General features: G+C 62.4%; 426 protein-coding genes, 3 tRNA genes and 23 pseudogenes (2 of these 452 cut by a window edge). 196 read left to right on the forward strand and 256 right to left on the reverse strand.

Features of this window, described 5'->3' with window-relative positions; genetic code table 11:
• Positions 1–194, reverse strand: the beginning of a protein-coding gene (locus NKH23_RS05870) for a styrene oxide isomerase (RefSeq protein WP_352910738.1). Its footprint begins 262 nt before the window's first position; 194 of the gene's 456 nt are visible here — the first part of the coding sequence; its start codon is at positions 192–194; the stop codon falls past the left edge of the window.
• Between the two features lie 138 nt (positions 195–332).
• A complete protein-coding gene (locus NKH23_RS05875) occupies positions 333–1,307 on the reverse strand; it encodes an alpha/beta fold hydrolase (protein ID WP_352910741.1) in 975 nt (324 codons plus the stop codon).
• A gap of 471 nt (positions 1,308–1,778) precedes the next feature.
• Between NKH23_RS05875 and NKH23_RS05880 the strand changes: the two genes are divergently transcribed.
• Positions 1,779–2,243 carry an Hsp20 family protein gene (locus tag NKH23_RS05880; protein ID WP_023675381.1) on the forward strand — a complete coding sequence of 155 codons (465 nt, stop codon included), beginning with the start codon at positions 1,779–1,781 and terminating at the stop codon, positions 2,241–2,243.
• 94 nt (positions 2,244–2,337) lie between these two features.
• On the opposite strand, the gene NKH23_RS05885 is transcribed toward NKH23_RS05880, so the two are convergent.
• Positions 2,338–3,390, reverse strand: coding sequence for a threonine aldolase family protein (locus tag NKH23_RS05885; protein ID WP_352713545.1), 1,053 nt, complete (start codon positions 3,388–3,390; stop codon positions 2,338–2,340).
• A gap of 476 nt (positions 3,391–3,866) precedes the next feature.
• On the opposite strand from NKH23_RS05885, the gene gltB reads away from it, so the two are divergent.
• Positions 3,867–8,597, forward strand: a complete 4,731-nt coding sequence (gene gltB / locus NKH23_RS05890) for a glutamate synthase large subunit (protein WP_352713543.1) — start codon at positions 3,867–3,869, stop codon at positions 8,595–8,597.
• 143 nt (positions 8,598–8,740) lie between these two features.
• A complete protein-coding gene (locus tag NKH23_RS05895; protein ID WP_353025100.1) occupies positions 8,741–10,195 on the forward strand; it encodes a glutamate synthase subunit beta in 1,455 nt (484 codons plus the stop codon).
• 22 nt (positions 10,196–10,217) lie between these two features.
• Here NKH23_RS05895 and NKH23_RS05900 read toward each other — a convergent pair whose 3' ends face one another.
• Positions 10,218–11,465: an SGNH/GDSL hydrolase family protein gene (locus NKH23_RS05900; protein WP_352910750.1), complete on the reverse strand. Its 1,248-nt coding sequence runs from the start codon at positions 11,463–11,465 to the stop codon at positions 10,218–10,220.
• A gap of 26 nt (positions 11,466–11,491) precedes the next feature.
• Positions 11,492–12,718 carry a lytic murein transglycosylase gene (locus tag NKH23_RS05905; RefSeq protein ID WP_352910752.1) on the reverse strand — a complete coding sequence of 409 codons (1,227 nt, stop codon included), beginning with the start codon at positions 12,716–12,718 and terminating at the stop codon, positions 11,492–11,494.
• Positions 12,719–12,925: 207 nt separating this feature from the next.
• Between NKH23_RS05905 and galU the strand changes: the two genes are divergently transcribed.
• Positions 12,926–13,831, forward strand: a complete 906-nt coding sequence (gene galU / locus NKH23_RS05910; RefSeq protein WP_352713532.1) for a UTP--glucose-1-phosphate uridylyltransferase GalU — start codon at positions 12,926–12,928, stop codon at positions 13,829–13,831.
• 131 nt (positions 13,832–13,962) lie between these two features.
• On the opposite strand, the gene NKH23_RS05915 is transcribed toward galU, so the two are convergent.
• Positions 13,963–15,702: an outer membrane beta-barrel protein gene (locus NKH23_RS05915; RefSeq protein ID WP_502909097.1), complete on the reverse strand. Its 1,740-nt coding sequence runs from the start codon at positions 15,700–15,702 to the stop codon at positions 13,963–13,965.
• Between the two features lie 177 nt (positions 15,703–15,879).
• On the opposite strand from NKH23_RS05915, the gene NKH23_RS05920 reads away from it, so the two are divergent.
• Positions 15,880–16,881, forward strand: a complete 1,002-nt coding sequence (locus NKH23_RS05920) for a KpsF/GutQ family sugar-phosphate isomerase (protein ID WP_292664673.1) — start codon at positions 15,880–15,882, stop codon at positions 16,879–16,881.
• Positions 16,882–16,888: 7 nt separating this feature from the next.
• Here NKH23_RS05920 and NKH23_RS05925 read toward each other — a convergent pair whose 3' ends face one another.
• The 8 genes from NKH23_RS05925 to NKH23_RS05960 all read right to left on the reverse strand — a co-directional run bounded on the left by NKH23_RS05925 (position 16,889) and on the right by NKH23_RS05960 (position 26,435).
• On the reverse strand, positions 16,889–17,353 hold the full coding sequence (locus tag NKH23_RS05925; RefSeq protein WP_352454064.1) for an NfeD family protein: 465 nt from the start codon (positions 17,351–17,353) through the stop codon (positions 16,889–16,891).
• A gap of 10 nt (positions 17,354–17,363) precedes the next feature.
• Entirely contained in the window at positions 17,364–18,314 is a 951-nt protein-coding gene (locus NKH23_RS05930; protein WP_352713527.1) for an SPFH domain-containing protein, read from the reverse strand.
• A gap of 130 nt (positions 18,315–18,444) precedes the next feature.
• The gene (gene hemH / locus NKH23_RS05935) at positions 18,445–19,509 is read right to left on the reverse strand and encodes a ferrochelatase (protein WP_352665513.1); all 1,065 of its coding nucleotides are present in this window, start codon (positions 19,507–19,509) and stop codon (positions 18,445–18,447) included.
• Between the two features lie 150 nt (positions 19,510–19,659).
• Positions 19,660–21,771, reverse strand: a complete 2,112-nt coding sequence (locus tag NKH23_RS05940) for a 5'-nucleotidase C-terminal domain-containing protein (RefSeq protein ID WP_352665512.1) — start codon at positions 21,769–21,771, stop codon at positions 19,660–19,662.
• A gap of 189 nt (positions 21,772–21,960) precedes the next feature.
• Entirely contained in the window at positions 21,961–22,335 is a 375-nt protein-coding gene (gene omp10 / locus NKH23_RS05945; protein WP_352665656.1) for an outer membrane lipoprotein Omp10, read from the reverse strand.
• Positions 22,336–22,420: 85 nt separating this feature from the next.
• Entirely contained in the window at positions 22,421–23,866 is a 1,446-nt protein-coding gene (locus NKH23_RS05950) for a homospermidine synthase (protein ID WP_352465847.1), read from the reverse strand.
• Between the two features lie 122 nt (positions 23,867–23,988).
• Complete coding sequence (locus tag NKH23_RS05955; RefSeq protein ID WP_352910756.1) at positions 23,989–25,227, reverse strand: hypothetical protein; 1,239 nt, start codon at positions 25,225–25,227, stop codon at positions 23,989–23,991.
• Between the two features lie 158 nt (positions 25,228–25,385).
• Positions 25,386–26,435: a LacI family DNA-binding transcriptional regulator gene (locus NKH23_RS05960; protein ID WP_352910758.1), complete on the reverse strand. Its 1,050-nt coding sequence runs from the start codon at positions 26,433–26,435 to the stop codon at positions 25,386–25,388.
• 194 nt (positions 26,436–26,629) lie between these two features.
• Here NKH23_RS05960 and NKH23_RS05965 point away from each other — a divergent pair, with 194 nt between their 5' ends.
• Together NKH23_RS05965 and NKH23_RS05970 are read left to right on the forward strand one after the other, a co-directional pair.
• The gene (locus NKH23_RS05965) at positions 26,630–26,956 is read left to right on the forward strand and encodes a MoaF-related domain-containing protein (protein WP_352713521.1); all 327 of its coding nucleotides are present in this window, start codon (positions 26,630–26,632) and stop codon (positions 26,954–26,956) included.
• A gap of 169 nt (positions 26,957–27,125) precedes the next feature.
• Positions 27,126–27,413: a hypothetical protein gene (locus NKH23_RS05970; RefSeq protein WP_352910765.1), complete on the forward strand. Its 288-nt coding sequence runs from the start codon at positions 27,126–27,128 to the stop codon at positions 27,411–27,413.
• A gap of 98 nt (positions 27,414–27,511) precedes the next feature.
• Here NKH23_RS05970 and NKH23_RS05975 read toward each other — a convergent pair whose 3' ends face one another.
• The 6 genes from NKH23_RS05975 to NKH23_RS06000 all read right to left on the reverse strand — a co-directional run bounded on the left by NKH23_RS05975 (position 27,512) and on the right by NKH23_RS06000 (position 33,702).
• The gene (locus tag NKH23_RS05975) at positions 27,512–28,450 is read right to left on the reverse strand and encodes a heme-dependent oxidative N-demethylase family protein (protein ID WP_352912626.1); all 939 of its coding nucleotides are present in this window, start codon (positions 28,448–28,450) and stop codon (positions 27,512–27,514) included.
• The gene (locus NKH23_RS05980) at positions 28,447–28,734 is read right to left on the reverse strand and encodes a YciI family protein (RefSeq protein WP_352912625.1); all 288 of its coding nucleotides are present in this window, start codon (positions 28,732–28,734) and stop codon (positions 28,447–28,449) included. Before NKH23_RS05980 ends, NKH23_RS05975 begins: the two co-directional genes overlap by 4 nt.
• Before the next feature lie 17 nt (positions 28,735–28,751).
• Positions 28,752–29,414, reverse strand: a complete 663-nt coding sequence (locus NKH23_RS05985) for an aminotransferase class IV family protein (RefSeq protein ID WP_352713511.1) — start codon at positions 29,412–29,414, stop codon at positions 28,752–28,754.
• Positions 29,363–30,514 carry an aminodeoxychorismate synthase component I gene (locus NKH23_RS05990; protein WP_352713510.1) on the reverse strand — a complete coding sequence of 384 codons (1,152 nt, stop codon included), beginning with the start codon at positions 30,512–30,514 and terminating at the stop codon, positions 29,363–29,365. The genes NKH23_RS05985 and NKH23_RS05990 overlap by 52 nt, the downstream gene beginning before the upstream one ends.
• A gap of 157 nt (positions 30,515–30,671) precedes the next feature.
• On the reverse strand, positions 30,672–31,475 hold the full coding sequence (locus NKH23_RS05995; protein WP_353025113.1) for a helix-hairpin-helix domain-containing protein: 804 nt from the start codon (positions 31,473–31,475) through the stop codon (positions 30,672–30,674).
• A 391-nt stretch (positions 31,476–31,866) separates the two neighbouring features.
• The gene (locus NKH23_RS06000) at positions 31,867–33,702 is read right to left on the reverse strand and encodes a M3 family oligoendopeptidase (RefSeq protein WP_352912622.1); all 1,836 of its coding nucleotides are present in this window, start codon (positions 33,700–33,702) and stop codon (positions 31,867–31,869) included.
• A 153-nt stretch (positions 33,703–33,855) separates the two neighbouring features.
• On the opposite strand from NKH23_RS06000, the gene NKH23_RS06005 reads away from it, so the two are divergent.
• The 3 genes from NKH23_RS06005 to NKH23_RS06015 all read left to right on the forward strand — a co-directional run bounded on the left by NKH23_RS06005 (position 33,856) and on the right by NKH23_RS06015 (position 37,805).
• Positions 33,856–35,433 (forward strand): sigma-54-dependent transcriptional regulator, encoded by a 1,578-nt coding sequence (locus tag NKH23_RS06005; protein ID WP_353034351.1) that lies wholly within the window; start codon positions 33,856–33,858, stop codon positions 35,431–35,433.
• A 360-nt stretch (positions 35,434–35,793) separates the two neighbouring features.
• The gene (locus NKH23_RS06010; RefSeq protein WP_352713501.1) at positions 35,794–37,647 is read left to right on the forward strand and encodes a peptidoglycan L,D-endopeptidase MepK; all 1,854 of its coding nucleotides are present in this window, start codon (positions 35,794–35,796) and stop codon (positions 37,645–37,647) included.
• Positions 37,648–37,731: 84 nt separating this feature from the next.
• Positions 37,732–37,805 (forward strand) — tRNA-Gln (locus NKH23_RS06015).
• Between the two features lie 58 nt (positions 37,806–37,863).
• On the opposite strand, the gene NKH23_RS06020 is transcribed toward NKH23_RS06015, so the two are convergent.
• Entirely contained in the window at positions 37,864–38,502 is a 639-nt protein-coding gene (locus tag NKH23_RS06020; RefSeq protein ID WP_352912620.1) for a 2-dehydro-3-deoxy-phosphogluconate aldolase, read from the reverse strand.
• 169 nt (positions 38,503–38,671) lie between these two features.
• Here NKH23_RS06020 and trhO point away from each other — a divergent pair, with 169 nt between their 5' ends.
• Positions 38,672–39,592, forward strand: coding sequence for an oxygen-dependent tRNA uridine(34) hydroxylase TrhO (gene trhO / locus NKH23_RS06025; protein ID WP_502908332.1), 921 nt, complete (start codon positions 38,672–38,674; stop codon positions 39,590–39,592).
• Between the two features lie 2 nt (positions 39,593–39,594).
• Here trhO and NKH23_RS06030 read toward each other — a convergent pair whose 3' ends face one another.
• On the reverse strand, positions 39,595–39,954 hold the full coding sequence (locus tag NKH23_RS06030; RefSeq protein WP_352912619.1) for a YybH family protein: 360 nt from the start codon (positions 39,952–39,954) through the stop codon (positions 39,595–39,597).
• 278 nt (positions 39,955–40,232) lie between these two features.
• Here NKH23_RS06030 and NKH23_RS06035 point away from each other — a divergent pair, with 278 nt between their 5' ends.
• Complete coding sequence (locus tag NKH23_RS06035) at positions 40,233–40,979, forward strand: tellurite resistance TerB family protein (protein WP_352488764.1); 747 nt, start codon at positions 40,233–40,235, stop codon at positions 40,977–40,979.
• A gap of 223 nt (positions 40,980–41,202) precedes the next feature.
• Positions 41,203–41,958: an SDR family oxidoreductase gene (locus NKH23_RS06040; protein ID WP_352912618.1), complete on the forward strand. Its 756-nt coding sequence runs from the start codon at positions 41,203–41,205 to the stop codon at positions 41,956–41,958.
• A 33-nt stretch (positions 41,959–41,991) separates the two neighbouring features.
• On the opposite strand, the pseudogene NKH23_RS06045 reads toward NKH23_RS06040, so the two are convergent.
• Positions 41,992–42,360, reverse strand: a pseudogene (locus NKH23_RS06045) (YciI family protein); the annotation flags it as partial.
• Between the two features lie 30 nt (positions 42,361–42,390).
• Positions 42,391–43,575 (reverse strand): pyridoxal phosphate-dependent aminotransferase, encoded by a 1,185-nt coding sequence (locus NKH23_RS06050; protein ID WP_352713487.1) that lies wholly within the window; start codon positions 43,573–43,575, stop codon positions 42,391–42,393.
• An 83-nt stretch (positions 43,576–43,658) separates the two neighbouring features.
• On the opposite strand from NKH23_RS06050, the gene NKH23_RS06055 reads away from it, so the two are divergent.
• The 4 genes from NKH23_RS06055 (at position 43,659) to denD (ending at position 46,591) form a co-directional block, all read left to right on the forward strand.
• Positions 43,659–44,345 carry a GNAT family N-acetyltransferase gene (locus tag NKH23_RS06055; protein ID WP_352713485.1) on the forward strand — a complete coding sequence of 229 codons (687 nt, stop codon included), beginning with the start codon at positions 43,659–43,661 and terminating at the stop codon, positions 44,343–44,345.
• Positions 44,346–44,359: 14 nt separating this feature from the next.
• Positions 44,360–45,343: a cation diffusion facilitator family transporter gene (locus NKH23_RS06060; protein WP_353034354.1), complete on the forward strand. Its 984-nt coding sequence runs from the start codon at positions 44,360–44,362 to the stop codon at positions 45,341–45,343.
• A gap of 62 nt (positions 45,344–45,405) precedes the next feature.
• Positions 45,406–45,612 carry a hypothetical protein gene (locus tag NKH23_RS06065; protein ID WP_031211377.1) on the forward strand — a complete coding sequence of 69 codons (207 nt, stop codon included), beginning with the start codon at positions 45,406–45,408 and terminating at the stop codon, positions 45,610–45,612.
• Position 45,613: 1 nt separating this feature from the next.
• Positions 45,614–46,591 (forward strand): D-erythronate dehydrogenase, encoded by a 978-nt coding sequence (gene denD / locus NKH23_RS06070; protein ID WP_352912616.1) that lies wholly within the window; start codon positions 45,614–45,616, stop codon positions 46,589–46,591.
• 25 nt (positions 46,592–46,616) lie between these two features.
• Here denD and NKH23_RS06075 read toward each other — a convergent pair whose 3' ends face one another.
• From NKH23_RS06075 to NKH23_RS06090, 4 genes are all read right to left on the reverse strand, one after another.
• Positions 46,617–47,723 carry a nickel/cobalt transporter gene (locus NKH23_RS06075; protein WP_502908333.1) on the reverse strand — a complete coding sequence of 369 codons (1,107 nt, stop codon included), beginning with the start codon at positions 47,721–47,723 and terminating at the stop codon, positions 46,617–46,619.
• Positions 47,724–47,728: 5 nt separating this feature from the next.
• Positions 47,729–48,397 carry a DUF1007 family protein gene (locus NKH23_RS06080; protein ID WP_352713476.1) on the reverse strand — a complete coding sequence of 223 codons (669 nt, stop codon included), beginning with the start codon at positions 48,395–48,397 and terminating at the stop codon, positions 47,729–47,731.
• 86 nt (positions 48,398–48,483) lie between these two features.
• The gene (locus tag NKH23_RS06085; protein WP_352713474.1) at positions 48,484–49,383 is read right to left on the reverse strand and encodes a LysR family transcriptional regulator; all 900 of its coding nucleotides are present in this window, start codon (positions 49,381–49,383) and stop codon (positions 48,484–48,486) included.
• A 1-nt stretch (position 49,384) separates the two neighbouring features.
• Positions 49,385–50,584, reverse strand: coding sequence for an amidase (locus NKH23_RS06090; RefSeq protein WP_352912614.1), 1,200 nt, complete (start codon positions 50,582–50,584; stop codon positions 49,385–49,387).
• A 563-nt stretch (positions 50,585–51,147) separates the two neighbouring features.
• Here NKH23_RS06090 and odc2 point away from each other — a divergent pair.
• On the forward strand, positions 51,148–52,281 hold the full coding sequence (gene odc2, locus NKH23_RS06095; RefSeq protein WP_352576081.1) for an ornithine/lysine decarboxylase: 1,134 nt from the start codon (positions 51,148–51,150) through the stop codon (positions 52,279–52,281).
• 154 nt (positions 52,282–52,435) lie between these two features.
• Positions 52,436–53,110, forward strand: a complete 675-nt coding sequence (locus NKH23_RS06100; RefSeq protein WP_352713467.1) for a GNAT family N-acetyltransferase — start codon at positions 52,436–52,438, stop codon at positions 53,108–53,110.
• 50 nt (positions 53,111–53,160) lie between these two features.
• Here the strand turns inward: NKH23_RS06100 and NKH23_RS06105 are convergent, their stop codons facing one another.
• A complete protein-coding gene (locus NKH23_RS06105) occupies positions 53,161–53,445 on the reverse strand; it encodes an SCP2 sterol-binding domain-containing protein (protein WP_352664381.1) in 285 nt (94 codons plus the stop codon).
• A 262-nt stretch (positions 53,446–53,707) separates the two neighbouring features.
• Between NKH23_RS06105 and NKH23_RS06110 the strand changes: the two genes are divergently transcribed.
• Positions 53,708–55,489 (forward strand): chloride channel protein, encoded by a 1,782-nt coding sequence (locus tag NKH23_RS06110; RefSeq protein WP_352912613.1) that lies wholly within the window; start codon positions 53,708–53,710, stop codon positions 55,487–55,489.
• Positions 55,490–55,745: 256 nt separating this feature from the next.
• On the forward strand, positions 55,746–56,858 hold the full coding sequence (locus NKH23_RS06115) for a TauD/TfdA family dioxygenase (RefSeq protein ID WP_352713461.1): 1,113 nt from the start codon (positions 55,746–55,748) through the stop codon (positions 56,856–56,858).
• Between the two features lie 558 nt (positions 56,859–57,416).
• Here NKH23_RS06115 and NKH23_RS06120 read toward each other — a convergent pair.
• The 3 genes from NKH23_RS06120 to NKH23_RS06130 all read right to left on the reverse strand — a co-directional run bounded on the left by NKH23_RS06120 (position 57,417) and on the right by NKH23_RS06130 (position 62,499).
• Positions 57,417–60,620: an efflux RND transporter permease subunit gene (locus tag NKH23_RS06120; RefSeq protein ID WP_353034357.1), complete on the reverse strand. Its 3,204-nt coding sequence runs from the start codon at positions 60,618–60,620 to the stop codon at positions 57,417–57,419.
• The gene (locus NKH23_RS06125; RefSeq protein ID WP_352714567.1) at positions 60,617–61,747 is read right to left on the reverse strand and encodes an efflux RND transporter periplasmic adaptor subunit; all 1,131 of its coding nucleotides are present in this window, start codon (positions 61,745–61,747) and stop codon (positions 60,617–60,619) included. The genes NKH23_RS06120 and NKH23_RS06125 overlap by 4 nt, the downstream gene beginning before the upstream one ends.
• Before the next feature lie 341 nt (positions 61,748–62,088).
• Entirely contained in the window at positions 62,089–62,499 is a 411-nt protein-coding gene (locus NKH23_RS06130) for a DUF1194 domain-containing protein (protein ID WP_352713455.1), read from the reverse strand.
• A gap of 282 nt (positions 62,500–62,781) precedes the next feature.
• On the opposite strand from NKH23_RS06130, the gene NKH23_RS06135 reads away from it, so the two are divergent.
• From NKH23_RS06135 to NKH23_RS06150, 4 genes and pseudogenes are all read left to right on the forward strand, one after another.
• Positions 62,782–63,441, forward strand: a complete 660-nt coding sequence (locus NKH23_RS06135) for a L,D-transpeptidase (protein ID WP_352713452.1) — start codon at positions 62,782–62,784, stop codon at positions 63,439–63,441.
• 10 nt (positions 63,442–63,451) lie between these two features.
• Positions 63,452–63,964, forward strand: a complete 513-nt coding sequence (locus tag NKH23_RS06140) for an OmpA family protein (RefSeq protein ID WP_352664401.1) — start codon at positions 63,452–63,454, stop codon at positions 63,962–63,964.
• A gap of 121 nt (positions 63,965–64,085) precedes the next feature.
• A pseudogene (locus NKH23_RS06145) lies at positions 64,086–64,199 on the forward strand (Lrp/AsnC family transcriptional regulator); the annotation flags it as partial.
• Positions 64,200–64,243: 44 nt separating this feature from the next.
• Positions 64,244–64,420: pseudogene (locus NKH23_RS06150) on the forward strand (hypothetical protein); the annotation flags it as partial.
• A gap of 54 nt (positions 64,421–64,474) precedes the next feature.
• Here the strand turns inward: NKH23_RS06150 and NKH23_RS06155 are convergent.
• Complete coding sequence (locus NKH23_RS06155) at positions 64,475–64,972, reverse strand: GNAT family N-acetyltransferase (RefSeq protein WP_352713449.1); 498 nt, start codon at positions 64,970–64,972, stop codon at positions 64,475–64,477.
• Positions 64,973–65,180: 208 nt separating this feature from the next.
• On the opposite strand from NKH23_RS06155, the gene NKH23_RS06160 reads away from it, so the two are divergent.
• Complete coding sequence (locus tag NKH23_RS06160; protein ID WP_352448190.1) at positions 65,181–65,579, forward strand: GFA family protein; 399 nt, start codon at positions 65,181–65,183, stop codon at positions 65,577–65,579.
• 89 nt (positions 65,580–65,668) lie between these two features.
• On the opposite strand, the gene NKH23_RS06165 is transcribed toward NKH23_RS06160, so the two are convergent.
• The 7 genes from NKH23_RS06165 to NKH23_RS06195 form a co-directional block, all read right to left on the reverse strand.
• A complete protein-coding gene (locus NKH23_RS06165; protein ID WP_352713446.1) occupies positions 65,669–66,232 on the reverse strand; it encodes a GNAT family N-acetyltransferase in 564 nt (187 codons plus the stop codon).
• 204 nt (positions 66,233–66,436) lie between these two features.
• Positions 66,437–66,682, reverse strand: coding sequence for a MoaD/ThiS family protein (locus NKH23_RS06170; RefSeq protein ID WP_352713444.1), 246 nt, complete (start codon positions 66,680–66,682; stop codon positions 66,437–66,439).
• Positions 66,682–68,946: a xanthine dehydrogenase family protein molybdopterin-binding subunit gene (locus NKH23_RS06175; protein ID WP_352713442.1), complete on the reverse strand. Its 2,265-nt coding sequence runs from the start codon at positions 68,944–68,946 to the stop codon at positions 66,682–66,684. The genes NKH23_RS06170 and NKH23_RS06175 overlap by 1 nt, the downstream gene beginning before the upstream one ends.
• 2 nt (positions 68,947–68,948) lie before the next feature.
• Positions 68,949–69,425, reverse strand: coding sequence for a (2Fe-2S)-binding protein (locus NKH23_RS06180; protein WP_352713439.1), 477 nt, complete (start codon positions 69,423–69,425; stop codon positions 68,949–68,951).
• A complete protein-coding gene (locus NKH23_RS06185) occupies positions 69,425–70,285 on the reverse strand; it encodes an FAD binding domain-containing protein (protein WP_352713436.1) in 861 nt (286 codons plus the stop codon). Before NKH23_RS06185 ends, NKH23_RS06180 begins: the two co-directional genes overlap by 1 nt.
• A gap of 137 nt (positions 70,286–70,422) precedes the next feature.
• On the reverse strand, positions 70,423–72,066 hold the full coding sequence (locus NKH23_RS06190) for an MFS transporter (RefSeq protein ID WP_352713432.1): 1,644 nt from the start codon (positions 72,064–72,066) through the stop codon (positions 70,423–70,425).
• A 237-nt stretch (positions 72,067–72,303) separates the two neighbouring features.
• A complete protein-coding gene (locus tag NKH23_RS06195; RefSeq protein ID WP_352713429.1) occupies positions 72,304–73,335 on the reverse strand; it encodes a histone deacetylase family protein in 1,032 nt (343 codons plus the stop codon).
• 141 nt (positions 73,336–73,476) lie between these two features.
• On the opposite strand from NKH23_RS06195, the gene NKH23_RS06200 reads away from it, so the two are divergent.
• The 16 genes from NKH23_RS06200 to amaB all read left to right on the forward strand — a co-directional run bounded on the left by NKH23_RS06200 (position 73,477) and on the right by amaB (position 97,233).
• Entirely contained in the window at positions 73,477–75,144 is a 1,668-nt protein-coding gene (locus NKH23_RS06200; RefSeq protein ID WP_352713426.1) for an amidohydrolase, read from the forward strand.
• Between the two features lie 139 nt (positions 75,145–75,283).
• Positions 75,284–76,384, forward strand: coding sequence for an ABC transporter ATP-binding protein (locus NKH23_RS06205; protein ID WP_352714565.1), 1,101 nt, complete (start codon positions 75,284–75,286; stop codon positions 76,382–76,384).
• Positions 76,384–77,313 carry an ABC transporter permease gene (locus NKH23_RS06210; RefSeq protein ID WP_352713423.1) on the forward strand — a complete coding sequence of 310 codons (930 nt, stop codon included), beginning with the start codon at positions 76,384–76,386 and terminating at the stop codon, positions 77,311–77,313. The genes NKH23_RS06205 and NKH23_RS06210 overlap by 1 nt, the downstream gene beginning before the upstream one ends.
• On the forward strand, positions 77,306–78,118 hold the full coding sequence (locus tag NKH23_RS06215; protein WP_352713421.1) for an ABC transporter permease: 813 nt from the start codon (positions 77,306–77,308) through the stop codon (positions 78,116–78,118). Before NKH23_RS06210 ends, NKH23_RS06215 begins: the two co-directional genes overlap by 8 nt.
• A 42-nt stretch (positions 78,119–78,160) precedes the next feature.
• Positions 78,161–79,189, forward strand: coding sequence for an extracellular solute-binding protein (locus tag NKH23_RS06220; RefSeq protein WP_352713418.1), 1,029 nt, complete (start codon positions 78,161–78,163; stop codon positions 79,187–79,189).
• 62 nt (positions 79,190–79,251) lie between these two features.
• Complete coding sequence (locus tag NKH23_RS06225) at positions 79,252–80,448, forward strand: serine hydrolase domain-containing protein (RefSeq protein ID WP_352713417.1); 1,197 nt, start codon at positions 79,252–79,254, stop codon at positions 80,446–80,448.
• Between the two features lie 26 nt (positions 80,449–80,474).
• The gene (locus NKH23_RS06230; RefSeq protein WP_353034359.1) at positions 80,475–81,656 is read left to right on the forward strand and encodes a serine hydrolase domain-containing protein; all 1,182 of its coding nucleotides are present in this window, start codon (positions 80,475–80,477) and stop codon (positions 81,654–81,656) included.
• 120 nt (positions 81,657–81,776) lie between these two features.
• On the forward strand, positions 81,777–84,089 hold the full coding sequence (locus NKH23_RS06235) for a Tex family protein (RefSeq protein ID WP_352912611.1): 2,313 nt from the start codon (positions 81,777–81,779) through the stop codon (positions 84,087–84,089).
• Between the two features lie 239 nt (positions 84,090–84,328).
• Complete coding sequence (locus NKH23_RS06240) at positions 84,329–85,519, forward strand: acyl-CoA dehydrogenase (protein WP_352664437.1); 1,191 nt, start codon at positions 84,329–84,331, stop codon at positions 85,517–85,519.
• 380 nt (positions 85,520–85,899) lie between these two features.
• Positions 85,900–89,271 carry a transglutaminase family protein gene (locus NKH23_RS06245; RefSeq protein ID WP_352912610.1) on the forward strand — a complete coding sequence of 1,124 codons (3,372 nt, stop codon included), beginning with the start codon at positions 85,900–85,902 and terminating at the stop codon, positions 89,269–89,271.
• A gap of 6 nt (positions 89,272–89,277) precedes the next feature.
• Positions 89,278–91,689, forward strand: coding sequence for a circularly permuted type 2 ATP-grasp protein (locus tag NKH23_RS06250; RefSeq protein WP_352713410.1), 2,412 nt, complete (start codon positions 89,278–89,280; stop codon positions 91,687–91,689).
• A 7-nt stretch (positions 91,690–91,696) separates the two neighbouring features.
• The gene (locus NKH23_RS06255) at positions 91,697–92,581 is read left to right on the forward strand and encodes a transglutaminase family protein (RefSeq protein WP_352448166.1); all 885 of its coding nucleotides are present in this window, start codon (positions 91,697–91,699) and stop codon (positions 92,579–92,581) included.
• 118 nt (positions 92,582–92,699) lie between these two features.
• Positions 92,700–93,818, forward strand: coding sequence for a DNA topoisomerase IB (locus NKH23_RS06260; protein ID WP_352713408.1), 1,119 nt, complete (start codon positions 92,700–92,702; stop codon positions 93,816–93,818).
• Positions 93,819–93,903: 85 nt separating this feature from the next.
• Positions 93,904–94,278 (forward strand): YciI family protein, encoded by a 375-nt coding sequence (locus NKH23_RS06265; RefSeq protein ID WP_292663532.1) that lies wholly within the window; start codon positions 93,904–93,906, stop codon positions 94,276–94,278.
• On the forward strand, positions 94,275–95,537 hold the full coding sequence (locus tag NKH23_RS06270; protein ID WP_352713407.1) for an RNA polymerase sigma factor: 1,263 nt from the start codon (positions 94,275–94,277) through the stop codon (positions 95,535–95,537). Before NKH23_RS06265 ends, NKH23_RS06270 begins: the two co-directional genes overlap by 4 nt.
• A 184-nt stretch (positions 95,538–95,721) precedes the next feature.
• Positions 95,722–97,233: an L-piperidine-6-carboxylate dehydrogenase gene (gene amaB, locus NKH23_RS06275; RefSeq protein WP_352912608.1), complete on the forward strand. Its 1,512-nt coding sequence runs from the start codon at positions 95,722–95,724 to the stop codon at positions 97,231–97,233.
• 59 nt (positions 97,234–97,292) lie between these two features.
• Here amaB and NKH23_RS06280 read toward each other — a convergent pair whose 3' ends face one another.
• Positions 97,293–98,156 (reverse strand): hypothetical protein, encoded by an 864-nt coding sequence (locus tag NKH23_RS06280; protein ID WP_353015134.1) that lies wholly within the window; start codon positions 98,154–98,156, stop codon positions 97,293–97,295.
• A gap of 721 nt (positions 98,157–98,877) precedes the next feature.
• Here NKH23_RS06280 and NKH23_RS06285 point away from each other — a divergent pair.
• Positions 98,878–99,690: a nucleotidyltransferase family protein gene (locus NKH23_RS06285; protein WP_352713400.1), complete on the forward strand. Its 813-nt coding sequence runs from the start codon at positions 98,878–98,880 to the stop codon at positions 99,688–99,690.
• On the forward strand, positions 99,683–100,435 hold the full coding sequence (locus tag NKH23_RS06290; RefSeq protein WP_352713397.1) for a metallophosphoesterase family protein: 753 nt from the start codon (positions 99,683–99,685) through the stop codon (positions 100,433–100,435). Before NKH23_RS06285 ends, NKH23_RS06290 begins: the two co-directional genes overlap by 8 nt.
• Here NKH23_RS06290 and NKH23_RS06295 read toward each other — a convergent pair.
• The 3 genes from NKH23_RS06295 to NKH23_RS06305 all read right to left on the reverse strand — a co-directional run bounded on the left by NKH23_RS06295 (position 100,432) and on the right by NKH23_RS06305 (position 103,274).
• Positions 100,432–100,602, reverse strand: a complete 171-nt coding sequence (locus NKH23_RS06295; RefSeq protein ID WP_352713396.1) for a hypothetical protein — start codon at positions 100,600–100,602, stop codon at positions 100,432–100,434. The two genes, NKH23_RS06290 and NKH23_RS06295, sit on opposite strands and share 4 nt — an antisense overlap.
• A 93-nt stretch (positions 100,603–100,695) precedes the next feature.
• Positions 100,696–102,309: a DHA2 family efflux MFS transporter permease subunit gene (locus NKH23_RS06300; protein ID WP_352713393.1), complete on the reverse strand. Its 1,614-nt coding sequence runs from the start codon at positions 102,307–102,309 to the stop codon at positions 100,696–100,698.
• Entirely contained in the window at positions 102,306–103,274 is a 969-nt protein-coding gene (locus tag NKH23_RS06305) for an HlyD family secretion protein (protein WP_352713391.1), read from the reverse strand. The genes NKH23_RS06300 and NKH23_RS06305 overlap by 4 nt, the downstream gene beginning before the upstream one ends.
• 476 nt (positions 103,275–103,750) lie before the next feature.
• On the opposite strand from NKH23_RS06305, the gene NKH23_RS06310 reads away from it, so the two are divergent.
• Positions 103,751–104,182 carry a hypothetical protein gene (locus NKH23_RS06310; protein WP_352465792.1) on the forward strand — a complete coding sequence of 144 codons (432 nt, stop codon included), beginning with the start codon at positions 103,751–103,753 and terminating at the stop codon, positions 104,180–104,182.
• 286 nt (positions 104,183–104,468) lie between these two features.
• Here the strand turns inward: NKH23_RS06310 and NKH23_RS06315 are convergent, their stop codons facing one another.
• The 3 genes from NKH23_RS06315 to NKH23_RS06325 form a co-directional block, all read right to left on the reverse strand.
• Complete coding sequence (locus NKH23_RS06315) at positions 104,469–105,659, reverse strand: NADH-quinone oxidoreductase subunit D (protein ID WP_353034362.1); 1,191 nt, start codon at positions 105,657–105,659, stop codon at positions 104,469–104,471.
• A gap of 66 nt (positions 105,660–105,725) precedes the next feature.
• The gene (locus tag NKH23_RS06320) at positions 105,726–106,151 is read right to left on the reverse strand and encodes a hypothetical protein (RefSeq protein WP_292663156.1); all 426 of its coding nucleotides are present in this window, start codon (positions 106,149–106,151) and stop codon (positions 105,726–105,728) included.
• 150 nt (positions 106,152–106,301) lie between these two features.
• Entirely contained in the window at positions 106,302–106,976 is a 675-nt protein-coding gene (locus tag NKH23_RS06325; RefSeq protein ID WP_352713386.1) for a DUF2161 domain-containing phosphodiesterase, read from the reverse strand.
• Between the two features lie 331 nt (positions 106,977–107,307).
• On the opposite strand from NKH23_RS06325, the gene NKH23_RS06330 reads away from it, so the two are divergent.
• The 7 genes from NKH23_RS06330 (at position 107,308) to apnL (ending at position 115,650) form a co-directional block, all read left to right on the forward strand.
• Positions 107,308–108,135 carry a phosphogluconate dehydrogenase C-terminal domain-containing protein gene (locus NKH23_RS06330; RefSeq protein WP_352713384.1) on the forward strand — a complete coding sequence of 276 codons (828 nt, stop codon included), beginning with the start codon at positions 107,308–107,310 and terminating at the stop codon, positions 108,133–108,135.
• A 264-nt stretch (positions 108,136–108,399) separates the two neighbouring features.
• Positions 108,400–109,341 carry a D-ribose ABC transporter substrate-binding protein gene (locus NKH23_RS06335; RefSeq protein WP_352466724.1) on the forward strand — a complete coding sequence of 314 codons (942 nt, stop codon included), beginning with the start codon at positions 108,400–108,402 and terminating at the stop codon, positions 109,339–109,341.
• A gap of 113 nt (positions 109,342–109,454) precedes the next feature.
• The gene (locus NKH23_RS06340; RefSeq protein ID WP_352713382.1) at positions 109,455–110,108 is read left to right on the forward strand and encodes a DUF2291 family protein; all 654 of its coding nucleotides are present in this window, start codon (positions 109,455–109,457) and stop codon (positions 110,106–110,108) included.
• Positions 110,105–111,649: a sugar ABC transporter ATP-binding protein gene (locus NKH23_RS06345; protein WP_292663146.1), complete on the forward strand. Its 1,545-nt coding sequence runs from the start codon at positions 110,105–110,107 to the stop codon at positions 111,647–111,649. Before NKH23_RS06340 ends, NKH23_RS06345 begins: the two co-directional genes overlap by 4 nt.
• Positions 111,646–112,710: an ABC transporter permease gene (locus NKH23_RS06350; RefSeq protein WP_352713379.1), complete on the forward strand. Its 1,065-nt coding sequence runs from the start codon at positions 111,646–111,648 to the stop codon at positions 112,708–112,710. Before NKH23_RS06345 ends, NKH23_RS06350 begins: the two co-directional genes overlap by 4 nt.
• Before the next feature lies 1 nt (position 112,711).
• On the forward strand, positions 112,712–113,746 hold the full coding sequence (locus tag NKH23_RS06355) for a Gfo/Idh/MocA family protein (RefSeq protein WP_352713376.1): 1,035 nt from the start codon (positions 112,712–112,714) through the stop codon (positions 113,744–113,746).
• Entirely contained in the window at positions 113,743–115,650 is a 1,908-nt protein-coding gene (gene apnL, locus NKH23_RS06360; protein ID WP_352713374.1) for a D-apionate lactonase, read from the forward strand. The genes NKH23_RS06355 and apnL overlap by 4 nt, the downstream gene beginning before the upstream one ends.
• A gap of 77 nt (positions 115,651–115,727) precedes the next feature.
• On the opposite strand, the gene NKH23_RS06365 is transcribed toward apnL, so the two are convergent.
• Both NKH23_RS06365 and NKH23_RS06370 read right to left on the reverse strand, forming a co-directional pair.
• Positions 115,728–116,696, reverse strand: a complete 969-nt coding sequence (locus NKH23_RS06365) for a GlxA family transcriptional regulator (protein ID WP_352713371.1) — start codon at positions 116,694–116,696, stop codon at positions 115,728–115,730.
• A gap of 309 nt (positions 116,697–117,005) precedes the next feature.
• Positions 117,006–117,719 carry a transcriptional regulator NanR gene (locus NKH23_RS06370; RefSeq protein ID WP_352713369.1) on the reverse strand — a complete coding sequence of 238 codons (714 nt, stop codon included), beginning with the start codon at positions 117,717–117,719 and terminating at the stop codon, positions 117,006–117,008.
• A 183-nt stretch (positions 117,720–117,902) separates the two neighbouring features.
• Here NKH23_RS06370 and oiaX point away from each other — a divergent pair, with 183 nt between their 5' ends.
• Both oiaX and NKH23_RS06380 read left to right on the forward strand, forming a co-directional pair.
• Positions 117,903–119,165, forward strand: a complete 1,263-nt coding sequence (gene oiaX, locus NKH23_RS06375; protein ID WP_352713366.1) for a 3-oxo-isoapionate-4-phosphate decarboxylase OiaX — start codon at positions 117,903–117,905, stop codon at positions 119,163–119,165.
• Between the two features lie 4 nt (positions 119,166–119,169).
• Complete coding sequence (locus tag NKH23_RS06380) at positions 119,170–120,504, forward strand: four-carbon acid sugar kinase family protein (RefSeq protein ID WP_352912604.1); 1,335 nt, start codon at positions 119,170–119,172, stop codon at positions 120,502–120,504.
• A 114-nt stretch (positions 120,505–120,618) separates the two neighbouring features.
• Here the strand turns inward: NKH23_RS06380 and NKH23_RS06385 are convergent, their stop codons facing one another.
• The gene (locus NKH23_RS06385; RefSeq protein WP_352713361.1) at positions 120,619–121,122 is read right to left on the reverse strand and encodes a hypothetical protein; all 504 of its coding nucleotides are present in this window, start codon (positions 121,120–121,122) and stop codon (positions 120,619–120,621) included.
• A 280-nt stretch (positions 121,123–121,402) separates the two neighbouring features.
• On the opposite strand from NKH23_RS06385, the gene NKH23_RS06390 reads away from it, so the two are divergent.
• From NKH23_RS06390 to NKH23_RS06400, 3 genes are all read left to right on the forward strand, one after another.
• Positions 121,403–122,920 carry a S10 family peptidase gene (locus NKH23_RS06390; RefSeq protein ID WP_352912603.1) on the forward strand — a complete coding sequence of 506 codons (1,518 nt, stop codon included), beginning with the start codon at positions 121,403–121,405 and terminating at the stop codon, positions 122,918–122,920.
• A gap of 280 nt (positions 122,921–123,200) precedes the next feature.
• On the forward strand, positions 123,201–124,511 hold the full coding sequence (locus NKH23_RS06395) for a sensor histidine kinase (RefSeq protein WP_352912632.1): 1,311 nt from the start codon (positions 123,201–123,203) through the stop codon (positions 124,509–124,511).
• Positions 124,508–125,182 carry a LuxR C-terminal-related transcriptional regulator gene (locus tag NKH23_RS06400; RefSeq protein WP_352713353.1) on the forward strand — a complete coding sequence of 225 codons (675 nt, stop codon included), beginning with the start codon at positions 124,508–124,510 and terminating at the stop codon, positions 125,180–125,182. Before NKH23_RS06395 ends, NKH23_RS06400 begins: the two co-directional genes overlap by 4 nt.
• Positions 125,183–125,221: 39 nt before the next feature.
• On the opposite strand, the gene NKH23_RS06405 is transcribed toward NKH23_RS06400, so the two are convergent.
• Positions 125,222–125,689, reverse strand: coding sequence for a hypothetical protein (locus NKH23_RS06405; RefSeq protein ID WP_352912602.1), 468 nt, complete (start codon positions 125,687–125,689; stop codon positions 125,222–125,224).
• A gap of 901 nt (positions 125,690–126,590) precedes the next feature.
• Between NKH23_RS06405 and NKH23_RS06410 the strand changes: the two genes are divergently transcribed.
• The 5 genes from NKH23_RS06410 (at position 126,591) to NKH23_RS06430 (ending at position 132,031) form a co-directional block, all read left to right on the forward strand.
• On the forward strand, positions 126,591–127,595 hold the full coding sequence (locus NKH23_RS06410) for a LacI family DNA-binding transcriptional regulator (RefSeq protein ID WP_352912601.1): 1,005 nt from the start codon (positions 126,591–126,593) through the stop codon (positions 127,593–127,595).
• 73 nt (positions 127,596–127,668) lie between these two features.
• Positions 127,669–129,021, forward strand: coding sequence for an ABC transporter substrate-binding protein (locus NKH23_RS06415; RefSeq protein WP_352912600.1), 1,353 nt, complete (start codon positions 127,669–127,671; stop codon positions 129,019–129,021).
• A 27-nt stretch (positions 129,022–129,048) separates the two neighbouring features.
• Entirely contained in the window at positions 129,049–129,975 is a 927-nt protein-coding gene (locus NKH23_RS06420) for a carbohydrate ABC transporter permease (protein ID WP_352912599.1), read from the forward strand.
• Positions 129,968–130,810 (forward strand): carbohydrate ABC transporter permease, encoded by an 843-nt coding sequence (locus tag NKH23_RS06425; RefSeq protein ID WP_352912598.1) that lies wholly within the window; start codon positions 129,968–129,970, stop codon positions 130,808–130,810. Before NKH23_RS06420 ends, NKH23_RS06425 begins: the two co-directional genes overlap by 8 nt.
• A gap of 24 nt (positions 130,811–130,834) precedes the next feature.
• On the forward strand, positions 130,835–132,031 hold the full coding sequence (locus NKH23_RS06430) for a glycoside hydrolase family 172 protein (RefSeq protein WP_353025134.1): 1,197 nt from the start codon (positions 130,835–130,837) through the stop codon (positions 132,029–132,031).
• Positions 132,032–132,107: 76 nt separating this feature from the next.
• Here the strand turns inward: NKH23_RS06430 and NKH23_RS06435 are convergent, their stop codons facing one another.
• Positions 132,108–132,533, reverse strand: a complete 426-nt coding sequence (locus tag NKH23_RS06435) for a VOC family protein (protein ID WP_352912596.1) — start codon at positions 132,531–132,533, stop codon at positions 132,108–132,110.
• A 184-nt stretch (positions 132,534–132,717) separates the two neighbouring features.
• Here NKH23_RS06435 and NKH23_RS06440 point away from each other — a divergent pair, with 184 nt between their 5' ends.
• A complete protein-coding gene (locus NKH23_RS06440; protein WP_353034365.1) occupies positions 132,718–133,158 on the forward strand; it encodes a DUF2267 domain-containing protein in 441 nt (146 codons plus the stop codon).
• Positions 133,159–133,391: 233 nt separating this feature from the next.
• Here NKH23_RS06440 and NKH23_RS06445 read toward each other — a convergent pair whose 3' ends face one another.
• The 9 genes from NKH23_RS06445 to NKH23_RS06485 all read right to left on the reverse strand — a co-directional run bounded on the left by NKH23_RS06445 (position 133,392) and on the right by NKH23_RS06485 (position 141,748).
• Positions 133,392–134,474 (reverse strand): NAD(P)-binding domain-containing protein, encoded by a 1,083-nt coding sequence (locus NKH23_RS06445; RefSeq protein ID WP_353034367.1) that lies wholly within the window; start codon positions 134,472–134,474, stop codon positions 133,392–133,394.
• Complete coding sequence (locus NKH23_RS06450; protein ID WP_352912593.1) at positions 134,471–134,635, reverse strand: NAD(P)-binding protein; 165 nt, start codon at positions 134,633–134,635, stop codon at positions 134,471–134,473. Before NKH23_RS06450 ends, NKH23_RS06445 begins: the two co-directional genes overlap by 4 nt.
• 223 nt (positions 134,636–134,858) lie before the next feature.
• Positions 134,859–135,671 (reverse strand): SDR family NAD(P)-dependent oxidoreductase, encoded by an 813-nt coding sequence (locus NKH23_RS06455; protein WP_352713345.1) that lies wholly within the window; start codon positions 135,669–135,671, stop codon positions 134,859–134,861.
• The gene (locus NKH23_RS06460; RefSeq protein ID WP_352466742.1) at positions 135,668–136,669 is read right to left on the reverse strand and encodes a sugar phosphate isomerase/epimerase family protein; all 1,002 of its coding nucleotides are present in this window, start codon (positions 136,667–136,669) and stop codon (positions 135,668–135,670) included. The genes NKH23_RS06455 and NKH23_RS06460 overlap by 4 nt, the downstream gene beginning before the upstream one ends.
• 37 nt (positions 136,670–136,706) lie before the next feature.
• Positions 136,707–137,480: an SDR family NAD(P)-dependent oxidoreductase gene (locus tag NKH23_RS06465; RefSeq protein ID WP_352466743.1), complete on the reverse strand. Its 774-nt coding sequence runs from the start codon at positions 137,478–137,480 to the stop codon at positions 136,707–136,709.
• 3 nt (positions 137,481–137,483) lie between these two features.
• The gene (locus NKH23_RS06470) at positions 137,484–138,581 is read right to left on the reverse strand and encodes an ABC transporter ATP-binding protein (protein WP_352466744.1); all 1,098 of its coding nucleotides are present in this window, start codon (positions 138,579–138,581) and stop codon (positions 137,484–137,486) included.
• Positions 138,582–138,591: 10 nt separating this feature from the next.
• Positions 138,592–139,494 carry a carbohydrate ABC transporter permease gene (locus NKH23_RS06475; protein WP_352912592.1) on the reverse strand — a complete coding sequence of 301 codons (903 nt, stop codon included), beginning with the start codon at positions 139,492–139,494 and terminating at the stop codon, positions 138,592–138,594.
• Positions 139,487–140,425, reverse strand: a complete 939-nt coding sequence (locus tag NKH23_RS06480) for a carbohydrate ABC transporter permease (protein WP_352466746.1) — start codon at positions 140,423–140,425, stop codon at positions 139,487–139,489. The genes NKH23_RS06475 and NKH23_RS06480 overlap by 8 nt, the downstream gene beginning before the upstream one ends.
• 57 nt (positions 140,426–140,482) lie before the next feature.
• Positions 140,483–141,748, reverse strand: coding sequence for an ABC transporter substrate-binding protein (locus NKH23_RS06485; RefSeq protein ID WP_352466747.1), 1,266 nt, complete (start codon positions 141,746–141,748; stop codon positions 140,483–140,485).
• Between the two features lie 143 nt (positions 141,749–141,891).
• Here NKH23_RS06485 and NKH23_RS06490 point away from each other — a divergent pair.
• Together NKH23_RS06490 and NKH23_RS06495 are read left to right on the forward strand one after the other, a co-directional pair.
• Positions 141,892–142,065 (forward strand): annotated as a pseudogene (locus tag NKH23_RS06490) (ArsR family transcriptional regulator); the annotation flags it as partial.
• 3 nt (positions 142,066–142,068) lie between these two features.
• On the forward strand, positions 142,069–143,088 hold the full coding sequence (locus tag NKH23_RS06495) for an ROK family protein (RefSeq protein ID WP_353025139.1): 1,020 nt from the start codon (positions 142,069–142,071) through the stop codon (positions 143,086–143,088).
• A gap of 68 nt (positions 143,089–143,156) precedes the next feature.
• Here NKH23_RS06495 and NKH23_RS06500 read toward each other — a convergent pair whose 3' ends face one another.
• A complete protein-coding gene (locus NKH23_RS06500) occupies positions 143,157–144,116 on the reverse strand; it encodes a DMT family transporter (protein WP_352466839.1) in 960 nt (319 codons plus the stop codon).
• A 402-nt stretch (positions 144,117–144,518) separates the two neighbouring features.
• Between NKH23_RS06500 and NKH23_RS06505 the strand changes: the two genes are divergently transcribed.
• Positions 144,519–145,850, forward strand: a complete 1,332-nt coding sequence (locus tag NKH23_RS06505) for a PQQ-dependent sugar dehydrogenase (protein WP_352466749.1) — start codon at positions 144,519–144,521, stop codon at positions 145,848–145,850.
• Positions 145,851–145,935: 85 nt separating this feature from the next.
• Positions 145,936–146,223 (forward strand): annotated as a pseudogene (locus NKH23_RS34540) (hypothetical protein); the annotation flags it as partial.
• On the opposite strand, the gene NKH23_RS06515 reads toward NKH23_RS34540, so the two are convergent.
• The 3 genes from NKH23_RS06515 to NKH23_RS06525 form a co-directional block, all read right to left on the reverse strand.
• Positions 146,207–146,464 carry a hypothetical protein gene (locus NKH23_RS06515; RefSeq protein ID WP_352466750.1) on the reverse strand — a complete coding sequence of 86 codons (258 nt, stop codon included), beginning with the start codon at positions 146,462–146,464 and terminating at the stop codon, positions 146,207–146,209. The pseudogene NKH23_RS34540 and the gene NKH23_RS06515 overlap by 17 nt on opposite strands.
• A gap of 117 nt (positions 146,465–146,581) precedes the next feature.
• Positions 146,582–146,983 carry a hypothetical protein gene (locus tag NKH23_RS34545; protein ID WP_502912325.1) on the reverse strand — a complete coding sequence of 134 codons (402 nt, stop codon included), beginning with the start codon at positions 146,981–146,983 and terminating at the stop codon, positions 146,582–146,584.
• Positions 146,984–147,389: 406 nt separating this feature from the next.
• On the reverse strand, positions 147,390–147,647 hold the full coding sequence (locus tag NKH23_RS06525; RefSeq protein ID WP_352466751.1) for a hypothetical protein: 258 nt from the start codon (positions 147,645–147,647) through the stop codon (positions 147,390–147,392).
• A gap of 248 nt (positions 147,648–147,895) precedes the next feature.
• Here NKH23_RS06525 and NKH23_RS06530 point away from each other — a divergent pair.
• Together NKH23_RS06530 and glnQ are read left to right on the forward strand one after the other, a co-directional pair.
• Positions 147,896–148,234 (forward strand): annotated as a pseudogene (locus tag NKH23_RS06530) (DUF1612 domain-containing protein); the annotation flags it as partial.
• A 40-nt stretch (positions 148,235–148,274) separates the two neighbouring features.
• Positions 148,275–148,415 (forward strand): annotated as a pseudogene (glnQ, locus tag NKH23_RS06535) (glutamine ABC transporter ATP-binding protein GlnQ); the annotation flags it as partial.
• A gap of 491 nt (positions 148,416–148,906) precedes the next feature.
• Here the strand turns inward: glnQ and NKH23_RS06540 are convergent.
• The 8 genes and pseudogenes from NKH23_RS06540 to NKH23_RS06580 form a co-directional block, all read right to left on the reverse strand.
• The gene (locus NKH23_RS06540) at positions 148,907–149,611 is read right to left on the reverse strand and encodes a GntR family transcriptional regulator (RefSeq protein ID WP_023722328.1); all 705 of its coding nucleotides are present in this window, start codon (positions 149,609–149,611) and stop codon (positions 148,907–148,909) included.
• 102 nt (positions 149,612–149,713) lie between these two features.
• A complete protein-coding gene (locus tag NKH23_RS06545; RefSeq protein ID WP_023722329.1) occupies positions 149,714–150,454 on the reverse strand; it encodes an aspartate/glutamate racemase family protein in 741 nt (246 codons plus the stop codon).
• Positions 150,455–150,462: 8 nt separating this feature from the next.
• Complete coding sequence (locus NKH23_RS06550; protein ID WP_352466752.1) at positions 150,463–151,185, reverse strand: ABC transporter ATP-binding protein; 723 nt, start codon at positions 151,183–151,185, stop codon at positions 150,463–150,465.
• Positions 151,186–151,187: 2 nt separating this feature from the next.
• Complete coding sequence (locus NKH23_RS06555; protein WP_352912590.1) at positions 151,188–151,967, reverse strand: ABC transporter ATP-binding protein; 780 nt, start codon at positions 151,965–151,967, stop codon at positions 151,188–151,190.
• Between the two features lie 4 nt (positions 151,968–151,971).
• Positions 151,972–152,946, reverse strand: a complete 975-nt coding sequence (locus tag NKH23_RS06560; protein ID WP_292659991.1) for a branched-chain amino acid ABC transporter permease — start codon at positions 152,944–152,946, stop codon at positions 151,972–151,974.
• Positions 152,947–152,951: 5 nt separating this feature from the next.
• Positions 152,952–153,818, reverse strand: a complete 867-nt coding sequence (locus NKH23_RS06565) for a branched-chain amino acid ABC transporter permease (protein ID WP_352912589.1) — start codon at positions 153,816–153,818, stop codon at positions 152,952–152,954.
• Positions 153,819–153,894: 76 nt separating this feature from the next.
• Positions 153,895–155,097 (reverse strand): ABC transporter substrate-binding protein, encoded by a 1,203-nt coding sequence (locus NKH23_RS06570; protein WP_352912588.1) that lies wholly within the window; start codon positions 155,095–155,097, stop codon positions 153,895–153,897.
• A 602-nt stretch (positions 155,098–155,699) separates the two neighbouring features.
• Positions 155,700–155,999 (reverse strand): annotated as a pseudogene (locus NKH23_RS06580) (diacylglycerol kinase); the annotation flags it as partial.
• A 663-nt stretch (positions 156,000–156,662) separates the two neighbouring features.
• On the opposite strand from NKH23_RS06580, the gene NKH23_RS06585 reads away from it, so the two are divergent.
• The 9 genes and pseudogenes from NKH23_RS06585 to NKH23_RS06625 all read left to right on the forward strand — a co-directional run bounded on the left by NKH23_RS06585 (position 156,663) and on the right by NKH23_RS06625 (position 164,632).
• Positions 156,663–157,337 (forward strand): protein-L-isoaspartate(D-aspartate) O-methyltransferase, encoded by a 675-nt coding sequence (locus tag NKH23_RS06585; RefSeq protein WP_352979064.1) that lies wholly within the window; start codon positions 156,663–156,665, stop codon positions 157,335–157,337.
• A 668-nt stretch (positions 157,338–158,005) separates the two neighbouring features.
• A pseudogene (locus tag NKH23_RS06590) lies at positions 158,006–158,130 on the forward strand (IS6 family transposase); the annotation flags it as partial.
• 303 nt (positions 158,131–158,433) lie between these two features.
• On the forward strand, positions 158,434–158,871 hold the full coding sequence (locus NKH23_RS06595) for a hypothetical protein (RefSeq protein ID WP_292659986.1): 438 nt from the start codon (positions 158,434–158,436) through the stop codon (positions 158,869–158,871).
• A 633-nt stretch (positions 158,872–159,504) separates the two neighbouring features.
• Positions 159,505–159,819 (forward strand): co-chaperone GroES, encoded by a 315-nt coding sequence (locus NKH23_RS06600; protein ID WP_352466759.1) that lies wholly within the window; start codon positions 159,505–159,507, stop codon positions 159,817–159,819.
• A gap of 50 nt (positions 159,820–159,869) precedes the next feature.
• A complete protein-coding gene (groL, locus tag NKH23_RS06605) occupies positions 159,870–161,513 on the forward strand; it encodes a chaperonin GroEL (protein WP_353034370.1) in 1,644 nt (547 codons plus the stop codon).
• Positions 161,514–161,555: 42 nt separating this feature from the next.
• A pseudogene (locus tag NKH23_RS06610) lies at positions 161,556–161,630 on the forward strand (NADH-quinone oxidoreductase subunit D-related protein); the annotation flags it as partial.
• Between the two features lie 49 nt (positions 161,631–161,679).
• Complete coding sequence (locus NKH23_RS06615) at positions 161,680–162,045, forward strand: 4a-hydroxytetrahydrobiopterin dehydratase (RefSeq protein WP_352912585.1); 366 nt, start codon at positions 161,680–161,682, stop codon at positions 162,043–162,045.
• Between the two features lie 775 nt (positions 162,046–162,820).
• A complete protein-coding gene (locus NKH23_RS34550) occupies positions 162,821–162,976 on the forward strand; it encodes a hypothetical protein (RefSeq protein WP_502908371.1) in 156 nt (51 codons plus the stop codon).
• A 441-nt stretch (positions 162,977–163,417) separates the two neighbouring features.
• The gene (locus tag NKH23_RS06625; RefSeq protein WP_352912584.1) at positions 163,418–164,632 is read left to right on the forward strand and encodes an NAD-dependent formate dehydrogenase; all 1,215 of its coding nucleotides are present in this window, start codon (positions 163,418–163,420) and stop codon (positions 164,630–164,632) included.
• A gap of 837 nt (positions 164,633–165,469) precedes the next feature.
• On the opposite strand, the gene NKH23_RS06630 is transcribed toward NKH23_RS06625, so the two are convergent.
• Positions 165,470–165,655, reverse strand: coding sequence for a hypothetical protein (locus NKH23_RS06630; protein ID WP_111549063.1), 186 nt, complete (start codon positions 165,653–165,655; stop codon positions 165,470–165,472).
• A gap of 96 nt (positions 165,656–165,751) precedes the next feature.
• On the opposite strand from NKH23_RS06630, the gene NKH23_RS06635 reads away from it, so the two are divergent.
• Positions 165,752–166,255 carry a site-specific integrase gene (locus NKH23_RS06635; protein WP_502912326.1) on the forward strand — a complete coding sequence of 168 codons (504 nt, stop codon included), beginning with the start codon at positions 165,752–165,754 and terminating at the stop codon, positions 166,253–166,255.
• Between the two features lie 229 nt (positions 166,256–166,484).
• Here the strand turns inward: NKH23_RS06635 and NKH23_RS06640 are convergent, their stop codons facing one another.
• On the reverse strand, positions 166,485–166,721 hold the full coding sequence (locus NKH23_RS06640) for a hypothetical protein (RefSeq protein ID WP_352912583.1): 237 nt from the start codon (positions 166,719–166,721) through the stop codon (positions 166,485–166,487).
• Between the two features lie 719 nt (positions 166,722–167,440).
• On the opposite strand from NKH23_RS06640, the gene NKH23_RS06645 reads away from it, so the two are divergent.
• The 3 genes from NKH23_RS06645 (at position 167,441) to NKH23_RS06655 (ending at position 171,646) form a co-directional block, all read left to right on the forward strand.
• A complete protein-coding gene (locus tag NKH23_RS06645) occupies positions 167,441–168,523 on the forward strand; it encodes a substrate-binding domain-containing protein (protein ID WP_352912582.1) in 1,083 nt (360 codons plus the stop codon).
• An 83-nt stretch (positions 168,524–168,606) separates the two neighbouring features.
• A complete protein-coding gene (locus tag NKH23_RS06650) occupies positions 168,607–170,862 on the forward strand; it encodes an ABC transporter permease (RefSeq protein WP_352912581.1) in 2,256 nt (751 codons plus the stop codon).
• The gene (locus tag NKH23_RS06655) at positions 170,855–171,646 is read left to right on the forward strand and encodes an ATP-binding cassette domain-containing protein (protein ID WP_353034372.1); all 792 of its coding nucleotides are present in this window, start codon (positions 170,855–170,857) and stop codon (positions 171,644–171,646) included. The genes NKH23_RS06650 and NKH23_RS06655 overlap by 8 nt, the downstream gene beginning before the upstream one ends.
• Before the next feature lie 473 nt (positions 171,647–172,119).
• On the opposite strand, the pseudogene NKH23_RS06660 reads toward NKH23_RS06655, so the two are convergent.
• Positions 172,120–172,350 (reverse strand): annotated as a pseudogene (locus NKH23_RS06660) (amidohydrolase family protein); the annotation flags it as partial.
• A 431-nt stretch (positions 172,351–172,781) separates the two neighbouring features.
• Positions 172,782–173,204, reverse strand: a complete 423-nt coding sequence (locus NKH23_RS06665; protein ID WP_125007292.1) for a CBS domain-containing protein — start codon at positions 173,202–173,204, stop codon at positions 172,782–172,784.
• Between the two features lie 192 nt (positions 173,205–173,396).
• Between NKH23_RS06665 and NKH23_RS06670 the strand changes: the two are divergent.
• The 3 genes and pseudogenes from NKH23_RS06670 to NKH23_RS06680 all read left to right on the forward strand — a co-directional run.
• Positions 173,397–173,525 (forward strand): annotated as a pseudogene (locus tag NKH23_RS06670) (NAD-binding protein); the annotation flags it as partial.
• Positions 173,526–173,709: 184 nt separating this feature from the next.
• A complete protein-coding gene (locus tag NKH23_RS06675) occupies positions 173,710–174,171 on the forward strand; it encodes a phasin (protein ID WP_352912577.1) in 462 nt (153 codons plus the stop codon).
• A gap of 537 nt (positions 174,172–174,708) precedes the next feature.
• Complete coding sequence (locus NKH23_RS06680; protein WP_353034539.1) at positions 174,709–176,337, forward strand: recombinase family protein; 1,629 nt, start codon at positions 174,709–174,711, stop codon at positions 176,335–176,337.
• Here the strand turns inward: NKH23_RS06680 and NKH23_RS06685 are convergent.
• Positions 176,294–176,370, reverse strand: a tRNA-Met gene (locus tag NKH23_RS06685). The two genes, NKH23_RS06680 and NKH23_RS06685, sit on opposite strands and share 44 nt — an antisense overlap.
• A gap of 236 nt (positions 176,371–176,606) precedes the next feature.
• Between NKH23_RS06685 and NKH23_RS06690 the strand changes: the two genes are divergently transcribed.
• Complete coding sequence (locus NKH23_RS06690) at positions 176,607–177,566, forward strand: Gfo/Idh/MocA family protein (protein WP_352466761.1); 960 nt, start codon at positions 176,607–176,609, stop codon at positions 177,564–177,566.
• 13 nt (positions 177,567–177,579) lie between these two features.
• Here the strand turns inward: NKH23_RS06690 and mnmA are convergent, their stop codons facing one another.
• Complete coding sequence (gene mnmA, locus NKH23_RS06695; protein ID WP_352912576.1) at positions 177,580–178,770, reverse strand: tRNA 2-thiouridine(34) synthase MnmA; 1,191 nt, start codon at positions 178,768–178,770, stop codon at positions 177,580–177,582.
• Between the two features lie 261 nt (positions 178,771–179,031).
• On the opposite strand from mnmA, the gene sciP reads away from it, so the two are divergent.
• Entirely contained in the window at positions 179,032–179,307 is a 276-nt protein-coding gene (gene sciP, locus NKH23_RS06700; protein ID WP_023679563.1) for a CtrA inhibitor SciP, read from the forward strand.
• A 57-nt stretch (positions 179,308–179,364) separates the two neighbouring features.
• On the opposite strand, the gene NKH23_RS06705 is transcribed toward sciP, so the two are convergent.
• Complete coding sequence (locus tag NKH23_RS06705; RefSeq protein WP_353034375.1) at positions 179,365–180,291, reverse strand: NADP-dependent oxidoreductase; 927 nt, start codon at positions 180,289–180,291, stop codon at positions 179,365–179,367.
• A 91-nt stretch (positions 180,292–180,382) separates the two neighbouring features.
• Between NKH23_RS06705 and NKH23_RS06710 the strand changes: the two genes are divergently transcribed.
• Complete coding sequence (locus NKH23_RS06710; protein ID WP_352466764.1) at positions 180,383–180,778, forward strand: winged helix-turn-helix transcriptional regulator; 396 nt, start codon at positions 180,383–180,385, stop codon at positions 180,776–180,778.
• A 62-nt stretch (positions 180,779–180,840) separates the two neighbouring features.
• Here the strand turns inward: NKH23_RS06710 and NKH23_RS06715 are convergent, their stop codons facing one another.
• Positions 180,841–181,218, reverse strand: coding sequence for a flagellar export protein FliJ (locus tag NKH23_RS06715; protein ID WP_023719275.1), 378 nt, complete (start codon positions 181,216–181,218; stop codon positions 180,841–180,843).
• Between the two features lie 450 nt (positions 181,219–181,668).
• Between NKH23_RS06715 and ctrA the strand changes: the two genes are divergently transcribed.
• Entirely contained in the window at positions 181,669–182,364 is a 696-nt protein-coding gene (gene ctrA / locus NKH23_RS06720) for a response regulator transcription factor CtrA (RefSeq protein WP_006203583.1), read from the forward strand.
• Positions 182,365–182,469: 105 nt separating this feature from the next.
• Here the strand turns inward: ctrA and NKH23_RS06725 are convergent, their stop codons facing one another.
• Positions 182,470–182,838, reverse strand: a complete 369-nt coding sequence (locus NKH23_RS06725; protein ID WP_352466765.1) for a response regulator — start codon at positions 182,836–182,838, stop codon at positions 182,470–182,472.
• Positions 182,839–183,076: 238 nt separating this feature from the next.
• Positions 183,077–183,706 carry a histidine phosphotransferase ChpT gene (gene chpT, locus NKH23_RS06730; protein WP_023679558.1) on the reverse strand — a complete coding sequence of 210 codons (630 nt, stop codon included), beginning with the start codon at positions 183,704–183,706 and terminating at the stop codon, positions 183,077–183,079.
• A gap of 384 nt (positions 183,707–184,090) precedes the next feature.
• On the opposite strand from chpT, the gene NKH23_RS06735 reads away from it, so the two are divergent.
• Both NKH23_RS06735 and NKH23_RS06740 read left to right on the forward strand, forming a co-directional pair.
• A complete protein-coding gene (locus tag NKH23_RS06735) occupies positions 184,091–184,627 on the forward strand; it encodes a DUF1134 domain-containing protein (RefSeq protein ID WP_292660010.1) in 537 nt (178 codons plus the stop codon).
• 147 nt (positions 184,628–184,774) lie between these two features.
• Complete coding sequence (locus NKH23_RS06740) at positions 184,775–185,938, forward strand: coiled-coil domain-containing protein (RefSeq protein ID WP_352912574.1); 1,164 nt, start codon at positions 184,775–184,777, stop codon at positions 185,936–185,938.
• Positions 185,939–186,073: 135 nt separating this feature from the next.
• Here the strand turns inward: NKH23_RS06740 and NKH23_RS06745 are convergent, their stop codons facing one another.
• A complete protein-coding gene (locus NKH23_RS06745; RefSeq protein ID WP_352912573.1) occupies positions 186,074–186,871 on the reverse strand; it encodes a TrmH family RNA methyltransferase in 798 nt (265 codons plus the stop codon).
• 315 nt (positions 186,872–187,186) lie between these two features.
• Here NKH23_RS06745 and NKH23_RS06750 point away from each other — a divergent pair, with 315 nt between their 5' ends.
• The gene (locus NKH23_RS06750) at positions 187,187–188,191 is read left to right on the forward strand and encodes a L,D-transpeptidase (protein ID WP_352912572.1); all 1,005 of its coding nucleotides are present in this window, start codon (positions 187,187–187,189) and stop codon (positions 188,189–188,191) included.
• A gap of 55 nt (positions 188,192–188,246) precedes the next feature.
• Here NKH23_RS06750 and NKH23_RS06755 read toward each other — a convergent pair whose 3' ends face one another.
• The 4 genes from NKH23_RS06755 to NKH23_RS06770 form a co-directional block, all read right to left on the reverse strand.
• Positions 188,247–188,585: an ArsR/SmtB family transcription factor gene (locus tag NKH23_RS06755; protein WP_352466769.1), complete on the reverse strand. Its 339-nt coding sequence runs from the start codon at positions 188,583–188,585 to the stop codon at positions 188,247–188,249.
• A 173-nt stretch (positions 188,586–188,758) separates the two neighbouring features.
• Positions 188,759–189,565, reverse strand: a complete 807-nt coding sequence (locus NKH23_RS06760; protein ID WP_352912571.1) for a HugZ family pyridoxamine 5'-phosphate oxidase — start codon at positions 189,563–189,565, stop codon at positions 188,759–188,761.
• Positions 189,537–190,298, reverse strand: coding sequence for a 3-hydroxyacyl-CoA dehydrogenase (locus NKH23_RS06765; protein WP_352912570.1), 762 nt, complete (start codon positions 190,296–190,298; stop codon positions 189,537–189,539). Before NKH23_RS06765 ends, NKH23_RS06760 begins: the two co-directional genes overlap by 29 nt.
• A gap of 63 nt (positions 190,299–190,361) precedes the next feature.
• A complete protein-coding gene (locus tag NKH23_RS06770) occupies positions 190,362–190,898 on the reverse strand; it encodes a GNAT family N-acetyltransferase (protein ID WP_352912569.1) in 537 nt (178 codons plus the stop codon).
• Positions 190,899–191,180: 282 nt separating this feature from the next.
• Between NKH23_RS06770 and NKH23_RS06775 the strand changes: the two genes are divergently transcribed.
• Positions 191,181–192,170: a glutathione S-transferase family protein gene (locus tag NKH23_RS06775; RefSeq protein ID WP_352912568.1), complete on the forward strand. Its 990-nt coding sequence runs from the start codon at positions 191,181–191,183 to the stop codon at positions 192,168–192,170.
• Between the two features lies 1 nt (position 192,171).
• On the opposite strand, the gene NKH23_RS06780 is transcribed toward NKH23_RS06775, so the two are convergent.
• Positions 192,172–192,672, reverse strand: a complete 501-nt coding sequence (locus NKH23_RS06780) for an NUDIX domain-containing protein (protein ID WP_352912567.1) — start codon at positions 192,670–192,672, stop codon at positions 192,172–192,174.
• 53 nt (positions 192,673–192,725) lie between these two features.
• Between NKH23_RS06780 and NKH23_RS06785 the strand changes: the two genes are divergently transcribed.
• Entirely contained in the window at positions 192,726–193,670 is a 945-nt protein-coding gene (locus tag NKH23_RS06785; protein WP_352912630.1) for a metallophosphoesterase family protein, read from the forward strand.
• Between the two features lie 76 nt (positions 193,671–193,746).
• On the opposite strand, the gene NKH23_RS06790 is transcribed toward NKH23_RS06785, so the two are convergent.
• The 4 genes from NKH23_RS06790 to leuA form a co-directional block, all read right to left on the reverse strand.
• The gene (locus NKH23_RS06790) at positions 193,747–194,364 is read right to left on the reverse strand and encodes a hypothetical protein (RefSeq protein ID WP_254819130.1); all 618 of its coding nucleotides are present in this window, start codon (positions 194,362–194,364) and stop codon (positions 193,747–193,749) included.
• Between the two features lie 134 nt (positions 194,365–194,498).
• Positions 194,499–195,302 carry an alpha/beta fold hydrolase gene (locus tag NKH23_RS06795; protein WP_353034378.1) on the reverse strand — a complete coding sequence of 268 codons (804 nt, stop codon included), beginning with the start codon at positions 195,300–195,302 and terminating at the stop codon, positions 194,499–194,501.
• A 229-nt stretch (positions 195,303–195,531) separates the two neighbouring features.
• Positions 195,532–197,322: a tetratricopeptide repeat protein gene (locus NKH23_RS06800; protein ID WP_352912565.1), complete on the reverse strand. Its 1,791-nt coding sequence runs from the start codon at positions 197,320–197,322 to the stop codon at positions 195,532–195,534.
• Positions 197,323–197,465: 143 nt separating this feature from the next.
• Positions 197,466–199,202: a 2-isopropylmalate synthase gene (gene leuA, locus NKH23_RS06805; RefSeq protein WP_352912564.1), complete on the reverse strand. Its 1,737-nt coding sequence runs from the start codon at positions 199,200–199,202 to the stop codon at positions 197,466–197,468.
• A gap of 772 nt (positions 199,203–199,974) precedes the next feature.
• Between leuA and NKH23_RS06810 the strand changes: the two genes are divergently transcribed.
• Genes NKH23_RS06810 through NKH23_RS06820 form a run of 3 tightly spaced genes read left to right on the forward strand, consistent with a single transcriptional unit; the run spans position 199,975 to position 202,255 of the window.
• Positions 199,975–201,141: an ATP-grasp domain-containing protein gene (locus NKH23_RS06810; protein ID WP_352912563.1), complete on the forward strand. Its 1,167-nt coding sequence runs from the start codon at positions 199,975–199,977 to the stop codon at positions 201,139–201,141.
• A gap of 4 nt (positions 201,142–201,145) precedes the next feature.
• Positions 201,146–201,922 (forward strand): esterase family protein, encoded by a 777-nt coding sequence (locus NKH23_RS06815; RefSeq protein ID WP_352713280.1) that lies wholly within the window; start codon positions 201,146–201,148, stop codon positions 201,920–201,922.
• 18 nt (positions 201,923–201,940) lie between these two features.
• On the forward strand, positions 201,941–202,255 hold the full coding sequence (locus tag NKH23_RS06820; protein WP_352713278.1) for a nuclear transport factor 2 family protein: 315 nt from the start codon (positions 201,941–201,943) through the stop codon (positions 202,253–202,255).
• 19 nt (positions 202,256–202,274) lie between these two features.
• On the opposite strand, the gene NKH23_RS06825 is transcribed toward NKH23_RS06820, so the two are convergent.
• From NKH23_RS06825 to NKH23_RS06840, 4 genes are all read right to left on the reverse strand, one after another.
• Entirely contained in the window at positions 202,275–203,363 is a 1,089-nt protein-coding gene (locus NKH23_RS06825) for an AbrB family transcriptional regulator (RefSeq protein WP_352713275.1), read from the reverse strand.
• Positions 203,364–203,633: 270 nt separating this feature from the next.
• Positions 203,634–203,942, reverse strand: a complete 309-nt coding sequence (locus NKH23_RS06830) for a putative quinol monooxygenase (RefSeq protein WP_352713272.1) — start codon at positions 203,940–203,942, stop codon at positions 203,634–203,636.
• Between the two features lie 49 nt (positions 203,943–203,991).
• Positions 203,992–204,789, reverse strand: a complete 798-nt coding sequence (locus NKH23_RS06835) for an SDR family NAD(P)-dependent oxidoreductase (RefSeq protein WP_352912562.1) — start codon at positions 204,787–204,789, stop codon at positions 203,992–203,994.
• 71 nt (positions 204,790–204,860) lie between these two features.
• Positions 204,861–205,319, reverse strand: a complete 459-nt coding sequence (locus NKH23_RS06840; RefSeq protein WP_352713267.1) for a DsrE family protein — start codon at positions 205,317–205,319, stop codon at positions 204,861–204,863.
• 102 nt (positions 205,320–205,421) lie between these two features.
• Here NKH23_RS06840 and NKH23_RS06845 point away from each other — a divergent pair, with 102 nt between their 5' ends.
• Together NKH23_RS06845 and NKH23_RS06850 are read left to right on the forward strand one after the other, a co-directional pair.
• The gene (locus tag NKH23_RS06845) at positions 205,422–206,522 is read left to right on the forward strand and encodes a hypothetical protein (RefSeq protein ID WP_352713264.1); all 1,101 of its coding nucleotides are present in this window, start codon (positions 205,422–205,424) and stop codon (positions 206,520–206,522) included.
• A 57-nt stretch (positions 206,523–206,579) separates the two neighbouring features.
• Complete coding sequence (locus NKH23_RS06850; protein ID WP_352713261.1) at positions 206,580–206,825, forward strand: antitoxin; 246 nt, start codon at positions 206,580–206,582, stop codon at positions 206,823–206,825.
• Positions 206,826–207,210: 385 nt separating this feature from the next.
• On the opposite strand, the gene NKH23_RS06855 is transcribed toward NKH23_RS06850, so the two are convergent.
• The 5 genes from NKH23_RS06855 to NKH23_RS06875 form a co-directional block, all read right to left on the reverse strand.
• Positions 207,211–208,140: a cation diffusion facilitator family transporter gene (locus NKH23_RS06855; RefSeq protein WP_352713258.1), complete on the reverse strand. Its 930-nt coding sequence runs from the start codon at positions 208,138–208,140 to the stop codon at positions 207,211–207,213.
• A gap of 32 nt (positions 208,141–208,172) precedes the next feature.
• Positions 208,173–210,362 carry an anthranilate synthase gene (locus tag NKH23_RS06860; protein WP_352713255.1) on the reverse strand — a complete coding sequence of 730 codons (2,190 nt, stop codon included), beginning with the start codon at positions 210,360–210,362 and terminating at the stop codon, positions 208,173–208,175.
• Positions 210,363–210,588: 226 nt separating this feature from the next.
• Positions 210,589–211,638, reverse strand: coding sequence for a M14 family metallopeptidase (locus NKH23_RS06865; protein WP_352912561.1), 1,050 nt, complete (start codon positions 211,636–211,638; stop codon positions 210,589–210,591).
• A 101-nt stretch (positions 211,639–211,739) separates the two neighbouring features.
• The gene (locus NKH23_RS06870; RefSeq protein WP_352912560.1) at positions 211,740–213,116 is read right to left on the reverse strand and encodes an FAD-containing oxidoreductase; all 1,377 of its coding nucleotides are present in this window, start codon (positions 213,114–213,116) and stop codon (positions 211,740–211,742) included.
• Positions 213,113–213,574, reverse strand: a complete 462-nt coding sequence (locus tag NKH23_RS06875; protein ID WP_352912559.1) for a DUF4126 domain-containing protein — start codon at positions 213,572–213,574, stop codon at positions 213,113–213,115. Before NKH23_RS06875 ends, NKH23_RS06870 begins: the two co-directional genes overlap by 4 nt.
• Before the next feature lie 146 nt (positions 213,575–213,720).
• Here NKH23_RS06875 and NKH23_RS06880 point away from each other — a divergent pair, with 146 nt between their 5' ends.
• Positions 213,721–214,278 carry a sugar O-acetyltransferase gene (locus NKH23_RS06880; protein WP_352978776.1) on the forward strand — a complete coding sequence of 186 codons (558 nt, stop codon included), beginning with the start codon at positions 213,721–213,723 and terminating at the stop codon, positions 214,276–214,278.
• A gap of 56 nt (positions 214,279–214,334) precedes the next feature.
• Here the strand turns inward: NKH23_RS06880 and NKH23_RS06885 are convergent, their stop codons facing one another.
• The 3 genes from NKH23_RS06885 to NKH23_RS06895 all read right to left on the reverse strand — a co-directional run bounded on the left by NKH23_RS06885 (position 214,335) and on the right by NKH23_RS06895 (position 216,678).
• Positions 214,335–214,844, reverse strand: a complete 510-nt coding sequence (locus NKH23_RS06885; protein WP_352466798.1) for an RES family NAD+ phosphorylase — start codon at positions 214,842–214,844, stop codon at positions 214,335–214,337.
• Positions 214,841–215,326 carry a type II RES/Xre toxin-antitoxin system antitoxin gene (gene parS / locus NKH23_RS06890; RefSeq protein WP_352912558.1) on the reverse strand — a complete coding sequence of 162 codons (486 nt, stop codon included), beginning with the start codon at positions 215,324–215,326 and terminating at the stop codon, positions 214,841–214,843. Before parS ends, NKH23_RS06885 begins: the two co-directional genes overlap by 4 nt.
• Before the next feature lie 362 nt (positions 215,327–215,688).
• The gene (locus NKH23_RS06895; RefSeq protein ID WP_352912557.1) at positions 215,689–216,678 is read right to left on the reverse strand and encodes a helix-turn-helix domain-containing protein; all 990 of its coding nucleotides are present in this window, start codon (positions 216,676–216,678) and stop codon (positions 215,689–215,691) included.
• A 146-nt stretch (positions 216,679–216,824) separates the two neighbouring features.
• Here NKH23_RS06895 and NKH23_RS06900 point away from each other — a divergent pair, with 146 nt between their 5' ends.
• Positions 216,825–217,472: a cysteine hydrolase family protein gene (locus NKH23_RS06900; RefSeq protein WP_352912556.1), complete on the forward strand. Its 648-nt coding sequence runs from the start codon at positions 216,825–216,827 to the stop codon at positions 217,470–217,472.
• 77 nt (positions 217,473–217,549) lie between these two features.
• Here NKH23_RS06900 and NKH23_RS06905 read toward each other — a convergent pair whose 3' ends face one another.
• The 9 genes from NKH23_RS06905 to NKH23_RS06945 form a co-directional block, all read right to left on the reverse strand.
• Positions 217,550–219,229: a formate--tetrahydrofolate ligase gene (locus NKH23_RS06905; RefSeq protein ID WP_352466802.1), complete on the reverse strand. Its 1,680-nt coding sequence runs from the start codon at positions 219,227–219,229 to the stop codon at positions 217,550–217,552.
• A 306-nt stretch (positions 219,230–219,535) separates the two neighbouring features.
• The gene (locus NKH23_RS06910; protein WP_352978778.1) at positions 219,536–220,660 is read right to left on the reverse strand and encodes a DUF2333 family protein; all 1,125 of its coding nucleotides are present in this window, start codon (positions 220,658–220,660) and stop codon (positions 219,536–219,538) included.
• 15 nt (positions 220,661–220,675) lie between these two features.
• Positions 220,676–221,974, reverse strand: a complete 1,299-nt coding sequence (locus tag NKH23_RS06915) for a DUF6638 family protein (RefSeq protein WP_352912554.1) — start codon at positions 221,972–221,974, stop codon at positions 220,676–220,678.
• Positions 221,975–222,041: 67 nt separating this feature from the next.
• The gene (locus tag NKH23_RS06920; protein ID WP_352714560.1) at positions 222,042–222,452 is read right to left on the reverse strand and encodes an endonuclease domain-containing protein; all 411 of its coding nucleotides are present in this window, start codon (positions 222,450–222,452) and stop codon (positions 222,042–222,044) included.
• Between the two features lie 63 nt (positions 222,453–222,515).
• Positions 222,516–224,426, reverse strand: coding sequence for an AAA family ATPase (locus NKH23_RS06925; protein WP_352912553.1), 1,911 nt, complete (start codon positions 224,424–224,426; stop codon positions 222,516–222,518).
• 24 nt (positions 224,427–224,450) lie between these two features.
• Positions 224,451–225,596 carry a hypothetical protein gene (locus NKH23_RS06930; protein WP_352912552.1) on the reverse strand — a complete coding sequence of 382 codons (1,146 nt, stop codon included), beginning with the start codon at positions 225,594–225,596 and terminating at the stop codon, positions 224,451–224,453.
• Between the two features lie 35 nt (positions 225,597–225,631).
• The gene (locus NKH23_RS06935; protein WP_292660727.1) at positions 225,632–226,720 is read right to left on the reverse strand and encodes a hypothetical protein; all 1,089 of its coding nucleotides are present in this window, start codon (positions 226,718–226,720) and stop codon (positions 225,632–225,634) included.
• A 216-nt stretch (positions 226,721–226,936) separates the two neighbouring features.
• A complete protein-coding gene (locus NKH23_RS06940) occupies positions 226,937–227,326 on the reverse strand; it encodes a c-type cytochrome (protein WP_352978781.1) in 390 nt (129 codons plus the stop codon).
• Positions 227,327–227,452: 126 nt separating this feature from the next.
• Positions 227,453–228,064, reverse strand: coding sequence for a thymidine kinase (locus NKH23_RS06945; RefSeq protein WP_352713219.1), 612 nt, complete (start codon positions 228,062–228,064; stop codon positions 227,453–227,455).
• Positions 228,065–228,300: 236 nt separating this feature from the next.
• On the opposite strand from NKH23_RS06945, the gene choX reads away from it, so the two are divergent.
• From choX to choV, 3 genes are all read left to right on the forward strand, one after another.
• Positions 228,301–229,236, forward strand: coding sequence for a choline ABC transporter substrate-binding protein (gene choX, locus NKH23_RS06950; protein WP_352978785.1), 936 nt, complete (start codon positions 228,301–228,303; stop codon positions 229,234–229,236).
• A 116-nt stretch (positions 229,237–229,352) separates the two neighbouring features.
• Positions 229,353–230,207, forward strand: a complete 855-nt coding sequence (choW, locus tag NKH23_RS06955) for a choline ABC transporter permease subunit (RefSeq protein ID WP_352978787.1) — start codon at positions 229,353–229,355, stop codon at positions 230,205–230,207.
• Entirely contained in the window at positions 230,204–231,385 is a 1,182-nt protein-coding gene (gene choV, locus NKH23_RS06960; RefSeq protein ID WP_352978789.1) for a choline ABC transporter ATP-binding protein, read from the forward strand. The genes choW and choV overlap by 4 nt, the downstream gene beginning before the upstream one ends.
• A 109-nt stretch (positions 231,386–231,494) precedes the next feature.
• On the opposite strand, the gene NKH23_RS06965 is transcribed toward choV, so the two are convergent.
• A complete protein-coding gene (locus NKH23_RS06965) occupies positions 231,495–232,904 on the reverse strand; it encodes an ATP-binding protein (RefSeq protein WP_352978791.1) in 1,410 nt (469 codons plus the stop codon).
• Positions 232,901–233,617, reverse strand: coding sequence for a response regulator (locus tag NKH23_RS06970; RefSeq protein WP_352466812.1), 717 nt, complete (start codon positions 233,615–233,617; stop codon positions 232,901–232,903). Before NKH23_RS06970 ends, NKH23_RS06965 begins: the two co-directional genes overlap by 4 nt.
• A gap of 237 nt (positions 233,618–233,854) precedes the next feature.
• On the opposite strand from NKH23_RS06970, the gene NKH23_RS06975 reads away from it, so the two are divergent.
• The 3 genes from NKH23_RS06975 to clpS all read left to right on the forward strand — a co-directional run bounded on the left by NKH23_RS06975 (position 233,855) and on the right by clpS (position 235,013).
• Positions 233,855–234,199: a hypothetical protein gene (locus tag NKH23_RS06975; protein ID WP_292665026.1), complete on the forward strand. Its 345-nt coding sequence runs from the start codon at positions 233,855–233,857 to the stop codon at positions 234,197–234,199.
• Between the two features lie 36 nt (positions 234,200–234,235).
• Positions 234,236–234,451, forward strand: coding sequence for a hypothetical protein (locus NKH23_RS06980; protein WP_352713203.1), 216 nt, complete (start codon positions 234,236–234,238; stop codon positions 234,449–234,451).
• A gap of 256 nt (positions 234,452–234,707) precedes the next feature.
• Entirely contained in the window at positions 234,708–235,013 is a 306-nt protein-coding gene (gene clpS, locus NKH23_RS06985) for an ATP-dependent Clp protease adapter ClpS (protein ID WP_023679498.1), read from the forward strand.
• Positions 235,014–235,178: 165 nt separating this feature from the next.
• On the opposite strand, the gene NKH23_RS06990 is transcribed toward clpS, so the two are convergent.
• From NKH23_RS06990 to NKH23_RS07005, 4 genes are read right to left on the reverse strand one after another with little or no spacing between them, the layout of a single operon-like run.
• Positions 235,179–237,266 carry a hypothetical protein gene (locus NKH23_RS06990; RefSeq protein ID WP_352713201.1) on the reverse strand — a complete coding sequence of 696 codons (2,088 nt, stop codon included), beginning with the start codon at positions 237,264–237,266 and terminating at the stop codon, positions 235,179–235,181.
• A 3-nt stretch (positions 237,267–237,269) separates the two neighbouring features.
• The gene (locus tag NKH23_RS06995) at positions 237,270–240,092 is read right to left on the reverse strand and encodes a DUF4159 domain-containing protein (protein WP_352978794.1); all 2,823 of its coding nucleotides are present in this window, start codon (positions 240,090–240,092) and stop codon (positions 237,270–237,272) included.
• Complete coding sequence (locus NKH23_RS07000) at positions 240,089–241,003, reverse strand: DUF58 domain-containing protein (protein WP_352912544.1); 915 nt, start codon at positions 241,001–241,003, stop codon at positions 240,089–240,091. The genes NKH23_RS06995 and NKH23_RS07000 overlap by 4 nt, the downstream gene beginning before the upstream one ends.
• Positions 241,003–242,007: an AAA family ATPase gene (locus NKH23_RS07005; protein ID WP_292662167.1), complete on the reverse strand. Its 1,005-nt coding sequence runs from the start codon at positions 242,005–242,007 to the stop codon at positions 241,003–241,005. The genes NKH23_RS07000 and NKH23_RS07005 overlap by 1 nt, the downstream gene beginning before the upstream one ends.
• 145 nt (positions 242,008–242,152) lie before the next feature.
• Between NKH23_RS07005 and NKH23_RS07010 the strand changes: the two genes are divergently transcribed.
• The 3 genes from NKH23_RS07010 to NKH23_RS07020 are packed head-to-tail and all read left to right on the forward strand — an operon-like array spanning position 242,153 to position 244,693.
• The gene (locus NKH23_RS07010) at positions 242,153–242,782 is read left to right on the forward strand and encodes a DUF1285 domain-containing protein (RefSeq protein ID WP_352714559.1); all 630 of its coding nucleotides are present in this window, start codon (positions 242,153–242,155) and stop codon (positions 242,780–242,782) included.
• A gap of 13 nt (positions 242,783–242,795) precedes the next feature.
• On the forward strand, positions 242,796–243,428 hold the full coding sequence (locus tag NKH23_RS07015) for a CoA pyrophosphatase (protein ID WP_352713193.1): 633 nt from the start codon (positions 242,796–242,798) through the stop codon (positions 243,426–243,428).
• Positions 243,425–244,693, forward strand: a complete 1,269-nt coding sequence (locus tag NKH23_RS07020; RefSeq protein ID WP_353034381.1) for a CCA tRNA nucleotidyltransferase — start codon at positions 243,425–243,427, stop codon at positions 244,691–244,693. The genes NKH23_RS07015 and NKH23_RS07020 overlap by 4 nt, the downstream gene beginning before the upstream one ends.
• Positions 244,694–244,696: 3 nt before the next feature.
• Here NKH23_RS07020 and NKH23_RS07025 read toward each other — a convergent pair whose 3' ends face one another.
• The 3 genes from NKH23_RS07025 to hemF form a co-directional block, all read right to left on the reverse strand.
• Positions 244,697–244,882, reverse strand: a complete 186-nt coding sequence (locus tag NKH23_RS07025) for a DUF1059 domain-containing protein (RefSeq protein WP_292662162.1) — start codon at positions 244,880–244,882, stop codon at positions 244,697–244,699.
• A gap of 283 nt (positions 244,883–245,165) precedes the next feature.
• Complete coding sequence (locus NKH23_RS07030) at positions 245,166–245,426, reverse strand: DUF1344 domain-containing protein (protein WP_023679489.1); 261 nt, start codon at positions 245,424–245,426, stop codon at positions 245,166–245,168.
• A gap of 258 nt (positions 245,427–245,684) precedes the next feature.
• On the reverse strand, positions 245,685–246,599 hold the full coding sequence (gene hemF, locus NKH23_RS07035) for an oxygen-dependent coproporphyrinogen oxidase (RefSeq protein ID WP_352912542.1): 915 nt from the start codon (positions 246,597–246,599) through the stop codon (positions 245,685–245,687).
• A 105-nt stretch (positions 246,600–246,704) separates the two neighbouring features.
• Between hemF and NKH23_RS07040 the strand changes: the two genes are divergently transcribed.
• Positions 246,705–246,962 carry a hypothetical protein gene (locus tag NKH23_RS07040; protein ID WP_023679487.1) on the forward strand — a complete coding sequence of 86 codons (258 nt, stop codon included), beginning with the start codon at positions 246,705–246,707 and terminating at the stop codon, positions 246,960–246,962.
• Here NKH23_RS07040 and soxR read toward each other — a convergent pair.
• On the reverse strand, positions 246,959–247,405 hold the full coding sequence (gene soxR / locus NKH23_RS07045; protein WP_352466819.1) for a redox-sensitive transcriptional activator SoxR: 447 nt from the start codon (positions 247,403–247,405) through the stop codon (positions 246,959–246,961). The genes NKH23_RS07040 and soxR overlap by 4 nt on opposite strands.
• Positions 247,406–247,575: 170 nt before the next feature.
• Positions 247,576–248,034, reverse strand: a complete 459-nt coding sequence (locus NKH23_RS07050) for a tRNA (cytidine(34)-2'-O)-methyltransferase (RefSeq protein ID WP_352912541.1) — start codon at positions 248,032–248,034, stop codon at positions 247,576–247,578.
• A gap of 283 nt (positions 248,035–248,317) precedes the next feature.
• On the opposite strand from NKH23_RS07050, the gene NKH23_RS07055 reads away from it, so the two are divergent.
• From NKH23_RS07055 to NKH23_RS07070, 4 genes are read left to right on the forward strand one after another with little or no spacing between them, the layout of a single operon-like run.
• Positions 248,318–248,860 (forward strand): hypothetical protein, encoded by a 543-nt coding sequence (locus tag NKH23_RS07055; RefSeq protein WP_352912540.1) that lies wholly within the window; start codon positions 248,318–248,320, stop codon positions 248,858–248,860.
• 26 nt (positions 248,861–248,886) lie between these two features.
• Complete coding sequence (locus NKH23_RS07060; RefSeq protein ID WP_352912539.1) at positions 248,887–250,776, forward strand: ABC transporter ATP-binding protein; 1,890 nt, start codon at positions 248,887–248,889, stop codon at positions 250,774–250,776.
• Positions 250,773–252,656 carry an ABC transporter ATP-binding protein gene (locus NKH23_RS07065; RefSeq protein ID WP_352912538.1) on the forward strand — a complete coding sequence of 628 codons (1,884 nt, stop codon included), beginning with the start codon at positions 250,773–250,775 and terminating at the stop codon, positions 252,654–252,656. Before NKH23_RS07060 ends, NKH23_RS07065 begins: the two co-directional genes overlap by 4 nt.
• 22 nt (positions 252,657–252,678) lie before the next feature.
• Positions 252,679–252,993, forward strand: a complete 315-nt coding sequence (locus tag NKH23_RS07070) for a DUF6665 family protein (RefSeq protein WP_352466824.1) — start codon at positions 252,679–252,681, stop codon at positions 252,991–252,993.
• A 28-nt stretch (positions 252,994–253,021) separates the two neighbouring features.
• Here NKH23_RS07070 and NKH23_RS07075 read toward each other — a convergent pair whose 3' ends face one another.
• Positions 253,022–253,378: a cupin domain-containing protein gene (locus NKH23_RS07075; RefSeq protein ID WP_352638465.1), complete on the reverse strand. Its 357-nt coding sequence runs from the start codon at positions 253,376–253,378 to the stop codon at positions 253,022–253,024.
• A 281-nt stretch (positions 253,379–253,659) separates the two neighbouring features.
• Between NKH23_RS07075 and petA the strand changes: the two genes are divergently transcribed.
• From petA to NKH23_RS07095, 4 genes are all read left to right on the forward strand, one after another.
• Positions 253,660–254,220 (forward strand): ubiquinol-cytochrome c reductase iron-sulfur subunit, encoded by a 561-nt coding sequence (gene petA / locus NKH23_RS07080; RefSeq protein ID WP_352912537.1) that lies wholly within the window; start codon positions 253,660–253,662, stop codon positions 254,218–254,220.
• A gap of 16 nt (positions 254,221–254,236) precedes the next feature.
• Complete coding sequence (locus tag NKH23_RS07085) at positions 254,237–255,538, forward strand: cytochrome b (RefSeq protein ID WP_352488993.1); 1,302 nt, start codon at positions 254,237–254,239, stop codon at positions 255,536–255,538.
• Positions 255,539–255,627: 89 nt separating this feature from the next.
• Positions 255,628–256,500, forward strand: a complete 873-nt coding sequence (locus NKH23_RS07090; RefSeq protein WP_292662132.1) for a cytochrome c1 — start codon at positions 255,628–255,630, stop codon at positions 256,498–256,500.
• A 212-nt stretch (positions 256,501–256,712) separates the two neighbouring features.
• A complete protein-coding gene (locus tag NKH23_RS07095) occupies positions 256,713–257,258 on the forward strand; it encodes an adenine phosphoribosyltransferase (RefSeq protein ID WP_254819181.1) in 546 nt (181 codons plus the stop codon).
• A 47-nt stretch (positions 257,259–257,305) separates the two neighbouring features.
• Here NKH23_RS07095 and NKH23_RS07100 read toward each other — a convergent pair whose 3' ends face one another.
• From NKH23_RS07100 to NKH23_RS07130, 7 genes are all read right to left on the reverse strand, one after another.
• Positions 257,306–257,776: a MaoC family dehydratase gene (locus tag NKH23_RS07100; RefSeq protein ID WP_352912535.1), complete on the reverse strand. Its 471-nt coding sequence runs from the start codon at positions 257,774–257,776 to the stop codon at positions 257,306–257,308.
• The gene (locus tag NKH23_RS07105) at positions 257,773–258,234 is read right to left on the reverse strand and encodes a MaoC family dehydratase (RefSeq protein ID WP_352466830.1); all 462 of its coding nucleotides are present in this window, start codon (positions 258,232–258,234) and stop codon (positions 257,773–257,775) included. Before NKH23_RS07105 ends, NKH23_RS07100 begins: the two co-directional genes overlap by 4 nt.
• A gap of 135 nt (positions 258,235–258,369) precedes the next feature.
• Positions 258,370–259,344 carry a magnesium/cobalt transporter CorA gene (gene corA, locus NKH23_RS07110; protein ID WP_352912534.1) on the reverse strand — a complete coding sequence of 325 codons (975 nt, stop codon included), beginning with the start codon at positions 259,342–259,344 and terminating at the stop codon, positions 258,370–258,372.
• A gap of 216 nt (positions 259,345–259,560) precedes the next feature.
• Entirely contained in the window at positions 259,561–260,664 is a 1,104-nt protein-coding gene (ychF, locus tag NKH23_RS07115) for a redox-regulated ATPase YchF (protein ID WP_352912533.1), read from the reverse strand.
• Between the two features lie 77 nt (positions 260,665–260,741).
• A complete protein-coding gene (locus NKH23_RS07120; RefSeq protein WP_352978802.1) occupies positions 260,742–261,305 on the reverse strand; it encodes a hypothetical protein in 564 nt (187 codons plus the stop codon).
• A gap of 3 nt (positions 261,306–261,308) precedes the next feature.
• Entirely contained in the window at positions 261,309–262,034 is a 726-nt protein-coding gene (pth, locus tag NKH23_RS07125) for an aminoacyl-tRNA hydrolase (RefSeq protein ID WP_352912531.1), read from the reverse strand.
• A 25-nt stretch (positions 262,035–262,059) separates the two neighbouring features.
• A complete protein-coding gene (locus tag NKH23_RS07130) occupies positions 262,060–262,704 on the reverse strand; it encodes a 50S ribosomal protein L25/general stress protein Ctc (protein ID WP_352912530.1) in 645 nt (214 codons plus the stop codon).
• Between the two features lie 224 nt (positions 262,705–262,928).
• Between NKH23_RS07130 and NKH23_RS07135 the strand changes: the two are divergent.
• Positions 262,929–263,015 (forward strand): annotated as a pseudogene (locus tag NKH23_RS07135) (alpha/beta fold hydrolase); the annotation flags it as partial.
• A 59-nt stretch (positions 263,016–263,074) separates the two neighbouring features.
• Here the strand turns inward: NKH23_RS07135 and NKH23_RS07140 are convergent.
• A pseudogene (locus NKH23_RS07140) lies at positions 263,075–263,823 on the reverse strand (SDR family oxidoreductase).
• Between the two features lie 205 nt (positions 263,824–264,028).
• Complete coding sequence (locus tag NKH23_RS07145; RefSeq protein WP_352978805.1) at positions 264,029–265,273, reverse strand: MFS transporter; 1,245 nt, start codon at positions 265,271–265,273, stop codon at positions 264,029–264,031.
• A gap of 129 nt (positions 265,274–265,402) precedes the next feature.
• Between NKH23_RS07145 and NKH23_RS07150 the strand changes: the two genes are divergently transcribed.
• Complete coding sequence (locus NKH23_RS07150; protein WP_352912528.1) at positions 265,403–266,284, forward strand: AraC family transcriptional regulator; 882 nt, start codon at positions 265,403–265,405, stop codon at positions 266,282–266,284.
• A 101-nt stretch (positions 266,285–266,385) separates the two neighbouring features.
• On the opposite strand, the gene NKH23_RS07155 is transcribed toward NKH23_RS07150, so the two are convergent.
• From NKH23_RS07155 to lgt, 6 genes are all read right to left on the reverse strand, one after another.
• Entirely contained in the window at positions 266,386–267,321 is a 936-nt protein-coding gene (locus tag NKH23_RS07155; protein WP_254819191.1) for a ribose-phosphate pyrophosphokinase, read from the reverse strand.
• A 252-nt stretch (positions 267,322–267,573) separates the two neighbouring features.
• Positions 267,574–268,194 (reverse strand): hypothetical protein, encoded by a 621-nt coding sequence (locus tag NKH23_RS07160; RefSeq protein WP_352713143.1) that lies wholly within the window; start codon positions 268,192–268,194, stop codon positions 267,574–267,576.
• Positions 268,195–268,248: 54 nt separating this feature from the next.
• Positions 268,249–269,400 carry a M24 family metallopeptidase gene (locus NKH23_RS07165; protein ID WP_023678425.1) on the reverse strand — a complete coding sequence of 384 codons (1,152 nt, stop codon included), beginning with the start codon at positions 269,398–269,400 and terminating at the stop codon, positions 268,249–268,251.
• Entirely contained in the window at positions 269,400–270,188 is a 789-nt protein-coding gene (gene pgeF / locus NKH23_RS07170; protein WP_352713141.1) for a peptidoglycan editing factor PgeF, read from the reverse strand. The genes NKH23_RS07165 and pgeF overlap by 1 nt, the downstream gene beginning before the upstream one ends.
• 185 nt (positions 270,189–270,373) lie before the next feature.
• On the reverse strand, positions 270,374–271,462 hold the full coding sequence (locus tag NKH23_RS07175) for a class I SAM-dependent methyltransferase (protein WP_352912527.1): 1,089 nt from the start codon (positions 271,460–271,462) through the stop codon (positions 270,374–270,376).
• Positions 271,459–272,310, reverse strand: a complete 852-nt coding sequence (gene lgt / locus NKH23_RS07180; protein ID WP_352713138.1) for a prolipoprotein diacylglyceryl transferase — start codon at positions 272,308–272,310, stop codon at positions 271,459–271,461. Before lgt ends, NKH23_RS07175 begins: the two co-directional genes overlap by 4 nt.
• Before the next feature lie 130 nt (positions 272,311–272,440).
• Between lgt and NKH23_RS07185 the strand changes: the two genes are divergently transcribed.
• The 3 genes from NKH23_RS07185 to NKH23_RS07195 all read left to right on the forward strand — a co-directional run bounded on the left by NKH23_RS07185 (position 272,441) and on the right by NKH23_RS07195 (position 273,940).
• Entirely contained in the window at positions 272,441–272,743 is a 303-nt protein-coding gene (locus tag NKH23_RS07185) for an accessory factor UbiK family protein (protein WP_352469177.1), read from the forward strand.
• 330 nt (positions 272,744–273,073) lie between these two features.
• Entirely contained in the window at positions 273,074–273,574 is a 501-nt protein-coding gene (locus NKH23_RS07190; protein WP_023678420.1) for a type III secretion system chaperone family protein, read from the forward strand.
• A 6-nt stretch (positions 273,575–273,580) separates the two neighbouring features.
• The gene (locus tag NKH23_RS07195) at positions 273,581–273,940 is read left to right on the forward strand and encodes a tRNA-binding protein (RefSeq protein WP_353034384.1); all 360 of its coding nucleotides are present in this window, start codon (positions 273,581–273,583) and stop codon (positions 273,938–273,940) included.
• A gap of 12 nt (positions 273,941–273,952) precedes the next feature.
• On the opposite strand, the gene NKH23_RS07200 is transcribed toward NKH23_RS07195, so the two are convergent.
• From NKH23_RS07200 to NKH23_RS07215, 4 genes are all read right to left on the reverse strand, one after another.
• Positions 273,953–274,975, reverse strand: a complete 1,023-nt coding sequence (locus NKH23_RS07200) for a glycosyltransferase family 4 protein (protein WP_352713134.1) — start codon at positions 274,973–274,975, stop codon at positions 273,953–273,955.
• Positions 274,976–275,181: 206 nt separating this feature from the next.
• Entirely contained in the window at positions 275,182–276,597 is a 1,416-nt protein-coding gene (locus NKH23_RS07205) for an ATP-binding protein (protein WP_353034386.1), read from the reverse strand.
• A gap of 51 nt (positions 276,598–276,648) precedes the next feature.
• Positions 276,649–277,368 (reverse strand): response regulator, encoded by a 720-nt coding sequence (locus NKH23_RS07210; protein ID WP_023678415.1) that lies wholly within the window; start codon positions 277,366–277,368, stop codon positions 276,649–276,651.
• Positions 277,355–277,882, reverse strand: coding sequence for a MarR family winged helix-turn-helix transcriptional regulator (locus tag NKH23_RS07215; RefSeq protein WP_023719182.1), 528 nt, complete (start codon positions 277,880–277,882; stop codon positions 277,355–277,357). The genes NKH23_RS07210 and NKH23_RS07215 overlap by 14 nt, the downstream gene beginning before the upstream one ends.
• Positions 277,883–278,131: 249 nt before the next feature.
• Here NKH23_RS07215 and NKH23_RS07220 point away from each other — a divergent pair, with 249 nt between their 5' ends.
• The 3 genes from NKH23_RS07220 to NKH23_RS07230 all read left to right on the forward strand — a co-directional run bounded on the left by NKH23_RS07220 (position 278,132) and on the right by NKH23_RS07230 (position 280,301).
• Positions 278,132–279,025 (forward strand): branched-chain amino acid aminotransferase, encoded by an 894-nt coding sequence (locus tag NKH23_RS07220; protein WP_352912525.1) that lies wholly within the window; start codon positions 278,132–278,134, stop codon positions 279,023–279,025.
• A 145-nt stretch (positions 279,026–279,170) separates the two neighbouring features.
• Positions 279,171–279,482: a hypothetical protein gene (locus NKH23_RS07225; RefSeq protein ID WP_352912524.1), complete on the forward strand. Its 312-nt coding sequence runs from the start codon at positions 279,171–279,173 to the stop codon at positions 279,480–279,482.
• A gap of 177 nt (positions 279,483–279,659) precedes the next feature.
• Entirely contained in the window at positions 279,660–280,301 is a 642-nt protein-coding gene (locus NKH23_RS07230; RefSeq protein WP_352912523.1) for an MBL fold metallo-hydrolase, read from the forward strand.
• A gap of 70 nt (positions 280,302–280,371) precedes the next feature.
• On the opposite strand, the gene NKH23_RS07235 is transcribed toward NKH23_RS07230, so the two are convergent.
• The 3 genes from NKH23_RS07235 to NKH23_RS07245 form a co-directional block, all read right to left on the reverse strand.
• Complete coding sequence (locus NKH23_RS07235; protein ID WP_353034388.1) at positions 280,372–280,782, reverse strand: BA14K family protein; 411 nt, start codon at positions 280,780–280,782, stop codon at positions 280,372–280,374.
• A 193-nt stretch (positions 280,783–280,975) separates the two neighbouring features.
• On the reverse strand, positions 280,976–281,188 hold the full coding sequence (locus NKH23_RS07240; RefSeq protein ID WP_006202521.1) for a cold-shock protein: 213 nt from the start codon (positions 281,186–281,188) through the stop codon (positions 280,976–280,978).
• Positions 281,189–281,416: 228 nt separating this feature from the next.
• On the reverse strand, positions 281,417–281,629 hold the full coding sequence (locus tag NKH23_RS07245; protein WP_006202520.1) for a cold-shock protein: 213 nt from the start codon (positions 281,627–281,629) through the stop codon (positions 281,417–281,419).
• Positions 281,630–282,118: 489 nt separating this feature from the next.
• Here NKH23_RS07245 and NKH23_RS07250 point away from each other — a divergent pair, with 489 nt between their 5' ends.
• The gene (locus NKH23_RS07250) at positions 282,119–282,517 is read left to right on the forward strand and encodes a Kazal-type serine protease inhibitor family protein (protein ID WP_352912522.1); all 399 of its coding nucleotides are present in this window, start codon (positions 282,119–282,121) and stop codon (positions 282,515–282,517) included.
• Positions 282,518–282,527: 10 nt separating this feature from the next.
• On the opposite strand, the gene NKH23_RS07255 is transcribed toward NKH23_RS07250, so the two are convergent.
• The 4 genes from NKH23_RS07255 to NKH23_RS07270 are packed head-to-tail and all read right to left on the reverse strand — an operon-like array spanning position 282,528 to position 283,472.
• Positions 282,528–282,752: a hypothetical protein gene (locus NKH23_RS07255; RefSeq protein WP_292661267.1), complete on the reverse strand. Its 225-nt coding sequence runs from the start codon at positions 282,750–282,752 to the stop codon at positions 282,528–282,530.
• Between the two features lie 35 nt (positions 282,753–282,787).
• Positions 282,788–282,925 (reverse strand): hypothetical protein, encoded by a 138-nt coding sequence (locus NKH23_RS07260; RefSeq protein ID WP_023719175.1) that lies wholly within the window; start codon positions 282,923–282,925, stop codon positions 282,788–282,790.
• 38 nt (positions 282,926–282,963) lie between these two features.
• Positions 282,964–283,209 carry a hypothetical protein gene (locus NKH23_RS07265; RefSeq protein WP_292661264.1) on the reverse strand — a complete coding sequence of 82 codons (246 nt, stop codon included), beginning with the start codon at positions 283,207–283,209 and terminating at the stop codon, positions 282,964–282,966.
• The gene (locus NKH23_RS07270; RefSeq protein WP_352713118.1) at positions 283,206–283,472 is read right to left on the reverse strand and encodes a hypothetical protein; all 267 of its coding nucleotides are present in this window, start codon (positions 283,470–283,472) and stop codon (positions 283,206–283,208) included. Before NKH23_RS07270 ends, NKH23_RS07265 begins: the two co-directional genes overlap by 4 nt.
• Before the next feature lie 366 nt (positions 283,473–283,838).
• On the opposite strand from NKH23_RS07270, the gene NKH23_RS07275 reads away from it, so the two are divergent.
• From NKH23_RS07275 to NKH23_RS07285, 3 genes are all read left to right on the forward strand, one after another.
• Positions 283,839–284,021, forward strand: a complete 183-nt coding sequence (locus tag NKH23_RS07275) for a hypothetical protein (protein WP_352664703.1) — start codon at positions 283,839–283,841, stop codon at positions 284,019–284,021.
• 10 nt (positions 284,022–284,031) lie between these two features.
• Positions 284,032–284,298 carry a DUF1488 family protein gene (locus NKH23_RS07280; RefSeq protein WP_352713115.1) on the forward strand — a complete coding sequence of 89 codons (267 nt, stop codon included), beginning with the start codon at positions 284,032–284,034 and terminating at the stop codon, positions 284,296–284,298.
• A 183-nt stretch (positions 284,299–284,481) separates the two neighbouring features.
• Positions 284,482–286,116, forward strand: coding sequence for a tetratricopeptide repeat-containing sulfotransferase family protein (locus NKH23_RS07285; RefSeq protein ID WP_353034390.1), 1,635 nt, complete (start codon positions 284,482–284,484; stop codon positions 286,114–286,116).
• 116 nt (positions 286,117–286,232) lie between these two features.
• On the opposite strand, the gene NKH23_RS07290 is transcribed toward NKH23_RS07285, so the two are convergent.
• From NKH23_RS07290 to NKH23_RS07330, 9 genes and pseudogenes are all read right to left on the reverse strand, one after another.
• The gene (locus tag NKH23_RS07290; RefSeq protein ID WP_352713111.1) at positions 286,233–286,586 is read right to left on the reverse strand and encodes a DUF1428 domain-containing protein; all 354 of its coding nucleotides are present in this window, start codon (positions 286,584–286,586) and stop codon (positions 286,233–286,235) included.
• Between the two features lie 57 nt (positions 286,587–286,643).
• On the reverse strand, positions 286,644–287,072 hold the full coding sequence (locus NKH23_RS07295; RefSeq protein WP_352713109.1) for a VOC family protein: 429 nt from the start codon (positions 287,070–287,072) through the stop codon (positions 286,644–286,646).
• A gap of 143 nt (positions 287,073–287,215) precedes the next feature.
• Positions 287,216–287,389, reverse strand: a complete 174-nt coding sequence (locus NKH23_RS07300; protein ID WP_023719167.1) for a hypothetical protein — start codon at positions 287,387–287,389, stop codon at positions 287,216–287,218.
• Positions 287,390–287,601: 212 nt separating this feature from the next.
• Complete coding sequence (locus tag NKH23_RS07305; RefSeq protein ID WP_353034392.1) at positions 287,602–287,877, reverse strand: nuclear transport factor 2 family protein; 276 nt, start codon at positions 287,875–287,877, stop codon at positions 287,602–287,604.
• A gap of 211 nt (positions 287,878–288,088) precedes the next feature.
• Positions 288,089–289,619, reverse strand: a pseudogene (locus NKH23_RS07310) (ABC-F family ATP-binding cassette domain-containing protein).
• Positions 289,620–289,917: 298 nt separating this feature from the next.
• On the reverse strand, positions 289,918–290,478 hold the full coding sequence (locus NKH23_RS07315) for a hypothetical protein (protein ID WP_353034394.1): 561 nt from the start codon (positions 290,476–290,478) through the stop codon (positions 289,918–289,920).
• Positions 290,479–290,507: 29 nt separating this feature from the next.
• Positions 290,508–290,984 carry a hypothetical protein gene (locus tag NKH23_RS07320; RefSeq protein WP_353034396.1) on the reverse strand — a complete coding sequence of 159 codons (477 nt, stop codon included), beginning with the start codon at positions 290,982–290,984 and terminating at the stop codon, positions 290,508–290,510.
• 62 nt (positions 290,985–291,046) lie between these two features.
• On the reverse strand, positions 291,047–294,355 hold the full coding sequence (gene uvrB / locus NKH23_RS07325) for an excinuclease ABC subunit UvrB (RefSeq protein WP_352978442.1): 3,309 nt from the start codon (positions 294,353–294,355) through the stop codon (positions 291,047–291,049).
• 113 nt (positions 294,356–294,468) lie between these two features.
• On the reverse strand, positions 294,469–295,716 hold the full coding sequence (locus NKH23_RS07330) for a hypothetical protein (RefSeq protein WP_352713101.1): 1,248 nt from the start codon (positions 295,714–295,716) through the stop codon (positions 294,469–294,471).
• 143 nt (positions 295,717–295,859) lie between these two features.
• Between NKH23_RS07330 and NKH23_RS07335 the strand changes: the two genes are divergently transcribed.
• Together NKH23_RS07335 and NKH23_RS07340 are read left to right on the forward strand one after the other, a co-directional pair.
• A complete protein-coding gene (locus NKH23_RS07335; RefSeq protein ID WP_352978444.1) occupies positions 295,860–296,900 on the forward strand; it encodes a CapA family protein in 1,041 nt (346 codons plus the stop codon).
• 72 nt (positions 296,901–296,972) lie between these two features.
• Positions 296,973–297,944: a hypothetical protein gene (locus NKH23_RS07340; RefSeq protein WP_352713099.1), complete on the forward strand. Its 972-nt coding sequence runs from the start codon at positions 296,973–296,975 to the stop codon at positions 297,942–297,944.
• A 13-nt stretch (positions 297,945–297,957) separates the two neighbouring features.
• Here NKH23_RS07340 and NKH23_RS07345 read toward each other — a convergent pair whose 3' ends face one another.
• Positions 297,958–298,452, reverse strand: coding sequence for a YegJ family protein (locus tag NKH23_RS07345; RefSeq protein WP_352978446.1), 495 nt, complete (start codon positions 298,450–298,452; stop codon positions 297,958–297,960).
• A gap of 192 nt (positions 298,453–298,644) precedes the next feature.
• Here NKH23_RS07345 and NKH23_RS07350 point away from each other — a divergent pair, with 192 nt between their 5' ends.
• Positions 298,645–300,267, forward strand: a complete 1,623-nt coding sequence (locus NKH23_RS07350) for an FAD-binding oxidoreductase (RefSeq protein WP_353025759.1) — start codon at positions 298,645–298,647, stop codon at positions 300,265–300,267.
• A 7-nt stretch (positions 300,268–300,274) separates the two neighbouring features.
• Here the strand turns inward: NKH23_RS07350 and NKH23_RS07355 are convergent, their stop codons facing one another.
• From NKH23_RS07355 to NKH23_RS07365, 3 genes are all read right to left on the reverse strand, one after another.
• Positions 300,275–300,790, reverse strand: coding sequence for a hypothetical protein (locus tag NKH23_RS07355; protein WP_352713092.1), 516 nt, complete (start codon positions 300,788–300,790; stop codon positions 300,275–300,277).
• Between the two features lie 158 nt (positions 300,791–300,948).
• On the reverse strand, positions 300,949–302,079 hold the full coding sequence (locus NKH23_RS07360) for a hypothetical protein (protein WP_352713090.1): 1,131 nt from the start codon (positions 302,077–302,079) through the stop codon (positions 300,949–300,951).
• A 6-nt stretch (positions 302,080–302,085) separates the two neighbouring features.
• Entirely contained in the window at positions 302,086–302,520 is a 435-nt protein-coding gene (locus NKH23_RS07365; protein ID WP_023719157.1) for a DUF4383 domain-containing protein, read from the reverse strand.
• A 739-nt stretch (positions 302,521–303,259) separates the two neighbouring features.
• On the opposite strand from NKH23_RS07365, the gene NKH23_RS07370 reads away from it, so the two are divergent.
• Positions 303,260–304,198, forward strand: coding sequence for a diacylglycerol/lipid kinase family protein (locus NKH23_RS07370; protein WP_352912514.1), 939 nt, complete (start codon positions 303,260–303,262; stop codon positions 304,196–304,198).
• A gap of 99 nt (positions 304,199–304,297) precedes the next feature.
• Here NKH23_RS07370 and NKH23_RS07375 read toward each other — a convergent pair whose 3' ends face one another.
• Positions 304,298–305,509: a mandelate racemase/muconate lactonizing enzyme family protein gene (locus tag NKH23_RS07375; protein WP_353034398.1), complete on the reverse strand. Its 1,212-nt coding sequence runs from the start codon at positions 305,507–305,509 to the stop codon at positions 304,298–304,300.
• Positions 305,506–307,122, reverse strand: a complete 1,617-nt coding sequence (locus tag NKH23_RS07380) for a GMC family oxidoreductase (RefSeq protein WP_352978451.1) — start codon at positions 307,120–307,122, stop codon at positions 305,506–305,508. The genes NKH23_RS07375 and NKH23_RS07380 overlap by 4 nt, the downstream gene beginning before the upstream one ends.
• 295 nt (positions 307,123–307,417) lie before the next feature.
• Between NKH23_RS07380 and NKH23_RS07385 the strand changes: the two genes are divergently transcribed.
• Entirely contained in the window at positions 307,418–308,098 is a 681-nt protein-coding gene (locus NKH23_RS07385; protein ID WP_352912511.1) for a hypothetical protein, read from the forward strand.
• Between the two features lie 234 nt (positions 308,099–308,332).
• Here NKH23_RS07385 and NKH23_RS07390 read toward each other — a convergent pair whose 3' ends face one another.
• Positions 308,333–308,707, reverse strand: coding sequence for a GNAT family N-acetyltransferase (locus NKH23_RS07390; protein ID WP_352912510.1), 375 nt, complete (start codon positions 308,705–308,707; stop codon positions 308,333–308,335).
• 126 nt (positions 308,708–308,833) lie between these two features.
• A complete protein-coding gene (locus NKH23_RS07395) occupies positions 308,834–309,625 on the reverse strand; it encodes an alpha/beta fold hydrolase (protein ID WP_353034400.1) in 792 nt (263 codons plus the stop codon).
• Between the two features lie 106 nt (positions 309,626–309,731).
• Here NKH23_RS07395 and NKH23_RS07400 point away from each other — a divergent pair, with 106 nt between their 5' ends.
• Positions 309,732–310,658: a LysR family transcriptional regulator gene (locus NKH23_RS07400; protein ID WP_352912508.1), complete on the forward strand. Its 927-nt coding sequence runs from the start codon at positions 309,732–309,734 to the stop codon at positions 310,656–310,658.
• 36 nt (positions 310,659–310,694) lie between these two features.
• Here NKH23_RS07400 and NKH23_RS07405 read toward each other — a convergent pair whose 3' ends face one another.
• Positions 310,695–311,066: a hypothetical protein gene (locus NKH23_RS07405; protein ID WP_352912507.1), complete on the reverse strand. Its 372-nt coding sequence runs from the start codon at positions 311,064–311,066 to the stop codon at positions 310,695–310,697.
• On the opposite strand from NKH23_RS07405, the gene NKH23_RS07410 reads away from it, so the two are divergent.
• The 3 genes from NKH23_RS07410 (at position 311,065) to NKH23_RS07420 (ending at position 312,902) form a co-directional block, all read left to right on the forward strand.
• On the forward strand, positions 311,065–311,895 hold the full coding sequence (locus NKH23_RS07410; RefSeq protein WP_352912506.1) for an MBL fold metallo-hydrolase: 831 nt from the start codon (positions 311,065–311,067) through the stop codon (positions 311,893–311,895). The two genes, NKH23_RS07405 and NKH23_RS07410, sit on opposite strands and share 2 nt — an antisense overlap.
• A 148-nt stretch (positions 311,896–312,043) precedes the next feature.
• Positions 312,044–312,439, forward strand: a complete 396-nt coding sequence (locus NKH23_RS07415; protein WP_023678380.1) for an acyl-CoA thioesterase — start codon at positions 312,044–312,046, stop codon at positions 312,437–312,439.
• 142 nt (positions 312,440–312,581) lie between these two features.
• Positions 312,582–312,902 carry a hypothetical protein gene (locus tag NKH23_RS07420; RefSeq protein ID WP_023719143.1) on the forward strand — a complete coding sequence of 107 codons (321 nt, stop codon included), beginning with the start codon at positions 312,582–312,584 and terminating at the stop codon, positions 312,900–312,902.
• Positions 312,903–312,952: 50 nt separating this feature from the next.
• Here the strand turns inward: NKH23_RS07420 and NKH23_RS07425 are convergent, their stop codons facing one another.
• Positions 312,953–313,321 carry a winged helix-turn-helix transcriptional regulator gene (locus tag NKH23_RS07425; protein WP_023678378.1) on the reverse strand — a complete coding sequence of 123 codons (369 nt, stop codon included), beginning with the start codon at positions 313,319–313,321 and terminating at the stop codon, positions 312,953–312,955.
• A 91-nt stretch (positions 313,322–313,412) separates the two neighbouring features.
• Here NKH23_RS07425 and NKH23_RS07430 point away from each other — a divergent pair, with 91 nt between their 5' ends.
• Positions 313,413–314,018 (forward strand): NADPH-dependent FMN reductase, encoded by a 606-nt coding sequence (locus NKH23_RS07430; protein WP_352978456.1) that lies wholly within the window; start codon positions 313,413–313,415, stop codon positions 314,016–314,018.
• Positions 314,019–314,089: 71 nt separating this feature from the next.
• On the opposite strand, the gene NKH23_RS07435 is transcribed toward NKH23_RS07430, so the two are convergent.
• Positions 314,090–314,482, reverse strand: coding sequence for a winged helix-turn-helix transcriptional regulator (locus NKH23_RS07435; RefSeq protein ID WP_352713058.1), 393 nt, complete (start codon positions 314,480–314,482; stop codon positions 314,090–314,092).
• Positions 314,483–314,580: 98 nt separating this feature from the next.
• Here NKH23_RS07435 and NKH23_RS07440 point away from each other — a divergent pair, with 98 nt between their 5' ends.
• On the forward strand, positions 314,581–315,561 hold the full coding sequence (locus tag NKH23_RS07440; RefSeq protein WP_353025754.1) for a quinone oxidoreductase family protein: 981 nt from the start codon (positions 314,581–314,583) through the stop codon (positions 315,559–315,561).
• A 49-nt stretch (positions 315,562–315,610) separates the two neighbouring features.
• Here NKH23_RS07440 and NKH23_RS07445 read toward each other — a convergent pair.
• The 7 genes and pseudogenes from NKH23_RS07445 to NKH23_RS07475 all read right to left on the reverse strand — a co-directional run bounded on the left by NKH23_RS07445 (position 315,611) and on the right by NKH23_RS07475 (position 319,197).
• Positions 315,611–316,339: pseudogene (locus NKH23_RS07445) on the reverse strand (HAD family acid phosphatase).
• A gap of 60 nt (positions 316,340–316,399) precedes the next feature.
• Positions 316,400–316,660 (reverse strand): hypothetical protein, encoded by a 261-nt coding sequence (locus tag NKH23_RS07450; RefSeq protein ID WP_352978460.1) that lies wholly within the window; start codon positions 316,658–316,660, stop codon positions 316,400–316,402.
• Positions 316,653–316,856 (reverse strand): annotated as a pseudogene (locus NKH23_RS07455) (IS1 family transposase); the annotation flags it as partial. The gene NKH23_RS07450 and the pseudogene NKH23_RS07455, both read right to left, overlap by 8 nt.
• A gap of 186 nt (positions 316,857–317,042) precedes the next feature.
• A complete protein-coding gene (locus tag NKH23_RS07460) occupies positions 317,043–317,477 on the reverse strand; it encodes an FKBP-type peptidyl-prolyl cis-trans isomerase (protein WP_292658115.1) in 435 nt (144 codons plus the stop codon).
• A 212-nt stretch (positions 317,478–317,689) separates the two neighbouring features.
• Positions 317,690–318,418, reverse strand: a complete 729-nt coding sequence (locus NKH23_RS07465; RefSeq protein WP_352978462.1) for an SDR family oxidoreductase — start codon at positions 318,416–318,418, stop codon at positions 317,690–317,692.
• Positions 318,419–318,454: 36 nt separating this feature from the next.
• The gene (locus tag NKH23_RS07470; protein WP_352978464.1) at positions 318,455–318,940 is read right to left on the reverse strand and encodes a VOC family protein; all 486 of its coding nucleotides are present in this window, start codon (positions 318,938–318,940) and stop codon (positions 318,455–318,457) included.
• 71 nt (positions 318,941–319,011) lie between these two features.
• The gene (locus tag NKH23_RS07475) at positions 319,012–319,197 is read right to left on the reverse strand and encodes a DUF1127 domain-containing protein (protein WP_352978466.1); all 186 of its coding nucleotides are present in this window, start codon (positions 319,195–319,197) and stop codon (positions 319,012–319,014) included.
• Positions 319,198–319,401: 204 nt separating this feature from the next.
• Between NKH23_RS07475 and NKH23_RS07480 the strand changes: the two genes are divergently transcribed.
• Positions 319,402–320,295 carry a transcriptional regulator GcvA gene (locus NKH23_RS07480; protein ID WP_352978467.1) on the forward strand — a complete coding sequence of 298 codons (894 nt, stop codon included), beginning with the start codon at positions 319,402–319,404 and terminating at the stop codon, positions 320,293–320,295.
• Between the two features lie 49 nt (positions 320,296–320,344).
• Here the strand turns inward: NKH23_RS07480 and NKH23_RS07485 are convergent, their stop codons facing one another.
• From NKH23_RS07485 to NKH23_RS07500, 4 genes are all read right to left on the reverse strand, one after another.
• Entirely contained in the window at positions 320,345–321,088 is a 744-nt protein-coding gene (locus NKH23_RS07485) for a class I SAM-dependent methyltransferase (RefSeq protein WP_353034541.1), read from the reverse strand.
• Positions 321,089–321,243: 155 nt separating this feature from the next.
• Positions 321,244–321,717 carry a VOC family protein gene (locus tag NKH23_RS07490; RefSeq protein ID WP_352978530.1) on the reverse strand — a complete coding sequence of 158 codons (474 nt, stop codon included), beginning with the start codon at positions 321,715–321,717 and terminating at the stop codon, positions 321,244–321,246.
• Positions 321,718–322,013: 296 nt separating this feature from the next.
• Positions 322,014–324,011, reverse strand: a complete 1,998-nt coding sequence (locus NKH23_RS07495; protein ID WP_353034402.1) for an ABC transporter ATP-binding protein/permease — start codon at positions 324,009–324,011, stop codon at positions 322,014–322,016.
• Positions 324,012–324,218: 207 nt separating this feature from the next.
• Positions 324,219–324,938, reverse strand: a complete 720-nt coding sequence (locus tag NKH23_RS07500; RefSeq protein ID WP_352978469.1) for a cysteine hydrolase family protein — start codon at positions 324,936–324,938, stop codon at positions 324,219–324,221.
• A gap of 354 nt (positions 324,939–325,292) precedes the next feature.
• Between NKH23_RS07500 and NKH23_RS07505 the strand changes: the two genes are divergently transcribed.
• Positions 325,293–325,583, forward strand: coding sequence for a hypothetical protein (locus tag NKH23_RS07505; protein ID WP_352912498.1), 291 nt, complete (start codon positions 325,293–325,295; stop codon positions 325,581–325,583).
• A gap of 52 nt (positions 325,584–325,635) precedes the next feature.
• Here NKH23_RS07505 and NKH23_RS07510 read toward each other — a convergent pair whose 3' ends face one another.
• Positions 325,636–325,929 carry a hypothetical protein gene (locus NKH23_RS07510; protein WP_352912497.1) on the reverse strand — a complete coding sequence of 98 codons (294 nt, stop codon included), beginning with the start codon at positions 325,927–325,929 and terminating at the stop codon, positions 325,636–325,638.
• 216 nt (positions 325,930–326,145) lie between these two features.
• On the opposite strand from NKH23_RS07510, the gene arr reads away from it, so the two are divergent.
• Complete coding sequence (arr, locus tag NKH23_RS07515; protein ID WP_502912327.1) at positions 326,146–326,553, forward strand: NAD(+)--rifampin ADP-ribosyltransferase; 408 nt, start codon at positions 326,146–326,148, stop codon at positions 326,551–326,553.
• Positions 326,554–326,685: 132 nt separating this feature from the next.
• Here the strand turns inward: arr and NKH23_RS07520 are convergent, their stop codons facing one another.
• The 3 genes from NKH23_RS07520 to NKH23_RS07530 all read right to left on the reverse strand — a co-directional run bounded on the left by NKH23_RS07520 (position 326,686) and on the right by NKH23_RS07530 (position 329,812).
• The gene (locus NKH23_RS07520; RefSeq protein ID WP_352468471.1) at positions 326,686–327,423 is read right to left on the reverse strand and encodes a class I SAM-dependent DNA methyltransferase; all 738 of its coding nucleotides are present in this window, start codon (positions 327,421–327,423) and stop codon (positions 326,686–326,688) included.
• A gap of 76 nt (positions 327,424–327,499) precedes the next feature.
• On the reverse strand, positions 327,500–328,810 hold the full coding sequence (locus NKH23_RS07525) for a hemolysin family protein (protein WP_352912495.1): 1,311 nt from the start codon (positions 328,808–328,810) through the stop codon (positions 327,500–327,502).
• A gap of 87 nt (positions 328,811–328,897) precedes the next feature.
• Complete coding sequence (locus NKH23_RS07530) at positions 328,898–329,812, reverse strand: LysR family transcriptional regulator (protein WP_352912494.1); 915 nt, start codon at positions 329,810–329,812, stop codon at positions 328,898–328,900.
• Between the two features lie 127 nt (positions 329,813–329,939).
• Here NKH23_RS07530 and NKH23_RS07535 point away from each other — a divergent pair, with 127 nt between their 5' ends.
• On the forward strand, positions 329,940–330,959 hold the full coding sequence (locus NKH23_RS07535; RefSeq protein ID WP_353034405.1) for a zinc-dependent alcohol dehydrogenase family protein: 1,020 nt from the start codon (positions 329,940–329,942) through the stop codon (positions 330,957–330,959).
• A gap of 48 nt (positions 330,960–331,007) precedes the next feature.
• Here the strand turns inward: NKH23_RS07535 and NKH23_RS07540 are convergent, their stop codons facing one another.
• The 4 genes from NKH23_RS07540 to NKH23_RS07555 form a co-directional block, all read right to left on the reverse strand.
• Positions 331,008–331,715, reverse strand: a complete 708-nt coding sequence (locus NKH23_RS07540) for an LssY C-terminal domain-containing protein (protein WP_353025748.1) — start codon at positions 331,713–331,715, stop codon at positions 331,008–331,010.
• A gap of 66 nt (positions 331,716–331,781) precedes the next feature.
• A complete protein-coding gene (locus NKH23_RS07545) occupies positions 331,782–332,636 on the reverse strand; it encodes an extensin-like domain-containing protein (protein ID WP_353034407.1) in 855 nt (284 codons plus the stop codon).
• A 117-nt stretch (positions 332,637–332,753) separates the two neighbouring features.
• Positions 332,754–333,713, reverse strand: coding sequence for an extensin-like domain-containing protein (locus NKH23_RS07550; RefSeq protein ID WP_352912489.1), 960 nt, complete (start codon positions 333,711–333,713; stop codon positions 332,754–332,756).
• 112 nt (positions 333,714–333,825) lie between these two features.
• The gene (locus NKH23_RS07555; protein WP_292658164.1) at positions 333,826–334,251 is read right to left on the reverse strand and encodes a DUF3775 domain-containing protein; all 426 of its coding nucleotides are present in this window, start codon (positions 334,249–334,251) and stop codon (positions 333,826–333,828) included.
• A gap of 237 nt (positions 334,252–334,488) precedes the next feature.
• Between NKH23_RS07555 and NKH23_RS07560 the strand changes: the two genes are divergently transcribed.
• Together NKH23_RS07560 and greA are read left to right on the forward strand one after the other, a co-directional pair.
• Positions 334,489–335,049, forward strand: coding sequence for a tetratricopeptide repeat protein (locus tag NKH23_RS07560; RefSeq protein ID WP_352912488.1), 561 nt, complete (start codon positions 334,489–334,491; stop codon positions 335,047–335,049).
• 317 nt (positions 335,050–335,366) lie between these two features.
• Complete coding sequence (greA, locus tag NKH23_RS07565; RefSeq protein ID WP_023719113.1) at positions 335,367–335,840, forward strand: transcription elongation factor GreA; 474 nt, start codon at positions 335,367–335,369, stop codon at positions 335,838–335,840.
• A 138-nt stretch (positions 335,841–335,978) separates the two neighbouring features.
• Here the strand turns inward: greA and waaC are convergent, their stop codons facing one another.
• Genes waaC through rfaD form a run of 3 tightly spaced genes read right to left on the reverse strand, consistent with a single transcriptional unit; the run spans position 335,979 to position 338,874 of the window.
• Positions 335,979–336,947, reverse strand: a complete 969-nt coding sequence (gene waaC / locus NKH23_RS07570; protein WP_353034409.1) for a lipopolysaccharide heptosyltransferase I — start codon at positions 336,945–336,947, stop codon at positions 335,979–335,981.
• A complete protein-coding gene (gene waaF / locus NKH23_RS07575) occupies positions 336,944–337,951 on the reverse strand; it encodes a lipopolysaccharide heptosyltransferase II (RefSeq protein ID WP_353034411.1) in 1,008 nt (335 codons plus the stop codon). Before waaF ends, waaC begins: the two co-directional genes overlap by 4 nt.
• Positions 337,924–338,874 (reverse strand): ADP-glyceromanno-heptose 6-epimerase, encoded by a 951-nt coding sequence (gene rfaD / locus NKH23_RS07580; protein ID WP_352713018.1) that lies wholly within the window; start codon positions 338,872–338,874, stop codon positions 337,924–337,926. Before rfaD ends, waaF begins: the two co-directional genes overlap by 28 nt.
• A 175-nt stretch (positions 338,875–339,049) precedes the next feature.
• On the opposite strand from rfaD, the gene NKH23_RS07585 reads away from it, so the two are divergent.
• From NKH23_RS07585 to NKH23_RS07595, 3 genes are all read left to right on the forward strand, one after another.
• Positions 339,050–339,682 (forward strand): LysE family translocator, encoded by a 633-nt coding sequence (locus NKH23_RS07585; protein WP_352713016.1) that lies wholly within the window; start codon positions 339,050–339,052, stop codon positions 339,680–339,682.
• Between the two features lie 139 nt (positions 339,683–339,821).
• A complete protein-coding gene (gene rfaE1, locus NKH23_RS07590; protein ID WP_352713013.1) occupies positions 339,822–341,300 on the forward strand; it encodes a D-glycero-beta-D-manno-heptose-7-phosphate kinase in 1,479 nt (492 codons plus the stop codon).
• A gap of 7 nt (positions 341,301–341,307) precedes the next feature.
• On the forward strand, positions 341,308–341,883 hold the full coding sequence (locus NKH23_RS07595; RefSeq protein ID WP_352713011.1) for a D-sedoheptulose-7-phosphate isomerase: 576 nt from the start codon (positions 341,308–341,310) through the stop codon (positions 341,881–341,883).
• Positions 341,884–342,098: 215 nt separating this feature from the next.
• Here the strand turns inward: NKH23_RS07595 and NKH23_RS07600 are convergent, their stop codons facing one another.
• Positions 342,099–342,575, reverse strand: a complete 477-nt coding sequence (locus NKH23_RS07600) for an Lrp/AsnC family transcriptional regulator (protein ID WP_352469300.1) — start codon at positions 342,573–342,575, stop codon at positions 342,099–342,101.
• A 267-nt stretch (positions 342,576–342,842) separates the two neighbouring features.
• Here NKH23_RS07600 and trxB point away from each other — a divergent pair, with 267 nt between their 5' ends.
• Both trxB and NKH23_RS07610 read left to right on the forward strand, forming a co-directional pair.
• Positions 342,843–343,817: a thioredoxin-disulfide reductase gene (gene trxB, locus NKH23_RS07605; RefSeq protein ID WP_352713006.1), complete on the forward strand. Its 975-nt coding sequence runs from the start codon at positions 342,843–342,845 to the stop codon at positions 343,815–343,817.
• A gap of 97 nt (positions 343,818–343,914) precedes the next feature.
• Positions 343,915–344,811, forward strand: coding sequence for a LysR family transcriptional regulator (locus NKH23_RS07610; RefSeq protein ID WP_352713003.1), 897 nt, complete (start codon positions 343,915–343,917; stop codon positions 344,809–344,811).
• Between the two features lie 269 nt (positions 344,812–345,080).
• Here the strand turns inward: NKH23_RS07610 and NKH23_RS07615 are convergent, their stop codons facing one another.
• Positions 345,081–345,722, reverse strand: a complete 642-nt coding sequence (locus NKH23_RS07615; RefSeq protein ID WP_352912486.1) for a TetR/AcrR family transcriptional regulator — start codon at positions 345,720–345,722, stop codon at positions 345,081–345,083.
• Positions 345,723–345,843: 121 nt separating this feature from the next.
• On the opposite strand from NKH23_RS07615, the gene NKH23_RS07620 reads away from it, so the two are divergent.
• A complete protein-coding gene (locus NKH23_RS07620) occupies positions 345,844–346,596 on the forward strand; it encodes an SDR family oxidoreductase (protein ID WP_352713000.1) in 753 nt (250 codons plus the stop codon).
• Between the two features lie 19 nt (positions 346,597–346,615).
• Here NKH23_RS07620 and NKH23_RS07625 read toward each other — a convergent pair whose 3' ends face one another.
• From NKH23_RS07625 to NKH23_RS07635, 3 genes are all read right to left on the reverse strand, one after another.
• Positions 346,616–347,113: a methyltransferase family protein gene (locus NKH23_RS07625; RefSeq protein ID WP_352712997.1), complete on the reverse strand. Its 498-nt coding sequence runs from the start codon at positions 347,111–347,113 to the stop codon at positions 346,616–346,618.
• 910 nt (positions 347,114–348,023) lie between these two features.
• Complete coding sequence (locus NKH23_RS07630) at positions 348,024–350,075, reverse strand: elongation factor G (protein WP_352912485.1); 2,052 nt, start codon at positions 350,073–350,075, stop codon at positions 348,024–348,026.
• Between the two features lie 166 nt (positions 350,076–350,241).
• Complete coding sequence (locus NKH23_RS07635) at positions 350,242–351,108, reverse strand: alpha/beta fold hydrolase (protein WP_352912484.1); 867 nt, start codon at positions 351,106–351,108, stop codon at positions 350,242–350,244.
• 146 nt (positions 351,109–351,254) lie between these two features.
• On the opposite strand from NKH23_RS07635, the gene NKH23_RS07640 reads away from it, so the two are divergent.
• Positions 351,255–351,851 (forward strand): methyltransferase family protein, encoded by a 597-nt coding sequence (locus tag NKH23_RS07640; RefSeq protein ID WP_352912483.1) that lies wholly within the window; start codon positions 351,255–351,257, stop codon positions 351,849–351,851.
• A 29-nt stretch (positions 351,852–351,880) separates the two neighbouring features.
• Positions 351,881–352,276, forward strand: a complete 396-nt coding sequence (locus NKH23_RS07645) for a (R)-mandelonitrile lyase (protein ID WP_352712989.1) — start codon at positions 351,881–351,883, stop codon at positions 352,274–352,276.
• A gap of 6 nt (positions 352,277–352,282) precedes the next feature.
• Here the strand turns inward: NKH23_RS07645 and NKH23_RS07650 are convergent, their stop codons facing one another.
• Complete coding sequence (locus NKH23_RS07650; RefSeq protein WP_352912482.1) at positions 352,283–353,485, reverse strand: pyridoxal phosphate-dependent aminotransferase; 1,203 nt, start codon at positions 353,483–353,485, stop codon at positions 352,283–352,285.
• A 203-nt stretch (positions 353,486–353,688) separates the two neighbouring features.
• On the opposite strand from NKH23_RS07650, the gene NKH23_RS07655 reads away from it, so the two are divergent.
• The 3 genes from NKH23_RS07655 to NKH23_RS07665 all read left to right on the forward strand — a co-directional run bounded on the left by NKH23_RS07655 (position 353,689) and on the right by NKH23_RS07665 (position 356,311).
• The gene (locus tag NKH23_RS07655; protein ID WP_352912481.1) at positions 353,689–354,582 is read left to right on the forward strand and encodes an EAL domain-containing protein; all 894 of its coding nucleotides are present in this window, start codon (positions 353,689–353,691) and stop codon (positions 354,580–354,582) included.
• Positions 354,579–355,433, forward strand: coding sequence for an EAL domain-containing protein (locus tag NKH23_RS07660; protein ID WP_352912480.1), 855 nt, complete (start codon positions 354,579–354,581; stop codon positions 355,431–355,433). The genes NKH23_RS07655 and NKH23_RS07660 overlap by 4 nt, the downstream gene beginning before the upstream one ends.
• Before the next feature lie 269 nt (positions 355,434–355,702).
• A complete protein-coding gene (locus NKH23_RS07665) occupies positions 355,703–356,311 on the forward strand; it encodes a glutathione S-transferase family protein (protein ID WP_352912479.1) in 609 nt (202 codons plus the stop codon).
• 113 nt (positions 356,312–356,424) lie between these two features.
• Here NKH23_RS07665 and NKH23_RS07670 read toward each other — a convergent pair whose 3' ends face one another.
• The 3 genes from NKH23_RS07670 to NKH23_RS07680 form a co-directional block, all read right to left on the reverse strand.
• On the reverse strand, positions 356,425–356,679 hold the full coding sequence (locus NKH23_RS07670) for a type II toxin-antitoxin system RelE family toxin (RefSeq protein ID WP_352683820.1): 255 nt from the start codon (positions 356,677–356,679) through the stop codon (positions 356,425–356,427).
• Positions 356,676–356,876 carry a hypothetical protein gene (locus NKH23_RS07675; RefSeq protein WP_352637184.1) on the reverse strand — a complete coding sequence of 67 codons (201 nt, stop codon included), beginning with the start codon at positions 356,874–356,876 and terminating at the stop codon, positions 356,676–356,678. The genes NKH23_RS07670 and NKH23_RS07675 overlap by 4 nt, the downstream gene beginning before the upstream one ends.
• Positions 356,877–357,153: 277 nt before the next feature.
• Positions 357,154–357,366 (reverse strand): cold-shock protein, encoded by a 213-nt coding sequence (locus NKH23_RS07680; protein WP_023678332.1) that lies wholly within the window; start codon positions 357,364–357,366, stop codon positions 357,154–357,156.
• 299 nt (positions 357,367–357,665) lie between these two features.
• On the opposite strand from NKH23_RS07680, the gene NKH23_RS07685 reads away from it, so the two are divergent.
• Positions 357,666–357,992, forward strand: a complete 327-nt coding sequence (locus NKH23_RS07685; protein WP_023719370.1) for a hypothetical protein — start codon at positions 357,666–357,668, stop codon at positions 357,990–357,992.
• A 51-nt stretch (positions 357,993–358,043) separates the two neighbouring features.
• Here the strand turns inward: NKH23_RS07685 and NKH23_RS07690 are convergent, their stop codons facing one another.
• Entirely contained in the window at positions 358,044–358,613 is a 570-nt protein-coding gene (locus NKH23_RS07690; RefSeq protein WP_352912477.1) for a methylated-DNA--[protein]-cysteine S-methyltransferase, read from the reverse strand.
• 207 nt (positions 358,614–358,820) lie between these two features.
• Here NKH23_RS07690 and NKH23_RS07695 point away from each other — a divergent pair, with 207 nt between their 5' ends.
• From NKH23_RS07695 to NKH23_RS07720, 6 genes are all read left to right on the forward strand, one after another.
• Positions 358,821–359,591, forward strand: coding sequence for a transglycosylase SLT domain-containing protein (locus NKH23_RS07695; RefSeq protein ID WP_352912476.1), 771 nt, complete (start codon positions 358,821–358,823; stop codon positions 359,589–359,591).
• Entirely contained in the window at positions 359,584–360,072 is a 489-nt protein-coding gene (locus tag NKH23_RS07700) for a GNAT family N-acetyltransferase (RefSeq protein ID WP_352912475.1), read from the forward strand. Before NKH23_RS07695 ends, NKH23_RS07700 begins: the two co-directional genes overlap by 8 nt.
• 346 nt (positions 360,073–360,418) lie before the next feature.
• Positions 360,419–360,802 carry a DUF6152 family protein gene (locus tag NKH23_RS07705; protein WP_352912474.1) on the forward strand — a complete coding sequence of 128 codons (384 nt, stop codon included), beginning with the start codon at positions 360,419–360,421 and terminating at the stop codon, positions 360,800–360,802.
• Positions 360,803–361,267, forward strand: coding sequence for a DUF6644 family protein (locus NKH23_RS07710; protein WP_352912473.1), 465 nt, complete (start codon positions 360,803–360,805; stop codon positions 361,265–361,267).
• Positions 361,268–361,317: 50 nt separating this feature from the next.
• Complete coding sequence (locus NKH23_RS07715) at positions 361,318–361,941, forward strand: hypothetical protein (protein ID WP_352912472.1); 624 nt, start codon at positions 361,318–361,320, stop codon at positions 361,939–361,941.
• A gap of 219 nt (positions 361,942–362,160) precedes the next feature.
• On the forward strand, positions 362,161–363,009 hold the full coding sequence (locus NKH23_RS07720; RefSeq protein WP_352912471.1) for a hypothetical protein: 849 nt from the start codon (positions 362,161–362,163) through the stop codon (positions 363,007–363,009).
• Positions 363,010–363,087: 78 nt separating this feature from the next.
• Here NKH23_RS07720 and carB read toward each other — a convergent pair whose 3' ends face one another.
• Both carB and NKH23_RS07730 read right to left on the reverse strand, forming a co-directional pair.
• Entirely contained in the window at positions 363,088–366,591 is a 3,504-nt protein-coding gene (gene carB, locus NKH23_RS07725) for a carbamoyl-phosphate synthase large subunit (RefSeq protein ID WP_352912470.1), read from the reverse strand.
• Between the two features lie 305 nt (positions 366,592–366,896).
• Complete coding sequence (locus NKH23_RS07730) at positions 366,897–367,742, reverse strand: SH3 domain-containing protein (RefSeq protein ID WP_352978485.1); 846 nt, start codon at positions 367,740–367,742, stop codon at positions 366,897–366,899.
• Between the two features lie 280 nt (positions 367,743–368,022).
• On the opposite strand from NKH23_RS07730, the gene NKH23_RS07735 reads away from it, so the two are divergent.
• A complete protein-coding gene (locus NKH23_RS07735) occupies positions 368,023–370,434 on the forward strand; it encodes a DNA/RNA non-specific endonuclease (RefSeq protein WP_353034419.1) in 2,412 nt (803 codons plus the stop codon).
• A 68-nt stretch (positions 370,435–370,502) separates the two neighbouring features.
• Here the strand turns inward: NKH23_RS07735 and NKH23_RS07740 are convergent, their stop codons facing one another.
• Positions 370,503–371,249 carry a metallophosphoesterase family protein gene (locus NKH23_RS07740; protein WP_352720888.1) on the reverse strand — a complete coding sequence of 249 codons (747 nt, stop codon included), beginning with the start codon at positions 371,247–371,249 and terminating at the stop codon, positions 370,503–370,505.
• Between the two features lie 239 nt (positions 371,250–371,488).
• The gene (locus NKH23_RS07745) at positions 371,489–371,845 is read right to left on the reverse strand and encodes an ArsR/SmtB family transcription factor (RefSeq protein ID WP_023719360.1); all 357 of its coding nucleotides are present in this window, start codon (positions 371,843–371,845) and stop codon (positions 371,489–371,491) included.
• Between the two features lie 193 nt (positions 371,846–372,038).
• Between NKH23_RS07745 and NKH23_RS07750 the strand changes: the two genes are divergently transcribed.
• Positions 372,039–373,217: an MFS transporter gene (locus NKH23_RS07750; RefSeq protein WP_254820339.1), complete on the forward strand. Its 1,179-nt coding sequence runs from the start codon at positions 372,039–372,041 to the stop codon at positions 373,215–373,217.
• A 167-nt stretch (positions 373,218–373,384) separates the two neighbouring features.
• On the opposite strand, the gene NKH23_RS07755 is transcribed toward NKH23_RS07750, so the two are convergent.
• Positions 373,385–373,984: a LysE family translocator gene (locus NKH23_RS07755; RefSeq protein ID WP_352720886.1), complete on the reverse strand. Its 600-nt coding sequence runs from the start codon at positions 373,982–373,984 to the stop codon at positions 373,385–373,387.
• Between the two features lie 53 nt (positions 373,985–374,037).
• On the opposite strand from NKH23_RS07755, the pseudogene NKH23_RS07760 reads away from it, so the two are divergent.
• A pseudogene (locus NKH23_RS07760) lies at positions 374,038–374,941 on the forward strand (LysR family transcriptional regulator).
• Positions 374,942–374,995: 54 nt separating this feature from the next.
• Here the strand turns inward: NKH23_RS07760 and NKH23_RS07765 are convergent.
• Entirely contained in the window at positions 374,996–375,649 is a 654-nt protein-coding gene (locus NKH23_RS07765) for a dihydrofolate reductase family protein (RefSeq protein WP_353034421.1), read from the reverse strand.
• A gap of 154 nt (positions 375,650–375,803) precedes the next feature.
• Complete coding sequence (locus NKH23_RS07770; RefSeq protein ID WP_352855082.1) at positions 375,804–377,171, reverse strand: Nramp family divalent metal transporter; 1,368 nt, start codon at positions 377,169–377,171, stop codon at positions 375,804–375,806.
• Positions 377,172–377,407: 236 nt separating this feature from the next.
• On the opposite strand from NKH23_RS07770, the gene mntR reads away from it, so the two are divergent.
• Positions 377,408–377,863 (forward strand): manganese-binding transcriptional regulator MntR, encoded by a 456-nt coding sequence (mntR, locus tag NKH23_RS07775; RefSeq protein ID WP_023678308.1) that lies wholly within the window; start codon positions 377,408–377,410, stop codon positions 377,861–377,863.
• A 34-nt stretch (positions 377,864–377,897) separates the two neighbouring features.
• Here mntR and NKH23_RS07780 read toward each other — a convergent pair whose 3' ends face one another.
• The gene (locus NKH23_RS07780) at positions 377,898–379,946 is read right to left on the reverse strand and encodes a hypothetical protein (protein WP_352720880.1); all 2,049 of its coding nucleotides are present in this window, start codon (positions 379,944–379,946) and stop codon (positions 377,898–377,900) included.
• Between the two features lie 207 nt (positions 379,947–380,153).
• Here NKH23_RS07780 and ypfJ point away from each other — a divergent pair, with 207 nt between their 5' ends.
• Entirely contained in the window at positions 380,154–381,074 is a 921-nt protein-coding gene (gene ypfJ, locus NKH23_RS07785; RefSeq protein ID WP_353034423.1) for a KPN_02809 family neutral zinc metallopeptidase, read from the forward strand.
• 151 nt (positions 381,075–381,225) lie between these two features.
• Positions 381,226–382,494, forward strand: a complete 1,269-nt coding sequence (locus NKH23_RS07790) for a TCR/Tet family MFS transporter (protein ID WP_352915496.1) — start codon at positions 381,226–381,228, stop codon at positions 382,492–382,494.
• A 55-nt stretch (positions 382,495–382,549) separates the two neighbouring features.
• Here the strand turns inward: NKH23_RS07790 and carA are convergent, their stop codons facing one another.
• Positions 382,550–383,767 carry a glutamine-hydrolyzing carbamoyl-phosphate synthase small subunit gene (gene carA / locus NKH23_RS07795; protein ID WP_352915493.1) on the reverse strand — a complete coding sequence of 406 codons (1,218 nt, stop codon included), beginning with the start codon at positions 383,765–383,767 and terminating at the stop codon, positions 382,550–382,552.
• A gap of 321 nt (positions 383,768–384,088) precedes the next feature.
• Between carA and NKH23_RS07800 the strand changes: the two genes are divergently transcribed.
• Complete coding sequence (locus NKH23_RS07800) at positions 384,089–384,538, forward strand: GatB/YqeY domain-containing protein (protein ID WP_023678304.1); 450 nt, start codon at positions 384,089–384,091, stop codon at positions 384,536–384,538.
• A 64-nt stretch (positions 384,539–384,602) separates the two neighbouring features.
• On the forward strand, positions 384,603–385,160 hold the full coding sequence (locus NKH23_RS07805) for a GNAT family N-acetyltransferase (RefSeq protein ID WP_352720874.1): 558 nt from the start codon (positions 384,603–384,605) through the stop codon (positions 385,158–385,160).
• Positions 385,161–385,162: 2 nt separating this feature from the next.
• Here the strand turns inward: NKH23_RS07805 and NKH23_RS07810 are convergent, their stop codons facing one another.
• From NKH23_RS07810 to NKH23_RS07820, 3 genes are all read right to left on the reverse strand, one after another.
• Positions 385,163–386,344, reverse strand: a complete 1,182-nt coding sequence (locus NKH23_RS07810) for an MFS transporter (protein ID WP_353034426.1) — start codon at positions 386,342–386,344, stop codon at positions 385,163–385,165.
• A 128-nt stretch (positions 386,345–386,472) separates the two neighbouring features.
• The gene (locus tag NKH23_RS07815) at positions 386,473–386,682 is read right to left on the reverse strand and encodes a DUF2061 domain-containing protein (protein ID WP_023678301.1); all 210 of its coding nucleotides are present in this window, start codon (positions 386,680–386,682) and stop codon (positions 386,473–386,475) included.
• A 132-nt stretch (positions 386,683–386,814) separates the two neighbouring features.
• Complete coding sequence (locus NKH23_RS07820; RefSeq protein WP_352915488.1) at positions 386,815–388,479, reverse strand: Na/Pi cotransporter family protein; 1,665 nt, start codon at positions 388,477–388,479, stop codon at positions 386,815–386,817.
• A 377-nt stretch (positions 388,480–388,856) separates the two neighbouring features.
• Here NKH23_RS07820 and NKH23_RS07825 point away from each other — a divergent pair.
• The 8 genes and pseudogenes from NKH23_RS07825 to NKH23_RS07860 all read left to right on the forward strand — a co-directional run bounded on the left by NKH23_RS07825 (position 388,857) and on the right by NKH23_RS07860 (position 396,881).
• A pseudogene (locus NKH23_RS07825) lies at positions 388,857–389,244 on the forward strand (RcnB family protein).
• Positions 389,245–389,400: 156 nt separating this feature from the next.
• The gene (gene dnaG / locus NKH23_RS07830; RefSeq protein WP_352915486.1) at positions 389,401–391,377 is read left to right on the forward strand and encodes a DNA primase; all 1,977 of its coding nucleotides are present in this window, start codon (positions 389,401–389,403) and stop codon (positions 391,375–391,377) included.
• A 374-nt stretch (positions 391,378–391,751) separates the two neighbouring features.
• Positions 391,752–393,773: an RNA polymerase sigma factor RpoD gene (rpoD, locus tag NKH23_RS07835; RefSeq protein WP_023719339.1), complete on the forward strand. Its 2,022-nt coding sequence runs from the start codon at positions 391,752–391,754 to the stop codon at positions 393,771–393,773.
• A gap of 10 nt (positions 393,774–393,783) precedes the next feature.
• Entirely contained in the window at positions 393,784–394,359 is a 576-nt protein-coding gene (locus NKH23_RS07840; protein ID WP_352915483.1) for a hypothetical protein, read from the forward strand.
• A gap of 235 nt (positions 394,360–394,594) precedes the next feature.
• On the forward strand, positions 394,595–394,888 hold the full coding sequence (locus NKH23_RS07845; protein ID WP_352720864.1) for a GYD domain-containing protein: 294 nt from the start codon (positions 394,595–394,597) through the stop codon (positions 394,886–394,888).
• Positions 394,889–394,991: 103 nt separating this feature from the next.
• On the forward strand, positions 394,992–395,372 hold the full coding sequence (locus tag NKH23_RS07850; protein ID WP_352915519.1) for a thiol-disulfide oxidoreductase DCC family protein: 381 nt from the start codon (positions 394,992–394,994) through the stop codon (positions 395,370–395,372).
• A gap of 425 nt (positions 395,373–395,797) precedes the next feature.
• Positions 395,798–396,478: a PadR family transcriptional regulator gene (locus NKH23_RS07855; RefSeq protein ID WP_352915480.1), complete on the forward strand. Its 681-nt coding sequence runs from the start codon at positions 395,798–395,800 to the stop codon at positions 396,476–396,478.
• 112 nt (positions 396,479–396,590) lie between these two features.
• The gene (locus tag NKH23_RS07860; RefSeq protein WP_023678291.1) at positions 396,591–396,881 is read left to right on the forward strand and encodes an HlyU family transcriptional regulator; all 291 of its coding nucleotides are present in this window, start codon (positions 396,591–396,593) and stop codon (positions 396,879–396,881) included.
• 8 nt (positions 396,882–396,889) lie between these two features.
• Here the strand turns inward: NKH23_RS07860 and NKH23_RS07865 are convergent, their stop codons facing one another.
• From NKH23_RS07865 to NKH23_RS07875, 3 genes are all read right to left on the reverse strand, one after another.
• On the reverse strand, positions 396,890–399,466 hold the full coding sequence (locus NKH23_RS07865) for a polynucleotide kinase-phosphatase (RefSeq protein WP_352978498.1): 2,577 nt from the start codon (positions 399,464–399,466) through the stop codon (positions 396,890–396,892).
• Complete coding sequence (locus NKH23_RS07870; RefSeq protein WP_353016878.1) at positions 399,463–400,842, reverse strand: 3' terminal RNA ribose 2'-O-methyltransferase Hen1; 1,380 nt, start codon at positions 400,840–400,842, stop codon at positions 399,463–399,465. Before NKH23_RS07870 ends, NKH23_RS07865 begins: the two co-directional genes overlap by 4 nt.
• A 130-nt stretch (positions 400,843–400,972) precedes the next feature.
• Entirely contained in the window at positions 400,973–401,617 is a 645-nt protein-coding gene (locus tag NKH23_RS07875) for an FMN-dependent NADH-azoreductase (RefSeq protein ID WP_352466683.1), read from the reverse strand.
• Positions 401,618–401,726: 109 nt separating this feature from the next.
• Here NKH23_RS07875 and NKH23_RS07880 point away from each other — a divergent pair, with 109 nt between their 5' ends.
• Positions 401,727–402,683: a LysR family transcriptional regulator gene (locus tag NKH23_RS07880; protein ID WP_352720857.1), complete on the forward strand. Its 957-nt coding sequence runs from the start codon at positions 401,727–401,729 to the stop codon at positions 402,681–402,683.
• Here NKH23_RS07880 and NKH23_RS07885 read toward each other — a convergent pair.
• Positions 402,616–403,242, reverse strand: a complete 627-nt coding sequence (locus tag NKH23_RS07885) for a TetR/AcrR family transcriptional regulator (RefSeq protein ID WP_352720855.1) — start codon at positions 403,240–403,242, stop codon at positions 402,616–402,618. The two genes, NKH23_RS07880 and NKH23_RS07885, sit on opposite strands and share 68 nt — an antisense overlap.
• A gap of 66 nt (positions 403,243–403,308) precedes the next feature.
• Here NKH23_RS07885 and NKH23_RS07890 point away from each other — a divergent pair, with 66 nt between their 5' ends.
• Positions 403,309–403,734 (forward strand): VOC family protein, encoded by a 426-nt coding sequence (locus NKH23_RS07890; protein ID WP_353034430.1) that lies wholly within the window; start codon positions 403,309–403,311, stop codon positions 403,732–403,734.
• On the opposite strand, the gene NKH23_RS07895 is transcribed toward NKH23_RS07890, so the two are convergent.
• Positions 403,731–404,681: a S1C family serine protease gene (locus NKH23_RS07895; protein ID WP_352915468.1), complete on the reverse strand. Its 951-nt coding sequence runs from the start codon at positions 404,679–404,681 to the stop codon at positions 403,731–403,733. The two genes, NKH23_RS07890 and NKH23_RS07895, sit on opposite strands and share 4 nt — an antisense overlap.
• Before the next feature lie 176 nt (positions 404,682–404,857).
• On the opposite strand from NKH23_RS07895, the gene NKH23_RS07900 reads away from it, so the two are divergent.
• From NKH23_RS07900 to NKH23_RS07910, 3 genes are all read left to right on the forward strand, one after another.
• Complete coding sequence (locus NKH23_RS07900) at positions 404,858–405,727, forward strand: S1C family serine protease (RefSeq protein ID WP_352915465.1); 870 nt, start codon at positions 404,858–404,860, stop codon at positions 405,725–405,727.
• A 7-nt stretch (positions 405,728–405,734) separates the two neighbouring features.
• The gene (locus NKH23_RS07905) at positions 405,735–406,370 is read left to right on the forward strand and encodes a helix-turn-helix transcriptional regulator (RefSeq protein WP_352978502.1); all 636 of its coding nucleotides are present in this window, start codon (positions 405,735–405,737) and stop codon (positions 406,368–406,370) included.
• A 114-nt stretch (positions 406,371–406,484) separates the two neighbouring features.
• Positions 406,485–407,351, forward strand: coding sequence for an SDR family oxidoreductase (locus tag NKH23_RS07910; RefSeq protein ID WP_352978504.1), 867 nt, complete (start codon positions 406,485–406,487; stop codon positions 407,349–407,351).
• Between the two features lie 83 nt (positions 407,352–407,434).
• On the opposite strand, the gene NKH23_RS07915 is transcribed toward NKH23_RS07910, so the two are convergent.
• Together NKH23_RS07915 and NKH23_RS07920 are read right to left on the reverse strand one after the other, a co-directional pair.
• Positions 407,435–407,950, reverse strand: coding sequence for a TIGR00645 family protein (locus NKH23_RS07915; protein WP_352915456.1), 516 nt, complete (start codon positions 407,948–407,950; stop codon positions 407,435–407,437).
• Positions 407,951–408,189: 239 nt separating this feature from the next.
• A complete protein-coding gene (locus tag NKH23_RS07920; protein ID WP_502912328.1) occupies positions 408,190–410,355 on the reverse strand; it encodes an OmpA family protein in 2,166 nt (721 codons plus the stop codon).
• 235 nt (positions 410,356–410,590) lie between these two features.
• On the opposite strand from NKH23_RS07920, the gene NKH23_RS07930 reads away from it, so the two are divergent.
• Positions 410,591–411,037, forward strand: a complete 447-nt coding sequence (locus tag NKH23_RS07930; protein ID WP_352915516.1) for a YcgN family cysteine cluster protein — start codon at positions 410,591–410,593, stop codon at positions 411,035–411,037.
• A 226-nt stretch (positions 411,038–411,263) separates the two neighbouring features.
• A complete protein-coding gene (locus NKH23_RS07935) occupies positions 411,264–411,623 on the forward strand; it encodes a hypothetical protein (protein WP_023678277.1) in 360 nt (119 codons plus the stop codon).
• A 131-nt stretch (positions 411,624–411,754) separates the two neighbouring features.
• Here NKH23_RS07935 and NKH23_RS07940 read toward each other — a convergent pair whose 3' ends face one another.
• Positions 411,755–412,465 carry an SIMPL domain-containing protein gene (locus NKH23_RS07940; protein WP_023719319.1) on the reverse strand — a complete coding sequence of 237 codons (711 nt, stop codon included), beginning with the start codon at positions 412,463–412,465 and terminating at the stop codon, positions 411,755–411,757.
• Between the two features lie 183 nt (positions 412,466–412,648).
• On the opposite strand from NKH23_RS07940, the gene NKH23_RS07945 reads away from it, so the two are divergent.
• Positions 412,649–412,724: transfer RNA gene (locus NKH23_RS07945), tRNA-Ile, on the forward strand.
• A 21-nt stretch (positions 412,725–412,745) separates the two neighbouring features.
• On the opposite strand, the gene NKH23_RS07950 is transcribed toward NKH23_RS07945, so the two are convergent.
• From NKH23_RS07950 to NKH23_RS07965, 4 genes are all read right to left on the reverse strand, one after another.
• Entirely contained in the window at positions 412,746–413,963 is a 1,218-nt protein-coding gene (locus tag NKH23_RS07950) for a tyrosine-type recombinase/integrase (protein WP_353034436.1), read from the reverse strand.
• A 670-nt stretch (positions 413,964–414,633) separates the two neighbouring features.
• A complete protein-coding gene (locus NKH23_RS07955; protein WP_352548197.1) occupies positions 414,634–415,947 on the reverse strand; it encodes an HlyD family type I secretion periplasmic adaptor subunit in 1,314 nt (437 codons plus the stop codon).
• Positions 415,922–417,691 carry a type I secretion system permease/ATPase gene (locus NKH23_RS07960; RefSeq protein ID WP_353034544.1) on the reverse strand — a complete coding sequence of 590 codons (1,770 nt, stop codon included), beginning with the start codon at positions 417,689–417,691 and terminating at the stop codon, positions 415,922–415,924. Before NKH23_RS07960 ends, NKH23_RS07955 begins: the two co-directional genes overlap by 26 nt.
• Positions 417,692–418,087: 396 nt before the next feature.
• Positions 418,088–418,879, reverse strand: coding sequence for a calcium-binding protein (locus NKH23_RS07965; RefSeq protein WP_352450736.1), 792 nt, complete (start codon positions 418,877–418,879; stop codon positions 418,088–418,090).
• Between the two features lie 436 nt (positions 418,880–419,315).
• Between NKH23_RS07965 and NKH23_RS07970 the strand changes: the two are divergent.
• Positions 419,316–419,696: pseudogene (locus NKH23_RS07970) on the forward strand (transposase domain-containing protein); the annotation flags it as partial.
• A gap of 77 nt (positions 419,697–419,773) precedes the next feature.
• Here the strand turns inward: NKH23_RS07970 and NKH23_RS07975 are convergent.
• The 9 genes and pseudogenes from NKH23_RS07975 to NKH23_RS08015 all read right to left on the reverse strand — a co-directional run.
• Positions 419,774–420,040: pseudogene (locus tag NKH23_RS07975) on the reverse strand (hypothetical protein); the annotation flags it as partial.
• 31 nt (positions 420,041–420,071) lie between these two features.
• Entirely contained in the window at positions 420,072–421,022 is a 951-nt protein-coding gene (locus NKH23_RS07980; protein ID WP_352671260.1) for a LysR family transcriptional regulator, read from the reverse strand.
• Between the two features lie 67 nt (positions 421,023–421,089).
• Positions 421,090–421,878: an ABC transporter permease gene (locus NKH23_RS07985; RefSeq protein WP_352450738.1), complete on the reverse strand. Its 789-nt coding sequence runs from the start codon at positions 421,876–421,878 to the stop codon at positions 421,090–421,092.
• 3 nt (positions 421,879–421,881) lie between these two features.
• Positions 421,882–422,793 (reverse strand): nodulation factor ABC transporter ATP-binding protein NodI, encoded by a 912-nt coding sequence (nodI, locus tag NKH23_RS07990; RefSeq protein WP_352457037.1) that lies wholly within the window; start codon positions 422,791–422,793, stop codon positions 421,882–421,884.
• Positions 422,794–422,848: 55 nt separating this feature from the next.
• A pseudogene (locus NKH23_RS07995) lies at positions 422,849–423,082 on the reverse strand (carbamoyltransferase N-terminal domain-containing protein); the annotation flags it as partial.
• Between the two features lie 35 nt (positions 423,083–423,117).
• Entirely contained in the window at positions 423,118–423,714 is a 597-nt protein-coding gene (gene nodS, locus NKH23_RS08000; protein WP_352450799.1) for a nodulation methyltransferase NodS, read from the reverse strand.
• An 80-nt stretch (positions 423,715–423,794) separates the two neighbouring features.
• Positions 423,795–425,120, reverse strand: coding sequence for a chitooligosaccharide synthase NodC (gene nodC / locus NKH23_RS08005; protein WP_352457036.1), 1,326 nt, complete (start codon positions 425,118–425,120; stop codon positions 423,795–423,797).
• Positions 425,121–425,134: 14 nt separating this feature from the next.
• The gene (gene nodB, locus NKH23_RS08010; protein ID WP_352457035.1) at positions 425,135–425,794 is read right to left on the reverse strand and encodes a chitooligosaccharide deacetylase NodB; all 660 of its coding nucleotides are present in this window, start codon (positions 425,792–425,794) and stop codon (positions 425,135–425,137) included.
• Complete coding sequence (locus NKH23_RS08015; protein ID WP_353034440.1) at positions 425,791–426,384, reverse strand: NodA family N-acyltransferase; 594 nt, start codon at positions 426,382–426,384, stop codon at positions 425,791–425,793. The genes nodB and NKH23_RS08015 overlap by 4 nt, the downstream gene beginning before the upstream one ends.
• 269 nt (positions 426,385–426,653) lie before the next feature.
• Between NKH23_RS08015 and NKH23_RS08020 the strand changes: the two genes are divergently transcribed.
• Positions 426,654–427,583, forward strand: a complete 930-nt coding sequence (locus NKH23_RS08020; protein WP_353034442.1) for a LysR family transcriptional regulator — start codon at positions 426,654–426,656, stop codon at positions 427,581–427,583.
• 116 nt (positions 427,584–427,699) lie between these two features.
• Here the strand turns inward: NKH23_RS08020 and NKH23_RS34555 are convergent.
• From NKH23_RS34555 to NKH23_RS08030, 3 genes and pseudogenes are all read right to left on the reverse strand, one after another.
• Positions 427,700–427,937 (reverse strand): annotated as a pseudogene (locus tag NKH23_RS34555) (IS1634 family transposase); the annotation flags it as partial.
• 445 nt (positions 427,938–428,382) lie between these two features.
• On the reverse strand, positions 428,383–429,414 hold the full coding sequence (locus NKH23_RS08025; RefSeq protein WP_352542066.1) for a LacI family DNA-binding transcriptional regulator: 1,032 nt from the start codon (positions 429,412–429,414) through the stop codon (positions 428,383–428,385).
• Positions 429,415–429,716: 302 nt separating this feature from the next.
• Positions 429,717–431,045 (reverse strand): dicarboxylate/amino acid:cation symporter, encoded by a 1,329-nt coding sequence (locus NKH23_RS08030; protein WP_023678259.1) that lies wholly within the window; start codon positions 431,043–431,045, stop codon positions 429,717–429,719.
• A 998-nt stretch (positions 431,046–432,043) separates the two neighbouring features.
• On the opposite strand from NKH23_RS08030, the gene nifA (NKH23_RS08035) reads away from it, so the two are divergent.
• From nifA (NKH23_RS08035) to NKH23_RS08045, 3 genes are all read left to right on the forward strand, one after another.
• Entirely contained in the window at positions 432,044–433,816 is a 1,773-nt protein-coding gene (gene nifA / locus NKH23_RS08035; protein ID WP_352548207.1) for a nif-specific transcriptional activator NifA, read from the forward strand.
• 234 nt (positions 433,817–434,050) lie between these two features.
• Positions 434,051–435,190: a histidinol-phosphate transaminase gene (hisC, locus tag NKH23_RS08040; protein WP_352548209.1), complete on the forward strand. Its 1,140-nt coding sequence runs from the start codon at positions 434,051–434,053 to the stop codon at positions 435,188–435,190.
• A gap of 90 nt (positions 435,191–435,280) precedes the next feature.
• Positions 435,281–436,321: an LLM class flavin-dependent oxidoreductase gene (locus tag NKH23_RS08045; RefSeq protein ID WP_353034444.1), complete on the forward strand. Its 1,041-nt coding sequence runs from the start codon at positions 435,281–435,283 to the stop codon at positions 436,319–436,321.
• A gap of 245 nt (positions 436,322–436,566) precedes the next feature.
• On the opposite strand, the gene NKH23_RS08050 is transcribed toward NKH23_RS08045, so the two are convergent.
• The 16 genes from NKH23_RS08050 to nifS all read right to left on the reverse strand — a co-directional run bounded on the left by NKH23_RS08050 (position 436,567) and on the right by nifS (position 452,818).
• Positions 436,567–436,770: a hypothetical protein gene (locus tag NKH23_RS08050; protein ID WP_352457028.1), complete on the reverse strand. Its 204-nt coding sequence runs from the start codon at positions 436,768–436,770 to the stop codon at positions 436,567–436,569.
• A gap of 159 nt (positions 436,771–436,929) precedes the next feature.
• Complete coding sequence (locus tag NKH23_RS08055; protein ID WP_352548211.1) at positions 436,930–438,822, reverse strand: ABC transporter ATP-binding protein; 1,893 nt, start codon at positions 438,820–438,822, stop codon at positions 436,930–436,932.
• Positions 438,822–440,690, reverse strand: a complete 1,869-nt coding sequence (locus NKH23_RS08060) for an ABC transporter ATP-binding protein (RefSeq protein ID WP_352548213.1) — start codon at positions 440,688–440,690, stop codon at positions 438,822–438,824. The genes NKH23_RS08055 and NKH23_RS08060 overlap by 1 nt, the downstream gene beginning before the upstream one ends.
• Before the next feature lie 73 nt (positions 440,691–440,763).
• Positions 440,764–441,669, reverse strand: a complete 906-nt coding sequence (locus NKH23_RS08065) for an SIR2 family NAD-dependent protein deacylase (RefSeq protein WP_353034447.1) — start codon at positions 441,667–441,669, stop codon at positions 440,764–440,766.
• A 38-nt stretch (positions 441,670–441,707) separates the two neighbouring features.
• Positions 441,708–441,920: a putative nitrogen fixation protein NifT gene (gene nifT / locus NKH23_RS08070; RefSeq protein WP_023678250.1), complete on the reverse strand. Its 213-nt coding sequence runs from the start codon at positions 441,918–441,920 to the stop codon at positions 441,708–441,710.
• Positions 441,917–442,237 (reverse strand): nitrogen fixation protein NifZ, encoded by a 321-nt coding sequence (locus tag NKH23_RS08075; RefSeq protein WP_352491475.1) that lies wholly within the window; start codon positions 442,235–442,237, stop codon positions 441,917–441,919. Before NKH23_RS08075 ends, nifT begins: the two co-directional genes overlap by 4 nt.
• A gap of 99 nt (positions 442,238–442,336) precedes the next feature.
• Entirely contained in the window at positions 442,337–442,531 is a 195-nt protein-coding gene (locus NKH23_RS08080; protein WP_023678248.1) for a 4Fe-4S dicluster domain-containing protein, read from the reverse strand.
• 32 nt (positions 442,532–442,563) lie between these two features.
• On the reverse strand, positions 442,564–444,042 hold the full coding sequence (gene nifB / locus NKH23_RS08085; protein ID WP_353034449.1) for a nitrogenase cofactor biosynthesis protein NifB: 1,479 nt from the start codon (positions 444,040–444,042) through the stop codon (positions 442,564–442,566).
• Positions 444,043–444,280: 238 nt separating this feature from the next.
• Positions 444,281–446,044, reverse strand: coding sequence for a nif-specific transcriptional activator NifA (gene nifA / locus NKH23_RS08090; RefSeq protein ID WP_353034451.1), 1,764 nt, complete (start codon positions 446,042–446,044; stop codon positions 444,281–444,283).
• A 182-nt stretch (positions 446,045–446,226) separates the two neighbouring features.
• A complete protein-coding gene (locus NKH23_RS08095) occupies positions 446,227–446,526 on the reverse strand; it encodes a ferredoxin family protein (protein ID WP_352480510.1) in 300 nt (99 codons plus the stop codon).
• 11 nt (positions 446,527–446,537) lie between these two features.
• Positions 446,538–447,845, reverse strand: coding sequence for an FAD-binding protein (locus tag NKH23_RS08100; RefSeq protein WP_353034548.1), 1,308 nt, complete (start codon positions 447,843–447,845; stop codon positions 446,538–446,540).
• Between the two features lie 9 nt (positions 447,846–447,854).
• Positions 447,855–448,964, reverse strand: coding sequence for an electron transfer flavoprotein subunit alpha/FixB family protein (locus NKH23_RS08105; RefSeq protein ID WP_353034453.1), 1,110 nt, complete (start codon positions 448,962–448,964; stop codon positions 447,855–447,857).
• An 18-nt stretch (positions 448,965–448,982) separates the two neighbouring features.
• Positions 448,983–449,834, reverse strand: a complete 852-nt coding sequence (locus NKH23_RS08110) for an electron transfer flavoprotein subunit beta/FixA family protein (protein WP_352466656.1) — start codon at positions 449,832–449,834, stop codon at positions 448,983–448,985.
• Between the two features lie 187 nt (positions 449,835–450,021).
• Positions 450,022–450,402 carry a nitrogenase stabilizing/protective protein NifW gene (gene nifW, locus NKH23_RS08115; RefSeq protein ID WP_353034455.1) on the reverse strand — a complete coding sequence of 127 codons (381 nt, stop codon included), beginning with the start codon at positions 450,400–450,402 and terminating at the stop codon, positions 450,022–450,024.
• A complete protein-coding gene (gene nifV, locus NKH23_RS08120; RefSeq protein ID WP_353034457.1) occupies positions 450,399–451,604 on the reverse strand; it encodes a homocitrate synthase in 1,206 nt (401 codons plus the stop codon). The genes nifW and nifV overlap by 4 nt, the downstream gene beginning before the upstream one ends.
• The gene (nifS, locus tag NKH23_RS08125) at positions 451,601–452,818 is read right to left on the reverse strand and encodes a cysteine desulfurase NifS (protein WP_353034459.1); all 1,218 of its coding nucleotides are present in this window, start codon (positions 452,816–452,818) and stop codon (positions 451,601–451,603) included. The genes nifV and nifS overlap by 4 nt, the downstream gene beginning before the upstream one ends.
• Here nifS and NKH23_RS08130 point away from each other — a divergent pair.
• Positions 452,817–452,943 carry the start of a hypothetical protein gene (locus tag NKH23_RS08130; protein WP_353034461.1) on the forward strand. 245 nt of this gene lie beyond the right edge of the window, so only the first 127 of its 372 coding nucleotides appear in the window; its start codon is at positions 452,817–452,819; its stop codon lies beyond the right edge, outside the window. The two genes, nifS and NKH23_RS08130, sit on opposite strands and share 2 nt — an antisense overlap.

Raw genomic sequence — 452,943 nt, forward strand, 5'->3', positions numbered from 1 at the left:
TTGAGCCTAGACCATGTGAGGCCTAGCGCCAGCAAAAGAACGCCCTCCAAGGCGCTGAGCGTGTGCGCGGACAGTCCGAGCCGCGGTGCGGCGAGGTACGGTATTGCAAACCCCTCGAATGACGAAAACAGCAGCAGCGCGACGCCAATCTGCAGCCGATGCCCCTGACGTGACAGCGTGTTCGATGCGTTCATGGTCGTTTTTCTCCCGGCGAATGACCTCCAACCTCTTTGGCAGCAACCTAGCGCGCGATGCCTGAACGGGAATAAGGGGGCGAGCTGTGCCGGGCAAGCGACCCGCGCAGGCTTTATTGCCGGGCGCCGGCGAAGCGGTCAAACAGCGTCGCCGGTTCCTGGGATGAAGGCATCGAATGCCGCAAGCAGTTGCTCGCGATAGAGGTCGGCTTCCTGCAGGATCTCATGGCGGGCGCCGTCGATCATCACTAGCGAGCCGACGCGCAGACGCCTCGCATAGGCCTCGACTGCCCTGGTCGAGACGACCTGGTCGGCGCCGGCGGCGATCATCAGCAAGGGCACCTGGATCTTGGCCATGAAATCCGGGTTGCTGACGATCAAGGACGCCTCCGTGGCCGCCTTCAGCCAGCGGATCGTCGGTCCGCCAAGCGCCAGCTGCGGACAGGTTTCGTAGATCAGCGTGTTGCGCCGATAGCGCGCCGGATCGCTGGTCAGCTTGTTCATGGCGAAGGGCACTGATTCCTTGGGCCGCGGCCCCCATGCGGCATAGAGCCGGCCAAGGCCGAGAAGGCAGAACAGCGAAGAGATGCGGCGGACGGTTTTTACCGAAACCGGGAGGTCCGGCACGGTGAAGAACGGTGCGATCAGCACCATGCGGCGCACGCGGTTCGCCATTGCGGGCGCGGCGAGCAGCGCAATCACCGCGCCGGCCGAGTGGGCCAGTATGTAGTAGGGCCCTCGGCAATCGGGCAGCACGATCTCCTCGAAGAACTGCTCCAGATCGCCGGTGTAGTCGAAGAAGCTCCGGACGAAGCCGCGCTGTCGGTCGCCGATCAGCCGGTCGGAAGCGCCCTGGCCGCGCCAGTCGAGGGTTGCCACGCCAAAGCCCCGGTCGGCAAGGTTGCGAATGGTCTCGAAATACTTCTCGATGCACTCGTTGCGGCCGGTCAGGACGACGACGGTGCCCTTCATCGGGCGGGCAACCGCGGCAAACAGCCCATAGCGGATCTTCTTGCCGTCGCGCGTGGTGAAGAAGCCGCCGGCCGCGTTTTCCGGCAGCGGATTGCCCGGAGTTTCGTGGAAGAGAGGGGGCTGGTGGAAAAGATCGGTCATACGGTGTTTGGTTGGTGTCGGTGCCGACGGGCGCAAATCAGGCATAAACGCCCATGCGCCAAAAGCAAAGGAATTCGGGACGTCGGGGAGGTCGATCCAGGCAGCGAACAAGAAAGGCCGGAAGCAGCCGTGGGCGTGCTTCCGGCCTCTGTCGACCGGGAGGAAGGGACGTTACACCCGGTTCGGCCTCGTCGTGTCGCCTTTTCCGGCGACCTGTTCGTGATCTCGAGAACAGTTTTAATGCCGCCTGGCTGAACGCTCGCCGAAGCCACGGTTCATCTGCCGTTCATCGGCATCGGGACGTGGGCCGGGACCGGTCCCGTTCGGACGCGGGAAATCTTGAAATGCCGTCGTCCGCTTCCCAAATTTGTCATGCGGCCGCCAATGTCGGGGCCGCTGGCCCATCCGGAACGCCGTCACGGGTTTCGCACCGGCCATACGCAACCTTGTTGCTCAACAGGAGAACACACCATGCGTCACGTTGATTTTTCCCCGCTCTACCGTTCGACCGTCGGTTTTGACCGGCTGTTCACCATGCTCGATTCGCTTGCGCAGCCGGAAGGCCAGACGTACCCGCCTTACAACATCGAGCGTACGGGCGAGGATGCCTATCGCATCTCGATGGCTGTGGCCGGCTTCTCGGAAGATGAGATTTCGATCGAAGCTCACCGCAATGTGCTGACCGTCAAGGGTGAGCGCAAGGAGGAAGGCAATGGCGAAGGCTCCGAACTGCTCTATCGCGGTATCGCCAGCCGAGCCTTCGAGCGCCGCTTCCAGCTTGCCGATCACGTCGAGGTTGTCGGCGCCGCGCTGAAGAACGGCCTGCTCTTCGTCGACCTCAAGCGCAACATCCCCGAAGAGCTGAAGCCGCGCAAGATCGCGATCACCTCGGCTCCGGCCAAGGCCAAGCAGATCGAGGCCAAGACTGCCGCCTAAGCCAGGCAGCTAAACTCTCCCGGGATGCCAACTCCCCGGGAAGAAAGGGCGGTGCAGCAATGCGCCGCTCTTTTTTGCTGGTGGGCAAGGCTTGCTATCCGGCGAGCAGGTAGCCGAAACGGTCGACCTCGTCGGCCGTGGTCGCGAAGCTGGTGACGAAGCGATAGAGCGCTTCGTCCTCGCCAATATGGCCGTCGTAGCCGAGCGGCCTGTGCCAGTCGTGGAAGGCCGCGCCTGCCGCTTGCATTCTTTCGGCGTCGGCCTTTTTCATGACCGCGAAGACCTCGTTCGCCTGCGGCAGCCAGGCCAGCCGGGCCGAAGGGGAATCTTCTATCGCCGCGGCAAGCCGTGCCGCCATCGCATTGGCGTGCCGTGCCGTGTCGAGCCATAGCCCACCCCTGAAATAGGCATCGAATTGCGCGGCGATGAAGCGCGATTTCGAGAACAGCTGGGCCGCGCGCTTGCGCAAAAAGGCCAATTCCTTGGCTCGCTCGAGGTCGAACAGCACGATCGCCTCGGCGCACCAACAGCCATTCTTGGTGCCGCCGAAGGAGAGGATGTCGACACCGTGCTTCCAGGTCATTTCGGCCGGCGTCGTTTCCAGCGCGACGAGCGCATTGGCAAAGCGGGCCCCGTCCATGTGCAGCGGCAATCCCCGCTGCTTTGCGATCGCCGAAATCCTGGCGATTTCGTTCAGCGTGTAGACGGTGCCAACCTCGGTCGACTGCGTGATCGAAACCGCCATCGGCCGCCCGGAATGGACGTTTTCGGGTGCGAAACGGTCCACCGCACGTTCCAGATTGCCGGCATCGATCTTGCCGAGTGCGCCTTCGACTGTATAAAGCCGCGAACCGCCGGTGAAATATTCCGGTGCACCGCATTCGTCCTCGATGACGTGCGATTCGCGATGGCAGAAGGAAATGCCGCCTGGCTTGTTATAGGCAGTCAGCGACAGCGAATTGGCAGCGGTGCCGGTGGCGAGGAAAAACACCGCGACTTCGCATTCGAAGATTTCATTGAAGCGCTGGTAAACTGCCTTGTCGAGGAAGCCGTCGCCATACGCGGTGGAGAAGCCGTCGGCATGGGCCGAGAGGCCGGCAGCGATACGGGGATGGGCGCCTGCCCAATTGTCGGAAGCGAAAATCATGCGTCTGCCTATGCTGGGGAAAATCGGTGCGAGCTTGGCCGCTTTCGCACGCCGGCCGCAAGTGGCAGATGCAGAAAATCCGCTAAAGCCAGCGAAAGCCTGACCGTAGACGCAGCGACGGAAGGTTACGCTGTGACCGCGTTCCGCGCAATTTTCTGTCGCGAAAGCTTCAAGAATTTTGTGAATCGGTCTTGTGTGCATCCAAAATTTCTGTCATAAAAATTTAGGACAGTAGTGCTGTCTTATTTTGTCGCACAAAACTGGCCGCATTGGCATATGATTGCGCCTCTGCGGCAATTGCCGCGAGCGATAGCTAGACAGCCTGGCTCTGGCCTGTACGAATACCATATGCGAACCATGCGGAAAGCCGCACGGTCGGCAAGAATTTCGCAAGACGTGCCGCAAGATTGAAAGGGGAGCCACGCGCTTCCCGACGGAAACCAGCGCCCGAAGGGGACGGAACGGAGGACAGGACGATGATGGACATGACGCCATCTGCGACGAAGGCCGCGCAGACGAAAGCGGCAGCCGTCAAAAATCCGTCCCTGACCAATATTGGGCGAACCAGCACCGGCTATGCCGCGCACGGCCTCTACGATCCGCGCAACGAGCATGATGCCTGCGGCGTCGGCTTCATCGTCAACATGAAGGGCGTAAAGTCGCACCAGATTGTCGAGGACGGCCTTGCCGTGCTCGAAAACCTGACGCATCGCGGCGCCGTCGGCGCCGATCCGCTGATGGGCGACGGCGCCGGCGTGCTGGTGCAACTGCCGGACCGTTTCTTCCGCGAGGAGATGGCCAAGCAAGGGGTCGAACTGCCGAAGCCTGGCCACTACGCCGTCGGCCATGTATTCATGCCGCGCGACCCGGAGCTGCAGGCGCATATCGAAGGCATCATCGCCGAGGTTGCGCAGCTCGAAGGCCAGCCGCTGCTCGGTTTTCGCGACGTGCCGGTCGATAATTCGTCGCTGTCCAAGGCGCCCGACATCGCCGCTTCCGAGCCGGTGCACCGGCAGGTGTTCCTGGGCCGCGGCGCCGAGATCGAGAACGACGACGATTACGAGCGGCGGCTCTACATCCTGCGCAAGGTCATTTCCGGCCGTATCCACGAGGAGACCAAAGGCGTCGACAACGGCTTCTATGTCGTCTCGATGTCGTCGCGGACCATCGTCTACAAGGGCATGTTCCTGGCCTATCAGGTCGGCGCCTACTACAAGGACCTCACCGACCCGCGTTTCGAGACGGCGCTGATCCTGGTCCACCAGCGCTTCTCGACCAACACGTTCCCGTCGTGGAAGCTGGCGCATCCCTACCGCATGGTCGCCCACAATGGCGAGATCAACACGCTGCGCGGCAACGTCAACTGGATGGCGGCACGGCAGGCCTCGGTCGATTCCGAACTGTTCGGCAACGACATCTCGAAGCTATGGCCGATCTCCTATGAAGGGCAGTCGGACACCGCCTGCTTCGACAATGCGCTCGAATTCTTGACGCAGGGCGGCTATTCGCTCGCCCATGCCATGATGATGCTGATCCCGGAAGCCTGGGCCGGCAACAAGCTGATGGGTCAGGACCGCAAGGCCTTCTACGAGTATCACGCAGCCCTGATGGAGCCGTGGGACGGGCCGGCGGCGGTTGCCTTCACCGACGGCCGCCAGATCGGCGCCACGCTCGATCGCAATGGGCTGCGGCCGGCGCGCTACATCGTCACCGACGACGACCGCGTCATTATGGCCTCGGAAGCCGGCGTGCTGCCGGTGCCAGAGGAAAGGATCGTCAAGAAGTGGCGGCTGCAGCCCGGCCGCATGCTGCTGATCGACCTGGACAAGGGCCGCATCGTTTCCGACGAGGAGATCAAGTCGGAGATTGCGACCAGGCACCCGTACAAGAGCTGGCTCGCCAACACCCAGCTCATCCTCGAGGATCTGAACCCGGTCGAGCCGCGCGCCCTGCGCAGGGATGTCTCACTGCTCGACCGCCAGCAGGCGTTCGGCTACACCCAGGAAGACACCAAGCTGTTGATGTCGCCGATGGCGACCACCGGGCAGGAGGCGGTCGGCTCGATGGGCACCGACACGCCGATATCGGCAATGTCGGACAGATCGAAGCTGCTCTACACCTATTTCAAGCAGAACTTCGCACAGGTCACCAACCCGCCGATCGACCCGATTCGCGAGGAACTGGTGATGAGCCTCGTCTCCTTCATCGGGCCGCGGCCCAACATCTTTGATCTTGTCGGCACTTCGCGCCGCAAGCGGCTCGAAGTGCGCCAGCCGATCCTGACCAATGGCGATCTGGAGAAGCTGCGCTCGGTCGGTCACACCGAGGACCGTTTCGACACCAAGACGATCGACATCACCTATGCTTCGAATGAAGGCGCGGCCGGCATGCTGGGCGCCATCGACCGGCTGTGCGAGCGCGCCGAGGCGGCGGTCGCCGGCGGCTACAACATCATCATCCTGTCGGACCGTCAGCTCGGGCCGGACCGCATCGCCATTCCGGCGCTGCTGGCAACGGCGGCCGTGCATCATCATTTGATCCGGAAGGGATTGCGCACCTCGGTTGGGCTCGTCGTGGAATCCGGCGAGCCGCGCGAGGTGCATCATTTCTGCTGTCTCGCCGGCTACGGCGCCGAGGCGATCAATCCCTATCTCGCTTTCGACACGCTGCTCGATATGCACAAGCGTGGCGAATTGCCGGCGGAGGTCGATGCCTACGAGGTCGTCTCCCGCTACATCAAGTCAATCGGCAAGGGCATCCTCAAGGTGATGTCCAAGATGGGCATCTCCACCTACCAGTCCTATTGCGGTGCGCAGATCTTTGATGCCATCGGGCTGAAGTCGGACTTCGTGCAGAAGTACTTCACCGGCACGGCGACGCTGATCGAAGGCGTCGGGCTGGACGAGATCGCCGCCGAAACGGTCAGCCGCCACACCGACGGCTTCGGCAACGACCCGGTGCTGCGCAACAGCCTCGAGGTCGGCGGCGAATACATGTTCCGCATGCGCGGCGAGGCCCACATCTGGTCGCCCGACGCAGTGGCGACCTTGCAGCACGCCGTGCGCCAAGGCTCGTGGGAAACGTTCAAGGACTATTCCGCCCAGATCGACAGCGAGACGGCACAGGCGCAGACCATTCGCGGCCTGTTCAAGATCAGGCTGGCGCAAGAGACCGGGCGCAAGAAGGTCAAGCTCGACGAGGTGATGCCGGCCGCCGATATCGTCAAGCGCTTCTCGACCGGGGCGATGTCCTTCGGCTCGATCTCAAGGGAAGCGCACACGACACTGGCGCGCGCCATGAACGCCATCGGCGGCAAGTCGAACACCGGCGAGGGCGGCGAAGAGGCCGACCGCTATCTGCCACTGCCGGGCGGCGGGAAGAACCCCGAACGCTCGGCGATCAAGCAGGTCGCTTCGGGCCGCTTTGGCGTCACGGCGGAATATCTGGTCAATTCCGACATGATGCAGATCAAGGTCGCGCAAGGGGCGAAGCCCGGCGAGGGCGGCCAGCTGCCGGGCCACAAGGTCGATGCGACCATAGCCAAGGTCAGGCATTCGACGCCGGGCGTCGGCCTGATCTCGCCGCCGCCGCATCATGACATCTATTCGATCGAGGATCTGGCGCAGCTCATCTACGATCTGAAGAACGTCAATCCGGCGGCCGATGTATCGGTCAAGCTGGTCTCGGAAGTCGGCGTCGGCACAGTTGCGGCCGGCGTTGCCAAGGCGCGTGCCGACCACATCACCATATCAGGCTATGACGGCGGCACCGGCGCCTCGCCGCTGACCTCGCTCAAGCATGCCGGCAGCCCGTGGGAGATGGGCCTTGCCGAGACGCACCAGACGCTGGTGCTCAACGGTCTCAGGTCGCGCGTCGCGCTGCAGGTCGATGGCGGCCTGCGCACCGGGCGTGACGTCATCATCGGCGCACTGCTCGGCGCCGACGAGTTCGGCTTCTCGACCGCGCCGTTGATCGCGGCCGGCTGCATCATGATGCGCAAGTGCCATCTCAACACCTGCCCGGTCGGCGTCGCGACACAGGACCCGGTGCTGCGCAAGCGCTTCAAGGGCACGCCCGAGCACGTCATCAACTTCTTCTTCTATGTGGCGGAAGAGGTGCGGGCGCTGCTTGCCGAGATGGGCCATACCCATCTCGACCAGATCATCGGCGACACCGACCTTCTGGAAAAGCGCGAGCTGATCCAGCACTGGAAGGCGCGCGGGCTCGACTTCAGCAAGATGTTCTACAAGCCTGATGCGCCGCACGAGGCGGTGCACTGGACCGAGCGGCAGAAGCATCCGATCGACGACGTGCTCGACCGCAAGCTGATCGAACTGGCAAAGCCGGCGCTCGAAGCCAGGCAGCCGGTCAGTATCGAACTGCCGATCCGCAACGTCGACCGTTCGACGGGCGCCATGCTGTCGGGCGAGGTGGCAAAGCGCTTCAAGCACAAGGGCCTGCGCGAGGACACGATCTCGGTGAAGCTCACCGGCACGGCCGGCCAGTCCTTTGGCGCCTTCCTGGCGCGCGGCGTCTCGTTCGAACTGGTGGGCGCTGCCAACGACTATGTCGGCAAGGGCCTGTCGGGCGGCCGCATCGTCATTCGCCCGCCGGAGAACACGAAAATCGTTGCTGCCGAGTCCATTATTGTCGGCAATACCGTGCTCTACGGCGCAACCGAGGGCGAGGCCTATTTCTGCGGCGTCGCCGGCGAGCGTTTTGCCGTGCGCAATTCGGGTGTCGCCGCCGTCGTTGAAGGCGTCGGCGACCATGGTTGCGAATACATGACCGGCGGTATCGTCGTCGTCATCGGCCAGACCGGCCGCAACTTCGCCGCCGGCATGTCGGGCGGCGTCGCCTATGTGCTCGACGAGGCGGGCGATTTCGCCGAGCGCTGCAACATGGCGATGGTCGAGCTGGAGCCGGTTCCGGAAGAGGACGACCTTATGGAAAAGCTGCTCCACCATGGCGGCGATCTCGACCACAAGGGCCGTGTCGACGTATCCGGCGATATGACCAGCCACGACGAGGAGCGGCTCTACCAGCTGATCTCCAACCACGTCCACTACACTGGCTCGGTACGAGGTCGCGAAATCCTCGACGACTGGACAACTTTCCGGCCGAAATTCCGGAAGATCATGCCGGTCGAGTACCGCCGCGCGCTGATCGAGATGGAACGGATGCGCATGAACGTGGCGGCGGAATAGATTTGGAAATTGCCGGGAGGCCATGCGTCCCGGCAACCATCTTCATCAACAATCCTGACCTCGGACTGAAGGTTGCCACGGCTGCCTTATGAGGTTAACGGGTGCGTCGCCAGGCGTGCCTTCCAGACAGCAGGGACTGGACTATGGGCAAGGTAACAGGGTTTCTCGAGATCGACCGGCAGGTGCACAAGTACCAGCCGGCTTCCGACCGCATCCGGCATTTCCGCGAGTTCACGCTGCCGATGTCGGACAAGGAGGTCGAGAAGCAGGCCGCGCGCTGTATGGATTGCGGCATTCCGTATTGCCATGGACCGACCGGCTGCCCGATCCACAATCAGATCCCGGACTGGAACGACCTCGTCTACAATGGCGACTGGGACAACGCGATCCGCAACCTGCATTCGACGAACAATTTTCCGGAATTCACCGGCCGCATCTGTCCGGCACCTTGCGAGGAAGCCTGCACGCTGAATCTCGAGGACATTCCGGTCGCCATCAAGACGATCGAGCAGGCGATTGCCGACAAGGCCTATGAAACCGGCCATATCCGGCCCTATCCGCCGGAACGGAAGACCGGCAAGCGCGTCGCGGTCATCGGCTCGGGGCCGGCGGGAATGGCCGCTGCCCAGCAACTCGGTCGTGCCGGCCATGACGTTCACGTCTATGAGCGCGAGAGCCGGCCGGGCGGGCTGATGCGCTACGGCATCCCCGATTTCAAGATCGAGAAGCATTATATCGACCGGCGCATCGAGCAGATGCAGGGCGAAGGTGTCAGCTTCCATTGTGGCGTCAATGTCGGCGTCGACAAGCCGGTCGCCGAACTGCTCGCCGAATATGACGCGGTCCTCTATTGCGGCGGTTCCGAAACACCGCGTCCGGCCAACATCCCGGGCGATGATCTCGACGGCGTGCACGACGCCATGCCCTATTTGGTGCAGCAGAACAAGCGCATAGGCGGCGAGCCGATCCAGTCGGTCGCATGGCCGTCCCGCCCAATCGTCGCCGGCGGCCAGCATGTCGTCGTCGTCGGCGGCGGCGACACTGCCTCCGACTGCGTCGGCACTGCCTTCCGCCAGGGCGCGGTGCGCGTCACCCAGCTCGACATCCGGCCGCAGCCGCCGGAAAAGGAAGACAAGCTGTCGGTCTGGCCCTACTGGGCGACCAAGATGCGCACCTCGTCCTCGCAGGCCGAAGGCGCCGAGCGCGAATTCCAGGTGGCGACGCTCGAATTCATCGGCGAAGACGGCCAGCTGACCGGGGTCAAATGCTGCGAGGTCGACGAAAAGCGCAAGCCGATCGCCGGCACCGAATTCGTTATCCGCGCCGATCTCGCGTTCATCGCCATCGGCTTTGCCGGGCCAGCCGCTCGAGGGCCGGTGTCGGAGCTCGACGGGCAGATGACGATCGTCACCGACAGCCGCCGTTCGAAGAATGTCGAGGCCAATGATCGGGATTACAGGACCAGCGTCGAAAGGCTCTATGCGGCGGGCGACGTGCGGCGCGGCCAGTCGCTGGTCGTCTGGGCGATCCGCGAGGGCCGCCAGGCGGCGCGCGCCATCGACGAGGCGCTGATGGGATCGAGCGTGCTGCCGCGTTGAGTCCGTTCCGAAGAGGTTCTGCTTACTGCCGGATCGCCGTCGTCGTGTCGGATGCGGCCGCCGTCGCAGGCTGTGTCTTCGGCGGCCAGGAGAAATCGTCGGCACGGCCCGGTGAGGCGTCGGGCGCCTTGCCCTCGACGATCAGCCTTTCGCCCGGCAAATTCTTGTCAGCTTTTGCCGGCGGGGCGGCGCCGAGAAGTTCCGAACCGCCGTCCAGCGCCGGATCGCTGAGCAGCATCGGCACGGTGCGATCGACCGCTATCGGTGCGGCAGCAGGTGCCGGCGCCTCGACGGGAGCGCCGGCCGGGGCAGAAGCTGTCATCACGCTTCCCGGCGCGGCCAGCCCAAGGATCTTCATCAGCGGCTTTTCGGTATAGAAGGCGAGCTTGCGCTTGCCGGCCTTCGACATGTTGATGCCGTCGTCGGAGCGCAGGCGCACCGATTGGCCGTTGATGTCCGGACCGCTGGTGATGAAGGCGCCGTTCTCGTCGACGAACCCGTCCCAGACGTCGACGAATTCGCCGCCGTGGCTTTCGGCGGACGAGCGGAATATGTCGTTGAAGGCCAGCATGTCGGAGGTCATCTTCGAGACCCGGATGGCCGGCATGCCGACCCACAGATACGGCACCTTGGTTGCGGCGATGGCCTTGCCGAACGCATCGGTCCGGCGCTCGTATTCCTTGGTCCAGTTTTCGGATCGCGGCTGCTCGCGCACATCGCCGACGCGCATCTGCTGTCGGTCGTTGGATCCGAGCATGACGACGACGGCTGCCGGTTTTTCGGCAGCGATCAGCGACTTGACCTGTTCTGGCCAGTTGTAGACATCGTCACGCACGAAGCCGGACGATCCGTTGGCACGGACGACGATCCTGACGCCGGTGTTCTCGGCAAAGGCGGCGTCGAGCCCCTCAGCCAGCCCAGACGCCATGAAATCGCCGACCACCAGAACGACGCGTGCATCCGGCGCCTTCTCGGCCACCGGGGTTGTCGGTTCGGCCGGCGGCGGCCGGCGACCGGACCGGGGCTTCCTCAGCTTGGGTCTGGGCTTTGTTCTCTGGAATTCTCTCTGGAATTCGGGCGGCGGCTGCTCAAACCGCTCGCTTCTGCGCGGAAACAACAGGTCGCGCAGCGACCAGCCACGACTTTCCGGCTCCTGCGCCATGGCCGAGGTATGAAAGGCACTGGCGGCGCCGACTGCCAGAACGGCGATCGCCAGAACGAGGATCGGCACGCGACGAACGATTAACCGGATGCGCGCAGCCGAAACCAATCACCCTCTCCATCCCGTAACCGGCTCTAGTTCTGCCTGAGCCATTTGAGCACTTCCTTGCTCGGATACCCGTCCTGGGTCAAGCCGGCCTTTGCCTGGAAGGCCATGATGGCGGTTTTCGATCCGTCACCGATCTTGCCGTCGAACTTGCCGTCGTAATAGCCGTGCTCGGAAAGTCGCTTCTGAAGCTCCTGCCTTTCCTCGAAGGAGAGCCTGGTAAACGGGCGCTTCCAGTCCTGCACAAGCCCGCCATAGCCGGCGATTTCGTCGGCAAGAAGGCCCACGGCGAGCGCATATTTGTCGGCATTGTTGTAACGCTTGATGACCGAGAAATTCTTGATCATCAGGAAGGCTGGCCCGCCGCGGCCGCCGGGCAGCTTCAACGTCGCCTTGTCCGCACCGTTCTTGAACGGCTTGCCGTTGGCACGGGTGACGCCCAGCGCCTGCCATTGCGACAGCGATTTCGAGCCCCCAGGCAGCTTCTTGCCGTCCGGAATGCTGACCTCATAACCCCAAGTCTTGCCTGCCTGCCAGCCGTTCTTCCGCAGCAAATTGGCGGCTGTCGCCAGTGCGTCGGGAATCGAATTCCAGATGTCGCGCTTGCCGTTGCCGTCCATATCGACCGCATAGGACAGGTAGCTGGTGGGGATGAACTGGGTATGGCCCATCGCGCCGGCCCATGAGCCGCTGAGATGGCTTTCGTCGATGTCGCCGGTCTGCAGGATCTTCAGCGCGGCGATCAACTGGGTGCGGGCAAATTTCGCGCGCTTCGGGTCTGCATAACCAAGCGTCGCCAGCGAGCGCACGACACTGCGCATGATATCATCGCGCTTGAGCGTTTCGCCGTAGTTCGATTCCATCGACCAGATGGCCAGCAGGATGTAGCGGTCGACGCCGTATCTTGCCTCGATCCTGTCCAGCCAAGGCTTCCATTTCCTTGCCATCTGCTGGCCGACGGCGACCGACTGGTCATGGACGCGGTTGTCGAAATAATCCCAGGCGGGCGCGGTGAATTCGGGTTGAGTACGGGCCTTTTCCAGCACCACCGGGTCAGCGTCGTTGATGCCCTTGAATGCCTGGTCGTAGACGGAGCCGGAAACGCCGCTCGCCACGGCGGTAGCACGGAAGCTGGCGACCCATTGGCGGAAGCCGGCATCGGCAAAAGCCGGCCCGCTGGGCATGAGCAAGGCAAGCGAGAGGCTGGCGGCCGTCAGGACGCTGGTGAAGCGCCTTGCGGCGTTGCGAACGGACATCTTTTCCTCCTTCTTCATCTCAGGAAGACTATTCATCGCCGAACCCGGTTAGCATTTGGTTTACCATAGGTGCCGTCCGGGGTGAAAAGATGCGTCAATGCTTTACCAACTGAGATTTCTGACCCGCCGTTCAGTAATCCTCGATTTCGGCATGAAAATGTCTCGAATCGGGATTGCCGAACAGGCATGCAAATGGATAATTGGCACATGAAGAGAGTTCGCAAGGCAGTGTTCCCGGTTGCCGGTCTCGGCACGCGCTTTCTCCCCGCTACCAAGGCCATTCCCAAGGAAATGCTGACGGTCGTCGACAGGCCGGTCATCCAGTATGTGGTCGATGAGGCCCGCGATGCGGGGATCGAGCATTTCATCTTCGTGACCGGCCGCAACAAGGCGGTCATCGAGGATCACTTCGATGTCCAGTTCGAGCTCTACGACACGCTTGCGCAGCGCGGCAAGGACGACCAGCTCGCCCGCCTGCAGCGGCTGCAGCCGGCGCCGGGGCAGACCAGCTTCACCCGCCAGCAGGTACCGCTCGGCCTTGGTCACGCCGTCTGGTGCGCGCGCGAGCTTGTCGGCGACGAGCCCTTTGCGCTGCTGTTACCCGACATGATCATGCAGTCGGAAAAAAGCTGCATGAAGGACATGGTCGAGCTTTACGCCGAGACCGGCAACAACATCGTCGCCGTGCAGGAATGCGATCCGGCCGAGGCGCACAAATACGGCATTGTCGGCCGCGGCGAGGACGCGCATCACGGTTTCCGCATCACCGGCATGGTGGAAAAGCCGAAGACCGGCACGGCGCAGTCGAACCTCTACATCAACGGGCGCTACATCCTGCAGCCGGAGATATTCAAGATACTCGAAGGTCAGGAAAAAGGCGCCGGCAACGAGATCCAGCTCACCGATGCAATGCTGAAGCTGCAGAAGCAACAGCCCTTCTACGGCTACCACTACCGCGGGCGGACGTTCGACTGCGGCTCGCCCGAAGGCTTCGTCGAGGCCAACGTTGCCTTCGCACTGTGGCGCAGCGACATGAATGCCAGCATGGCCGGTGTCATTCGCACGCTTCTGGACGAACTCGCGCCGTCAGAACGCCGCGGCGTAGCCTTGTAGTTTTCAACACCGGCTGCCGCAGACCGGCTAAAGCGCGCCGCGTTCGACCGACCTCATGCGACGCGCATTAGGTTCTTGTTTTATGAATGTCGTTATCGCAAAACCGCTGCACACTTTTGCGCGACATGCGTTTAGCGCTGCAACTTCAAGCCGACGAAGATACTGTTGGCCGTGTAGTCGCGCCCAACCAGGTTGCTGGTCAGTTTTTCAGTCCTGGCGCGGGTGGTGAGCCCGGTGTAGCGGTTCAGCCACCACGTCAGCCCAGCCTCGGCGCTCAGCGTCAAATCATGATCGTCGGAGCCGGTATAGTCGCGCCATTCAAGGCCGAGTGCGGCATTTCCGGTCAGGTTGGCGCGGATTTGCCGCTCGCCCGTGAGGCTGCCGGAATAGAGCATGTCGCCGCTTTCGCCCGCGTTCGTCGTGTTCTCGGCGGTCGTCTGTGCGGTGAGCCCGATCGTGGTGCCGCGTTCCGGCGACCATTTGAGATCGGCATTGACCGTCGCGCCCGAAATCGCCGGCAGGGCGTCGTCGTCGATGGCTTCGCGCAGCCAGCCGACCGAGAACTCGCCGCTAAGCTTTTCGCGGAGATCGAGCTCGACGCCGGCCCGCGCGCCAAGCCTGGTCGAGGAGCGCTGGAAACCGTTTGGATCGACTCGCAAATCATAAGCGCGCCGGCCGATCTCGATTTCGGTGAACGGGGTGATGGCAGGCGAGATCTCGTAACCGGTGCGCAAAATGGCCGTGTAGAGCGTCGAGTCGCGGCCCTTCTGCGACAGCGATCCGCCCGACGAAAGCTTGGCGTCGCCAAAGATGTCGTGCTCGACCGCGCCGGTCAGCGCGAAGCGCATCTTGCCGGCATCCTTCTCGACGGCGAGACTGCCGTTCACGGTCTGGCGCACTGGCTGCCCAACGGCACCGACGATGGCGTCCGGCGACGAGGCTGATTCGGGCACGGCCTCATAGCCCAGCTTGGCGATGGCGCGCAGATCATTGTCGAGATCGATGTTGAGCGTGCCGTCGACGCGGCCTTGCGCCTCGTGAATGTCATAGCCGGACAAGGTTTCGCGGAAGATGCCATAGCCCTCAACCGTCGCCGAATTCTCCCGCCAATCGGAGACGGCGTTGAAGCGTAGCGTCGTTTCCGACAGCAATGCCGGCTTGCCGAGGCTGCTCGAATCGGCGTTTGTCGAAGACGTCAGGCCTTGCTCGAGCGTCGGCCGGATCACGAAGGAGCCGAGCTCGATGCCTGTGGCGGCGAACGGATCGTCCTCGTTCTTTTTGTTCTGGCCTTCGATGGCTTCGGTGCGCTCGGCGCCGGGGTCGAGCTTGAGCCTCTCGGCGGAATCGACGGTGACGGCACGGCGGTTGACCGTATCCTGCTCGTCTATGGCAGCTGTATCGGTGTCATCGGTCGTCGCCGCGCCTGCAGTCGCGGTTCCCTTGCTCTTCGTACTGTCCGCGGTCTCGTCTTCGGCGTTGGCCGCATTGGTGGCGCGTTGCGTTGCGCTTGGCCGCCGTCGCGGCGGCGGAGCAGGGTTGTCGGGAAATGGGTCGCCGCTGGCCTCTGGCGGATCGAAAGTGCCGCCGGTTGTGGCCGCTTCGCCCGTGCCGTCGTCAGGCAAGGCCCCCGGACTGGCCGGACGATAGGTAGGCAGCGGCGTATTGTCGTTGGCGGTTGCAGCAGCCTGCGCGGCCTGGGTTCCAGCCATGCTCGATTGCCTGATCTTGTACTGCTGGTCGTCCAGGATTGTCGATTCCGAAACCTCGCCGCGCAGCTCGGTTTCCTGGGCGCAAAGCAGCGCCGGCCGCGACAACGCAAGGACACTGGTTGCCAGCAGCAAAGCGCAGATCGCCTTGCCCTTTCGTCCCATTTTGCTTTGAGGCTGAAACCCGGACATCGGCACCACTGCTTGCGCGGCGCACGCGCGCCATACTTACGAAACCGTAAATGGGGATGGTTAACGGAGCGTTGAGGGATGGGCCGTCAAGGTGTTCGGGGCGGCAATTCCGTTGGACAGGCGCGCGCCGAAGCGCTAATCGCATCGTCCATGGACGTGAAATCCCCAGACAGGAAGCGGCACGACGGGCAGGCCGCGATTGCCTCGGCGCTGAGAACGGTGGCGACGGAGCAGGCCGGCGTCGCGGCACTGGCAGACGCTCTCGAAAACGGGCTGGCCGAGCCGTTCGCACGGGCCGTCGACATGGTGTCGCAGATCGATGGCCGCGTCATCGTCACCGGGGTCGGCAAAAGCGGCCATATCGGCTCGAAGATCGCCGCGACGCTCGCCTCGACCGGCACGCCGGCCTTCTTCGTCCACCCTGCCGAAGCCAATCACGGCGACCTCGGCATGATCGCCAGGAACGACGCTATCGTCGCCCTGTCGTGGTCGGGGGAAAGCCTCGAGCTCAAAGGCATCATCGCCTATTCGAGGCGCTTCTCGATCCCGCTGGTCGCGGTCACTGCGGGCGAAAAATCGGCTCTGGCGCGCGCAGCGGACGTGGTGCTTCTGCTGCCGCGAGCCCCGGAAGCCTGTCCGCACGGCCTTGCGCCGACGACCTCGACGCTGCTGCAAATGGTGATGGGCGATGCGCTGGCCATCGCGCTGCTCGAGGCACGCGGCTTCACCCCGGACCATTTCCGCACGTTCCATCCCGGCGGCCAGCTCGGAGCCAACCTGACGCAGATCCGCGAGATCATGCATGTCGGCGACAGGCTGCCGCTGGTGTCGTCAGGTACCGGCATGCGCGAAGCGATCCTGGAATTGTCGCGCAAGGGGTTTGGCTGCGTGGCGGTGACTGGCGCGGACGGCAAGCTGATCGGCATCATCACCGACGGTGACATCAGGCGCCATATCGGCAGCGATCTCCTGGCGATGAGCGTCGATCAGGTGATGACCAGAGAGCCAAAAATGGCCGCGCCCGACACGCTTGTTGCGACGGCGCTGCAGACGATCAACGACTCGGCCATCACCAGCCTAATGGTGGTCGAAGGCAGGCGGCCGATCGGGCTCGTCCATCTGCACGACCTGCTGCGCATCGGTGCTGCCTAGCGGGCTTCTAGACCGCCTCGACCGTCAGTTCCAGGTCGGTATCAGCGGCGCCCGTCACGCGCACCTGCGTGCCGGCCGGCAGGTCAGGGCCGGAGACGCGCCACAACGTGTCGCCCAGCTTGATGCGGCCGCGCCCGTCCTTGATCGGCTCGGCAAGGGTCGCCGTCCGGCCGACCATCTGTGCGCCGCGACGGTTGAGCAGCGGCTGGTCGGTTTCATCATGGCGCCCGCCCACCAGCCGCTTGCCGACATAGGCCGAGACCAGCGACAGCGCGAGGAAGGCGAGGACCTGGACCTGCCAGGTCCAGAAACCGGCATCCCAGATGAGAAGTGAGACGACGCCGATCAACAGCGCGGCAATGCCGATCCACAGCATGAAAATACCCGGCGCGATAACCTCCATAACCAGCAGGACGAAGCCGAGGACCATCCAGCTCCACGGGCCGAGTTCGGAAACAATGCGGTCGAGCATGGCGGCGGCCTCAGGTTTCGCTCGGGCGAACCACCGGCGGGCGGGCGGCCTGTCGTGCGGCGCCGGCGGTGCCTTCGCTCCGGAAAACCTCCTTGGCGATTTCGCCAATGCCGCCGAGCGTGCCGATCAGCGATGAGGCCTCTATCGGCATCAGAACGAGCTTGCTGTTTGTCGCCGAGCCGATCTTGGTCAGCGCTTCGGTGTATTTCAGCGCGACGAAGTAGTTGAGCGCCTGCACGTCGCCCTTGGAGATCGCCTCCGACACCACCTGCGTGGCGCGTGCTTCAGCCTCGGCCGAGCGCTCGCGCGCCTCGGCGTCGCGGAAGGCGGCTTCCTTGCGGCCCTCGGCCTCCAGAATCTGCGATTGCTTGAGGCCTTCGGCGGCGAGGATCTGGGCGCGCTTATTGCGCTCGGCCATCATCTGGCGGCCCATCGATTCGACGAGATTGGCCGGTGGGTTGATGTCCTTGATCTCGACACGAGTAATCTTGATGCCCCAGGGATGCGCCGCCTCGTCAACGACCCGCAGCAGGCGCTCGTTGATGGCGTCGCGGTTCGACAAAAGTTCGTCGAGGTCCATCGAGCCCATCACGGTGCGGATGTTGGTCATCGTGAGATTGAGAATCGCATTCTGCAGGCCGGAGACCTGGTAGGCGGCCTGCGCCGCGTTGAGCACCTGATAGAAGGCGATACCATCGACGGCAACGGTGGCATTGTCGCGGGTGATGATCTCCTGCGTCGGAACGTCGAGAACCTGCTCCATCATGTTCATCTTGGCGCCGACACGGTCGACGAAAGGCACGATCAGATTTAGGCCTGGGTTCAATGTCCTGGTGTAACGGCCAAAGCGTTCGACGGTATAATTATAGCCTTGCGGAATTGTCCGGATGCCCTTGAAAAGCACCAGGACGACAAGGGCGACAAGAACAAGAAGCGCGATATCAAAACCACTGAAACCCATTTGGCTCTCCCCTCAAAAGCCGGCCATGTTGGACATTCCACGCGGCCGACTTGACCAAACACTTAAGTGTGTTTCAGCAACGTTACAATCAGGTGATCACGGATTGCAGGTGCATGGACGGGTGATCTGTTCAGGCCCAGCCGGACAACTCGCGCCGCACCATCGCCTCGATCACCGCCATGCCCTCGGCACTGTCGTTGAGGCAAGGGATGTGTGCGAACTTTTCACCGCCGGCATGGTGGAAGGTCTCGGCCGCTTCCCTGCCGATTTCGTCCAGCGTCTCGATGCAGTCGACGGAAAATCCCGGATTGACGATGGCGATCGATTTCACGCCTTCGCGCCCTAGTCTTTCGACCGTCTTGTCGGTGTAGGGCTGCAGCCATTCCTGCGCGCCGAAGCGCGACTGAAAGGTTGTGATCAGCTTCTTTTCATCCCAGCCGAGCTTTTCGCGCAGCAGCCGCGTCGTCTCGAGGCAATGGGCTTGGTAGGGGTCGCCCTTGTCGGAATAGGGTTTCGGAATGCCGTGATAGGAAGCGATGACAATTTCCGGTTCGAAGTCGAGGCTCGCCAGATGCTTTTCGATCGAACGGGCGAGCGCCTCGATATAGGCCGGCTCGTTGTAATAGGGCGGCACGCTGCGAATGGCCGGGGCGCGGCGCATCTTCATCAGCGCGCGAAACAGTTGGTCGTTGGCAGTCGCAGTCGTCGTCGCCGAATATTGCGGATAGAGCGGGAAAGACAGGACGCGGTCGCAGCCTTGCTCGACCAGTCTGTTGGCCACGCTCTCGGTCGAAGGGTTGCCGTAGCGCATCGCCCAGTCGACGACGACGTTGGGTAAATCGCCGAGCGCAAGCCCGAGCTTCTCGGCCTGGGCACGGGTGTAGGTTCGCAGCGGCGACTCGTTGCGCTCCCGGTTCCATATCCTGGCATAGTTGGCGCCCGATTTCTTCGGCCGGGTGGTGAGGACCACGCCATAGAGGATCGGATACCAGATCGCCTTGTTGAGCTCGATGACGCGCGGATCGGACAGGAACTCCCGGAGGTAGCGCCACATCGGCTTGAAGCCGGTGCCGTCCGGGGTGCCGAGATTGATCAGCATGACACCGACCTTGCCGGTCCTGACCAGAGGGCGCCCTGCCGACGGCGAGGCGGTGGTCCTCTCGGCTTTGATTTCAGCAGGGCTGGCACGCGTCATGAGGTTCTCCAACACCGCGAACCAACGGTGCCGCGGCGAAAGTAGCGATGCCGCGCCGGTTTTCAAATGCAGCGTCTGGCCGCACCTTATCCCAGAAATGCAGCACCCGCCCGGTTTGCCGGGCGGGTGCATTGCGTTCATGCGGCCGGATTACTTCGAGGCCGCCGGGATAGTCAAGGTTGCGCCGACCGGCAGCCGGCGTGGCTCGTAGGCTTTGTTGGCATCGTAGATCATTTTCCATTTGGTGCCGTCGCCATAGGCCTTCACCGCGAGATCCCAATAGGTATCGCCGGCGACGATTACATGGCTGCTTTCGGCTGGTGCCGTCGCAGCCGGCTCGGCAGGTTTTGCCGGCTCACTTGGGGCTGGCTGACTCGGGGCAGGCGCTGTCTCGGCGGGCTTGGCCGGTTCGGCCGGAGCAGGGGTCGCCGGAGCCGGTGTGGCCGGAGCCGCAGGTGCCGCCGGCTGGGCCGGCTCGGCGGGTGCGGGTGTTGCCGGCGCGGTTTCCGCCGGGACGGCCGGCGGCGTTTTGGAAATGTCGCCGGAGCCGGCCGGCATTTCGGGCATTGCCGGCTCAGCAGGCTTTATCGGCGCTGCCTCAGCAGGTTTTGGCGGTTCGGCCGGGTTGGCAGGTTCTGCGGTCGGGGCTCCGGTCGCGGCGATCTCGGTGATGCGGCCATCGAGCTTCGGCGTATAGGGCCGGTGCGCGCCGAGGTAATCGGCAACGACCTGTTCCAGCCCCGGGCCGTAATCATAGGCGTTCTTGGCCTTCTCGGCGAACACCTTGTAGCCGTCGCCGCCCTGGCGGACATAGTTGTTGGTGGCGACCAGGTAGTCCTTCTCCGGTTTGATCGGCGTCCAGGCGCCGCCTTCCATCACCTCGACCGATTTGACGCGTCCGTTAGGCGGCGCCGATTTGTCGAACGCATATTTCAGGCCGGCAACCTGCGGGAAGCGCCCGGCGCCGTCCTCGACCTGGCTGAGGCCGCTTTCGAGGCCGGCAACCAGATCCTTACCGGAGATCTGGAAGGTCGCCAGCGTGTTCTGAAACGGCAGGACGGTGAGAACCTCGCCCATGGTGACGGTGCCCTGGTCGATCGAGGCGCGCAAGCCGCCACCATTCGAGATGACGATCTCTACACCCTGGCCCTTGACCCGGTCGAGGACGGCGTCGGAGACCAGATTGCCCATCTCGCATTCGCGGGCGCGGCAGTTTTCGCGGCTGCCGTCGATCGCCTTGGTGGTCTCGGCGACTTCCTTGTTCTTCAAAGCCTCGATCGGCGCGCCGAGTTCCTTGATACGGGCAAGCACGGCGGGGTCGGGAATGATCGATTTGTCGAGATGGATAGGATCGCCGCTGGCCTCCTTGACGACGCCGTTGTCGTCGAACACGACCTTGAACTCGCCGAGATATTTCGAATAGGACGCCGCCTGCACGACCGGCACTTTGTAGCCGTCCGGATTGTCGACCATCGTCGGATAAGGGCCTTCCGCCTTGGGGTCGGTGTTGGAAAGCAGCGAATGGCTGTGGCCGCCGACCACCACGTCGACGCCCGGGATCTTGGCGATCACGTCGCGCTCGCGCTTGTAGCCGATATGGGTGACCGCGATGATTTTGTTGACGCCCTCTCCCTTCAGTTTCTCGACCTCAGCGGTGATCGACTTGACGTCGTCTTCAATGGCGATGTTCGGGCCAGGGGAGGCAAGCTCCGGCGTGTCGTTGGTGACCGCGCCGACGATGCCGATCTTCTGGCCGCCGACCTCGACCACGATCGACGGCTTGACGCGGTCGCCGAGCTTGGATTGCGCATTGGCCTTCACGTTGGCGCCGAGCACCGGAAACTGGATCATGTCGAGAAACGGCGCCAGCGCCGACTCGCCATCGTCGAACTCATGGTTGCCGACCACCTCGGCATCGAATTTCATCTGGTTGAGGAATTCGCCTTCGGTCTTACCCTTGTAGGTCGTGTAGAAGAGCGAGCCCTGGAAATTGTCGCCGGCGCTGAGCAGCAGCACGTTCTGGCCTTGCAGCTTCTTGCGCTCCTGGGCGATCGCGGTGACCAGGCGGCCGGCGCCGCCGACGCATTCGCCCTTGGTCTCCTCCTCGGCCGAGCAGGTCGATTCATACTTGTTGTTGCTCTCGATGCGGCTGTGCCAGTCGTTGATGTGCAGGATGTTCAGCGTGTAGTCGGCAAAGGATACCCCTGCCGACAGGCCAAGCGCCGATGCCGACAGCGCGGCGATGGCAGCGATCTTCTTCATTCTCGTCTCCCGGATAACTGGACCAGACGCGTTTAACGCTCTTGTTTGACTGGGATGTAACAGCCCTCTCGGGCCATGTTCACATCGCGTTTCAGTCGATGCAAGCGGAAATCGGCATCAGCTTTGCCGGCGCAAGAAGACGGCGGCTTGAAGCCGCCGCCCTTTGCAAAGTCAAGTCGGAATCGAATTTCAGGTGCGCCTGGTCAGCACAAAATTCTGCCCGCTCGCGCTGGTGCAATTGAGCTGGCTGGTGGAGACCATCAAGCAGTTGAAGCTGATCGGCGTCTGGCGGATCAGCGAAGTGCCATGGATCTCGACTGAGGTGCCGCCGGTCATGGTGTAGCTGCCATCGGCAAGCTTCTGGCCGGTATCGGTGGCGACGGTCGCGAAGCTGCCGCCCCTGAAGGTGGACAAGCCCGTGCCCTGCGCGTCGATCCAGGAGCCTTCGACCCCTTTGGCCGTGATCACCGGCGGCTCGCCTGGGCCGGTGGTGGTGCAGGCCGCCAACGTGACGGCAGCGGCTGCGGCAACGCCAGCCGAAAGCAACCTTTGCACAATCGTCATCATCAAATTCCTCTCCTCGGTCCGCCCTCTTCAATCGCCCGATTTCCGGGCGATTGCAAGCTGGCGGAGTGTCGAGGCAACGCTGCTATCGAACGAGGATGTTGCGGAATTGCCACGGGTCTTTGGTGTCGAGGTCCTCGGAAAACAGACCAGGCCGATTGTCGAGCGGTGTCCAGTCCGTATAATAGCTCCTGACCGGCCCGAGATATGGGTTCTGCACGTCGAGGCAGCGCTTGTAATCCATCTCGTCGGCTTCGACGATGCCGGCCTCGGGATTTTCCAGCGCCCAGACCATGCCGGCCAGCACCGCCGACGTGACCTGCATGCCGGTGGCGTTCTGGTAGGGCGCCAGCTTGCGCGCCTCGGCCAGCGACAGCTGCGAGCCATACCAGTAGGCGTTCTTGGCGTGGCCGTAGAGCAGCACGCCGAGTTCGTCGATGCCATCGACCAGTTCGTTTTCGTCGAGCACGTGATGCACGGGCTGAGCCTCGCCGGCGGCACCGAACATCTCGTGTAGTGACAGCACGGCGTCGTTGCAGGGATGATAGGCGTAATGGCAGGTCGGCCGGTACTGCACCTTGCCCTTCTTGCTGTGCAAAGTGAAGAAATCGGCAATCGAAATCGCCTCATTATGCGTCACCAGGAAGCCGTATTGCGGACCGGACGTCGGGCACCATGTGCGCACGCGCGTGTTGGCGCCGGGCTGCTCCAGAAAGATTGCGGCCTTCGAGCCGTTCTTGTGCTTTTTGGCGTTCTTCGGCATCCACGTCTCATGCGTGCCCCAACCGAGCTCGGCCGGCTGCAGGCCTTCCGAAATGAAGCCTTCGACCGACCAGGTGTTCCAGAACACGTTCATCGGCTTGGGTTTCTTGGTGCGCTGGGTGTCGCGCTCGGCGATATGGATGCCCTTGACGCCGGCCTTCTTCATCAGCCTGGCCCAACCTTCGCGATCGTGCTGCGCGGGTTCCGAGAAGTCGAGGCCAAGATCTGTGGCGAGGTTGACCAGTGCCTGCTTGACGAACCACGAGACCATGCCGGGATTGGCGCCGCAGCACGAGATCGCCGTGGTGCCGCCCGGGTTCTTTGCGATTTCAGTACGCACCGTCTCGCGCAGCGCATAGTTGGTGCGTGAGGCATTGTCGGCCTTTTCGTCGAAATAGAAGCCGAGCCAGGGCTCGACCACCGTGTCGACGTAGAGGACGCCAAGCTTGCGGCAGAGCTTCATCAGCTCGAGCGAGGAAGTGTCGACCGACAGGTTGACGCAAAAGCCCTGGCCGCCGCCATTGGTCAAAAGCGGTGTCAGCAGCTTCTTGTAGTTCTTTTTGGTCACCGCATCCTGCATGAAGGTGATGCCGCGCTCGTCGAGCAATTTGCGGTCGGTGTCGCGCGGGTCGATGACCGTCATGCGCGACTTGTCGAATTTGAAATGGCGCTCGATCAGCGGCAGCGTTCCCCGTCCGATCGAGCCGAAGCCGATCATCACGACAGGGCCGGTGATCTCACCGTAAACGGGCCAGTTTTCATTCGCCATTTATCGATTACTCCCTCAAAAAACGCTTCGGAACAGCGGCTTGGCCGCGGCGCGACAAACCATAGATCATTGTCACAATAAAGCGAAAAGCGGACGGCCGGCCTCACGCCGCGCCATCCCGGCTACGGCTCGACCAGTCTTGCGAATTCAGGCTTGAAGAGGTCACGTGCCTCGGCGACCGGCAGTTCCAGCAGATCGTCGGCGCAGGCCTGGATGGCATGCGGCAGGGTCTGGAGCCCGAAAACCAGAACCTGCTTGTCACCCTGACGCCAAAGGCTGACCGCCAGATATTCGCCGATGAGATCGTCCATGCCGCATTCGGCTTCGTGATCGATATCGGTCTGATCGGTCGGTTTCTTGCGCCGTTGCTTGACCAAGGAGGCGAGGGAAGGACCGGGCTTGCCATCCACCGTATCCAAGAAAATGTCCTGAAGCCCGAGCAGGACGCCGCGGCGCACATCCATGATGTAGGCGTCCGAATAGTTGGTCGGATGCGCTCCGCCGCAGAAGATGCTGCCGGACTCCCGCCAGCTCATCAGCCGCGGCGTCAGCGAGGTCAATTCGAATGTGCTGTCCTCATAGCCGCCGAGTGTGCCGCCGTCCGCACCCTCAATCGACCCGCCTTCGTTGAAGCCGGCATATTGCGCCGCCACGCAGCCCAGTGCGCCGATGTTTGCGCGCCAGTGCCTGTCTTGCAGCAGAGCATTCGCGGCCTCGATTGGAACGTCGCCGAACAGTTCGACAATGCGCGGCGTGGCAAATTTGGTGCGGGGGTCGACGACATAGCGGTAGGTTGCGTCCGGCCAACCAGTCGTCTTGCCGTTATCGAGCCGAGTGTCCATCCGCAGATAGTCATAAGGGGACGTTTCCATGGTGAGCGGCGTGTCATTGCCGAAGAACTTCATGAAGCTGAAATCGTAGAGATCGAGCGGGCTGCTGGGCTCGTTCTCGGTCACCTGCCGACTTGCGACCCGTTCCAATCTGAGCGGCAGCGCCTTCTTTCCGTTCCAGCTGCCTTCAAGGGTTTTGCCGTTACTCGATGAGGCCAGGCGCCAGACGGCGGCAATCGGCGCGGCCTTTCCGTTATCGCAATTGTCGGCGCCGCATGCCTCCTCCTCGGCCAGTTCGAACTTGCTGCCCTTTTGAGACCGGGCCTGCAGCGGGATGTCGACGCCCTTCGAGCGGTAGAAATAACGGCCGGCCAGCGGGCCGCCGGCGGCCGCGGGGTCGCCGGCGAATTCGACGACGATATCGCTCTTTCCAAGCTTGCCGGCATACGTCACCGGCTCCGCCTCGGCTGCTGTCAACAGTCCCAGGATCGCGGCCATGAACGTGACCGGCCTGCCAAGATGCTGGATCATTGTTCCCCCAAGCCACAAGTTACAGTTGTCTTCCGCCGGCAGTCACGGTCGGCTGTCAGGCCCTTATAGTCAAGTTGTGCCTCGTCCAGTGCCAGACGCTGCTCAGAGAAAAGACGCTGCGAGCGCCGCCCCTGGTGCGGATGGCGCGCCCGCCCGTTTCAGCGGATTTTTGCCCTCGGCGCGGCTGTGGAGGCTCGAACCACCAGTTCTACCGGCAGAACGACCTGGCGGGGGGCTTCATTGTCAAGAACCATTCGGGCGGCAAGCCTGCCTTTTCCGATCACGTCCTGTGCGACAGTGGTCATCGGAGGCGTGGTGCGTGCGGATTCGGCGGTGCCATCGAAGCCGACGACCGATACGTGGCCCGGCACGTCTATGCCGCGGCGAACCGCCTCGTCCAATATCGTGATCGCCTGCCAATCCGACATTGTCAGGATCGCGGTTGCTTCAGGTGCTCTGTCGAACACTACTGCTCCGGCAGATGGCTCGCCTGGGATCGTCTCGATGATCGGGACATCGTCGATCGACAAATTCGCCTCCGCCAAACCCTGTTTGAAACCGTCGAGCCTTTCATCGTCGAGCGGGAAGCCGGCCAGAAGCGGGCGGGTTGCCTGTCCGGGCATGTGGACAATCGGCGGGCCGGGAGTCCGGCGCACCGAAAGGATGGCAAAATGCCGGTGCCCCAGCCCGGTCAAATGCCGGACAGCAGCAACCGCTCCACTCCTGCCGTCGATCTTTATCGAATTGATGCCGGGACCTGCGTCGCTTTCGAGAATGACGAAGGGCAGACGCCGTCTCTGTACCGAAGTTATGAGACCAATGTCGGCGCTGTGACCAAGGATAAAGCCGTCAACCAGGGCATCGCGGATGCTGGCGAAGCGCGTATTGACGGTGCCGTTTACAAGGCTGAGCGTCGTTCCAGCCTCGTCGCAGGCGAGCGAAACGCCGAGCACCAGCTCGCGGCCGTAAGGGCTTCTCATCACTTCGGAGATGGCGTAGGCGCCAGGCGGCATGAACCCGATGGCATTGAACTTGCCGTCCCGCAGCAATCGTCCTTTCGGATCGGGGCCGCCAAACCCGAGCGCTCGCGCGGCCGCTTCGACGCGCTCGCGCAATTCAGGCCTAACCAGCTCCGGCCGGTTGAAGACGTTGGAGACAGTCCCCCGGGAAACTCCGGCAGCCTTGCCGACATCGGCTAGGGTGGGCATTGGCGATTCACTCGTTTTCCCTGAGATAGACCATTTTTTGGAGCGCTCCAAGAATTTTATTGACTCAAAACCGAAATAGAGGGATCGTATTCCTTGGAGCGCTCCAAGGGCACCTATTCGGAATATTTCTGCGACTGCGATACCGAGAATCGTCAAATGGCGTGGTCGCAGCGGCCATGCCCAAGGAGAGGATGATGGCAGCAACCGATGCTTTTCCAGCCTCGCTCGTAGGCAAGACTTTCGACTGCGTTTTCGGCCCCTTCGTACCGCGGCTGACATTTCTCTCGCCGCAGGAATTGCATATCCAGGCGTCGATCGGGACCACCGAAATCGACGAGGTGGTCAACGTCGGCCTGACCAGCGTGCGCCCGAATCTCGTGCTCGCGAGCTGGACGGAGCAGAGCGGCAACTTCATTGTGCAGTTGCAGGATCACGAGAACGGGATCGTCCATAATTATGCGCGGCTGGCCGATGGGCAGCTCTTCTGTGCCCAGGGCGCCATTCAAGCCGTTCCGGCGTGAGGGAGGAAATGCGATGGAACTCGCTTACGACGGTCATCTGCTTGCCCGAATTCTGCTGAGCGTCGCGACCGTGGGCTAGGGTGTGGTGACGATCAAAGCCGACTTGAACGCCACCCACGCGACCAATCCGTTGTGGACCCCCCACGCCCGGTTTCACGTCGTCTGGTAGGTGCTGAGCTACACCGGAGTGGCGCTGATTGCGCTCGGGCTTATCTGGATCAAGGGGCAACTCGAGGCCGAGCGGCTCTATCTCGCGGGGGGACTGGCCGCGGCCATGTATGGAGCGTTCTTCGTGGCCATGCTCTCGCGGCCGATCTATGGCGGAGTGCTTTACGACGAGAACGGCTATCCACCATTCCGGCCGCCGTTTGGACCGGCGGGCTGGCGGTGGGACGTCAACGTCACCGTCTTTACCGCGATGTCCGCGATCCTGCTGCTGGGCCTGGCTGCGATTTAGGGCAATTCCAGGAAAGGTGTGAAACGGTTTTCCGTCCGGAATTGCGCAAGAACAAAGAGGTAGAGCGGTTCGGCGTTTCCGTGAAACGATGAACTGCTCTAGGACAGCGCCAGCGCCCTGAGCCACGCGACCAGGCGGTCACGGTCGGCGGTCATCCCCTTGTAGTCGAGCTGTGCCTCGTCCAGCGCCAGAAGTTGTTCGGCCAAGGACACTGCGAGTGACGCGCGGTCGCGGTGGCGCTCCAGCACGGCGAGCGGGTCGAGATGGATACGGATGGTGAAGAGTACGTCGCCCGAAACGGGGAGCTTTCTCAGCGTCTGCCGCTCGACGCGGATAAAGGCGTGGGCGTCGATGTCGCCGTCCGGGAATCTCGACGGGCGACTGCTGGCGCGGTCGATGCGTTCGAGGTTCGAGAGCGGATGGTAGAGCGCGTCGCCCGCCTGGATCGACCAGTTATAGCGTTCGACGGCTTGGCCCTGGAGGCCGTCGAACATGCGGTTGATGAGATCGGCCGGGCGTGTGCCCGGACCGAAACCCGGTACCGGCGCGTGGATCTGCTGCAGCGGCTTGCCGAATTTTTCGATCAGCGACCATGACGAGGGGAAGCAGAGCGAGCCGGCCGCCAGACGCCAGCCGCTCTCGTCGCGGCGCATCAGGATCAAATCCTCCTGGACGAGTAACGAGGCCGCGACAAGCGGCGCATCGCTGAAAGAAGCTGCGGTTCCTGGGCCTTCGAGATTGTCGGTGCCGCCGATCACCTCGATCGCGTTGTCGGTACGCCTGTGGGTCTCAGGAAAGTTCGCCGCCAGATGCGCGCCGAGCAGATCGAGCACTTCGCGCTGAGCGTCGCGCGTGGCTTGCTCCTCGACAAAAACCTTGTCGGGAATTTCCGCGTAAAGCCGGCGTTTCTCGGCAAGATAGGGCAGCAGATATTCGTCGACCTCGATCCATCTATCGAGATTGAGCGGCTTCAGCCCGATGGTGAACAGTTTCGACGAGCCGTCATAGGGTGTGTGGGTCGGTGGGCGGAAACTCATGCTTCTTTGTAGACTTCCAGTGCGGCAGCGGCCATTCTCGCCGTGAATTCGGTGATTTCGTAATCGGCGGCGCCTGCCTTGGCGAAGGGATCGTCCGCCAGCCTGGCATCGAGCACCTCGCGTGGACCGTGCGCGATGATGATGCCGCCGGTCCTCGGCCGCTTCGGCCCGGAGGCGACAAAAATGCCTTCCGCATAACAGGCCTTCAGCCACTCGATGTGCGCTTGCTGCAGGCGGTCGATCTCGGCCAGCGGCACCTTGTAGTTCAGCGAAACCACGAACATTGTTGTCTCCCGATGCTTCAGCCCAGCCGCGCCGGGATCAATCCGCGCAGCGAGTTGCCGACGAACAGCGCCTTGGCCGATTTCAGTTCGTTCCACGTGTAGACCGCTTCGCCGGCGCGGCCTTGATCCAGCAGTTCACCGCGCAGGACGCCAGGCAGCAGGCCGCAATCGAGCCGCGGCGTGGCCAGCACGCCGTCGCCGAAATCGGCAAAGACATTGGTGATCGTGCCCTCGCAGATTTCGCCGCGCTCATTGGCGAGCAGCACCTCGTCGGCGCAGCTGGCAAGATATTCGGCGCGGGCGCGCGTATAGGTTTGTCGGCGGCTGGTCTTGTGACGCAGCAGCATGTCGCTCGAATCAAGCCGCACCCGCGCCAGCTGCAGTGTCCAGACCTTGTCTGCGGCGAGCGGCTCGTAGGGCTGCACCGAAACCGCGACTTCGCCCTTGCGCGACAGGACGAGGCGGGTGCGCATCGCGATCTGTTGGTGGCCAACCGCATTCATCAGCGCTTCGCCGACCCTTTGCGGATCGCAGGCGAAACCGAGTTCGCTTGCCGAGCCGTAAAGCCGCGCGAGATGGCGGTCGAAGCGGAGGAAACCCGAGCCGGGCTCCCAGCGCATTGTTTCGATCAGTTCGAAATCGGTAGTGTTCCCGTCGCGAAACGGGCTTTCAGCAGACACTCCTGGTACTCCTCTTCGGTCGTCGAATCGAAGACGACGCCACCGCCGACGTTGTAGACCGCCTCGCCATTGGCAAAGAGCGAGATGGTGCGGATCGCCACCGAAAAGCGCATCCGGCCGCCGGGCGCGATCCAGCCTATGGCGCCGCAATAGACATCGCGCGGGCCACCTTCCAGCTCGCGCAGGATCTCCATGGCGCGGATCTTCGGCGCGCCGGTGATCGAGCCGCAGGGGAACAGCGCGGCGAAAATCTGGCGGATGGTGAGGCCGGACAAGAGTTTCGCCCGTACGCGGCTCACCATCTGGTGGACGGTCGGGTAGCTCTCGATGCGGAAAAGCTCCGGCACATCGAGCGTGCCAACCTCGCTGATTAGTGAAATGTCGTTGCGCAGGAGATCGACAATCATCCGGTTCTCGGCCTGGTTCTTCTCGTCGTTGCGCAAGAACGCTTTCAGGCGATCGTCCTCCGCCTTGGTGGCGCCGCGCGGCGCGGTGCCTTTCATCGGATGTGTCTCGATCATGCCTTCCGCGTCGACCTCGAAGAACAGTTCCGGCGAACGCGACAAGACGATCGGATCGCCGAGCGCGACCAGCGCCCCGTACTTTACCGGCTGGCGTTCGGTTAGCGCGTTGAAGGCGACCAGTGGATCGCCCGACCATTGCGCGTGGACAGGAAAGGTCAGATTGCCCTGGTAGCAGTCGCCCTTGCGGATGTGGTCATGCAGCCTGGCAAAGCGTTTGGCGTAGTCGTCCGAAGACCAGGCTGCCTTGGCGTCAAAAATCGGGCCGTTGCTAGCCGGCAGATCGCCTGGCGCGACCGTCTCTTCGACCGGCGCGTTGAACACGCCGACGCAGAAAAGCGGGGCGCGGCGGCCGGCCGGCAGCAGCGGAACGAGCTTGGGTTCGAGCAGGTAACCGGCCTCGTAGGAGAAATAGCCGGCCAGCCATTTGCCGCCGTCATGTGCGGCCTGCACTGCTTCCAGGGCCGGCAAAAAGTCCGCCTCGCAATGCGCTGCGATTATCTCGGCCGGCCGGTCGAAAACGAGCTGACGCGCGGTCTCGTCGTTCCGGAAGATTGCAAAGGGCAGGGGCAGGGACATAAGGCTCGGATGCTGCGGTCACCAGCGATCGATCTATATGGGGGCTCGACCGTGCGCAATCGAGGGAACGGCGTCTCAAGACGCAAAGGCGCGGGGGGCAAAAACAAAAGCGGCGCCAGAGGGCGCCGCCTTGTTCCAGATGCCGTCTTGCCATGGATCAGGTATTGCTGGCTTCTCCCGCGGTCGGGAAGCGGCGCGCAAATTCCTTCTCGTCACCGGCGGCAAGCAGTTTCGCCTGCTCGATCCAGCGTTCACGTTCGATGCGGCCGTCGAAATTCAATGTCGCCTCGATCCGCTTGACATCGTCGGGCGTCCAGGCGGCGATCTGGGCATAGGTCGTGACCCCAAGCCCTTTGAGCAGCCGCTCGTTGGTCGGGCCGATGCCGATCAGGCGACGCAGATCGTTGGCTTTGCCCGCCGCTGCGGTCGTTGAGTTGCCGGTCGCGGCTTTCTTTGCCGCTGGTGCGGCCTTGCTTGCCACCGGCGCAGCCTTGCTTGCCGCTGGCGCGGCCCTGGGCGCGGCGCTTGCTTTCGATGCAGGCGGTTTCGGCGTTGCCGTTTTCGCGGCACTTGCGCGTGGCGCAGTCGCGGCCTTCGCCGTTACAGATTTTTTCGGCGCCGGTTTGGCTGGTGCGGATGTCGACATCAGGGTTGACGGCGCCTGCATCGCGGCTTTGGTCGCGCCGGTCTTGGCGGCTGGCGCCTTGGCTGTTGCCGCGGTTGGCGCCTTGGCGGCCGGCGCCTCGCCTAGCCGCCGCTCGAGGTCGGCGCGGGCGCGGCCGCATGCATCCAACTCACCGGTCAGACGGTCGCTATCGGCCCGCAATCTGTCACGTTCGCTGCGCGTGCGGTCGAGATCGCCGCGCAAACTGTCGAGCTCGCCACGCAGGCGTCCCCAAATGAACCAGCCAACCAACACACCTACCAGGAACGCCAGGAGCATGTAGAAAAAAGTGCCCATTGTCTTTCTCTCTCCAGTCCGATCCGTCCGCCCTGGCCTGTGGGGCCATGACCTCGGCGAAGGACCATTCGATGGTGGTTCCGCAATCTGCAGAACAGCCGGCTTCGATCGAGCTGTCGGCGACCGGTTTGCCCCTGGCCAACAACCGTTGTCGCATCCGCCGACGCGACATGACCGGTCGGGATTTTCCGACCGGATCCATACGTGCCCGGCTGAGCTTGAGGGCGGACGCTATCATACAGCTTACGGGAATCTAACGGAAAACTTCCATGGAAAGTTATTTAAGAACAAATATCCAAGACAAGAATAGAACCATCGCCAATATGCATTGCAGCTAAACTGTTCTGGAAAACCCGGTCATCCGGTGTTGCGCATCACCCAGTGTTGCGCATCAATTGTCCAATGCTTCCAGCTCGTCGATCAGTCCGCTGATCACGCCAAGCCCGATCTGCCAGAAGGCAGGGTCGGCCGCGTCGAGGCCGAACGGCGCCAGAAGCTCGGAATGATGCTTGGTGCCGCCGGCGCGCAGCATGGCAAAATATTTGTCCTGAAAGCCGCGCTCGGCATTCTGGTAGACCGCGTAGAGCGAGTTCACCAGGCAATCGCCGAATGCATAGGCATAGACGTAAAAAGGCGAGTGGATGAAGTGCGGGATATAGGTCCAGAAAACCTCGTACCCGTCGCGCAGCTTGATCGCCGGCCCGAGGCTTTCCGCCTGCACTTCAAGCCAGAACTGGCCGAGCTTGTCGGAGGTCAATTCGCCGCTCTTGCGCTCGGCATGCACCTTGCGCTCGAACTCGTAGAAGGCGACCTGGCGCACGACCGTGTTGATCATGTCCTCGACCTTCTGGGCGAGCATGGCCTTGCGTTCGCGCTTGTCGGTGGTCCGCTCGAGCAGCGAGCGGAAGGTCAGCATTTCGCCGAACACCGATGCGGTTTCGGCCAGCGTCAGCGGCGTCGACGCCATCAAGGCGCCCTGGCCGCCGGCCAGCACTTGGTGCACGCCGTGGCCGAGCTCGTGCGCCAGCGTCATCACGTCGCGCGGCTTGCCCATGTAGTTGAGCAGCACATAGGGATGCGCCGACGGCACGGTCGGATGCGCGAAGGCACCAGGCGACTTGCCGGGTCTAACCGGTGCATCGATCCAGTTGCGGTCGAAGAAAGTTCTGGCGATCTCCGCCATGTCGGGCGAAAAGCGCTGGTAGGCGGAAAGCACGGTGTTCTTGGCCTCGTCCCAGCCGATGACCGCCTGCGGGGTCTCCGGCAGGGGCGCATTGCGGTCCCAGTGGTTCATCACCTCCATGCCGAGCCAGCGCGCCTTCATCGCATAATAGCGATGCGACAGGCGCGGATAGGCGTCGCGAACCGCGGCGGCGAGTGCATCCACCACGCTGCGTTCGACGCGGTTGGCGAGATGGCGGGAATCGGCAATGTCCTCGAAGCCGCGCCAGCGGTCAGAAATCTCCTTGTCCTTGGCCAGCGTGTTGGTGACCAGCGTAAAGACGCGCAAATTCTTGCGAAAGGTTGCGGCCAGCGCCTCGGATGCCCGGCGGCGCACCTCGCCGTCGGCATCCTGAAGGCGATTGAGTGCCGGCTCCAGCGTCAACTCCTCGCCGTCGACGTCGAAGCGCAAATCGGTCATCGTCTCGTCGAACAGGCGGTTCCAGGCCCCGCGCCCGGTGATCGATTTTTCATGGAAGAGCTGCTCGATGCGGTCTTCGAGCTGATAGGGCTTGTCCTTGCGCAGATCGAGCACCCAGGGCCGGTAATGGGCGAAGGCCGGATCGGCGGCGAGTGCGGTTTCGATCGCGCTATCGTCGATGAGGTTCAGCTCGAGCGCGAAAAACAGCAGGTGCGCGCTGGCATCGGTCATCTTTTCCTGGATGTCGCCATAGAGCTTGGCGCGCTGCGGATCCGACGTGTTGCCGGCATAGACAAGCCCCGCATAGGAGACGATGCGGCCGATCAGCTCCTCCAGCGCTTCATAGGCCTGAAGCGCCTCGCCCAGCCTGCCGGCGCTTCCACGCCCGGCCTCGGCGGCGAGCGTGCCTTTCCAACGGCTTTCAAAGGCGATGGCATCCGCGGCGGCCTTGGCGATGTCGCGCTTCAACTCGGGCGCTTCCATGCCCGAATAGAGATCGGCCAGATTCCATTCCGGAAGATCGCCAAGCTCCGCCACGCCCTGACCGGGCGCCGCCGCCAGCTTTCGAGCAAAAACCATGCGCATTGCCGATCCTTCCAGACACAAAAATTCGAGGAAACGAGAAGCCGGTCAAATCCTAAGGAATTCATTCACCGGGTTTTTTGAAAGCTTATTTAGAACCCTGTGCCAAGATGATCCATAGGGCGCATTCTCGGGCGGGGCACGGTCGGATCAGTCATGGCAGCTTCCATACTCATAGTCGATGACGATCCCGTGCAGCGCAGGCTGCTCGAGGCGGCGGTGACGAAATTCGGCCACACGGCGATCGTCGCCGATGGCGGCGAGGCCGGTCTCGATCTCGTCGACGGGCCCAATGCGCGCGACGTGTCGGTGGTCATCCTCGACCTGATGATGCCCGGCCTCGACGGCATCGGCGTGCTGAAGGCGATGCGCGAGCGCGGCATCCACATTCCTGTCATCGTGCAGACCGCGCAGGGCGGCATCGAAACCGTCGTTTCGGCAATGCGTCACGGCGCCTTCGACTTCGTCGTCAAGCCGGCCTCTCCCGACAGGCTGCAGGCGTCGATCGGCAACGCCCTCAAGGTCGAAGCGCTCGAAGGCGAAGTGAAGCGCTCGTCACGGCAGCGCGGCGGCCATCTGACGTTCAAGGACATGATCACCCACAGTCCAGCGATGGATCGGGTGATCCGGCTCGGCCGCAAGGCTGCGGCCTCCAACATTCCGATCCTGATCGAAGGTGAATCCGGCGTCGGCAAGGAACTGGTGGCGCGCGCCATCCAGGGCAGCGGCGACCGCCGCTCGAAACCCTTCGTCACCGTCAATTGCGGCGCCATCCCCGACAATCTGGTCGAATCGATCCTGTTCGGACACGAGAAGGGCTCGTTCACCGGCGCCACCGAAAAACATACCGGCAAGTTCGTCGAAGCGCACACCGGCACGCTGTTCCTTGACGAAATCGGCGACCTGCCGCTCGACGTGCAGGTCAAGCTGTTGCGCGCCGTGCAGGACGGCGAAGTCGATCCGGTTGGCGGGCGCTCGACCGTCAGGGTCGACATCAGGCTGATTTCGGCAACCCATCGCAACCTGCTGCAACAGGTCAAGGACGGCAAGTTCCGCGAGGACCTGTTCTATCGGCTGAACGTCTATCCGATCTTCGTGCCGCCATTGCGCGACCGTCGCGACGACATCCCCTATCTGGTCGAGCACTTCATGGAGAAGGTGGCGCCCACCGATCCGCGCCACCGTCTGCGAGGCATCTCGGCTGCGGCGCTTGCCATGCTGCAGGCCTACGACTGGCCGGGCAACATAAGGCAGCTCGAAAACGCCGTCTACCGGGCTTCGGTGCTCGCCGACGGCGACATGCTGACCGAAGAAGAATTCCCGCAGATCCGGGCGCAGGTCGAGGGCACGGTCAATCTCGATGCGGGTATCGCCTTGCCAGCTTCAGGGGGGCCAGCTCCAGGGGGGGCAGCTCCAGGGTGGCCAGCTTCCGGATTGGCTTCGGGCAGCCAGCCGCGCGACAGCATACCGGCCGCCGGCGGCATCGCAGCCGCCGAGCCCGATGCGCCGGCCAGGCCTCGTTTCGGCACGCTGCGGGCGCTCGACGATCGCGGCAATGTGCGTGCGCTGGCCGACGTCGAGCTCGAAATGATCAAGCTCGCCATCGACCACTACAACGGCCAGATGAGCGAAGTCGCCCGCCGCCTCGGCATCGGCCGGTCGACGCTCTACCGCAAGCTCAAGGAATACGGCATCGACCCGGAAACCGGCCGGGTCGAACGGCTCGCTTCCTGAGCCACAGGGCCAAGCGGGTTCTCATCCGGGCATCCATTCGAAGCAAGCACGCCTCGAAACGAGGTATTCGCCGCAGTGTTCACGTATTAAGGCGGACGGTAACAGATCGTGTTTCGAGCTAGCGCCAAAACATGATCTAAACCAGCGGTTTACCAAGATATCCTGCGCAATATTTTTGGCGGGATATCGCCACCGTGTTACCGCATTTCGGCTTCAATAAGCGATGATTAACCATTAGGATCGATATTCGGATGCACACACCACGCATCCGTTTGGTCAAATCCGGGGACAAAACGGCAGCCTGCAAGGCCTTTTGATTTGAACAGAATCGAACGACACAAAAACGGGCGGCATTATCACATGAGCGTCTGGCCGAGATGGCTGGCAGCGGTGATTGTTGCCGTCGGGTTCCTTGCAGCGGCGGCAACCGGCGCCAGCGCCGAGACACGCTCGCTGAAACTCTATCATCTCCACACGCATGAAAAGGCGGAGATCGTCTACAAGCGCAATGGCCGCTACGACCAGGCGGGATTGCGAAAGATCAACATCATCCTGCGCGACTGGCGTCGCAACGAGCCGACCAAGATGGATCCGCGCCTGCTGGACCTGGTCTGGGAAGCGTATCGGGAGAGCGGCGCCACCGATTATATCCAGGTCGTGTGCGGTTATCGTTCGCCGTCGACGAATTCGATGCTGCGCAGCCGCAGCAGGGGCGTCGCCGAGAAGAGCCAGCACATGCTCGGCAGGGCGATGGATTTCTACGTTCCTGGCGTCCCATTGAAGAAGCTGCGTGACATTGGCCTCAGGATGCAGGGCGGCGGCGTCGGCTACTATCCCAGCTCCGGCTCGCCCTTCGTGCATATGGATGTCGGCAACGTGCGCCACTGGCCCGGCATCAGCCGCCAGGAACTGGCGCGCGTGTTCCCCAACGGCAAGACGCTGCATGTACCGAGCGACGGCAAGCCGCTGCCTGGTTATCAACAGGCGCTCGCCTCCTACAAGGCCCGCAAGGGCGCCGGCGCGCCGGCCATCGAACTGGCCAGCGCAAGCGGCGGTGGCAAAAAATCCCGCGGCTTCCTGGCAGCCTTCTTCGGCGGCGGCGACGACGAGGCGGACGACAGCGCCGATGTGGCGATGGCCGAGCCAGCGCCAAAGCCCCGTAACGTGAAGCCGGCGCCGTCCGCCAAGAGCAGCAACCTGCCTGGCATTGCCATCGTGGCGCCTCAGGACGCCAAGCGCGCCGAGATTCCGGAAGCCGCCGATGCTCCGGCGCCTGCGCCTGAACCGGAGAACGACACGCCGGAGACGATCATCGCGGCATTGCCGGCGCGCAGCATTCCGCTGCCGGATTTTGCTCCGCGTCCGAAGACCGAAGTCGGCGCCCAGCCGCCTGAAAACGTTCCGTTCGGCGTGGCGGATGCGGCTGGATCGACCGAACAGGCGGTGGCGACCGCGCAAGCGCCGGCAAGCATGGCGCCTGAAAACGTTCCGTTCGGCATGGCAGACCCGTCTGCTGCGGCCGGCCCGGTGCAGGTCGCGGCCAACACCATTCCCGTGCCGAGCTGGCGGCCCGATCATTCGCTGCCGGCCGATCTTTCGCAGGCGGGTCTTGCACCGCAGGACAAGCAAGTGTTGCTGGCGCTGGCGAGTGCGGCCGAGCGGAGCAACACCGCCACCGACGCATTCTCGGTATTGCCGTCGGCGCGGCCAGACAGCTCCCAGCCCGACGAGGTCAAGGCCGTTCTGGAACGGGTCAGCGCGACCGACGAATACAAGGTCGCGTCGCTTTCCGAGCAAGCATCGGTGTTCGAGGAACCGGCGAACGACGACGGGGCATCGAGCGACGGGGCATCGCCGCGCGAGGCCATCGTTGCCCGCCCGGCCGGCTCCGATCCGGCGGCCGTCATCGGTGCGGGCGTGAAGACCACACGCAAGGAGCCCAGGGCCACTGCCCGCGACCTGAAACCCGGCCCCAAGCCGGTGGTGGTCGCCGCCGCGCCGCAGGCTGCCCGCTGGGCGCTGCACAGCGGTGAGTATGTCGCAACCGTTTCAGATGCGACAACGGCGCCGCGCTACGCCTACGACTTCGTCCGTACGGCACCGAGCGAGGTCTATACCGTGGGCTTCCAGCCGGGCAACGAAATGGCCGACGCCAACCGCTTCACCGGCAAGGCCGTCAAGTTCATGTCGGTAGCCCGCTTCAAGACAGAGTAGGCCGCGCTGGGCATCCCGCGCGGCTGCCTCCACCGCCGGCACTGGCTTCCTTCGTCCCGGGATGCTAACCACTGGTCAGCATTCTCCCGCTTCGTCTAATGGTAGGACAGCGCCCTTTGAAGGCGTGAATCGTGGTTCGAGCCCATGAGCGGGAACCAGCCGGCGAACCAGATCGGCTGCAGGCCAGATCGGCAGCGGCTTTTCATACAGAAGGTGCTAGCGCCCGAGCTTGCTTGCGGCGCGCGCCAAGGCTTCGATCTCGTCCCATTTGCCGGCCTTGACCAGATCGTCCGGCGCCACCCAGGAACCGCCGACGCAGATGACGTTGGGCAGGCTGAGGTAGTCGGCGGCATTCTTGCCGGTGATACCGCCGGTCGGGCAGAATTTCACGTCGGCAAGCGGCGAGGCGAAAGCCTTGAGCGAGCCGATGCCGCCCGACTGTTCGGCCGGGAAGAATTTCAGAAAGCGCAGGCCGGCTTCGCGCGCGGCCATGACCTCTCCCGGCGTGATGGCGCCGGGCAGCAACGGCACGTCGCTGTCCCTGGCTGCCGCGAGAAGCTCGCGGGTGATGCCTGGGCTGACGATGAACTTCGAACCGGCGGCCGCCGCCTCGCCGAACTGGCGGGCGTCCAGGATGGTGCCGGCGCCGACGACGGCGTCTTCGACCTCGCCCGCCACCCGGCGGATCGCCTCCAGAGCGTCGGCGGTGCGCAGCGTGATTTCGATCGCCGCCAGGCCGCCGCGGGCCAGCGCCCGGGCCAGCGGCACCGCGTCGGCGGGATTGGCGATCTTCAGCACCGGTATGACCGGCTGGCCGTTGAGGAGCGACAGGAGCTTTTCGGTCGTGCTGGGCATTCGTCGTCTCTCCTCTGTTGATCAAGTCGACCGGTTAGCAGAAGGCGGTTTTTCTGTCCACGAAACGCGGCGTGTCGCGATGTCACGCGTGGTGTCGAAACGCACCCGCGGTAAGACCGCTCCCGGCTCTGCCTTGATCCGGCTGTCGTGAGCGTTTAGTGGCTTGGTGATGACACTGCCCAGCCAAGCCTTCCGCGTTGCCGCGCTTTACCGCTTCGCCCGGCTCGACACCTTCGAGGTGCTGCGAGCGCCGCTCGCCGCCTTCTGCTGCGCACGCGGCATCAAAGGCACGCTGCTGTTGGCGCGTGAGGGCATCAACGGCACGGTCGCCGGCAGTGAATCGGCAATCGCCGCGCTCATCGATCATCTCGAATCCATCGACGGTCTCGCCGGCCTCGAGATCAAATACAGCAACGCCGCAACGATGCCGTTCCACCGCATGAAGGTGCGGTTGAAGCGCGAGATCGTCACCATGGGCGTGGAGAATATCGATCCGGCGGCAGGTGCAGGCACCTATGTTGCGCCAGCTGACTGGAACGCACTGATCTCGGATACAGGCACCATCGTCATCGACACGCGTAACGCCTACGAGGTGTCGCTCGGCACCTTCAAGGGCGCTGTCGATCCCACCACCACCAGCTTCCGCGAATTCCCGGCCTGGGTCGAGCAGCATCGGCATGAGCTCGAGGGGCGCAAGGTCGCCATGTTCTGCACCGGCGGCATACGCTGCGAGAAGGCGACGGCCTACGTGAAGTCGCTCGGCTTCGAGGATGTGTTCCACCTCAAGGGCGGCATTCTGAAATATCTCGAGGACGTGCCCGCCGAACAGAGCCTCTGGCAAGGCGAATGCTTCGTCTTCGACGAGCGCGTTTCGGTGTCGCACGGGCTGCTCGAAGGCGAGGCCGAACTCTGCCGCGCCTGCCGGCATCCGCTGGCGGCAGAAGACCGGCTGTCGCCGAAATATGCCACCGGCGTTTCATGCCCGCATTGCTTCGATGCCCGCTCGGACGAAGATCGCTCCCGTTATGCCGAGCGCCAGCGCCAGGTCGAGCTGGCGCAAGCACGCGGCGACCGCCACATCGGAAGTTAGCTTCAAGCAACAGAGAAGCGATCGATGACCCACAGCCATGTCCCGTCGTTCCGCCGGCGCGCGACCTCGGTAGTGATCGTGCCGTCGGGAAGCCGGGTCGAGGTGAGCGCCAGGTCGCCACTGATGACAGCCGGACGCTGATCTCCGGATTGAAATTTTCGGCCGGTTGCGGTGATCTCCGCGAACAGCGTTCGGATGGCTTCGCGGCCGAACGTTAGTTGTTCGCCACCGCTGTCGATGACTGCATGCGGCTCAAAAAGCGCCGCCATGCCGTCAATGTCTCCGACCCACTGCCGCGAAATCAGCAGGCGCTCCAGCTCCTGGGGATCGCGTGCCGGCTGGCGGTCTGTCTCATCGGTCATGCCAGGCTCCTCTCAAGCGACATGCCGCGACATTAGTCGAAGTCGGGGGCGGTTTCGACACGTCCAATGTCCAGAGCGCCGCGTGTTTTTTTGGGCGCGGAAGGAGGCTGCAGCACTGTGATTTCCGCGTGAAATCCCAGCAGATGCCGGTGCGAGGTCATGCGTGGCAGCGGGCAAAAGGATGTACGCCGTCATTGTAATGTCAAACTGCGGGACCTAGGTCTTCGACGTGCAAACCTGCCCGCGCACCTTCGGCCGGGCCAATTCTGGAGGCATAGATGTTCGATCCCAAGAAGCTCCTCGACGATCTGCTCGGCTCGCAGGTTCCCGGTACCGGATCGACTGTCCGCGACAAGGCCGGGCAGGCGGTGCAGATGGCCAAGGACAATCCGCTTGCCGCCGGTGCGCTGGCCGCGGTGCTGCTCGGAACCGGCCCGGGCCGTCAGGTTACCGGTGCGGCGGTGAAGCTTGGTGGGTTGGCTGCGATCGGCGGCCTCGCCTACAAGGCCTACCAGAACTACAAGAACGGCAACGCGCCAGCCGAGACACAAGCTGCCGGCGAACCGGAATTGCTGCCGCCGCCGGCTGATACCGCCTTCCATCCGTCGCAAGCGCCGCAGGGCGAAGACGAATTCACGCTGACGCTGGTCAGGGCGATGATCTCGGCGGCGAAGGCCGACGGCCACGTCGATGACGAAGAGCGGCAGAAGATCGCCGGCAAGCTCAGCCTCGCCGGCGTCGGCGCCGAAGCGGAGAAATTCCTGATGTCGGAACTGGAGGCACCGCTCGATCTGGATGTGCTGATCGCCGGCGCCAAGACCGATGCGCAAAAGCTGGAACTCTACACCGCCTCGCGTCTTGCCATCGATCCGGACACGCGGGCCGAACGCGGCTATCTCGACCTGCTTGCCGGCCGTCTCGGCCTGCCGGACGCGCTGGTCGATCATGTCGAGGCGACGGTGACGGCGGCGAAGGTGCCGGCAGCGGGCAGCACGGCCAAGCCGGTCGCAGGCTCGCGCTGGTAGCTTGAAGGTTGGGCGGCGGAGACCCGGTGCGCCATTGGCGTTAGCTTCTCGTTAATCCGGTGAGCGCATGATTCAGGCAGTCGGATCGGCTTTCCTCCTCCCAAGCCCGGTTCGGATCAGGGGCGGTCGCCAATGGCCGCCCTTTTTGTGAGCACAGGCTTTGGGCCGGCTTGCCATGGTTCCCGTCATTTGCGATGGCTCATCCCTTTCAGGGAGTACAGCCATGACCGACTATAAAACCGCCATCGTCACCGGCGCCGGCACGGGCATCGGCAAGAGCGTCGCCACGGCGCTGCTCAAGACCGGCTGGAACACGGTCTTCTGCGGCCGCCGCAAGCCGGTGCTGGAGGAGGCGATTGCCGCCGCCGGGCCGACGCAGGCCAAGGCATTGGCCTTCGCCTGCGACATCAGCAAGGCCGATCAGGTCGACGATCTGTTCGAGACGGTGGCTGCGGCTTTCGGGCGCGTCGACCTGCTCTTCAACAATGCCGGCACGAGCTACAAATCGACATTGATCGACGATATCCCGGTCGAGGTGTGGAACGACATCGTCGGGGTCAATCTCACCGGCTCGTTTCTGTGTGCTCGCGCCGCCTTCGGCGCCATGCGCAGGCAGCAGCCGATGGGCGGCCGCATCATCAACAACGGCTCGGTATCGGCCTATGCGCCACGGCCGGGCTCGGTGCCCTATACGGCGACCAAGCACGCCATCATCGGACTGACCAAGACGCTGGCGCTGGACGGCAGGCCCTTCGACATTGCTTGCGGTCAGATCGACATCGGCAACGCACTGACCGACATGGCGCAAGCGATGACGGTCGGCGTGCCGCAAGCCAACGGCACCATTGCCGCCGAAGCGGTGATGGATGTCGAGCGCGTCGCCGACGCCGTCCTCCATATGGCCAGCCTGCCGCTCGACGCCAACGTGCTGTTCATGACCGTGATGGCGACCAAGATGCCGTTTGTCGGGCGAGGCTAAATTAGTCTCACCCGGTCCTAAATCAGGGTCGCGTGACCGGAAGCGGCACGCCGGAAGATAGAGCGAAATCGGACGGATTTCGTAGACCGCGGTCGGATTGACGCGGCGAAGGTCGCGCGCAATGTCGACAGCGGCGTCACGGTTGGCGCAGTCGACGACATAGAGCCCCAGCAATTGTTCCTTGGTCTCGGCGAAGGGTCCGTCGACAACCATTCCGGTGCCTGGCCCGCGCAAGGTACAGGCGTCTTGTGTCGCGCCGAGCCGCGCCGCCGGCCCAAGGGTGCCTTGCCGGTACAGCCGATCGTTGATCTGGAGAAGATCGGTCATCAGCGCCGCATCCTGCTCCGGCGTCAGCGCCGTAATCGCTTCTTCCTCGTGATAGGCAAGAATGGCATAGAACATCTGGCGTCTCCTTGCGTCGGTCGTGCGTCCTCACTTCGCCAGGAACGCCTCGATCCGCTCCAGCGCGCGCAGGATGTTCTCCTCGGAATTGGCGTAGGACAGCCTGACATAGCCTTCGCCGAGAATGCCGAAATCGGGGCCGCCGATTAGCGCCACGCCGGCATCCTCGAGCAGCGCCGAGGCGAGCTTCTTGGCCTTCCAGCCGGTTTTTGAAACATTGGGGAAGGCATAGAAAGCACCTTTCGGCGTGATGCAGGAAACGCCGGGCAAGGCATTCAACCCCTCGACCACGACCTTCCTGCGGCGGTCGAAGGCGCGCATCATCCTGTCGACGTCGTCCTGCGGGCCGTCGATGGCGGCTATGCCGGCATACTGGCTCGGCGCGTTGACGCAGGACCAGCAATTGACCGCCAGCTTGCGCACCTTGTCGTAGAGATGCGCGCCCTTGTCGCCGTTCGGCCAGATCGACCAGCCCATGCGCCAGCCGGTCATCGCCCAGGTCTTCGACCAGCCGTTGAGGACGATCAGCCGGTCACGGATCTCGGGGAAGGCGAGCAGCGAACAATGTGTCTCGCCGTCATAGGTCATCACGTCGTAGATCTCGTCGGAGAGGATGGCCACGTCCGGGTGCGCTTCCAGCCCTTTGACCAGCTTCTCGATCTCGGTTCGCGGCGTGACGCCGCCGGTCGGATTGGCGGGCGAGTTGAGGATCAGCAGCCTGGTCCTCGGGGTGATCAGCGCCAAGGTCTCCGCAGCCGAAAAGGCAAAGCCGTTCTCCTCGCGCATCGGCACCGGGATGGGGGCAGCGCCAGTGAACTCGATCATCGAGCGGTAGATCGGAAAGCCGGGATCGGGATAGAGAATTTCAGCACCCGGCTCGCCGAACATCAGGATGGCCGCGAACATGGTCGGCTTGCCGCCGGGCAGGATCATCACCGCTTCGGGCGAGACTTCGACGCCGGTAGTGGCCAGCGTGCGGCGTACCACCGCTTCGCGCGTCGCCAGCAGGCCGTTGGCCGGCGTATAGCCGTGATGGCCGTCGCGTAGCGCCTTGATCGCGGCCTCGACGATATGCTGCGGCGTCTTGAAGTCGGGCTGGCCGATGCCGAGATTGACGATGTCGCGGCCCTGATGGGCAAGTGCAGTGGCACGCGCCAGCACCGCGAACGCATTTTCCTCGCCGAGGCGGTCGAAGGCCGAAATCGTGTGGAGCATTTTTCCCGTCCGTGTGGTTCTTTCAGCGAGCGTGCGTTTTTGTGAGCGTCCGCCCGCAAAAGTCAAACGGATTGGAGTTTTCGGTGTCGGAAAATCTCGAGAATTGGCAACCGCGCCCGCGGCCTGGACGCAAGGTGCTGGAAGGGCGCACTGTCAGGCTGGAGCCGCTCAACGCCGAAAAGCACGGCGACGGCCTGTTCGAGGCCTCGTCGGTGGCCGATGCCGGCGATCGCTTCGCCTGGCTGTTCGACTACCCGCCCCAGACCCGCGCCGATTTCCAGCCGTGGCTGGACAAGGTCGAAGCCAGCGAGGACCCGCTGTTCTTTACCGTCATTGACAAGGCCAGCGGCAAGGTCGCCGGGCGCCAGACGCTGATGCGCATCGACGCCACCTACGGCGTCATCGAGATCGGCAACATCTATTGGGGCCCGCTGATCTCGCGAAAGCCGGCGGCGACGGAAGCGCAGTTCCTGTTCATGAAGTACGTCTTCGACGAGCTTGGCTACCGCCGTTACGAATGGAAATGCAACAATCGCAACGAGCCGTCGAAGCGCGCGGCGGAACGTTTCGGCTTCAAGTTCGAGGGCATTTTCCGTCAACATCTTGTGGTCAAGGGCGAAAACCGCGATACCGCGTGGTATTCGATCATCGACAAGGAGTGGCCTGATCTGCGCAGAGCCTATGAGGCGTGGCTCGATCCGGCCAATTTCGACGGCGATGGCCAGCAGAGGCGGCGGCTCGAGGATATTCGCGCCGAGTTCGGCGCCTAGCAAGGGCTCATAGAATGGCGCATATCCACAACCACGCTTCGCAAGGGCATGACGACAGCCATGGCGCAGGTCATGTGCACGGCTCGACCGACAAGAAGCGCGTGCTGATCGCTGCTTGCCTGACCGCCGGCTTCATGGTTGCGGAGACGCTGGGCGCCATCTTCACCGGCTCACTGGCGCTGCTGGCGGAGGCCGGCCATATGCTTGCCGATTGCGTCGCGCTCGGCCTTGCCTGGTATGCCTTTCATCTTGCGAGCCGGCCGGCGACCGTGCGCCTCACCTACGGCTTCGGCCGGGTCAAGACGCTGGTCGCCTACACCAACGGCATCGCCATCTTCGCAATCGCGCTGTGGATCGTCTACGAGGCTTGGGGCCGCTTGCAAGCGCCGGTTCCGGTGCTCGGCGGGCCGATGCTGGTCGTGGCGATCGCCGGCCTGCTGGTCAATCTCGGCTCGTTCTACGTGCTGCATGGCGGCGACCGCGGCAGCCTGAACATGCGCGGTGCCATGCTGCACGTACTCGGCGACCTGCTCGGCTCGGCGGCGGCGATCGTCGCGGCGCTGGTGATCCTGGCGACGGGCTGGACGCCCATCGATCCGATTCTGTCGATCCTGGTCTCGCTGCTGATCCTGTCCACGGCCTGGTCGCTGATGCGCGAGGCTGCCCACGTCCTGCTCGAGGGCGTGCCTGCGAGCCTCGACCGCGACCTGATCGCGAGGGACATCGAAGGCTCGGTCAAGGGCGTGCGCGAGGTGCATCACATGCATGTCTGGTCGCTCGACGGCTCCAGCAACATGGCGACATTGCATGCCTGCCTCAATGACGGCGTCGATGCGCATATGGCGGTCAGCGCGATCAAGAAGCGGCTTGCGGCGGAACATGGCATAGCCCATGCCACGGTCGAACCGGAATTCGGCCAATGTGCCGATAGCCATGAGCATGATGACGAGCACGAGCATGCGCATGATACGGCACAACACCGTCGCCACTATCACTGACTTCGGGAGTTCTGGGCATTGGCAACGATCGACATGAACTCCCGCTACTCTCGGGCCGCATAATGGACCGCGACACCCGCAATGCGGCGATCGGCGCCGCCTGGATTTTGCTGCTGTTCGGCATCGCTGCTTATTATCTTCCAACCGTGATGCTGGCTGTCGGCAAGGTCTCGACGGTGCTTGCCGGCGTCGTCGCCGCGATCTTCATGGTGGCAATCTTCGTCGTGTTCTGGCTGCGTAGCCGCAGCCAGCGCAAAAAGGGAAAGTGACATGCGCATTCTGATTACCGGCGCGGCAGGCATGGTCGGCCGCAAGCTCATCGCCAGGCTGGCCAAGGACGGGACGCTCGGCGGCCGCAAGATCGCCGCGCTCGACCTTCACGACATCGTGCCGCCGCAGGCGCCGGTCCTCGAAGGCGTCAGCATCAGCGTCCACACCAGCGACCTCGCAGCGCCCGGGGCGACGGCAAATCTGGTCGCGCCGCGCCCTGACGTGATCTTCCATCTCGCCGGCGTGGTGTCGGGTGAGGCGGAGGCCAATTTCGATCTCGGCTACCGCGTCAATCTCGACGGCACAAGGGCGCTGTTCGATGCCATCCGCTTAGCCGCCTATACGCCACGCGTCGTCTTCACCTCGTCGATCGCCGTGTTCGGAGCACCGTTTCCCGACATCATTCCGGACGAGTTCCACCCGACGCCCTTGACCTCATACGGCACGCAGAAGCTGATCGGCGAGGCGCTGCTTGCCGACTATACGCGCCGCGGTTTCTTCGACGGCATCGGCATCAGGCTGCCGACCATCTGCGTCAGGCCGGGAAAGCCGAACAAGGCGGCCTCAGGGTTCTTCTCCGGCATCATCCGCGAACCGCTGAGCGGCCATGAAGCCATCCTGCCGGTGCCGCGCTCGGTCGTCCACACACACGCCAGCCCGCGTTCGGCGGTGAATTTCCTGATCCATGCGGCTCAGATCGACGGTGCCGCCGTCGGCCCGCGCCGCAACCTGACGATGCCGGGCGTCGCCGTCAGTGTCGGCGAGCAGATCGAAGCGCTGGAACGCGTCGCCGGCGCCAAGGCGGTGAAACCGATCCGCGAGGCGCCCGACGAGACGATCTGGGCGATCGTCAAGGGCTGGCCGACACGCTTCGAGGCGCGGCGCTCGAGGGAGCTTGGCTTTGCCGCTGAAACGAGCTTCGACGACATCATCCGCGTCCATATCGAGGATGAGTTGGGTGGCAAGATCCCTAGTTAACGCGCCCTGATCGGACGCAACGAGGTCAGGCGCCAGTCAGGCTGGCCGAAAGCAGCAGCAGGCCGAACAGGAAGACGAAGGCGGCGCCGCCAATCTCGACGAAGGAGTGGATGCGGTTGCCCATGCGGCCGTCGCCGGCGAAATACACCGCCCAGTTCTTGGCGGTCACCGCAAGCGTCGCCAGGGCCGAGACGGTGATTGCGGTGCCGAGCGCCATGGCCAGCACCGACAGGATGCCGCCGAACCACAGCCCATTCAGCAAGGCGAAGCTCAGCACGATCAGTGCGCCGGAACAGGGGCGGATACCGACGGCAGCCACCGCCGACCAGGCCGTGCGCCAATCGAAGCGATCGCCGGAAAGCAGCGCCGGGTCGGGCGCGTGCGAATGCCCGCAGGTCTCGCAGACCTCGCCCGCGGCATGGCTGTGGTGACCGTGTGCGGCATGGGCGTGGTGGTGGTCGTGGGCATGAAGCGCATGGGAATGTGCCGCATGGGCATGCGCGGAATGTGAATGGCCGGCATGTGAATGGCCGGCGTGGGCAGCCGAGAGGCTGTAGCCGGGATTTGCCCCGAACAGGCGAAGGATTGCCGGGCCGGCCTTGCGCCACAGCAGCCAGGCGCCGAACAGAGTGACGAAGACATAGCTCATGATTTCGAGGAACCATGCCGCGTCGGTCATCGAGACAGAAGTGCCGCGCAGCACGAAATAGGCCACCAGCATCACCACGATCGCGGTCAGCGCCTGCAGCAGGGCCGAGACGAAGGACAACATGATACCGCGCCGGAGCGCCACTTCATTGGCCACCATGTAGGACGAGATCACCGCCTTGCCGTGACCGGGGCCGGCGGCGTGGAAAATGCCATAGGCAAAGGACAGGCCGATGAGCAGCCACAACTTGCTGCCGTCCTGGCGCATCGCCTTCATCGCGCCGGCAAGCGCATGATAGAATTCCTGCTGGCGCAGATTGATCCACATCAGGATGTGGGCGAACGGGCCGGTGGCGGTTGGAGCCATGCCGTCATTGGTGCCGATGCCGAGTGAGCTCTGGGCGTGGGCGGAGCCGAGAAAGTGCGTCATCACAAAGGCGACGGCCAGAAGACCGAATGCCAAACGCAGGGACGGTTTGGTCACTGGATCTATCCTTCCGGCTGACAGGTCAGTTCAAGCTTGGTGGCAAAGATCTTGCTCATGTCGGTGCCTGTCGGATCGTTGAAGAACGCGTCGGTCAGGGTCTTCTGGTTCTGGGCGATCGCCTCATCCGGATTCGGGCGGACAACCTTGCTGGTGCAGGTCGGCGGCAATCCATCGACCTGCAGATGGGCATCCTCGGTGAAATCGATGGCGGTGTAGAAGGTCGGGTCGTAGACGCCGATATCTATCTTGCCGCTCAGTTTGATCGGCACCTTCGGTTCGGATTCAAACAGGATGATCAACTGGTCATTGTCGAAATTGGCCATCAAATGCGGCGGCGGGGTCATTGCCACGTCCTTGCCGTCGACGGTGACGAGCTGGAAATAGTTGAATTCGGCAAGCGAGGCATGGACGGTGTCGGCAACATCCTTCAACTCCTTGTCGTCGAGTTTCAGGTCGGAATTCTTGTCGAACTCCATCATCACTGTGCTCGAAAACAAATCGTCGAAGCGCCAGACATGGCGCAATGCCTTCACAGTTTGGTGATCCGGGCTAAGGACCACTTCGAGGCGGGCCTCGGCAAAGACGTGGGGATGCACCTCAGCCGGTCCGACGGCGGCAAACGTCGCGGTCAAGGCCGAAGCCAGCATCATTGCTTGCTGTTTCAGGTGCATTCTCGGTCGCGATTCAATCGGCTTCGGTGAATTGCCGACAGTTACCAGAAAGCGGGCGAAAATGGGACCGCAACGCGGCTGAAAGCTCATGCGTTGTCCAGCGTCTTGAACCACTGCACCAGGAAGTCGACGAAAACGCGAACCTTTGCAGGCAGATAGCGCCGGTGCGGATAGACGGCGAAGATGCCGCCGCCGGGCAGGATGCGGTCATCCAGCGCAGTCACCAGCCTGCCGTTTTCAATGTCGGGCGCGGCGATGAAATCCGGCAGGATGGAAAATCCCAATCCAGCCACGGCAGCGGCCCTTGCCGCCATCGGGCTGTTGACCTCGATCGGGCCGGAAACCGAAACGCTCACCGTATCGCCGCTGTCGCCCTTGAACGGCCAGTTGGTGAGCCAGCGGCCATTGGTGTCGATGATGCAAGGCACGCGGGCAAGGTCTTGCGCCCTGACCGGCATGCCGTGCTTGGCGATCAGTTCGGGAGACGCGCAAAGCCGTACCGAAAATGGCGCCAGACGCCTGGCGATCAGCGAGGAATTTTCCAGCCGCGAAATGCGCACCGCCAGATCGAAACCCTCCTCGACCAGATCGACGAAACGGTCGTCGAGATGGATGTCGAGGACGATATCGGGGTGCTGCTTGGCGAAGTCGATCAGCGACTGGCCGATCGGCGCGTCGGCAAAGGTACGTGGCGCCGACAGCTTGATCCTGCCGCGCACGTCGCCGGAGGATTCACGCACGGCATCGGCCAGGCTGTCGACCTCGCGCACGATCTCCGAGGCGCGCCGGTAATAGGTGTGGCCGGCCTCGGTCAGGGAGAACTGCCTGGTCGTCCGATTGAGCAGCAGCGCGCCGAGCTCGTCCTCCAACTCGCGCACATATTTCGACAATAGCGCCTTCGAGCGGCCGATCTTGCGCGCCGCCGCCGAAAAGCCTTCGGCCTCGACCACGTCGATGAAGGCGCGCATGCGGGTCAGCGTATCCATGTCATGCGCCTCCTTGGTGGGCTGAAAGGATGCGGGCGGCCAGCGCAATCAACTGCCGGTCGCTGTTCTTCGGGCCGAGCAGCGAAAGACCGAACGGCGCCCCGCCGGTCTTGCCGAGCGGCAGCGTGATTTGCGGAAAACCGGACAGGCCGGAAAGGCATAGCAGTCTCAGCGCGCGCTCGCGATAGGTCTGCAAATCGTCGAATGATGCGGCCTTAAGCGGCGCGGCACCCGGAACAGTCGGAAGCACAAGAACGCCGTCATCGCCAAGCAGGCCGGCAAGCTCGAGTCGAAACGAAACGCGACGTTCCGTTTCGCGATGCGCGGTTGCCACGTCGATTGTCGCGCCGTGCTCGAAACGCTCCTTGACCCCGGGTCCCAGCATGCGGTCGCCGCCGGCGATCCAGGCGCCGTGATTTTGCCAGGCTTCATAGCCCTGCAGCTTGCGGAAGCACCAATAGAGATCGTCGGTCGAATGCGACAGCGGGCCGACGCTGCGCGGCGCGCCCAGCACCGACGAGACACTGCGGAGCATGGCGCGATATTCGTCGGCCTCGTGCGGGCCGAGCACAAGGCCGTCCAGCGCAGCGAGGGTGACGGGGCGTGCCAGTTCGTGGGAATGCGGATCATCGCCGAGCAGCACCGTGCCGACCTTTTCGTAGATGACGATGTCGCTTGCGAACCAGCCGAACGTGTCCAGCGAAGGGGCCAGCGGCATGGTGCCGTCGAGCGGGATGCGGCCATGCGTCGTCCTGAGGCCGACCAGGCCGCAGAAGCTTGCCGGCGCACGGATCGAGCCGCCGGTGTCGGAGCCGGTGGCGATATCGGCAAGCCCGCCGGCAACCGCCGCGGCAGAACCCGAGGATGAGCCGCCGGTGACCCGGTCGGGCGCCGCCGGATTGACCGGCGACGGGAAATGCGCGTTCAGCCCCAGCAGGGAAAACGCCAGCTCATCGGTCTGCGTCTTGCCGACGAAGCGCGCGCCCGAATCAAGCAGCGCCTGGACGGCCGGCGCGGTCGCCATGGCCGGCGAAGCCTCCCGGTATCTCTGCGGATTGCCGCAGCCGGTGCGGTAGCCGGCGACGTCGAAGATATCCTTGACGGCAAGCCGCAAGCCGGCAAGCGGGCCGGATTTCGTATCGGCTACAGGGGTTTGATCAAGGTCGAGCAAAGCGTTCAGCGGGCCACGAGTGCCTGTCATGCGTTCGATATCCGGATGTGCTTGCCGCAGCATTGTTCTTCTGGTTGCCGCAGCATTGTTCGATGCCACAAATTTTACAACCTGCCATACGATTTTTATTGATTGTGAAATCTTTCGATCTTATATCGCGCTTGCCCAAAGTCGCACGTGCCTGTGGGTGTCCGCCGATCCTCGAATGGTGAGGGCAATCGGTAAGGTAACTGGAGCCAACCCCTCCAGTCGGTTTAGCGGCCAACCGCCAACCGAGGACACCTTGAAGCAACGACGGTGCGGGCCTTTCTGGTGTTCTGCCGGTCGTCCAAAGACCGGGGTTACTGAAGAGGCACACCTTCATTGCCGGCAGTGCGGACGGGTCTCCCATCCAAGCCAAGGCAGACAAAGCGAACCGAGGCCGGGCAAGGCCAAGGTTCACCGCCGCGAGACGGCGCTTCATGGTTCCGGGGTCTCCACCGGCTGGTTCCATGGATTTCCGTCCCGCCTTTGTCCACCGCGTGTTCGCGAGGCCGAGAGCCCGCGTCCGCAAGCCTTTGTGCGCGCCGAAAGGCGCTGATGGAGAGACCCCGATGGCTACCCAGCGCATCCTTGACTTTCTCGCCACCCGACGTCCGAACGGCCCGTGCCTTGTCGTCGACCTCGATGTCGTGCGCGACAATTTCCGCGCCTTCGAGAAGGCGCTTCCCGATTCCAAGATCTACTATGCGGTGAAAGCAAACCCGGCGCCGGAAATCCTGCGCCTGCTTGCTGCGATGGGCTCGTCCTTCGACACCGCTTCCGTTGCCGAAGTCGAGATGGCGATGGACGCCGGTGCGCCAGCGGACCGCATCTCCTTCGGCAACACCATCAAGAAGGAGCGCGACATCCAGCGTGCCTACCAGCTCGGCATCAAGCTGTTTGCGGTGGACTGCGTCGAGGAGGTCGAGAAGATCGCCCGCGTCGCTCCCGGCGCTCGCGTGTTCTGCCGCGTCCTGACCGACGGCGAGGGCGCCGAATGGCCGCTGTCGCGCAAGTTCGGCTGTGTGCCGGCGATGGCGGTCGACGTGCTGCGCCATGCCAAGGCGCTCGGCCTCGACGCCTATGGCGTGTCGTTCCATGTCGGCTCGCAGCAGACCGACCTGACCGCCTGGGACCGCGCGCTCGCCGACGCCAAGAAGGTGTTCGCGACGCTGGCCGACGAAGGCATCGTGCTGAAGATGGTCAATATGGGCGGCGGCTTCCCGACCCGCTATCTCAGGGATGTGCCGGTGGCGCAGGCCTATGGCCAGGCGATCTTCTCGGCGCTCAGGAAGCATTTCGGCAACGCCATCCCCGAGACGATCATCGAGCCGGGCCGCGGCATGGTCGGCAATGCCGGCGTCATCAAGTCGGAGGTCGTGCTGATCTCGAAGAAGGCCGACAACGACAATGTGCGCTGGGTGTTCCTCGACATCGGCAAGTTCGGCGGTCTCGCCGAGACCATGGACGAGGCGATCCGCTATCCGATCGTCACCGCGCATGACGGCAGCGAGACCGCGCCTTGCGTACTCGCCGGCCCGACCTGCGATTCGGCCGACGTGATGTACGAAAAGACGCCGTATCCGCTGCCCTTGTCGCTGACCATCGGCGACGAGGTGCTGATCGAGGGCACCGGCGCCTACACGACGACCTACGCCTCGGTCGCCTTCAACGGCTTCGAGCCTCTCCGATCCTACGTGATCTGACGGTTCGAAAGAACCGGTCAGATCATCCGAGGTGGGCGCCTGTCGCCCGCCCGGGCTCGCCTGTGGAACAATCCGCTCGTGAAGGATCGCGGAAATGGACGTTTTGGATTTCATTGTTGAAGGCGCCGCGGGAATCTCCCCCCTCGAGGGGGAGATGGCCACGAAGTGGCCAGAGGGGGTCGCCGCGCGTGAAGCGCCGACGTTCTTGGCCTACGATAGGGTGTCGCGTCAGGACGTGCCGACCTCCTCTGTCGCCTGTGGCGACATCTCCCCCTCGAGGGGGGAGATTGCCGGCGCTTTTGTCATCACTGCCGAAACCGCCGCCGACGCCGGCGCGCGCGAGGCTTTGCTCGATCGCGCCATGGGGCCGAAGCGCCGGAAAAAGTCGTCGGAAAAGCTGCGGCGCGGCCGCCGGCCTTCGGAGGGCCTGGCCTTTGTCGCGCGCGATGCGTCGGGCACTGTTGCCGGCACCGTGCGGCTGTGGGACGTGGTGCTGGGCGAGGGCGGCAAGGCAGCGCTGCTGCTCGGCCCGCTTGCGGTCGACCCGGCGTTCAAGAATGCAGGCATCGGCTCGGCGCTTATGCGCCATGCGGTCACTGAGGCCGAGCGGCTTGGCCATGCGGCGATCCTGCTGGTCGGCGACGCGCCCTATTACGAGCGCTTCGGGTTTTCGGCCGCAAAGACCGGCTCGCTGGCCATGCCGGGGCCTTACGAGCGGCACCGTCTGCTGGTGCGGGAACTGGTTGTCGGCGCGCTCGACGGCGCGCAAGGCACGCTGAAGGCGGCCGGGCGCAAACTGAAGGCGCAGAGACTGCCGCTCGCTGCCTGATGGTTCGAAACAAGCCGCCGATCGCGGCGGCTTGTTTCGCCTTAACTGGATCAGCCGATCAACTGGCTGAGCGCCATGGCGACTGTCATGTCGCCTTCGACCTTTATCTTGCCGGACATGAAGGCCATGGTCGGGTTGAGATCGCCTGATATCAGCGAGTCCAAATCGTCGAGTGACAGCTTTATGGTGCAATCGGCCGGCGCATCGGTGGTCGAGACATCGGCGCCGTCGATGACGATGACGCCGTCGCTGCCGGTGTCGAATTTCACGGAGCGATCGAACCCGGCACTCGCCACGCGCGACCTGATGTTGTCGGCAATCTCCTGAACGCTCATGGCGGTTCTCCTCGTCTGGTTGCGTTTGTCGCGCGCCGGCGCTCCGACCTGGCCGAAGCCGCTTGCCTGGTTTTACAGCCACGGCCGCCGGCGCATATAGCTTCGGGTTGACGTTTACGTCAACGCAGTTCCCCGAGCCGAAGATGGGCTTTATCGCCGCAGCATCACGCGGGCATGACACCTCGGCGGCCGGCATTGTTGCCATGCGAAGCCGCCGGGCGTATCAGGCACCACTCCCCTTTGATGTCGGCGAGCCGCCCTGGTGCTTTCCAGAAACGAACCGCAAGTCTATGCCCGCCGGTTGCGCGCGGTGCTGATCCGATCGATCCCGCTGCTCGAGGCGCGCGGCATCGCCGTCGTCATTCTGGCGGCTTTGGTCGGGGTGATGGCGGGTGCGCTGGTCACCGGCATGAGCGGACTGGTGCAGGTCCTGCATGGGCTTATGTTCGGCGTTCAGCCCGGCGGTCGGCTTTCAGCGATGTTTTCGCTGCAAAGGCCGGAGCAGGCGCTGATACCGGCGATCGGCGGCATCCTGCTCGGGCTGACGGTGATCTGGCTGAGAAAGCGGAAGTTCCGCACGCCGGTCGATCCGATCGAAGCCAACGCGCTTTATGGCGGCCGCATGTCGCTCACCGACACCTTCATCATCGCCGGGCAGACGATGATCTCGAGCGGCTTCGGCGCTTCGGTCGGGCTCGAGGCCGGCTATACGCAGGTGGGTTCGGGCCTGGCGTCGCGGCTGGCGCGCTTGTTCAGGCTGCGCCGCAACGATGTCCGCATCCTCGTCGGCTGCGGTGCCGCCGGCGCGATCGCCGCCGCCTTCGACGCGCCGCTGACCGGCGCCTTCTACGGTTTCGAGCTGGTCATCGGCATCTATTCGGTCGCCAATGTCGCGCCGGTGATGGCCGCCGCGATCTCGGCCTCGCTGACCGCCGAGGTGTTTGGCGGCGTGCCGTTTCCGCTGGAGCTCGCCGGCCTGCCGCAGCTCACCGTCAGCCAGTATTTGCCGTTCATGCTGCTCGGGCTTCTGGGCGGTGGTGCTTCCATCGCCATCATGCATCTGGTGAGCCTGATCGAGCGCCTCTTTGCCAGGCTGTCGATCGACGCCTCGCTGCGCCCCGCCATCGGCGGCGTGATGGTCGGGCTGCTGGGGCTGGTCACGCCGCAAGTCCTGTCCAGCGGCCATGGCGCGCTGCACCGCGAATTCGCGATGAATTACGGGCTGGCCGTAGTGGCCAGCGTCTTCGTGCTGAAGCTGGCGGCGTCGGCGATCTCGCTCGGCTCCGGCTTCCGTGGCGGCCTGTTCTTTGCCTCGCTGTTCCTCGGCGCGCTGCTCGGCAAGATGTTTGCCGGCGCGATGGCATTCGTCTCGCCGGCGACCGGCATCGATCCCGCCGTCGCCGCCGTCGTCGGCATGACCTCGCTCGCCGTCGGCGTCGTCGGCGGCCCGTTGACGATGACCTTCCTGGCGCTGGAATCGACCCGCGACCTGACGCTGACCGGCGTGGTGCTGGCCGCCTCGCTCATGGCGGCGATCCTGGTGCGCGAAACGTTCGGCTATTCCTTCTCGACATGGCGCTTTCACCTGCGCGGCGAAACCATCCGCAGCGCCCATGACGTCGGCTGGATGCGCAGCCTGACTGTCGGCTCGATGATGCGAAAGGATGTCCGCACCATCGACGCCTCGACGACGCTTGCGGAATTCCGCAAGCAGGTGCCGCTCGGTGCCTCGCAGCGCGTCATCGCGGTCGACGCCGACCTGCATTATCTCGGCGTGCTGATCGTCGCCGAACTGCACAGCCATTTGTCGGATGACGAGATGCCGGTGCTGTCCTTCGCCAAATTCAGAGATGCGGTGCTGGTGCCGAGCATGAACGTGCAGTCGGCGGCCGAGACCTTCCAGCGCGCCGGCGCCGAGGAATTGGCGGTGGTCGAGGATTTCACCGACCGCAAGGTGGTCGGTTTGCTGACCGAAGGCCATCTGATGCGGCGCTATGCCGAAGAACTCGACAAGGCGCGGCGCGATCTGTCGGGCGAGGGGTAGCCGAGAGGGGATGGCGATCCCGCTGCATTTAGCTGGACACCGCCGGCGAATGATCGCTACCATCGCGGTGGCTTTGAACCAGATTTCATCTGGAGCCAGATTCCGCCTGGAGATGGCGTGCTCGAAGAACCGAACAGAAATCCCGGATCCCATCGCTATGGAAAGCCGAGCTTGTGGTGGCCACCACCGTTGGGTTGATGGCCTGCGGGCCTGATCCAACCTGAAAATCAAATTCTGTGTTCAGAGAGACATCATCATGAATACCCTGCTTTCCGTGGAGGCCCGGGAGACCGCGCTTGCCGTGACTTTCGTGTCGGGCGAAACAGTCTGCTATCCCTGGCTTTGGCTAAAGGACAATGCGCCATCGGCGTTTCACCCGCAGACCGAAGAACGAACTTTCGATCTGACCAGCGTAGACCCCTCGCTCAGACCCATCAGCGTGCGGAACAGGGGCAGCGCTGTGGGCATTGTCTGGCAGAACGACCAGGCTGAGGAGGAATTCCCGAGCCAGTTCTTTGAGTCCTACCGTCCCGGCAGAAAGCGGGACGATCCGGCCGACATCGCTCCGAAACTCTGGGACGCCTCGGTCGATCTTGAAACCATACCGCGTCACGCCGCCGGAGACATCTTGCAAAGCGATGACGATCTGCTCGCTTGGCTGAGGGCAACGGCTGCATACGGGCTCTCCATCGTCGATGGGCTTGACGATGATCCCGACGCGGGGCGGCGTGCGGCCGAGCGGATTGGTTTCCTGCGCCAGACAAATTTTGGCGCGATGTTCGAAGTCGTGTCGATGCCGAACCCGAACAATCTGGCCTATACGCCGGTCGCCTTGCCGCTACACACCGATCTCGCCAACCAGGAGGTGCCGCCCGGCTACCAGTTCCTGCATTGTATCGCAAACGACGCTGAGGGTGGTGGATCGATCTTGGCCGACGGGTTTGCGGTCGTCGCCGCGCTACAGGCGGAAGATCCGGAAGCCTACCGCCTGTTGTGCGAGGTCGAGATCCCCTATCGTTTTCACGATGAAAACTACGATTTGCGGGGCAGGTTTCCCGTGATTGTAACTCGACGCAACGGGGAAGTGACGGAGTTGCGGTTCAACGCCCATCTTGTCGATGTCATCGACCTTCCCTCCGAGCTATGCGCGCCCTTTTATGGGGCTTATCGCAAGCTGATGATGATGATCCGCGGGCCGCGTTTCCAGATAGCCTACCGCCTGAAGGCCGGCGAAATGGCGGTCTTCGACAATCGCCGGGTGTTGCATGGCCGCCAATCGTTCAACCCGAACACCGGGCGGCGACATCTGCGCGGATGCTATGTCGATCGTGGTGAGTTCCAGAGCCGGATTCGCGTCCTCTCGCGATAGCGGCATGCACCGAAAGAGCATCGACTTGCCGAAGATCGCATTCGGCAGGGTTCGTTAGTAGGTCAGTCAAGACATAGCCCTTATTAGCCGGAGGCACTTTGGCGCAATCGGCGGTGCTGTCGTTCGCCAATTTGAACGAATCGCTGCTGGTGCCGAACGTGCAATCGGCGGCAGAGACCTTCCAGTGCCGGCGCCGAGGGGATTCGCGGTGGTCGAGGATTTCACAGATCGCAAGGACGTCGGGCTGTTGACCGAAGGTCATCTGATGCGCCGCTATGCCGAAGAACTCGACAAGGCGCGGCGCGATCTGTCGGGCGAAGGGTAGGGCGGGGGAGAGCCAACGTTTGGATACGAGCCCGACGTTGACCTTCGCACACCGAATCCTGAATGGCTGCTTTGCGCCTCATTTCGGTCGTAGAGATCAGCTTCGCCGCGTCCTGAAAGCAGACATCGCAAGCGAGGACTCCGGAGGCCGCGGTTGTCGCGCAGATCGTGGCCGTTACGCGCCGCCGATTTTCTGGAGTGATAAGCCGCGCCCGACGCGGCGAATTCGTTACCCTACTCGGCGGCCGTCTCCGATGGCGCCTCTGCCGGCTCCGAAGGCTCGGCCTCGGCACGGGGCTTGCGCCGTGAAAACAGCGACCTGAGCGTGACGTAGAACACCGGCGTCAGGAACAGGCCGACGAAGGTGACGCCGAGCATGCCGGAGAACACCGCGGTGCCGAGCGACTGGCGCATTTCTGCGCCCGGGCCAGTTGCGATCACCAGCGGCACGACGCCGAGGATGAACGAGAAAGCGGTCATCAGGATCGGCCGCAGCCTGAGCCGGCAGGCTTCGACGGCAGCCTCGGCGGCCGACAGGCCGCGTTCCTGCGCCTGGCGCGCGAATTCGACGATCAGGATCGCGTTCTTGGCGGCAAGCCCGATCAGCACGATGAGGCCGATCTGCACGAGGATGTTGTTGTCCAGCCCTCGGAAAGACACGCCGAGCAACGCCGCGAGCACGCCGAGCGGCACCACCAGCACAATGGCGAACGGCAGCACCCAGCTTTCATATTGCGCCGCCAGCGCCAGGAACACGAACAGCACCGACAGTCCGAAGATATAGACAGCGGCATTGCCGGTGTTGCGCTCCTGATAGGCGAGCTCGGTCCATTCATAGGAGGTACCGGCCGGCAGCGTCTTTGTCGTGATCCCTTCCATCAATGCCAGCGCGTCGCCCGTGGAAACGCCGGGCGCGGCGTTGCCCTGCAGCGGCACCGAGACGTACATGTTGTAGCGCTGGACCAGCGCCGGGCCGGTGACGTCGCGGATCTCGATCAACGTGCCGAGCGGAACCAGCGCGCCGGTCGCCGAGCGCACCTTCAGTTTCAAGATGTCGGCGCGATCGAGGCGGAACGCCTGGTCGGCCTGCGCCCGCACCTGGTAGACGCGCCCGAAAGCGTTGAAGTCGTTGACGTAGGCGGTGCCCAAATTGATCGACAGCGTCTCGAAGATGTTGGGGATCGGCACGTTCAGGATGCGCGCCTTGTCGCGATCGATCGCCAGGAAGAATTGCGGGCTCGACGCGGAGAACGTGGTGAACACGCCCGTCAGCCCCGGCGTCTTGTTGGCCTTGCCGGCGATTTCGTTGGCAAGCGCCAGGATCTGCCGCATGTCGGCGCTGTTGCGCTCCTGGATCTGCAGCTTGAAGCCGCCGGCATTGCCGACGCCGCGGATCGGCGGCGGCGGCAGTGCGATAATGAAGGCTTCCTTGATGCTTTGCAGGCTGCCGAACAGATTGCCGATGACCTGGGTCGCCGACTGGCCGGCTTTCAGTCGCTCGTCAAAGGGCTTGAACCTGGCGAAGATCACGCCCGCGTTGCTGGCGTTGGTGAAGGTCGCGCCGGAGAAGCCGGCGAAGGCGACTGCGTAGTCGACGCCTGGCGTTTTCTGGATGATCTGCGACGCCTGCTGGATGACCGCATCGGTCCTCGACAGCGAGGCGCCGTCCGGCAACTGGACGACGACGATCGCATAGCCCTGGTCGAGCGACGGAATGAAACCGCGCGGCACCGCCTGCACCATGTAGACCGTGGCGTAGATGAGGGCCGCGAAAACGGCCAGCATGGCGGCGATCGTTATCCACGAGCCGACCAGCACGCGGATGATGCTCGAATACCAGTGGGCGACCCTGTCGAAGCCGCGATTGAAGCCGTCGGCGAGCGCGCGTCCGAACCGCGCCAGGAAAAAGCGCGGCGGCGCCGCCGCGGCGTGGTGCGGCTTGAACAGCAGTGCGGCCAGCGCCGGCGAAAGCGTCAGCGAATTGAATGCCGAGATCGCCGTCGACACCGCGATGGTGATCGCAAACTGCAGGTAGAACTGCCCAGAAATGCCGGGGATGAAGGCTGTCGGTACGAACACGGCTATCAGCACCAGCGAGATCGCGATGACCGCCGTTCCGACTTCGTCCATGGTCAGGTGCGACGCCGGATTGGGCGCCAGCCCTCTGGCGATATTGCGCTCGACGTTCTCGACCACGACGATCGCATCGTCGACGACGATGCCGATCGCCAGAACGAGGCCGAACAGCGTCAGCATGTTGAGCGAGAAGCCGGCGGCGTAAAGCACCGCCAGCGTGCCGATCAGCGACACGGGGATCGCCACGATCGGCACGATCGCCATGCGCCACGATTGCAGGAAGACGATGATGACGATGATGACCAGCAGCATCGCCTCGAGGATTGTCTTGTAGACCTCCTGGATCGACTCGGCGACGAACTCGGTCGGATTGTAGACGATGTCGTAGCTCAACCCCTTCGGGAAGTCGCGGGAAAGCTCCTTCATCTTGTCCTGAATCTCCGCGGCTGCGGCGAGCGCATTGGTGCCCGGCCGCTGGAAGATGGCGAGCGCCACCGCCGGTTTGCCGTTGAGATAGGAGTTGGTGACGTAATCCTTGGCGCCGAGCTCGATGCGCGCCACGTCCTGCAGCGAGATCAGGCGGCCGTCGTCGGTCGATTTGACGATCACGTATCGGAAGTCGCGTGCGTCGTTGAAGCGGCCTTGCGTGGTGACCGTGTACTGGAACGCCATGCCAGTGCTGGTCGGCGGCGCGCCGATCGAGCCACCCGACACCTGGACGTTTTGGTCGCGCAACGCCTGCACCACATCGCCCGAGGTCATCCCCAGGGCGGACAGTTTTTCCGGATCGAGCCAGATGCGCAGCGAATATTCGCGTTCGCCGAAGATGATGAGGTCGCCGACGCCGTCGAGTCTGAGCAGTATGTCGCGCACCCGCGAGCGGGCGTAGTTCGAGACGTAAAGCTGGTCGTAGGTATTGTCGGGCGACAGCATGTGCACGACCATCATCAGGTCGGGCGAGCTCTTGGTGGTGGTGATGCCGACGCGGCGGACTTCTTCGGGCAGGCGCGGCTCGGCGACCGACACGCGGTTCTGCACCAGCACCTGCGCCTGGTCGAGATCGGTGCCCAGCTTGAAGGTGATGGTCAGCGCCATCGCCCCGTCGCCCGACGAATAGGACGACATGTAGAGCATCCCCTCGACGCCGTTGATCTCCTGCTCGATCGGCGTTGCCACCGTCGCTGCAACCGTCTCGGCGTCGGCGCCCGGATACTGCGCGCGAACGACGATGGTCGGCGGCGCGATCTCGGGATATTGCGCGACCGGCAGCTGGGTATAAGCAATCCCGCCGAGGACCAGCAGGACGATCGAAACGACCGATGCGAAGATCGGACGGTCGACGAAGAAATGTGCGAACCTCATTGCTGCAACTCGGCGGTCTCGGCCTTGGGCGGCAATGTCACCATCTCGACCTTCACCTTGGTGCCGGGCCTGGCGTGCATCAGCCCGTTGACGATGATCGTCTCGTCGCCGGTCAGGCCCCCGCGGATCACCCGGTAGCCGTCGAGAAGCGGGCCGGTGCGCACGGGCTTCGCCGACACCATCCCGGCCTCATCCACCAGGAACACGATGCGGCGATCCTGATCGGCGCCGATCGCCTCGTCGGGCACCAGCACGCCGCTATGCGGCAGCGACCCCGGCACGTTGATGCGCCCGAACATGCCTGGCTGGAGAATGCCGTCGGCGTTGGGAAACCTTGCACGCACCCGCATGGTGCCGGTCGCGTTGTCGATCCGGTTCTCGGCAAAATCGAGCTTGCCTTTGAATACCGCCTCCGCGCGGTCGGCGACGCGAACCACCACCTCGAGCCCGCCGGCGCCTTCCTGCATGCTGCCGCCACGCTCCTTCGCGTCGCGGGCGTAGCTGAAATACAGGCGCTCATCGACGTCGAAATAGAAGTCGATCGGATCGCGCGTAACGATGGTCGTCAGCAAGGTGGTATCCGGCTGCACGAGGTTGCCGACCGACACCAGCCGGCGGTCGATGCGGCCGGACAAGGGCGCCTTGATCTCGGTGAATTCCATGTTCAGGCTGGCCGTCGTCAGCGCAGCCGTCGCGCCCTGCATCTGCGCCTGCGCCGAAAGGTATTCCCGCCGGCGGTCGTCGACCGTCGCGGTTGAGATATTGCCGGTCTTGGCGAGTTCGTCGGCGCGATCCAGCTGCATCTTGGAGAATTCGAGCAGACTCTTGGCGACGTCCACTTGCGATTTGGCGGCATCATAAGCCGCCTGGTACGGACGCTGGTCAATGGTGAAGAGCAGGTCGCCCTTGTTGACCAGTGCGCCGTCCTGGAAGCTGACCTTGTCCAGATAGCCGCTGACGCGCGAACGGATGGCGACCTGGTCGACGGATTCGAAGCGCCCGACGAACTCGTCGTCTTCGACGATTTCACGGACCACCGGCTTGGCCGCCGTCACCTCGGGAAGCTGCTGGTCCTGCGCAAACGCAGTGCTGCTGAAAGCCATGCCGAGCAGGAATGCCGCCGACATGGCGGCGCGGGCAAGCCAGCCGGCCGATCGACGGGGTCGCCCGCCCGCGTCGCGATGCAATTGCCCATTCTCTGGGGTGTCCATTTGCGTCCTCGCTCGCTGGACCGGAGGTCGGTTGATCCGCTTCTACGCTCAGGCTTCTCGTCGAGATCAGAGCATTGCAGTGTTGTGCATGGCAACATGATCATTTTCCATGTGGGCTGAAATGTCCACCCTGTGGCTGCCCTGCCACCGGGCTAAAGTCAGTCGCGAATTAAGGGATTCAGGATTCCTTTGATGGACGGCTTATGATTCATATTGCTCGAAGGAGACCGATATGGGCATTACCACGCCGGCCGGATTCAAATGGACTGCAACACTGCGGCATCGAGCAGTGCGTTGACATATCCCTCCCGCTGCAGCCGTTGTTCCGTCTCGCTCATTGAAGACGATACATCGACACAAAGAACCAGTTCGAGATCCACCGAGGAAACCTGCTCCGCCGTGGCCGACAGCGACGTTGTCAGGCTCACCGCCAGAGGGAATAGCACGCCTCGTGCCCGTTCGGGTTTTCTCCGACCAGCGAAGCGTGGAATGAAGGACATCATCTCGGCGCGTCCATCCGGTTGGTCAAACGGGAGGATGCTGCGGCGGCAATTGCACTCGGCGTCAGCCGCGAAACCGCGCGCACCCAGCTCAAAGAGGTATTCGCCAAAACCAACACATACCGTCAAGCGGAACTCGCCACGCTCGTCACCCGCCTTCGGCCACACGCATGATGACCGATTGGTAGGAGCGTATCACGGCCGGAAGCGTCAAGAGGCAGGTGCTGGCGCAAGGCGGCCAACGCGGCGCCGCAGTTGTTTTCAGGCAACGGCAAGTAACGTCGTTGCGGCCAAGATGGGGCGCCAGCGGAATGGCACCTTCTGGCTAGTTCGTCCCAGAACCGGACCGTTCGTTCCCGGCGGACTGAAGCACCGCAGCATTTTCCACTTTGAGGCGAAATAATTCTCAACTATGGTCCGCCAGGCTTTAGGCATGGGGGAATATTGCCGATGGTTTTATCACGCAGGGGTGTCGTGCTTGGCGGCCTGGCGCTGGTCGCGGTGGGTGCAACCAGCAATATTGCTCAAGCCGCGGCGGCAAAATCCTTTTTCGCCGGTACCGCCAGCGACAACAATTTTGTCTATCGCAAGACCAACTTCGCCAAGATCGACAAGAGATGGCATCGCCAGATCGTCAAGTATTTCAGCAGCGAGCCGGTCGGCACCGTCGTGGTCGATACGCGCCACCACTTCCTCTACGTCATCATGGAAAACAAGACCGCCATCCGCTACGGCGTCGGCGTCGGCAAGGAGGGCTTCAAATGGTACGGCCGCGCGACGATCGACCGCCGCGCGCTGTGGCCGGATTGGGTCCCGCCCCCCGAAATGCGTAAGCGCAGGCCGGAACTACCGCCCATGATCGCAGGCGGCGCGTCCAACAATCCGCTCGGGCCGCGCGCGCTCTATCTGCACCGCGACGGCGCCGACACCGGCTACCGCCTGCATGGCACGCTGGAGCCATGGAGCATCGGCACCGACGCTTCCAGCGGCTGCATCCGCATGTTCCCGGAAGACATCATCGACCTCTACCAGCGCTGCCCGATCGGCACCGCGGTGCAGGTCCTGCCGCACATCGCCGACCAGGCGCCCGCTTCCACCACTGTCGAATGATTGGCGCCTCATGAACCGCATGATTGAAAACACGCGCCGGCTGCTCGCCGCCGGCCTGCTGGTGTTGGTCGCATCCTGCTCGACCAGCAACACGCTGGCCCCTTCCACGCCCGACGTCACCAACACCGAGGTTGCCGGCTTCCAGAACGTGCAGCCGGGCAGCGAGGAGGATTTTATCCTCAATGTCGGCCGCCGCACCTATTTCACGCAAGGTTCGGCCGCGCTCGATTCTGTCGCCAAGGCCACCCTCGACACCCAGATCGCCTGGTTAGCAAAGCATCCGCGCTGGCTGCTCAAGCTGCAGGGTTTCGCCGACGATCCCGGCGCAAGTGAAACGGCGCTGTCGCAGCAGCGCGCCGATGCGGTGATGGACTACCTCGCCGCCGGCGGCATAGACCGCAACCGCATGTGGGCCAAGGGCTACGGCAAGGACAGGCTCGTCCGCGAGTGCCCCGACACCGCCTGCAGGTCGCAGAACCGCCGCGTTGTGTCTAATTTGCGCGATGTGCGGGACGAGCCGTAGGGGGCCGCTGTTTTGCTTGTCACCAAATCAGAGTCTCGCACCCGACGGCGGCATGGCTGCTTTGCGTCTCATCTCGGACATTGAGACCAGCATCGCTGTGCGCTCAGAACGGACCCTCGCGATGGAAGAGTTCGATGCGCTGTGCGAGCGCCTGTTCCGAGACCGAAGCAACGTCGCGCGATACCACACGATGTTCGTGATCCGAACGGCCAAAGAAGTGACCGCAATTCCACTGTGGTGTTCGGGTTGCGATAGACCTGCTAGGCCGATTACGCATGCGCCGACTACTTCGCAACGAGACGCTGGAAGTTCGGTTTCAAATGCCCTCGATGCGGAGGCAATCGCGCCTCGCGCCTGGCCAAGCCTCGCTCCGGAAGTTGTCGAAAGGGGCTTCCTTCGCCACGTTCCAATCGGCTCAAAGCTGACCGGAAGCCGTCGGAAAACATCCGAAGTTAACTAGCAGGATCAAGGCGTTCAAACATACTGTCGTCCGGGATGCGCCAGCATCCGTCATTGACCGTCAAGCATCACAGCCATGCATATGGCGTCGACATAGCGACCATCAATGCAAACGCTACGCCTGAGGACACCTTCCGTAACGAAACTAGTTTTTTCATACAGCGTTATGGCCCGGCTGTTATCGGCGTGCACCGAGAGTTCAATGCGAACGAAGTTTTCTTGCCGAGCTTTTTCTAATGCGGCGGTGATGAGGCGACGGCCCAATCCCTGTCCACGAAAACCGGGTATGATTCCCATCGCTAAACTTCCGCGATGAGCGTGGGATGGAAAGAAATGGCGGGTGATGTCGCACCATCCCACAACACGGTTTCCTTCCGTCGCCGCGATATGCGGGTTTCGCTGCTTAATCATATTCAAGACGAAATCGCGTGTCTCGGGAAGCGGGAACGCTTGAAGCATGGTCAGGTATTTTCTCTCCCGCGCGACAACGTCGAGAGCCGCATGGAAACTCTCAATGTGCTCTACGGCTGTATTGACAATCTCAGCCACATTTCCTCCCGAGGTTCTCCAGTATTCCAAAGTCTTTGCCGAAGATTGCCTGATCCGCCAGCGCCCGCAGCTTGGAGGCAACGCCTCGCGCACGCGAGGACGATCGCCGGCGCCGAATGTCGGAACTGGGCGCCAGCTCGGCGCATTTCGTGGCGCCTCCCTCACGCCCAGGCATGAAGCTGTCCTTGTTGACTCAAGAAGTATTTGCATGCGTGGTCATTGCTTATGTGGCGCTATTGCTTTTGAAGTCGATGGCCCGGCACAGGCCTGCGTGGTCTGTCATTGTGAAAGTTGTCGGCGGCAATGTTCTGCGCCGATGACCTCCTATATTGGCGTCTTGAACGGTCAATGGCGATGGCTGGGCAAGCTACCGAAGGTATTCAACTCTTCTCCCGGTGTGGAAAGAACATTTTGCGATCACTGTGGCACGCCGCTGTCCTTCCGCTCAAAGAACATGTCTGATGTCATGCATTTTTTTGCGGCAGCGATGGAGGAGCCAGAAAAATTTGCACCTACGCTGCATGTCGCTTTTGAGGAGAAGCTCCCTTGGTTGAAACTCGCCGACAACCTGCCGACCCGTTTTGGGCCTGACTATACGAAAGACTAGGATCTGCTCGCATCGAGACAAACGGTGGAAGCTGCGGACAGCATGCGGAAGCGAGATGATGACCCCTCCGTTCCAACGGTGATCGAACATTATCGATCGCGGCTGCTCTCGACCTGCTTGAGCGGCAGCAGGTAGGCGATGATCTTCTGATCGCCGAGAGCTGGATCAAAACCAATAATGTCGGATGCAAAAAGGTCGTGGGCGGGGCGTCTCTCGAAGCCAAGGCTCTCATACAGCTTGCATGCAGACGTCATGAACAAGGCGGTGTGAAGCGCAAGGCCGCCTGAGCCCTGCAGACGCGCTTGCAAGACGCACCATTCGCAAAGCGCGCGGCCATATCCGCGGCCCCGTGCCGAGGGAGCAACCGCGAGGGTCCTGAGGCCTGCCAGCCCGGGCGGCCAGCCCATGCCGTCAAAGGCGGCATCGGCGTAGTAGGTGACCGTCCCGACGAGCCGTCCCTCGGCTTCGAGCACCGCGACGCTAGCCTTCGTCCATCGCCCCGCGACATCCCGTGCATCGTTCACGTAGGGCTCGAAGATGTGTGGCGCCAGAACGGGCCGTAACGATGCGAAAGCGTCGGAGACGAGCCCGCCAATTTCATCCAGTTCCTGACGGCTTGCCAGGCGGACGCGTGGCTTGGATGCGATCTGCATGCGGGCCCTCACTGCACCATTTATCTGGACCATATGTAGGGCATTGCATGTCCCTTCGGTTGGCCGGAGTCGCCCGGCTTCGTCCGTCGGCCGCAACCGGAACAGTCGGCTGCCACAATAGCGAAAAATTGCTGCCAAGCCAGCTACGGGCGGGCTCGAGGTTGGCTGCACGAGGCCGTTTCGCGGCTTGAGGTCGAGCCCAAATTATCCCCCGGCAAGACGCGGCAGCAGGAATATCTCCGCCCCTTCCGGCAATTCCTTCGACCAGGTGTCGCGATAGATCGTCCCATCGATGGCGACGGCGATGCCGCGATCGATGTAGGGCTCGAGGCCGGGATACTGTTCAGCCAGTTTCCTGAACAGCTCCCGAATATCCTTCGCCTCGATCTCGACCTTGCTCTTGCCTCCGGCGATCGCGGCGAGCGATCCCCAGAGCGTTACTTCGACCATCAGCCTTCCCGTTCTGCCTCGAGCGCCGCCAGGATGCGCGGCGGCGACATCGGGATGTGCGTCATGCGCACTCCGACCGCGTTCGACACCGCATTGGCGATCGCCGCCAGCGGCGGCACGATCGAGGTCTCGCCGACACCGCGCACCCCGTAGGGATGGTTAGGGTTGGGGATCTCGAGGATCTGTGTGTCGATCATCGGCAGGTCCGAGCAGACCGGGATCCGGTAGTCCAGGAAGCCGGGGTTCTGCAACCGCCCGTCCTTGCCGTAGATATACTCCTCGTTGAGCGCCCAGCCGATGCCTTGCGCGGCACCCCCCTGATACTGCCCCTCGACATAGGTCGGATGCACCGCCTTGCCGGCGTCCTGAACGACGGTGTAGCGCAGCACCCTGGTGGAGCCGGTCTCGGGATCCACCTCGATATCGCAGATATGGGTGGCGAAGGAGACGCCGGCGCCGTCGGCGACGAGCTCACTGTGGCCTGCGATGGGTCCGCCCGTCTTTCCGGAAGCGGCCGCGATCTCCTTCAGCGACAGCGGCGAAAGGTTGCCGTGCGTCGCGCCTTTGGCAATCGCGTGACCCTCTTCCCAGACCACATCGTCGACGGGTATGTCCCACATCTGCGCGGCGCGCTGCCTGAGGACCTTGATGGCGTTGCGTGCCGCCGAGATCGTCGCCATCGAAGACGAGAAGGTGCCGCGGCTGCCGTCCGTCATGTCGTTGTAGCCGAGGCTGGACGTATCGGCGACCACCGCCTTGACTTGCTCATAGGGGATACCGAGCTCCTCCGCCGCGACCAGCGAAAGCGAGGCGCGCGAACCACCCACATCCACGGTTCCGACGGCGAGCGAGACCGAACCGTCCATGCCGATGTTGAGGTCCGTGCAGGTCTGGCCACCGAAATTGAACCAGAAGCCGCAGGCCATTCCGCGGCCCTGATTCTTGCCGAGCGGCGCCTTCATGTGCGGGTGGTTCTTCACCGCCTCCAGAGTCGGGCCGATGCCGATCGGGCCATATACCGGGCCGTAGGATGATCTGGTGCCTTCCTGCGCCGCGTTCCTGATCCGGAATTCGACCGGGTCCATGCCGATTTCCTTGGCCAGTTCGTCGACCGCGCTTTCCACCGCAAACGCCGCCATCGGAGCCGACGGCGCGCGATAGGCCGCGGTCTTGGGCCGGTTGACCAGCACTTCGTAGCCGACCGTCTTGACGTTCTCGAGCTTGTAGCAGGCAAAGGCGGTCATGGCGCCGATCTCGGCCCACATGCCGGCATAGGGGCCGCAGCTATAGCGCAGCGTCGCCTCGGCCGCCGTGATCGTGCCGTCCTTGCGGGCGCCGATCCTGACATCGATCGAGGTGGCGCTGGTCGGGCCGGAGGCGCGGAACACCTCGTCGCGCGTCATGACCAGCTTGACCGGCCGCCCGGCCTTGCGTGACAGCGCCAGTGCCACCGGCTCGGCCCAGACATGGGTCTTGCCGCCGAAACCGCCGCCGATCTCCGACGAGGTGACGCGCAGCTTCGAGGCTTCCATGCCAAGCAGTTGGGCGCAGTGTTGGCGGTAGACAAAATGGCCTTGCGTGCAGACCCACAGGTCGGCGGTGCCGTCCGAGCTGACATTGGCCACGCAGGCATGCGGCTCGATGTAACCCTGGTGTGTCTGCTCGGTCTTGAAGGAGCGTTCGACGACGAAATCGGCCTGGCCGAAACCTTCATGGATGTCGCCATGGCCATACTGGGTGCGCTTGGTGACATTGGAAGGCTTGACGGGCTTCTCCTCGAGGCCCTCGGTGAAGATGGCGTCGTTGACCAGGGGTGCGGAGTGCTTCATCGCCTCGTCGACGTCGGTGACATGCGGCAGCACCTCGTAGTCGACCTCGATCAGCTTCAGTGCCTGTCTCGCCGTGCGGGCATCGACCGCCGCGACCGCGGCCACGGCATGGCCGTCATAGAGCGCTTTCTTGCGCGCCATGCAGTTGTCGAGGATGTCGTACATGGCGGCATCGCCGTCGGTGAGGTCGGGCAGGTCGGCCGCGGTGATCACGGCCTTGACGCCGGCGAGCTTCTCCGCCTTCGACGTGTCGATCTTCCTGATCGTGGCATGCGCATGAGGGCTTCTGAGAACGCGCCCGACCAGTTGCCCGGCCATGTTGAAGTCGGCGCCATAGCGTGCGCGGCCCGTCACCTTGTCGACGCCGTCGGGACGGATAGGACGCGTGCCGACAGAGGTGAAATTGCGTCCGGAGTAACGCGGATCGAAATTCATCGTCAGGCTCCCTTCATCACGCTGGCGGCGTCCTGAACGGCACGCACGATCTTGTCATAGCCGGTGCAGCGGCAGAGGTTCCCGGCAAGGCCGAAGCGGATCTCCTCCTCGGTCGGATCGGGGTTCTTGGCCAAAAGGTCCTTGGCCGCCATGAGGAAGCCCGGCGTGCAGATGCCGCATTGAAGTGCGGCGTGCTCCAGGAATTTCTGCTGCAGCGGATGCAGCCTGTCGCCACGCGCCATGCCCTCGATGGTCTCGACGTGCCGACCCTCGGCCTCCGCGCCGAGCACCAGGCACGAGCACACCAGCCGATCGTCGAGGATGATGCTGCAGGCGCCGCAGTCGCCGGTGCCGCAGCCTTCCTTAGCACCCGTCAGCCCCAGGCGATCGCGCAGCACATCAAGCAGCGTTTCGTCCGGCTGGCAAAGGAACTCGACATTGTCGCCGTTGATTGTCGTTGATACTGCCACACCAGCCATCATTTGCCTCCTGCGCGCGCATAGGCGGTCGTGGCGGCCCGCTTGGCCAGCACACCCGCAACTTTCCGTCTGAATTCGATAGTGCCCCGCTTGTCGTCGATCGGACGGCAGGCCCCCGAGCAGACCTTGGCGAGCCTCTCCAGCGTGGCTTCGTCCAGCTTGGAGCCGATGAGAACCTCGGCGGCCTCCTCGACCAGAATCACCGTCGGCGCCACGGCGCCTAGCGCCAGGCGGGCGGATTTGACGCGACCTTGCTCGTCGAGCGTCAGGTTCACGCCGGCGCTTACCACCGCGATGTCCATCTCCGTGCGCGGAATGAAACGCAGATAGGCATCGCCCGAACGCGGCAGACGTTTGTCGAGCAGGATTGCCTCGATGATCTCGCCCTTGGCCAGCGACGTCTTGCCCGGCCCAGTCGGTACCGCTTCCACGGCAATCGTGCGCCTGGTTCCCGGGCCGACGACCACCGCCTTGGCGCCAGCGGCCACCAGCGCCGGCACGCTGTCCGCGGCCGGCGAGGCGTTGCACAGATTGCCGACGATGGTGCAGCGTCCCTGCACCTGCTTCGAGCCGATCAGGTTCGCAGCTTCGACGACGCCGGGCCATGCGTTCTTCAGGGCCTTGCTCTCGCCCAGCACTGCGCAGGGGACCGCCGCGCCGATGCTGAAGCCCTCGGCTGTTTCCCTGATCTCGCCAAGCCCGTCGATCGCCTTGATGTCGACGATCAGGTCGGGTTCGATAAAGCCGCCTTTCATTCTCACCAAGAGGTCGCTGCCTCCGGCGAGGATGGCGGCCGTGCCGGCTGAACCGGCCAACAGCCCGGCGGCGTCTTCAATTGAAAGCGGACGTATGTAACGCATCGTCTCCCCTTAGTGGTCATAGTCACATCAACTGATATAAACCGTCTCTACGCAATGGCCATCCCGTTCGTGCATTCGCGGATTGGGCCAGGCGGCGCAATTTCATTTGCTCGACCAACTGGACGTCCCGCTGGCCACTAATGCTCGATCGGTCCTTTCGGCATCACCAGCGCCGTGCCTGCTGTCGTCGGGCGCTCGATCATACGGCGGACGCGGGGTGGCTCGTTGCCGCTGTGCAGCGCCCTTATGCGCTCGCCGATGACGGCGTCGGCGTAGGTGGCGCGCCTGTTGTGGCGGATGTATTCGACCCAGGTCGGCGTGTGGTAGTGCTCGATCCATATCGACGGATTTTCGAGATCGCGCGCCAAGGTCCAGTTGCGGGCGCCGTCACGCCGGCGAACGCGGCCGCGCTCGGCCATGGTGGCGAGGAATTCCGGCACGTCCTCGTTACGGATGACATATTCGATCATGATGGCGATGGGGCCGCTGCGTGGCTTGAGATCAAGCGCCAGATGCGGTTCCTGGAAACGGTTAAGCGGATCGAGGTTAAGCACCGCCTGCTGCGGCAGCGGCAGCAGCAGGCCGATGGCGCCTCCCGCCAGCATCGCGACGCTGGCCGCCATCAGGGCGACTTCGGCGCCATGCGCGTCGGCAACGACACCCCAGACCCAGCTGCCGAGCGCGATGCCGCCGAAGGTCGCGGTCTGGTAGACCGACAACACGCGGCCGACCACCCAGCGCGGCGTCGACATCTGCACGGTGACGTTGAAATGCGACAGCGCAGTCACCCAGCAGGCGCCGCCGACCAGCAGGCCGAGCGACGTCTGCCAGGCATGATTGCTGACGGCGGCGTTGAAGGCGCAGACGGCGAAACCGGCAAATGCCATGCGCACCATGGTTTCGCTGGACAGCAGCTGCCGCAGCCTGACGCTGGTCAGCGCGCCGCCGACGGCGCCGATGCCGAAGGCGCCGAGCATGATGCCGTAGCTCAAGGCATCGCCCTTGACGACGTCACGCGCGACCAGGGGAAGCAGCGCCAGGACCGCGCCGGCGCTGAAGCCGAAAGCCGAGCTCCTGACCAGCACCTTGCCGATATTGGGCGACATGGCGACGTAGCGCAGGCCGGCGCCCATTGCGGCGCCCAGCGTCTCGCGCGGCAAGGTCGATGCCGGCAGTTCCGGCCTCCAGCGGGCCAGCACGACGATGAGGCCGACATAGCTCAGCGTGTTGACGGCAAAGGCCGCGGCGGCGCCTGCGGCGGCAACGATGATGCCGCCGATCGCCGGGCCGACGCTGCGTGTCAGGTTGAACCCCATCGAGTTGAGAGCGATCGCCGCCGGCACCTTGGTGCGAGGCACCATGTCGCCGACCGAAGCCTGCCAGGACGGACTGTTGAGCGCGGTGCCGCTGTCGATCAGAAAGGTGAAGGCGAGCAGCGTCCACGGCGTCATCAGGTCGAGATAGGTGAAGACGGTCAGAAGTGCCGAGACGGCGAGCATGAAGATCTGCGCGATCAGCATGATTTTGCGACGGTTGAAGCTGTCGGCGATGGCGCCGGCCAGCAGCGCGAAGAGCATGATCGGCAAGGTGGTCGAGGCCTGGACCAATGCGACCTGGTAGGACGAGGTGGCGATCGTCGTCATCATCCAGGCGGCGCCGACGCCCTGGATCAGGCCACCGAAATTGGAGACGAGGCTGGCGGACCACACCGCCCGGAAGATGCCGTGCCGGAACGGCGCCAGCGCCGAGGCGCTTTCGCTTTCCGGTATGTCGTCGTTCATAAATGCTTTCCCGGGCTCAAACGCGTTTGTTCTTCCGATGAATCGGCCCCTCAAGCCATGGATTCAAAAAATAGAACATCATGTCGCAAAGGGCGAACGCATTCTGGAAAAACATCATGGTCCAACAACAAGATAGCGGACCGGCCAGCGCGTGCCGCTGCAGGCGGAGCGGTCGGTCAGGCCGGCGGCACCGCTTGCCGAGCGCTGCCATGTAATTGGCAGGCACCGGCAGCACTTCTAGCGGTCCTCGAAGCCGGTCAGCACGCCGACGGCGTTGATGCCGATCTCCTCGACGGCGTAGCCGCCTTCCATGACGAACAGCGTCGGCAGGCCGAGCCTGGCGATGCGGCGGCCGATCCTGGGATAGTCGCCCGTTTTCAGCTTGAACTGGCTGATCGGATCCTTCTCGAACGTGTCGACGCCGAGTGAAACCACGACGACGTCAGGAGCATAAGCCGAAAGCCTCGTGCAAGCGTCCTCAAGTGAGGCGTTCCACACGTCCCAGCCGGTGCCGAAGGGCATCGGGTAATTGTCGTTGAAGCCTTCGCCGTCGCCCTCGCCGCGTTCGTCGGCATGGCCGAGGAAGAACGGATATTCGGTCATCGGATCGCCATGCAGGTTCAGCACCTGAACGTCGCCGCGGCGGTAGAAGATCTCCTGGGTACCGTTGCCGTGGTGATAATCGACGTCGAGGATCGAAACGCGCCCGGCGCCATGGTCGCGGAACCATTGCGCGGCGACGGCGGCGTTGTTGATGAAGCAATAGCCGCCCATGAAAGCTGCACCGGCATGGTGCCCCGGCGGGCGGCAGAGCGCGAAGGCGGACGGCTCACCGGCCTTGACCAGCGCGGCGGCGGTCAGCGCGACGTCATAGGACGACTTGATCGCGTCCCATGTGCCTTTGACGAACGTCGCGCCGCCGTCGAAGGAGTAGAAGCCGAGCAGCGCGTCGATGCCTTTCGGGCGCACGTCGCCGCGCAGGCCGCGCGTCGGCCAGGTGAAGGGAATGGCCGAACCGCTGCGGCCCGACGCTTCCCAGAGCGGCCACACGGTCGGCAGGAAATCGATGTAGTCGCTGGCATGCACCTTCCTGGCGGCGGCGAGGTCGTGGATTTCCGGCGGCAGGATCGGACCGAGCTTCTCGCTCTCCACCCGCGCCCTGATGAACTCGGCGCGCGAAGGTTTTTCAAATGCCGGCACGATGGCGCCGGCGATCAATTCGACATTGCCGGAATGGCCGGCATGGAGAGGCGAAAAAACAGTCTTCATGAAATTGTTCCGTGGTGAGACGCGGCGACCCTAACCGTCCTGCACTGCCTTTCACAAGGCGCTGGGCCAACCAGCCATGGCTTGCTGGCACGGTAGCCGGTCGTCTAGCCTGCCGGCAGCGCAACCGAACCGCGGGTAATCATGAGTTCAAATGCCGACCTAATCGTCACCAATGCCCGTGTGCTGACCATGGACGAAGGCAATCCGACGGCCGAGGCGGTGGCGGTAAAGGACGGCAACATCCTGGCGGTTGGCGATCGTCGGACGATCGAGGCGCTGAAAGGGCCGGCCACGAAGATTATCGATGCGCAAGGCGGTTCGGTGGTGCCGGGCTTCATCGAAGCGCATATGCATCTTTTCGGCGGCGCGGCCGAGCTCGACAATCTGCACCTTCAGGGCGTGCATGGCTTCGATGCGCTGAGCGACGCGATCCGCGCCTATGCGGCAGCACGGCCGAACGCCAAATTGCTGCTTGGGGCCGGCGTCGACTACACCATCCTTTCGAAGGAAGAGCCGGTCACCCGCCATCATCTCGATCGCATCATCGCCGACCGGCCGTTCGCGATGTCGGCTTCCGATCACCACACGATGTGGGCCAACACCAAGGCGCTTGAGCTGGCTGGCATCCTGCACGGCAAGCAACTCGGCCCCGGCAATGAGATCGTGATGGGCGCCGACGGGCTCGCGGCGGGCGAATTGCGCGAGGGCGAGGCGTTCGGGCCGATCCTCGAGCTTTCCGGGCAGAACCGCGTGCGGCTCGGCCTTGCGACAGGCGGCGAGCCCGAGCCGTACCCTTCCGCCGCCGAAGTCGCGGCCGATCGTGACCTGATGCATCGCGGGTTGGAATGGTGCGCCCGCCACGGCATCACCTCGATCCAGAACATGGACGGCAATCTTTACCAGCTCGAGCTGCTAGCCGGGCTGGAACAGGAAGGGCGGCTGCTCTGCCGCACCAAGATACCTTTTCATTTCAAGAACTTCATGACGCTCGACAGGCTGGAAAAGGCATCGAGCATGGCCAACTCCTACCAATCGGAATGGCTGTCGTCCGGCATGGTCAAGATGTTTTACGACGGCGTGCTGGAAGGCTGGACCGCGGTCATGGTCGACGACTATGCCGACCGGCCGGGCTGGCGCGGTGAGCCGCTGTTTACGCCGGAGCATCTCGCCGAGGTGGCGGTGGAGGCCGACCGGCGCGGGCTGCAGGTCGCGGTGCATTCGATCGGCGACGGCGCGGTGCGCGCGGTCCTCGATGGGTACGAGGCGGCGCAGCGGAAGAACGGCAAACGCGACAGCCGGCACCGGGTCGAGCACATCGAGGTCACCACTGCCGCCGACGTGCCGCGCTTCGCCGAACTCGGCGTCATCGCCTCGATGCAGCCGCCGCACCCGCCCGGCGCCATGGACTTCCCGTTGGAGCCGACGCTTTCGCGCATCGGTCGCAAAAGATGGCCGCTGAGCTATGCCTGGCGGACGCTGAAGCAGGCGGGCGCGCATGTCGTCTTCGCTTCCGACTGGCCGGTGTCGCGGATCGACCCGATCCTGGGCATTCAGGCGGCGATGCTGCGCAAACCTTGGGCAGACGGCATTCCCGACCAGAGCTTCTCGCTGTTGGAAGCGCTTGCGGGCTATACGGTCGAAGGCGCTTATGCCGAATTCATGGAGCACCGCAAGGGCCGGCTGAAACCAGGCTATCTGGCCGATCTGGTGGTGCTGTCGGCCGATATCGAGGCAGCTGAACCGGGTTTGTTACACAAGGTGCATCCGGTCAGCACCATTTGCGGCGGCAAGATCACTTATCAGGTTTAATGGTGGCGCTGACTATGGCACGGGGCTTGCGTTCTGAACCGAGATTCAGATGCATGGTTGCCAAGCCGACCGGCATATGCTGACAATCGAATGGGAACTGGATCCGCCAACAAGAGCGGACATAACAATGGGGAAGTGCGTGCCGGATCAGCCGGGTAAGAGTGCAATCGAAGTCCGCGGCGTCCGCAAGGTATTCGGTACCGGGGATGTACAAGTCGCAGCTCTCGACACGGTTTCGGTGTCGATCCGCGAGAACGAGTTCTTCACGCTGCTGGGGCCGTCCGGTTGCGGAAAGACGACGCTGCTTCGGCTGATTGCCGGCTTCGATTTCCCCAGCGAAGGCGAAATCCTGCTGCACGGCCAGGACATCGCGCCGCTGCCGCCGTTCAAGCGGCCAGTCAACACCGTCTTCCAGTCCTATGCGCTGTTCCCGCACATGACGGTGGCCGAGAATATCGGCTTCGGCCTGGAGATGCTGGGCAAACCGAAAGCCGAAATCAAGGCACGCGTTGCCGAGATGCTGAAGCTGGTCAAGATGGAGGCGCTGAGTGCCCGCCGCACCAGCCAGATCTCCGGCGGCCAGCAGCAGCGCGTGGCACTGGCGCGCGCGCTGGCGCCACAGCCGAAAGTGCTGTTGCTCGACGAGCCGCTGTCGGCGCTCGACTACAAGCTGCGCAAGGAAATGCAGATCGAACTGAAACGGCTGCAGCACCAGACCGGCATCACCTTCATCTTCGTCACCCATGACCAGGAAGAAGCGCTGACCATGTCCGACCGCATCGCCGTGATGTCGGCCGGCAAGATCCTGCAGGTCGGCACGCCGCGCGATATTTACGACCGGCCGGCCGAGCGCTTCGTCGCCGACTTCATTGGCGAAACCAATTTCCTCAAGGGCACTGTCGTGTCGAAGAAATCCGGCATCGCAATGGTGAAGATCGCGTCCGAAGCTACGGTGGCGGCGGGATTTCCGGAAAACTTCGACCCTTCCGGGGCGGTGACTGTGGTGGTGCGGCCGGAACATGCTGATCTCGTCGCCGATGCCGCCAAGGGCATGGTCTCGGGAACCCTGGCAAATGTCGTCTATTTCGGCACCGACACCCACTATCACGTGAAGCTCGAAGGCGGCGACGATTTCATCGTGCGCCACCAGAACAGCCGCTCGGGCGCCGTCTCATTCGAGCCGGGCGCCAAGGTCGGTGTCGTGTTCGAGGACGATGGCGCGCGCATTTTGAGGGATTGATGGCAATCACCTTTTCCAAGGCGGCGGTATTCGAAGCGGAGGCGGAGAAAGCCACTGCAAGGCGCCACCGCCTGCTTTCGTTGCCGGCTTTGGTCATCATCGGCGTCTTCGGCGTGCTGCCGCTTCTCATCATCCTCATCTATTCATTTCTCGCCGCAGCACCCTATGGCGGTGTGCAGTGGAAGTTCTCGACAGACGCCTATCTGAACTTCCTGTTCCAGCGCGATATTTTCGACGACACGCTGCAGTTCACGCCGGATTTCCTGATCATCTATTTGCGCTCGTTTCTGTTTGCCGTGGTGACGACGATCATCTGCCTGCTGCTCGGCTTTCCGACCGCCTATTTCATGGCGACGCGACCGCCGGCGCAGCGCAACTGGTGGGTGCTGTTGATGACCATCCCATTCTGGTCGAACCTTCTGGTGCGCACACTCGCCATTATGTTCATCATCCGCGACGAGGGCCTCATCAACAACGCGCTGATGGCACTTGGGGTGATCGAGAAGCCGATCACCATGCTCTACACCAACTTCGCCATCCAGCTCGGCCTGCTCTATTCGTTCCTGCCGTTCATGGTGCTGCCGCTCTATTCCAGCCTGGAGAAGCTGGATTTCCGCCTGGTCGAGGCGGCCTACGACCTCTATGCGACCCGTCGGCAGGTGCTGTGGCGCGTGATCATCCCGCTGTCGCGGCCCGGCATCATCGCCGGTTGCCTGCTGGTCTTCATTCCAGCCCTCGGCGCCTATGTGACGCCGCTGATCCTGGGCGGCGGCATCCATCTGATGATCGGCGATCTCATCGCCCAGCAATTCGGTTCCGGGCGCAACTGGCCGCTCGGTTGCGCACAGGCGCTGATCCTGATGGCCGCGGTGCTGGTGGCGCTCTATTTCTATGTCCGCACCACGTCGGGGAAGATGCGGCATGGCTGACCCCCGCAGTGCCGATATCAAGGACCAGCCGGGGTTCCGCTCGATCGCCATCATCTGCCTCTGCGTGCTTTACGCGCCAATCCTGATCCTGATGATCTTTTCGCTGAACACCGGTTCGCTGGTGACGCGTTGGGAAGGCATCGGATTCGGTTGGTATGGCAGTGCGCTGCTCAACCAGGAATTCCACAACGCCGCCAAGAACACACTGATCATCTCTGTCACCGCCACGATCATTTCGACGATCGCCGCGACGCTGGCGGCAATCGGCATGACCCGGGTGAAGCCGTGGCGCGGGCTGTCGGCCGCCTTCATGATCATCAATCTGCCGCTGATGGTTCCGGAAATTATCACAGCGGTGGCGACGCTCTCGTTCTTTGCGCTGATCGCGGGCACGCTCGGGCTCAATTTCGGCATCGGCAATCTGATCCTCGCCCACACCGTCTTTTGCATTCCATTCGCCTATATGCCGATCCGGGCGCGGCTCGAGGACATGGACCTGACGCTCGAAGCTGCGGCGGCCGACCTCTATGCCACGCCGTGGCATGCTTTCAGGCGCATAACGCTGCCATTGCTGGTTCCCGGCGTTCTGTCGGGTGGGGCGCTCGCCTTCATCGTCTCCTTCGACGATTTCACCATCACGCAGCTGGTCGCCGGCCCCGGGCAGACGACGCTGCCCCTCTACATCTGGAACCAGATCAGGCGGCCGATGACGCCGGAGATCAACGCCATCTCCACCATCCTGCTGCTGGTCTCGATCCTGTTCGTCTCGATATCGTTCCTGATCGCGCGCCGCCGCGCCAAGTGACTCAAGGCCAAGTGAATCAATGGGAAGGCAAAGGAGAGTGTGATGTCTAGGAAACTGATGGCTGCCGTGTCGACGGCGGCGCTTTTATGGGCGGTGCCTGCGCTCGCTGACGGCGAGCTGCACATCTACAATTGGGGTGACTACACCAACCCCAAGCTGATCGAAAAATTCGAAAAACAATACAACGTCAAGGTGACGCTGGACGACTACGATTCGAATGAGACCATGCTGTCGAAGGTACGCGCCGGCAATTCCGGCTACGACATCGTCGTCCCTTCCGACTACACCGTGAAGATCATGATCGACGAGGGCCTGCTCGAAAAGACCGAGCCCAATGCGATGCCAAACGGCAAGAACCTCGACCCGCGCTTCGTCGACATCTACTGGGACAATGGCCGCCACTACACCGTGCCGTGGCAGTTCGGCACCACGACCTTCGAAGTCAACACCGACAAATACAAGGGGGACATCGACACGCTGGCGATCCTGTTCGACCCGCCGGACGAGTTGAAGGGCCAGATCAACATGCTCGACGATGTCAACACTGTGATGCATGCGGCCGAGCGCTACGCCGGCGTACCGCGTTGCGGCGCCGATAAGGCCAATCTGAAGAAGGTCAACGACATACTGATGGCCGCCAAGCCGTCATGGAAGACCTTCAGCTACGACACCATCACCAAGATCACCTCCGGCGACGTGATCGTTACCGAGGCTTGGAATGGCGCGACCTATCGTGCGCGCCAGAAAATCCCGGCGATCAAATATGCCTATCCCAAGGAAGGCATCGAAGGCTGGATGGACAATGTCGCCGTGTTGAAGGGCGCCAAGAATCTCGAAAATGCCAAGCTGTTCCAGGACTTTGTCATGGCTCCCGAAAACGCGGCGCTGATTTCGGAATTCGCCGGCTACGATAACGGCATCACCGGCAGCCACAAGTTCCTGCCGCCCGATTTCGCCAGCGCGCCGGAAATCAATCCGCCGGCCGGTGCACCGGCGGCGGAATTCGTACCGCCTTGCCCACCGGAAGTGGTCGAGATCTACAACAAGATCTGGACCAATTTGCGCAAGTAGCCTTGCTCTAGGATCAGACCGAAGGGAGGCTTCGGCCTCCCTTCCTTGTGCAAGGGGATTGGATGAATTCTTACCGCAACAGCGAACCGGCGCCGCCGATCATGCAGGGTTCGCCGCCGCAGATGGTTCCGCCGAAGCTCGACTGGGACCGGCCGCCATGGAATCGATGGGCGTTCCAGCATATCCGCGAAATTCTGCCGACCGTCGAAGTCTGGCGCGGCAATGGCCATCGCCACAGGCTGGAGCGCGCCGAGGTCAACCTCGACCCGCTGCCGGTGGACGACAGCATGGGGCAGCCGACGACGCTGGCCGGGCTGCTCGACGAGACCTATACCGATGGGTTTCTCGTGCTCAAGGACGGCAAGATCGTCTATGAGCGCTACTTCAACGGCATGACCGAGCGCACGCTGCATCTGTCGCAGTCGATGGCGAAGTCGGTCACCGCCTCGGTGTTCGGCATACTGGTCGGGCGCGGGCTGATCGATCCGGCTTCGCCGGTGACGACCTATCTGCCGGAGCTGGAAGCGACCGGCTGGGCAGGCGCCAGCGTGCAGCATGTGCTCGACATGACGAGCGGGGTGCGCTTTTCCGAGGAATACACCGATCCCTATTCGGACATCGGCCAGGTCGACGTCGCCACCGGCTGGAAGCCGGTGCCGCCGGGCAGCGATCCGGCCTTCCGCTGGCCGTCGCACATATTCGAATTGATCCTGGGCCTCAAGGAAAAGAGCCGGCCACACGGCGCTGCCTTCGAATACCGCTCGATCGAGACCGACGTGCTCGCCTTCATAATGGAACGCGTGAGCGGCAAACGGCTGGCGCAGCTGGTCTCGGAAGAGCTCTGGCAAAAACTCGGTGCGGATGAAAGCGCCTGCTTCACCGTCGACAGCGCCGGCTATGCAGTTGCCGATGGCGGCTTCAACGCCACGCTGCGCGACTATGGCCGCTTCGGCCAGCTGATCCTCGACAATGGCGGTGGCGTCGTGCCGGCCGACTGGATCGAGGCGACGCGCAATGGCAGGCATGGACCGGATTTCAGTCCCAGCCTGCCGGAAGGCAGCTACCGGAACCAGTTCTGGATCGAGGACCCGCGCTCGCGGGCGCTGATGTGCCGGGGCGTGTTCGGGCAGCTGATCCATATCGACTGGGACACGAAAATGGTCGTGGTGAAGCTTTCGAGCTATCCGAATTTTACCAACGTCGCCTATTCGGTGGCGACACTGAAAACCGTGCACGCCATCGCCGCGGCGCTCGCCTAGAACGCCAAAGACCGAAGGAAGCGCCAATGGCCGGCAAGACCGCGTTCGAAACCAGATATGGCTTTGCCCGCAAGGAGGTGCTGCTCGGCAATTGGCGGGAAAGCCCGTTCAGCCGGTGGTCGTTCCAGAATGTCGGTGAACTGCTGCCGAGCGCTGCCGTGGCGGCAAAGCCGGGCAGCAGCGAGGCGCCGGCGCAGGATTTCGGCGGGCTACTTGGTGAAAAGGTCGCTCTTGCAGGCGGCGCGCAGACCGTCGCAGCTTTTCTCAAGCGCTCCGATACCGACGCGCTGACGATCATTAAGGGCGGCAAATTCGTCGGCGACTGGTTCGCGCCGCATATGGAGTCCGGTGCACGCCACATCATCTTTTCGATTAGCAAGTCGCTGACCGCGATTGTCGCCGGCATATTGGAAGGGGAGGGGATTTTCGATCCGCAGGCTCCGGTGACCCATTATATCCCGGAAACCGCAGGCTCGGCCTATGGCGACGCGAGTGTGCGGCACGTGCTCGACATGAGTGTCAGCCTCGACTTCGAAGAGGCCTATCTCGATCCGGAAAGCGCCTTCGCCCGCTATCGCCGCGCCATGCTGTGGAATCCAGGCGGGGGCACCGAGAGCCTGGCCACTTTCCTCATGACGCTGCAGGGCCTGTCCGAGCCGCATGGCCGGACGTTCCGCTACCGTTCGCCCAATTCCGACCTGCTCGGCATCCTGCTCGAACGTGCGTCGGGCCGGCGCTTCGCCGATCTGATGCGCGAGAAATTATGGGAGCCGCTCGGCGCTGTCAGCGAAGCTTTGGTAACCGCGGACATGGAAGGCACGGCGCGTACGGCCGGCGGCATTTCGGTGACGCCGCGCGACCTCGCCCGGGTCGGCGAGATGATGCGGCAAGGCGGCATGGCCAATGGCTGCCGTATCGTGCCGGAGAGCTGGGTGCGCGACACGACCGAAACTGGCGGTGACGCCGAGGCTTGGCAACGCGGCACGATGGCGTTCCTGTTTCCGCGTGGCCGCTATCGCAACAAATGGTACCAGACGGGCGCGGCAAGCGGCGCCTTCTGCGGCATCGGCATCCACGGCCAGTGGCTTTACGTCAATCCGAAGGCCGAAATGGTAATCGCAAAGATGTCGTCGCAGCCGGTACCGGTCGACGATCCGCTCGATCTGGATATGATTTCTTTCTTCGAGGCGCTGAGCCGGATGGTCTGATCCGATCCAGACAGCCGCGCCTTTCCTGTGGACCTCTCGCCGGGTTGAAAATGGCGCAGTTGGCGCAGCAGTGCTCTGCGCCTATGGTCGCTGCTCTTTTCGACCAACGACAGGTACGACATGGCATCCGACATCAAGCGCATCGCAACCATCATAGCCGCCGAGATCGGCGCGCGGCCCGAACAGGCTGCGGCGGCGATCGGCTTGCTCGACGACGGCGCGACGGTGCCGTTCGTGGCGCGCTACCGCAAGGAGGTCACCGGCGGCCTCGACGACACGCAGCTGCGCGACCTTGCCGAGCGGCTCGCCTATCTGCGCGAGCTCGACGCGCGCCGCGACACCATCCTCGGTTCGATCCGCGAGCAGGGCAAGCTGACCGAAGAGCTCGAGGCAAAGATCGCTGCGGCCGCTACCAAGGCCGAACTCGAAGACATCTACCTGCCTTACAAGCCGAAGCGCCGGACCAAGGCCGAGATCGCACGCGAGCGCGGGCTGGGCCCGCTGGCGGAAGCCATTCTCGCCGACCGTACGGCCGTACCCGCCGAGCTGGCGCTGGCCTACATCAGCGAAGACGTCGTCGATACCAAGGCGGCGCTCGAGGGAGCGCGCGATATCCTGTCCGAACAGTTCGCCGAGAATGCCGACCTAGTCGGCAAGTTGCGGACCTATATGAAGGAACGCGCCTTCCTGCGCTCGCGCGTCGTCGATGGCAAGCAGGAGGCGGGCGCGAAATTTTCCGACTATTTCGACCATGTCGAGCGCTGGGCCAACGTGCCCAGCCATCGCGCGCTGGCCATGCTGCGCGGCCGCAACGAGGAGGTGCTGTCGCTCGAGATCGAGGTCGATGCGGACGATGTGTCACCGGTGAAACCGGTCGAGCGGATGATCGCCGATACCTACGCCATCGGCCGCCAGTTGCCGGGAGACCGCTGGCTGATGGAAGTAGCCGGCTGGACCTGGCGCATAAAGCTGTCGCTTCACCTGACGCTCGATCTGATGCGCGATCTGCGCGAGCGGGCCGAGGAGGAGGCAATCCACGTCTTCGCCCGCAATCTCAAGGATTTGCTGCTTGCCGCGCCTGCCGGCTCGCGGCCGACGATGGGGCTCGATCCGGGCATTCGCACCGGCGTCAAGGTCGCGGTGGTGGACGGCACCGGCAAGGTTCTGGCGACGACAACCGTCTATCCGTTTCCGCCGAAGAACGATGTCCGCGGCACGCAGGCCGAACTGGCCAAGCTCATCCGGCTGCACAACGTCGAGCTGATTTCGATCGGCAACGGCACTGGCAGCCGCGAGACCGAAAGGCTGGTGGCCGACATGCTGGGTGACATGCCTGCCGGGTCCGGACCGAAGCCGCTCAAGGTGATCGTCAGCGAGGCCGGCGCCTCGGTCTATTCCGCCTCGGCAACGGCGGCGGCGGAATTTCCCGGCCTCGACGTGTCGCTGCGCGGGGCGGTGTCGATCGCCCGGCGCCTGCAGGATCCGCTCGCCGAACTTGTCAAGATCGAGCCGAAATCGATAGGCGTCGGCCAGTACCAGCACGATGTCGATCAGTACCGCCTCGGCCGCTCGCTGGAAGCGGTGGTCGAGGATGCGGTCAATGCCGTCGGCGTCGATCTCAACACGGCGTCGGCGCCGCTTCTGGCGCGGGTTTCGGGTCTCGGCGCATCGCTGGCCGAGGCGATCGTTGCGCATCGCGACGCCTCCGGCCCGTTCGCCAGCCGCCGCGAACTGTTGAAGGTCTCCCGCCTTGGACCCCGCGCGTTCGAGCAATGCGCCGGCTTCCTGCGCATTCCGAACGGCAGCGAACCCCTCGACGCCTCGGCCGTGCATCCGGAAGCCTATGGCGTGGCCAAGAAGATCGTTGCGGCCTGCGGGCGCGACGTTCGCTCGCTGATGGGCGACAGCGCCGCACTCAAGGCGCTCGATCCGCGCGTCTTCGTCGACGAGCGCTTCGGCCTGCCGACGGTGCGCGACATCCTGGCGGAGCTGGAAAAGCCCGGCCGCGATCCGCGCCCCGGCTTCAAGACCGCGACCTTTGCCGACGGCGTCGACGATATCAAGGATCTGAAGCCCGGCATGCGGCTTGAAGGCACCGTCACCAATGTCGCGGCCTTCGGCGCCTTCGTCGATATTGGCGTGCACCAGGACGGATTGGTGCACGTCTCGCAACTGGCCGACCGTTTCATCAAGGACGCGCACGAGGTGGTCAAGGCCGGCGACGTGGTCAAGGTGCGTGTCGTCGACGTCGATTTCAAGCGCAAGCGCATTGGCCTGTCGATGCGCAAGGACGGTGACGGTGGCGCACCGAAGCCGCGCGACAATGGCAGCAGGCCGGTGCCGCGTGTGCCGGCGCCCCAACGCCAGCCGGAGCGGCCGGCGCAGCAGGGCGCTTTCGGCGCCGCTTTGGCCGATGCGTTGAAGCGGAAGTAATTTCGCGAGCCGGGCTGCGCCAGGTCAGACGGCGGCGCTCGATATTGATGATCCATCACCAATGCTCATGCATCGGCGAAGCTATTTCGTTTGATTTTTTCAGGACGGGAGCCGATAAGCCGCGCGTTTCAAGATTTCTGTTTCGATGCATGTCGTTATCTCCAAGCTGCCAAACACCGTCGGGTCAGGCCCGCGGGCAAGCTTTGGGCCACATGCATGAGTTTGGGAGACCGAGAGCCATGGCCGCCGATAAGAACGCATTCGTCTGGGATGATCCTTTCCTGATCGAGGACCAGCTTTCGGAGGACGAGCGCATGGTGCGCGATGGCGCCGCGGCGTTTGCCGCCGACAAGCTCGCTCCGAAGATCGAGGAAGCCTATCTCGAAGAGAAGACCGACGCCGGCATCTTCCGCGAGATGGGCGAGGCCGGTCTGCTCGGCATCACCATCCCCGAGGAATATGGCGGGCTCGGCGCCAACTACGTCACCTACGGGCTGGTCGCGCGCGAGGTCGAACGCGTCGATTCCGGCTATCGCTCGATGATGAGCGTGCAGTCGTCGCTGGTAATGTATCCGATCCATGCCTATGGCTCGGAAGAGCAGCGCAAAAAATACCTGCCGAAGCTGGCGTCGGGCGAATGGATCGGCTGCTTTGGCCTGACCGAGCCGGATGCCGGTTCCGACCCGGGCGGCATGAAGACGCGGGCCGAAAAGACTGCGAACGGCTACAGGATCTCCGGTTCGAAGATGTGGATTTCCAACGCGCCGATCGCCGACGTGTTCGTCGTCTGGGCAAAGTCGGCCGCGCATGACAACGAGATTCGCGGCTTTGTCCTGGAAAAGGGCATGAACGGGCTGTCGGCGCCGAAGATCGGCGGCAAGCTGTCGCTGCGAGCCTCGATCACCGGCGAAGTGGTAATGGAAGGCGTCGAGGTCGGCGAGGACGCGCTGCTGCCCAACGTCTCGGGCCTGAAAGGACCGTTCGGCTGCCTCAACCGGGCGCGCTACGGCATTTCGTGGGGAGCGATGGGCGCGGCTGAGGATTGCTGGCACCGCGCCCGCCAATATGGCCTCGACCGCAAGCAGTTCGGCAAGCCGCTGGCCGGCACGCAGCTTTTCCAGAAGAAGCTCGCCGACATGCAGACCGAGATCGCGCTGGGCTTGCAGGGCAGCCTGCGCGTCGGGCGGCTGATGGATGAAGGCAAGATGGCGCCGGAGATGATCTCGCTCGTCAAGCGCAACAATTGCGGCAAGGCGCTCGACATCGCCCGCCAGGCCCGCGACATGCATGGCGGCAATGGCATCCAGATCGGTTATCACGTCATGCGCCACGCCCAGAACCTGGAGACCGTCAACACCTACGAGGGCACGCATGATGTGCATGCGCTGATCCTCGGACGGGCGCAGACCGGGTTGCAGGCGTTCTTTTAGCATTGGCAGGTCTCCTCCGCTTCCAGGGCGCCACTGCTTGGCATCTCCCTTCGCAAAGCGGGAGATCGCAACTTTTGCCGCGGTGCCACATTTTGTTCTTGCTTTGTGCCGGCAGCTATGCTACTAATCTCACTATGGTGCTAATTAGCGCCAACGACCCGCCCACCGAGGCGGGTTTTTCTTTTCAGCTTCTTTTCGACCAAGCATCGCGCGTGCTGCCGATACCGCCACGCTGCGGAATCCCAGGGTCGGCGCTCCGTTTCGTGAAGCTGTGAAAGCTGCTTAATTTAGGTGCAGCGCAACATCTCTGCTTGGAGAATGGTCAGCATTCGTGTCAGGGTTCAGCGAACTCCTTTTGAAACGCCGACTTCAGGGGCACCATGGCAATTCTGGCAGCCGTCTATCACCTGACCCACTACAAATACGACCGGCCGGTCGTATTGGGCCCGCAAGTCATAAGGTTGCAGCCTGCGCCGCATTCCCGCACGAAAGTGCTCAGCCATTCGCTGAAGGTCGGGCCGGCAAATCACTTCGTCAATTTGCAGCAGGACCCCTACGGCAATTTCCTTGCCCGCTTCGTCTTCCCCGAACCGGTGACGGAACTGAAGATCGAGGTCGATCTCGTTGCCGACATGACGGTCTACAATCCGTTCGATTTCTTCGTCGAGCCCTCGGCCGAGACGTTTCCGTTCGAATACCCCGAAGAGATCAGGGACGATCTGACCATCTACCGAACGCCGGAACCGGCGGGGCCGCTGTTGGAGGCATTCCTGAAAACCCTCGACCGCAGCCCGACCAATACCGTCAATTTTGTCGTCGACCTCAATGCGCGGCTGCAGCGCGAGATCGCCTATATCGTGCGCATGGAAACCGGCGTCTTCTCGCCCGAGGAAACGCTGGCCGCGGGCAAGGGGTCGTGCCGCGATTCGAGCTGGCTCCTGGTGCAGATATTGAGGAACCTCGGCATCGCCGCGCGTTTCGTCTCCGGTTATCTGATCCAGCTCAAACCCGACCTCGTCGCGCTCGACGGGCCGCCTGGCACGGCGACCGATTTCACCGATCTTCATGCCTGGTGCGAGGTGTATCTGCCGGGCGCCGGCTGGATCGGCTTCGACCCGACCTCCGGCCTGCTCACCGGCGAAAGCCATGTGCCGCTCGCGGCAACGCCGCATTTCCGCAATGCCGCGCCGATCTCCGGCATGGCGAGCTTCGCCAATGTCGAATTCGGCTTCGACATGCGGGTCGATCGCATCGCCGAACATCCGCGCATCACCAAGCCGTTCTCCGACGAGAGCTGGCAGGCGCTCGATGCGCTCGGCAACCAAGTCGATGCCGCGCTCCAGGCCGGCGACGTGCGGCTGACCATGGGCGGCGAGCCGACATTCGTCTCGATCGACGATTTCGAGGCTGCCGAGTGGAACACCGCGGCCGTCGGGCCGACCAAGCGGGAAAAGGCCGATGCGCTGATCCGCCGGCTGCGCGAACGCTTCGCGCCGGGCGGCTTCCTACATTACGGGCAGGGCAAATGGTACCCCGGCGAAAGCCTGCCGCGCTGGACGTTCTCGCTCTACTGGCGCACCGATGGCGAGCCGGTGTGGAGCGACCCGTCGCTGATCGCGCATGAAAAGAGCGAGGCGGATGTCGGACCAAAGCAGGCCGAGAGCCTGCTGACCGCGATTGCCGACGAACTCGGCATCGACAAGATGATGGTCAGCGAAGCCTATGAGGATCCGGCCGAATGGCTGCTCAAGGAAGGCAAGCTGCCGGACAACGTCGATCCTTCCAATTCGAAGCTGGAGGACCCGGAGGAGCGCAGCCGCATGGCGCGGGTGTTCGAACGCGGGCTGACCAAGCCGTCGGGCTATGTGCTGCCGGTCCAGCGCTGGAACAGCCAGGCTTCCGGACCGCGCTGGCGCTCGGAGAAATGGAAGACGCGCCGCGGCAGGCTGTTCCTGGTGCCCGGCGATTCGCCGGTCGGCTACCGCCTGCCGCTCGGCACGCTGCCTTATGTGCCGCCGGCGCAGTTCCCCTATATCGTGCCGGTCGATCCATCGCTGCCGCGCGGACCATTGCCGGCGCGTGAGGCGATCTTGCCCGGTGCTGCTTCTTCGCCTGCTCCGGCCGAACTGGAAGGCGCCGACGAGATGGCGCGCCGCCAGCAGGCGGTATCCTTCACGGCCGTTACAGGCCAGCAAGACCGCGTCGAACAGGAGATCACCGAGATCGGCGGCGCCGTGCGCACGGCACTTTCGGTCGAGCCGCGCGACGGACGGCTTTGTGTGTTCATGCCGCCGGTCGAGGCGCTGGAGGATTATCTCGAACTGGTCGCGGCGGCGGAGAATGCGGCAAGGGCGATCGGACTGCCGGTGCACATCGAGGGCTACGGCCCGCCGCACGATCCGCGCCTCAATGTCATCCGTGTCGCACCCGATCCCGGCGTCATCGAGGTCAATATCCACCCCGCCGCGAATTGGCAGGATTGCGTGGCGACGACCACGGCGATCTACGAAGAGGCGCGGCAGACGCGGCTTGGCGCCGACAAGTTCATGATCGACGGCCGCCACACCGGCACCGGCGGCGGCAACCACGTCGTCGTCGGCGGTGCCACGCCCAATGATAGCCCGTTCCTGCGCCGCCCCGACCTGTTGAAAAGCCTGGTGCTGCAATGGCAGCGGCATCCGTCGCTGTCCTATCTGTTCTCCGGCCTGTTCATCGGCCCGACCAGCCAGGCGCCGCGCTTCGACGAGGCGCGCCATGATTCGCTCTTCGAACTCGAGATCGCGATGGCGCAGGTGCCGCATCCGGATAAGGGCGCGGTACCCCTGCCGTGGCTGGTCGACCGTCTGTTCCGCAACCTTCTGACCGACGTGACGGGCAATACGCATCGCTCGGAAATCTGCATCGACAAATTGTTTTCGCCGGACGGGCCGACCGGCCGGCTGGGGCTGGTCGAATTCCGCGGCTTCGAGATGCCGCCCAATGCGCGCATGAGCCTGGCGCAGCAATTGCTTGTCCGCGCCATCATTGCCCGGGCCTGGAAGAACCCGCTCGACGGCCGTTTCGTGCGGTGGGGCACCTCGCTGCACGACCGTTTCATGCTGCCGCATTATGTCTGGGCGGATTTTCTCGATGTGCTGGACGACCTCAAGCTGAACGGCTTTGCATTCCGTCCGGAATGGTTCGACGCGCAGCTCGAATTCCGCTTCCCGTTCTGCGGCGAGGTCCAGCATGCCGGTATCAAGCTGGAGCTCAGGCAGGCGCTGGAGCCGTGGCATGTGATGGGCGAGCAAGGCGCGATCGGCGGCACCGTGCGCTTTGTCGATTCCTCCGTCGAGCGGCTGCAGGTGAAGACCGAGGGACTCAACCCGGAGCGTCACGCCGTCGTCTGCAACGGCCGCCTGGTGCCGATGAAGGTGACCGACAACCGCGAGATCGCTGTGGCCGGCGTGCGCTTCAAGGCCTGGCAGCCGGCGTCGGGCCTACATCCGGCGCTACCGGTCAACACGCCGCTGGTCTTCGATATCTATGACCGCTGGTCGGGCCGCGCGGTCGGCGGCTGCGTATACCATGTGGCACACCCCGGCGGGCGCAGCTACGACACGTTCCCGGTCAACGGCAATGAAGCGGAGGCGCGGCGGCTCGCCCGCTTCGAGCCGCGTGGCCATACGCCGTCCAGCTATGTGCTGCGCAACGAAGAAGCCTCTGAAGATTTCCCGATGACCCTTGACCTTCGGCGGCCGCAAAGACTCTGATCAACAATGGCGAAGGGGAATCACAAAAGGCTGCGCAGCAAGCCGCAAACCCACAGTCTGCTGGAGCACTACCAGCCGATCGACGGCGTCGTCGACGAGATGGTCGATGCGTCGGGCAATCCGCGGCCGGCCTGGCGGCACTTCATCGAGGCACTGGAGGACCTGGGGCCGGAAAAACTTGCCCAGCGCTTTGCCCGCGCCGACCAGTACCTGCGCGATGCCGGCGTCTATTACCGCGTCTATGACAAGGCCGGCGCCAATGAGCGAGAATGGCCGCTGGCGCATGTGCCGCTGCTGATCGAGGAGCAGGAATGGGCTGACATCAGCGCCGGCCTGGTCCAGCGTGCCGATCTGTTCGAAGAGACCATCGCCGACATTTATGGACCGAACCGGCTGGTCGAGAAAGGCATTCTGCCGGCCGGATTGATCGCGGCCAGCCCCGAATATTTGCGGCCGGTCGTCGGAACCAGGCCGGCCAGCGGCCATTTCCTGCACTTCTGCGCCTTCGAGCTCGGCCGTGGCCCGGATGGCCGCTGGTGGGTGCTTGGCGACCGCACACAAGCGCCGTCGGGCGCCGGCTTTGCGCTGGAAAACCGCGTCGCCACCACAAGGGCGCTGTCCGACATTTACGGCGAGATGCATGTGCACCGCCTGGCCGGTTTCTTCCGCCGTTTCCGCGATGCGCTGATCGGCATGGCCAAGCAAGCCGGCGGCCGTGTCGCCATCCTGACGCCGGGACCGCTGAACGAAACCTATTACGAACATGCCTACATCGCCCGTTATCTCGGCATCATGCTGCTCGAGGGCGAGGACCTGACCGTCTCCGGCGGCAGGCTGATGGTGCGCACGGTTTCGGGGCTGATGCCGGTCAGCGTCTTGTGGCGACGACTCGACGCCGCCTTCGCCGATCCGCTCGAACTGCGGCCGGACTCGCAGATCGGCACGCCGGGGCTGGTCGAAGCGGTCCGGCAAGGGGCGGTTTCGGCCGTCAATGCACTGGGCTCCGGCCTGATGGAGACCCGCGCGCTGCTCGCCTTCCTGCCGAAGATTTCGCGCGCCCTGCGCAATGAGGAGCTGCTGCTGCCGACCGTCGCGACATGGTGGTGTGGGCAGGAGACGGAGCGCGAGCATGTGCTCGCCAATATCGACCGCATGGTGATCGGCCCGGCATTGTCGACACGGCTTGCCTTCGAGGACGACGGCTCGACCAAGCTCGGGTCAGCGCTGTCGGTCGAGGAACGGGCCGCGCTCGTCGCCCGGATCGAACAGGACGGCGGCGACTTCGTCGGCCAGGAAGCGGTGACGCTATCGACCACCCCGGTCTATGTCGGCGGCTGGCTGGAGCCGCGGCCGGCAAGCCTGCGCGTCTATCTGGCGCGGACGCCGGAAGGCTGGACGGTGATGCCGGGCGGTTTTGCTCGTGTCGGCTTTTCGCTCGACCCGACGGCCATCGCCATGCAGCGCGGCGGCCAGGCGGCGGATGTGTGGGTGGTCAGCGACAGGCCGGTCGAGCGCGAGACGCTGCTGCCGCAGGAGCACGACAGCTTCACCCGAACCTTGCCGGGCAGCCTGCCCAGCCGCGCGGCTGAGAACCTGACATGGCTCGGCCGCTATATCGAGCGGTCGGAAGACACGGTGCGCATCCTGCGCGCCTACCATGTGCGGCTGGCCGAGACATCCGATCCCGAGATGCCGCTGCTCGCCGATATCAGGGACTATCTCGCGCCGTTCGGCATCGACGTCGAGACGGCAATCCCATTGGGGCTCATCGGCACCCTGGACAGCGCCGTCTACAGTGCCGGACAGATCCGCGACCGCTTCTCGCCCGATGGCTGGCTGGCATTGAAAGATCTGTCGAAGACCATCCATCAATTTGCCGCGACAGTGGCGCCGGGCGACGACGCGACAAGGGCAATGACGGTCATCCTGCGCAAGCTGGCCGGGTTTTCCGGCCTGCTGCACGAGAACATGTACCGCTTTGCCGGCTGGCGTTTCCTGGAAATCGGCCGCAGGCTCGAACGCGGCATCCAGATCGCCCGCACGCTCGCCCGGCTGACCAGAGCCCAGGCGCCGGAAGGCGCGCTCGACATGATGCTGGAGATCGGCGACAGCGTCATGACCCACCGTCGGCAATATCCGGTGCAGGCGGGACGGCGCACGGTGGTCGACCTTCTGGCGCTCGATCCGCTCAACCCGCGCTCAATCCTTTTTCAGCTCGAACGGCTGAAGGCCGAAATCGCGCTGCTGCCCGCTGTCGGCGCTGAAGGCCATATGTCGCCCGCGGCCAAGGAAATCCTGCAGCTCAACACGTCGATTGCCATCAAGGAGCCTTCGGACATGACTGCCAAGGCCCTCGGCGATCTCGCCAATGAAATCGGCGGGCTCTACAACAGCCTCTCCAAAGCCTATTTCGGGTAGAGACGGCATGCTCTACGACATCAGGCTTCACCTGCGTTACGACTATGATGCGGCGGCCGGCGGCGGCCGCCATCAGGTCCGCGTGCTGCCGCCGACCATCCCTGGCGTGCAGCGCGTCATCGCCGCTTCTCTGTCGTTTGTGCCGGCGCCCAGCGAACGCTCCGACTTTTCCGACTTTTTCGGCAACAGTGTCACCTCGATCGCCTTTCGTGACGCGCATGATGCGCTCGACATCAGGATGAGCGCGCGTGTTTCAGTGTCGCGGCCGGAGCCCGGGCTCGACGTATCGCCGGACATACGCCGGCTGAGGGAAGAACTCGGCGCAGTGCACTCGCTGGCGCCGGCTTCGCCGCATCACTTTCTGGCCGCCAGCGATCATGCCGGCATCGATGCGGCAATCACTGCCTATGCGAAAGGCAGTGCCGGCAGTTCGACAGTCGGCACGGCCATGGCTCTGTGCAACCGCATTCACCGCGATTTCACCTATGACGGCGAGGCGACCACCGTGCAGACGCGGGCCAGCGACGCCTTCGGCCTGAAGCGCGGCGTCTGCCAGGATTTTTCCCACATCATGATCGCCGGCCTGCGCGGCCTCGGCATCCCTGCAGGCTATGTCAGCGGGTTCCTGCGCACCATTCCGCCGCGCGGGAAGCCGCGGCTCGAAGGCGCCGACGCCATGCACGCCTGGGTCAAGGTGTGGTGCGGGCGCGATGCCGGCTGGCAGGAATTCGATCCGACCAATGGCATGCGGGCAAGCAACGACCATATCACGGTAGGCTATGGCCGCGACTACTCCGATGTGGCGCCGATCGTCGGCGTGCTGAAAACCACTGGTGGACAGGTCGGCGAGCAAGCGGTCGACGTCATTCCGGTCGTGCTCGAAAAGGCGTGAGAATGCACCTCTTCATTGCACGGCGGTGTCGATAGGCTGTCCTGGAACCAAGAGATCAAGAGGCGGTGGAACCCGCAGCCGGCAAGCGGCTTATCTACGGAAATTCCGTGGAGAGGACATGCTGGACAAATCCGGGTCGTCGTCTGGCCGATCGGCTGTGAGGAAAGCTGCACCAAAGAACGGGGTGCCGCAGAACGGAGCGCTGGAGAACGGCGCGCAAGCCTCGGCCGTTCGGGCCTCGCTCAACTATGTCACCGACACTGAACCCGGTATTCGCCGGCTGCGTTCGGGCAAGGGGTTCTCGTACAAAGGACCCGACGGGCCGATTGTCGACGGGGAGGCGCTGGCACGCATCAAGGCGCTTGCCATTCCACCGGCCTGGACGGATGTGTGGATCTCGCCGGATGCCGACGGTCACATCCAGGCGACCGGTCGGGACCAGCGCGGCCGCAAACAATACCGCTATCATCCGCAATGGGCAGAGGAGCGCGACGGGGTCAAATATTCGAGCCTCATCGCCTTCGCCGAAAGCCTGCCCGAATTGCGACGGAAGATCGACGCCGATCTGCGTCGTCACGGCCTGCCGCTGGAGCGCGTCGTGGCGGCCATCGTCTGGCTGCTCGACAACACAATGATCCGTGTCGGCAATGCCGCCTATGCCCGCGACAACAAGAGTTTTGGACTGACCACGCTGCGTGACCGCCATGTCGACATCAAGGGCTCGAGCCTGCGTTTCGCCTTCACCGGCAAATCCGGCAAGGAATGGAGATTGAAGCTTGTCGATCGCCGGATCGCCAAGATCGTGCGTGGAGCGCAGGACCTGCCGGGACAGAAGTTGTTCCAGTATCTCGACGAGGATGGAAACAGGCGTCCGGTGCGCTCAGACGACGTCAACCGCTATATCAGGGATAACGCCGGGGCGGAGTTCAGCTCCAAGCACTTCCGAACCTGGGGCGGCACCATTCATGCGGCGTCGCTGTTTGCGCAAACCGAACGTCCGGAAAGCCAGGCGCAGCAAAAGCGGGTGATGAACAATGTCATCGACAAGGTTGCCGAGCGGCTTGGCAACACACGCGCGGTTTGTCGCCAATGCTACATCCATCCGGAAGTCTTCCGCGCCTGGTCCGAAGGACGGCTGCTCGACGAAATGGCGGATGCCAACAAAGGGAAACGGTCGATCGCCGGGCTCGACGACGAGGAAGCCTTGGTCTTGAGATGGCTGAAGGCGAGGGAATGACGCCGGACCGGAGCGTATTTTTTTGTCGACGCCATGTCGGCATCGGTCCTAGTGTTTCGTCCTTTGATAAAGAAAAGGACGACCCATGCTCTACGCGATCCTCTGCTATGCCTCTGAAGATGTCGTTTGCTCCTGGAGCAAGGAGCAGGACGATGCCGTCATGGAAAAGCTTATCGGCGTGCAGGAAAAATATGCCCAGGCCGGCCGGCTTGGCCCGGTGGCGCGGCTCTTGCCGACGACCGCGGCGACGACGCTGAGGAAGGTCAAGGGCGAATCGATCGTCATCGACGGGCCGTTTGCCGAAACCAAGGAACAGTTCCTCGGCTTCTACACGCTCGAATGCGCCGACCTCGATGAGGCCGTCGACTTCGCGCGCGAGCTTTCCGAGGTCAACCCGAGCGGCGGCTCCTACGAAATCCGGCCGGTCTCGCTCTTCAATCCCGCCAAGGTTTCCGCATGACCGAACTCGCCTGGATCAGCACGGCAATCAGCACCGCTCGCCCGCAGGCGATGGGGGCATTGCTGCGCTACTTCCGCGACCTCGACGCGGCGGAGGAAGCATTCCAGGACGCCTGCCTGAGGGCACTGAACAACTGGCCGAAAAACGGTCCTCCGCGCGATCCGGCAGCCTGGCTGATCTTCGTCGGCCGCAACAGCGGCATCGATGCGGTGCGCAAGCGCGCCAAGCAGGCGCCGCTGCCGGAAGAGGATCAGATCTCCGATCTGGAAGATGCCGAGAGCGACGTCGCCGAGCGGCTGGACGGGGCGCATTACCGCGACGATATTTTGCGGCTGCTGTTTATCTGCTGCCATCCCGACCTGCCGGCGACACAGCAGATCGCGGTGGCGTTGCGCATCGTCTCCGGCCTGGCGGTCAAGCAGATCGCCCGCGCCTTCCTCGTCGGTGAAAGCGCCATGGAGCAACGTATCACGCGCGCCAAGGCGCGTATCGCCGACGCCGGGGTGCCGTTCGAGACGCCGGGAGCGGTCGAGCGCTCCGAACGGCTCGCCGCCGTCGCCGCCATGGTCTACTTGATCTTCAACGAAGGCTATTCCAGCAACAGCGGCGAGGCTTCGGCGCGTGCGCCGCTTTGCGAAGAGGCGATCCGGCTGGCCCGCCTGCTGCTCAGGCTATTCCAGACCGAGCCGGAGATCATGGGGCTGACCGCGCTGTTGCTGCTGCAGCATGCACGCTCGCCGGCTCGCTTCGACGAGAACGGCGAGATCGTGCTGCTCGAAGACCAGGACCGCAGCCTGTGGAGCCGCAAGATGATCGATGAAGGCCTGGCGCTGGTCGATAAGGCGTTGCGCCATCGCAAGCCCGGTCCCTACCAGGTGCAAGCGGCGATCGCCGCACTGCATGCGCGGGCGGAAAAGCCCGAGGATACGGACTGGAACGAGATCGACCTGCTCTACGGCCTGCTCGAGCAGATGCAGCCGTCGCCGGTGGTGACGCTCAACCGCGCCGTCGCGGTCTCCAAGGTGCGTGGACCGGAAGCCGCACTCGCCATGATCGAGCCGCTGGAGGGAAGGCTTTCCGGCTATTTCCATTTCTTCGGCCTCAAGGGCGGACTGCTGATGCAGCTTGGCCGCGGCGAGGAGGCACGCGTCGCTTTCGACCGCGCCATCGCGCTTGCCAATACGGCCGCAGAGGCAGCGCATATCCGCATGCATATCGACCGGCTGATGAAAGAAGGCGCTAAGCAAACGGCGCATTGATCCGACGCCTCCGCCTGGTTCAACGGTCTGACCTTTGCTTAGACCATGCCGGGGTGGCGATTTTTCCCTGAAACGCGTAATGCCACGCCATGACAGCGCCTGGTGTGCCGACCGGCAGGGAGCGGGTATGGCGCAAGGCTTGGACCGACGCCATATGAGCGACGGGATCTGGAAAGGGATGAAAATGACGATTGCGAAGGAAACGGCCGGGCTTCTGGCGAAACTGGGCGTTGCCGAGGGCGCGCTTACGGGCGGCGACCTCATCGTGCGCAGCCCGGTGACCGGCGAGCAGATCGCCGCGCTGAAGACCATCTCGCCGGCTGATGCGGCAACGACCATCGACAATGCCCACAAGGCTTTCCTGGCGTGGCGGCAGGTGCCAGCTCCCAAGCGTGGAGAGCTGGTGCGGCTGCTCGGCGAGGAATTGCGCACACACAAGACCGAGCTTGGCCGGTTGGTGTCGATCGAAGTCGGCAAGATCCCGTCCGAGGGTCTAGGCGAAGTGCAGGAGATGATCGACATCTGCGATTTCGCCGTCGGTCTTTCCCGGCAATTGTACGGCCTGACCATCGCCACCGAGCGTCCCGGCCATCGCATGATGGAAACCTGGCATCCGCTCGGCGTCGTCGGCGTGATCTCGGCCTTCAACTTTCCGGTGGCGGTATGGTCGTGGAACGCGGCACTTGCGCTGGTCTGCGGCGACGCGGTGGTGTGGAAGCCGTCCGAGAAGACACCGCTGACGGCGCTCGCCTGCGAAGCGATCTTCAAGCGCGCAGCAGAACGTTTCGGCGATGCGCCGAAGGGGCTGGCGCCGGTTCTGATCGGCGATCGCGCCGTCGGCGAGATCCTGGTCGATCATCCCAGGGTGCCGCTGGTATCGGCCACCGGCTCGACGCGCATGGGCAGGGACGTCGGCCCACGGCTGGCGAAGCGCTTTGCCCGTGCCGTGCTGGAGCTCGGCGGCAACAATGCCGGCATCGTCTGCCCGACGGCCGACCTCGCCATGGCGCTCCGCGCCATTGCCTTCGGCGCCATGGGCACGGCCGGCCAGCGCTGCACGACGCTAAGGCGCCTTTTCGTGCATGAGAGTGTCTACGACCAGCTCGTTCCGCGCCTGAAGAAAGCTTATGAAAGCGTCTCGGTCGGCAATCCGCTGGAGACAAGCGCTCTGGTCGGCCCGCTGATCGATAAGGCTGCCTACGGGAATATGCAGAAGGCGCTGGAGGAGGCGGCTTCGCATGGTGGTAAGATAACCGGCGGAATACGGGTCGAGAACGGCCATCCCGAGGCCTACTATGTGCGTCCGGCGCTGGTCGAAATGCCGCGGCAGGTTTCGCCAGTGACGGAGGAGACCTTCGCGCCGATCCTCTATGTGATGAAATATTCGGACTTCGACGCCGTGCTTGACGAGCACAATGCGGTGGGAGCGGGGCTGTCGTCGTCGATCTTTACCCGCGACCTGCAGGAATCCGAGCGCTTCCTCGGCGTCGACGGGTCGGACTGCGGTATCGCCAATGTCAATATAGGCACGTCGGGGGCAGAGATCGGTGGTGCCTTCGGGGGCGAGAAGGAGACCGGCGGCGGCCGCGAGAGCGGCTCCGACGCTTGGAAGGCCTATATGCGGCGCGCCACCAATACGGTGAATTATTCCAAGGCGCTGCCGCTTGCGCAGGGCGTGTCGTTCGACATCGATTGAAATGCCAGACCTCCGTCGCGGCGGCGCCAAGGCTGCCACGACGGCGTTCGGCTCGCGGTTCAGCTGCCGTCGGAAGCTACAACACAATTGTCGAAGGCTGTATCGATGATGGCGAGCTTGACCGCCTGGGCGGTCATGTATTCCTGATAGAACTCGCTCGACACCCACATGACCGAATGACCGCGCTGGCCCAGCCAGCCGATGCTGCCGAGTTCCTCGGCATCGCGCAATTTGCGTGACAGGTGGGTCCGGGAGAGCTTGAGCCAGTTCGCGAAATCTCCGATTGAGACGACACCGGTCGGAATTCGGTCCAGGTCGGCATGATCGGGATCGACGCCGGACATCAGCCAATCCATGACGATGCCGCCATTGTCGAGCCAGGTGAACAAGGAAAAAGTCTGTCTTGGCTCGCGCACGGCATGCGACGAAAGCAGTCCGTCGGCCACCAGTGGCTGCAGTTTGGCGAGTACGTCCGGTTGTGCGACGAATGCAGCCAGTCGAGATCCACCGTCCAGGCTGTCCAGCGTTTTCAGATGGGCCATGACCCAGCCGGCAACCGTCTCCAGAGTGCCCGCGGTCGGCTCAAAGGGGCGGATGCGCCCATATTTAATCGGCAGATGCCGGATGAAACCGTAATGCAGCATCTCCTTCAGGAAGGCATCGGCGGTGTTGCGGCTGGCCACCGAATGCCGGCAGATGCCGTCCATGAACCGTGTAGACGTAAGTCCCTTGCGATGATCGTCCGGCTCTCGATCGAAATACAAGGCAAGGCCGATATGGGCCATCAGCCAGCGTTGTTGCGTGGCGAATACGGAAGCCAGCCGCGGGTTCGCTTCATAGGTCTGGAGCAGCGTCCGCGACTGAGCCTGGACATGGCGACGCAATGCCGGATGGCCGGCAATGTCTTCAGAAACCAGCGCCATCCCCGCCGAGCCCAACCAAATTTGCAACTGGAAATGCCGGTAACAATTTCAGCCTTCGCGGGCCGTGTCCAGAGCCGGCGCATCAGGATACGAGCTGAATCCCGCCGGCTAGTAGCTGAATTCCGTGACTTGGTCGCCGAGGACCCTGATCTCGCGAGCGCTGATCTTGCCGCACGAGGCTAGCCTGCTCGAACCCACAAATGGTGGCTTCGCCTGGCCAGCCCGTGCTACCGTCGATGGCGATGCGGAACCAACACAAGTTTTGCTCGTTGAAGAACGCTGATTGGACTGAGACAGTAAGGAACTACAAATGGAGAATGGCCTTCTTGCCACGCCGCCTGCAGCTTTCCGGCAAACAGAGTCGGTCTGGCCACGAGCGCTCAAGTGGCTGTTGCGCCGGGTGCGCAGTGCCTCCGACAGCTCGGGAACCATGTTGAAGCCAATCCTTTCCGAACCCGGGGACGATAGCGGGCCTACTTCGCCTCGACGCGCTTGAGGCTGACCGCGCTGCTATCTTGACGTCAAAAATGACCGCTCACATATCTCTTTATGGCTGCCGCCGCAGCCGACAGCCATGACCGCTTCGAAGGCCTGTCACGGCGGCGTGTCCGCCTGATGCAGCAGGCGAGAGCGGCCGTGGCACGCAGCGGCGGGAACCATCGGGCGTGCTTGGCTATTAGATACAGGCGGCTGCTGGTCTGCCGGGCCAGGAGCCATTGCTATGATCATCAATCCCCCACCGGAAAGCGCCATCCCGGCATCCGTTCCGTCGGTCGATCCAAAAGCCGCCCCGACGCTTCGCAATGCCGAAGCGGAGGTCTTTTATATCGAAGCGATCCGCGAACTTGTCGCGACCGGCATCCCCTTTCTTGTCGCCGGCACCTATGCCGTAAGCGCCTATACCGGGATCATCCGCCTGACCAAGGATCTCGACATTTTCTGCAAGGCCGGCGACTGCCCGCGCATCCTCGCCCATTTCAAGCGGATCGGCTACGCCGTCGTGGTCGAGGACGACCGGTGGCTGGGCAAAGTGTTCAAGGGGACGCATTTTTTCGACGTCATTTTCGCCTCAATGAACGGCACAATGCCGGTCGACGACCAGTGGCTGGAGCACGCCCGTCAGGGCGAATTGCTGGGCAGCCAGGTGCGGATCATCGGTCCCACCGAGCTTGTCTGGTCCAAATGTTTCATCCAGGACCGCGGCCGCCACGATGGCGCCGACGTTTCGCACACCATCCTCAAGACGCACGACCAGATCGACTGGCAAAGGCTGCTTTCCTACATGGAAGTTCATTGGGAAGTTCTGCTGATGCATCTCTTGAACTTCCGATGGATCTATCCGTCGGAGCGGGGCCGCGTACCCGCCTGGCTGCTCGACGAGCTGCTTGACCGGCTGGCCAAGCAGCGCGAATTGCCACCTTCCCGGATGAAAATCTGCCGTGGGCGCATGCTTTCACGAACCGACTATGAGATCGACGTCAAGGACTGGGGCTTTGCCGACGTCGGCGGTGAAGGAGAACATAGCAATGGCTGACGAGCTCGAAACTGCTCCGGCAAAGGCGGAAAGCGGCAGCGCACTCAAAGTCGCCGCCATTGGCGATCTGCATGTCGGCAAGGAAGACCAGGCCTCGTACCGCGATCTTTTCGGCGAGATGTCGCGTGAAGCCCAGGTTCTCGTGCTGACGGGCGACCTTACCAATCTCGGCAAGCCTCGGGAGGCCGAAATCCTTGCCGAGGAACTGCGTGCTTGCACGATCCCGGTCGTCGCCGTACTTGGCAACCACGACTATGAGTCAGGCGCCGTCGCCCAGGTCACCGACATTCTGCGCCAGGCGGGCGTTCACCTGCTCGACGGCGAGGCGACAGAGATTCACGAGGTCGGGTTCGTTGGGGTCAAGGGTTTCGTTGGCGGTTTTGGATCGCGCATGCTCGGCTCCTTCGGCGAACCAGCGATCAAGTCAATGGTGGCGGAAAGCGTGAACGAAGCGATGCGGCTTGAAAACGCAATGCGGCAGGTCCGCGCCAAACGCACGCTTGTCGTTCTGCACTACGCGCCTGTCATCGAGACGGTCGAAGGCGAGCCGCTGGAGATATTCCCGTTTCTCGGTTCGTCACGCCTGGCCGAGACAATAGACCGGTTCCAGGTCAGCGCGGTGGTGCATGGTCATGCGCATCGCGGCGCCTATGAGGGCCGCACGCCGGGCGGGGCGCCGGTCTATAACGTTGCCATGCATGTCGCCAAGCCGACCGGCCGCCCCTACGCCATGCTCGAAATCTAATAGGTGTTGAACGCCCGCTTTGGCGGAATATCGTTTTCATCCGGATTGGGAATGGGGTCCTCGTCGGGAAGCCTGTCGGGGTCCGGCTCACGCACGGGCTTGGGATCTGGGATGGGAGGCGGTGGCACCGGGGTCGGTGTCGGCTCGGGTGTGGGAACAGTGGCCATCGTAATCATCTCCTCTTGGCGCAGAACAACGCAACGGGTCGGCTGGTTCCCGGCTTGCCCGTTTTTGGAAAACCACACCGTCGCACTTGCCGGTCAGCCCATTTCGGGATTCGGCTGGCTGCCGCCCGACTTGCTTGACCGGAGCAGCAGCGCCAGCGGAACAAGCAGGGCGGTTGCCACCGCGCAGTAGCGGAAGACATCGACATAGGCGAGCAACGTGGCTTGGCGGGCGATCAACTGGCCGAGCCAGCCGATCGCCTGCTGCTTCGCCTCGACCAGCGGCGAACCATGGGCGACGAAATGCTCGGTCGCCTGCCGAAGCACCTGCTGATAGGCGGGCGACGATTGCACGGTGCGGCCGACCAGGTTCGATTGATGGATCTGGGAGCTTTGCGCAATGACGGTGTTGGACAGCGAGACGCCGATGCTGCCGCCGATATTGCGTGCAACGTTGATCAGCGCCGATGCCTGGTTGGTCTTCTGCGGGGGCAGGCCGACATAGGCCGCGGTTGAAATGGGAATGAACAAGAACGGCAGCCCGACCATCAGGAAGGCACGGGCAAAGGCAAAGAAGCGGAAGCTGGCGTCCGGGGTGAGCGAGGTCATGTGCCAAAGGGCCACTGCGACCACCGACATGCCCATCATGATCAGGTATTTGGGTTGCACGATGCTGCCTACAAATCCGGACACCGGCATCAAGATCAGCATGGCGATGCCGCCCGGCATCATCGAAAGGCCCGAGAGCGTCGCGGTGTAGGCAAATGTCGTCTGCTGCAGCTGCGGAACGATCTGGGTGGTGCTGAACAGGATAGCACCGACCGCCATCATGACCAGGAAGGCCGTACCGAACTGGCGCGTGAACAACAGGCGCATGTCGACGACCGGATCGCTGCGACTGATTTCCCATGGGATAAGCAGCAGGAACGCGATCGCGGAAATCACTGCGAAAGTGGTGATGAAATTCGAGGCGAACCAATCGTAGCGCTGGCCCCGGTCGAGGAAGATCTCCAGGCATCCCAAGGCTATCGCCACCAGGACGAACCCGACCCCGTCTATCTTCAGGCCGCCTTTCAGCCGTTCCTTGCGTTCGCGTTCGAGTACGTCCGGTTCGACCAACAGCCATTGCACCAGCGCCAGCGACAGGATGCCGAACGGCACGTTGATGAAGAAGATCCAGTGCCAGGAGAAATGGTCCGTCAGCCAGCCGCCGATCGTCGGCCCGACCGTCGGTGCGACGATGACGGCAATGCCGTAAAGTGCGAAGGCTTGCGAGCGCTTTTCAGGCGGAAAGGTGTCGGCAAGGATCGATTGTTCGCTTGGCGCCATGCCGCCGCCACCGAGGCCCTGAAGGACCCTGAACAGGATGAGCAGTTCCAGGTTGGGCGCCAGTCCGCATAGCAGCGACGCGACGGTGAAGGTCGCCACGCAGAGCATGTAGTAGCGCTTGCGGCCGATGACGCTTGCCAGCCAGCCGCTGACCGGGATGATCACCGAGTTGGCGACGAGATAGGTGGTAATCACCCAGGTGCTTTCGTCCATTCCGGCAGCCAGGCTGCCGGCGATGTTGCGCAGGGCGACATTGGCGATCGAGGTGTCCAGCACCAGCATGAAAGTGGCGATGGAGACGACGACGGCGATGAGCCAGGGATTGTGTGTCCCGGCGGCGGATCGGCTTTCGCCCTGATTTCTGGCGCTTTCGCCGCTCATCGCACCTTGACCGTCGGCACCACCGACAGGCCTGGACCGAGAAGCACATCCGGCGGCTTGTCGAAGACGATCTTCACCGGCACGCGCTGCACCACCTTGACGTAATTGCCGGTGGCATTTTCGGCCGGCAGCAGGCTGAAGGCAGTGCCGCTGCCAGCTTGGATGCTGTCGACCCGGCCATGGAAGGACTTGTCCGGGTAGGCGTCGATGTCGATGTCGACCGGCTGTCCCTGCCGCATCAGGTCGAGCTGCGTCTCCTTGAAATTGGCCTTCACCCAGACCTCGTCGGGAACGAACATCATCAATACCTGGCCGGGTTGGGCGTAGGTGCCGTCAGCGGCCGAAATGCTTGTTGCCCGCCCGGCTGCGGGTGCCGTGATGGTCGTGCGTGACAGCGTCGTGCGGGCCTGCTCCTGGCTGGCCTTGGCCTGCTCGAGCTGCGCCTCGGCGCTCCTGGCCTGCGCCTGCAAGACCGAAACCTGGCTTTTTGCCGAGGCGACATTGGCCTCGGCGCTGTCCAGCGCGGCCTGATCCTGACGCAGCGTCGATGCTGCCTGCTGCGCTTGCTGCTGCGTTGCTGTGCCCCTGGCCAGGAGTTCGCGATTGCGTTGATCCTCAGCCTTGGCGAAATCCAGCGCTGCCTTGGCCTGTCCAACCTGCCTCTGGGCAGCGTTCACCTTTGCGTTTTGAGCCTCGATCTGGGCGGTGACATTGACGATTTCGGCCTCGGCCGCGGCGACGCCGGCATCGGCCTGCTTCAGATTCGCCTGATAATCGCTGTCGTCGATATGCAGGAGGACATCGCCCGCCTGTACATGCTGATTGTCGGTAACCGCCAGCTCGGTGATACGGCCGGCGATTTGGGCGCCGATCGTCACCGTTCGGGCGTCAATGAAGGCGTCGTCGGTCGATTCGTACTGGCGGGCGTTCAGCCACCAGATCGCGACGCCTGCCGCGACGAGCAACAGCGCAAGCGCGATGGCTGCGGCCGCATAGGGATGGCGCCTGGGAAAGCCGAGCAGACCTGCCTTTCGTTGCGAGGCATTCCCGTCGGGCTTTTCCTGCCGGGGCCCTGCCGATCGCTCACGAGATTCTCTAACCGGGGTCGGTTGCTCCCGGGTTTCATTTACAGGCTCGACGTCGTGTTCGACGCTTTGAGGCTTCGTGTCCAACGGAATTGCTTTCAAGATTGATATTGCAGCCGCCGAAACGGACGCAAAGCCAAACGGCAAGCTTCCGCAAAAGTTCCTGTCCGGAACGGGTTCGGTTAACGAGTCGACATCGGACCCACCGGCGCGGGCGCGTTGGAATACGAGTGCCGCTTCACCGGGCTGGTGATCCGTACGCTTCATGTTGCGGCGGTCCGGCCTTGTCAGCGCTCCACGGCGCGATAATTGCTCATATAGGCGTGGGCAAATTCACCTGTCGACAGGAGCCGACCATGAAACATCAAACACTCGACCAACTGCATGCCGTCGCGGAAGTTGAGTCCTTCGCGGCGTATCCGGCGATGACTCGAAACCAGCGGATTGAACGTTGGGCAGAACTTCTCGAACAAAACCCGACGCGATGCCTTGGGGCGCTTCCAGGCACCGAATATATGAACAGGGAAGCGCGTGACAGATCGCGTGGGGCTGGGACGCCGCTCACTGTCGCGTTCGAGGATCCGGTTCTGCGTGCCATGGGCCTCAACGACGATACCTATGGTGAGGCAAAGCGCTTCTTCGAACTGAGCGACCGGCAGTTGCACCAAATCGTCTGCCATTGCCATGTTGGCGCTACGATGCAAGCGAGATGGGCCGCTGCCAGGGTGCGCGGGATAGTTCGCGGCAACAGATTTGTTGCCTGGATGAAGGGCTTGATCGTGCATTGACGCGGTACGAGGAACGGCGGAACACGCGTTCTTTCCGCGCCGTGGAGAGCGCTTCCGAACTTGGAAGGGCTCGTGGCCCGTCAGGCCGCGCAGATTGTGAAACTCCTCGACGCTTGGCTGCGCCTTGTCGCGGCCATGCGTCCGTCTTTGATGTGAGAATTTGAGTTGGCCCGCCGCAAGTGAGAGCCTTCGTCCACTGGCGTTCGCGCGCCGTCCAGGCCTGCCTGCGCGGTCTGCTGAGGACGAATGATCCTGCGATCGGGGAAGATCCTGCGACCTGGCTAAACTAGCGATCGATTTCTCCGAACACGATGTCGAGCGAGCCGATGATCGCGGCAACATCGGCGATCATATGGCCTCGGGACAGGAAATCCATCGCTTGCAGGTGGGCGAAGGAAGGTGCGCGGATCTTGCATCGGTAGGGAATGTTGCCTCCGTCCGATACGAGGTAGACGCCGAACTCGCCCTTCGGCGCTTCGACGGCGGCATAGACTTCACCGCTCGGCACGCGAATGCCTTCGGTATAAAGTTTGAAGTGTTGGATCGTCGCTTCCATCGAGCGCTTCATTGTAGCACGCGGCGGCGGCGTGATCTTGCGGTTCGGGATCGCGAACGGCCCCTGGCCTTCGGGCGAGCGCAACTTTTCCAGGCATTGCCGCATGATCCGGACCGACTGGCGCATTTCCTCCATGCGTACGAGATAGCGGTCGTAGCAGTCGCCATGCTTTCCGACCGGGATATCGAAATCCATCTCCGAATAGCATTCGTATGGCTGCGCCTTGCGCAGATCCCATGAGGCGCCCGACCCGCGCACCATCACGCCGGAAAAGCCCCAGGCCCAGGCATCATCGAGGCCGATCACGCCGACATCGACATTGCGCTGCTTGAAAATGCGGTTCTCGGTCAACAGCCCTTCGAGATTGTCGCAGACCTTGAGGAACGGATCGCAGAAATTCCAGATGTCGTCGAGGAGTTCCGGCGGCAGATCCTGATGCACGCCGCCGACCCTGAAATAGTTCGCGTGCATGCGGGCACCGGACGCGCGCTCATAAAAGACCATCAGCTTCTCGCGTTCGGCGAAACCCCAGAGCGGTGGCGTCAGCGCGCCGATGTCCATGGCTTGCGTGGTGACGTTGAGGAGGTGCGATAACAGCCGGCCGATTTCGCAGGAAAGCACGCGGATGAGCTGCCCGCGTTTCGGAATCGATATTTCGAGGAGCTTCTCGGCGGCGAGACAGAATGCATGCTCCTGGTTCATCGGCGCGACGTAGTCGAGCCGGTCGAAATAGGGCAAGGCCTGCAGGTAGTTCTTGTACTCGATGAGCTTCTCGGTGCCACGATGCAGCAGGCCGATGTGGGGATCGGCGCGTTCCACGATCTCGCCGTCGAGTTCGAGCACCAGCCGCAGGACGCCGTGAGCGGAGGGATGTTGTGGCCCGAAATTGATGGTGAAGTTGCGAACTGCAGCCTCGGCCATGACAGTCCTCCGCGATCAGGCGGACTTCGGTTCCGTGCCGGAACCGGCTTGTCCGCTTTCAGCCGCTCACGTCGTCGTCTGGATGATCAGCGTCAGCGTGCCGTCGCCGTCGATATTGGCCGCCACGACCTGAGTGGAATTAAGTCCGTTCGCCGCCAGTGCCGATGCCGCCTGCGGCGATGCGTCGATCGAACTTTGCAGGATGCGCAAATCCTCGGCGCTGGTCTGGGTGACGACGGCCTCCGCCTGTGCCTTGATTTCAGGAGGCAGATCCTCCATCGCCACGATTGTCACAGCGGTGAAATTCTGGGCGGAGAAGGCTTGGTCAGGTGTAGCCTGGTCGGGAGTGGCCCCTTCTGGCGTGGCTTGCTCTGGCAGGGTTTGCGGCGCCGTTGGCGGGACAGGGGCAAGCTCTGGTCCCACGGATTGCGCATAGACCGGCGAGGCAAGGGCCAGTGCCGAAAGTGTGACAATTGTCGTCGATAGGCGCATGGCCGTTCCTTCCGTTTTGCTCAGCGGACGATCAATTCGGTCCCGACAAAACCATCGTGTCGAAATATGGTTCCGTTACGGAGGTTGCTGTCTTGCCGAAAGCGGTGATTGTCGCGGAAAGCAGGGCGCGAAATCCGGCGTTGCCCTGTCTCAGGCAGCGGCGTGGCTGCGATCGGGCTGCGGCCAGCGCTGCAATGCTTCACGGCCCTGAGCGGTCAGTTCGTAGACCCCGCGATCGGTGCGCGCGAACCAGCGATACACGTTGTGCAGCAGGATCTTGGGTGCGTTCGGCAGGTTGGGCTTCAAGTCACGTGGCCGCTTTGGACCATCGGCGAGCGCTGCGGCGCATGCCAGTGCCTGCTGGCGATAAGCGGTCATGATCGGCGCACGCGAGCCGCCGCCGGCGACGGGATCGCCCTGCCGACGCCGATGTTCGTCGATTAGTTTCGAGCGGCGACGGGGATCCCGACGCGGGGCCAATGCCGCCGGGCTGAGCAGCACCTGAACCTCGCCGTTCGCCCGCACGCCAAGCAGGCCAAAGCCGAGGCGACGGCAGAGATTGCGGTATCTCACATCGCTCTCACGGCCTTTGCCACGGGCCGACACGCATGCCGCGAGCCAGACCTCATCGCTCGCCGCCATACGGTCGACGCCCTGGAGGACCAGCTCGAGATTGAACTTCAGCTTCAGCTCGCAGATGACGACGATCGGTGGAGAGTCGGCACTCAGCGCCAGCAGATCGCAGCCGCCGATCTCGCCCTTGACCATAAATCCCAGGCCTTCGAGGAAGGTCTTGACCGGGCTGTAGAGTGACGTTTCGAGCATGGGCCTTTGTTGGCTGCGAATCATCCCGCCGATCGGCGGTTCAGCGCGATGATCGCTCTTTGCCGTTGAACAGGAGGTAAACGACGGCCAAACAATTGGTCAGAGCCGTGCCACGCCGCTTGCCAATTTGGTATGCTGGTATAATGTGTACCTGATATAGCATGCTCCGCCTAGCGGCGCTGTGCTGGACGGTGCCCACGACATCGTCCAGGGGAACGTCATTTAAGCGGCGGCTTTCCGCCTTTTCTAATCCGTCAGCCGGCGGCAATGTGCATACAAGTCAATGGGACGATCGGCAGGGCCGTCGTTGGTAATCAGGAGTAACGGACACATGACAACGATTGCGCTGTTTGGTGCAGGCGGCAAAATGGGTTACCGCCTGTCGACCAATTTTCGCGGATCTCCCTACACGATACGCCATGTCGAGGTCAGCGACGCCGGCCGCGAGCGGCTTAAGTCGGGCCTCAACATCGATGCCGTCAGCGCCGATGAGGCGCTTGATGGCGCCGATGTGGTGATCCTGGCGGTGCCGGACACGCATATCGGCAAGGTCGCGGCGAGCATCGAGAGCAAGCTTGCATCAGGCACGATGGTTGTCGTGCTCGACGCCGCGGCACCTTTCGCCGGGCATTTGCCGAAGCGACCGGACCTGACCTATTTCGTCACCCACCCGTGCCATCCGCCGATCTTCAACGACGAGACCGACATGGCGGCCAAGAAGGATTATTTCGGCGGCGTCAAGGCCAAGCAGCACATGGTCAGCGCCTTGATGCAGGGACCGGAGGGAGATTTCGCCAAGGGTGAGGCGATCGCAAAGATCATCTGGGCGCCGGTTATGCGCTCGCATCGCGTCACTGTCGATCAGATGGCGCTGCTCGAGCCCGGCCTTTCGGAAACGGTATGCGCCTCGCTGCTCGTCGTCATGAAAGAGGCGGTCGACGAGGTGGTGGCGCGCGGGGTCGACAAGCAGGCGGCGCTCGATTTCCTGCTTGGCCATATGAACGTGCTTGGCGCCGTCATCTTCGGCGAGACCAAAGGCGTGTTCTCCGACGCCTGCAACAAGGCGATAGAGTTCGGCAAGCCGGTGCTGATGCGCGACGACTGGAAGCGGGTGTTCGAGCCGGAGGAGATTGCCGCGAGCATTCAGCGCATCACCTGAGGGCGCGACGCGTCTTCCGGAACATATCACCTGAAATTGTCATTGACTCATTATACCAGTTGGCTTAGCTGTTCAATGGATCGGACCGTCAAGCTTCGCAACAGGCTCAGGGGCTGGATGAGTGGAGGGATAGGGGGAGCGATCCGTCGAGTTGAAGCCGGCAAAGGCTTGTGAATCTGACGCGACCCGCCGCCTACGGCCGGCTAACGAAATCGAATGCATATAGCCTTGGGACAAGGCGCGGATTTTCAACGGGAGGAATACATGAAACTGACACGCAGAATGACGCTTGCGGCTTTTGCCGGCATACTGGCGCTTGGCACCGCCGCACCCGCCTATGCGGCGGATTTGATCGCCATCATCACGCCCTCGCATGATAATCCGTTCTTCAAGGCGGAAGCTGTCGGCGCGGAGGCCAAGGCTAAGGAACTCGGCTACGAGGCGTTGGTGCTCGTCCATGACGACGACGCCAACAAGCAGTCCGAATTGATCGACACGGCGATCGGCCGCGGCGCCAAGGCGATCATCCTCGACAATGCCGGCGCCGACGCCACCGTCGCCGCGGTGCAGAAAGCCAAGGACGCAGGCGTTCCTTCCTTCCTGATCGATCGCGAGATCAATGCCACTGGTGTCGCCGTCGCGCAGATCGTCTCCAACAATTATCAGGGCGCCCAACTCGGCGCGCAGGAATTCGTCAAGCTGATGGGCGAGAAGGGTAATTTCGTCGAGCTCGTCGGCAAGGAATCCGACACCAATGCCGGCATCCGCTCCAAGGGTTACCACGACGTCATCGACGACTATCCGGACCTGAAGATGGTGGCGCAGCAGTCGGCCAACTGGAGCCAGACCGAGGCCTATTCAAAGATGGAATCGATCCTTCAGGCCAATCCCGATATCAAGGGCGTGATCTCCGGCAATGATACGATGGCGATGGGCGCCTATGCGGCACTTGCCGCTGCCGGCCGCAAGGACGTCATCGTCGTCGGCTTCGACGGGTCGAACGATGTGCGCGACTCGATCACCTCCGGCGGCATCAAGGCGACAGTCCTGCAGCCGGCCTTCGCGCAGGCGCAGATGGCGGTCGAGCAGGCCAACGACTTCATCAAGAACAAGAAGTCTCCCGCCGAAGAAAAGCAGCTGATGGACTGCGTCCTGGTCAATGGCGACAATGCCGCCAAGCTGGAGACGTTCGCGCTCACCAACTGAGCCGGCGTAACATCAAGCAGCAAGGGACGAGCCTCCGGTTCGTCCCTTGCTTCCATTTCGCCCTTGCTTCCATTTCTCTGGGTGCTCCTGACCGCCATGCCGAACGAGCCGACATGTTCAACACGCTGATCCGGCCGATCCTTGTCGCGTTGTTCCTCGCAGCAATAGGCAGCCTGACCGCCTGCAAGATCCTGCCGACGCCGTCAGCGGAAAACGGCGGCACTGGCTCCGCGTTCAATCCCGACAAGATGGTCGAGGACATCTGGGCGACGAAAGTGATACCCTATCTACAGCAGAAGGCCGGGCCGTTTGCCGAGGTTCATGCCTTGGCCAAGACCGACCCCGCCGCTGCCGGCGCCAAATACGGCAATCCGAAGAAGCAGGCGAATTCGCCATGGACCTTCGCCGTTCGGCTCGAGGGCAAGATCGTTGCAGCCAACACACAGTCACGGGCGGCGACGATGGACGTCGATGCCGATGGCGACGGCAAGGCGGACGCGCGGGTGCAGATCGGCCCCGCCATGCGCGGAACCGCGCTGCGCGACAGCCTCGACTTCATCCAGTTCAATGATTTCACCAACCAGATCGACTTCGCCCAGTTCGGCAAGGCTTTCAACGCCTATGCCGACAAGACCGTGCTTTCCAAGCTGCCGCGCGAGGCACTCGAGGGCCGCAGCGTCAAGGTCCTTGGCGCCTATACGCCGGGCAGTGGCCAGGACCTGCCGCTGGTGACGCCGGCGGAGGCAGAGATCGGGCCGAAGCCATGAGCGGCGATCAAGATGTCATCCTGAAGCTGGAGGATGTCTCGAAAGTCTATTCCGGCACCGTCGCAGTCAAGCGGGCGAATTTCGAGGTGCGCAAGGGCGCGGTCAACGTGCTTGTCGGCGAAAACGGAGCCGGCAAATCGACGCTGATGAAGATCATCGCCGGTGTCGAGCAACCGACGCTCGGGCGCATCCTGCTGGACGGCGAGGAGGTTTCCTTCTCGTCATCCGGGGATGCGGTGAATCGCGGCATCGGCATGGTGTTCCAGGAGCTGAACCTGTTCGGCAATCTGACGGTCGCCGAAAATATTTTCGCCACCCGCGAGATCACCAATCGTTTCCGCAAGATCGACCGCAAAGAGCAGGAGCGCCGCGCGGCGGAATTCCTTGAACGCCTGGAGGCCGGCATCCGGCCGGACATGCTGGTCGAGGATCTGCGCATCGGCCAGCAGCAGCTGGTCGAGATCGCCAAGGCGGTTTCGCTCGATGCGCGCATTCTCATCATGGATGAACCGACCTCGGCGCTGAGCGCGGCAGAAGTCGAGATACTGTTCAAGGTGATTGCCGATCTCAAGGCGCGCGGCGTGGCGATCGTCTACATCTCGCACCGGCTCGAGGAACTGATCCGCATCGGCGACACCATCACCGTGCTGCGCGATGGGCGCATCACCGGCCAGGCGGAGATGAAAGACGTCGACACCCAGTGGATCGTGCGGCAGATGATCGGCTCGGACGCCAAGGACTTCGCCAAGGCCGACGGCCATGTGCCGGGCGAAGAGATATTCCGCGCCGAGGACATCTGCCTGCCGCGCGTCACCGGCGGGCTTGCGGTCGATCACGTCTCGCTGTCGCTGCGCGCCGGCGAAATCCTCGGCATCTACGGTTTGATGGGCGCCGGACGCAGCGAGCTGTTCGACTGCATCATGGGCCGCCACGGCCATTCGACCGGCACGATATTCATTGCCGGCAAAAAGGTGCACGAGCGGGACACGACGCGGCGCATCCGGCGCGGGCTGGCGCTGATCCCCGAAGACCGCCAGCGCGAAGGGCTGGTGTCGATCCTCTCCGTCGCCAGCAATCTGACGCTGGCCAGCCTGTCGCGGTTCGTGCGCCTGTTCCACATTCGTGGTGCCGCCGAACGACAGGCGGTGACCCAGACGGTGCGCGAACTGGCCATCAAGGTCGCCGATCCGGCGCAGGAAGTCTCGTCGCTGTCGGGCGGCAACCAGCAGAAGGTGGTGATCGGCAAAGCGCTGCTCACTGGACCGAAGGTGCTGCTGATGGACGAGCCCAGCCGCGGCATCGACGTCGGCGCCAAGGCCGACGTGTTCCGCACCATGCGCAAGCTGTCGCGCGACGGCCTGGGGATCCTGTTTGCCACCTCGGATCTCGATGAGGTGATGGCGTTGTCCGACCGCATCGCAGTGATGAGCAATGGAAAATTGACCGGTATGTTCGATCGCGCAGAGGCGACGGAGGCCGCACTTGTCGCTGCCTCGGCCTTCGGCCACGGACCGGTCCCGCACGGAGAGCAAGGCGCATGACTGACATTCCAGCCAAGGCGGCGGTCAACTCCATTTCGAGCGGCTCGGTCCTGCTGACGCTGATGAAGGCGAGGACGTTCATCGCGCTGATCGCCGTGCTGTTGTTCTTCTCGATAGCTGCCCCCAATTTCCTCTCGGCCGCCAATCTTATCCTGATGTCGAAGCACGTGGCGCTGAACGCATTCCTCGCAATGGGCATGACCTTCGTCATCATCACCGGCGGCATCGACCTGTCGGTCGGCTCGATCGTCGGCCTGTGCGGCATGGTGGCCGGCTATCTCGTGCTCAACGGCGTCGACCTGCAGGTCGGCTATACCATCTATTTCAACGTCTTCGAGATCGCGCTGATCACGCTTGCCGTCGGCATATTGATCGGCGCCGTCAACGGCTTGCTGATCACCAGGCTTAACGTTGCGCCGTTCATCGCCACGCTCGGCGTGCTCTATGTCGCGCGCGGCCTGGCGCTGCTGTCGTCCGACGGGCGCACCTTCCCCAATCTCGTCGGCAAGCCGGAGCTCGGCACCACCGGGTTCGGCTTTCTTGGCGCCGGCCGGCTGCTTGGCCTGCCGGTCGCGCTGTGGATTTTGCTCGTTGTTGCGCTAGGGGCGGCCTATCTCGCCAAATACACCCCGCTCGGCCGCCACATCTTTGCCGTTGGCGGCAATGAGCGGGCGGCGCGGATTTCAGGCGTCCGCGTCAACATGGTGAAGATGTTCGTCTACATGTTCTCCGGCTTCTGCGCGGCGATCGTCGGGCTGATCATCTCGTCCGAACTAATGGCCTCGCATCCGGCGACCGGAGAGAGCTTCGAACTCAATGCCATTGCCGCGGCAGTGCTCGGCGGCACCTCGATGTCGGGCGGACGCGGTACCATCGGCGGCACCATTGTCGGCGCCTTCGTCATCGGCATCCTTTCGGACGGGCTGGTGATGATGGGGGTGAGCTCGTTCTGGCAGATGGTGATCAAGGGCCTCGTCATCATCGTCGCCGTCGTCGTCGACCAGGCACAGCGCCGGCTGCAGAGCCGTGTCACGCTGATGCAGATGGCAAAGGCCGGCTGACATGGCGGAGCTGCGTGGAGCGCTGATCGGCTGCGGCTTCTTTGCCGTCAACCAGATGCATGCCTGGCGCGACGTGGAGGGCGCCTCGATCGTGGCTATCTGCGACCGCGATCCGGACCGGCTGCGGGTCGTCGGCGACCAGTTCGGGATTGCGCGGCGCTATACCGATGCGGCCGCTTTGTTTGCCGGCGAAAGGCTGGATTTCGTCGACATCGCCACCACCGCACCAAGCCACAGAACGCTCGTCGAGATGGCGGCGCAGCACGGCGTTCCGGCAATTTGCCAAAAACCGTTTGCGCCGACGCTTGCCGATGCCAAGGCGATGGTGAAGGCCTGTGCCGACGCCGGCGTGCCGTTGATGGTGCATGAAAATTTTCGCTGGCAGTCGCCGATCCAGGCGGTGCGCGCCGTACTCGACAGCGGTGAGGTCGGCACGCCCTTCTTCGGACGGATCTCGTTCCGCTCTGCCTATGACGTGTTTTCCGGCCAGCCCTATCTTGCGACCGGCAAGCGCTTCATTATCGAGGATCTCGGCATCCATATCCTCGACATCGCCCGCTTTCTGCTGGGCGACGTCTCGACGGTCACCGCCCGAACGGCGCGCGTCAACCCTGCCATTGCCGGCGAGGACGTTGCGACGATGCTGATGGACCATACGAGCGGCGCCACTTCCGTGGTCGATTGCAGCTATGCAAGCAAGCTCGCGACAGAGCCGTTTCCCGAGACGCTGATCGAGCTCGACGGCAAGGACGGCACGATCCGGCTGGCGCAGGGCTACCGCCTCACCGTCACCGGCAGGAGCGGGACGGCCGTCAGCGACGTCTCGCCGCCGCTGCTGCCTTGGGCATCGCGGCCGTGGCACAACATCCAGGAAAGCGTCGTCGCCATTCAAAAGCATTGGGTCGATTGCCTGACCAATGGAACCGAGCCCGCGACCTCGGGCGCGGACAACCTGAAGACATTAGCGCTGGTCGAGGCAGCGTACGCCGGCGCCGCAAGCCGCGAACCGGTGCAACTCGACGCCTTGCTGAAATGACAGCCGACGCCTTCCTCCTCTACGGTACACGTGCCGTTGAAGCCGAACCGGTCAGGCTGCGCGCCGGCGCGCTGACGGCGGACTTCGTCAACGGCAATCTGCGCACCATCCGGCACGGCGACACCGAAGTTTTGCGCGCCATCGCCTACATCGTCAGGGATCGCGACTGGGGCACCTACGAGCCGGGGCTCACCAACCTTGTTATCGAGCAGGATGCCGAGGCTTTTTCCGTCAGCTATTCGGCAAATTGCCGGGCACCGGACGGCAGCCGGCTCGACTTCCGCGCGACCATCAAGGGCTCCGCCGATGGCCAATTGGTCTTCGACGTGAGCGCTCTTCCCGACAGCGATTTCGAAACCAATCGCTGTGGTTTCTGCATCCTGCATCCGATCGCCGGCCTGGCCGGCAGCCCGGTCACGGTCGAGCATACCGATGGCAGCGTGGTCGCGACCAGGCTTCCAGAGCTGATCGATCCCTGGCAGCCGTTCAAGGATCTGCGGGCGATCACCCACCAGGTCCGGCCGGGCGTCACCGCCGAATGCCGGATGGAAGGCGATACCTTCGAGATGGAGGACCAGCGCAACTGGTCGGATGCCTCCTACAAGACCTATGTCCGGCCGCTCGCGCTGCCATGGCCATACGTGCTGCCGGCCGGCGAGACCTTCCGCCAAACCATCAGCTTGCGGGTGGCGGGTCGCGGGAAAGTGCCGGCCGCCGCGGCAAGTGCCGAACCGATTCGTGTCAGGCTCGGCCAAGCCGGACCGGTGCTGCCGGATATCGGCGTTATCATCTACCCGGATGAGGTCGAGGCGGCGCTGGGCAAGCTGTCGGTGCTGTCCGGGCTTGGCCCGCAGCAATTGATGTTCCACTATGACCCGACGCGCGGCCACGGGCTCGCCGCCTTGCGGTCCTATGCCAGGCTCGCCGCCGCCTATCCGGTCCGGACAACGCTCGAATGTGTCATTGCCGGCGACGGCGATCTCGACGCCGAGCTTTCAGGCGTCGCCGACAGGGTGCGCCAGGCCGGGCTCAAGCTTTCGGCCATTGCCGTCTCGCCCTCGGTCGACCGGCAGTCGACGCCACCGGGCAGCGCGTGGCCGCAATGCCCGCCGCTCGAAGACGTCTATGCCGCGGCGCGGCGCGCCTTTCCCGACACCCGCCTCGGCGGCGGCATGTTCAGCTATTTCACCGAACTCAACCGCAAGCGTGTGCCGGCCGATCCGCTCGATTTCGTCACGCATTGCACCTCCCCGATCGTGCATGCCGCCGACGATCTCAGCGTCATGCAATCGCTGGAGGCACTGCCTTTCATAACGGCGTCTGTACGGGCGATCTTTGGAACAAAACCTTACCGGATCGGGCCGTCGACCATTGCCATGCGCCAGAACCCTTACGGCGGCGCGACCAAGGCCAATCCCGACAATCAGCGCATCGCCATGGCCGACCGCGACCCGCGCCATGCCGGGCTGTTCGGGGCCGCATGGACGATCGGCTATGCCGCACATGTTGCGCCGGCCGGGCTCGAAATGCTCACGCTCTGCAGCTTCACCGGACCATTCGGCGTACTGGCCTCGTCGGGCGAACCTGTCGAAGAAGGTACACCCCGGCCGATTTTCCACGCGGTGAAAGGACTTTGCGAGCTGGCCGGCCATGCGCATGTGGCGGCGACAACGACTGATGAGACGCGGGTGCTGGCGCTGGCCGGCCGCTCCCAGACAGGCAAGATCATCGTCTGGCTGGCGAATCTTACCCCGGACGACGTTCCGGTCGACGTTTCCGGGCTCGGCTCCGATCAGGGCCCTCTCAAGATTTGGGATGGACGAATGTCACGCCAGATTCAGCAAGACGCGTCGGGCCGAGACCGTCTTGTGATGACGCCCTACGCAATCGTGCGGGTCGGCTGAAGTCATTTGCCGAGGTTCATGGGTAGCCGCCTTCCGCAGCGGTTGCCCGCAGCCGCAGCACTTCCGTTGCCGACTTGTCACCGGATTTGCTTTCGAAACTCGCCTGGCGCCATTCCAGTTGTCTTGGAAAAAAGACGGCTGAACGAGGCGACGTCTTGATATCCCACCCGATAGCAAATTTCTGACACGCTCAGTTTCGTTTCCTCAAGCATGGATTTTGCCAACTCCAGCCGCCGTTCCTGGATCCATTTTCCCGGCGTTGTCTGGAGTTCGTCGAAAAATCTGCGAGACAGGGTTCGCGAAGACATGCCCAATTCGGTTGCGAGAAATTTCAGATCGATTTCCGACATCTTGTCTTTCGAGAGCTCGCGCAGCTTGTTCTCGAATGGGCTGGCCTCGTTCGAAATTTCGTCGAGAGGAAATTCGTAGGGACTCTGGAATTTGCGCGGCGGAGGAAGAACCAGAAGTTTTCGAATGATTCGCTCCTCCTTCGAGAAGCCCAGATCGATCAGCAAAGCCCTGGCGAGTTCGAGCCCGGAAAACCCGCCTCCGCATGTGTAAAGGCGGTCCTGGCGAATGAGCAAGCGGGAAGCGTCCCATCGCACTTGCGGAAACCGGCGGCTTGCCTCGGCTTTCAGCCACCAGGATATCGTTGCGCGTTTGCCGTCCAATAATCCTGAATTGGCGAGCAGATAACATGCACCGCAATGTGCTGCGATGATTGCGCCCTGCTGTTGTGCGAGCGCGATCAGCGGTTTTGAATGTTCACTCTCCTCGTCGAGCGAGCGCAGAAGCTCGGGAATCTCGACACCCGGCATCGCAATGAGAATCAGGACATCCATTTTCCGGGATGGTTGAGCCTTTGTCGGGAAGGAAATTCCGGTGCTTGATGTCGACGGCGCGCCCCTTGAAACGAACTCACATGAAAGAACCTGTGAACGGCAGACGTCATTCACAAGCTGAAACATTTCCACGAGCGTCGAGACAACGGCCGAATAGAAATTCGACGGCAGCCAGATCACAACGTGGAGGCTCCTGACAGCCATTGCGGTACTCCAGTGTCGTTCTCGTCGACTGGCAAGTCTAGCATAGTCTTTGTCAAAATTGCCAATTCCAGAGCAACCGCGGCGCCTCCAGGATGGCCGCATGCGGGCTGCCGACGACGCCGCCCGCGGAAATCCATGGCTGGGAACTACAAATGCTGAAATCGCTGAATGAAAACACGCGGCAAATACATCGGATTCAGACGGCAACAGAAAACTGCGTCGGTCCGGGCTCAGGCTGATCTGTGGTCAGTCAGTAGGCCGAGAGCACGGTGCCGGCCGCTACGCCGGTCGGGACCTTGCTCTAGATTTTCAGTTTCCGGAGTTCATCACGTAGAGCGCACGCGAGCGTTCGAGGTGCTTGATCATCGCCTTCTCGGCGCCATCCACATCCTTGGCTTCGATGCGTCCGATGATCTCTTCGTGCTCGGTCAGCGTGAACTTTTCCTTGCCGGTCCAGATCAGCATTTCGGTGTGGTATTCCTTTAGCCAGCCAAGCATTGCCTCGCTGACGGCGACATAGATCGGGTTGCCGGATATTGCCGCGATCTGGGTGTGGAATTTCATGTCGGCGGATATGAAGGCTTCCGAGTCGCCACGATGGCTGCGCTGCTCGGCGACCGTTGCCCGCAGCCGCTGCACGTCCTCGGCTGTGGCCTTTTCTGCAGCTTCCTTGACCATGCCGCGCTCGAAGAAGATGCGCGCGTTCTTGAGGTGCTCGAGCGTGTCCTTCGATGACGACAGGATGATCTTGGCTGCGCCGTCGACCTGCTTGATGATCGACTTGGCGGTCAGCTGCAGCACCTTGGCCCGCTCGCCATGCGAGATCGCGACCAGTCCCATATTGCTCAACGCCTGCATCGCCTCGCGGATCGCCGGCCTGCCGACCTCGAAGCGCTCCATCAATTCGCGCTCCGATGGCATGTCGTCACCCGGCAGCAATTCGCCGCTGGTGATCAGGCGCTTCAGTCTCAAGAATACTTCGTCGGAAAGCTTGCGCCGGACGATCGGCTCCGAACGGTTCATCGTCGCGAATCACTCCTTTGACCGGCCTATACCTAGCATTTCCGCCGTGAATCCCGGAACGCCTGTTGCCGGCTCGCCCTTACCTGCCAAGCCGGATAGGGCTTGCAATGCTTATGTACTCATTATACCAGATTTCGTGGGCCAAGGAACCTTTTTCGAACCACCCTGACAGGCCGCGCAAATATGATTGTTCTCACCTATCGCATCGAAACGCCCGGCAATATCGAGGCGCTGGCGGCCAAGATCGCAAGCGACCAGTCGACCGGAACCTTCGTCGCGCTGGCCGGCGAGACCGAAGAACTCAAGGCCAGGGTCGCGGCGCGGGTCCTGGCGATACGGCATCTGCCGGATGCGGATCGGCCGTCTCTTCCCGAAACCTGCCCCGAAGCCAGCAACGGCCCGGTCAAGCGCGCCGACGTCGACATCGCGTTTCCGCTGGACGCCATCGGCACCGACCTGTCGGCGCTGATGACTATCGCCATCGGCGGCACGTTTTCGATCAAGGGCCTGTCCGGCATTCGTGTGGTCGACATGAAGCTACCCGAGGAGTACCGGGGCACGCATCCGGGTCCGCAATTCGGCGTCGCAGGCAGCCGCACGCTGACCGGCGTCGCGGGTCGTCCGATCATCGGGACCATCGTCAAGCCGGCGCTGGGGCTCCGCCCGCACGAGACGGCCGCGATGGTGCAAGAATTGATTGCCGCCGGCGTCGATTTCATCAAGGATGACGAGAAGCTGATGAGCCCGGCCTATTCACCGCTGTCGGAGCGGGTGAGGGCAATCATGCCGCTGATCGTCGACCACGAGCAGAAGACCGGCAAGAAGGTCATGTATGCCTTCGGCATCTCACATGCCGATCCCGACGAGATGATGCGAAACCACGACCTGGTGGCAAAGGCCGGCGGCAATTGCGCGGTGGTCAACATCAATTCGATCGGTTTCGGCGGTATGGCTTACCTCCGAAAACGCTCCAGCCTGGTGCTCCATGCCCACCGCAATGGCTGGGACATTCTCACCCGTCATCCCGGCCTCGGTATGGATTTCAAGGTCTGGCAGCAGTTCTGGCGGCTGCTCGGCGTCGACCAGTTCCAGATCAACGGTATCGCCTCGAAATACTGGGAACCCGACTGGTCCTTTGTCGAATCCTTCAAGGCGGTGACCACGCCGATCTTTTCGCCGGCCGATTGCGCATTGCCGGTCGCCGGCTCCGGCCAGTGGGGCGGGCAGGCGCCTGAAACCTTCCAGCGAACCGGCCGGACGGTCGATCTTCTCTATCTCTGCGGCGGTGGCATCGTCAGCCACCCGGACGGGCCGGGCGCCGGCGTCCGCGCCGTGCAGCAAGCCTGGCAAGCAGCGGTCCAAGACATTCCGTTGGCGGATTATGCCTTGGGCCATGTCGAGCTGGCGCGGTCGATCGAGAAGTTCGGCGGCGGCGAGGCGGCCTGACGCCATGCAAAACCTGCTTCTGAGTTACTATGGCGACGACCTGACCGGCTCCACCGACGTCATGGAGGCGCTCGAGCTCGGCGGCGTGCCGACCGTGCTGTTCATGCGCCGGCCGGACGAGGCGCTGCTTTCGCAATTCGCGCATTGCCGCGCCCTCGGGCTGGCCGGCACCAGCCGCAGTGAGACACCGCTGTGGATGGACACGCATCTGCGAGATGCCTTCGCCTGGCTGAAGACCGTCAACGCCGAGATCTGCCACTACAAGGTCTGCTCGACCTTCGATTCCAGCCCGGCGATCGGCAGCATCGGCCGGGCGATCGAGATCGGCCGCTCGGTTTTCCGGCAAGGCAGCGTGCCGCTGGTGGTCGGCGCGCCGCAGCTGAAGCGCTACACCGCCTTCGGTCATCTCTTCGCTGCCTATCGCGAAAAATATTTCCGCATCGACCGCCATCCCGTGATGAGCCGCCATCCGACCACGCCGATGGACGAATCCGACCTGCTGATTCATCTGTCGCGCCAGACCGACCTCAGGTCTGGGCTGGTCGACCTGGCGACGCTGCAGTCTGCGTCGCGGTCGGAAGCATTCGACCGGCTTGTGGAGAATGGCACAGGTATCGTGCTTGTCGATGTCGATAGCCCGGAAACCCAGGCGCTTGCCGGCAAGGAGATTTGGCGCGCTCGCAAGCCGGGCGGTTATTTCGTCGTCGGCTCTTCGGGCATCGAATATGCCTTGCTGGCCGAATGGGCATCGAACCGGATCGTGGATGCCAAACCCGCCTTTTCGCCGCCGGGCGCTGCCGGCAGGATCGCCGTGGTCTCGGGGAGCTGCTCGCCGACGACGGAACGACAGATCCGGCATGCTCTGGCCGAAGGCTTCGACGGGATCGAGCTCGACCCGGTCGAACTGGTTTCCGAGGCTTCGAACGACGCTATTGCGCGCGCGGTTGCAACCGGCCGCTCCAGCCTACGGGCCGGGCGGAGCGTCATCCTCTACACCGCGCTCGGACCTGCGGCCGACCGCGGTGCTGAAATCGACCTCCGGGAAGGCGCCCGCCATAAGCTCGGCCGCGGCCTTGGCGAGCTTCTCCGCGAACTGACGCTTCAAGAGAAGCTACTGCGCGTGGTCATCGCCGGCGGCGACACGTCGAGCCATGCACTGGGCCAGATGGGCGTCGACGCGCTGACGGTGCGAATGCCGCTGCCGGCATCGCCGGGTTCGCCGCTTTGTGTGGCGCACTCGCGCATCAAGGCGATCGACGGGCTGGAAATTGCCCTCAAGGGCGGGCAGGTCGGAACCGACCGCTATTTCTCCGCTATTCGCGATGGGGTCGGCGGTTGAGAGCGGGGAATATCAGGTCAAATCGGTGATGCTCAATCGAGATCTAGGATAATCATTAGTCGGCAAACCAGAAAACTTCAGGCGTTCAGATCAGCGGCAATGCCACTCATCCCGCTATCTTGTACGGCCTATTGCCCTGCTTGGATGATACTGACGGGCATAGGCGACACAGGCGTCCACCGTGCTGACACAGAGCGCATCGCGGTTGTTCGGCAGGTTGTTGTCGCCGGCGTAGGCAACCTCGGCAACATGACCGTCAACCATTCGAATTTGTGTGTTGCAATAGCCGCCGGGGGCGACGTTGACGGAACCTCCGAGCGCCGGAACGGGGCCAATGGCCACCGTCGGAACCACAATGTTGAGATTGCCACGTTGAACGACGCGCTGATAGGTCCAGATCTGGCCGGATTTGCCGACAGCGGCAGTGGCGGTCGGAAAGCCGGCGCACATTCGAACGTCCGCCTCGCTAAGGCCGACCATCTCCTTGCGGGCTGCCGCCGCCGTGGCGTCCTCCTTCGCAGTGCTCGACGTGTCGTCTGGCATGACGCAGGAAGACAGGATGAAGGCGCTTGCCGATAGAAGGAGAAGGGCAAGCTTTCGGGTGTGGAAAGATGTCATACCAACTTCGGATTGGACGGGAGCCCCGAATGCCAACTTAGGAAGTGGGCCAATCGAGTCAACCGGCACAAAATTCACGAAGTCGTTTGGTCCGCCATTCCGCCGCACGCATCCGCTGCAAGAGGTTGAGGCTGCCGCCGTGACCCTCGCGCCCTATCTTCCGCCTGGGCATCGGATTTCCAAACCCGACCCCTTCTTGTCAGATGTACTGACGCACGGTGCTGTGACTTTGGTTCGGCCGACGGTGTGCTAGTTTCCAGCCAATTGTTCCGGAGACGTCATGCCTATCAAGCTGCAAGAAATCGCCCTCGCTCTTCTGCTGTTGGCTGCCGGCGCCGGGGTCGGTCATGCGGAGACGGCCCAGCGGCCGCCGCCCACGGGCGGGGTTCTCTCGCTCCTGCCACCGCCGCAGACTTCCGATCATTCGATCTCCATTGCCGGACGCACGCTCGATTACGAGGCCAAGGCCGGCACGCTGTCATTGCCGTCCGGCAAAGGCGATATCACCGCCGAGATTTTCTATGTCGCCTATGCTCTGCACCCCGGGAAAGACATGGGACCGGATCCGCGGCGCCCGATCACCTTCGTGTTCAATGGCGGTCCGGGAGCAGCTTCCGCATATCTTCATCTCGGCGCGCTCGGTCCGCGGGTCCTGGCGACTGCGGCCGATGGAAGTTTCCTGCCGCCGCCACAGAGGCTGTTCGATAACCCCGACACTTGGCTTGACATGACGGACCTGGTCTTTGTGGACCCTGTCGGAACCGGTTACAGCCGTGAAGCGCCCGGCACGGAAGCACACAGCTTCTGGGGCGTCAGCCAGGACGCCGCGTCGATAGGCGCGTTTATCCGGCTCTATCTGGCGCAGACGAACCGAACGGCATCGCCTGTCTTCCTGGCTGGCGAGAGCTATGGCGGCTTCCGAGCAGCATTGCTCGCCAGGAAGCTTCAGGAAGACATCGGCATCAGCCCGAGCGGCGTCGTGCTGATTTCGCCGGCGCTCGAATTCACGCTGGTGCGCCCGGACGAGTTCCAGCCGCTCCACTGGGCGCTGGAACTGCCGTCGCTGGCGGCAGTGCGCCTGCACAGCGAAGGCGTTTCCGGCCCGGCTCTGCAGGAGCGGCTGGCCGAAGTCGAACGCTATGCGCTCGGCGATTATCTGGCCGCGCTGGCCGGTGGGCTGGAGCAAGGTGGACGCCTGGCGAGCCAGCGTGTCGCCGCAATCACCGGTCTGCCGCTCGATCTCGTCCAGCGGCACTTTGCACGCATTCCCATAGGGCTCTTCGCCAAGGAGTTTGCACGGGCAAAGGGCAATGTTCTCAGCGCCTATGACGGCAACATCGCTACAGCGGACGTGGCGCCAGAGAGCCTGGGAGTCGAGGGTCCCGATCCGGTGCTCGATCGAAGCGTGCCGGCGCTCACCTCCGCTTTCGTCGGCTATGTGCGTGATGAATTGAACTTCCGTACGGATATCAGCTATCGGCTTCTCAACCGCGAAGTCAGCGGCAATTGGGACTATGGAACGAGCCCGACGCGTCAGGGCTATGCGGGTGTCATGGACGACCTTCAGCAGGCGCGCACGCTGAACCCCAGCCTCGGCGTGCTGATCGTCAACGGCTACAGCGACCTGGTGACACCGTATATGGGCTCGCGCTACCTGCTTGGTCAAATTCCTTCGCTTGCCGGCGCAAAGCCCATTCGCAGCGAGGTGCTGGAGGGCGGGCACATGATGTATCTGAGGCCGGATGGACGGGCGGCACTGAAGCAGGCCGCGTCCGAGCTTTACCGAACGACGCAATGAGACGGTTTGCGCAAAAAAGCGCCGGATGCGCTGTTCGCCCTCTCATCAGGCCCTAGTTCCATCGCGATTGATCGGTTACACACCTAGGATGGCGTCTTTTAGCGACGTTCGACAGCGGATTAGCCGGCTCTCCAGAATCGCGCCACTGGTGCGGCGTGCTGCCGAGCGGGCCATTCGGAATACCAGGCCACACAGGCTGACAAGCCTCGTCGACCGCTGGAATGCGCTGTCGCTGGCCACGCAGTTCCTGCTCGCGGGCGGTCTATTCTCCCTGTCGGCCATGGTGGTGGTCGGGATTTCAGTCACGAGCCACATAGAAGCCGTGGTCACGCAGAATTCGGCTTCCGCTACGGCTCTTTACGTGGACAGCGTTATCGCGCCGCTGCTTCCGGATATGCGCAAGAGCGAAGTCCTCGACGAGAGCGTCGCCCACGCGCTCGATGAAACGCTGGGACAAGGGGCACTCGGCACAAGGCTCGAATCGTTCAAGCTCTGGCGTCGCGACGGAACCATCCTGTATTCGACCGACAAGACATTGATGGGCAAGCGCTTTGAACCCAGCGACAATCTCCGGGCAGCATTCGCAGGCCAAATGGTTTCGGAGTTCGACAAGCTCGACGATCCGGACAGCGAGGCCGAAAGAGCCAGCGGCTTGCATCTCCTCGAGATCTACAATCCGGTGCTGCAGCCATGGTCGGGGGAAGTGGTAGCCGTTTCGGAATTCTACGAGGTCGCCACTGATTTTGAAAGAAACCTGCATCAGGCACTCATTCGAACCTGGCTGGACGTTGCCGCCGTCACAGCGGCCTTCTTTCTCGGACTGTCGGCAATCGTGTTCCGTGGCAGCCGCACGATCAGTTCGCAGAGCCGCTCGTTGAAGCAGCGCATTGCCGAGCTTTCCGATCTGCTTGCTCAAAACAGACTGTTGAGGCTGCGGGTGCAGCGTGCCTCGCAGCGTGCCACCGCAGTTAACGAACGCTATCTCAGGCGCATCGGTGCGGACTTGCACGATGGCCCCGCGCAACTGGTTGCTCTCGCGGCGCTGGGGATCGACAGCCCCGTCATTGGCGATCCCGCTACGACGCAATCGAAGCGTGCACAGGAATTGCTGGCCATCAAAGCACATCTGGACAATGCCATGCGCGAGATCAGGAGCATCAGCAAGGGCCTTGTCCTGCCGCATATCGAGCATGCCGAACTGGGTGAGATTCTCCAGCTTGCCGTACAGGCGCACGAAGAACGAACCGGCGTCAAAGTGAGATTATCGATGACCGGCGGCCATACGCCGTTGTCGCCAGCGGCCAAGATCTGCATCTTCCGCTTCGTCCAGGAGGCGCTGAACAATGGATTCCGCCATGCCGGAGGTGAAGGTCAGTCGGTCGAGAAACATTTCGACGGCGAGCGCGTTTGTATCGAAGTGTCCGACGCCGGCGCTGGGTTTGACCCGCAAATCGTGCGTCCCGAGAGGCTGGGACTCGTTGGGCTGCGCGAGCGGGTGGAAAGCCTCGGGGGCCAGTTTACCGTGACTTCCTCACAGAGTGGCACAGTCGTAAGAATGGCCCTCAACATCGTTGAAATGGGGCAGACATGACAGTAGCCATCAAACTCGCCATCGTCGACGACCACCCGCTGTTCAGGGAAGGCGTTGTGCGCACGCTCGATCAGATCGGCGGGTTCGAGATCGTCGGTGAAGGAAGCAGCAGAGACGATGCCCTGCGGATAATCGAAGACCAGCGGCCCGACATTCTGCTGATGGACATCTCGGTTCCTGGAGGTGGCCTTGGCGTGATCGGACCGGCCCTGGAGCGGCATCCGGCACTGAAAATTGTGATGCTGACCGTTTCGGAAGAAAACCAGCACGTGATGACCGCGTTGCAGAGCGGGGCAAGGGGCTATGTTCTGAAGGGGGTCGGGTCGAGGACGTTGGCTGCGATCCTGCGCACGGTAGCGTCGGGCGAACGATATGTCTGTCCACAATTGTCGGCGCGCCTGTTGGCCGATCTGTCGGCTCAATCAAATGAGCCGGCGAAAGCTGACGGACTTGCCGAACTCACCAGCCGCGAAAGGGAGATCCTGACGCTGGTGGCCGCGGGACTGAGCAACAAGCGGATCGGGCTTCGGCTGAACCTGCATGAGAAAACGATAAAGCACCACATGACGCGAATCCTGGCCAAGCTCAACGTCAGCAACAGGACCGAAGCCGCGATGACCTTGCGCGACGCGACTGAGCGCCGGCATCCGCCTGTTCGCGATCATGCTTGAGCCGAAATTGCCGCACGGCGCGGCTATGTGAACTGGCCCTCAGTTGATCATTTCAAGCAACCTGTCCCGATCGGAACGCGTCGCCAGGCGCCGAATGATGGTGCGGCCCTTGGCATCTCGCATTTCATATTGGCCGCTATCAATGCGCTCGCTGAGGCCGTTCGAATGCACCACGCCAATGCTCGGCCCGCTCACCTCGACCCGGTCTCCCGTGGTTGCATTGATGAAGAGTTTCGGCTTGCTGTCGGGGTTTGCCGCAGGGGCCAGATCAGGGGGATTGTCCTCCTGCGACTTTGCTTTGTCCTTGCCCGCATTGCTATTCGAGTTTGAGTTGCCAGAGTTTCCACCTGGATTGCCGGAATTGCCGTTCCCGTTCCCGTTCCCATTGCCATTTCCGTCCCCGCTACCACTACCACCATCTTTGGCCCAGGCAGTTTGCGGGCCGAGCGTCGGCGACGGTCCGTCGAACATGACGCGATAGGGGCTCACGACGAGAATGAAGGTCAACACGACTACAGAAATGCCGACACGACGTCCTCGTGAAGATCCGGTCCTTCGTCTCCGGGTCGTCATCAGTGAACTTGCCAGTCGCATGTCGGAAATGCCCTTAACCATACGGCTCTGTCGTACTGCCTCCTGTTCGAATTCGTGTGACGCTTAAAACAATGGTTTGCATCCGGGACGTCAAGACCCACCAGTTCCACGATGGTAACTGGTGGGTCTCGCTAGCGCAGGAAGGGACTATTTACTGCGCAAGTTTTTTGCCTTCCTTTGGTTGCGTCTCTCGGCGAAAGCGCCGACTTCCCACCATCAGCCAACTATGAATCCAATTGCCGTGATCCCGAAACACAGGCCAAATAACGGAAAAAGCAGCCAACGTGCCTGGTGAACGCTCGGGTCCATAGCGGCCTCCTGTAACAGTCGGCATCGCAACGGGGCCATCGGAACTCGGTTCCTGAAACTGTCGCCTTTCGGGCTTTTGCGATAGCAGCCTCGGACCAAAGTTTGGCCGTGCAGGTCCTTGGTCGACAGTCTTACAGACTGAAGTCCAATACCAGGAGCAATGGACCCCGCCCTGCGTTCGGCGCCCTTTGTATCCACCTGGCGGCTGCGATCCACCGCTTCCTTCGAATGCTTTGCGTTCCTGGCACTATGGCAACAGCGACGTTGGTCCACTGCTATGTCGTTGAAACGTCACCAATACAGACCCACATCTAAGCTGCGTCGGATGTCTCCTCCCATTGCGTCCGGCGTGTTCCCCTCTCGAGGTTATAGACCTTCACGCTTGGCCGGGCTCAACAGTCCGGCCTTTTCTTTTGGCATTTGTGCAATCCGCCTGATGGCCCTTTTGCGAGACGCCGGAAAAAATCGATTTGCAAATGCATTCATGTACTCATAATCTGTCACCATGAGCACGATTTCCAAAGTTGCCACGCGAGCGGGCGTGTCGCGCACGACTGTGTCGCATGTCATCAACCATGCCGACCGGGTGTCGAAATCGCTGCGTGAACGTGTGCAAGCGGCGATCGACGAACTCGGTTACACGCCGAACCCGCAGGCGCAAAGTCTGCGCACCGGCCGCACCAACATCATCGCGATGCTGATCCCGGACATCCGCAACCCGTTCTATCCGGAGCTGGTGAAAACGGCGCAGTCGACGCTCGAACTGGTCGGCCTCGACATGCTGATCTTCAACACCGACGTGCCGGGCGGACATTCACAGGATCACGGCCGCGAATATTTACGCCAGATCGGGCGCAAGCGGGTCGACGGCGTCATCGTTGCCGACTTCGCGCTGCACGGCATGCACAGCGAACTGCTCAGCCTCGATGTGCCCGCCGTCTTCATCGGCCATCTGCCGAACCATGCTGTCGACAGCGTCCAGCTGGACGATTTCGGCGGCGGCTATCTGATGGGCGAGTATCTGGCGAAGAGGGGCCATCGCCGCGTCGCCCATGTCACCGGGCCTTCCTTTTTCAAGGAAGCGATGGCGCGCGCCGCCGGCTTCGAAAAAGGGCTCGCCGACAATGGCGTGCCAATCGCCGCCGATCTGCGGTTCGAGGGAAGCTATCTTGCTCCGTCCGGACGGGAAGCCGTTACCTGGCTTAAGGAGAAGCACGGCGGAAACCTGCCGTCGGCGATGTTCTTCGCCAATTATCTGATGGCCTCCGGTGCGCTGACCGAATTCTACGACCATGGGATCAATATCCCTCAGGATATCGCCATCGCAGTCTTCGATGACCTGCCTCAACTGGAATATGTCAGGCCGAAGCTGACCCGTGTCGGCAACAGTCCGACAATGCTTGCCAAGCGCGCCACGGAAATGCTGCTCGAACGGCTGGGTGGCAAAGTCGAGGGCGCGCCGCGCACCGAAGTGATCCCATGCGCATTGAGCCCATTCGACAGCGCGTGACGGCAGATGCCGGCAATGGGAACGGAGGTCCCTTCGCCAACGTTCGACCGAACAACATCAAAGGGAGGAATTGATGACTGACAAAACGACCCGCGGCCGGCCATTGGCCAGCCTGAACCGCCGTCGGCTGATCCAGGCCGGCGCTACTTTCGCCGCCGGCCTCACAGGCTTCCCGTTCATCAACAGGATGGCCGTGCGCGCTCAGGAAGCGCCGCTGAAATTCTGGCAATTCTATGCGCCTGGTGGAGACGTGAAGCCGCAGGTCCAGTGGTTCGAGAAGCTGGTGGCCGACTGGAACGACGCCCACGACCAGAAGGTCGAGCTCGAGTATGTCGTCAACAGCGAATACATCTCCGGTTCCAAGCTGGCAACGGCCTTCGCGTCGGGCGAGGGCCCCGACATCTTCCTCATCAGCCCCGGCGATTTCCTGCGTTATTACAATGGCGGCGTATTGGCCGACCTGACGCCGCATATCGAGGATGCCGCCAAAGCCGATTTCCCGGAAAGCGTCATCGCCAACCGCATGGTGGACGGCAAGATCTACGGTGTGCCGATGGAGGTCGAGCCGATGGCCTTCTACTATTCGGTCAAAGCGTTCGAGGATGCAAAACTCAACGAGAACGACGTGCCGAAGACCTGGGACGAGCTGTTGGCGGTCGCCAAAAAGCTGACGACGCCCAGCCGCTACGGCGTGCTGTTCGAAACGACGCCCGGCTATTACCAGAACTTCACCTGGTATCCGTTCCTGTGGCAGGGCGGCGGCGAGTTCCAGGATAAGAACGGCAAGAGCGCCTTCGATTCGCCGGCCACCGTCCAGGCGCTGAAACTCTGGCAGGATGCCATCAACGCCGGCGTGGCGCCGCGTCAAGTGGTCGGCGGCGGCTTCGACATAGTCGCCAATCTCGGGGCAGGGCTGTGCGCCATGCAGAACTGCGGCATCTGGGGCATTTCGGCGATGGACAACAACGCCAAGGACGTGCCCTACGGCATCTTCAAATTGCCGACACCGGCCAATGGCAAATACGTCACCGTCGGCGGTGGGTGGGCCTTTGTCGCCAATGCCGGAGGCAAGAACCCGGATGCTTCCGCCCAGTTCTGCGCCTGGGCGCTGGCCTCGATGGATCAGGCCTCGATCGACCGGGTCGTCAACTGGTGCACGGTCGCCAAGAGCGACATGCCGCCGCGCAACAGCGCGCTGAAGGCCGGCGCCGATGTCTTCAGCACCGGCAAGTTCGGCACATTCGCCAAAGAGATCCACCCGGGAACGCGCGCCGAACCGCGGGTTCCGCCTGAGGCCTACAAGATCATCTCCGATGCCATCCAGTCGGCACAGCTTGGCGGCGTCGATGCCCAGCAGGCGGCGACGACGGCCAGTCAGCAACTCGATGCGTTCCTCGCCTCCTATTCCGGCGCGCCGATCCTTTAGGCGCTTTCCAACATGCATGTGGACCAGATGGAACCGCCAGCCGCGAGCACCAAATCCGCTCGCGGCCTTACCGCCAAGCAAAGGGAACTCTGCGCCGCATGGCTGTTCGTCCTGCCCGATGCGCTCGGCCTGCTGGTGTTCGTCGGCGTGCCGATGCTGCTTTCGCTCGCCGTCGGGTTCTTCGAAGTCAACGGCTTCGGCGGCTATAGATTCGTCGGGCTCGGCAATTATCGGCGCATGTGGAGCGATCCGCTGTTCTGGTCATCCGTGAAGGTGACCGTGGCCTATGCCGTCATGCTTGTGCCGGCGCTCTACGCCGCCGGGCTGGGGCTGGCGCTTCTGGTACAGAAGACCAACCGCTTCAACGCGGTCATGCGCTCGATGTTCTTTGCGCCACAGATGGTCAGCCTCGTCGTGGTGGCCCTCGTGTGGCAGCTCATGCTGGTCGAAAAGGTCGGCATCGTCAGCCGGCTGGCGCCGCTCGTCGGCCTCGGCGGAATTTCGCTGCTCGGCGATCCAAATCTGGCGCTGTTCACGCTGGTCGTGGTCAGCGTCTGGTTCCTGATGGGCTTCTACATGCTGATCTTCCTCGGCGGGCTCCAGGACATCCCGGCAGAGTACTACGAAGCCGCAAAGATCGACGGCGCCGGGCCGGTGACAAGCTTCTGGTACATTACCTTGCCCTTGCTCAAGCCGACCAGCTTCTTCGTCCTCCTGGTCTCGCTGGTCGCGGCTGTCGCCGGCGGCCAGGTCTTCGACCTGATCTATGTGATGACCAAGGGCGGGCCGGTCAATTCGACCTCGGTGCTGATCATCTACATCTACAAGCAAGCGTTCCAGTTCGGCGCCTTCGGCTATGCATCGGCAATGGCATCGCTGCTGGTGCTGGCGCTGATGCTGGTCACGGTCTTCTTCTTCCTGCTGACGCGTGGCGGACGTTTCGAGCATGACTGACAGCCGAACTCCTTCCGCGCGTTCGCAGATACAAGCGGCGAGGCTTGCCTGGATGCTGGCGACCGCGGCGCTTGGCCTGATGACGGTGTTCCCGCTGGTCTGGATGCTGGTCATCTCGCTCAAGCCGGCGAGCGACGTCTTCACGCCGAGCCTCATTCCGGAACGGCCGACGCTCGGCAATTTCCTCTACGTGCTGACCGAGGTGCCGTTCCTGCGCTATCTCTTCAATTCGTTCTTCGTGTCGGCGACGGTAACGGTCGCTGCGCTGTTCTTTCATTCGATGGCCGGCTATTCGCTCGCACGGCTGCATTTTCCGGGCCGCGACATCCTGTTCCTCGCCATGTTCTCGACCTTCCTGGTGTCGCTGCCGGTAATCATCGTGCCGCTGTTCATTTTGACGCGGACGCTGCACATGCTGGACAGCTATGCCGGGCTGATCATTCCGGCGATCTTCAACGCGTTCGGCATCTTTCTGCTCAGGCAATACTACCTGTCGCTGCCGAGGGAGTTGGAAGAAGCGGCGATCATGGATGGCGCTGGCTACTGGCGCATCTATTGGAGCATCATCCTGCCGCTCAGTCGGCCGATTCTGTCGGCGTTGGCGATCCTGTTTTTCCTCGCCAACTGGAACGCTTTCCTGTGGCCGTTGACGATCACATCGGACCTCAACCTCTGGGTGGTGCAGGTAGCCATTGCAAACTTCAAGAGCCAGTACGCCGCCGCCTGGAATTACGTCATGGCCGCCTCGACCATCGTCGCCGTGCCGATGCTGGTCCTCTTCGTGATCTTCCAGCGCCAGATCATGGAATCCATCAAGACAAGCGGCCTGAAATAACCGCTGAAGCAAGAGGAGAAACACATGGATAATGCCGGCCTGTCGCCGCTTCGCGGGCTCGCCAAATTGCGCGACGCCAAAACCCGCCGGTTCTCAAGCTACGACCGCACCGGCGGCAATGACGACCGGCTGCATATTGAACCTGGCCAGACGGTGGTGATTGCCGAGCATAATGGTGCCGGCATCGTCACGCATATCTGGGCGACGCTCGCATGCAAGAGCGAGGACTTCCTGCGCAAGATCGTATTGCGCGCGTATTGGGATAGTGAGCAACATCCGAGCATAGAAACGCCGATCGGCGATTTCTTCGGCATGGGCCAAGCCCGCACCCGCAATTTTGCCAGCCTGCCGGTCCAGGCAAGCCCAGAGGACGGCAAGGCCTTCAACTGCTATTTTCCGATGCCGTTTGCCAGCCATATGCGGTTCACCGTAACCAATGAAGCCGATGACGACCTGCTTTTCTATTATTATGTCGATCTCGAACTGCACGAAAAACTGGAGGAAGGCCTGGGCCGCTTCCACGCCCAGTACAGGCAGCAACGACCTGATGGCATCGACGAAGCGGGGCTGGCCAACGAGCAGTTCCTATTTGGCGGCGAAAATATCGACGGGAACGGCAACTACACCATCCTCGAGGCGGAAGGTCACGGCCACTATGTCGGCGTGCTCTATTCCGTCTATTCGCGCCGCCGCTCCGCCCTGTGGGACTGGTACGGCGAGGGCGACGACATGATCTTCGTCGACGGCGAGCCGGGCATTTCCGTGCCGGATACGGTGCGTAAGCCCGATCCGCGTATCGGACTGAAGGCCGGACTGATCGGAGATCGTGGCGAGACCAGCCCCGGCGCCAATGATGCCTGGCCGCCGACCCTGCACGGCACCGGCACCGAGGATTATTTCAATACGGCATGGTGCCCGACACAAGATTACAGCGCGCCCTATCACGGCATCATCGCTGCCGGCGGGCCGAACTGGACCGAGCCGGTTACGCTCTATCGCTGGCACATAGAAGACCCGGTCATCTTCCACAAACGCATCCGGGTGACCATAGAGCACGGTCACGCCAATCGCCGCTCGGACGACATCTCGTCGGTCGCCTTTTGGTATCAGGCCGAACCGCACAAGCCGTTCGAAGCGCTTGCCGATGTCGAGGACCGCATCCCCACCTTTCGCGCGCCTTATCATAATTGGAAGGCTGCCTTCGACGAGAAGAGGCGTTAGGCCGGCGTGCGTTCGAATTGAGCCGTGCATCCCGCGCTATCTGCGTCGGGGCATCACCCTGCCGTAGCGCGCCGCCTCAGCTGCGAGGTGGAAGTTGCTGGACAGACCAGGTGTTGCCGTCGGGATCCTCAAAGAAGACAAATCTGCCCCAGGGAAAATCCTTGATATCGCTGACCTCGATACCTTGAGCGGCCAGGTACCGGTGTGCCTCATCGATATCGGGCACGACCAGTTGCAGGCCCTTTATGGATCCCGGGGGGCTGTCGACGAGGCCCTTGCCCATGGCAATCGAACAGGCCGAACCGGGCGGCGTCAATTGCACGAAACGTATCTCGTCACTTACGGTGTGGTCGTGATCGAGATGAAAGCCGACCTTGCCAACATAAAAGGCGATTGCTCTATCGACGTCCGATACGGGGACCGGGACTAGTTCCAGCTTCCAATCCATGACAGCCCTTTCGCAGCTTGATTGCCAAGTGGTGCCGAACACCGTGGGCGACATCCCGCCATCTCCCCAATGCCATTGTCGGCGCGGGCCGCTCAGTCAGTCAAGAGATATCCGGGTTCGGTCGGAGACTTCAAGGCCGGGTCGGCCAAAGCTCCCCACGCCAGGCGATTTTCACAGGACCACGAAACAATTGTCTCCGGTCGCCGTTTTGCCCGCAGAACCTTTCGAGGAGGCGACGATGAGCGCAACCGGCTTGGACGTTTTTGACAAAACGCTGCAAATAACAAACATCTGGCTTGACGAGGTCATGGCAGATCTTGGTCCGGATCGACACATCGCCTGGCATGCATTGGGCGCCGTTCTGCGAACCCTTCGTGACAGGCTACAGATCGGACTGGCGGCCAAATTGGGAGCGGAACTGCCGCTGCTCGTGCGCGGCGCCTACTATGATCGCTATCGGCCCGCCGACATGCCCGACAAGACACGCTCGCTCGAGGAGTTCCTGCAACACACCGCCGATGAATTGAAATCGACCCGTCCTGTCGATCCAGAGGATGCGGCCCGCTCGGTGCTGCGTGTGCTTGCACGGCATATCGACCTTGGCCAGTCGGCAAAGGTGCGGGATGCGCTGCCAAAGGAAATCCAGGTCCTCTGGCCTGAAAGCATGGGGGTCAAATAGCGGCTAAAGTCAGAGGTTAGTGGAGTGCACCGGACCGGACTGCGCCACGCTCAAGGGCGAAGTTCTCAGCCGGTATGGACGGTCGCGGCTTAACCTGGAAAGATTGTGAAAACGCCATCGACGCGGATTACCTGTCCGTTGATGAAGGCGCGCGCGGACCGGCGAGGAAGGCCAACGCTTCGGCGATCTCTTCAGGCTCCGCATACCGGTTCAGACCGACGGTGTCCAGGTCGTCACGAACGCCGCACGATGTGTTCGACAAGGCGGGGCGCCTCCTCGGCGACTGCCAATATTGTGCCTGACTTGCGTGTGGAGGCGAAGTCCAACCCGGCGAAGTAAATGCCTGGCAGGGCGGCCACGCCATCCTCGTGTTCAGGCTGTCCTTCCGGGTCGAGCAGACCGGAAAGCCTCACCCAACTGAAATCACCCTTGAAGCCGGTGCACCACACCACGGTCGTGATGCCGGACCCGGCGAGATCAAGCGAAACGATAGCCGGGTCCGGCCGATGCGCGGTGACGGTATCCGCTGGATCCGGCTCCGACACGGGAGCATCGATTCCAGAGCGGCTGATGTATTCGTCGATATAGCGTTTAACGTTTGCGGAGGCTTCATCCGCAAAACGAATATGCTCTTCGAGATCGTCGGCGAATGACAGACGGCCGTCGTCCTCGACGCCCGCGAGTCGCCCTAGCAGCACGATGCCTCGGGCGCCGAGCGCTTGCAGGCTTATCGTGTGTTCCACCCCAAGCAGACCACGAGGTGGAATGCGCCCCGCAAGTCGAATGATCTCGTCTCGACGCACGTCGAGAAACCCGCTTTCGACGAGCCAGATCATGATGTCGCGACCTCGGTAGCGCCGCGAGAGCCGCCCGACGCGGCTGGTGGCAAGGAAGACCGTTCGGCCTGCTTCTGCCAGTTCCTCCGCGATCTGGACACCAGACTGGCCGCTTCCGACCACCAGCACCGCTCCAGCCGGGAGATCGGCGGCGCTGCGGTAATCAGAAGCATCGATTTGGCGCAGGCCCGGCGGCAAGGCAGCGGCGAAAACTGGCCGCACCGGACAATTCAAGTGACCGCTTGCGATCACCACGTTGCGTGCCAAAACTGTGCCGCGCGAGGTGGTCAACCGATAGACGCCATTCCCGTGCCCACCGGATAGCTCGGTCACAACAGTGTCCGGTTCGACCGGTAGTTCATTTCGCCTGGCGAAATCCTCAAGCAGGGCGACGAACTGGTCGCGCGTCAGGGCACCGAACGGATCTGAACCGTCATAGAAGTCGCCTGGCATGACGGTCTGAACGTTGGGGGTATTCATCCGGAAAGAATCCCACGCTGGGTGCGCCAGGTCTCTCCGATGCGGCCTCGCTCCAATACGGCATGGCGCAAGCCTTGCGGTGCCAGCGAATAGCTGACGCCCAGGCCGGCCCAACCGGCCCCGACCACCACCGCATCAACGATGTTGGCGTCATCCGTCATTTGCCGCGGATCCGGGTGCTAGCGCCGGAGCAGCGCTTCGAGGCGGCACCAACGCCATCAGCGTAACGCCTTGGCCGGCGAACAACCGCCAAACAGCACCCGATGCTGCCTGAACCCATCCCCGCGATCTGCATGGTTTCGCCCCCGACGCGAGGGCACGATAACAGCTTTATCGGGTCACGGCACAACCAAATACTCATCCGAAACCGGCAACGGTCGCAGCTTAACCTGGAAAGAGTGTGAAGCCGCCGTCGACGCGGATTACCTGTCCGTTGATGAAGCGCGCGCGCGGACCGGCGAGGAAGGCCACCGCTTCGGCGATCTCTTCAGGCTCCGCATACCGGTTCAGCGATTTCTTGCTCGAATCCATGCGCTGCGGATCGACCACGCGGCTCGCCTGGAACCGTGCCGTCTTGGTGGCGCCAGGGCTCACCGCATTGACGCGTACGCCATCGTCGATCAGTTCCTTGGCGAGGCAGCGCGTATAATGGACGACAGCTGCCTTGAGCGTCGAGTAGACCACTTCGGGCGAGCATCCGATATGCGCTGCCGCCGAGGCGATGTTGATCACCGAGCCCGAGCCGCGCTTGACCATAGGCGGAACGAACGCCTGGCAGACCAACATCGTGCCGATAAGGTTGTTCTCGGTTAGAACCTTGATGTCTTCGTAGTCGATGTCGAGCGCGTTGTTGGGACTGGGCTTTACGCCCTTGGCGCCGATGTCGCCGCCGGCGCAGTTGACCAGTACGTGCACGTCGCCGAGATCCGCCTCGATCTTCCTCCTCATTTCGGCGACGGCCTGCTTGTCGCCGATGTTGCCGGTGACCGCGGTGATGCGCGTCCCATGCTTCTCCAAGCCCCTGGCAGAGTCGCCGAGGTCCGCGAATTCGCCATATTGAGATGGCCGGGTCCAATCGAGGTCGTGGACCGCGACGTTTGCGCCAAGTTCGGCCAAGCGGTCGGCCATCACGCGGCCGAGGCCGCGTCCCGAGCCGGTCACGAAGGCGGTCAGGCCGCTGAGTTCTCGGGCAGTCATGCTGATTTCTCCTTTGCAATGAAATCGAACTTCATCATGTTGGCGGCGCTGCGCCGGATCATGTCGAGCTCGTACGAAACGAGCGCACCGTCATCATCGCGCTCCCATGGCGTGCGGTAGTCGGCGTCGTCCGCAAGGCGGTTCAGGCGCGCAGCACTCAGGCAGGCCGCGAATTCGCGGGCGGTCTTCGGCGCATATCCGTTCCACCAGTCGTCGGTGAGACAGCGAACGTGACGGGCCTCCAGCGCGCCGGGCTCAAGCACCGCCGTCAGCGTGTCGTGGTGCTCGCCAAGGATGGCTGCCAGTTCGGCGAATGGCACGGCGCCGTCGCCGATCGCGCAGCGGACCAGGCGGTAGCCCTCATCCGTGAACTGGACGCGATAATCCTTGAGGTGAACGTGGCGGACATGGGGCGCGATCCGGCGCGTGAAGGCAAGCGGCGCCTCGCCGACAGGAAAGGTGTTGCCGGTGTCGTAGGTGATGCCGACACCCGGCCCGCCGAGTTCGCAGAACGCAACCAGTTCGTCGCTGCCGAAGTCCTGATGGTTCTCGATGCCGAGCACGCGGCCCTCCGCCGCCGCACGCGGCCCCCATTCCGTCAAGGCAGCGCGAATCGTTGCGTTGAATTCGCTCCATTTCCGGCCCCACGCATTGCGGTCGCCGCACAGGACGGGCGTCAGTGCGATACGGATCGTTGTTGCCTCGAGCAGGCGCGCAGCCCGAAAGGCGTTGTCCAGTGGACCTGCCACGAGCAGTCCGCCGCTCACCACCGGGACGATGTCCAGCGCGGCAAGACGCCTGCGCAGCGCGACGATTTCGGCGTCCGTTAGTTCGGTCAACCAGGGTTCGTAGATCTCGAGCGTGCGTGCGCCCAGTTCCTGCGCCAGTGCTATGAAGCCTTCCAGCCCCGCGCCGTCCGGATTGTGCCGCGGCGTGCCGCGGCCCTGCAGTCCGAGATGGTAGGTCAGTCCGTAGGGGTTGAGGCCGAGACGAAGCATCAGCTTGGCGGTTCCAATGGAGAGCGGAGAGGCGTCACTAGCGCAGACCGGCATCGACGGTTATGGACTGTTTGGTGATCATGCGGCTGTCGTCGGCCGCAAGGAAGAGCACTGTCCGTGCAATCTCCTCGCCCAGCAGGACGCGGCGGATCAGTTGCCGCTGCACCGTCTGGTCGACTGCCTCCTGCGTCTTGAACCACAGCTCGCGCTGCCGCTCGGTCATGACGGCGCCGGGTTCGACTGCATTGACGCGGATGTTGTCCGGTCCGAACGACCGCGCCAACGCACGCGTCAGCGCCACCACAGCCCCCTTTGCGGTGGCATAGGCCACCATCTGGTCCGCTCCGAACCGCCAGGCGATGGAAGAGAAATTTATGATCGAGCCGAAGCCGAGTTCCTTCATATGCGGATGCACTGCCTGGGCGGCGAAGAAGTGATGCCGGAGATTGACGTCGAAGCTGCGGTCCCAATATTCCGCCGTTACCGCGTCTATGGGATGGCGCTGATCATTGGCAGCGTTATTCACCAGGACCGCGACCGGACCAAGCCGCGCGCGCACGCCTTCTACCGACGCCTTTAGCGCATCGACGTCGGTTACATCGCAATGGAGGTACAAGGGAGCCTGCCCGGCGGCACCACCGAGCTCGCGCACCAACGCCTCCGCTGGCTCATCCTGCACATCGAGAAAGGCTACCCGGGCGCTATTCGAGGCGAAGGCGCGGACCATATCGGCGCCGATGCCGGAGGCGCCGCCGGAGATCAGCACGACCCGATCGGTCAAGCTCGGATAAGTCGCGAATTGTACGGACATCGATTACAGAAGCGCCTTGGTTGTTGGATCGAACAGGCAGGCGCGCGACATATCGATGCCCAGCATTATCGTCTCGCCCATGACCGGAGCGTCGTCCGGCTCGAAACGGCCGGTGATCTCCAGGTCACCAAGCCTGAGCACGGCAAGCGTCTCGGCCCCGGTCGGCTCGACCAGTTCGACCGGCGCCTGCATGGACGCCACAGCCGGTTTGCGCGACTTCAGGTCGGTCGTGAAACGGTAGATGTGTTCCGGCCGGATACCGAGCACGACGTCCTTTGGCGCACCGGCGGGCATCGGTGCGGCAAGGGCGAGGCTGGCGTCGCTGCCGTCAGCGGCGCGTACCGAGATGCTGGTCGAGCCCGTAAGCCGGGCGGGAATGAAATTCATCGCCGGCGATCCCATGAAACCGGCAACGAACATGTTGGTCGGCCGGTCGTAAATCCGCTTCGGGGTGTCGAACTGCTGTACCGAGCCCTGGTTCATCACTGCAATGCGGGATGCAAGCGTCATCGCCTCGACCTGATCGTGGGTGACATACACCGTGGTCTTGCCGACGCGATGGTGAAGCTTCTTGATTTCGGTACGCATGTCGACGCGCAGCTTGGCGTCGAGGTTGGACAGGGGCTCGTCGAACAAAAACAGCTTCGGGTCGCGGACGAGGGCACGCCCCATCGCCACGCGCTGCCGCTGGCCGCCCGAGAGCTGGCCGGGCTTGCGTTTAAGCAGCTGTTCGATCTGCAGGAGTGCGGCAACCCGCTGGACAGCTTCCGCTTGCACCGCTTTTGGCACGCCTCGGCTTTCCATGCCGAAGGTGATGTTCTGGCGCACGGTCATCGTGGGATAGAGGGCGTATGACTGAAACACCATCGCAATGTCGCGGTCCTTGGGTTGCACCGAGTTCACCAGCCGGTCGCCGATCCAAATCTCTCCCGACGTGACGGTTTCGAGACCGGCAATCATGGCGAGCAAGGTTGACTTGCCGCAGCCTGACGGGCCGACAAGGGCGACGAATTCTCCGGTCTTAGCCTCGAGATCGATGCCGGCAAGAATCTCGAGCGAGCCGTAGCTCTTGTGAAGGTTGCGGATCGTCAACGCGGACATGGGCGACGCCTCATTTGATGGCGCCCTGGGTGAGGCCGCGCACGAAGTATTTTCCACCGAACAGGTAGATCAGCAGCGGTGGCAACGCGCCGATCAGCACTGCTGCGCTCATCACATCGTAAGCACGTGCGGTCGTGCCGCCGGCCGTGAGTGCTACCAACGCCGCCGTGATCGGCTGCTGCTGGCCTGATGTGAAGACGACGCCGAACAAATACTCGTTCCAGATGCCGGTGAACTGCCAGATGACGGTGACGATCAGAATGGGCGGCGACAGGGGCAGGATGATCTTGCGGAAGATCCGCCAGAAGCCGGCGCCGTCGATGCGTGCCGCCTTGATCAGGTCGTCCGGTATGCTGACGTAGAAATTGCGGCAGAACAGGGTGGTGAACGAGATGCCCTGGACGACGTGGATCAACACCAGCCCATATGTGGAATTGGTCAGGCCGAGCTTGCCGAGCAGGAACGCCCACGGCATCAGCGAAATCTGGCCGGGCATGAATACGCCGAGCAGCATCAGATTGAAGATCAGTTCGGAACCCCTGAAGCGCCATTTGGAGAGGATGTAGCCGTTCATGGCGCCGAGAATGGTCGAGATGATCGTGGCGGGGATCGTCATCGCCAGCGAGTTGAAGAAATTGCGCTTCATGCCCTCGCAGGTGCCGCTGACACAGTAGGATCCCCAGGCCTGCGCCCACGCATCGAACCGGAAGCTGCGCGGTACGGAGATGAGGCCGTTGCGGGCAATCTCCGACTGCTCACGCAATGAGTTGAAGATCACCACCAGCAACGGCACGAGATAGACGATCGCGAAAAGCGTCAGCACGGCATAGACAAGGAAGCGGCTCCAGAAATGCCGGCGCGTGGCAGCGGCTTCTTCCGGATCAAAACGGGCATTGGGGGCAATTTCAGCCATTGCGGCCCTCCGCCCGCCGGCGCCAGACAATCCACAAGGAGTACGGCACCAGCACCACCGCTACCGCTGCGAGCATCATCATCGCCGCGGCGGCACCCTCGCCGATTTGGCCGCGCTGGAACATCAGGTCGTAGACATAGATGGCGGGGAAGGTGGTGGACACACCTGGCCCGCCCCGCGTCAACGCCGCCACCAGGTCGAAGGTCTTGATGGCGAATTGTATCTGAATGACCGCCACCGCCAGGAATATCGGAGCGATGGTTGGCAGGATGACCCTGCGATAGGTCCGGAAAACCGACGCGCCGTCGATTTGCGCGGCTTTGACGAGATCCGGATCGACGGACCGTAGACCAGCCAGGAAAAGTGCCATTGCGAAGCCGGACGACTGCCAGATACCGGTTATGATCACCGCATAGATCGCGGTGTTGCGGTTGGCCGTCAGGGCGAAGCTGAAGTCGGTCCAGCCAAGCCCTCGAACGAAGGCCTGGATACCGTCGACAGGATTATACAGCCAACTCCACACCGTGCCGGTGACGATGAAGGACACCGCCAACGGATAGAGGAAGATGGTGCGCCAAACCGCCTCGCCGCGGACGCGCTGGTCGATCGCGATGGCGAGCAGCAGGCCAACCGCCATCGAGCCAACGATATAGAAGCCGCTGAACAGGAAGAGATTCGTATAGGCGATGTTCCAGCGCCGGTTTGCCCAGAGCGAAGCGTAATTGTCCAGGCCGACGAACCCATAGGTCGGCAACAGCGACGAATTGGACAGCGAGATGTAGAGCGTCCAGAGCGTGAAGACGAAAACATAGATGAAACTCGCCGCTATCGACGGCGCCAGCACCAGAATGGGCACCATCGTGCCCAGGCGCTCGCGCCACGGACGGGCCGCGGCAGCTGCAGCTGGTACTATCAGATCATGGGTGGACATCGGGCTGCTCCGGCGAGGTCTGGCCGGGCGCTTCGCCCCCGGCCATCATCGGCAGCGTCACTTCTGCGCTTGGGCCGCATCCGCCATCGCATTGGCCGCGTCCTGCGCACTCATATCCGGCGTGGCCACAAACTCGGTAATTGTATCCATGATTGCGCCGCGGACCTTTTGCGGCACCGTCATGTTGTGCGCCATCGAACGCACGAGCGTGCCGGCGGCGATCGAGGCTTGCAGATCCTTTTGCGAGAGTTGCTGGCAGGGATTGAAGCCGTTCGAAAGATCGACGTCGAGACGGGCCGGTATCGAGCCTTTGGTCTGATTGAAAATGGTCTGGAACTCGGGCGACAAGATAGTGCTCGCAAGCAGCTTTTGGCCCTCGATATAGTCCGGGTCCTTCTGCTTGAAGAACACGACCGAGTCTGAATTCAAGATGAAGCCAGGCTTGCCCCAATCGGTCGGCGCCTGGGCGCAGATATAGTCGGTGCCCTCCTTGAAGCCGCCGGCCGTCAGCAGGCCGAGCGTCCAGTCGCCCATGATGTGGAAAGCGGCCTCGCCACGGCCGACCAGGTGCGACATGGTATCCCAGTCACGCCCGTTCATGCCGGGATCCATGTACTTCGAAGTCATGGTGCGGAACTGCTCGAAGGCCTTGACCATGCCGTCGCTGCGCATGGCATCGACGTCGCCCTCAACGAAAGCTTTCCTGTAGAGATCGAGGTCCTGACCGTACACGACCACTTCGAAGACGGTCGAGTCGGTCCAGTCGGCGGTCGAGTGCGAAATGCAAATCTTGCCGCTGGCCACGATCTTGTCGCAGGCGGCGTTGAATTCCGCCCATGTCTTTGGCATCTCGGTGACGCCCGCGTCCTTCATGACCTTCGGGGATGCCCACAGCCAGTTGATGCGGTGGATGTTCATCGGCGCCGCCACCCAATTCCCGGTCGGCTTCATCACCGGCAGCAATTCGGGAGCGACGACCTTCTCCCAATTTTCCGCCTTCGCCAGGTCATCGAGATTGGCTGTCATGCCCGTCTCGTTCCATTCGGCGATTTCGGGGCCCTTGAGCTGCACAGCGGGAGGAGCGTTGCCGGCGATCACATCGGCACGCAGTTTGGCCAATGTATTGGCCGTATGGCCTGCGATGGAGGTCTGCTGCCAGGTGCCGCCCTTGGCGGTAAACATCTCGCCGAGCTTGGCGATAGCCTGGGCGTCCGATCCGGTGGCCCATTGATGCAAGAGGTTGGTCTTGGGCTCCGCGAGCGCTGTTCCGGTAGCCAAGGTGAAGGCGGTAGCGGCCGCAAAGGCCGTCCTCAGATATTTCATCGTTTCACTCCCATATGTGATGCACGGTTCGTATCGACCGCTTGTGGCCCGCGATTTGAGGTCGTGGCCGGTGAGATGCAGTAATCTCCGTTCTTTCCAAGATGACATATTTGAGCTATCAGTCAACGTGCTTTGTGCTCATCATGAACAAACCTTCGCTTAGAAATTGGCTAATCGACAGGCCGTCCGCGTCGCCGGAGAGCCTGATCGTCCGATGCCTGCGTGAGCGCGGCGTGCTTTCTGCGTCGCAAATTACCCGCATTACCGGTTTGGCGCGGTCGACGGTTTCAACCGCGCTCAATGGCTTGAGAAAGTCGGGGATGGTGATCGAATCCTCGGCCCATCATGACGCGGCCAGGGGTATTGGCAGGCCTGCCGCGACATTGACGCTCAATCCTGCTGCGGGCACCTGCGTCGGCATCCATCTGGGCCTCGACGAGATGCGCTGCGTCGTCGCCGATGTCTCGCATTCTTTCATTGCCGAACAAACTATCCCCATGGGTCTGGACTACCAGCCACAGCAGGCGGCCCAGCTCGCCAAGTCAGTAATTGCCCGATGCTACGAAGAGAACGGTCTGCCGATGGCGGGGCTCCTGGGGGTTGGGGTCTCCGTCTCGGGCCCAGTCAGCCGCGAAGGAGTGGTGCTGCGCGCGAGTATCGTTCCGACCTGGGCCGGGGTCAACATCCGCGATGTGTTCGGGCCGGTCCTCGAACAGCCGATCTTCGCCGACAATGAGAGCAACTGCTCGGCCATTGCGGAGTTGATGTGGGGTGCGGCCGTCGGCCAGGACGACTTCGTGCTGTTCAAGGTCGATCTGGGCGTCGGCGGGGCCATTGTGCAGCACGGCCGGCTGGTGAGCGGCATCGCCGGCGGCGCCGGCGAATTCGGGCACATCAGCATCGATCCCGGCGGCGACCTTTGCCGGTGCGGCAATCGCGGATGCCTGGAGCTCTATGCCAGCTTTGCCCGGCCGCTCGAGCAGATTTCGCGCATCGTGCGACGGCCGGTCACGATGGACGATGTGATCATGATGGCCGAGCAGGGCGACGTGAGGGCGCTGCGGATGATCGAGGACACCGCCGAGTTCGCCGGCCGTGGCCTTGGCTTGATCGGTTCGGTGCTCAATCCGCCGCTCATCATCATCGGCGGCCGCATGGCCTTGGCGGGCGACATTCTCCTGGCGCCACTGATCGCGTCATACGAACGCCACACGCTCATCAAGTCCCGCGATGTGGCGCCCGCGCTGCGCACACGGATAATCGTTGGCAAGCACACGGAGAACGATGCATTGCTCGGCGCGGTCGGCCTCGTGCTGCGCCACAACAGCCGACTTCAGTGACCCGGCTTCGCTTCGGGTGGTGCTCTGATTTTACGAGCTGCTGACCGAAGCGGCGGTGCTGATGTTGCCTACGCGACACGCACCGTGCGCTGCCTCGGCTTGATCGCGGTGGCGAGCAGCAGGCCGGCGACGATGAAGGCGGCGCCGGCGAGATCGTAGTCGTGCAAGCTTTCGCCAAGGAACAGATAAGCGAGCACGGCGACGAAGGCAGTCTGCAGATAGAGCAGCATGCTGGCCCGCCCGGCGCCAAGCGCCTCGACGCTACGGTTGTAGAGATAGTACATCAGAGCGCCGCCCGGGCCGGCAACATAGGCGAGAGCCAGAAGGCCGTTCGCATGCAGCGCCGAACGATCCCCGGAAAATAGTTCCCAGAGATAAAGCGGCAGTGCGGCCAGCGCGCCGGCTCCCAGCAGCAGGACCACCATCGGCAGAAGCTCGATAGCGAATTTCGCGCGACGCAGCAGCACAGTGTAGAGGCCCCAGCAAAAGGCGCTGCCGACGATCCACAATTCGCCGGGATTGAATTGTAGCTGCATCAGCGCGGCAAGGTCGCCGCGCGCCACGATCACCACCATCCCGACCAGAGCGAGCAGCGCTCCAAACGCCTTCCAGACACCGAGGGGCTCGCCAAGCACGAAGCGGGCAAGCACCATGGTCATGATCGGCGACAGCGCCATGATGATGCCGGCGGTTGTCGCGTTGGTGTAGTTGAGGCCCGTGTAGATCATGCCCTGACACAAGGTCAGCCCGATGGCGCCGATGACCAGCACCTCGATCACCCGGGATTGGATCAGCACGAGCATTGCCCCGTGATGACGATGGACGATAGGCAGCAGGATCGCGCAGGCGAGCGCCAGCCGCCAAAAGCAGAGCGCCCAAGGCGGCATCTCGGGGGCAACCCACTTGGCGGCAATATAGACGCCGGCCGACAGGAGCCAGCAGAGCGTCGCGAGGGAATAGGCGAGCGGAAGTGAAGCGTCGGGTGTCGCCTTCGCTACACTTGGATGTGCTATAGGCAGCGATTGGATATCCGTCTCCTCCCACCGCAGATTTTAGCAGATCTGCAGCGTCTTGCTAAGCAGCAGCAACAGCTGTTTCACCAGCTAGTGCAATTGGTGGGTCATTGGGGGTCCCGCCGTTCATGGTCTCGTTCCATTCGAACGCATGTTGGCCCATGAGCAACTCGATACCGAAAAGCGCAAGCCGTATCGATTTCGTGCGATACGAATCTGAGATTCATATCGCGCGACAGATATTCGCGCGGTTGCCACAATCTTCTCGCGCCATATTTCTGCCGAGAGCAGATCTGTCGCGAATTCCTGGCCCTCGGATCACTAGCGCCGCTGTTTTTTTCGAAGCAATTGGAAGAATAAGCCACTGACTTCCGTTTGCACAAAGAGCGCGACACAAATCCATGCGGAGGACGTCCGATGCATGCCGGCTTCCGAGGAAGCGTACTCGTAGCGGTGTTGGGCGCCGTCATGGCAAGCTGCGCTGGCATTCCGGCGCAAAAAACCGGGGCAATAACCGGCTATGGCCCCAACCCCACCTTACCGAAACCAAGACCGACGCTGATCCCGACTGTTAACATAGCCGAGGCGAAAGGCTGGCAGAAAGGAGGTATGCCGACCCCGGCGAAGGGGCTGACAGTGAACGCCTTCGCCACCGGTCTCGACCATCCGCGCTGGCTGCATGTGCTTCCGAACGGCGACGTGCTGGTTGCTGAAACCAATGCCCCTGCCAAGCATGACGAAGGCTTCAGTCTTAGAAAGGTGTTCATGGACCTGGCTATGAAGCGGGCTGGCGCCGCGACCAAAAGCGCCAACCGCATCACGCTCCTGCGCGACACCGATGGCGACGGCATTGCGGATGTGCGCACGACGTTCGCGGAAGGCCTCAATTCGCCCTTCGGCATGACGCTGTCCAAAGGCAAGCTCTTTGTCGCGAATACCGACGCGCTCGTCGCTTTCCCCTACTCCACTGGCCAGACCCGAGTCAGCACGTCGCCGGAAAAGATCATCGACTTGCCGGCCGGGGACCTCAACCATCATTGGACCAAGGACGTGATAGCAACTCCGGATGGACGCAAGCTCTATGTCACCGTTGGTTCCAACAGCAACGTTGGAGAAAATGGCATAGCCGCGGAGAAGAACCGCGCCGCTGTCCTTGAAGTGGATCGGTCGACCCGCCGCACTCGGGTCTTCGCCTCGGGCCTGCGCAACCCGAACGGGCTCTCCTGGAATCCTGGAACTGGCGAGCTTTGGGTCGCCGTGAACGAGCGTGACGAGATCGGCGACGACCTTGTGCCGGATTACATGACCTCGGTTCGTGACGGTGCTTTCTACGGCTGGCCCTACAGCTACTACGGACAGAACGTCGACGAACGCGCCAAGCCGCAGCGCCCCGATCTCGTGGCGACAGCGATCAAGCCCGATTACGCCCTGGGCTCTCATACCGCCTCGCTGGGACTGACCTTCTCCAAAGGCGCCCGGCTCGGTCCGGCCTATGGCAACGGCGCCTTCGTCGGCCAGCACGGATCGTGGAATAGAAGCGTGCACAGCGGCTACAAGGTGATCTTCGTGCCGTTCCATGGTGGCCAACCGAGCGGTTCTCCGAAAGATGTGCTCACTGGCTTCATCGGGCGTAATGGCGAGGCGATGGGCCGTCCGGTCGGCGTTGCTATCGATCAGACTGGCGCACTGCTCGTCGCCGATGACGTCGGTAACGTCATCTGGCGGGTCCGCCGGGCGAATGGCCGTTGAGCGCAGGTGCCTTTCTGATTCCGACCTCAGCCTTCGGCTACAGCGCCACGCCCGATATGGCTGCATTCGGCTACGGTTTCGATGCATATGCCAGGCGACGACATCGCGCCTGCCGCATGTCGGTCGCTACGGCGAGTTCTATTTTGCGCATGGCTATTCGGGCAAGGGGGTGATCCTGTCGACGCTGTCGGGCACGCTGCCCGCTGAGGCGATCACCGGTGATGCTTCGCGGCTCGATCTGTTTTCGACCCTAAGCCACTACGCGACGAACGGTCCGCAGGCAATGTGGCCGCGTGTCGGTCCTTGCCCTGCTCCCGAAGCCTGGACCCCGATAGACCGGCCTGCTGTTTCCTCAGCTAATAGATCGATATGATTGCAGGATTAACCGTTTCATAGCCCAGGCGCGGCTCCGATTTGTCTTTCGAAATTGCGCTGGAGACAGTTCCGGTTGAACTGCAATCCACCTTTGTTTCCCTGTTTTTCTTGATCGTGCTGCCCGACAGGTCGGCGCAGGCCGACGTTACTTCTGTACTGACCACCTTCTCTTTCTCGTGCGCAACGGCGGCGGTGGATACGGCAATCACAATTGCCCCACAAATAATCGTCAATCTCATTGATTTCCCCCTTAGGGCACCGCAAACGTGTGGTCGACTGCTTTGAGACGCCGGCGAAGACGGTACTCGCGCCTGGCCGGCCCATGCGGCTTTCGACGGCACAAGATTGTAACTACATTAGCTGCAGCGCAAGTAACCATTTCGGACTAGGGAACGGGGTTCACCCTTCGACGGAAAGCGGCTGAGCTGCCGGCGAAAAAGCAGGCGTTTTAACCGTTTCCGCCGCCGGGCACCTTCTTGAGAGCGATGTAGTCGATCGCGACTGAATGCGGCTTTGCAGGAGGTGGCAGAACAGAGCGACCGCTCTGCTTCGAGCACTACGCTGGACGGCGCGAGGTCTCGCTGTCCCTGGTCGCCGAGGCTGCGCTCGCGTCTTTGCTGCCGGCTGATGCCGAAGAGCGAAAGCAAGCGGCGGTTACTCGCCGCCTCGACCGGATCAATCGACGCGTGCAGCGTGTCGAACGTGACGTCGGAATTGCCATTGAGACGCTTCGCATTGTTCGTCCGCTCTTGGCTCAACTCGACTCCAGCCTTGCCGGAATCTGCACAAGCCGAGGCGCGCGAAGGGTTTGCGGCGCCACGATTTGCTCGTTATTTCGATTACTTATCTGAATTTTGGTAGCGGGAGAGCGCTATATCGCAACACCCACTATCGACGACGCCTTCTTCTGCTATCGACGGCATGCGGCATAGCAGCAACCCACGAGTCTGGGGTCCCAAAGGCGATGATCGGAAAAATGCAGTGTTGTTCTTGATGGGTCTCGGCCGGAAAGAGCCGGGGAAATAGTACTGGGCTGTCTTATTGTAATTGTCCAAGTATCGATAAGAGGTAATTATCGATAGTGAAGAATGCTGCGGAGATAATCCGCTGTGACGGAACTAAATGGCGAGATAGCTTCCGCTACGCGAATCGGCTACAAAAGAATCAATGGCTTACGACTTCACCACTCTGCCGCTGAACACCCTGCTGGGGCCGCTCGCACGCGCCGAAGACCTTGTGGCCCGCCTCGATGAGCGCGTGTACAAAAGCCCTGTCCGCGACGGTTTTTTGCAACGCCAGCATTTTGCCGACGCGGCCGCGGCGCTCTGGCTGGAAGGCGAACTCGTCCACATGGAAGACCTCGTCCTGCACGACGCAAATATGGACATCCGCATCCCGAGCCACGAGCTCACCCGGGCGCATGCCGTGCTGCGCACCCGCCGCCGCATTCTTTTGCACCCACCCGACTGGGCGCTTTCTCGCGTAGGCATTTTGGCGTTGCGCGGCCGCGAAGGCAGGGCGGCGGCGACCGGTCTAGCGCGGGGCAGGTTGGCTCCCGTCCCGATTCAGGGACGGCGGCCGGTGGGGCGGATTACGACGTCGACGAAAGCCTTGCCGAAGACACCGGCCAGGAGGACGCTCTTGCCGAAGAGCTGGCGGAGATCGACGCCGTGTTGGCCCGCTCCGGCCGACTGCTGGCCAGCGAAAAAATCGCGCCGCGCGCCGCGGACAGCCCGGAGGTCCAGACGGAAGGGCAAGGGGCAAACGCGCGGGAGGCCTTGCCGGACGGTCTCGGGCCGCTGATCCGCGATCTCGACTGGAACGAGGACCAGCGGCTGGTCGACTGGCTCGCCGTCGTTGAGCGGCTGCGCGGCGACAACATCCCGGCCGTGCTGGCCGCGGCGATTGCCTGGGAGGCGTGGCAAGACATCGAACCACTGCAGCACCAGCACGGGCTTGGCAATCTGCTGGTGGCCGCGCTGCTCAGGGAGCGCGGCAAGGTTAGTTCGCATCTTTTTGCTCTTAATTTGGGGCTGCGCCTGATTGCCAGGGAACGGCGCAAAGGTCGCCGACCGGGTGATCTTCATGGACGCTGGGCAGATCGTCGAGGAGGGCATGCCCGACGCGTTTTTCGGCAACCCGCGCCATGATCGAACGAAGTTGTTCCTCAGCCAGATACTGAAGCATTAGACTTCCAGAAAAAGGCTGCTTTTTCACGTCGCTTTCGGAAAGCGGACAGTCTGCTTCCGGCCCCAACCGAGACCTCCAATGCCACGCTGCTGATCGCTGTTTCCTTGGGGCGCGAAACTGGCGTCCAGGGTCGGGTAGCAAAGCCGCCTTCGGGTTCGATGTGCACGCTTTGTGCTTCGAAAGTCGCATAAGATTGCAGTCTGGAACTGGCCTCTCGCGAGGGCCATCGACCGATCGCATCAGGTCGTATCTAAAGGCCGTAAGAAAAACCGGCAGTTTGCCCAATCCTTGCTGCGACTGCGTGCCCCGTTGTGCGGCAGCAGGAGTAGGTGAAGCTGGAGGGCAGCGCCGCGGACTCAACGAGCGCTACTGTTATGACGGCAGGAACGAAGAAGCAGTCCTCATGGACCGATGCATGCTATGCATTGCTTCGATCACGCCCAGCACGTGGGGACATGGGCGAACTCCGGCGAAGAGTTTGACAGCGGAGATCAGCGCAAGATGTCCGACAGGCTCTCGGGCTTCTTCTCGCCAAGCGACAGATCAAGGCCCGACAGAAGGTCGATGAGATGACTTTGCATCAGGTCGGACGCGTTCTTTGCGTCGTGCTTTTCGATGGAATCAACGAGGGCGTGATGGGCGTGGCTTTCGCAGGTGGTGTCGCGGCGGCGCCAGTAGAGCGCGATGATCAGCGACGACCGCGACAACAGGTCCTTGACGAAGCCGGTCAGGATCGAATGGCCGGCGATTTCAGCGATGCCGACATGGAATTTTGCCGACAGCATTATGGCGTCGCTGTCGCGGCCGGCATGCAGGGCCTCGTGCTCTTTTTCGAGATGAAGCCGCAGTTGCGCGATCTCGGCCGGCTTTGCCACTTCGGCGGCAAGCGCCGCGACCTTGGGCTCGATCAGCGCCCGCGCTTCGAACACCTCGCGCGCTTCCTGCTTGGTCGGCTGAGCGACGAACGCGCCGCGGTTCGGCTCGAGCCGAGCCAAGCGGTCATGCGACAGCGCCTGCAGCGCCGCGCGTATCACCGCGCGGCTCACCGAATAGATCGAGGCGAGCTCGTCCTCGGGCAGCTTTGTGCCCGGTGCGAGGCGATGGCTGACGATGGCGTCGCGCAGGCCGGCATAGACCGGAAACCAGCGCATCGTCGGCTTGTCGCCATCCCGTGTCTTTGGTCCAAGCAGGTCCATCGTCTCATTGTCCCGGCGGCCGGATCGCATAGCGGCGCGAACACCGCGTTTCCGGCCGGACATCGAACATCCTGTGTGGGAGTGTCAACAATTTTGCACGCATCAGGATACACGGCCGGAGGGCGAAAAGGGCGCAAAGATTCCGGCGAAGGATTTTTCGAGTGGAACCTGGTAGCCGCCGCGCTTCGAGGTCGACAAGCCAAGGCTGACGAGGCTCTCGCAGAGTTGTACGGCGCAGGCGACGCCGTCGAGCACAGGAAGGCCATGTTCGCGGCTGAGCGCGGCGGCGAGGTCGGCCATGCCGGCGCATCCCAGCACAATCGCTTCGGCCCGGTCGTCGCGGATGGCGCGCTCGATCTCCTCCGAAATTCGATGGCGGGCGTTGGAGCCGGGCACTTCGAGCTCTAGAACGGGAACGTCGCTTGCCCGCACCCTGGCGCAGCGGCTGGCGAGGCCGTAGCGCACCAGATTGTGCTCGATCGCCGGCACCGAACGCGACAGCGTGGTCACCACGCTGAACTTGCCGGCAATTAGGCTCGCCATGTGAAACGCCGCTTCGCCGATGCCGACCACCGGCATCTCGCCGACGCAGCGTACTGCGTCGAGGCCGGTGTCGTCGAAGCAGGCGATAACGCAGGCGCTCGCCGCCGGATGTCTCTGGATCTCGCCGATCATTCCCGGGATGGCGAAGACCTCGTCGAAATAGCCTTCGACGCTCGGCGGCCCGTCCTTCGGATTGACGGCGATGATCCTGGTGCCGGCCGAAGCCGCGCCGCGCGCCGCCTCGCCGATCTTTTCGGTCATGGACGCAGTGGTGTTGGGATTGACGACGAGTATGTCCATTTGCGCTTTCATATTTCCCCGCCGAGATAGAGTTTCTTGACCCGGTCGTCGCCAAGCAGCTCAGCCGAATGTCCGGCCAGCGCGATCTTTCCGGTCGTCAGTGCGTAGGCGCGCTGCGAGATGCGCAGCGCCATGCGCGAATTCTGCTCGACCAAGAGAACGCTGACCTTTTCGTCGCGATTGATCGCCACGATGGAGCGGGCGATGTCCTGGACGAGCTTCGGCGCGACGCCGAGCGAGGGTTCATCGAGCAGCAGAAGCTTCGGTTTGGCCATCAGCGCCCGCCCGATCACCAGCATCTGCTGTTCGCCGCCGCTCATCGTGCCCGCCGTCTGGGAATAGCGTTCCTTCAGGCGCGGAAAGCGCGTGAGCACCATGTCCAGCGTCCTGGCGATTTCGGCCTTGTCGGTGCGGGTGAAGGCGCCCATCATCAGATTGTCGCGCACCGTCATGTAGGAAAAGACGCGCCGACCCTCCGGCACCATGGCGATGCCCATCCTGACCAGCTCGTCCGGGCGCGTTCCGTCGATGCGGTGGCCCCGGAAATGAATCTCGCCGCTGCGAACTTTCTTCAGGCCGGTGATGGCGCGCAGGATCGAGGATTTGCCCGCGCCGTTCGCGCCGATCAGCGCGACGGTCTCGCCCTCGTTGACGTTGAGCGACACGCCCTTCAGTGCATAGACATGGTCGTAGTAGAGTTCGACGTCGGAGACTTTCAGCAGTTCGCTCATGGCTAAAATCCGATCGCCTCATCTTCGGCGCCGAGATAGGCCTCGATGACCTTTTCGTTCTCCTGGATTCCCTTCGGCGTTCCCTCGGCGATTTTCACACCGAAGTTCAGGACGACGATGCGGTCGGAAATGTTCATGACGGCGGGCATATCGTGCTCGACCAGCAGGACAGTCACGCCGCGCTTCCGCACGTCGCGCACCATCTCCACCGCGCGTACGGTTTCGTCATGGTTCATGCCGGCGAAGGGCTCGTCGAGCAGAATCACGGTCGGGTTGGTAGCGAGCCCGATGGCAATCCCGAGCGCGCGCAGATGGCCGTGCGGCAGCGTGCTGGCGATCTCATGCCGTTGCGCGCCGAGATCGAGGAAGTCGATGATCTCGTCGGCCGAGCGGCCGAATTCATCCTCGTCGCGCCGTGCGGTGTTCGTGCCGAGATAGAAGCCGGCAAGGCTGGCGTTGGAACGCAAGTGATGCGCGATGATGACATTGTCGCGCACCGTCATGCCCTTGAAGATCGTCGTCTCCTGGAACGTGCGCACCACGCCCTTCCGGGCGACGATATGCGGCGCTAGGCCTGAAATCCGCTCTCCCCGGAATAGCACTTCGCCCGAGGTCGGATTGAGGAAAGAGGAAATCAACTTGAACAGCGTCGACTTGCCGGCGCCGTTGGGGCCGATGACGGAGAGGATTTCGCGTTCGCGGACCGCGAAGGAAACATTGTTGACCGCGACCAGCCCGCCGAAGCGTTTGGTCACGGCCTTGATCTGGAGAAGCTCAGTCATGGTCCTAGCCCTGCTTCTTGCCGAACAGCCTGAGGCTGAGCAGGCCGTTGGGAAGGAACAGCATCAGCGCGATCAGCACCGAAGAGAAGATCAGCAACTGGAACTCGCCGGTCTCGAACAGGAAATCCCAGCCGAAATAGAGCACGAAGGTGCCGATCATCGGCCCGAAGACGTGGCCGAGCCCGCCGAGGAAGCAGTTCAGCATGAAGTTCACCGAGTCGGTGACGGTGAAGCTCGACGGATAGATCGACTGCGAGATGGCGACGAACATCGCACCGCCGAGACCGCCGAGGAATGAGGAGAAGGCGTAGGCGATAACGCGCAGATAGGCGATGTTGACGCCGATCGAGGAGGCCAGTTCCTCGTTCTGCTGCAACGACTGGCAGAGTTTGCCAATGCGCGAATGGACTAGGCGGTAGAGCGCCGCAAAGCACAGCACCATCAGCACAACCGACACCAGATAGAAGGCGGGACGCGGATTGGCGAGCGTCGCGAAATCTGGAAGGATGGTCAGCCCGAAGATCGAGATGCCGCCGGGGAGCGGAATGCTGACCATGCCCTTGGCTCCGTTGGTGATCGGCAGCGCCAGCGCGAGCAGCCGCGCCACTTCGGTCAAAACCAGCGTGACCATGGCGAAATAGACGCCGCGAAGCCTGAGGATGGGCAGTCCGATCAGCACGCTTGCAGCGGCGCAGAATAGCCCAGCCAGCGGCAGTGTCAGCCAGAACGACACACCGTACTGGACGACAAGAATGGCCGAAACATAGCCGCCCATAAGCGCGAAGGCCCCTTGGCCGATATTGATGCGGCCGATGTAGAAAGTCACCCACACCCCGGCGCTGGCGATGCTGAGCAGCGCGACCGAGGTCAGCGTGTAGTAGAGGTCGAGCCGACCGGTCGCCTCGATCAGCCAGGGCACGCCGACGAGTACGACCAGCAGGAAGACAGCGACGGCGAGGATGTTGCGTGTACGCTTCATGTCCATCATCCCCACGGCTTGCCCATGAGCCCGTTCGGGCGGATGCTCAGGAACACCATCAGCGCGGCGAAGATGACGAGATAAGTGACGTCGCCATATTGGCGTAGGACCGTCAGGCCGACCGATTCCATCATGCCGAGGATGAAGCCGCCGGCGATCGCTCCGCTGACCACGCCGGCCCCGCCGATCATCACCATCAAGAACGCCTTGATCGAGATCGGCCCGCCGATGCCCGAATTGACGCCGGTGATGGCGACCAGCAGCCCCCCGACTATGCCGGCAAGCATGGCGCCGAGCGCAAAGCCGATCATCGAATAGCGGTCGACCTCGACGCCCATCAGCTGCGCCGCGACCCGGTCCTGCGCCAGCGCCCGCATGGCGCGTCCCGGCTTGCTGTACTGCATGAAAAGCACGAAGGAGGCGATGAACAGTATGGCGAGTGCGCCGACCAGCAGCCGGTCGTTAGGCATTATGAGGCTGTCGGAGACGAAGACGCCTTTGACGATCTTCGGCACGCCGCGCTGCTTTTCGCCGAACAGGAGGAGGATCACGGCGTCGAGGAAGAATGCGACTGCCGCCGCGAGAAGCATCGTACTTTCCTCCCGCACGCTTCGCTTAATCACCGTCCTGAAAAGGAATTTCTCGACAAGCGCTCCAATGACCAGCAGCGTGATCCCGGACGCGACGAGCGCGACGACGAAAGGCATGCCGAGCTGGCCATAGACGGTGTAGGTGACGAAGCCGCCGAGAACGTACATCTGCCCATGGGCAAAGTTAAGCACGTTCATCAGCGCGAAGATCAGGGTCAGACCGAGCGCGATCAAGGCGTATTGCGCGCCAAGATAAAGCCCGTTGGCGATGATTTGTTCCATCAGGATGGTTCCGGCCGTTCAGAGGCTGAAGACGAATGCTCGAGCCTCTGCGGCAATCCGCTTCGGTGCAGTTGCGTCAATCGACTTGAGCGACGAAGAGCGTCTCGAACTTGCCGTCGCGGTATTCCGTGACCACCATCGGGACCGAAAGCTGGCGCTTCTGGCCAAACGACGTCATTCCGACATAGGTCAGCTTGGCATCGTCCTTCAGATAGGGATTGGGCGCCGAGAAAGTGTCGATCGTCTTCTTGAACTCCTCGACATTGTCGATCGCGGCCGGGTTCGCCTTCAGCGTCTCGATGATGTATTCGAGCGCGTAGACCTTGGTGTTGGACTCGTCATTGTATTCGCCGAACATTTTCGTGTAGCGGTCGACGAATTCCTTCATCGTGTCGGACGCGATTTCGGGCGTCGATGCGCCACCGACTGAGATGAAACCGTTGGCCAACTCGCCCGCGCCCTCTTCCAGCACCTTGGCATCCTGCGCCGTTTCGGTGGAGATCAGACCCTCGTAGCCGAGCTCGCGCGCGGCGCGGATCAGCAGCGGCGCATTGCCGGGCGCGACACCCGAAAGCACCAGCAGGTCCGGTTTTTGCAAAACGATCGGCGTCAGTACCGGCGTGAAATCGCGGGTATCGTTTTGGTAGACATCCGTGGCAGCCACAACCTCGAGCCCGAGCGCCTTTGCCGCGGCAACACCGCCATCCCGCTGGCTCAGCGGATCGGATTCATTTGCGGCGACAAAGGCAACTTTCTTCACGCCCCTGTTTTCCATGAGATATTTGTAGATCGCCGGAGCCGACTGGTAGTTGGCGATCATGCCGAGCACGGCGTTGGACGCCGGCGGGGTGTAGAGTTCCTTCGGGAACGCGTAGGGAAAATAGATGATGCCCTTGGATTCAGCCACGGGACGCACCGCCGCGGCGCCGTCGTCGACATTCGGACCGACGACATAGTGTATGCCCTCCTGGGCCATCTTCTCCATGCCGGCGATCGCCCGCTTCGGATCCTTCTGGTCGTCGAAGGTGACGATTTTGATGTCGTAGGTCTCGTCACCAATCTTCACACCGCCGGTTTCGTTGATCCAGGCGGCGCGCGTCTGCATCGAGCGGACGTTGGATGTGCCCCACGCAGCGGCCGCGCCACTCGTCACGCCGACAAAGCCGATCTTGAGTTCCTTGTTGGCGGCGTGCACCGCGATTGTGCCGCCGGCCATGATTGCCAGCGCGGAGACGGCGCCGCGCGCCGCGGATGTGATTATTGAACGTCTGTTGATCATTGTTCTTTCCCCTTTGGAGGCCGCGCATTGTTGCGACAGAACTCGACCGATACGCGGACTTTTGTGAGTGAAGGCTCAAATCAATCACCTGTCAACAAAACTTTCTCAGATTGTTGACAATCTTGTGAGCGGCCGTAGGCGAAGAACGTAGGACCGATCGCGGTTCGGTGCTTTGCTCGAGAGGTTCGTGGTGTCGGAATTCCTGAAGCTCGCATGGTGGTCAGAGCGACGGGTGTCTTTCTCACACTACCGGACCAAGGATCAGGACGAAGTCGGCGTCGTGATCGAGGATCGACGCGGTCGGGTCGTCGGTATCGAGGTGAAGGCCTCCGCAACGGTTCCGCAGGACTTTCGGGGGATTGCGCCAGTTGCAGGAAGGAGTCCGCGATCGTTTTGTGCGCGGGCTGGTGCTGCACGACCATCACCGTGTGACGCCGTTCGGCGAAAAAATTGCAAGCTGCACCGGTGTCGGTTCTGTGTTCGATGTAAAGTTGCATAAAATGCGGTCTGGAACTTGGGTCGCGAGGTGGTCTAAATAATCCCAGATCGATACGAGCCGAGCCTTCATTGGTCGCGGTGATTTCTGGCAACTTCGACACCCCCGTAAGCCATCTTGCATCGAACCAGCGGTCCGTCGGCCCGTCATAGGGCAGCCGCGTGACATCCCAGTGGCTGACGAAGCGCGCGTAGGCGTCCCAGACCGGTGGACCGCCGCCGATGAAGACGACACGGCCGGCAAAGCGCTTGAGCGTGTCCTCGGGATCCATACTGGAGCGAACGACGACAAGTTCCCGATCCGCGCGAGCAAAATCCGGAACGCTTGCGATCGTCTTGGGACCGGCGAGCAAGACGTGTCCTCTCGTGACGTCGAAAAACCGTGCAACGTCGGCTACGAACTCCGGCGAGCCGAAGCGATATTGGCAAACTGAAACGTCAGAGCGGGCATCGCGCAGATGCCCGCCACCAAGGGTACGGATGCACGCAAGGGACCGAAGAAGCGCCGGCGACCCCCCACCGCTCGAAGAACAGGAGAGGGGCCAATAGTGCGAAACCCGCTTTCCAAGCCGTTTGCCGATCCAGAAGGACAGCCAGTCCCCCAGTGCCGCGCCAATGGCGGCGGCAAGCCATCACGAAATTCCGGTTCTTCTCAGCAGCGCCACGCGGGCTAACGCTGATTATCGTATGGCCGGCCTGCAGCGCGAATAGCGCTGCTGGCTCGCCCAGGTTCGGTCATCGTCAATCGCCAGATCACGCACGATCAGCACGGGATGGAGCCGGTGAGCGACAGCGCAGGGTTCGGCGTCGTTTTGGCCTTCGGCCTATTGGTGCTCAACTGGCTGGCGATCCGCTATATCGATGTTGTCGCCTGGCTGGCGAGCTTCTGATGCGCACGCCGTTCCACCCCGGTGCGAGGAACGGGAGAGCACCAAGGACGGCGACGAAATAGCAGGGCGGTACAACCCGCCCCAACCGAAGCCGCGTTCTCGACGACATGGTTACTGTGACAAGACGAACAGGGTATAAGGCTATCAGGCAGCAGACTGGTTGAGGAGCGCCCCACCGTCATGAAGCCGATGAACGAAGAGCACCTCGCGGTTCTACGCAGGCACATGGTCGAGATGATTGCAATTCACACCGATCTTGCAAGCGAAGAACTTGGCAAGGCGGCGCTCGATGAGCGGGTATTGGCGGCGATGAGGCGGATACCGCGGCACCTCTTCGTGCCAGCATCAGTTGCGCCTTATGCCTACCAAGACATGCCGCTGCCGATCGGCTTTGATAAAACCGTCTCGCAGCCCTTCATCGTTGCTCTCATGACCGATCTCCTTGCGCCGCAACCGCACGAGGTAGTGCTCGAGATCGGCACCGGCCTAGGCTACCAAACCGCAATCCTCGCGGACCTTGCCGGGCAAGTTTGGAGCGTCGAAATCATCGAGGAATTCGCAAGCCATGCCGAGGCTCTCCTGCGGGGTCTCGGCTTCTCCAATGTCGGCATTCGTGTCGGAGACGGGTCTCGCGGCTGGCCTGAGCACGCCCCATTCGACAAGATCCTGGTCACCGCGGCCGCTGAGCGGACACCGCCGGCTTTGCTTGAGCAGCTCAAACCGGGGGGACGCCTGGTCCTGCCCGTGGGACCTGGAGAAGCGCAGTTGCTGACGGTCATCGACAAGGATGCGGCAGGGCAACTGAAGACTCGCAAACTCATCCCGGTTCGGTTCAGCCGTCTCGAAACGGTCTAATGAGGGGTGCGGCTGCGCGGAGCCGTGCTGGAAGATCAGGATAACGCGCGCCGCATCGATCACACAGGCGCTGGATGGCATCGCCGATCTTTTGACATCCATGCCGCAACGCTACTCGTCGAGCACGCCTGCAGCCGCCGGTCGCAGCCGCTGGCGATCATGCCGGCGCGGTCGTATTGCGCGCTTCTCAAAGACCCCTTATCCAGCCTACTGTGTGCCTGCCAGACGGCACTGGGTCGCTCATCTGGGAAATGACGGCCAAAGGCTCAAGGAATTCGCCCAGTGGCCAACATGTAGCGGGCAGGAGGTAACGATGGATCTCAAGGACAGGCGCCTCTGGTACGGCGTGGTATCCGTGATCGTGGTATTGGTCGTGATTGCGTATGCGGCTGGTTGGTTTGGCGGCACACCGATACCAGCGCCGCAGCAGTGAGAGCGATCGTCATTCTCGCTTGGCGGCAGCTGACTGCTCAGTCTCTAAAGGTCGAAGGAAGGGACACCTGGTTGGCTGTTTCGCTGGTTCGGCTACCATCCTGACGACGCACAGCCTGGACCGTTTTTGAGGTGGCTTCCGCTCAACTTGTTGGTTGATGGACGGACCGGTCCTTGGATCGCGCAATCCGCAACACTCCGCCATCGGGCCGGGTAACTTCGATAATGGTTTCGACACGGACAAACTGCGATCCTACGGAGTAGCCAGGCGCCAGGTCATGCCGGAAGTCGTACACTGGAGCCACAAGGGCCCAACGACCGGGCGGAGAACTCGCATCAGCCCGGCCTTCGGCGGTTTCGAAGCTAAACTGCCACTCGCTTGATCCCGCTGCCCGGCCAGCGATGAGCCGGGCTACTCCAGCACAGACTCTGCCCGTCGATCACCTCGATCGGCACGGACTCCAGACCGACATCGTCGAACAGCCGCGCATTTGACCGCGTTCGCCAAATTAATGGCCGGATCTTTGCGAAGCCTCCGCATTTTCGTGGGGGGAAGCCCTCCCAGCATCATCGTGATTGGACTTCACGATCGGTCGGAGTCACGCTGGCCGCAGGTATAAGAAGGATATGGGTGGGCCAACTATCGTCCGAATAGGAGGCTAAAATGAAGCACCAGACGCTTGAGCAACTGCAGATCGTCGCCGAGATCGATCAGGACTACCTGCGCCAGGCCATGTCGCGCAGCGAACGTCTTGAACGCTGGGCGGAGCTCCTTGAACGGAACCCTGACCGGCGACTCTCGACGCTACACCAGACCGAGTATCAGCCGGTTAGATCACGCGGGGCCATGCGCGGCGACGGCTCGCCGATCTCAGTCGCTTTCGAGGATCCTGTCCTCCGCGCCGCCGGGTTGGAAAACGACAACTACGGCGAAGCGAAGCGGTTCTTCGAACTGACCGACAGGCAATTGCATGAGATCATCTGCTATTGTCATTTCGGCGCGACGGTGAGCGCCGTAACGGCCGCCCGTCACATCCGTGCGGCGATTGCCGGGAGACAGCCCGGCATGTTCGCTCGGATGCGTGAGGCGTTCGTCGGATAAAGCCGGAGCCGTTTCGCAGCATCATTTTTGAAGCGGCTCGCATGGAAAGCCGCCGCCGTAGCGCAGGCAAGCGCTCCCCACGCGGGAGGCTGCGTTGCATGAGGGGGTGCGGCTTTCCGCAGGAGCACGCCGACCTGCATCTTTTCCATCCGAACCGGAAAGATCCCAATGCTGCCAGTACATCCGTGGTCAGCGCCGTGGTTCAAAGGCTCGAACAGAGCGACATGCGCGCCGGATAAGCGCTATACATTCGCTGTCGAAAATTCGGTGCTTCATGGTGGGTCGAAGGTCGCGGACCTATGTCGATCGGGACCGGGAAAGCCAAATCGTGCCAAATTTTCGCGAACTGTATATATCTCTCGATGCACATTCAATCAAGGCTCAATAGGTTTGGTTCATAATTGCGGATTAATATAGTCTGTTGTCGGCAAAATTAAGAGGGATGAATTACAATAAAATTGCTTATGGCTCCGCCTTTCGGACGGCCAAAAGCGCCGGTAACAACGACTGATTTACATTTCAAATATTTTCGGTTTGAGGAATTAAAAATTTGGCACTCCTATCATTCGAGTGCCAAAGGGGCTATGTTAAGTGTTGCAGTCGCTCTATGTGCGGCGGCAGAAAGAACCCCCAATGAAATTCCGGCCACTCCACGACCGCGTCGTCATTCGGCGCGCGGAAGGCGATACCAAATCCAAGGGCGGGATCATTATTCCCGACACCGCCAAGGAAAAGCCTCGGGAAGGCGAAGTGATCGCCGTGGGCCCGGGCTCGCGTGACGAGAGCGGCAAGCTGATCCCGCTCGACGTCAAGGCCGGCGATCTCATCCTGTTCGGCCAATGGTCCGGCACCGAGGTGAAGATCGACGGCGAAGACCTCCTGATCATGAAGGAGAGCGACATTTTGGGCATCGTCGAGAAGACCAAAGCGGCCAAGAAAGCCGCCTGACCGGGCGATTTCCGATCCCGCAATTTCAAGACTGAACTGGACCTAAAATCATGTCTGCCAAGGAAATCAAATTCGCTACCGATGCCCGCGACCGGATGCTTCGCGGCGTCGAAATTCTGAACAACGCCGTCAAGGTGACGCTCGGCCCCAAAGGCCGCAATGTCGTCATCGACAAGGCCTATGGCGCGCCGCGCATCACCAAGGATGGTGTCGCCGTCGCCAAGGAAATCGAGCTTGCCGACAAGTTCGAGAACATGGGCGCCCAGATGGTGCGCGAAGTGGCCTCGAAGACCAACGACCTCGCCGGCGACGGCACCACCACCGCCACGGTGCTGGCCGCTTCCATCCTGCGCGAAGGTGCCAAATTCGTTGCCGCGGGCATGAACCCGATGGACCTCAAGCGCGGCATCGACCTTGCTGTGGCTGCTGTGGTGAAGGACATTCAAGCCAGGGCCAGGAAAGTCAAATCTTCGGACGAGATCGCCCAGGTTGGTACGATCGCCGCCAATGGCGACGCGTCGGTCGGCGCCATGATCGCCAAGGCGATGAACAAGGTCGGCAATGACGGCGTGATCACCGTCGAAGAAGCCAAGACCGCCGAAACCGAACTCGATGTCGTCGAAGGCATGCAGTTCGACCGTGGCTATCTCTCGCCCTATTTCGTCACCGATGCCGAGAAGATGCGCGCGGAGCTGGAGGACCCTTACGTTCTCATCCATGAGAAGAAGCTCGGCAATCTGCAGGCGCTGCTGCCCATCCTCGAAGCCGTGGTGCAAAGCGGAAGGCCGCTATTGATCATCTCCGAGGACGTCGAGGGCGAAGCGCTGGCGACGCTGGTCGTCAACAAGCTGCGCGGCGGCCTCAAGGTCGCGGCCGTCAAGGCGCCTGGCTTCGGTGACCGCCGCAAGGCGATGCTGGAAGACATCGCCGTGCTCACCGCCGGACAGATGATTTCCGAGGATCTCGGCATCAAGCTGGAGAACATCACCATAGACATGCTCGGCCGCGCCAAGCGTGTGCTGATCGAGAAGGACACTACCACGATCATCGACGGCGCCGGCGAGAAGACCACCATCCAGGCGCGCGTCCAGCAGATCAAGTTGCAGATCGAGGAAACGTCCTCGGATTACGACAAGGAGAAACTCCAGGAACGTCTCGCCAAGCTGGCTGGCGGCGTTGCTGTCATTCGCGTCGGCGGCGCGACCGAGACGGAAGTCAAGGAAAAGAAGGACCGCATCGATGATGCGCTGAACGCCACTCGTGCAGCCGTGGAAGAAGGCATCGTTGCCGGCGGCGGTGTTGCGCTTTTGCGCGCCAAGGCAGCTTTGACTGAGCTTACTGGCGCGAATGCTGACATGACGGCAGGTATTTCGATTGTGCTGAGAGCACTTGAAGCGCCGATCCGGCAGATTGCCGAGAATTCCGGCGTTGAAGGTTCGATCGTCGTCGGCAAGCTCTCCGACAGCAAGGATCACAATCAGGGCTTCGACGCCCAGAACGAAGTCTATGTCGACATGATCAAGGCCGGTATCGTCGACCCCGCCAAGGTCGTTCGGACGGCCCTGCAGGATGCCGGCTCGATTGCCGCGCTCCTGATCACCGCTGAAGCAATGATCGCGGACATTCCGCAGAAGGTTTCGCCCGCTATGGGTGGCGCGGGAGGTATGGGCGGAATGGGCGGAATGGACTACTGAGCGGCGCCTGAGACTATAGCCAGGACGACGGAAGGCCAGCGACGCGGGCACATGCGAGCCGATATCTCGGCGATCATCGGTTCGCTCGACATCGTGTTCGGGGAGATCGATCGATAGGCTCGTCGCTGTCGTATTTGCTGCTAAAAATGGTCTTGGAGACAAGAACATGACCGACACTCTTGCCGAGAAAACATGTACGCCTTGTCGCGGCGGCGTCCCGCCGCTCACGCGTGATGAAGCCCAAGGGTTCCAGGCACAGGCTCCTGATTGGGAGCTGGGTGACGATGCCCACCGCATCCAGCGGAGCTTTCGATGCCGCAATTTCCGGGACGCGCTCACCCTTGTTCAGGAGATCGGTGAGCTCGCCGAAACCGAGGGCCATCACCCCGACATCAGCTTCGGCTGGGGTTATGTGACGGTTTCCCTGAGCACCAAGAAGATCAAAGGACTGCACGAGAACGATTTCATCATGGCGAGCAAGATCGATCGGATGCTCGATCGCGCGGGGCGGCCCCTCGACCGCCAACGGTGACACGGCAAATCCATTGCCAATCAAGTGAGGTCGTTTATGCACTGTCGTCCGCAGCACCATGACAATGATGTCTGCATGCTTGGCTCACCCATTCGGCGTCGGCTATTTGCGCGGAACCTCCCACGCATGGTGAATGGCGGGCGCGCTCCAGCAGCACGATCTTATCCGCTGATCCATGGTTTCCGGGAAGCTGCGCGCATCGCTGATCAATGGTGCGGTTTCCATTCCGACGCGCTCTCGGCAGGGAGCGGGCGAGGCGAGCGCCCTCCATTCGCCGGTTTTCGCGCACGGGCGACATCCGGAATGACGTTGCAATGCGTAGCGACCGTGACGCGAATGTTGCGGCAGAGGCAGTGTTCGCGGCGATTCATTCGCCCAACAGTCGGTCGCCGACGAACGTTGCCGTAGTTGACTTAACTGCGGTCGAGCCTCGGCCCGATAGCTTGTGTGTCCGGCTGCGAGACCCGCCGCAGATAGCCTGTTTGTCCAGTGCCCTTCCATAGCATCACGTTGGCAGTGGCATTCCTGGTCAAGCGCATTTCGGTCTGTTGCGTCGCGGGAACTGCAGTGGGAGGGTTGTTTCAGGGGGACGGGGAGAGATAGCGGAGGACGGGAAGGACGGGAGCGGGACAGCGGGACGGGAGGGACGGCCGCCGGTAATCGGGGCGGGCGCCTGGCGGGACGGCAAAGCTGTGCGTCGGCCGCGGCGCGACTGGTGGTGGCTGGCGACTCGGCGGCAAGATCTGCGCCTGTGAAGCAACGCAGGAGGCGAACAATGGAATTCTTTTGTGGACTGGATGTTGCGATGGATGAGACGGCGGTGTGCGTCGTCGATGATCGCGGCGAGGTGCAGCTGCAGGCGACGGCCTTGTCTGTCTCGTCACTTTCGCCATTTCCAGGTGACATCGGTGAGCGTTGCGAACTGGCTTAGCAATACCGTCTGAGCGGCAAGCGATGCGAGATTCCTCTGCTTGATAAGCGCTGACTAACAGGTTTTTTGCAATCTTTGAGGGGATGCAGAAGCCCTTGAGGCCTGCGAAGTCGGAGCCTGTCAGTGATCATGATGCACGGTGCCCAACCTCGGCAATTCTGAAGTGTCCGCATCAAGCATTTGTTGTCAGCAGACCGTGCGCGCGGTCTGAAATAAAGGAACTCGAACGCTGCACCAGTGCCGCCCGCAGCACTTGAAACCATGCCCGGGTCTTCCATGTAATACGCAATAGCGCACAACTTTCCGAATGAGGAAGCGCCGGCAGATGAGTCTGCTCCCCACCAGCAATTCAACAGAGCATCGCCGTGCCGACCATCGTTGGCCGGCAGCGTTAACAACAGAGCGTTTTCCTCTTCGTTGTCAGACGAAGGAAGATACACAATGGCAAAGGTCGTTTGCGTCCTCTATGACGATCCGGTCGACGGTTATCCGACAAAATATGCGCGGGACGGCCTGCCAAAGCTCGACCGCTATCCCGGCGGCCAGACACTTCCCACGCCGAAGGCCATCGACTTTGAACCGGGGGTCTTGCTCGGTAGCGCGTCGGGCGAACTCGGCCTGAGGAAATTTCTCGAAAGCGCGGGCCACAGCCTGGTGGTGACCTCGGACAAAGACGGTCCCGCCAGCATTTTTGAACGCGAACTCGTTGACGCCGAAATCGTGATCTCGCAGCCGTTCTGGCCGGCATATCTGACCGAAGAACGAATAGCCAAGGCAAGCAGACTGAAGCTTGCGATCACCGCCGGCATCGGATCCGATCATGTCGATCTTCAGGCCGCCATGGACCGCGGCATCACGGTTGCCGAGGTGACTTACTGCAATTCGATCAGCGTGTCCGAGCATGTGGTCATGATGATCCTGGGGCTCGTGCGCAACTACATCCCGTCCTACCAGTGGGTCGTGAAAGGCGGCTGGAATATCGCGGACTGCGTCGCACGCTCCTACGATATCGAGGGAATGCAGATCGGAACCGTCGGCGCCGGCCGGATCGGCAGCGCGGTATTGCGCCGGCTGAAGCCGTTCGACGTCAAGTTGCACTACACCGATCGCCACCGACTGCCTGAGGCGGTCGAGAAAGAACTTGGCGTCACCTTCCACCAAGATCCCGCATCCATGGTCGGCGTCTGCGACGTGGTCACGATCAATGCACCTCTGCATCCGGAGACGGAGAATCTCTTCGACGAGACGATGATCGCCAGGATGAAACGCGGCGCCTATCTGGTGAACACGGCGCGCGGCAAGATCTGCAATCGTGACGCCATCGCCCGCGCGCTGGAGAGTGGCCAACTCGCTGGCTATGCCGGCGACGTCTGGTTCCCGCAGCCGGCTCCCAAGGATCATCCGTGGCGATCGATGCCGCATCACGGCATGACGCCGCACATTTCAGGATCGTCGCTCTCCGCCCAGGCGCGCTACGCCGCGGGCACCCGCGAAATTCTCGAATGCTGGTTCGAAGGCCGGCCGATCCGTGAGGAATATCTGATCGTCGATGGCGGCAAGCTCGCCGGCGCCGGTGCGCATTCCTACAGCGTGGGAGACGCCACCCGAGGTTTGGAAGAGGCAGCACGCTTTAAGGCCAGGAGTGATCCGAGCTAGATCGATTTCCGCTGCGCTCGACTCGGACGGGAAGAAGACAAGGGTGGGGGGCAGATCAACATGGGTCCTGCTGCCAAGGTTGACGAAAAGACCAAGGCCGAACTCAAGAAAAATTGGACGATGATGCTGGCCGCTTCGACAAAGTCCGCTAAAGAAGATTGATGTGTGCGTGCCTCTGATTAGCGTTAACACGCTAGGGCGGAGCGGTTGGACAGGACTCATCCCAACCGGAACAAGTCAGCTTCCGCGCATGCATTCTCAAATTTCGTTGACTGACAAGTCTTCCCGATGTGTCCCGATCTGCCATCTATACCCCCACGCATCCGGCATCATCGCTCGTCGGTCGCCATAAGGCGGAGCAGGATGCGCTCGGCGCCTTCGAGCCCGTCATGACGCATTCCTTCGGAATTGATCCGCAGGACGGCCGGCCCGTGATGTTCCACTCTCAGATGATCTGCGACCTAGCGACCGTCGTCGACATCGGTGAGTCGTGATCGCCGAGCCTAAGCACATATTGAGGCCGACCGCTGGCTCTCCGCCCCAATGCCGCATCGTGGAGGTGGTGCGTCGCTACCGCGTAGGGTGGTCGTGGCATGAGTGCCGATGTCCGCTTGGGTCAAAGTCGACATTCAGCCGGCAGGCAAATCAAGCTAACAGAGTAGCCGAGAATTTCGTCCAGTTCAGATCGCCACCGTGCACTGGTGGCTCTGAATCAGGTGCTTCTGCAAACGGTGAAGGAAGTCCCCAGACCGCCCCTTGGATCTTGTAGGGCTCTACGGGGCCGATGAAGCCGCCCGTACGGTTGGGTAGCGACTGCGCGAGACCGGATGGCCATCGCTAGCTCTCCGCATGGCTAAAGACCACAGCGCCGTTGTCGTTACGAACTTCAACGGCGACGATTCCATCGTCACCTTTTCGGGTCTGGAACATCGAGATTGCATGGTCTTTCGCTGTCTTCTCGGCGTCGAACGTCTCCTTGTCGACGATGCCCTGTCTTCCGTACCAGATGACAGTGAAGGCCATTTTTGGTCGTTCCTTTGCGCCAAGCATACAGGAATTCAGGGCGGTAGGGGATGAAAGCACGGTGCCACATTCAAGCATTGGCGCTCCACAGGGCCGGTGGCCGCGCTTGTCCTGCACATACCCAGGCCGAAGGGCGGCGAAGTCAAGGCATTCGACATTCCGCTTTCGAACGCCATGATCCGCTGTCTGGTTCGAGTGATGCGCATTGGCCGGGCTCTCTACGGCGAGCAATCGCGTGAATGGCTCTTTCCGGCCGAGAGCGAAAGCGGTCACATCGTCGAGCACAAAGAGAAACGCAGCGATCTCTCGAAATGGGGGAATGACCTACGGCAGACGTTCCGCACAATCGCCCAAACCGCGGGCGTTGCGGAGCTGGACGTTCACCTGCTGATGAACCACTCGATCCCGGGCGTTAATGCGGGCTACATCACACGCAACAAGCTGCTGAGCGATCACCTGCGCCAGCAGCAAGAAGCCATCTCGAGCCGGATGCTGGAAGCCGGGCGCTCGCGAAGGAAAGAAACGGAGCGTCGCACTTCTGTCTGGCCCGCACTTCCAAGCAGCCGCCTGCTTTCTGAACTGATGAGCGAGGAGGACTAGCTGCTCCAAGACATTTCCGCATTGCACCGGACCTTGTCTGGGGCTAACGGCTGCTTTGCGCCTGATGTCGGTCATTCCGCCGGCCCCTCCCGCCCCCCAGAAGCGGACTTCGCAGGTGTCAACGCGATGCGCAACCGGGACTGCAACGCCCACATGCTTGAACTGTCACGCACGATCTTCGATGAAAGTTCCGCGCAACCGCCCGCAGGTCAGCCGTCGCGGCAGAGCGCTAAATCCGGCAGACCGCGACGACGAAGAACTCGCGGTAGCAGAAGTCCGGATCGTCGAGCAGGCGATCCGGCCGCTCCTTTAGTTCCTGCCAATAGGCCTGGTCGGCGTCAGGCAGGACGTAGCCCGGCGCGACGCTGGCAAAATAGGCTAGTAGGTCGCGAACATAGTTATGCGTGAGGCGAGGCGCGGCCGCCCAGCGCTCGACCAACCAGCCCTTGCGACTGACGACCTCCAAGCCCCGCCTGCCGCAGACGCGCCGGAAGCGTCGAACCGCAATCGGTGCCGAGCACGCCTCGGTCGCGAAATCCTTGGAGCCTGGCTGCCATGAAGCGCGCGAACAGGGCTCGATCCATAGGCAGGATCTGCATGACGCCGGTCATTGCACCCGTCATTTGAAGGCTGGATGGACAAGATGCGCCGCATTTCGGTACCTCAGGTCGACGTTGCCATTTCGCGCAAGCGGACATAGCGGCCAGCGAAGCCCAAGTCGTGGTTGCGCCAGAAACGGTCCTTCCCAGGTGGGACAGCCAAAGGCGTGTCACTATACAATTGCGGTCATTCGCATTGGCCGATTTCTGGCGACGATTGTGCTGTATCCATCCTCGCTTGCGAGCAGCGGATCGGCCGTCCACTGAATGAGTCATCGCTTCCCGTATCGCCGCTGCCCCGGCGTCGATCTTCTTCTCGAACACCGTCATGTCGAGCTGACTGCCGTTCGGGATCGCGCTTCGCCGGCCAAAAGCCTTCCGAACTCTCAGCCGGCCTTCACTTGCGTCAGGTGACCTTTCGACGGCGGATGCTTTTCCGCTCTAAACCAATTCGTCGGTGAAAGTGGGAGCACTATTTACGTGGGCGGGCTTTGGGCAGAATATGAGGGGTGGGAGGAAGCATTCGGAATCCCTGAATAAATGCGCCCGAACGGCTTCCGACCGTTGGTTGCAAGGGAGGAAAATCATGAAACGCATTTTCTCGCTCGCGGCGTGTGCCGCGGCGTTATCGCTCGGCGTATCGAACGCCTACGCACAATCGGGCGGCGTCGATAAGGCGGTCGGCGGCTACAGCTTCGAAGAAGCCGCAAAGGAGGCCCCCGGTACCAAGGACTTCCATTCGGCCGATGGTCACCTCACTTTCGCTATCGTGACACACACTGCCGGCAATGGCTTCTTCGATCCGGTCTACGTCGGCGCGACCGTCGCCGGCAACCTGATCGGCGCCAAGATCCTGCTGCTCGGCTCGGAATCGCCGACCGACGACCCTGCCCGCGAGATCGAAATCCTGAACCAGATCGTGCAGGATCCGACGATCGACGGGCTGATCATGACAACGCCCCAGGTCGGCGCCTATAACGACATCGTCAAGGCCGCCGAGGCGAAGGGCATACCAGTCGCCACGACCAATTCCTTTGACGGCACGATCCTCAACCGCAGCGGCATCGGCCACACCGGCCAGGACGCCTCCGCTGCCGCAATCGCCGGCGAGGCGCTCGTCAAGTGCCTCGCGGACAAGGATATCGAGAAGGGTTCGATCGTCCTGCCGTCGTCGACCGCAATGGGCAACATCGAGGTGAACAATCGCGTCACTTCGGCTTTCAACGCCATCGTCAAGGGCTTGAAGGATGCCGGCAAGCTTGATGCCTTCAAGGTCGACGCGGGTCCGGAGAACACCGGTATCGACACCAATCCGAATGATCCGGTGAACGGCATCGTGACGCTGTTCGAATCGCGCGGCGATGTCGTTGGCGCCTTCGCCGGCAACAACGTGTTCACGCCGGCGCTTGCCAAGGCCGTCGCTCAGACCGGAATGACCGGCAAGATCTGCGCCTACGGTTTCGACCTCGGTCCGGCCCAGCAGGATGCGATGAAGAGCGGCGATCTGACCGGCGCGCTCGGGCAGCAGCCCTTCTTGCAGGGCTTCTGGCCGGTCATGCAGCTCTATCTGGAGATCGATCGAGGCATCGCGGCGGCCAACCTCGACACACGCGCCCAACTCGTGACGAAGGAGACCGTCGAGGACGTCGGCAAGCGCTTCGAGAACTGAGTCCGCTCGGAACGTCTGAAATCACTGCGGGAGGGCGCAGGCTCTCCCGCAATGCGGCAGCAGGAAATCGACCAGAAGAGACCATGGCGCTTACCGCGACCACATCGCTCGGCCGTGCGCCGTCCCAGATTGTCGGCGGCTGGGAGGTGGGGCTCGTTGCCTTGCTTTTGCTGCTCTATCTCGGCGGCGCTCTCGTCAATCCCGCGTTCTTCGGGTCAACAGGAGCGTTTCACTCGCTGCTCCGCGACACCTCGCGGGTTGCCATCATCGCGGTCGGAGTGACCTTCGTCATCGTCAACAAGGACCTCGACCTTTCGGTCGGTTCGACTTACGGCCTAGTCGCCGTCGTCTTCGCCAGGCTGTTCGCGCCGAACTTCCTTGACCTCGGCGTCGTCACGTCGGTAATCCCCTGCGTCCTTCTCGGCACGCTGATCGGGCTGGTCAACGGCGTGCTCGTCACCATCTTGAAAGTGCCGGCGTTCATCGCCACTCTGACTGTCCTCTTCATCGGCCGCGGCTTCGTGCTGGCGCTCACTCACGGCCAGGCGATCTACTACCCTGCCAAGGCGACCGGCTATCCGGTTTTTTTTCACCTCGGCGAGACTAACCTCCTCGGCTTCAACAACCAGATCGTGATCTTCCTCGTTGTCGCCGTGACCGGCGCCTATGTGCTTGCCAAGACGCGCTGGGGCTACGAGACCTTCGCCACCGGCGGCAACGAGCAGGCGGCGTCCTATGCCGGCATCCCGACCAACTGGGTGCGCATCCGAGCCTTTCTGATCTCCTCGCTCTGCGCGGCGCTAGCCGGCTTGATGTCAGCCGCCCAAGACAAGGGCGTGACGCCCCTCTACGGCGTCAGCGGTGAGCTGACCGTCATTGCCGCCGTGATCATCGGCGGCGCCTCGATCCTCGGCGGCCGCGGTCGGGTCGCCGGATCCTGCCTTGGCGCCCTGCTGGTGGTGCTGCTCGACAAGGTGTTGCGCGAGGGCTGGCCGATCACGCGCATCATCAAGATCGGCGACGAGGAGATCACGGTCAACGCCGTTTTCTCGCTACCGGTCGGCGCGGTGCCGGTGTTCCTCGGGCTGCTGCTCGTCGTCGCGGTGCTCATCGAGCCCTATCTCATCCGCCGCCAGGTGGCAGGGCGCCTCTGGGCCTGGCTCCGCGGCCGGCCGCCGCCACCGGCCTACGAGATCGGCGGCATCGCGATCGAGGGGGTGCAGACCAAGGGCGCGATGGTGACCGACATGGCGCTGTCGGCCACCGGGTTCGGCAAGTTCCTCGCCCGGCGCGACGCGCTCGCCATCATCCTGACCGCGCTCCTGTGGCTGACCGGCCTCGCGCTCCGGCCGGACTACTGGTGGAACCTGTCCAACAGCTTCGCGATCTTGCTCAACTACACCGAGCTTGCGCTGATCACCATCGGGCTCACCTACGTCATCGCCGCCGGCGATATCGACCTCTCCGTCGGGGCGGTGCTCGCCCTCGCCGGCAGCACCGCCGCCTATTTCCTCAAGGTCCTTGGCGCCGACCCCGTGACCGCCGTGGCTATGGGCCTGCTCGCGGGCATGTGCGCCGGCCTCGTCAACGCGATCGTCACCGTCGGCTTCAAGCTGCCGGCCTTCATCGCCACGCTCGGCATGTTCTACATCGCCCGCGGCCTCGCCGCCTGGTTCGTCGCCGGGCAGCAGCTCACCGGCTGGCCCGAGGGCTACAACCTGCTTGGCCGCAAGGTGAACGACATCCTGCTGCACTACCGCATCTCGCTGCCGGACGGGCTCCTGCGCTCGATCGCCGAGGTGGTGAGCGTCCAGACCATCTGGATGCTGTTCGTCGCCCTCATTGCCGGCGTCGTGCTCGCCTACATGCCGTTCGGGCAGAAGGTCTATGCGACCGGCGGCAACATTCGCGCCACCGCTTATGCCGGGATCAACACCAACCGGGTGCGGTTCCTCGCGCTCATGCTGGCGGCGCTCTGCGCGACAATGGCCGGGATCATCAACGTCGCCTACTTCCGCAGCTTCAACCCGGTGGCTGGCCAGTTCCGCGAGCTCGACGCCATCGCCTCGGTAATCATCGGCGGCGGTTCGATCTTCGGCGGCTACGGCACCGTGATCGGGGCGCTCGCCGGGGCGGCGGTGATCACCCTGATCCGGGCGCTGCTGCAGCTCAACGTCCAGGGCTTCGCCATGCCGCAGCACTGGATCAACGTCTTCATCGGCGGCATCCTGATCGTGGCGGTGCTGATTGACATCTGGGTGCGCCAGGCCAACATCCTCGGCCGCCTGCGGGCGCGCCTCGCGCGGCGCACAAGAACGGCGGAAACCACCCATGCGTGACGCGACGAGGCCTGCACCGATCGTAGAAATGCGGGGCATCGAAAAAGCCTTCGGTGCGGTGCAGGCGCTCCGCAACGTCGACCTCGTGCTCTATCCCGGCGAGATCCTGGGCCTCGTCGGCGACAACTCGGCCGGCAAGTCGACGCTGATGAAGATCCTGACCGGCGCCTACCAGCGCGACGCCGGCGGCGAGGTCTTCGTCGCCGGGCAGCCGGTGCACTTCAAGAGCCCGCACGAAAGCCGCGACGCCGGCATCGAGATGATCTACCAGGATTTCGCTCTTTGCGGGAATATGGATGTCGGTCAGAATATCTTTCTTGGCCGTTGGCCGCTCAAGGGCCTTTTCGTCAATCGGCGGAAAATGTACGCGGAAGCCGACAGCGTGCTGAAGCGGCTCAAGGTCGACGTGAACTCCGTCTATCAAAAGGTCGAGAGCCTGTCGGGCGGCCGCCAGCAATCTGTGGCGATTGCCCGCGCTATCTCCTTCCAGCCGCGCGTGGTGATCCTCGACGAGCCGACCGCCAATCTCTCAGTGATGGCGACCGAGCGGCTGCTCGAGACCATGCTGGAGCTGAAAAAGCAGGGCGTTGCCCAGATCATCATCTCCCACCGCCTCGTCGACATCTTCACTGTGGGCGACCGCGTGATGGTGCTGAAGCGCGGCGAGAACGTCGGCGATCGCTACGTCAGGAACACCGACGAGCACGAGGTCCTGGAGATTATTGTCTCCGGCACGCGAGCGCGCGCCCTTACGGCAGATGAAGCGTCGCCAAGCAAGATTTAACCGATCAGGACCAACGTCTCCGGGTGTGGCTGTCAAACGGCCCTTTCACAGCGGACGTTTCCCGCCAGGAAGCACGCACCGGATATGCAACCGCATAATGAAGGCCAGCCTTCGCTAAACTCGGTTCATCTCCCCTATGGCGCGCTTTCCGGCTCGAATGGCAGCTTCCACCCTTGTGCAGATCCTGCACCGTGACCTCAAGAAGGTCGTCACCGGGTCAGATCCAGACCATCTGTGTGCGGAGATGAATGTCCGTTTTGACAGTCCTCGCGGCGAAAGCTGCCATTCCGCTGTCGGCCCGTAGCGGAAATCTCTGCGGCTATCGGGTTCGTCGTTCGTTAAGCACAAACTGCGCCAAATCTCCATACGGAGCGGAATAGATGATGTATCGCAAATACGCGTTGCACCCGAAGGACAAATTAGTCCTGAAAAAAGATGCGATATCGCAGAACAAGTTGAAGTTACTTCTGGATCTAGACCATTCTCACAATATATTTACCGGCTCCCCTCGGTCCGCAGAGCTGTCCCTCTGAAATCATGACAGTGCCGCCCACGACGACCGTAGTCGGCCAACCGCTCACTTCCAAACCTTCATAGGGCGAATAGTCCGACCCATCATGTAACTCGCCGTGACGTATGGTTTTGCGCATGCTGGGGTCCCAGATCGCAATGTCAGCGTCTTTGCCCACCGCAATTGAGCCTTTATGTTTCAATCCAAAACCGTCCCGGTCTAACCGGGGCGGTTTTTGCGGCAACTCGATTTGGGCGAACTGCTCGCCGCCTCAACCTGGGCCAGGCGACCAGTCGCAGCCGCATCGCTGGCATTTCGTGGATTACCCAGCTTTTCGCCGGCTGCTTCCGGGCTGCCAGTTCGGCCCGAATCCGTTCGGAAATTTTCCGGCGCTCCTTCCTGGCCAGTGCGGTGTAGAGGTGCAGCATGAAGGGTCGGCGTCGGCCCCGAGTTCTGCGACGATGAACGACACGTTAGGCCATCAAGTCGGCAATAAACGCGACGTCGCGCGCGAGGCGGTCGAGCTTGGCCACGAGGACCGGACATTTCTGCCGGTTGAGGTCTTCGATCGAGGGCATGGGCAAAGCCCGGCGGATATCGACTATCCGCCGGGCGAGCCGCCCTTCAGTGGTGATGGGCGGAAACGCTCTTGACGTATTCGGACACAAGTTCCCTCGGCGCCGACTGACCGACGTCGCCGACGCTGAGGATGCCGACCATCCGCATACTCTTGTTGATCACCGGCAACCTGCGGATTTTCAGTTCCTCCATGTGCCGCATGGCCTTGGCCAGATCGTCGTCTTCGCGGCAGCAGTGAATGCCGGTCGTCATGACATCGCGCGCCGTCGCGGTGCGGCTGTCGAAACCGTCCTCCGCCAGTCCTTTGCAGACAATGTCGCGGTCGGTCACCATTCCGATCAGCCGGTCGTTCTCTCCGATGGGAATCGAACCGATATCCTCGGCTCGCATCAATTTCGCAAGTTCGGTGACAGCGGTTTCGGGGCTGACCCAGTCGACACCCTTGTGCATTGCGTCTTTGACTTTCATGGCGGACCTCCCTTTCTGGGGTTGGTGCATGTCCCTCTGTCTCATGTTACCGCGGACAGGATTTTCTGGAAACATCAAAAGGCTCTCCGACACAGAACCGGTGGAGCATCGACGAGTACGTTGAGTGCGTATCGATCGCCTTTCTCTTCGAATGGTCCAGCCGCTATTTTCTTCGGCACCCTCCGGCTCCCGACTGCGCGCCGCGGCATCGTGCTTGGCGCCAGTTTCATTGGCCTGGAAGTTGCCGCGGCCCTGCGCTCGCGCGATATCGAAGTTCATGTCGTGGCGCCGGATAACGGCCCATGGAGCGGTCCCGGAATGAGAGGCATGCGAGTGCCCCAGGTTCCGTTTCCGCCAGCGATTGCGGGCGCCGCCCTGCCTTCAGCGCTCGGTTGCCGTAGGGGAAGAAATTCATGGTGCAGCGCACAAAAACATTGCTATTGGGTTGTGTCGGTTTCATAATGAACGAGGCGTTTTTGGGGGTATCCACTGAAGGATGGAAACTATGTCCACCACTGAAAAAACCGCTGATGCCATTGAAGGCACCGCCCTACCGACCTTCGATCCGTCCAAGGTAACGGCCGAGTTCCGCGCTGCCGCTGAAAAGGGCGTCGAACAGTCGAAAGAAGTTTTTACCAAATTCAAGGCCGGCTCTGAAAACGCCCAGAAGGCTCTCGAGTCGAGCTTCGAAACCGCCAAAGCCGTTGGCAGCGATCTGTCGCTGAAGACAATTGCCGTTCTGCGCGCCAATACTGAAGCCGCCTTCTCGCACTTCGAAGCCCTAATTGCCGTTAAGTCGCCTTCCGAATTCGTTGAACTGCAGACCGCCTTCGTTCGCAAGCAGGTTGAAACGGCCGTCGAGCAGTCCAAGGAACTCCAGGCCATCACGACCAAAGCCGTCGAGGACGTATCCAAGCCGATCAAGTCCGCCTTCGAGAAGGCGATCAAGGAACTCAAAGTCGCCTAGCTTTTTCTTGGGCGGAGCCTTGGTCGCCGAGGCATCGGCGAAGGGGCAGGGGTAAGTGCGAGTAGGTCGGAAAGAGTCGCCACCGCGAGGCCAGTGCAGGAATGCCGCAGGCTTTGTACGTTTGAGTGGTCGCACGTCCGTTATTTGAACTTGTCGTTTTTCCCGACAAGGCTGAACGAGTTCAACCGATCAAGCTCGCGACTTTCCGAATAGCACGCCTTGCTATCCTTTTCTGCGACTGGTCGGTTTGATGGCTTCTCTGGTCTCCTGCATGAGCACATCTTGGAACACATGGACCAAGATCATGAACTCGGCAGGCTTGAAGGAGGCTACCCATCCTGCGGACTGCTATTCTCCGAGCCAACATGGCGGACGCTATTCTTGACTCGTTGCGAGCGCCACCCGCAATGGTGGTGAAATCCCCAAGACGGGTCTTGCGCCAGGCGCCTGACAGAGCGATTCTGCGCCTTGCAAGCGCTCTCGCGCGCCAGGCGGCCCGCGAAGATCACGCACGTGAACAGGCCGAGAAAATACATCATGAATCGAGCCGCGATCTACGCACGCTTCTCAACCGATCTTCAGAATGAACGATCTGTAGACGATCAACTCGCGTTGTGCCGAACATACGCCGAGCGCGAGGGTCTGAACATTGTCGCAACGTTTGACGACCGAGCTCGCTCTGGCGGGTCCGTTATGGGCCGTGATGGTTTGCTCCACCTCATGGACAAAGCTCGTGAGCACGAATTTGATGTGCTGGTCGTAGAGGCGCTTGACCGGCTCTCTCGCGACATGGAAGACCTCGCCGGCATTCACAAGCGCCTTTCATTTCTTGGCGTCGAAATTCGTGCCGTCCACGAGGGCGTGGTGAACACAGTTTTGGTCGGGCTTCGCGGTCTTGTTGGGCAACTCTATCGAGAGGACAATGCTCACAAAGTTCGGCGGGGCCAAGCCGGCCGGATCAACAAGGGGCTCCACGCGGGTGGAATAACCTACGGCTACACTTACGTGCTAGGAGATCCTGGGAAGCGGCTGATCGCAGAGGACGAAGCGGAGATCGTGCGTCGTGTCTTCAGGGAATACGTCGACGGACAGACCCCGCGCGACATCGCTCACAAACTCAACAGAGACCGCATACCGCCACCTCGTGGTCGAGCCTGGAATGCCTCTACCATCAATGGAAACGCGCAGAGAGGGACGGGGCTGCTTCAGAATGAACTCTATGTCGGCCGGTTGATTTGGAACAGGGTCCGAATGGTCAAGGACCCTGATAGTGGGAAGCGTGTCTCGCGCCCGAATCCTAAGAGCGAATGGCGAACAATCGAAGTTCCCGATCTCGCCATTGTTTCGCCCGACCTGTTCGAGGCGGCACGGGAGAGGAAAAAGGCTCGCGCAATCACCCATCCAAGCCATCAGCGCCGACCACGGCATATGTTGTCGGGGCTCCTTAGGTGCGGCGCTTGTGGAGCGGGAATGTCGTCAAACGGCAAGGACAAGTCCCGGCGTATTCGCATCCGTTGCTCGGCCGCCACGGAAAGCGGAACATGCCCTGATCCTAAAACCTTTTATTTGGATACAGTCGAGACCGCGGTTCTAAATGGGCTTACCGCCGAGTTGCGTCATCCTGAAGTAATTGCCCACTACGTCCAGACGTATCAAAAAGAACGGAGGCGCCTGGCAGCCGAAACCGATGCGCGGCGCACTCGTTTGGAGCGAAGGCTTGGAGAATTATCTCGGGAGATCGAGCGGCTGGTCAACGGCATCGCCAAGGGCCATGGCGACCCAGCCGTATTGGGACCGCAATCAACGACGCTCAATGAAGAGCGCAAGTGCATTGTGGCTGAGCTGGATCAGGCGCCCGCGGCGACCGGCGTGATCGCGCTGCATCCTGCAGAGCTGGCACGCTACGAGGAACAAGTAAACCAACTTCGAGCAGGGCTTGCCAACGGCCTTGAGGCAGGCGATCCCGAGTCCGCAGAGGCGATGCGGGAGTTGATCGACACCGTTACTGTGTTTCGAGATCCTTCGAGGATCGGCGGAATCGAAGTCGAAATCGCCGGACGTCTAACGGCACTCTTGGGCGAGAATGCCTTCCCCAACGGCGTCAAAGGAGTGTGGGGAAAGGTGGTAGCGGGAGAGGGACTTGAACCCCCGACCCCAGGATTATGATTCCCGTGCTCTAACCAACTGAGCTACCCCGCCAGGGCGGCGAAGGCCCGAAATCCAGCTTAAATCGGCAGGCATATCGGCGCGTTCGCCAAGGTCGCGCGGATATAAGGTTGCGAGGCCAAGCCTGTCAAGCATCGAAGTGGCTGCCGAGCCGGCATATTGCTGGCGCCTAAAGCTTTGCCGGGCAGACATTTGGGCGCACAGGCCGGGGTTGAGTTCAGCGAGGCACGTCGCTATGTCTCGGCCACGAAAGCCATGGTCAGGAATTGATGAAACCGCGCATTGCAGTCCTCGGTTGCGGATACTGGGGCAGCAACCACATCCGCACCCTCAAGGCGCTCGGCGCGCTGCACGCGGTTTCGGATGTCAACCCTGCGCGTGCGGAGGGTTTTGCCAGCGAGCAGGATTGCCTGGCGATCGAGCCGGAGGCGCTGTTTGCCCGCGACGATGTCGACGCCATTGTCATGGCGCTGCCGCCGCAGTTCCATGCCGACATGGCGGTGCGCGCCGTGCTCGGCGGCAAGGACGTGCTGGTGGAGAAGCCGATCGCGCTGACGGTGGCCGATGCCGAGCGCTCGGTGCAGGCGGCCGCCGATAATGGCCGTGTCTTCATGGTCGGCCACGTGCTGCGCTTCCATCCCGCCTTCGAGACGCTGAAGGCGCTGATCGACAATGGCGAGCTCGGCGAGGTCCGCTACATCCATTCGCATCGGCTCGGCCTCGGCAAGTTCCACACCGAAAACGACGCGCTATGGGATCTGGCGCCGCACGATCTGTCGATGATCCTGGCCATCACCGGCACCGAGCCGGTCGAGGTGCGCGGCGAAGGCGCTGCTCTTCTCGACAATCTCAGCGACTTTGCGCATCTGCACATGCGCTTTCCCAACGGCCTGCGCGGCCATCTGTTCGCCTCGCGGCTCAACCCTTACCGCGAGCGGCGGCTGACCGTGGTCGGCACCAAGGCGATGGCCGTGTTCGACGACGTCGAGCCGTGGGAGCGCAAGCTTGCCGTCTACCGCCACGCGGTGTGGCAGGACAGCGGCCAATGGGCGTTCACCGCCAACGAGCCGTCCTATGTGGCCGTCGGCGAGGGCATGCCGCTGACGCGCGAGCTCGAGCATTTCATCCACTGCATCGAGACACGGGCCGAACCGCGCACCAGCGGCGAGGAAGCCATCAGGGTGCTGCGCATCCTGACCGCCGGCACCGTCGCCCACACCAGGCCCTAAGCGAAAACGCCGTCTATTCGGCGGGAACCCGCGCCGGCTGGACGGCAAGCCGCGTCAGCATCGCCTCGGCTTCGGCGCCGCGCTCGGAGCGCTCGATGAAGCCGCCGCCGAACACACGCGCCTCGTTGCCATCGTCGGAATAGAGCACGCAAGCCTGACCGGGCGCGATGCCGGATTCGCCGTCGACCAGCTCCACCGAAGTGACACCGGCGCGGTGATGCAGCACGGCCGGGCGCGGCGGCCGCGTCGAGCGCACCTTGGCAAAAAGCTCAAGCCCGGTCGCCGGGATATCGGCCAGCGGGCCATCGCCCAGCCAGTTCATGTTGCGCAAGAAGATCTTGTGGGTCTCCAGCGCCTCGCGCGGGCCGACCACGACGCGGGCCCGGTCGGCGTCGAGATGAACGACGTAGAGCGGCTCGCCCGAGGCGATGCCGATGCCGCGGCGCTGACCGACGGTGTAGCGCAAAATGCCCTCGTGGCGGCCAAGCACGCGCCCGTCTATATGGACGATGTCGCCCGGATTGGCGGCAGCCGGCTTCAGCTTGGCGATGATGTCGGAATACTTGCCCTGCGGCACGAAGCAGATGTCCTGGCTGTCCTGCTTGGCAGCAACCGTCAGCCCCATCTCCTCGGCGATAGCGCGAACCTCAGGCTTCGACAGGCCGCCGAGCGGAAAACGCAGATAGTCGATCTGCGCCTGGGTGGTGGCGAACAGGAAGTAGCTCTGGTCGCGGTCGGCGTCGACCGGCCGGTAAAGCGCGCGGTGGGCGCCATTGGCGCCGGAACGGATGTAGTGGCCGGTCGCTAGCGCGTCGGCACCGAGTTCCTTGGCGGTCGCGAGAAGGTCGGCGAATTTCACCGTCTGATTGCAGGAAACGCAAGGGATCGGCGTTTCGCCGGCGACATAGCTCTCGGCGAACGGGTCGATCACTGCCTTGCGGAAGCGTTCCTCGTAATCGAGGACGTAATGCGGGATACCGAGCGTCTCGGAGACGCGGCGGGCATCGTCGATGTCCTGGCCGGCGCAGCATGAGCCGGCCCGGTGCGTTGCCGCGCCGTGGTCGTAAAGCTGCAGCGTGACGCCGACGACGTCGTAGCCCTCGCGCTTCAGGAGACCGGCAACGACCGACGAATCGACACCGCCCGACATGGCGACGACGACACGGGTGTTTTCTGGGCGTCCGGGAAGATCGAGGCTATTCATGGTTCTTTCGTTCTGCGCGGCGCTTCAATGCCAATGGCGGGAATATAGGTCAAGCGTCCCGGCTGCGCCAGCTTTGCCGGGCCGGCTCATTTTTCCGGGCGGGTTCAACGCGCTTGCCGGCAGATGTCTCAAATGCCGATGAAAAGACTAACGCCGCGTTCATGATCCTTACCTAACCATTAGGGTCTGCTTAGGCAAATTTTAAAGCTGTGGCGGTAATGTGGTGGGGATTGGGTCTTTGAGTTTTTTGTAGAGAGTACGATGACCGATCTAATTAGACCGCGAGTCAAATATGTTATCGGGCCAGACGGCAGCCCACTTACCATCGCCGATCTGCCGCCGACAAACACACGTCGCTGGGTTATCCGGCGCAAGGCGGAAGTTGTGGCGGCGGTGCGTGGGGGGCTTTTGAGCCTCGAAGAGGCGTGCCAGCGCTACAAGCTCACCACCGAGGAATTCCTGTCCTGGCAAGCGTCGATCGACGAATACGGCCTTGCCGGGCTGCGCACCACGCGCATCCAGCAATACCGCCATTAGGCCGGTAAGGGCGCCGATCCGCGCCCTTACGTTTGCGAGGGGCGACGATCTGCAATTTCAGACCGTCAGCACCACCTTGCCGATCGGCCTGGTGGCGAGGAAGGCATGGGCGGCACCTGCCTGTTCGAGCGGAAACGCCTTTGCCACGTGGACGGCCAGCTTTTTCGCGTCGATCAATTTGCCGAGCTCCACCAGAGCGGCACGGTCGGGCACTACGGACATGCGCTCGACGCGGATGCCTCGCGTCCTGGCCTTTGCTTTGGTGACATCGCTGACATCGAGCAGCGATACCAGAACGCCGCCAGCCTTGAGCACTTCCAGCGATTGCTCCGCATGCTCGCCGCCGAACGGGTCCAGAACCAGATCGATGTCGCGGGCCTTCCCGGTGAAATCATCCCTTGTGTAGTCGATCACCTTGTCGGCGCCGAGCGAGCGGACGAAATCGAGCTTTTCCGGGCTGGCGGTTGCGACGACGTAAGCGCCGTGCGCCTTGGCGATCTGCACCGCCAGATGGCCGACGCCGCCGGCTCCGGCGTGGATCAGCACGCGCTTGCCAGGTTCGAGCCGGCCATGGCGGACAAGGCCTTGCCAGGCCGTCAGGCCGGCCAGCGGCAGCGCGGCGGCTTGCGCGTGATCTATGCCTTCAGGTTTCGGCGCAAGCTCATCAGCCGGGACAGCGGCGAGTTCGGCGTAAGCTGCCGCCTGTTTGGGAAAGCGCGTCATGCCGAAGACGGCATCGCCGACCTTGAGGCCGGAGACGCCGGAGCCCAGCGCCTCGACAATTCCCGAAACGTCCCAGCCAAGGACAAAAGGCGGCTCACCAAGCAGCGGATAGTGGCCGCCGCGCACTGCGCCGTCGACCGGATTGATGCCGGCCGCCTCGATGCGGACGAGCACTTCGCCAGCCTGGGGTGATGGCGCGGGGCGATCGGCAATGACGAGGACGTCGGGTCCGCCGAAGGAATTCTGGATAATGGCACGCATGGAGGCTCTCCTGCTGGTTTGATATGCCACTATCATTTGGATAGTTACATTCTATTGTCTAGTATGTACCTTTATGATATATACGCACCTCATGGATAGCGACGATTGTTTCCCTTCTGGTTATGACGCGTTCCGACGGACGTGCCCGTCGCACGCCGTGCTTGAGACGCTCGCCAGCAAATGGGTCTACCTGGTGATCTGTGCGTTGCGCCAGGGCCGGCTCCGCAATGGCGAATTGGCGCGCAAGCTCGAAGGCATCACGCCGAAAATGCTGACGCAGACGCTGCGTATCCTGGAACGCGACGGTCTGGTCCGGCGCGAGGTTTTCCCGGTCATTCCGCCGCGGGTCGAATATGAGCTGACCGAACTTGGCCAGAACCTGGCAGGACTGCTCAATCAGATCAGAGCCTGGTCGGAGCAGCATGTGCCCGACATCAAGAATGCGCGCGCGCGGGCGGCGGAACAGCAGGAAGATCTGGGTGCCTGAGGCGGGCACGGTTCGGTGCGCAGCAATGGCGCTCAAGCGCGGCGCGCGTTAAAGCCTTGTTTTCAGCCGATCATGGCGCTGCGGCCGCCGGCTTCCGTGTCACGCGCCTTGGTGTCGCGCGATTCCAGCATCTCGGCCTTGGAAAGCTCCGCTTCGGCTTCGCTAAGCAATGATTCGGCGACATTTCGCTGCTGGGCGAGGTCGCTTTGCGAATTTCTGAGGTTGTCGCGGCGCAGACGTGCCGCCTTGGCGAAGGTCGGATAGGCAAAATGATTGATGTCGGTGATGCCGGCCTTCTTCTCCTCGGCGGCGATCTGAAGTTCCAGCTCGACGGCCATGCGCTCGAATTCGGCGATCATCATGTCGAGCTGCAGCAGCTGCCGCCGCTTCTCGCTCACCTGAAATTGCTTCAGCCGAACGAGGTTTTCACGTGACTTCATGATTCGGTACTCCCGGAAACGCACACCTGCACATATCGTCCAATTCACCCGGCAAGGCCCAGGCTTGACCCGTTTCCACCGGCTTTCCCGGAACTATGGGAAACAAACTCCTAAAGTTTTTTGCCGGCGGTAACCATTCGTTTACGGGCATTGTTAATCATACGGCTCAGGACTTAAGGGCGGGTAAAAATTCTGCGTCTCGTCGCGAAACCCAGCCAACGAGTCTGAAGAGTCACTTAGTCTGGCTTGTTAATGTGTCGTATTAACGGTTTGGGTCTGTGATTCGTTATTGGATTCAATAAGGTGTAGAAAGGGGTTAAAAAATCTGATACCGTCACGGACGGGGAATTAGGTTTTATTAACCATTCGATGGCAGCCTCTGCTCAGGCAATCACTGCTCCGGTCCTGGACGGGTCGTGAAATGGTCCGGCAGCAGAAAAGGGGAATGAAATGCGCGTTCTGCTGATAGAAGACGACAGTGCAACCGCACAAAGCATCGAGCTGATGCTGAAATCAGAAAGTTTCAATGTCTATACGACCGACCTTGGTGAAGAGGGCGTCGATCTAGGCAAGCTTTATGATTACGACATCATTCTCCTCGACCTCAATCTGCCCGACATGTCGGGCTACGAAGTGTTAAGAACACTTCGCCTTTCCAAGGTGAAGACGCCGATCCTCATCCTCTCCGGCATGGCCGGCATCGAGGACAAGGTGCGCGGCCTCGGCTTCGGCGCCGACGATTACATGACCAAGCCCTTCCACAAGGACGAACTGGTCGCCCGCATCCACGCCATCGTGCGGCGTTCCAAGGGCCATGCCCAGTCGGTCATCACCACCGGCGACCTGGTGGTGAATCTCGATGCCAAGACCGTTGAAGTCGGTGGCCAGCGCGTGCATCTGACCGGCAAGGAATATCAGATGCTGGAGCTGCTCTCGCTGCGCAAGGGCACCACGCTGACCAAGGAAATGTTCCTCAACCATCTCTATGGCGGCATGGATGAGCCGGAGCTGAAGATCATCGACGTCTTCATCTGCAAGCTCCGCAAGAAGCTCGACGCCGCGTCGGGCGGGCAGAATTACATAGAGACCGTCTGGGGCCGCGGCTATGTGCTGCGCGAGCCTGAAGATATCCGGGTCAGCGCCTGAACCAAGCGCATGATCCCAAAGTGGGCGCCGGTTTTTCGGAAAAGAACCTGGTAAAACAACGAGATAGAGCTCATCCGACTTTCATCGGAATGGAACAGGCTCTGATCAGGCGGCAATCTTCAAGGCGCGGAAGCACTCGAGCAGTTGCGGCCTGTTGAACGGCTTCAGTAGGTAGCCCTGGGCGCCGGCGCGCTTTGCCCGCATGATCGCCCCGACGTCGACCTCGACCAGCGAAATCAAAACTTGCGGCAATACCGGGCTTTCCATGGCGCGCACGCGGCGGATGAGATCCTGCGCCTGCATGTCCGGCAAGGCACCGTCGACGACGATGATATCAGGCATGTCGGCCGCGCACATCTCGATCGCCTCATGGCCGCTGGCGGCTTCGATCACCATCATGCCGGAACCGCCCAGGATACGCCTTGCAACCTTCCTGATGACGCTCGAATTGTCGACGAACATGCAGCGTTTCATTTCCGGACCCTCTTTGCCATGTGGCGAACCGGCAGCGTCGTGGCATCTGCCGGGGAACATAGGCCGATCTGGTAAAGAAGCCGAAAAGCCGTTAGGTAAAATTTTCCTGAAGGTGTTTTAAGCGAAATCTTCTTTCGCAATGCTTCACGCAATCAATCTGCAAGCCGGTCCCACAGATGTTAAGACGACGCCGCAAATATGATTTGGAGAAAATACTTTCCCGGCTCTTAGCAGAACTTCAGACTGCAGAAAGGACGATCTCGTCGGCGGTCGCATGGATCGAAATCGTCATGTTGGCTTCGCGGGCCAGGAGCAGCGTGTAATAGGGCTGCACCGAATGCGCGTCGATCGGCTCTTCCGGCCTGTGGCCGGAATGCAATTCCAGGAATTTGGGCGGCACGCGCAGCATCGGGCCGCTCGCCGCGAGCGCAAAGCGCGGCTCGGTCTCGAGGTTCTCCAGCGTGACCACCAGCCTGCCGCCGCGCGGAATGGCGGCGTTGGCGACGAGGATGAGGTTGAGCAGCAGCTTGACCTTGTTCTTGGGCAACAGTGCGCGGGTTCCGTTCCAGATCAGTTCCGGCTTCTCGTTCTTCAGGAAGGCGATGGCCACGGCCTCGGCGTCCCCGGTGTCGATCAGCATGCCGGCGGAACCGGCGGCGCCGAAGGCGATGCGGGCGAATTGCAGGCGGGCGGAGGCGTTTTTGGCGCTTTGGCGGATCAGCTTCATGGCGTCTTCGTCGGCGCCGCCTTCGTCGAGCAGCTCAAGTCCGTTGTTTATGGCGCCGACCGGCGAAATGATGTCGTGGCAGACCCGGCTGCACAGCAGCGCTGCCAGGTCGGGTGCGGAAAGGGTGAAAAGCTCGGCCATCGGCAAAAATCCCTGCAAATTTCACAACACAATGACCGGGCGATCATGATCACGCCTGTCCACACGAATCACGCTCTCTCCCAAGCATTCTGAATACACAGCGCCTGTGCGTGCAGCAACAAATCCAAAATCATGATTGTCGAAAATGGTGTGTTCACGCAGCAGGGTGCTGCGCGGGCGATGCGAAACAGCCTTCGAACCGCCATCTTCATGTGAGAGTTTAATGGTTGAAAAAGGATTACGGCATAGTTTGCCCCTAACAGTCATCCTTAACGGCCGCCAAAGAGCCGTACGGGTGCGAGGCGTCGGCGAAAGTGCTCCCTGACGGAGATTGGAAGCATGGTTTCCCGATTCTACGACCGGACTTTTTTCCGTGTCATCTCAATGACGATCGCCCTCATCGGCCTTGTCGCCTTTTCGGCATCGGCCGCGCGGGCCGACGAATACACCGCACAGGAGATCGTCGATTCCGGTCATAAATTCTTCGGCGCGACATCGGGCGGGCTCGCCACCGTCGTCGAGAAGATTTTCGCCACCTATGGCCTGCCGAACGGCTATCTGCTCGGCGAAGAGGGGTCCGGGGCGCTGATCGGTGGCCTGACCTATGGCGAAGGCACGCTCTACACCAAGAATGCCGGCGATCACAAAGTGTTCTGGCAAGGCCCGTCGCTCGGCTGGGATTTCGGCGGCGAGGGCTCGCGCGTCATGATGCTGGTCTACAATCTCGACGATGTGAGCAGCCTCTATAACCGTTTTGGCGGCGTCGCCGGCTCCGCCTATGTCGTCGCCGGCGTTGGCTTCAATGTGCTGAAGAACAACAATGTGCTGCTCGTACCGATTCGTACCGGCGTCGGCGCCCGTCTCGGCGTGAATCTCGGCTACCTCAAGCTCACCCAGCGCGCGACCTGGAATCCGTTCTGACCTGCATGATGGCGCCACTGCGATTGGACCTGTGATCCCACGGTCTGAGCTTTGCCGCGGCATACTCTTGCCGTGGCGCCGGATTTCCGTCATGCGAAGATGGCAAAGTCGACCTTTGGCGGTTGCCATGCACAACGGATAGTCATCTTGGTCCAGTCGATCCTGTTCTTTGTCCTCGGCTTTCTCTGCGCGGGCTTTCTGGCGCTGATGATTGCCCCGGCCGTGTGGCGGCGGGCGGTGGCGCTGACGCGCAAGCGCGTCGAGGGCTCGATGCCGTTGACGCTGGCCGAGATCCAGGCGGACAAGGATCGCATTCGCGCCGAGTTCGCCGTTTCGGTGCGCCGGCTTGAAATGACCGTCAAGTCATTGCGCGAGAAGGCCGCCGAGCAGCTGGTCGAGATCGGCCGCGACCGCGAAGCCCTGAAGGAATTGGCGGCCGAGCGGCAGGACAAGAACCGGGTCGTCGCCGACCTCACAACCAGAGGCGAGGAGCTTCGCAAGCGCGACGAGCAGCTGCAGCAGCTGTCGGAGCGGCTTGCGGAGACCGAGCGCGCGCTCGAAAAGCGCGGGCTCGAACTGCGAAAACTGGAGCACATGTATGACGACGCCAGTTTTTCGTCCAGCAGCCGGCAGATCGAGCTGGTGGCGCGCGAATCCGAGCTGCAGAAGCTGGCGAGCGACATTTCGCTGCTGCGCGGCCAGCGCAAGGAGGCGGACAGGCGCAGCCAGGAATTGGCAGCCGAAAGCAAGGCTTTGCGGGACGCGCTGAAGGCCGAGAAGAAAAGAACCGGCGACCTGGAAAAGAAGGTCGAACGCCTGCTCGCCACGCTGGCCGATCGCGAGGACAGGCTGGAGCGCCGCGAGAAGGAACTGGTGCGCCTTCGCGAAAAGCCGAAAGGCGCTGAAAGGGCGCCTGCGGTGGGCCTTGCCGGCGTGCCAGGCAGTCAGGTCAATGTGGCCGCCAACGGCGACATCGAAAAGGCAACCGCCAAGCTCGATGCCGAGCGCGAGCGGCTGGAGGCCAGGCTGACATCGCTGGCACGCGAGAACAGGAGGCTGAAGACAGATCTTGCTGCCGTCGAAACATCGAAATCACAGGCCGGAGACGATACCGGCAGCGCCAGCGCCGCATTGCGCGAAGAGATGAACGATCTGGCGGCGCAAGTCGTGGCCTTGACGGCAAAGCTCGACGGGCCGGATTCGCCGATCGCCCGGGCGCTTGCAGCGCCTGAGGATACGCGGCCGGGGAGCGGCGGACGCAGCCTTGCCGATCGCGTGCGGGCGCTGCAGAAGGCCGCTTCGACCGACTGAGATTCCGCAAGCGCGAGCGCGGGACGCCCCGGCTCTAAAGCGCGTCGCGTTCGATCGGCCTCATGCGACGCTTTAGGTTCTTGTTTTGATGCATGTCGTTACCGCAAAACCGCTGCACACTTTGCGCGACATGCATTAGGCTCCGGAAAAATGATGCAGCGCGATGGCTGACGCGGCGGCGACGTTCAGGCTGTCGAAGCCTTGCGCCATACCGATCCGCAGCGTCTGCAGGCGGGCAAGCAGGCTTTCCGGCAGGCCTTCGCCCTCGGTGCCGAGATAGAGCGCCAGCCGCTCGTTTCTCTTGGCATCGCGAATGTCGATCTGCCCGCGCGGCGACAAGGCGAATTGGCTGAAGCCTTGCCGGTCGAGCATTGCGATGCAGCTGGCGGCGTCGGCAAAGCAGGCGAAGGGAATTTTCAAGGCGGCGCCGACCGAGACGCGGATAGCCTTGCGGTACAGCGGATCGCAGCAGGTCGGATCGAGAAGCACGGCATCCGCGCCAAAGGCGGCGGCATTGCGGAAGATCGAACCCATATTGTCATGATTGGCGATGCCGACCAGCACCACGATCAGCGTGCGGGCGGGCAGTGCGCCAAGCAAGGCCTCAGCGGAGATGGCCGTACCTTTGCGGCCGATCGCCAATATGCCGCGATGCATGTGGAATCCGGCGATCCTGTCCATGATTTCGCCGGATGCGACATAGATCGGAAGCCCGGCAGGCGCCTTGCGCAGGACGTCATCGAGGCCGGCCAGCCGGTTTTCGAGTACCAGCACCGATTCTGCCTCGAAGCGCCGGGCGGCAAGCAGCGTGTCGAGCACCACCTTGCCTTCGGCGACGAAACGGCCTTGCCGGCCGGCAAGATCTCGCTCCCGGATGTCGAGATAGGCGGCGACGCGGGGATCCTGCGGGTCGTCTATGCGGATCGGATTCATGGCTTCCTCGGCGGACCATGGCGTCGGCCGCGAATCGGGATTCGGTTTCGGAAGGCATGATGCAGGATCCGAAGCTCAGACCGTATCTCAGCGTCCAAATGGATGCACGTCGTTCGAACGGTCAAGCCCAATCAGGTGGATGCCGGGCTCAGATTGGGCCTGCCTGCCTCTTAGCGACAGGGAAATCTTGATTCCCGCGGCACGGCTCGTCGGCCAAGCCGTTTCAATGCAGAATTTTCGATAGAGCGAAGGAACCGCATGGGGCCATGCCGCGTCATAGAAGCGGGCTCCTGCTGCGGTCCTGGGAGGACATCAATGATCAGGCTCCTCCTCGTCTTTGCCGCCACGCTTACCCTCGCATGCGGCGTGGCTCGCGCGGCCAAGCTCGATCCAGCCACCGTCAATCAGGCCCAATTCACTATCGGCGAACCGAAGGGTGTCGATCCGACGCTGCTGAAGGCGCAGATCCTTCTGGATCGCGCCCGTTTCTCGCCGGGCCTGATCGACGGTCGCCTTTCCCAGAACTTCGCCAAGGCCGTCGCCGCGTTTCAGGCGGCAAACGGACTTCCGCCCGATGGCAAGCTCAGTCCACAAACCTGGAGCAAACTCGTCGCAACCTCCGCCAAGCCGGTGCTGGTGACCTATGAGGTGATGCGCAAGGATGTGCGCGGACCTTTCACCAGGCGTATTCCGGCCCGCTTGGAGAGGATGGCCAGCTTGCGGCGGCTCGGCTATCGCAATGCGGTGGAGAGGTTGGCTGAGCGCTTCCACGTCAGCGAACAATTGCTGAGAATGCTCAATCCGGGCACCAGCCTCAGGAAACCAGGCAGGACCTTGGTGGTGCCGGATGTCGACAGGGGCGACCCTCCCGCCGGCGTTGACGCCATCGAGGTCGACAAGGGCGCTCGCCAGGTGCGTGTGCTCGACCGTGCCGGCAAATGGCTGGCGGTCTACCCCGCCTCGATTGGGAGCGAGGAGAAGCCGGCGCCAAGCGGCACGGCAGAGGTCAGGCGTGTGGTCCACAACCCTACCTACCACTACGATCCGGACTTCGCTTTCAAGGGGGTCAAAACCAAGCGGCCCTTCACCATCGCTGCCGGGCCGAACAATCCCGTAGGATCGGTCTGGATCGATCTCTCCATCGAAAGCTACGGCATTCACGGCACGCCCGAACCAGGCAAGATCGGCACGACCTTTTCGCATGGCTGCATCCGGTTGACCAATTGGGATGCCGAAGATCTTGCCTCCATGGTGCAGCCGGGCACGAAGGTCGAGTTCAAAGACGAGATGGCGCAGACCGCCGACGAGCGCGTTCAGTAGCAAGGTGGACTTGGCAGCAAAGCGGATTTGGCGGGGCGTTCTCCGCCCCGGCCGCTCAGGTCCCGGCGCGACGCAGCCGGTGAGCCATTTGCGACAGTTCACCTTCGCCGAAAATGCCGTCCAGCATATGCAGCAATTCGCGCACCGCCTCGGATTTGCAGGAATAATAGATCATTTGCCGATCGCGGCGGGTCTCGACGAGCTCGGAAGCCCTGAGCTTGGCCAGATGCTGTGACAGGGCGGATTGGCTGAGCGACACTTTCTCGGCTATGGCGCCGACCGACATTTCGCCCTCGGCCAGATAGCTCATGATCAACAAACGTTTTTCGTTGCCCATCAGCGTCAGAAACGCAGCCGCGGTTCCGGCGTTGGCGACTAGTTTGTTCGAGACCATAGATCCCCCATGCCTTCTTGCTCATCCGCCGCTATGGGGGCAATAGCGTCGGATTCCATAGACTTTCCCTATAGATGCACGCCAGCGATTCAGCGTCACTCGCAAAGGTAGAACATTTCGCTCAAATCTCAAGGCTTGCTTTCCATGCAAGCCGATTAACTCTGCGGCTGTGATCAATTTGCCGATCGGGCAGCTTTTGCCATGTCGACCAGGACAGGCCTGAGGTCGCGTGCCGCTCTCAGCGGCTCGGGGAAGAAAACCCGACAGACATTGTCGCCCGATACGAGATCCATCCCGTCGGCGTCGAACCCGGTGACGATCCAGCCGTCACTCTCGGCCCCGCCGAAGTGACTTGCGTAGAGGGCAATCGCATCGAGATGGTCGGCGTTCATGTGGTCGAGTGCCGATTGCTCGCCGGCGGCAAGCTCTTCGACGATCGCTCCCGTCGCGACCAGATCGGTGCGGTCGAGCAGATAGGCCTTGCCGAAGCCGCCGTTCAGGCTGGCGCGCTCCGGTTCGAGCCGGAAGATCGAGAAGTCGCCGAGCCCGGCATAGAGCTTCGCCTTGGGATTGCGGTTGAGGTAGCGCCGCTCGGCGCGGGCGTGTTCGTTCGAGCCGCGTTCGAGCCGCACGGCGCGGCAGACGAGCGTCAATCGCGGATGCGCCAGCGGATCGCCCTTGCCGGGTTCGCCGACGAGCAACGAGCAGCGCGGGTCGGCAAGGATAGCGCCGGTATGGGCGGACAGCATCGACACCAGGATCAATGGCGTGCCGTCGATGTCGGTGGCGACGCCGACCCGGCTGGCCAGCGGCGAACCGGTTCCTGGTTCGAGCACCGCCAGCGCGCCGAAACGGGCGCTGCGGATCAGCGTCTTTGCCAGCCTGATCGCCTCGGCGTCGGTCGCGCGGATCACGTCTTTCCTGGGTTCGTCCAAGGCACCACCGTCGCTTTTATTTCGGCGCCATGCGGATGGCGCCATCGAGGCGAATGGTCTCGCCGTTGAGCATCTGGTTCTCGATGATGTGCAGGGCAAGTGCCGCGTATTCCGAAGGCTCGCCCAAACGGGAAGGGAAGGGTACTGCGGCGCCGAGCGAATCCTGCACCTCCTGCGGCATGCCGGCCATCATCGGCGTCCTGAAGATGCCGGGCGCGATGGTGCAGACGCGAATGCCGGAGCGGGCGAGATCGCGCGCCACCGGCAACGTCATGCCGACGACGCCGGCCTTGGACGCGGAATAGGCCGCCTGGCCGATCTGGCCGTCATAGGCCGCGACCGATGCGGTGTTGACGATGACGCCGCGCTCGCCGCCCAGCAGCGGTTCGAGCCTGGCGGTCCGGTCGGCGACCAGGCGGATCATGTTGAAGGTGCCGATCAGATTGACCTCGATCACCTTGCGGTACTGGTCGAGCGGATGCGGTCCGTCCTTGCCGATCGTCTTCATGCCGATAACGATGCCGGCGCAATTGACCAGGATGCGGACCTCGCCGAGGGTCTCTGCCACTTCCGCGACCGCGGTGGCACCGTTCTCCGCGTCGCTCACGTCGCATTGGACGGCGATGCCGCCGATGTCGGCCGCCACCTTGGCCGCACGCTCGATACCGAGATCGAGGACGGCAACCCTGGCGCCGCCGGCGGCAAGAGCGCGCGCCGTCGCCTCGCCAAGGCCGGAGCCGCCGCCGGTGACGATCGCAATCTGGCCGTTCGGGTTCATCTTGACGTCCTCCTCCGTGCCCAGACTATGCTGCCAAGCCACCGTGCAACAGCGCCGGCATGGTCACGCCATCGCGGCGATGTGCTCGGCTATCCTTCCCTGGTCGGCGTGGCAAACCTCGCCCACCAGCCTTGCCACCGCGCCCGGCAGGATCTCGTGCGCCAAAAGCCGGTCGGGATCGACCGGACGCGGCATCGAGATCTGCCCGCGCGCCAGCCTCTTGAAGCCGAGCGGGCCGTAATAGGGTTCGTCGCCGACCAGCATCACGGCCGGCGCGCCGGCCTTGGCAGCGGCTTCCAGCGCGATTGCCACCAGCTTGCGGCCGATACCGAGATTTTTGAAGGCCGGCTGCACGGCGAGCGGCCCGAGCATCAGCGCGCGGCCGGCACCGGCGGCGATACGCGTCATCCGTACCGAGGCGACGACGATTGCGCCATCGACGGCCACGAAGGACAACGCGCGTTCGTGCGGGCCACCTTGGCGGATCTTGTAGGCGGCAAGCACGAAACGGCCCGGCCCGAAGGCCTCGTCGTTGATAGCTTCGATTTCAGGATCATGCGCCGGAGTTTCCGGCAGGTATTTCACGTCGGCAAGGCTCATGGTCTTTGCGTTCCGGTATACGAGGAAAGGTTTGCTGCAAGCGGCAGCGTTCGCCAGTCAGCGCTTCGTCAAGCGCGGGCGCTCTTTCGTCGTCGGTCGAACCGGATCACGGCAAAGTCGAACATGCGGATTGTCCGCTAGCACCAATTTTCAGTCGCCGCAATCGGCCGGCGCAATCGACACGCACTCGACGACGCAGCCGTTGACGATCTGTTCAGCGCTGGCGATTTCGGCAGGTCCATTTCATGCCCTACATCAGGCAGGAACACGAAAGGACATTTCATGGGATTGCTAGTCGAAGGCCAATGGCAGGACCGTTGGTACGATACCGGGGAGAGCGGCGGCAAATTCGTGCGGGCGCAGTCACAGTGGCGCGACTGGGTGACCCGCGACGGCGCGCAGGTCGAAGGGCGAAAACGCGGCTTCAAGGCCGAGCCCGGCCGCTATCACCTCTATGTCTCGCTCGCCTGCCCGTGGGCGCATCGGACGCTGATCTTTCGCGTGCTCAAGAAACTCGAGGACGTGATTTCCATCTCGGTCGTCCATCATTTCATGGGCGCCGACGGCTGGACGTTCCTGGCCGAGGACGGCGCCACCGGCGACACGCTCTACGGCCTCGATTTCCTGCACCAGATCTACACCAGGGCCGATCCCGGCTATTCGGGCCGGGTCACCGTTCCCGTGCTGTGGGACAAACGCGAGCAAACCATCGTTTCGAACGAATCCTCCGAGATCATCCGCATGCTCAATTCGGCCTTCGACGAATGGGGAGACGCAAAGCTCGATTTTCATCCGCAACCGTTGCGCGGCGAGATCGATGCGGTCAATGCGCTGGTCTATCCCGCGGTCAACAATGGCGTTTACCGTGCCGGCTTCGCCACCACGCAGGCAGCCTACGAGGAGGCGTTCGGCGAATTGTTCTCGACGCTCGACATGCTGGAGGACCGCCTGTCAAAGCAGCGCTATCTCGTCGGCGGCCGCATCACCGAGGCGGACTGGCGGCTGTTCACGACACTGGTCCGCTTCGACCCGGTCTATGTCGGCCATTTCAAGTGCAATCTGCGCCGCATCGCCGACTATCCGAACCTGTCGAATTATCTGCGCGATCTCTACCAGGTGCCAGGCGTCGCAGGCACGGTGAATTTGCACCACATCAAGGCGCATTATTACCGCAGCCACGAGACCATCAACCCGACGCGGATCGTGCCGGTCGGGCCAGAGCTCGACTATGGCGCGCCGCATGACCGGGCGCGATTCAGGAAGGCGGCGTGATCTACCAATAGGGTAGTGCCGGTTGACCCCCAAGAATCTCCGCGATGCGCCGCAAAGTTGCCGGCGTCGTGCCTTCCGGCAGACGATCGAGCGAAAAGAAGCCGGCCTCAGCGATCTCGCGGTCGGGCAGTTTGGGTGCTGTCTGGTTGAACTCCTCGACCAGATAGAGACCGACATGATCGCGCCGGCTGGCGCGGCGGTTGAAATGCAGGGATTTCAGCACCGGCGGTCCAGTCAGCGCGATGTTGCCTTCCTCGAAGACTTCGCGTGTCAGCGCTTCGATCATCGTCTCGCCCAACTCGACGCCACCGCCGGGCAGGTGCCAGCCAGGAACATAGGTGTGGCGGATGAGGAAGACGGAATTGGAGGGGCGGTCGTGAATCAGGCCGCGCACGCCGAGCGTCATCGGCCGCCGCAGCACGAAATACAGGTGGAACAGCCTTGCCCTGAGGCCCGGCCATCCGGTCTGGCGCAGGACTTGCTCCGGATCCGGCGCCGTCATCGTCCGCGAAACCGTGAGTGGAAAGCCGCGCGCGCCTCGCCTATGAAGAAAAGATGTTCAGGCTCGCGCATATTTCCGATGTCCATCTGGGGCCGCTTCCCGATGTAACCTATCGCGATCTCGCCTCCAAGCGCGTGGTCGGCTACGTCAACTGGCAGCGCAACCGCCGCCGCCACATGCACGACGCGGTCATCGATACGATCGTCGCCGACATGAAGGCCAGCGGGCCGGACCATCTCGCCATCACCGGCGACCTGGTCAATCTGGCGCTCGACGGTGAGCTCGAGATGGCCAAGCACTGGCTGGAGACGTTGGGCTCGCCCAACGACGTGTCGGTGGTGCCGGGAAACCATGATGCCTATGTGCCGGGTGCCTTCGACAAGACCTGCCGGTCCTGGGCGGCATGGATGACCGGCGACGGCGTCAATACGCCGGTCGACCGCAACACCTTTCCGTATCTGCGGGTACGCGGCGATGTTGCGCTGATCGGCGTCTCGACGGCGCGCGCCACGGCTCCCTTCATGGCCAACGGCTTCTTTCTGGAAGGCCAGGCGGAACAGCTGCGCGACATGCTCGACGCCACAGGCAAGCGCGGCCTGTTCCGGGTGATCATGATCCACCACCCGCCGGTGCGCGGCGCCGTTTCGCAGAACAAGCGGCTGTTCGGCATCTCCCGCTTCCATAAGGTTCTCCACCGGCACGGCGCCGAGCTTGTGCTGCACGGCCATTCGCATGTGCCGTCGCTCTTCTTCATCGGCGCCCGCAAGACCAAAATCCCGGTGGTCGGGGTCGCCGCCGCCGGGCAGGCCCCCGGCAGTTCGCATGCGCCGGCGCAATACAATCTGCTCGACATCGACGGTGAAAAGGACAATTGGCGGATCAAACTGACGCGCCGCGGCCTGACCGGGCCGGCGTTGCCGCCCAGCGACCTGCAGACAATGGAGCTTGGCGTCGAAGCCGACGCGTCGATGGCTAGAGCAATTCCAGGAAATGTGTAAAACGGATTTCCGTCCGGAATTGCGTCAAAACAAAGAGATAGAGCGGTTCAGCGTTTCCGTGAAACGATGAACCGCTCTAGAAGCTGATTTTCATCGCGACGATGCGGTCCCAGAACAGCACGAGCGAAATCGCCAGGCCGACCAGGGCGCCGGCGGCGATCAGGCCAAGGCCCGAGAAGAACGCCGACCAGCCATTGCTGCGCGCAGCGATCTGCAGCGGCGGCTCGGCCTCCGCCACCAGGGCGCGTTTCAGGCCGGCGACGGCCTGCTCGATGCCGCCTTCCATCATTCTCTGGCGTTCGACGACGCGCTCGGCGACATAGCGTGTCACCTGGTCGGCAACGACCTTCATGTCGGTCGACTCAGCGAGCACGACGCGGCCGATGCGCGTGTCCTTGAGAAAGCGGTAGGTGCGGCGGTCGCGTCCCATGGCGACATGGCTGACTGCGTCGATCCACAGCCGTGGCTGCAGGCCGGACGAGACGGCGAAGTCGAAACTGTCCATGTCGGTGGGCACGTCGCCAAAAACCGGCGCGAGTTCGGCGGCAAGCAGATCGAGCCGCATGCGATGCGCTTCGCGCATGTCGACGACGACGTCGTCGCGGTCGGCGAAGGCGTTCTTGACGTCGCGAATGGCATCGGACAGTTTTCGCGACTGATCGATCTGGGTGATGTTCTCGCCTGCGTCCTTCATCGGCGTGGCCTCGCGGGGTTTGGTTAACACCGGATTAACACAGCCGCCGGCAAAATGCACTTGCGAGATCGATGGCCGGGCAAGGGTTCGCTGGAGGAGCACCAGCGGCGCCGCCGTGCCTGCGCGAGACCCGATCAGCTCGCCGCCGCGGCTAATCCCGGGCGAAGCCGCCTGCTGCGGCGCCGCATATTGCGACGGACAGCCTCGACGATCAGGCCGGGCGCTTCCTCGACCAGCATATGGCCGGCTTCCAGCACGTGGTGCAGGTGAAAATGCTTCGGCACGCCGTCCGCCTGGCTGAGGGGCAGCATCGCGTCGTCGGTTCCCCAAACAACCATCACCGGCATGTTCAGCGTTTCAAGCCGCTCGCTCGGGATGACACCTTGCCGATCATCCCTGGTCATTGCGGCTGCGAGCTCGACAAGTGTCCGCAATTGGCCGGGACGCTGCCGCATCCCGTTGAGGAGATCGATCCTATGCAGCGGCGGCCGGCTTTGCGGTCCCGACATGGCGGCTAGACAGGCGCGAATTTCGTCGGTGCCGGCAGCCGCGGCGTAGCGGCGCAGCAGCGGGCCATTGATCTCAGGACCAAGACCGCCCGGTGCCAGCAGCGTCAGCGACGCCATTCTTTCGGGCTCGCTCAATGCCATCAGGGCGGCTACGGCGCCGCCCATCGAATGGCCGACGAGATGGGCCCGCTTTATTCCGCGAGCGGAAAGATCCGCAAGGACGGCACTGGCTGCGACCCTGGCCGGACCGCCGCGCGGAAAATCGAGCGACAGCCCATGCCCCGGCAGATCATAGGCCAACGTCCGCGCGCCGAGTGCCAGGGACGCGGCCACGTCGCGCCAGTCGTCGTGACAGCCACCGAAGCCATGCAGGAAGGCAATCGTTGTCGGGCCGGTGCCCCGTTCGGCAGCGTAAAGAGATGGGGTCATGCAAACTTTATGGATTGGTGCCGGGATCAGTCAGGATGCCGGGGGCGGTCTATGCGAGGATCAGTCTTTGCGGGAGGTCAGACTTGTGCGGAGATCAGTCTTATGCGGGATCAGACCTATGTGGGGATCAGATTGGCCGGTTCAAACTGTGTCTGAATTGCGCTTTGGCCGTGCGGATGGCCAGTAAAATTTTTGCGATCACCTGACGTCGCGCACGCGCCGGGAGACGTCAGCTGGCGCCGCCAAGCCCGGCGGCGCGCAGGGCCTCCACCAGCCGGTTGGTCAGATCGGCGGGATATCTTCGCTCCACGAAGGTTGCGCGCGGATCGGCTACGAATTTCGGGAATTTGGCGGTCAGTTCCTGCAGCAGCCTGCTCGCCAGCTTCTCGCGGCCGGCAGCCTTGGCGCCGATCAGCCGCGCCGCCAGATAATGCGATTTCATTTCCGTCGTTCGCAAGCCGTCGCTGGCAAGCGTGGCCTTGTTCATGTCGCCGATCATGAACTCTCCGGCGAAGAGCCCGTAATCCCACCATGTCGGATGGGCGCTGGCGATGTCCACGGCGTGAGCAAGGATCGGGGTGCCCTCGCTGTACCTGCTGGCGAAAACCAGCCCGTAGCCATAGGCTGCGGCCATTGCGAGATCGTAGGGATTGAGCTCATAGGCCTTGCGCATCCAGCGGATCGATTCCGCGGAATCGCCCATGCGCGAATTGAGATAACCAAGGGCGCGGTGCGCGTAGGGGCTGGTCGGGCCCATCTGGATGGCGCGATGGGCAAACGTCATCGCTTTGTCGATCGTCGCGTCGGCGGGGTAGGGATAGTGGTCGGTGACCGCTTCGAGATGCAAGGACGCGAGTTCCGAATAGACGAGCGACGACTTGGCCTCCCGGTTGGCAAGATCTTCGAGGCAGCGGTAGGCGGCTTCGTGCGTCTGGGCGTTCTGGTCGAGATAATATTTGCCGTTGAGCACCAGACACGCCGTCAGCCCGGTCTGGATGCCGCTCTGCTCGATGTAGTTGTAGATCGTGCCCGAGGCGGGAAGAGCCGAGCTCAAAATGCCGGAGATTTGGTCCTCGATGGCGATGTTCGCGCTGTCGCCGGCGGTCAGGTTGCGTGACAGCAGCACGCGGCCGGTCGCCACGCTCTGCAGCTCGAGCATAATGTCGCCGCTGCGCGGCCCGGGCAGGACATCGAACACGAAGCTGGCGGCGTCGGTAAGTGGATCGGGCGGGCTGTCGGCATCACGGCCGATGAAATTGATGGTATCGAAGCCGCTAAGGCCGGCGCGCAGCGATGCGGCGACACGGCGAGCCACGTCGCTGTCGGCCTTGATGGCGATGTAGACCTGGGGGAGGGTTTCAACCGGAGGCGCTGCTATGCTGCCGGTCGCCACCGCGGTCTCGACCGCCGTGTCGCCGCCGGTCAGCAATACCACGCTGCCCTGGCGAAGGATCAGCACACCCAGCATCAGGATGACCAGCGCGATCGCCAGCCAGAAGAACTGCAAATGGCGCTGCAGCGAAGGTGCAGCAGGGGCCACGGCTGGAACGCTCAGCAATGCAGCCGGATGTGCCCGGTTGCGGGTATCCTGTGGCGATCCGGGCGGGGCGGTCGCCGCCGCCTCCTCTGTCGCCGGCTGCGGCTTGCCCTCTGCCTCGGCCTCCGCCGGCAAGCGAATGGCGTTGAGTTCGTAGGATGGAACATAGCCTCCGCGCGGAATAGCGATGCGGACCGGTTCGGCAACGCCCTCGTTGGCGAAATACTGCTGTAGCAGGTCGCGCAGCCTGCCGGCCTGCACCCGCACCACCGCATCGGTCGACGGGTCGAAATCGCCGTCCTTGCCGAAGACGTCCATCGCTATGGAGAAGCCCTTGAGCCTATCGGCTTCGCCTGCCTGCTCGCGCTCGACCAGGTAGCGGAGCAGCTTGCGCGCGCGCTCGGATCGTCCGAACGTTTCGCTGGCAAGCAATCGCTCCAACGTTTCGCGCACTGCGGGGGCGGCAGGCGTGGTATGCTGCAAGTGTCGATCCCTTCGAATTCGGCACAGGTTGAGGTACGATCATATAGCGCTGGCGCCGCCATACAAGCATCTGCTTATGGTGCGATAGCGTACCCACCGGATAAATATCCGGTGGGCTGATGGCGCGAGCCTGGCAGTCCCGGCTAGCCGTCCTTTCGGCCGACGATGCGGTTGGCGGCCGAAACGACGGCTTCGAGCGAGGCGGCGACGATGTTGGTGTTGATGCCGGCGCCGAACAGCTTGCCGCCCGGATGTTCCATCTCGACATAGGAAATGGCCGAGGCATTCGAGCCGCGCTGCATGGAATGCTCGGAATAATCGAGCACCGACATCGGCACCCCGACATGGCGCGACAGCGCATCGACGAAGCCGTCGATCGGGCCGGTGCCGGTGCCTGATATGGTCACCTCCTTGCCTCTGTCGAGGATCACCGCTTCCACCACGCGCCGGCCCTTGACCCCGGTGTCGGGGTAGGTGTGGTGGTCGAGGAATTTCAGCCGCGCGCCGAGCTGGTCGACATAGGTGTCGAGAAAGCGCTCGTAGATGCGCTTGGCCGGCACCTCCTTGCCTTCAGCGTCGGTGATCGCCTGGATGGCCTGGCTGAACTCGATCTGCAGGTTGCGCGGCAGGTTGAGGCCGTAATCCGCATGCAGCACATAGGCGATGCCGCCCTTGCCGGACTGCGAGTTGATGCGGATGATGGCTTCATAGCTGCGGCCGACATCGGCCGGGTCGATCGGCAGATAGGGCACCTCCCAATGCGGCGTGTTGGCCTTGCGCAGCGCCTTCATACCCTTGTTGATGGCGTCCTGGTGCGAGCCGGAAAAGGCGGTGTAGACGAGCTCGCCGACATAGGGATGGCGCTCGGGGATCTTCAGCTGGTTGGAGTATTCGTAGACGTCCTTCATGCGGTTGATGTCGGAGCAGTCGAGCCCGGGATCGACGCCTTGCGTGTACATGTTGAGCGCCAGCGTGACGATGTCGACATTGCCGGTGCGCTCGCCATTGCCGAACAGCGTGCCTTCGACGCGGTCGGCGCCCGCCATCAGGCCGAGCTCGGTGGTGGCGATGCCGGTGCCGCGGTCATTGTGCGGATGCAGCGAGATCAACAGGTTCTCGCGATTGTCGAGGTTGCGGCACATCCACTCGATGCGGTCGGCATAGATGTTGGGCGTCGACATCTCGACCGTGGAGGGCAGGTTGATGATCAGCTTGTTTTCCGCCGTCGGCTTGACGATCTCGGTGACGGCGTTGCAGATCTCCAGCGCCACTTCGAGCTCGGTGCCGGTAAAGCTCTCCGGCGAATATTCGAAACGATAGCCGCCGCCGGCCTTGGCCGCCATGTCGGTGATCATCTTGGCCGCATCGGTGGCGATGCGCTTGATCCCGGCGACGTCCTTCTCGAAGACGACGCGGCGCTGCAGCTCGCTGGTCGAGTTGTAGAAATGGACGATCGGGTTGGTGGCGCCCTTCAGCGCCTCGAAAGTGCGGGTGATCAGTTCCGGCCGGCACTGCACCAGCACCTGCAGCGAGACGTCGGCGGGCACGTTGCCTTGTTCGATGCACCAGCGGGCGAAATCGAAATCGGTCTGCGAGGCTGACGGAAAGCCGATCTCGATCTCCTTGAAGCCCATGTCGAGGAGCAGGGCGAACATGCGCGCCTTGCGTTCCTGGCCCATCGGATCGATCAGCGCCTGGTTGCCGTCGCGCAGGTCGACCGAGCACCAGATCGGCGCCTTGTCGATCACTTTCGAAGGCCAGGTGCGATCGGCAAGGCCGACGGTCGGATAGGGCTGGTATTTGCGGGCGGCGTCCGGCATGCCCTTCGCGGGCTTGGCGGTTTCCTCTACATTCAGACGGATATCTTCTCGTGCGTTCATCGTCGTTTCTCCCGGCGGCTCGCGGATCCAGCTTCAGGCGGATTGGTGGCGAGCGGCGCCTTTACCAGAATTTCGTTCGCTTGATGTGACTTGCCAATTTGTGACTGGCCAAGGAGCGTGCGCGTGAGCGGCGAATTCGACCGCCGGGCGCTCCTTCAGCGAACCCGGCGATCGCCGATAAGGCCGAGAAGCAGCAGGGCGGAGGCGAGCGCGCGGACGGTCTGGCCGGCAATGCCGGTCGGACGGGACGCAAAAGAGGTGGCGCGCGGGCTCATGGCGGTTTTCATACAGGAGCGGGCAAAGCGAGGCAAGTGGGAGCCTCGCTGTCGCAGAAGCTGCGGATCCAGCCTCAAGACCTGGGTTCCTCGCCCCCGCGAAGCGGGGGAGAGGTGGCCGCAAAGCGGCCGGAGAGGGGGCCTTCATAGGCGCAGTTCCCTCTCCGTCTCGGCTTCGCCGAGCCACCTCTCCCCACTTTCGTGGGGCGAGGAACCCAGGCTGCAATGAAGGCGCGGCGCTGACAGGAAGCGATTTTTCCTGATTATAGCAACTTTGTTCTTGCTTTGTGCCGGCAGCTATGCTACTAATTTGGGTATGGTGCTGATTGGCACCGAGGACCCGCCGTCGAGGCGGGTTTTTTATTTCACGGTTTTGGCGTCACCTTTCGCGGACCCAACCGCTCACCTGATCCAGTTGCTCTTCCCCGAGCCCGGCAAATGCGCCAGAGTCGATTGTCGGCGGGGGTGCGATGGCTCGCCGCCGGGAGGAATCGTCCATGAACTTCGTGTTCTTCTCGCCGCATTTTCCAGCCAACGGCGCCGATTTCTGCGACCGGCTGAAGAAGGCCGGCGCCACCGTGCTCGGCATTGGCGATGCGCCGTTCGATGCGCTGGACGGCAAATTGAAGGCAGCCCTTTCGGAATATTACCGCATCGAGGACATGGAGGAGTACGAGCCGGTGTTCCGGGCGATCGGCCATTTCATCCACAAATGGGGCCGCGTCGACAGGTTCGAATCGCTCAACGAGCATTGGCTGGAGCTGGAAGCCAATATCCGCACCGACTTCAACATCTTCGGCACCAAGCTCGACTTCGTGAAGAATTTGAAACGCAAGAGCCGCATGCGGGCATTCTTCCGCAAGAGCGGCGTCGAAACCATCCCGCAACGCAAATGCTCCGACCGCGCCGGCGCCATGACTTTCATCCGCCGCGTCGGCTATCCCGTGGTGGTGAAGCCGGATTCCGGCTCCGGCGCCTCGAACACCTTCAAAATCTCCAACGCCGGCGAACTCGACCGGTTCTTCAGGGACAAGCCGGAAGGCGTCAGCTTCGTCATGGAGCAGTTCATCGAAGGGCTGGTGGTGACCTATGACGGGCTGGTCAACCGCGACGGCGAGGTGGTGCTGGCCGCCAGCCACCGCTATGACCAGAGCGTCATGGAGGTGGTCAACCGCGACCGCCATATGAGCTATGTCTGTTTTCCCGAGATCAGCCCGGCGGTCGAGGAGGCCGGCAGGAAAATCCTCAAGGCGTTCGACGTGCGCGAGCGCTTCTTCCACATCGAGCTGTTCGAAACCAGGGACGACCGGGTCATCGCGCTGGAGGTCAACATGCGGCCGCCCGGCGCCTGGATGACCGATGCCATCAATTACACCTTCGATATCGATGTCTATGCCGCCTGGGCCGACATGGTGGTCAAGGACACCGCCGGGGGCCCTTACAGGGGCAAGTATTTCACCGCCTATGCCAGCCGCAAGCGGCACCTCAACTATGTGCACAGCCATGCCGACGTGCTAGCCGCCCATGGCGACATGATCGTCCATCATCACGCCATCGAGGAGGTTTTCAGCCGCGCCATGGGAAACTACGCCTATCAGCTGCGCTCCACGGACCCGAAGGCGCTGCGCCGGGCGGTCGACTACATCCATGCGGAAAAGGCGTGAGGCGATGGACGTTTCCTACCACAAGGGTTTTGGCCGCAACCTCGGCCGCGACATGGAGTACAAGCGCTACGGCCATGCCGGCCGACCCGTGGTTGTGTTCCCGACTTCGCAAGGGCGGTTCTACCAGTTCGAGGATTCCGGCGCCGTCTCGGCTCTCGCCGAGTTCGTCGACACCGGTCGCATCCAGTTGTTCACGCTGGACGGCATCGATGCGGAATCCTTCTTCGACCGTCATGCCGCGCCGGCCCATCGCATCGCCCGGCATGAAGCGTATTTCCGCTATGTGCGCGAGGAGGCGCTGCCGGAACTCCTGTCTGTCGCAGCCGAGGCCAATGGCGGGCGTACGCTGAAGCCGCTGTTTTGCGGCTGCTCGATGGGCGGCTATCATTCGTCGAATTTCGTCTTCCGCTTTCCGGAACTGGCCAGCGGCGTCATCGCGCTGTCGGGGGTCTATTCGACCCACGATTTCTTCGGCAGCGCGCTCGACGGACAGATTTTCTTCAACTCGCCGCTCGACTACCTGCCGGGTATCGTCGATCCGGGGCTGCTTGTCAGGCTGAAGGCGCTGCGGCTGATCTTCTGCTGCGGGCAGGGTGCCTGGGAGGAACGGATGCTGGCCGATACGCAGGCGCTGGAACAGATCCTGCGCGACAAGTCGATTCCGGCCTGGGTCGACTACTGGGGCGGCGATGTCGCCCATGACTGGCCGTGGTGGCACAAGCAACTGGTCTATTTCTTCGCCCGCTGGCTGGACGACGATCTGATGCACCGGCTGGATTAGGCCACCTGGAGGAAGGAAATGACCACGCCCGATGCCATCCGCCGCTTTGTCGAAGCTACCAATGCCGGCGACACCAAAGCTTTCCTCGAGACGTTCACGGCCGATGCCTTTCTGAGCGACTGGGGCAGGTCGTTCCAGGGCCGCGACCAGATTGCGCGCTGGAACCAGTCGGACAATATCGGCGTGCAGTCCAGGCTCCGCATCCTCGGCATCGCAGCGGAGGACGGCACCTGGCGCGTTCGCATCGCGGTCGAAGGCAACGGTTTCAACGGCGAGGGCGATATGGTCTTCACGCTGGACGGCGAGCGTATATCGAGCCTGGTGATCAGCTGACGCGCTGCCCGGCTGGTCTTTACTCCCGCAGGCTTCTCGCCACCAGCCGCGCCACGCTTGGGCCGACCAGAAGCACGATCAGGAAGCGTGCCGATTGCAGCGCCATGACGAAGGATATGTCGACATGCTGCGCGGCGGCGGCGATGATGGCGACGCTGTCCATGCCGCCGGGGCTGGTTGCCAGATAGGCGGTCAGCGGATCGATGCCGAGCAGGCGGCTGATCAGGAAGGCGAGGCCGCCGCAAAAGACGATCAGGGCAATGATCGAGCCGACAATCTGCGGCAGCGCGCGGGCCGCGTGGCGCAAAATGGCCCTGGTGAAATTCAGGCCGATGCTCCAGCCGATCATCGTATAGCTCAAGGCGAGCAGCCAGGGTGGCAACTGCATGGTCACGCCGAGCCCGAGATGCATCACGGTGCCGAAAATGAAGGTGCCGAGGAAAAACGGCGACGGCAGCCGGAAAAGCTTTCCGGTGAGGCCGCCGACCAGCGCCACGCCGAACGTTGCGGCCAAGCCCTGCGGGTCGACCGGTGGGAACCAGACGATGGCTGGCACCTCGATGCCTGAGGTGTCGACCCAAAGCTTGGCCACCAAGGCTGCCGTCATCGAGACGCAGATGACGCGCAGATATAGCATGAAGGCGACGAGGCGCTGGTCGGCGCCGAAGGCACCGGCCATCAGCACCATGGCGGTGGCGGCGCCCGGCGACGAGCCCCAGACCGCGGTGGTGCCGGGCAGGATGCGCCAGCGGCTGATTAGCCAGCCGAGCAGGCTGGATGCCGCGACCGTGGCCATCACGACGCCGAGGAACAGCGGCCATTCCTTGTAGAAGACGGGAAAGATATCGGCCGAGATCGAACTGGCGACCAGGCAGCCGACGACCGCCTGGGCGGAGCCGAACAGAACCCGCGGCACGCGCACCGTGGCGCCGTTGGTGCCGGCAGCGATGGCCGCCAGCATCGGTCCGATCAAGAGCGCGGCGGGCAGGGCGGCGAGTTCCAGCGCGCCGGCAAACAGCACCGAGACCACCACCAGGACCGGCCACTGCCAAGCCTTGTGGATCCGCGCCAGATGCTCGATGGCCGGCGGGTTCGGGGAAGAATCCATAGATCGGCTCTTAGACCGGTGGCGGAAAAATGCGAACCCTTTTTGCGGGGGAAACGGTCGTGGGTGGTAATGGCACAACCATCCGTAGCGATCCTTCGCGCCCCCCTCTGGCCTGCCGGCCATCTCCCCCTCTAGTGGGGAGATTGGCAGCTTCGCCGACAGCGCTCTTCTTTGGAGGTTGGCGAAGGCCGAAGTGACATTCAATCTCCCCACTAGAGGGGGAGATGGCCGGCAGGCCAGAGGGGGGCGCTGTCCCGCCGGCCTCTCCCTCTATCCCGCCTTCACCGCCGGTAACCCGAAGCCGCCAACAGGATGCGTTTCCACCTGGAACTCGAAGCCGGCGATGATCGGCCGTGCCTTGGCGATTGCCGCCTGGACTTCGGGCAGCTGCAGCGAAGCCTTGTGGCTTTCGGCGTCGGTCCACACCTCGGTCACCCAGATCGCGTCGGCATCGGCCGGGTCGGTGGCGATGATGTAGTTCAGGCAGCCGGGCATGGCGCTGGTGCTGGCGAGCAGGATATCCATCATTGCGTCACGCTGGCCGCGCATTGCCCGCATCTTGCCGATCAGTCCGTACATTCGCTTTGCTCCGTTGAGATGACGCAACCAGGAGTATGCAGTTCGCCGTCTACGGCATCAACTGCCCGCCATTGACCTCGATCACCTGGCCGATGATGTAGCCGCTCAACAGATCGGAGGAGAGGAACAGATAGGCGCCGACGCAGTCCTCGGCGGTGCCGGCGCGGCCCTGCGGGATGGTGGCGATCATGCCTTTCATCTGGTCGTCGGTCGAGTAGCGCTCGTGGAAAGGTGTCGCGATCGTGCCGGGCGCCACCGCGTTGACGCGGATGTTGAAACCGATCAGCTCCTTGGCCATGCCGCGCGTGACGTTGGAGACGAAGGCCTTGGCCGAGCCGTAAAGGCCGGCGCCGCCGCCGGCGCCGTTGCGCGCGGCGATCGAGGAGGTGTTGACGATGAAGCCACCCTGCCGCTTCAGCCATGGGATCGCCTTGCGCGAAGCTGTCAGCACGGAACGCGCGTTGAGGTCCATCACCGCGTCGTAATGCGCCTCGGTCTGCTCGGCATAGGACACGCGGCCGAGCATGCCGCCGGCATTGTTGACGAGGCCGTCGAGCCGGCCGAAATGTTGCGCACTGTCCTCGACGACGCGCTCGACATCGGCAGGGATCGAGAAATCGCCCTGGGTGAGGAACACGTCGCCGCCGCCGTTGCGAATGGTCGCGGCCAGGTTTTCGGCTGCCGCACGGCTCGAATTGTAGTGCAGCGCGACGCGGCATTTCTGCGCGGCGTAGGCAAGTGCAAGCGCCGCGCCGATGCCGGTCGAGGCGCCTGTGACCAGGACCGCCTTTCCGGCAAGGTCGGGGATGACCAGAGAGGGGCTGACAAGGGTGGTGGTGGCTGGCACGTCTATTCCTCCGGGGACTCTGCCTGCTCTTCGTAGGCCCTCGCAGTCCTCGCGTTCAAGTCCGTAAAAGCCTATGGCCTGAGATAGGCGTAGCCTTGGCGTTGCAATTCGGCGAGCTTGACGACGCCACCCCGGTCGGCTGCATGGAAGCCGTCGAGCAGGTCGGCCAAGCCGATATCCATGCCGTGCATGGTATTGGCGCAAGCGTGCGGGCTGAGCCCATCCTGGACAAGGCCGGCGAACCGCCCGGAAATGGCGGCCGATATGCCCTTCGACTTGAAGGCGGCAAGTGCTGGGCCGTGCACGACAAGCGCGATGTCGACTTTGCCGTCGGTGCCTTCGAAGTGGTTCTTGATGTTGCCGAGCACGAAATTGACCTTGTCGAGGTCGCTGAGGTGATAGGCGACCTTTTGCCTTTCTTCTTCGGAAGCCGCCGGCTTGACTTCATTAGCTGCTGCCTTGATCGGGCGCAGCCCGAAAAGCCCGGCGGCCCCGGCAAGACCGACGCGGAAAATATCGCGGCGTCGCATGGCTTCATCTCCCATTTAGCCGGCCCGCGCAAATTGCGTGGCCTCGGCCTCGATCCTAGCATAAATTGACGCCACGTCTTGTCGGGGCAATGGAGGGGTAGCATGACGTCGAGGACCATAATGGGGACCTTTGTGGGTGCCGGGCTCGGGGTTGCCTTGCTTGCCGCCGTCGCCGGCGCTGCTTTCGCCGATGACACGCTCAAACTCACCGAGCTCAGCCCCGACGGCAAGGACGCCTGCTTCGGCCGCGTCTACGACGCCGCGCATCTCAAGTCGCATCCGCACCAGAAGGTAACGCGCATCTTCTTCTATTACGGCCGCGATCCGGTCAGCCGGCCAAACGAGGAGCCGAGCGCCGGCATCGATTCCTCCTACAATGGCTTCATGGCGACGACGGTGCGCGGCGCCGAGGCGCCGGAATGGCTCGGCGGCTGGTGCAGTCATGAGTCGGAGGACGGCAAGACCGGCCCGATCCGTTGCGGCATGGACTGCGATCGCACCATGGCGTCGCTGAAGGTCGACGACAAAGGCCGGCTGATCGTCTCGGACGTGCAGCCCGACCTCTATCTCGACGCCGGATCGGAAGACGAGCTCGGCAAGGCGGAGTACGAAAGGCAGGCGCTGGGCAAGGACGACAACGGCTTCAGGCTCGACCCGATGCCGGCCGCGACCTGCAAGGCGGAGTTCGCGCGCATCGACCCGATCGACCCGGCCCTTGGCCCGCCATTGCGTGAGCGACTGAAGCTGGACCAGGCCTTCTGCTACGGACGCGACTACGATGCGGCGCATCTCGGCTTGCATCCAGACCAGCTGACCCAGTCGATCAGGGTGTTCCGCGGACCGGTCGAGCTGGCGTCTTTCGCCAAGGAGGGCGATCCGGCCAATTGGCCAAGCGGCGCCGATATCGCCGTTTCGGTTAGCACGCGGCAGAAATCGGCCAAGGTCACGCAGGTCTATAACTGCCAGGGCGAGGGCGACCAATGGCGCTGCGCGGCGAGCGCGAAGACGGGTGCTGCCACCTGCGACATCGCGCAAAAGGAGGTCTTCCTTCGCCGCGGCGCCAACGGCACGATGATGCTGGCCAACCCGAACAGCGGCCTGCCGATCGTCGATCTGTGCTCGAAGGCGGCGGAAGGCGACACCGGCTCCGACGACAAGGTCTACCGGCTGGAGCCGATGCCGCAGGCGGCCTGCGGGCCGTGATCAGGGTTCGGGACCCCAGGTTCGAAATTGGCCGAATGTGACGAGGAGGTGGATGCCATGCGCAAGACAAGGGTGTTTTGGTCCGGCCGCTCGCAGGCGGTGCGCTTGCCAAAGGAGTACCGTTTCGACACCAAAGAGGTTTTGATCAGCCGCCACGGCCAGAGGGTCATTATCGAGCCTCTTGCGCAGGACTGGGCCTGGCTGGACGGAGTGATAGGTCCGCTTGACGACGATTTCGCGGAGGCGGCGCTGGAAAGTCCGTCGGATCAGGAGCGAGCCGCCCTTGGTGTGGTCTTTAGCTGATCTCGCTCCTCCAAAGGGACTGTGGAGGTCGGCGCCGCCCCTAATTGCCAATCGACAACGCTGGTGATTGGCCAAAAGTCACCATCCCTTCGTCATCCCAGGGCGGAGCAGGAGCGAAGCGACGTCGCGGAGACCCTGGGATCCATGCCGCGATATATGCGGCACACGAAGGCGGACCAGAATCGAGAGTGCCACTTCGTCACGGCGGGTTAGGAGCGGGGTGACACATTCCGACCCGCAGCATTCTTCGGCGGATGTTACGGCATGGATCCCAGGGTCTGCGCTCCGCTTCGCGTCGCTCCGCCCTGGGATGACGAAGGGATGGATGTCTCAGCTAATCTCCAAGATATATGCGCTACCAACGAGGAGACCGATCTGCGCCACCTCACGCGAAGGGCACGGCGGTCGTGCCCTTGGGCAGTTTCGCCTCGTCGTCGGGCTCGACATGGATGATGACGCGGACGGAAGGGATCTCTGCCTGCAGCGCGTCCTCGATGCGGTCGCAAATGACGTGGCTGGCGCCGACCGACATGTCGGCGTCGACGACCAGATGGAACTCGATGAAGGTGGCGCGGCCGGCGATGCGCGTCTTCAGGTCGTGGACCTCGAGCGCGCCCTTGCAATTGGCCGAGATGATGTCGCGGATGCGGATATGTTCCTGAGTGTCCACGGCGCGGTCCATCAGCCCGTTCATCGACGAGCCGATGACGTGCCAGCCCTGCCATAGAATGTTCAGCGCCACGATCACGGCAAGAGCCGGATCGAGAACCTGCCAGCCGGTCAGCACGGCGCCGACCAGGCCGATGAACACACCGACCGAGGTCGCCACGTCGGTCATGATGTGCCTGCCGTCGGCGACGAGAGCCGGCGATTTTTCACTCCGTCCGGTGCGGATCAGCGTCAAGGCCCAGACTGCGTTGATGACCGTTGCGACGCCGTTGACGGCAAGGCCGGTCCATGGCTGTTCCAGCGGGGCCGGATGCTGCCATGACCACCAGACCTCGTTGAGGATCAGCAAGGCGGCAAGCACGATCAGCACGCCTTCCAGGACGGCCGAGAAATACTCGGCCTTATGGTGGCCGAACGGATGGTCCTGGTCGGCTGGCTTGTAGCTGACCTGGATTGCCCAATAGGCGGCGGCCGAGGCAATGACGTTGACGATCGATTCCAGCGCGTCCGAATAAAGCGCAACCGAGCCGGTGATGTACCAGGCGGCCAGCTTCAGGCCGAGCACGACGAAGGCGACAATGATCGACCAGAAGGCGAGGCTGGCGACCTTCTGCCTGGCGGCGGCCTTGATTTCTGCCGCGGTCATTGGGGAAAAGATCCCAACACTGAGCCCTCGAATTAAGCGGCCTTTTCCTTGGCCTTGCGCGGCAGGTGCGCGACAATGTTCTCGATGATGCGCATGCCGGCATTGTGGCCGAGCGTCATGATCGATTCCGGGTGGAACTGCACTGCGGCGATCGGCTCCTTGCGGTGCTCGAAGGCCATGATGATGCCGTCCTCGGTCTCGGCGGTGACGACAAAACCATCGGGCAGCCGCACCGGATCGGCGAAGATCGAGTGGTAGCGGCCGACCGTTACTTCCTTGGGCAGGCCGGAGAAGATGATGCCCGGCTTCGACACGCGGATGCGCGACGGCTTGCCATGCATCGGGATGTGCAGTTGGCGCAGCTCGCCGCCATAGGCCTCGGCCAGCGCCTGCAGCCCGAGGCAGACGCCGAAGATCGGCAGGTCGCGCGCACGGGCCCGCTTGATGGTAGCGGCGCAGTCGAAATCCTTCGGCGTGCCGGGGCCGGGCGACAGCACGACCAGGTTTGGCTTCAGCCGGTCGAAGATCTCGTCCGGCACCGGTGTGCGCACCGTCGAGACATTGGCGCCGGTCTGGCGGAAATAGTTGGCGAGCGTATGGACGAAACTGTCCTCGTGATCGACCAGGAGGATGTTGACGCCGTCGCCGACACGCGCGGTGCTGCGTTCGGTGCTGGCGGCATTGCCTAATTTGGCGTCGCGGATGGCGGAGAGCATGGCGGATGCCTTCAGTTCGGTTTCGGCTTCTTCTTCCTCGGGAATGCTGTCGAAGAGCAGCGTGGCGCCGGCGCGCACCTCGGCGATACCGTCCTTGATGCGAATGGTGCGAAGCGTCAGGCCGGTGTTCATGTCACCGTTGAAATTGACCATGCCGATCGCCCCGCCATACCAGGCGCGGGGGCTCTTCTCGTTCTGCTCGATGAAGCGCATGGCCCATAATTTCGGCGCGCCGGTAACGGTGACGGCCCAGGCATGCGACAGGAAGGCGTCGAAAGCGTCCATGCCTTCGCGCAGCCGCCCTTCGATGTGGTCGACGGTGTGGATCAGGCGCGAATACATCTCGATCTGCCGGCGGCCGATGACGCGCACCGAGCCCGGCTCGCAGACCCTCGATTTGTCGTTGCGATCGACGTCCGAGCACATGGTGAGTTCGGACTCGTCCTTCTTCGAATTGAGCAGCTTCAGGATCTGCTCGCTGTCGGAGATGGCATCGTCGCCGCGCTTGATCGTACCGGAGATCGGGCAGGTCTCGACGCGGCGGCCGTTGACGCGCACGAACATTTCCGGCGAGGCGCCGATCAGATATTCGCCCTCGCCGAGATTGATGAAGAAGGAATAGGGCGAAGGGTTGATGCTCTTCAGCTTGCGGGAAATCTCGGAGGGCTGGGTTTCGCAGCGTTCGTAGAACATCTGCCCCGGCACCACTTCGAACAGGTCGCCGCGCTCGAAGCTCTTCATCGCCTTGCGCACCAGCTTGGCATATTCGCCGGGCTCGTGGTCGCCGCGCGGCGGGATGCGGTCGGCGGTCATGAACGGCTCGACGATTTCGTCGCGCGGCAGGCCTTCGGTCGAGAAGCCATCGCCGGAATAGTCGTAGCGGTCGGTCCAGGCCTTGGTCGAATAATGGTCGACGACGAGGATCTCGTCGGGCAGGAACAGCACGAGATCGCGCTGGCTTGGCTTGCGCTCGAGCTTGTAGTCGACCGGATCGAACTGGAAGGCGAGGTCGTAGCCGAAGGCGCCATAGAGACCGAGATTGGCGTCTTCCTCGGTCTTGAACAAAGCGGTGATGGCGCGCAGCACGGTGAAGACGGAGGGAACGCGGCTGCGTTCCTCCTCGGTGAAGACACGGCCGGGCTTGGCGACTTCGAGGCGGATGAGCTTGTTCGACGTCTCGGCGATCGTGACATCGTCAAGGCCGGCAAGCACCGTGCCGATCACCGGCAAAAGCACCTCGCCGCGGCGGTTCAGCGCCTCGATGCGCATGCCGCGGCCGCGTGCCGAGATCACCAGCGGCGGATCGATGATGGCGGTGTCCCAGCGCGTATAGCGGCCGGGATATTCGTAATTCGAGGAAAACACGGCGCCGCGGCGCGAATTCAGGCCATCGACATAGCCGTCGATCGCCCCTTCATATGGCCGGTCATGGCGCTGGCGGGTAATCGCCACGCCACCCGCCGTGACGAAGCGCTCGGCGCCATTCTCCAGAATTTTCGTCGTCATTGCCGTCTCCATCAGCGTCTTTTGGGGCAACGGACCCGGGAATGGCTTGAAAAAACAAATGGCCGCCCGGACATTCCGCTGCGGCCACCCTCTATTGTCACGCGAACGCGTTCGGACAGGCCGCTGTCAGCGAGCCCACCACCAAATGGTCTTGATCGAACGCATATTCATGGCGATTCCCATAGCGGCGATTGGACGGCCGCGCAACTGGATTCAAAGGAAGGCTTCAATCCTCCAGCGTCCCGGACCTTGCATCGGCGCTCTTCCTGTCGCCGACCAGCTTCAAGAGGTCTTCGCCGGCGCGGATGATGCGGCGGGAACGCCGTGTCAGGATGAGGCCCGCCTGCGGCGCCAACACTTCCGTGCGGCCGTCGGGCTCACCCGGCGCGTGGACGATGGTGGCGAGCCGCGCACCCTTGGCCACGCGGTCGCCCGGCTTCACCTGGTAGAGGATCGCGCCCGAGCGGGGCGCCGGCATCATCTCGATGTTTTCGATCGGCGCGACGAGCCCTACGAAGCTGCCAGGCGCGGGCAGCGCCTGATCCCGGATGACGCCGCGCGCCACCAGCAGCCGGTAGAGTCCTTCGGCATCGTCGCCGGCGAGGGCGCCGTCGACATCGAGTATGCCGCGATATTCGACCGTGGTGGCGACGCGCCGGTCCAGGCGCGCCACGTCGGCTGGGACGTTCTGATACGGCATGATCGAGGCGCCTTCGAAGGTGCCGTCGGGATCTTCGTCCCACAGCATCACCGCATCGACGCCCATGGCCGCCGCACAATCCGCCATGGCCGGCCACAGGCTGGTGTGGACGTAGAGATAGGCGAGGCCTTCATCGTCGCAATGCAGGTCGAGCACGATGTCGTGGCCGATCGAGAGCTGCAGCAGCCGCGTCTTCAGCCGCTGGTCGACTGTGCCGTGCGCCGGCAGGAGGGCGACGTCGGGCGAGGCGAGCCGCGGAAAGCCGCGGTTGAAATTGGTGCGCGTGCCCAGATGGAAGCGGCCCTGATGGTCGCCGTTAAGATATTGCGCGCGGCCGATCGGATTGGCCCAGGGCACGATGGTCATATTGCCGCTGATGCGGCCTTCGGCTTCCGCCTTGCTGAGCATCGGCATCAGCGCATCGATGGCGACGACGCCCGGCAATTCGCCGCCATGAAGTGCCGCCTGCAGATAGGCCGAAGGCGCCGTCTTGTCCGTTCCGGTGAAGCGGAAGACGGGGAATTCGTAGGAGACGCCTTCGCTGTCGCCGGCGATGCGTTCGATGGATTTCTGCATAGGATGCCTCCGCGAGAAGAGGCGGAACACATGCCCTTTTGCCGATGGGCTGTCGATTGGTCCAGCCGGCGCCGCTATGGGCGCACGATTCTCCCCGGCCGTCACACCAGCGGCTTGAGTTCCTGGGCGATGGTCGGCAGAAGCTCAGAGACGTTCGGGTGGATGTGCACGGCGCGCGCCAGCGTGCTGACCGGCGCCTTGGCATACATCAGGTCGAGCACGCAGTGCACCGCTTCGTCGCCGCCCGGACCGAGCACCGAACAGCCGAGGATCTCCTTGGTGTCGGCATCGACCAGGATCTTCATGAAACCTTGCGTCTCACCTTTTTCGACGGCACGGCTGACGCGGGTCATTGGCCGCTGGCCGACCAGGGCGCGGCGGCCGGATTTCCTTACCGCGGCTTCGGTCATGCCGCAGCGGCCGAGTGGTGGGTCAATATAGAGCGCGTAGGCCTCGATGCGGTCGCTGACCTTGCGCGGATCGTTGTCGAGCAGGTTGGCGGCGACGATCTCGTAGTCGTTGTAGGAGGTGTGGGTGAAGGCGCCCTTGCCGTTGCAGTCGCCCATCGCCCAGATGCCCGGCACGCTGGTGCGCAGCTGATCGTCGACGACGATGAAGCCCCGTTTGTCGACCTCGACGCCGGCTTTGTCGAGGCCGAGATCGTCGGTATTTGGCGTGCGGCCGAGCGCCAGCAGCACATGCGAGCCGACCGCAGCCGCCTTGCCTGGCGAGAAGGTCACGGCGATTTCGTTGCCTCGCCTGGCGAAGCGGATGTCGTCGGCGCCGAGATGGACGGCAATGGCTTCGTTTTCGAGGATCGACAAAATGGCGTCCGAGACGTCATCGTCCTCGCGGCCGATCAGACGCGGGCTCTTTTCGATGACCGTGACTTCGGAACCGAAGCGACGGAACATCTGCGCGAATTCGAGCGAGACATAGCTGCCGCCGACGACGATGAGATGGCGCGGCAGCACGTCGAGATCCATCATCGACGAGTTGGTGAGGTAGGATACGTCGTTGACGCCGGGCAGGTCGGGCACCGAGGCGCGGCCACCGGTGTTGAGGAATATCCTTTCGGCGCTCAGCAGATCGTCGCCGACGCGCACCGTATTGGCGGTCACGAAGCGCGCATGGCCGCGATAGAGCGTGCATTTGTCCATGCCGGCAATCCAGTCTTCGAGATTGCCGCGTGCGTCGTTGGAGACCTTGTCCTTGCGCGCCTTGATCGCCTTGTAGTTGACGCCGACGGGACCGGAGAGCGTCACCCCGTAGTCCGCGGCGGAGCGGGCGAGATGCGCGGCATAGGCGCTTGCCACCATCGTTTTGGTCGGCGTGCAGCCGGTGTTGACGCAAGTGCCGCCGACCAGCTTTCGCTCGATCAGCGCCACGCTCATGCCGGCCGCATTCAGCCGGCCGGCGAGCGGTGGGCCGGCCTGCCCGGCACCGATGATGATGGCGTCGAATGTCTTTGCCGTCATGCCACCGCCGCCACGATCAGAAGCCCGCCTACGATCGCCACCGCGTCCTCGATGAAGGCGGCGGGCGGGTCCTTGCCGAAGGCGGTGGCCAGGCGTTTACGCGCCTCGGCGCCGCCCAGCGTGCCGATCACCGCGCCGACGGCGCCGGCGATCAGGCCGCCGATAGTGGCGCCGCCGGTCGCTCCGATCACCGCGCCGGTGAAAGCGCCCAGGACGATGCGCGTCCCGAATTGCTGCGGCACCTTGCGGCTCGGCGCCGATGGCAGCTGGTCGGTGACCAGTTCGGCGATGGCCAGGATGGTGAAGATGCCGACGGCGATCCAGTGGCCCATGAAGCTCGCCCAGGTGCCGGCGACCGGCAACCAGCCAAGCCAGGCGCCCCAGGCGACCGCGGCGGGCGCAGTCATGGCGCGAAGCCCGGCAACGACGCCAATCAGGAGTGCAAGAATGTACAGCATGATTGATCCCCTCGATGGCTAGGTGGGACAGGTCGCATGGGCAAGCTACCATAGGTCCGGCGTTTGACCAGAGCTGGTGTCGTCGCCGGCGCTTCCGTATTTTCACCATTTGTGCTTTGGCAAAGATTGAGACTGGAGTCGCGGCCATGGCCGGAAGCGAGCGCACGAAAATGGCGGCGGGCGAGTGGTATTGCTGCCTCGATCCGGAACTGGAGGCGCTGCGGATCACGGCACGCGACGCGGTGTTCGAGCACAACAGCCTGCCACCCCGGCAGCGTGCCGATATTGGGCCTGGCATGCGGGCGCTGCTCGGCGCTGCGGGCGAGCGCGCCCGGGTCGAAGCGCCGTTCCACTGCGCCTATGGCTTCAACATCTTTCTCGGCGACCGCGTCTTCCTCAATGCCGGCTGCACGATTCTCGATACGGCGCCAGTCCGCATCGGCAAGGGAACGCTGCTCGGCCCCAATGTGCAGATCTATTGTGCCGAGCACCACAAGGAGGCTGCGGGGCGACGGGCAGGGCTGGAGATCGCCAAGCCGGTCGAGATCGGCGACAGTGCCTGGATCGGCGGCGGTGCCGTCATCCTCGGCGGGGTCAGGATCGGCGATGGCGCCATCGTCGGCGCCGGTGCCGTGGTGACGCGCGACGTCGCGGCGAACACCACGGTGGTTGGTAATCCGGCACGGATAATCAGGAACGGCTGAGCACCGTGCTTCTGTCGCCGGTCATGTCCTCGTTCTGATGGACATGGGCGGCTGTGTCACTTGGCCGGAGGTGGATGCAACCGCGTGTCGAGCGCAAACGCCTCCTGGGTCTTCATGGCGTATGCCCCCCTGGCGAGGCTCGCGTCGAAGATCAGGTTCCAGCTGTGCTGCGATACGGCGCTCGGAATCACAACGAACCGGTGCCGTTGCAGAAGATCGTCGCCAAACGCCTGTTGTCCTGAGCTCGGAATGCCCGGGCGCAACCAGTTGGGGTTGGGCACGGCGGCGGGGTCGACGATATGCACATCCGCGACATCGCTGACGATTGCTGCCGTCATGACATGCGCAATCGTGTCGAGCGCCCTGAAGCCCTTATGGACCGCAACTTCGAGGATCGCAGTCGACGGATCGATCGAGCAGTAGACGGCGCGCACGCCCTTGCTGTTCCAGCGTCCGCCCACCCTGTATGCGCCCTCGCCACTATCCCATGTAGGCGCAAACGCGGCTTGATCGAGGCGCCATCCGATGAGGTCGGAGCCACCAAGCGCCGCCGGCAGCGGCGTCATGCATAAACGCCATATTCAAGCCGTTCCAGATAGTCTTCTACAAGCTCGATCCCCGCCGGCGTCGCCAGAAGGTCGATTGGACGACGCTGGTCGAGCCCAATCGCCGGGCGCTCCAGCCATTGCTCTGCCTCCGCCTGCGAACCCAACACGTCGGTAGCTTTCGACAGGATCTCCGCGAACTTCCAGGTTCGTCCGCTCTGGTCCTGACTGAGAGGCTTGGAAGGAGCATCCTTGCGGCGCTGGTAGGTGCGCAGGCTCATGCCGACGGCCTTCTCCAGCGAATCGGTCTTCTGGATGAAGACGAGTTGCCCGATAAGATGGTCCAGCGCTGAAGCCGGCAGGCCGTGCAGAAGCAGCTCGTGGGCATCCAAAGCGCTGCTGAGGCGCCTTGCCAGAATGCGGCTGCCGCCTAGCAATCTCGCCACCTTCTGCAGTTCATTGTTTTTTGCTGCTGGCGCAGCCTTTTCCAATGCTATCGCCACGGCGGGCCTCTCCGCGTCATCTGTCGCTTTAATATATGACAGATGACGCAGAGCCTTTCAAGGACGACAGGATCGAGAGCAGGCAATCGCTTCGAGAAAAAAGATAGCCTATAATTCAGGCCAGATGCCAGTTCGACGTCGGCGCCGCCCCTCATCTGCCTGCCGGCATCTTCTCCCCGTATAGTGACGGGGAGAAGGGGCTGGCCGCAACCTCCGCACCCTTTCTCTAACGCTGGTGATTGGCGAAATCCTTTGCGATGCGACTTTCTCCCCGTCTCTATACGGGGAGAAATGCCCGGCAGGGCAATGAGGGGCAGCGCAAACCCGAAGCGATTGCCCTGGAATCGAGCGCGAGCCGAATTTCACCTCGGCATGTGCGCCACGCGCTCCTCCTGAGCGCTCCTCGAGAATTCGCGCCGGTATTGCGCCGGCGAGGTTCTGAGCCGCGCCGCGAAATGCTGGCGCAGTGAGGTAGTGCTGCCGAAGCCAGCCTCGAAGGCAACCGTGTCCATTGATTTTTCCGTTGCTTCCAGCAGCCGCTGCGCCAGCTGGACGCGCTGGTCGGTCAGCCAGTCGCCGAAACTGGTGCCGATCGTTTTTTGGAAGTGGCGCGTGAACGTCCGGCGGGTGAGGCCGGCGAGACCGGCAACGCTGTCCAGGCCGTGCGGATCACCCAGGGTTTTGCGCACCGTTTCGAGAGCCTGGGTAAAGCGGTCCGCATTGCCGGTCCTGGCGATGGGACGTTCGATGAATTGAGCCTGCCCGCCCTGCCGATGCGGAGAAAGCACGATCTGCCGGGCAAGCCGAAGTGCCGCCTCCGCGCCGTAACGAGCCCGTACGACGTGCAGGCAGCAGTCGAGCCCTGCGGCGACGCCGGCGGATGTCACGACATCGCCATTGTCGATGTAGAGCACTTCCGGTTCGACGAGAATGTCGGGATAGAGTTCCTGCAGCTGACCCGCGTAGGCCCAGTGCGTCGCCGCTCGCCGCCCTGAAAGCAGTCCGGTCGCCGCGACAGCGAACGTTCCCAGGCACAGTCCGACGATCAGCGCGCCGCGCTCGTGCGCGCCAAGCAACGAGTCGATCAATGCCGCTGGAGGCGAGCTCCCGAGATCCTTCCAGCTTGGCACGATGACGATGTCGGCGTCATCGAGCGCGGAAAGCCCGTGCGGGACGCTGATGGTCAGCCCGGCATCGGTGCGGATCGGCCCGTTCTCAATCGCGCAGACCCGGAAGTCGAAGCGCGGCAGGCCGAGCGTCGTGCGATCCGCGCCGAACACGAGACACGGCACGGAGAGATGAAACGGGCTGATGCCATCGAAGGCGATGGCGGCAACGACAGGATCGGTCATGGCAGCACCAACAGTCACGGGCAGCACCAACAGGAGTAACAACTAATTGTCCCAATTCTTTCGAATAATGTCAATCGGGACACTTTTTGCCATCCGGTGCCGAGCCTATCGTCCACCCATCAATGTCCAACGGGAAAGGAAAACCCATGTCGCAACCAGCCAAAGGCAAAGCTCCACGCCGCGCCCTCATCGTTATCGACGTTCAGAACGACTATGATGGCGGCAACCTCGCCATCCAGCATCCGCCCTTCCGCGACAGCGTCGTCAATGTAGCGCGAGCGATGGACGCGGCCACCGAGGCAGGCGTCAAGGTGGTGGTCATCAAACAGTTGGCGCCGGAAACCTCACCGGTCTTCGCCAAGGGTAGCCATGGCGCCGAGTTGCACCCGGAAATCGCCAGGCGAAACCACGACCACTACATCGAAAAGAACTTGCCCAGCGCCTTCACCGGCACAGACCTCGAGGAGTGGCTGCGCGCCAACTCTATCGATACGATCACGGTCATCGGCTACATGACGCATAATTGCGATCTGTCGACGGTCATCCACGCCGTGCATATGGGCTTTGAGGTGGAGTTCCTGTCTGACGCAACGGGGTCATTGCCGTACGCAAACAGCGCCGGCTACGCTTCGGGGGAGGAAATCCATCGCGTCGTGACGATCGTATTGCAGTCGCGCTTCGCGGCCGTTCTCAAAACCGCCGAGTGGATCGATTGCCTGAAGACCGGCGTGGTACCCCAGCACGACACACCCTATGCCTCCAACCAGCGCGCGCTGGCGCGAAGCGCGGCGTAGGGACGAGATCGTCGCGAAGACGCCAAAAAGGGCGCCGCAGCGTTGCGGCGCCTTTGCCGTTCAAGCGTTGATTATCCCTAAAACAGGCCTTCGATCTGGCCCATTTCGTTCAGGAAAATCTTTTCCGAGGATGGCGCCTTGGGCAGGCCGGGCATGGTCATCACCTCGCCGCAGATGATGACGACGAAGCCGGCGCCGGCAGACAGCCTGACCTCGCGCACCGGCACGGTGTGGCCGGTCGGCGCGCCGCGCAGATTCGGATCGGTGGAGAAGGAATATTGCGTCTTGGCCATGCAGACCGGCAAATGACCGTAGCCGGCGTGCTCCCAGGCGTGGAGTTGGTCGCGCACCGACTTGTCGGCGATCGCTTCGGAACCGCGATAGATGCGCTGGACGATGGTGTTGATCTTCTCGAACAGCGGCATGGCGTCGGGATAGAGCGGGGCGAATTGCGACGCGCCGGATTCGGCCAACGCCACGACTCTTTTGGCCAGTTCCTCGATGCCGGCGGATCCCTGAGCCCAGTGCTTGCACAGGATCGCCTCTTCGCCCATCGAGGCGACGTAGTCCTTCATCGCCTGGATCTCGGCCTCGGTGTCGGAGTAGAAATGGTTGATAGCGACCACTGCCGGCACACCGAACTGGCGGATGTTCTCGATGTGGCGGCCGAGATTCGCACATCCCTTTTTCACCGCCTCGACGTTCTCCTTGCCGAGGTCCTCCTTCTTGACGCCGCCATTCATCTTCATGGCGCGAACCGTTGCGACGATGACCGCCGCTGCCGGCCTAAGGCCGGCCTTGCGGCATTTGATGTCGAAGAACTTTTCGGCACCGAGATCGGCGCCGAAACCGGCTTCGGTGACGACGTAATCGGCAAGCTTCAGCGCTGTCGTGGTGGCAACGACGGAGTTGCAGCCATGCGCGATGTTGGCGAACGGGCCGCCATGGACGAAAGCCGGGTTGTTCTCCAGCGTCTGCACGAGATTGGGCTGCATGGCGTCCTTCAAGAGTACGGCCATTGCACCGTCGGCCTTGAGGTCGCGGGCATAGACGGCCGACTTGTCGCGGCGATAGGCGACGATGATGTCGCCGAGGCGCTTTTCCAGGTCCTTCAGGTCGGTCGACAGGCACAGGATGGCCATGACTTCCGAGGCGACTGTGATGTCGAAACCGGCCTCGCGCGGGAAACCGTTGGCGACGCCGCCGAGCGAACAGATGATCTCGCGCAGCGACCGGTCGTTCATGTCCATGACGCGGCGCCAGACGACGCGGCGGGTATCGATGCCGAGCTCGTTGCCCCAGTAGATGTGGTTGTCGATCAGCGCCGACAGCAGATTGTGAGCGGTGGTGATGGCATGGAAATCGCCGGTGAAGTGGAGGTTCATGTCCTCCATCGGCACGACCTGCGCGTAGCCGCCGCCGGCGGCACCGCCCTTGACGCCGAAATTCGGTCCGAGCGAAGCCTCCCGGATGCAGACGATGGCCTTCTTGCCGATGCGGTTGAGGCCATCGCCCAAGCCCACTGTCGTCGTCGTCTTGCCTTCGCCGGCCGGTGTCGGGTTGATGGCGGTGACGAGGATCAGCTTACCGTCCTTGTTGCCCTTCACCGACTTGATGAACTCGGCCGAGATCTTCGCCTTGTCGTGGCCGTAGGGCAGAAGATGTTCGCTCGGAATGCCGATCTTCTGGCCGATCTCCTGGATCTGCTTCTTCCTGGCGCCGCGCGCGATCTCGATGTCGGACTTCACTTCGGCCATGACGGCTTCCCTCTGGATTGGACGGATTTGACTAGTGTGGTCGCAAGAACAGCCCGGCATTGCAGGCGCGAGCATGTTCTACCCCTGTCGCTGCCGCGGCGTCAACTTTCATGCAACTATGTTTCCTGCGAAGAAAATACCTCTGCCGCCGGCCGCTCTGCTACAGGTTCTTTTTGCGCCGGTTGCAGCGCCGTATAGAAGCCAGAGCAGGCGCGGTTCCGCCGTCTCAAAACAGCCGCCTAATACGCGAAAAGCGACAGAAGCAACGGCGCAAATTCACCAGCGCCGGCTGTGCGGCACGATCCGCTACTGCGTCAGCACGTTGCTGATCTCGACCATGTTCGAGCGCACCCTCAGTATGTAAAAACCCATCGTCGTCAGATGTGTCGGCAACAGCCAGCCGTCCTCGCGCCCATTGGCGATGATGAAGGGCTGGATGCGCAGCGCCGAGACGAATTGCGCGTCCATCGTATCCCACAGGTTCTGCAGGTGCTTTTCCTTGATGACGTCCTCGAAGTCGGCCTGTGCGCCCTTCATCAGCCCGTAATAGGCATAGAGCTGGCCATAGGCGAACCAGAAGCGGTCGTCGGCGCGAGTGTCGAACCAGCCATTATTGTGGTTTTCGGCACGCTCCTTGAGGATCGCCGAGGTCGAACCGATATCGGACGAAATGCGGTCGATATACTGCTTGAGATTGTCGGCGCGGGCATCGAACGTCGCCTGGCAGGCTGCGAGGCGGGCGTTGAAGGAACGCAGCTTGCGCACCGCGTCGCGATAATAGCTCGGCGTCGGCGTCTTGGGCCCGAACGGGTTCAAGCCGAAATACCAGGTTTCCTCATCGAACTGCAGATTGCCGCGGGCGTCCTGCAGGTCGGCGTCGATCTGCGAGGTGGTGCGGACGCGGCCGAGATTGTCGGCAAGCTCGGTCGCCGTGCGCCGCACCGCCTGGTTGATTCCGCGCTGGAACGAAGCCTTGTTGTCCATGAACGGCGTGTGGTCCCAGTCGATGCCGAACAGGCCGAGCTTGTAAAGGATCATCGACGACACCCAGGCATTCTGGTTGACGTTGAAGTCGGTCAGGTCGGCCGCAACCTGGGCAATGGCTGAATTTCCGCAGGTCTTGGCCGTGTCGGTGCCGGCGCCGGCGGAAACCTGTTCACCGGCGGAGCTGTTGCGCTTTTCGAACGTGTATTTGTCGACGTAATTCGGGTCGAAATTGTTCCACCACTGTGTGGCGTAGAAGAAATTGACATAGAGGCCGATCAGCAGGAGCAACGCCAGGCCGAGCACCGCCTTCAGGATCCAGCCGCGTTGCGTGTACCAGCGCCCCGCCCACAGGAACGGCCACAGGATCGCGCCGATGAGCAGGCCGATGCCGCGGCCAATCCACTGGAAAATCCGGGTGAAGAAATTCACGATCGGATCAAGCATGGCGATGTCACCCCCTCAGTCAGTCAAACCATAGAGGCGTGTGCGAAACGCCACCTTGTCCTTCAGATATGTGGTTTTCAGAACGTCCACAACATGCGATCGCCAGGCGTCGCTGAAGCCTTCATAATCCCTGTAGAAGCCCGGCTTGTTGAAGACGTAACGCGAAACGAAGTCCTGCGGCACGAAGTCCGAGATTAGCTGGTTGCTCAGCCAGGCGTCGGGATGGTCCGGCTTGGCGCGGATGACCAGGAAGCGCTGCTGCGGGAACACATCCTCGATCTTGAGATGGCCGAGTTGGGCGATCTCGCGCTTGGCGGCGTTGAGGAAGGGAAAATTGCCGTCCCTGGTGATCAGATCGGCGTGGCCGTGGATCCAGGTCTGCAGCCAGACCTTGTCGACGTCGGTCAGATTGCGGTCGGGCTCGGCGTCGCGGATCAGCGCGCGCACCACCATTTCGGCGCGATGCTCGAGATAGCCGGAGGTTTCGATCCATGAGGCGCGCGGCAGCTCGATGCGGCCGGTCGAAGCGAGGAATTTGAACACCTTGTCGGCATCGTGGATCGAGAGGTAGCTCACCTGCCAGGGCCGCGAACGGCGGAAACCCGGCGCTGCCGGGTCGCTGATCACCGTCGTCACCTCGGGATCGACGAACACATAAAGTCCACCGAAATGGCTGGTCCAATAGGCATTGTGGCGGAAGATCACCTGGTCCGGCACCAGCGCATTCTCGCGGATGTCGCCGCAGATCTTCGCCAGCTCGACCATGTGGGCCAGCATGGCGTTGTCGCGCCAGGCATCCGGCTCCTGCTTCAGCCGGTCGACCAGTTTGCCGAGTTCAGCGGCCTTGCCAAGCACATCCTCGGCCGACAGCACCTTGAATTCGACCTGGTTGATCGACAGCAGGTCCTCGATGTCGTCGACCTTGGGAACCGAATCCTCTATCTCGCCGTAGATGACGTCCTTGATCGTCAGTGCATCGATGGCGCGCTGGTTCTTGGACATGAATTCGTACATCAGCAGCGAGGTGTTGGAGAAAGCCGTGTGCACCACCGGCAGGTCGATCTGCGACGGCGTCAGGATGATAAAGCGGCGGTTGACCTCGTTCGGATCGAGGTAGCTGTAGTCGCCGCATTCCTCGGCGACCTGCGGCGAAAAGCCGGTGCGGTCGATCTCGAAGCTTTTCAATTTGGTCGGCTTCAGGCCGAACGCGACCATTGCCTTGTTGTAGCGCTGGATGAGATGCGGCTCGTCGATCGTCAGCAGCCGGCCGTAGATCAGCTCGTTGTCGCGCAGCAGATCGGGCTTCTTGGCCATTATTCCTTCTCCCCGTTCACGGGGAGAAGGTGCCCGAAGGGCGGATGAGGGGCGGCGCAGACGCTCATCATTCTTTTCCTGCAGCTGTCGAAGGCAGAAATTTTGCGTCAACAGCAATCATTTTTTCATCCAGTCGACCGTCAAGGACGGCCACGATCGTGTCCAGCACGCTCTTGCGGCTCGTCAGCACATCGGCGTGCCATATCCTCAGTACCGACCAGCCATTCCGATTCATCGTCTCGTCCCTGTATCGATCCTGAGATCGATTTGCGTGCTGGCTTCCATCAACTTCAACGACCAGATTGGCTTCACGGCAGGCGAAGTCAGCAAAATATGGACCGATCGGCAGTTGGCGAATAAATTTATGGCCATTCAACCTTCGTCCGCGCAGTTCGCTCCAAAGCTTGTCTTCGGCGCCGTTTTCGACCTTCCGCAGTTGCCGGGCTCTCGTAACTTTCGGCTCGTTTCCGCCACGCATTGCGCTGCCCCTCATCCGCCCTTCGGGCACCTTCTCCCCGTGAACGGGGAGAAGGGAAAGGGCTCACGCATTCCACAGCCCTTTCTTCTTCAACTCCTCGATCTCGCGGACGGCACGCTCCCGCAGGCGGGTGTCGCGGATCAGCTTGGTCACCGCCGCATCATCGGACTTGTCGGAATAGCGGAATTCGGAATCCGCGTAGCGGTTGATCTCCTGCATGACCATATCCATCGAGAATGGCCCGCGCAGTTCCTCGATCATCGCTTTCTTGTCGTCGTAACCCTTGTGCATGAAGGCTTCCGGCTTTTCGAACCACTCGTCCGGCAATTCGATGTCCATGGCGCGCATCTTGATGGCATCGGTGACGTTCTTGATGGCGCGGCCGGTAAAGCGCGGCTCGGCATCCTTGATCATATGCAGATAAGTGCCGATGTCGGCCATCGTCTTTGGCGCGCCGTTTTCCTTCATGTAGCGCTCATAGACCTTCATCAACCCGTCTTCCTGCGGCTTCTCATGCTCCTCGTAAGCTTCCATCACCGCGCGCTGGATCTCTTGCGCCGCATAGAGCTTGTGGTCGCCGAGCGGGATCTTGTGGTTCTTGCCGGCGAGCAGAACGAAGATGTCGATGTAGTCGTCGCGGCTCTGCGGGCCATCGACCAGCCAGCGCGCGCCGGCGCGCTGGCGCAGCGCGTCGTCGACGTTTTCGGGATAGTTGGAGAACATGCCGAAGGAGCAGTTGCCGCGCACCACGGTCGCCGCACCTCCAAAGGCGTCCATCAGGACGCCGGTGATTTCCTGCTGGCCGGCGGAGGCGCGATCGTCGGAGCGACGTGCCGCTACCTGGTCGATATCATCGATGGTGCCGAAGCCGATGACGCGCGGGTTCAGCACATTGTTGATGAACTGGCGGCAGTTCTGGCCGGACTTGCCCTGGTACGAGGAGATCTGGTCGACGCCGAAATTCTCGTAGGCGAAGGGATAGCCGGCGATCTGGCAGTAGCCGTTGAGCAGGCCGGCGATCATCTGGATCAGCGTCGTCTTGCCGGTGCCGGGCGCGCCGTCGCCGATGAAGGTGAACAAGAAGCCGCCGAGCTCGACGAACGGGTTCAGCTCGCGCTCGAAATCGTAGGCCATCAGCATCTTGGCAAGCTTGACCGACTGGTATTTGGCGATGTGGTTGCCGACGACCTCTTCCGGTTTTTTGAAGGTCATCACCAGCGGCTTTGCCCGCTTACCCGGCGCGACGTCGAAACCGTCAAGGGTAAAATCGTCGACGTCGATGCGGATATGCGCGTTCTCGAACGGGCCGATGCCGTCGAAGCGGCCCTTTCGCGCCAACAGCCCGTCGATGGCGACGCGGGCAAAGGCGCGGGCGCGGGTCATCAGGTCGGCATCGTCCTTCGAACCTGCTATCGCCCTGTCGAGCCCGGCCACGATCGACTTCACCGCATCCTGTGGCGTGTCGAACAGAAAGTCCGGCTCGGGCGTGTCGTTCGGCGCCTCGCCGTCGCTGTCGATCAGCTGGAACAAATAGGAGGCAAGGCTGAAGGCGGAGATGTAGGCAGAGGCCGACAGCAGCTTCTTGAAGGTGGCAGCTTCATCGCCTTCGAGCGGCGCGCGGGCGTTTTTCGCCTGCAGGCTTTCGAGGTCCGAGCCCTCGGCGAAGACATCCGATATGGCCAGCGCTATCGCTAGCCCGCGCCGGGCGCGAAACAACAGCGTGTGCTGCGGGATGGTCAGCAACTGGTCGTCGGAATGGACGGCGGCGACGGTTTTGGCGAGCTCGACCTCGCGCGTGTGGCGCACCGAGCCGACCGAGACGGTCGAGACGAAGCGGCGGTTGGTGCCGGCAAGCGCGGTGCCGGACTCGCGCGATGGGTCCTCCAGCACGACGATGCGAGTGATGAAACTTTGCGCAGTGGCGCGGTGCTTTTCAATTGCCGCTTCCGGGATGGTGGTCAGGCCGGTGTCCATGGAGGATGCTCCGCGATTTGACGGTCAGACGTCGCTGATGACCTGCCCATTCGACAGGATGTGGACCTTGTAGCCCGAAAAGATCTTCTGCGCCTCGCCGGCGGCATAGAGCGCCTGATAGGCCTCGTGCGGAATCAGCGCATGGTTCTCATAGCTCGACACGCCTTGCCGCGCGGCCTCGAGATCGTCGGTATTGATGAAGAATTCCTGCGTCGTCTTTTCGCTCGAAAACAACCCCTTGCGGCCTGGCTTTTCGGCCTTGGAAAAGACCTCCTGGATGGTCCAGGTCAGCAGCCAGGCGTTTTCCGGCTTGCGGACCTTGGCCAGCACTTCGCTCACCGTCGAATTGTTGTCGGTAATCCCTGCAGAATAGAACGGGCCGAGCACGACGCGACGCAGCTGCTTGGGATGCAGCGGCTCGAAATCCTTGTCGAGGTTGACCGCGATGGTCGCCGGCGACAGCGCGTAGGCGGAATTCTTCTCGGTGAAATCGTCGAAACGGTGGGCAAGCTCGGGATTGAGCAACCCGTCGACCGGCAGCGGGATGTCGACCCTCTCATTAAGTTTGCCATTGGAGTCGACAAGCTGCCGGATCATGTCGTCCGAGGAATCCTCGACCGTCACCATATAGACGAGCGGCAGGTTGGCGCTGCCGTCGAAGCAGGCCCAGTGGACCAGATAATAGGGCCGCAACGTCTTCGGATTGACCGACACCTTGACCGTCTGGGCCAGCGTGAACGGGCCGAAGGTGGTCTCGCTCTTGACGTCCTCGAGGTAAAGCCGCTCGGCCATCGACTTCTGCAGCGCTTCGGGGAATTCCTTGTGGCGCAGGATGAAGTCCGCCATTTCCTCGCGCAGCTCATCGGCCAGCGGGAGATTGGCGAGGCGCGCATCGGCCTGGAGCCGGTCGTTTTCCAACTCGAGCAGGTTCTGGAAGACCGGGAAACCGCTTTCGGCGCGCGAGATGCGGAACGTCTCGGTGAAGCCCAGCCGGTTGCGCCAGCACGAGAACGACTTGTCGAGCCGCGCAATATATTCGGCGACGACCTTGGCGACGATGCCGTGCCGGTAGAGCGGCGAGCGATCGTCGCGCATGAACACTTCGAGGCCGCCAAGTGCCGCCGCGATCGCCGAGAAATAGCGCGCCGCGGCTTCGTTTTCGGGGGTCATGCTGCCAGCCCTTGGGAGCAGTGCACGTGCAGCAATTACGACTGCACGTAATTTGCCGAATTGTGCTTCTTCATCACATCGTCGAAGCGGCGGGCGAAGGCATCGTCCGCGAGCTTCTTGCGGCGCTGGATGTCGGCGGTGGCGACCATGTTCTTCTCGTGCATTTCAAGCAGATCGCCAATGTGCTTCTGCGAGGCAGCACCAATGCCGGCCATGGTCTCTTCGGCGGTGTTATCGACCTGGCTGCCCAGCGTGTTGATCTTGTGGGCGACATCCTGCTGGGCGGCGGTCTTCAGCGAATCTTCCAAGGCCTTGTAGAGCACGATGCGCTGCTCGGTATCGATGGTCAGTTTGTTGATCAGCGTCGATTGCGCCGCGATCTGGTTGTTGAGCGAATCGACGAAGGTCTGGAACATCGAGGTGTAGCGCTCCAGCGTCTGGCTTTCGGCCAGCAATTCTTGCTCCTTGGCCTGCTTCTCGTTGTATTCCGTGGCCAGTTTCGAGCGTTCGCCCTCAAGCTGCGTGCGCTCCTTCTGGCTGGTCGAGGCGGCGATCTTGTTCTCGATGTCGAGCAGCATCGGGTTGAGTTCCTCGATGCGCTTCTGCACGGTCTCGAGATTGGACATGGTGGTCTTGCGGCGCTCGATCACCTGCGACAGGCTGGCCTCGGAAGTCTTGTAGCGGGTGTCGAGAACCTGCTTCTGCGCCTTGAGGATGCCGACGATGGTGTCGGATTTCGCCAGCAGCTCCTGCAGATTGCCGGCCAGCGACATGTTGCGGACGCGGTCGGTGCGCATGCGCTGCTTGCGCTGGCTGGAGAAGACGCCGACGAAACTTTCCCAGCCGGTGTAGTTCTTCATGCTCTCGAATTCGGCGCCGAAGACGTTGGTGGCGTCCTCCAGGCCGATGATCAGGTCGGCGATATTGCCTTCCATCACCTTCTGCTGCTTCAGCACATCCTCGATGCGGGCATTCTCGATGTCGAAATTGGCATCGCCGATCTTCTTGTCGGCGGTGGCGAGCGTGTCGAGCACGCTCCCGGACTGCTCGATCTTGGTGCGCATGTCCTCCACGACCTGCTTGGTCTTGGCAATCTCGGCATCGAAATTCTGCAATGTCGCCATTGGGGCCTCCCGCTTCGGCATCGGTTTCGTGTCGCAAACCGCCGCGAATATATGTGCCGGGTTTGGCGAATGAAAGACGGAAGACATGGGATTACAGGAAAACAAAAGAATTTCAGGAGGCCGACGGCAGGATAGTCAGGCAATGATTACGGTGTAACTGCCGGCCGGTCAGGCACCGCTTCCAACCGCGGCTGGACTTTTGCTCGGGAGCGACGCTCAGGGCTTGGGATCGGCCTTGAGATAGGCGATGACGTTTGCGATGTCGTCGTCGCTGGTCAGGCCGGAGAAGGCCATTTTGTTGCCGGGGACCTTCTGCCGCGGCGCGCGCAGGTATTCGGCAAGGTTTGCTTCGTCCCAGACCAGGCCGGCAGCGCCCGCGTCCTTCATCCCCTGCGAGTAGCGGCTGAGGTAACTGTCCGCGGTGCCGGCGGTCCGGCCGACGACACCCAGCAGATGCGGGCCGACCTTGTCGCGGTCGCTCGTTGCCTCATGACAGGCCATGCATCTGTTGAAGACCTTCTTGCCGAGAGCAGCATCGCCGTCGGCATGCGCGGCAAGAGTGCCGGTGATGAGGAAAGCAGCGGCAGACGAAATGGCTCGAAGCATGGGAAATCCCGACGGCTCTGGCTGAGAGGTTCTGAAATAGGAAGCAAACCTTAACAAGCGCCGCACGATGGCGCGATTGCGGAACGAATGTCGGCCGGGAGGTCGGATGAAAGCAATAGCGCTGGTTCAGGCTTTGGTGAAGCCGATGAAATCGTCGGGCACGGCGCGGCCCATTTCTTCTTCCCAATGGCGGCGGCAGAGCGAGACATAGACATCCTTGCCGATCGCCACCTGTTCGCCCTGTTTCGCCACCTTGCCGTCGGCGCCGAGGCGCACCACCATCGTCGCCTTGCGGCCGCAACGGCAGATGGTGCGCACCTCGCGCAGGTCGTCGGCGATCGCCAGCAGGGCGCGCGAGCCGGAAAACAGCTTGCCTTGGAAATCCGTGCGCAGGCCATAGCACATGACCGGGATGTTCAGCCGGTCGGCGATGCGGGCGAGTTGCCAGACCTGCTCCTCTTCGAGGAACTGCGCCTCGTCGACGAAGACGCAATGCACCGTGGCGTGGTCGTGATGCTCGGCGACCCGGGCAAACAGATCGTCGCCGTCGCGGAACATCTCGGCCTCCGTCTCCAGGCCGATGCGCGACGAGATCAGCCCGGTATCGCCCTTGCGGTAGTGGCCGGCGATGAACAGCATCGTCGTCATGCCGCGCTCGCGGTAATTGTACGAGGCCTGCAACAGCATCGTCGTCTTGCCGGCATTCATCGTCGCATAGTGAAAGTACAGCTTGGCCATGCCGTCCTTTTAAGCCGAGTTGCAACAAAGCGGGGAGGGGGAGCGCCTACATCCCACCGGGAAAAGGCGGCTTCTATCCGGAAAGCGGCGGGCGTGTCGCTGATCGGCCAGCCTGCGCCGTTGTTCGTGATTGCCTTAGTGCTTGAAACCGCAGCAGAATGATGTTTGGCTGACGCGACAAGGCGGAGATAAAACCGTCGCTTCGCTTCACCGAGAACTGAAATGGGAGAATTTTCATGTCGCGTCTGAATTCATTCGTCGCCGGCCTCGGCCTGGCGGCTTTTCTATCCACGACTGGGGCCTTCGCCGGCGATGCGGAAAGCTGCAAGACGGTGCGGCTGTCCGATGTCGGCTGGACCGACATCCAGGCGACCACCGGCATAGCCTCGGTTCTGCTCACCGCGCTCGGCTACGAGCCGAAAGTGATTCAGCTTGCAGTGCCGGTGACCTATGAATCGCTCAAAAACAAAGACGTGGACGTCTTCCTTGGTAATTGGATGCCGTCGATGGCTAGTATCATAGAGCCCTTCACAACCGACGGCTCGGTCGAGACTATCAGCGAGAACCTTGCGGGCGCTGGCTACGGCTTGGTGGTGCCAACCTATGTCGCTGACGCAGGCGTCAAGACGCTGACCGATCTAGGCAAGTTCAAGGACAAGTTTGACGGCAAGATATACGGGATCGAGGCCGGCAATGACGGAAACAAGATTATTCTCGATATGATCGCGAAGCCGGAAAATAATCTCGAAGGCTTCGATCTGGTCGAATCCTCCGAGGCCGGCATGCTCACCCAGGCCGAGCAGGCGATGAAGAACAATGAATGGATCGCCTTCCTCGGCTGGACGCCGCATCCGGTGATGGGCGCCATGAAGATCACTTATCTCGAGGGGATGGGTGATAGCGGCTTCGGCGCTGCCACGGTGCACACAAATGTGCGCAAGGGCTACACAACCGAGTGCCCCAATGCCGGCAAGTTCATCACCAACCTGAAGTTCAACCTGGACATGGAAGGCGAGATAATGGACGCGATCATCAAGGGTGCTGACGGCAACACCGCAGCCACAGACTGGCTGAAGAAGCACCCGGACGCGGTCGCTCCCTGGATCGCCGGCGTCACCACCTTCGACGGCGGCGATGCGGCGGCAGCGGTGAAAACAGCGCTCGGAAGCTGACCTGACCGCTTGCACGACAAGACGAGGGGCAGCCACGGTAGACATGGCTGCCCTTTTTCATATCCTGTGACAAGATGACCGTCCGGCAAGGACGGCGCCGGCAGAAGAGGGGCTAGATGGATCCGATCTCCAAATTCCTGGTCAGCTACAAGATTCCCATAGGGGCGTGGGGGAAGGCGTTTTTCGGCTTTCTCACCGATAATTTCGACACCGTCTTCAGGGCTTTTTCCAACAGCCTCAATTTCCTGCTCGACGGCATCGTCGACGCGCTGCTGCTGCTGCCGCCGGTTCTGCTGATCGCGCTGATCGCTTTGCTCGCCTATTTCCTGCAGCGCTCGAAAGGCTTGGCCCTGGCGGTGTTCATCGGTTTGCTGTTCATCCTCAACCAGAATCTGTGGAAGCAGACGGTGGAGACGCTGGTGCTGGTGGTTGCCGCCGCCGCCGTGTCGATGGCCATCGGCGTGCCGCTCGGCATCTGGGCGGCGCACAAGCCGAAGATCTATCGCGTCATGCTGCCGGTACTTGACCTGATGCAGACGCTGCCGACCTTCGTCTACCTGATCCCCGTGCTGACCCTGTTCGGCCTCGGCAACGCGCCCGGCCTGATCGTCACCATCATCTTCGTCATACCGACCTCGGTCCGGCTCACCCATCTCGGCGTCACCTCGGTGCCGAAATCGATCGTCGAGGCGGGCGAAGCTTTCGGCGCCACCAAGCGCCAGCTGCTGTGGAAGGTCGAGCTGCCTTCGGCACTGCCGACCATCATGGCTGGGCTGACCCAATCGATCATGCTGTCGCTGTCGATGGTGGTGTTCGCCGCCCTTATCGGCGCCGGCGGGCTCGGTACAGAAATCAACCGGGCGCTCGGTTCGCGCAGGATCGACCTCGGGCTTGAGGCAGGGTTGGCCATCGTCGTGCTCGCCATCGTGCTCGACCGGATGACGCGCATCGGCGTGGGAGGCAAGAAATGACCGTCGCCGTCGATTTCAGGAATGTCGACATCGTCTTCGGCGCCGACCAGGCCGGCTCGCTGGCGCTGATCGACAGCGGCGCCACCCGCGCCGAGATCCTCGAACAGACGGGCAACGTGTTGGGCTGCGCCGGCGCCAGCCTCACCGTGAACGAAGGCGAGATTTCGGTGCTGATGGGGTTGTCCGGCTCCGGCAAGTCGACGCTGCTCAGGGCCGTCAACCGGCTGAACGTCGTCTCGCGCGGCCAGGTGCTGGTCAAGGACGGCGATGGTACGGTCGACGTCGTCACCTGCGACGAGGCGACGCTTCGGCGGCTGCGGCAGAAGCAGGTGGCAATGGTGTTCCAGCAGTTCGGCCTGCTGCCGTGGCGCACCGTCGAGGAGAATGTCGGCCTCGGCCTCGAACTCGCCGGGGTACCCGAAGCCGAGCGCAAGGAGCGGGTGAACAGGCAGCTGAGGCTAGTCCATCTCGACCAGTGGTCGAAGAAATACGCGCATGAGCTTTCCGGCGGCATGCAGCAGCGCGTCGGCCTGGCGCGCGCCTTTGCCACCGAGGCGCCGATCCTGCTGATGGACGAGCCGTTCTCGGCGCTCGATCCGCTGATCCGGACCAAGCTGCAGGACGAGTTGCTGCAGCTCCAGGCCGAGCTGAAGAAGACCATTATCTTCGTCAGCCACGACCTCGAGGAGGCGCTGAAGATCGGCACCCATATCACCATCATGGAAGGTGGGCGCATCGTGCAGACCGGTGCGCCGGAAGACATCGTGCTGCGGCCTGCCAACGACTATGTCCGCGACTTCATCGCCAATGTGAACCCGCTCTCGGTGCTGACCGCGTGGAACGTCATGCGCGACCGCCGCGACCTCGAGCACGGCGAGGACGGCTGGGTGTGGCTCGACCGGCGCAAGACGACGCGTTTCAAAATCGACGAACACGGGCTGGTGGTGGCGGCGGAGCGCGACGGCAAGCCGGCGGTGTGGGTGTCCTGCGCCGATGTCGAGGCCCAGCCGGAAGAGACGGCGCAGGTGTTCTGGGCCAACCCCGGCACCTCGCTAAAGACCGTGATGCTGGCCATGCATCGCTCGCAGACCGCACCGGTGGCTCTGTTCGACGACCAGTCGCGCTTCGTCGGCGCCATCGGCGTCAGGGATGTGCTGAGCGCGGTGTTGCGAAGGTAGTTGTTTTCCTCTGGAAGAACGAAACGGCTCGTAGCGTTTCTTCGCGCCCTCCGGTCCTGCCGGACATCTCCTCACAGTTGGGGAGGCTGGCAGTTTTACCGACCGCTCTCTACACCGCCAGCGGCAGGCGCAACTCCGTCATCAGGCCGCCATCGGGATGGTTGGACAGGCTGACTTCGCCGCCGGCGCCGCGGGCGATATTGCGGGCGATGGTCAGGCCGAGGCCGAGGCCGCCGGTTTGGCGGTTGCGCGACTGTTCCAGGCGCACGAACGAGCCGAACACGGCGTCGAGCTCGGCCTGCGGTATGCCCGGACCCTCGTCGCGGATCGCCAGCGTGATGATCCTGTCCGATTGACGCAGGCTGAGATGCGCCTTCTTGCCGTAGGTCACCGCATTCTGGACGAGGTTGGTGACGCAGCGCCGGAGCGCGACTGGGCGCGCTATGCAGATCAAGCCGCGCGAGCGCGTGTACTCATTGTCGAAGGAGACCTCCTCGAAGCCGTCTGCGATCGATTCCACCAGCGACCAGAAATCGATCCTCTCGCTCTTCTCCTCGGTCACCTCGAAAGTGGCGAAGTCGATGACCGAGCTGGCAATGCCTTCGATGTCGGCGAGGTCGTGCGCCAGTGCGGCGCGGACGATGGAATTCCTGAGCAATTCGAGGCGCAGCCGCATCCTGGTCAGCGGCGTGCGCAGGTCGTGCGCCAGTGCGGCCGCAAGATGCTCACGGTCCTCGACATAGGCGCGCAGCCTTGCCTGCATGGCATTGACCGCCTTTGCCGCGGTGCGCACCTCGCGGCTGCCGCTCTCGGCGATCGGCGGGCTCTTCAGGTCCTCGCCGATCCGGTTCACCGCGGTCTCCATCATCCGGTACGGCGCCGTTAGCCGGCGCAGCGACCAGATCGAGGAAGCCACCACCAGCCCTGCGATCAAGGCATAGAGCGGCAGGCTCTCGAAGCTCAGTATCGGCCCGGCCGGCGTGTTCGGTTCGGTGAAGTTCAGCCATTGCCCGTCGGCAAAGCGAAGCGAGGCCGTCAGCTTGTCGCTCTGGGCGAAATCGGCCGCCAGCACCAGCAGGTCGCGCTCGACCTGGCCGATATCGGGACCGGCGACCGTCCCACCGGGAGCGTCGGCTTCGTGCGTTGCCGGGTCGCGGCGGACCCGCGCGTCGGTGATGCCGAACTTCGATAGCCGGCCGACCAATATGTCCTCCAATTCGGCCAGCTCGTCGTCGCCGGCTATCGAGGAAGTAACAGCGGGCGTGCCGGAGACGGTGAGCGCATAAGTGGCGTTGAACAGGCCGGAGGCCGTCGCCTTGCGCTGTTCGGGGGTGGCGTCATGCATCAGCTGCACCAGCGAGAAGGCGCGGTCGTTGAGCCGATAGAGATCGACGACGTCATTGGCGGCGGCACGGTCGCGCGAAACGATGTAGAGGGTCGCGATCTGGCTGATCAGCAGGCCGGCGATGACGATGAGCAGCACCCAGACCGGCAGCGTTTGCGGCAGAATGCGTCTCATTCGGAGGTCGTCTCAGGCAGGAACTGGTAGCCGCCGCTGCGCACGGTCAGGATCAACTTCGGCGTTTTCGGGTCGTCCTCCATTTTGCGCCGCAGCCGGCTGACCAGAATGTCGACGCTGCGGTCGAAGCTGTAGCCGCTGTCGCCGCCGGACAGCTCAATGAGCTGCTCGCGGCTCAGCACGCGCTGCGCGCTCTTGACGAAGGTCTGCAGCAGGTTGAATTCGGCCATCGTCAGCTCGATCCTGACGTCGCCCGGCGCCATCAGCCGGCGGCGCGAACAGTCCATCGTCCAGCCGGCGAAATGGTAGATTTGCCGCGAGGCGGCGCGTCGCGGTTCGGCGGCGCCATTGCGTCTCAAGACGGCCCGGATGCGTGCGAGCAGCTCGCGCGGATCGAAGGGTTTCGGCACGTAGTCGTCGGCGCCCATCTCCAGGCCGACGACGCGGTCGGTGGTCTCGGTGACCGCGGTCAGCATGATGATCGGTGTCGAATAATTGGCGCGCAACTCGCGGCAGAGCTCCAGGCCGCTCCTGCCGGGCAGCATGACGTCCAGAACGATCAGGTCGACCTGGGCGCGGCGCAGCACGGTCTCCATCTCGGTGCCGTCGGCGGCGACCGATGTATGCAGCCCTCGCTTCTGGAAGAATTCCTGAAGCAGGTCGCGAATGCCCTTGTCGTCGTCGACGATCAGTATGTGGGGGTCGGATTTCACAGGGAACCTGTCATTTGTGGATCGCCCAAGCCGTGCTTCGGCCGTCAGCCAGACGATAGAATTCAGGCCATAAGTTGGCCAGTGGAGATCGGCGGCTCGATCCGGGCTGCCCAGAAACAATCCAGAAACAAAATTCTACAATCCGGAAAAACTACCGAAAAAAATCAAAGGCATAAGTGGTGCCGTGGCGGTCAGGTCATCGGCTGCGACACGCGTTACGGGATTACGGACAGACCAATGCAAAGGTTCTCGATCAGTCTGATGGGTGCGTTGCTTTCCATTTCGCTCGTCACGGCCGCGGTTGAACAAGCCGACGCAAAACTGGCCGATGCGAAGGTGGCCAATGCAAAGGCGGCCGATGCAAAGGTGGCGACCACCCGCAGCGAGCGTTGCATCGATCTGAACCGCCAGTTTGACGAAGCCCTCGAAACCCATGCCGCGGCAACGCAGGTCACCGCGGCGAAAGCACTTCAAAGAAAGGGAAACCGGTTCTGCGCCAACAAGAAACAGGCACAGGGAATCCGGATGCTCGCGAACGCTTTGAAGCTGCTTGGAGTGACACCGATCGATCCCGTTCAGTGACACTCAACCCGATCTGCACAAAAAGGAAGTGAAGCCATGAAAAAGTCCCTCCTCTCCGCCCTCGGTCTCGCCATCGCGCTGGCCTTCTCGATGCCGGTTCTCGGCGCCAGCAGCGCCAATGCCGCGACCACCACCCCGGCTGCGACGACAACGACGACCGCTGCGCCGGCCAAGGCCGTGAAGAAGGTCGCTGCCAAGAAGACCGTCAAGAAGCACAAGAAGCACGCGGTCAAGGCAGCTCCGAAGGCCTGATCAAGCGACATCTTTCTACCCTATGAGAAGACCGCTCCAGTTGCGATTTGCCTGGAGCGGTCGTCTTTTTGTTGCGTGCAGACAATAGGGTCAGTCCCGGCCCACACCCTCCGTTGAACGCCAGACGGCAGTTCCCACATAGGCACGGACTTTTGAACTGCGCCCGCCGGGAAGCCGATCGCGCGCGGTTGAATGGACGACCGCTTTTGCCCATGTCAAAATGACCGCAAAGCTGTCGTACGCAATTGCCGGTCCAATGCCTGAAATCACCACAAAACCCCGTACCAGCACGAAGCCGAAGGTCGAACGGCCGAAGCTCTACAAGGTCATCCTGGTCAATGACGATTTCACGCCGCGCGAGTTCGTCGTGACGGTGCTGAAGGCCGAGTTCAAGCTCAGTGAAGACCAGGCGCATAGGATAATGATCACCGCGCACCGGCGCGGCGTCTGCGTCGTCGCCGTCTTCACCAGGGATGTCGCCGAGACCAAGGCGGCGCGGGCAACCGATGCCGGCAAGGCCAAGGGCTACCCGTTGATGTTCACGACGGAGCCGGAGGAGTAGAGCTCCTCCCTCGCCCCGTTTACGGGGAGAGGGAGGCGAGGCCCGGCTTGCCGGACGGAGCAGGGTGAGGGGCAGCGCAATGTCTGAAGAAAGTTTCACAGCGCCGGCGCCGCCCTCATCCGCCTGCCGGCACCTTCTCCCCGTATAGAGACGGGGAGAAGGGAACTACCGCCCTTCGCGGTACCACATCGAGCCCATCGCCAGAAGCAGCAGGCCGAGGCCGAGGAAGCCGCCGAACAGCGGCACGCGCGAGACGGCCTTGAGCACGCTGTCGTCGGTGGTGCGCAGGCCGATCCAGTCATTACCGGAAGCCGCGCCCGAGGAACGGACTGGGACGACGGAGGGCAGCGTGACCGTGCTGGTGAGATTGCCAAGTGCCGAGGCAGGCGCCAGCCGGCGAACGCTGCCGCCGGTTGCCTCAGCCGGTGGTTTCAGCCGGTTTTCGGTGGAGACGACGTCGGTGAATTCCGGCGCGTTGACCGGCCCGACATGGGCCAATGCCGTCAGGTCGCCATTGCCGACCTGATAGAGACCGATTTCGCTGGTCTCGACGCTGCCGAGGAAGACGCCTGGCTCGGACTTCTCAAGCCTGACGATCAGTGCCTTGCCGGACGGCGTGATGACTTGCGCCGGGCCGGGATCGTCACTCATCGTCTGGCGGCGGATCTCCAGCACCATGCCGCGGCCGTCGGCGGTCAGCCGCTCCTCCTCGAGTTCGGGCTCCTTCATGAGCCAGTGGGCGATGCGCCGGTAGAGTTGGACATGCGGCCCGCCGCCCTCGAAGCCGCGCGCCCACAGCCAGCCCTGGTCGGACAGAAGCATGCCGACGCGGCCTTCGCCCTTGCGGTCGAGCAGCAGCAGCGGCCGGTTGTCGGCGCCCTTCATCACCACCTCGCCCTCGGGGTTCTCGACGCCGATGGTGCGGAACCAGCGGCTCCAGTGCGGCGGCTCGGTCGCCGAGCCATCAAGCCCGCGCGTTACTGGATGACGCTGGCCGGTATCGGTGAGGCGCGGATAGAAGGCCTTGTCGATGACCTCGCCGGTCGGCATTGCCGGCAGCGCCGACATCAGCGGCGTGCGGGCGATCGAGCTTTCGCCGGCGTATTCGGGGCCGGCCGCGATTAGCAGCGCGCCGCCTTTTTCGACATATTCGGAGATGTAGTCGTAATAGAGGATCGGCAGCACGTCGCGGTGCTGATAGCGGTCGAAGATGATCAGGTCGAAATCCTTGATCTTCTCGACGAACAACTCGCGCGTCGGGAAGGCGATCAGCGACAATTCGTTGATCGGCGTACCGTCCTGCTTTTCCGGTGGGCGCAGGATGGTGAAGTGCACGAGGTCGACCGAAGCGTCGGATTTCAGCAAATTGCGCCAGGTGCGCTCGCCTGCATGCGGTTCGCCGGAAACAAGCAGCACGCGCAGATTTTCGCGGATGCCGTCGATCAGCGCGATGGCGCGGTTGTTGGTGTCGGTGAGTTCGCCCGGCTCGTGGTTGATGGCGAGTTCGACGATGTTGCGCCCGGCGTTGGGAATGGTCACCTGCAGCGGCATCGCCTGGCCGATGTTGGCGTGCTCGACCGATACCTGCTCGCCGTTGACCGATACGCGGACGTCGACCGGGCCGGTTTCGTTGTTGGTGGCAATGACGCGATAGGTCATGTCGAGCGGCTTGCCGACGAGGCCGAAACGCGGCGCATTCTCGAAGCGGATGCGGCGGTCTTTTTCATGGTCGTTGCCGGTAATCAGCGCATGCAGCGGGGCATTGAAGTCGGGCGCGCCGGGTGGCGCGTCATGGACCTCGCCATCGGTAATCATGATGGCGCCGCCAATGCGCGATGGCGGCACGTCGCGGAAAGCATTTTCGAGCGAGGAAAACAACCGCGTCTCGGTGCGCTCGTCGGCGGCTTCGGACTTGCCGGCTTCGACGACACGGACGTCGAACTGCTTGAAGCGGCCTAGACGCTGCTGAAGACCGGCCAACGCCGCGTCGGTCTGCTTGGTGCGGTCGCCGATATCCTGGCTCTGACTGCGGTCGACGACGACGGCGACGATGCTTTTCAGCGGCTCGCGTTCTTCGTCGAGGAACACCGGATTGAGCAGCGCCGCAGCCAGAGCAATCAGGGCTGCCAGGCGGAAGACCGCGCCGCGCTGGCGAAACCAAAGGCCGACTAGCGCCAGCAGCAGCAGCAGCACCACAACCGCTGCGAGCAGCGGCCAGGTGGTGAGCGGTTCGAAGGCGAGCGACCAGTTCATGGTCTATTGCCCCAGCCGTTCGAGCAGCACCGGGACGTGCACCTGGTCGGATTTGTAGTTGCCGGTCAGCATGTACATCATGATGTTGACGCCGGCGCGCAGCGCATAGATGCGCTGCATCGGATCCGACGGCACGGTCGGCAATAGCGGGTCGCCATTCTCGTCGACGGCCCAAGCGCCGGCGAAATCATTGGCGGTGATCATGATTGGCGAAACGCCGTCGCCGGTGCGCACCGGGCGGTTCTCGGTGTTGCTGGCTTCAAGCGATGCCTCGACCCAAAGCGGGCTGCCGGCAAAACGGCCGGGAAACTCCGGAAGGATGTAGAAGGATTTGGTCAGCACGTGGTCCGACGGCACCGGTTCCAGCGGTGGCACGTTGAGGTTGCCGAGGATGTCGCGCAGCCGCTCCGTCGCCGGGCTGGTCGAATCCGCACCAATGCCATTGGCGAACTGGTCGCGGGTGTCGAACAAGACGGTTCCGCCCTGCTGCATATAGGCGTCGACGCGGGCGATGGCGGCCTCGCTCGGCATCGGGGCCGAGGGATCGATCGGCCAGTAGATCAGCGGATAGAAGGACAGTTCGTCCTTCGAGATGTCGACGCCGGCCGGTGCTCCGGGTTCGAGCGCGGTTTTTTCGATGAGGAATCGGGTCAGGCCTTCGAGCCCGGCGCGGCTGATCGAATCGATACCCGGCTCGCCGGTCAGCACATAGGCGATCCGGGTCTTTGAAATGTCCCCGATCGCCTCCGTATCTCCCGGTTTGGCGTCGTCGGCACGCGCGACGTCCGCGTGGCCAATCAAGGCGCCGAGCGCAATCAGCAGGACGGCTGCCGTCGCCGCAGCGCCGGCACGGCGCGGCCGGCGCGACAACAGGCCGCCCATCCAGAATACGGCAAGCGTGTCGAGCACCATCAGCACCAGGGCCGCCGTGACCAGCGGACCTTTGAGGTTGCGCTGCTCGTCGAAGGCATACTGGATGGTGGTGACCGGCACGGTGATTTCAGGCCGGGCCAGCGGCGTGAATGCGCTGTCGCCAACGAGCAGATTGTGAGCGAACACTCCCGTCTCGGAGCCGTAGAGGCCGGGCGGGTTTTCCAGCGTCACCGGCTGCGGGCCGGCGCCGGGCACCAGCGGCCTGGCATCCGGCGTCGGCGGCACCAGCGTGCCGTCGGCGGAGATCATGCGATAGGGTGCCAGCGACGTCGCGGCGGCCTCGGCATTGGCGACCGCCGCGCCCTGGTTGCGCGACAGTTGCACGATGCGCCGCAGCATCTCGACGAAGCTGCCGGAGATCGGCAGGTTGGACCACGTCGCCTCGGGGGTGACGTGGAACAGCACGAGGGTGCCCTTGTCCTTCTTCATCCCGGTCACCAGCGGCGTACCGTCGGCAAGCGTGGCCCAGGTGCGCTCGACGATGTCGGGCGTCGGTTCGGCCAGCACCTGCCTGGTGACGGTGACCTCGGTGGGCGGCGCGAGGTCGGCGAAGGGGCCGGTTTTCGGGAATTCAGTGACCGGCTGCGGTGCCGTCCATGACAGCGCGCCGCCAAGCGATCGCTCGCCGGTAAGCAGCCGGACCGGCAGCAGATCGTCGTCATTGCCGGCAGCCGCCAGCCGCGAACCGGCAAAACGCACCAGCGTGCCGCCCTTGTCGACCCAGTCGACCAGCCTTCGCCGTGCCTGTTCCGGAATGGTGCCGACATCGGCCATGACGATCATCGCCGGTTTTTGGTCGAGCAGTTGCGGGATGGCGTCGGCGAGATCGACGCTCGACGGCTCGACGAGATCGGCGAAAGGCTGCAGGGCGCGGCGGATGTAGTAGAGCGGCGACAGCAGCGGTTGCGCCTGGTCGGCCTCGGCCTGCGACAGCAGCCCGACGCGGCGGCGTTTTGAGCTCTCATCGAGCACGCGGACGGCACCGGCCTGGCGCTCGCCATCGAGCGCGATGTAGGCGAAGTCGTTACGCAGTTCGAACGGCACCGCCATCGTGCTGGTGGCGGTGGTTCCGCCCGGTGCGAAGGTCAGCGTCGCGTCGGCGATGCGGCGGCCCTTGTCGTCGAAGGCGCCGGCCGTCACCTGTGCAGGTGCCGGATCGCCCGGTGCGCGGATGGCGGTCAGGGCGAAGCCGTCGACCTGGTTGTCGGCGCCGGTCAGGCCGGTCAGCGACAGCCGGTCGGAGACGGCCCAGACGACGCGTGCTGCGTTCTTCGACAACAGCGTGTTGAAGGCGGCTTCGTCGCCTTGCGCCGCCAAGCCATCGGCGAGCACTGCGACGCTGGCGCCCGGCAGCGACTCCAAGGCTGACGCGACGCGGGCGTAGACGGCGGGGCGGTCGGTCGGGATCGGCCGCGGCATTGCCGCGCGCAGCCGGTCGAGCGCGGCAGCGGCATCGAAGGGACCGATCTCGGCATTCGGCTTCTCGGCGGTGAAAGCGATGAGCACCGGCACGCCGTTCGAATTGGCATCGGCGATCAGCCGCTCGGCGGTGGCGACGCGCTTGCCCCAGTCGGCGGCACTTGCCCAGTCATTGTCGATCACCAGCGCCAGGGCGGCGCCCTCGGCCGGCAGCTTTTCGCGCGGGTTGAAGACGGGTTCGGCAAGTGCTGCCACGATAAGCGCGGCCATCAGCAGCCTGAGCAGCGTCAGCCACCAAGGGCTCTGCTGCGGCGTTTCTTCGCGCCTCAGCACGCGGGCGAGAATCCTGAGCGGCGGAAACACCTCGGTTTGCGGCCTGGGCGGGGTCAGCCGCAGAAGCCACCAGATCACAGGCAGCGCCAGCAGGCCCCACAGCACCATCGGCGCCCCGAAGGAGAGCGGCAGCCAACTCATGCGCGGGCCCTCCCGGCAAAGCTGCCCTCGGCGGTCATCGCCATGTGGATGTGCACCAGCGCCTCGGAGGCAAGGCGATCGGTATGATTGACGGTAAAGCTCCAGCCAAGCCGTTTGCACCAGGCAGCCAGTTCCTGGCGGCGGGCGGCATAAAGCAGGCGATATTCCTCGCCCAGCATTTCGGCGCGGCCGGCGGTCAGCTTGTCGCCGGTCTCAGGATCGGTGAATTCGGTGCGCCCGGCATAGGGGAAGCTTTCCTCGGCCGGATCGGCGACCTCGATCAGATGTGCGCGCACGCCGTGGCGGGCGAGCACGTCCAGCCAGGCTATGGTGTCCTCGACCGGGTCGAGGAAATCGCTGACGAGGACGATGTCGCAGAAGCGGCGAATGCCGGACAGGTCGGGCTTTGCCGGCAGGTCGGCGGCGTGCATCAGTTGCGCCGCGATGCGCTCGGCGCCATTGCGGGCGGTGAACGGGTCGGTCAGGCCCGGCCAGGCAATGCGCTCGCCGCTGCGCGACAAAAGCTCGGCCATGGCCAGCGCCAGCACCAGGGCGCGCGATTCCTTGGAAACGCTGGCTCCGGTCGATTTGTAGAGCATGGAAGGCGAGGGGTCGGCCCACAGCCACACCGTATGGGCGGCCTCCCATTCACGGTCGCGGACATAGGTGTGGTCGTCGCGAGCGGAACGGCGCCAGTCGATGCGCGAGGAATCGCCTTCGACATAGGGCCGGAACTGCCAGAAATTCTCGCCGATGCCGCGCTTGCGGCGGCCATGCCAGCCGGCAATTACCGTGTTGACGATGCGGCGCGCCTCGACCAGCAGGTCCGGCACCAACGAAGCCCGCAACCGGCCTCTGGCGAGCGCATCGCGCGTCGCTGCCGGTGCCTGCGCTTCACCGATGCGCGCCATCAAATCCCTTTCGCGAGCTTCGCCACGACATCGCGAACCGTGGTGCCCTCGGCGCGGGCGGCGAAGGTCAGCGCCATGCGGTGCTGCAGCACCGGCTCAGCGAGCGCGCGAACGTCGTCGACCGACGGCGCCAACCGGCCGTCATAGAGGGCGCGGGCGCGGGCGCACAGCGTCAGCGCCTGACTGGCGCGCGGGCCTGGGCCCCAGGCGACGTGCTTGTCGGTATCGGCGTTGCCCTGGCCGGGGCGCGCCGAACGCACCAGCTTGAGGATCGCCTCGACGACGCTTTCAGGCACCGGCATGCGGCGGATGAGCGTCTGGATATCCTTCAGCCGCGCCGGCTGCAGCACGTTTTCAGCCTTGGCATCCTCGATACCGGTGGTTTCCAGCAGGATGCGGCGCTCCGCCTCGATCTCGGGGTAGAGGATGTCGACCTGCATCAGGAAGCGGTCGAGCTGCGCTTCCGGCAGCGGATAGGTGCCTTCCTGCTCCAGCGGGTTCTGCGTCGCCAGAACGTGGAACGGTGACGGGAGGTCATGGCGCACGCCGGCAATGGTGACGTGGTATTCCTGCATCGACTGCAGCAGCGCCGACTGGGTACGCGGCGAGGCGCGGTTGATCTCGTCGGCCATCAGCAGTTGCGCGAAGATCGGCCCGGAAATGAAGCGGAACGAGCGCTTGCCGAATTCATCCTGCTCCATCACCTCGGAGCCGAGAATGTCTGATGGCATCAAGTCGGGCGTGAACTGGATGCGGCGCGAATCGAGGCCGAGCACGATGCCCAGCGTTTCGACCAGCTTGGTCTTGGCTAGGCCGGGCACGCCGACCAGCAGTGCATGGCCGCCGGCCAGCAACGCAACCAGCGTGCGCTCGACGACGCTTTCCTGGCCGAAGATGACCCGGCCGACGCCGTCGCGGACCCTCGAAATGTCGGCCAGCGCCTTCTCGGCCTGTGCCACCATGTCTTTTTCGCTGATCGGGCTTTCCTTGATCATAACGCTCATGCAGCATCGATCCTTCTGGTTGGAAATACCGCTTGGCACCTTGGGTGCCGCAGAATGCCGCGATTCGGCCTCGCATGGCGCCTGCAATGAACTTAAATCACAGACTTAGGCTGACAAGCGGAACAACAGTGACTATTTCGTGACCATGACAGAAGCCGCCGACCATCGTGAAGAGAGCCTGACGGCCGCGACCGAGGCGCGCGGGCTGGAGGCGCTGGTCTCGCGCGCGACGCGCGCCGGCAAGGGGCAGGCGCCGGTGGAACGCTGGAATCCGGCGTTTTGCGGCGATCTCGACATGGAGATCAAGCAGGATGGCACCTGGTTCTATCTGGGAACGCCGATTGGCCGGATGCCGCTGGTGCAGCTTTTTTCCTCGGTGCTGCGCAAGGACGAGGACGGTAGGACCTACCTGGTGACGCCGGTGGAAAAGGTCGGGATCCGCGTTGCCGACGCGCCCTTCATTGCCGTCGAGATGGATGTGTCGGGCGCCGGCGACGGACAAATCATCACCTTTCGCACCAATGTCGGCGATGTGGTCGAGGCTGGGGCGGAGCATCCGCTGCGCTTCGTCGATGAGGATGAGACAGGTGGCCTGAAGCCCTACGTGCTGGTGCGCGGGCGGCTGGAGGCGCTGGTGGCGCGGCCGGTGATGTACGAGCTGGTCGAGCACGGCGAAGAGATCGACATCGGCGGCAAGACGATGTTTGCCGTCCGTTCCAAAGGCGAGGTCTATCCAATCATGCCGGCTGAGAAACTGAAACGGCTGAGCGCATGATGGACCGTCTATGATGGATCAGGTGACGCCGTTGCCGTTTTCCGCTGCCGAGTTTCGCCAGCGCGTCGCGGCGCAGCCACTGGCGCATGCCGGCGACGATTTTGGCGACCACCGCTTCAATCCGGGCCATGCCAGGCTGAAGCTGGCCAAGGCGCTGCGCGACGCCGCCGTGCTGATCCCGGTGGTCGATCATGGCCATGAAGCCACGGTCCTTTTGACCAGGCGGGCGGAAAAGCTGCGCAACCATTCGGGGCAGGTGGCTTTCCCCGGCGGAACCATCGATCCAACCGATGCGAGCCCGGAAGCGGCGGCATTGCGCGAGACATTCGAGGAGATCGGTCTCGATAGGGATTACATCGAGATCATCGGCCGTCTGCCGGACTACGTCTCCGGCAGCGGCTATCGCATCGCCCCGGTGCTCGGGATTGTGCGGCCCGGTTTCAGCCTGACGCTGAATTCCGACGAGGTCGATGCCGTCTTCGAAGTGCCGCTGGGCTTTCTGATGGACCCCGCCAACCACACCAGAGACAGTCGCATGTGGAATGACCTCGAATGGTTCTATTACGAGATGCCCTATGGCGGCCAGCGCATCTGGGGCGTCACCGCGGGTATCATCCGAACGCTTTATGAAAGGCTCTATTCGTGAGCAATCCGGTGTCGATTGCTGGCAAGGCCGGCTGGCTCGGCGAAAGCCACCTGCAGCGCCTGCTCGCCGCGCTCACCGACAGCGGCGAGGAGGCACGCGTCGCCGGCGGTGCCGTGCGCAACGCGCTTATCGGACAGCCTGTCGCCGACATCGACATTGCCACCACCACGGTGCCTGAGGAAACCATCCGGCGCGCCGAGGCGGCGGGCTTCAAGACGGTGCCGACCGGCATCGAGCATGGCACCGTCACCGCGGTCGCCCACGGCAAGGCCTATGAGGTCACCACGCTGCGTGCCGATATCGAAACCGACGGCCGGCGCGCCAAAGTGTCCTTCGGTCGCGACTGGAAAGCCGACGCTGAGCGGCGCGATTTCACCATCAATGCACTCTATGCCGAAGCCGATGGAACGGTCGTCGATCTGGTCGGCGGGATCGCCGATATCGAAGCGCGGCGGCTGCGATTCATCGGCGATCCGGAAGCGCGCATCCGCGAGGATTATCTGCGCATCCTGCGTTTCTTCCGCTTCTTCGCCTGGTATGGCGACGGCAGGCCGGATGCCGAAGGGTTGAAGGCTTGCGCCAGGCTGAAGCAGGGGCTCGACCAGCTCTCGGTCGAGCGCGTCTGGTGGGAATTGAAGAAATTGCTGTCAGCGCCCGATCCGTCACGGGCGCTGCTGTGGATGCGTCAGGCCGGCGTTCTGACCGCCGTTTTGCCGGAAAGCGAGAAATGGGGCATCGATGCCATCCACGGGCTGACCAAGACCGAGAAGGACCTGGCCTGGGCGCCGGACCCGCTGCTCAGGCTGGAAGCCATCGTGCCGCCGGATGCCGCGCGCATGAAAACGCTTGCCGAGAGATTGAGGCTTTCTGTGAGCGAGGCAAGCCGCCTGCGGCATTGGGCGATCACGGCTGCCGTCGATCCGAAAACGACCGAAGGAGAGTTGGCGAAAAGGCTCTATTTTGGCGACCGCCAAGGCTTTGTCGATCGGTTGCGGCTGTTGCTCGCTTCCGCTCGAGCCCGCGCGGTCGAAGACAATGACGCACTGCTCGAAGCCGGCGGCTTCTCGCGCCTGCTTGCCTTCGCCGCAAAATGGCAAAACCCTGTTTTTCCGGTCAAGGGCGCCGATCTGACGACATTTGGCGCATCACCGGGGCCGAAGCTTGGTGCAACGTTGAAGAATCTTGAAAAGGAATGGGTCGAGTCCGGTTTTGCGCTTGATCGCGGCGCGCTGCTCAAGCGCGCCGCAGAGGCACTCGAATCCTAACCGTCACGCTGCGTCGCGGGCCTTTTCGATGCGCGAGCGGATCGCCTCGATCATCGTCTCGCGGATCACCGTCTCGCCGTGCGTCTCGCGCAGATGCTCGACGGCACGGCGCATGACCTCAGCCTCCTCCTCGGCGCGTGTGTGCCACTCGCAGCCGGGTACGAGCGACCCGCAATGGAACTCCTTCATCGGCTTCTCCTCATCTCCTCCTTGGAGCGCCGCAGCGCACTGACACGGAAGCTCCAGACCTTTGATCTTGCGCAGCATCCGGAAACCGGGTCCGGTATCCGGGTTACACGCTGGCCAGCTTAGCATAACACGATCGAACGGTTTTGGTTGCCTTAGAGCGCCGCGCGTCCAAGCCGACACGCAGTGCTCAAGGGTACGGATTGCGAAAAGGCGGAGCATCGCTGCTCCGCCCTCTTACGCTACCCCGGAGGCAAGACCTTGTCTTGCTCCAGCGGGCAGGACATCACTTCACGATCTTGACTGCCTCAGCAATTTTATCCTTGCCGCTCATATCCCACGTGACGCGGACCTTTTCGCCGACCTTCAGGCCAGGATCCTTGAAGGTCTGGGGCAACGTAAAGGTGGCTCCGTTATCCAGAACTAGGCTCATCGCCGTTCCATCAAAGCTTTTGATCGTGCCGGTGGTGTGCTTGACCGCAGCGAATGCGGCAGTACCAGAGGCGAGAACGGCAGCGGCGGCCGCGGTCATAATAAGCTTGCGCATGGCATGCTCTCCTGGAAAATGCGGGCACCCGCTTGGGAAAGGTGCCCCATTCAATCATGGGCCGTCCGGTCACGTCGGGTCGCGGCTCTCGGGAGTAAAGAACCGCCGGCGTTTCCCGGCCCGACGCGACAAATAGCCCAATCTTTTCAATAGAATATTAGACGAAAAAGATATTTTCTGGCGCGCGTTGCGCCACATTCGCCGTCAAATTCTGGGGATTTGGACCCGATTGCGGCTCACGTTGCGCTCACCGAGATTTTACGGCCATTTCACCTCAGGCGGCAGGCTGGACAGGATCGACGCGACATTGCCGCCGGTCTTCAGCCCGAAGATGGTGCCGCGATCGTGAAGCAAGTTGAATTCGACATAGCGGCCGCGACGGATGAGCTGCTCGTCACGGTCGCCATCGGTCCAGTTATCATTGAAGTTGGCGCGCACCAGATGTCCGTAGACGACGAGAAAAGATCGCCCAACGTCCTGGACGAAGTTGAAATCGGCGTCCCAGCCGCCTTTGTCCTCGCCCGAATGCAGCCAGTCGAAGAAGATACCGCCGGTACCGCGTGGCTCGTCGCGGTGCGGCAGATAGAAGTACTCGTCGCACCAAGCCTTGAATTTCGCGTAGTCGGCGATCGCCGCGTTCTTCTCGCAGGCAAATTGCATCGCCCTGTGGAAGGCGATCGTGTCGGGGTCGTCCTGGCTGCGGCGGCGGTCGAGCACCGGTGTCAGGTCGGCGCCGCCGCCGAACCACTGGCGCGAGGTGACGACCATGCGCGTGTTCATATGCACTGCCGGTACGTTGGGGTTCCACGGATGGGCGATCAGCGAAATGCCGCTCGCCCAGAAGGACGGGTCCTCTTCGGCGCCCGGCATCTGCTTCCTGAATTCGGGCGAGAACTCGCCGTGGACGGTCGAGGTGTGGACGCCGACCTTCTCGAAGACGCGGCCGTGCATCATCGACATGATGCCGCCGCCGCCCTTGCCGGCATCGCGTTGCCACGGCGTCTTTTCGAAGCGACCGGGCGACCAGCTGGCCTGCGGCCCCTGCAGGTCCTGCTCGATCTGCTCGAAGCTGGCGCAGATGCGCTCGCGCAACGTCTCGAACCACAGCCGTGCCTTCATCTTCTTCTGTTCGATGTCGGCTGGCAGCCCCGCCGGTATCTCGGGTCGTTGCAAATCCTGTCTCCGGTTGCGGGGCGTACCCCGACAAATGACTCGTCTTTTCCGGCCGCGATCCCTAATCTCTTAGGTGCAAGGGTCAAGTGTCAAAGCAGTTCTTTCCTGCGCACCCCGGCAAGACCGCCGCTGGATGGCCTGAAGAAGAGGCTCGACCGTTCACGCGCCGAGAACGCGCGCATGCCGCGCGACGGATTTCTGCGCGAGACCTTCGTGCTGCCGCGCTCCGACGCTCGTCTCAAGGCGAAGGAATGGTTCGAGCGCTTTCCCAAGCAGGCCTATTGGACCGAGATCGAGAGCTGGTTCGAGCGGCCGGGCGACGTCATCGAATTCACCATCAGGCGGCTGCCGGCGGCGGATTAACGCTCGATCAGCAAACGTCTCGCTCCCGGCCCCCGGGTGCTCAGCCGGTCGCCCTTGTTCCTCAGCGGGCATTTGTCGATCGACATGCAGCCGCAGCCGATGCAGTCGGTGAGCCCATCGCGCAGCTTCTTGAGCTGGGCAATCTTCTGGTCGAGCTCGTCGCGCCAAGCCGTCGAAAGCAGGTTCCAATCCTCGCGCGTCGGCGTCCGGCCTTCGGGCAATGATCGAAGTGCGGCGCCGATCTCGGCCAGCGAAATGCCGACCTCCTGCGCCACCTTGATGATCGCCACACGTCGCAGCACGTCGCGGCCGTAACGCCGTTGGTTGCCTGATGTGCGGTGGCTGCGGATCAGCCCGCGTGCTTCGTAGAAATGCAGCGCCGACACCGCCACGCCGCTGCGCGTCGCCACCTGGCCGACTGTTAATTCCGTTGCCGCAGCCATCTCCGAGTTTCCGCTTGACCTCAAGTTAAGTTGAGCTTGTAGCGAAGAAGCCTCGAAGATGCAAACGGCAGGAGAAGGCGATGTGCGTCTGGATGAGAATGACCGGAGAGGACGCAGTGTTGCGTGAGGACGACGCCTTGGTCGCTACGGCCGGCGATCGCGTACACATCCTAGCGGAGCTGCCGGATCGCCTCGGCCGCCACCATCGCAACGGAAAGCGCGACGTTGATGCTGCGCGCGCCGGGCTGCATCGGGATGATCAGTCGCGCATCCGCCGCCTCGTGGACGGCATCCGGCACGCCTGCGGATTCGCGGCCGAACAGGAGAATGTCATCGGTGGCGAAGACGAAATCCGTGTAGGCGACAGCGGCTTTGGTCGACAGCAGCACCAGCCGCCGCTTGCCAAGTTTGCGCCAGTCATCGAAGGCGTGCCAGTCGACATGCCGGGTGAGCGCCGCCATTTCGAGATAGTCCATGCCGGCCCGTTTCAGCGCCCGGTCGGAGAGCGGGAAGCCGGTCGGTTCGATGATGTCGACGCCGAGACCGAGGCAAGCGGCGAAGCGCAGGATTGTCCCGGTATTGCCGGCGATATCCGGCTGGTAGAGCGCGATGCGGAGACGGTCGTTCATTTCCGCGTCTTTCTAATAAGTGGCAGATCAGCCACAGAGCTCTCGCGGTTTTGGAAATTCCTGGACTGGCGGGTGGTCATTTTCTGCGAAGTCGGTTATACGGCCAGCATTGTCAACCCGAACCGATGGAGGGGTAATTCATGATGGCCATGCACATCCACCACCCCTCTCGTGGGCTTACCAGCCCGATGGCGGATTCGGTACGACGATTCTCCTGACCTTCTAGACTTCAATCGCACCGATTCCCGCCGAAACCTTTTTCGGCCTTTGAAGGAATCCTGCGATGTTTTTCAAGCTGTGGAAGGGGCTGAACGCCCCACCTGAACACACTTCGACCGATGTGACCTTTGCCGCGCTGCGCGTGCCCGCGGCCTGGGTTGGTTCACCCTTCTATCTGCATCTTCAACTGGAGGACGGACCGATGTTCGATCCCTGTAGAATACCCGGCTCAAGAAGCCTGCACGAGCGCAAGACTGCGACTTGGGCGCTTTTGATCGGCGAGACCTACTCGTCAGCGGTTCACGCCGAGACTCGCCGGCGTCCGCATCGCGGCATGCTGCCGGACGTCGATTTCTCGCGCGCCGTTCCGGACCATAGCCGGCCGTCGCTGGTGCGCCGGATCATCAGGCTGATCCGGCCTGGTGCAAAAACCGGCGCGAAAATCCGGATCGTCAAAACGTCGTCAGCATCGTCAAACGAGACTGTCGGCGAAAGGCCCGCGACAACCTATATAGCGCGAAGCAGGACCGGCGAGGCGGACGATTCCGTATCGCCGGTCCTTGACGCCATGCGGTCTGGGCACCTCGTCCGTTCCCGTGCCGCGTGAGCGGAACCAATATTGTGAGCATCACTATGTTTAGCTGGTTTGAAAAAAGGCTCGATCCGTTCCCTGCCAAGGAGCCGGTCGAGCCGCCAAGGACACTGATCGCCTTCTGCGTGCATTATACGCGCGGCGCGTGGCCCTACATCGCTCTCGATGCGGTGCTAGTGACGGCCATCGCGCTTGCCGAGGTGTGGATGTTCGGCTTCATGGGCCGGATCGTCGACTGGCTGTCGGCGCAGAATCGCGAGACGTTCCTGCAGACCGAGAGCTTGAAGCTGGCCGGCATGGCCTTCATTGTGGTTTTCGCGCTGCCGGCGACGGTCTGGTTCCATTCGCTGCTCAACCAGCAGACGCTGATGGGCAACTATCCGATGCGCATCCGCTGGCAGGTGCATCGCTATCTGCTCAAGCAGTCGATGAGCTTCTATCAGGACGAGTTCGCCGGGCGCATCGCGACCAAGCTGATGCAGACGGCGCTCGCGGTGCGCGAATGCGTCATCAAGCTCATCGACGTGCTCAATTACATCGTCGTCTATTTTCTTGGCATGATGTTCATTGTCGGCTCGGCAGACTGGCGGCTGGCTGCGCCGCTTGCCGTCTGGCTTGCCGGATATGTCCTGCTGTTGCGCTATTTCATCCCGCGGCTGGGCCAGGTCGGCGAGGAGCAGGCCAATGCGCGCTCGACCATGACCGGCCGGGTCGTCGACAGCTACTCCAACATCCAGACGGTCAAGCTGTTCTCGCATGCGCGGCGCGAGGCATCCTTCGCCAAGGACGGTATGGCCGGCTTTCTCGATACGGTCTACCGGTCGATGCGGCTGGTGACACAGCTCTACGGGTTGCTCTATGTCCTGAATTCGCTGCTGTTGTTTTCGGTCACCGCAATCTCGCTATGGCTGTGGCTCGGCCAAGCCGTGACGATCGGCGCGGTCGCCCTGGTCATCGGCCTCGTGCTGCGGCTCTGGGGCATGTCGCAATGGATCATGTGGGAGATGTCGACGCTGTTCGAGAATATCGGCACGGTGCAGGATGGCATCAGCTCGATTTCGCTGCCGCGCCTCGTCGAAGACCGGCCTGGCGCCAAGGATATTGCCGTGACCAAGGGGGAGATCCGTTTTGAGGACATCCGCTTCCACTACGGCAAGCAGAAGGGCGTGATCGAAAGCCTGTCGCTGACGATGAAGCCGGGCGAGAAGGTCGGCATCGTCGGCCGTTCGGGTGCCGGCAAGTCGACGCTGGTCAATCTTCTGTTGCGCTTCTACGACCTCGAAAGCGGCAAGATCCTGATCGACGGCCAGGACATCGCGGCGGTGGCGCAGGACTCGCTGCGCGCCCAGATCGGCATGGTCACGCAGGACACCTCGCTGCTGCATCGCTCGGTACGCGAGAATATCCTCTATGGCCGGCCGGACGCCAGCAACGAGATGCTGATCGAGGCGGCGCGGCGCGCCGAGGCGCTGGATTTCATTGCCGGGTTGTCGGATTCGAGCGGCCGCAAGGGTTTCGACGCGCATGTCGGCGATCGCGGCGTCAAATTGTCCGGCGGCCAGCGGCAACGCATCGCCATAGCCCGTGTCATGCTGAAGGACGCGCCGATCCTCATCCTCGACGAGGCGACCTCCGCCCTCGATTCCGAGGCCGAGGCGGCCATCCAGGAGAACCTCTACAAGCTCATGCAAGGCAAGACCGTCATCGCCATTGCCCACCGGCTGTCGACGATCGCAGCCATGGACCGCCTCGTCGTCATGGACAAAGGCCGCGTCATCGAGGAAGGTTCGCATGAGGAACTCGTTGCCAAAGGCGGGCTCTACGCCCAGCTTTGGCAGCGCCAGTCGGGCGGCTTCCTGCTCGACGACGGCCCCTCTGCCAACGATGCAGCCGCCAACGATGCACTCGCCAAGGGTGAAGCCGCCGAATGATGACTGCCATCTACCGCTGGTTCGAGAACTGGGTCTATCCATTCCGGGAGCCCGCGGACCTTCGGCCACCTGCCGGCGTCAGGGGTTTCCTCTGGCACTATGTCGGGCAGGCGAAGATCGCCTTCTTCGCCATGCTGGTGATCGGCGGCATCGCGCCGCTGGTCGAAGCCGGATTGTTCTATTTCGTCGGGCGGCTGGTCGACATCCTCGACCAGCTTCCCGGCGAACGCAGCTGGCACGCGCTGTGGACTGCCGCCGGCCCGGAACTTGTCTTCATGATTGCCGTGGTGCTGGTCATCCGCACCATCGTCGTCGGCCTGTCGGCGCTGGTTGACGAGCAGACGATCACGCCGGGTTTCTACAATCTGGTGCGCTGGCAGGCGCATCGCCATGTCTCGCGCCAATCCTACGCCTTCTTCCAGAACGACTTTGCCGGACGTATCGCGACCAAGGTCTGGCAGGCGGGACAGGCGACCGGCGATCTGATGGAAAGCTTCATCGAGGTCGTCTGGTTCATGGTCGTCTATACGGTGACGACGCTGGCGCTGGTCGCCGGGCTCGACCTCCGGCTGGCGGTGCTGGTGGTGATCTGGATTACCGCCTTCGGCCTGCTGGCCAGACGCTATGTGCCGGCGATCCGCAAGCATGCCGAAGCCACCGCCGAAGCCGGCTCGATGATCACCGGCCGCATCGTCGATTCCTATTCGAACGTGCAGACGCTGAAACTGTTCTCCGCCGATGGCGACGACCGCTATATCAGGAACGGCTTCGACATCTATCTCGACGCGCTGCGCCCGTTCACCCGCCGGCTGACCGGCGTGCGCATGGCGCTGACGATGCTGTCGGGGATCATGATCACCGCGATCGCCTGCTTTGCCGTTTATCTCTGGGTCGAGGGCACGATCACCGTCGGCGCCGTGGCCTTCACGCTGTCGTTGGTGTTGCGGCTGAACATGCTGCTCGGTCGGCTGATGATGCAGCTCAACAGCATATTGCGGAACCTCGGCGTGCTGGAAAACTCCAAGGCGCTGATCTCGCAGCCGCTCGGCCTGACCGATGCACCGGACGCGAAAGAGCTTGTCATCGGCGGCGGCCGCATCGACGTAAGCAACGTCGAGTTCCACTACGGCAAGGGGTTCGGCGTGCTCAACGGCATCGACTTGGTGGTGCGGTCGGGCGAAAAGGTCGGGCTGGTCGGACCGTCCGGCGCCGGCAAGACGACCTTGGTCAATCTGATCCTGCGCCTCTACGACCTCGAGAGCGGCAAGATCACCATTGACGGGCAGGACGTCTCCAGGGTCACGCAGAACTCGCTGCGCGCCAATATCGGCGTCGTCAGCCAGGATACGGCACTTTTCCACCGCTCGCTGCGCGACAACATCAAGCTCGGCATGCTGGAAGCGACCGACGCCGAGGTGGTCGCGGCAGCGGAGAAGGCCGAGGCGCACGAGTTCATCCTCGGTCTGCGCGACAATCGCGATCGTATTGGCTATGAGGCCTATGTCGGCGAGCGCGGCGTCAAGCTCTCCGGCGGCCAGCGCCAGCGCGTGGCGATCGCCCGCGTCTTCCTCAAGGACGCACCGATCCTGGTGCTCGATGAGGCGACCTCGGCGCTCGATTCCGACATCGAGGCGGCGATCCAGGAAAATCTGGCAAGGCTGATGGAAGGCAAGACGGTCATCGCCATCGCGCACCGGCTGTCGACCATCGCGGCACTCGACCGGTTGGTGGTGCTCGACCAGGGCCGCATCGTCGAGCAAGGCACGCATGACGAGCTGGTCGCGCTCGACGGGCTCTATGCAAGGCTGTGGAAGCGGCAGTCCGGCGGCTTCCTGTTCAACGAAGAGAGCGCGCTGGCCGAGACCCGGCCGGCAGAGTAGTTTCTACAAACCGGAGTAGACCATGGCGGTGAGAATGCCATCGAATTTCGGACGGTCCGGCGCGCAGGAGAGCGCGTTGGACCTGCTTGGCCACGAAATCCTCGGCGAAAAGGCGGCAGCGCTCGGCCGTGCCGGCCGGCGCGTCGAGGAAACACTGACGAGGCTGCGCGAGAATTGCGACAGCGACGATCGAGCCCGGCTGCTCAGGGACGCAGCCGAAGCGGTGCACGGCTATTTCATCCAGCGCGAACTCTGCGGCTTGCGCAAGCACGACGCGGTGATCCGGGAATACAACATTCCCAAGGCCGTGCTGGCCAGGCTCGGCGCCAGCGCATGATCCGAACCGGAAATTGGTTCGGGAGGCGTTATTCCAGCCACTCGGTGATGAAGCTGCCGTTCTCGTGTATGTCGGTGGTTTCCAGCGGGCCTGGCCCGAGATTGGTGAATTTGTGCGGCGTGTTCGGCGGTACGATCAGGATCTGGCCGGCGGTGGCCTCGATCTGCCGGTCGCCGACGGTGAACAAGCCGGTCCCAGTCCGGATGATAAAAATCTCGCAATAGGGATGGCTGTGCAGCCTGGGGCCGCCGCCGATTTCGGGCAGGTAGTTGAAGATCAGGCAGCTGTTCGAGCCGTAAGCTCCGCCTTGCAGCTCGCCCTGCCAGTGGTCGGGCCAGCGGTCGGGCGCTTCGGCCCATTTGTCGCGGTCTATGACATGCGCCATAGGCCGAGGATAAACCGGGCCAGCGCCAGCTGTCGAGGCGAACGCAGCCATTTGGTTTTGCTGCTGTTTTCCAATCGCTCCGCCGTGCGAATTACGTCCCCGCGACAATCTGCCCTTGTGCCTTCACCCGTCTGGACAAAAACAGGCTTCACGCATAAACCCAAGTCCCAAATGCCGGAGGAATTCGCTAGCCTGTTCGCCATGCGCTGTCGGGCCGGCGCGATTGAGCGGGGAACAAGGCTCGGCCGCCGGCACGGAAGAGGCGAAAGGATCAGGCACCCGTGAGCGCAACCGACACCCAGGATCCCAACCGTCGTGATTTTCTCTACGTCGCCACCGGCATGGCCGCGGTGGTCGGCGCGGGCGCCGTCGCCTGGCCGTTCATCGACCAGATGCGTCCGGATGCCTCGACGCTGGCGCTCGCCTCGGTTGAGGTCGACGTCTCTTCGCTGACGCCAGGAATGTCGCTCGTTGTGAAGTGGCGCGGCAAGCCGGTGGTCGTGCGCAACCGCACCGAAAAAGAGATGAAGGACGGCGAGGCGGTCAATCTCGCCGAGCTCAAGGATCCAATCGCCCGCAACGCCAACCTGCCGGCCGATGCGCCGGCAACCGACGCCAACCGCACCACGCCGGGCAAGGAAGCCTGGATGGTGATGGTCCAGGTCTGCACCCATCTTGGCTGCATCCCGCTTGGCCAGGAAGGCGATTTCGGCGGCTGGTTCTGCCCGTGCCACGGTTCCGTATACGATACCGCCGGCCGCATTCGCAAAGGTCCGGCACCCGAGAACATGGCGGTACCGGTGTTCCAGTTCATTTCCGACACCAAGATCCGTATCGGCTGAGGCAGGGGATATTTCCATGAGCGAGGGACACTCGACCTATACGCCCAAGACTGGCATCGGACGCTGGTTCGATTCCCGCATGCCGCTGCCGCGGCTGGTCTATGACAGCTTCATCGCCTATCCGGTGCCGCGCAACCTGAACTATGCATGGACCTTCGGCGGCATCCTAGCGCTTATGCTGGCGGCGCAGATCCTGACCGGTATCGTACTGGCCATGCACTATGCGGCCGACAGCACTCTCGCCTTCGATTCGGTCGAGAAGATCATGCGCGACGTCAATTCCGGCTGGCTGCTGCGCTACATGCATTCTAACGGCGCGTCGTTCTTCTTCATCGCCGTCTACATCCATATTTTCCGTGGACTCTACTACGGCTCCTACAAGGCGCCGCGCGAGTTGCTGTGGATCCTCGGCTGCATCATCTACCTGCTGATGATGGCGACCGGGTTCATGGGCTATGTGCTGCCCTGGGGACAGATGTCGTTCTGGGGCGCTACCGTCATCACCGGCTTCTTCACCGCCATACCGCTGGTTGGTGACTGGATCCAGCAGCTTCTCCTCGGCGGCTTCGCCGTCGACAATCCGACGCTGAATCGTTTCTTTGCGCTGCATTACCTTTTGCCGTTCATGATCGCCGGCGTCGTCGTGCTGCACATCTGGGCGCTTCATGTCGTCGGCCAGAACAATCCGACCGGCATCGAGGTCAAATCGAAGACCGACACGCTCGCCTTCACGCCTTACGCGACCATCAAGGACGGGTTCGGCATGATCGTGTTCCTGTTCGTCTTCGCCTATTTCGTCTTCTACCTGCCGAACTATCTCGGCCATCCGGACAATTACACCGTCGCCAACCCGCTGAAGACGCCGGCCCACATCGTCCCGGAATGGTACTTCCTGCCGTTCTACGCGATCCTGCGCGCCATCACCTTCAATATCGGGCCGATCAACTCCAAACTTGGCGGCGTGCTCTGCCTTTTCGGGGCGATCGTCATGCTGTTCCTGGTGCCGTGGCTCGACACCTCAAAAGTGCGCTCGGCGGTCTACCGGCCCTGGTATAAGCTCTTCTTCTGGCTGTTCGTAGCCGACTCCATCCTGCTGGGCTGGCTGGGTTCGCAGCCGGCCGAGGGCAGCTATGTGTTCATGGCGCAGATGGCGACGCTGTTCTACTTCGCCTTCTTCCTGGTAGCGCTGCCGGTGCTCGGGCTGATCGAAAAGCCGCGGCGGCTGCCGAATTCGATCACCGAGGCGGTGCTCGAGAAGAACAAGGGCGGCGGTGGACATCCTGCCGGCGCCACGGCCGCGCCGGAAACCAAGGGCTGAGCATGATTCCGAAAAGTGGAAACCGGTACTCGGACAAGGTCATGCTCGAGACGGTGACAGCGCGTCAGAGAATCTCAAGGGGATTTGGCATGAAGAAGATTCTCACCTCGCTGGCGCTGCTTGGCCTTGTGGCCGCGGGCATTGGGGTCGCGGGCACTGGAGCCAACGCCCAGGAAGAGGCGCACAATGAGGCGGCGCCGACGCATTTCCCGATACACGAACCGAAGGAAATGGATTGGAGCTTCGCCGGGCCTTTCGGCACCTATGACAAGGCGCAGCTGCAGCGCGGGCTGAAGGTCTATAAGGAAGTCTGCTCGGCCTGCCATTCGATGAATTTGGTGGCGTTCCGTACTCTGGAGGGCCTTGGCTATTCGGATGCGCAGATCAAGACGCTGGCGGCCGAATATACGATCCATGACGGACCGAACGATGCCGGCGACATGTTCGATCGTCCCGGCAAGCCGTCCGACCATTTCCCAGCGCCGTTCCCCAATGCGGAAGCGGCGGCGGCGGCAAATGGCGGCGCAGCACCGCCCGACATGTCGCTGCTGGCCAAGGCGCGCGGCATCGAGCGCGGCTTTCCGCGCTTCGTGTTCGACATCTTTACGCAGTATGCCCAGGGCGGTCCCGACTACATCCACTCGCTGCTGACCGGCTACGACCAACAACCGCCGGCGGGCATGGTCATACCGGAAGGTACGCACTACAATCCGTACTTCCTATCCGGCGTGTCGCTGAAGATGCCGAAGCCGCTCTCCGACGGCCAGGTTACTTATGATGACGGCGCGCCGCAGACGGTCGATCAATATTCGCGGGACGTGTCGGCCTTCCTGATGTGGGCGGCCGAGCCACACCTCGAGGACCGTAAGAAGACCGGCTTTCGCGTACTGGTCTTCCTGCTGCTGTTCGGTGCGCTGGTCTACCTGACCAAGCGCAAGGTGTGGGCCGGCGTGGCGCACTGAACCCGCGATATACGAGAATGCGAGGGCGTCGAAAGGCGCCCTTTTCATTGCAGGCATGTCGATTCATCGCTGCCGGCGCAGAGCAGGCCCTTTGTCGGACAATTTTCCGTCAGGCGTCACATGGCGGTAGCCGGACTTAGCTGCACCGGGTTACGATTGGCCAATTCCTTTCACGTCTTCAGCCGAATCTGAATGGCCCGGAGAGCCGCTTGATGAAATCCTCGCTCGAAGAGACGCTGCTTGCCGCGATCCGCACCATTCCGGATTATCCCAAGCCGGGCATCCTGTTTCGCGACATCACCACGCTGCTCGGCAATGCGCGGGCCTTCCGCCGCGCCATCGACGAATTGGTGCATCCCTATGCCGGCCTGAAGATCGACAAGATCGCCGGCATCGAGGCGCGCGGCTTCATCCTCGGCGGCGCCATCGCCCACCAGCTCTCGGCCGGCTTCGTGCCGATCCGCAAGAAGGGCAAGCTGCCTTACGAGACGGTGCGCGTCGCCTACAGCCTGGAATACGGGCTGGACGAGATGGAGATGCACAAGGACGGTGTTTCTCCAGGCGAGAAGGTAATCCTCGTCGACGATTTGATCGCCACCGGCGGCACGGCCGAGGCGGCCGTCAAGCTATTGCGGCAAATCGGCGCCGACATTCTCGCCGCCTGCTTCGTCATCGACCTGCCGGACCTTGGCGGCCGAGAGAGGCTAGAGGCGCTCGGCGTGCCGGTGAGGACGCTGATCGGGTTTGAGGGGCATTGAGCGTTTCTTCCTTCTCCCCTTGTTGTGGGAGAAGGGAAGAACTCCGCTCACCCCACCTTCACCAGCACGGCACTTTCGAATTCGATGACCTTGTCGCCGGTCGAATCGAAGGCCTCTGAGCGGAGCGTCAGCAGCCGCCAGCCCGGTCGCGAGGCAATGGGGCGATGGGCCAGCGCGGTGCGGGTGAAAGTCACGGTTTCCCCGGCATAGACAGGTTTGGGCCATTTGAGGTTCTTGAAGCCGGGCGAGGGGCCGAATTCCGGCACCGGCCCGGGGCCGGGCCAGCGGGCGACCTCTGCCTCCATGCCAGCCTCGAGGTTCAATTTCATCCAGGTGGCGGCGGTGTGCCAGCCCGAGGCGCAGAGCCCGCCGAATATGCTGTTCCTCGCCGCCTCTTCGTCGATATGGAATATCTGCGGGTCGTATTTGCGGGCGAAAGCCTTGATCGCCTCCGGTTCGAATCGATGCGAACCGAGCGTGACGGTGATACCGATGCAGAAGAATTCGTCGAGGCTCACGCACTGCCCTCGCGGGTGAGGAACATGACGGTGTTTTCGAGCTCGAAAACACCTTCGCCGCGCTGGTTGAACAACTCGCTGCGCATGGTCACCAGGCCAAGCCGGGGCTTCGATCTGGACAGGCGCTTGGCAAGGACGGTGGTGCTGCCGCTCAACAGGTCGCCGGCCAGGACCGGCCGTTTCCATTTGACCTGGTCGACGCCCGGCGCGCCCTGGGAAGTAGAGTCGAGCAGGAAGGCATCGCACAGCATGCGCATGAACATGGCGCAGGTGTGCCAGCCCGAAGCCGCCAGCCCGCCGAGGATACTGGCCTTGCCCGCTGCCTCGTCGAGATGCATCGGCTGGGCGTCGAACTCGCCGGCGAATTCTATGATTTCGGCGGCACTTACCAGCTTGGTGCCGAGGTCGAGCGAAGCGCCCTCGACAAAATCCTCATAAGCCCAGGTCTTTGCGGTCATGGTCTGGAGATCCTGTTCAGGATTGTACGATCGCTACGGGTCGGGGTCCCGGATGCAGGCAGGGTGGCGTTTGGTCAAGCAATTTCTACTGCGCCAGCCCGCTGCGCCCAAGCCGCAGCGGAGGTATTGATGACCCTACAGCCAGCCGCGGCGGCGGAAATACCAGAAGGGCAGGATTGCCGAAAGCACCATCATGCCGATGGCAAAGGGATAGCCAAAGTGCCATTTGAGCTCGGGGATGATGTCGAAATTCATGCCGTAGATCGACGCGACAAGCGTCGGCGGCAGGAAGATGACAGCGGCGACGGAGAAGATCTTGATGATGGCGTTCTGCTCGATCGAAATCATGCCGAGCGTCGCGTCGAGCAGGAAGCTAATCTTCTGCGACAGGAACGTGGCGTGGTCGGCGAGCGACAGCACGTCGCGCGACAAGGTCTTGATGCGGGCGCGGGTATCCTTGCTCATCCTGGTCTGCGTGGAGGCATGGGCGAGGAAGCCGGCAAGGCGCTGCAGCGAGATCAGGCTGTCGCGGATCGAGGAGGCGAGGTCCTCCTTGCGGCCAATGCCTTTCAACAGCTCCTGGAAGTCGCGGTTGCGCTTGGAAACCTTGGTCGAGCGTGCCTCGAAGATGTCGCGCGAGATCGCCTCGACGTCGCGGCCGGCGCGCTCCAGAATGTCGGCGAGGCGGTCGACGATCGCCTCCAGTAATCCGATCAGGATGGTGTCGCCGCTGTTGCAACCGGTCGCTACCTTCTCGGCGCGCAGCGGAAAGGTCTTAAACGCCTTCGGTTCGTGGTACCGCACGGTGATCAGCCTGCTGCCGGCGAGCACGAAGGTAACCGGCGACATCAACGGATCGTCCACCTCGGTCTGTGCAGGCAGAATGGCGGTCATGAAGTAGGCGCCGTCCTCGACGTAGAGACGGCTCGAGATCTCGATCTCTTCCATCTCTTCGCGGGTCGGAACGGCGATGCCGAGCCAGGTCTCGATTGTCGTCTCTTCTTCCTTTGTCGGGTTGAAGAGGTCGACCCAGACGACAGTGTCGCTGTTTTGCAGGAGATCGTCGACCAGGCGCAGGCGATCATTGTCGACGACGAAGGCCTTGATCATCGCCGGGTCTCCCTTGCTGTTGCCAAAGAGCGTTCGTTTGGAGGGGGCGCGTCAGTCAGATCGCACGGACACGGGCAGGTGAGGCGCGAGGCCGGTGCAGAGGCCCCTTAGACCCAGCACGACGGCCCGTCAAGCAGCGCAAGAGGCACTGCGACACCCCTGCTTTGAAGTTTGTCATCGAGCGACGGCAATGGTGACCATTGGGCTCCCTCGCGGTCAGGTGTTGAACTTGAACAGCATGATGTCGCCGTCCTGGACGACATACTCCTTGCCTTCGTCGCGCGCCTTGCCGGCCTCCTTGGCCGCCACTTCGCCGCCCAGCCTGACGAAGTCGTCATAAGCGATGGTCTGGGCGCGGATGAAGCCGCGCTCGAAATCGGTGTGGATGACGCCTGCCGCCTGCGGCGCCTTGGCGCCCTTGTGCACGGTCCAGGCGCGCGTCTCCTTGGGCCCGACGGTAAAGTAGGTGATGAGCTGGAGCAGCTCGTAGCCGGCGCGGATGACCTTGTTCAGGCCGGGTTCGTCCAGACCGAGCGTTGCCAGGAATTCCATTTCCTCTTCGTCCGAGAGCTGGGCGACCTCGGCCTCGATCGCCGCGGAAATCACGACGGTGCGGGCACCTTGCGCGGCGGCCATGTTCTCGACAGCGCTGGTATGCGCGTTGCCGGTGGCGGCATCGGCTTCCGCGACGTTGCAGACGTAAAGCACCGGGTGTGAGGTCAAGAGATTCAGCCCCTGCAGGATGCCCAGATCCTCAGCCGAGATGCCGTTGAGCAGGATGCGGGCGGGCTTGCCGGCCTGCAGCAGTTCAAGCGCCGCTTCCATCATCGGAAGTACGGTCGCTGCTTCCTTGTCCTTGCCGGCGGCACGCTTGCGAATCTGCACGATGCGGCGCTCGAGGCTGTCGAGATCGGCAAGCATCAATTCGGTCTCGACGGTCTCGGCATCGGCGACAGGATCGATGCGGCCCTCGACATGGGTGATGTCGTCATCCTCGAAGCAGCGCAGCACATGGACGATGGCGTCGACCTCACGGATGTTGGCGAGGAACTGGTTGCCAAGCCCTTCGCCTTTCGAGGCGCCACGCACCAGGCCGGCAATGTCGACGAACGAGATGCGGGTCGGGATGATCTCCTTCGACTTGCCGATCGCGGCGATCTTCTGCAGGCGCGGGTCGGGCACCGCCACCTCGCCGGTGTTCGGTTCGATGGTGCAGAACGGATAATTGGCGGCCTGCGCCGCCGCCGTCCTGGTCAGCGCATTGAAGAGCGTCGACTTGCCGACATTGGGCAAGCCAACGATGCCGCATTTGAAACCCATTTTTGTCTGGTCCTATCGGGAAATCGAAATTTGATCAGGGCTATGGGCGAAAGCGCCGATGATCGTCAAGGAGCAATTCAATTCAGACGCTGCGCGACGCCATCGGTGCCTATGGCCAACGAGCGGACACCGGACCTGCTCAGTATTTGCAGGAGATGCCAGAACGCGTCGACCTCGGCGGTTCCGAAATCGATCGTCAGTTGCCCGTCGAGCAATTGCACACTGTGAATGATGTTTCCGACGGTCTCCGATGTTTCACGCTCGCCATCGATATCGAACCAGCCGCGAAACCATTCGTCGAAGAGATCGCCGTCGAGCTCATTTACGGGGAATTTTAAATGAACCTCGTCCCATTTGAACGGTGAGACGAGGACATCCATTCCACCAATCCCGGCGTGAATATCCGGAGAGAATTTCACATAGGTTTCGCTATTGATGAATTGTGGATTTGGCTGTCCGTCATTGCCGACGAAATCAACCGCGATGAGATTTCGATAGAACGAATCGACATTCGAAAACTTGATCTCGGTTGCATGCGACCCTTGGCTGTTGCGAGCAAGTTCGCCGGCAGCGGCGACGAAATAATCAACATACTTCTGTCTGATGAGACGGACCAATTCCTGAACGTCATCCAGATCCATGGCTCAGTCCTTGCCGCCAAAAAGCTTCTTCAGCATAGCCGCCATCGGGCCGGTTTCGGGCAGCTTGGCCGCCGGCTGCTGCGGCCGTGCCTGGCGGACGTGGCTTTGCGCCTTTGGCGCCTTGGGCGGCGGGCGGTCGTCGTCGCCGGTCGGCGTGAGCTTGTCGCGCAGCGCCAGCGTCACGCGGTTCATGAAGGAATTGTCGTCGCCCTTGGCAAGCAATCCGGCATCGTCGGCGATAGCGTCGAGCAGCACCTCCAGCCACTCGCGGTCGGCCTTGGCGAAATCGCCGAGCACATGGCCATGCACCATTTCCTTGACCCCGGGGTGGCCGACGCCGATGCGCACACGGCGAAAATCCTTGCCGACGTGCTGGTCGAGCGAGCGGATACCGTTGTGGCCGCCGGAACCGCCACCGACCTTGACCCGCACCTTGCCGGCGGCAAGGTCGATCTCGTCATAGAAGGCAGTCAGTGCCGAAGGGCCGAGCTTGTAGAAGCGCAAGGCTTCGCCGACCGCCTGGCCGGACAGGTTCATGAAGGTCTGCGGCTTGATCAGGATCACCTTTTCGCCCGCAAGCGTGCCTTCGGCGATCAGGCCCTGGAATTTCTTCGACCAAGGCGAAAAGGAATGGCGGCGGGCGATCGCGTCCGCCGCCATGAAGCCGACATTGTGCCGGTTGTTGGCGTATTTCGCGCCCGGATTGCCGAGGCCTGCAAAGACAAGCATCGTCGCCTCCGGGCGGGAAGGGGGGTTACTTCTCTTCGGCGGCAGGAGCCGCTTCGGGCGCAGCCACTTCAGTCGTCTCTTCTGCAGCCTCCGGCTTCATCGCCGAGGAGCCGGCAATGGTCGCGATGGTGAAGTCGCGGTCGGAGATCACCGGCTTGACGCCGGCCGGCAAGGTGACGGCCGAAATGTGGATCGAATCGCCGATATCGGTACCGGTGAGATCGATGGTGATGAAATCCGGGATCGCATTGGCCGGGCAGTGGAACTCGACCTCGTGGCGCACGATGTTGAGCACGCCGCCGCGCTTGATGCCGGGCGACCTGTCTTCATTGATGAAGTGCACGGGCACGTCGACATTGACTTCGGTGTCCTTGCCGATGCGCAGGAAATCGACATGGACCGGGAAATCCTTGACCGGGTCGAGCTGGAAGTCCTTGGGCAGAACCTGGATCTTGTTGCCGTCGACATCGATCGTGGCGACCGTGGTCAGAAACCCGCCGCCATGGATCTTGTAGTAGATGTCCTTGTAGGTCAGCGCAATCGCCAGGGGAGGCTGCTTGTCGCCGTAAATCACTGCAGGCACTTTACCGTTGCGGCGAACTGCACGGGCGGACCCCTTACCGACCTGTTCGCGCGCCTCGGCCTTGAGCTCGTAAGTATCGTGGCTCATGGCATTTCCTTTCGCGTTGTTCTGGAGCGTTCGCGGCCGGCAATGTGCCGGGGCCGTAAACGTCGAAAGCCGACATAGCTAACGCATGACCTGGTCCGAAAACCGGAATCCACTTTTCGGGATCATGCGGGAAGGCGGCCTTCCGCCGCGTTGCCTCCAAGGGTGTCTACGCGGGTGGCGGCTCTATAGCGGAAGGCGGCGCGAGGTGCAAGCCATGGCAGGCACAGGTCTACAAGGGTTTCCCCCATGGCATGGCAACCACCCATGCCGATGTCATCAACGCCGACCTGCTGGCCTTCTTCAGGGCGTAAGGCCTTTCAGAACGTAACAAAAAAACACCCGGGTGTTCTTGTGTCAGGTCGTGCCGATGTCAGGCGATGCTCAAGCCGCCATCGATCAGCATTTCCGCACCGACCATGAACGGGCATTCGTCCGAAGCAAGAAAGACCACTGCGTTGGCAATTTCCTCGGCGGTTCCGAAACGACGGGCGGGCACCAGGCCGACCACAGCTTTCGCGCGCGCCTTCGCCGCTTCGGGGTCCAGCCCAAGTTTGTCGTTGAGCGGCGTGTCGATCGGACCCGGGCTGATCACATTGGCGCGAATACCGCGTTCTATCAGTTCGCCCGAGAGCGTCCGGCGAGCGAAATCATGCCGGCCTTGGCCAGCGCATAGACGTGCGTTCCAGCCATTCCCATATGTGCGTTGACCGAGCCGCTGAGGATGATCGACGACGGGTTCGAAAACAGCGGAACGAGCGCCTTGACCAGGAAGTACGGCCCCTTGAGGTCGACATCGATGCTCCTGTCAAACGCGGCCTCGGTCCAGTCGCCAAGCGGGCGCAGGTCGGCGATACCGGCATTGAGGAAGAGAGCGTCGAGCTTGCCGAAGGTTTCCTCGATCCGCCGCGCTATGTCGTTCTGGGCAGCAGCATCTCCGGCGTCGGCGGCAATGACAAGCACATCACTGCCGAGGATGGTGCGCGCCTCCTCGAGACGGCTCGCATTGGTTCCGGTGATAGCGACGCGCGCACCTTCCTCGATGAAACGTCGCGCCGTCACCAGGCCGATGCCGCTGGTACCGCCGGTAATCAATGCGACCTTGCCTTTTAGTCTGGACATAAGCGAATTGCCTTTCCTGGCGCGGAGCGCTGCGCAGCATCTGGGCTGAGCCCGGTATGTTCAACTTGAAGGCGTTGCTGACCAAAATTTTGCCTTCAGGGGTGACCCTCTCTAACAGGCTTTTCACCCGGCGTATGGTGAAGGAATCATCGAGGGCGCGGCAACTGCCGCGCCCTCGTATCAATTCCGAAAGATGAACTGATTTTTAGCTGGCCGCCGCCTCCACCTTCCTCGCTTCCTTCATGTTAGGCAGGAGGACCGTCAGTAGCCCGAGTAGCGGCAAATACGAGCAGACCTGGAAGACGAAATCGATGCCTTTCATGTCGGCGACGACGCCAAGCACGGCGGCCGCGATGCCGCCCATGCCGAAGGCGAAGCCGAAGAAGATGCCGGCGATCATGCCGACCCGGCCGGGCACCAGCTCCTGGGCGAAGACGACGATGTTCGAGAAGGCCGAGGACAAGATCAGGCCGATCAGCACGGTCAGCACCATCGTCCACTCGAAATTGGCGTAGGGCAAGGCCAGCGTGAAGGGCAGCACGCCGACGATCGAGAACCAGATCATCGCCTTCTGTCCGTAGCGATCGCCGAACGGGCCGCCGAGCAGGATGCCCAGAGCCGAGGCGCCGAGGAACAGGAACAGCATGACCTGCGACATCTGCACCGAAACGCCGAATTTGTGGATGGAATAGAAGGTGTAGTAGCTGGCAAGGCTGGAAATATAGGCGTTCTTGGTCAGTACCAGCAGCGTCAGCACCAGCAGTGCACTCATCACCCTGCGGCGTGGGAAGGGCGAAACGAAGCTTGCCGCCTTGCGGTTGCCGATTGCGGCGCGCAGCCGGCTGTACCAGCCGCCGACCTGCCACAGCACGATGATGCCGATCAACGAGCCGCCGGCAAACCACGCGATGCTGGTCTGGCCGAAGGGCACGACGATGAAGGCTGCCAGCAGCGGCCCCATCGCCTGGCCGAAATTGCCGCCGACCTGGAACAGCGACTGTGCAAGACCGAACCGGCCGCCGGAGGCGAAGCGGGCGATGCGCGAGGATTCCGGATGGAAGATCGCCGAGCCGATGCCGATCAGCGAGGCACCGATGAGGAGCAGCGTGTAATGTCCGGCATAGGCCAGCACGACCAGCCCGATCAACGAAGACGCCATGCCGTAAGGCAGCGAATAGGGCATCGGCCGCTTGTCGGTGATCATGCCGATCACCGGCTGCAGCAAGGATGCGGTCACCTGGAAGGTGAAAGTCAAAAGGCCGATCTGCCAGAAATCGAGACCGTAATTGTCCTTCAGCAGCGGATAGATCGCCGACAGCAGCGACTGCATGATGTCGTTGATGCAATGGCAGAAGCTCACCGCCAGGATAACGGTGAAGGCCGTCGCCTGAGCTGAAATGTGGCTGGCCGCTGCCGGCTTGGCGTCGGCGGTTGCTGTGGTATCGGTCAAGGCAGGCTCCGTGGTCTTTTTGGCGGGCGCTCCCGCAGTCGGTCTTATAGGCCGGCTGCCTTATACGTTGCTTGTCACGCGACTTCTTTCGTGGTTTGGTCCAATAGTTTCGCAAGTGGGCCATAGCTGATGCCGCATGGCAGGGAAATGTTCAGAGCGGGCGACACCGATCTCGGGCTGTTGCATGAGCGTCGCTGGCAATGGCTGGAGCAGGCCGTCGGGCCGGCAGTGGCGCTGCCGACCGAATATCCGGACGGGTATCATGTGCCACGGCACCATCACAGCCGCAGCCAGTTGCTGCACGCGCTGGTCGGGGTCGTGCTGGTAACGACGCGGCATGGGCGCTGGATGGTGCCTCCGGACCACGCGATGTGGATCCCCGCCGGCACCGAACATTCCGTCGAGATGCTGGGCGACGTCAGCATGCGCTCCGTCTATGTGATGCCGGAGGCCATTCCCGGCCTGCCGGACAGGTTGCGCGTTGTCGGCATCACCGACCTGATGCACAGCCTGATCGTGGAATCGGAAAAGCTGCCGCAGGGCGCCGAGTTGGAGGGGCGGGGTGGGCTGATCATGAAGCTCCTGCTGCACGAAATCCCGAACCTGCCGGAACGGCCACTCGGACTGCCGTTCCCGTCCGACGCAAGGCTGGCAGCGCTGTGCCGGCGCTTCGTCTCGGCACCGTCACCGCATGCGACGATCGATGAATGGGCCGCTATCGTCGGCATGAGCCGCCGCTCTTTCACTCGCGCCTTTCATCGCCAGACCGGATTGTCGCTGTCGACCTGGCGCCAGCAGGCCTGCCTGTTCGCGGCGCTGCCGCGGCTGGCCGACGGCGAACCGATCACAAGGGTGGCGCTCGATCTCGGCTATGACAGTGTGCCGGCCTTCATCACCATGTTCAAGCGCATGCTGGGAGCCTCGCCACGCGGTTATATGCGCGGCGCCCGTGATGCTGGCGAAGGTGTGCGGCGAATAAGCGGTCCGGCTCGGCCTGAGTCGCAGTCCTAAAGCGCGTCGCGTTCGACCGGCCTCATGCGACGCGCTTTGGGTTCTTGTTTTTATGCATGTTCGTTATCGCAAAACCGCTGCACACTTTTGCGCGATACGCATTAATCGAACAGGCTCGACACCGATTCCTCGGTCGCCGTGCGCGAGATCGCCTCACCCATCAGTTCGGCGATGGAGATGACCCGGATATTGGCGGCGTCGAGCACTGCCTGGGTCGGCTGGATGGAATCGGTAATGACCAGTTCCTGCAGTTTCGAGGCGCCGATGCGGGCGATGGCGCCGCCGGACAAAACGCCATGGGTAGTATAGGCGGTGACACTGGTGGCGCCGTCGGCAAGCAGCGCATCGGCCGCATTGCACAGCGTGCCGCCCGAATCGATGATGTCGTCGATCAACAGGCAATCCTTGCCGCGCACGTCACCGATGACGTTCATGACTTCCGATTCGCCGGGGCGCTCGCGGCGCTTGTCGACGATGGCAAGCTGGGCGTCGATGCGCTTGGCGAGCGCGCGGGCGCGGACCACGCCGCCGACATCCGGCGACACAACCATGACATTGGCAAGCTGCTTGTATTTCGCCTTCACGTCGCGGGCCATGACCGGCACGGAAAACAGATTGTCGGTCGGGATGTCGAAGAAGCCTTGAATCTGGCCGGCATGGAGATCCAGGGTCAGCACCCGGTCGACGCCCGCCCTCGTGATCATGTTGGCGACCAGCTTGGCCGAGATCGGCGTGCGGCCAGAGGCACGGCGATCCTGCCTGGCATAGCCGAAATAAGGAATAACCGCAGTGATGCGCTTGGCCGAGGAGCGCATGAAGGCATCAATCATGATGAGCAGTTCCATCAGATGATCGTTGGTCGGGAACGAGGTGGACTGCAGGATGAAGACGTCCTCGCCGCGCACATTCTCCTGGATCTCGACGAAGATTTCCTGGTCAGCGAAGCGCCTGACGCTGGCCTTGCCCAGCGGAATGTTGAGGTAGCGGGCGACTGATTCGGCCAGCACCCTGTTGGAATTGCCCGCGAAGAGCTTCATGCACCGTTCCTGGCGAAGGATTGAGAGACTCCGATAGACACTCCAGCCTCTTAGTCGGGCTTTTAGCGGCCCGCGCCGGTATTGCAAGCGTCGTGAATGGGAATCCGCCGGCTAATCTCAATAAACGCTTACGGCTTGAGCATGCGGCGATAGAGCCAGTTCCATGCCGGCGGAATCGGGCTGGCGCTATCTTTGTGTTTGAGCATGGTCTTTTCCGAAAACCGGATTCCACTTTTGGAATCATGCTCCAGGTCAGCCGGCGCCACCGCCAAGCCAGGTGGCGAACTGGTCGATTGTCTGGTCGGCAATGGCCTGCATGGTCGCCGGCGCAACCGCCGCCCAGCCTTCACCGCCACCGACGGACGGCGCCTTCTGCTGGCCATTGATGCGATGCAGCCGGTTGCCGGCCGGGTCATAGATGTCCCAGACGTAGATGACGGTGGTGTCCTTGCCTTCCGTCATGGTCGAGAAATAGCCCTTGAGCACATGCGTTGGGGTCTGGTCGGTGCTGCCGGCCAAGGTGATGCCGCGCTGCCTGGCGCGTGTCTGAAGCTCGGCGGTCAGCGGTGTCGCGGCTTCTACCGAGGCGCCGACGATCGGCGCCACCTGCAGCCGGGTCCGCGCAATGGCAGCCGCGCTTTTGGCGGGCGGCACGGCTGCTGCAGCGGAAGGCTGCGCTGTACCTGCAGTTTGCGCGGTGCCGGCAGGCTGAGCCGGAGTTGAGGGGGGTGTTGCGGCAGCTCCGGCTCCGGAGAGCGATTGCGTCGATTGCGGGGCAATGGCCGAGGGTTCGAGAACGTCCTTCGCATTGGTGCAGGCCACCAGTGCCAGCCCCACGAGCAATGACACGGTCGTCACATGCGATCGTCTCATTAGCCTGAAAACTCCTTGGCGACGAACGCCCCTCACACTCTTTCCATTATGGATTCACTGCACGATCAAGTCGAGATCATGGCGGGACAGCGGCTTCGGCTGGGATTCGGTGGTCAGATAGGTGCGGCCAAGCGTCATCGCGGTTTCGGTTTCGGAGTCCATGATGATCATATGGGCGAACAGCGTCATGTTCGGCGCGATCGGTTCGGGATTGCCCTGATAGAACATCGGCATATCCATCCAGGACGGGGTGAAGCGGGCGCCGAGCGAATAGCCGCAGGCATTGAGCCGGTGCTTGGTTAAATTGTGGGCCTCGAGCGTGCGGGCATGGGCGTCGAACACGTCGCCGAACGTGTTACCGGGTGTCATCGCCTTCTCGACTGCAAGTAGCGCGGCGCGGGCGGCATCGAACAATTCCTGGTGGCGTTTCGATACCTTGCCGGTCAACACCGTGCGCATCATTGCCGCATGGTAGTGGTGGAAGACACCGGCCCATTCGAGCGTCAGCTGGTCGTTCTTGGTGAGCTTGCGGCGACCGGCCTTGTAGCGGCAAAGCAGGGCGTCGACGCCGGAGCCGATGATGAACTCGTTGGCCGGATAATCGCCGCCGCCGGCAAAGATCGCACCTTGCATGGCGGCCAGGATCAGCGCCTCATCGCCGCCCTGCTTGATCAGCGGCAGTGCTGCGTCCAGCGCGTCGTCGGCCAGATTGGCGGCTTTTTCCGCCTTGGCGATTTCGGCCGGGCTCTTGAACAGCCGCAGCCGGCTGACAATGCCGGAGGCATCCGCGATCTGCCCGAAGGTCTGCAACTGCTCGTCGAGGCGCCGGCCATTATAGGCCGTCAGGCCGTGGGTGTCGTATTCGACGCCGATGCGGGCGCCGAGCAGGTCAAGCTCGTTGAGCAGATTGCGCAGGTCGACCGCCGGGTTGGCGCCGTTGCGGTCCGTCCACAAAACGATGTTGTCGATGATCGAGGTGTGGCGCGCCTGGCGCAAGTCGGCCGAACGCGTCAGCAGCACCATCGAGCCGTCGGCCTTGACCACCAGGCACTGGAAAAAGCAGAAGCCGAAGGTGTCGTAGCCGGTCAGCCAATACATGCTTTCCTGGGCAAACAGCAGGACGGCGTCGAGCTTCTTTTCGGCGATCTCGATCATCAGTCGATCGCGCCGCGCGTCGAATTCCGAGCGTTCGAAATGCAGCGCCATCAGTCAGCCTCCAAAACGATTGCCGAAACCTGCCGCCCGTAGTCGGGCTCGTTGCGATGCGTGCTGCGCCGATAGGAGTAGAAAAGCTCTTCCTCGGCATAGGTGCAGCGATCGAGTCCTTCGGCGTTGACGCCAGCCTTGGTCAGCCGGTCGACCGTGTAGCGGTTGAGGTCGAACATCGCGTGTCCGGCATTTGCGGAGGGCGCGAAATAGCGAGCATTGCCGGCATCGGCGTCGACGAAGCGGGCGACGAATTCCGGTCCGACTTCGTAATTCCGTGGGCCGATCGACGGACCGAGCACTGCGACGATGCGGTCGCGCCGGGCGCCGAGGCTTTCCATTGCCGCGATGGTGTTTTCCAGCACGCCGGTGAAAGCGCCTTTCCAGCCGGCATGGGCGGCGCCGATAATGCGCGCCTCGGCGTCGGCGAAGAGGACCGGTCCGCAATCGGCGGTCGAGGCACCGACGGCAATGCCCGGCCGGTCGGTGACAATGGCGTCGGCCTTGGGCCGCTCGCCGGCAAAAACCTCCCTGGCAATGACAACGTCCGGCGAATGAACCTGGTGAGCGCTCAGCAGATGGTTTGCAGGCACGCCCATCCATTCGGCGACCCGGCGGCGATTCTCGCGCACCAGCGTCTGGTCGTCGTTCGAGCCGGTGCCGATGTTGAGGCCCCGGTAGATGCCGCTGGAAATGCCGCCGACGCGTGTGAAGTAGCCGTGGCGGATGCCTTGCGCCGTTTCCAGCAAGGGCGACCGAACGGGATCCGGTTTGGTCTGATTCAGCATGGCGGCTTTGTTGTCCGTATGGGCGATTTCGTCAAGCGAGTTGAAGACGGGCGAGTTGAAAACGGGTGAGTTGAAGACCGGCGAGTTGAAGACGGGCGCACTTGAAAGCTGGTCAGTTAAGGCTGGCGCAGTTGATGTCGGGCGCTAGCCGGAGATGGGAGAGTGGGAGAGGCGGCAGCGAAAAGTCAATCCGTGCTTGGAAACGGCGGAACGGCAATGCCGGCGGGGAGGACCGCAAGCACCTTAAAGAGTTCGCCCATGGCCAGCGGGCCGGCGAGGCGCTCGACGTCGGCCGCGATCTTTTCGCGAGCTGCCTCATCGGCATTGGCGCCGAGCCGGCCAGCCCGTTCGAGAAGCCCCACCTTGAGCAGGAATTCACCTTGCGTTGAGAGGTGGGCATCGAGGCCGTGTGCCCGAACGGTTGCCGCGAGGGCAGCGAAATCGACATGGGCGGTGAGATCGGCCTGCCCCGGATTGGCCAGCACGTCCTCATGACCGTGCTTGCGCAAGGCCTGCAAGGTGTCGCCGATCCCGGGCTGGAAGTGACCGTAGTCGAGAAACAGGCCGGCGCCGCCAAATCCGGCAAGTCGCCCGGCGATGGCCGCCATCAGGGCAGCGCGGGCTGGCGCCACCTCGACGATGGCACCTTGCGGCGCATTCTCGGCACCCTCCGGCAGCAGCATCGGGTCGAGCGAGCCGGCGCCGACGAAAAAGCGCAGCCGGTTCGTATCGTCGAGACCGATCATCCGTTCGCGCCAGCCGGCTCCAGCGCGGACGAACTGGCGGATAGGCACCGCGTCAAACAGCTCGTTGCCAACAATCAGAAGCGGCCCCTGCGCTAGTGTGTCAACGGCCTCATGCCAGGCGATGGTGGCCGACGTCCCGGCAAGTGTCCGTTTCTGGACCTCGGTCAACCGCGGACTGGTCTCGATCAAAGCGAACGATGCACTGGCGGTAAGCGTCGGATCGAGCCGCGAAAGCGTGCGCAGCATATCTCTCATCAGCGTGCCGCGGCCGGGGCCTATTTCGGCGATGGCGACCGGCGTCGGCCGGCCGATCGCCAGCCACGCCTGGTAGACCCAAACGGCGACCAGCTCGCCAAACATCTGGCTGATCTCCGGTGCGGTGACGAAGTCCCCGGCGGCGCCGAACGGCTCGCGTGTCGTATAATAGCCGTCCTGCGGATCGAACAGGCAGAGCGCCATATATTCGCTGATGGGGATCGGTCCCACCGCACCGATCAGCTCGGCGATGCGGGTTTTCAGCCGCGTCATGCCGGCTGCGGTTTTGTCACCGGCTTGGCTGTAGCCATCGCCCAGATGCCGGCCAGCACCATCGGCAGCGACAGCACCATTCCCATGGTCAGCCAGCTCGTGCCAAGGAGGTAGCCAAGCTGCTGGTCGGGCTCGCGAAAGAATTCGACGAAGATGCGCGAGGCGCCATAGCCGGCGATGAAGGCGCCGCCGACGAAACGCGGCGTCTTCAGCTTGAGCCGCGAATGGGTGAGGAAGCGCAGGATAAGGAACAACACCAGCCCTTCGAGCAGCGCTTCGTAGATCTGGCTTGGATGGCGTGCAAATGGGCCGCCATTGGGGAATTCGAATGCCCATGGAACGTCGGTCGGCCGGCCCCACAGTTCGGAATTGATGAAGTTTGCCAGGCGAACGAGGCCAAGCCCCACCGGCACGCCGGCGGCAACCACGTCGAACAGCGACCATGTGCGGATGCCGCGAGACCGGGAAAACAGCGTCATTGCAAGAATGACGCCGAGCAGGCCGCCATGAAACGACATCCCGCCCTGCCAGACGGCGACGATATCGAGCGGATTGGCAATGTAGCGCGGCAGATCGTAGAACAGCACGTAGCCGGTGCGTCCGCCGAGCACCACACCGATGGCTGCCCAGACGATGAAGTCGTCGAGGTCGACGGGCTTCATCGGCAGGGTGCCGTCTGGCCACAGTTTTGGGTTGGTGACGAGGCGCTTGGCATACCACCAGGCGAACAGAATGCCGACGATGTAGCCGACGCCGTACCAATGCACCGCCAGCGGTCCGATCCGGACGATGACCGGATCGATGTTGGGGAAGGGCAGGGCAGCCAGCGGCAGCAAATATTCGCTCAACAGGGTCTCCCGGTTCCGATCAGGTTCGGGCGCGGACCATGCGGCAGGGTTTTGGCAGGGTCAAGGCAAGCGTGTGCTTGCATTCCGCATCGTGCGCCACTACGTCAATTCGACCAAGCGAGGATTTGCCATGGCGACCGGACCGAACCGCATTCTCGATGAATTCGCCAAGCTGATGACCGACGCAGCCGGTGCCGCGCAAGGCGTGCGGCGCGAGGTGGAGACTGCCTTCAGGGGCCAGGCCGAGCGCATACTCAACTCCATGGACGTGGTGCAGCGCGAGGAATTCGAGGCCGCTCGCGACATGGCGGCGAAGGCCAGGGAAGAAAACACCCGCCTCGCCGCTCGCATCGAGGCGCTCGAGGCCAGGCTTGCCGAATTGACCGGTCAAGTAGCGCCTGCGGCGGCGGCAAAGCCGCGTGCAAAAAAATAATAAGAAATAAATCGTAAACTTTTCCACAAAGCCGGATCGCAAAAAGCGCTTTGTCGTGAATCGCTTACCGGTACTGCGTGGATCTTTGTGACAGCGCCTTTCCACATGCGAATGACGCAGTGCGAAAAATTGGGCTGGTCACGCGACTCCCGATCAATAGACTGAATTTGTTGCATGATTCGGAGCAGGGTCATGCGCCGGGCGGTGGGGTCCGGTCCGGGGTCTTTGCGTTGACGAAGTCCTGGCCGTCCGAGTTCTAGGCAGAATTGTTCGAGTGTGCCTCTCCCGCGGAGCGTGTGGTGGCGCTCCCAGAACGACAGGAAGCATTTCATGGAACTTCTCGAACTCGAATTCTCCCGCGAAATCCATCCGGTGGATGTTATCGAGCAGGTGGCGCACAACAACGATTGGTCCTTCGAGCGGGCCGGCGACGACGAGATCTCGATCTCGGTTGCCGGAAGCTGGACCGACTACCACGTTTCATTCTCCTGGATGGAGGACTACGAGGCGCTGCACCTGGCTTGCGCTTTCGACATCAAGGTGCCTGAGGCGCGCGCGCTCGAGGTGATGCGGCTGCTTTCGCTGATCAACGAACAGATGCTGTTTGGCCATTTCGATCTCTGGGAGCAGGAAGGCGCCATCATGTTCCGCCAGTCGCTGCTGCTGGCCGGTGGGGTCGAGCCGTCGAGCCAGCAGGTCGAGGTGCTGCTGTCGTCGGCGCTGGAGGCCTGCGAATGCTATTTCCAGGCGTTCCAGTTCGTCGTCTGGTCGGGGACTTCGGCCAAGGATGCGTTGGCCGGCGTGCTGTTCGAAACCTACGGAAACGCGTGACAGTCGATGAGTTTGAGCAACGCGCGAAAACCCGAGATCAGCTTTGCCGATTTCGACCGCGTCGACATCCGCGCCGGCACGATCGTCGAGGCCGAGCCTTTTCCCGAGGCGCGCAAGCCGGCGATCCAGTTGAAAATCGATTTCGGTCCCGTGATCGGGGTGAAGAAATCCTCGGCCCAGATCACGAAATACTATACGCCCGAAACCCTGATCGGCCGGCAGGTGTTCGCTGTGGTCAATTTCTCGCCGCGTCAGATCGGATCATTCATGTCGGAAGTGCTGACGCTCGGCTTTCCCGATGACGAGGGTGCCGTCGTCCTTGGTGCGATCGAGCGCAAGGTGCCGGACGGCGGCAAGCTGTTCTAACTGCGCTGTTGCTCAGGCAGCCAGTTTACGCGTGGTACCCAGCGCCTCTTCGACCGTTTCCATGAACATTTCCGCGCAGGCCTTCCAGCTGTAGCGCATAGCACGTTGCCGCGCCGCGGCGCGGTCGACGTGAAGGGCGGCGAGCGCTGCTTGCCGCAGGTCGTCTGATACCGCGCCGCCGATGCCGTCACCCACAATATCGATCGGTCCGGTGACGGGATAGGCTGCGACCGGCGTGCCGCTGGCCAGCGCCTCGATGATGACGTTGCCGAATGTGTCGGTGCGGCTGGGGAAGACGAAAGCATCGGCCGAGGCGTAGATCTCGGCCAGTTCGTCGTTCGGGCGATGGCCGAGGAAATGGGCATCGGGATATCTGGCCTTCAGCTTCGCCAATTCCGGCCCTTCGCCTACGACCACCTTGCTGCCGGGCAGGTCGAGGTCGAGAAAGGCCGGCAGGTTCTTTTCGATCGCGACGCGGCCGACGCAGAGGAAGATCGGTCCGGGAAATCCCAGGTCCTTTCTTTTATCCGGTCGAAAATGATCTGTGTCGACGCCGCGCGTCCATGGCCGGAGCTTGGTGAAGCCGCGCGCCGCAAGATCGTCGGCGAGCGACTGGGTGGCGACCAGCGTGCCCTGTCCTGAATTGTGGAAATCGCGCAGCCAGCGATAGGCCCATGCTTCAGGCACCGGCAGGCGCGCGCTCAGATATTCCGGAAAACGTGTGTGATAGCTGGTCGTGAAGGGGCGGCCGGCGTTACGGCAGTAGCGCCGGGCCATAATGCCGAGCGGTCCTTCGGTGACGATATGGATGTGGTCCACCTTGCGTGCCTCGATCAGCTGCGCCACGCGGTGAGGAGTCGTCAGCGCCAGCCTGATGTCCGGATAGGTCGGCAGCGGCAGGGTGCGAAAGATGTTCGGCGTCAGGAAGTCCGTCTCGACATCGAAGGATTTCAGCGTCTCCGAGAGGCGCTCCAGCGTGTGGACGACGCCGTTGACTTGCGGGCGCCAGGCGTCGGTGACCATCAGGATGCGCATGGCGGTCCCTTGGCGGAGAGCTTGATTGCCTCGCCGCGATGCCTGAACGGCGACCACGCCGCAGCTCTGGCCTCGCACCGGCGCACCCGGACAGGCGCGGGGTCGAAATGAGGCCGCAGGGCCGAATCAATCAGGATCGCGCGCTTCATTGGTGCTCTTCACCATGGTTTCATGACGGGCCGATGAACGGCCGGGTCTCGCTGCCGTCAAGCCGGAACCTTGATCACCGCCCTCAGGCCGCCGAGCGGGCTGCGCTCGAGGACGATGTCGCCGCCATGGCTGCGGGCAATGTCGCGTGCGATGGAGAGGCCAAGGCCGGTGCCGCTGGCGTCGAGGTTGCGGGCCTCGTCCAACCGCACGAAAGGCTTGAATACATCCTCCCGCTTTTCGGGCGGAATGCCCGGACCGTCATCGTCGATGGTGACGAGCAGCGAACCGCGTCCATGATTGGCATTGATCTCCACCGTCTTGGCATAGCGGAATGCATTGCCGACGACGTTGGACAGCAGCCGGGCAAAGGCATTGGGGCGCACATGGACGTGCGGATCGCCGACAAGCACGGTCGATAGCTTGCGCTTGCGCAGCGTGGCTTCCTCGCGAAGCTTGTCGAAGAAGGCTTCGAGATCGAACTGGCCGGCGTCTTCCGACGCTTCGCCGCGTGCAAAGGCAAGATAGCCTTCCACCATCGACTGCATGTCGTCGATGTCCTGGTCGAGTGCCTGCGTGTCGGCCGCCTTGGTCCCGGCCAGTGCCAATTGCAGCTTGAAGCGGGTGAGGATGGTCCTCAGATCGTGGCTGACGCCGCTCAGCATGGCCGTGCGCTGCTCGAGCTGGCGTTCGATGCGTTCGCGCATCTGGATGAAGGCAAAGCCGGCGCGGCGGACTTCCTCGGCGCCGCGCGGGCGAAAATCGCGCGGCATCGGCCGGCCTTTGCCGAAGCTCTCGGCCGCCTCGGCCAGCGTTAGAATCGGCCGGATCTGGTTGCGCAGGAAAGGAATGGCAATCATCAGCAGCACCAGTGAGGTGCCGACCATCCAGATCAGGAAAATATGGGTGTTCGACGCATAGGCCTGGCTGCGGCGCACGAAGACCCGCAGCACCTTGTTCTCAAGTTGGACGCGGACCTCGACGATATTGGAATTGCCGACCGTATCGATCCAGAACGGACGGTTGATCTGGCGAGTGATCTCGGACGAAAGGATCTCGTCGAGGATCGAGAAGAACGGCTTTGGCCCGGGTGGCGGCAGCGGGTCGGGCGGTAGGAGGTCGACCTTCAGTTGCATGCGATCCTGGGCGATACGGATGACGTTGGCGTAATCGGCGTCGTGCGGATAGGTCTCTATCAGGTCGATGATGGCGGCGATGTCGCGCACCGTGGCCTGCGACAGGCGCTGCGTTACGGTCTGCCAGTGGCGCTCCATGAAGACAAAGGCGACGACCGACTGCAGCATGATCATCGGCGCGATGACGATGATCAGCGAGCGGGCATAGAGCCGCTTCGGCATGTAAAGCGACACCAGGCGCCAGAAACGGTTCCAAGCGCGCGGCACGGCCTTGAGCGCCCGCGTCGCGCGGGCGCTCAAGCCGCCATCTTCCGGCCGTTCGAGTTGCGTGGTCGCCATTCGTCTTTTCGCTCACCGGCGGCCCGGCAAAGGACCGCTGTCGGCGGCATTCTATTCCACGCTGAGCCGATACCCAATACCGCGCACAGTCTGCAGCCAGACCGGATTGGACGGATCGCGTTCGATCTTGCGGCGCAGCCGGTTGATCTGGACATCGATCGTGCGCTCGCCGACCTCGGACTCGTCGCCGACAAGCTCATGCCGCGGTATCGTCTCGCCGGCGCGCGCAGCGAAGATCGCCAGGATTTCCTGCTCGCGGTCCGTCAGCTTGAGAGCCTCGCCGCCGCGCTTCAGCTCACGCCTGGCGATCTGGAACGTATAGGGGCCGAAGACCAGCTGTTCGACCTTGGGCGTCGTCGCGGGGCCGCCGCGGCGCAGGATATTGTTGATGCGCAGGATCAGCTCGCGCGGGTCGAACGGTTTTGGCAGATAGTCGTCGGCGCCGGCCTCGAGCCCGGTGATCCGGCTGTCGGTTTCGGACAGTGCGGTGAGCATCAGGATCGGCACGTTTTTCTCCGCCCGCAGCGCCTTGGTGAGATCGACGCCGCTTTCACCCGGCATCATGACGTCGAGCACGATCAGATCGAAATCGAGGCCGGCGAGCTTGCGCCGGGCCTCGCCGGAATTTCCGGCGACGGTAACGCGAAAGCCGTTTTCGGTCAGATATTGTTTCAGAAGATTGCGGATTCGGGTGTCGTCGTCGACCACCAGCAGATGCGGCGCGTCGTCTTCCGGTGCTGTCGGATGATCAACCCTCTCAATGGTCTCCATGGCTTTTCCCTGACATCTTTGCGGGCACAATGTCGATCTGCGCCCTTAGTTCCGGATTGACCATCGCTTCAAGGAACCGTTCGATGACGGCGCGTTCGGTGGCTCCGGAATCTTCCAATGCAGCATGGATGCGGCGCGACTGTGGCCGCGCCAGTGCCAGCGCCAGCGCACGGCCCTTGGCCGTAGGATAAAGCTCGCGCTGGCGGCGGTCGCGAGGGCCCTGCAATTGCACGATATGGTCGGTGTCGATCAGTTGTTTGAGCACGCGCGCCAGGCTCTGCTTGGTAATCTTGAGCACGTCGAGGAGTTCGGCGACCGTCAGCCCGGGCCGGCGATTGACGAAATGCAACACCCGATGATGGGCGCGGCCAAAACCGTAATCGGCCAGGATCTGGTCCGGATCGGAGGTAAAGTCGCGATAGGCGAAGAAGAACAACTCGATGATGGCGAAATCGATGCCGTCCTCGTCGGTGATCGCCGTCCTGATCGGCTCTGCGGCTGCGTGGCTCGTCATCTTTTCTCCGTGTGAAGCAGGAAATTATGTCAGCACTATTGACGTATTTTCCGCGCGATGGTAATTTTTGGCAAGCTTTTCGGCGGATTGCGAACGAAAAGGCAAGCGAAGCCGTTTTTTCCGGAACTTCCTGAGTTTGCCAGACCTTAAATATCCGCCTACGCTTTAAGACAATGGCCGCCTGCAGCGGCCGAAACGAAACACGCAATGACACAATGATGTGCGGGCTGCCGCCCGCGGGAGGTTACCATGGCATCCGTTCCCTTCGACCAACTGGACGGCTTTATCTGGATGAACGGCGAATTCGTCAAATGGGCCGACGCCAAGATCCACGTCTTGACCCACGGGCTGCATTACGCCAGCGCGGTATTCGAGGGTGAGCGCGCCTATGGCGGCGAAATTTTCAAGCTGACCGACCACACCGAACGCCTGCATGAATCGGCGCGCCTGCTTGGCTTCAAGATACCCTACTCGGTCGCCGAGATCGACGACGCCTGCCGCACTCTGTTGAAGAAGCAAGGTTTCCAGGACGCCTATGTCCGGCCGATCGCGTGGCGCGGCAGCGAACAGATGGGCGTTTCCGCACAGAACAGCCGGATCAACTGCGCCATCGCCATCTGGCAGTGGCCAAGCTATTTCGACCCGGCGCAGAAGCTCAAGGGCATCCGCCTCGACATGGCCGAATGGCGCCGCCCCGACCCGCGCACCGCACCGTCGAAATCGAAGGCGGCCGGCCTCTACATGATCTGCACCATGTCCAAGCATGCCGCCGAGGCCAAGGGCTATGCCGACGCCATGATGCTCGACTGGCGTGGCCAGGTGGCGGAAGCGACAGGCGCCAACATCTTCTTCGTCAAGGACGGCAAGATCCATACGCCCAAGCCCGATTGCTTCCTCGACGGCATCACCCGCCGCACGGTCATCGGCCTTGCTAAGGACCGCGGTTTTGAGGTGATCGAGCGCGCCATCATGCCGGAAGAGCTTGATGGTTTCCAGCAGTGCTTCCTCACCGGGACGGCAGCCGAGGTGACGCCGGTTTCGGAGATCGGTCCCTACCGATTCGAGGTTGGCGAAATCGCCAAGACGCTGATGAATGACTATTCTGCGGCCGTTCAGCCCAAGCACGCAATCGCTGCAGAATAACGAAAGTCACAGCTTTTTTAACTAGTAAGGGCGGTTTTCGGGCCGCCCCTTTTATTTAAGCGCTTCTGCATTTGACTTTCACACAATTCGGCGTCTCATGATAGGGTCGGCCCGGGAGGCTGGCAGCTATGGAGGGACTGGAAATATGGATATGAACACGCTTCTTCCGATCATTATTCAGGTGATTACGGGTATCATCGGTGGTCAGGCGGTGGGTGCGGCTATCAAGACTGCGGCGATGGGGCAGCTTACCAAAATCCTGGGCGGCGCTGTTGGCGGCGTCGGCGGTGGGCTCATTCTCAACAGTCTGCTGGGTGGCGCGGTCGATCCGGCAGCAGCCGCCACGGCGGCAGGAGCCGGCAGCGCGTTGAACATTCCAAACATCGTTGGCGGTGCCGGCGGCGGCGCCATCCTGACCGGCATCATCGGTGCGGTCATGAACGCGATGAAGAAATAGGCTTCGACGTTTCAGGTTTTCAAATGGGCGGCTTCAGCCGCCCATTTCGTTTTGCCGTTTGTGGGAGCGGTGGACGCCGTTCGCGTGTGTCTCTACATCAGGGCCTGATTCAAGGTTGGGGCTTTCCTGACGCGTTCGAGGGGACGCGCAGCGCTCCGACAGCGTGAAAGGACGAATATGGGTCAGCTCAACGCCGGCATCGTGCCGGTCACGCCGTTCCAGCAGAACTGCACCATCCTCTTCGACATGGACGACAGACAAGGCGTTGTCGTCGATCCGGGCGGTGACATCGACAAGGTGCTGGCGGCGCTCGAGGACAATGCGATCACTGCCGGCGCGATCTGGATTACGCATGGCCATATCGACCATGCCGGCGGGGCCATGGAACTGAAGGAGGCGCTCGGTATCGAGATCATCGGCCCGCATGCCGCCGACCGGCCGCTGCTCGCCAATCTCGAGTACCAGGCAAAGCGCTATGGCATCACCGATTCCGTGCGCAACTGTGTCCCCGACCGGTTCCTTGCCGAAGGCGAGACCGTTTCGTTCGGCTCACACGTGTTCGAGGTGCTCCATTGTCCAGGCCACGCACCCGGCCACGTCGTCTACTATAACCGGGCCGCGAAGTTCGCCCATGTCGGCGACGTGCTGTTCCGCGGTTCGGTCGGCCGCACCGATCTGCCGGGCGGCGACCACGCCGCGCTGATCGCCTCGATCAAGGAGAAGCTTTTGCCGTTGGGCGACGACATCGGCTTCATCTGCGGCCATGGTCCCGGCGGCCGTTTTGGTGAGGAGCGGCGGAGCAATCCGTTCCTGATCTGAAACCGCTTGCCGGAAACAAAAAAAGCGCGGCCTGTGCGACCGCGCTTTTTTCCGGCGGAAACTGCCTCCGTTAATTGGCGGTGCAGAAATGCTGTTCGCCGTCATAGCCGGTGAACGTGCCGGTACGCGAGTTGAAGCTCCGGTAGCGGTCCGAGCAGTATTCGTACCAGCCGCGGGTCCAGGGCTCCGCATAGCTTTCGGCATAGGCCACTCGCGGCTGCACGTAATAACGGCGCACCGGGGCAGGCCTGTAGTATTCATCATCATAGGCCGGGTCGTAATAGCGGGGCTGCGGACTGGCGAGCGCACCGCCGATCAGGGCACCTGCCGCAAGGCCGAGGACGCCGGCCGCAACGGCGTCGCCGTGGCCGTGATGGCGGCGGTGATGGCGCCATTCATCGGCGCTGGCCGCGGGCAAGGTCGCAAGCGTGGTCGCAAGGACCGCAGCGGACAGGATGGCAGTCTTGAAAATTCGGTTCATGTCGGTCTCCTTCGTGCCGGCCCGGGTCGTTTTCGGGGGATGCGGTCCGGCTCTAACGAAGATTGATATGCGACCGTGGCTGAACGGGGGCTGAACGAAATTTGACCAGGCGGTTTCATCTAACTGGGCGATTCAAGCGTGCGGCAAACACCGCAAGCCAGACCGGCCCACGTCCATTCTGTCCAGGGCCGGTTCAGCCGATCGACAGGTTGACGGCTTTCGGACCCTTGCCGCGCTTGTCCGGCTCGGTGTCGAATGTCACTTTCTGCCCATCCTCAAGACCGGGAAGACCCGACGCCTGCACGGCCGAAATATGGACGAAGACATCCTTTGCCCCGTCGTCCGGCGTGATGAAGCCGAAGCCCTTGGCGTGATTGAAGAATTTGACGGTGCCGGTCTGCGGCATGGGAAGCTCCTTTGATCCCACAAGTCCAGTCTCGGGCCGGCAAATGCCCGGACGGAAATTTGTCCTTTATTTTAGTGCCATCGGCAAGAGAAAGTTTTGCGGGCGTCTGCAAGCATCCCAGAACACAAAAGGCGCGGCGAAAACCGCCGCGCCTTTACAGAATTCACGTTCACTCCAAAAGCCTTGCAGCATCCTCACACCCCGAAAGGACGCGCGGCACGCTGTGGTTCAGGCAGCGCGGAGATTGACCGCTTTCGGACCCTTGCCCATACGGTCGGGCTCGACATCGAAGGTGACCTTCTGACCGTCGACGAGCGTGCGCAGCCCGGAAGCCTCGATTGCCGAGATGTGGACGAACACATCCTTGGCGCCGCCATCGGGCGTGATGAAGCCGAAGCCTTTGGTAGCGTTGAAGAATTTAACGGTGCCGGTCTGGGCCATTGGGGAAACTCCTTCACCCGTGTCAGTCTTGGTGGTTCCGCCCGCCGCCTGGCGCCGTGGGCAAGTCCCGGTGGTTGCTTCGGCAGTCATGCATTGGCGCATGGTAAAACCCCCCGCCGAAAACGGGGCTGTCAGAGATTCACAGTATCGGGGAAAGGTCGTCCAAAACGTTCCGCTCTCCGGGTCGCAAATGCCCGAACACAAAATTTATCGCACGGAAACGTGATGCTTGCAAGATAGAGCCGCGGGCGGACCAACAGGCGCATCCCGACGCATCGCACCGATAGCCCCGGTTCTCCGCGCGGTCATCGGCCAGACGCCACCCAGGCATGGTCCAGCAAGCGGGGCAGGTGCTATCTTGGCTTGCGCCGGCATACCGCCCTGGCTCGCCAGTTGCAAACAGGGGTTGCATTTGGCAGCGTAATGACGAGGATCGGCCGGACGCAGGCACCATTGTGCAGGCAGGAGTTTCGAGGGAGGGAAACATTCATGCGGCTTCTTGCGGCAATCTTTCCGCGGCAGGTTTTTTCCATCCTGTTCCTGTCGGCAATTCTCGCAGCCTGCACCGTCGTGGTGGATGAGGGGCCAGGGCCGCGCCCGCCACGGCCGGGGCCGCAATTCTGCACCAAGCAATATGACCCGGTCTGTGCCCGGCGCGGCGGCGACCGCCAGACCTTCGCCAATGCCTGCCTTGCCGAACGGGCCGGATACCGCATCATTCGCGAGGGCGAGTGCCGCAGCGGTGGTGGTGGCGGTGAGGAGCAGACATTCTGCACCCGCGAATACCGCCCGGTCTGTGCTCGTCGCCATGGCGAGCTGCGGACATTCCCCAACGAATGCGAAGCCCGCGCGGCGGATTATCGCGTCGTCGATGATGGGCCTTGCTAGCGCACCGGCCTCACTGTTCGTCCGGATAGGCACCATCGGCGGGGCCGACGTAGAGCTCGGCGCCGTCCTCGTTGGAGATGCGCAGGCGATCGGGGATCTGCGGCATCATCAGCGTGTGAAGTAGCGTGGCGGCGCCTTGCAGGGCGGCGCGCAGGTTCGGTGCCTCCAGCGACACTCGATCGAGTATCGCTTCGTCGGCATCGCGCGAGCGGTAGAACTCGATGACGAAGTTCAAGCACGCCTCCAGGCAGATTGTCGTGCGATCGAACCCTAGCCTTTGGACTTGGGTTTCACAGCGGTCTCCGCCTGCTTGACCGCCGAGCCGAAGGGCGAGGCCGGCTTTGCCGCCACCTTGTCCTTCTTGGGCTTGCGTGTCTCGCGATTGCTGCGCTGTTGACCCTTGGCCATTTTCTGATCCCTTATACGTGTTGCGGATTGCTTTCGGCTCAACTGGCCGGGTTGTCGACCGGTTCGAGATTGTCTTCCGTGGTGACCCGCTCATAGGTCTCCAGCTCGCTGCGGATGCGGTATTGCGGCGAGCCGTCCTTGACCGGCAACCGGCTCTTGATCTGGAACAGCTCCGCGGTCTTTTGGGCAAGGCCGGTGCGGCTCTTCATGCGGACGGTCTGGCCGACGGTGAAGATATGCGCCGGCGTGTCCGTGCGCCGCGCACTCTGCTGGAAGCGGATCATGTGACATTCTCCTGGTCGTGCTGAAGCGCTGCCTCGAGCTCGGCATGGTCGACGGCGACAAGCTGGCTGGTCGCGCTTTTCACCGTCCTTGCCGGCAGATGGATGAAAGTGGCGACACGGCGCCATGCAGGCCACGACATGCCGTCGATCAGTTCTTCGTCGTGGTCGATGTCATAGTCGCCGGCCGGCTGCACGCCATCCAGCCCGCCAAGCACGAAAGGTGCCGCGAAATGCGCGATGGAATGGGTGGTGCGGGCAGACATTCTTGTGCCTCGAAGTTCTCGCTTGTGCCTTGAAGTTCTCGTGCGTTGAAGTTTCTTTCCGGCCTGCTCCGGAAGCGGAGCCTGCATTGCGGTACCAGGTGTCGGCGATTTGGATAAGTTTGGCGGGCCGAGAACCCTGACGCCGCAGGGCCAAGCATGACCCAAAACGGTTTTATACCATTAGTCTGAAAATACGGCTTATTCAAGAAGTTTTCGGCCTCTTACCCCTACCAACCTAAAATTACTTTTCTATAGTTATCTGCAGAACGATGATACGGTCCCGGTGCACCTCAAAAATTGTTTGAAGAACTTCCGGAAAAATTCCTCCGGCATTTGTATTTATTTAGGTATGAAAGGAAGAGAGTCATGAACTCCGAAAGAACACCGGATGTCCCGACAGTTGCAGTTAGTCCCGTCACCAAGCCGATAAAGGTCTTGTCGCCGCGCCTCACGATAAGAAGCGACGAGGCGGCAAGGCGAAGGATTGCCGACACTGACGGAACGGCGCGGCGGGCGCGCCAGCTTGCCGAAAGCAATCGCCTGATTTGACGCGCAAGCCATGACGCTCAATTTTCCCAATCCCAGCCGCTCCTATGACGCGGCGGCCAAGCGCATTCGTTTCGTCGGCCATGACGGCATGTTCGAAGTCCCGTTCTTTGTCGAGGTTGCGGCACTTTCGGCGGCCAACCCGGCTGCAAGCGGAGCCGAGGCCGAATTTCTCAGCGCCTTTGACGCCAAGCGTTCGTCGATCCACGATATTGCGCGCCAAGCCTACTCGCACGGCCGCAAGAACATGTATGTGCTGACGCCGGCAGACTTTCGGTAAGCTCCCCGAGTTCGGAGGTTTGCTTCGTAGCGACCGCCGTCTGCTCTTGCACGTGCCGCAGCGATGGCCTAGATCGCGGCAGGCGGACAACACGGCAGGTTTCCCATCAACAGAGATCCGAGACAACCGGCAGGCGCACGTTACGGCTCAGGCGGACAGCCGCCGCTGGGGCTCGACCAGCACGTGCAGCAGGCGCTGCAGTTGCACCAGACGGGGCGCCGGCAGGAAGCCGAGGCGCTTTACCGACAGGTGCTGGCGCAAAAGGCCAACCACCCGGCTGCTGCGCATTTCCTCGGGCTTCTGCTGCACCAGACCGGGCGCAGCGCCGAGGGGCTGGCGCTGATCGAACAATCGGTGCGTCTGCAGCCGAGCAATCCGGATTTCCTCAACAATCTCGGCACCGTGCTGCGCGACCTCGGCCGGGTAGCGGCCGCCGCCGATCTCTTCCGCAAGGTGGTGGCGATTCGGCCGGACCAGCTGGCGGCGCGTGACAATCTCGGCTCGTCGCTGAAGCAGCTCGGCCAGTTCGAAGGCGCCGAAGATATTTATCGCGGCACGATCGGCCGCAACCCGTTCCATGTCCGCGCCCGCGTCGGGCTTGCCGAAACGCTGCAGGAAGCGGGCCGGCTGGATGAGGCACTGGCTGTTTTTCGCGAGGCGCTGACGATCCGGCCGAAGGATGCCGATCTTTTGCACGGCCTGGGTGTCGGGCTGATGGAAAAGGGCAATCTCGACGAGGCTGCCGATCTTTTCAGGCAGGCGCTGGCGGTGGACCCCGGCATGGCCAGGGCCTGGCTGATGCTCACCCAGGTCAAGCGCCAGAAGGAGCGCGACGCCGAGCTTGCCCGCATGGAGGCGGAGCACGCCAAGGCGCCGCAAGGCAGCCTGGCGCGCATGCAGCTTTCCTTCGGCCTCGGCAAGGCCAATGACGACCTCAGGGAGTATGGCCGCGCCTTCGACTATTTCGCCGAAGGCAACGCGATCCGCCGCCAGGGCATCGACTACGACGCCGGCAAGACGCGCGGCGAGTTCGAGGCGATGAAGGCGGTGTTCGACAAGGCCTTTTTTGAAAGGCACAGGCCGAGCGGGATCGCCGACGACACGCCGATCTTCGTTGTCGGCATGCCGCGTTCCGGCACCACGCTGGTCGAGCAGATCATCGCCAGCCATCCGCAGGTCTATGGCGCGGGCGAGCTCAGCATATTGAAGACGGCGGTCGGCAAGCAGTTTCCGCTCAGCATGAAGGGCGGCTTTCCCTGGGGCATCGCCGACATGCCCGACAAGGCCTATGCCGAGGCCGGCCAGGCCTATCTCGACATGCTGCACACCCGCTATCCAGGTTTTCGGCACGTCACAGACAAGATGCCCGGCAATTTCCTGTTGATCGGTTTCATCCAGATGATGCTGCCGCAGGCCAAGATCATCCATTGCGCGCGCGATGCGGCGGCGACCTGCCTGTCGATCTACAAGGTGCACTTCCGCGGCGACAGCCATCGCTACGGCTACGATCTCGGCGAACTCGCCGATTTCCACAATCTCTACACCGATATCATGGCGCACTGGCACGCCGTGCTGCCGGAGGTCGTGCACGACGTTCGCTATGAGGATTTCGTCGCCGACCAGGAAGCCCAGTCGCGGGCGCTGATCGCCCATCTCGGCCTGCCGTGGGACGATGCCGTGTTGTCGTTCCACCAGACCGACCGGCCGGTGCGCACGGCGTCCGCCGCGCAGGTACGCCAGCCGATGTATCAGGGCTCGGTCGATCTGTGGAAGCGCTATGGCGACCGGCTGAAGCCGCTGCTCGACAGGCTGGCTTAGAGCGCCGCTGCGCCTAAAGCGCGTCGCGCTCGATCGGCCTCATGCGACGCGCTTTAGATTCCTGTTTATGCATGTCGTTATCGCAAAACCGCTGCACACTTTTGCGCGACATGCATCTAAAGCTCCATAAACGGCTGAAAGCCGCCGAAGATCATGCGCTTGCCGTCGAACGGCATGGTCGACCAGTCGGCCTTCAGGCGCTCATCGGCCATCACCTTGGCCATCACTGCGTCGCGGCTCTGCCTGGATTCATAGACGATCCATGAGAAGATGACGATCTCGTCGTCCTTGGCCTGCACGGCGCGCGGGAACGAGGTGATCTCGCCATAGGGCACGTCGTCGCCGACGCATTCGACATAGGCAAGCGCGCCATGCTCCTTCCAGACGCTGCCGGCGGTTTCCGCCAGCTTCTTGTAGGCATCGAGCTTTGCCTTCGGCACGGCAAGTACGAAACCATCGACATAAGACATTGGATTTCCTCCTGGGTAGGTTTTTCCTCCTCCCGCAAAGGGCGAAGGAAGAATGTGCTAAGCCTTCTTCACCGGTGCGTTCATCGCCCATTCGACGCCGAACGGATCACGCATATTGCCCCAGCGGTCGCCCCAGAACATCACCTGCAACGGCACGACTTCCTCGCAGCCTGCCTCGATGGCCCGCTTCCACCAGGCGTCGATGTCGTCGCTGCCGAGATGGAGCTGCATGGTGCAGCCCTGAGGCTTCACAGCGGCCATTCCATGCTCGGGATAGAAGTCGGAAAGCATCAGGGTCGAACCGTTGATGTAGAGATGGATATGCATGGTGCGGCCCTGTTCGTCCGGCGGATAGGCAAAGACCTGCTCGGCACCGAAGGCCTTTTGGTAAAATTCTGCGGCTTTGAAAGCGCCGTCCAGCTGAAGGTAGGGCGTCAACCCGCCAAGCACTTTGGCGGCGGGCTGGGTCTGCGGCTGGTCATTCATGTCATGCTCCTCTTTGCTTCTGGTTTGCCTTTGCGAACCACAGGACGAACGAAACGGCGACGATCCTACACGGCCGATGGTTTTTTCAAATGCCGGGCGCGGGTCCGAAATGGCGCGTTGCTGCCACGGCCAACTGGCACCTTTCAACCTTCGATGCGAATCCGCGGGCTGTTTTGCGCGTCGACGACGATTTCCGGCCAGCCAATATCTTTGCGCAGCTCGATCGGCAATGAAAGGATGGCGCGTTCGCTGCGGTAACGGGCGCGAGCCGCCGAGTAACGGGTCACGGCGTGACCTATGGATGACAGAATAGACATGATGCTTTCTCCTCAATTGGCGCCGGCATCACCGTGTCGGCAACCCAAGGACGTGGCAGGCGATCATCATCCGACAGAGCGTCAGATTTTTTTCCGCAAGGCCGGATTCAATCGAAGACGGCGTTTCTCACCTGCCGGGAATCGAGCGACGACCGCCAAGTCAGCGCACATCCAACCGGAAGCTTAGCTGCGTGCCGTCCGACGGACTGGACTCAGATGACAGATGCGGCCAGAGCGGTGTCGTAATATTCCACCAGTTCGATGATTTTGCCGTCGCGTACCGTCCAGAAATCGGCGGTGCGCAAGACAAACTCGTCACCGGTGGTTCGGCGCGTCAAATGGATCTCGACCTGCGCCGCAACCTTGTCGCCGCCATCGATGATCTCAACCGGGACGAAGCGCCGGTATTCGAAATCGCTGTCCAGCGCCACAAGCCTGGCAAGGAACTCCTGCTTGCCGCGGGCCACTCCGGCATAGCGCGACTGCACCGATCGGCGATCCAACGAAAGACGACATCATCGGCGCAGTCGACCAGCGCGCCCTCGATGTCACGTTTTGCATAGGCATCATACAGCTTCCTGACGACATCCGCCCCACGCATGACCGGTTTCCTCCTTAGGTTTGCGAGACCTCAGGATGCGCCTTTTCCGGCGAGCGGGAAAGTGTGCTGAGCCGCTCGCCATTCATCGGGCAAAATCGTCAATCTCCCGCTTCGGCCACCGAGCGGAAGAAATCTTCCGGACTGTCGACCTCGGTCAGCCGCCGCTTCTCGATCAGCCAGAAGCGGTTGCCGATTGCCCTGATGAAGGAGCGGTCGTGCGAGGCGAGCAGGCAGCTTGCCTGATGTTCCAGCAGTTCGGCTTCCAGCGCTTGCTGGCCATCGATGTCGAGATGGTTGGTCGGCTCGTCGAGCAAATAGAAATTGGGATTGGCGAGCCTGAGCGCCAGCATCATCAGCCGCGCCTTCTGGCCGCCCGACAGCACGCCGATCCTGCGCTCCTGCATGTCGATGTTGACGCCGGCGCCCGCCAGCAGCGAGCGGGCGCGCTGCTCGCCGACATCGAATCTGCGCGACAGCATCGCCAGCGGCGTGTCGTCGCCGCTGATGCCCGACAATGCCTGGTCGCTATAGCCGAGCACGGTCGACGGCGTCACCTTCAGGCTTTGCGCCGCCGTTTCCGGCTCGACGATGGCGTTCCGGATCAGGCCGATCAGCCGTGATTTGCCGACGCCGTTACGGCCGAGCAGGACGATGCGATCGCGCTGGCAGGTATGGCGCTTGCCGGTGCTGAACAACAGCGTGCCGTCAGGGGTTCCGACCGCCAAATCGTCAAGCGTGATCAGCACCTTGGCATGGCTGCCGCGATTGGCGAGCTTGATCGCGCCCGCCGATTTTTCGCGGTGTGCCGGCGCTGCCGCTTCTTCCAGGCGCTCTGCCCGCTGGTTGAGCTGCCTGGTCTTGACCGTCAGCAGATCACTGCCCGAGTTGATGCCGATGTTGTTGAGCTTGGCCGCCTGCCGGCGCAGCTGCTGCGCCACTTTCATGTCGCGCTGGAATTTGCGCTCGGTTGAGGCGTCGACCTCGTCCAGCGCAAGCCTCGCCCGCGAATAGGGCAGCGAAAACACCGGCGATTGTTCAGGGCGAAGGAACAGCGTGCGGTTGGTCGTGGCGTCGAGGAACGCCCTGTCGTGGCTGGCAATCACCAGCGGCACCTCGCGCGGCAGGGCGTTCAGCCAGGGTTTCGAGCTGGCTGATCTTGCCGAGGTCGAGATGGTTGGTCGGCTCGTCGAGAAGCAGGACGTCGGGGTCGGTGACCCAGACGCGGGCGACCAGCGCAAGCCTTTGCCAGCCACCGCTCAAGGCTCGCATCGGCCGCTCGCGCATCGGCTGCGGCACGTCGAGCGAGTCGAGAACCACATCGACGCGCCATTGCTCGCTTTCGGCCTGCTCGGCCGGCAAGGCGTCTGCCACCACCTCATGAAAGCTGCGCCCGGCCAGCGCTGCGGGGATGACTTGCTCGACATAGCCGACGCGCAGGCCGCGCGTGCGGGTGATGTCGCCTGATGTCGGCTCCATGTCGCCGGTCAGGCACTTCAGCAAAGTCGATTTGCCGCGCCCGTTGGCGGCGACGATGCCGAGCCGGTCGCCGGTGCCGATGGTGAGATCAAGGTTGGAGAAGAGCGGCGCACTCATGGTGACACCGAGAGACTTGAGGCTGATCAGGGCCATGTCGATTTCTCTGGTCTGTCCGGAGTGGATTCCGGTTCAATGCACTTTGACGGTGCGCAAGCTGGCCATCAGGCTCGGCGTTGCAGCACCACGAAGGGCAGACCAAGAAAATCGAAGCGGGAAGAAAAACCCGGACCGTCTCTGGTCAGCCCTGCAAGCAAGCTCGCAGGGCAGAGACAGGGCCGCGCTGACGGTGGTGGTCGAAAGACACGCAGCCCTCCTTTCAAGACGGTCGAGTGTGCGGAGCGATTACACCAAAGGCGGGGTGGGTTGCAAGTGTGTCCTCTGCAGGCAGGCCTTAGTCTGGCAGAGGGAATATAAAGTCACCCTTGGTTCGCTGGATTTCCTGTGGCGTTTCGAAGTGAATCTCCATCAGGATCGGTTCTTCCGGTCCCTTGAAGAAATGAAGTTCGGCATGAGGGAGCACGAGCCGACGGACAGTTTCATATCCGCTTTCCATCTTATATTCCTCGGCTTGCAGCCCTAGACTTGCGAGGAGCGTCTTGGCGGCCGAAAACGTCATGGCTGGACTAAAGCCGTCGAGATCGATTTGGCTGTTGCCGCTCCATTTCAAAGGCAAGGACTTGGGCACATGAGGCATGTGCCAAAGTTTGATGCTGATACGGTGCACTCGCGCTCGATCGCGCCTGATCAAAATGTTGATTTCCAGATCGCCATAACCCAGAAGAAAGCCGCATGGCTCATCCTGATAGACATACAGCCATTTCGGAAAGCCAAGGTGTTTCTGCACCGGTCCAAGATCGGCGCCAGTCCGCAAAGGCGTGTCTTTACTGCCTAAAATCAGGGGCAGAATGTGGAGTTTGCCTTGTTGCCGCATCGAACCTAGGTTTGCTGCCAATTGTTGTCGTAGGTTGGATACTCGGCCTTTCAGCCCCGCCTGATCCCTTCGGCCCAAGCCACCAGGTCGTCTTCGCTGTTGCGCAGCCGCTTCATGACTCGTTGCATGGGCCAGCAAGTAACGCCGCTTCCGACTTCGAGAGCCGCTTTAATTTCCCCTTCGGGATCGTCGTCATTCGTCAGCCAATGCCCGCTGAGTTCCTTGCGAAGCACCTCGCCACAGTAGCATCCCAATGCAAACAAACGCGGCCCGATATCTTGTGATATCAAACCGCCGGAGATGGGCTCTCCATCCTTCGTCTGCTCGCGAAAAAACCGTTCCACCTCGGATATGCTCTGCGGTGAGAAATCCGCGCCGAAGCCCGAACTTTGCAGTGCGTTGGATATCCACTGCGCGGCTATCGGAATGTCGTCTTGCAAGCGCCGCGGTGCGCTTGTTGTTTGAGACGCCGCGCGGGACGGCAAGAACCCTGCGGCGAGAAGCCCAAAGAAACGGCGTGTTATCATCTGTAGCCACCCAGCCGATGGCGAGAAGATACATGCGGCGCTCAAGTAACGCCACGGCAGAATTACCGTCCCGGCCGACCAGTCTTGCCGGGTCGGCGCTTTTCGCGGCGAGCATCGGCCGGATCTTCGTAAGAGCCGATGCCGGCACGCTGGCGGACAATGGGTTTGGCCGAATCATCGCGTTCCTTCGCGCCTCCCGCTGTCCTGCCCTCTTTGCCACCATTTGACATCTCCCCCGCGAGGGGGGAGATCGGCTGTGGCTTGGCCGGCACTTTTCCCTCGACCGGCTTCTCGGTCCGCCGCACCGTCATCTCGTCGAGCGAGTTTTTCTTGAACAGCGGTTTGATCGGCTCGCCGGGGATGCCGAAATCGGAGCCGTGCGCCTCTTCGGCCGACTGTTTCTTGAACAGCGAACGGGACACCGCCCCGGCCGGCGTCGGCATGTCGGTGCCCGGGCCCATGGCGTCGAGCGAAGGTTTTGCGAATAGCGGCTTCTTGACCGGCACGGCGCCGTCGGCGCCCATCTCGTCGAGCGCGGGCTTGCGGAAGAGGTTGGGCCGGGCAGCCTTGGCCGCTTCTTCGGTGGCACGTGCCTCGTCGAGCTTGCGGAAACGCTCCTGTTCCTCTGACGTACGATGTTTGGCCACGCCCTTGTTGTGCTTGCCCTTTTCGCGGCCCGAAACCGGGCTTTCCATGTCGGCATATTTGGCCAGCGGGTCGTCGGAGATGGACAACTCCATCTCGCGCAGCCGTTTGATCTCGTCGCGGATGCGGGCCGCCTTCTCGAAATCGAGGTTGGCGGCGGCGTCGCGCATCTGCTTGTCCAGGGCGTCGAGATGCGCCTTCAGATTGTTGCCCATCATGGCGCCGGCGCTGTCGGTGAACTGCGAAATGTCGGCGCGGACATGATCTTTTTCGTAGACCGAGTCCAGGATGTCCGAAATGCGCGACTTGACCGATTCCGGGGTGATGCCGTTGGCCGCGTTCCACTCCATCTGCTTTTCGCGACGGCGGTTGGTCTCGGCCATCGCCCGCTCCATCGAGCCGGTGATCTGGTCGGCATAGAGGATGACCTTGCCGTCGACGTTTCTGGCGGCGCGACCGATGGTCTGGATCAGCGATGTCTCGGAGCGCAGGAAACCTTCCTTGTCGGCATCGAGAATGGCGACGAAGCCGCATTCGGGAATGTCGAGGCCTTCGCGCAACAGGTTGATACCGACCAGCACGTCGAAGGCGCCGAGGCGCAGGTCGCGCAGGATCTCGATACGCTCCAGCGTGTCGATGTCGGAGTGCATGTAGCGCACGCGAATGCCCTGCTCGTGCAGATATTCGGTCAGGTCCTCGGCCATGCGCTTGGTGAGCACAGTGACCAGCGTGCGGTAGCCGGCCCTCGTGGTCTCGCGGATTTCGCCCACGACATCGTCGACCTGCGTCTTGGCCGGGCGCACTTCGACCGGCGGGTCGATCAGGCCGGTCGGGCGGATGACCTGTTCGGCGAAAACGCCGCCGGATTGCTCCATCTCCCAACCGCCGGGCGTTGCCGAAACCGCGACGGAAAGCGGGCGCATGGCGTCCCACTCCTCGAAGCGCAGCGGCCGGTTGTCCATGCAGGACGGCAGGCGGAAACCATACTCGGCCAGCGTCGCCTTGCGGCGAAAGTCGCCGCGATACATGCCGCCGATCTGCGGTATGGTGACATGGCTTTCGTCGACAAAGACCAGCGCATTGTCGGGGATGTATTCGAACAAGGTCGGTGGCGGATCGCCCGGCTGGCGGCCGGTCAGATAGCGCGAGTAATTCTCGATGCCGGCGCAGGAACCGGTCGCCTCAAGCATCTCCAGATCGAAGCGGGTGCGCTGCTCCAGCCGCTGCGCTTCCAGCAACCGACTGGCCCGTTCGAGTTCGACCAGCCTGTGCTTGAGCTCTTCCTTGATCGACTTGATGGCTTGATTCAAGGTCGGGCGCGGCGTGACATAGTGCGAATTGGCATAGATCTTGACGCCCTTCAGCTCGCCGGTCTTCTGGCCGGTCAGCGGATCGAATTCGGTGATCGCCTCGATCTCGTCGCCGAACAGCGAGATGCGCCAGGCGCGGTCCTCGAGGTGGGCCGGGAAGATCTCGATCGTGTCGCCGCGCACCCTGAACGAGCCGCGGACGAAATTGATGTCCTGGCGCTTGTATTGCTGGGCGACGAGGTCGGCGAGCAGCGCGCGCTGGTCGAGCCGGTCGCCGATCTGCATCTGGAAGGTCATCGCCGTATAGGTCTCGACCGAGCCGATACCATAGATGCAGGACACCGAGGCGACGATGATGACGTCGTCGCGCTCGAGCAGCGAGCGCGTCGCCGAATGGCGCATGCGGTCGATCTGCTCGTTGATCGAGGATTCCTTCTCGATGTAGGTGTCGGTCCGCGGCACATAGGCCTCAGGCTGGTAGTAGTCGTAGTAGCTGACGAAATACTCGACGGCGTTTTCCGGGAAGAACTTCTTGAACTCGGAATAGAGCTGCGCGGCAAGCGTCTTGTTGGGCGCCAGGATCAGAGCGGGGCGCTGCGTCTCTTCGATCACCTTGGCCATGGTGAAGGTCTTGCCCGAGCCGGTGACGCCGAGCAGAACCTGCGTGCGGTCGTTGCTGTTGACGCCCTCGACGAGATCCTTGATCGCCGTCGGCTGGTCGCCGGCCGGCTCGAAATCCGAGACCATCCTGATGGCGATGCCGCCTTCGGATTTCTCCGGCCGGGCAGGGCGGTGCGGCGTCCACAGCACGCCGTCCTTGTGCAGCGGATTGCCGGATTCGATCAGTGCCGACAGTGCCGCGACCGTGGCGGTGACGCCGCCCGAGGCCATGGTCTCGGCCTCTTCCAGGGAGACATCGAGGCCGGCGACAGGGTTGAGACCGGCCGCAGTGCGCTCCCGCGCCGAGGCCGCACCGCCCATCGAGGTGCCGCGTGCCGTACGGCCGGGGGAAGAGGAGCGTTCCGGGATTTTCTTCGCCGGCTTGGCGCCTTCCCTCCCCCTCGAGGGGAGGGTGGCGGCGGAGCCGCCGGGTGGGGTCGGTGCGTCCGGGCTCGGCGACCCTTGATGCCGAGCGCTTCCTTTGCCGACCCCCTCTGTCGCCTTCGGTGACATCTCCCCCTCGAGGGGGGAGATTTGGCGCCCTTCCTTCTCGGCTTCCTGCTCGATCTGTTCGGCCCAGTCGGCGATCGAGCCGGTCAGCGGCGCGCCGGTGAACTCGGCCTGCGGCGCCTCGGCAAAGCCGTGCAGGGGCTCCGATGCGTCGAGGAAATCGGTCAGCGGACTGCGCCGCTTGGGCGGCGAAGCGCGATCGTCATTCGCCGGCGGCGGCGTTTTCTTGTCGGGGAGTCTGGCCATGGCCCGAATATGGGAGGTATCGGCCAAAATGGAAAGAGCCGAGTGGCGGGTGGCGCGAGGCGCAATTTGGCTGCTGACAGCAGGCTGTCAGGAGCACCATCCGAGTTTCCCCCTCAATTAAACCACAGCGCGAACGTCAGAAACCCGGCGCCGCCGAACTGGCGCTGGATCTGATTGAACTCCTCGCTGGTGAGAATCTTGCCGCGCTCGAGATAGGGCGCGATGGCCGGGCCGGTGATCGACAGCACCAGGTCGAAGGGCTTCGGCTCGTCGAAGAAGCGCTTCATGTTGATGCCTTTGTCGGCGATGCGGAAATGCGGCAGAAAGGTGCGTCCCTCCAGCAGATCCTCGGCCATAGCCAGGGCGGCGAGCCAAGCCTGTACCTGCTGCTCGCCGACTTCCAGACCGGTCAGCGGGCTGGCGCCTTTCTGCTGCGGCCCGGGCAGCCATTCGCGGTCATTGTCGGTTTCGGCGCGGATGGCTTTCCAGTCCTCGCGCGACAGCCGGATCATTTCCATGAGATGGCGGCGTGCCGCTTGCCGGCGCTCCGGCTCGACCACTTGCCAGTTGATGAGATGGACCAGCGAGATGAAATCGGCGATGCGCCATTCGGACGACAGAATGCCGCCGCTCATGCCGCCGTCCGGCGGAACGAGCGTGTCCTGCAGCGGCAGTTTGGCGCGCGGGAACAGCATATGGAACGAACCGTCGAAGGTGTTGCTGAAGTCATGCGCCAGCCAGAAATCGGCCTGCGCCATCAGAAATTCGGCATAGCCCTGCAGCCAATAGCCGTCGGCGCGGTCGAAGCGGAAGGCGAGGGCGGCATCGGCCGGCGCGCCGCCCGTGCCCGACAGAGAGGCCATGATCGCCGCAGCGCTTTCGTCCGGCGCGATCGTGCCGTCCTCGTTGAGGTCGATGCCGAGGCGGGTGAGGTCGATGACCATACCGATGTCCGTGTCGGCGGGTACCGAACCCAGCGTGGCTGCGGATTTCTCCAGCCGGTCGCGGAAGGCAACGAGAATGGCGCGGAATTGTTCGTAGCTCAGCGGCTCGGGATCAGGGTTGTCCGGCACCGGCAACCGCATCAGCGGCAGCATGAAGGATTGCGGGCTTTCGAAACCGTGGCGGTGCAGCCCGCCGGCCAGGATCTCCAGCGCGGTGAAGAATTCGCCGGCGCCGGCGGCGTAGGTCGCTGCCGGATCGCCGGGCGCGGCGGCTTCCAGGGCGGCAAGAGCGCTGTCGCGTTCGGCTACGGTTTTCGCCTCAAACAGGGCCGCCGCTTCGGGAGCCGCGGCGCTGGGTGAAGCCAGCGGGAGGAGAAGAATGATGGCGCACGCCACCAGCCTGGAAAAACGCTTCATCGTGATCGCCCCTTTTGTCGCTCCGCAGTGGATCATACACGCATTTGGTTCGCGCGCCTGTAGCCCTGTGGTTCACCGATAACAGTCTGCGCTTCAATCAATCCGGCTGGCGGTCTACACAAGGCAAACCATTGGGCCGTCGCGTGTCGAACTATCCGCTTTCCTACAAACTGTCGTGGCTGCCACGCTTCCTCCGGCCTTCGCTCGATGGCGACGCGCGCGGCTTTGCTCCGGCGGCCGCAGCCCTGCTCGAACCGCTGCCGGCGCGGACGGTGCGGCTGGCTTTCGTTGGCGATATCTCGGCGGTGGCCAATCGCCGCGCGCCGGACTGCGATCCGGCGATTGCGGCACTGCTTGCCTCGGCCGATCTGGTGGTCGGCAATTGCGAAAGCCCGGTGGTGAAACGGCCGAGCGCTGTTTTGGGCACCAGGCTTGGCACGCGCCACGCGATGAGCGAGCGGTTCCTTGCCGAGGCGCTGGCCGCCGCCGGCATTTCGCGTGAAAAACTGGTGCTGTCGCTGGCCAACAACCATGTGCTCGACCAGGCTATTGCCGGCTTCGATGAGACGGTCGCCGCCCTGGAGCGGCTCGGCATCCGCACGATCGGCACTGCGGTTCCGGTCGAGCGGTTTGCAGTCGGGGCGCTGACAATCGGCCTTGCCGCCTTTACCTTGTGGCGCAATGTCGGCGCGGCTCAGTTTGCGGGCCGAGTCTCGATGCAAGGCGATCCGACGCAATGGCCGCGCGACGCCGCTTCGGGTGTCGACCTCCTCTGCGCAGTGCCACATTGGGATTGGGAATTCCGGCATTTTCCACGTGCGAAGACGCGGGCACTGGCGCGGCTTCTGGCCGAACATGGCGTCGGCCTGGTCGCCGGACATCATGCGCATGTCGTGCAGCCGATCGAGCGGACCGGCAAGACGCTCGTTGCCTATGGGCTCGGCGATTTCTTCGGTACCGCCTTTTCGCGCCAGCCATGGCCCGGCCGCATCGGCGCCATTCTCGTCGTCGACATCAGCGACGATCCCGGCACGCGCGGGGCCATCGCCGCCTACCGGCTGCATGCCTTCATGCGGCTGCGCGCCGGCGATCACGAGCGCCTGGTCCCGGTCGAAGCGCTGGCGGGAAAATCGAGGCAAAGGGTTCTGGCCCGCCTCGATGCGATCTTCGGTGCCGGGCGCTGACGGCTGCGCTGACGCGGTCCACCAAACCGGCTATCATGCTCAACGCGGGCAGGCTTGTGGCGGCGGTGGGTGATGGAAACTGCGGATTTCATGCCGAGCGAAGCGGTGATCGCCGGCCTCAGGAAGAACATCGAGGCCTATGAGGCCGAAAGAGCTTCGGCCCATCGCCGGACGCGCTGGCGGGTGCCGCTGTTCATCGGGCTGGTGCTGGTGTTCGTGGTGTTTGTGGCCTGGCTCTTCAACGGGGTTGCCGACCCGAGCGAGCAGTGGTTCTCGACCCCGCATGTGTTCCTCTATATCGGCGGATTCCTGGCGGCGATCCTGCTCTATTTCCGGGCGATCAAGCCAGCGAGCAAATTGCAGCAGTCGTTTCGCAGCACGCTGTTGCCGATCATCTTCGGCTTCATCGAGGACATGCAGTATCGGCACAGCGTCAAGCCGAATTCGTTCGACCGGCTGCCGCGCGAGACGGTTGGCCCATTCAACCGACAGTCTTTCGACGATGCTTTTTCCGGCCGCTATGAAGGGTTTCCGTTCGAGCTGTACGAAGCAGAGCTCCGGGAAGGGACGGGCAAGAGCACGACGGCAGTGTTCAAGGGCGTCATCGTCGCCTTCGAGACGATCGTGCCGTTCCCCGGCACATTGGTCGCCGCGCGCCGGACCAACAAAGCCGTCGGCTTCTTCCGCGGCATCTTCGGCAGCAAGATGCAGGAATTGTCCAGCGGCGTGCCGGAGCTCGATGCCGCCTACGAGTTCCGCACCGACAACATCGAGGCGGCGCGGCCGCTGGTGACCGGCCGGCTGGCGCAGGCGCTGCAATGGCTCGGCGAGACCCGGCCGAACGATCCGGCACGCGTGGCGCTCAGCGGCAGTGACGGCTTCCTGCTGCTGCCGCAGGAAAGGAATTTCTTCGAGCTGCCGGATATCCCCACGCGCCTCGACTACACCAAGCATGTCGCGCCGATGATCGCCGACATGGGCGCGATGCTGGCGACAGCGGCGCTGGTGCGCAAGATCGGGGCGAGGGACGAGGAGGCGGGTTAGTCCGGCTGGGCGGTCAGCAATCGAAGCCGCGTTCGCTTCGCATGTAGTCGACTTCTTCCTTCGACATCGACCTGAACATCACACAAACGGTGAAACTGCCAACCTGGTGACCGTTTCTGGTGTATCCCCAGTCGGAAATATCGTCCCGGTTGAATTCGATATACTGGCCAGCCACGACGTTGTGGACACTATGTGGCTCATTCGCCAATATCCCCACGAATCCGGTTTCGTTCCGCTGGAACGGGATGACCCAGAAGTGTTCGGTCACATTTCCGTCCTTGATCATCACCTTCAGTTTGAATGTGTCCGTTCCAGGTGGCGGTGTCTGGGATAATGCTAGGAATTCATCCAGGCTGGCACGTGCCTGTGCAGTCGCCGCCGCCATATCTGGATCGTCAGGCGCGACTGCGACGACGCTGTCGTCGCCCTGACTGGAGTCCTGAGCCTCGGCGGATATCGGAGCAAGCGCTAGCATCAGGGACAGTATCGCGCGGGACACGTGCTTCATGGAATGGGCGCCCTTACAATGGTCAGCATCATCATGGATCCGTTCGCTTTTTCAACCATAGCGTGAAAAATACCTTCATTACAACCATAAGAAAATGCTCCTGATGCCGCAACTGCCGCTGTAGTTCTGCTACGCACTCCGGCTATGGTTTTTGCCGGAAGCTCGCGCTATCTCTGAGGCAGCGAGGGGTTCATGATCGGAGAACGCAAGGGGTTTCGCCTGTCGCGGCGGCTGCTGCTGGGTGCGGCGGTGGTGGGCGGCGCGATGCTGTGGGGCGGCACGACCGTGGCGCGGCTGGCGCGCGGTCCGTCCGGGCAGAAGAATTCCGGGCGCATTGCCGACATTGACGGGATCGACCTGGCTCAGAAGCCGCTGGAGGGCCCGCCAGCCTACGATACGTCGCTGCCATGGCTGACCAAGGGCGGCGACATCAACGATGCCAGCGGCCTGTCGATGACGCCAGTCTACGGCGTCATCGAAGTCAGCGAGGAAGACCACATTGCGAGCGCGTTGGCCTTTGCCCGCACCAATGGCCTGAAGGTCTCGATCGCGGCGGTGCGCCATTCGATGGGCGGCCACGCTTTCGACGACAACGCACTGGTCCTCGACATGCGCAAATTCAACAAGGTCAGCGTCGATGCGGCGGCGAAGACGATGACCTTGCAGCCGGGCGCGCGCTGGCACGACATCCAGAACCTTTTGCACCCGCGCTTTGCGGTGAAGGCTATGCAGTCGACTGACATCTTTTCGGTCGGCGGCTCGCTGTCGGTCAACGCGCATGGCATGGACCACCAGGCCGGCTCCGTTGCCGGCTCGATCCGTTCGATGCGGGTGATGCTGGCGGACGGTTCGGTGACAACCTGCTCACCGGCTGAAAACACCGAGCTATTCCGCCACGTCGTCGGCGGCTACGGCCTGTTCGGCGTGGTGCTGGAGGCGACGCTCGACATCGTCGACAACGCCGTCTACCGGACCTCGCGCGAGATCATCAAATCGGACGACTTTCCAAAGTTCTTCGCCGAGGTGCTGGAGCCAAACAGGGCGATCGGTCTGTTTTATGGGCATCTGTCGACTGCGCCGGGCAATTTCCTCGAGGATATGATCGTCTACCGCTATGACAAGGTGGCCGACCAGCCGCCGGCCGACCAGCCGGCAATCGGCGAGCCGGGTTCGGTTGGGCTGAAGCGGGTGATCATCAACCTGGCGAAGTGGGGCAGCCTGTTCCAGGAGCTGAAATGGTTCACCGAAAAGACGCTGGAGCCGCAATTCGAGAGCTGCACAGTGGCGCGGACAACGGCAATGGCCGAGGGCGAGGCCTGCCTCGTCACCCGCAACAATCCGATGCACGATTCAGTGCCCTATCTGTTCAACGATCTGCTCGATGAGACCGACATACTGCACGAATATTTCATCCCGCGGGCGGCGTATAACCCGTTCATCGCGGAAGCGCGCGAGATCCTGCGCAACCAGAGCCTGCCGGTGCTCAACGCGTCGGTGCGCATCGTCCACAAGGAGGATGTGGCGCTGAATTATGCGCCGGAGCCGGCCTATTCGCTGGTGCTCTACATCAATCAGCCGACCGACGCCGACGGCAATGCCAGGATGCGGGCGCTGACAAGGGCGCTGATCGACGTGACGATCAAGCATGGCGGGCGTTTTTTCCTGCCCTACCAGCTTCATTATACGGGCAAGGAACTGCTTGCCTCCTATCCGGAACTGCCGTCCTTCCTGGCGAAGAAGCGGCAATACGATCCGGACGAGCTGTTTTCGTCGACGTTTTATCGCGCCGTCAAGGCACTGATCGGCACGGCCTGAGCGGCGGCTACAGACCGTCAGGCAGCTTCGCCGCCAGCCAGTTCGCCGAACGCCTGGCGATGCCGATCGTTGCCGCTGCGGCGCGGCCGAGATCGGTCTTGACCACGGCGTAGCCGGTCTTCGTGCGGTAGAGCACGGCGCGGCCGCCATCGACCGCCGCTTCATAGGCGACCGGCCTGACGGCTTCCGTTTCCGTCGCCGTGGCCTGCGTTCCGACGGCAGCACTGGGCCGATGGCTCAGCTCCGGTGGCAGCGGGTCTGTCGCTGCCGTACTGGCCGTCGTCAATTCGGGCTCCGAAGTGGTCGCCACGAGCTGCGATGACGAAGACGAGTTCTGTGTCCGGCAGATGCCCGAGACCAGCGGATAATCGAAATTGCGCTCGTGCAGCATCTGGCTTTTCATCGCCGCTTCGCATTCGGCGATGGTCGACCATTTGGCGGGCGTCTCGCCGATATATTCGCAAAGTCTGGCGTCGCAATCGCAGCCGACGATGGTCATGGCGACAAGGGCGGTCTTGATCACGGTCTTGTCCCTCCGAGTTGCCTGGCGATGTGCGCAAGACAAAGTGCTACGGCATCATCAATCGTTGCGGAACAAGGCGGGATTTGGCCGCGATTGTGGAATGAGCGTGGCGGAGCATCACGCAACGTCTTGCCGAGGCCGGCTGTGACCGAAAGGCCTCAGTAATCGTAGACGTGCTCGAGCCTGGCGCCCGCCGTCATCAGCGCCGGCAGCACGAGGTGCAGTTTGCGCACGGCGACGGTCAGGCCGGTGCGGCGCGTCGAAGGTTCCGCCGGAAGCGGGTAGCTGAACAAGGTGCGTGCGCCTTCGGGAACATTGATCTCGTCATTGGAAAGCATGGTGACCATGATCTCGTCATTGCCGCCGATCTCGACGAAGGAGACGCCCTTGTCGATCAGGCGCGGGATCATGTCGGTGAACACCTGATAGCGCCTGGTGACGAAGACCGTGCCGTCGGCGCCGAGATCGCGCTCCAGCAAGGTGTCGGGCTCGTTGCGCGTCACCTCGCTGACCGGACCCTTGGCCCAGACGTGAATGTCGAGCAAGGCCGGGTCGGTGGTGGCGGCGAGCGCCGACTTGATCAGATCGGCGTAGCCCTGCTTGATGGTGTCGGCGAGGCCGAAGGCGAGCTTGCGTTCGCTGGTGCGGACGGCGCTGTCGTCCGCCGCCGGCTGGACGGCAAACAGGCCGGCACGCTTTTCGGCATAGGGAAACTGGTACCACGGCACCTGGTCGAGAAAACCGGCATAGTCCGCCACCACCTTGGCCTGGTAGATGTCGACCGCGGTGCGCTTGCCGGCTGTCGCTTCGGTGACGCGGCCGACCGTATTTTCATAGGCCCACTGGATAGCGTGCTCGATCGTGTGGCTGGTGCCGATGACCACCAGCATCTGGTGGTTGTCGAGGTTGAACTTGTAGGTGGAACTGGCGCGGATGACCATCGCATAGTCCTGCCAGAAGCGGCCAATATAGGAGAGATAGGGAAAACCGCTCGGCTGGTTCTTGTCGACGAAGCCGGCATATTCGCGGGCGGCGTAGACGATGGCCCATTCTGGATAGGTGAGAAAGGTCGATTCCTCCGGCCGCTGGTAGCCGGGGATCTCGGCACGGACCTTGTCGGCCAGCGCCTTCGGCGGGGCACCCTCAGTGACGCCCGGCAATGGTGTTGTGTCCAGCGACGGCGTCGTGAGAAAGCCGTAGGCCAGCCCGGCGATCGGGATCAACACGACAATGACGACGAGCCAGAGGATCGCCTTGATGATGCGCTTCAGCCAGCGGAACAGGAACATGGCCGGTCAGGCCGTAGCGAAATGGTCGTACACACGTTTCGACAGCCAGAACCCGACATAGACGGCGAAGCCGCCGATGACGATGTGCGGCAGGTTGGCGAAGAAGCGGGCCGGGAATTCGATGTCGTTCAAGGAGCGGAAGCCGTTGATGAAAATGCCGCCGTCGAGGCAGCCGGAACCGGTGACCAGGCCGAGCACGCCGTCAAACAGATAGACCGAGCCGAACAGCTTGAAATAGAACACCGCCTGGCGGTGCGAGATGAAGGCGGCCGCCAGCGCCCAGACGCCGGAGAAGGCGTGCAGCAAATCGTCATACCATTGCAGCGAGAACAGGCCGAACAGATTGCCGCCGGCATCGTTGAAGGCCGGCACATAGCCGATCGCAACAACACCGAAGAACAGGAAAGCATAGGCAACAGCAAGCTTCTGGATGAGCGTCATGAAATGTCCCCCTGTAGCCCTTTTAAACGGTCCCCGACGGCAAATGGATAGTAGCTGATTTTGGCGCAGCGTGAAGCGTCGCCGGCAAAATCGTCAGGCGGGGCCACAAAGACAGTCGGCGCCGGGATTTCTCCCAGCGCCTCCCTGTCAGATCAGGACACGGTCGCGGCAGCAACTCCCGAAAGATGTCGCGCCATTCCGGCCTTGATTTTGACGGTCCTGCCAGTCGCCACCCGAGGGCAGCGTCCGTTCCGGACCACGCCGGTCTCCGCTCTTGCGAGCTTTGCCCAGCGCGCCATCGAAGGTTTTTGCCGTCCTTCATGGCAGCATCGGTCCGCCGTTGGCGTTCGCACGCTTTCCGCGGCCCCGTAGGTCTCGGCTTCCATCCCTCCAACAAGCAAGCCTGTTCTCGTTCAGGGCCGTACGGGCCTCAGGAAATCCGCCGTTCCGCTTTGCCTTTCGGCGTGGCGATCGGTAGCCGCCTGAGATGGGTTTAACGTACGCCGGATAAGCGTTTGGCGAAACCGCCGCGAGCCTGTGGATAGCGGGATTATCGGGGACTGAACCCAGCGATGGAGCGAATTCCGATCTTCGTCGCCGGCCGCCTACCGGCAGCCGGGATTTGCCGTCGATGCCGAAACCGCATTGTCGGACATTCGATCTTGCCCCGCGGGCCGGCGCAGGCTTCAATGCCGGCAAATGATTGGAAGGCGTGTTCGATGGCCTTGGGGAGGCAGGCTTGAAGGTCGCGGTGATTCTCAATCCGATCGCCGGCGGCGGCAGGCTCAAGCGGCATTGGCCCGAGGTTGCGGCTTCGCTGAAAAGACATTTCGGCGATTTCGAGCTGCGTGAAACGCAGGCCGAGGGGGATGCCGAACGGCTGGCGCTCGACCTTGCCGCCATCGGCTTCGAGCTGGTGATCGCGGCCGGCGGCGACGGCACCGCCAGCGAGGTTGCCGACGGGCTGCTGAAGGCTTTCCGGGAAAGCGGCCGGACGGCCGAACTCGGGCTGCTGCCTTGCGGCACCGGCATCGACTTCGCCCGCGGGCTCGGCCTGTCGAACGATGTCGACCTGACGCTGAAGCGGATTGCCGAGGCCAAGCCGCGCAAGGTCGATGCCGGCTGCATCAGCTATGTCGACGACCACGGCGCGCTGGCCAGCCGCCATTTCATCAATATCGCCAGCCTCGGGCTTTCCGGCGCTACCGACCGTGCCGTCAACGCCGACAAGCGCAAGGGCAAGGTTTCGGCCAAGGCGCTGTTCTACTGGCGCACGGTCTGGGAATTCCTCCGTTACCGCTTCCAGGACGTTGCGATCACCATCGACGACGGTGCCCCGGTCGAGGCGCGCATGGCACTGGTGGCGGTGGCTAACGGAAAATTCTTCGGCGGCGGCATGATGATCGCGCCCGACGCCGAGCTTAACGACGGCGAGTTCGACATCGTCATCCTGCGCGCCGCCGGCAAGCTGAAGCTGATCTGGGACATCCGCCTGCTCTATGGCGGGCGGCACCGCAACCATCCGGCGATCACCATCCTGCGCGGCAAGAAAGTGGTTGTCGAGCCGCTCGGCGATCTGCAAAAGAACGCCGCGCTGATCGACATAGACGGCGAATCGCCGGGTCGCATACCGGCGACCTTCGAGATCCTGCCCGGCGCCTTGACGCTGAGATATTGAATCAAGGCGTTGAGGGCTTGATTAAAGTTCTTTCGGCGGTAATTCCGGTCCTACGTCCAACACGTTGAAATCGCGTGACATTGTCGCCCGCTCGACAGGTCACGGCATCAGTGGCGTCTGCATCATTTGCAAATGTAGGTCCTTGCCGGTCCAGGGATGCGCGTCACAGACGGCTTCGTCGAGCTCGACGCCGAGGCCGGGCTCCTTCGACGGGATGACATTACCGTCCTGCCATTCGATCTTCTTCTTGAGCAGCTTCTCGTGAAAACCGTCCCACTGCTTCAGCGATTCCAGAATGAGGAAGTTGGGCAGCGTCACCGCAAGCTGGATGTTGGCGGCGCCGACGATCGGCCCGCAATAGCAATGCGGCGCGACCTGGATGTGATAGGCCTCGGCCATGGCGGCGATCTTCTTGGTTTCGAGAATGCCGCCGGAGCGGCCAAGGTCGGGCTGAAGAATGGTCGCGGCACGGTTCTCGATGACCCGGGCAAATTCGAATTTCGTGGTCAATCTTTCCCCCGTTGCGATCGGGATAGAAGTGCCCCTTGCGACCTGAGCCATCACTTCGGGCATGTCGGGCGGCACCGGCTCCTCGAACCACAGCGGATCATAGGGCTCGATGGCGCGGGCGAGGCGCAGCGCGCCCGATGCGGTGAACTGGCCGTGCGTGCCGAACAGGATGTCGGCTCTGGTGCCGACCGCCTCGCGGATCGCCTTGACCATGCGGGCGGAGAGGTCGATGTCGACGAGGCGCGGCTGGTGGCCGTCGAAGGCGGTGCAGGGACCGGCCGGGTCGAGCTTGACCGCATTAAAACCCTGCTCGACATATTCGAGCGCGCAGGCTGCAGCCAGATCTGGATCGTTGTAGACGTTCTTGCCGCGCGCATCCTCCGAGTGGACGCTGCCGCTGTGCGGATAAAGGTAGGTATAGGAACGCAACGTTTCGTGCACCTGGCCGCCGAGCAGCTTGTAGACCGGCTTGCCCGCCTCTTTGCCGATGATGTCCCAGCAGGCGATTTCGAGCGCCGAGAAACAGCCCATGCCCGACACGTCGGGGCGCTGGGTGAAGCCGGACGAATAGGCGCGGCGGAAGAAATTTTCGACGTCGTGCGGATCGCGGCCGATCAGATAACGCTCGGCCATGTCCTCGACCATTTTCGCCGTGACATGGGCGGAGAAGGTGGCGTTGTAGGCCTCGCCATAGCCGACCACGCCGCCATCGGTGGTGAGCTTGACGAAAATGAAATACTTGCCGCCGATGCCGGGTGGCGGATTGCCGACAACCCAGGTCTTGACGTCGGTGATTTTCATTTCTGATCCTCCAGAACCAGTTCGGCGCCCTTCCATCCGGTCATGATCGCGGCGGCGTTGGTGTTGCCGGTGATGTTGTCGGGAAAGATCGAGGCATCGATGACGCGCAAGGCGTCGAGGCCATGCACCCTGAGGCGCGGATCGACGACGGCGCGCGCCGGGTTCGGCCCCATGCGGCAGGTCGAGACCGGGTGATAGACGGTGCCCGAGCGCTTCCTGAAATCCTGAACGAGATCCGCATCGGAGGTGATCGACGGACCGGGCAAAACCTCCTCTTCGATGATCTCGGCCATCGCCGGCATCGATGCGATCTTCCTGACGAATTTCACCGCCGCCAGCATTTCGGCGACGTCTGCTTCGGTCGACAACGCGTTGGCGACGATTTTCGGATAATCGCGCGGATTGCTGGAGCGGATCATGATCTCGCCACGGCTCGACGGGCGGCAATTGGACAGGCCGATGGAAAAACCCGGCCATGGGTCGGGCGTCAGAATCGGGCGTTCGCCGCTCTTCGGAATGACGGTCGAAAACGCCTGGAAATAGAGCTGCATGTTGGGCCGTGCCGCGGCCGGGTCGGTGCGGAAGAAGCCGCCGGCATTGTTCATCGACAGCGACAGCGGACCCGACCGCAGGAGGACATATTGCATGCCGACCAGCAGCTTGCCCCACCACGGGCGCAGGATCTGGTTGAGCGTCGGCTGCCTGCCCTTGAAGGTGTAGTTGATGCCGACATGGTCCTGCAGGTTTGCCCCGACATTCTCGTTGGCGCAAATGACGGGAATGCCGAGCGCACCAAGCGACGCCGACGGGCCGATGCCTGAAAGCTGCAGCAATTGGGGCGAATTGACCGAGCCGCCCGACAGGATGATCTCACGGCCGGCGCGGGCGGTTTTCGTCTCGCCATTCTGGAGATACTCGATACCGACGGCGCGCTTGCCCTCGAACAGGATTTTTGTCGCCAGCGCGTTGGTCTCGACGCGGACGTTTTTGCGCTTCATTGCCGGGCGCAGGAAGGCGCGCGCCGCCGACATGCGGCGGCCGTTTTTGGTGGTGATCTGATAGACGCCGACGCCTTCCTGCGAAACGCCGTTGAAATCCGGGTTGAGCGGCAGGCCGGCTTGATTGGCGGCCGCGAGATAGCGCTTGGTGAGCGGATGGACGGAGGTCGAGCAGTCGGTGATATGCAGCGGCCCGCCGACGCCGCGCCATTGGTCGGCGCCGGCCTGGTTGTCCTCGAGCGCCTTGAACGCGGGCAGCAGGTCGTCGAAGCCCCAGCCGGGATTGCCGGCATCCCGCCAGGCGTCGAAATCCTCGCGCGCGCCCCTGATCCAGACCATGGCATTGATTGAACTCGAGCCGCCGAGCAGCTTGCCGCGCGGCCAGTGGTCGACATTGCCGGCGAGGCCGGGGTCCGGATCGGCCTTGTAGTTCCAGTTTACCGCCGGGTCGAAGAAGGTCTTGCCGTAGCCGAGCGGCATCTGCACGTAGAAGCGGCGGTCGCTGCCGCCGGCCTCGAGCACCAGCACCGAGAAGCGGCCGGAAGCCGACAGCCTTTCGGCCAGGACCGAGCCGGCCGAGCCGGAACCGACGATGATGAAGTCATAGGTTTGCATGGTGGCTGCGGCTGGCTCCGGAATTCGGCTCTAACCTAGGCTTCGGCGCGACGCGGCGTCGCCGGGTCTTCCGGCATCCGATGTGAAAAAAGCGACTGGTGATATTCGGTTTGAATGGCCGCTTGTTGCCGGAGTTAGTTTTGCTACGGCAACAATCATACGCGTTTTAGCAATCAATGCCGATGTGTTCGAGCAGGGATGACCGAAGGCTGCCGTTCGCGCTCGGTCATTGAATTGATCCGTGCGATCAGTAATGTTTGCTGACGACCCTCACGATTGCCGTTGAAGAGGTTAGATGTTCTCCAGCTTGATCGAAAGATTTCGTCGGCAACCAGACCTCGGTCGTGCGCCTCAGCGTGGTAAAGCCTTGGGCGACATTGCCGCTGCAGCATTGGAAGGCGGCTTGGCGTCCGATTTTCAGCGAGTAGGGGATTTGTTCTGGGTTGGCCGTCCAACAGATCACATACGCTATCTGCTGAAATTTCAGGCGTTGAAAGGCATGACCTTCTCCGCCTGTTGGGGCGTCTCGATCGACTTTGTACCAATTTTCAGAGGCGGAAGCCTCCGGTGGAAAAGAACGGCGAAGTCGGCGAATTTTGATCTTTGCATTGACCCGATTGATTCATCGGGCCGGATTCCCAACTGGTGCTCATTCTATAGTAACGATAGCGCCGATCAGGTTGAACGCGCCGCTTTGGCGGCGCTCAATGCTGCCCAGCAGGACTGGTCCAGAATCACCGCACTAAAGGACGTTGCTGCTAGTTTCGAACGACGGTCCAAGATGAAATTTCGACGTTTTTCGTTGGAAAACTATGTGCAAACAGACCTCGCCTGGGGCTTGGCCCTTGTTGCCGTTGGAGACGCGGATCGGGGCCAGCATCACATCGATGCATTTTGTGAGCAATTTGCCGTTGCCCCGGAGACGACCATCCTCGCAAAAGCGAGAAGCGAAGCGGGCGCAATAGCGGTTGGATGACAACTTTCCACCCATAGCCGAAACTTCAAGCTGCGATCACAGGCGATGATCGGCAATCTGCTTGAAATCATAGCGCATGATCGGGCGGGCCGGCGTCCTGCGGGCAACGACCCTGAACCCGGCGCGCGCGAAGGTGGAGGCATATCCGCTGCCGGAAGCGCTCGGCGATACGTCGGCGTCGAAAGGATAGGCTTCGAGTGCCGGAGCATTTGCGCGCCTTGCGACTTCCAGGGCCTATGCAATCAGCTGGGATGTTACGCCCCGCCGGCGGTATTGTTTTCGCACGTAGAGGCAGGACACGGACCAGACCGGCCTGTCGTCCACGCGCTTGAGCTGCCATAGCCGATCGAGCCAGGGCAGGGCGTCTCGCGGCGTCACCTGGCACCAGCCGACAGCCACATCGCCGTCGAAAGCAAGCAAACCTGGAGGCGGACCATGCTGGACGGCTTGCCGGAACGCTGCCTTGTTTTCCTCGTCGGGCCGCTTTCGATAAGAACGACCGATCCGCCCGTACATACACCAACAACGACTGCAGACGGCGCTGTCGCCGAACAGGTCCTCGAGCGCCGGCCACAGATCGGGCGTCAGTGGGCGAAAGCCAAGTTCCATGTCAGCCGTCATCCGCTACCTGTGTTGCCCAGTCTAGCCCGAGCTACGCGTTAGTGCATCATAGGTTGCGGTCCATGCGGTGATGTTCGAAACGGCCTTCACTCAGCATCCCCGCCGTGCTCCGGCTCAGCGCAGAAAACCGAGCACGGCCTCTATGAATTCGGCGGAGTACTCGACATTCGACAAGTGGACCGCGGGCAGGACAACCAGTTTCGCGCCGGGCACCGTCGCCGCGATCAGCTCGCTGTGGCTGGCGGCTGTCACCGTGTCGTGGCGGCCGGCGATCACCAGCGTCGGCGTGGAAATCAGCGCTATGGTTCGGCGAAGGTCCGCATCGCGAACCGCCGCAAATAAACCAGCCAGGCCTTGCCGGTCGATGGCCAGCAGCATGGCGCGAAATTCTTCGACGACGGGCTCGTTGGCCGCCAGCATACGCGCAGGAAACCAGTTGCCCAGGAACATCTCGGCGGTTTCCGACATGTCCGGCGCCTGCAGCACGGCGGCAATGCGCTCATCAAACTGCTTTGCCGGTCCGAGGTAGGATGAGGTGTTGCTCAGGATCAAGCGCTCGATCCGCTCGGGCGCATGAATGCCGAGCCACTGCCCGACGAAGCCGCCCAACGACAGACCGAGGAAGTGTACGCGTTCAATGCCCAGGGCATTGAGCAACTCGATCACGTCGCGGCCAAGCCGGTCGAGCGAATAAGCACCGGCCGGAACGCTCGACCCTCCGTGGCCGCGAAAATCATAGCGCAGAACACGGAAATGCTTCGACAGCTCGTCGATCTGCATGTCCCACATCCGCAGCGTGGTGCCGATGGAATTCGACAGCATCAGCACAGGCTTGCCGGCGTCGCCGTCGATGCGGTAGGCGATGCGTGTGCCATCGCCGACGGTCACGAAATCCAGCTCATTCATGGTGAATACACCTTCCTTTTTGAAGCGCTGAATGTGGCAAAGCCTAGCTGCGGCGCGCTTTTGACGATATTACAAAGATAGGACTATCTCTGTAATAGAAGCTGACATGGCCGAATTCACCCTACACGACCTGCAATGCTTCGATGCCGTGGTCCGCTGCGGCGGCTTTCAGCCTGCGGCGGCAATGCTGCATCGCTCGCACCCGGCTGTGTTCGCCGCCGTGGCAAAGCTGGAGCGGCAACTCGACCTCGTTCTTTTGGATCGCGGCGGCTATCGCGTGCGCCCCACCGAGGCAGGGCTGTCGTTCCATCGCAGGGCACAATCGCTGCTGCGCGAGCTCGAGGGCTTGCGGCTTCATGCTGCTCAGCTGTCAATGGGCGAAGAAACCGAGATCCATGTGGTGATCGGCGATCTGTGCCCGCGCCCGCAGGCACTGGGCATGCTCGGACGGTTCTTCGCCCAGTGTCCGGGCACACGCCTGCATCTGCATTTCGAGGCGGTGGGCGGCCCGTGGGAGCGCCTCTTCGACGACGAAGCCGATTTGATCCTGCACTGGATCGACAAGAGCGACCCACGGGTGGAATGGATCGATCTGTGCAAGGTGCAATTCGTTCCGGTAGTGGCGTCGGGCTTTCTGCCGGAGCGCATCAAGCACCCAATCACGCCGGATCAAATGCACGCGTTCACCCAATGTGTCATGCACGACACGGCCCGCCATTCACCACAACAAGACTACTTCATGATCGAGGGTGCGCCTCAATGCATGGTGGCCGATCAGGGCATGAAGAAGGAAATCATCCTGCAGGGCCTCGGATGGGGCCACATGCCCCGCTTCCTGGTCGAGGAAGAGCTGCGCGACGGACGCCTGCAATCCATTGCCGGTCGTCATCTGCCAGGCCGTACTGAGGAGTTGGTGGTTGCGCGCCGCCGCGACCGGCCGCACGGGCCGATCTCGAACCGTCTGTGGGACTATATCGAGCAAGAGGCGCCGACGTTGCGCCGAGCGCTCGAACCTCGGCAACCTATCCAGTAGGCGGAGGCCGTTCAGCGGACGGCCAAACCAGCGGCCTTACCCGCTTGAATTGATTGCTGCATAATCTGCAGCAGTGAACTGCATCCCGTCGCTATTTCCGCTGTTTATGAGGCGGATTATTGATGTCGCAAGGAGTTCGCCGTGAACCGCGCCGACCCGCCCGAAGATTTCCACTTCCCGCGGGGCAGTCCAACGGTCGGCATCCGCCCTGGCGGCGATCCCGTAGCCTGCGCCCAGCTTCATCCGCAACTCGAAGGACAAGACCATGAATATCGACCGTCGAACGTTCGGCATCGGCACCTTTAGTGCCGGCGCCTTACTACTTTCTCCGATCAGCCTCTTTGGGAGCAACGCTGCGGCTATCGCCGCCCCGTCTCCGGCTTCGCTTGCGAGCGCCCACAGGTTCATGCTCGGCGACCTCGAGGTTACTGCACTGAGCGACGGCTATCTCAATCTCGGCCTCGAACTCTTCCCTTCCGCAGATCCGGCTGCCGCTGAAGCGCTGCTGGCAAAGGCATTCCTGCCAAAACCACTCCCGACCTCGGTCAATGCTTACCTTGTCACCAGGGGCGACAGACGGGTGCTGATCGATACCGGCTCGGCATCGGCGATGGGGCCCATACTGGGACATATACCTGACGCGCTCGCCGCCGCCGGCGTCAGGCCGGAAGAAATCGACACGGTAATCATCACCCACCTCCATCCCGACCATGCCAACGGCCTTGTCGGTATTGGCGGCAATGCCGCCTTCCCGGCAGCGGAGGTCGTGGTTGCCGCGCCGGAATTCGCTTTCTGGCACGATGACGCGATCCTATCCAAGGCGCCCGACCAGATGAAGCCGTACTTCGAAATAGCGCGCAAATCGCTGGTGCCTTACTATGGCAAGGTCCGGAAGATCGAAGGCGAGGTCGAGATCGCACCCGGGATCAGCGCGTTGCCTGCGCCTGGACACACGCCGGGGCATCTCGCGCTTCGAATTGGTTCTGGTGACGCCAACCTGCTGCTCTTGACTGACGTAATCCACGCCTCCGCGCTGCAATTTGCACATCCGGAATGGGCAATCGCCTTCGACGTGGACCAGGAGGCCGCAATCGCCACACGCAAGAAGGTGCTCGACATGGTGTCAGCGGATGGCCTGCTCGTCGCAGGCATGCACCTGCCCTTCCCAGGCATCGGTCATGTCATCCGCGAAGGCAACGCCTACGCCTACGTGCCGACGCCCTGGCCCGCTTTGTGAAGCGCGCCTAGGTAAGCTCTCGGGCGCGCCAGCTTTCTCACCTCGGCCATGGAACGCAATCCTACTAGTTGCCACCATTCAGCGGCGTTGACCTGTCCGTGCCATGACGATACGGGATCGGGCGATCGGCTTCGAGAGGATTGGCCAAATGGTGCATTACGCGGACGGGCGGCCGATCGGCGATCTGACGCTCAGGACGCTGGCCATGCCTTCCGACGCCAATGCGGCGGGCGATATTTTCGGCGGCTGGGTGATGGCGCAGATGGATCTCGCCTGCGGCATCCGCGCCGCCGAGCGCGCCAAGGGCCGCGTGGTGACGGCGGCGGTGAAGGAAATGTCCTTCGCCAAGCCGATGAAGATCGGCGACACGCTGTGCATCTATACCCATGTCGAACGTGTCGGCCGTACCTCGATGACGCTCAAGGTCGAGGCCTGGGCGCAGCGCTATCTCTCCGACCTGATGGAGAAGGTCACCCATGCCGACTTCGTCATGGTGGCGCTGGACGGCGAAGGCAAGCCGAAGGCGGTTCCGGCCGAAGGCTGACCGGCCTGATTCCAGAAGACGGATTTAAACAGCCGTCTCTCCCGCGCGGGGGATGCGGGCAGCGATCCCGCGTGGTTTTTGACCAACGGGTTCCCGCATGCGCGCCTGCAACGCGACCGGCGGGATCTTGGGAGGAAAGACAATGCGTCAACACATGCTGAACGCTGCCCTGGCCGGTGCCTTTGCAGCCTTGCTCTGCCTGTCGTCCGCAAGTGCTTTTGCCGAGGTCAAAAAAGGCGATCCAGGCGCCACTTGCACGTCGGAAAACCGCACCATCAACGGGCAAGCGGCCAAGTGCGAGATCTGCTCGGCGACGAAATGCGACACCAGCGGCACGACGGTGAGCAATTGCCGCAAGGAGACGACCACGACCTGCACGATTGGCGGCAAGGTGGTCAGTCCCAACCCGAAATGGAACCGGATCGAGAAGCTGCCGAAGAGCAAGATGCAGTTACAGCAGTAGGGCTCATCCGGAGCATCCCCGACAGGTTCAAACCCTTGCAGCGCAAGGGTTCAGCTGTGCATGGCGTCGAATTTTTCACGCGCCGCCTTGACGCGCTCTGTGTTCTTGCGTGCCCATTCGCCGAGCGCATCGACCGGCACCAGAAGCTCGTAGCCAAGATCGGTCAATTCGTAGTCGACCCGCGGCGGGATGGTCGGGAACACCGTGCGGGTGACGAAGCCGTCGCGCTCGAGCCCGCGCAAAGTGGTGGTCAGCATCTTTTGCGAAATTCCGCCGACCGCGCTGCGCAGCTCGTTGAAGCGCAGCGGCCCATTGCCAAGCTTGCCGACCACGAGCACCGTCCATTTGTCGCCGACGCGCTGCAGGATTTCCGAGATGGCGCGGCAGTCCTCGGTGCGGTGCGGGTGCCTTGGTAACAAAAAAGTGCCTCCTTGCACATTGAGCGGCCAGTTACTCATATAGCTCAGGTATCTAAACGATACCAGTATTCCCGTAAGGAGAGCCCCCTCTATGTCAAAACCCAAAATCGCCGTCATCATTGGTTCGACCCGCGCGGCCCGCTTTGCCGACGTCCCGACCCAATGGATTGCCAAGATCGCCAAGTCGCACGCCGACATCGACGTTGAAGTCGTCGACCTGCGCGATTTCCCGCTGCCGTTCTTCGATGAGGTCGCATCCTCCGCCTGGGTGCCGTCGCAGAACGAAGTGGCGCAGCGCTGGCAAAAGAAGGTCGCCGGATTCGACGGCTTCATCTTCACCGCCGCGGAATACAATCATGGCCCGACGGCCGTGCTGAAGAACGCCATCGACTACGCCGCCAACGAGTGGAACAAGAAGCCGGCCGGCTTCGTCGGCTATGGCAGCGTCGGTGGCGCGCGCGCGGTCGAGCAGCTGAGGCTGCATGCGGTCGAGTTGCAGATGGCGCCGGTAAAGTCCGCCGTACACATCGCCTGGGCCGATTTCCTTGCCGTCAAGCAAGGCGACAAGAAGCTCGACGAGTTCGAGCACCTCAACCAGGCGGCAACCGCGCTGGTCAACGACATTGCATGGTGGGCCAGGGTGCTGAAGACGGCGCGTCAGGCCGATGCCGTCGCCGACGAAGTCAAGGCGGCCTGAGCAGGTCGAACAGTCCTCCCAAGGATTAATTCTCCCAAGCATTGGGGCGGCGCATGCGCCGCCCTTTTTGTTCACACGGCATGCGCGTCCTGCGCCTGCCGTGGCCTGATGATGCAATCGGCAAGGCGGTCCATCTCATTCAGCTCGTCGGCGTGATGCTGGCCCCACTGGCAAAGTGCCAGCAGGATCGGCTCGAGGCTGAGGCCGAGCCGCGTCGCCGAATATTCGACGCGCGAGGGGATCTCGGCAAAGATCTCGCGGCGCACGAGGCCGTGCTCTTCCATTTCGCGAAGCTGCTGGATCAGCACTTTCTGGGTAATGCCGGGCATCAGCGCCTGCAGCGCCGACAGCCGCCGCGGCCCGTCGAAGAGATGGTACAGGATGACCGCCTTCCAGCGGCCCGAAATCACTTTCAGCGCGCGCTCCGCCGGCAGCATCGGCAGCCTCTTGATCAGCTTGGCCATGGTCACCTCCCGGTCAGTCGCGGACAAATCGGTGTGTAGTCGAAGCCAGGCAGATAGTGGCAAACAGCGGCCGATGCCAATAGCGATCGGTGCATGCCATGAGAGCCATTCAACTGAACCGTTTCGGCGGGCCCGACGTTCTCGACATAGCCGCGGTGCCGAAGCCTGAGCCGCAAGCCGGCGAGGTCCTGGTCCGCGTTCGGGCGGCCGGGGTGAATTTCTTCGAAGTGCTGATGCGCGCGGATCGCTATGCGGTGACGCCGCAACTGCCGATGATCCCTGGCGTCGAGGCCGCCGGGATCGTCGAGGCGCTCGGGCAGGGGGTGGAGGCTTCCTTGCTCGGCACGCGCGTCGCCGCGCCGTTGTTCGCCTCGAGCCGCCCGCTTGGCGGCTATTCCGAGTATGCGACGATCGACGCAAGCCTGGCCGTGCCCTTGCCGGATGCGCTCTCGTTCGAAAACGCGACGGCGTTGATGGTGCAAGGACTGACGGCGCTGCATCTGTCGCGGCAAAGCCCGCCCGGCGGCAAATCGGTGCTGGTCGCCGCTGCCGCGGGCGGCGTCGGTTCGTTGCTTGTCCAGCTTGCGAAGCGGGCAGGGGCGAGCAATGTCATCGCGGCAGCCGGCAGCAAGGCCAAGCTCGATCTTGCTTTGTCACTGGGGGCCGATGCTGCCGTCGATTATAGCAACACGGATTGGCCGGAGCACGTCCGGGCAGCGACAGGTGGCGCTGGCGTCGACATCATCTACGACATTGTCGGCGGCCCGCTGACGGCGGCTGCGCTCGAGGCTCTGGCGCCTCGCGGAGAGCTGGTGTTTGCGGCACTTGGCAGATACGCGCTCGGCGCCCCGCAGATGGAGGCGATGATCGGCCGCAACCAGTCGCTGAGGGGTTTTGCCCTGCTTCCGTTGCTGTCTACGGACGGGCTCCGTGACGATCTTTTGGAGCTTTTCGATCTGGCCGCTGGTGGTCAGCTTGTGGTGACCAAAGGTGGCCGCTTCCCGCTCGACCAGGCCAGCCACGCACATCGCCTGCTGGAGGAGCGCGGCGCGACCGGCAAAGTTGTCTTGATACCTTAGTAGGTGCTCGGCAAGGAGCCGAGGATCCGGGCTTGCACCGTACAGGCCGTCAGCGAACCCGGTAGAATGGATTTGGCAGCAGGAACAGCTTCTCGGCATGCCCGCCGAACAGATCGGACGGCTGGTCACCGACATTGGCAATTATCGTGTAGCCGGCCTTTTCGATTTCGGCCCTTATGGGTGCCTTGAAATCTGCGGCGGAACCATATTTGGCCCCAGGCTGGACCATGTAAAGTTGCTCATAGCCGGCATAGCCGGCCGACTGCAGGTTCTATTCGGTTGCCTGACGCTGGTCCTCCGGACGTCCGGTGATGAAGAACACCGCGACTTTCGCCGTTCGTGCCTGCCGGAAGACCTCCAGCACCGGGTCGATGGCCGGATCCTTCGCAAGCTGGTCCCAGGCGGCCCAGCCACAGGGACCGTCGATTGCGATGTCGCAGGCGCCGCCGATCGGGCGGCCGAAATTGTCACGTGTGATCACTTCCCAGTTGGCCAAAGCCGTCTCGTCGATATCGAGCACCAGTGCGGGGCGAGGCACCTCCGTCGCGCGCTTTACGACCCAGTCGCCGGCCTGCTTCGCTACTGCGGCAAGGTCGCGATCATAGTCGCCGGAATCATGATAATTGGCAGCCGCCAGCATCGCATCGCCGACATTGGCTGGCTGGGACGGGCTTGTGAGAAGGAGTGAGTCGGAACGTGCCGGCACAGGAACATTTGTGCCGATCATCAGCACGATTGCCCGGGCACGCGCAATTCTATTCCAACCAATTGCCCGCATCACGAGACTTTGCGGTCACGAGAAGTCGGCTGTCAAGCGAGGTCTTCCACAGGTAGTGGGTCAGTTTGAAATCTGTCTCGCCTGAACGTGTCTTAATAGCCAGACGACATATCGTTCCATATCAAGCCTGCGAGCGGTTCCAAGTACTCTTGCCCAGGTATCCTGAGGACTGGCGCCAGACGCGATCATGGCCGGTGCGTTGTGAAATGAGTCAGCGAGCATCCGTGCTTTGGATAGATCATCGGTCGCGCGAATTTCGACGAGAACGATGCCAAGCGCCATCAGAACATTTTCGTTCGTGATGGGTTTAGGATCAATCAATTGAGACGCCTTTCTTCTGGTACGGTCCGCGCACTATTGGCTTCTCGGCTTCATTGGCTCCGATTAGCGCAACGATATCGCCGATCTCCCAAAGCTTGCCAGTCACGCCAGCGGCCATCGCCGGCGTCATGCGCAGTGAAGCATGAATGCGGACAAAGTTGTAATACATGAAGTGGAGGGCGACCGCGTTGGCGTGAGCCTACAGGTCCTCGAAACTGCGACGCTGACTTGGACATTCCAGATGCCGAATGTCTCTATGGGTTGCTGCAAGCTACACGATTTCCGCCGTTGCGGTCTTTGCCTCCGACAGGTGACGCACCGCCGAAACCGCCGGCGGAAGTGCGTCACCCGAAGTCATAGCCACCACGGCCTTTGCCGTACGCTACGCCGCCTGAACGATCTCGACCAGCTCGACGTCGAACACCAGATCCCGTCCCGCCAATGGATGATTGCCGTCGAGCTTGACGCTGGTGTCGTCCACGCCGACGACTGTTACCGGCATCGGGCGCCCCTCTGGGGTTCTGACCTGTAATCGACTGCCGATATCGACGTTGATGTTGTCTGGTACGCGGGCGCGGTCGACGGTCATGACCGCTTCGGGGCGGTGGGGGCCATAGGCGGCGTCGGCGGGAATGGTGACGGTGCTTTTCGCGCCCACCTCCATGCCCTCGACATGGGTTTCGAGACCGGCGATCACTTGTCCTTCACCCAGCGTGAATTGCAGCGGTTCGTTGCCGGAAGAATCGAACTGAGTGCCGTCGGCCAGGCGGCCATTGTAATTGATGCGCACGGTGTCGCCATTCTTGGCCTGTGTCATGATAGCCATCCTTTGAAAGTTTCGAGGGGCCGGCCAAAGCTCACGGTCCCGTCCTCGATCATCCACGCACTCGGGTGCGCGGCGCGAAACGCTAAAACTAGGGACCTGGCTGCCGATGTAAACCCCGATTGAGCGACGCCGGCATGACCCGCCGGCGTTCGTCGCCTCGGCAGCAGTGCACCGGACTAGCGGTCGCGGTATGCAAATGGCGGCTAGATCAGGTTATGGCCGCCATCGATGCGCATTGTCTCGCCGGTCGTGAAGTCGCTTTCCATGAGGTAGACGTAGGCGGCGGCCACGTCCGCGGCGGTCGGAATTTTTCTCGACGGCAAACGGGCAGCCATGTCGGCAAAGAAGCCGGATTTGGCTTCTCCAACGATGTCCCACATAGGTGTATCGACCCATCCGGGAGACACGACATTGACGCGCGTCGGCGCCAGTTCGAGCGCCAGGGCGCGGGCGAAGTAGCTGAATGAACCGGCAATCGCGGCGACGACCGAGCCTCCCGGCACCGGCGGCCGATCCTTGTTTATTCCCGAGGTGAAGGTCATGGAGCCACCGGCCTTCAGGGTGTGCACAGCATGCTTGGAGAGCATGACGGCGGCAATCAGCTTGTTATCGACGAAGCCTCGCACAGCCTCCATGTCGGTACTGCCGATGGGATCGCCGGGCGGCAGTGTTCCGGCGGTCGATACGAGATGATCGAAGGGACCGACCTCTTCGAAAAGGCGGGCGACGTCTGCTTCGTCGGTCATGTCGGCGACCACGCTTGTCACGCGATTACCTGCATTGAGCGTCCGTTCGGCAGCCTGCAGTTTCTCGGGCGACCGGCCGACGATCACGACCTTCGCTCCGCCGTTGAGAGCAGCTTCCGCGACGCCGAGACCGATGCCGGAGCTGCCGCCGACGACGATGACTTTCTTGTCCACGAGCGATGTCATGGGGGTTCTCCATTCGTTGCGATTGCGGTGGGAGAGTCAGGCCTTGCCGGCGTAGGCGGCTTCGAGCTCGGCGATGATGATCTTGCGCATCCCATACATCGCCTGCCGGACGCGGTTGGCCTTTTCGCGATCCGGATCGGCACTGAGCCGCGGCAGGATTTCCGGGATGACCTGCCAGTAGACGCCGTATCTGTCGGTGAGCCAGCCGCAGGGTTGTGCCCTGCCGCCGCCGGCGGTGAGCGCCTCATAGTAGTAGTCGGTCTCGGCCTGGTCCTTGGTCTCGATGTAGAGCGAGAGCCGCTCGTTGAAGGGCGGCTGCGGCCCGGCATTGAGCGCAGTAAGGTGCAGACCCTCGAGCTCGAAATCGAAGGTGGCATGCGGGACCGTCTTGTTGGTTCCGGACACCCAGTCGGTGTATTCGACGGTCTGGAGCGCTTTGCTGTTCTTGAAGACCGAGAGATAGAAATCGCGGGCTTGCTCCGCATCGGTGTTGAACCAGAGGAATGGGTGGATGGTGGCCATGTCCGTTCTCCATTAATTCCTTGCGCAGCGATCTTCGGCGAAGAGCCTGTCCGCTGTTGCTTTCGTTCAGGCTAGCGGTAGTCCGACGGCCGATAGACCGAGCCGTCCCAGTCGCGGGCGAACCCGAGGTCTTCGAGCCGGCGGGTCGAGAAGCGTGCAATCTGCCGCTCGGTCCAGCGCCGGCTGCTCGAGGCGAGGATGCGGCCGGCCATGCCGGTCAGGACGTCGACGATGGGTTCAACTCGTTTGGCGGTCATGGTGCTCTCCCAGAGTGGCGGCAGTTTTGGTTTCAGCAGTTGCCCCGCGATCTTCGTCAGCGAGAGTATCAGTCACACAAACTTGCTTTTTTCAGCAGCGGTGAATGACTGATTACGTGAGCAAACATGCCGCCTCCCGGCCTGGACGACAAACGACTTATCGGCGACTATGTGTGAGCGTTGCTCACACATAGGGATCGATCCATGCCCCGGAAGCTGCCTCCTCTCACCACCTTGCCGAGCTTCGAGGCCGCGGCGCGCCTGTTGAGTTTCTCCAAGGCGGCAGAGGAGCTTCATGTCACCCACGGCGCCATCAGCCGGGCGATCAAGAATCTTGAGGATCAGCTCGGTGTGCAACTGTTCGAGCGCGGCACGCGCTCGGTGAGCCTGACAGCCGTTGGCGAGCCCTATGCGCGGGCGGTGCGCGAGGTGCTCGCCCAGTTGGCCACCGCCACCGCTGCCGCAACAACTCGCTATTCGAGCTCGACATTGAACGTCAGTACCTCCGATGGCTTCGCGGGGAGATGGCTGGTGCCGCGCCTCTACCGCTTTCACCGAGCGCATGGCGACGTCGATGTGCGGGTTTCGACGAGCGGGAAACTAACCAACTTCCTTGGCGACGGCATCGACGTCGCCGTCCGTTATGGCAGCGGAAACTATCCGGGGCTCACGTCAGAGTTCCTCACCGGCGAGGAGGTGTTTCCGGTGTGCAGCCCAAAGCTTCTTGAGGGCGCATACCCGCTCCGTACGCCTCAGGACCTCAGACATCACACGCTGATCCGTGACAGCTTTCCAATCGACTGGGCGACCTGGCTGGCAAGCGCCGGGGTCGAGGGCGTGGACCCGCAGAGCGGGATTACCTTCGACTCTGCCACCTTTGCCATGGAGTCGGCCGCACAAGGCGAGGGGGTGGTGCTCGGCCGGACCATGCTCGTTGCGGCCGACCTCGCCGCCGGGCGACTTGTCCGCCCCTTCAGCCACGCCCTGAAATCCCCCTCCAGCTTCTATCTCGTCTACCCGCCAGAGGCGATCCGTCAGCGCAAAGTCAAGGCTTTCCGGGATTGGCTGCTTTCAGAAGTCGCGCCGCAACTGGACTGACGGGAAGGCCGAGAGAACAGGATCGTCTACAGATCAAATCGAGCGGTTACTATCGGCTCGCCCGAACTGCGGTGATGATCCAGGCACGCGAGTCAAAAAGCACACCGTCCGCGGTCAAGTGCGCGTCGAGCAGATCGCGCAACCGCCGCAGCGCCGCGTCGACATCCACATCCGCGCGGGCGAGCGGATCCTTCACCAGTTGCAGGCCAAGCAAAGCGTCATAGGCCGCATCGACGTCCTGGCCGTAGAAGACCGGCTGATGGACTTCGGCAAAGTCGACCGAAACAAAACCGGATGCACGCAAGATCTCCGCGGTGATGGCGGGGTCGCCAAGCGAAAACGGGGTGGCGGCGCCCGCCGAAATGGTTGTCCCCGGCGCAATTGCCCGCTGAATGGCAGTCGCCCACTCGTTGCGGTCCCGGCACTGCCATACCATCCATACAACACGTGCCCCTGGTCGCATCGCCCGGCCGATATTGGCGAACGCCGCCGCCGGATCGGCAAAGAACATCACGCCAAACCGACTGATGCACAGATCGAAGCCGGCAGGCGGAAACACCAGCAATTGCGCATCGCCGCGCTCAAAGGCGACGTTTCGCAATCCCTCTTCCGCACTACGCCTCCGGGCGATCTCGAGCATCTCCGCCGATACGTCCACGCCAAGCACGCTGCCTTCCACCGCGACGCGGGCAGCATCGCGAGAGGATTGTCCCGAACCGCATCCGATATCGAGCACGCGATCGCGCGTTCCCGCCTTGACCGCAGCCCTGAAGACCTCGTTGTGCCGTCGCAGTTCGGCGTCGTAAACTCAGCGCAGTTCAACACCATCGCACGCCTGCCTGGACATGATGGGCACGGCGGCATTCCCAGCCGCTCCGCTCTGATCTTATCGATGACCTCCTCATCAGGGGTGATGCACCGACTTCCGCTTCGGGTCACCCAGCACTATCAGCCGCGCCGCGCCGCCTCGATGGCTGCAACGTCGATTTTCTTCATCTCCATCATCGCTTCGAATGCGCGCTTTGCTTCATCGCCGCCGGCGGCCATCGCTTCGGTCAGCACGCGCGGCGTGATTTGCCAGGAGATGCCCCATTTGTCCTTGCACCAGCCGCACGCACTCTCCTGGCCGCCATTGCCGACGATGGCGTTCCAGTAGCGGTCGGTCTCCTGCTGATCGTCGGTGGCGATCTGGAAGGAGAAGGCTTCGTTGTGTTTGAACGCGGGCCCGCCATTAAGGCCGAGACAGGGGATGCCGGCGACCATGAACTCGACCGTCAGCACGTCGCCCGCCTTGCCGGACGGGTAGTCGCTGGGAGCGCGGTGGACGGATTTCACCGAGCTGTCGGGAAAAGTCTCGGCATAGAAGCGGGCCGCAGCCTCGGCGTCCTTGTCGTACCAAAGGCAGATCGTGTTCTTGGCGATTGTCATTGCTGGTCCCTTTGCTTTCGAAATCAATCTGGGCTTTTGATGCCATTCCGGGTTTTGCAGCCAATTCGGCCATTTTCCTGCCCTCGGGGCGTTTCGCAGCCGGCGTCGGCGTTGCACCACGAACAGGAATGCGCTCGCACCATCCGACGTTCCGACCGCGGCAGCTGCACGGAATCAAGGTACCACGGCTGGTGCTTTCAGGACCAGATGTGGGCAGTGACTCGAACAGGCGAGGTCCGCCGGGTCCTGACCGGCGGCCTCACTTTTTGTGTAGGGCAGCTCCACTTTGCTCAAGGTCGCGCTGGCTTTCCGTTGGCGCGCCGTTGCCTCAGAAGGCGCATGAGCAAGTTCCGTCTGTCCTTGCGCGGGACGAGTTCGATGTCGCTGACAAGTTTTGCGCCGCCCTTGTGCCGCTCCAATGTGATCTTGCGGCTATGGAAGGCTTCCAGCTCGGCGCGATGCGCTACGCTTATGATGGTGACCTTCGGCAATTCGCGAATGATCATCTCCATCATCTTGTCCTGGCTCTTCTCATCGAGTGCCGACGTTGCCTCATCCAGCACGATGATATCGGGGCGGTGCAGCAGAAGACGCGCGAAGGCGAGCCGCTGCTTTTCGCCACCCGACAAGGTCTGGTCCCATGGCGCGTCCTCCTCGATCCTATCGTTGAGGTAGTCGAGTCCCACCTTGTCGAGGGCAGCCTTGATCTTATTCAGCGTCCAGTTGTCGGCGGCGCCTGGATAGGCGACTGCGCGGCGAAGCGTCCCGGTGGGGATGTACGGCCGTTGCGGCAACATGAACAACCGCCTGTCGGCGCGGATGTTGACGCTGCCGCTACCCCACGGCCACAGACCTGCGACGGCCCGCACCAGCGTACTCTTGCCCGAGCCGGATTCGCCGGCCACGAGCACCCGTTCGCCTGGTTGGATCACGACCTCGGTTTCCTTGACCACGGCGGTGCCGTCGTCGAGCGACACGGAGAGATTGTTCAGGCTGAGCATCGCATCGCCTTCGGTTTCGCCCCGCTTTATGCGTCCCAGCGTGTTGCTCTGCTCCGCCCGCTCGAGCCCGTCGAGCGACATCATCAGCGAGGCGATGCGTCGTGCACAGGCGTTCCAGTCTGCGAGACGGGGATAGTTGTCGACCAGCCATCCGAATGCGCCCTGCACGATGGCAAACGCCGAGGCAGCCTGCATGACCTGTCCAAGTGTCATGCTGCCTTCGAGGAACTTTGGAGCGCAAAGCAAGACCGGCACGACAGGCGCAAACAGGCTCGACCCCTGCGACACCAGCGCCGTGCGCATGTGCTGGCCTGCAAGGAGCGCCCATTGCCTGAGCACATGGGCGAATGTCTTGTCCATGCCGCTGCGCTCCTCCTCCTCGCCGCCGAGCAATGCGATGCTCTCGCCGTTTTCCCGCACGCGCGTCAGCGTGTAGCGGAACTCGGCTTCCGCCTGATTTTTTTCCTCGGAGAGGTGGACGAAATGGCGGCCAATGACCGCCATCGAGGTGGACGTGATCGCGGCATAGAGCACTGCGGTGATGACCAGGAAGCCGGGAATGGTGACGGTCGAACCTTCAATCGTCAGGGTCAGGGCGCCGCCGATCGTCCAGAGCACCACGATGAAGGTCGAGGCCGACAGAAATGCGACGATGACACCGGCGATGAAATCGACGGGCGATTCGGTGGCAATCCGCAAATCCTCGGCGATGCGGGCTTCGGGGTTGCTGTGGTCGCCGGCGACGAGGTTCAGCTGATAGTAGCGGCCGCTTGCGAGCCAACGTGCGATGACCGCAGTGGTGAGCCAGGAACGCCAGCGGCGCTGTATCCTCATGCGAAAGAAGACTTGTGCCACCACGAGGCTGGCGCTTCCGAGCACGAGTGGCACGAAAACGGCGCTCAGCCAATATACGGTGTGGGCATCGCGTTGCTCAATGGCGTCGAAAATTGCGCGATTCCAGACATTGATCCCATACTGGAAGCCGACATTGGTGACGATCAGGACCAACAGCCCGATCGTCAACGGCCAAGCGACCCTGTCGCCACTGCTGCCCCAATAGCCGCGCGCGCTGATCCAGAAGCGCTTCAGCAGATATCTCTTGCGCGCCTGCTCGGCCTCTTCAGGTGTCAACTCCGGATCGGGTTCGATGAAATCCGGCGGCGGCGAGGGCTCGCCGACGACCTCGGACGCGACTTCGACGGTCGATTGCTTCTCATGGCGCGACTTCTTGACATCGCGCGATTGGGCGCCGTCAACCGATTTCGGCTTGAATTGAGCCTCGGGCATCCGGCGATAACGGCTTAAAAATCAGAAGGTTTCATAGCGTCCGCTCGAGATGCCGGATGCCGACAACGCCTAGCCTTCTCAGCTGTTCCGGTGCTCGCAGCAGCCTAGGTCGTTCTCGAGGACAGCCTTTGATCGTTGCGGGGCAGACGTGCCGGCGAGCTTGCACTCTTGCCAGCCATTCCGTGCATCAGATTGCGCAACCAGTCTTCACTCGGCCGCTGCGCGCCCCGCAGCCAAGGCACCGATCACGGCATCGGAGTCCGCCGTCCAGCCGAAGAGAAGCTCGATGGTGAGCAGCGACGCTTCATGATTGCTGCGCGGCGCGTCGGCGGCGATCAGCTCTGTCGTGCAATCCCGGAGCACGATGCAGCGGTAATCGCGGAACGCTGCGTCGCGGACCGTCGACTCGACGCATACGCTGGTCGTTGCCCCGGTAAATATCAGCGTGTCGATCCGCCGCGCGCGCAACGTCGAGTCGAGCGGGGTTTCGAAGAATGCGCTGAAGCGGTGCTTGGAGATCACCGCGTCCCCGGGTTGCGGGGAGAGTTCCGCAACAATTGCCGTATTCCAGGTGTCGCGCACGAGGATGCGGCTTTCGCTGCCGTCAGGGGCGGTAACGACTTGCCCGGCGTTGAAGCGCTTGTGCTTGATACGGTGCGGGGCATCTTCGTTGCCGGCATCGGAGAGGTCGGCATTGTGCTGCTGCTTCGTGTAGACGATGAACAATCCCGCGTTGCGAGCCGCTTCGAGCACCCGTGAAATGGGCTGGATGAGACGTGCTATAGGAGCAACGTCGAGGCCGGCGAGGTCGAACATACCACCCCGGCTGCCGAAATCGTGCTGCATGTCGATGACGACAACAGCCGTTCGAGCGGGCTCGAAGCTCACCGTCTCAGGCCTCGCGGCGATGGAATGTTGCGTTCCCATGTACAGACCCCCGAAATCGCATATGCACGCTGACGGTTGCTTCAGGGGCAACAATATCATGATTGCCGGCCGCCGTATCGGCCCCGCGTCACCCCCGAGTCTGCAACAAAGCATCACCCTGCTGCGGTCTCGACAATTCGCTTCAGGCTCTCAGGCTTTGTCCGCATGCCGCGTTCGAAGAGGCTGGACGCAAGCGGCGCGAGAAGTGCCATCCGCCCGAGTCAACAGGATCGAGGAGAAGAGATCATCTCGATTGCGATTGCGAGCATCTGCTGCTCAGCAGGACCGTGCCAGCCCCGAATTCCGGAACAAGGGTGCGATTTTGCCGTTGAGCCAGAAACTGGAAGCGACCGCATGTCCGAATTGCCGAATGAAGAGATCGAAGGGCGGCTGAACGCCCAGCGCGAGACTTTGGCGCTGGTCGTCGCGCTGCTTGCCAGCAAGGATACGGCGCCCGAGCGAATATGGGCCGAACTGGAGGCCCGTTTTCAGTTTCAGAACAGTCAGGAGGACCCTGGCGTCCTGCCAAGCAGCGCATTCGCCATCGAGGCTGCGAAGATGCGGGAATTCAAGCTGATCGCGGAAGAGGCGCGGGCGCGCAATGCGGAATGGAACAGCAGGGACGAGCCACAGGGCGCCAGCTGAAACCCCGGCGAGTGGATGCAGGACCGGCTATTTTACGGTGACTGAGCAAGCGTCAGCTCTGCTGCAAAAATGCACGCGCCAACTCTTGCCATTCCTCGTCAAGCGTTAAGGTCGACGGCGCGGCGTTGCTGCGGCGATACCAATATTCCGCATTCGACTGGTCGCCTTCCTTGCGATGGAGATAGGCATGAACGTGCATGCCCACCGTATCGTCGCGCTGCTGCGCGCACTCGTGCGCCTTAGCCCAATCGCCCTTTGCATCCCACCACAGCGCCTGCAGGGCAGGGCTCAAGCCGGCTGGCGGCTGTGGTTTTGCAATCGAATCCCTGAAGGCTTGCAGATCCATTTTTCCACCATAGCGACGGTACTGGGCGCCGATAATAACCGCGCCGGCAGCCGACCGCTAGCGTGCATCGGGCGGGGCGACTGGAACGGGTGTCAGGAGTGCTGAGAGCGGACGTCCGATAACCGCACAGCCAGACGCTTGATTCGATGACGTGCATGAAATAGTGCGCACCACGACACCATGATGCCTGAGACAGCGAGGATGAGTAGCGAGCCGATGACAGCCCCCGACAACCCGCGCCAATTCTACCACGGCACCCGGGCCGACCTTAAACCGGGAGACCTGATCGAAGCCGGCTACAGCTCCAATTACGGCGCGAGAAAGCAGGCAGCCTGGGTCTATCTGACCGGCACTCTGGATGCGGCAATCTGGGGTGCAGAGCTGGCCGCTGGTGACGGACGGGAAAGGATCTATATCGTGGAGCCAACCGGCCCGATCATGGACGACCCCAATCTTACGGACAAGAAATTTCCCGGCAATCCGACGCAGTCCTATCGCTGCCGCGAGCCGCTCAGGATCACGGGCGAGGTCACCGAGTGGCAGGGCCACTCCCCCGAGCGGCTGAAGGAGATGAAGGACCATCTCGAACGGCTGAAGGCGCAAGGCATCGAGGCAATCGATTGATCGCTAAATCCTGCGATTGCCAAGCTTGGCTCTGACCTACGGTCGGCGGCAGTCGCCGCGAAATACGGCTCCACGTCCGCAATGGGTCCGCGAGTTGTCGTTCCTTGCAGGTTGGAGAGCGGATGCTCCTTTTCATCTCGTCGCGAACGTGATGATCTCCGGGCTCGAAGGGCCAAGTGGGCTGCCGTCAAAGCCGCCGAATTGCTGTTCGATCCGTAGCCCCGCGTTCCCCAGCAGGCTCGATAAGGCGTCCATGTCGAGGAATCGCAAGGTGCTGCGACTAACTTGCGGAAGGCTCGGATGCTTTCCGCCGAACCTGTGGGTGAATGTCACCGTCTGTCCGTCGAACGGCATGATCACCTCTGTTGTGATCTGCACCAGAGACCCGTCAGGTAGCTCAACGACGACCGCATTTTCGGGTGTCCAGCGTTCCCACGCCCGCACCGAAGGGTTCCGCGTTTCGAACGCAAAGCATCCGCCTGGCACAAGGGCCTGTTGCGCAGCCGCCATGAAATCCCCCAGGTCTTCGTCGCTGACAAGGGCCTGGAATGCGTGCCCCGTCATCACAATGAGATCAAACTCGGCTGTCCAGCCCGCCGATTGGAGATCGCCGAGGACCCATTCGATATCCGTGCGCGTTCGTGCGCGATTCAACACGCCGGGTGCTGGGTCGATGCCGCAGAGCCGCCCTGAATGTCCGGCCAGGCGTGCCTCGTGAAGGAGGGTGCCCGTTCCACATCCGACATCAAGCACCGCGTCTGCTGTTAGAATGCGGGGCAGGTAGAAATCATAGTCGTCGCGCGCAGATCTCGGGTGCCAGGCATCGTAGACGGCAGCGAGATATGGGTCGGCGAAAAGGTGATCGACCATAGGCGGTATTCCCAATCAACTTTGACTGTGCGAGCGGTGTCGCCGCGAGCATATAGCCCACAAGTCGCGCCGCTTCTTACCGCACGACCTCGCGGTGGCGGCCGGGCAGGCGGGTGGCGATGAGCTTGTCGATGCGGCGGCCGTCGAGATCGACCACCTCGAAGCGCCAGCCTTGCGCGTCTACACATTCGCCGGTCGCCGGCAGATGGTGCAAATGCGACAGCACATAGCCGGCGACGGTTTCGTAGTCGCGGTTCTCGGGCAGGTCGATGCCGAGGACCTCCGCCATCTCGTCGGCCTGCATGTAGCCGGCGAGCAGCCATGAGCCGTCCTCGCGCTTGACGGCGTTTTCCTCGTCGCCGGCATCGAGGTCCGAGCGGAAGACGCCGGTGATCGCTTCCAGAATGTCGGCCGGGGTGACGATGCCTTCGAAATGGCCGTATTCGTCATGCACCAGCGCCATCGGCACGTCGGATTCCTTCAGCGTCGCAAGCACGTCCAGCGCGTCGGCCTGGTCATGCACGATTGGCGCGGCGCGTACGTGCCGGCGCGGGTCGAGGGCGCGGCCGCCGAGCATTGCGGCCAGCACGTCGCGGGTCTGGACGACGCCGATCATGGCGTCGACGCCGCCGTCGCCGGCCGGCAGGCGCGAATGCTGGGTGTCCATCAGCAGCTTCCTGATGGCGGCCTCGTCGGCTTGCAGATTGATCCAGTCGACCTCGGTGCGCGGCGTCATCACCGCGCGCACGGCACGGTCGCCGAGCCGCATGACGCCGGCGATCATGCGGCGTTCGTCGGATTCGATGGTGCCGTGGTGCTCGGCTTCGGCGACCAGCATCTTGATCTCCTCGTCGGTGACCTTGTCCTCGCTCTGGCCGTGCTGGCCAAGCAGCCACAGGAGGGCGCGGCCGGAAAAGTCGAGCAGGAAGACCAGCGGCGCCGAGACGCTGGCGAGGATGGTCATTGCCGGAGCGACCCTGACGGCGACCCGTTCGGGATCGCGCAAGGCGATCTGCTTGGGCACCAGTTCGCCGATGATCAGCGAGCCATATGTTATGATGGCGACGACGATGCCGACGCCGAGCGGGTCGGCGAGGCTTTCGCGGACGCCGGCCGACGCCAGGAAGGTGGCCAGCCGCTCGCCGAGCGTGGCGCCGGAAAAGGCGCCGGACAGGACGCCGACCAAAGTGATGCCGATCTGCACCGACGACAGGAATTTTCCCGGATTGGCGCCTAGCGCCAGAGCCCGGCCGGCGCCCTTGATGTTGCGGTCGATCATCGTCTTGAGGCGCGCCGGGCGCGACGAGACGATGGCGAGCTCGGACATCGACAGAAGGCCGTTCACGCAGATGAGGACGACCACGATGGCAATTTCAGCATAAAGCATGCCGGGTCCATAGCATTGCCGCGCGGTTTTCGAAAATAGAACGGTCGCGCTTTTTAAATTTAGCGAGCCGGGCAATCAGGCGGCACCTCATGCGGCATCCCAGGGCGGCGCGGAAAAATGCTCGATCAGGGCGTCGACGACGACGCGCACCTTTGGCGCGAGGTTGCGTGTTACCGGCCAGATGGCATGCACCACCGTGTTTTCGACAAGACAGTCCGACAGAACCATTTCGAGCTTGCCGCGCCTGATGCTGTCGGCCGTCAGCCATGTCGGCAGATAGACGATGCCGCAGCCGGCCAGTACCGCATCGAGCATCGGTTCGCCGTGGCCGAGCACCAGCCGCGCCTTGGGTGCGAATTTTTCGAGGCGGCCGTTGACATGCCTGACGGTCCACGGATGGACCGTGCCGTCGCGGCCATAGCCGATGAGGCTGTGCCTGGCCAGGTCCTCGATCGAGTGCGGCCTGCCATGGGCGTCGAGATAGGCGGGGGCGGCGACGATGGCCGAACGCTGGGCATAGATGCGGCGCGCGGCGAGCGACAAGCTGTCGTCCAGGTCGCCCATGCGCACCGCCAGGTCGATGCCTTCCTCGATCAGGTCGACGCGCCGGTCGTTGAACGAGATTTCCATCGTCAGATCCGGGAATTTTTTGGAAATGCCGAACAGCAGCGGGGCGACGCACCGGCGGCCGAAAGCCAAAGGCAGGTCGACGCGCAGCCGGCCGGAAGGCACCTGCTTGCGCGATGCCAACAGCGACTGGGCGGCTTCGATCTCGGCCAATGCCCTGACGCAGGCTTCGTAATAGCTCAGGCCCTCGCTGGTCGGGCTGAGGCTGCGGGTGGTGCGGTTGAGCAGGCGAACGCCCAACCGCTGTTCCAGCTGTGCGATCGACTTGCCGACCGCCGATTTCGTGACATGCAGCCGTGCGCCGGCGCCGGTGAAGCTGCCGGCCTCCACCGTATGAACGAATGCGACGATGCCTTGCAAATTGGCCGATTCCAATGAAGCGCTCCTATTATAGAGTTTTGCTCCTTAATCTGTTGCAGAACATGCCACATGGAAGCACTTTTCTCCATAGTGAAACGGCGTAAATGTCTCGCGCAACCATCAACCACGGAGCGCGAACCAAATGAGCACCGAAAACAGATCCTGGCAGATGAACGGTTTCGGCCTGTCCAGGCTGAAGCCGGCTGAGGGAAAGCTGCCCCAACCCGGGCCGCATGATCTGCTGGTACGCGTCACAGCGATATCGCTGAATTACAAGGACAGGATGATCGTCGATGGCGTGCTGATACCGGACCTCAGCTTTCCGTTCGTGCCGACATCGGACGCGGTGGGCGAGGTGGTGGCCATCGGCGGCAAAGTCAGCCGCTTCGGCATCGGGCAGCGCGTGCTCGGCCAGGTGATCGCCGACTGGCCGGACGGCGACGCGCCGCCCGTGCTGCACAAGCATACGCTGGGTTCGTCACTGCCCGGGACGTTGTCCGAGCATGTGCTTTTTCATGAGGATGCCGCCGTGGCGGCGCCGCCGTCGCTCAGCGACGTCGAGGCATCGACGCTGCCGATCGCGGCGCTGACGGCGTGGTTCGCGCTGGTCGAGGCGGCCAAGCCGATCCCGGGCGAAACCGTACTCATCCAGGGCACCGGCGGCGTGTCGCTGTTTGCGCTGCAATTTGCCGCCGCCTTCGGCCTGCGCGCCATTGTCACCTCGAGCAGCGACGAGAAGCTGGAGCGGGCGAAGGCGCTCGGCGCCTGGAAGGGGATCAATTATCGCAGCCAGCCGGCATGGGACGAGGCGGCGCGCGAACTGACAAACGGGGCCGGCGTCAGGCATGTGCTGGAAATGGTCGGCGGCGACAATGCGCGGCGCTCGCTCAATGCGCTGGGCGCCGACGGCAGGCTGTCGCTCATCGGCCTTCTCGGCAGCATGGAGCTCAGTTTTCCGATCATTCCGTTCCTGCGCAACCGGATCGTCGTACAAGGCATATCGATCGGCCACCGCCGCGCTTTCGAGCGAATGAACCAGGCGATCGAGACGCTGGCGATCAAGCCGGTGATCGACAAGGTGTTTGGCTTCGACGACGTGCCGCAGGCATTTGAGCGTCTGGAGACGGGACCGTATGGCAAGATCGTGATCACCGTGCCCTGACCTCGTCGGGACGAAAATGGCTGTCAGACGGGAAGGCCGATTGCGCGCCTACGGCAGTTGCAGCAGGACGCCGATGATGGCCTTGCCGTCGGTGAAATAGGGATCGCCTTCGCCGTTGCGCCCGGTCTTTGTGGCGCCGACGCCTGGTATCTCGCTGGTCGAGATCAGCGTGCCGGCTGCGGAGAGGTCGCGCATCAGCGCATGGCGCTCGGCGTCGATGTCGGGGCCGATGTGGTGGGTGATCGCGCCGGTGTCATGGCTGAGGCCGACGCCGCGGTCGAAGCTTGCCGAGCCAAGCCAAAGCGGCCGGCCGTCGTCTCCGGTCGCATCGGTCTGCCAGAAGCGGACGTGGTGGCGCCGGTCGGCGCTGTCGCCGACCGGCTTTTCGAAGGCGAGGTCCTGGGCGCGTCCTTCGAACAGCAGCCGACTGACCGGCGCGTCGGGATAGGGGCGGTTAAACAGCACGCTTTCGCCGATCTCGATGGCGGTCTTCAGCGTGACCGCGTCTGCCGTATCCCAGCCGGCGACGGCAAAAGAATGGACAAGCTCCTTCTTGGTGCCGACAAGGCCGACATTGATCGGATCGCCCGGAATGCCTTGCGGCGTATGCGTCACCATCTCGAATTGGCGGCTGCGAAAATTGCGGTCCCGCAACGTCCAGAACTCAGGCGCGGCGAAATAGGCGAGCGAGAGATAAGCGGCACAGCATGCCACCAACCAGGTCGTTGCACGTCGTCGAAGGCTTCGTTGGCTCAAGAGGCACCACCCAAGCGTCTGCGCACCATCTTAATCGGCGCAGCAGGTCTTGGGCAGGGGCCGCAATCACCGGCAGGCGCGATAGCCGTTCTTGCGGTACTTGATGTCGAAATGGAAATGGTTGCGGTGGTCGTAATTGTAGCCGGGGCCGAGCACGGTGGTGAAATACTGGCAGCCGTCGGCGCGCACATTGTTGAGGAAGCCGCGTGTGCGGAAGGCGAACAGGCCGGGCTTGCGGACGTCGATGTCGTTGCCATTGTTGAGCTCGATGCTCATCACGTCGAGCGCATTGCCCTTGCCGTGTTCCGACAAAACACCTTCGCCGGCGATCCTGCGGCAGGAATAGCTCGAGCCCTGGTGAATGGTCTTGACGCCTGAAAAATAGCGCCAGCGGGCCGACGGGACGAGTTCGTTCCTGGTCCAGCCGGCAAAGGTGGCGGCCATGTCGCAGGTCAGCGTCGCGGCCGGCTTCATCTCGACGCTGCCGATGGCCGAGACCTTGACCGGATAGTCGATGCCGCACTGGCCTTCATGGATCGGCGCAACGTCGGTGTAGACGACGCCGAGGCGTTTCAGTTCCTTGCGGCAATCGATCTCTGCGGCCGGCATCTGTTCGGCCGGCGACATCGGGTTATCCAGGCGCGGATAGGCGGCCGTCATATAGGGATTGGACGGGACGAGACGCTGCATGCCGGAATATTCCGGGCCGGAATCTTGCGGGCCGGAATATTGTGGGTCGGAATTGGGCGGGACGGCAGCGGTCTGGCTGCCGACGTCGACGGCCGGCTGCAGCGACAGCACGCTGCCGGTGTTGCAGGCCGAGACCGCCGCAATGGCAAGCATGGCGGCAAGCCTGCCGGCCATGTGCGCGCATTCTGTGTGCCGCGCAGCGGCAAACGCAGCGCGAAATAGCCCGGCCATCGGAAGGGTTCCCTGTCCCTGGATGGCACAGACTCTAAACCTGAAGAGTAAAGGAAAAATCAGCGGCTGCGTTCACGCCTGCGGCTAAATTGCGGCGCCCATTATCGGCGGCCGAGGTCATTGGCAAAACGTGCCGCCATTGCGGCGCGGTTCGAGGTCGAAGTGGAGATGCAGCGAATGATCGGCATCGCTGCCGGGGCCAAGCACGGTCTTGAACGGCCCGCAGGCCGCCTTGCGCACTGCATCCAGGAATTTCGCGTCCTTCTCCGGCGGCGTTGGACCGACATCGATCTCTTTGCCGTCGGAGAGCGTGAAGCTGGCGATGTCGAGCGCGTTGCCGAAGGCGTGCTCCGACAGTTTGCCGCCGGCGTGGCGCGGCCGGCAGACGAAGGCGGAGGCCTGGCCGATCGATTTGATATCCGTGCCGAACTCGGCCTTTGCGGCAGGCTGGATGACCGAAGCAGCAAAGCGGACGGCCGCTTCCGCCATCTGGCAATTGAGCTCGGGCTCCGGGCCGATGGCGATGGATTTGCCGAGTGTCTTCAGCACGATCGGGTAGGGGATCGAGCAACCGACCGCCGTATCATGCTCGGGCTTGCGCTCCTCGAAATCGACGCCCATCGACTTCAGCCGCCTGCGGCAGGCCAACTCCTCGCCCGGCATTTCTTTCCCGGCAATGGCGGCCGATCGAGGATCTGGAAGGATTTTTTGCTCCGCCTTTTTGTCTGCCTCGGCCGGGTTTGGTGGCGCGCCCGGTGGGCTTGCCGGCGGCTCAGCCCGCGCCGGCTTTTCGGGCCGCTGCGGTGCAATCGCCGGCGGCTCCGGCTGCTCGGTCTTTGGTTCGCCATTTTGGGGCTGGCCGCTCTGGGGCTGGCCGTTCTGGGACTGACCGCCTTGGGGCTGAGTGGCCTGGGGCGGCTCCGGAGCATCCTCCGGGCGCGGTTCGGGGACCGGGATCTCGGTTGGTAGCGGCGGAGTGATTTGCCGGTTGAACTGCGGAACCGGTGCAGTTTGCGGTAGTTCGGGCGCCTTGGCTAAAACGGATCCCGTCAGCGACGTAGCCGCAACGACCAGCATCAATCTGTCCAATCTGAAAAGGCCAAACGCCGCCATTAGTTCGCAACGGCCAGAATGCGGGGAAGTTGCCTTGGGCGAGGGGGGCGGCCGATCACAATCGGTAACCGCGCCGTCACGCGCCGATCGCTTCCAGGCCTTCCTCGAGCCAGTCCGCCAGCAGCGGCATGCCGAGCAGATATTTTGCCGTGCGCTTGTTGGCGCGCTCGCGGGCGGCGGCCAGCGCGTCCGTCCATTCCGTAGCGTCATAGTCGCCGCGGCCGACCCAGGCCAACGCAATCAGTTCGGCCGCTTCGTCGACATTGAGATCGTCGATCAGCTCGCGCAGTTCCTCCTCGGTGAGATCTTCGGAACTTTCCTCGGCAAGGCCGTCATGATGGTGGTTGTCGTGCGCGTTGCCGTCGAGCTCTACCTCGTGCTCGGCGCCGTCGGCATAGTCTTCGTTGACGGCGGCGCTGAGCGCCTTCGCCTTGAGGATGAACAGGCGCACGGTGTCGGGACCGATCGAAAGCTCCCAGTCTCGTTCAACGCGTTGCTGCACCGGCCGTCTCCCTGCTTCGTGCTCGGTCGGCCCGATGATAGCGGATTTGCAGCGCTCGTCACGTTCTCTCGCGCGTCGGCGTTAATCGTGAAGCATGATTTCCGATGCCCTCTGTTCCCGGGATAAGATGGCCTTCCTGGGAGAGATCGCCGTTTTGAGGTAGGATGGCATTTTCCGGGGACGAAACGGCTTCGGCCCGGCGTTAGTGTTGCATTGTCAGGTTCAAAGGAGAGTTCGATGCGCAGACGATTGCTGATTTACGCCATGGCCATCGCCGCCCTGCCGCTGATTGCGGCTCCGGCGTTTTCGGCTGGTGAAGGCGGGGGAGGTGGTGGCGGCGGCGGCGGCAATGGCGGCGGCGGCGGCCAGAGCCAGTGCAAGAAGGGGGAGGCCTGGGACAAGAAGCAGAAGAAATGTGTCTCGCCGAAGCAAGGTATGCTGGACGACGACAGCATCTATGATGCCGGTCGCGCGCTGGCGATGGATGGACGCTATGACGAGGCGATCGCCGTGCTCAGCCTCGCCGCCAACAAGCAGGACCCGCGCATCCTCAACTATCTCGGCTATTCGCACCGCCATTCCGGCCGCATCACCGTCGGCCTCGGCTATTACGAGGAAGCGCTGCGCATCGACCCCAATTACACGCTGGTGCGCGAATATCTCGGCGAGGCACACCTGCAGATCGGCGATCTTGCCGGCGCCCAGGAACAGCTCCGCGAAATCGAGAAGCGCACGGGCAAGGGATCTCGCGAATACGGCATGCTTTCTGAGCAGATCGATCACTTCATGAGGAGCTAATCCGACCTCCGGGACGCTGCTCATAACCGGCTGCGGCGATCGCAGCCGGTTTTTTGCTATGCTGCACATGCTGCCCCGAACCGGAATTGGCCTCACGGTACACGTGATGCGCTCCTTGACGTTAGGTCAGCCGCGCCATCGGTGGATGATTTTTCAAAATCCGACTTTTTGGACGTGAAAAACCCGCGAACATTGCTATATCTTGCAAGATTGTGGTGAGACGGTTCCGTTAGCGAGGCTGCCGGACCGTTTTCTTTTTGTACCATCGACAAGGTCGCTCCCGATTGCGGGGGCGGCGGCAGGAAAGGTCAGGCATTATGAACAAGGTCCCGATGACAGGCGAGGGGTTCGCGTCATTGAAGGAAGAACTGCGCTGGCGCCAGCAACAGGAGCGGCCGCGTATTATCGAGGCGATTTCCGAAGCGCGCTCGCATGGCGACCTCTCCGAAAATGCCGAATATCACGCGGCAAAAGAGGCACAGAGCCTCAATGAGGGCCGGGTCAACGAACTCGAGGACCTGATCGCGCGGGCCGAGGTGATCGACGTCACCAAGCTCAGCGGCGACAAGGTCAAGTTCGGCGCCACCGTGGTGCTGGTCGACGAGGATACCGAGGAGAAAAAGACCTACCAGATCGTCGGCGACCAGGAAGCAGACGTGAAGTCCGGCCGCATCTCGATCTCCTCGCCGATCGCGCGTGCCCTGATCGGCAAGGAAGTCGGCGATGCCATCGAGGTCAATGCGCCGGGCGGCGCCAGGGGCTACGAGATCGTCCAGGTGCAGTTCATCTAGGACCTTTTGATAATTCTACTCTGGCGGCCGACTAGCGCGGTTTTCTGCGCTTCCGGTGCTCACGTACTTTAAGTACGCTCCGCTCCGGTTCTCGAAAACCACGCTATTCGACTCGCCAGAGCGAATTCTGAAAAGGTCCTATGCAGCGCCTTGTAATTTAAGCGCCAGCAATCTCTCGGCTTCCGCCATCACCTCCGGCGGCGTGACGCTACGGCCGGGCCTCGCCAGCAGCGTCGATGAGAATGGCCCGCGTGGCCCCGTCAGGCCGGGCTCCGTCGCCAGGAACACCGCCACCGTCGGCAGACCGAAAGCGCTGGCGAGATGGGTCAGGCCGGTGTCGGCGCCGATGACCAGCGCCGAGCCGCCGATGACAGCGGCGATCTCGGCAAGCGGCGACCTGGGAAACACCACGGTCTGCGCAACGGCGCCGGCGATCGCCTCGGCAACCGCCTTTTCCCGGTCGTTCGACCAGGTGGTGACCGGCGTCATTCCCGTGCCCACCAGCAGGCGGGCGGTTTCGATCCAGTCCGCGACCGGCCATTTCTTGTCCTCGCGGCTGGTGCCGTGCAGCAGGAAGGCGGTCTTTTCGCCGACAAATCTTCCGGCTGGCGGCACGATGCCCGATTCAAGCCGGGAAAAATCCGGCTCGTAGCCGAGCGCCAGCCCGAACAGCCGTCTCGTGCGCTCGATGGCATGCAGGCCGCGCGGCACGGCGTCGCGATGGCCATAAAACAGGCTCGCCGAAGGCTCGCGGGCGCTCGACCGGTCGAAACCGGCGATCGGTGCTGCCGCCAGCCGTGCCACCAGCGCCGATTTCAGCAAGCCTTGTGCATCGAGGACAAGGTCGTAGCGGCAATCTCGCAAGGCGCGGCGCAAGCCGACCACTTCCCGCCACGTGCCGGGCTGGAGCAGCTTCCTGCGCCAGCGCCGGATCGCCACGCTGTGGATGGTTTGGATGGCTGGATACAGCGCCACGATTCCGGCAAATGCCTCTTCCACGCACCAGTCGAAGGAGATATCCGGCCGGGCGCGGCGCGCATCCTCGACCGCCGGGAAGGTGTGGATGACGTCGCCCATCGACGACGTCTTGACGATCAGCACCTTCATGCGGCGGCCGGCATTTCCAGCAGCCGCTCCGCCGCAGCCACGACCCGTTCGACCTCCAGCGTCTTCAGGCAGTTGAGATGGCCGAGCGGGCAGGTCTTTCTGTGGCAGGGCGAACAGGACAGGCCGAGCCAGACCAGTTCGCGGCGCTCGGCGAGCGGCGGCGTGTTCTCAGGCGAGGTCGAGCCGTAGACGGCGACGACCGGCGTGCCGACGGCGGCGGCGACATGCATCAGCCCGCTGTCGTTGGAGACGGCGAGCCTCGCCGCCGCGATCAGGTCGATGGCATCCTCGAGCCTTGTCTGGCCGGCGAGATCGACGGCGCCCGACGCCAGCGCGGCGATTTCAGCCGTCACCTGGGCGTCGTTCTTCGATCCGAACAGTGCGACGCCAAACCCTTTCGCCATCATCTCGCGGGCAAGCCCGGCATAGTGTTCGCTCGGCCAGCGCTTGGCCGGGCCGAATTCGGCGCCCGGCATCAGTGCCACGAATTTCCCCGGCGTCAGCCCGAAACGGCCGAGCAGTGCCGCCTGGCTGGCTTGATCGACCGCAAGCTTCGGGGCCCGGAAGGCGCCGCCCCGGGCAAGGCTGAAATAGGCCTGCGCGGTGCGCCGTTTCAGGCGATCGGGCAACGGCACGATGTCGGTCAGCAGCCCATAGCGCATTTCCTTGAGATGGCCGACGCGGCGCGGAATACCGGCAAAGAACGGGATCAGCGCCGATTTCCAGCTTCCCGGCAGGACAAAGGCCATGTCGTAGCGGCCGCGCAGCAGGCGGCCGAAGCGCCTTCGGATGCGGAATTCGAACGCGCCGGATTTCAGCGGCACGTCGATCTGCTGGCGGATTTCGGGCATGCGCTTGACCAGCGGCGCTGCCCAGGCCGGCGCCAGCACGTCTATGGCGGCATCCGGATGAAGCTCCCTCAGCGCCGAGAATAGGCACTGGGCCATCACCATGTCGCCCACCCAGCGTGGGCCGATCACGAGGATCGTTGGGCTTTCAGCCATTCGACATAGTCTCTGACGCCGGTTTCCACTGTGCGGAACTGGCCATTGTAACCGGCTGCGCGCAAGCGGGACATATCAGCTTGCGTAAAGCTCTGGTAGCTGCCCTTGAGGTGGTCGGGAAACTCGATGAACTCGATCTGGCCTTGGCCGAGCGTATCGATCACCGTTTCGGCAATGGCGCGGAAGGGCTGGGCCTTGCCTGTGCCGCAGTTGAAGATGCCGCTCGAACCGCGTCTCCACAGCCACAGATTGACGTCGGCGACATCGCCGACATGGATGAAATCGCGGCTCTGCTCGCCGGGCCCGAAACCGTCATAGGCGCCGAACAGCTTGGGGTTTTCGCCGCGTTCGACCTGGTTGAACAAATGGAAGGCAACAGAGGCCATGGCGCCCTTGTGCGCCTCGCGCGGTCCGTAGACGTTGAAATAACGCAGGCCCGCCACCGGCGAATGATCCGTATCGAATACGGTACGGCGGACATAGTCGTCGAACAGCTTTTTCGAATAGGCATAGACGTTGAGCGGGCGTTCGTATTGCGGCTCCTCGCGGAACTCGGCGCCGCCGCCATAGACCGAAGCGGACGAGGCATAGAGGAAGGGCACGCGCAGGGCCAGGCAGGCGTGCAGCAGGCGCTTCGAATAGGTGTAGTTGACCTCCATCATGAACTTGCCGTTCCATTCGGTGGTGGTCGAGCAGGCGCCCTGGTGGAAGACGGCCTCGATGCGGCCGAGGTCTCCGGCCTCCATCCGCGCCAGGAAATCGTCCTTGTCGAGATAGTCGGCGATCTCGAGATCGGCGAGGTTGGCGATCTTGTGGCCGTAGGTGAGGTCGTCGACGACGAGGATGTCGCTGAAACCGTCGGCGTTGAGCGCGGCGACGATGTTGGAACCGATCATGCCGGCGCCGCCCGTGACGATGATCATGAAAGCCTCTGGTACCTTGTGCCGGTTGTAGCCCTTGTGGGATTCTGGCCTTATAGGGGAGGCGGGCCGGGCTGTCGACAAAGCAGGTGGCGGGCGGCCGGATGAGCGCCATAGTGGCGCCGCAAAGGTCACGTTTCAGTCGGCCTGCCGGCCGACCGGCGACAGGAGCAAGGCAATGCCGTCAACCGAACTGCTTGTCGCCTTTTTTGCCACCACGGCGATCTTCGCCTATATCCCCGGCCCCGCCATGCTCTATGCCGCCGCGCAAACCATGGCGCGCGGCCGCTGGTCCGGCCTGATGGCGGCGCTCGGCATCCATCTTGGCGGCTACGTTCATGTCTTCGCCGCCGCTGTTGGCCTGTCGGTGCTTTTCCATGCCGTGCCGGTGCTTTACATGGCAGTCAAGCTGGTCGGTGCGCTGTATCTGATCTGGCTCGGTGTTTCGCTGTTTCGCGCCAAGGCGCAAGGCGATGCCGTCTTGCCGGGAATTCAGCCGAAATCTGCCCGCCGCGCCTTTTTCGAGAGCGTTGCCGTTGAGGTGCTCAACCCGAAAACGGCGATTTTCTTCATGGCGTTCCTGCCGCAATTCATCGATGCCTCGGCAGCGTTTCCGGTCTGGCTGCAGTTCGTCGTGCTTGGAACGATCGTCAATTTGATGTTCTCGTCGGCCGACATTGTTTGCGTGGTGCTGGCCGGCGCGGTGATCGCCAGGCTGCGGCAGTCGAGCCGGGCGCAGCGCCTGATGCGGCGCGCCGGCGGTACGGTGCTCGTCGGGCTGGGCATGCATGTCGCGTTGCAGAAAAGCTGACGCACTGTCTCGCCGCCGCGATCGGTCGAAGGCCTACCGTTGCGTCGGCTGAAATTGCGGTATATCGGCATCGCCTTGAACGGCCGGCCCTGCCAATCGAGTTTCCCTGTCACTGAAATCGGCTCTCCCGCGCGTTGACATGATCAAGCTTCCTTCACCCGAACCTCTTCACCGCGCCATCTCGCGCTTCGGCAACGCCACCGTGCTGGTGGTCGGCGATTTCATCCTCGACCGTTTCGTCAATGGCGTGATCGAGCGCATTTCGCCGGAAGCGCCGATCCCCGTGCTGCACGGGCGCGGCGAAACGCTGGCCATGGGCGGCGCCGGCAATGTCGTCGCCAATATCGTTTCGCTCGGCGCTGCCGCGATACCGGTCTCGGGGATCGGCGCTGACGAGGCCGGCAAGAACGTCATGCGCATGCTCGGCGAATTTCGCGTCGACACCGGCGGGCTGGCGCAGGATGCCGATCGCATGACCTCGTCCAAAAGCCGGTTCAGCGCGCTCAACCAGCAGGTGCTGCGTTTCGACGAAGAGGAAATCAAGCCGCTGGGCGATGCCGAGCGCGCGACATTGGTCGGGCATTTTCGCGAAGCGCTGGCGCGCGCCGACATCGTCATCCTGTCCGACTATGGCAAGGGCGTGCTGCTCGGCGGCGTCGCCGGCGAGCTGATCTCGATTTGCCGGGAAGCGGGCAAGCCGGTGCTGGTCGATCCGAAGGGCAGCGATTATGCGCGTTATGCCGGCGCGACGGCAATCACGCCCAACCGCAAAGAACTCGGCGAGGCGGTCGGGCGCGCAGTGTTTGCCGACGACGAAATCGAGGCGGCGGCGCGCCAGCTGATTTCGGCGCACGGTTTCGATTTCGTCGTCGCGACGCGCAGCGAAAAGGGCATGAGCGTCGTCGGTGCGGACGACGCCCGCCATATCGCCACGCAGGCGCGCGAAGTGTTCGACGTTTCGGGCGCCGGCGACACGGTGATCGCGACCTTCGCGCTGGCCCTGGCGGCAGGGGCCGATCGCGTCATGGCCGGATCCATCGCCAACGCAGCCGGCGGCGTTGTCGTCGGCAAGCGCGGCACGGCGCGGCTGACGATCGAGGAACTCACCGGTGCGCTGTTTCGCTCGCACGGCCCGGTTGCCCACAAGGATGCCATCCTCGATGCCGCCGCCGCGGCGCGGCTGGTGGGGGCCTGGAAGGACGAGGGCTTGAGCGTCGGTTTCACCAATGGCTGTTTCGATATCCTGCATGCCGGCCATGTCAGCCTGTTGCATGCGGCGCGCAGCCAGTGCGACCGGCTGGTGCTCGGCCTCAACAGCGATGCCTCGGTGCGCCGGCTGAAAGGGCCGGGACGCCCGGTCAACGACCAGCATGACCGGGCCTGCGTGCTGGCAGCACTTGCCTCGGTCGACGCCGTCGTCATCTTCGAGGAGGATACGCCGCTTTCGCTGATCGAGGCGCTGAGCCCCGACATACTGGTCAAGGGCGCCGACTATACGGTCGATCAGGTGGTTGGCGCCGATGTCGTGCAGAAGGCCGGCGGGCGCGTCGTGCTGGTCGATCTCGTCGCCGGCAAGAGCACGACCGGCACCATCGGCAGATTGCGCGCCGGGAACTGAGGGTTTCATGTCCGAACTGAACGATTACCTGGTCCGCTCGGCGGCTGCGATTTCGGCGATGGTGGAGCGCGACCTGACCAGCGAGATGGAGCGGGCGGTCAACGCCGTCGTCGCCGCGCTTTCGCAGGGCAAGGTGCTGCTGATAGCCGGCAATGGCGGCTCGGCCAGCGACGCCATCCACATCGCCGGCGAGTTGGTCGGCCGCTTCCTCAGGGAGCGCAAGGCCTACAACGTCATCGCGCTGCCGGCCAACGCGGCAGTGCTGACCGCCTGGGGGAATGATTACGGCTTCGACACGGTGTTTGCACGCCAGGTCGAGGCGCATGGCTCGGCGGGCGCCGTGCTGCTCGCCATCTCGACCAGCGGCAATTCGCCAAGCATCCTCGCCGCCGCCCAACAGGCGCGCATGATGGGCATAACGGTGATCAGCCTGACCGGCGACACCGGCGGCAAGCTGAAGCCGCTCTCCGACATCCTGCTCAACGTACCCTCGACCTCGACGCCGATCATCCAGCAGGGGCATCTGTGCCTCTATCACCATTTGTGCGAAATGGTCGAAGAGCGCCTCTGCGACGCGGGGTGATCGGGCATTCGGAGTTGATGCCGTGGGCGAAGCTGCAATCTCCCCCGAAAGGGGGGAGATCGGCAAATTCATCGAGGTCGCCACATTTTGTTCTTGCTTTGTGCCGGCAGCTATGCTACTAATTTGGGTATGGTGATGATTCCCACCGACGACCCGCTCCCGAGGCGGGTTTTTTGTTTCCGGTTTTTTGTTTCTCAGGCGCCTTGCCTGGTCTCTCAAGCCGAAAACGCCACCAGCCCTTCGTCTTTGACCCGCCGGATGGTCAGCGCGGTTCGCACCGTATCGACATTTGGGGCCGAGGCCAGTTCCTCGATGACGAAGGTCTGGAAGGTGCCGAGGTCGCTCGCTACGCAATGCAGCAGGAAATCGGACTCGCCCGACACCATCCAGGCATCGCGAACGATCGGCCAGCCGCGGGTTCGCTCGGCGAAGGTCTTGAGCTCGGCGTCGGCCTGGTGATGCAGGCCGATCAGGCAGAAGGCGACGACGTCGAGGCCGAGCGCCGGTGCGTTGAGCAGTGCGCGGTAGCCGCGGATGATGCCGGCCTCTTCCAACCGCCGGACGCGGCGCAGGCACGGCGGCGCCGAAATGCCGACGCGGCCCGACAGTTCGACATTGGTCATGCGTCCGTCCTGCTGAAGCTCGCGCAGGATCTTCCAGTCGATGGCATCGAGATCGGCCTTGATCGGCATGGTGGCTTCCGTGCGGCTTCCGTGGTGACGCGAAAGAATCTTTCGCGACTTTGTAGTTAAACGACTTTGCTGTCTATTCCATCCGCTGGATCGAGGATTTTCGCATCATCTTGCTGCGGGTTGCTTGTCGCCGTCGCCGGCGCCGAAGCTTTCCGGGGACGAACGGCAACTTGCCTTGCTGGCGTCGCAGGCAACACTTACATTACGCGCAACAATCGACGAGAGTTCATGCCACAATCCATGGCTGCTCCCCCGCAGAGGCTTTTCATGATCACCAAGCACGCGCCTGTTCTCATCATCGGCTCCGGCCCTGCCGGCTATACGGCGGCGATCTATGCCGCCCGCGCCATGCTCAAGCCGATGCTGGTCGCCGGCCTGCAGCAGGGCGGGCAACTGATGATCACCACCGACGTCGAAAACTATCCGGGCTTCGCCGAACCGATCCAGGGTCCATGGCTGATGAGCGAAATGCTCAGGCAGGCCGAGCATGTCGGCACCGACATCGTCAACGACATCATCACCGAGGTCGACCTCAACGTGCGGCCGTTCCGCGCCAAGGGCGATTCCGGCACGATCTATACCGCCGACGCGCTGATCATCGCCACCGGCGCTCAGGCGAAATGGCTGGGCATCCCGAGCGAACAGACCTTCATGGGGTTTGGCGTTTCGGCCTGCGCCACCTGCGACGGCTTCTTCTACCGCGGCAAGGATGTCGCGGTGATCGGCGGCGGCAATTCGGCGGTGGAGGAAGCGCTCTATCTCTCCAACCTGGCCAAGAGCGTCACCGTCATCCACAGGCGCAGCGATTTCCGCGCCGAGCGCATCCTGCGCGAGCGGCTGCTGCGGAAAGACAATGTCCGCGTCATCTGGGACACGGTGGTCGACGAGGTCACCGGCCGGCCCGGCAAGGCGCCGATGCCGCCTTCGGTCGAAGGGCTGAAGCTGCGCAACGTGGTGACTGGGCAGGAGATGCATCTGGTGGTCGACGGCGTGTTCGTGGCGATCGGCCACGCGCCGGCGGTCGAGCTGTTTGCCGGCAAGCTGAAGCAGAAGCCGAACGGCTATCTGTGGACGGCGCCGGATTCGACCCGCACCGACATGCCGGGCGTGTTCGCCGCCGGCGACGTGACCGACGATATCTACCGCCAGGCGGTGACGGCTGCCGGGCTCGGTTGCATGGCCGCGCTCGAGGCGGAAAAATATCTGGCAGGGATCGAGGTTCACCGCGAAGCGGCGGAGTGATTGTTCGACAAGCGGCTGAGAAGAGCCGCGCAAAAGCCTGATTTTTCATTCAGACGCCATAACAGGCGGACGCCAGAAAACAGGACGAGGGGAAATCATGGCGTTGGATTGGGACAAGCTACGCGTGTTTCACGCCGCAGCGGAAGCGGGGTCGTTCACGCATGCGGCGGAAACACTGCATTTGTCGCAATCGGCGATCTCCCGGCAGGTCAGCGCGCTCGAGCATGATGTCGGCGTCCCGCTGTTCAACCGCCACGCTCGCGGCCTGGTGCTGACCGAGCAGGGCGAGATGCTGTTCCGCACGGCGCACGACGTGCTGATGAAGCTCGAAACCATCAAGTCGCGACTGACCGAAACCAAGGACCGGCCCTCCGGCGTGCTCAGGGTGACGACCACGGTCGGCCTCGGCGCCGGCTGGCTGACCGAGCGCGTGCAGGAGTTCATCGAGCTCTATCCCGAGGTCAGCCTGCAGCTCATCCTGGCCAATGAGGAACTCGACCTCACGATGCGCCAGGCCGACTGCGCCATCCGGTTGCGCCAGCCGCAGCAGCCGGACCTTATTCAGCGCCGTCTGTTCACCGTGCATTTCCATCTCTACGCGGCGCCCTCCTATGTGAACAAACACGGCAAGCCGAATTCGATCGCCGAGCTGAAGGCCCATCGCATCGTCACCTTCGGCGTGCCGGTGCCGGCGCACCTGTCGGAACTGAACTGGCTGGAGACGGTCGGCGATTTCGAAGGCGGGCAAAGGGTGCCGACGCTGCAGATCAACGACATCCTATCGATCAAGCGGGCGGTGCAGGGCGGCGCCGGTATCGCCATGCTGCCCGATTACGTGGTCAGCAAGGATTCGGGGCTGGTGCAGTTGCTGCCCGAGACCGAGGTGCCGTCCTTCGATACTTATTTCGCCTATCCCGACGCGATGAAGAACCAGGCGAAGCTGCATGTCTTCCGCGATTTCATCATCGCCAAGGCGCGCAGCTGGTCGTTTTAGTTTCTAGTCAGCCCGCCGGCTTTCCGAGCAACGTCGGCGATTGGCGAAAGCTTCGGCGAAAGCGTCCTTCTCCCCGCCACTATACGGGGAGAAGATGGCGGTAGCCAGATGAGGTGCAGCACCAGCCTTTGTCGTACTTGGCTTGGCTCGGCGATGGGCAGTCCTGATATGTCGTGCCGCCCCTCATCGCCCTGCCGGGCACTTCTCCCCGTATAGTGACGGGGAGAAGGGGGCTGTATCGCCGGTTTCGCTAATTATCGGCTTCTGGGCTAGGAGCGCGCCGGCGTGCTGGCGCCGTAGCGCAAACCATCGACGAGCAGGGCAACCATGCGCCGCGCCTGGGCAGGGCCGCCACCATGTGCCGGCATGGCAAGGCTGGCGGCCGCCCCCAACAGGTCGCCCGGCTCGATATCGGCGCGCACCTCGCCGGCCGCGGCCGCTGCCTCTAGCAATGTTTGGAGCGCGGGCCGGAGCCGTTGGTTGAAATAGGCAGGCAAAGTCTCGAAGGCCGGATTGCCTGAGTACAAGGCTGCCGCGAGGCCGCGTTTTGCCGTGATGAAATCCACGTAGCGCTGCATCCACAGGGCCAGCGCTTCACCCGGCTCATGCTTCCTGGCCAGGATCGGCGCGGCGTCCGCACAGGCGTCAACCTCGTTGCGGAAGACGGCCACGATCAGGTCCGAGCGCTGTGGAAAGTGGCGGTAGACGGTGCCGACGCCGACGCCAGCCTTTTCCGCGATCTCTCGCACCGGAGCCTCCACGCCGGAGGTCGCGAACACCGCCATGGCCGCCCGGAGCAACGCGTCGATGTTGCGCCGTGCGTCGGCGCGCACGTGGCGATCCGCGCGGTCGCGGGGTTCCAGACCATCGCCTTGATCTTTCGTTTTGCCGTTCGGCGCTTTTTCGTCCATCAAATTGCCTCTTGCAAACGGAACCTTGTTCCGGATATATATGGAACGTGGTTCCGTTTGACTTGTATCTAGCACGGCAAGGCGGTGTTGGCCACACGTCGGTGCACAGAAGGAGATTACCATGCAGGACAAACCCGTCGCCCTGGTCACCGGGGCCAACAAGGGCATCGGTCTTCAGATCGCCAAGGATCTCGCGGCGAACGGCCTCACCGTGCTCGTAGGATCGCGCAGGCTCGAGCATGCGGAGGCAGCCGCAAAGAGCATCGGAGGGGATGCCCACGCCCTGCAGCTCGACGTCACCGACCAGGCGTCGATCGCCGCCGCGGCAGAGCGCATCCGTATCGAACTCGGCCGCCTCGACGTGCTGGTGAACAATGCCGGCATCTCCCATGCGGGAAAGCCGGGCAGGCCGCTCGAGGAGATCATCAACTCGGGCCGCCCGAGTGTTGCCTCTCTCGACGACGTACGCGCGGTGTTCGAGACGAACGTGTTTGGCGTCATCGCCGTCACGCAAGCGATGCTGCGGCTCCTTCGTGAGGCGCCGGCGGCACGTATCGTCAACGTATCGAGCGGCGCCGGCTCGCAAACATTGAACGCGGATCCGGCCTTTCCGTACCGCACTTCGTTTGGCGCCGTTTACAACCCGTCGAAGACGGCGGTCAACGCGATGACGCTCGCCTTCGCCATCGAGCTCCAGGAGACCGGCATCAAGGTCAACGCTGCGTGCCCGGGCTACACCGCGACGGAGCTGAACAACTTCGAAGGTCCGCGCACCGTCGAACAGGCCGCGCGGGAGCCCGTGCGCCTCGCGCTTCTCGACGCGAACGGTCCGACGGGCACGTTCTCGAACGAGGACGGCCCGCTGCCGTGGTGACGCAGCCTTCGAGGCTGCTTCAGCCGCGCCAAGGTGTCAGGCGGGGCAGCCAGCCTGGTACGGCGCGGCGGTAGGCTTCGTATTCGTCGCCGTAGCGGCGGGCAAGCGTCGGTTCCTCATATAGTTTCACGAAGGAGATCATGGCGGCCGCGGCGATGATTAGATAAGCAGCGACCGTCCAGCTCGAAAACAGCAGCGCCTGGCCGAGGACGATCGACAGCACGGCGACGTACATCGGGTTGCGGACATGGCGGTAGATGCCGCCGACGACCAGCCTTTCGGTCGGCGCGACCGGGGCGGGCGTACCCAGGCCCTCCAGGGCAAACCGGGCGAAGGCATGCAGCAGTATGGCTGTGCCGGCGATAACCAGCAGCCAGCCCACAGGAACGAAACCGGGCAGTCTCGACCAGGGCAGGCGATAGCGGTCGGTCAGCAGCCAAGGCACCAGTCCGGCGACCACGCCGGGCGCTGCAGCAAGGAAGATGACGCTGCCGGCGATCGCCGAAGCGGCCCGCATGGAGGTCTCCTTACCTAGAGCCTGTTCCATCCCGATAGAATCGGGTTGGAGCTCTATCTTCCTGTTCGACCGGGATCATGCTCCAAGGCGCGCCCTTGAACGGTCTCCTGCGACGCGCTTCAGGTCTTGTCCTTGGCATGTAAACCAAACCGCTGCACCCTCAGGTCAAGCTCGATGGCGGGCTTTTAGGCGACATGCACCAGCAAGGTCTGGCTGCCGAAAAAACAAACGCGTGCTGCACGATTCTACGTCATCCTGCGTTTTTCGACTTTCCGAGCAGGAATCGCTGCTGATTCGCGGCTGCAGATCGATTTTTCCCTTGCCGCACGCTGCATTTCAGCGATTCAACTGGTCCTATTGGGCTTCGGGACGGATTAGACCACAGCCGACGCCTTTTTGCATGTGTGTGTTGCAAAATAGATGCTTGTTTCTTGGGCATGAAGAGCACATATATAGATCATCTCCTGAGCGCGTTCTCCTCCCATTAGCGCTCTCGAGTGTTCCCCTCTGGAGGTTAGCCTTAACAGGCACTTCCAATCAAACTCAGCCGGGTCTTCATTGATCCGGCTTTTTTGTTGCCTGAAACCAACACATCGCCAGAAAATCGGCCGGAACGGCCGCGTAACAGTGACATGTAACCTCGGGTAACATGCCGCGGGCGCGCCAAATCGATTAAGCAGAACATAGGACGCGGTGTGGTTCGTCCGGGGGATGGGGGCATCACTCGGACGATCCGGGCTCAGGCGGCTACCGCGTCCGAACCTTCCTCCGCCGCCGGGCACCGGCGGCAAGTATGCGGCGGACCTGCCGTTTCGCCTCCCACGAAGACGGTCCGCAACGAAACGGCGCCCGGATGGTCCGGGCGCCGTTTCCTTGTGTGTCCCTTGTGTTCTGGCCGCCAGCTGCCGTTTCAGGCGGCCTTGCCGTTGGTGTTCAGCGCTTCGTCGGCCAACCGGCCGGTGAGTTCGGCCATGTGGTCGAAGACGGCCCGGTAGCTGGCGACACCCGCTGTGGCCGAACGCAGCTCGATGATGAGGTCGCCGATCTCGGCCTGCGGCATGGTCGCCTCGACCACGTCCCATCCCGGCCAATCGGGCCGCGCGTCGTAGCCGAGGATCTGGCCGCGCCGCTGCGGGATCAGCGCGATGATCTTCGACGTCGCATCCGACGGCGTGACGATCTCGACCTTCATTACCGGCTCGAGCAGCACCGGCGAGCACGCGGCCATGCCTTCCTTCATCGCCAGCTTCGCTGCCATCTGGAAGGCCATGTCGGAGGAATCGACCGCATGGTAGGAGCCGTCGGAGAGGTTGACGGCAACATCGACGACCGGGAAGCCGAGCGGGCCGGATTTCAGATAATCGCGCACGCCGGTCTCGACCGACTGGATGTAGGTCTTCGGCACGACGCCGCCGGTGATCGTATCGGTGAACTGGAAGCCTGACCCGCGCGGCAGCGGTTTGATCTCCAGCACCACATCGCCGAACTGGCCGTGGCCGCCCGATTGTTTCTTGTGGCGGCCGCGCTGCTGCGTCGCTTTGCGGATCGTCTCCCGATAGGGCACGGCCGGCACATGGCCTTCGATCGGGATCTGGTTCTTGCCTTCCAGCCGCTCGCGCACGACGCGCAGATGCATCTCGCCATGACCGGACAGCACGGTTTCGGCCGAATCCTGGTTGTGATGCAGGTTGAGCGAGGGATCTTCCTCGGCCAGGCGCTGGATGGCCGCCGACATCTTGACCTCGTCCTTGCGCTCCTTCGGTCGCAGCGCGAAGGCGAAGACCGGTTGCGGCGGCGCCAGCGTGACCAGCGGCTTGATGCCGCCCTTGGTCGAGCTCAGCGTCTGGCCGGTCCTGACGGCGTCCAGCTTGCCGAGCGCGACCGTGTCGCCGGCCTTGGCCGAAATCAGCTTGACCTGGTCCTTGCCGAGCATCTTGTAGATGCCGGAGACCTTTGCCGTCTCGCCGGTGGAAAGGAACAGCTCGGCTGCGTCGGCGACCTGGCCGGACAGGATGCGCGAGACCGACAGCTTGCCGCCATGCGCGGTGTGGATGGTCTTCATCACCTGGACCACGGTGGCATTGCCGTCGGGCGCGCCGAGACGCTGGCGCGTCGCCTCGATGTCGGGTGCGTCGTGACGGATCGCCTTCAACAGGCGCAGCACGCCATTGCCCTTCTCGGCGGTGCCGATCAGCACCGGCGTCACTATGCCGTCGCGCAGGTCGGCGGCAAGATCGTCGAAGATCGCGTCCTTCGGCGGTTCGATCTCGTCCAGCAATTGCTCCATCAGCCGGTCGTCATGGTCGGCGAGCGTCTCCAGCATGGAAAAACGCGCCTCGAGCTCGCGCGCCTTGTCGTCGCTCGGGATCTGGGCGACCTCGCTCTCGGCATATTCGCGATAGATGTAGGCACGCTCCAAAGCGAGGTCGATCGAGCCGATGACGACGCCGTCCTTGCGCAGCGGGATCTGGCGCAGCAGCAGAGGCACCGAGCTTGCCGGCTGCAGCATCTTCAGCGTGTCGCGCACGCCTGCTATCGCCTTGTCGACCTTGTTCAGGAACAGCATGCGCGGCACGCCGAGATCGTCGAGCTTGCGCATGATCAGCTGCAGGGCAGGGATCTTCTTCTCGTCAGCCTCGGCAACGACCACGGCGACGTCGCAGGCGGCCAGCACCGGCTCGGCTTCGAAGGAGAATTCGATGGAGCCGGGACAATCGACGAAGGTGAACGGCTCGCCCATGAAATCGGTGGTGGCGAAGGTCGCCTCGACGCTCATGCCGTGAGCGCGCGCCTCGGGCGAATGATCGGAAACGGTATTTCCCGACGAAACGGGATTCTGGCGGGGAATGGCGCCTGTACGGGCGAGTATGGCTTCGAGAAGTGTCGTCTTACCGCTTGCGAAGGGACCGACTATGGCAATGCATTTCGGTCCCGTGCGTCGTCCTCCGGCGCGAGTACCCATGGCTGACCTCCACTCAGGCGTTTCCCTGTGAGCGGCGGCCGGCCTGTCGGCCGTCGCGGGCGAGGCTTTTTTCAATTTGCCACCTACCCAAAAGGCATCGTCCCACGGGCAGGCCGGGAGGGCAAGGGATTTGAAGTTGAAGGGATTTGAAGTTGAGGGGCTGGGTTCAGCCGGTGCCGGCTAGGCGCGACGCCAGCGGGGTTGCGTCGACGCGCTGCACTGCCACCGTCTCGGCAAAGCGCGCGAGCAACGGATTGAACCGGTCCGCACGCTCCCAGAAAGGCGCATGCCCGGCACCGGGAATGATGTGGCACTGCTCCCACAACGAGCCGTAGGCGAGCGTTTCAAAATAGCCGAGCCGGACGAACGGGTCGTTCTCGCCATTGACGATGGCAACCGGAAATGCCGCCTGCTCGACCACTTGTCTCTGGTCGGCGCCCTTGCCGGTGAGCATGCCGCGCGTCACCGCGGCGCGCAGCCGGCCGTCGGTGCGCAGGATGGCTTGGCGGAAGGACGGATCGGCGGTGTCGCCGAAACACAGCGTCTCGAAGCGCTCGGCATCGCGTTCGGAATACGTCTTTTTGGACGCCAGCAGCATGTCCCAATGCGCGTGGAAGCCGCGCAGCATGCCGAAAGGACCCTTCGATACCGGCGGCGCGCCGGTCAGCATCAGCCCGCCGACGGCGCGGTGAAAACTCGCGAGTTCGATTGCCACGTGCCCGCCAAGCGACCAGCCGAAGACGACGGCGCGGCCGATGCCCAAGGCATCGAGGAGCTGAGCCGCCGATTGGGCAAGGCCGGCGATGGTGTAGTCCGTCGCCGGATCGCGGGCGTCCGAGGATTCGCCATGGCCGGGCAGGTCGAAAGCAATCAACCGATGGGCAGCGGCCAACGGGCTGTCGAACTGGCGGGCGAATACGGCGCGCGAACTGCCCGAGCCGTGGATCAGGACAAGCGGGATGCCGGGTCCCGACGACTGGCTGAGGCGCAAATCCGCTTGCGGCGTGCGGATCGTGCGGTGGGAAACGGCCATATCTGGTTGGACCTTGGGATTGTCTCCAGGTCAACATCGCATGCCGAGGTCACCATGTTGTTTAGAACGGTGGTTAAGAAATGATTTCTCGGTTTCTGCCGGGTATGATGAACGAATCCACCACAGCTAACCCCGGGACCCTGATGATGGAATCCACGCTCGACCTTCTCGTCTCGATCAGCAGCATCGCCACGCTCGGCCAATATGCCTGGTCGATGCGCGCGCATTTCCAGTCGCCGAGCATGTCTCAGGGCGCGATGATCATTTCGGCCGTCGTGGTCGGCACGGCGCTGTTCTTTCTTGCACTGCTGTGGATCGAGCGGCAGCCGGTGGCGGCGAAGATCGGCGGGCTCGCCATCGAACTGGCAAGCTCGGCGCTGTTCTGGTGGGCGATCTCGGTCTCCCGCAAGGCGCGGCTGCGTTTCGCGTTCGATCCGGACAATCCCGACAGCCTGGTGACCGAAGGCCCTTATCTCCATGTCCGTCATCCGTTCTACACGTCCTACATCATCTTCTGGATCGGATGGGGTATCGCGACCTGGTCGGTCTGGGCGGTGGTGCCGGTCGCCGGTATCGTTGCGATCTATGTGATCGCAGCCTTGGACGAAGAACGAAAATTTTCGCGGACAAGGTTGGCCGACGCCTACGACGCCTACCGCAGGCGCACCGGCCTGTTTTGGCCGCGCCTTGCCCGCAGCCGGCAGGACATGCAGCCGGCGTCGGACGAAAGTGGTAGGCTCTAGACACTGGATTGGATCGAGGACTTGCGACGATGAAGATTATTGCCTGCGGCAGCGTGCCGACGATCGTTGCGCCGGAGACATATTTTACCGGCCGGGTTTTGCAGACGCCGATCATCGAGAAAGAGGCGCCGGCGCGGCTACGCGCCACGCTGGTCAGTTTCGAGCCCGGCGCCCGCACCCACTGGCACACGCATCCGCTCGGCCAGACGCTCTACGTCACGTCCGGTGCCGGTCTCGCGCAAAGCTGGGGCGGCCCGATCCAGGAGATCAGGGCCGGCGACGTCATCTCCTTTGCGGCCGGCGAAAAGCACTGGCACGGCGCCGCGCCCAAATCGGCGATGACCCACATCGCCATGCAGGAGGCACTCGAGAGTGTGCATGTCGATTGGCTGGAGAAGGTCAGCGACGAGCAGTATGGCGGCTGAAACGTCTCAGGCCAGCGAGGCGGTGAAGCGCTGGATGCGCGTGCAGGCCTCTTCGAGCAAGGCCTCCGACGTGGCGTAGGAGATGCGGAAGTTCGGGCCGAGGCCAAAAGCCGAGCCGAAAACGACCGCCACGCCCTCGGCCTCGAGCAGTTCCGAGCAGAAGGTTTCGTCGCTGTCGATCACCTTGCCGCTCTTGGTCTTCCTGCCGATCAGCTGGGCACAGGAGGGATAGACGTAGAACGCACCCTCCGGCGACGGGCAGGTGATGCCGCGCGCCTGGTTGAGCATCGAGACGACGAGATCGCGCCGGCCCTGGAAAATCACCTTGTTCTTCGGGATAAAATCCTGCGGGCCGTTCAGCGCTTCGACCGCCGCCCATTGGGCGATGGTGCAGGCGCCGGAGGTCTGCTGGCCCTGGATCATGTCCATCGCCTTGATCAGCGGCACCGGGCCTGCCGCATAGCCGATGCGCCAGCCGGTCATGGCATAGGCCTTCGACACGCCGTTCATCGTCAGCGTGCGCTCATAGAGCTTAGGCTCGACCTCGGCGATGGTCTTGAAGACGAAGTCGCCATAGGTCAGGTGCTCGTACATGTCGTCGGTCAGCACCCAGACATGGGGATGCTTCAACAGCACGTCGGCAAGGCTCTTGAGCTCCGCCTCGGTATAGGCGGCGCCCGAGGGGTTGGACGGCGAGTTCATCAACAGCCATTTGGTGCGCGGCGTGATCGCCCTTTCCAGCACGGCCGCCGTCAGCTTGAAGCCGTTGTCGATGGACGTGTCGGCAAAGGCCGAGGTGCCGCCGCAGATCGCCACCATTTCGGGATAGCTCACCCAGTAGGGCCGCGGGATGATCACCTCGTCGCCGGGGTTCAGCGTCGCCATGAAGGCGTTGAACAGGATCTGCTTGCCACCGGTGCCGACGATGGTCTGGTCCGGCCGGTAGTCGAGATTGTTCTCGCGCTTGAACTTTTTCGCGATCGCTTCGCGCAGCGGCACGATGCCGGAGACCGGCGGATATTTCGTCTCGCCGCGGCGGATGGCCTCGATCGCGGCGTTCTTGATGTTGTCGGGGGTGTCGAAGTCCGGCTCGCCGGCGCCCAGCCCGATCACGTCACGGCCGGCGTTTTTCAGCTCGCGCGCCTTCTGCGTCACTGCGATGGTCGCGGAAGGCTTTACGCGGGAAAGGACGTCGGCAAGAAAGGCCATGAGAAATATCTCCAGAAAGGACGGGCGCGGCGAAGGCGCCGCGGCGCCTCTCATGTCGCATCGTTTTGCCAAGCGCAAGCCCAGCGCAGGCATTGTCGAATGAGCCAGCGCGCAATGCTGGCAACAATAAATTCATCAACGATCGGTAAAAGCTTGAACGGCAGGACCGTAGCCGGTCCGCCAGTCTCGCACAGCGAGGAACCGTGACGCGCAGCATCGGGCTTGCCCATATCATCCGCCATGATGACGGCACCGCCAGCGGTGTCTGGGGGGTCTATACGCTGCAAAGCGCGTTCCAGCCGATCTTCGCCTTCAACAAGGGCAAGCTTTCCGTCGTCGCGTTCGAGGGGCTGATCCGGCCGTTCCGCGAAGGCGAGCCGCAGCCGCCAACGAGTTTCTTCAACAGCTGTCCGGCGGTCGACCGCCTGCATATCGAGGCGCTGACAAGGACGCTGCACCTTCTGAACGCCGGCGCCTGCCTGCCGCGAGACGCCTCGATCTTCATCAACTTCGATCCATCGGTGTTCACCGACCGCAGCATCGCCGACAAGGCGCTGCGCGACATGCGGCTGGTGCTGCACGAGGCCGACATCGATCCGCGCCGCGTCGTCTGCGAGGTCACCGAGCAGAAATCGGCATCGCAGGAAACGCTCTACAATTTCGTCGAGGCGCTCAGGGGCAATGGTTTGCGCATTGCGGTCGACGATTACGGCGCCGACGAGTCCGACATCAATCGCATCAAGGAACTCAGGCCCGACATCGTCAAGTTCGATGCCGACTGGATCATGACGCTGATGGAATCCGGTGCCGGCTTCGCCTTGCTGACCGCCATGGTGACGAGCTTCGAAGAGCAAGGCATCCGTACGGTGTTCGAGGGCATCGAGACGGGCTGGCAGCTCGAGCTCGCCGAAAAGTCGGGCGCCTCGATGGTGCAGGGCTATGTGCTGGCGCGCCCCGAGCTTGCGCCGACCAGCTTCCGCGTCTTCGACAAAAGCGGGCAGGCGGCTGCGGTGTCGGCCGATACGGAGAAGGTTTCTGCGGCCGTTTCGCCATCGCGACGGCCGATGCGGGCCTTTGGCCGCAGGGTGGCATCGTGACCGGGCAAGCCGACATGCGGCGCAAGGTCGGCGAGGCGATCTTTGCCGACGAGGTCGGCATCGAATATGGCGTCTACGGCGCATTCCGGCTGAGGAGCGCCTACCAGCCGGTCTTCGCGCCCCGCGGCAGGTTTCTCGCCGCCGTCGCGGTCGAGGGACTGATCGAGCCGCATCGTGCAGGCAGGCCGATGGCGCCGCAAATCTTCTTCGAAGATGTGCCGACTGCGGATCGGCTGTTTGTCGAAACCATGTGCCGGGTGCTGCATTTGCGCAACTTCCGCAACATCGGCGTCGACGGGCTCGACCTGTTCTTCAACTACAATCCGCTGATCAACGATGACCCCGCACGGGCGCTGGCCGAAATCAGGCTGATGACCAGGCATCTGGCGGATTTCGGCCTGCATCCCGGCATGCTGGTCTGCGAGATCACCGAGCAGGCGGCCGGCGACAAGGTGCTTGTCAGCCTGGCGCGTGAGATGCGGCGCGACGGCGTCCGCATCGCCATCGACGATTTTGGCACCGGGCATTCGACGGAAGAAAGGGTCGCCCTCGTGCAGCCCGACATCGTCAAGATCGACGGCACCTGGTTCGCCGAATTCTGCCGCCATGCCGCCGCCGAGCGGTTTTTCCGGCCGCTGGTTTCGACGCTGCACGACCGCGGCGCCAAGGTGCTGGTCGAAGGCGTCGAGAACGCCACGCATCTGCGCGTCGCGCTGGATGGCGGCGTCGACCTGCTGCAGGGTTTTTACCTCGCCCGGCCGGCGCTGGCCGGCACGCTGTTCGACGAGGAGCCGCTGTCGATCGACAGGCTGCTTGGCAGGGATAGCAACGTCGTCCCCTTGTTCGGCTAGGATATGCCGATATTCAAGTGATGCCGGCCTGCGAACGGGGGTCCTGCGCTTCCGGTGCTCACGTACCCAAAAGGTACGCTCCGCTCCGGTTCTCGGAACCCACACTTCTCGGCTCGGCCTGACTTGAATCTCGACATATCCTGAAATGCATCAGCGGCGCTGATGGTTACGCCAAAACAAATCACTGGATGAAGCCGCCGCTGCCGGGATAGAGGCTTGAGGCTGGATCAAGCCTTGAGACGGGTGGTTGCGAGCAAGGGGGAGCACCGATGATACTCTATGGAATGATCGACAGCGGCAATTGCTACAAGCCGCGCCTGTTGATGGCCAAGCTCGGCATCGCTTTCACCAATGTCGAGGTCAGCTCGCATACCGGCGAGACGCGCAAGCCCGACTATGTCGCAAAAAACCCGAACGCCATGGTCCCGCTGCTCGAACTCGACGACGGCCGGCGGCTGGCCGAATCCAACGCCATCCTGCTCTACCTCGCCGAAGGCACGCGGTTTCTGCCGGCGGACAGATACGAACGCGCGCTGGCCTATCAGTGGCTGTTCTTCGAGCAATACAGCCACGAGCCTTATATCGCCGTGCGCAGGGCGCTGCTGACCTTTCCAGAACGCGCGAAAGACGCGACACCCGATCGGCTGGCGGTGACGCTGGAGCGCGGCAACAAGGCGCTCGGCGTCATGGACAAGCACCTGGCCGGGAGCAGCTTCTTCGCCGGCAATGCGCTCAGCGTCGCTGACATCGCGCTCTATGCCTATACGCATACGGCCGAGACGGGTGGGTTTCAGCTCGACGCCTATCCGGCGGTGGCCGCCTGGCTGAAAAGGGTCGAGGCCGACCCGGGGCATGTGCCGCTGGAGTGGCTGCCTTAATTCTGTCCTCACGCTTGTCGCCGCTTCGCGGCTCGCTCCGGACGGGCGCGCCAACAGGCGCGATGCCCGGTCGCGCTAGCGGCTTTCGGCCCGTGGCGTGAATGGTCGCGCGGCTATTTCAGCAGGCGATCATATTCGGAATGGGTGCCTATCCAGAACCAGACCACGTCATCGTGGTCGCGAACAGCTACGGCGCGGTAGTTGATATCAACCCGCGCCGACCAGTAGCGCCCGACCTGTTTGAAATGCAACGACGGGTGGAACGGCTCAGAATTCAGTTTGGCGAAACGTCTGTTCGCCTTTGCTCTGATTAACGAGGGCAGTTTTGCGTAGGCCTCCCAAAACGAGGGAGTCGCAAAATGATTCACAGAGGCCGGGTCCGGCCGGCGCGATGATCAGCCAATGCCTGCTCGGCAAGCTTGTCCAGCCTGCCGCCCTTGGCGTCGGCTTCGAACTGACGGTCCCACATGTCGGCCTGCAGCGCCTCGAACCATGCGGCAAACGCCTTGAGCTCTTCGGGGCTTAGTTCGGCGACGGATTTCTCAATCTGTTCAAGCTTGCTCATCGGTCGATAGTACCATGACCGGGGCAAAAACACCATAAAGTGGTCCCATAGGACCAAGGCGGCGGTTCATCGGAATCCAAACAGCAAAAAGGCGGGACAAAATCCCGCCTTCCCATGCTTGGTAGCCTGATCGGGAGCGTTTTGGCCGGGCCGGCAGCAATCTGCTGCTTCGGCTTGTCGGGGTCTGTCGCTCCGGCGCGCTTCTCGCGCGACTGTCAGTACATCCGTGACTTGCCGCGCGCCCCGGGCTATCGCCCGGCGCGCGCCATTCGCAAAATCAGGCTGCCTTGCTCAGAGATCCAGCGGACGACTTGCCAGTGCGGCGGTCCTGCTCGATCTCGAAGTTGATCTTCTGGCCTTCGACCAGGGTCGACAGTCCAGCACGCTCGACTGCGGAGATGTGAACGAAAACGTCCGCGCCGCCGCTGTCAGGCTGAATGAAGCCGAAACCCTTGGTGGAATTAAACCACTTGACCGTACCTGTTGCCATTTCGATAGTCCTTTACGTTTGCTTTAGTTTGACGGGGCCGAAACCCAGCCGGTTTGTATCGAGATTTTGGAGATAGAACGTCAGCAAACGCGAATATCGCGAGGCCCGGATCGATCGGCCGAAATATCAATGGACCGCATATAATATGCTTTCGCGCGAAAAACAAGACGGGGCGGAAAATGGCGCGGCGGCAACGCTGCCCAACGGCCGCCCCAATCGCGTGAGAGCGTCGTTGTTGCGCGCCTGACGCGGGAGATCGCGCCTGCTTCGGGCGCGACCGGGTTTTGGGGAGAGGGGCCATGAAAATCGTTCTGCTTGCCGCTTGCCTGACGCTGGTGGCCGCCGAGGCGCAGGCGGTCTCGCGCTATGACCCGACACGCATGAGCTGCGGCAAGGTGCAGGCGACGATCGCGCGCGAGGGCGCGGTCATCCTGCGTTACAGATCGGCGCGCGTGCCGGGGCTGGCGCTCTACGACCGCTACGTGCGGAGCCAGCAATTCTGCGACATCGGCGAGGTCAGGGCGCGGGCCTCGGTGCCGAGCGCCGATACGAATTCCTGCACCGTCTACAAATGCAAGCGGGTGGAGATCGACCGCCGCTTCCGCCGGCGCCTGCTGCCGGATTAGGGGTTGAGACGACGTGCCGAGATGCCGGCCTCACCTGAACATCGATAAACCCTAGAACCCGAACGACACCTGCGCCGGCGGCGGCGGGCCGACGCGTACACCTTCCATGGCCAGCATCTTTTCCTTGGTGGCCGACCCGCCGGGTGCGGAAAAGCCGCCGATCTTGCCGCCGGCGGCAAGGATACGATGGCAGGGGATGACCAGCGGCACCGGGTTGGCGCCGAGAGCCGCGCCCGTTTCACGCGCCAGCCCGGCATGGCCGGCGCGTTTGGCCAGTTCGCCATAGGTGGTGGTTTCGCCGAAGCCGAGCTTTCGCGCCGCGTCATAGATCGCCAGGCGGAACTCGTCGACGCCGCTGAGATCGACCGGCACGTTGGAGAAATCGATATCCTCGCCGGCGGCGTAGGCCTTGATCGAGGCGATCAGCGCGGCAACCCATTGCGGCTCGGGCTTCGCTGCCTGGTCGGCGGCGGCATGGCGCAGCAGCCGGCGTTCCACCGCGTCGCGATTGCGCTGCGGCAGGCAGAGCCGGGTCAGTCCGGCGTCGCTCCAGGCGATGCCCATGAAGCCGAGCACGGTTTCGAAGACCGCGTGGCCGGCGGTGGCATGAGAGGCGTCCATGGCGTGCTCCTTTCCGGAATCCTTCGAAGTACAAATCCAGAACAATATCGCATTTCCCGGTCCGGCTCGCCACCCGAAAACCACCTTCTACCGCGGATTGCCGGGGGAAAGATGCTGGTGTAAGGACTTCTTAACACCCGACGAACCGGACCCGAGCGCCGCTTGCCAGCAAAATTCCTCTTTCCCGTCCTAGCGGCGGTGTTGGCCGTGGCCGCTCTCAGCGGTTGCACCTCGAATTCGCCGGTGACCCCGACGCCGGCCTTCACCGAAAATGCGACCAATACCGATGCCGGCTTTACGTTGGCGCTGCCCGACACGGTTTCGGTGCTGCCGGAGCCGTCCGGTGTCGCCCAGGTGGCAGGACTGCCGGTCGAGCCGGCCGCCGCCTTTGCCGGGCCGACGCCGCTGGCGGCTTTCGCCGTTATCACCACTAATGCCCAGCCAGCCATCGCAACGGCCGCTGTCGCCATGCCGGTCACCGAACAGACCGCCGCCATGCCCGGCGTTCAGCCGGTTTCCTACACGGTGCCGCAGAACCCGGCCGCCCTGGCCGCGACCGACCCCACCGAGGGCCGGTCGAACGCCGGGGGCCGCAGCGAGATCGAGCGGCTGATCGAGAAATATTCCGCGCTCTATCAGGTGCCGGTCGACCTGGTGCGCAGCGTCGTCAACCGCGAGAGCACCTTCAACCCGAAAGCCTACAACCACGGCCATTGGGGGCTGATGCAGATCAAGCACGCGACGGCGCGCGGCATGGGCTATGACGGGCCGGCGAGCGGCCTGTTCGACGCCGAGACCAATTTGAAATACGCGGTGAAATATCTGCGCGGCGCCTGGCTGGTCTCAGGCGGCAACCCCAAGCGCGCCGACCGGCTCTACCAGAGCGGCTATTACTACGACGCCAAGCGCAAGGGGATGCTGAGCGAAACCGGCCTCGGCAGCGACAGCCTGCGCCGCCGCATGCAGCCCGATGCCTGAGCCGCGCCCACCGGCGCCAAACGACATAAGACTGCGCAAGATCCTCGACGACACGCTCCTGGCGCCGCGCTGGCCCGAAGGTTTTTTCATGCGCGCCTTCGAAGCCGCCGATGCACTCGCTTTGCATACGCTGTTGACCGCGGTGTTCGACGACGGCGCCGATGGGCCGTTCGACGAGTGGTGGCCACGCATTTCGGGCGACGCGGACTTCGATCCCGCTTTGTGTTTCCTGGTCATCGACGGCAAGGGCCGGCTGGCCGGCGCTGCGCTCTGCTGGACGCGGGCTTTCGTCAAGGACCTTGCCGTCCACCCCGAGGCGCGCTGCAAGGGCATTGCCGAAGCGCTGATGCGTCACGCCTTTGCGGTATTTCAGGCAAGGGGCGCGGCGCATGTCGATCTCAAGACCAACACGGTCGAGAACGCGGCTGCGGTGCGGCTTTATCAGCGGCTGGGGATGATCGAGGTGGATTGGGCGGGGTGAGGTTCGGGGCAAGCGCCTCGGTAAGTGCGGCGATGTTCAGCAGAGGCTCCGACGCTCGAAGGTAACGGCATGGATCCTAGGGTCTCCGCGACGTCGCTTCGCTCCTGCTCCGCCCTAGGATGACGAAGGTACAGTGGCATAACGCTAATCGCGGACGTTGGAGATTGGCTGGAAACCTCCCCTCGCTTCGTCATCCTAGGGCGGAGCGAACGCGAAGCGGAGCGCAGACCCTAGGATCCGTTCCGTTACCATGGCTGTGGAGCGCAGCGACCCAAAAGGCCCTCATGTGATTTGACGCTGCAGCGCGCTGACCTACCCTTTTATGCCGGAACCGAGGAGACGAGCGATGCTGTCACCTTTCAACCGGAGCGTCACGCTGGCGGCGGCGGTGATCCTTGTCGCCGGCACCGCAGCCTATGCCCATCATGGCTGGTCGTGGACGCAGGACGGATTCTTCGAACTCAAGGGCAAGATCACGGCCATCTATATCGGCAATCCGCACGCCACGCTGGATGTCGACGCCGAGGGAGCGGTCTGGCGAGTGGAGATGGCGCCGCCGTCCCGCACGATCGCTGCCGGCTTCACGGAAGGTGTCGCCAAGGTCGGGGACGAGGTGACCGCGATCGGCCATCGCTCGCGCGACGAGAGCGAAAAGCGCATGAAGGCAGTCCGCATCATCGTCGGCGGCAAGACCTATGACGTCTATCCCGACCGCGTGCCGCCGGCCTGAATGGACGGGTTTTTCGCTGGCATCGAGCAACTCGCGCTTGTGCGGGGACTGAAGGCCTCCTTCGTCGCCTACCCCATCGTCAATGCGCTGCACATCATGGCGATCGGCGCGCTGCTGACCAGCGTCTGGCTCATGGACCTCAGGGTCCTCGGCGTCTTCCGGTCGCTGCCGCAGGCGGCGTTCGTCGCGCTACTGCGCCGCACCGCATTGGGCGCGTTTGGCGGTGCGCTTGTCACGGGATCGCTGCTGTTTTCGGTCAGGGCGAGCGAGTATGCGGCGATGCCGATTTTCCTCGCCAAGATGACCCTCATCCTCCTCGCCGGCGCCAATTTTCTTGTCTTCATGCGCCGTGCAAAAGGCGGTGACGAGCCGGCCGGTAGGGCCACGGCCGTGCTGGCTGTGCTTTCGCTGGTGCTGTGGACGTCCGTGCTGTTTGCGGGGCGGTTTATTGGGTTTCTCGGCTAGGCCGAGTGTCCATTATCCAATTCGCCCTTATAGATATGGACAACGTCTACGTGGACACAAAAGATATTGCAACTTATCCGGAATGTGTTATGCCTATCCGTGAAAGGATGGCTGCAATGAATGGAAAGCGGTCCCGCGAAGCCCTTCTGGAGTTCCTCGACTACCTTGCGAGGAAGGGCTTAATGAACAAGACGACTGCTCGCTCGCGCAAAGCGTCAGCGAACAAAGTTCTCTCTATACTTGAACGCGATGAGGCGGAAGACGTTACAAATGTAGATCTTGATCAGCTTCTTGTTAGATTTTCGAATATTTCCGGGTCAAATTATACGCCTGATAGCCTAAACACGTACAAGAGCAGATTAAAATCCGCGATTGATGATTTCAAAAGTTATCTAGACAATCCAATGTCTTTTCGACCATCGATCCAGTCGTCCGGAAGGAAATCTACAGAGCGCCAGAAATCGACCAATACTATTGATAACGGCACTCCGGAAAGGCCTTCGCAAAAAATATCGCCCATCTTTCCAATGGCGCCACCTACTTCGGTCTCAATATTACCGATTCCTATTAGGCCGGACTTGACGGTTCAGGTGCAAGGCCTACCCTACGATCTGACACCTGCAGAAGCGAACAAGATTGCAAATGTAATACGCGCGATGGCGTCTACGGATTGATTCCCGGTCCAAACGGGAATTAAGCTCAGCTTTTGCTGGGCCCACGAGGAGCCGCTGGCTCGGTGTCCAAAACCGATGTCCAGCGGCCCCTCCACAGCTCCGACAGGTCGAGAGCAACACAGGCTAGCTTTTATTCTAACTTTCGACAATCCTATTTAAGACTTGGTATTGTGTGCCGTCTAGTTGATAGGAAAGCTCTCGTATAAATGGATGCCACATATGACGGCGCCTGATCCGACTCGCCAAACGGAAGCTTGGAAGGAAATTGACGGTATCTTTGCTGACGCCAAAAATACATGGCTAATCCATTATTCATGCGAAAGCTTCTACGACCGGGTTGACGGACGTTCGCCCAGGGTGACTTCAGTTGCGGTTCGCAAACTTAGCGACGCGCAAACCCACTCATTTTCGATTCATCAGGTTGCTGAACGCCAAGGCGTAGCATTCGCCGAGATTGAACAACACTATGATCGGCTGGAGCGAGTCATGCTCGATGCGTTCTTTTCGTTTGTGGGATCATATAGGAATAGTCATTTCCTACATTGGAATATGCGCGACGCCAACTACGGCTTTGCCGCTATCGAACACCGATATACCGTTCTTGGTGGAGCGCCGGTGGTTATCGACGACGATCGAAAGCATGATCTTTCAAGATTGATCATCAATATCTATGGAAAGGGGTATATCTCGCATCCTCGAATAGAGTCGCTAATCGCTAAAAACCATATTCGTCCTCTGGACTTCATGACTGGAGCTCAAGAGGCGGCGGCCTTTGAGCAGAGGAATTTCTACGGGCTTCATCAGTCGACTTTGCGTAAAGTCGATATTTTCGCGAATTTTGCGACGTTGGTGAAAGATCGAGATCTCCGAACTGAGACGGGCTGGTGGGAGATGCATGGTGGCCGGCTTAGAACTCTCTACAATCTCGTCGTTGAAAGCAAACTTCTATCGTTCATTGCAACATTGATCGGCATTGGTACGCCTCTCGCCGCCGTATGGTGGCTATTTTGGCCCTCAATCCAGATATTCCTGTTGGCCGCTTGGTCGACAATCTCGGAATTGCTGTGAAATGCGTAAACGAGGCTTCCTATCAGGGATGCATTAAAGGCTGCGGCTGCCTGCTGGCCACCTCAGCACTACTTTAGATCAACTAAAATACTCCTGCAGCGGCCGCACTTCCAAACTCCCCGCCCGTAGCGCCGCAATCGCCTCGGCCACCGCAGCGGCGCCCGACAGCGTCGTGTAATACGGCACTTTCTGCATCAGCGTCGCCCTGCGTAGCGATTTCGAGTCCGACACCGCCTTCTGGCCGTCCGTGGTGTTGAAGACGATCTGGACCTGGCGGTTGCGAATGGCGTCCTCGATGTGCGGGCGGCCTTCCAGCACCTTGTTGATTTTCTCCGCCGCGACGCCGTTCTCGGCGAGGAAGCGGGCGGTGCCGGAGGTGGCGAGCACCTTGAAGCCCTGGCCGGCAAGGCGCTTGACCGCCGGCAGGATGCCTTTCTTGTCTTCGTCGCGCACGGAGACGAACAGGGTGCCGGAGCGCGGCAGGTCGACGCCGGCGCCTAGCTGGCTCTTGGCGAAGGCGAGCGCGAAGTCGCGGTCGAGGCCCATGACCTCGCCGGTCGAGCGCATTTCCGGTCCGAGCAATATGTCGACGCCGGGGAAGCGGGCGAACGGGAACACTGCTTCCTTGACCGCGATGTGGCCGGGATTGCGCGGGTCCGGCATGGCGCCGTAATGGGCGAAGGCGTCTTCCAGGCTTTCGCCCGCCATGATGCGGGCGGCAATTTTGGCGATCGGCCGCCCGATGGTCTTTGCGACGAACGGCACGGTGCGTGATGCGCGCGGGTTGACCTCAAGCACATAGACGGTGCCGTCCTTGATCGCATATTGCACGTTCATCAGTCCGCCGACATTGAGTGCGCGGGCAAGGGCGGCCGTCTGCCGCTCCAGCTCGTCGACGAGCTCCGAAGGCAGCGAGTGCACCGGCAGCGAGCAGGCCGAGTCGCCCGAATGGATGCCGGCCTCCTCGATGTGCTCCAATATGCCGGAGACGTAGGTCGACCTGCCGTCGCAGAGGCAATCGACATCGACCTCGATGGCGCCTGAGAGATAGGTGTCGAACAGCAGCGGGTTCTTGCCGAGCAGCGTGTTGATCTGGCCGGTCTTGTCGTTGGGGTATTTCTGCTTGATGTCCTCCGGCACCAGGCCGGGCACGGTGTCGAGCAGGTAGGATTGCAGCATGCTCTCGTCGTGGATGATCTGCATGGCGCGGCCGCCGAGCACATAGGACGGGCGCACCACCAGCGGGAAGCCGAGCTCGCCGGCGACGAGGCGGGCCTGCTCGACCGAATAGGCGATGCCGTTCTTCGGCTGGCTGAGGCCGAGCTTGTGCAAGAGCTTCTGGAAGCGGTCGCGGTCCTCGGCGAGATCAATCATGTCGGGCGAGGTGCCGAGGATCGGGATGCCGGCTTTTTCCAAAGCATCGGCGAGCTTGAGCGGCGTCTGGCCGCCGAACTGGACGATGACGCCGACCAGTTCGCCCGATGCCTGTTCGGCGCGCAGGATCTCCAAGACATCCTCCGGCGTCAGCGGCTCGAAATAGAGCCGGTCCGAAGTGTCGTAGTCGGTCGACACGGTCTCCGGGTTGCAGTTGACCATGATCGCCTCGAAGCCGGCGTCGCGCAGCGCGAACGCGGCATGGCAGCAGCAATAGTCGAACTCGATGCCCTGGCCGATGCGGTTGGGGCCGCCGCCGAGGATGACAACTTTTTTGCGCGACGAGACCTGCGCCTCGTTGGCAAGCGCGCCTGCAAACGGCACTTCATAGGTCGAATACATATAGGCGGTGGGCGAGGCGAACTCGGCGGCGCAAGTGTCGATACGCTTGTAGACGGGATGAACGTCGAGCTTGTCGCGTATCTTCTGGATCTCTTCGACATCCTTCCTGACCAGGGACGCGAGGCGGGCATCGGAGAAACCCATCGCCTTCAGCATGCGCAGATTGGCGGCGTCCTCCGGAATGCCGTGCTCGCGGATGCGCGCTTCCATGGCGAGGATGCCGGCGATCTGCTCGAGGAACCACGGGTCGATCTTGCACATTGCGTGCACGTCTTCCAGCGAGGTGCCCATGCGGATGGCCTGCGCCACCATGCGCAGCCGGTCGGGCGTTGGCGTGCCCAGAGCGGCGCGGATAGCGTTGCGGTCATCGACATGGCTGGCTGGCGCGTTCCCGTGGCCGATGCCGGGGATCTCGATTTCGTCCAGACCGGTCAGGCCGGTCTCCAGTCCACGCAAGGCCTTCTGCAGCGATTCCTGGAAGGTGCGGCCGATGGCCATGACCTCGCCGACCGACTTCATCGAGGTGGTCAGCACCGGTTCGGCGCCGGGAAACTTCTCGAAGGCAAAGCGCGGGATTTTGGTCACGACGTAATCAATGCTCGGCTCGAACGAGGCCGGCGTTGCTCCGCCGGTGATATCGTTCTCCAGCTCGTCCAGCGTATAGCCGACGGCGAGCTTGGCGGCGATCTTGGCGATCGGGAAGCCGGTCGCCTTGGAGGCCAGTGCGGACGAGCGCGAGACGCGCGGGTTCATCTCGATCACCACCAGGCGGCCGTCGGCCGGGTTGACGGCGAACTGCACGTTGGAGCCGCCGGTCTCGACGCCGATCTCGCGCAGCACCGCGATCGAGGCGTTGCGCATCATCTGGTACTCTTTGTCGGTCAGCGTCAGGGCAGGGGCGACGGTGATCGAGTCGCCTGTATGCACGCCCATCGGGTCGATGTTCTCGATCGAGCAGATGATGATGCAATTGTCCGCCTTGTCGCGGACGACCTCCATCTCATACTCCTTCCAGCCGAGCACGCTCTCCTCGATCAGCACTTCGGTGGTCGGCGAGGCGTCGAGGCCGGACTGGACGATCTCGTAGAATTCGGCGCGGTTGTAGGCGATGCCGCCGCCGGTGCCGCCCATGGTGAAGGACGGGCGGATGATGGCGGGCAGCCCGACATGATCGAGCGCTTGTGCTGCGATCGCCATGCCGTGGCTGATGTAGCGCTGCTTGCGGTCGCCCTCGCCGAGGTTCCAGCGCGTTTCCAGCGCGTCGAGCGCGGCGTCGAGATTTTCGGGCTTCTCGGCCTTCAGCGCGGCGCGCTCGGCCTCGTGTGTCTTGCGGTCGGCATTCTTGACGTCGGTGGCATTGGCCAACATCGACTTCGGCGTTTCCAGGCCGATCTTGTTCATCGCCTCGCGAAACAGCGCGCGGTCCTCGGCCTTGTCGATGGCCGTGGCGTCGGCGCCGATCATCTCTACTTGATAGCGGTCGAGCACGCCCATGCGGCGCAGCGACAAAGCGGTGTTGAGCGCGGTCTGGCCGCCCATGGTCGGCAGCAGCGCGTCGGGCCGCTCCTTAGCGATGATCTTGGCGACAACTTCCGGCGTGATCGGCTCGATGTACGTAGCGTCGGCCAGTTCCGGGTCAGTCATGATGGTGGCCGGATTGGAGTTGACCAGGATGACGCGAAAACCCTCTTCCTTGAGCGCCTTGCAGGCCTGGGTGCCGGAATAGTCGAACTCGCAGGCCTGGCCGATGACGATGGGGCCGGCCCCGATGATCAGGATCGACTTGATGTCGGTGCGTCTTGGCATGTCGAGGGTCCGTTCGGCGGGCGGCTTGCACAAAAAGCCGGACGGGATGACCCGGCCGGTTGTGCTCGCGATTCTGGTATCAGGCTAGGAGGGCCTTATAGGGAAGAGTTTTGCCGGATGTAACCCCGAAAATGAGGGAGTAGGGGAGTAGGGGAGTAGGGCAGTAGGGCAGTAGGGCAGTAGGGGAGTAGGGGAGTAGGGCAGTGGGGCAGTGGGGCAGTAGGGCAGTAGGGCAGTAGGGCAGTAGGGCAGTAGGGCAGAGGTTCGAGCGCCCTTTAAACATATTGCCCTAGTGCCCTACTGCCTTATTCCCCTAACCCAGCCAACTGATCCGTGATCTCGAAACGCTCGGAAGCACCGATACGGATGATGTTGAGGCTGCCCTCGCGGGTGAAGCGGAATTCGCCGGGTGCGTCCGCACTGGCCGGCTTGCCGGCCTTGAAGCTGATGATGCGCGTGCCGCCGTCGGGCCAGGTCACGGTCACGTCGATCTTGTCGCCCGTGCGCGCGACGCCTGCCTTGCAGCTGGTCATCGGCTGGCCGAGATAGCGCGCGCAGGGGATGGCGTTGCCAGCACCTGGGACCGGTGTCCCCGGCGGCTGCAGCCGTGCAACGGTCTGTGCGTCGGGCGGAGGCGCCGCGTTGGCCGCGCCGAAATTCTGGACGGGACCCACTGCTGCGGGCGCCGATCCATCAACCTGTCCAGTCGACGGGTTTCCAGCGGCCAGGGCCAGGCGGTAAGCATCCTCGATCGCCACCCTGCCGATTGAGTCAGCGGAGTTCAGCGGCGTTTCGGGAGCGGCCGCGCCGAGGCGCGTTGTCAGATCCGGCAGCGGTTGAGAGGCAGGGTTCTCCGCACTGGCCGCCACCTGCGGTGTCACTTGCCGGGGATTGATGGGGTCGAGATAGCGCGCCGGAGCCCATCCGCTCAGCTTCGGGTCGTCGATGTCTTGGACTTTGCACCACTTGTAGCCGCTGACGTCGCCGCAGCCGAGATTTTTCACGCTCGAACCACTCGGTAGCCGTGCCTCGATCTTGCCCATGGCCGATGCCGTGGCGCGCACGTTCAGGAGGTCATCCGGAGCGAGACCCGTCACAATCGAGATGATGGGCTCCGGCTCCTGGCCGGTGGCCGGCAGCTCCGCCAGCATCAGCGGAGCGGCAATCACCGCAAGCAGCGTCGTCGGGAGTGTTACTGTGCGCCTAGTCATCTGCCACGGGCGGTAGGTTCAATTGCCGAAGGCGCGGCTAGGCACGAAAGCGCCATCGCACGCCAGCCGGTTTTTATAGGCGACGAGGCGGCGCTGTGTAAGCCCGAAAAGGGGCCGCGTGTTGAATCGCGACCAGGCCACTTCCGTAAACTACAGCCGGCAAAATATTGCACATTTCATGTAAATATGCACTCTCTCAAGTAAGGTTGAGGAGGGCAATATGGTCGACCTTGAAATATTTGCACAGGTGGAAAACATAGTTCGCCAGCGTATCAAGAAAACGCGCGCCGAGATTGAGGCTTCACTTGGTCACATCGCCAACGGCAATCCGCTGGCCGCCGAACAGACCCTCTCCAGGCGCCTCGACAGGCTGCAGGTAAAGGCGTCGCTCAGCCGCACCGAAGCGGAGATGATATCGGCAGCGATCGACATGAGGTCTGCCGGGGAAAGAAAGGCCGCCGCCAAACAGCCAGGACCTGAGGCAATTCTCGGCCCAACGCTCGATTTCATCGGGGTCGCATTTCTGGAGCGTGGGCGCCGTGTGGCCGATGCGGTCGGCCGCGTTGCCTTTCTCAACGGCAATCCACAAGGATCGGGTTTCCTGGTCGGACCAAGGCTGTTCCTCACAAACAACCATGTGATTTCGTCGCCGGCGGATTCCCGGCGCTTCCAGGTCCAGTTCGATTATGAGCAGGACGGTGCGAATGCCGTGCGTACGCCGACGACGTTCCTGTTCGATCCCGAATCCTGTTTCGTGACCGATAGCATAGAGGGTCTGGACTATACGCTGATCGGGGTCGGCGAGCGGCGTTCAGGTCCAAAGGAACTGGGGGAGTTCGGTTTTATCTCGCTGTCGGACGCGCGCGACAAGCATATGCTTGGCGAAATCGCCAACATCGTTCAGCACCCCGATGGCCGCTTCAAGGAACTGGTGCTGCGTGAAAACCGGCTGGTGGCCCGCGACGAAACGGTGCAAGTGCTGCACTATGTCGCCGACACCGAACAGGGTTCGTCCGGCTCACCGGTCTTCAACAACGAATGGGAGCCTATTGCCCTGCATCATTGGGCCGGGCCGTTCCACGAGGTGACGGGCATAGGTGGCTATGCGCTTACGCGCGAGATCAACGAAGGCATACGGATCAGCGCCATCGTTGACGATCTCAGCACTAGAAAGACCAGGCTACCGGGCTCCTCGGCATCGGCGGTTTCGCAAGCTCTGGCGATTTGGGCCGGCACGCCGCGCATGATGGACGAGACAGTTCGGCTGAACGCCGACATTCGCGAAGATGTGCCGGACAAGCCGGTGCAGCGGCCGGAACCCGATCGCAATCCGCCGGCGACGAGACACAACGCCGATGGCTCGGTCACCTGGACTTTTCCCGTCGAGATAAATGTCCGGGCGCCGTTAATCGACGGCGACGGAGGCGATGCAAGACGAAACGACGGCAAGAGCCCGGCAAGCGAACCCGCGAAGGTAGCCATCGCCGAGGCAGCGGGTTGGAAAACAGAGGACTTCGACGATCGTGGAGGGTATGAGCCCGGCTTCATACCGGGCTTTGTCCTGCCAATGCCGACGGTTGCCGATTCACCCTTCCGGTTGGCCAAAAACCTTCTTGCCAAACCGGGCGAGGACCCACACGAATTGCGCTACCATCATTTTTCGATCTTGATGAACGCCGATCGCAGGCTTGCCTTCGTCACCGCCTGCAATATCGATGGATCCCGCACCAAGGCGGTAAATCGTGAGGACAAGACGGTCATCGACAACCCGTCGCTTGTCGAATTGGGGGTGGAGTCGATTTCCGGTTCGGAAGCCAGCGATGCTTTCCGGCCCGATCGCCGCATCGACCTTGGCGAGCAGATGACCCAGGAATTCTATTCGAGCCAGAATGTGCCTGGATTTCCTGTCGCAAAATCCAAGGAACGAATAGCCCGAATGTTCCAGAAGGGTCATATCACGCTTCGCGGCGACCCTGCATGGGGGGTGGATCAGGAGGCGGTCGCGGCAGAACGCGACACGTTCTTCTATCCCAATGCTGCGCCGCAAGTCGGCTTCTTCAATCAGGGAAGCTCGCTTAACCATCCCGGCTCCAAGGGGAAACTGAGATGGCGCGCGGTGGAAACCTATGTGCTGCGCAACGCCTACACGACCCGAGGCCGTGTCACGGTGTTTGCCGGGCCAGTGTTCCGCGAGGACGATCCTCCCTACCGCTTCGACAGCCATGTTCCGCTGAAGTTCTGGAAGATCGCGGTGTGGTCCGATCAAGCTGGCCTGCGCGCCATCGCGCTGCTGGCGGACCAGAAGCCGGTTTTGGAAGTGATGCCCGAAGCGTTCGGCGAGCGTGCCGAGGCATTCGATGACCCGCTTGAAATTGCCAGGGTATCGGAGTTTCTTTCGACGGTGGCCGAGATCGAACAGCTGACCAGCCTGAACTTTGGCCAGCAGGTGCGCGACGCCGACATTCGGGCCGGTTCCGAATCGGTTCCAGCACAGACTTTCAACCCAACGCAACTGGCGCCCAAGCCGACACGGCCAAAGGCTTCATCGCCCAAGACTTCGACGCCCAAGACTTCGGCGGCCAGCACCCGACGTCCTGCCAAGCGATCGAAGCGATCCGCGTCGGACAACTGAAGATTGGACCGGCCGCAGCTTCTGCCGCTCGAAGGCGGTCATCCGTTCGGACCGGGTATAACCGCGGTTCAACCCGGCATGAAGCCGGTGCGCAGCGCGTGAGCCCATTCGGGCCGTGCCGCCTGCTCGGCCTGACGCGCCGCCGCCTCGTGGTCATAATCGACGGCGATGGCCTCGAAACGATCAGGGTGCAAGTCGAGGATGCCATAGCGGGCGTGCGGCGAACCTTGCTCGGAGACATGCGCCGGCGGGGTCGAATCGTCATAGGCCGGGCAGCCGATGCTGCCCGGGTTGAAGATGACCGGACCGCCGGGTATGCGGACCAGCTCGCTACGATGGCTGTGGCCGCAAAGCATGATGCGGCAAGCGGGATCGATCGCGCCGAGGCGCCGTTCGATGGCGGCCAGCGGCGCGCGCACCAGCCGGCCGTCGACTATCGCGTCAGTCAGGTATTTTTCGTCGTGGTCGGGCCGGGCGTGGAAGGCGAGTATGCCGGGCGCCACCTCCAGCGTGACGGGCAGCGCGAACAGCGCCTCGCGCTGGGCCTCTGTCAGCCGTTCGTGCGCGTAGCGGTCGGACGGCCACATGGTCTCGTCGCCGGTGTCGCGGGCAACGCGGCGGTCGTGATTGCCGCGTACCGTCGGCAGGTCGAGCGCCTCGAGCCGCTCCATGGTCTCGCGCGGCCAGAGCGGGCCGGAAACGCAATCGCCGAGATTGACGATGAGGTCGGCGCCGCCGCGTCGCCGCAGATCGTCGAGCACGGCTTCGAGCGCCAGGACATTGCCGTGGATGTCGGCGAGGACGGCAATGCGCATGGGGAAGCTCCGTGGCTGAGGCAGCGTTTCCTCGCCTCCGCGAAGCGGGGGAGAGGTGGCCGCGAAGCGGCCGGAGAGGGGGCTCTTCGCAAACCGGCGCGTCGAGGACAATGAAGCTTCCTTGAACGTTCTGGGAGCGTCAAGGCCCCCTCTCCGTCCCGGCTTCGCCGGGCCACCTCTCCCCCACTCTCGTGGGGGCGAGGAACCCAAGTTCTGGAAGGACGCTTCCCTGTTGGTGCTCAGGCGCGGACTTCGATCTCGTGGCCGCCGACCGCCGGCAACGATGCGTCGTCGCCGGCCGCGGCAATGACGCTGTCGAGCAGGCCCGGGAAGCGGCGGTCGAGATCGTCACGGCGCAGCGTGATCAGCCGGCTGGTGCCAACCGCTTCGGTGCGGGTGACGCCGGCCTCGCGCAGCTTGGCCAAATGGTAGCTCAGATTGGTCTTCGAGCAGAGATCGAGGAACCGGCTGCAATTCAGCGGCACGCCCTCTTTGCTGGCGAGATAGCGCACGATGGCCAACCGCGTCGGGTCGCCGAGCACGGCAAGCACATTCGGCAGGCTGATCTGGTCGGCGGTGGGATGGGGCAAGGTCATGCCCAGGAATTAAGCACATTCGGGGCCGATTTCAACGCATCTCCTCTCGTGGCTGATGGACACATAGTTTCGCCCCGTCGCCCCATCCTGACACCGGGCTGTCAGGATGGTTCGGCTATTTTGCAGCGGCTTTATTGACATCATGCCCTGTTATGTCCAATTGTTCAATAACCTTTGAACTAAGGAAATTGCCATGGATAAGCGCCTCATCTGGCTTGCGCTCGGATCGTTCACGATTTCGACCGAAGGTTTCGTCATCTCCAGCCTTTTGCCCGACATTGCAAAGGATGCCGCCATCTCCGTTCCGCTCGCCGGCACGCTGATCACGGCGTTTGCGCTCGCCTATGCGATCGGCACGCCGATCCTGGCAACGCTGACCGGCGAATGGGATCGTCGCCGCGTCATCCTGTGGACGCTGGTGTTCTTCGTGTTGGGCAACGTCGCCGCGGCGCTGAGCTCCTCCTTCGAATTGCTGTTGATCGCGCGCATCGTCATGGCGCTATCGTCAGGCCTGTTCGCGGCGACCGCGCAGGGAACGGCCGTTGCGCTTGTCGACGATCATCACCGCGCCCGCGCCATTGCCGTGGTCGTCGGCGGCACCACCGTGGCGGTCGCGGTCGGCGCGCCGCTTGGCGCGCTTGTTGCGACGGTTGCCGGCTGGCGCGGCACCTTCTTTGCCATTGCCGGCCTTGGCGCGCTCGCCGGCGCGATCCTGTGGTACCGGCTGCCGCGCGGCATCGTCGGCACCAGGCTTCCGCTCCGGATGCGGCTGGCAGCGGCACTTCGCCCCGGCGTCATGCCTATCCTGGTGACGACCATCCTGGCCCTGATCGGCGCCTTCACCGTCTTTGCCTTTGTCGCGCCGCTCGCCATCGAAGGTGGCGGACTGAACCCGATCGCGCTTCCCGGAATGCTGCTCGCTTTCGGCGTTGGCGCGGTCATCGGCAATATCGGCGGCGGGCAGGCCGCCGATCGTTTCGGCGCGACGCGCACCGTCTGCTGGTCGCTGGCGCTGAGTGCCGCCATGCTGGTCACGTTTTCGCTGATCCCGATGTTCCTGCCGCGCGAGATCGCCGGGCCGGCGCTGATGGCCATGATGGTGCCGTGGGGCATCGTCGGCTGGGCATTCCCGCCGGCGCAGGCCAGCCGCATCATCAAGCTGGCGCCCGATGCCGCCCCCATCGTGCTGTCGCTGAACGCTTCGGCACTCTATCTCGGCGTCGCACTGGGTGCGGTGGTTGGCGCTGCGGTGCTGCGCTATGGCGCACCGGCCGACCTCGGTGTGGTCGCGGCGGCATTCCCGATCATTGGTCTGGGCGTGGTGCTGGCGGGCCATCTGGCGGCGCGACCGGTGGCGATGCCGGCCGAATAAGGCTTGTTAGCAAAGCTTGGCTGCCGGCCGCCGATAATTCAACTCGCGGCCGGCGCTGCGTCGAAATCCAACGCGGCGATTTCGTCCAGCGCCGCTCGCAGGCTTGCCGCCTGCTCTTTCCAAACACCTGTTTGAAGCGCTGCTGAGCGACGCGCCACAGCTTGGTCTTACGCTGTCCGCCACATCGGAATGATCGAGGCGGCCAGCAGCAGGCCAAGCATGATGTTGAGCATGCGCCATTGCCGCTCGGTTCGCAGCAACCGGGCGAGCAGCGTGCCGGCCACGCACCACGCCGCCAGCGATAGGGCCGCTGCAAGACCGAAGACCGTGCCGAGCAGCACGGCGAGCTGCAGCGGCCCGTTGGCGAGCGCGGCAAAGGATGCCGCCGCTCCCAGCCCCATGGCCCAGCCCTTGGGGTTCATCCATTGCAGGCCGGCGCCACCGAAAAAGCTGTTCGGCTTTGCCATAGCCACGTCCAGATTGGGCGGGCCGCTGCGGCCGATCTTGAGGGCAAGCCATACCAGATAGAGGGTGCCGGCTATTTTCATTGCCAGTTGCAGCGAAGGAGCGGCGGCCAGCAGACCAGCGAGCCCAGCAGCACCTGCCGCAGCCACCGTGGCCAGGCCGGCCGCACTCCCGGCCATCAGCGGGATAGAGCGGCGAAAGCCGAACTGCGCCCCGGACGCCGTCGACAAGGTCGTGGCCATGCCTGGGGTTGAGGTTGAGACCAGCGCGAACAGGAGGAGGGGAAGGACGGTTTCAAACATGCGGCTTCCTTTGAAGCCTGCACCGTAGGCTGTTTGGCCCATCAGTAAATGCAATGTTTGCCATGATGTGCATTAGCAAATATAATGACCAGATGCTCCGCAACCTCGATACTGCCCTGGTTCGAACCTTCGTCACCGTTGCCGACAAGCATGACGGCGGCGGCCAACGCGCTGCATTTGACGCAAGGTGCCGTCAGCCAGCAGATCAAGCGTCTGGAAGAGGTTCTCGGCTGCAGCCTGTTCGACCGCGATCGGCGCGGATTGCGATTGACCCGCTCCGGCGAGCGATTGTTCGGCAAGGGCAAGCGCCTGCTTTCCCTCAATGACGAGATCCTGGCGGAGATGGCGGGTGATGCGGTTGCCGGTCAGGTGCGGCTTGGCGTGCCCTACGACCTTGTCGGCACCTTGCTTGCGCCGGTGCTCAAGGCCTATGCCGAGGCCTATCCGCAGGTCGAGATCTCGCTTGTTTGCGCCTCGTCGCCGGAGTTGGCTGCGGCCTTGGCGGCGGGCACGATTGAGCTCGCGGTGATCGAGGAGCCGATCGGTCGGTCGCCCGGCGAATGCCTTGTTGTCGACCGGCTGGTCTGGGTCGGCGCCAAAGGCGGTGGCGCCCGCCGCAAGCGACCCTTGCCGGTTTCGATGGTCGCCGAGACCTGCGCGTTCCGCCCGGTGGTGCTGGAGGCGCTTAACGAGCACGGGCTGGAATGGCGCACCGTCTTCGAAAACGGCAGCATCGACGTGACGACGGCGACGGTGCGTTCGGACTTGGCCGTCACCACCTGGTTGGCGTCAACCGTGCCTGCCGACCTCGATATTTTGGCCAACGATCCGGAACTGCCGTCGCTGCCGAATTTTTCAATCAATCTGCATTTGCCGAAGCACGGCGTCGCGCCGGCTGCATTGGCATTCGCGGGCCACCTCCGCGATGGGTTGGCACGGCGGCGAGAGGCGGCTTAGAAAACAGCAAAAAGGACGGCCGGTGTTCAGCCGTCCTTGATCGCCCCGCAGCCTCTATTTCCAGTTCTTGCGCCGCTCGATCTCGGCTTCGGACGGCTGTTCCGGAGCAAAGGACCCGGTCTTGATCTCGCCGGAGCGTTCATAGCTCGCCATCAGCACGCCAGTGGTCGATACCTGCGAACGGGTCAGCTTGAAGGCGGCAGGTATCGTGCCCCTGCCGAACAGTTTTTTGCCCTTGCCCAGCACCAGCGGGAAAATCAGCAGGCTGATCTCGTCGATCAGGTCATTGGCGAGCAAGGTCTGGATCAACTCGCTCGATCCCTGAATGAGCAGGTCCGGGCCGTCCTCCTGCTTCATCCGGCGCAACGTCGCCACGACATCGCTGCCGAGCGGCTGGCTGTTTTGCCAGGACAGCGTATCTGGCCTGTGCGTCGCCACATATTTCGTGACGGCGTTGAAGCTCTCGGCGATCGGACCGCTCTTCTGGTACGGCCAGTGGGCGGCGAAGATGTCGTAGGTCTTGCGGCCGAGAAGCAGCGCGAACGGTTTTGAAAACGTCTCGCCCATGGCGGCGCCCATCACATCGTCCCAGTAGTGAAACGTCCAGCCGCCGAATTTGAAGCCGCCGACAGGGTCCTCTTGCGGGCCGCCGGGTGCCTGCATGACGCCGTCGAGGCTGACGAATGTTGCGGCGATGATCTTCCTCATTGGAGCTCCCTTTCCCTGATCCGTGCCGTCATGGCCGGACTTCGGGCCAAGGACGGGCGAACGGACATTTGTCCGACAGCGGTCGGCAAATTTCCAGGGCTGGAAGGGCAGATGACTGCCGACCTTGTTGCGTCGGCTTGGAGCAGAGAAACGCTCAGCCCAGACCGACGACCGTATCGTAGAGCAGCTTGAAGTTGAGCACCAGGATGAGCGCGGCGACCACCCAGGCCAGCACGGCAACAGCGCGGGAAATGGCGAAATTACCCATCTTGCGCTTGTCCGAGACGAACTGCACCAGCGGTACGACAGCGAAGGGAAGCTGCATCGACAGGATTACCTGGCTGAAGACCAGCAACTGGCCGGTTCCCTTCTCGCCATAGAGCGCAGTGACCACCACCACCGGGATGATGGCGATGCCGCGCGTCAGCAGGCGGCGCGCCCATTGCGGGATGCGCAGCCGCAGGAAGCCTTCCATCACGATCTGGCCGGCCAGCGTCGCCGTGACCGTCGAGTTCAGGCCGGAGGCAAGCAGCGCTACGGCAAACAGGATCGAAGCGATGCCGAGGCCGAGCAGCGGCGACAGAAGCTGGAAGGCCTGGCCGATCTCGGCAACGTCATGATGACCGGTGCCGTGGAACGCCACCGCCGATACGATCAGGATGGAGGCATTGACGAACAGCGCCAGTATCAGCGCGATGGTAGAGTCGGTCGTCGCCCATTTGATCGCGTCGCGCTTGCCGCGATCGGTGCGCTCATAGGCGCGGGTCTGCACGATCGAGGAGTGCAGGTAGAGATTGTGCGGCATCACCGTGGCGCCGATGATGCCGATGGCGATGTAAAGCATGGCCGGATTGGTGACGATCTCGGACGACGGCACGAACATCGCATGCAGGATGGAGCCGACCGGCGGCGCGGCGGCAAAGATCTGGATGGCGAAGCAGCCGAAGATGATGATCAAAAGCGCTATGATGAAGGCCTCGAGGAAACGGAAGCCCTTGTTCATCAGCAACAACAGCAGGAAGGCATCGAGCGCGGTGATGATGGCGCCGCCGATCAGCGGAATCCCGAACAGCAGTTGCAAGGCGATCGCCGTACCAATGACCTCGGCCAGGTCGCAGGCGATGATGGCCAATTCGCAAGCGACCCAAAGCATGAAATTGACCGGTCGCGGATAATAGGCGCGGCACGCCTGCGCGAGGTCGCGGCCGGTGGCGATGCCGAGCCGGGCGGCGAGCGCCTGCAGCAGGATCGCCATCAGGTTCGACAACATGATGATGAACAGCAGCGTGTAACCGAACTGGGCCCCGCCGGCGAGGTCGGTCGCCCAATTGCCCGGATCCATGTAGCCGACCGAAACCATGTAGCCCGGCCCCATGAAGGCGAACAGCCGGCGAAGCCAAATCCCCGAGTGCGGCACGGCGATCGTGGCGTTGACTTCGCGAAGGCTGGGCTGCTCGCCGTCCTCCGGGCGGGCAAATCGCCACATGGACCGGGGGGCTGAGGTGGCTTCGGCTTCCGACATGAACTGGCTTTCCACTCGCGCGATAGATGTTGCCTCCTTATCTATGCCACGGCTGAACATTATGCAATATGCTATATTTCATTGTCGGAGCTTTTTCGTGTGGCCGCTTGGCCGTGCGGCCGGAACGGCAGTGAACGCCGGTTGCACCGGCCACCGAATGGAAATAAACGGCCAGAACCAATAGGGTTCCGTGTTATGACTGCAATGTCGATTCAAACTGCCGGGAGGAGCGCGTATTGGCGCTGAAGAAAAGACCGGTTCCTCGCGAAAAGCCGCTGCCTGACGCAGAAATCCACTCGGAAGGCTTCAGGCAGACGCGTGAAGCGCGCCGCAGTGCGCTGGTCGAGGATTATGTCGAGCTCATCGCCGACCTGATCGAGGATGGCAACGAGGCGCGCCAGGTCGACATCGCGGCACGGCTCGGCGTCGCCCAGCCGACGGTGGCGAAAATGCTGACGCGGCTGTGCGCCGACGGGCTGGTCTCCCGGAAGCCCTATCGCGGCGTGTTCCTGACCGATGCCGGCCGCAAGGTTGCGGAAGAGAGCCGCATTCGCCACCAGACGGTCGAGGCCTTCCTGCGCTCGCTCGGGGTCAGCGCCGAGACGGCGCGCATCGACGCCGAAGGCATCGAGCACCATGTCAGCGCCGAGACGCTCGAAGCCTTTCGCAAGGCAATAATCGCCGCGCGCTGATTGATCGAAGCGATATGCAGTGCGACTGACCTGCTCACTCGTTCGTATCCTGCACCCAGTTGCGCGGGTGACCATCGACGCGAAACTGGAAGATGAAATAGGGTGGGATGCAAGTGCCCTTGCCGGGCTTTGCTTCCGGCAGATCGTCAAAACCGGCGGTGCAGATATAGTCCTCGCGGCAGGGATGGGCCTTGTCGCAAGCACGCAGGCCAGCGGTCTTGGTGAATTCCCTGGTGCAGAATTTGTGGTCCTTGCCGGAGCCTATGCAGTCGTTGAAGCCGGTCTTGGCGAGGCGGCCGCAGCTTGCCTCGTCGGGCAGCTTTTCGCAGGTCGCCTTGCGCAGCATGCCGCCGGGAAAGCCGCCAGTCTTCTGCTCGGGATTATCGTAACGCTGGCGCGCCGCGCCGTAGCCGGCGAGCTTTATCGGCGGTTTTCTGTCCCTGGCCGGGTCGATGGCGCAGGCCTTCGCGGTTGCCGGTGACAGACGGCAATATTGGTCGTTGCCCCATTTCGACATCCTGATCTCGCCGAACTCCACCGGATCGCCGACCGCGGTGCCGGCCTCGCTGACGCAGGTACCAAAGCCCGGATGGATGGCGCTCTCGTGGACCCCGGCGCAACGCAGGCCTTCGTCGCAGGTCCAGTCCACGAAACTTGGGTCGGCGCCGCGATAGCAGATCGAGCCCCATCCATTGTAGAGATCGGTGCCTTTCAGCGCTTCGGCGTATTTTGCCTCCGGACGGCCGGCAAAGCCGCGGCTGAAATCCGGGTGTCTGCCAGCGGCGAACGACTCGACAATGGCGCGGCGGCGCGGCAGGTCGGCAAAAAACACAGCCGAGCCCGGCACGAACACCGCGTTGCGGCGCGGTTCGTTGGCCGGGTCGGCGCCGGTGTAATGGAACCCGGCGATGCCGTGCGTCTGGTGACAGCCGGTGCAGGTCATCTCGTTGAGGCGCAGATTGAAGCCGGCCACCGATTTGACGGTGCGAAGCGTATTGCCCTTGGCGACATAGTCCCTGAGCGCTTTGTCGATAGCATCGTCGTCGAGCAGCCCAAAAGCCAAATTGTTTTGCGACCGGTTCATACCGCCGGGTGCCACCGAAACCGCGGTGGTCGCGAGGAATTTTTCGTCGATCACCAGACGGCCACGGTCGAGATCATAGATGTTGCGGTCGGTGAGCAGCCATCTTTCGAAGGTTTGCCTGTCGGCCAGCACCAGCTTGCGGTCGATCTGGTTCTCCATTTTCGCTTCCTGGAAAATGGCTTTGGCAGGGTCCCACTTGAATACCTTCAACAGATACTCGGCGTGGCCGCCGAAATCTCGCCGGCTCGAAGCCGATAGGCGCACGACCTGCATGTTGAGCTCGAGCCGCATGGTCTGCGAAGAATTCAACATCGCGCTGGAAAGCGGGCCTTCTTCCGAGCGCAGCCAGGCCGCCAGTTGATCCGGCTCCAGATTCTTCTGCCCGGCGACAAGCCAGCGCTTCGCCACGTCCGCGCAGGAACCGTTAGCCGAGCGCGGACGGTCCTTCGAGGCGCGAGTCTGTGCCGAAGCCGGTATGGCGTTGAAGACCAGGCTCAGGGTCAGCGGCAGGCGCGACGAAATGCGTTGCCCAGGCTTCTCCTCGACCGAATAGTGGAAGCGGTAGATCAGCCTGATCTCGCCGCATTCGGTGTGGCCGAGATAGCCGCGATCCATGCGATTGACGATGCCGGTCAGGTCCAGCGTCGAACCGTCGTCGTCGATGTATTTCGGATTGAACTTCTGGTTGATGTCTTTCGACTTTGCCAGAGCGGCTACATAGGAGTCGGGGCTGTTCCTTGGTTCGTCTAAGATCTGCTGTTTGACGGCGTTGCGGACCGGGCTCAGCGCGCGCACCGAAAACAGCCCGCGATTGTCGACGTCGCGTGTCAGTCCGAGCGCTGGCCCAAGCAGACGGCTGATCGATAGCCCGCCGCGCTCGAGCGCCTGCAAGGTCTCGGGATCGGTGATTGCGACACTGGAATCGAGAGTGACGGCGCTGGCCGGCGCGGGGCCTAGGCAAGACAATGCCGCAAACAGCAACAGAACCCGCCCGAGCATCCGCAAGCGCCCCCTCGCTTCCACAGCCACGGTGGATGCTACAGACCTTGCGACGTCTAAGCCAGAGCAGACCCGCGTCAGCAGGCATTGCTCGTTAGCGCGAAAAATACTGTGACTTGGCGTAACCATTGGGATAATTGTTTGCTGGGTTGGAACCGGCCAGGACATCGGCGGGTTGAGTGCAAACGTGCATCACGGGGAGTTGCCATGCTCTGGAGAGGCCGCCGTCAAAGTGACAATGTCGAGGACGAGCGCGGCCAGAGTGGCGGGCTTGGCGGCGGTCCGGGGCAGTTTCGCATCCCGATCGACGGTCGCGCCGGCGGCGGCGGCATGTCGGGCATTATCATCGTAGCGTTGATTTTCCTGGCAGGGTGGTATTTCGGCTTCGACCCGAGCCAAATTCTCGATGACAGCGGCTTGCAGCCTGGCGGCGGCGGCCAGATCACCGACAATAGCGGCGGGCAGGGCGGCGGCACCGGTGCGCCGGCGTCCGACGAGATGAAGCAGTTCGTGTCGACCGTGCTGGCCGAGACCGAGGATACGTGGACCGGTATTTTCCAATCCGAAGGTCTGACCTATCAAGATCCAAAACTGGTCCTGTTCAGCGGTCAGATCCGCTCCGCCTGCGGTTCTGCCTCGTCAGCGGCCGGACCATTCTACTGTCCCAACGATCGCAAGGTCTATCTCGATACCACCTTCTTCCAGCAACTCGACCAGCAGTTCGGCGCCTCGGGCGATTTCGCACAGGCCTATGTTATCGCGCACGAGGTCGGCCATCACGTGCAGAACCTGACCGGCATCCTGCCCAAATTCAACCAGATGCGGCAGAATATGAGCGAGGGCGACGCCAACCAGATGTCGGTGCAGGTCGAGCTCCAGGCCGACTGCTTTGCCGGCATCTGGGCACATTTCACCGGTCAGAAGGGCATTTTGGAACAGGGCGACATGGCGGAGGCACTGAACGCCGCCAAGCAGATCGGCGACGACACGCTGCAGAAGAAGATGCAGGGCTACGTCGTGCCGGAAAGTTTCAACCACGGCACGTCTCAGCAGCGGCAGACCTGGCTGGCGCGCGGCTTCCAGAACGGCAAGCTATCGGACTGCGACACGTTCAACAACCCGATCTGAGCCGACGGTTTTCTCGTAATCCGAGAGACTGGATCGCAGTCAGGGGGATGTCAGGATGAAAACACTCTGCCCGTTCCCTCATTGTTCCCAGCGATGTGCTCGCCTATAAGGTGTGTTCCCGTTCGCTCGGGCGGCCCGAGGAGATACCATCATGATAGACCCCAAAACCGCCAGGCGGGGCCTTGCGCTTGTTTTCACCACCCTGCTGCTCGACGTCATTGGCTTCGGTATCATTATGCCGGTGCTGCCGGCCTATCTCAGGGAATTGACCGGCGTCGGCATCAGTGAGGCGGCTATCGAGGGCGGCTGGCTGTTCTTCGTCTATGCGGCGATGCAGTTCGTTTTCGCACCAGTGATGGGCGGGTTGAGCGACCGGTTCGGGCGGCGGCCGATTCTGCTCGCCTCGGTGCTGACGTTCGCTATCGACAATCTGATCTGCGCTATCGCCTGGTCCTATCCGATGCTGTTCATTGGCCGCGTGCTGGCCGGCATTTCCGGCGCCAGCTATTCAACGACATCGGCATTCATTGCCGATATCTCGACCGACGAAAATCGTGCGAAGAATTTCGGGCTGCTCGGCATTGCTTTCGGCGTCGGCTTCGTCATCGGGCCGGTCCTGGGCGGGTTGCTCGGCACGTTCGGGCCGCGCGTTCCGTTCTATTTCGCTGCAGGGCTTGCTTTCGCAAACTTTCTGATCGCGCTGTTTCTGTTGCCGGAAACGCTTGATAACAAGCACCGTCGCCGCTTCGCGTGGAAACGCGCGAACCCGGTCGGCACGCTCGTCCAGATGCGCAACTATGAAGGTATCGGCTGGATCGGACTTGTCTTCTTTCTGATGACGCTCGGGCACATGATGTATCCTGCGGTCTGGTCGTTCGTCTCCAGTTATCGCTATGGCTGGAGCGAACAACAGATCGGCTTCTCGCTCGGAGCCTTCGGCCTGTGCGGCGCGATCGTCATGGCGACAGTCCTGCCGCGCGTGATCCCTACACTTGGCGAGTGGAAGACGGCGGTAATCGGTCTGGCATTTACCGCACTCAGCGCCTTCGGCTACGCCTTCGCGTCACAAGGCTGGATGATCTATGCAGTGATCGTCGTCGGATGTCTCGAGGCGTTGGCCGACCCGCCGCTCAGAAGCCTGGCGGCCGCCAAGGTGCCACCCTCCGCCCAGGGCGAACTCCAGGGCGCGATGACCTCGATCTTCTCGATCACCTCAATCATCACACCGCTGTTTTATACGGCGATCTTTTCCTGGTTCACGGGGCCGAGCGCGCCCATAGTTTTCGGCGGTGCCCCGTATCTGCTCGGCGCGATTTTCCTCACGCTGGCGCTCGTCGTCTTCGTCAGTAGGGTGGCCAAGCCGACGCCGAAGGAAGTCAAACGCATGCACGCGCAGCAAGCGGTGACGGACGGGGCTTGATCGGCGCCGGGAGCCCGGCCGGCGCCGTCAGTCAAATCCGTTTTTACGCAATGCGCTAGACACGCTCGGCCAGTGCCGGCTCGCCGCGCTTTTCGCGGATCAGATTGACGAAACGGCGGAACAGATAATGCGAATCCTGCGGGCCGGGCGAGGCTTCCGGATGATGCTGGACCGAGAAGACCGGCTTGCCGGTCAGCGCAATGCCGCAATTCGAACCGTCGAACAGCGAGACATGGGTTTCCTCGACGCCGCTCGGCAACGAGTCGGCGTCGACGGCAAAGCCGTGGTTCATCGAGACGATCTCGACCTTGCCGGTGGTGTGGTCCTTGACCGGATGGTTGGCGCCGTGGTGGCCCTGATGCATTTTTGCGGTCTTGCCGCCCAGCGCCAGCGCCAGCATCTGGTGGCCGAGGCAGATGCCGAACAGCGGGATTTCGGTCTTCAACAGATCCTGGATGACCGGCACGGCGTAGTCGCCGGTGGCTTCCGGATCGCCGGGGCCGTTGGACAGAAAAATGCCGTCCGGCCGCATCGCCATGATCTCCTCGGCGCCGGTCTTGGCCGGCACCACGGTGACCTTGGCGCCGAGGCCGGCCAGCAGGCGCAATATGTTGCGCTTGACGCCGTAGTCGATGGCGACGACGTGCATCGACGGGTCGGCCTGTTCGCCAAAGCCCTCGTTCCAGACCCAGGGCGTCTCGCGCCAGACCGAGGACTGGCCGGAGGTGACCTCCTTGGCCAGATCAAGCCCGATGAGCCCGGACCAGGCGGCGGCGCGGCGCTTGAGGTCATCGATGTCGAAGGTACCGTCTGGGGCGTGCGCGATGACGGCATTGGGCATGCCCTTTTCGCGGATCAGCGCGGTCAGCGCCCGCGTGTCGATGCCCGAAAGTGCGACGATGCCGCGCTTCTTCAGCCACTGGTCGAGGCCGGCTCCGGCGCGGTAGTTCGACGGGTTGGTGACATCGGCCTTGAACACGGCGCCGACGGCGCCGGCGCGGGCCAGCAGATTGAGGTCCTCGATGTCTTCGTCATTGGTGCCGATATTGCCGATATGCGGAAAGGTGAAAGTGACGATCTGGCCGGCATAGGATGGGTCAGTGAGGATTTCCTGGTAGCCGGTCAGCGCGGTGTTGAAGCAGACCTCAGCCACGGCGGAGCCGGAAGCGCCCAGACCGCGGCCCTCGATGACGGTGCCGTCGGCCAGCACCAGCAGGGCTGTCGGCCTCTCGGTGGCCCAAGGGGGGGTCGACGCGGCGGTCATCGTTGCCATGGCGGCACTCCTAAAGGCTGCGCCCCTCAATCGGCGCAACAAAAGGCGCGAAGCGGCAATCTCACAGCCTCGGCGCGCTAACTTTTCACTTGTGCATGTCGTGGCCCCAAAACCGCTACGCACTTTTGGGCGACGTGCACTAGAATTCAATTCATGCAAGGCCCAGTACATAGGGGAAGGCGCCAAGGCGGTCAATGATGCCGCGCCGTGCGAGCCTGGATTTATTTCGTCGAACAATATCAGCGGTTTGCCGGACGCCATCGAGTTTGCCTTGAGCTATCGGCACGACTATTGTCCGCCGCATTCGAAGGAGAAAGCACTATGCGAGGAAAAATCGCCGAATCCCTGAAGAGCGCGATGAAGGCGCAGGACAAGCGCCGGCTGCCCACATTGCGGCTGATCCAGGCGGCCATTCATGATCGCGACATCGCCAATCGCGGCGCCGGGAAGGAGCCGGCCAGCGACGACGAAATCCTGCAGATCCTTGCCAAGATGGTGAAGCAGCGCGAGGAATCGGCCAAGGCGTTCGATGACGGCAAGCGGCCGGAGCTTGCAGCGCAGGAGCGCGACGAGATGGCGATCATCCGCGACTTCCTGCCGACGCAACTGGGCCAGGCCGAGACGGAAAGCGCCGTCCGTTCCGCCATCGCCGAGACAGGCGCCAGCGGCGTCAAGGACATGGGCAAGGTGATGGCGGCGCTCAAGGAAAAATACGCCGGGCAGATGGATTTCTCCAAGGCGAGCGGCATCGTCAAGAGCCTGCTTCAGTAGACTGCTGTGGAAGGCCCTTGCCGTCGCGCCCGCAATCCTGGCGGACAGCCAAAAGCTCGCGCTCATGATCGAACTCGTCAAACCGGCGTTTGAACACCTGCCGTCCTACAAGGCGGCCCTCGAGCGCGGCTGGTCGCCGGACAATGTGCGGCTGCTCGACGCGACGCGCGAGCAGCTTGCGGCTATCGAAAAGGATCCAGCGACTTTCCTTGCCGATCTCGACGATTCCGATGGCAAGGGACCGCCGATTGCCTTGCCGGACGGTTCGACGGTGCCGCGGCTGCCCGGATTCCGGCGCTGGATCTGGGACGGGGAAGTCTTAGGCTCGATCGGCTTGCGCTGGCAGCCCGGCACCGCGGCGCTGCCGTCGCACGTGCTCGGCCACATCGGCTATGCGGTGGTGCCGTGGAAACAGGGACGTGGCTATGCGACCGAGGCGCTGCGGCTGATGCTGGAGGAGGCGAGGGCGGTTGGCCTGCCCTTCGTCGAAATCACCTGCAAGCCTCACAATGTGCCCTCGCAGAAGGTCGTTCTGGCCAATGGCGGCCGGCTTGTCGGGCGTTTCTTCGAAGACGCTGCCTATGGCGGCGTAGAAAGCCTGCGCTACCGGATCGATCTGTAGCCCTATTCGGCGGCAGCCGGCAGCGGCGGCGCAGCCCGGCTGCGCCATTCCCAGACATGCGAGGCAAGCGCGACCGCGACCGCGACCAGCATGGCGATCGCGCCAACCACCGGCAGGCTGCGATAGCCATAGCCGGCATTGAGCATGGCCGCGCCGAGCGATGCGGCGAGTGCGATGCCGACGTTGAAGCCCGACGGAATGAGTGACGAGGCAAGGTTGGAGGCGTCCGCGGTCCAGGTCAGGATGCGGGTCTGGATCGGCGTGCCGATGGCGAAGTTGAGGCCGCCCCAGACGAAGATCGCTATCACCATCGGCAGCGGGTAAGAACTGACGGCGTAGATCAAGGCGAGCATCACCGCCTGCAGGAAAAGCATGGCGATAAGCGACGGCATCAGCTTCCAGTCAGCGAGCCGCCCGCCGACAAAGACGCCGATCGTTGCGCCGACACCGTTGAGCAGGAGCACCCAAGGTATCCATTTCTCGTCGAGGCCGGTGACCTCAAGCAGCGTCGGCGTGATGTAGGTGAACAGGCCGAACTGGCCGATCATCAGCATCAGCATGATGATGAGCGAGGTCCAGACCTGCTGGCGTGCGAGTACGCGGACCTCACTGCCAAGACTGACGGACGGGTTCGACGATCCCGTCTTGCGCGGCAGCAGGGCGCCGATTGCCGCGAAGGCCACCACGCCGAGCGCGCACATCACCCAGAATGTCGCACGCCATCCCCAGATGTTGCCGATTGCCGTGCCGGCCGGAACGCCGATTACGTTCGATACGGTGAGGCCGGACAGGATCAGCGCTACCGCCATGCCGCGCTGGTCTTCGCGCACCAGGCCGACGGCCACCACCATGGCAACGCCGAAATAGGCACCATGCGCGACGGCCACCGCTATCCGCAACAGCAGCATCGAGGCGAAGTCGGGCGCCAGCGCGCAGGCCGCCTGGCCGATGGTAAAAGCCGCAGTCAGTCCAAGCAGCAGAGCCTTGCCGGAGAACCTTTTGGTAGCGAGCGCCAGCAGCGGGCCGCCGACTGCAATGCCGCCGGCATAGCCGGAAACGAGATAACCGGCGGTCGGGATCGCGACGCCAAGGCCATCCGCCACCTGCGGCAGCACGCCGGCTATGACGAATTCGGTGGTGCCGAAGGCGAAGGCGGCAATGAACAGGGCAATGAGGGGGAGCATGGCGGAAAGGCGATCCTCGGATAAGGTGGCCTCAAACCACGGATGAGGGCGGCGGGCAATCCAGAAATTGTCGACGCCGCTTTAGCTTTTCTTGATCGCCGGTCAGGCGCCCGCCGCGGAGGCAAGAGCTAGGCGGCTGCCTTCCTTCCATAAGGAATTTTCAGCCACGCCCGCTCGTGAAGATAGTAGAGTAGCGACTTGGTGACGACCTCGGTCAGGCCGATGGCCGCGGCGAGCTTGATGCTTCCGGTCACGACGAGCGAAATGATCATCGTGTCGATGGTACCGGTGACGCGCCAGGAAAGCGCTTTGGCGAAGCTGCGAGAATGGGTGTCCATCGACTTTCCTTCCGGTAGATGCGGCGATCTTTAGCCGACAGACAGGAGGTGGCGCAAAGATAATTTTTGCGCATTGGCCCACAGCAATTTTCATAGGCGATGTTCTGAAGCTACCCGGCTTGTGGACGCAATCTATCCAGCCTTCAGCCGCGAACCGGTGAGCAGGCCGCGCTCCTCGAGCACGGGATAGGCCATCGAGGCGAGCAGCGAGTTGATCTGCTTGAGGTCACGAATGGTGTCGAGATGGATGGAGCTGGTCTCGACGCTCTTGGCGGTGCCGTCGCGCAGCCGCACGAAATGGCTCTGGCTGGTTTCCTTCTCGCGGTCGCGCAGCCGGTCCTTTTCCAGCACCAACTGGCGAGCGGTCTCCGGATCGCGAGACACCAGCACGTTGAAGGCAAGCCTGGCATTGGCAAGCACCAAGGCATGGAAGGCGCAAAGCTCGCGCCAGCCTTCCGGCGTGAACTCCAGCCCGCGCTCGAATTTCTTCTTCACGTGGACCAGCATGTTGCGCACGATGATGTCGCCGACCTGCTCCAGCTTGACGCAGGCGCCGATCAGCTCCTGGCAACGCAGCGCCTCGTCCTCGCTCAACGGGTTCTTGGTGACCTTGGCCAGATAGAGCTTGATCGCCGCGTGCTTCCTGTCGACACGGTCGTCGAGTGCGGCCAGCGCGCCGATCTTGTCGGCATCGGCGCTCTCATAGAGCTCGATGATCCGTTTCAGCATGATCTCGACTGTCTCGCAGACCCGCACCACCTCGCGGGTGGCGTTGGCCAAGGCTTGGCTGGGCACGTCGAGCGCACTTTCGTTGAGCGCGGAAAGCTCGACGACGTCGAGCGCGTTGGCGGGCTGAGGCTTGGTGCCCAGCGCCACGATCTTTTCCGAGGCGCGATAGACCAGGCTCGCCAGCGGCAGGCCAGCGATCAGGATGAGGATGTTGAAGACGATGTGGGCATTGACGATCTGCTCGGGCACGGTGCTGCCCAAGAAGGCGACCGGCGGCTTGAACGACAGAAACAGGATCAGCATGATCAGCGAACCCATGCCGCGCATCAGGAGATTGCCGATCGGCACGATACGAACGCCGGGTTCTGCGTTGCGGGTTAGAAGCGGCGCGATGATCGAAGAGCCGAGATTGACACCGAGCACCAGCACGATGCCGAGTTCGGGCGGGATGAAGCCGCGGCCGGCCAGCGTCACCATCAGCAGCACCGCGGCGATCGAGGAATGGAACAGCCAGGTGACCAACGCCGCCAGAAGGTAGGCGGTGACCGGATCGCCAGAGAAGTAATCGACGATGAGTGGCATCAGCGTGCTCTGGCGCAGCGGCTCCGACGCCTGGCCGATCATCTCCAGCGACAGAAGCAGCAGGCCGATGCCGACCAGGATGCGGCCGAACTGGCGCCAGTCGCGCCGCTCGGTGGCCATGAACATGACGGTGCCGGCGACAAGGCAGACCGGCACCAGCAGCGACAGATCGAAGGTAAGCAGCTTGACCACCAGCGCCGAGCCGATCTCGGCACCGCGCACCGCAAGCTGGCCCGACATGCCGCTGACGATGCCGGAGCCGGCGAATGAGCCGACCAGCAAGGTGACGGCGGTCGAGCTTTGCAATGCGACAGCCAGGCCGCAGCCGGCCAGAACCGCCATGAACGGATTGCGCATTGTGGCGCGCAGTTTGTGGCGCAGCACATCGCCATAGGCGCGCTCGACGCCGGTCTTCACCAAACGGGTGGCAAACAGCATCAATGCGACCGCACCGGCAAGGTGCAGCAAAACGACAGAGCCACTCATGCCCAACCCCGCAACCCGACAGATGCCAGCGACGCGGGCGCCGTGACGTCAAGGGGGCAAAAGTGGGCGCGAATCGTGGACATTGCAGAGGTTAATATAACTCCGATTTATTTTAGCCGAATAATAAATTTTGCGCGGTTCGGACGCCTGTTGGCGCGCGACGGAGCGTGTCGGAAATGGATGGCTGACAAAATGGTTGCATAGACTGCCGAGTTGCGGAGGGTCATGCGTCCATTCTCGGACGGCCGCTTTAAAGGTAGCGCTGAATTAGTCGTGCTAAATGTAAGAAATCATTACGAAAACGTAATCTCTGTGTTCAGTTTCGGTTCATTCTTCCGGCTCTATTCCTAGGCATCGACAACCAAGGAGTACCCGCTATAAAACGTATCGTTCTTTCCGCCGTTGGCTTCTCGGCTGGCTGCAACCGCCTTGCAAGGCCAGGCTGCACCACTGAACACACCAAACGCGCCGCAGTCGAACTACAGCCAGGTCGACTGGCAAAGGCCCGGCAGGCATGTCGACGTGAACAAGCATGTCGACGTGAACAAGCGCGTCATAGTGAAGAAGAAGGTCGTGGTGAAGCGCAGCCATTGGCGCAACGGCCAGAGATATTCGAGCTGGAAACGTCACCAGCCGATCCGCGACTATCGCCACTATGGCCTGCGCCGTCCGGGTCCCGGCCAGGAATGGATCCGGGTCGGCAACGACTATCTGCTGGTCAGCGTTCTCTCCGGCCTGATTTTCGGCGCCATCGCCGCGCAGTGAGCCCGGAACGGCTGACCGGCGCTGCGCCGGTTTAGATCGCGAAGGCGGCCCGCGGGCCGCCTTCTCCTTTGGCCTGTGAAAACCGGGTATGGTCGCCATTAGGAGTCGTCGGGCTTCGCCCGTGTGATTATATGGAGGCCAAACGAGCTGTCCCCCATGCGCTTTCCGCCTGCTTTCCTCGACGAGATCCGCGACCGCGTACCGATTTCTTCGGTGATCGGCCAGCGCGTCGCGTGGGACAGGAAGAAGACCAACGCGCCACGCGGCGATTATTGGGCGTGCTGTCCGTTCCATGGCGAGAAGAGCCCGTCCTTCCACTGCGAGGACAAGAAGGGCCGCTATCACTGTTTCGGCTGCTCGGTTTCCGGCGATCACTTCAAGTTCCTGACCGAACTCGATGGGATGAGCTTTCCCGAGGCCGTCGAGAAGATCGCCGACATGGCCGGCGTGCCGATGCCGGTTCGCGATGCCCAGGAGGAGCGGCGCGAAAAGGAACGCGCCAGCCTGACCGACGTCATGGAGATGGCGACGGTGTTCTTCCAGGAACGACTGCAGGGACCGGAAGGGGCAAAGGCCCGCGCCTATCTGCGCGACCGGGGCCTGACACCGGCGACGCAGCAGTCTTTCCGCCTCGGCTATGCCCCCGACAGCCGCAACGCGCTGAAGGAGCACCTTGCCGCCAAGGGTGTCCCCAAGGCCGACATCGAGGCATGCGGGCTGGTGCGCCATGGCGACGACGTCCCGGTTTCCTACGATTGGTTCCGCGACCGCATCATGTTCCCGATCCCGGATTCCAGGGGCAAGATCATCGCGTTCGGCGGGCGGGCACTGGCGCCGGATGCGCTGGCCAAATACATGAACTCGCCCGATACGGAGCTCTTCCACAAGGGCAACGTTCTCTACAATTTCGCCCGTGCGCGCCAAGCGCTGGGAAAGGCGGCGCTGGGAAAGGGGGCGCTGGGCACGGGCGGCACGGTCATTGCCGTCGAAGGCTACATGGATGTGATCGCGCTGGCGCAGGCCGGCTTCGAAAACGTGGTGGCGCCGCTCGGCACCGCGTTGACTGAAAACCAGCTCGAACTTCTATGGCGCATGGCTGGCGAGCCGGTGCTGTGCTTCGACGGCGACCAAGCCGGGTTGAAGGCAGCGTGGCGCGCCGCCGACATGGCGCTACCGGCGGTCCAGGCAGGCCGCTCCGTGCGCTTCGCCCTGCTGCCGGAGGGCAAGGATCCCGACGATCTGGTCAAGGCCGAAGGGCCGGACGCATTCCGCGCCGTGCTTTCCGATGCGCGGCCGCTGGCCGACCTCCTGTGGATGCGCGAGACCGCCGGCGGCGTCTTCGACACGCCGGAACGGCGGGCGGAGCTCGAAAAGACGCTGCGCGAACTGACCAGCCGCATCCGCGACGAGAGCCTTCGCTATCATTACCAACAGGAAATGCGCGAGCGGGTGCAGAGCTTCTTCGGGACCCAGCGCGGACGCCAGGGACGTCAGGACGGACGGCCCGGTGAGCGCTTTCCGGGCAGGGCCTCAGCACCCGGCGGGCAGTTTGCACGTGGCGGCGGTGCCGGTGGGCGCACCGCGATCACCGAAAGCCTCGGCCGCTCGGCGCTGGTCAAACGCGGCGGCGAGGGCATGTCGGTGCGCGAGGCGACGATCATTGCGGCCCTCGTCAACCATCCGGTGCTGATCGACGAGAATTTCGCCCATGTCGAGTTCCTCGATCTCGCCAATTCCGATCTGAAGCGGCTGCATGCGGCCATCCTTGACGCCATGGCGCACGATATGGCCAACAACCGCGAGGCTGTAATCGCGACGATCGAGCGGGCCGGCTGCGGTGAGATCTGGCAGCGCGCGGTGGCGCTGATCAAACGTGCGCGGCAATGGCCGGCGCTGGAAACGGCAGCACTCGACGATGCTCGCGATGCGTTCAGCCAAGCTCTCCACTTGCAGCGCAGCGCGCGCACCTTACATAAGGAGCTGAAGCAGGCGGAAGCAGCGCTCGCCAGCGATCCCACGGACGAAAACTACCGGCACCTGGTCGAAATCCAGGCGCAATTTCGTGATGTGCAGGCAACGGAAGCGCTGATTGAAGGGTTTGGCGTATCGTCGGGCAGGGCTGGGCGCGTTTAGATCGAAGCCTCCAGAAGACTGAGATGTAAGGACGTGCTTGCGCGTTGAATCAAGCGTGCGGTGCTCTAAGTCGGGTAATTGATTCGCTTTTTTCATGCGAATCATGCGAGAGGCGCTTGACCTTCCGGCAGAATGGCGGAATCAGGTCGATTCGAAACGTTAACCCGCCTTGGCATCGACGGGAATGCAGCGATGTAAGGTACTGATCACTGGACAGGCAGTCCGCTTGCCACAGATATCAGGGTTAATCTGGACTTAACGAGAGATGCAGTTACTGGCCCGGTAAAGCGCGTTCTGGAAGGAGCGCATCCAATTTGACCGGACCAGCAGCTTACGCGGCTTTGATACTCAGCCGCTTGGAGAAAATAAAGACTATGGCGACAAAAGAAAAGGAAGAAGTCGAGACCGAACGCGAGGCCGCGACCGATGGCCCTCTGCTCGACCTTTCCGACGATGCTGTCAAGAAGATGATCAAGGCCGCCAAGAAGCGCGGTTATGTCACCATGGACGAGCTGAATTCGGTGCTGCCCTCGGAGGAAGTGACCTCGGAGCAGATCGAGGACACGATGGCCATGCTTTCCGACATGGGCATCAATGTGGTCGAGGACGACGAGCAGGGCGAGGAGCCCGAAGCCGCCGATACCGCCGCTGATGCCGAGGAAGATGCCAACGAGCTGGCCGAGCAGACCGGCACCGCCGTCGCCGCCACCACGACCAAGAAAGAGCCGACCGACCGCACCGACGATCCAGTCCGCATGTATCTGCGCGAGATGGGCTCGGTAGAGCTTCTGTCGCGCGAGGGCGAAATCGCGATCGCCAAGCGCATCGAGGCCGGCCGCGAGACGATGATCGCGGGCCTGTGCGAAAGCCCGCTGACCTTCCAGGCCATCATCATCTGGCGTGACGAGCTCAACGAATCGAAGATCCTGCTGCGCGAGATCATCGACCTCGAGGCGACCTATGCCGGGCCGGAGGCCAAGCAGGCGCCGGTTGTCGAGCGTATCGAGGAAGCCAAGACCGAGGAAAAGCCGCGCCGGTCGCGCGAGGACGAGGACGACATCACCAATGTCGGCGGCGACACCCGTGGCCTGGTGGACGACGACGAGGAAGACGATGACGAGGCGAGCCTGTCGCTGGCGGCGATGGAAGCGGAACTGCGCCCGCAGGTGATGGAGACGCTCGACGTCATTGCCGACACCTACAAGAAACTGCGCAAGCTGCAGGACCAGCAGGTCGAGAACCGGCTGGCCGCCGCCGGCACGCTGTCGCCCAGCCAGGACCGCCGGCTCAAGGAGCTGAAGGACCAGCTGATCAAGGCGGTGAAGTCGCTGTCCTTGAACACGGCGCGCATCGAGGCGCTGGTCGAGCAGCTCTACGACATCAACAAGCGCCTGGTGCAGAACGAGGGCAAGCTGCTCAGGCTGGCCGAAAGCTATGGCGTGCGCCGCGAGGAGTTCCTCAAGGAATATCAGGGCTCGGAGCTCGATCCGAACTGGACGCGCTCAATCGGCAACCTAACCTCGCGCGGCTGGAAGGAATTCACCAAGAACGAGAAGGACGCCATCCGCGACCTGCGTGCCGAGATCCAGAACCTCGCCACCGAGACGGCGATTTCGATCCAGGAATTCCGCAAGATCGTCAACCAGGTGCAGAAGGGCGAGCGCGAGGCCGCGATCGCCAAGAAGGAAATGGTCGAGGCCAATCTGCGCCTCGTCATCTCCATCGCCAAGAAATACACCAATCGCGGCCTGCAGTTCCTCGACTTGATCCAGGAAGGCAATATCGGCCTGATGAAGGCGGTCGACAAATTCGAATACCGCCGCGGCTACAAGTTCTCGACCTACGCGACATGGTGGATCCGGCAGGCGATCACCCGTTCGATCGCCGACCAGGCGCGTACCATCCGCATTCCGGTGCACATGATCGAAACGATCAACAAGATCGTGCGCACCTCGCGCCAGATGCTGCATGAGATCGGCCGCGAGCCGACGCCGGAAGAACTGGCAGAAAAGCTCGCCATGCCGCTGGAAAAAGTGCGCAAGGTGCTGAAGATCGCCAAGGAGCCGATCTCGCTCGAAACGCCGGTCGGCGACGAGGAGGATTCGCATCTCGGCGATTTCATCGAGGACAAGATGGCGATCCTGCCAATCGACGCAGCGATCCAGGCCAATTTGCGCGAGACGACGACGCGCGTATTGGCCTCGCTGACGCCGCGCGAAGAGCGCGTGCTCAGAATGCGCTTCGGCATCGGCATGAACACCGACCACACGCTTGAAGAGGTCGGCCAGCAGTTCTCGGTCACCCGCGAGCGCATCCGCCAGATCGAAGCCAAGGCGCTGCGCAAGCTCAAGCACCCGAGCCGGTCGCGCAAGCTCAGAAGCTTCCTCGACAGCTGAGGATTTTTAGGTGGGCGCGACCTACGGAACCGTCAGCATAAAGGGGCCAAGGCAAGAAGCGTTGGTCAACTGGCTGAGGACGAAGACCATCGACGCCTTTGTCACAACCGAACAGAATGGTTGGACCACTTTCTCCGACCGTTACACAGACCAGCTCGACCCGCGCTGGATTGAATCCTTGCTTCAGAGCCTGACCCTCGATCTGACCTGCATCGGCATCGCGATTACCGTCTATGATGAGGAACAGCTAAACCTCTGGGCGGCAAAGCACGGTGTTCTCCAATCGCGCTACAATTCCTGTCCGGGCATGGAGATGAGTGACCCTGACGATGAGGACATGCGTCCTCGGCTGGAAGACGCTCCCGCCTTGCTGGCTATGATCGGCAAGCAGGCCGCGCCTGACGATTTGCTTCAGATATTGGGAATGGATGGAGCGAAAGAGTACATGGCTCCGCTCGACCTCCATGAGGAACTCGCCGCCTATCTGGGACTTCCGGAAAATTCGGTTGGCCTTGGCCACAGATACATTCTGAAGGACAAAATCGATCTGTCAGAGCAGGGCTTGATCAGGACGGTCGATAGCTGACGTCGTGCTCGAGCATGCTCGGAACCGTCTGAGGAGCTGACACTCAAGAATGACCGAACGATTCAGAGGGCGCCATCCGGCGCCTTTTTTGATTTTATCATCCGGCCGGTTGTTCTTGCGGTGCACCGGTCGTGGGAGGATAATTCCGCGACGGATGCATTCTCTGGGCGACAACCCCGGATGCCCGCCCCGGCGGTTGGACGCCGTGCTCCGTGGCTCCGGAGGGAGGTGTGCCATGACAACTTACATCGTGCTGATCAACTGGACGGAGCAAGGCGCCAAAAATGTGCGCGAGTCGCCGAAGCGGCTCGATGCCGCCAAAAAGCTGTTGGGAGACATGGGCGGGTCCTTCAAGGCATTTTATCTCACCATGGGGGATTGCGACATGGTGGCGGTGGTCGAAGCGCCCGACGATGCGGTGCTCGCCCGTTTCTCGCTGATGCTGGCGACGGGCGGCAACGTCAGGACGCGGACGCTCAAGGCTTTCCCGGAGGATGCCTATCGCGAGATCATCACCTCGCTCGGGTAGGTTGCGCTCCAGGCTTGGCCATTTCGCGGGTGTCGTGTTGCGTTGCGGCGCAACGGCGTTTGCCGGATAGTCGGTGCGCGTCCCTCTGGTGCCGTTTCGAAACATGAGCAAGCCGCTGCTGACCGTCTGGTATAATACGCGCTGTCCGGTCTGTGATGCCGGTATCAGCCGGCAGAAGCGGCGGCTGATCGAGGCGGTCAAGGCCGGGCGGATCGAATTTCGCGACATCAATGCCGAACCGGCGGCACTGGCCGGATACGGCATCGGGCTGGAGGATATCCGGCGCCGGCTGCATGCGACGGATGCGAGCGGCAATCTGCTGGCTGGCGCCGATGTCGCCATTGCCGTGTGGCGGGCGACGCCCGGCGAAGGCTGGCTGGCGACGCTGTTCGGCAATCCCGCCGCACTACCGCTGACGCGCTATGCCTATAATCGCTTCGCCGATCTGCTCTACGCCTGGAACCGGCGCAAGGGCCGCTGGTAACGGGGCGGCAATGGCCGGGAGATTGTTTCCAAGCCTTCCGCATGGGCCGGCTATCGAGCCACAGGCTCGCAAACCCAGCTAACGATGCGGCGCACCGCCGGCAGCACCAGCAGCAGCGTCGGAGGCTTCTGCGCGAGGTTTTTCACAATCATCTGGGATTTTCCCTGAAGCATCCGGTCCGTCGCCTGGCATCCATTCGCCGGTCTTTGGCGTAACTGCCCGGTACGACCGGGTGTCGATGCGTTGCTTCACGTCAGACACTTACTGAGTGGCCTTCGGCCCTTACGCGCTTCCCAGCCGCCCTTGCCGGCGAAAATCAAACCTGCCGGGCGCTATTTCCAGATACATCGTAAGATATATCTTGACTCGGTCGCTGTGGGTATCTAGTTGAGATATATCTTAAGACATAACTCAAGGAGCAGACGATGCACAAAGGCAATCATTTCGGGCATCATCGTTTTGGCGAACACGCCGAGCGCGTTTTCATGCATATGGCCGGCAAGTTCGGTGGGCGCGGCGGCTTCGGCCCGTTCGGGCATGGCATGAGAGGCGGCGGACGCGGCGGACCGGGCGACATGTTCCGCGCCGGGCGCATGCTGGCCGACGGCGACCTCAAGCTGATCACGCTGTCGCTGCTGGCCGAGGCGCCGCGGCACGGCTACGACATCATCAAGGCGCTGGAGGAGCGCACCAGCGGCGTCTACAGCCCGAGCCCCGGCGTGGTCTACCCGACGCTGACCTTCCTGGAAGAGGCCGGCTACGCCGTTTCTGCGGCGGAAGGCAACAAGAAGGTGTTTTCAATCACCGAGGCTGGGCAGGCGCACCTCAACGAAAATCGCGAGATGATCGACCACGTGCTCGAACATCTCGAGCGCTTCGGCCGCAAGATGGCGAAGGCGCGCGACTGGTTCGGCTGGAACGATGACGGCGACGGTGGCCGGCGCGGCCGCGGCCGCTCGGAAAAGCGCGACGAGTTTCGCGCCGTGCGCCACCGGCTACGCGCCGCGCTCGGCGAAATCGTTGATGCGCCTGAAGCAAAGCAGGCCGAGGCAATCAGCATATTGGAAGCTGCCGCAGAGGCCTTGGAAGCGTTGTCGCGCGACTGACCTCTGAGTGCCAAACCAGCTGCGGCCCTTGCCCGCTCGGCCAAGGACCCGTACTGAAAATCATCCTGCACCGCGCTATGTGGTGCAGGATGATTGCCGTTGGAGGATACCCATGTCTTTTCTGAAGCGTCTTTTCGGCGGAGGCAACGAAGCCGCCGAGCCGAAGACAGCGGCGCCGGCAAAGCAGATCGAGCACAAGGGATTTTTGATCAGCGCCACGCCCTACAAGGCGGAGGGCCAGTACCAGACCTGCGGCGTGGTTTCGAAGGAGATCGACGGCGTGATGAAGGAGCACAAATTCATCCGCGCCGACCGCTTTGCCGGGCTTGATGACGCCGTCGACATCTCGATCAAAAAGGGCATCCAACTGGTCGACGAGCAAGGCGAAAAGATCTTCGGGTAGATCGGCTACTACAGCCTTGGGTCGATTGGCTCGCTTTCCAACGCCAGCACGGCGAAGACACACTCGTGAACCCGACGTAGCGGCTGCTTGGCGACAAATCGCGTTAGCGCTTCGTGACCAAGCGCGAACTCTCTGAGCGCCAGGCTGCGCTTGCCGGCCAGGCCGCGTTCTCGAAGGCGGACGAGATTGTCGGGCGCGTCATATTCGGGACCATAGATGATGCGCAAATATTCCGGGCCGCGGACCTTCAACGCAGGCTGGATGAGCCCCTTCTTGCCACGGCTGACGAAGTCGCGTGGTTTGACCACCATGCCTTCGCCGCCCGAGCCAGTCAGCGTTTCCCACCAGGCGATGGCCTCCGCACACGCGCTGCCGTCGGCCAGATCAACCATACGCCATCGAGTCGGCGTGACCACGCCGCCACGGGCAGCCAGACGGTCCGCGAGCGACATGTGCCAGACATGGTCCTGGTCAAACCAAACACGTCCCTCGCTGGCCAACAGGTGGAAAGGCGCGGCCTTAAGGTCCTCGACGCCCGAAACTGGCCATACGTAGGGCGCCCAGGCGGTGGCGTATTTGGCTGCGCGGGCGGTACGGTCTTCAAGGCGTGCGTTCAGGCCGGCTGCATCGACGCCGCGCGCCATCGCACGGGCCAGCGCCTCGCGGCTGACCTTGAATCCGGCGGCAGAGGATATCGCCACCGGCGCATATTGGCTTTCGATCAGACTGCCGGCCTTGGCCGACCAAGGCATTATCTCGGCGTCCAGCAGCAGCCAGTCGCTGTTCAATTCCTTCCACAGGTCCGCCGCGTCGACCTCGGTGCGAAGACGGGCGAGCAGGCCCTCCGTCATGGCACTGTCGTTGAAAAAGGAGCGTCCGGTGCGGGTCCAGATTGCGCCGGTTTCGTCGCCAGGGACCCCGAAGCGGCTTCGTGCCGCCTGCGCGTTCCGGCAGAGCGCGATCACTGCCCGCGAACCCATATGCTTCTCCTCGCATGCGACCTGCGCAACGCCGCGCTCGCGGAAGTAAGCGAAGGCATCCTCCGGACGTTCCAGCCAGCCGTCCTGGCTGCTGGTCTCGGACGGCGACATGGTCGGCGGCAGATAGATCAGCCATTGCGGCGAGAGCGCGAAGCGGCTCATCACCTCCAGTGCTGCCGACGCGTTCTCCTCGGCCACGACAATCCGGCCCCTCAGTCCGGTCTCGATCCAACGGCGACCGGAGACGTCCTGATAATCGAGCACGCCGTCGGCGTCGGCCTGTGCCGATTTACCGGAACCGGACCCGCCCAGCGGACGTATCGGCTCCGACCAGGTCTGGATTGCCGGCACCTCGACCAGTTCGCGTTCCGGCCAGCGCAAGGCCGTCAGCTTGCCGCCGAATACGCATCCGGTGTCGATGCACAGGGTGTTGTTGACCCATTCAGCCGATAGCGTGGGCGTATGTCCATAGATTATGGCCGTCTTGCCACGATAGGCCGCGGCCCAGTCGGCGCGGACGGGCAGCCCGAACTCGTCGGTCTCGCATGTGGTCTCGCCGTACAGAGCGAACTCGCGCACGGCGCCGGAACCGCGTCCGACCATCTCTTCCTTGAGGCCGGCATGGGCGACGGCGAGACCTCCGCCATCGAGCCAGACATGGCTGCGCAGGCCGTCGAGAAAGGCCGGCAGCGCCTCGCGCAGGCCTCGGTCCTGTGCACTTAGCTGATCGACAGTCTGCTGGAGGCCGTGGGCGACCGTGACCTTGCGGCCTTCTAGCCAGCGGCTGAGTTTGCGTTCATGATTGCCCTGGACACAGTATGCGGTTCCAGCCGCGACCATGCTCATGGCAATGCGCAATACGTCGGGCGAGTTGGGGCCGCGATCGACGAGGTCGCCGACAAAGACGATCTTGCGGCCCTCTGGTGGGACCACGATGACCGTTCGGTCGCCCTGATGCTCGGACCAGGCGATGCTGTAGCCCAATCGAGCGAGCAGGATATGAAGCTCATCCGAACAGCCGTGGATGTCACCAATGATATCGAAGGGGCCATGGTCGTCGCGCTTATCGGTCCACAACGGCTGTCGCGACACCTCGGCCGCGTCGATGCTGGCCTCGCTGGTAAGCTTCCAGACTTGGCGGAAGCCCTCGCGTTGCAGGCCGCCAAGACCCTTGCGAATCTCGGTTGTCATGCGCTGGGCGACCCCGGCGCCAAACGGCCGGTCGGCCCGCACCGCATTGCGTGCGACGCACACCTCGACGCCTGGATCGAGGACCACGGCGACGGGCAAAGCGTGCCACTTGCGCGCCAGCTCAATCCAGGCCTTGCGGTCGGCGGCTCGCACATTGGTGGCGTCGATGACGCCCAGCCTGCGGTGTTTAAGCCGTTTGCCGGCTATTTCGCGAACCAGATCGAAGGCATCCGCAGAGACGTCCTGGTCCGTTTCGTCGTCGGAGATCAGCGCCCGGCACTGGTCCGAGGAGATGATCTCGGTCGGCAGAAAATGCTTGGCGGCAAAAGTCGACTTGCCCGATCCGGTCGAGCCGATCAGCACGACGAGGGCGAAGTCAGGAATGGTGAGGTTGGTCTTGTCGGGTTCTCTCATCGGGTGAACACCGCCATCTGTGTGGGGGCGCCGAGGGTAGCGTCCTCGGCTCCGATACCGCTGAAGGTGGCTGCATAGCCATAGATCTCGCCGATTTTGGCCGCCCAGGCTTGGAACTGAGCCCGGCTCCATTCGAAACGGTGATCGGGATGGCGAAATGCGCCGGGGGCCAGTCTTGGAAACAGAGCGTTGTAGTCCGCATTCGGAGTGGTCACGATGACGGATTTGGGCGCCGTCTCACCGAAAACGATGCGTTCGACCAGGGGCAGCCTGTCCTCGTCGAGATGCTCGATAACCTCGACCAGAACAGCGACGTCGGCTGCGGCCCAACGGCTGTCCCGGTAGGTCAGCGATCCATGCAGCAGCGTGACCCGGCCCTCGGGCGGCCCGCCTAATTCGTTCAGCTTGAGACGCTTTGCAGCCCATTCCAGTTCGCGCACCGCCGGATCGAGCCCGAACAGCTTATGCACCCATCGCTCGCGCACGAGCCGACCGAGCAGCTTGCCTTCGCCGCATCCCAAATCTGCAATCGAGGTTGACCCCGTCGCCTGAATGGCCTGGACCACAGCTTCCATGCGCAGATCGTTGAGCCGGATCGGCGTCTCCAGCGCTTCCTCGGGCGTAACGCGCAGCTCGGCAGATTGTGCCTCGCCAGCCGTCTCGGGAGCCAGCCGCTCCAGGGCGATGCGGGCCAAAGCCCTGCGATTGCCAAGATAGCGGCGCACGATCAGGTCTTTGGCCGGATGGTTTTCCAGCCAGCCCTCTCCCCTGGACAGCAGCTTGTCGATCTCTGCTTCGCCGATCCAATAATGCTTGGCATCGTCCATCACCGGGATCAGCACATAGAGGTGATTCAACAAGGCGCTGAGCCGGCCCGTGCCGGTCAGCTTCAGATGGCCGTATCGGGGCTCGGCTGCAGTCCCGATTTCTTCGATTGGCGTCAGATCGACTGTCCAGCCCAAGGGTTCGAACAAACTTCGAACCAGAGCCTCACCGCCGCGCATCGGCAGTGGAGTAACCACGGCCTCCAGCGGCAGTTCGCTGTCGGCTAGTTCCTGGCGCTCCTTCGATATACCGGTCATCGCCGGCCGCAGCATTTTGTTCAGCGCCACCGACAGGAAGGATGATGCAGCGTAAGGCCGGTCGTTCACATATTGGTCGAGCAAGCCATCTGCCTGGCCCTTGCCTCGCACCAGTCCCACCGGGTCAACGTCGAGCAGGAGTGCAGCCTCGCAACGGTCTTCGGTTGCCTCGGGATAGAACAGCCACGCCTTGCCGAAAGACAGGTCGGTCTTGTGCAGGCGATCCGGATGCTTGTGCAGCAAGAAACCGAGATCGGTGGCCGGACGGTGCGTTGTGGCAACAGACAGGAACATCAGCGACCGATAGCGCAGACAAGCGGAATAACCAATGGCGGTTGTGTGGCCCACGACAGGCTGTCGCTAACGAGAAACAAGGGCAGGCGCCGGGCGCCTGCCCTTGTACAATTCAGACGATGCTGACGCGTTACGCCGCGGTGGCGACGCGCTCGGCATTTCCGGTCGCAGCCACAATGGCATTGACCTTGGCCGTGGCCTTGGCCAGCGCTGCTGCCACCGCGTCGGCGCCCATGCCGACTCCTTCGATGCGGATGACCTCGACATCGGTCATGCCGAGAAAGCCGAGCACGCTGCGCAGGTAGGGAATGGCGTGATCGAACTGCACGGCCGCACCTTCGGAATAGATTCCGCCCGAAGCCAGCACGATATAGACCTTCTTGCCGGTGACGAGGCCCTTGGGGCCAGCATCGCCATAAGCAAAGGTTTTGCCGGAGCGGGCGACGTGGTCGACCCAGGATTTCAGCGTCGACGAGATGTTGAAGTTGATGAAGCCGGTGGCGAGAATGACGGTGTCGGCCGCAAACAGCTCGTCCAGTACAGTATCAGAAACGCCGACGACCTCAGCCTGGCGCTGGGTGCGCGCTTCGGCCGGCGTATAGATGCCGGTCGAATAGTCGGGGTCGATATGCGGCAGCGGGTTGGCGACGAGGTCGCGGGCGACAAGCTTGGCCGAAGGATCGGCGGCAAGCAGTTTGTCGGCGAGTTCGTTGGCGACGCGGGTCGAGTGCGAGGCGGCGCCGCGTGGGCTGGATGTGACAAGAAGGATGGACATGGTGACTCTCCAGGGTTGGATTAAAATCTCCCGGCAAATATGTGTGCGCAGACTTATTTGAAAAACTGGTATATTTTGTATATGATCCATCTAAATTGTGGATTGAAAGATGCAGCCCAACCCGACGCTTGACCAACTGCAGATCCTGGTTGCGGTGGCCGACACCGGTTCCTTCTCGGCTGCCGGCCGTAAGCTCAACCGCGCGCAGTCGGTCATCAGCTACGCCATTGCCAACCTCGAAGCGCAGCTTGGGCTGAAGCTGTTTGAGCGTGAGGGCACGCGTGAGCCGCAACTGACCGATGTCGGCAAGGCGACGCTGGAAGATGCGCGGCGCATGGTCGGCGTGCTGCAACGCATCCGCTCGCGTGTCGACGGATACCGGCAGGGATTGGAGGCGGAAGTTGCGCTGTCGGTCGACGTGACGCTACCGTCGCCGGTGCTGGTTCGGGTGCTAAAGGCATTCGAGGCGCAGTTCCCGGCAGTGACACTGCGTCTGCATATCGGCTCGCTTGGCCTTATCCTCGATCATGTTGTCGGCGGACAGGCCGATCTCGGCATCGGAGGGCTTCTGGGCGAGGCGGACGTGAATCTGCTGCGCATCGGTTTCTTCTCCCTGGTGCCAGCCGCAGCGCCTGATCACCCGCTGGCGCTGCTGCCAAGACCAGTTGCGCTGGAGGATGTCCGCGAACACATCCAACTGGTCGTCTCGGACCAGTCCGAGCGTACGCGCGGGCGCGACTATGGCGTCTTCGCCTACCGCACTTGGCGGCTGACGGATGTGCGCACCAAGCACGTGCTGATGCGCGAGGGGCTGGGCTGGGGTGGGCTGCCGCGATGGCTGATTGCCGATGATCTGGCGAACGGCCGGCTCGTCGAACTCGATCTCGAGCCTTACAGCGAAGTCCGCTCGCCGCTTTATGCCATGCACCGCGCCGATCGCAGCCCGAAACCGGCGGCCGCTTGGCTGATCGACCAGTTCAAGCGCCAGCTAGGCTGTTTCAACGAGTTCGAACCGGGTGAGGTGCCTGAGGGGGAGCCGGAGACAGGCCGTCGATCAGCGCCATGAGAACGGCGCGATAGTCCTCGATCGATGCTCCAGTTTCGATAGCGAGCGCTGCGCGGTCGAAGGCGGCGGCGAGCAAAGCGGTCAGTGTTTCCACAGGCAGTCTCGTCATGGAGTGCGAGCGCATTGCGGCGACAAGGCCCTCGCGCAGCGAACGGTTGCCATGGCGATTGTCGATCGCATCCATGGCGGCGCGGCCGAGCACGGCCGGGCCATCAAGCAGCAAGAGCCGCGTGCGGCCGGGCGCACGCATGGCAGCCAGATAGGCATCCGAGCCGGCTATCAGCGCATCGCGGGCAAATAGCGAAGGCGGTGACGCGCGTTCGATCTCTTCCGAGACGGCTTGCGCCTCCTGTTCGACCACAGCGGCAAACAGCGCCTGCTTGTCGGCAAAGTGATGATAGAGCGCGCCGCGTGTGACGCCGGCAGCGGCGACGATCTCGGGTGTGCCGGTTTCGGCATAGGACTTTTCGGTGAACAGTTTGCGCGCCGCGGCGATGAGCTCGGCGCGTGTCGCCTCGGTGCGATCACGGTTGGAGCGACGAGCGGACCCCGGTTGCATACATGCAGCCTGTATGTTAATGCGATTTACATGCAGACTGTATGTTATTCGCCGGGAGAAGGAAAGATGAGGACGACGAGCTATTATCCGGTGCTGATGACGAGCGACGTTGCCGGCACGGCGGCCTTTTATGTTGCGCATTTCGGCTTCAAGCGGCTGTTTGAGGCCGACTGGTACGTGCATCTGCGCTCAGCCGAAGATCGCCGCGTCAACCTCGGCATCGTCCAGGGCGATCATGAGACGATCCCGGAGGAAGCGCGGGGCCGCACGTCCGGTCTGCTGATCAATTTCGAGGTCAGGGATCCGGATGCCGTCTATGAGCGGATCACCGCCGCTGGCCTTCCGATCCTGCGAACGCTGTGCGACGAACCCTTCGGCCAGCGCCATTTCATCACCAGGGATTCCAACGGCGTGCTGATCGACGTGATCAGGCCGATCCCGCCGAGCCCAGAATTCCTGGCGCTATATGCGCAGGGTGCTGCGGCGCGCTAACTCGCCCGCGCCAACGGCATCACCGTGACCTGAGTGATGCCGGAGCGGCGCACCACCGTGCACAGTGTCTCGTGGCCGATGCGCTCGGCGTCGAGCATGCGCACCAGATCGTCGACGCCGGTGACCGGGCGGCCGTCGATAGCGGCAATAATGTCGCCTTCCTTGAGGCCGGCCTTGTCCGCCGGGCTGTTCTTCTCGACACTGCGCAGGCGCACCGCCGTGCTGCTCGATACTTGCGACAAAAGGGCTGCGCGGCGCGGCAGGTTGGTGGTGTCGGCGGAAACGCCGATGAAGGCACGGCGCACGCGGCCGAAGCGGATGATTTCCGAGATGACGAAATTGGCCGTGTTGGAGGCAACCGCGAAGGCGATGCCTTGTGCACCATGGATCATCGCGGTGTTAACGCCGATCACCTCGCCGGCCGAGGACACCAGCGGTCCGCCGGAATTGCCGGGGTTGAGCGCGGCGTCGGTCTGGATGACGTCGTCGATCAGCCGGCCGGTGGAGGCACGCATCGAGCGGCCGAGTGCCGAGACGACGCCAGTGGTGACGGTCCATTCGAAGCCGAGCGGATTGCCGATGGCAATTGCAATCTGGCCACGCCTCAAACGCTTGGAATCGCCAAGCGGCGCAACGTCGGCAAAGTTGCCGTCGGCGCGCACCAGCGCAATGTCGGTGTCGGGATCGCGGCCGAGCACGCGGCCTTCCCTGGAGGCGCCGTCCGGCATTGATACGCGCACGCTGCGCGCATCGCCGACGACGTGGAAGTTGGTGACGACCAGCCCGTCCGGCGCGATGACGAAGCCTGAGCCATGGCCGCCCGGGCCACCGACGCGCTCGATGCGGCAGACGGCGGGCCCGATACGGTCGACGGCATCGGCGACCGTCGCCGAATAGGCATCGAGAAGGCCATCGTCATAGTGCAATTGCTGGGCGGGCAGGGCCATCTGAGGGCTCCGTAGCTTTTTTGGAACAAGATGAACAATCCCTATATGTGCGGAGCGGCCGGACCGGCCGCGACCTGACCAGATGGCCAGTCAAATGCCCAACTAGCCGTCAGGCGAGTATCCGCCAACGCTCTGCGGGGCGATATCTGGGTCACGAAGAACCCAGGAGACAGATCATGAGCGATTTCAATCTGAGCACGTTTTCCGACGCCATTGCCGACATCGCGGCAGCCGCGGCACCAGCGACGGCCAGCTTCGCGACGCACCACCGGACGTCAACTGCTTTCCACTGGCGGGACGGCTATTTCGTCACTGCCGAGGAGGCGGTCGAGGCCGGCGAGGAGATCGAGCTGACGTTTTCTTCGGGCGAAGCCGTCAAGGCCGAACTGGTCGGCCGCGACCCGTCCACCGGAACGGCCGTTTTGAAGCCGACCGGCGCGCCGAGCGTGCCGTCACTGGTAAAGGCGGATGCGGTGCGGCCGGGTAACCTGGCGGTCGTGGCGGGCAATAGCGACGGCACCTCGCTCGCTACCTTCGGCACGGTCGGCGAGGTCGGTCCGGCTTGGCGTTCAATGCGCGGCGGCACGATCGACCGGCGCATCAACCTTGCCGTCAATGCCGGCGGCCGTTTCGAGGGTGGCCCTGTGCTCGACGCTAAGGGTGGACTGATCGGCATGCTGCTGTTCGGGCCACGCCGGCGGGCGCTGGTGATGCCTTACGAAACGATCGAACGAGCAGTCACGACGCTGTGCGAGAAGGGTCATGTGGCGCGCGGCTATCTTGGCGCCGGCCTGCATCCGGTCCGCAATGGTGATACACAGGGCGCCATGGTGATGAGCCTCGACGATAACGGGCCGGCGAAAGCAGCCGGTCTCAGTCTCGGCGACATCATCGTGTCGTGGAACGCAGAGACGGTGCATGGCCCGCGCGAGCTGATCCGCAAGCTCGGGCCGGACAGCGCCGGTGCCTTGGTGACACTCGGCGTGGTGCGCGGCGGCGAGAACCGTGAGGTCTCCCTGACTATCGGTGAAAAGCCACTGAGCTGAGGGATAGATGGTAAGCGGTGAGGTCGCTGGCAGACGGCTGACGGTGCTGATCGCGCTCGGTGACGTCGAGCGCGCGCGAAGTCTGTCCGCGGCTCTCGCTGCGACCGATGATCTGCGGCCGGTTCTGGCGGGCGAAGTCGACGGGCGTGGGGCGGCGGATGTCGCCATCGTCGATGATCATGGGCTACAAGGCGGTCTCTTCGACGCGGCGATGCCTCGCGTGCTGCTATCGTCGCGAGCGGCCCGTGAACGGCCGGCCGATACAGTGTTTGCCGTGCTGCCGGTGAAAGCGGACGAGTTGCTGATCGCCGCCGCCGCGCGGCTGGCGGCAGCAGGCTACCGGATTTCGCGTGACAGCCATGCTCTATCCGATCGGCATCACGATTTGACATTCCATGGCAGCGACCGGTTCGAGGAGGAACTGACCGACGAGCAGATCGTCCGGCCGACGCTTTCGCCGCGCGAAAGCGAGGTGCTGGCACTGCTCGCCGAAGGCGCGCCCAACAAGGTCATCGCGCGGCGGCTGAACATCTCCGTGCATACGGCGAAATTCCATGTCGCAGCGATCCTGACGAAGCTCGGTGCCGCCAACCGCACCGATGCCATTGCCATCGCTATGCGGCAGGGGCTGGTGCTGGTCTAGCTCGGATTGTCTCAAGGCCGACGCAGCGTAACCCGCATCCGGTGTGTTGGGCCTTGCGCGGCGGTTCTCAGCCGCGCAAGGATCGTGTCTTTCATGTTGCAGGGAGGCGCGAGGATGTCGCTCAAGGGAAAGACGCTGTTTATCTCCGGCGGGTCGCGCGGCATCGGGCTGGCGATTGCGCTGCGCGCCGCGCGCGACGGCGCCAATGTGACGATCGCGGCCAAGACCGCCGAGCCGCATCCGAAGCTGCCGGGGACGATCTACACAGCGGCCCACGAGATCGAGCAAGCCGGTGGCAAGGCGCTGCCAGCACTGTGCGACATCCGCGATGAAGCGCAGGTCGCCGAAGCCGTCGCCAAGACCGTGGAGAGGTTCGGCGGCATCGATGTCTGCATCAACAACGCCAGCGCCATCCAACTCACCGGCACGCTGGAGACTGACATGAAGCGCTACGATCTGATGCACCAGATCAACACGCGCGGCACTTTTCTCGTCTCCAAAATGTGCATTCCGCACTTGAGGTTAGCGGAAAATCCTCACATCTTGAATCTGGCGCCGCCGCTCGACATGAAGGCCAAGTGGTTCAAGAACCATGTCGCCTACACGATGGCGAAGTTCGGCATGTCGATGTGCACGCTGGGCATGAGCGCCGAGTTCGCCAGGGACGGCATCGCGGTCAATTCGCTATGGCCGATCTCGACCATCGACACGGCGGCGGTGCGCAACCTCCTGGGCGGAGCGACGGTGGCGGCGATGAGCCGTTCGCCCGACATCATGGCCGATGCGGCATACGCCATCCTGGTCAGGCCGTCGCGTGAGACGACCGGCAATTTCTACATTGACGAAGAAGTGCTGCGCGCTGAGGGCGTCAGCGATTTCTCGGCCTATGCGCCGGGTGCGACAGGCCCGCTCGCCGGCGACTTTTTTGTGCCGGACGAGGTGTTCGGCCGGACGGATACCAAAATCAAAGGTATCTACTGACGAAAAGTATCTAGCTACAGAAGCATCTCTTAAAAGTATCTAGCTACAGAAGCATCTCTTAAAAGACCGGCACAGACGCGTGCTCACTCCTCGGCTTTCTTGGCTTTGCCAAGACCCATCAGCCGGTCGATATAGGCAAGCATCAGTGCCGAGAGAACGAAGGCCAGATGAATGATGGTCAACCACATCAGCTGGTCGGTCGTGTAGGAGACCGAGTTCAGGAACACCTGCAAGAGGTGGATCGAGGAGATCGCTACGATTGTCGAGGCGACCTTGACCTTCAGCGAGCCGACATCGATCGTGCCCAGCCAATGCACCTTGCCGTCATTTTCATCGAAGCGGCTGACGAAGTTTTCGTAGCCCGAGATGATCACCATCACCACCAGTGAGGCGACCAGCGCGGCATCGATGAGGCCGAGCATTTTCAGGATTGTGTCGGTATCATCGAGCGTGAAGGCGACGGGAACGAACTCGAACAGCTTCTTGCCGAAGGACACGGCATAGATGGCAAGTGCCGCACCCAGTCCGAGATAGAAGGCGACCAGCAGCCAGCGCGAGGCGAGAATGATCGATTCGATGGCGAGTTCGAGGCGCTTCATGCGGCGGTTCGGGCTCCGTTGTCGGAGTGCCGTATTTCGGGCAGGCTGCGGCTGTTTGCAAGGTTCCAAAAAAACGAAACCCCGCCGGGGAGGGGAACCGGCGGGGCTCGTGTGTCCCGCTGGAGTCGGGACAGGGCAGGGAACGCCCTGTCCAGAATCTGGGATTGGTAACCACGCGTTTCAAGATTGATGACCGCGCGATTCAATGGTTGATCAAATCGCGCGGTTCACATTCCGATTTATTGGGCGCTGGCCACCGGCGCCACCAGGGGGGTAATCCGGCGGATGGCGACGCGGCGGTTCTCGCGGTTGGGTCCCGACGTGTTGACCTTGAGATACTCCTCTCCATAGCCCTGGGTCGTCAGGTTCTCCGGCGGGATGCCAAAGGCGTTGGTCAAGGCTTCGGCGACCGCCTCGGCGCGGCGGTCGGACAGAGCAAGGTTCGCTTCCGGTGTGCCGACAGCGTCGGTATGGCCCTCGATCAGGAAGCTCTCGGCCGGGTTTTTCTTCAGCAGCTTGTCCATGGCGTTGGCAACACCCTCCAGCTTCTGGACCTCGGTGTCGGAAATCGAGGCCGAACCGAATTCGAAGTTGAGCGTGTCGAGGTCGATGCGGCGGGCGATGTCGCGCACGCGGGCCGAGCGCTTGACCTCGTCGATCGAATAGAGGCGCTGGACCCTCTCGACCGGCGGCCGTTCGAGGAAGGTATAGTAGTCGTCCGGATCCTCGACTTCTTCGGAATCCAGAATGTATTCCTCTTGCGGGATGGTAAGGCGCATCGGCGGCAGGTCGTCGCCCGGGTCGCGCCAGTCTGCATCATAGTCATAGTTCCGCTCGTCGACATAGCTCAGCACATATTCGCGCCCGTCAGGCGCGATGCGTGAACGCTGGATGACGTCGCCGTAGCGGTTGCGGATAGTGACGATCCGGACACCGTTGTCGCGCTCGACGATCTCCCGGGTGCGATCGCCCGACAGGTCCTCATAATACACATTCCTGGCGCCACGATGCATGCGCGGGGCATCGCTGCTTTCCACGAACGTCTGGTTGTTGAACTGGAGGATGACGCGGTCGCCGAATTCCCTGACGACGTTGGCGCCCTGGGGGCGCGGACGGCGGCGAACATCCTCGATGTCCGGCGCACGCTCGACACGCTTGCCTTTTTCCTCGGTCACCGGAGCGATCTTTTCAGGCTTGATCTCCTTCTGGGCCGCCCGGTCGTCGGTGGGTGGCGGTCCCTCCTCGACCGGAGCCGGTTTCGAGACTTCCGCCTGGTTCTCGCCCTGCTGGGCGGGCTGGTTGCCCTGCTGCTTGCCGGCATTTTGGCCGCGCTCCTTGCCACCCTTGCGCTTGCGCAAGACATCCTTCTGGCTGTCCAGAACAGGTGCCTCGTTCGGATTGGCCTGGGCTTCACCCTGGACCGGATTTTCACCCTGGACCGGCGCGGCCTGGCCAGTCGAAGGCTGTTCGCCGGTCGAGGGCTGTTGCTCTCCTGTCACCGGCTGTTCGCCGACAGGCCTCTTGCCACGTTTCTTGATCTTGTCCTGGGGCTGTTCGTCCTGGACGGGAGCGGCCTGCTGCTCCGTCGGAGCCGGTTGGGCCTGTGGGGTCGCTTCCTTATTGGTCGGCGCCGGCTGGCCTTCCGGCTCCGTGGCGGGTCCGGTCAATTCAGCAGGCTTCTTGCGCTTGCCCGGCTTTTGTCCGGGCTCGACAGTCGGAGCCTGTTCTGCCGGGGCAGCCTCGATCTGCTGGTTCTGTTTTTGCTTCTTCTTGCGCGGATTGACGTTGGGCTGGTTGTCGTTTGCCGGCGCTGCCTGCTCGGCCGGTTGTTCCGATGGGTCCGCTTCGATCTGCTGCTGATTGCGCCGCTTCTTGCGGGGCTGTTCGGTCTCGGCCGGAGCGATCTGCTCGGTGGGAGCAGATTCCGTTTGCTGCTGCTGATTGCGCCGCTTCTTGCGGGGTTGCTCGGACTCGGCTGGAGCGATCTGCTCGGCCGGAGCAGATTCCGTTTGCTGCTGCTGATTGCGCCGCTTCTTGCGGGGTTGCTCGGACTCGGCTGGAGCGATCTGCTCGGCCGGAGCGGATTCTGTTTGCTGCTGCTGATTGCGCCGCTTCTTGCGGGGTTGCTCGGACTCGGCCGGAGCCGCCTGCTCGGCCGGAGCGGATTCCGTTTGCTGCTGCTGGTCGCGCTTCTTCTTTCTGGGCTGCTCTGCCTGCTGGCTTTGCGCGCAGGCCTCCGCCGACTCGCCCTCGGCGCAACTCGATTGCACTGGGATGAGCGGCGCTGCGGTACGTTGCACGGGGCTGAATGCGGCATTGCCTTGCAGCGGGAACGCGCCTAACGGCGCGGACGCCATCAACAGGCCAAGCGCCGTGCCTGCCAGAATCCGTGGTTGGCGTTTCATCATAAACACTCCTTGTGGCGTCCCATCCCTGCCCAAACTTTCAGCAACCATGTTTGGTTCCTGTTTGTAGGTTCTAGCTGTGGCACAGGGCGATTGACCGGCGTTTTGAAGGCGACTTCATGTCATTCGTATGGTCCTGGCGTATGTTCCGGCGTATGGTCCCGGCGTATCGTTCGGACGAGGGTGCACGGTTGCCGTGCTTGACCTTGAAGCGTCCGAGGGCCACATGCCGACGATGGAAAAGCCGTTCTGGAAGACCAAGACCCTCGAGGCGATGACCCCGGCCGAGTGGGAATCACTCTGCGACGGTTGCGGTAAATGCTGCCTGTCCAAACTCGAAGACGAGGACACCGGAGAGATCTACTGGACCAGCGTCGGCTGCCGGCTGTTCGACGCTGGAAGCTGCCGCTGCTCCGACTATGCCAACCGGCTGGCGCGTGTTCCGGATTGCGTCGGGCTGACGCCGCAGAATGTGCGCACCATCAGCTGGCTGCCCAAGACCTGCGCTTACCGGCTGGTCGCCGAGGGCCGCGATCTCTATTGGTGGCACAGGCTGGTGTCTGGAAGCGACGAGACCGTGCACGAGGCCGGCATCTCGATGCGCGGCCGGGTCAGCGCCAGCGAGACCGACCTTGCCGAGCCGGACGACTATTTCGACCATATTCTCGCAGACGAGCCTTAGGATTTCCTCCGGTAACGAAGACCGGGAACCATGGCAAAACGGTGCGTTCCCCATCTGCCCTGCATAGAACCGGTTCCAGAAACGGAGAGACTAAACAGCTGGCCCATTCTTGCCTCATGAACTGGAGATGAACGGCCGGTTCGCAAAAAATTCAGATAGACGGGTGCATTCTCCTCGCATCGGTTCGACGAAAACGGGTTGAAACCCTCAACAAGGAGAGAACACAATGTTCAATACCATTAAGACGGCTGCTCTTTCGGCTCTTGTCGGCCTTGGCACACTTGCTGCCATCCCCGCTCATGCTGACAGCATCTATCTCGGTTTCGGCAATAACCAGGATCCGCGCGTCGGCGTCTATACCGGCGACGAAGATGATGGTTACTATCGCGAACACCGCCGTCATGGCGGCTGGCGCCGGTCCTGTTCGCCGGAGCGTGCCATCGACAAGGCCGAACGCATGGGCCTGCACCGCGCCCGCATCATCGACATCAACCGCCGCACGGTCAAGGTCGCCGGCCGCCAGTATGGCGACCGCGTCGTGATCGTATTCGCCAATGAGCGCGGCTGTCCGATCATCTATCGCTAAGGTCTTCGGGCCTGCGGCCGGCTGACTTGCAGCCGGTAGAGTAGCGGAGCCCTTCCGCCAGGACGGCAAGCGCGGCTCAAAAAAACCCCGGAGGATCGATCCTCCGGGGTTTTTCATGCTGCAAGCGATGATCATTTCAATTCGAAAGTCACCGTCACCTGTGCGGTATAGGAATTTTCGCCGGCTTGCACCGGGACCGACGCACCGGCGGCATCGAATGCCTTGGCGTTGATCGGCATCGGCGGTGGTGCGAAATTCTGGTCGGTGATCTCCAGGACCCGGCCGATGCCGACGCCGGCCGCTTCGGCCAGCGTCTTGGCCTTGGCCATGGCATTGGCGACGGCCTTCTTGCGCGCCTCGGTGACGGCTGCCGCCGGATCGTCGTTGGAGAAGGAGATGCCGCCGCCCTGGTTGACGCCGAGCGACACCGCCTTGTCGAGAATGTCGCCGGTCTTGTCGATGTCGCGGATGCGCACCGACAGCGTGTTGGTCACCTGGTAGGCGACAAGCTCGGCCTCCTGGCTGCCGTCGGGCTTGTTGGTGTAGTTATAGCGCGGATTGATCTGGATGCCCGCGGTCTGCAGATCGCGCTCCTTGATGCCGGACGATTTCATCGCCGCGATCACCGCGGCCATGGCGTCGTTATTGGCATCGAGCGCTGCACGTGCCGTCTTGGCTTCGCGCATGACGCTGAGCGTCAGCAGAGCCAGATCGGGTGCTATCGCCGCCTCGCCTTCGCCGGTGACGACGATACGCGGCGGCGGTGGTGAATCGGCGGCGCCGGCGATCGCCGGAAATGCGATTGCGGCGGCAATTGCCAGGGGCAAAATACGTCTGGTCATGAAATCTCCTCGATCTGCGATCCCAAGACGGCCGAGTGTTGGGCGGCGTCCAATGGGCGACGTGCAATAGGTTATCAATATGGGCTGATTTGGGCGATCTCTGCCAGCCCCTTGGAACGTCTGCTCGGAAAGCCCAGGGAAAGCCTTGTGCGGTTCAGGGAAAAACACTAATCCAGCGCCGTGGGGCCTGTAGCTCAATGGTTAGAGCCGGCGGCTCATAACCGCTTGGTTGGGGGTTCGAGTCCCTCCGGGCCCACCATCGGCTTTTGTGGCCCTTGATTTAATTGGATTTTTTGGCCATTTTTGTCCCACCTCTTTCAACCCCCTCAGAAAGTGGGACAATTTTGTTCTCTTTTCGATCGATAACCAGCAGGTATTTCGCCGCTCTCGCTACCTTCCGGCGACGCGCTTTCTTGATGTAGTGGTCGGGCTGCTGGTACGTAGTCCACCCATATATCGCCTTCAGCTGCTCGTGCGTCGCGCCGTTCTCAGCGGCGATCGTCGCGCCGGCCTTGCGAATTCCATGAGCACTGCAGTGCGGCAGCTCAGCTTGATCACACCACTGGCGCATCTTGTTGCCCAGACCGTTCTCCGAGAACGGGCGACCATACTCATTGACCAGGAAGGTCATCTGGTCGGAGGGCGTGTGCTCAAGTTCCGCCTCTAGTTCGGGCAGAAGCGGGAGCTCCACCAACACCGCATCCTTGTTACGACTGGTCTTCCCAGGCTTAATTCTGATCCACTTCTCCCACTGCTCGGTCTCCTCGTTGTAGACGAGCGTGATGTGCTGTCGACCGAAGATCGCGACGTCGGACAACCGCAGGCCAGTAAACATGAAGATCGAGAGCGCACGTCTGGCTGCGGTACCCAGCGGATGCCGCTTCTCATATTGAACGATCTCCGACACGTCCCATGGGTGCCAGCCGTCGCCGCTCTTTAGCCGTCTGATGCCGCGGGCGGGATTGGAGTCGACGCCCGGAATCTCTGTGTCCTTTGCCCACTCAAACATCGCGCTGATGGCTTTTACGATATTGTTTGCCGCGCCAAGGGCGTCGAGCCTGGTGTCCCTGATCTCCTTAACATGAGACCGTTTCATACCGGCGAATGGCAGAGATCCCTTGGTGGGATACTGAGGATCCGGGTCACCTTCGAGGGGATGAGGTAATTCGCATACGCGCTCCAGAATTGCTCGTCGGCGCGCCATAGTGTCTTGGGTGATTTCCGTGCCGCCCCGACGGTAATACTCCTGGCAAAGCCACAGCAACGTGCCTTTCTTCGCTGGCTCGGAAGGCTTGGGGAGGCGCCGGCAAATCTCGGGAAGAGTGCCGGGCCGAACATAAGTGACCTCGGCGCGCGCGCACCGCAGTTCCTCGAGGAACTCGTCGCTGCCGGTCGGTTCACGGAGCCGGACCTTCTTCTGACCCGGTGCGCGAAAATAGTACCGATCATTGCCGTGGCGATCAGTGTCCTTCACTACGCCCTTAAGATCGATTTTCACGGGCTCATCCGTCATGTTCGTGGTTTTCGATCCCAAGGATTGTCTAGTGGCGGCGAATCTTCGTCAAGCTTTGGTGCTCCTCCGATTTGGCGGTGAGGGAGCTTTCGAAAGGCCAATACAAGTTCCTCGACGTCCCAAACAATGCGCCCCTTGCTCGGCATTCGTGGCTGGGGCATCCGGCCGTCCTGGACCATTTCATCAAAGGTCGTTGAGCTTACGCCGATGAACGTCGCAGCCTGCTCGCGATTGATTCCTACCGGCGGGAGCGAGGGCGGCAAGACGCTCGGGGTGCGTAGCATCGGTTTAGCGCGTTGAAAGCGCGTTGTTGACGCCTGCCTGTCTTCCTATGTACCTGTCCGAATATTGCAGACGCTCAATCATGTCCTGGCCCTGTGCTTGCAGGCTCACCCTAGGTCTCCAGACCTCAGGATCGCTCAAGACACCGGACTCTTTTCCAGCCTTTGTGTACGATGATGGGTATCTTAATGCGCTCGAGGCCAAGAACTGAATGGTCGGCGACTTGGAAGGGCAAAATGACCGTGGAACCACGAATCTGAGTCAGAGGCGGAATCCAACTGAGGAAAGTATGGCTGTGTTTTCAGACGGTTATGACTCTCATGCATGCGTAACAACCAACAAGAATACCAACAAAATGTTTCTGTGGTTACTTTCATTCCTCGTGGAATGCGCGACTGATTTGGTCCGACAGCGGCTTCACAAAATAAGAAAGCGCCGTACGCTCGCCCGTCTGGATCATCGCTTCGGCCGGCATGCCGGGCACGAGCGTCAGGTCCTTGAGCTTCGTCAGTTCCGCATGCGGAACCGACAGACGCACCAGGTAATACGAAACGCCGTTTTTTTCGTCCGTCGCCAGATCGGCTGCGATCCGGCTGACATATCCGTTCAATACCGGCGTGGTCCTCAGATTGAAGGCTGACATCCGCAGCACGGCCTTGTGACCAAGCTGGATTTGGTCGATGTCCTTCGGGGTGATTCGTGCTTCAAGCGCAAGATCGTCGCCTTCCGGCACGATTAGCATAATCGGATCGGCGGGCGTGATCACTCCTCCGACCGTATGAACTGCGAGTTGTTGAATGGCGCCTGACTGCGGCGCGACAATATCGATCCGTCGCAGTTCCTGTTCAGCCGCCACCTTGCGCTCAACATACTCCCCAACCTGCGCCTGAACCTCTCTGAGCTCCTGGCCGACTTCCGTCTTGAAATCCGGATCGATCTGCAGGATCTGCAGGCGCGTTTCGGCTATGCGGGCTGCCGTCTGTGCCTGATGTGCAATCTTCTCACCGCGTTCGCCGCCGAAAGTGGCAACCTGCGTCTTCAGACTGTTCAAGCGTTGGTCCGAGACAATGCCTTGGTCGCGCAGCCCACTCAGGGCAGCAATTTCCTTTTGGAGGATCTCGGTGCTTTTCTCACAAGCGATTGCCTGCGCCTTGAGCCCCTCGATCTCGTGCTCATATTGAGTGATGCGTTCCGCTAGCTGCGCCTGCCTTCCGTCGCGGGATTGTCTGCGGAATTCGAACAGCCGCGTCTCGCCATGTACTGCCGAAGCTACGTCCGGAACATCTCTGCGGGCGAGCAGCCAGTCCGGGAAGGCGATCTCCGCCAGATCGTCACGCTCAGCTTCGAGTCGTGCCAGGTTGGCGGCCAGCTCATCGAGCCGCTTGGTGACTACAGCGAGAGTGGCGCGCGTCTGGGTGGCGTCGAGCCGCATGAGGATGTCGCCGGCTTTTACTTTATCACCTTCGCTCACCAGGATTTCTCCCACCACCCCGCCGGTCGGGTGCTGCACCTTCTTCACATAGGAATCGACGACAAAGTGTCCGGACGCGACAACCGCGCCGGAGAGATTCGTGAAGGCCGCCCAGGCTCCGGCTCCTCCCACAAAGATCACGCTCGCCAGCAGGCCCGCCACCAGGTGCCGGCGAATGGACCTGGAAACGTCATTGTTCTGATGAATGCCGGACACCGGGATCCTCCATGTCAGCGCGCTCGTTATCCTGTGTAGACTCGATGGCCTTGACCCCAGCGCCTGATGCCATCGCTGCCCCCTTAAGGACTTTGGAAAGCGCCTCATCACGCGCACCGAATGCTCGCTGCCGTCCACCTTCCATCACCAACACCAAATCCACGGCGCGGATGGCGCTCGGCCGATGGGCAACGACAACCGCAATGCCCTTGCGCTCGCGCACGGAGGCGATCGCCTTGACAACCGCAGCCTCGCCTTCCGCATCGAGATTGGCATTGGGTTCATCCAGCACAACAAGGAAAGGGTCTCGATAAAGAGCACGGGCAAGACCGATACGCTGGCGCTGCCCGGCGGAAAGTGCCGATCCGGCCTCACCAATCGGAGTTTCGTAGCCGTGCTCAAATCGGAGGATCAGTTCGTGCGTGCCCGCTGCTTTCGCCGCGGTGACAATAGCCTCAGGGTCAGGATTATCTTCAAAACGAGCGATGTTTTCGGCAATGGTGCCGTCGAATAGTTCAACACCTTGCGGCAAATAGCCGATATGACGGCCTAGCGCTTCCCGGTCCCATTGATCGAGGCTTGCGCTGTCGATGCGAACCTTTCCGGCGACCGGCGCCCATGCGCCGACGATGGCGCGCGAGAGTGTCGACTTGCCCGAACCCGATGCACCGATGATCCCGAGTGCGCTTCCCGCCTGAACGGCAAACGCAAGGCCGGTCACGGTCGGCTTCCTTTCGCCGGGCGGAACGATTGTCACGCCTTCGAGGCGGAGTTCGCGTTCAGGTGCAGGCATTGGCATAACAGGAGCGGTTTCAGGAACCTTTCCCAAGAGGTCCTCCAGCCGCGCCCAACCCTGGCGCGCCATGAGGAAGGGTTTCCAGCTTGAAATGGCCAGATCGACCGGAGCCAGCGCACGCCCCATCGTGATCGAACTGGCAATCATGACCCCGGCCGTAGTCTCCTGCCTGATGACAAGGTACGCGCCGACGGCAAGAATGGCCGATTGCAGCAGCACGCGCAGCGACTTTGAAATGCCACCCAGCCCACCTGCCACGTCCCCGACTTTCCGGTTGGCGGCCAGATACTTGGCATTGGCCTTGTGCCATCGGGCAGCGATCCGCTTTGCGAGACCGAGAGCTTGCACGACCTCGGCATTGCGGCGCGCTGCTTCCAGTAGACCATTGCGTACCATGTTGTGGTCAATGGTATCGCGTATCGGCCCTTGCGAGAGAGTGTTGGTAAGGAGTGTCAGAGATGTGAGACCGATCGCCCCGATAAGTGCCGTCATGCCGATCCAGAAATGAAAGAGGAAGCAAATGCCAAGATAAAGCAGCATCCATGGCAGATCGAAGAACGCTGTCGGGCCGTTTCCACCTAAGAATCCGCGAACATTGTCGAGATCGCGTAGCGGCTGCAAGCCGTCGCCCGGCATGCGCGTTAAAAGCGGAAGGCGAACGATCGCATCGTGAACGCGTCCGGAAAACTGTTCATCGAAACGCTCGCCAATCCGCAGCAGCACGCGCGCGCGCAAAATGTCGAGCAGGCACTGGAACGCATAAAGCCCTGTAGCAAGCACGACGAGCCCCACTAGCGTCGATACGCTGCCACTTGCCAGAACGCGGTCGTAGACCTGAAGCATGAACAGCGGCGAGATCAGCGCAAGCACGTTCACCACGCCGCTGATCAACAGAATTCCCCAAATAGCGGAACTCAGAGGGAAAGGTCTCAAAGCTGAATCCTTCAAGGAATGGTTACTCACGTAGGTCTCCGTGAGGATCTGGCGACCCAGCTCCCCATATTGCTCCCCGAGCGGCGACCGACTGCATCCGCTCGCTGCTTCAGGATCAGTGCTCCCGCCGAATATGTTTGGTTTGGCATCTAATGGAGCGGGTCAACAACAACACCGTCCGGCTGAAGGTTTGGAAGGGCAACGTCATCGTGGCCGGCCGCAAGGGCCCGAACAGGCTTCCGCCTCCACGCCTTCAGGGAGATTTCGGTGTACGACCAGCGCGACGTGCAGGGCTTCGTCAAGCTGTACACGCTGCGACTGCTCCCGGGCGCCCCGGCCCATCGCACGTAGCGGAAACGGAAAGCGCCCGCCCCCGGGGGGCGGGGCGCTGTTCCGTATGGGTTTTCTGGATCAAACGAAGGTGAAGTCCGACGCGGTCAGGCCTAGGTCGGCCACGGTGACCACACCGCCCAGGTGGACGAATTCATGCGCGCTGTTGTCGGCGGTGACATAGGCCAGAGTTGCGACTCTGTCGGTGTAGCTGCTTTGGTAGACAATGATGTCGCCGGCGTGCTCGCCGGAGATCGCACTCGCGGCTTCAGAAGCAGAGTTGAAAGATTCGCCAGTGATTACCACGACGTGTTCGCCGTTCGCACCCGAGGCCGCACCACTGTAGAAGCTGCTCACCGGGTAGCCGGACTGTATGCTGGCGTTGTTGACGAAGTTCGCGCCAAAACCGTCATTGTAGAGGCCCACCGCATCGAAGGCGAACTTGTCCTCCGCCGGGTTGAAATCGGTGATAGTGGTAATGTCCGACTTCGACCCGACAACCCCAGGCACCGGATTGTGGAACTGGAACACGAACGTGTCACTGTCGGTGCCCCCGGTCAACGTGTCCTGGCCGTCACCCACGTAGAGGACATCCTGGCCGGGACCGCCGCTGAGCCTGTCATTGTCCTCACCGGAGACGCGCGGGTTGAAGCGGCCGTTGTCGCCGGAGAGATCGTCCCAGCCATCTCCGCCGAAGATGCGGTCGTTACCCTTGCCGCCGATGAGTCGGTCACTGTCCGGGCCACCCGAGATCTCGTCGTTGCCGCCACGACCGTCAATCCAGTCACCGCCCTGGAAACCCTCCATCCAATCGTCAAGCTCGGTGCCGATGAGTGTTTCGGCACCCGGGCCACCCTCGATAATCTTTGCCATCGAAAATACTCCTAATGATGCACCCTGCCTGACGCGTTCATATTGCTCATCGGATAATTAGAGAAATCGATTGCTTGGATAGACACACATTTACGAAATGGATGCATTCACGTTCACTTCGCCCTTCTGCTGAGCAGTTGCGGGCTCGCTGGCGGCGGGGACGCTGGTCGCCCAAGCAATCGATGAAGATTCGACACTCAAACCGGGACCAGGACGAACTTCGTAACGGGGCCGTCCTGGTTGGGCCCCAAACTTCTCTCTGTTTGCTCGACGCCGGCATACCCGCACCGTGAGCGCTGGACGAGGACAAGTTCCGCTGGCGGAGAACGGCGTGATCGGCTTGCCGCGCCGAAACTGATGGCGCTCGTCGAAGGCATGGACTGGACACGCGTTCGAGCCGAACGGCGACGGCGTCCGGCCGGAAGGCGGTGGCGAAGTGACTCAGGCGCAAAAGGCGGGCTTCAGGCCGTGCACAATAAGCTTCTGTCGGCGTCATGACGAGAAGCGCTTCGGCCCGTCCCCACGAAATCGATACGCTCAAGGCGATGTTCGTCGCCATGGCGGCGGAGAAGGCCGAACTGCAACAACTCCGGAGCGAAACACTCAAGGCCGAGATCGTCCGGATGGCGACACTCAACGAGCCTGCCCAGGAGCGGATCGCCGACCTTCATGGGATCGTCAAGCAGCTGGAGCGCGCCGCTTCGGTCGCAGCTCCGAGAAGCTCGAACGTGACCAGCAGGCCTTCGCCTTCGACGAAATCCAGACCGGGCTCGGCGCGATTGAGTCCGAGCTCGAGGCCGCAAGACCGACAGGCGAGCCGCGACGTGCTGCGCGACCGCGCAAGGCGTTCCCGGCGCATCTGGAGCGGGTCGAGATCGTCATCCAGCCCGAGCCATGGGGGAAGAAGCGCTCCCGCAGCCAATCGTCCAGTCCGTCAAACGCGGTCGGCCGCACAGGCTTGCGAAACGGAACAGTCCCGCCCTCGCTTAGATACCGAGGCACCGTGTTGCGCGCGCACCCGAATTCTTTCGCCCGTCGGTTCATTCCCCAGCCAAGCTCATGCAGCCGCAGCATCGCTGCCACCTGTTCATGCTGAAGGATCTGCTCTCCCTGCATCGTTCTCGACAATGCAGGAATCGCCCAATCCCAATCGCCATCCATGCCTCCTCTCATAACCGAGGGAGTCAGTTTCTCAATTCGGCCGACAACTGAGACGTCCGGTGCTCTTAGGCGGGGTAATCATACGAGATGCCTCCTGCAACATCATTTCCCGCATCCATAGGCTTGCCGGATCATTATTGTGAAGCGCAGGCCATTGGACGGCCTCCGTGAATGCGGCAGGAAGTGGCGGCGGAAGTTCGACAATCCGCAGGGGTGTTAATTTTGCGAAATGCTGCGCCAGCCGTAAGGGCATTGTCCCGATGCGGTTGGTGCCTGATAGAAGGGGCGGGATCATGCTAAAGCCCCGTACGACGACCTCGATACGTCTCTCGAAACCGTTCTCGAGCAAATACCATTCCTCGATGGAGGGCTGCCGGGTGTCCCCGAATTTAAGCACAACCTGCCCCATCGACAAGTATCGGTCGAATGTAAGTGGCTCTGACAGCTGCTTGTTCGTGCCGCAGCCTACGCATACGAGCATATCTTCGAACAGGGCTGCGCGAGGATGTTTCGACATGAACACTTCCGGCATAATCAGAAAATCAACGTCGCCGCGCCGGAGAAGCTCCTCGGGGTCGTCGGAAATAGGCAGACATTCGAAGCGGACGGCGGGAGCTTCCCGCGCAGCACGCTTTACGATCTTCTTAAAAAATACGAGTGTGAGGTAATCGGAAAGGATGATGCGGAAGCGACGATCCGATCGGGCCGGGTTAAAGGCGTCCCAGGAAATAATCGATAGCTGGATGTGCAGCAATGCCTCCCGGACTGCTGTGGCGAGCCCCTCCGCGCGCGGTGTCAAAATGAGTTCGCGGCCGTTCATCGTAAATAGCTCATCGCTGAAATAGGCGCGTAACCGACCGACGGCGGCGCTCATGGCCGGCTGACTCAGGTTAATACTGCGGGCCGCGGCGGTGACTTTACGCTCCCTGATCAAAGCGTCCAGCACAACGAGGAGATTTAGATCGAGTCCCTTAAAACGCATGTATTGACCTATCCGACGCGTGGATGGGTATCGCCAAAACGATCAATTTTACGAATGGTGAGTAGCGTCAACGCATCAGCCGACGACGAAATAGAGCAACCGATAGGAAGAACGGCAAAACCGTGTATATGCAAAGCGCGCCGATATGCAGGCCCATGCTGCCGGCCGGACGGCCAAGCATCGCCGGACGAATGAGGTCAATTGCATGTGCGAGCGGCAACAAGGAGGCGACGTCCTGAAAAGCGCCGGGCAATTGGTTGACCGGAAACATCGCGCCGCAAAGGAACAGCATGGGTGTTATAACAAGCGTATTATAAAATATGAAATATTCATAACTGGGCGCAAGCGCCGTGACGACCATCGCTAGACTCGCGAAGGCGAGGCCACTGAGAGCGATGACTGGCAGCAAGCAGAGGATGGATGGCCACGATGTGTAGCCGAGCGTGGTGGCAACAATAGTGATTGCTGTGCCCGCCATCAGGGCCTTGGTGGCTGCCCACGCCAATTCGCCGAGTAAGATATCGCCGAGCGTCAGCTGAGTGCATAGCATTCCTTCCCAGGTGCGCTGGTTGTCCATGCGGCCAAAACTCCCGTAAACCGTTTCAGCGGTCGCCGATGCCATCGCGCTTGTGGCAACCATGCCAGCCGCGAGAAACGCAATGTACGAAGTGCCCTCAACAGGACCTATCATTGTTCCGATGCCAAAGCCGAGACCGAACAGATAGATCATCGGATCGGCGAGGTTGCCGAGAACCGATGCAAGCCCGATTTTCTTCCATCCAAGATAGTTGCGGCGCCAAACCGCGACCCAATTCCACGCATTGGCGGGCATGGCCGCCGCATAACGTTCGCCCATTGTTCAGTCCTCCATCTCGCGCCCGGTTAGCCGCAAGAACACATCCTCGAGATTGGGGGGACGCTGCAGAAGGCGCAGACCCGCGCGCCCGCGTAGCTGCACCAGCACCTGCTCCGGATCGGGTGCATAGCAAAAAAGCGTCTCACCGCTCACCTCGATGCGCTGTGCGTACGGCCGGATCAGCGCACCCAGTTCATGCGGATTGCCGCCGTAGACCTCGACCACGTCACAGCCGATCTGCTCGTCAATGAGTGCGGACGGGCGGCCTTCGGCGATCTTGCGCCCCTCCTCCATAACGCACAGCCGATCGCACAGCCGCTCGGCCTCTTCCATGAAATGGGTAGTCAAAAGAATAGTCTTGCCCCGCGCCAGCAGCGATCGCAGCCGTTCCCAGATCAGGTGGCGGGCCTGCGGATCGAGGCCGGTGGTCGGCTCGTCCATCACCAGCAAGTGCGGGTCATTGATCAGCGCACGCGCGAGCGTCAGGCGCCGCTTCATGCCGCCGGACAGTTCGGCGACGCGCGCATCCGCTTTGTTCTCGAGGCGGGCGAACTCAAGCAGCGATGGTATGACCGCTTCGATCTGGCGTCTGCTCATCCGGAAGTAGCGCCCGAACACCAACAGGTTCTCGCGCACAGTGAACGCGGTATCAAGATTGTCGAACTGCGGGACCACGCCGATGCGCATACGTGCCAAACGGGCGCGCGCCGGCACTGGAGCGCCGAGCACAGTAATCTTCCCCGCATCAGGCGATGTCATGCCGAGGACCATACGCGCAATCGTGCTTTTGCCCGCACCGTTCGGTCCCAAGAGCCCGAAGCATTCCCCCGCCGCAACGCGGAACGACAGTCTGTCGACAACGAGCTTGTCATAAGTTTTGCTTACCTCAGTAAGATCGATCGCTACCGTGGACATGGGTTCATTTTACCTAGAGGGTCGCCTCGACCGGCGGTTGCTCGGTTGCCTGCCGGACCTGAAACTGTGACTCGTCTTCGCCATCCCAGCCGTCGATAAAGAACTGATCGACATCACAAGGATTTAGCCCCTGTTCCGCCAAAGCGGCGACAATTGCGTCGAGATTATCGATGGTTTGGTAACGCGGATTGTTGTGCCGCTTTTCCTGCTCAACGCAGAAGACGAGCCGTCCATCCTCGACAAGGGCGATCGCCCCATCATGGGTCAGCTTGGTACCACAGATGCGCATAGTGTCTCCACGTTAACGGCGATAGATTCGATTCATCAGGAAGCGGAAAGCGGGTTCCGGAAACGGACGAGCAAGCAGTCTTCGTTGACCGACTCGCCCCGACACTCAAGACGCTCTACCTCGATCAACGTTTCGTTCAGCATGGCGATGACCGGCTCAGCACCAGCGGCGTGACCCCAGCGACGGCAATTAGCATCCCTTGCCGATCCGAAGATCAGATGCCCGCCTGGCGCAAGCACCCGCACCAGGTTTTTGACGGCCGCGCGCATCTCGGCTATGTCTTCGAGGTAGTATAGGACCTCCGCCACAACGATCAGGTCAAACAACTCGTCGGTCGAAAACTGTTGAACATCGGAGACTATCCAGTTGATGCGCGACGGCTCCTTTATCCGTTGACGTGCTCGAGCAATCGCTTGCGCCACGACATCGATGACGGTGAGCCCTTGGCAGTAGGGAGCTAGCTTTTCCGTGAATGCGCCGGCAGCGCACCCGACTTCGAGGGCATTTGTAATGGAGCCTTGGGCAAGCGCCAGCTGGAGCATTTGCGTGTGGCGCTCCCGCTCGAACGGATTGCCGTCGAGGCGCCACGGATCGTCTGCGGCCAATTCCCGATCGAGCAACTGATGATTCATGTTCTGGGTCAAACTCGTCCACCTCTCGTCCACCTAGGTAATTAGCGATCACTCGTCGCCGCAGATGTTGCTCGACAGCGCTAATCCCGAAGAATCCGCGCAAGATTGAGCCTGCGAAGCGGAGCCGCATGCGGTGAGAATTCTGCCCTGCTTGATCCAGTGATCGGAGTTTGGGTGGGGGCCTGTTTTCCCCCAGTGTTCGATGTAGCGACAGCAGAGCTTCGCGACAGCCAATCGCTATTGCTCAATGTACACAGCGCGTAGGCCTTCAAGGGAAGTAAGAGAAAGATGTTGATGAACGTGTGCAGGGAAAAGCCCAGAAATCGAAACTGTCGAGCACGAAATGCTACCACGCAGCATCGGAGCATGGTCATGGACACAATCATCAGTCCTGTCCACCAAGGCACAGTGCCTGTCAGTGCGAAATGTGCGAGGCCCGTTAGTACCGATAGGGCGAGGAGTAGCGGCCCGAGATTCTGTCCGACCACGTCCAACGTGAGATAGCTATTGAGGCCGGGCAGCAAGCGCAGCCCAAGCAGCGTGTCCCGGAATGTGCTTCGTGCCCAACGGAGTTGTTGGCGCAGATACGGTCCGAGTCTGTTCGGAACGACTGTGGCCGCGATGGCGCCCGGAACGTACTCGGTTCGAAAGCCTGCTTTCAGCATGAGGATAGTGAGATGGCGATCCTCCCCGAAGTCGCTTGGCTTGCCCCGAAAAAATTGCGACTCGTACTGGTCCAGTAACAAAAGGAGCGCAGACCGGCGGTACATGGCACATGGGCCGCAACAGCACATAACGGCACCGAAGCGAGCCTGTGCCGCGCGCTCCTCGTTGCAAGCCAGCCAGTACTCCATGTCTATCAGCCTTGTCAGCCAGCTCTCGCTCCGGTTACTGGCAATCAACTGACCCATGACTGCGCCGACCGCTGGATCTCGCATCTTCGGTACAAGCTTGGTGATGACGTCGGACGCGAGTATCGTGTCTGAATCAACGTTAAGCACCAAATCCCCGGATGAGCGGCGTATCGCGGCGATCTGCGCCTTGCGCTTTCCAACATTCTCGGGAAGCAAAATGATGTCGAACCTAGGGTCGCGCGCGTAGGTTTCGTGGACAGTTCCTACGGCTTCGCGATTTCCAGAACCGTCATCAACCACATAGACCCGAAGTCTTCCGGCGTATTCTTGGTCTGCAATGGACGCCAGGCACTCTGAAAGCGTGCGCGGATCCTCGTTGAAGCAGGGGACGATGACATCCACGCTGGGCAGTTGATCGGAGCCGACGAGATCCTCCAACGCCGATGAGTCGTTTGTCGGCAGAGCATAAATCCCCTGCATGCTCTTATAAGCAGTCGAGAGCAGTGCATAAAGCGAAATGGCCACAGTGCTGGTTGTACCAAGAAGAGTCATGGGATCTCGTTTGTTCAGTGATGTTGAGGAAGTGAGCGGATTACAAATCCGCGCTCATGAAGTGCTGGAATCAGCCGGGACAGCGCCGTGACCGTCTGGTCGCGCAGACCGGCGTGAGCGCCCTGGCTCAACTCGCCGGGAGGGCATCCGTCGTGCAAGAGTACGATTGCGCCCGGCCGGACAGAGGCGAGCACGGTATCGATAATCGCGTCGACCCCAGGGCGAGACCAATCTCGAGGGTCGACGGACCAATGGAGGGCCGTCAGCCCGGCGATCTGTGACGCTGTGAAGACTTCTTCGCTCCAGGCCCCGTAGGGCGCGCGAATATAGCGCACCGAGGCCTGAGGGCACGCCCTCATGATGGCGCCGTTCGCTTCAAAGATCTCACGTTGCACTTCGCCGAAGCCGCATTTGTACAGATCCGGATGAGTCATCGTGTGGTTGCCTAGCTCGTGCCCTTCTGCAAACATTCGTTGGATTAGATCCGGGTGCTCTAAGGCGTAGGCGCCGATGACGAAGAAAGTCGCCGGCACCCGCTGCTCTGCCAGCACATCCAGAATCTCCGGTGTGAAAAGTGGATTGGGACCGTCGTCAAACGTCAGATAAACGCTGCGACGGCCGGTGCCGTCAGAGCACTCACGGCGCACTTCGTACAAGCAATCGGGACGGCTCATAGCTCTGGTCCGTTCCGATCGATCATCGTGCCCGTGGGCCATTCGCTGATCGGCCGTCCAACTGGCAGAACAATGGTGAGTGCGTCATCAATGCGTGTGGGCGGCAGGTCGAGGCGCGCCTCTGGTCGGGTGGAGCGCACGCGAATTCCCGACAAGACGGCCAAAGGGCTGTATCGCCGCCCGAACCTCTCAACATGATTCCGCAGCGCGTGCCGGACGGTTCCGAAAGCGAATGGAACGCCAAGCTCCTGCAGTATTGGAAGCACGACATGGATTGAATGGGCGATTCCGAGACTCTCAAGATCCGGACGTACCCCGTACAGGCCCAGCTCAGCCACCAACAGATCGACCGCGTCAACCTTGATGAAACGGCGCAGTATGCCCATGTGAGCCGCTACACCGCTCGAATCATAGGCGATTGCGCGGAGTTCAGGCCTGGCTCCGGCCCAGCTTCGACTACCTTCGAACGGTTCTGCGTTGGACGCCCCAGTCGGCCCGTAGGTATTACGAAAGAACTGGGCGAGCTCGACGTGGTCCGAGAGCTGCAACTCGTTTTCCCAGCACAATTTCCACTGCACCTGAGGGCGCATTCAGGACCTCTCTTCAAAATAGTTTCTTGCGGGCCGCATTACCCGGCCAAAGCGGCGGCGTTGTTGGCTGCACTCAACCGTTGTCGTTAGCGACGGTGAGCCAGCCGGTGGGGGCTCGCCAATGAGCTCTCTCGATGTTCCCGCCCGTATGGCGGCGCCGTCGATTTGAGCTTGACGTCGGTCATTTACGTTCCTCTAATGCATGGTTCGTAAATTCGTAAAATTGATTGTTTAGATGATGCCCATCCACACGCTGGATAGATCAGGATATGCGGTTTAAGGGGCTGGATCTGAATCTCCTCGTTGTGCTGGACGCTCTGATCAGGGAGCGTAAAGTCACTGCCGCGGCCAACAGTATTAACCTGAGCCAGCCGGCCATGAGCGCCGCCGTCGCTCGGTTACGCGCCTACTTCAGCAATGAGCTATTTACGATGAACGGCCGCGAGCTCATTTTGACACCGCGCGCGGAGGGGCTTGCCCCAGCAGTCCGGGACGCATTGCTGCACATCCAGCTATCGATTATTTCCTCCGACGCCTTTAACCCAGCCCAATCGAATCGTCTCTTCCGAATCATGCTTTCCGATTACCTCACGCTCGTGCTTTTTAAGAGGATCGTAGAGCGTACTGCGCGGGAAGCTCCCGCCGTCCGCTTCGAATGTCTGCCTATTTGCGACGACCCCGAGGAGCTTCTCCGGCGCGGCGACGTTGATTTTCTGATTATGCCGGAAGTGTTCATGTCGAAACATCCTCGCGCAGCCCTGTTCGAAGATATGCTCGTATGCGTAGGCTGCGGCACGAACAAGCAGCTGTCAGAGCCACTTACATTCGAGCGATACTTGTCGATGGGGCATGTCGTGCTCAAATTCAGGCACACCCGGCAGCCCACCATGGAGGAGTGGTATTTGCTCGAGCACGGTTTCGAGAGACGTATCGAGGTCGTCGTACAGGGCTTTAGCCTGATCGCGCCCGTCCTATCAGGCACCAACCGCATCGGGACCATGCCCTTACGGCTGGCGCAGCATTTCGCAAAAACAACACCCCTGCGGATTGTCGGACTTCCGCCGCCACTTCCTCATCCCGCATTCACGGAGGCCGTCCAATGGCCTGCGCTTCACAACACTGATCCGGCAAGCCTGTGGATGCGGGAAATGATGTTGCAGGAGGCATCTCGGCTGGCGCCTTTGCCTGAAAGCTATTGAGCGTCTCGGGCACGACCATCCGACCTGGCAGTTAAACACCGCCCGCAAGAATATGTCATTAATCAGCATGTTAGGCGCGCTCCGGCGCGTGTTACCACTACGTTTTGGGGGTGATCTCAGGCGAGTTGTTCGTCCAGGTTGTGTGGCAGAGCGATGCCAGCTGCCTTCAAAACGTTGCCCACTTTGGCCGTGACGTGGTGGTGACGACGCGAGCATCCTTTTCGATGGTGGCTTCCTGGAGGCGGTCGCGATCGCGTAGGAGCGGTTGCCATTCGGGCGTCAGGCCTTTGGCCCGGCAGAGCGGCGCAGTTCCTTGCTGAGTACGAGGGCCAGGAACGAGCAGAACACATGTCCGGGTTGGTACTGAATTGACTGCCGCCTCCGATTTCGCGTGCGAAGTCCCAGAAGGTGTTTAGCCCCACTCAAATGCCAACTTTGCCGGCCATGCCGCGGCTTTTCACGCGGCCAGGCGAGGAGATGGCGGTCGACGAGGTCGATACCAATGGACTGTGCCGGCCTCGCTCGGCTACTGGCGTGAGGCATCCTTGACGACACCGCCCTGCACCGACAACGTCGAGATGTTGGCAATGAAGCCGGTCGAGGTCGACGCTGCGGATGTAGGCAATTTACCTCGCGCTTCGGGCTGAACGCGCGGCCGATCCGTTCACCCAATCGGCGCTTCATCCTGGGCCGCGGCTGAGGCCTGTGGGGTGCGGTTACCCCGCGTGGATGGGATAATCAATCAACTTTCTCTCATTCATGAAAGGAAACTCCCCGCTTACGATAGAAGCCATCAGTTTCATATATTTTCCGGCAGATGGATGTCGAACGGCAGAAATGTCTGTCCTGGTGTTTCAGCAGTGCCGGTCTCGATAGCCCGCGTCATCAGCGTTATCAGCTCCTGGGAAAGCCGGCGCATTGGCGTGGCGACCGCCATCGTGATGATGTTATCAGCGAGTGCCGCCCGAGATTCCGGCGTGATTTCATTCACGATCGCGACGAGATCGCGACTTTTACCCTCTTCCCGGACCGCGGAGATGGCGCCCTCCATGCCGCCGCCGGCGACATAGAAGCCGACGAGCTCGGGTTCCCGCTGCATGAGATCAAGCGTTGCCTCGTAGGTGACCTGCCGTTTCTCCAGGTTCACAAGCGGATCGAGCACCTCGAACGTCGGCGCGTTCTCACGGCAATAGGAGCGAAAGCCGACGTCACGGAGCTCGTGCCCCTGGAAACGATGGCTACCGACAAACACCGCCACCTTGCCGGGCCGTTTTGCGACCTTGGACACCATCCAAGCGGCCGTGCGCCCCACCTTGCGGTTGTTGAGGCCGATATAGCCCTGTCGCACGCCGGCGGCGAAGTCGGAAAGCAGCGAGAAAACCGGAATGCCTTTGGCCTTGAGGTCCTCAACCGCTGCTGTAATTTTTGGGTGGTCCGGTGCCACCATCGCGATCGCATGGCAGCGTGCGCCCAAATCCTTGAGCGGTGCGATTAGGTCGTTCGGCATATGTGACGGGGCGAATTGGATGAGCGGAATGCCGTGGAAGGACTGGGCCAAATTGACCGACGCTTCGACCTCGCGCGCAAAGTCTTGGTAGAAATGCTGGGCCGGTTTTCTCAAGATGAAGCCCAGACGGTAGCACGGTAGGTCTCGCCGCAAGCGCTGCTTGATGAGCCCGGCAGCATGATAGCCGATCGCGTGGGCGGCGTCGTGGACCCGCCGCGCGGTCTCCTCGCGCACCGGATGGCGGGCGTTCAGAACCCGATCGACCGTTGCTACGCTGACTCGGGCTTCGCGGGCGAGATCGGTAATTGTGGGGCGCTTGGTCATGGGTCCTATTCTGATTGGTTTTTGACGCAGGCTGGCTCTCTGTCACCTAGCGTGATTCGACAATGCTTTCGGGTGGGCAAAGTGAAGACGCCCGCATACTGAATGATCGACAGCGTATTGGACTACTCCAGACGTAGACCGGCCGGGTATAACGGAAGGTTCATTCGCTTAGGGCGGCGATGATTTGCACTCACACATTTAGCGCTTCTGATACATGGTCCGTGAGGCGCCGTTTAGAGCCTGCGAGTCGATCGTTCAGGTCATGTGACCAGCTTGGCGAAACCGGTCGCGGTGCGTCGCCCTTACTCGGCGGAGGATAGCCGGTTTGATGCCTCGGCAAGCTGATGACCGCAGAAGGCGGCTTTCATCTGCGCTCGGTCCAATTCTCCTTCCCAGCGGGCAACGACAAGGGATGCCACTGCGTTGCCGACGCAATTCGTCAGCGCCCGGCATTCGGACATGAAGCGGTCGATGCCGAGTATCAGTGCCATCCCAGCAACGGGAACACTCGGAACTACGGCGAGCGTAGCAGCCAGGGTGATGAAGCCCGCACCTGTTACACCTGCAGCGCCCTTAGAGGAAAGCATCGCAACGAGCAGCAGCAGCACCTGATCGCCGATTGACAGATCCGTGTTCGTCGCCTGCGCGATGAAGAGGGCCGCCAGGGTCATGTAGATATTCGTGCCGTCCAGATTGAACGAATATCCGGCCGGGATGACGAGACCCACAACCGAACGCCTGGCGCCCGCCTTCTCCATCTTCTGCATGAGCGAGGGGAGCGCGGCCTCCGAGGAGGACGTTGCGAGGACAAGCAGCAGCTCTTCCTTGATGTAGCGAATAAGAGAACAGATCGAAAAGCCGTTGTAGCGGCAGACCGCGCCGAGAACCCCGAACACGAAGAGGAAGGCGGTGAAATAAAACGTCGCGACCAGCATCGCGAGGTTGACGACCGAACCGATGCCATATCTGCCGATGGTGAAGGCCATTGCGCCGAAAGCGCCGATCGGCGCGGCTTTCATCAGAATGCCGACGAGCTTGAAGACAGGCGCGATGAGCGCCTGAAGGAAGGAAACGACAGGCTTGCCCGTCTCTCCGGCCATCGCGAGCGCCATGCCGAACAGAACCGAGAAGAACAGCACCTGCAGGATGTCGCCTTCCGCGAAGGCACCGACAATCGTTGGCGGGATGATGTTCATCAGGAAGCCGGTGACCGACTGCTCGTGGGCCTTTGCGGCATAGGTATTCACGGCCTGGACATCGAGCGAGGCCGGATCGATGTTGAGGCCGGCGCCAGGCTGGACGACATTGGCGACGATCAGGCCGACGATCAGCGCGAGCGTCGAGAAGGTGAGGAAATAGACCATTGCCTTGCCGGCGACCCGGCCGACCTTGTGAAGATCGTTCATGCCGGCAATGCCGGTCGCAATTGTCAGGAAGATGACAGGCGCGATGATCATCTTGACCAGCTTGATGAAGGCATCACCCAGCGGCTTCAGGCTCTCGCCGGTCCCCGGATAGAAATAGCCAATTGCGACGCCGAGGGCGATGGCGGCAAGCACCTGCGCGTAAAGCTTGGCATAGAAGGGTTTGCGGGGCGCGGGACTCGCGCCGCGGACTTGTGCAGCTGACACTGTTTCTCTCTCCCTGACCGGATCGAGGTGGCGTGACTTCTCCCGGGCTTCTCCCTATCGCGGCGCTCCGGTCGAACGCTGCACCAACGCCGCCGCAATACCCATGCCAAATGGATCCGCATGACCTGAACTGACGTTGGCTCGCCAATGATGGGATGAATGCGGTGGCACAAGACGGGAATGACAAGGCCGCCGTCCAGCACGCGCTTGATGTTCTCCGGCAGATTGCCGGTCGATCTCTCTGGCTTGCGGTTTTGCTGCACATCGTGGTGGGCTCCTCGGTTTGCCGACTTTGGGAAGGGCCGCATCGCTGGCACCAGAGCGGAGAATTGCCGTGTTCTTTGCCGCGCTGCCGCTGCAGCGACAGCTTGAAAGCGACGTCGAGACGTAGGGATTGACGCCGCTGGTGCTGACCGCGACGATGCGGTTCAGAAGTTCCGAGCACCGCCGAAAAAGCCGCGCTCGACCGCCAGCTTCGCGCCTTCACACGCGATGCCGCCGCCTTATCTCCGTCATCAATATCGAGGAAATGGCGGTTGCCGCGACCGACCAGTGTCGTCGGCAGTGATTATCGCTCCCGCCCCTGGTTCGCAGGCGCTGGTGACTGGCACGGCCCGGCAACTCGGCGCGGTCAGCCGCTCGGGCACCGCATCGCCGGCGCCGTATTTCTGTCGTTCAACATCGCCGACAAAAATTAGAACTGATGAATTCTATCATAGGCCGCGAGGTTTCCTTTCACGAATGAAAGAAAGCTCGATTGACTATCCCGCCTCGCTCCAGTCTTTTGAAAATCAACGTGTGGTTGCCCCCGTGCAAGCCGAGAACGTGGCCAAGCTTCGTGGAGGGAGAGCCAAGCGATGCGTCAGGGGTCGACCCGCTTTGCACTCGACCACACGGCGGTGGCACGAGTTCACGTCAGAGCATTTTCGCGCTTGCCCGCGACGTCGCGGGCGCACATGCCGCCGGCATGCATTTCATGGCGCGAGATCGAGGATCATATGCACCACAACATTCCCAAATCAGAACAAAATGCCAGCGAGTGCCGCATTTCGCTTCCGGATGCGAAAAGGGCTTACCCAAAGTCCGAGATGAACACCGCGGTCCCTTTTGTGCCATCGCACGAGCACGCGCTTACCGGCATCTTCGAAATATCGAAAGTACTCACCGACCCCGCCCGGCTCGAAGTCACGTTGGCCATGGTCGTCGATCTCCTGCCCTCGTTTGTGCAGATGCGGCACGGCATCATCGCTCTCTTCGACGCTGAGGGCGTACTGGACATCACCGTAGTCACCGGCTGCGACGAGAACAGCGATGAGCGCTCCCGGATGCGCCTGCCGCGCAAGGCAATCGATCTGATTGTGACGACGGACACGCCGCTCGTCGCCGAGAACATAGCGGTGCATTCGGCCTTCACTGCCGCTGACATAGAGGTGCTTGGGGCCTCCGACACCGTGTCCTTCATCGGCGTTCCCATTCGTGTTGATGGGAACGCCGTAGGCACGCTGACTATCGACCGCGCCTTGGACAGCAGGTCAACGTATCGGCTCGATTATGATGTCCGGCTGCTCACCATGATAGCCAACATGGTGGGACAGACAGTCAAGTTGCACCGCTTCTCCGCGGGCGACCGCGAACGACCGACGGAGGTGGAAGATCGGCTGCAAACGCAATTCTCTGATGTCAAGCACCCTGCACCGCAGCGCAAGAAGGTTCACGTCAAGGGAATGATTGGCGACAGTCCGGCGCTAAGCGCGCTGCTCGAGAAGATCGCAGTGGTAGCTAAGGCAAAGACCACGGTTCTGTTGCGAGGCGAATCCGGTACCGGGAAGGAGCTGGTCGCGAAGGCAATTCACGAGTTGTCGCCGCGCGCCAAGCGGCCCTTCATCAAACTCAATTGTGCAGCGCTGCCAGAGACAGTCCTGGAATCCGAATTGTTCGGTCATGAGAAGGGTGCCTTCACAAGCGCGTTCAATTCCCGCAAGGGTCGCTTTGAGCTCGCCGACAAGGGGACGTTGTTTCTGGATGAGATCGGCGAGATCTCGGCCTCCTTCCAGGCAAAGCTACTGCGCGTGCTGCAGGAGCAGGAGTTTGAGCGCGTCGGCAGCAACCAGACCATCAAGGTCGACGTTCGCGTGATTGCCGCCACGAACAGGAACCTTGAAGAGGCGGTTGCAAGGAATGAGTTCCGCGCCGACCTATATTATCGCATCAACGTGGTTCCCTTGCTGGTGCCGGCGTTACGCCAAAGGCGCAGCGATATTCCGCTCCTCGCAGCTGAGTTTCTCAAGAATTTCAACGATGAGAACGGCCGTACGCTGACCTTCGATCCGCGTGCGATTGAAGTACTGATGAAATGTGAATTTCCCGGCAACATTCGCGAGCTTGAAAATTGCGTGCACCGGACAGCGATCCTGGCGGAGGGACGATCAATCGGGAGAAACGACTTTGCGTGCTCCCACGACCAATGCTTTGCCGAGGCGCTGCGGAAGAGCAGATCGGGCAAGGCCGCGCTGCAACCAGCGCCAATCCTCCCAGAGGCAGTGAATCCGGCCACGCCGCCGGATGCGGCCGCTCGTTCGGCCGCCACCACAGTCCCGCCTGCCGGAGCAACCCACTCATTGGGCGCGAGGACCACCGACGCCGAGCGCGTCATTGCTGCCATGGAAAGATGTGGCTGGGTGCAGGCAAAGGCGGCGCGCCTGCTTGGACTGACCCCGCGCCAGATTGGCTACGTGCTGAGGAAATACGGCATCGAGGTCAAGCGTCTGTGAAAGCATGACTCAGGCGGATTAGCTGAGACCGCTTAGCGGCTTGGCCCGCGCAGGGATGCAGATCCGCGTCCGCGTCAAGTCGATCCGACCGAGGACAGCCTGGCCGAAATCCCATGGCAGCCGGCGTTGCGACCATCTTGTGAAAGGCGACGCTGCCATCGTCAATCCGTCCGCCATGTTGCTCTCGTTGCGAGCTCATACGGATGCCCTGTGCGACTGAAACGGAGATAAAATATGTCCGATGCAAAACTGCAAGCTGTGCTTTCGTCTCTTCCGCAAGGGACGCGACAGTTAGATGCTCTGCCGTCCAACGGACCAGCGCCGGACAGTAGTTTTGTCAAGCTGAATACGAATGAGAACCCGTTTCCGTTGCCGCCAATCATAATGCAAAGTGCAGTGGCGGCCCTCAATCGCCAGTATCTGTATCCGGACGACGATAACATCAGCTTGAGGGAAGCAGCGTCGAATACCTATGGCGTATCCACGGATCAGGTCATCGCAGGCAACGGGTCGTCTGAACTGCTCGGACTCATCTACAGAGCTTTCCTCGCCCCTGGCGACAAGGTGGCGATGATATCGCCAGGGTTTTCGTTCAACCGCAAACTTGCCATGTTGCATGGTGCTGAGTTTCTCGAGATCGGATGTCAAACTCATTCGCTGCCAATGGAGCAATTGCTTTCCGGTCCGGCAAAAGACGCCAAGTTCATTCTGGTGGCCAATCCAAACAATCCGACCGGAACATTCCTCTCGATAAGCAATATCGAACGCCTCGTGGCACAATCGGATCGCCTGGTCGTCCTTGATGAGGCCTATGTCGACTTTGCACCCGATCACGGGCTGCGCCTCATCAACCGTTATTCGAACCTTCTGATCTTGAGAACATTTTCGAAGAGCTATGCCGCCGCTGGCATTCGCGTCGGTTTCGGTTTCGGTCACCCTGAGATTATTGGCAGGCTGCGCAACATCCAGAACGTCTTCAACATGAACGTGATCGGGCATGCGGTTGGTATCAGCGTGCTTGCGCATCGCGGCGCCTACGCAGAGAACCACAAGCACATCAGACATGAACGACAGCGAGTGACAGCCGCACTGTCGCAACTTGGATTTTCCGTAACGCCCTCCCACGCAAATTTCTTGCTAGCCCGTGTGCCAGCGGGACAGGACGGCTCATGGTGGCAAGCAGCCTTGGAAAGGCAAAAGATACTCGTTGCCTACTTTCCGGACAATGGTTTGGAACATTGCATCCGCGTCAGCATCGGCACAAAAGAGCAATTGGATGCATTTCTTGCTGCCGCTCGCGATATAGTTGGAAGCTTAAGCATACCAAGCACCACAGGCAGGGGAGCGTCAGGCTCTGCTCGTTCGGTACGCTGACGCTAATCCGATATCACACATTGCTATCTTTAGACTTGCTTGGTCACCCAAGCACGACAACATTTTCTTTAAAATCGGGGACAATATCGAGTGACAAACGTCTTTCCTTCAAACCTAGCCTTCGGCATCTTCGATCATCTGGACGAGGACGGCCTCGATATCGCCCGGCAGTACGAAGATCGCCTGATATTAGCAGAGGCGTGCGATCAGCTAGGGTTCTATGCCTATCATCTCGCAGAGCACCACTGTACCCCCCATGGGAGAGGTCCATCGCCGAATCTGTTCTTATCGAGCGTCGCCCAGCGCACCCGGCGCCTGCGTCTCGGACCCTTGGTGATGCTGCTTGCGCTTTATCATCCGCTGCGTGCGTTCGAAGAGATCTGTATGCTGGACCAGTTGAGCGGTGGCAGGCTCGAACTGGGCATAGGGCGCGGTGCTCTCCCGATCGAATTGGGTTACTTCGGGATTGGTGCGGACGCGGTGCCGGGCCGCTATGCGGAAGCCAGCGAAATTCTTGTTGAAATACTTGTTAATGCCATGAAGGTTGGCACGCTGTGCTATCAAGGCCGCCATTTTGAGCTCAATGACGTTCCTTTGACGCTAAGACCTCATCAGCGTCCACATCCGCCGACATGGGTCGCCGCCAATCGACCCGAGTCCGCAGCCTGGGCCGCTGCGAATGGAGCAAATATCGCGTGTGTAGGACCTTCCTCTTCTGTTCGCAAAACTACTGATGCGTTCCGCGCCTATCAAGAGGACAACACTGGCGCGGGCGATCGAGTGCCATTTATTGGATTGCTCCGCATGGTCGTGGTTGGGCGTTGTGACACACATGCCTATTCGCTCGCGGCACCTGCTTACGAACGATGGCTCAAGAGCTTCCAATTCCTTTACGAGCTTAACGCTATCCCCACTCCACCCAACCTGCCGCTGACCTTCGATGCGGCAGTCGAGAGTGAATTGTGCGTGGTAGGATCAGCAGCGTCTGTGCGAGAAGCTCTGCTCAGTCAGTTGGAAGAGGCAGGTGCTAACTACCTTCTTTGTCAACTGGCATTTGGGAATCTGCCGCTAGATGCTTCCCTATACACCGCGACGACCATTCAATCCGAAATCATGGCTCGACTTGGCTGACATGAAATTCGCGGTCTGATCCGAAGGTAAATCGTTGTAACTGCGCTCCCTCACATTGCTCGAGCGTGCACGTGGTGGGGATTGGGAAATCGTGAGGGAGGCCAAACTGACGACGAGCCGGCGGCACAGATTACCAGGTTTGTGCGTTGGCCGGCATCTGGGCACGGTGTGAGACTGCACGATCCTAAGGAGATGATGGCCGAGCGCGTCACGATGCCGGCACGCATCTGCTCGTCGCGCTCGCGCTAGTCGTTGCCCATAGCCCGCCGCAAGAGGTTCTTCTCGACCGGGGCGGCGCCGGTGGCGGCTCCCGCATCCAGCTTCATCAGCGGCTCGGCGGTAGCAAAGCCGTCACTCGCTACGGCGCTGTTGAGGGCGCGCTCGCGAGCGGCTTTGCTACGCCGAGCGACACCACCTGGAGCGAGTTCGCCCGATGTCGCGGCGTGCACCGCGGTCGGATAACGACGCTGGAGGAAATCGTTCGCAGCCGGTCTTCACGATCCGCGCGAGTGCTTTGCATGAATGCTGCCTGCTTCCTCGTCTGCGGCGGCCTGAGTGTCCGCCGGCACGCCCGAAGTCAATGTCAGTACCACAAGGCCGCCAAGACGTCAGGTCTGGGAGCCGGCTTGTACGGTCGTATCGTGTTCTGGAATATCGTCAAAGGAGGCGTAGTTGAGATTGTAGAGTTTGGAATACAGGCCCCCCATGGCTATTAGCTGATCGTGGTTGCCAGTCGCAATAACTTGGCCATTCTGAAGCACGATGATGCGGTCGGCACCCCGGATCGTGGCAAGACGGTGGGCGATGACGAGGCCAGTGCGCCCTTCAAGCAGCTTTATCAGAGCCTTCTGAATCTGCATTTCCGTGTAGCTGTCGATGTTGGCGGTAGCTTCGTCGAGCACGAGGATCTTGGCGTCGGCGACGAGGGCGCGGGCGAAACTGATAAGCTGGCGCTGGCCGAGAGATAAGTTGTCGCCGCGTTCGCCAAGTTGGGTCTCATACCCGTCGGCGAGGCTCATTATGAAGTCGTGGGCGCCGACCGCCTTGGCGGCCTCGATCACCTTGTCGCGCGTGGCTTCCGTCTTGTGGTATCGAATGTTCTCGAAGACCGTCCCGGTGAACAGGAACGGCTCCTGCAGCACCATGGCGACCTGGCGGCCGAGCGATTCCTGGGTGAGATCGCGCACATCATGTCCGCCGACCAGCACTTGGCCCTGCTGAACATCATAGAAGCGGTGGACCAGGGCCATCGCGCTCGATTTGCCAGAACCGCTCGGCCCGACCAGTGCGACCGTCTCGCCGGGATTGACCCGGAAGGAGACATTTTTCAGCACCGAACGGTTCGGATTGTAGCCGAAGGTGACGTTCCTGAACTCGACCGAGCCGTCCATTTCGGGCGAAAGCACCTCGGCATTGGGTTTGTCCTGAACATCGATCTTGACGTCGAGCACATCGGTCAGGCGCTTGCCTGAGGCCATGGCGCGCTGCATGACCGAATATTGCAGGGTGAGTGAGCGGATCGGGTCAAAGAAGCGCTGGATGTAAAATAGGTAGGCAACCAATACGCCCACATCTATGCGGCCATTCATGACCATCGAGCCGCCGACCACAATAACGGCGGCCATGGCGAGGCCGGTGAGGCCATCGACGATAGGCACCATGACCAGTGCATATTTGGCAGCGATCAGGTGGGTCCTGAGGTTGGCATGGGCCTTGTCGTCAAAAAGAATGGAATTCACCTGCTGGCGGTCCATTGACTGGACGGTGCGCACGCCGTGAATGGCTTCGGCCAGCGCGCCGTTGACGACGGAATTAGTCTCGTGTGCAGCCATGAAGGCGGCGCGGGCACGCGGCAGCCAGACAATGCGGACGATCACCAGGACCGGCAGAACCGAGAGCGTCAGGAGGCCGAGGCGGAAGTCGAGCCACAGCATTACGAAAACGATGCCGAAGAGAAGCGCAACATCGCCTACGGAATATACCGAGGTTTCGAGGAATTCCTGTATGGAGTTGACGTCGCCTTGCAGGCGCGACATGAGGCGTCCGACCTCGGTCTTGTCCATGAAGGAGAGCGAAACCTTCTGCAGATGGCCAAACATGGCGCGGCGGATGTCGAACAGGACAGTTTCGGCAACTTTCCCAACCACGGTTTCCTGCATGTAGCCGGCAGCGAAATTGACCAAAATCGCCAAAACGAACGCGCCGACGGCCGCAAGCTGGGCTGAGCGATCGGTCCTTGCCGGGTTCATGCCCTGGTCGATCGCGTAGCGGATGATCAACGGGATGAGAAGCTGCGTGCCGGTGAAGATCAGCATTGCGACAATCGTGATAACTATCCTTGCCCGATAGGGACGGACGAAGGCCCAGATGCGCCGGAGGATGCTCTTGTCGAAAGCCCGGCCGAACATCTCCTCCTCGATGCGGTGCGAGCCGACGACCGCGCGCGGAGGGCGTCTGCCGTCACGTTCGGCTTCGAGTTCGCCGGCGCGGCCTTGGGCCATCAGCGGGCGCCCCCATACTGGGTCATAATGTCAGCACCCGGGCGCGTCTGGAGATCGTAAAGGGCCCTGTAGCGTCCCCGCTTCGCCAAAAGCTCTTGATGCGTGCCGCGTTCTACGATTTCGCCGTTATCGACAAAAAGGATCTGATCGGCGTGCATAAGCGCACTCAGCCGGTGCGCGATGATGATCGTCACCCGATCCTTGGCGAAGCGCCGCATCGCCGCGCGGATGCGCTGCTCGGTGCCGGCATCGATCGCGGCCGTTGAGTCGTCGAAAACGACGACGGAGGGGCGCAGCATCATGGTGCGAGCAATCGTGAGACGCTGGCGCTGGCCGCCAGAGAGAGAGACGCCGCGTTCGCCCACGACCGTCTCGTAGCCTGCTGGGAGCCCGAGGATGTAGTTGTGGAGCTGGGCGAATTCGCCAGCGCGTTCGATTCGCTGTCTCTTCGCCCAGGGATCGCCATAAGCGATGTTGTTCTCGATCGTGGTGGTGAATAGGAATGCATCCTGCTGTACGACGGCGACCGCCTTGCGAAGCGTCGCGAGGGTGACATTACGTATGTCCTGGCCGTCCAGCGTGATGGCGCCACCGGTCACGTCGTAAAAGCGGGGGACCAGATGAGCCATCGTCGATTTGCCCGAACCCGGCGGACCGACGATCGCGATCGTCTCGCCTCTACGGGCCTCAAAGCTGAGGTTCTTCAGAATGGCGCGGTTTTCGGCGCTGGGGTACTCAAACGAGACATTGTGGAAGCGCAGAGTGCCGTCGCTTATCTCGAGCGGTCTGGCCTCGAGAGCATCCCTGATTGTGATCTCCTGGTCGAGGAGACCGAAAAGCCGCGAACCGCAGCTAGAAGCGCGGGCAAAGGCATTGACCATGAGACCGATCTGGCGGACTGGCATTTGCAGGATTGTCATGAAGGTCAGGAAGGTCGCCACCGTTCCGACGCTGATCTCGCCAGCGGCGAGCTTGCTGCCACCGATCCAGAGCACCAATCCCATTGCGAAAAAGAAGGACAAGGTCATCGCCGACGTGCTGGGCACGTAAATGTCGACGCGGTCGTTGGCGAGGTCGAGCGCGTTCTTGGAAGCGCCGTCGAACTTCAGCATCTCATAGGCTTGAGCCGCAAAAGCGCGGACCACGCGGATGCCTGCGAGATTTTCCTCCATCACGCGGCTTAGCACCGAAAGCCGCTCATGCAGGTCGAGCCAGGTGGCGCGCAGCCTAAGCTGTGTGGCCGATGAGCGCCAGGCGACAAAAGGCACGAAGCTCAGCGCGACTAGGCCGAGCATGGGATCGGTCGAGATCATCATGTAGGCGCCGATCCCGATCAGCATGGTGAGCAGGACCACGCGAACGAGCGCGGTGGAAAAATACATCCGCACGCCTTGGAGATCGAGCATTCCGATGGTGATCAGATCGCCTGAATGGACCCGGTCGTGAAAGGAAAAGCTGAGACGCTGGATCTTGTCGTAGTAGGCGAGCCGCAGTTCGTATGCGACATGATGCCCGACGGCTTCGGCAAAATAGTTCTGCGCCATCGTGAAAAGGCCGCGTAGCGCGCTGACGGCGAGCAGCAGGAGAGCCGGGATCCAGAGCGCTTGTCCTGCCGCGGTCCCCGCGACACCGCCCCCGATGGCTGTCTGGGTCTGGTCGACAGCCCGGCCGAGAAGCTGGGGAATGAGCAACTGGAGGATTGCCGCCATGATCGTCGAGCCCATAGCGAAGGCGACCTGCCAGGGATGCCGCAAATTCATACGCGTGATGCGCAACAGCGTACTCAAATCCCGGCCCCAGCGCGCCGCTTCCACATGGGTCAACGAATTCAGAGCGTTCGTTGCGCTGCCGATAGCATCACTGCTCACGGGTGTATTCCCGACTGCATTTTGCGCCTTCGAGGCAAGCCGAAGGACCAATCATCAAAGGGGCCCGCCATTGTTAATCCTGTCCACCACCTGCAGCAGGGCGCGTTCCTATAAGCCGAGCCGCGGCTTCACTTACTGGCATGTCGATCACCGTGATTCCGCTTGCCGCAAGGAAACGCGCTTCGTTTCTGGTCAGCGTTTCCGCGTCCATTACCGCGCAATGTGGACCTCGGGAGCGCTTCATGATCTGCCTGGCGTAGGTGCGCAGCATCTGATCGTTGAAGCGGCAGCCAACGAAGAAAAATCCACGGGTGATGCGCCGTTCCTTCACCACGTCTGGGATCGGTGTCTGGATATCGATTTCGGTCAGGACTTCGACATAGTCGGAATCTGCGACGAGAAAGTTTTGCGCAGGCCTAATACTCCCGTGAGGTGTATAGAGAACCGTCTTTGCCCCCGATCGGAGGTCGAGTTCCCTCCCGGACAGATCGTAGGTTTTCGTCCAAATGTCCCGGATTTCGTTCGCCCGCGTTACGCCCTGGATCTCGACGACGTCCGTTCGGCCGGTCTCTACGAGAGCCGTGCGCATCGCGCCGTCGTACCAGCTGTCGACGATGAGGGAGAGCGGCAGCCTTGCGAGCCAGGCGTGGAGGAGGGTCGGCGCCACCGGCGCTGCGAATATGTCGGTCATCCAAGCTTGCAGCGTCCGGCGATGCCGGCGCTGTTCGATGAACTGCGCAACCGACCACATATTGGTGCGGATCCTGGAAGGGGCTGGCGCCCGCGCATTGAGTGCCGCGGCAACGAGCTCCGGCGTATGCGGCACAGGCGGTTCCGCACAGTTGAATTCAAGAAGACCCGGACCGAGATAGGGGATCACCTCATCGGCGGCGAGCGCTTCCTCCGCCAGGTCAAGCAGCTTTTCGGCAAAACTGTCCCGCACGATGACGAGGTGGCCCGATGTCAGGATGATGTTCATGCTCGTTTCCTCGCGACGCACCTTATCAAGGGGCAGCATCAGTCCTCTTCGGAAACCTTCCTTGCCTCGACGGTGATCGGCAGACGCGTATCCCGTGGAAGATCGGGTAGGAGGAGCCGCCACCCGTTCCTGAGCGTCACAGTTCCGCCCCACAACTCTTCCTTCTCAAGCTTGATGATCGGCTCTTCGAGGTCCTTTTTGGGGACATACGCCGACAAGCCAGCATCGGTCCTGCGGATCATGACTTTCATCTGGCCGTCCCTTCATTGGTATTGTTTTCAGCACTGCAGGGCGCCTCGGCTTTGTCGAGGCTCATCAGTTCACGCGCTCGCATGCCGACGACGGTGCCACGGTCGATCCATTCGACCGCATAGATGAAGAACTGCTGGAGAAAGGTGCCAATGTCGCGCACATATCCCTCGTCGCCCTTCCGCACGAGATTTTCGCCGATCTCCCTGCCAGGATAGGTGCCGTCATTTTTTATGTGGCGAGTGGCACGTACCCGCTCTCCCGGCATGAATCGTGGAGGCCTGCGGATTTCGACCTCCTCTTCGCGTCCGAGCGACATGTCCGTTCCCTGATTTCTCTTGAGGCTGCAGATTGTGAACAAAGGCGTTCCAGGCGTCCTGCGAAGGCATCCCCGACCATGTCGGCAGCCCAATGTTCGTCACGCAGGAACGCAGGTCTTCGGCACCGGGCATACCGAGGCACATTGCTGCGCATCGAAGACCCCCTCGCACTCGGTGCACTTTTGCGGCTCGATCACATAGCTCTCGCCTTTGAACTTGATCGCGCCGGAGGGACACTCGAATTCGCAGGCGCCGCATTGGGTGCATTGGGATGCGATGATCTTGAAAGCCATTTTAACTCCTGGTCCGAATGGATGAGACGCGCTCAGGCCGTCGCCGCGAGTGCGGGGGTCCCAGACGCGGCCGCGCAAATCGCGCTGATTGCGGTCTCGATATAGTCGTGGGCATATGCGTCGGTGGCTTGGATTCCAGCGTCGGCGAGCTGATCCTGCGGGCAGTTTCCGATGTTGGCGCACAGCACGACATCTATGCCCTCAAGCGCAGCGATGACGCCATCCAGGGCGGCTTCTCCGCCCCAGCCGCCGAGACAATACTGCTCGACCTTGCGATGCCCGACAAAGCTGATCCCTCTCGGCGATGCTTCGTAAACCTGGAATTCCTTCGCATGGCCGAAATGTTCATTGACGCGGCCGCCGCCCTTGGTCGCCACTGCGAAGAGAAGGGACTTGCCGGGGCTCGCTGCCTTGACCAATCCGATCGCTTCTCTCCTAGCCGCCACGTGATCACGGCGCTCCTCCGCGACCAGCTCCCGATAGGCCTTGCGATTGCTGGCATCATAGGTGACCTCGCCGGGAATTCGGTCGACTGTGAATTCCTGGCCACGATCCTCACCGAGCAGGCCGACGGCATCTGCCCGGCACTGCCGGCAGTGGCGCATCAACTGGGCGCCGCCTTCGACACGATCCTGAAGAGCCTTCATCTCCATTGCGTTTGGGCCGCGTTGCCCGCTCAGTCCGTAGTGCGTGCCGTGCGCCGGGTCCGAAATCAGCGGCATGAGGTTGTGCAGGAACGCGCCTCGCTCCTTGACCCATCTATTCACCTTGATCAGATGCTCATCGTTCACGCCGGGGATCATCACCGAATTGATTTTGGTGAGGATGCCGCGCGCGGTCAGCATCTCCAGACCCAACATCTGCCGCTCGTGCAGGATCCGGGCGGCTTCGATGCCGACGTAGCGGCGATGGTCGTAAAAGATCCAAGGATAGATCTTTGCACCGACCTCAGGGTCGACCATGTTGATGGTGATCGTCACGTGATCGACATTCATGTCGGCAAGCTCATCGACATGGTCCGGCAGCGCGAGCCCATTCGTGGAGATGCAAAACTTGATGTCTGGGATTTCCCTGGCGACTCGTTCGAACGTTGCCTTCGTCTTCTTCCAGTCGTAACAGGCATCGCCAGGTCCGGCGATGCCGAGCACGGAAAGCTGCGGCACCTCGTTGGCGACCGCGATCACCTTGCGTAGCGCCTGGTCGGGCGTCAGCTTTTCGGAGACCACCCCAGGCCGGCTTTCGTTGGCGCAGTTATATTTGCGATTGCAGTAGTTGCACTGGATATTGCAGCCGGGCGCCACCGCGACGTGCATGCGCGCGAAATAGTGATGCGCCTCTTCTGAAAAGCAGGGGTGATCCTTGATCTTGTCCCAGACAGCCGGATCCGTGTCGTCCGGCTTTATCGACGAGCCGCAGGACGAAGACGCGCAGCCACCGGCTTTCACGGTGGCAAGCAACTGGTCATCGAATGTCGTGCTGAGGCTCTCAAGCGAAATTGCCGGTGCGGACATCGAACGGCTCCGTTGCTGGGTGAATGTCGCAGTTCAAACCGCAAGAGCTATGCCAGCTCAAAGAGCGGTTTTGGTTCACGAATTGGCTTTCGTGTCGGATTCCGTCGGATTGCTCCGACACACCTTTGTCGGGCTTCCGACAGTGGACAAGCAAATCGGGTCGCGAAGGCTACCAGCCTTGGGCGCGAAGGGTGTGAGGGAGACTACTTCGGGCTTACGTTTGACGTCATCACGACGTCTAGAATTTCTTCACCTCGATGCCATATCGGCGCAGCGCGTAGCCGATTTGCCGCGGCGTGAGGCCGAGGATACGAGCCGCCCTGGCCTGAACCCAACCGGCCTTGTCCATCGCGTCGATCAGCCGGTCGCGTTCCGTCAGACGCGGGGGACAAGCGGGATCGTTTGGATCGCCGGCCGCAAGGGGAGATACGTTGCCTGCGGAGGCACCGATGCGACTGGCCGGCAGCCGCAATCCGACCGGCACTGCGTTGACCCGTGCGAGATCGTCGATGGTATTGCCGCCATTCGAGCGGTCGGCTCGCTTCCAGAGGAGCCAGGAAAGACACTCGCTCTTCTTACAGGCGAAATCGGATGGCGTGATCGTCCTTGAACGCGCAAGTGTGGCCGTCCTTTGGACGCAGTTCTCCAGCTCGCGGACGTTACCAGGGAAGTAGCATTGCGAGATCAGGTCAAGCGCCGACGGCGCGAAGGCGAGTGCGCGATCGTTCTCCTTGTTGAATCGATTGAGGAAGGCGTTCGCAAGGCGTGGAATATCGCCGGGTCGCTCTCTGAGCGGAGGCAGGATAATTGGCACCACATTGATGCGGTAATAAAGGTCGGCCCTGAACTCCCCTTTTATGACGGCCGTCTCGAGGTCCTTGTTGGTGGCGCATATGAGGCGCACGTCGACCTGTAGCGTTTTGGTGCCGCCGACTCGCTCCAACTCGCCTTCCTGCAAGACACGCAACAGCTTGGCTTGAAAGGCCGGCGAAATCTCACCGATTTCATCAAGTAGCAGCGTTCCCTCATTTGCCAATTCAAAACGACCGGCGCGCTGGGAGATAGCACCCGTGAAAGCGCCCTTTTCATGCCCAAACAGTTCTGACTCCAGAACGCTTTCAGACAGTGCGGCGCAGTTCAATTTGACGAAAGACTTCTTCCTCCGACGTGAGAGCTTATGGATGGCTTGCGCAAAGAATTCCTTGCCGGTGCCGCTTTCACCCCGCAGTAGCACGGTGGAATTGGTCCCTGCTACGACCGAGACGGTTTCGAGCACCTGCTTGAGTGCGGGGCTTTCCCCGATGATCCCGTCGATTTTGACATCCGCATGCCGGGCAGGGTCGTAGGTCCTCCCCTCGTTGGGCGATTTCTCCGGTCTCCATTGCTCATGGACAGACCGCTGACGATCTGTACTCAGGATGCGATGGAGACGGATCGTCCGGCCGACAAGGTTGGCGACCATCGTCAGGAAGTATGTGTCCTCGTCGTCGCGAAAGTCGGTGGCGCCGTCTCCGGCGCGATCGATCGACAATGTCCCAAGGATTTTATGATCAGCCTTTAGCGGGATACCGATAAAGGCAATTGGGATGGTGCCGCTGCTCGAAGATGTTTGAAGGTCAGCGTGAAATAGTTGGGACTTGCGGACGTCCGGTATGAAGAGCGGCGTCCCCGTAGCGACGATTTGATCTGTTATGGCCTGTGGTATGACGCGGCGAGTGCCTGATTGAGGTGCGTGGGTATTGCCGGCAGTTGCGGCAATCTCCGGCTCTCCTTCAGCGTCCAGGACGACGATTGCTCCGTGACGCATTTGCAGAAACGAAGGCAGGATGTTCACGACATTGGCGAGCGTAATCTCCAGCTCGCTGGGGGCGGTCAGCACCTTCGATATCTCGTAGAGTCCCCTGAGCGCGATATCTGCTTGGGGCATGCTTTTGATGGGCGGTTCAGGGCGGGTATCCCGAGGTGCTACCTCGTCGACCCGATCTTGCGGTACGTGAGCCATGGAAACACCTCAGGGGTTGTCGTCCAGAGTGCTCCTCCTTTTGTGTCTGAGTCTGAATTCTGAAAGCACAGTATTCACGAGCTTCTCTTCGTTGCGAGGCGATTCAAGCAAAGATGAGACTTGGCGTTGGTCGCGACCTCAGGTGTACCAAGACTAACCCTCTTGATACGTGCGTGCGTCGGTCATCCGAATTTGAAGAGGACTCCGAAACCGCCGCGTGGATAGTTCCACTCGATCTCGCCACTGGTCTCGCACAAAATCCGGCAGGTGCCGCACTCCATGCAGCCGTCGGCAGTGATCTCCACTTGACCTTTGTCGTTCAACTCATAACATTTCGCGGGGCAGACGTGGGTCAGCGCGAGCAAGTTCGCGCTTGGCCTCTCGTGCGGTAGCACTTTGATATGCGGACGGCCGGAATCCACCAAGTAGCGGTTCTGGTAAAGCTTGTCCTCGACACGTGACTTCGTCACTGCGATCGTCATTTCGTCTCCCCTCAGCGCCACGCCAATGCAAGGCGGACCGCGTCGCTGACCAGCCCCCAGCGCGAGCGCGCCTTGATGAAGGCCGCCGTGGTCGCCTTTTCCTTCTCGATCTTCGGCGTGCCGTCGACACGCATGAAGTTCTGCGCGGCTTGCGACATCAACCGCGGATAAGTCGTGAAGTAATTGCAGGAATTGGTGTGGAGCAAGGCCGGCATGTCTTTGTATTTCCTTAGGTCCTTGACCACGAAGGACTTTTCCAGCATGGCTTTGTAAAGGGCGAGATTCCGTTTGGTCATAGGACCGTTGCGGCTCTTGACCTCGATGATTGCCTCAGCCGCGATGCGGCCGGAGGTCATGGCGAGGTTCGAACCCTCGCGGTGAATGGCGTTGTTCAGTTGCGCGGCATCGCCGACCACGACCCAACCGTCGCCAAAGAGCTGCGGAATAGCCTTGTAGCCGCCTTCGGGAATGAGATGCGCGGAATATTCTTTCACTTCCGAGCCGGCAATCAGCGGCCGGATCGAAGGATGGGTTTTTAAGGCGTCGAGGAGGACGTAAGGGCTCTCGACCATCGCGGCGAAATCGGAGACGAGGCAGCCAATGCCCAGTGAGATCGACTCCTTGTTGGTGTAGAGGAAGCCGAGCCCGGCCATGCTGCGGGAGGTCGTGCCCACCGCCTCGATCACGCAGCCTTCATCGCCTTTGAGGCCGAACCGCTGCTCAATGACCTCTTCGGGCAGGAAATGCATTTCCTTGACGGCGAGCGCCACGGTTTGCGGCTTCGGCATCTCGCGCAGGCCGGCCCGCGTGCCAAGCAGTCCGCAGACACCTTCTGCGAGGACGACCACGTCCGCGTAGATGGCTCCGCCGGCCCGGTCTGTGCGGACGCCGATCACCCTGTCCTTGGCGTCACGGATGAGTTCCGTCACGGTCGTCTCGCACAGAACCGTCGCGCCGGCCTCGCGCACCTTACGCGAAAACCATTTATCGAACTGGGCACGGATGATCGTGTAGCGGTTGGGCTTCGCCTCATTGAAGTCGTCCGACCGATAGTGAATCCCGGTATGGGATGTGTCGTCCATCACCCAAAGCCGCTGTTCAACCAAATGCCGCTCGAGAGGCGCATCGTCCCGGAAATCCGGGATGATCTTCTCCAGCATGTTCGCGTACATGATGGCACCCTGGACATTCTTGGAGCCCGGATATTCACCCCGCTCCAACTGCAGCACCTTCAGGCCGTGGCTGGCCATGGTGTAAGCAGCTGCGTTTCCGGACATGCCGGCCCCAATAACAATGGCGTCGAATTGTTCCTCAATCATGTCCATCCCTTAGCTCGCAAGCTTGTCGCGACTGTGGGGCGACAGCCGCCGGGTGAAGGCTTCCGTCAGTGCGGGCAGGAAGCGGATCGCGTCGGTGACGATCCCGAGGTGAGCGAAATCGAAAATCGGCGCGTTCGGGTCGGTGTTGATGGCCACGATGAGATCCGCCCCCTCGACGCCAACCCGATGCTGGACGGCGCCGGAAATCCCGGCCGCTATGTAAAGCTTCGGCCGGATGGTCTTGCCAGTTTGGCCGATCTGCCGATCAGCCGGCATCCAGCTCTTCTGGACCAACGGGCGCGAACAGCCATGCTCGGCACCAATTGCCCGCGCGAGATTCTTCACAAGCTGCAGGTTCTCCGCCGCGCCTAGACCGAGGCCTCCCGCAACCACGACGTCGGCATAGGCAAGATTTGCCTTTGCCGACTGACTATCCGGCAGGAAGCCGAGGATTTTGGTAACGATCTCGTCCTCGGCTACCGAGAGCTTGTGCCGGATGACACGCCCGACCGGTTTATCCGCCCGCTGCGGCATGGGCATGACCCTCGGTCGCACTGTCGCCATCTGGGGGCGGAAATTGAGCGTATAGATCGTGCACAACAAGGAACCGCCGAAAGTCGGACGGGTGGCGGCGAGCGAACCGTCGGTATCCACATCGAGTTCGGTGCAGTCGGCCGTGAGCCCTGTCTGCAAGGTCGTCGCCACGGAGCCGGCAAGATCCCTGCCGAGTGTGGTGGCGCCGAGAAGAAGGATCTCGGGTTTGTGGGCGTCGACCAGATCCGTCATCGCCTTGGTGAATGGCTCGTTCCGATAGTCGGCGAGCAGCGGCGCCTCGACGATGTAGACAAGGTCGGCGCCATAAGCGAACGCTTCGGCAACGGCGTTCCCGATGGCCTCTCCCGGCGGTCCAAGCACGACGCCCGCAAGCTGGACCTGAAGCTTGTCTGCTAACTTGCGGCCTTCGCCGAGCAGTTCGAATGATACGGGATGGACCTGGCCGCGTTCGAGCTCGATGAAAACCCAAACGTGCCGGTAGTCCTTGAAATGCGCGGGCAGCTCCTTCTTTATGCCGGCACGGCCGGCGGCAGGGCGAGGGGTTTCTCGGTTCGCGTTCGCCATCGTCTGATCCTTGCCCTCTCACGCGCCGCCGTTGAAGGCGAGCTCATGTTCCAATGCCGGCTGGCGGGTGAAGATTGCCGTGATGAGTTCGTCAGCGACATCGCGCAAGGCCATCTCGGCGGTGTCGATTTTTGCCGCCTTTTCCGCTCGCGCAGGAGGCGCGAAAACGCGCTTGACCACCGTCGGTGAACCGCGCAGGCCGCATTTGGTGAGATCCTCAATGCCGGCGTCGGCCGCACTCCATTTCAAGACCTGGCTGCGCGCGGCGCACAGGGCGTCCTGGATCGAGCCCCGGCGGATCTCGTTTGTGCCTTCCAGCATGGTGATGAGGCAAGGGAGCCTGCTCTTCAGCATCTGTGTGCCGCCTTCGGAGCGGCGCTCGACCTTGATCTCGCGTGCAGCAAGGTCAATAGAGGCGATCTTCGCGACATAGGTCAGTTGCAGGAGTCCGAGGCGCTTGGCGATGCCGGGCCCGACCTGGGCGGTGTCGCCATCGATCGTCTGCTTGCCAGTGAAGACGAGGTCTGGCGTGCCGAACGTCTCGCCAACCTTCGCGATTGCCTGGGAAAGGGCGAACGAGGTCGCCAGCGTGTCGGAGCCGGCAAAATAGCGGTCGGTCAAGAGCACCGCTCGGTCGGCGCCGTAACCGAGCGCCTTGCGCAGCGCGTCCTCTGCCATGGGCGGACCCATAGTGAGCACGGTGACTTCGCCACCATAGGCGTCGCGCAGCCTGAGGGCTTCTTCGAGGGCGAACAGGTCGTAAGGGTTGATGATAGTCGGAACACCCTGGCGCATGATCGTGTTCGTCACCGGATGGACCCTTATCTGTGCCGAGTCCGGCACCTGCTTGATGCAGATTACAATGTGCATTGGCGGTTTCTCCAGGCTCCTGTCCGGATGCGGGCTTGGCGGTTATCTCTTTGGAGCGCATCATTCGTGCCAACTGTTTTGCGCTGCCCCCTATTCCTAGAACTTCGCTTGGTTGCTTCCGAGGGCGCCGTGGTGCTGACGGATTTGTCGGCTTCTCGACATTGTCGCGTCGCAACCCGTGTCGCGGTCATTCCTGTCCGAACCGCTTCAGTACGGAGTCGAACGGGACAAAGGTGCGGCCCGGCGTGGCAGGTTTGTTCGGATCGTGGTCTTTGAGCACCTTGAAGACCCGATGCGAGAGCGGCGAGGAAATCGCGAAGTCTTCGTAAGCGCGTTCGAGCGTCGCGCGCACCCGCGCGGCAATCACCTGGTCGGGCAGACCGGAGAAATCTTCTTCGGCAAGGTATTGGCCCACGCGCTTCATGATATGGAGCCGCGAGACATTCAGCACCTTCGGATCATAGGAGACGCCAAGGACTGCGAAGAACTCCTCCGCAGCCGACAGGCCCTTCAGTCGTGCGAGGATGTCGGTGACATCGATGGGGCGGCTGTCAGCGGAACAATTCATCGCATTCTCCCTGGTCGGAAAACTGTGGTGTCGGTGCGCTCGCGCACGGCTGACCTGGACCCGCACAGCTCCGCGAGGGATGCCTCGCTGCACATTCCATCGTAGAGCTCGACCAGTTGAGTTGCAGTGACGGTCGATTTGGTCTCGGCCGCCTCGCGCCGGACGCGGGCCACCATCGCGGCTGCTAGATCCGGGTCGAGATCGCGACCGCTTTCGCTCAGCACATGGGCAATCGCAGTGGCGCCGGAATGCTTGCCGATGACGATACGCCGGCAGCGGCCCACGAGAGCCGGATCGAGCCCCTGATAAGTACGCGAGTCCTTCAGCAGCCCTGCGACGTGAATGCCGGATTCGTGGGTGAAAACATCGGCGCCGACGACCGGCTTAATGGCCGCGGTCTGCCGGCGGGCGGCCCAAGCCACCTGGGCGGCGAGGTCGGGCAATGCGGTCAGCTCGATGCCGGTATCCGCGCCGTCGAGGACCGCCATCGCGGCGGCCACCTCTTCCAGCGCGGCATTGCCCGCACGCTCGCCGAGCCCCAGGAGGGTCACGGAGGCATGGCGCGCGCCTGCGCGGATTGCGGCCAGCGTGTTGGCGGCAGCAAGTCCGAGATCGTTGTGCGCATGAAATTCAAGGTCGATTGGAGACTGCGCCACAAGCTGGACGACAAGTTCGAAGGTCGAAAACGGGTCGAGAACACCGACTGTGTCGGCTAGCCTGACGCGGCTTGCGCCGGCGCGTGCAGCCGTCTCGATGACGCGGGCGAGATGATCCCGATTGGCCCGCGAGGCATCCTCGCAGCCCACCGCGACGAAGAAGCCGGCGGCGGCGCGCCTGACCATATGATCGATGACCTGGAGCGCTCCCGCCTTATCGAGGCCGAGCTTGGCGGCAAGTTGGATGTCCGACGCAGGCAGCGATAGATTGACGGCGTGGACGCCGCTCTCGATCGCTGCATCGAGATCCAGCGACGTCATCCGGCACCAGGCCATGAGCCGAACCGGGAGACACCGCGCGACCACGGCGCGAATTGTTTCGATCTCGTCGGCGCCCATGACCGGCGTGCCGATCTCGATCTCTGTGACGCCGGCCGCCGCAAGAGACTCGGCGATCTCCTGCTTTTCCGTCGTGGTAAAGGCGACGCCGGGCGCCTGCTCGCCATCGCGCAAGGTCGTATCGTTGAGAAAGACATGACGGGTCATGAACGGTAGCCGGTTCTGCTGCCGCTCAGGCATAGACCGGATTGAACGTCTTCGGACCTTCGCTTACCCGGCCCAGAACTGGGAAAGCCACGCAGCTTCTCCACGATTGCCGGCATGACCTCGAGCACCCGGTCGACGTCCGCTTCGCCGTTGTCCCGCGCCAAGGAGAAGCGGACTGCCGCGTGTGGCGTTTTCATCGCGCTCAGGACATGGCTCGGTTCCAGAGAGCCGGAGGTGCAGGCAGAGCCGGAGGAACACGCGATGCCCACGCGGCTGAGGAGGAGTGGAATTCCATCACTTTCGACATGTTCGAAGGAGATGTTTGCGGTGTTGGGCAACCGTTCCAGGGGATCTCCAGTGACACAGGTGCTTGGGATGCGCTGGAGAATCCCGTCCTCTAAACGGTCGCGGAGCGACTTTACCCGTGTGGTCTCGTCGTCCATGAATTTCAAGGCGAGTTCGGCCGCCATGCCGAGCCCGACTATGCCGGGCGTATTCTCGGTGCCAGCACGCCGGTTGTGTTCTTGGTGGCCCCCCTTGATCAGCGAGTGGAAATTGACGCCACGTTTTACGAAAAGCGCGCCGATCCCTTTCGGCCCGTGCAGCTTGTGGCCGGAGAGCGACAGCATGTCGATTGCGGTCGACTTCAGGTCCATCGGAAGCTTGCCGACCGTCTGCACAGCATCGGTATGGAAAAGGGCGCCCACTTCCTTGGCCAACTCGGCAAGCCTGGCCACGGGGAAGATCACACCAGTCTCATTGTTCGCCCACATTATCGAGACGATTGCCACCTGTGGGGTGAGGGCGGCCATATAGGCGTCGAGGTCGAGCCGGCCACGGCAATCCACCGGGATCCTCTGCACCTTGACGCGGCGGGTCTTCTCAAGATGCGCGCAGAGCGTCAGCACGGCGGGATGCTCGACCGCGGACGTCACGATTTCGGTTCGGTTGGGCGCCGCCTCGAGCGCCGAAAGAAGCGCTGCATTGTCGCTTTCTGTCCCACCCGAGGTGAAGGTGATCTCATCGTCGAACTCCGCGCCGATCAGAGCTTGCAACTGCCTCCGCGCCTTTCTCACCGCCGCACTGACTGAGGCGCCAAGAGCGTGCGCCGACGAAGGGTTGCCGAATTGATCCCTAAAGAACGGCAACATCGCTTGCACGACCTCAGGATCGACCCGTGTGGTTGCGTTGTTGTCGAGGTAGACAGGTTTCATGTGCGATCCTCAGTTGACCGGAATGACGCGAGCGCGCGACCGCCTCATTGAGCCTCTGGCGTATGCCGTTGATGATGATGGGCCCGAACTGGCAGCCGGCGCGGACGCCCGACAGTTTGACGTAG

It is taken from the genome of Mesorhizobium sp. M1328 (assembly GCF_040318075.1).
In the GTDB taxonomy this organism is placed as follows: domain Bacteria; phylum Pseudomonadota; class Alphaproteobacteria; order Rhizobiales; family Rhizobiaceae; genus Mesorhizobium.

Bases quoted from the DNA above. Each gene is read 5' to 3' on its own strand.
- NKH23_RS05875 (WP_352910741.1), bottom strand. From the start codon at position 1,307: ATGACCGATCTTTTCCACCAGCCCCCTCTCTTCCACGAAACTCCGGGC.
- NKH23_RS05880 (WP_023675381.1), top strand. From the start codon at position 1,779: ATGCGTCACGTTGATTTTTCCCCGCTCTACCGTTCGACCGTCGGTTTT.
- NKH23_RS05885 (WP_352713545.1), bottom strand. From the start codon at position 3,390: ATGATTTTCGCTTCCGACAATTGGGCAGGCGCCCATCCCCGTATCGCT.
- gltB (WP_352713543.1), top strand. From the start codon at position 3,867: ATGATGGACATGACGCCATCTGCGACGAAGGCCGCGCAGACGAAAGCG.
- NKH23_RS05895 (WP_353025100.1), top strand. From the start codon at position 8,741: ATGGGCAAGGTAACAGGGTTTCTCGAGATCGACCGGCAGGTGCACAAG.
- NKH23_RS05905 (WP_352910752.1), bottom strand. From the start codon at position 12,718: ATGTCCGTTCGCAACGCCGCAAGGCGCTTCACCAGCGTCCTGACGGCC.
- galU (WP_352713532.1), top strand. From the start codon at position 12,926: ATGAAGAGAGTTCGCAAGGCAGTGTTCCCGGTTGCCGGTCTCGGCACG.
- NKH23_RS05915 (WP_502909097.1), bottom strand. From the start codon at position 15,702: ATGGGACGAAAGGGCAAGGCGATCTGCGCTTTGCTGCTGGCAACCAGT.
- NKH23_RS05920 (WP_292664673.1), top strand. From the start codon at position 15,880: ATGGACGTGAAATCCCCAGACAGGAAGCGGCACGACGGGCAGGCCGCG.
- NKH23_RS05925 (WP_352454064.1), bottom strand. From the start codon at position 17,353: ATGCTCGACCGCATTGTTTCCGAACTCGGCCCGTGGAGCTGGATGGTC.
- NKH23_RS05930 (WP_352713527.1), bottom strand. From the start codon at position 18,314: ATGGGTTTCAGTGGTTTTGATATCGCGCTTCTTGTTCTTGTCGCCCTT.
- hemH (WP_352665513.1), bottom strand. From the start codon at position 19,509: ATGACGCGTGCCAGCCCTGCTGAAATCAAAGCCGAGAGGACCACCGCC.
- NKH23_RS05940 (WP_352665512.1), bottom strand. From the start codon at position 21,771: ATGAAGAAGATCGCTGCCATCGCCGCGCTGTCGGCATCGGCGCTTGGC.
- omp10 (WP_352665656.1), bottom strand. From the start codon at position 22,335: ATGACGATTGTGCAAAGGTTGCTTTCGGCTGGCGTTGCCGCAGCCGCT.
- NKH23_RS05950 (WP_352465847.1), bottom strand. From the start codon at position 23,866: ATGGCGAATGAAAACTGGCCCGTTTACGGTGAGATCACCGGCCCTGTC.
- NKH23_RS05955 (WP_352910756.1), bottom strand. From the start codon at position 25,227: ATGATCCAGCATCTTGGCAGGCCGGTCACGTTCATGGCCGCGATCCTG.
- NKH23_RS05960 (WP_352910758.1), bottom strand. From the start codon at position 26,435: ATGCCCACCCTAGCCGATGTCGGCAAGGCTGCCGGAGTTTCCCGGGGG.
- NKH23_RS05965 (WP_352713521.1), top strand. From the start codon at position 26,630: ATGGCAGCAACCGATGCTTTTCCAGCCTCGCTCGTAGGCAAGACTTTC.
- NKH23_RS05975 (WP_352912626.1), bottom strand. From the start codon at position 28,450: ATGAGTTTCCGCCCACCGACCCACACACCCTATGACGGCTCGTCGAAA.
- NKH23_RS05980 (WP_352912625.1), bottom strand. From the start codon at position 28,734: ATGTTCGTGGTTTCGCTGAACTACAAGGTGCCGCTGGCCGAGATCGAC.
- NKH23_RS05990 (WP_352713510.1), bottom strand. From the start codon at position 30,514: ATGTCCCTGCCCCTGCCCTTTGCAATCTTCCGGAACGACGAGACCGCG.
- NKH23_RS05995 (WP_353025113.1), bottom strand. From the start codon at position 31,475: ATGGGCACTTTTTTCTACATGCTCCTGGCGTTCCTGGTAGGTGTGTTG.
- NKH23_RS06000 (WP_352912622.1), bottom strand. From the start codon at position 33,702: ATGCGCATGGTTTTTGCTCGAAAGCTGGCGGCGGCGCCCGGTCAGGGC.
- NKH23_RS06005 (WP_353034351.1), top strand. From the start codon at position 33,856: ATGGCAGCTTCCATACTCATAGTCGATGACGATCCCGTGCAGCGCAGG.
- NKH23_RS06010 (WP_352713501.1), top strand. From the start codon at position 35,794: ATGAGCGTCTGGCCGAGATGGCTGGCAGCGGTGATTGTTGCCGTCGGG.
- NKH23_RS06020 (WP_352912620.1), bottom strand. From the start codon at position 38,502: ATGCCCAGCACGACCGAAAAGCTCCTGTCGCTCCTCAACGGCCAGCCG.
- trhO (WP_502908332.1), top strand. From the start codon at position 38,672: ATGACACTGCCCAGCCAAGCCTTCCGCGTTGCCGCGCTTTACCGCTTC.
- NKH23_RS06030 (WP_352912619.1), bottom strand. From the start codon at position 39,954: ATGACCGATGAGACAGACCGCCAGCCGGCACGCGATCCCCAGGAGCTG.
- NKH23_RS06035 (WP_352488764.1), top strand. From the start codon at position 40,233: ATGTTCGATCCCAAGAAGCTCCTCGACGATCTGCTCGGCTCGCAGGTT.
- NKH23_RS06040 (WP_352912618.1), top strand. From the start codon at position 41,203: ATGACCGACTATAAAACCGCCATCGTCACCGGCGCCGGCACGGGCATC.
- NKH23_RS06050 (WP_352713487.1), bottom strand. From the start codon at position 43,575: ATGCTCCACACGATTTCGGCCTTCGACCGCCTCGGCGAGGAAAATGCG.
- NKH23_RS06060 (WP_353034354.1), top strand. From the start codon at position 44,360: ATGGCGCATATCCACAACCACGCTTCGCAAGGGCATGACGACAGCCAT.
- NKH23_RS06065 (WP_031211377.1), top strand. From the start codon at position 45,406: ATGGACCGCGACACCCGCAATGCGGCGATCGGCGCCGCCTGGATTTTG.
- denD (WP_352912616.1), top strand. From the start codon at position 45,614: ATGCGCATTCTGATTACCGGCGCGGCAGGCATGGTCGGCCGCAAGCTC.
- NKH23_RS06080 (WP_352713476.1), bottom strand. From the start codon at position 48,397: ATGCACCTGAAACAGCAAGCAATGATGCTGGCTTCGGCCTTGACCGCG.
- NKH23_RS06085 (WP_352713474.1), bottom strand. From the start codon at position 49,383: ATGGATACGCTGACCCGCATGCGCGCCTTCATCGACGTGGTCGAGGCC.
- NKH23_RS06090 (WP_352912614.1), bottom strand. From the start codon at position 50,584: ATGACAGGCACTCGTGGCCCGCTGAACGCTTTGCTCGACCTTGATCAA.
- odc2 (WP_352576081.1), top strand. From the start codon at position 51,148: ATGGCTACCCAGCGCATCCTTGACTTTCTCGCCACCCGACGTCCGAAC.
- NKH23_RS06100 (WP_352713467.1), top strand. From the start codon at position 52,436: ATGGCCACGAAGTGGCCAGAGGGGGTCGCCGCGCGTGAAGCGCCGACG.
- NKH23_RS06105 (WP_352664381.1), bottom strand. From the start codon at position 53,445: ATGAGCGTTCAGGAGATTGCCGACAACATCAGGTCGCGCGTGGCGAGT.
- NKH23_RS06115 (WP_352713461.1), top strand. From the start codon at position 55,746: ATGAATACCCTGCTTTCCGTGGAGGCCCGGGAGACCGCGCTTGCCGTG.
- NKH23_RS06120 (WP_353034357.1), bottom strand. From the start codon at position 60,620: ATGAGGTTCGCACATTTCTTCGTCGACCGTCCGATCTTCGCATCGGTC.
- NKH23_RS06125 (WP_352714567.1), bottom strand. From the start codon at position 61,747: ATGTCGGCGGCATTCCTGCTCGGCATGGCTTTCAGCAGCACTGCGTTT.
- NKH23_RS06135 (WP_352713452.1), top strand. From the start codon at position 62,782: ATGGTTTTATCACGCAGGGGTGTCGTGCTTGGCGGCCTGGCGCTGGTC.
- NKH23_RS06140 (WP_352664401.1), top strand. From the start codon at position 63,452: ATGAACCGCATGATTGAAAACACGCGCCGGCTGCTCGCCGCCGGCCTG.
- NKH23_RS06160 (WP_352448190.1), top strand. From the start codon at position 65,181: ATGCGTGGTCATTGCTTATGTGGCGCTATTGCTTTTGAAGTCGATGGC.
- NKH23_RS06165 (WP_352713446.1), bottom strand. From the start codon at position 66,232: ATGCAGATCGCATCCAAGCCACGCGTCCGCCTGGCAAGCCGTCAGGAA.
- NKH23_RS06170 (WP_352713444.1), bottom strand. From the start codon at position 66,682: ATGGTCGAAGTAACGCTCTGGGGATCGCTCGCCGCGATCGCCGGAGGC.
- NKH23_RS06175 (WP_352713442.1), bottom strand. From the start codon at position 68,946: ATGAATTTCGATCCGCGTTACTCCGGACGCAATTTCACCTCTGTCGGC.
- NKH23_RS06180 (WP_352713439.1), bottom strand. From the start codon at position 69,425: ATGGCTGGTGTGGCAGTATCAACGACAATCAACGGCGACAATGTCGAG.
- NKH23_RS06185 (WP_352713436.1), bottom strand. From the start codon at position 70,285: ATGCGTTACATACGTCCGCTTTCAATTGAAGACGCCGCCGGGCTGTTG.
- NKH23_RS06190 (WP_352713432.1), bottom strand. From the start codon at position 72,066: ATGAACGACGACATACCGGAAAGCGAAAGCGCCTCGGCGCTGGCGCCG.
- NKH23_RS06195 (WP_352713429.1), bottom strand. From the start codon at position 73,335: ATGAAGACTGTTTTTTCGCCTCTCCATGCCGGCCATTCCGGCAATGTC.
- NKH23_RS06200 (WP_352713426.1), top strand. From the start codon at position 73,477: ATGAGTTCAAATGCCGACCTAATCGTCACCAATGCCCGTGTGCTGACC.
- NKH23_RS06210 (WP_352713423.1), top strand. From the start codon at position 76,384: ATGGCAATCACCTTTTCCAAGGCGGCGGTATTCGAAGCGGAGGCGGAG.
- NKH23_RS06215 (WP_352713421.1), top strand. From the start codon at position 77,306: ATGGCTGACCCCCGCAGTGCCGATATCAAGGACCAGCCGGGGTTCCGC.
- NKH23_RS06220 (WP_352713418.1), top strand. From the start codon at position 78,161: ATGTCTAGGAAACTGATGGCTGCCGTGTCGACGGCGGCGCTTTTATGG.
- NKH23_RS06225 (WP_352713417.1), top strand. From the start codon at position 79,252: ATGAATTCTTACCGCAACAGCGAACCGGCGCCGCCGATCATGCAGGGT.
- NKH23_RS06230 (WP_353034359.1), top strand. From the start codon at position 80,475: ATGGCCGGCAAGACCGCGTTCGAAACCAGATATGGCTTTGCCCGCAAG.
- NKH23_RS06235 (WP_352912611.1), top strand. From the start codon at position 81,777: ATGGCATCCGACATCAAGCGCATCGCAACCATCATAGCCGCCGAGATC.
- NKH23_RS06240 (WP_352664437.1), top strand. From the start codon at position 84,329: ATGGCCGCCGATAAGAACGCATTCGTCTGGGATGATCCTTTCCTGATC.
- NKH23_RS06245 (WP_352912610.1), top strand. From the start codon at position 85,900: ATGGCAATTCTGGCAGCCGTCTATCACCTGACCCACTACAAATACGAC.
- NKH23_RS06250 (WP_352713410.1), top strand. From the start codon at position 89,278: ATGGCGAAGGGGAATCACAAAAGGCTGCGCAGCAAGCCGCAAACCCAC.
- NKH23_RS06255 (WP_352448166.1), top strand. From the start codon at position 91,697: ATGCTCTACGACATCAGGCTTCACCTGCGTTACGACTATGATGCGGCG.
- NKH23_RS06260 (WP_352713408.1), top strand. From the start codon at position 92,700: ATGCTGGACAAATCCGGGTCGTCGTCTGGCCGATCGGCTGTGAGGAAA.
- NKH23_RS06265 (WP_292663532.1), top strand. From the start codon at position 93,904: ATGCTCTACGCGATCCTCTGCTATGCCTCTGAAGATGTCGTTTGCTCC.
- NKH23_RS06270 (WP_352713407.1), top strand. From the start codon at position 94,275: ATGACCGAACTCGCCTGGATCAGCACGGCAATCAGCACCGCTCGCCCG.
- amaB (WP_352912608.1), top strand. From the start codon at position 95,722: ATGACGATTGCGAAGGAAACGGCCGGGCTTCTGGCGAAACTGGGCGTT.
- NKH23_RS06280 (WP_353015134.1), bottom strand. From the start codon at position 98,156: ATGGCGCTGGTTTCTGAAGACATTGCCGGCCATCCGGCATTGCGTCGC.
- NKH23_RS06285 (WP_352713400.1), top strand. From the start codon at position 98,878: ATGATCATCAATCCCCCACCGGAAAGCGCCATCCCGGCATCCGTTCCG.
- NKH23_RS06290 (WP_352713397.1), top strand. From the start codon at position 99,683: ATGGCTGACGAGCTCGAAACTGCTCCGGCAAAGGCGGAAAGCGGCAGC.
- NKH23_RS06295 (WP_352713396.1), bottom strand. From the start codon at position 100,602: ATGGCCACTGTTCCCACACCCGAGCCGACACCGACCCCGGTGCCACCG.
- NKH23_RS06300 (WP_352713393.1), bottom strand. From the start codon at position 102,309: ATGAGCGGCGAAAGCGCCAGAAATCAGGGCGAAAGCCGATCCGCCGCC.
- NKH23_RS06310 (WP_352465792.1), top strand. From the start codon at position 103,751: ATGAAACATCAAACACTCGACCAACTGCATGCCGTCGCGGAAGTTGAG.
- NKH23_RS06315 (WP_353034362.1), bottom strand. From the start codon at position 105,659: ATGGCCGAGGCTGCAGTTCGCAACTTCACCATCAATTTCGGGCCACAA.
- NKH23_RS06320 (WP_292663156.1), bottom strand. From the start codon at position 106,151: ATGCGCCTATCGACGACAATTGTCACACTTTCGGCACTGGCCCTTGCC.
- NKH23_RS06325 (WP_352713386.1), bottom strand. From the start codon at position 106,976: ATGCTCGAAACGTCACTCTACAGCCCGGTCAAGACCTTCCTCGAAGGC.
- NKH23_RS06330 (WP_352713384.1), top strand. From the start codon at position 107,308: ATGACAACGATTGCGCTGTTTGGTGCAGGCGGCAAAATGGGTTACCGC.
- NKH23_RS06335 (WP_352466724.1), top strand. From the start codon at position 108,400: ATGAAACTGACACGCAGAATGACGCTTGCGGCTTTTGCCGGCATACTG.
- NKH23_RS06340 (WP_352713382.1), top strand. From the start codon at position 109,455: ATGTTCAACACGCTGATCCGGCCGATCCTTGTCGCGTTGTTCCTCGCA.
- NKH23_RS06345 (WP_292663146.1), top strand. From the start codon at position 110,105: ATGAGCGGCGATCAAGATGTCATCCTGAAGCTGGAGGATGTCTCGAAA.
- NKH23_RS06350 (WP_352713379.1), top strand. From the start codon at position 111,646: ATGACTGACATTCCAGCCAAGGCGGCGGTCAACTCCATTTCGAGCGGC.
- NKH23_RS06355 (WP_352713376.1), top strand. From the start codon at position 112,712: ATGGCGGAGCTGCGTGGAGCGCTGATCGGCTGCGGCTTCTTTGCCGTC.
- apnL (WP_352713374.1), top strand. From the start codon at position 113,743: ATGACAGCCGACGCCTTCCTCCTCTACGGTACACGTGCCGTTGAAGCC.
- NKH23_RS06365 (WP_352713371.1), bottom strand. From the start codon at position 116,696: ATGGCTGTCAGGAGCCTCCACGTTGTGATCTGGCTGCCGTCGAATTTC.
- NKH23_RS06370 (WP_352713369.1), bottom strand. From the start codon at position 117,719: ATGAACCGTTCGGAGCCGATCGTCCGGCGCAAGCTTTCCGACGAAGTA.
- oiaX (WP_352713366.1), top strand. From the start codon at position 117,903: ATGATTGTTCTCACCTATCGCATCGAAACGCCCGGCAATATCGAGGCG.
- NKH23_RS06380 (WP_352912604.1), top strand. From the start codon at position 119,170: ATGCAAAACCTGCTTCTGAGTTACTATGGCGACGACCTGACCGGCTCC.
- NKH23_RS06385 (WP_352713361.1), bottom strand. From the start codon at position 121,122: ATGACATCTTTCCACACCCGAAAGCTTGCCCTTCTCCTTCTATCGGCA.
- NKH23_RS06390 (WP_352912603.1), top strand. From the start codon at position 121,403: ATGCCTATCAAGCTGCAAGAAATCGCCCTCGCTCTTCTGCTGTTGGCT.
- NKH23_RS06395 (WP_352912632.1), top strand. From the start codon at position 123,201: ATGGTGGTGGTCGGGATTTCAGTCACGAGCCACATAGAAGCCGTGGTC.
- NKH23_RS06400 (WP_352713353.1), top strand. From the start codon at position 124,508: ATGACAGTAGCCATCAAACTCGCCATCGTCGACGACCACCCGCTGTTC.
- NKH23_RS06410 (WP_352912601.1), top strand. From the start codon at position 126,591: ATGAGCACGATTTCCAAAGTTGCCACGCGAGCGGGCGTGTCGCGCACG.
- NKH23_RS06415 (WP_352912600.1), top strand. From the start codon at position 127,669: ATGACTGACAAAACGACCCGCGGCCGGCCATTGGCCAGCCTGAACCGC.
- NKH23_RS06420 (WP_352912599.1), top strand. From the start codon at position 129,049: ATGGAACCGCCAGCCGCGAGCACCAAATCCGCTCGCGGCCTTACCGCC.
- NKH23_RS06425 (WP_352912598.1), top strand. From the start codon at position 129,968: ATGACTGACAGCCGAACTCCTTCCGCGCGTTCGCAGATACAAGCGGCG.
- NKH23_RS06430 (WP_353025134.1), top strand. From the start codon at position 130,835: ATGGATAATGCCGGCCTGTCGCCGCTTCGCGGGCTCGCCAAATTGCGC.
- NKH23_RS06435 (WP_352912596.1), bottom strand. From the start codon at position 132,533: ATGTCGCCCACGGTGTTCGGCACCACTTGGCAATCAAGCTGCGAAAGG.
- NKH23_RS06440 (WP_353034365.1), top strand. From the start codon at position 132,718: ATGAGCGCAACCGGCTTGGACGTTTTTGACAAAACGCTGCAAATAACA.
- NKH23_RS06445 (WP_353034367.1), bottom strand. From the start codon at position 134,474: ATGAATACCCCCAACGTTCAGACCGTCATGCCAGGCGACTTCTATGAC.
- NKH23_RS06450 (WP_352912593.1), bottom strand. From the start codon at position 134,635: ATGACGGATGACGCCAACATCGTTGATGCGGTGGTGGTCGGGGCCGGT.
- NKH23_RS06455 (WP_352713345.1), bottom strand. From the start codon at position 135,671: ATGACTGCCCGAGAACTCAGCGGCCTGACCGCCTTCGTGACCGGCTCG.
- NKH23_RS06460 (WP_352466742.1), bottom strand. From the start codon at position 136,669: ATGCTTCGTCTCGGCCTCAACCCCTACGGACTGACCTACCATCTCGGA.
- NKH23_RS06465 (WP_352466743.1), bottom strand. From the start codon at position 137,480: ATGTCCGTACAATTCGCGACTTATCCGAGCTTGACCGATCGGGTCGTG.
- NKH23_RS06470 (WP_352466744.1), bottom strand. From the start codon at position 138,581: ATGTCCGCGTTGACGATCCGCAACCTTCACAAGAGCTACGGCTCGCTC.
- NKH23_RS06475 (WP_352912592.1), bottom strand. From the start codon at position 139,494: ATGGCTGAAATTGCCCCCAATGCCCGTTTTGATCCGGAAGAAGCCGCT.
- NKH23_RS06480 (WP_352466746.1), bottom strand. From the start codon at position 140,425: ATGTCCACCCATGATCTGATAGTACCAGCTGCAGCTGCCGCGGCCCGT.
- NKH23_RS06485 (WP_352466747.1), bottom strand. From the start codon at position 141,748: ATGAAATATCTGAGGACGGCCTTTGCGGCCGCTACCGCCTTCACCTTG.
- NKH23_RS06495 (WP_353025139.1), top strand. From the start codon at position 142,069: ATGGTGATCGAATCCTCGGCCCATCATGACGCGGCCAGGGGTATTGGC.
- NKH23_RS06505 (WP_352466749.1), top strand. From the start codon at position 144,519: ATGCATGCCGGCTTCCGAGGAAGCGTACTCGTAGCGGTGTTGGGCGCC.
- NKH23_RS06515 (WP_352466750.1), bottom strand. From the start codon at position 146,464: ATGAGATTGACGATTATTTGTGGGGCAATTGTGATTGCCGTATCCACC.
- NKH23_RS06525 (WP_352466751.1), bottom strand. From the start codon at position 147,647: ATGCGCCCGGGTGAGCTCGTGGCTCGGGATGCGGATGTCCATATTTGC.
- NKH23_RS06540 (WP_023722328.1), bottom strand. From the start codon at position 149,611: ATGGACCTGCTTGGACCAAAGACACGGGATGGCGACAAGCCGACGATG.
- NKH23_RS06545 (WP_023722329.1), bottom strand. From the start codon at position 150,454: ATGGACATACTCGTCGTCAATCCCAACACCACTGCGTCCATGACCGAA.
- NKH23_RS06550 (WP_352466752.1), bottom strand. From the start codon at position 151,185: ATGAGCGAACTGCTGAAAGTCTCCGACGTCGAACTCTACTACGACCAT.
- NKH23_RS06555 (WP_352912590.1), bottom strand. From the start codon at position 151,967: ATGACTGAGCTTCTCCAGATCAAGGCCGTGACCAAACGCTTCGGCGGG.
- NKH23_RS06560 (WP_292659991.1), bottom strand. From the start codon at position 152,946: ATGAAGCGTACACGCAACATCCTCGCCGTCGCTGTCTTCCTGCTGGTC.
- NKH23_RS06565 (WP_352912589.1), bottom strand. From the start codon at position 153,818: ATGGAACAAATCATCGCCAACGGGCTTTATCTTGGCGCGCAATACGCC.
- NKH23_RS06570 (WP_352912588.1), bottom strand. From the start codon at position 155,097: ATGATCAACAGACGTTCAATAATCACATCCGCGGCGCGCGGCGCCGTC.
- NKH23_RS06585 (WP_352979064.1), top strand. From the start codon at position 156,663: ATGAAGCCGATGAACGAAGAGCACCTCGCGGTTCTACGCAGGCACATG.
- NKH23_RS06595 (WP_292659986.1), top strand. From the start codon at position 158,434: ATGAAGCACCAGACGCTTGAGCAACTGCAGATCGTCGCCGAGATCGAT.
- NKH23_RS06600 (WP_352466759.1), top strand. From the start codon at position 159,505: ATGAAATTCCGGCCACTCCACGACCGCGTCGTCATTCGGCGCGCGGAA.
- groL (WP_353034370.1), top strand. From the start codon at position 159,870: ATGTCTGCCAAGGAAATCAAATTCGCTACCGATGCCCGCGACCGGATG.
- NKH23_RS06615 (WP_352912585.1), top strand. From the start codon at position 161,680: ATGACCGACACTCTTGCCGAGAAAACATGTACGCCTTGTCGCGGCGGC.
- NKH23_RS34550 (WP_502908371.1), top strand. From the start codon at position 162,821: ATGGAATTCTTTTGTGGACTGGATGTTGCGATGGATGAGACGGCGGTG.
- NKH23_RS06625 (WP_352912584.1), top strand. From the start codon at position 163,418: ATGGCAAAGGTCGTTTGCGTCCTCTATGACGATCCGGTCGACGGTTAT.
- NKH23_RS06630 (WP_111549063.1), bottom strand. From the start codon at position 165,655: ATGGCCTTCACTGTCATCTGGTACGGAAGACAGGGCATCGTCGACAAG.
- NKH23_RS06645 (WP_352912582.1), top strand. From the start codon at position 167,441: ATGAAACGCATTTTCTCGCTCGCGGCGTGTGCCGCGGCGTTATCGCTC.
- NKH23_RS06650 (WP_352912581.1), top strand. From the start codon at position 168,607: ATGGCGCTTACCGCGACCACATCGCTCGGCCGTGCGCCGTCCCAGATT.
- NKH23_RS06655 (WP_353034372.1), top strand. From the start codon at position 170,855: ATGCGTGACGCGACGAGGCCTGCACCGATCGTAGAAATGCGGGGCATC.
- NKH23_RS06665 (WP_125007292.1), bottom strand. From the start codon at position 173,204: ATGAAAGTCAAAGACGCAATGCACAAGGGTGTCGACTGGGTCAGCCCC.
- NKH23_RS06675 (WP_352912577.1), top strand. From the start codon at position 173,710: ATGTCCACCACTGAAAAAACCGCTGATGCCATTGAAGGCACCGCCCTA.
- NKH23_RS06680 (WP_353034539.1), top strand. From the start codon at position 174,709: ATGAATCGAGCCGCGATCTACGCACGCTTCTCAACCGATCTTCAGAAT.
- NKH23_RS06690 (WP_352466761.1), top strand. From the start codon at position 176,607: ATGAAACCGCGCATTGCAGTCCTCGGTTGCGGATACTGGGGCAGCAAC.
- mnmA (WP_352912576.1), bottom strand. From the start codon at position 178,770: ATGAATAGCCTCGATCTTCCCGGACGCCCAGAAAACACCCGTGTCGTC.
- sciP (WP_023679563.1), top strand. From the start codon at position 179,032: ATGACCGATCTAATTAGACCGCGAGTCAAATATGTTATCGGGCCAGAC.
- NKH23_RS06705 (WP_353034375.1), bottom strand. From the start codon at position 180,291: ATGCGTGCCATTATCCAGAATTCCTTCGGCGGACCCGACGTCCTCGTC.
- NKH23_RS06710 (WP_352466764.1), top strand. From the start codon at position 180,383: ATGGATAGCGACGATTGTTTCCCTTCTGGTTATGACGCGTTCCGACGG.
- NKH23_RS06715 (WP_023719275.1), bottom strand. From the start codon at position 181,218: ATGAAGTCACGTGAAAACCTCGTTCGGCTGAAGCAATTTCAGGTGAGC.
- ctrA (WP_006203583.1), top strand. From the start codon at position 181,669: ATGCGCGTTCTGCTGATAGAAGACGACAGTGCAACCGCACAAAGCATC.
- NKH23_RS06725 (WP_352466765.1), bottom strand. From the start codon at position 182,838: ATGAAACGCTGCATGTTCGTCGACAATTCGAGCGTCATCAGGAAGGTT.
- chpT (WP_023679558.1), bottom strand. From the start codon at position 183,706: ATGGCCGAGCTTTTCACCCTTTCCGCACCCGACCTGGCAGCGCTGCTG.
- NKH23_RS06735 (WP_292660010.1), top strand. From the start codon at position 184,091: ATGACGATCGCCCTCATCGGCCTTGTCGCCTTTTCGGCATCGGCCGCG.
- NKH23_RS06745 (WP_352912573.1), bottom strand. From the start codon at position 186,871: ATGAATCCGATCCGCATAGACGACCCGCAGGATCCCCGCGTCGCCGCC.
- NKH23_RS06750 (WP_352912572.1), top strand. From the start codon at position 187,187: ATGATCAGGCTCCTCCTCGTCTTTGCCGCCACGCTTACCCTCGCATGC.
- NKH23_RS06755 (WP_352466769.1), bottom strand. From the start codon at position 188,585: ATGGTCTCGAACAAACTAGTCGCCAACGCCGGAACCGCGGCTGCGTTT.
- NKH23_RS06760 (WP_352912571.1), bottom strand. From the start codon at position 189,565: ATGGCGCCATCCGCATGGCGCCGAAATAAAAGCGACGGTGGTGCCTTG.
- NKH23_RS06765 (WP_352912570.1), bottom strand. From the start codon at position 190,298: ATGAACCCGAACGGCCAGATTGCGATCGTCACCGGCGGCGGCTCCGGC.
- NKH23_RS06770 (WP_352912569.1), bottom strand. From the start codon at position 190,898: ATGAGCCTTGCCGACGTGAAATACCTGCCGGAAACTCCGGCGCATGAT.
- NKH23_RS06775 (WP_352912568.1), top strand. From the start codon at position 191,181: ATGGGATTGCTAGTCGAAGGCCAATGGCAGGACCGTTGGTACGATACC.
- NKH23_RS06780 (WP_352912567.1), bottom strand. From the start codon at position 192,672: ATGACGGCGCCGGATCCGGAGCAAGTCCTGCGCCAGACCGGATGGCCG.
- NKH23_RS06785 (WP_352912630.1), top strand. From the start codon at position 192,726: ATGTTCAGGCTCGCGCATATTTCCGATGTCCATCTGGGGCCGCTTCCC.
- NKH23_RS06790 (WP_254819130.1), bottom strand. From the start codon at position 194,364: ATGAAGGACGCAGGCGAGAACATCACCCAGATCGATCAGTCGCGAAAA.
- NKH23_RS06795 (WP_353034378.1), bottom strand. From the start codon at position 195,302: ATGACCCCATCTCTTTACGCTGCCGAACGGGGCACCGGCCCGACAACG.
- leuA (WP_352912564.1), bottom strand. From the start codon at position 199,202: ATGAACGCACGAGAAGATATCCGTCTGAATGTAGAGGAAACCGCCAAG.
- NKH23_RS06810 (WP_352912563.1), top strand. From the start codon at position 199,975: ATGAACTTCGTGTTCTTCTCGCCGCATTTTCCAGCCAACGGCGCCGAT.
- NKH23_RS06815 (WP_352713280.1), top strand. From the start codon at position 201,146: ATGGACGTTTCCTACCACAAGGGTTTTGGCCGCAACCTCGGCCGCGAC.
- NKH23_RS06820 (WP_352713278.1), top strand. From the start codon at position 201,941: ATGACCACGCCCGATGCCATCCGCCGCTTTGTCGAAGCTACCAATGCC.
- NKH23_RS06825 (WP_352713275.1), bottom strand. From the start codon at position 203,363: ATGGATTCTTCCCCGAACCCGCCGGCCATCGAGCATCTGGCGCGGATC.
- NKH23_RS06830 (WP_352713272.1), bottom strand. From the start codon at position 203,942: ATGTACGGACTGATCGGCAAGATGCGGGCAATGCGCGGCCAGCGTGAC.
- NKH23_RS06840 (WP_352713267.1), bottom strand. From the start codon at position 205,319: ATGCGACGCCGCGATATTTTCCGCGTCGGTCTTGCCGGGGCCGCCGGG.
- NKH23_RS06845 (WP_352713264.1), top strand. From the start codon at position 205,422: ATGACGTCGAGGACCATAATGGGGACCTTTGTGGGTGCCGGGCTCGGG.
- NKH23_RS06850 (WP_352713261.1), top strand. From the start codon at position 206,580: ATGCGCAAGACAAGGGTGTTTTGGTCCGGCCGCTCGCAGGCGGTGCGC.
- NKH23_RS06855 (WP_352713258.1), bottom strand. From the start codon at position 208,140: ATGACCGCGGCAGAAATCAAGGCCGCCGCCAGGCAGAAGGTCGCCAGC.
- NKH23_RS06860 (WP_352713255.1), bottom strand. From the start codon at position 210,362: ATGACGACGAAAATTCTGGAGAATGGCGCCGAGCGCTTCGTCACGGCG.
- NKH23_RS06865 (WP_352912561.1), bottom strand. From the start codon at position 211,638: ATGCAGAAATCCATCGAACGCATCGCCGGCGACAGCGAAGGCGTCTCC.
- NKH23_RS06870 (WP_352912560.1), bottom strand. From the start codon at position 213,116: ATGACGGCAAAGACATTCGACGCCATCATCATCGGTGCCGGGCAGGCC.
- NKH23_RS06875 (WP_352912559.1), bottom strand. From the start codon at position 213,574: ATGCTGTACATTCTTGCACTCCTGATTGGCGTCGTTGCCGGGCTTCGC.
- NKH23_RS06880 (WP_352978776.1), top strand. From the start codon at position 213,721: ATGGCCGGAAGCGAGCGCACGAAAATGGCGGCGGGCGAGTGGTATTGC.
- NKH23_RS06885 (WP_352466798.1), bottom strand. From the start codon at position 214,844: ATGACGCCGCTGCCGGCGGCGCTTGGTGGCTCCGACCTCATCGGATGG.
- NKH23_RS06895 (WP_352912557.1), bottom strand. From the start codon at position 216,678: ATGACCGATCCTGTCGTTGCCGCCATCGCCTTCGATGGCATCAGCCCG.
- NKH23_RS06900 (WP_352912556.1), top strand. From the start codon at position 216,825: ATGTCGCAACCAGCCAAAGGCAAAGCTCCACGCCGCGCCCTCATCGTT.
- NKH23_RS06905 (WP_352466802.1), bottom strand. From the start codon at position 219,229: ATGGCCGAAGTGAAGTCCGACATCGAGATCGCGCGCGGCGCCAGGAAG.
- NKH23_RS06910 (WP_352978778.1), bottom strand. From the start codon at position 220,660: ATGCTTGATCCGATCGTGAATTTCTTCACCCGGATTTTCCAGTGGATT.
- NKH23_RS06915 (WP_352912554.1), bottom strand. From the start codon at position 221,974: ATGGCCAAGAAGCCCGATCTGCTGCGCGACAACGAGCTGATCTACGGC.
- NKH23_RS06920 (WP_352714560.1), bottom strand. From the start codon at position 222,452: ATGCGTGGCGGAAACGAGCCGAAAGTTACGAGAGCCCGGCAACTGCGG.
- NKH23_RS06925 (WP_352912553.1), bottom strand. From the start codon at position 224,426: ATGGACACCGGCCTGACCACCATCCCGGAAGCGGCAATTGAAAAGCAC.
- NKH23_RS06930 (WP_352912552.1), bottom strand. From the start codon at position 225,596: ATGACCCCCGAAAACGAAGCCGCGGCGCGCTATTTCTCGGCGATCGCG.
- NKH23_RS06935 (WP_292660727.1), bottom strand. From the start codon at position 226,720: ATGGCGACATTGCAGAATTTCGATGCCGAGATTGCCAAGACCAAGCAG.
- NKH23_RS06940 (WP_352978781.1), bottom strand. From the start codon at position 227,326: ATGCTTCGAGCCATTTCGTCTGCCGCTGCTTTCCTCATCACCGGCACT.
- NKH23_RS06945 (WP_352713219.1), bottom strand. From the start codon at position 228,064: ATGGCCAAGCTGTACTTTCACTATGCGACGATGAATGCCGGCAAGACG.
- choX (WP_352978785.1), top strand. From the start codon at position 228,301: ATGTCGCGTCTGAATTCATTCGTCGCCGGCCTCGGCCTGGCGGCTTTT.
- choW (WP_352978787.1), top strand. From the start codon at position 229,353: ATGGATCCGATCTCCAAATTCCTGGTCAGCTACAAGATTCCCATAGGG.
- choV (WP_352978789.1), top strand. From the start codon at position 230,204: ATGACCGTCGCCGTCGATTTCAGGAATGTCGACATCGTCTTCGGCGCC.
- NKH23_RS06965 (WP_352978791.1), bottom strand. From the start codon at position 232,904: ATGAGACGCATTCTGCCGCAAACGCTGCCGGTCTGGGTGCTGCTCATC.
- NKH23_RS06975 (WP_292665026.1), top strand. From the start codon at position 233,855: ATGCAAAGGTTCTCGATCAGTCTGATGGGTGCGTTGCTTTCCATTTCG.
- NKH23_RS06980 (WP_352713203.1), top strand. From the start codon at position 234,236: ATGAAAAAGTCCCTCCTCTCCGCCCTCGGTCTCGCCATCGCGCTGGCC.
- clpS (WP_023679498.1), top strand. From the start codon at position 234,708: ATGCCTGAAATCACCACAAAACCCCGTACCAGCACGAAGCCGAAGGTC.
- NKH23_RS06990 (WP_352713201.1), bottom strand. From the start codon at position 237,266: ATGAACTGGTCGCTCGCCTTCGAACCGCTCACCACCTGGCCGCTGCTC.
- NKH23_RS06995 (WP_352978794.1), bottom strand. From the start codon at position 240,092: ATGAGTTGGCTGCCGCTCTCCTTCGGGGCGCCGATGGTGCTGTGGGGC.
- NKH23_RS07000 (WP_352912544.1), bottom strand. From the start codon at position 241,003: ATGGCGCGCATCGGTGAAGCGCAGGCACCGGCAGCGACGCGCGATGCG.
- NKH23_RS07005 (WP_292662167.1), bottom strand. From the start codon at position 242,007: ATGAGCGTTATGATCAAGGAAAGCCCGATCAGCGAAAAAGACATGGTG.
- NKH23_RS07010 (WP_352714559.1), top strand. From the start codon at position 242,153: ATGACAGAAGCCGCCGACCATCGTGAAGAGAGCCTGACGGCCGCGACC.
- NKH23_RS07015 (WP_352713193.1), top strand. From the start codon at position 242,796: ATGGATCAGGTGACGCCGTTGCCGTTTTCCGCTGCCGAGTTTCGCCAG.
- NKH23_RS07025 (WP_292662162.1), bottom strand. From the start codon at position 244,882: ATGAAGGAGTTCCATTGCGGGTCGCTCGTACCCGGCTGCGAGTGGCAC.
- NKH23_RS07030 (WP_023679489.1), bottom strand. From the start codon at position 245,426: ATGCGCAAGCTTATTATGACCGCGGCCGCCGCTGCCGTTCTCGCCTCT.
- soxR (WP_352466819.1), bottom strand. From the start codon at position 247,405: ATGGCTGCGGCAACGGAATTAACAGTCGGCCAGGTGGCGACGCGCAGC.
- NKH23_RS07050 (WP_352912541.1), bottom strand. From the start codon at position 248,034: ATGAACGACCGTCTCCGCATCGCGCTCTACCAGCCGGATATCGCCGGC.
- NKH23_RS07055 (WP_352912540.1), top strand. From the start codon at position 248,318: ATGTTTTTCAAGCTGTGGAAGGGGCTGAACGCCCCACCTGAACACACT.
- NKH23_RS07060 (WP_352912539.1), top strand. From the start codon at position 248,887: ATGTTTAGCTGGTTTGAAAAAAGGCTCGATCCGTTCCCTGCCAAGGAG.
- NKH23_RS07065 (WP_352912538.1), top strand. From the start codon at position 250,773: ATGATGACTGCCATCTACCGCTGGTTCGAGAACTGGGTCTATCCATTC.
- NKH23_RS07070 (WP_352466824.1), top strand. From the start codon at position 252,679: ATGGCGGTGAGAATGCCATCGAATTTCGGACGGTCCGGCGCGCAGGAG.
- NKH23_RS07075 (WP_352638465.1), bottom strand. From the start codon at position 253,378: ATGGCGCATGTCATAGACCGCGACAAATGGGCCGAAGCGCCCGACCGC.
- NKH23_RS07085 (WP_352488993.1), top strand. From the start codon at position 254,237: ATGAGCGAGGGACACTCGACCTATACGCCCAAGACTGGCATCGGACGC.
- NKH23_RS07090 (WP_292662132.1), top strand. From the start codon at position 255,628: ATGAAGAAGATTCTCACCTCGCTGGCGCTGCTTGGCCTTGTGGCCGCG.
- NKH23_RS07095 (WP_254819181.1), top strand. From the start codon at position 256,713: ATGAAATCCTCGCTCGAAGAGACGCTGCTTGCCGCGATCCGCACCATT.
- NKH23_RS07105 (WP_352466830.1), bottom strand. From the start codon at position 258,234: ATGACCGCAAAGACCTGGGCTTATGAGGATTTTGTCGAGGGCGCTTCG.
- corA (WP_352912534.1), bottom strand. From the start codon at position 259,344: ATGATCAAGGCCTTCGTCGTCGACAATGATCGCCTGCGCCTGGTCGAC.
- ychF (WP_352912533.1), bottom strand. From the start codon at position 260,664: ATGGGTTTCAAATGCGGCATCGTTGGCTTGCCCAATGTCGGCAAGTCG.
- NKH23_RS07120 (WP_352978802.1), bottom strand. From the start codon at position 261,305: ATGGATCTGGATGACGTTCAGGAATTGGTCCGTCTCATCAGACAGAAG.
- pth (WP_352912531.1), bottom strand. From the start codon at position 262,034: ATGCTTGTCTTTGCAGGCCTCGGCAATCCGGGCGCGAAATACGCCAAC.
- NKH23_RS07130 (WP_352912530.1), bottom strand. From the start codon at position 262,704: ATGAGCCACGATACTTACGAGCTCAAGGCCGAGGCGCGCGAACAGGTC.
- NKH23_RS07150 (WP_352912528.1), top strand. From the start codon at position 265,403: ATGCCGCATGGCAGGGAAATGTTCAGAGCGGGCGACACCGATCTCGGG.
- NKH23_RS07155 (WP_254819191.1), bottom strand. From the start codon at position 267,321: ATGAAGCTCTTCGCGGGCAATTCCAACAGGGTGCTGGCCGAATCAGTC.
- NKH23_RS07160 (WP_352713143.1), bottom strand. From the start codon at position 268,194: ATGAGACGATCGCATGTGACGACCGTGTCATTGCTCGTGGGGCTGGCA.
- NKH23_RS07165 (WP_023678425.1), bottom strand. From the start codon at position 269,400: ATGGCGCTGCATTTCGAACGCTCGGAATTCGACGCGCGGCGCGATCGA.
- pgeF (WP_352713141.1), bottom strand. From the start codon at position 270,188: ATGCTGAATCAGACCAAACCGGATCCCGTTCGGTCGCCCTTGCTGGAA.
- NKH23_RS07175 (WP_352912527.1), bottom strand. From the start codon at position 271,462: ATGACGCGGCTGAAAACCCGCATCGCCGAGCTGATCGGTGCGGTGGGA.
- NKH23_RS07185 (WP_352469177.1), top strand. From the start codon at position 272,441: ATGGCGACCGGACCGAACCGCATTCTCGATGAATTCGCCAAGCTGATG.
- NKH23_RS07190 (WP_023678420.1), top strand. From the start codon at position 273,074: ATGGAACTTCTCGAACTCGAATTCTCCCGCGAAATCCATCCGGTGGAT.
- NKH23_RS07195 (WP_353034384.1), top strand. From the start codon at position 273,581: ATGAGTTTGAGCAACGCGCGAAAACCCGAGATCAGCTTTGCCGATTTC.
- NKH23_RS07200 (WP_352713134.1), bottom strand. From the start codon at position 274,975: ATGCGCATCCTGATGGTCACCGACGCCTGGCGCCCGCAAGTCAACGGC.
- NKH23_RS07205 (WP_353034386.1), bottom strand. From the start codon at position 276,597: ATGGCGACCACGCAACTCGAACGGCCGGAAGATGGCGGCTTGAGCGCC.
- NKH23_RS07210 (WP_023678415.1), bottom strand. From the start codon at position 277,368: ATGGAGACCATTGAGAGGGTTGATCATCCGACAGCACCGGAAGACGAC.
- NKH23_RS07215 (WP_023719182.1), bottom strand. From the start codon at position 277,882: ATGACGAGCCACGCAGCCGCAGAGCCGATCAGGACGGCGATCACCGAC.
- NKH23_RS07220 (WP_352912525.1), top strand. From the start codon at position 278,132: ATGGCATCCGTTCCCTTCGACCAACTGGACGGCTTTATCTGGATGAAC.
- NKH23_RS07225 (WP_352912524.1), top strand. From the start codon at position 279,171: ATGGATATGAACACGCTTCTTCCGATCATTATTCAGGTGATTACGGGT.
- NKH23_RS07230 (WP_352912523.1), top strand. From the start codon at position 279,660: ATGGGTCAGCTCAACGCCGGCATCGTGCCGGTCACGCCGTTCCAGCAG.
- NKH23_RS07235 (WP_353034388.1), bottom strand. From the start codon at position 280,782: ATGAACCGAATTTTCAAGACTGCCATCCTGTCCGCTGCGGTCCTTGCG.
- NKH23_RS07240 (WP_006202521.1), bottom strand. From the start codon at position 281,188: ATGCCGCAGACCGGCACCGTCAAATTCTTCAATCACGCCAAGGGCTTC.
- NKH23_RS07245 (WP_006202520.1), bottom strand. From the start codon at position 281,629: ATGGCCCAGACCGGCACCGTTAAATTCTTCAACGCTACCAAAGGCTTC.
- NKH23_RS07250 (WP_352912522.1), top strand. From the start codon at position 282,119: ATGCGGCTTCTTGCGGCAATCTTTCCGCGGCAGGTTTTTTCCATCCTG.
- NKH23_RS07260 (WP_023719175.1), bottom strand. From the start codon at position 282,925: ATGGCCAAGGGTCAACAGCGCAGCAATCGCGAGACACGCAAGCCCAAG.
- NKH23_RS07265 (WP_292661264.1), bottom strand. From the start codon at position 283,209: ATGATCCGCTTCCAGCAGAGTGCGCGGCGCACGGACACGCCGGCGCAT.
- NKH23_RS07270 (WP_352713118.1), bottom strand. From the start codon at position 283,472: ATGTCTGCCCGCACCACCCATTCCATCGCGCATTTCGCGGCACCTTTC.
- NKH23_RS07275 (WP_352664703.1), top strand. From the start codon at position 283,839: ATGAACTCCGAAAGAACACCGGATGTCCCGACAGTTGCAGTTAGTCCC.
- NKH23_RS07280 (WP_352713115.1), top strand. From the start codon at position 284,032: ATGACGCTCAATTTTCCCAATCCCAGCCGCTCCTATGACGCGGCGGCC.
- NKH23_RS07290 (WP_352713111.1), bottom strand. From the start codon at position 286,586: ATGTCTTATGTCGATGGTTTCGTACTTGCCGTGCCGAAGGCAAAGCTC.
- NKH23_RS07295 (WP_352713109.1), bottom strand. From the start codon at position 287,072: ATGAATGACCAGCCGCAGACCCAGCCCGCCGCCAAAGTGCTTGGCGGG.
- NKH23_RS07300 (WP_023719167.1), bottom strand. From the start codon at position 287,389: ATGTCTATTCTGTCATCCATAGGTCACGCCGTGACCCGTTACTCGGCG.
- NKH23_RS07320 (WP_353034396.1), bottom strand. From the start codon at position 290,984: ATGATAACACGCCGTTTCTTTGGGCTTCTCGCCGCAGGGTTCTTGCCG.
- uvrB (WP_352978442.1), bottom strand. From the start codon at position 294,355: ATGGCCAGACTCCCCGACAAGAAAACGCCGCCGCCGGCGAATGACGAT.
- NKH23_RS07330 (WP_352713101.1), bottom strand. From the start codon at position 295,716: ATGAAGCGTTTTTCCAGGCTGGTGGCGTGCGCCATCATTCTTCTCCTC.
- NKH23_RS07340 (WP_352713099.1), top strand. From the start codon at position 296,973: ATGGAAACTGCGGATTTCATGCCGAGCGAAGCGGTGATCGCCGGCCTC.
- NKH23_RS07345 (WP_352978446.1), bottom strand. From the start codon at position 298,452: ATGAAGCACGTGTCCCGCGCGATACTGTCCCTGATGCTAGCGCTTGCT.
- NKH23_RS07350 (WP_353025759.1), top strand. From the start codon at position 298,645: ATGATCGGAGAACGCAAGGGGTTTCGCCTGTCGCGGCGGCTGCTGCTG.
- NKH23_RS07360 (WP_352713090.1), bottom strand. From the start codon at position 302,079: ATGTTCCTGTTCCGCTGGCTGAAGCGCATCATCAAGGCGATCCTCTGG.
- NKH23_RS07365 (WP_023719157.1), bottom strand. From the start codon at position 302,520: ATGACGCTCATCCAGAAGCTTGCTGTTGCCTATGCTTTCCTGTTCTTC.
- NKH23_RS07375 (WP_353034398.1), bottom strand. From the start codon at position 305,509: ATGAAAATCACCGACGTCAAGACCTGGGTTGTCGGCAATCCGCCACCC.
- NKH23_RS07380 (WP_352978451.1), bottom strand. From the start codon at position 307,122: ATGCAAACCTATGACTTCATCATCGTCGGTTCCGGCTCGGCCGGCTCG.
- NKH23_RS07385 (WP_352912511.1), top strand. From the start codon at position 307,418: ATGTTCTCCAGCTTGATCGAAAGATTTCGTCGGCAACCAGACCTCGGT.
- NKH23_RS07390 (WP_352912510.1), bottom strand. From the start codon at position 308,707: ATGGAACTTGGCTTTCGCCCACTGACGCCCGATCTGTGGCCGGCGCTC.
- NKH23_RS07395 (WP_353034400.1), bottom strand. From the start codon at position 309,625: ATGAATGAGCTGGATTTCGTGACCGTCGGCGATGGCACACGCATCGCC.
- NKH23_RS07400 (WP_352912508.1), top strand. From the start codon at position 309,732: ATGGCCGAATTCACCCTACACGACCTGCAATGCTTCGATGCCGTGGTC.
- NKH23_RS07410 (WP_352912506.1), top strand. From the start codon at position 311,065: ATGCTCGGCGACCTCGAGGTTACTGCACTGAGCGACGGCTATCTCAAT.
- NKH23_RS07405 (WP_352912507.1), bottom strand. From the start codon at position 311,066: ATGAACCTGTGGGCGCTCGCAAGCGAAGCCGGAGACGGGGCGGCGATA.
- NKH23_RS07415 (WP_023678380.1), top strand. From the start codon at position 312,044: ATGGTGCATTACGCGGACGGGCGGCCGATCGGCGATCTGACGCTCAGG.
- NKH23_RS07420 (WP_023719143.1), top strand. From the start codon at position 312,582: ATGCGTCAACACATGCTGAACGCTGCCCTGGCCGGTGCCTTTGCAGCC.
- NKH23_RS07430 (WP_352978456.1), top strand. From the start codon at position 313,413: ATGTCAAAACCCAAAATCGCCGTCATCATTGGTTCGACCCGCGCGGCC.
- NKH23_RS07435 (WP_352713058.1), bottom strand. From the start codon at position 314,482: ATGGCCAAGCTGATCAAGAGGCTGCCGATGCTGCCGGCGGAGCGCGCG.
- NKH23_RS07440 (WP_353025754.1), top strand. From the start codon at position 314,581: ATGAGAGCCATTCAACTGAACCGTTTCGGCGGGCCCGACGTTCTCGAC.
- NKH23_RS07460 (WP_292658115.1), bottom strand. From the start codon at position 317,477: ATGACACAGGCCAAGAATGGCGACACCGTGCGCATCAATTACAATGGC.
- NKH23_RS07465 (WP_352978462.1), bottom strand. From the start codon at position 318,418: ATGACATCGCTCGTGGACAAGAAAGTCATCGTCGTCGGCGGCAGCTCC.
- NKH23_RS07470 (WP_352978464.1), bottom strand. From the start codon at position 318,940: ATGGCCACCATCCACCCATTCCTCTGGTTCAACACCGATGCGGAGCAA.
- NKH23_RS07475 (WP_352978466.1), bottom strand. From the start codon at position 319,197: ATGACCGCCAAACGAGTTGAACCCATCGTCGACGTCCTGACCGGCATG.
- NKH23_RS07480 (WP_352978467.1), top strand. From the start codon at position 319,402: ATGCCCCGGAAGCTGCCTCCTCTCACCACCTTGCCGAGCTTCGAGGCC.
- NKH23_RS07495 (WP_353034402.1), bottom strand. From the start codon at position 324,011: ATGCCCGAGGCTCAATTCAAGCCGAAATCGGTTGACGGCGCCCAATCG.
- NKH23_RS07500 (WP_352978469.1), bottom strand. From the start codon at position 324,938: ATGGGAACGCAACATTCCATCGCCGCGAGGCCTGAGACGGTGAGCTTC.
- NKH23_RS07505 (WP_352912498.1), top strand. From the start codon at position 325,293: ATGTCCGAATTGCCGAATGAAGAGATCGAAGGGCGGCTGAACGCCCAG.
- NKH23_RS07510 (WP_352912497.1), bottom strand. From the start codon at position 325,929: ATGGATCTGCAAGCCTTCAGGGATTCGATTGCAAAACCACAGCCGCCA.
- arr (WP_502912327.1), top strand. From the start codon at position 326,146: ATGACAGCCCCCGACAACCCGCGCCAATTCTACCACGGCACCCGGGCC.
- NKH23_RS07520 (WP_352468471.1), bottom strand. From the start codon at position 327,423: ATGGTCGATCACCTTTTCGCCGACCCATATCTCGCTGCCGTCTACGAT.
- NKH23_RS07525 (WP_352912495.1), bottom strand. From the start codon at position 328,810: ATGCTTTATGCTGAAATTGCCATCGTGGTCGTCCTCATCTGCGTGAAC.
- NKH23_RS07535 (WP_353034405.1), top strand. From the start codon at position 329,940: ATGAGCACCGAAAACAGATCCTGGCAGATGAACGGTTTCGGCCTGTCC.
- NKH23_RS07545 (WP_353034407.1), bottom strand. From the start codon at position 332,636: ATGGCCGGGCTATTTCGCGCTGCGTTTGCCGCTGCGCGGCACACAGAA.
- NKH23_RS07550 (WP_352912489.1), bottom strand. From the start codon at position 333,713: ATGCTGGTCGTTGCGGCTACGTCGCTGACGGGATCCGTTTTAGCCAAG.
- NKH23_RS07560 (WP_352912488.1), top strand. From the start codon at position 334,489: ATGCGCAGACGATTGCTGATTTACGCCATGGCCATCGCCGCCCTGCCG.
- greA (WP_023719113.1), top strand. From the start codon at position 335,367: ATGAACAAGGTCCCGATGACAGGCGAGGGGTTCGCGTCATTGAAGGAA.
- waaC (WP_353034409.1), bottom strand. From the start codon at position 336,947: ATGAAGGTGCTGATCGTCAAGACGTCGTCGATGGGCGACGTCATCCAC.
- waaF (WP_353034411.1), bottom strand. From the start codon at position 337,951: ATGGCTGAAAGCCCAACGATCCTCGTGATCGGCCCACGCTGGGTGGGC.
- rfaD (WP_352713018.1), bottom strand. From the start codon at position 338,874: ATGATCATCGTCACGGGCGGCGCCGGCATGATCGGTTCCAACATCGTC.
- NKH23_RS07585 (WP_352713016.1), top strand. From the start codon at position 339,050: ATGCCGTCAACCGAACTGCTTGTCGCCTTTTTTGCCACCACGGCGATC.
- rfaE1 (WP_352713013.1), top strand. From the start codon at position 339,822: ATGATCAAGCTTCCTTCACCCGAACCTCTTCACCGCGCCATCTCGCGC.
- NKH23_RS07595 (WP_352713011.1), top strand. From the start codon at position 341,308: ATGTCCGAACTGAACGATTACCTGGTCCGCTCGGCGGCTGCGATTTCG.
- NKH23_RS07600 (WP_352469300.1), bottom strand. From the start codon at position 342,575: ATGCCGATCAAGGCCGATCTCGATGCCATCGACTGGAAGATCCTGCGC.
- trxB (WP_352713006.1), top strand. From the start codon at position 342,843: ATGATCACCAAGCACGCGCCTGTTCTCATCATCGGCTCCGGCCCTGCC.
- NKH23_RS07610 (WP_352713003.1), top strand. From the start codon at position 343,915: ATGGCGTTGGATTGGGACAAGCTACGCGTGTTTCACGCCGCAGCGGAA.
- NKH23_RS07615 (WP_352912486.1), bottom strand. From the start codon at position 345,722: ATGGACGAAAAAGCGCCGAACGGCAAAACGAAAGATCAAGGCGATGGT.
- NKH23_RS07620 (WP_352713000.1), top strand. From the start codon at position 345,844: ATGCAGGACAAACCCGTCGCCCTGGTCACCGGGGCCAACAAGGGCATC.
- NKH23_RS07625 (WP_352712997.1), bottom strand. From the start codon at position 347,113: ATGCGGGCCGCTTCGGCGATCGCCGGCAGCGTCATCTTCCTTGCTGCA.
- NKH23_RS07630 (WP_352912485.1), bottom strand. From the start codon at position 350,075: ATGGGTACTCGCGCCGGAGGACGACGCACGGGACCGAAATGCATTGCC.
- NKH23_RS07635 (WP_352912484.1), bottom strand. From the start codon at position 351,108: ATGGCCGTTTCCCACCGCACGATCCGCACGCCGCAAGCGGATTTGCGC.
- NKH23_RS07640 (WP_352912483.1), top strand. From the start codon at position 351,255: ATGGAATCCACGCTCGACCTTCTCGTCTCGATCAGCAGCATCGCCACG.
- NKH23_RS07645 (WP_352712989.1), top strand. From the start codon at position 351,881: ATGAAGATTATTGCCTGCGGCAGCGTGCCGACGATCGTTGCGCCGGAG.
- NKH23_RS07650 (WP_352912482.1), bottom strand. From the start codon at position 353,485: ATGGCCTTTCTTGCCGACGTCCTTTCCCGCGTAAAGCCTTCCGCGACC.
- NKH23_RS07665 (WP_352912479.1), top strand. From the start codon at position 355,703: ATGATACTCTATGGAATGATCGACAGCGGCAATTGCTACAAGCCGCGC.
- NKH23_RS07675 (WP_352637184.1), bottom strand. From the start codon at position 356,876: ATGAGCAAGCTTGAACAGATTGAGAAATCCGTCGCCGAACTAAGCCCC.
- NKH23_RS07680 (WP_023678332.1), bottom strand. From the start codon at position 357,366: ATGGCAACAGGTACGGTCAAGTGGTTTAATTCCACCAAGGGTTTCGGC.
- NKH23_RS07685 (WP_023719370.1), top strand. From the start codon at position 357,666: ATGAAAATCGTTCTGCTTGCCGCTTGCCTGACGCTGGTGGCCGCCGAG.
- NKH23_RS07690 (WP_352912477.1), bottom strand. From the start codon at position 358,613: ATGGACGCCTCTCATGCCACCGCCGGCCACGCGGTCTTCGAAACCGTG.
- NKH23_RS07700 (WP_352912475.1), top strand. From the start codon at position 359,584: ATGCCTGAGCCGCGCCCACCGGCGCCAAACGACATAAGACTGCGCAAG.
- NKH23_RS07705 (WP_352912474.1), top strand. From the start codon at position 360,419: ATGCTGTCACCTTTCAACCGGAGCGTCACGCTGGCGGCGGCGGTGATC.
- NKH23_RS07710 (WP_352912473.1), top strand. From the start codon at position 360,803: ATGGACGGGTTTTTCGCTGGCATCGAGCAACTCGCGCTTGTGCGGGGA.
- NKH23_RS07720 (WP_352912471.1), top strand. From the start codon at position 362,161: ATGACGGCGCCTGATCCGACTCGCCAAACGGAAGCTTGGAAGGAAATT.
- carB (WP_352912470.1), bottom strand. From the start codon at position 366,591: ATGCCAAGACGCACCGACATCAAGTCGATCCTGATCATCGGGGCCGGC.
- NKH23_RS07730 (WP_352978485.1), bottom strand. From the start codon at position 367,742: ATGCTGGCGGAGCTGCCGGCCACCGGCCAGGAGCCGGAGCCCATCATC.
- NKH23_RS07735 (WP_353034419.1), top strand. From the start codon at position 368,023: ATGGTCGACCTTGAAATATTTGCACAGGTGGAAAACATAGTTCGCCAG.
- NKH23_RS07740 (WP_352720888.1), bottom strand. From the start codon at position 371,249: ATGCGCATTGCCGTCCTCGCCGACATCCACGGCAATGTCCTGGCGCTC.
- NKH23_RS07745 (WP_023719360.1), bottom strand. From the start codon at position 371,845: ATGACCTTGCCCCATCCCACCGCCGACCAGATCAGCCTGCCGAATGTG.
- NKH23_RS07750 (WP_254820339.1), top strand. From the start codon at position 372,039: ATGGATAAGCGCCTCATCTGGCTTGCGCTCGGATCGTTCACGATTTCG.
- NKH23_RS07755 (WP_352720886.1), bottom strand. From the start codon at position 373,984: ATGTTTGAAACCGTCCTTCCCCTCCTCCTGTTCGCGCTGGTCTCAACC.
- NKH23_RS07765 (WP_353034421.1), bottom strand. From the start codon at position 375,649: ATGAGGAAGATCATCGCCGCAACATTCGTCAGCCTCGACGGCGTCATG.
- NKH23_RS07770 (WP_352855082.1), bottom strand. From the start codon at position 377,171: ATGTCGGAAGCCGAAGCCACCTCAGCCCCCCGGTCCATGTGGCGATTT.
- NKH23_RS07780 (WP_352720880.1), bottom strand. From the start codon at position 379,946: ATGCTCGGGCGGGTTCTGTTGCTGTTTGCGGCATTGTCTTGCCTAGGC.
- ypfJ (WP_353034423.1), top strand. From the start codon at position 380,154: ATGCTCTGGAGAGGCCGCCGTCAAAGTGACAATGTCGAGGACGAGCGC.
- NKH23_RS07790 (WP_352915496.1), top strand. From the start codon at position 381,226: ATGATAGACCCCAAAACCGCCAGGCGGGGCCTTGCGCTTGTTTTCACC.
- carA (WP_352915493.1), bottom strand. From the start codon at position 383,767: ATGGCAACGATGACCGCCGCGTCGACCCCCCCTTGGGCCACCGAGAGG.
- NKH23_RS07800 (WP_023678304.1), top strand. From the start codon at position 384,089: ATGCGAGGAAAAATCGCCGAATCCCTGAAGAGCGCGATGAAGGCGCAG.
- NKH23_RS07805 (WP_352720874.1), top strand. From the start codon at position 384,603: ATGATCGAACTCGTCAAACCGGCGTTTGAACACCTGCCGTCCTACAAG.
- NKH23_RS07810 (WP_353034426.1), bottom strand. From the start codon at position 386,344: ATGCTCCCCCTCATTGCCCTGTTCATTGCCGCCTTCGCCTTCGGCACC.
- NKH23_RS07815 (WP_023678301.1), bottom strand. From the start codon at position 386,682: ATGGACACCCATTCTCGCAGCTTCGCCAAAGCGCTTTCCTGGCGCGTC.
- NKH23_RS07820 (WP_352915488.1), bottom strand. From the start codon at position 388,479: ATGAGTGGCTCTGTCGTTTTGCTGCACCTTGCCGGTGCGGTCGCATTG.
- dnaG (WP_352915486.1), top strand. From the start codon at position 389,401: ATGCGCTTTCCGCCTGCTTTCCTCGACGAGATCCGCGACCGCGTACCG.
- rpoD (WP_023719339.1), top strand. From the start codon at position 391,752: ATGGCGACAAAAGAAAAGGAAGAAGTCGAGACCGAACGCGAGGCCGCG.
- NKH23_RS07845 (WP_352720864.1), top strand. From the start codon at position 394,595: ATGACAACTTACATCGTGCTGATCAACTGGACGGAGCAAGGCGCCAAA.
- NKH23_RS07850 (WP_352915519.1), top strand. From the start codon at position 394,992: ATGAGCAAGCCGCTGCTGACCGTCTGGTATAATACGCGCTGTCCGGTC.
- NKH23_RS07855 (WP_352915480.1), top strand. From the start codon at position 395,798: ATGCACAAAGGCAATCATTTCGGGCATCATCGTTTTGGCGAACACGCC.
- NKH23_RS07860 (WP_023678291.1), top strand. From the start codon at position 396,591: ATGTCTTTTCTGAAGCGTCTTTTCGGCGGAGGCAACGAAGCCGCCGAG.
- NKH23_RS07865 (WP_352978498.1), bottom strand. From the start codon at position 399,466: ATGAGAGAACCCGACAAGACCAACCTCACCATTCCTGACTTCGCCCTC.
- NKH23_RS07870 (WP_353016878.1), bottom strand. From the start codon at position 400,842: ATGTTCCTGTCTGTTGCCACAACGCACCGTCCGGCCACCGATCTCGGT.
- NKH23_RS07875 (WP_352466683.1), bottom strand. From the start codon at position 401,617: ATGTCCATCCTTCTTGTCACATCCAGCCCACGCGGCGCCGCCTCGCAC.
- NKH23_RS07880 (WP_352720857.1), top strand. From the start codon at position 401,727: ATGCAGCCCAACCCGACGCTTGACCAACTGCAGATCCTGGTTGCGGTG.
- NKH23_RS07885 (WP_352720855.1), bottom strand. From the start codon at position 403,242: ATGCAACCGGGGTCCGCTCGTCGCTCCAACCGTGATCGCACCGAGGCG.
- NKH23_RS07890 (WP_353034430.1), top strand. From the start codon at position 403,309: ATGAGGACGACGAGCTATTATCCGGTGCTGATGACGAGCGACGTTGCC.
- NKH23_RS07895 (WP_352915468.1), bottom strand. From the start codon at position 404,681: ATGGCCCTGCCCGCCCAGCAATTGCACTATGACGATGGCCTTCTCGAT.
- NKH23_RS07900 (WP_352915465.1), top strand. From the start codon at position 404,858: ATGAGCGATTTCAATCTGAGCACGTTTTCCGACGCCATTGCCGACATC.
- NKH23_RS07905 (WP_352978502.1), top strand. From the start codon at position 405,735: ATGGTAAGCGGTGAGGTCGCTGGCAGACGGCTGACGGTGCTGATCGCG.
- NKH23_RS07910 (WP_352978504.1), top strand. From the start codon at position 406,485: ATGTCGCTCAAGGGAAAGACGCTGTTTATCTCCGGCGGGTCGCGCGGC.
- NKH23_RS07915 (WP_352915456.1), bottom strand. From the start codon at position 407,950: ATGAAGCGCCTCGAACTCGCCATCGAATCGATCATTCTCGCCTCGCGC.
- NKH23_RS07920 (WP_502912328.1), bottom strand. From the start codon at position 410,355: ATGAAACGCCAACCACGGATTCTGGCAGGCACGGCGCTTGGCCTGTTG.
- NKH23_RS07930 (WP_352915516.1), top strand. From the start codon at position 410,591: ATGGAAAAGCCGTTCTGGAAGACCAAGACCCTCGAGGCGATGACCCCG.
- NKH23_RS07935 (WP_023678277.1), top strand. From the start codon at position 411,264: ATGTTCAATACCATTAAGACGGCTGCTCTTTCGGCTCTTGTCGGCCTT.
- NKH23_RS07940 (WP_023719319.1), bottom strand. From the start codon at position 412,465: ATGACCAGACGTATTTTGCCCCTGGCAATTGCCGCCGCAATCGCATTT.
- NKH23_RS07965 (WP_352450736.1), bottom strand. From the start codon at position 418,879: ATGGCAAAGATTATCGAGGGTGGCCCGGGTGCCGAAACACTCATCGGC.
- NKH23_RS07980 (WP_352671260.1), bottom strand. From the start codon at position 421,022: ATGCGTTTTAAGGGACTCGATCTAAATCTCCTCGTTGTGCTGGACGCT.
- NKH23_RS07985 (WP_352450738.1), bottom strand. From the start codon at position 421,878: ATGGGCGAACGTTATGCGGCGGCCATGCCCGCCAATGCGTGGAATTGG.
- nodI (WP_352457037.1), bottom strand. From the start codon at position 422,793: ATGTCCACGGTAGCGATCGATCTTACTGAGGTAAGCAAAACTTATGAC.
- nodS (WP_352450799.1), bottom strand. From the start codon at position 423,714: ATGAATCATCAGTTGCTCGATCGGGAATTGGCCGCAGACGATCCGTGG.
- nodC (WP_352457036.1), bottom strand. From the start codon at position 425,120: ATGACTCTTCTTGGTACAACCAGCACTGTGGCCATTTCGCTTTATGCA.
- nodB (WP_352457035.1), bottom strand. From the start codon at position 425,794: ATGAGCCGTCCCGATTGCTTGTACGAAGTGCGCCGTGAGTGCTCTGAC.
- NKH23_RS08015 (WP_353034440.1), bottom strand. From the start codon at position 426,384: ATGCGCCCTCAGGTGCAGTGGAAATTGTGCTGGGAAAACGAGTTGCAG.
- NKH23_RS08020 (WP_353034442.1), top strand. From the start codon at position 426,654: ATGCGGTTTAAGGGGCTGGATCTGAATCTCCTCGTTGTGCTGGACGCT.
- NKH23_RS08025 (WP_352542066.1), bottom strand. From the start codon at position 429,414: ATGACCAAGCGCCCCACAATTACCGATCTCGCCCGCGAAGCCCGAGTC.
- nifA (WP_352548207.1), top strand. From the start codon at position 432,044: ATGCACCACAACATTCCCAAATCAGAACAAAATGCCAGCGAGTGCCGC.
- hisC (WP_352548209.1), top strand. From the start codon at position 434,051: ATGTCCGATGCAAAACTGCAAGCTGTGCTTTCGTCTCTTCCGCAAGGG.
- NKH23_RS08055 (WP_352548211.1), bottom strand. From the start codon at position 438,822: ATGGCCCAAGGCCGCGCCGGCGAACTCGAAGCCGAACGTGACGGCAGA.
- NKH23_RS08065 (WP_353034447.1), bottom strand. From the start codon at position 441,669: ATGAACATCATCCTGACATCGGGCCACCTCGTCATCGTGCGGGACAGT.
- nifT (WP_023678250.1), bottom strand. From the start codon at position 441,920: ATGAAAGTCATGATCCGCAGGACCGATGCTGGCTTGTCGGCGTATGTC.
- NKH23_RS08075 (WP_352491475.1), bottom strand. From the start codon at position 442,237: ATGTCGCTCGGACGCGAAGAGGAGGTCGAAATCCGCAGGCCTCCACGA.
- NKH23_RS08080 (WP_023678248.1), bottom strand. From the start codon at position 442,531: ATGGCTTTCAAGATCATCGCATCCCAATGCACCCAATGCGGCGCCTGC.
- nifB (WP_353034449.1), bottom strand. From the start codon at position 444,042: ATGTCCGCACCGGCAATTTCGCTTGAGAGCCTCAGCACGACATTCGAT.
- nifA (WP_353034451.1), bottom strand. From the start codon at position 446,044: ATGGCTCACGTACCGCAAGATCGGGTCGACGAGGTAGCACCTCGGGAT.
- NKH23_RS08095 (WP_352480510.1), bottom strand. From the start codon at position 446,526: ATGACGATCGCAGTGACGAAGTCACGTGTCGAGGACAAGCTTTACCAG.
- NKH23_RS08100 (WP_353034548.1), bottom strand. From the start codon at position 447,845: ATGATTGAGGAACAATTCGACGCCATTGTTATTGGGGCCGGCATGTCC.
- NKH23_RS08105 (WP_353034453.1), bottom strand. From the start codon at position 448,964: ATGGCGAACGCGAACCGAGAAACCCCTCGCCCTGCCGCCGGCCGTGCC.
- NKH23_RS08110 (WP_352466656.1), bottom strand. From the start codon at position 449,834: ATGCACATTGTAATCTGCATCAAGCAGGTGCCGGACTCGGCACAGATA.
- nifW (WP_353034455.1), bottom strand. From the start codon at position 450,402: ATGAATTGTTCCGCTGACAGCCGCCCCATCGATGTCACCGACATCCTC.
- nifV (WP_353034457.1), bottom strand. From the start codon at position 451,604: ATGACCCGTCATGTCTTTCTCAACGATACGACCTTGCGCGATGGCGAG.
- nifS (WP_353034459.1), bottom strand. From the start codon at position 452,818: ATGAAACCTGTCTACCTCGACAACAACGCAACCACACGGGTCGATCCT.